This window comes from Kitasatospora aureofaciens (genome assembly GCF_001188955.3).
Classification (GTDB): Bacteria; Actinomycetota; Actinomycetes; order Streptomycetales; family Streptomycetaceae; genus Kitasatospora; species Kitasatospora aureofaciens.
The window spans coordinates 1-461373 of record NZ_JPRF03000021.1; the positions used below are offsets into that span (position 1 = coordinate 1).

The following is a 461373-nucleotide window of genomic DNA, read 5'->3' on the forward strand; positions in this document are numbered from 1 at the left end:
CGGCGGCGAGGCCGCGGGCGACCTCGCCGCCGAGCGCGCCGGTGCCGCCGGTGATCAGCACGGTGCCGGTGGGTTCCCAGAGGCCCTGGTCGTCGCCGGATCCGCCGGGGGTGGCGGCCAGCCGGCGGGCGAACAGGCCGGTGCGGCGGACGGCGAGCTGGTCCTCACCGGCCGGGTCCGCCAGGACGGCGGCCAGCAGGGCCGCGGCGTCCCGGTCGACGGTTCCCGGCAGGTCGATCAGCCCTCCCCAGCGCTGCGGGAGTTCGAGGGCGGCGACCCGGCCGAGTCCCCAGACCGCGGCCTGCGGCAGGCCGGTGACGCGGTCGCCGGGGGCGGCCGCGACGGCCTCCCTGGTGAGGCACCACAGCGGGGCGCCGATCCGGGCGTCGCCGAGGGCCTGGAGGAGGGTGGCGGTCCGGGCCGGTCCGGCGGGCGTGCCGTCCGCGGTGCTCTCGTCGAGCGCCAGGAGGGACAGCACTCCGCTGAATCCGCGGCCCGCGTCCGGGAGTTCGGCGAGCTTCTCGGCGAGGCGGGCGCGGTCGAGGCCGGCCGCGACGGTCAGCCGGGCGGTGTCCGGGCCGAGCGCGCCGAGCACGGTCTGCGCCCAGGCGTCGTCGCCGTGGCCGGCCGGCAGCACGGCCAGCCAGGTGCCGGCCGGGGCGCCGGAGCGGGCCCGGTCGAGCGGCTGCCAGACGATCCGCCGACGGAGGGCGTCCACGGCGGCCTGCTCCTCGCGCCGGTCGTGCCAGTCGCGCAGCGCTGGGAGGACCTTGGCGAGCGCGTCGCCGTCGACGTCGAGGGTGTCGGCCAGCGCGTCGAGGGACTCGGTGCGCAGCACCGTCCAGAACTCCCCGTCGGCGGTGGCCGGGGCCGGAGCCGGGGTGGGCTCGGGCCAGTAGCGCTGCCGCTGGAACGGGTAGGTGGGCAGGTCGACCCGGCGGGCGCCGGTGCCCTCGAAGACGGCGGGCCAGTGCGGTGCCAGCCCGTCGGCGTGCAGCCGGGCGACGGCGGTCAGCAGGGTGGTCCGTTCGTCGCGGCCGTGCGGCAGGGCGGTCGCGGTGACCACCGGGCGGGCGGGGTCGGCCTGGTCGGCCCCGCCGGCCTGAACCAGGGCGGACAGCACGCCGTCCGGCCCGAGTTCCAGGTGGCGGCGCACGCCGCGGGCGGCCAGGGTGGCCAGGCCGTCGGCGAAGCGGACGGCCTCCCGGACGTGCCGGACCCAGTAGTGCGCCCCGGTCTCCCCGGTGACGAGCTCACCGGTCAGGTTGGAGACGAGCGGGATGCGCGGGGCGGTGTAGGCGATGCCCCGGGCGGTCCGCTCGAAGTCGTCGAGCATCGCGTCCATGTGTACGGAGTGAAACGCATGGCTCACCCGCAAACGCCTAGTCCTGCGTCCGTCGGCCGCCAGGCCGGCGGCGATGCGCTCGACGGCGTCGGCGTCGCCGGAGAGGACGACGGCGCGCGGGCCGTTGACGGCGGCGATCGACACGCCGTCCGTCAGCAACGGCAGCACCTCCTCCTCCGCCGCCTCGACCGAGACCATCGCTCCCCCACCGGGCAGCGCCGACATCAACCGCGCCCGGGCCGCCACCAGCGTGCACGCGTCCTCCAGCGAGAACACCCCGGCCACGTGCGCGGCCGCCAGCTCCCCCACCGAATGACCCACCACGAAGTCCGGCCGCACACCCCACGACTCCACCAGCCGGAACAACGCCACCTCCAGCGCGAACAACGCCGGCTGCGCGAACCCCGTGTCATCCAGCAACCCCGCCTCCACCGACCCCTCCACCGCGAACAACACCTCACGGAGGGGGCCGGCGAGCCGGCCCTCGAAGCCGGCCAGCACGGCGTCCAGCGCCTCGGCGAACACGGGCTCGGAGGCGTACAACCCGCTTCCGGCGCCGGGGCGTTGCGACCCCTGGCCGGGGAACAGGAAGGCGGTCCTCGCGCTCCGGGCCGAGCCCTGGACGGCCTCGCCGCCGGGGTTCCCGTCGGCGAGGGCGCGCAGGCCCCGGACGAGTTCCTCCCGGTCGGCGGCGAGCAGCACGGCCCGGTGGTCGAGCAGGGCGCGGGTGGTGGCCAGCGAGTGGCCGAGGTCCCGTACGGTCAGGCCGGGGTGGCCGGCGAGCCGGTCGAGCAGACGGGCGGCCTGTTCGCGCAGCGCCTCCGGGGTGGCGGCGGAGAGCGGGACGGGCAGGGTCCGGTCGTCCGGACGGTCCCCGGCCGCCGGCGGCGGCTCCTCGGCGGCCTGTTCGAGGATCACGTGGGCGTTGGTGCCGCTGGCGCCGAACGCCGAGACGCCGGCCCGGCGCGGGCGGCCGCTCTCGGGCCAGTCGCGGGCCTCGGTGAGCAGCTCGGCGGCGCCGGCGGTCCAGTCGACGTGGGCGGACGGCGTGTCCAGGTGGAGGGTGCGCGGCAGCAGGCCGTGCCGCATGGCCAGCACCATCTTGATCACCCCGCCCACTCCGGAGGCGGCCTGGGTGTGGCCCAGGTTGGACTTCAGCGCGCCGATCAGGACCGGCCGCTCGCGGTCCTGGCCGTAGGTGGCCAGCAGCGCCTGGGCCTCGATCGGGTCACCCAGCCGGGTGCCGGTGCCGTGCGCCTCGACGGCGTCCACCTCACCGGGTGTCAGGCCGGCGCCGGCCAGCGCGCGCCGGATGACGCGCTGCTGGGACGGCCCGTTGGGCGCGGTGATGCCGTTGGACGCGCCGTCCTGGTTGACGGCGGAGCCGCGCAGCACGGCCAGTACCCGGTGGCCGAGGCGTTCGGCGTCGGAGCGCCGTTCGACCACCAGGACGCCGACGCCCTCGGACCAGCCGGTGCCGTCGGCCCCGTCGGAGAAGGCCCGGCAGCGCCCGTCCGGGGACAGCGCGCCCATCTCGCCGAACTCGACGAAGCCGACCGGGCTGGACATCACCGTCACGCCGCCGGCCAGGGCCAGCGAGCACTCGCCGGCGCGCAGCGCCTGGGCGGCGAGGTGCAGGGCGACCAGCGAGGAGGAGCACGCGGTGTCCACGCTCACCGACGGCCCCTCCAGGCCGAGGGTGTAGGAGAGCCGGCCGGAGAGCAGGCTCGCGGACTGGGCGGTCTCGACGTGGCCGAGCTGGCCGATGGCGGGCCGGTAGTCGCCGCTGCCGCCGCCGACGAACACGCCGGTGTCGCCGCCGCGCAGGCCGGCCGGGTCGATCCCGGCGCGCTCCAGCGCCTCCCAGGCGGTCTCCAGCAGCAGGCGCTGCTGCGGGTCGACGACCAGCGCCTCGCGCGGCGAGACGCCGAAGAAGGCCGCGTCGAACTCGGCGGCGTCGTACAGGAATCCACCGTGCCCGGTGACGCTGCGGCCGCGGCCGTCGCGGTCGCCGTGGGCGAGCCGGTCGAGGTCCCAGCCGCGGTCGGTGGGGAACGGCCCGATGGCGTCCGTGCCGTCGAGCAGCAGCTGCCAGAGGTCCTCGGGCGAGCGGACGCCGCCGGGGTAGCGGCAGCCCATGCCGACGATCACGATCGGGTCGTCGGTGTCGACGGCCGCGACCGGGCGTTCGGCCTCCCCCGCCTCGTCGAGGAGTTCGGCCCGCAGGTGGGCGGCCAGGGCCGCCGGGGACGGGTAGTCGAACACCAGGGTGGCGGGCAGCTTCAGGCCGGTCGCGGTGCCGAGCCGGTTACGCAGGTCGACGGCGGTCAGCGAGTCGAAGCCGAGGTCCTTGAAGGGGTGCCCGGCGGGGACGTCGTCGGCGTCGGCGTGGCCGAGCACGGCGGCGGCCTCGGCCCGGACGAGTGCGAGCAGGGCCTCGGTGCGCTCGGCGGCGGACCGGTCGCGCAGGTCGGCGCGCAGTGCCTCGGCCCGGGCGGATCCACCGCCCGGCTGCTGCGGCTCCGCGGTGCGCCGGGCCCCGGGCAGTTCGGCGAACAGCCGGGTGGTCCGGGTCTCGCCGAAGGCGGGGGCGAACCGCTCCCAGGTGACCTCGGCGACGGTGACGGCGGCCGGGCCGTCGGCGGCCGCCGCCAGTGCGGTCAGCGCGCGCTCGGGGGCGATCGGCGGCAGCCCGTTGGCGCGCAGGTGAGCGGCGAGGGAGTCGGGGGTGCTGCCGGTCCAGGCGCCCCAGGCGACGGCGAGTGCGGCCCGTCCGGCGGCCCGGCGGGACTGGGCGGCGGCCTCCAGGAGGGCGCCGGCGGCGGCCTCGTCCGCCCGGCCCTTGACGCCCCAGGTGCCGGCGATGGACCCGAACAGCAGGAAGGCGTCGAGCGGCCGGTCACCGAGCGCGGTGTCGAGCGCGGCGAGTTCGGCGAGGAGCCCGGCGAGCTGCTCGTCGGGTGTGCCCGGCGCGGCGGTGCGGCCGGTGTGCAGGACGGCGGTGAGCTCGGGCCGGCCGAGCGCGGAGGCCAGGGCGGCGGGGTCGCCGGGCGCACCGGTGACGACGCTCAGTCCGGCGCCGTGCCCGGCGAGTTCGGCCTCGATCCGCTCGACGGCGGACGAGCCGTCGGCCGTGTCCTCCGCGGTGAGCAGCACCACCTGCCGGGCCCCGTTGCGGGCGAGCCAGCGGGCCGTGGGCGCCGCGTGGCCGTCCGGGTCGCCGATCAGCAGGACGGTGCCGTGCGGGGTCCAGGGGCGCGCGTCGGCGTCCGTGGTGGCGCGGACCAGGCGCCGGGCGAAGGCGCCGGAGGGGCGCAGGGCGAGCTGGTCCTCACCGTCGGGAGCGGTCAGCAGGGCGCGCAGCCGGGCCGCGGTGCGGGTGTCGGGGGCCTCGGCGAGGTCGACCAGGCCGCCCCAGCGCCGCGGGTGCTCCAGCGCGATGACCCGGCCGATGCCCCAGGCGGCGGCCTGGGCGGGGCGGTCCGGGGCCTCGGTGTCGCCGACGGCGACGGCTCCCCGGGTGAGGCACCACAGCGGCGCCTCGATGCCGGCCTCGCCGAGCGCGGCGAGCAGTTCGTCCGGCCGGGCGAGCCCGGTGGGCAGCGTGTCCTCGGCGGCGAGCAGCGAGATCACGCCGGTGACCGCCCCGGCGTGCGGCGCGAGCCGTTCGACCAGCGCGGCGCGGCCGTCCCGGCCGGTCTCCAGGCGGAGCACGTCCGGGCCGAGGGCGGTGAGCGCCGCCGTGGTCCACGGGTCGTCGGCCCGGCCGGCCGGCAGGACGGCCAGCCAGCCCTCGGGCAGGGCTTCCGGTCCGGCGGGGACGGCGTACGGCCGCCAGGCGGCGCGGTAGCGCAGCCGGTCGGCGTCGGTCCGGGCGCTCTGCCGGCGGCGCCAGGTGGACAGTGCGGGCAGCAGTTCGGCGAGCGAGCTGTCGTCCGCCAGTCCGAGGGCGGTGCCGAGCGCGGCGGTGTCGGCGCGTTCGACGGCGGACCAGAAGGCGGCGTCCGCCGGGTCGCCACCGGCCGCGGCGGGTTCGGGGGCGCGCTCGGGCCAGTACCGCTCGCGCTGGAACGGGTAGGTGGGCAGGTCGACGCGGGCCGCGCCGGTGCCGGCGAGCAGTGCGGTCCAGTCGACCGGCACGCCCGCGACGTGCAGCCGGGCGAGCGCGGTGACCAGGGTGTGCCCCTCCGGCCGGTCGTGACGGCAGCTCGGTTCCACCACGCAGTCGTGCTCGCCGGTGGAGCGCTGGGCGAGCGCGCTGAGCACGCCGTCCGGGCCCAGTTCCAGCAGGGCGCCGGCGCCGGCGCCGAGCAGGGTGGCCAGGCCGTCGGCGAAGCGGACGGTCTCGCGGACGTGGCGCACCCAGTAGTCCGCGTCGGTCGTGCCGCTGACCAGCTCCCCGGTCAGGTTGGAGACCAGCGGGATCGACGGCGCGTGGTACGTCAGACCGTTGAGGACGGCACGGAAGTCCGCCAGCATCGGGTCCATCAGCGGCGAGTGGAAGGCGTGCGACACCCGCAGCCGGCTGGTCCTCCTCTCGGCGAAGTGCTCGCCGAGCGCCTCCACGGCCTTCTCCGCGCCGGAAACGACCACCGAGGTGGGCCCGTTCACGGCCGCCAGCGCGACGGACTCGCCGAGCAGCGGCCTGACCTCCTCCTCCGTCGCCTCGATCGCCAGCATCGCGCCACCCTCCGGAAGCGCCTGCATCAACCGGCCACGCGCCGCCACCAGCGCACACGCGTCCGCCAGCGAGAACACCCCCGCCACGTGCGCGGCGGCGATCTCACCGATCGAGTGACCGGCCACGAACTCCGGCCGCACGCCAAGTGATTCGACCAGCCGGAACAGCGCCACCTCCACCGCGAACAACCCCGCCTGGGCGAAGTCCGTCCGGTTCAGCAGCTCCGCGCCCGCACCCCACACCACCTCCCGCAGCGGCTGGTCCAGGTGCTGGTCCAGCCGGGCGCAGACCGCGTCGAAGGCCTCCGCGAACACCGGGAACCGGGCGTACGACTCGCGGCCCATGCCGAGCCGCTGCGAGCCCTGCCCGGAGAACAGGAACGCCACCGCCCGGTCCGTCGCGAGGCCGCGCGCGACCTCGACGCCGTCCAGCAGCACCGCCCGGTGGGCGAGGGAGGCCCGGCCGGCGGCCAGCGAGTGGGCCACGTCGAGCGCGGACACGCCCTCGACCGCGGCGCCGAGCCGGGCCAGCGAGGCGTCCAGCGCGGCCTCGGACCTGGCGGACACCACCCAGGGCGCGGCACCGGCCCGCACCGGAACAGCGGCGGCCGGTGCGGCTTCGGGAGCCGGTTCGGCCGGAGGGGCCTGTTCGAGCAGCACGTGCGCATTGGTGCCGCTGACCCCGAAGGCCGAGACGCCGGCCCGGCGCGGGCGGCCGGTCTCCGGCCACTCCCGGGCCTCGGCCAGCAGCTCGACGGCGCCGGCCGTCCAGTCGATGTGCCGCGAGGGCGTGTCGACGTGCAGGGTGCGCGGCAGGACGCCGGCCCGCAGGGCCAGCACCGTCTTGATCACCCCGGCCGCACCGGCCGCCGCCTGGGTGTGGCCCAGGTTGGACTTCACCGACCCGACCAGCAGCGGGAGTTCACGCTCCCGCCCGTACGCGGCCTGCAGGGCGTGCGCCTCGATCGGGTCGCCGAGGGCGGTGCCGGTGCCGTGCGCCTCGACGGCGTCCACCTCACCGGCGGTCAGGCCCGCGTCGGCCAGCGCCGCGCGGATCACCCGCTGCTGGGCCCGGCCGTTCGGGGCGGTCAGCCCGTTGGAGGCGCCGTCCTGGTTGACGGCACTGCCGCGCAGGACCGCCAGCACCGGGCGCCCGTTGCGGAGGGCGTCGGAGAGCCGCTCCAGCACGAGGACGCCCGCACCCTCGGACCACGCGGTGCCGTCGGCGGCGTCGGCGAAGGCCTTGCAGCGGCCGTCGGCCGCCAGTCCGCCCTGCGCGGTGAACTCGACGAAGGCGTCCGGGCTGGACATCACCGAGGCGCCGCCGGCCAGGGCCAGCGAGCACTCGCCGGCGCGCAGCGCGCGGGCGGCCAGGTGGAGCGCCACCAGGGCGGAGGAGCAGGCGGTGTCCACGGTGACGGCCGGGCCCTCCAGCCCGAGGGTGTAGGACAGCCGGCCGGAGAGCACGCTCGCGGTGTTCCCGGTGGCGGCGTGGCCGCGCACGTCGGCGGTGCCGCGGCGCAGCACGGTCAGGTAGTCCTGGCCGTTGGTGCCGACGAACACGCCGGTGTCGCTGCCGCGCAGCCGGTCGGGGGCGATGCCGGAGCGCTCCAGCGCCTCCCAGGAGGTCTCCAGCAGGAGCCGCTGCTGCGGGTCCATCGCCAGGGCCTCGCGCGGCGAGATGCCGAAGAAGCGCGCGTCGAAGCGGCCGACGTCGTCGAGGAAGCCGCCGTGCAGGGTGGCCGAGCCGCCCTGTCCGAGGGCGTCGAGGTCCCAGCCGCGGTCGGTGGGGAACGGGCGGACGGCGTCGGCGCCGTCGGCCAGCAGCCGCCACAGGTCCTCGGGGGTCTCGATGCCGCCGGGGAAGCGGCAGGCCATGCCGGTGATCACCACCGGGTCCTCGGCGACCGGGCGCGGGGCCGCGGTGCGGCCCGTCTCCGGCAGGCTGCCGAGGAGTTCGGCGAGCAGGTGGGCGGCGAGGTCCGCCGGGGTCGGGTGGTCGTAGACCAGGGTCGCGGACAGGGTGAGCCCGGTGGCGGCCGTGAGCGTGTTGCGCAGTTCGACGGTGGTCAGCGAGTCCATACCGAGCTCGGTGAAGGCCTGGTCGGCGCCGATTCCGTCGCCGCCGGCGTGGCCGAGGACGGCGGCGACCCGGCTGCGTACGAAGTCCAGCAGGAAGCGTCGGCGGGCCTGCTCGGGCAGCTCGGCGACGCGCTGCCGCAGCCCGGACTCCGGGGCGGCGTCGGCGCGGCGCCCGGCCGGCCCGGCCAGGTCGGCGATCAGCGGGAACGGGCGTTGGGCGGTGAACACGGCGGCGAAGCGCTGCCAGTCGATGTCGGCGACGGTGAGCGCGGTGTCCTGGTGGTCGAGGGCGTGGCCGAGGGCGGCCAGGGCGCGCCCGGGCGCCATCGGCGCGTATCCGCCCCGGCGGACCCGCTGTTCGACCCCGCTGCCGGCCCCGGCCATCCCCTCGCCGGCCCACGGGCCCCAGGCGATCGCGGTGGCGGGACGGCCGTCGGCTCGCCGCTGTTCGGCGAGGGCGTCGAGGTGGGCGTTGGCTGCGGCGTAGTTGGCCTGGCCCGCGGCACCGAGGGTGCCGGCGGTGGAGGTGAACAGGACGAAGGCGTCGAGGTCGGCCTCACGGGTCAGGTCGTCCAGGTGCCGGGCCGCGTCGGCCTTGGGCCGGAGCACCTCGGCGAAGCGGTCGGCGTCCAGGGTGTCGAGGGTGCCGTCGGCCACCACGCCGGCGGTGTGGAACACCGCGCTGAGCGGCCGGTCGGCCGGTACGGCGGCGAGGACGGCCGCGAGGGCGTCGCGGTCGGCGACGTCGCAGGCGACCAGGGTGGCCTCCGTCCCGAGGGCGGCGAGGTCGGCGCGCAGCCGGTCGGCGCCCGGGGCGTCGGCGCCGCTCCGGCTGAGCAGCAACAGGTGTCCGGCGCCCCGTTCGGCCAGGTGGCGGGCGAGATGGCCGCCGAGGCCGCCGGTGCCGCCGGTGATCAGCACGGTGCCGCGGGGCGCGTACGGCCGGGTGGCCGGCCGGTCGCCGATCGGGTGCCGCACCAGGCGGCGGGCGAAGGTGCCGGAGGCGCGGACGGCGAGCTGGTCCTCGCCGTCGGTGCGGGTGAGCGCGGCGGCCAGTCGGCGCAGCACGGTGTCGTCCGGCTGCGCGGTGTTGTCCGGCTGCGCGGTGCCGGCCGGCTGCGCGGTGCCGTCCCGCTGCCCGGACGGCTCCGACGGCTCCGACAGGTCCGGCAGGTCGACCAAGCCGCCCCAGCGGGCGGGCAGTTCGAGGGCGGCGGAGCGTCCGAGGCCCCAGACGGCGGCCTGCCGGGGATCGGCGGGCCGGTCGGAGCGGCCGGTGGAGACGGCGCCGCGGGTGAGGCACCACAGCGGGGCCGACAGGTCGGCGTCGCCGAGGGCCTGGACGGCGGTGGCGGTGGCCGCGAGCGGGTCGCTGCCGAGGGCGAGCAGGGAGAGCACGCCGGTGAACCCGTCGCTCTCCCGGGCGGCTGCGCGCAGGAGTTCGGCGAGCGCGGCCCGGTCGGCACCGGCCGGGGTGATCAGCGGTACGGGCTGGTCAACGACCCGCTCCAGCCACGGCACGGGCTCGGTGGCGAGGACCAGCCAGCGGCCGGCCGCCGGGCCGCTGCCGGTGCTGCCGGTGCTGACGGCGGCGTCGAGCGGGGTCCAGGAGGCGCGGTAGCGCCATGCGTCGACGGCCGCGTGCTCGCGCCGGCCCCGGCGCCAGCCGGCCAGCGCGGCGACGGTGTCCCGGTCGAGGTCCAGTCCGGCGTCGAGGGCGCTCAGGTCGCCCTGGTCGACGGCCGCCCAGAACGCGGCGTCCACCGGATCGGTGCCGGCCGGCGCGGGCCGGCCGGCCTCGGGCCAGTAGCGCTGCCGCTGGAAGGGGTAGGTGGGCAGGTCGGTGCGGCGGGCGCCGGTGCCCTCGAAGACGGCGGGCCAGTGCGGCCGGGTGCCGTGGACGAAGAGCGTGGCCAGCGCGGTGCCGAGGGTGGGGACTTCGGGCCGGCCGCGGCGCAGCGCGGCGGCGCCGGGGAGCGCGCCGTCGTCCCCGAGGGTGTCCCGGGCCGCGGCGGTGAGGGTGCCGTCCGGCCCGAGTTCGAGCAGCAGTCCGGCGCCGCGCCCGGCGAGGGCGCGGACGGCGTCGGCGAACCGGACGGTGCCGCGCACCTGCCGGACCCAGTAGTCGGGGGCGCCGAGGTCCTCGGCGCCGGCGGGCGCTCCGGTCACGGTGGAGATCAGCGGGATCGCCGGGGCGTGCCGGGTGAGGGCCGCCGCGACCCGGGCGAAGGCGTCGAGCATCGGCTCCATGTGCGGAGAGTGGAAGGCGTGCGAGACCCGCAGCCGCCTGGTCCGCCGGTCGCCGAACCCGGCGGCGATGCGCAGGACTTCGCTCTCGTCGCCGGAGAGGACGACGGCGCGCGGGCCGTTGACGGCGGCGATCGACACGCCGTCCGTCAGCAACGGCAGCACCTCCTCCTCCGCCGCCTCGACCGACACCATCGCTCCCCCACCGGGCAGCGCCGACATCAACCGCGCCCGGGCCGCCACCAGCGTGCACGCGTCCTCCAGCGAGAACACCCCGGCCACGTGCGCGGCCGCCAGCTCCCCCACCGAATGACCCACCACGAAGTCCGGCCGCACACCCCACGACTCCACCAGCCGGAACAACGCCACCTCCAGCGCGAACAACGCCGGCTGCGCGAACCCCGTGTCATCCAGCAACCCCGCCTCCACCGACCCCTCCACCGCGAACAACACGTCACGGAGGGGGAGTCCACGGTCGGGGCCGGCACCGTCCGGGTCCGGTCCCACGAGGTCGAAGCGGGCCAGCACCGCGTCCAGCGCCTCGGCGTAGACCGGGTACCGCCGGTACAGCTCACGGCCCATGCCGGCGTACTGGCTGCCCTGGCCGGTGAACAGGAAGGCCAGGCCGCCGCCGACCGGCCGGCCGGTGACCAGGGCCGCGTCGGGCAGCCCGTCGCGCAGGGCGGTGAGGGCGCGGCGCAGGTCCACCGGGTCAGCGGTGCTGACGGCGGCCCGCCGGTCGAGCGCGGCCCGGGTGGTGGCGAGCGAGAACGCCAGGTCGGCGAGCGGCGGTTCGGGCTGCCGGTCCAGGACGGCGAGCAGTCGGGCGGCCTGGTCGCGCAGCGCCTCGTCGGTGCGGGCCGAGAGCACGACGGGCAGGGCCTGGCCCTCCTCCGGCGCGGCGGCCGGCGGCATGCCGGGGCCCTGTTCCAGGACCACGTGCGCGTTGGTGCCGCTGAGGCCGAAGGAGGAGACGCCGGCCCGGCGGGGGCGGCCGGTGTCCGGCCAGTCACGGGCCTCGGTGAGCAGCTCGACGGCGCCGTCGCTCCACTCGACGTGGCTGGACGGCCGGTCGATGTGCAGGCTGGCCGGCACCCGGCCGTGCCGCATGGAGAGCACGGTCTTGATCACCCCGGCGACCCCGGAGGCCATCTGGGTGTGGCCCAGGTTGGACTTCACCGAGCCGAGCAGCAGCGGGAGTTCGCGGTCCTGCCCGTAGGTGGCCAGCAGCGCCTGGGCCTCGATCGGGTCGCCGAGGGCGGTACCGGTGCCGTGCCCTTCCACCACGTCGACCTCGCTCGCGGCCAGCCGGGCGTCGGCGAGGGCGGCGCGGATGACGCGCTGCTGGGACGGCCCGTTGGGGGCGGTGAGGCCGTTGGAGGCGCCGTCCTGGTTGACCGCCGAGCCGCGCACCACCGCGAGCACCGGGTGGCCGAGGCGTTGGGCGTCGGAGAGCCGCTCGACCAGGACCAGGCCGACGCCCTCGGCGAGGCTCATGCCGTCGGCGGCCTCGGCGTAGGCCTTGCAGCGGCCGTCGGCGGCCATCGCGCGCTGGCGGCTGAAGCCGACGAAGGCGTTCGGGGTGGCCATCACGCTGACGCCGCCGGCCAGTGCGAGGCTGCTCTCCCCGTTGCGCAGCGACTGGCAGGCCAGGTGCAGGGCGACCAGCGAGGAGGAGCAGGCGGTGTCGAGGGTGACGGCCGGGCCCTCGAAACCGAAGGTGTAGGAGATCCGGCCGGACAGCACGCTGGGGATGGTGCCGGTGACCAGGTGGCCCTCGGCGCCGTCCTGGACGGAGTCGCCGGGGGTGTAGTCCTGGTAGCTGGCGCCGATGAAGGTGCCGGTGCGGCTGCCGCGCAGCGCGGCCGGGTCGAGCCCGGCCCGCTCGACCGCCTCCCAGGCGCTCTCCAGCAGCAGGCGCTGCTGCGGGTCCATCGCGATCGCCTCGCGCGGGGAGATGCCGAAGAAGGCGGCGTCGAAGTCGGCGACCTCGCGCAGGAACCCACCGCGCACCGAGTAGGTGCGGCCGGGCGCGTCCGGGTCCGGGTCGTAGAGCCCCTCGGTGTCCCAGCCGCGGTCGGCGGGGAACTCGGTGATGGCGTCGCCGCCGGCGGCGACCAGTCGCCAGAGGTCATCGGGGGAGGCGACGCCGCCGGGGTAGCGGCAGCTCATGCCGATGATGGCGATCGGCTCGTTCGTGGTGGCCGGGCCGGTGTCGGGCACGGGTGCGGCGGCGCCCGTCCCGGCGATCCGCTCGCGCAGGTGGCGGACCAGGGCGCGCGGGTCGGGGTGGTCGAAGACCAGGGTGCTGGGCAGGGTCAGTCCGGTGGCGGCGGCCAGCCGGTTGCGCAGGTCGACGGCGGTCAGCGAGTCGAAGCCGACGTCGCGGAAGGCCCGCTGCTCGGACAGCACCTCGGGCGAGGCGTGGCCGAGCGTGGTGGCCGCCTCGGCGCGGACCAGGTCCAGCAGCCGGCGCTCCTGCTCGGCGACCGGCAGGGCGCGCAGCCGGGCGGCGAACTCGCCGTCTCCGGTGGCCTGCCGGCCGGCCTCGGCGAGCCGTCGCACCTCGGGGACGTCCTCGAACAGCGCGGTGGGGCGGCCGGAGGTGAAGACCGGGTGGTACCGCTCCCAGTCGACGTCGGCGATAACCAGCACCCGCTCGTCCCCGTCGAGGGCCTGGCGCAGCCCGTCCAGGGCGAGGGCCGGGTCCATGAAGACCAGTCCGCTGCGGCGGATCTGCCCGGGGTCGACCCGGCCGAGCTTGAGGTCGTCGGCCCAGATGCCCCAGGAGACGGCGGTCGCCCGGCCGCCGCGGGCGCGGCGGTGCTCGGCGAGCGCGTTGAGGTAGGCGTTGCCGGCGACGTAGGCGGCGTGCCGGCCGCTGCCCCACATCCCGGCCGTGGAGGAGTACAGCACGAAGGCGTCGAGCTGGTCGTCGGGCAGGAGTTCGTCCAGGTGCCTGGCTCCGGTGGCCTTGGCGTGCAGGACCTTGGCGAAGGCCTCGGGGGTGGTCTCCTCGATGGTCAGCAGCTCGATGACGGCGGCGGTGTGCACCACGGTGCGCACGGGGTGGCCGTCGGCGGCCAGGGCGTCGAGCATCCGGGCGACGGCGTCCCGGTCGGTGAGATCGCAGGCGACCATCGCGGCCTCGCAGCCGAGGGCGGCGAGCTCGGCGAGCAGCTCGGCGGCGCCGGGGGCGTCCGGGCCGCGGCGGCTGGTCAGCACGATCCGCTCGGCGCCGTCGGCGGCGAGCCGGCGAGCCAGGTGCGGGGCCAGGGTGCCGGTGCCGCCGGTGATCAGGACGGTGCCGCGCGGCGCGGCCGCCGGGCGGGCGGTCGCCGGTTCGGCCCGGACGATCCGGCGGGCGTACGCGCCGGACGGGCGGATCGCCACCTGGTCCTCGCCGGAGCCCGCGAGGGCACCGGCCAGCACGGCGGCCAGCCGTTCGCCGCCGCGTTCGTCGAGCCGTTCGGGCAGGTCGATCACGCCGCCCCAGCGCTGGGGGTGTTCCAGCGCGGCGGTCCAGCCGAGGCCGTGGACCTGCGCCTGCACCGGGTGGGCGAGCCGGTCGCCGCGAATGGCGGCGACGGCGTCCCGGGTGAGGCACCACAGCGGGGCGTCCCGTCCGGTGTCGCCGAGGGCCTGGATCAGCGCGAGGGTGAGCGCGAGGCCCTCGGGCAGCGCGGGGTGGCGCTCGGCGGGCCGTTCGGCGGTGGCGAGCAGGGAGACGATCCCGGTGAGCTCGGTACCGTCCAGGGCGGCGAGCCGATGGGCGAGCCGCTGCCGGTCGGTGCACTCGCCGTCCAGGACGAGGTGCTCGATCCGGGCGCCGTGGGCGGCCAGCGCCTCGACGACGTCCTGTCCGGCCACCGGCACGGTGTCCGGCCCGGTGCCGGGGACGGTGTCCGGCGCGGTGCTGACCAGCAGCCAGGTGCCCTCCAGCCGGGCGGCGGCGGTGGGGGCGGTGGCGGCGGCGTTGCCGAGCGGCTTCCAGGCCGCCCGGTAGCGCCAGGTGCCGACGGTGGAGCGGTCCCGGCGGCGCCGGTGCCAGTCGGAGAGCGCGGGCAGCACCGGGGCGAGCGCGCCGCTGTCGATGCGCAGCCGGGCGGCCAGCGACTCGACGTCGGCCTCCTCGACGGCGCTCCAGAACTCGCCGTCCTCCGGCTCCCCTCCGGGCCGGGGGGCGACGGCCCACAGGTGCTCGTGCTGGAAGGCGTAGGTGGGGAGCGGGACCGGCCGGGCCCCGGCCAGCAGGCCGGACCAGTCGGCCCGGGCGCCGCGGACGAATGCCTCGGCGAGCGAGCCGAGGAACCGGGCCGTGCCGCCCTTGTCCCGCCGCAGGGTGCCGACGGCGGCGGCCCGGCCGGCGCAGTCCTCGGCGGTGGCCTCGATGGCCATGCTGAGCACCGTGTGCGGGCTGACCTCGATGAACAACTCGTGGCCCTGGGCGATCAGTTCACGGACCGCGGGGTCGAAGCGCACCGGCTGCCGCAGGTTGCGGTACCAGTACTCGGCGTCCAGGGCGGTGGTGTCCAGCCGCTCGCCGGTGACGGTGGAGTGGAACGGCACCTCCGCGGCGCGCGGGCGGATCGGGGCGAGGACCGCCACCAGTTCCCCGGCGAGCAGTTCGACCTGGGCGGAGTGCGAGGCGTAGTCGACGCTGATCCGCCGGGCGCGTATCCCCTCGGCCTCGAACTCGGCCATCAGCGAGTCGAGTTGCTTGGCCGGTCCGGACACCACGACGGTCCGCGGGCCGTTCACGGCGGCGATGCCCAGCCCGTCGCCGTGCGGGCGTATCCGCTCCTCGGCCTCGGCGGCCGGCAGCGGCACCGAGACCATCCCGCCGGAGCCGGCCAGTACGCGGCCGATCAGCCGGCTGCGCAGGGCGACCACCCGGGCGCCGTCCTCCAGGGAGAGCGCCCCGGCGACCACGGCGGCGGCGACCTCGCCCTGGGAGTGCCCGATCACCGCGTCGGGGTGCACCCCGTGGGCGCGCCACAGCGCGGCCAGCGCCACCATCACCGCGAAGGTGGCCGGCTGTACCACGTCCACCCGGTCCAGGCCGGGCGCGCCGTCGGCCTGCCGCAGCACGTCGAGCAGCGACCAGTCGACGTGCGCCGACAGCGCGGCCGCGCACTCGGCCAGCCGTTCGGCGAACACCGGTGACTCGTCGAGCAGTTCGGCGGCCATGCCGGCCCACTGGGAGCCCTGGCCGGGGAAGACGAAGACCGTCCGGCCGGTGCCCTCGGCGAGGCCGTGCACGGTGTTCGGCGCGGAGCCACCGGCGGCGAACGCGGCCAGACCGGCGCGCAGTTCGGCCGGGTCGGCGCCGAGCACCACGGCGCGGTGCTCGAACAGCGTACGGGTGGTCAGCAGCGCGTGTCCGACGTCGCGCGGGCACGGGCCCGGCTCGGCCTCCAGGTGCTCGGCCAGCCGGGCGGCCTGGGCGCGCAGCGCGGCGGGCGTACGGGCGGAGAGCACCCACGGGACCGGGCCGCCGGCCGGGGCGTCCGGGGCCTGCGGGAGCTCCGGGGCCGGGACGGCCGCCGGGGCTTCCTCCAGGAGGACGTGGGCGTTGGTGCCGCTGATGCCGAAGGAGGAGACCGCGCAGCGGCGGGTCCGTTCGCCGGCCGGCCAGGCCACCGGTTCCTGGAGCAGGGCGACGGTGCCCGGGGTCCAGTCGATGTGCGAGGAGGGCTGGTCGGCGTGCAGGGTGCGCGGCAGCAGTCCGTGCCGCAGCGCCTGGACCATCTTGATCACCCCGGCCACGCCGGCCGCCGACTGGGTGTGCCCGAGATTGGACTTCACCGAGCCGAGCAGCAGCGGGCGCTGCGGGTCGCGGTCGCGCCCGTAGGCGGCCTGGAGCGCCTGGGCCTCGATCGGGTCGCCGAGGGCGGTGCCGGTGCCGTGCGCCTCGACGGCGTCGACGTCGGCCGCGGTGAGCCCGGCGTTCTCGAGGGCCTGGCGGATGACGCGTCGCTGGGAGGGCCCGTTGGGGGCGGTGAGGCCGTTGGAGGCGCCGTCCTGGTTGATCGCCGAGCCGCGGATCACGGCGAGCACCGGGTGGCCGTTGCGCTCGGCGTCGGAGAGCCGCTCCAGCACCAGGACGCCCACGCCCTCGGCGAGGGTCATCCCGTCGGCGGCCTCGGAGAAGGCCTTGCAGCGGCCGTCGGCGGCCAGCGCGCGCTGACGGCTGAAGGCGATGAAGGCGTTCGGGTTGGTCATCACGGTGGCACCGCCGGCCAGCGCGAGGCTGCTCTCGCCGCCGCGCAGCGACTGGCAGGCCAGGTGCAGGGCGACCAGCGAGGAGGAGCAGGCGGTGTCGACGGTGACGGCCGGGCCCTCCAGGCCGAGCAGGTAGGCGAGCCGGCCGGAGAGCACGCTCGGGCTGGTGCCGGTGACGGCGTGTCCGGCCGAGCTGTCGTCCATGCCGAGCCCGTACTCCTGGTACGTGGATCCGATGAACGTGCCGGTGGCGCTGCCGTGCACCGAGGTCGGGTCGATGCCCGCGGACTCGAAGGCCTCCCAGGTGGTCTCCAGCAGCAGGCGCTGCTGGGGGTCCATCGCGAGGGCCTCGCGCGGGGAGATGCCGAAGAAGGCGGCGTCGAACTCGCCGGCCTGGTGCAGGAAGCCGCCGCGGGTGGAGTAGGTGCGGCCGTTGGCGTCCGGGTCCGGGTCGTAGAGTCCGTCGTCCCAGCCGCGGTTGTCCGGGAACTCGGAGGTGGCGTCCAGTCCCTCGGCGACCAGCCGCCACAGCTCCTCGGGGCCGGCGGCGCCGCCGGGGAAGCGGCAGCCCATGCCGACGATGGCGATCGGCTCGGCGGGGTCGGCCACGGTGGTCCGGCGGTCCGCCGTCTCCGCCTCCACGCCGAGCAGTTCCTCGCCGAGGAACGCCGCCAGGGCGAGCGGGTTGGGGTAGTCGAAGGCCAGCGTGCTGGGCAGCGACAGCCCCGTCAGGGCGGCCAGCCGCTTGCGCAGCTCGACGGCGGTCAGCGAGTCGAAGCCGGCGTCCCGGAAGGCCCGCTTCTCCGGCACCCCGTCGGCGGAGCCGTGGCCGAGGACCACGGCCGCCTCGCGGCGCACCAGGTCCACCAGCAGCCGGTCCCGCTCCGGGCCGGCCAGCCCGCGCAGCCGGCGGGCCAGGTCGGTGGCGGCGCCGGTGCCGGCGGCGGCGGTCCGGGCCAGTGCCCGGACCTCGGGGATCTCGTCGAACAGCGCGCTGGGGCGGGCGGCGGTGAAGACCGGGGCGTAACGCTCCCAGTCGACGTCCGCGACGGTCACCGCGGTGTCCTCGTGGACGATCGCGCGGCGCAGCTCGGTGAGCGCGCTCTCCACGGCGAGGAGGCGCAGCCCCTGGCGGCGCAGGCCGTCGGAGACCGCCTCGTGGGCGGCCATCCCGGCGCCCGCCCACGGGCCCCAGGCGATCGAGGTGGCGGTCAGGCCGCGCGCCCGGCGGTTCTCGGCGAGCGCGTCCAGGTAGGCGTTGGCGGCGGCGTAGGCGCTCTGACCGGCGCTGCCCCAGACCCCCGCGACGGAGGAGAACAGGACGAAGAAGTCCAGGTCGTGGTCGGCGAGCAGGGCGTCGAGGTGGGCGGCGCCGTGCAGCTTGGCGGCGGTAAGGCGGTGCAGCTCCTCGGCCGGGGTGTCGGCCAGCGGGGCGGCCTGGCCGAGTCCGGCGGCGTGCACCACGCCGGTCAGCGGGTGCTCGGCCGGAACGGCGGCCAGGGCCGCGGCGAGCGCGTCCCGGTCGGCCGCGTCGCAGGCCAGCACGGTGGCGGTGGCGCCCAGCTCGGCCAGTTCCGCGACCAGTTCGGCGACCCCGGGCGCCTGCGGGCCGCGGCGGCCGGTCAGCAGCAGGTGCCGGGCGCCGGCCCGGGCCAGCCAGCGGGCCGTCTCGGCGCCGAGGGCGCCGGTGCCGCCGGTGACCAGCACGGTGCCGTCGGCGGTGAACTCCTCGGCCCGGGGCAGCTCGTCGACGGGGTGGCGCACCAGGCGGCGGCCGTACACGGCGGTGCCGCGCAGCGCGACCTGGTCCTCGCCGCTGCGGCGGCCTCCGCCTGCCAGGACGCCGACCAGGCCCTGCACGGTCGGCGCGTCCAGCACCGGCGGCAGGTCGACCAGGCCGCCCGGCGCCTGCGGCCGCTCCAGGGCGGCCACCCGGCCGAAGCCCCAGGAGGCGGCCTGGACGGGGTTGGTGAGCGGGTCGGCCGGTCCGGTGGAGACCGCGCCGCGGGTGACGGTCCACAGCGGGACGGCCGAGCGAAGGTCGCCCAGGGCCTGGGCGAGCACGGCGCCCAGCGCGAGGCCGGCTGGCAGGCCGGGCCCGGGGGTGGGCCAGTCGGCCAGCGGGAGCAGCGACAGGATTCCGGCCAGTTCGCCGAACCCCTCGACCCGGTGGGCGAGTTCGGCCCGGTCGTGGCAGGCCTCGTCGAGCACCAGCCGTTCCAGCCGGGCCCCGTGGCCGCGCAGCGCGGCGAGCAGCTCGGCGTCGTCCACGCCCTCGGCGGTGACCACCAGCCAGCTGCCGTCGAGCACCGGCGCGGCGGTGGGCCGGAGGGGCTGCCAGCGCACCCGGTAGCGGGCGGCGTCCAGCAGGGTCTTCTCGTGCCGGGTGCGGCGCCAGTCGGCGAGGGCCGGGAGCAGGGCGTACAGGCCGGCGTGCTGTTCGTCGCGCAGGCCCAGCAGCCCGGCGAGTTCGGCGGCGCTGCCGCGCTCGACGGCTCCCCACAGGGCGGCGTCGGCCGGGTCGGCGGCCGGGGCGGCCGTGCCGGGCTCGGCCTCGGGCCAGTAGCGCTCGTGCTGGAAGGCGTAGGTGGGCAGTTCGACGGGCCGGGCGCCGGTGCCGGCGTACAGGGCGGCCCAGTCCGGGGCGTGGCCGCGCACGTGCAGGGCGGCCAGGGCCCCGGCGGTGGAGCGTTCCTCGGGGCGGCCGGCCCGCAGCAGCGGGACGGCCGTCACGGCGGTGTCGCCGGCCAGGACGTCCTCGGCCAGTGCGGACAGCACGCCGTCGGGGCCGAGCTCCAGGAAGGTGACGGCGCCGGCCGCGCGGGCGGTGCGCACCGCGTCGGCGAAGCGCACGGCCTGCCGGACGTGCTCGACCCAGTAGTCCGGGGAGCGCAGTTCGGCCTCGGTGGCGGGTTCGCCGGTGGTGTCGGAGACGAACGGGATGCGCGGCGGGTGGAACTCCAGGGCGGCGACGGCCTCGCGGAACTCCGCCAGCATCGGCTCCATCAGCGGCGAGTGGAAGGCGTGCGAGACGGCCAGCCGCTTGGTCCGGCGGCCCTCGGCGGCGAACTCGCCGGCGATCCGCAGGACTTCGTCGGCCAGGCCGGAGAGCACCACGGCCCGGGGGCCGTTGACGGCCGCGAGGGCGACGCCCGGCACCAGGCGGGGCAGCACCTCCTCCTCGGCGGCCTCGACCGAGACCATGGCGCCGCCCTCGGGCAGCGCGTCCATCAGCCGGGCCCGGGCGGCGACCAGCGCGCAGGCGTCGGCCAGGGTGAGGACGCCGGCGCAGTGCGCCGCGGCGACGGCGCCGATCGAGTGGCCGAGCAGCAGGTCGGGCCGCACGCCCAGGGAGTCGAGCAGGCGGAACAGCGCGACCTCGACCGCGAAGACGGCGGGCTGGGCCCAGCCGGTCCGGTTCAGCAGCTGCTCGTCGTCGCCGTACAGGACCTCGCGCAGCGGGCGCTCCAGCCGGGGGCCGAACTCGGCCAGCACCTCTTCCAGGGCCCGGGCGAACACCGGGAACCGCTCGGCGAGTTCGCGCCCGGCGCCGAGGCGCTGAGCGCCCTGGCCGGCGAACAGCAGGGCGAGCCGCCCGCCGCCGCTCTCGCCCGTGACCAGCCCGGCGGCCGGCTCACCGGCCGCCAACGAGGCCAGGGCGGCGAGCAGTTCGTCCCGGTCGGCGCCGGCGGCCACCGCGCGGTGGCCGAACGCGGAGCGGGTGGTGGCGAGCGCGAGCCCGACGTCGGCCGGGCGCAGTCCGGGGCGGGCGGTGACGAAGGACCGCAGCCGGGCGGCCTGGTCCCGCAGCGCGGCGGGGCTGCGCCCGGCCAGCGGCCAGAGCAGGACGGGCTCCGCGACGCTCGGGACGGGCGGCGCGCTGACGGCGGCGGGGGCCTGTTCCAGGATGACGTGGGCGTTGGTGCCGCTGAAGCCGAAGGAGGAGACGCCGGCCCGGCGCGGACGCCCGGTCTCCGGCCAGGGCGTCTCCTCGGTGAGCAGCTCGACCGCGCCCTCCTCCCAGTCCACGTGGGAGGACGGCTCGGCGGCGTGCAGGGTGCGCGGGACCACGCCGTGCCGCATGGCGAGCACGGTCTTGATCACCCCGGCGACGCCGGCGGCGGCCTGGGTGTGGCCCAGGTTGGACTTCACCGAGCCGAGCAGCAGCGGGAGTTCGCGGTCCTGCCCGTAGGTGGCCAGCAGCGCCTGGGCCTCGATCGGGTCGCCGAGCGGGGTGCCGGTGCCGTGCGCCTCGACCACGTCGACCTCGCCCGCGGTCAGCCCGGCGTTGGCGAGGGCGGCGCGGATGACGCGCTGCTGGGACGGCCCGTTGGGGGCGGTGAGGCCGTTGGAGGCGCCGTCCTGGTTGACCGCCGAGCCGCGCACCACCGCGAGCACCGGGTGCCCGTTGCGCCGGGCGTCGGAGAGCCGCTCCAGCACCAGCACGCCGACGCCCTCGGACCAGCCGACCCCGTCGGCCCGGTCGGAGAAGGCCTTGCAGCGCCCGTCCGGGGCCAGGCCGCGCTGGCGGGAGAACTCGATCAGCGAGGTCGGGGTGGACATCACCGTGACGCCGCCGGCCAGCGCGAGGGTGCACTCGCCGGTCCGCAGCGCCTGCATCGCCCAGTGCATGGCGACCAGCGAGGAGGAGCACGCGGTGTCCACGGTGACCGCCGGACCCTCCAGGCCCAGGGTGTAGGAGACCCGCCCGGAGGCGATGCTCGGCGAGGTGCCGCTGCCCTGGTGGCCCTCGAACCGGCCGCCGGCCAGCAGCGCGGAGTAGTCGTTGTACATCACGCCGGCGAAGACGCCGGTGCGGCTGCCGCGCAGCGCGACCGGGTCGATCCCGGAGCGCTCCACCGCCTCCCAGCAGGCCTCCAGCAGCAGCCGCTGCTGGGCGTCGGTGGCCAGCGCCTCGCGCGGGCTCATGCCGAAGAAGGCCGGGTCGAAGTCGGCGGCCTCGTGCAGGAAGCCGCCGAACCGGGTGTAGCTGGTGCCCAGGTGGTCCGGGTCCGGGTGGTAGAGCGCGTCCAGGTCCCAGCCGCGGTCGGTGGGCAGCCCGGAGACGGCGTCGGTGCCCTCGTGGAGCAGCCGCCACAGGTCCTCGGGCGAGGCGACGCCGCCGGGGTAGCGGCAGCTCATGCCGACGATGACGATCGGATCGTCGGCGTCGGCGGCGCGTACCGGTGCCGGGGCCGCGGGAGCCTGGGCACCCGTCAGTCCGTCCAGCACGTGCTCGGCCAGCGCGGCCACGGTCGGGTGGTCGAAGACGACGGTGGCGCGGATCCGCAGGCCGGTCGCGGCACCGAGCCGGTTGCGCAGTTCGACGGCGGTGAGCGAGTCGAAGCCGAGGTCCTGGAACGGACGCTGCGGGTCGACCTCGGCCGGGTCGGCGTGCCGCAGCACGGCGGCGACCTCGGCGCGGACCAGCTCGACGGCGGCCTCGGTGGCGGCCGCGGCGGCGCGCCGGGCGGGGGTGCGGATCAGTCCGCGCAGCAGCGGGGGCACCTCCCGGCCGGCCCGCAGGACCGGCAGGTCCAGCCGGACGGGCAGCAGCACGGCCTGCGGCCGGGTGAGCGCGGCGTCGAACAGGGCGAGGCCGTCGGCGGCGGACAGCGCCGGGGTGCCGGCCGCGGCCAGCCGGTCGAGGTCGGCGGCGGTGAGGCCGCCGGTCATCCCGCCTGCGGGCGCCCACGGCCCCCAGCCGAGCGACTGGGCGGGCAGCCCGGCGGCGCGGCGGTGGTGCACCAGTGCGTCGGCGAAGGCGTTGGCGGCCGCGTAGTTGCCCTGGCCGGGCGCGCCGGCCGTGCCGGAGAAGGAGGAGAACACCGTGAAGGCGGCCAGGTCGAGGCCGCCGGTGGCCCGGTGCAGGTGCCACAGGGCGTCGGCCTTGGGCCGCAGGACGGCGGCGAGCCGCTCGGGCGTCAGCGCGGTGACCACCCCGTCGTCGAGCACGCCGGCGGCGTGCACGACCGCGGTCAGCGGGTGCTCGGCCGGAACGCCGGCCAGCAGCCGGTCCACGGCCGCCCGGTCGGTCAGGTCACAGGCCTCGACGGTGACCGCGGCGCCCGCCTCGGTGAGAACGGCGGCCAGTTCGGCGGCGCCCCCGGCCCGCGCGCCGCGCCGGCTGACCAGCAGCAGGTGTCGGACGCCGCGCTCGGCCACCAGGTGTCGGGCCAGGACGGCGCCGAGCCCGCCGGTGCCGCCGGTGATCAGCACGGTCCCGGCCGGGTCCCACCCGGCCCCGGCCGGCTCCTGGGCCGCCCCGGAACGTTCCGCGAGCGCGCCGGCGACGGCGCCCGCCCGGGCCAGCCGGGCCGCGAGCACGCCGCTGGCCCGGACCGCCAGCTGCGGTTCGTCCCCGGCGAGGGCCGCCTCGGGCAGCGGACCGCCGGCCGGATCGAGGTCGACCAGGCCGAACCGGCCCGGGTGCTCGGCCTGCGCGGAGCGCACCAGGCCCCAGACGGCGGCCGCGGCCGGGTCGGTGACCTCCTCGTCCGCCCCGGTGCTGACGGCGCCGCGGGTCACGAAGACCAGCCGGGCGTCCTCCGTCGCCTCGTCCGCCAGCCACGCCTGGAGCCTGGCCAGGGCCCGGGCGGTCAGTTCGTGGGCCGCGCCGACCGGGTCGGCCGGGTCGCCCGCGAGCGGCACCAGCACCACCCCGGCCGGCCCGTCCCCGGCGGGCGGCAGCGTCCCGAGGCCGAGCGGGTCCGGCCCGTCGACCGCCACCGCGGCCGGCACCGGCGCCCCGCCGCCGCGCGGACGGGCCCAGCGCAGCTCGAACAGCGCCTCCGCCGAAGGGCCCGTGCCCGCGCCCGCACCGCTCGGCAGCGCCCGCAGCACCAGGGCGCCGATCGAGGCGACCGGGCCGCCCGCGGCGTCGGCGACCTCGACGGCGACGGTGTCCTCGCCGGTCGCCGAGAGCCGCACCCGGACGGTCGACGCCCCGGCGCCGTACAGGCTGACGTCCTGCCAGCAGAACGGCACCCCGCCCGGCACCAGGAAGCCCGCGGCGTGCAGCGCCGCGTCCAGCAGTGCCGGGTGGATGCCGAACCCGCCGGCCTCGCCGCGCACCGTCTCCGGCAGCGCGACCTCGGCGAACACCTCCTCGTCCCGGCGCCAGGCTGCGGTCAGCCCGCGGAAGGCGGGCCCGTAGCCGAAGCCCGCGCCTTCCAGCCGCTGGTCCAGGCCGTCCGGGCCGGTCAGGTCCAGCGGCTCCGCACCGGCCGGCGGCCAGGCGCCGGACTCCCCGGCCGGACGGGGGTGCTCGTCCACGGCCAGCAGGCCGTCGGCGTGCTGGGTCCAGGGGGCGTCCTCGTCCCCCTCGGGACGGGCGTAGATCCCGATGCCGCGCCGCCCGGTGGCGTCCGGCCGGCCGACCCACACCTGGACCTGCACGCCGCCCTCCGCGGGCAGCGGCAGCGGCGCGGTGAGGGTGAGTTCCTCGACCCGGTCGCAGCCGGTCTCGTCGCCCGCCCGCACCGCGAGTTCCAGGAACGCGGTGCCGGGCAGCAGCACGGTGCCGGCCACGGCGTGGTCGGCCAGCCACGGGTGGGTGCGCAGCGACAGCCGGCCGGTCAGCAGCAGGCCGTCGGTGTTGGCCAGCGACACGGCGGCGGCCAGCAGCGGGTGGTTGGCCGAGCCGAGCCCGGCCGCCCGGACGTCGCCGGTGCGGGCGAGCGCGCTCTTCGGCCAGTACCGGCGGTGCTGGAAGGCGTAGGTGGGCAGGTCGACGTGGCGGGCGGTGCCGGTCCCGGCGAAGTAGGCGTCCCAGCGGACCGGCACACCCCGGACGTGCAGCCCGGCCAGCGCCTCGGTCAGCGCCTCGGTCTCGTCCCGGCCGGGGCGCAGCGCCGCGAGGGCGCCGGCCCCGTCGGCGGCCGACTCGTCGAGGCAGGTCTGGGCGAGCGCGGCCAGGGTGCCGTTCGGCCCGAGTTCGAGGAACGTTGCGGTGCCGTGGGCCGCGAGCCGGTCGACGGCGTCGGCGAAGCGGACGGTCCGGCGGGCCTGGTCGACCCAGTAGCCGGCGGAGGTGAGCTGTTCGACGGTGGCGGGCGCACCGGTGAGCGTGGAGACGACCGGGATGACCGGCGCCTGCGGCGAGAGCCCGGCGACGACGGTGCGGAACCCGTCGAGCATCGGGTCCATCAGCGGCGAGTGGAAGGCGTGCGAGACCCGCAGTCGGCGGACCTTGCGCCCGAGTGCCTCGAAGTGCGCGGCGACGGCCTCGGCGGGCGCGCTCGCGCCGGCGACGACCACGGCCCGCGGGCCGTTGACGGCGGCCAGCGCCACGTCCTCGCCGAGCAGCGGCCGGACCTCGTCCTCGCCGGCCTGGAGCGCGATCATCGCGCCGCCCTCCGGCAGCGCCTCCATCAGGCGGGCCCGGGCGGAGACCAGGGCGGCGGCGTCGGCGAGCGAAAAGACCCCGGCGACGTGCGCGGCGGCGATCTCGCCGACCGAGTGGCCGGCCACGAAGTCCGGGGTGACGCCCCAGGACTCCAGCAGCCGGAACAGCGCGACCTCGATCGCGAACAGCGCGGGCTGGGCCTGTCCGGTGCGGTTGAGCAGGTCCTCGTCGGCGCCGAGGATCACCTCGCGCAGCGACGGGCCCGGCCGGTCGCCGAGCGCGGCCAGCACCTCGTCCAGCGCGGCGGCGAACACCGGGAAGCGGGCGGCCAGTTCGCGGCCCATGCCGAGGCGCTGGGCGCCCTGCCCGGCGAACAGGAAGGCGAGCTTGCCGCGGCCCTGGACGGTGCCCCGGACCAGCCGTCCGTCGCCGGTGCCGGCGGCGAGCGCGGCGAGGGCGGCGGCCGCCCCGGCCCGGTCGGGAGCGGTGACCACCGCGCGGTGCTCCAGGGCGGCCCGGGTGGTGGCGAGGGCGCCGGCCAGCTCGGCGTCGGAGCCGGCCGGGCCGGACTCCAGGAAGTCCCGCAGGCGCTCCGCCTGGGCGCGCAGCGCCTCCACGGTCCGGCCCGAGACCAGCCAGGGCAGCGCCCCGGAGCCGGCTTCGGCCTCGGCCTGGGCCTCGGCCTGGGCCTGGCCCTCCGACGCGCCCGGGGCGTCCGGGGCCGGGACCTCCGGGGCCTCCTCGATGATGACGTGGGCGTTGGTGCCGCTGAGGCCGAAGGAGGAGACCCCGGCGCGGCGCGGTTCGGCGCCCTGCGGCCAGGGGGTCGCCTCGGTGAGCAGCCGCACCGCCCCGGACTCCCAGTCGACGTGCGAGGACGGCGCGTCCACGTGCAGCGTCCGGGGCAGCAGGCCGTGCCGCATCGCCAGCACCGTCTTGATCACCCCGGCCATGCCGGCCGCCGCCTGGGTGTGGCTGAGGTTGGACTTCACCGAGCCGAGCAGCAGCGGCGCCTCCCGGTTCGCCCCGTAGGTGGCGAGCAGCGCCTGCGCCTCCACCGGGTCGCCGAGCACGGTGCCGGTGCCGTGCGCCTCGACCACGTCGACCTGGTCGGCCGAGAGCCGGGCGTTGCGCAGCGCCTGCTCGATCACCCGTTGCTGGGAGGGGCCGTTGGGGGCGGTCAGGCCGTTGGAGGCGCCGTCCTGGTTGACGGCCGAGCCGCGAAGCACGGCCAGCACCCGGTGGCCGTTGCGCCGGGCCACCGACAGCCGCTCCAGCACCAGCACGCCGACACCCTCGGACCAGCCGGTGCCGTCGGCGGAGTCCGCGAAGGACCGGCAGTGGCCATCGGCGGCCAGCCCGCCCTGGCGGGCGAACTCGACGAAGGTGGTGGGGGTGGACATCACCGTGACGCCTGCGGCGAGCGCCAGGCCGCACTCCCCCGCCCGCAGCGACTGGGCGGCCAGGTGCAGGGCGACCAGCGAGGAGGAGCAGGCGGTGTCCACGGTGACCGCGGGGCCGACCGCGCCGAAGACGTACGAGAGCCGGCCGGAGATCACGCTGGTGGCGTTGCCGGTCAGCACGAAGCCCTGGACGTCGTCGTCCGGGCCGGTGCGGTAGTCCTGCGGCATGGCGCCGACGAAGACGCCGGTCCGGGTGCCGCGGATCCCGGTGGGGTCGATGCCGGCCCGCTCGAACGCCTCCCAGGCGGTCTCGAGCAGGACGCGCTGCTGCGGGTCCATGGACAGCGCCTCGCGGGGCGAGATGCCGAAGAAGCCGGGGTCGAAGTCGGCCGCGCCGCGCAGGAAGCCGCCCCGGACGTCGGTCGGACCGTCGGCCGGGTCGAGCTCCCAGCCGCGGTCGGCCGGCAGGCCGGTGATGCCGTCCCGGCCGTCGACCAGCATCGCCCAGAGGTCCTCGGGGCTCGCCACCCCGCCGGGGAAGCGGCAGCCCATGCCGACGATGGCGATCGGTTCCCGGGCGGCGGCCTCCAGTTCGTCCACCCGCTGCCGGGAGCGCTGGAGATCCGCGCTGGCCCGCTTGAGGTAGTCCCGGAGCTTCTGTTCCTTGTCCATCATCGACGCAACCCATCTGGAGGACCGGCGAACGGCAGGGGGTCCGCTGTGGACGGCCCGCGTGCTCCGCACGCGCGGCGCTCGCATTCCCGCACTTCGGCGATCAGTCTCGATCGGCCCGGCGCGGGAAATCCCTAGGGTCTGTCGTCGGCCCCCGTCGGGCCGCAGGGCGGGCGGGAGTCGTCCGGGTGGTCGGCGAACGGTGCCCGGACTCTAGGGAATTGCCGGGCGTTCCGGCTGGATCGTCGGATGCGCGAGCCATGGGTGCGGTCCGTCGGGCGCGCCGCGGGCCACCGACGTCGACGAGGATGACCGCCATGCCCGAATCCGTCCCGCACGGGGACCAGCCGAGACCGCCGCGGGCCACCGAGGGCATCGCGGACGACACGGCGGAGCAGCTCAGCGCACTCGACGAGCAGCTGATCGCGCAGCTGGTGCACCGGATCCGGCTGGCCCGCGGCCACCAACTGAGCCGCCGCGCCGCCGGGTTGCCGACCACCAGCCTGGCCCAGGAGAACGCCATGCTGCTCCGTTACGCCGCCCGGCTCGGCGACCAGGGCGCCGGGATCGCGCTGGCGATCCTGGAGCTGTCCCGCCCGCCGGCCTCCCCTGCGCCGGCCCCGGAACGCCCCTAGGGCGGTGGGGGCCCGGTTCCGTCCGGTCCCCCACCGCCCTCTCGCCGGTACCCGCCGTCACCAGCGCGCGCCGGTCAGCACCTCGCCGTAGTCGCGGGCCAGCCGGGCCTGTTCGAGGTCGGACTCGACCATCATCCGCATCAGTTCGGTGAAGTCCACCGTCGGTTCCCAGCCCAGAACGCGGCGTGCGTTCTGCGCGTCGGCACAGAGCGTCTCCACCTCCGCGGGCCGCACCAGCGCGGGGTCGACCTCGACGTGCTCCTCCCAGTCCAGACCCACGCACTCGAAGGCGATCCGGGCCGCGTCGCGGACCGAGTGCATCCGGCCCGTGCCGATGACGTAGTCGCCCGGTTCGTCCTGCTGGAGCATCAGGTGCATGGCCCGCACGTAGTCCCCGGCGAAGCCCCAGTCGCGGACGGCGTCGAGGTTGCCGAGCAGCAGCCGGTCCTGCAGGCCGAGCTTGATCTGGGCGACCGCGAGTGAGATCTTCCTGGTCACGAACTCCGCACCGCGGCGCGGCGACTCGTGGTTGAACAGGATCCCGGAGACGCCGTACATCCCGTAGGACTCGCGGTAGTTGCGGGTGATGTAGTGCCCGTAGGTCTTCACCACGCCGTACGGGCTGCGCGGGTGGAACCGGGTGGTCTCGTGCTGCGGGGTCTCCGCGACCATGCCGAACATCTCGGAGCTGGAGGCCTGGTAGAACCGGATCTGACCGGTACCGTCGCCGGTCGCGGCCGGCTTGTTGATCCCGCTGACCATCCGGATCGCCTCCAGCACCCGCAGCACGCCGGTGCCGTTGACCTCGGTGACCAACTCCGGCTGGCGCCAGGACATCGGGACGAAGGAGATCGCCCCCAGGTTGTACACCTCGTCCGGCTGGATCGTGTCGACCGCGGAGACCAGACTGCCCTGGTCCATCAGGTCGCCGTCGACGAACCGCAGCTCCGGGATCAGCCGGCTGACCCGGTCCTTCCGGGGGTTCGCCTGCCCCCGGCTCAGGCCCCACACCTGGTACCCCAGGGAGATCAGGTGCTCGGCCAGGTACGACCCGTCCTGGCCGGTCACCCCGGTGATCAGTGCTCGCTTGGACATCCGTTCCCCTTCAGCCACTGCTCGTGGTCCGCTCTCGGCAACAGCCAGCGAACCACCGGCCGGGCTAAGGAATTTGCGAGACTTCCCGCGCGGTGCGCGGATGCCGACGGAACCGCGCGGGGCTGTGCCGGGCTGTGCTGGGCTGTGCGGCAGGCGCACGGATGGCAGCGACTCCGCGACATCGCGGCCGACTGACCGGATCACGAAACCGGGCCGCCCCGGCCGGTGGCCCCGCGGAGCGGGGACAACGAGGACCGGCGGGGCTGCGGGAGGGGTGCCTCTCCGGTTCTCGGGGAGAACGCGTCTGCCGGGAGGGGCGCGGTTCCGGCATGATCCGGTCCAGGCGGGCGAACACCCGGGAACGCGGCCACGTACGCCGAGCGCATGGCGGTGGACGACGATTCCCGAACGAGCTCGAAAATCAATACAGGAGGGGGCCTGACCGATTTCCCTTTCTCGCTAGGCTGCCGTTATGACGGATGACTATCAGCAGCGGGAAGAGTGGCGAGCCGCCTTCGCCAAGCAGGTCATCACCGACTGCCTGGGCCAATGGCTGCGATCGGCCAATGAGGCGGCGGTGGCCGCGGTCGGCTCGGAGTACGCCGCCGAAAGTGCCCGCCTGGCCCGGCAGGCCAAGGACAAATTGACCCGCTGGCGGGAAAGGGGCGACCTCGGCGGCGACACAGCAGCCCGGATCGCCGACGCCGTGGTCGAGAGAATGGAGCACGACGAGAAGACCACCCCGCCCCGGGAAGAGGCCGACGAGTCCTTTCCCTCCTTCGACAGCAGTTACCGTGCCGCGGTGACCTGCCAGTGGCTTCGCGACCAGGGATACGACATCCCCACCTATCCCGGGAACCCCGAGCTGTGAGCCGGACCCGCGGTCGAGGAGGTAGTGGGCGTCAGTGAGGACGCGGGCGGCGTCGGCGGGATGCTGCGGGCGCGTCCGCCGGTCCGGCGCCGGGGCCCTGCGGCGCCGGCCCGGTTCTCCCGGGTGGTCAGCGGCCTGAGCAGGAAGGCGGCGGCGCGCAGGCCGTGCGGAACTCCGCCGGTGCGGGCCGGGCGCCGGACCGGCTCAGCGCAGACCGAGGCAGAACAGCCAGGCCCGTGAGGCGCTGTGGCCCGCGGTGAGCCGCGCACTCCGCAGCGGGGCCGCACCACAGCTTCACGGGCCCGTCCGCCGCCCTTCCGCCCAGTGGTGGAGCCGCCCCGGGCGCCGGTGAGGCGAGCGGCATCGCGCCCGAACTCCCGTGGGAAAAGTCACGTTGGCGCCTGCCAAAGGCGTCAGGCACTGGTTGGGCGAGGTCGACGGGTGGTGGACTCCGCGATCACCACGGGCAACGCCGGCCCGGGGCGATGAGTGGCTGTGACCGGCACCGGCGCCGCGGAGCCTGGCTAGTCCCACATCACGGACCATACGGTGGCGCCGTGCGGCACAGCAGGGATGTCACGGTAGACGTCCACCAACTCCGGGATCGTGCCGCTGGCTTCGAGTCCCTCGATCCACGCGGCACGGACGCTCTCCCCGGCCGTGGTACAGATGGCGACGGCCTCCCCGGCGAGTTCCTCCATCTCCATCGTCTCCGGGTGCAGTTGCACCCGGACCCAGGCAACGTCCTCGCGTTGCTCGATGACGCGGAGGCGCTCGGCCAGTTCCGCGAGGGCAGGCCGCCCGTAGCCCCACTGGTTCGGCGCGATGCTTCCTTCGTTGTCGTTGCCGTCGAAGAACTCGTTCAGGGTGATCAACGGCATCACGCCTTCGTCACCGGCACGGTGGATCACTTGCTCAGCGGAGATCATGGCCACGGATCCTCGCATGACAGGGTGACAGCCCACCGGCCCGGAGCGGGGGGCGGGCAGCTTGCCGAAGGCATCGAGCACCGGTGCCGCCATCCGGGGGCAGTGGTCGAGCAGGGCCTGCTGGTCGCGCCGGCCGACCAGGGCGTCCTGCAGCCGTCGCTGGTGGACCGGTGATCGACCGTGATCAGCCGAGCAGCGTGGCTTCGACACCGGCCAGTACCGCCGCCAGGCCCTGCTCGAAGCCCTCGTCGAAGTCCTGGAACATCACCCGGCCCGCCTCAGCGGCCAGCGGGTGGGCGGCCAGGCGCTCGGCGCGGGCCTCGACGTCGTAGCCCTCGTCGCCGTCGAAGGGGTTCGGGGCCATGGCCTGCTCCTCGATGACGTAACCGACGGTGTAGCTGTACGCCGTGTACCAGGCCCGGGTGGCCGCCGCCAGGGTGAAGCCGGCCTCGGTGAGCACCCGCAGCGAGGCGTCCAGGCCGGCCGCGTACGAGGTGTCCGTGAACCGGGCGCCGCTGTAGACCTTCGCGCCGTCGCGGTGGCGCAGCAGCTCGGCGCGCAGGGTGCGCATGGTCGTGAGGTACAGCGCCCGCCAGTCGCCGTCCCGCTCCGGCCGGTCGCCGCCCGCCGCGGTCGCCCCGGCCGTCATCCGGCGCATCATCTCGGTCGCCATCTCGTCCAGCAGCGCCTGCTTGTCCTTGAAGTGCCAGTACAGCGCCGGCGCCTTGACGTCCAGCTCGGAGGCGATGGCACGAAGGGTGAGGCCGTCGAGGCCGACCTGGTCGAGCAGGCGGAGCGCGGCGTCGACGACCTGGGCGCGGTCGAGCTTGGGGGTTCTCTTCGGAGTCACGCTTGACAGTTTAACGCCGTTAAGTGCACGCTTCCGGCAACGGCTACTTAACAACGTTAAGGGGGTTGTCGTGGCCTCTCACGGCACGCACACGGACGTCCTGATCATCGGAGCCGGGCCCACCGGCCTCGCCCTCGCACTCGACCTCGCCCGGCACGGCGTCACCGCCCTGACCGTCGAACGCGGTCCGGGGCTCTTTCCCGGCTCGCGCGGCAAGGGACTCCAGCCGCGCACCCTGGAGGTCCTGGAGGACTTCGGCGTGCTCGACCGGATCCGAGCGGTCGCGGGCCACTACCCGCCCAACCTGTTCTGGAAGGACGGCGAGCCGCAGGGCGAGCGCACCATGTACGACCCGGCCGAGCCCTCCGAGGCCGAGCCGTACACCGAGACGCTGATGGTGCCCCAGTGGCGCACCCAGCGGATCCTCCACGAACGGCTGCGCGAACTCGGCGGCGAGGTCGCCTTCGGCCGCGAGCTGGTCGACCTGACCCAGAACGGGGAGGGCGTGACGGCCGAGTTCGCCACCGGCGCACCGGTCCGGGCGCGGTACCTCGTCGCCGCGGACGGCGGGCGCTCGACGGTCCGGCGGCTGCTCGGCATCGGGATGACGGGTGAGACCGTCGACCCGGACCCACTGCTGGTCGCCGACGTCCGGATCTCCGGGCTCGGCCGGGAACACTGGCACGTGTTCCCAGCCGACGAGGGCCTGCTGGCGATCTGCCCGATGGGCGGCACCGAGGACTTCCAGCTCGTCGCGCAGTTCCCCGAGGGCACGGCCGTCGACCTCACCCTCGACGGCCTGCGCACGGTGGTGGCCGCCCGCTCCCACCTGACCACCGACCAGGTCACCGAACTGCGCTGGATCTCCGAGTTCCGCCCCCGCGCCGCGCTCGCCGACCGCTTCCGCGAGGGCCGGGTCTTCCTCGCCGGTGACTCCGCCCACGTCCACTCGCCGGCCGGCGCACAGGGCCTGAACACCAGCGTCCAGGACGCCTACAACCTGGCCTGGAAACTCGCCGCCGTCCTCGCCGGCCGGGCGGACGCCTCCCTCCTGGACACCTACGAGGAGGAACGCCGCCCCAACGCCGCCGCGATGCTCGCCCTGTCGACCCGCGTCCACCGCGGCCAGGAGCGCCGCGGCCGGGCGACCCGGCAACTCGGCCTCGGCTACCGCGGGTCCTCCCTCACCGTGGACACCCGCCCGGACCTGCCCGAGGAAGCGCTGCGCGCCGGCGACCGCGCCCCGGACGGCCGCCGCGGCGGCACCCGCCTGTTCGACGCCTTCCGGGGCCCGCACTGGACCCTGGTCACCGTCGGCACCGACGACCCGCTGCCCACCCTGACCACCCCCGTGGTCCGCATCCCGGCGTACGAGGCGTACGGCACCGGCGTCTTCCTGGTCCGCCCCGACGGCTACCTCGGCTGGGCCGGTCACACCCCGGAGGGCCTCGCCGCCTACGCCGCGGGCCAGGGCCTCCTCGCCCGCCGACCCGGGGATCCGGCCCCGGCCGGCCCCTCCGGAGCCTGACGGCGCGTCGCCCCCGCATCGCCCGGGGCGGCGGACCATTCCTGACGTTCCGTCTGCGCGCGCCGGCCTTCCTGGTTAGACTCCCGGACCGTCGTGCGGTCGTCCGACCGGTCGATCCGTCACGCCGTCCGCCCGCGGAGGAGCCTTGGTCTCGATCACCCTCGACGCCGAGCGCCGCGTCCGTGCCGACGCCGCACGGGTTCGGGTCGCGGCCGTGGACGCGCTGCGCTCGCTCGGCTTCCGGGTCACCTCGGAGATGGCCACCGTGGTGGAGGCCCAGCGGGGCTCGGCCGTCCGCTCCGCGATGCTCCTGCCTGACGAAGTCCCGCTCGCGATACGCGTGCTGTTCGCCGGCGGGCCGGACGGCGCCGACCCGCACACCACGGTGTCGGTGCACCTCACCGACCGTGCCGTCTCGGTCGTCGCGCTGGGCGTGCAGTCCCCCTACGTGGAGGCCTACCGGAGCGCGCTGCTCACGCTCGACCGGACGCTGGCCGGCCTCGATCCGGACGCGGACTTCCCCCAGCCGCGCTGGTGGGCCCGCGCACCCCAGGCGGAGACGTTGGCCCGCCACCACCAGACCGGCGAGCGCGTGGTCGGAGGCGTGGCCTCCCTCATCAACGAGCGGCTCTCCGGCGGCCCCCGGGCCACCGGGCCGTCCCTGTGGGCCGGGATCCAGGGCGTCGTCTTCCGCTCCCGGGAGGGCTTCGTCGCCGTGGACCGCAACGCACTCCCCGGCCTGCTGTCGATCCCGGTGATGATGAGCCGCCGACCGGACGGCGTACCCGAGCGACTCGGCTCCGGCGTGGCGCAGTTGGCGGCCACCGTCGAGGGCTTCCTCGCGGCCGTCGGCGTGGGTGTGGCGGACGTCCCGGTCGGGGAGGAGCACCGAGCAGCCTTCGAGTTCCTGTACCGGCAGTTCGGTATCCGCTCCCGGCTGCCCGTTCGGACCCTGTGCACGTGCCGGGACTGCCGGCAGACCAAGGTCGTCAACCTGGACCTCCAGCGCCTGCGGGAGCGGCGACGGCGGCTGAAGACGATCCAGTCGGTGCTGCGCGCGGCGCACAGCAAGGACGGCGAGATCCACCCCTTCCAGATCTTCGGGGCGTTCTTCCAGCACGGCAAGGTCGAGCCCGACTTCATCTGCTCACGTTGCGAGAGCACGGAGGCCGACGAGCAACCGGTGACGTTCTGCCCCGGCTGCGGGGACATGCGCACCGAGGGAGCGCTGATCTCCTGCGGTGAGTGCGGGTACGACTTCGAGGCGCTGGTGGCCGGGCTCGCGGTCTGGAACGTGGCGCCGCCACCGGCGGTCGTTCCGCCGGCGGTTCCCCCAGCGCCTCCCATCCCTCCCGTTCCTCTCGTTCCTCCCGTTCCTCCCATCCCTCCCGTTCCTCTCGTTCCTCCCGTTCCGCCGGTCGCGCCCCCCGCCCCGGTGGCACCCCCCTCACCGGTCGTCGCCCCGCGCCCGGCGGTTCCCGCACCGCCCGCCGTCCCGCCGATGCCGGCCACCGTCCCGACACCCACCGCACCCACCGCACCCACCGCACCCACCGCCCCGCCCGGCTTCGGGCCGCCGTCCGAAGGCTTCGCCCCTCCCCCACCCCCGACCTGCGCCATCTGCGGCATCAGCTACCCGGTCCTGTGGGCCGTACAGGTCCTCGACGGTCCCAATCCACGGCCGCTGACCGTCTGCCGGACCTCCCAGCGGTGTTCACCGCCCTCGGTGGCCACACCCGTGCGCATCCGGACCTGACGGCACCCGCCGGGACCGCCGGCCCGAGCCGCGAGCCTCTGCCGGGCTGAACGGCCGGTCCGCCCGCAGACTGCTGCTGGACGACGCCACGGGCCGCGGCCCGGATGATCCACGGCACCACCCTCTACGTCGACGGGGGAATCACCACCACGCGCCCGGCCGGACTCCGGGAAACGAGCACGCCGGGGCCACGCTTCGGTGACTGCCACGAGATCGGGGCCGGAGCGCCCTGGAGGGGTTTCGCCCCGCCCGGGCGCCGGCGCCGGCTTTTCGGAGCACCCGGGTCCGTGCTAGCGGACCGTGGTCGTGCGCTCGGGCTCGGATGCCGGCGAAGGCGTGGTCCGCAGGCCCGTCGGCGTGAACCGACGGTGTGTCAGTCCGGTGAGGGCCCTGACCTCCGTTTGCGTGATCGACAGTGGCGCAAGGCGAAACCTCGCCGAGTCCTTCTTCCGTCTTTTGGAGTTGAGCGTGACGTTCTCACTGTCGGGGGCCATCGGCCGGCCCGCTGCCGGGCGTCGGGGTCGGGTGCTGGCCGTGGCGGCCGGTGTGTTCGGCGCCGCGGCCCTCGCCCCGGTGGCGTTGTCCGTGCCCGCCCGCGCGCAGGGCACCTGTACGGTCTCCGGCCCCACCACCACCTGCACGTTCGCCTTCACCGGCGCCGAACAGACGTTCACCGTCCCCAACGGCGTCAGCCAGGTCGACGTCACGGCGATCGGCGCGGCCGGCGGTCTGTCGGGGGTCAACACCACCCCGGGCGGCCGGGGCGCCCAGGTCTCGGGCACGCTCACCGGGCTGTCCGGCGGGCAGACCCTGTACGTCGAGGTCGGTGGCGTCCCCACGCTCCCCTCCAGCTGCTACCCCTTCTCGCCGTGCGTCGGCGGCTTCAACGGCGGTGGCAGCAGCCACTTCGGCGGCGGTGGAGGCGGAGCCTCCGACGTCCGCACCCAGCCCCGGACCACCCCCCTCACCACCACCGACTCCCGCCTCATCGTGGCCGCGGGCGGCGGAGGGGCCGGTGAGGTCTTCAGCCCGTCGTGCACGGGCGGCAGCCAGGGCGGGGACGCCGGCCAGCCGGGTGCGAACGGGATGTGCACCGGGGGAGGCGGCGGCGGGGCGGGCACCGCCACCCAGGGCGGGCCCGGCGGCGTCAGCCCCGGCAATACGAACGGCTCGCCCGGCACCCTGGGCACCGGCGGCGACGGCGGCGCCGGCACGGGCGGCGCGGGCGGCGGCGGTTACTACGGGGGTGGTGGCGGCGGCAGCCTCAACGCCAATGTCAGCCCCTTCGGGAGCGCTGGTGGCGGAGGCGGCGGATCGTCCCTCGTCCCGGCCGGCGGCACCGGCCCCGCCGTGACCGGCGCCGCCGCAGGCATCACCATCAGCTACCCCACCCCGGGCAAACCGGTGACCACCCGTCTGATCGCGATCCCCCAGCAGGTCCGGCTCGGCCGACCGGTGGTCCTCGACGACCTGGTCTGCCCGGCCGGCGCGGGCGCCACGACCCCGCCCACCGGCACGGTGACGTTCACCGACACCACCGCCGGAGTGACTCTGGGCACCGCGCGCCTGGTCCTCAACCTCGGGAACTGCGCCGCCGCCGGGCGCGTCGTCTTCTTCCGGACCACCGGCCCGCACGTCATCACGGCCGTCTACAGCGGCGACTCGGTCTACCAGGGCAACGGCGGCAGCCCCGAGAACATCACCGTGACGGTGAACCCCTGACCAGAGGAAGATCGCGGGCTCCCCGCGGGGCCCCGGTGAAGCGCAGCTGAACGCGTACCGTCGCCGCTTCCGGGCCTGTTCCGCCGGTGTCAACCGGGCGGATGGGTCGGCCGGCGGACCGACGCCGTGACGTCGTGTTCGGGACCTGGGGGTCCGCCCCTTCGCAGGGGCGGACCCCCAGGTCCCCGTCGGGGCCGACCGGTCAGGCCGGCTCGACGCTGAACACCGCTGCCCGGACCTCGACGCCGGGCGGACGAAGGGCCGACGGCCGGTCGGTTCGAAATCCCCACTCGCGCGGACTCCCCGCCCCGGGCGACGGCACCGGGCACCTGGCGGCGCGCGGTGTCCGGGGGGGTGTCCCGCGCGCCGCCAGCCCTGCCCGCGACCTCCGGCTACCCCCGCCCATCCACTTCATGCACCCGACCTGACGGCCGGGGCATGGACGCAGCGGTCCCGGGAACCGCTCATGAGTCCCCACTGTCAGGCGGCGCCCGTGTCCCGCGCCGGTGCTCCACGTTCCCGGACGTCCGGGCCCGCCACCACGGCTTGTTGACGGGAGAGGAGTCACCTTGCATGCTGCGCCTGGGAGTTCGACGGCAGGGGAAGTGGGGCGAAGTGAAGGGGATCGATCTCCGGCGTGCGACCGGTGCCTTGGCGATCGCATTACTCGGTGGGGGCTGGCTGCTCAGCGGATGCGCCGGCGATCCCGAACCCGCTCCCGACCCGCTGAGTCATCCCTGCCTCCTGCTGAGCGCCTCCCAGGCCACGGACGTGCTGCACCGCTCGCCCGGCCCGGCCAAGGAGATCACGCAGGAGGAGGTGAGCGAATGCGCCTACCAGGAAGCGGAGCTCTACGTCAGCGTTGCCCATGCCTCCTACGACAGGCAGTCCTTCCGCGACGTCGTCGACCGCACCAAGGGCCAACCAGCGACGGAGGCGGGGCTCGCCGACGCGGCGTACAGCTTCCACGTGCAGGAGGAGTCCAGGGACTTCGTCCTGCTCGACATCCTCAAGGGCAGCAGGCTCGTGCAGATCACGGCGCCCACGGCCGAGGACGCCCGGCAGACCGCCCTCCTGGTACTGCCGCGGCTTCACTGACGGCGTCCCGCGCAGCGGAACCGGTGCCCTCCGACAGGCGATCCCGACCGGTGGCCGAGTGACTGCGACCGCTCGGCTTCGGCCGGTCGCCGCTTCCGGCCGACCGCGCCAAAAAGCGCGGTTCCGCCGTACCGACCCGTGCCCTTCCACCGACAAGCACTTCACCATCGCACAGGACATGGCCGCCGCCGAGGCCGTGGCGGACGTCCTCCTCGGGCACGGCACCGGCCGCTCGTGATCGCCCCTGGCACGTCCGGGCATCACGGCGGACCCAGCGGGTACACGAGCCGCAGCACCCGCACGGGACCCCACCGATCCGCGCACACCACCCACCCCCTGATGCGAGGCCGCCACATGTCTCCTGCAGATGCGCCGGCCACAGGCCCCGCGGGGCCCGAGCGCCGCAGGGGGACGACCCACGGGCGGCCTCCGGTCCGAACCGCCGGACAGGCCCGCGCCCACCTCGCCGACCTCCTCGGCCGACTGGAGGGGGACTTCGGCCGGCTCCTCGCGGACGCGCAGCTCGCGGTGACCGAACTCGTCGTCAACGCCCACCGGCACGGGGGTGGGCTGACCGGCTTCGGCGCACGCCTGGACCTGGAGCGCGGCTGTCTCGTGGTGGACGTCGAGGACGGCGACGAGCGGCACCCCGTCGGCGAGCCGCTCGACCGGCGCGACCCGACCGCCGCCGGCGGCCGCGGCTGGGCCCTGGTCCAGATCCTCGCCTCCACCTGCCACATCGACGCCCTGCCGCAGGGCGGGAAACGGATCCGCGTCACCTTCTCCCTCGGCCGGGCAACGGCCGGCCGAAGGTCCCCCTCGGCCGGCGCGGAGACCTGACGTGCGGTGAGCCCTCCGCTCGTGTGCGGCATGGAGACCGGCGACGCCGACGACGTCTTCATCCGGTGTGTCCTCGCGACCCGTCCGTGGGCACGCCTGGTGGCCGTGACGATCGTGCCCGTCAACGGCACTCCGGCCGGCGCGGTTCCGGCAACCGGCACCCGGACGCGGATCTCGGTCCAGCGTGCGGCACCCGGGGTTCAGTGGCCGGTCGCCGAGGTGCGAGGGGTGAGGAAGGAGTCGAGACGGGTGAAGACCGTCTCGGGCTTCTCGCGGATGGGCTGGTGTCCTGCGCCGGGGACGAGTTCGAACCGCGCGTGGGGGAACGCCGCGGCGTAGGCGCGGCCGAAGTCGGGGGTGACGACCGTGTCGTCGACGCCCCAGAGCACCAGTACCGGGCAGGTGACGGTGGAGAGGCGGGGCAGCAGGTCGGCGTCCGCCATGGTCGGCCCGGCGTAGGCGCGCAGGGCGGCCATCGCCTGTGCGGACGGTCCGCCCTGCGACGCCGGAGCCGGTGGACCGGTTGGCACGGTGATCCGCTGGCCGGGTATGACGGGGCCGATGGCGTCCACGAGGACGAGCCGGGAGATCCGGCCCTCGCGGTCGTCCAGGGCGGTCTGGGTGGCGACCCAGCCGCCGAAGGACGTGCCGATCACCGTCACGTCCCTCAGCCCGAGGCGGCCGAGCAGGCCCAGGTGGGCAGCGGCGAGTGCGGGCACGGAGTCCAGGTCGCCGGGCCGGACGGTGCCGTCCCAGCCCGGATGGGTGGGCGCCACCACCCTGTGGTCCGAGGCGAGGTGTTCGACCAGGGGCGCGACGCCGGCCGGTCCGGGGCCGCCGTGCAGGACGAGGACCGGGCTGCCGCCCCTGCCGGCCTCGCGCACTTCGAGGTTCAGGCCGGGCCGTAGCGGGATGGTGCGGCCAAAGGGCGTCGTCATGGGTTCCTCCCGGATCGGCCGAGGCGGGGTGGGGTTCTGGGACTGAGCGGGGGTGGCCGTCGGCGCGGGCCTCACTGGGCCTCCGGGCCGGAGGTGAAGAACTCGACCGTCCGCTCCAGACCCTTCTCGCCGAACATCGTGTCCAGGTTGGCGGCGGACCCGGCGGCGGACGCCTCGCTGCGCGGGAAGAGGGCCTCCTCGTACGCGGCCAGCGCGGCTTCGGTGTCGCCGGGACGGGCGGCGATGGCCAGGGCGAGTTCGGCGCCGTCGAACATGGCGAGGTTGGCGCCCTCCCCGGCGAAGGGGGACATCACGTGGGCGGCGTCACCGAGCAGTGTCACGCCCGGGACGCGGTCCCAGCGGTGCCCGACGGGCAGGGCGTGAATACGGCGCGGGGTGATCGTCTCCGCGTCCGCGACCAAGGCGCGCAGGTCCTCGGCCCAGCCTTCGAAGTGGGCGAGCACCGCGGCCTTGGCGGCTGCGTGGTCGGTGAAGTCGACCGTGTCCAGCCAGCCTTCGTCGACCTTGAGCGCCGTGTAGACGTGGAGACTGCCGTCACTCTCCCGGTGCGCGAGGACACCGTGTTTGCCCCCCAGGGCGATGAAGAACCCGCCGCCGATCACCGCGGCGCTGCGCGGGTGGCGGGTGTCGGCGTCGAACAGATCGGTCTCGACGAAGGAGATCCCGGTGTAGACGGGCGTGGCGTCCGAGACCAGGGGCCGGATCCGGGACCAGGCGCCGTCCGCGCCGATCAGGAGGTCGGTGGTGATGGCCGAGCCGTCGGCGAACGTCACCTCGTGACGCCCGTCGCCCAGCGCACGGGCGCCGGTGACCTTCCGTCCCCAGTGGATCGTGCCGTGGGGCAGGGAGCCCAGCAGCAGGTCCCGCAGGTCGCCGCGGTCCACCTCCGGCCGGCCGCCGGTGCCGTCGTCCTCCTCGGCCAGGTGCACCGTGCCGTCGGCGCCGAGCAGGCGCATGGCCTGACCGCCCTCGTGGACGATCTCGAGGAAGTCGTCGTGGAGGCCGGCGGCGTGCAGGGCCTTCTGCCCGTTGTTCTCGTGGATGTCGAGCATCCCGCCCTGTGTACGGGCCGCCGCTGACGCCTCCCGCTCGAAGATCGTCGACTCGATGCCGTTGACGTGCAGGACGCGGGCGGCGGTCAGGCCGCCGAGACCCGCGCCGATGATCGCGATCGGGACGTGGCTGGTGCTCATGGGGCCTCCTGAAGCGGATAGGGGGAACACCTCGGCGCGCCGGGTCATCACCGCGTGCGCCGCAGGGCTCCCGGCGGGGGTGGCCGCGCGGCGGGCAGGCGAGGAAGTGAGGAACGCCTCGTTCACTCCGTCCACCGTAACGAACATGTTCGTTGCGAACAAGTTCGCCCGATGGTTCTCGTGTCCCGCGACGGGCGCTGGGGAGCGCTGTCGTTCCCGCCGTCCCCCCGGACGCGTCCGCCACCGGGGCCGGCCGCCCCGCCGGGGGATCAGTCCAGCGCGTCCGGGACAGGAGTGTGAACGATGCCGTCGACGAGAACGTCGAAACTCCAGCGGATCCTCTCCGCCACCGAGCCACCGATCAGGGCGGGCATGTGCGCGGTGATCGCCGGGTGCGTGGTGGCGTCCACGGCGTGCAGCGCACGCACGGTGGCGTTCCAGTCGTCCTCGGAGGCGGGGTCGTGCTCACGCGTCGAGTGCTCGGCGGCCGTGGCAGTCGCGTCCTGGAGCAGTTTGTCCACCCCCCAGGCGACCTGCTCGCGGGCGGCGCCGCTCCGCGAGAGCAGATCGAGGATGCGCTCCACCAGGCGCAGGTAGTTCTCCCCGCTCGGGCGGGCGACGAGCGCGGCCCGTGCCAGTTGCGGGTGCTCGAACAGCACTCGGGTGTACGACGCCATGACGGCACGGAGCTGCTCGCGCCAGTCCTCGCCGCCCTCACGCCCGGTCAGGTCGACCTCGCCGAGCAGGGAGTCCAGAACGGCCGCGTGCAGTTCGGCGGTGTTGGCGACGTAGACGTACAGAGACGCCGGCCCGGTATCCAGCTCCTGTGCCAGGCGGCGCATCGTGACCTTCCCCAGCCCCTCCGCCCGCATGATCCGCACGGCGGTGTCCACGATCCAGCGTCGGGACAGGGCAGGCTTCGCCGGGCGCTCCCGGCGGCTGATCGGCTCTCTTCTCGCAGTCATCGTCCGATCGTAACGAACATGTTCGCAGTGGCGGCTCGGGCCCGGTCGGGGGTCTTCGACGAACTCCGGTACCTGATCGACGAGGCCGACGCACGCTGGGGTTCTCCGGCGGGCGGGCGGTTGCCGGAGCCGGCCTGACGGGCCGTGACGCCGGACCTGCCACGAAGCGCGCGGCGGTGGTCCCGCCCTGGAGTCGGGTGGGACCACCGCCGCGGACCGTGAAGGGTCAGTCCTTGAAGGCGTCCTTGACGTGTTCGCCCGCCTGCTTGACGTCGCCCTTGGCCTTGTCGGCCTTGCCCTCGGCCTGCAGCCGCTCGTTGCCCGTCACCTTGCCGACGCTTTCCTTGACCGCGCCCTTGGCCTTCTCGGCGGCGTTCTCGATCTTGTCGCTGGCACTCATCCCGGCCTCCGGTTCGTCGGAACTTCGTTGCTCCGCCGACTGCCCCCGTCCGGTGGGGATATTCCTCCGAATATGTTCCGTGGCGCGGGGCAACCGGATCGCTGACGCTGACTACGGAGGTCGAAATGGTTCCCCTTCTGCTCGTTCTGCTACTGGCTCTGCTCCTGTTCGGTGCCGGCTTCGCCCTGAAGGCCCTGTGGTGGGTGGCGATCGTGGTCCTGGTCGTGTGGCTGCTGGGGTTCGTGGCCCGTGGCACCGGCGCATCGGGCAGCCGGGGCCGCTGGTACCGCTGGTAGGTCCCGGACGAACGCGGGACCGGCGACGTGTCGTGCACACCGGTGTGCACGACACGTCGCCGCGTCCACCGGGCGCCGCAAACGTGCGGACCGCTGGGCGGTGTCCGGTCGTCGCGCCGAACGCTCCGAGGGGAACAGCGCCCCGGGGCCGCAGGCATGGAGCCCGCCCGCCTCCGAACCCCGAGCCGGCAGCGGCGCTTTCCGAAGGCATTGCGGGCAGACGGGCAACCAGCGGTCAGCCGAATGCCGACCGAACCGGAGACCGAGGAGCAGCCGTGGACGAGGCGCCCCCAGGCATCAACCCCCGGGATCTGCCGCCGGGCAGGCGGGCCAGCGGACCGCGGGCCCGGATCAGGACCACCGGGCGCAGGGCACCGCGGGTGAAGTCGTGGTTCGGGGTGGGTTTTGCGCTCAGTGTGGGGGCGCTGCTGGCGTGGCACGCGGTGGACGCCGTCCTCCAACTCACCTCCCTGCTCACGCTGCTGCTCCTTGCCGTGTTCATCGCGGTCAGCCTGGAACCCGTGGTCACGTGGCTGGAGCACCGCGGCCTGCGCAGGGGACGGGCGGTGGCCGTCGTGGTCGCAGGGCTGGCGGCGGTGCTGGCCGGTCTGCTCGCGGTGGTCATCCCGCCGGTCGGTGAGGAGGTGAGCGCGCTGGTCGACGCCGTCCCGGGCTGGCTCCAGCAGCTGCACGACCGCCAGTCGACGCTCGGCCGGATCGAGGACCACTACCACCTGGTCGAGCGGGCCAAGGAGCAGCTGGGTTCCGGCGGTTCGGCCTCCGGCCTCTTCGGTGGCGTGCTCGGCGCGGGCCGGCTCCTGCTGAGTACCGTGACGGACGCGGTGATCGTCATCAGCGTCACCCTGTACGTCATGGCGGCGCTGCCGGACATCAAGGCGTTCTGCTACCGGTTCGTCCCGCGCAGCCGTCGCGCGGGGGTGGAGGAGATCACCGAGGAGATCCTCAGCCGGACCGGCCGCTACATGCTGGGCAACGTGCTGACCTCCGCCGTCGCGGGTCTGGCGACCTTCGCCTGGTGCGCGGCCACCGGCGTGCCCTACTCGGGGGCGCTCGGGGTCTTCGTCGCCCTCATGGACCTGGTCCCCATGGTCGGCTCGACGATCGGAGGCATCGTCGTCAGCCTGGTCGCACTGTCGGTGTCCCTGCCGATCGCCCTCGCCACCGCCGGTTTCTACATCGCCTTCCGGCTGCTGGAGGACTACCTGATCATGCCTCGGGCGATGAAGTTCGTGGTCGACGTGCATCCGGTCGTGACGGTGATCGCGGTCCTGCTGGGCGGCGCGCTCCTGGGTCTCGTCGGGGCCCTGGTCGCGGTCCCGGCCGCAGTCGCGCTGGGCTTGGTCCTGGACGAGTACGTCTTCCCCCGCCTGGACGGCGCCTGAGAGTCGGGCACGAACCCGCCGCGGTCGCGGCCCCGGCCTCCACCGCAGCCCCGGCCGCCGGCCGTGGAAACCGCCACGCAGTCGATGTACCGCGGTGACGGAGTGCACCAGCTTTAGATGTGCACGACCGACGGCAACACCCCTTACCGGCCCTGCACCCACTGAATCTCCTGTCCGGCCGGCCGTGGCGGCTGAGACGGTCTCAGGGATCGATGGGGGTGTTGTCGGGGGCGATCCCTGATGAGTCGCACCGTGGCTGTACGGCACGGTCGTGGGCATGACTCTCAAGCCTTCTTCTTCCGACGCCGAAACCACGGCGACAGCTGCCCGGCTCAGGCGGGTGCCGGTGGCGGCGCTCGCCTGCGCGCTGCTCACCGCGGTGGCGCTGGGCACGGCTGTCCCGGCGGTGGCGGCCCCCGCCACCCGGGCCGCGGTGTCTGTCGAGCACACCCGTGACCAGCTGCCGGACCTGAATCCGAAGGCCTTGCAGCAGGCACTGTCCAGTGCGCCCGACCGGGTCACGGGCGTGCTGGCGCGGGTGAGCGGTCCGGACGGTCACTGGACCGGGACGTACGGGACCGCCGACGTCACCACCGGGGCGCCGGTGCCGGTCGACGGCCGGTTCCGCCTCGGCAGCGTCACCAAGACCTTCATCGCCACCGTGGTGCTGCAACTGGCCGCCGAGGACCGCGTCGACCTCGACCAGCCCGTCCAGCGCTACTTGCCGAACGTCCTGCCCGACAGCTACCCGCCGATCCCCGTCCGCACCCTGCTCAACTTCACCAGCAGCCTCCCCGAACTGACCGCGGACGACCTGCCCACCACCCCGGACGGCATCGTCGAGCACCGCTTCGACGACCACCCGCTCGCCGAACTCGTCGCCAAGGCCGTCCGCCACGAGCGTCCCTTCAGCGACCCGGGCCGCATGCAGGTCTACGGCGCCACCGGCTACTACGTCGCCGCCATGCTGGTCGAGAACCTCACCGGGCACCCCTACCAGCAGGAGATCACCACCCGCATCGTGCAGCCGCTGCACCTGCGCGACACCACCGCCCCAGAGACCGGCACCACGATCCCGGGCCCCCACTCCCACGGCTACATCGCCGTGCCGCAACCGGCCGGCGGAACGCAACTGGTCGACATCACCGAACAGAACCCGGGCGCCGGCGGCATGGTCTCCACCACCGCTGACCTCGACCGCTTCCTGACCGCCCTCTTCCGAGGACGGCTCCTCCCCCCGACCGAACAGGCCGAGCTCTTCGAGGTCCCCGACGTCCCCTACCTCGGCGGCACCGACCACGACCCGGGCCACGGCCGGGCCTACTACAGCGCAGGCCTGTTGCGCGCGACCCTCCCCAACGGAGTGACCGTGTGGGGAAAGACCGGCAGCACCTTCGGATACACCGACGGCATGTTCACCACCCGCGACCTGCGCCGGCGCCTGACGTACTCCTTCAACCCCACCACCGGCGGCGGCAACGATCTCGCCCTGGTCAACCGGATCCTCTCCGCCACCTTCACGGACCCGACCGGACATTGACGGCACCTCAGCACGCCTGTCCGGCACCCCGCCTGCTGATCACCCACTGACGAACCGCCCGTTGCCGGCCGGCAGCACGTCGAGGGCTTGCCGGGGCGCCAGGCCATGCGTGTCGGTCATGCCCCGCAGCTGCCGGCGCCGTCCCGTCCCGCGCGGGAATGGGTGCCGCCGGCCGGACCGGGCAGCGTGCCGCGGAATCCGGCGTCCCCCCGGGTCACGGGCCCGCGGTGGCGGTCACTGCCGCGTCGGCTCCAGGGCCGTCGACGGCAAGGCGCGCCGGCCGTCGGCGGGCCGGGGCAGGAGGACGGCTAGGAGCTCGGCGACGGTGGGACCGGCGTCGGCGGGATGGCGCAGCTGTGCGGGCAGGCGGCGGGGACATCGCATCCCCGTGGCGGACCGGCTACCCGATCAGCCCCCCAAGGTGACGACCAGGTACGTCTCGTCCGGGCCCGGCGGGCGGGTCCAGGAGCGGGTGGTGAAGGTGTGCAGCCGGCCCTCGGTGATCGCGAACCGGGGCAGGCTCACACCGAACTCGGCCGCGATCGCCGTCAGCGCCCGGCGCTCGCCCGTACGGTCCAACGCGCCCTCGCCGGGAGCGGCCGGGGCGGTGAACAGGGTGTCCGGGTCGAGCCCGGGCGGTATCGGGCCGCCGCTGCGGCGGACCTCGGGGCCGTCGACGGTGAAGGCGTACCGCTCGATGCCCCGCTCGGCGACGGAGAGGTGGAACAGTCCGCGCTCCGGTACGCACCACACCACCACAGCCCGGGCCCCGGACGGCGCGGTGCCGTCCGGCAAGGCCGCGCCCCGCGGGGCCGCGCCCAGGGAGGCGGCGACGGCGGGAGACACGAAGCGGGAGGCGATGTGACCTTGCGCGAACAGGTCCAGGGCGAAGCTCCACCGCGAGTCGCCCGCGTGGCCGACGGTGACGACCGCGCAGTCCTCGTAGGTCGAACTCACCCTTCCCCCGAACCTGCGCCGGTTGAGCTCCCAGTACGTCACCGGTGCGTCCAGCACCGCGTCCTGACCGCCCAGCCGCGCGGGCAGCTCGGCCGGTCCGGCCTCCTCCACGAGGACGAAGCGGTACGACTCGGGGCGGCTGTTGTTCGGCGGCGGATCAGCCAACCAGACGAGACCGTCCGCCGGTTCGGCCTCCCGGGCCTCGTCGGCCTCCCCGCTGTGCTCCACCGCCTCCGGGCCCCGAGGGGTGGCCAGCAGCTCCCGGCCCCGGTCCGGTGTGATCAGCGGACCGAGGAACGGGTCGGCGAGCAGGCCGACCGGCGCGAGGTGGTCGGGCCCGAGCGGTGCCCACCGGGGGATCGCGGCGAGCAGCGTCCGCCAGGCCGTCTCCGTCCGCCCCCAGCGGGCCTGTTCGCGGGCCCGCTCGACGGCTTCGCCGAACGGACCTCCGGCGGTGTAGCGGAACGTCCGCTCCGTCACCTCGCGCAGGATCTCCTCGGCCGCCTCCCGGTGCTCGTCGGACCCGGAGCTCATCTGCCTGGTCCAGGAGGCCGCGTCCCAGCTCCGTTCCACGTGCTCGACCGCCAGGAGGGGGACGAACTCGCCGGAGTAGAGCGGGTCCTGGGCCAACCCGCCGTAGTGCACGCTGTACGTCTGCCCGTGGAAGCGGCGCAGCTGGTCGGCCATGCCGTGTGCCCGGGGCCGGCCGAATCCGGCGGCCTCGGTGAGCGCGGCGGCCGCCCGCTCGTGCTCGCCGCGCAGCGCGTCCTGCCGGGCCGTCTCCACCTGGGCGTCCAGTCGACGGGTGGTGTCGTTGACGAACGCCGGGCCTCGGCGGCGAGCGGTGAGGCGGTGGAACTCCTGGTACATGTCGAGCATGAACTCCCGGAAGGAGCCGTACCTGGTGGGTGCGCCGTGGGCCCACGACTTGTGGCAGTAGACCGCCCACTCGCCGTCCTCGCCGACGGCGAGCGGGTCCAGCAGGACGGTCGTCATGTCCGACTCGACGTCCAGTTGGAGAGCGCGCGCCCACATGCCCTCGAGTTCGCCCTCGCCGTAGTACTCGCTGAGCCCGAACGCGTCCTCGTGCCAGCGGGCCTCACCGCTGCCGGCCAGCCGGTGGACGAAGCCGCCCGCGTGCCGCCAGCCGTCGGTGACCTCCAGGAACGCCCGGTAGGACGGCGGAAGCCGGTACCCCAACCGCTCCTCGACCGCCGCGATGCGTTCCCCGGACGCGGGCTCGGAGCCGAGCCACCGCGCGCGCCACGCCGCCCCGTCGCCGGCGGCCGGAAGCTCGTCCGGGCTCCCGTACGCGCCGGCCCATTCCTCGCTCCACCGCGTCAGGAACGAGCGCCAGTCGAAGGTCTCTTCGGTCATGTCGGCGATCCTTGCACGCACCACTGACACACCCGGGGCCCCGGCCGTGCACGGCCCCGGGCGGTGCGGGGCCCTCCGCGTGCCGGGTCAGGGATGCGCGGCGCCCGGCGTCGGAATCGGCTGCCCGACGCCGGGCGGCTCCACGCGCACCGGGGCGGCCCGGCGGCCGTGACCGCCGCCCGGCCGCCCCGGTCCCACCCGCGCCGGGTGGGACCGGGGCGGTGCCGCCGGTGTCCTCCCGGGCGGGCGCGGCTACTGCGGGGTCACGTAGGCGCCGGAGATGCCGCCGTCGACGAGGAAGGTGTTGGCGGTCATGAAGGAGGAGTCGTCGGAGGCGAGGAAGGCCACCGCTGCGGCGATCTCCTCGGGCTCGGCGAAGCGGCCCAGCGGGATGTGGACCAGGCGGCGGGCGGCGCGCTCCGGGTCCTTGGCGAAGAGCTCCTGGAGCAGCGGGGTGTTCACCGGGCCGGGGCACAGGGCGTTGACGCGGATGCCCTCGCGGGCGAACTGCACGCCCAGTTCGCGGGACATGGCCAGCACGCCGCCCTTCGAAGCGCTGTAGGAGATCTGGGAGGTGGCCGCGCCCATCACGGCGACGAACGAGGCGGTGTTGATGATCGAGCCCTTGCCCTGGCGCTGCATGTGCGGGATCGCGTACTTGCAGCACAGGTAGACGCTGGTGAGGTTGACCTCCTGGACGCGCTTCCAGGCCTCCAGGCCGGTGGTGAGGATGGAGTCGTCGTCCGGCGGGGAGATGCCCGCGTTGTTGAAGGTGATGTCGAGGCGGCCGTACTCGTCGACGGCCCGCTGGAAGAGGTCGCGCACCGCGGCCTCGTCGGTGACGTCGGCCTGGATGAACAGGCCGCCGACCTCGTTCGCGGCCTTGGCGCCGGTCTCGGGGTCGAGGTCGACGCAGACCACCTTCGCGCCCTCGGCGGCGAAGCGGCGGGCGGTCGCCAGGCCGATGCCGCTGCCGGCGCCGGTGATGACGGCCACGCGGCCGTCGAGTCGCTGGGTCATGCTGATCATTCCTCCGTGGAGATGAAGACGTTCTTGGTCTGGGTGAAGGCGTCGAGGGCGTCCGGGCCGAGTTCGCGGCCGAGTCCGGACTGCTTGAAGCCGCCGAACGGCGTGGTGTACCGCACCGAGGAGTGCGAGTTGACGGACAGGTTGCCGGCCTCGACGCCGCGGGAGACCCGCAGCGCGCGGCCGAGGTCCCTGGTCCAGATGGAGCCCGACAGGCCGTACTCGGTGGCGTTGGCGATGCGCAGGGCGTCCTGTTCGTCGCGGAACGGGACGACGGCGACGACCGGGCCGAAGACCTCCTCGGTGAAGGCGCGGTCCTCGTGCCGCACGGGCGCGAGGACGGTCGGCGGGTACCAGAAGCCGGGCCCGTCGGGGGCGCTGCCGCGGAAGGCGACGGCCGAGGCGTCCGGGACGTACGAGGAGACCCGCTCGCGGTGGGCGGCCGAGATCAGCGGGCCCATCTCGGTCTTCTCGTCGGCCGGATCACCCACCCGCACCCCGCGCACGGCCGGCTCCAGGAGCGCCATGAAGTCGTCGAACGCGGAGTGTTCGACGAGGATCCGGGAGCGGGCGCAGCAGTCCTGGCCGGCGTTGTCGAAGACGGCGTAGGGCGCGGTCGCGGCGGCCTTGGCTAGGTCCGCGTCGGCGAAGACGATGTTGGCGCTCTTGCCGCCGAGTTCGAGGGTGACCGGCTTCACCTGGGCGGCGCAGCCCGCCATGATCTCCTTGCCGACCCGGGTCGAGCCGGTGAAGACGACCTTGCGCACGTCGGGGTGGGTGACGAAGCGCTGTCCGACCACCGGGCCGCGGCCGGGCAGGACCTGGAGCACGCCCTCGGGGATCCCGGCCTCCAGGGCGAGTTCGGCCAGGCGCAGCGCGGTGAGCGGGGTGAGTTCGGCCGGCTTGACGATGACGGTGTTGCCGGCGGCCAGGGCCGGGGCGAGGGCCCAGGCGGCGATCGGCATGGGGAAGTTCCAGGGCACGATGACCCCGACGACGCCGATCGGTTCCTGGAAGGTGACGTCGATGCCGCCGGCGACGGGGATCTGGCGGCCGAACAGCCGCTCGGGGGCGGCGGCGTAGTACTCGATGACGTCCCGCGCGTTGCCCGCCTCCCATCGGGCGTTGCCGATGGTGTGTCCGGCGTTGGCGACCTCCAGGGCGGCGAGGTGCTCGCGGTCGGCGTCGACGGCGGCGGCGAAGGCGCGCAGCAGCCGGGCGCGGTCGGCGGGGGCCACCCGGCGCCAGGTGTCGAAGGCGGCGCGGGCGCGGGCGACGGCGGCGTCGGTCTCGGCGGTGCCGGCCAGTTCGACGGTGGTGATCACCTCCTCGGTGGCGGGGTTGACGACCTCGAAGAGGTCCGGTTCGGTCATCGGGCGGTCTCCCTCTGGCTTGCGGTGATGAACGCGTGGAACAGGCGCAGGTCGTCGGAATCGGTCTCCGGGTGCCACTGGACGCCCAGGGCGAAGCGGTGTCCGGTCAGTTCGAGCGCCTCGACCGTGCCGTCGGCGCTGTGCGCGGTGGCCCTGAGGCCGGTGCCGATCCGGTCGACGGCCTGGTGGTGGTAGCAGGAGACCTCGGTGGCGGGCCCCAGGACGGCGGCGAGCCGGCTGCCGTGCACCGGGGTGACCCGGTGGCGGGCGAAGCGGGCGGGGACGATCTGGTGGCTGTCGTCGGGCAGGTGTTGGACGAGGGTGCCGCCGAGTTCGACGTTGAGCAGCTGCATGCCGCGGCAGACGCCGAGCACCGGGAGGTCCCGGGCGAGGGCGGCGTGCAGCAGTCGGCTCTCCCAGTCGTCACGGGTGTGGTGGGGCGGGCCGGTGCGCGGGTGGGGAGCCGCCGCGTAGCGGGACGGGTCGACGTCCGGTCCGCCGGCCAGGACGAGTCCGTCGAGGGCGTCGAGCAGGTGGCCGGTCCCGCCGGGCTGGGGCGGCAGCAGGACCGGGGTGCCGCCGGCGCGGACGACGGCGTCGACGTAGGTCTGGGGCACGAGGCAGGCACGCTGGTTCCAGACCGACCAGGCGGCGTCGTCCTGGTAGCTGCTGATGCCGATGAGTGGTCGTCGGTGGCCGTCGGGTGGTGTCGTGCCGGTGGCGGTCACGCTGGTGCCGGTCGGGGCGGTGCGTGTCACGTCGGTGCCGGTCACAGTCGCTCGAATCCGCGGCGCCGCTCCCAGTCGGTCACCGCCCTTTCGTAGGAGGCGAGTTCGGTGCGTCCGGCGTGGGTGTAGTGCCGGACGACGTCCTTGCCGAAGGCTTCGGTGGCGACGGCGCTGCGTTCGAAGGCGTCGACCGCGTCCCGCAGGGTGGCGGGCACCCGGGGCGCGTCGGAGGCGTAGGCGTTGCCGGTGAACTCCGGCTGGAGTTCGAGCTGTTGCTCGACGCCGTGCAGTCCGGCGGCGATCAGGGCGGCGACCGCGAGGTAGGGGTTGACGTCGCCGCCCGGGACGCGGTTCTCGAAGCGCAGCGACGGGCCGTGGCCGACGACGCGCAGGGCGCAGGTGCGGTTGTCGCGGCCCCAGGCGATGGCGGTGGGAGCGAAGCTGCCGGGGACGTAGCGCTTGTAGGAGTTGACTGTGGGGGCGAACAGCAGGGCGAAATCGGCGAGGCAGGCGAGCTGGCCGGCGAGGAAGTGCTCCATGGTGCGGGAGAAGCCGTGCGGGCGGTCCCCGGCGAACACCGGGGCGCCCCGCTCGTCGCGCAGGCTCAGGTGGATGTGGCAGGAGTTGCCCTCGCGTTCGTCGTACTTCGCCATGAACGTGAGGCTGCAGCCCTCCTGGGCGGCGATCTCCTTGGCACCGGTCTTGTAGACGGCGTGGTTGTCGCAGGTGGTGAGGGCGTCGGCGTACTTGAAGGCGATCTCGTGCTGGCCGAGGTTGCACTCGCCCTTGGCGGACTCGACGGTCAGGCCGGCGCCGGCCATGCCGTTGCGCAGCCGGCGCAGCAGCGGCTCGATCCGGCCGGTGCCGAGGATGGAGTAGTCGACGTTGTACTGGTTGGCCGGGGTGAGGCGGGTGTAGTCCTTGTCCCAGGCCTGTTCGTAGCTGTCCCGGAAGACGATGAACTCCAGCTCGGTCGCGGCCTGGGCCTGCCAGCCGTAGCCGGCCAGGCGGTCGAGCTGGCGCCGGAGGACCTGCCGCGGGGAGACGGCGACGGGGGTGCCGTCGTGGTGGACGACGTCGCACTGGACCATGGCGGTGGCGGGGTGCCAGGGGACGGCCCGCAGGGTGGTCAGGTCGGGGCGCAGGGTCAGGTCGCCGTAGCCGTTGTCCCAGGAGGAGACCTCGTAGCCGTCGACAGTGTTCATGTCGACGTCGACGGCCAGCAGGTAGCCGCAGCCCTCCGCGGCGCCGGTCACGACGTCGTCCAGGAAGTAGTCGGCGGCGACGCGCTTGCCCTGGAGGCGCCCCTGCATGTCGGTCATGGCGAGCACGACGGTCTCGACGGACCCGTCGGCGACGCGGGTGCGCAGCTCGTCGAGGGTGAGCCGGGGGGTGGTCATCGGGTCTCCGGTTCGGTGTCGGGGGTGGGCTGCGGGCTGCTCACCGGGCCTCCGGTCGGGAGGCCGGGGCGCGCGGACGGCGTGGTGCTGACGTGCGGCCCGGTGAACCAGCGCCGGGCGGAGACCAGCCACCAGACGCCGGCGAAGCCGCCGACGACGACCACGGCGACCGGGGTGTAGTTGAAGCTCTCGGCGGTGATCGGGCTGGCGGTGGGCAGCATGAACAGGACGCTGATCACCGCCGTCCAGGCGACGGCGACGACGCCGATCGGCGTGCTCCAGCGGCCCAGGTGCCAGGGGCCGCGCGGGAAGTCCTCGCCCTGGCGCAGCCGCAGGTACACCGGGATGACGTAGGAGATGTAGAGGCCGATGACGGAGATCGAGGTCACGGCCGTGTAGGCGGTGTTGTTCCAGAGCGCGGGCAGTCCGAGGAGCAGGGCGCCGCTGGTGGCCAGCCAGACCGCGTTGGTCGGGGTCTGGGTGCGCGGGGAGATGCGGTGCCAGAGGCGGGAGCCGGGCAGCGCGCCGTCGCGGGAGAAGGCGTAGATCATGCGCGAGTTGGCGGTGACGGAGGCCATGCCGCAGAAGAACTGGGCGCCGATGACGATGAGCAGCAGGAACTGGGCGCCGCCGGAGCCGATCGCGTCGATGAAGATCTGCGCGGGCGGGACCTGGGTGGTGCTGTCGAGCGCGCCGTCGTAGTCGCGGATCGCGAAGGTGATGCCGAGCAGCAGGATCCAGCCCGCCACCAGCGAGACGGTGATGGCGTTGACGATGCCGCGCGGGCCGGAGCGGGCGGCGTCCTGGGTCTCCTCGGTCATGTGTGCGGAGGCGTCGTAGCCGGTGAGGGTGTACTGGGCCATCAGCAGGCCGAGCATCGCGACGTAGAACTGGCTGTGGAAGCCGGTCCGGTTGACGAACTCGGTGAAGACGGAGGAGGCGGAGGCGTGCCGCTCGGGCAGCAGCGCGAGGGCGCCGACAATGATCGCGACGCCGGCCAGGTGCCACCACACGGAGACGCTGTTGAGGACGGCGACCAGGCGCACCCCGAAGGTGTTGAGCAGGCCGTGCACCAGCAGGATGACCGCGAAGATCTCCATGGTGTGGGCGGGGGTGGCCGCCAGGCCGTAGCGCAGTTCGAGGAACGCGTTGGTGAAGAAGGCGGCGCCGTAGTCGACGCTGGCGGTCACCGCGACCTGGCCGAGGAAGTTGAACCAGCCGGTGAACCAGCTCCAGGCCGGGCCGCGGGTGCGGGTCAGCTTGGCGGACCAGTAGTAGAGCCCGCCGGCCGTCGGGTAGCTGGAGCAGATCTCGGCCATCGCGAGGCCGACGCAGAGCGTCAGCAGACCGACCACCGGCCAGCCCCAGATGATCAGGGCGGGGCCGCCGGTCTTCATCCCCGTCCCGTAGAGGGTCAGGCAGCCGGACAGGATCGAGACGATGGAGAAGGAGACGGCGAAGTTGGAGAAGCCCGACATCGAGCGGGCCAGCTCCTGGGTGTAGCCCAGCTCGCGGAGGCGTTGTTCGTCGGCGGAAACGGGGGAAGAGTCCACCGGAAACACGGCGGGGCCAAGGTGGTCGGGTGAGCGTGCGTCGGTCATGGGCACCCCTGGGGGTTGAGGGTGTGCCGGGTGCACGCGGCCACGACGGCGTGGCGCACCCGCCCCGGCGGGTTCGACGGTCTGACGGCTCGTCAATGGTCTGAAGTCGGACCATTGGGTGGGTGAGCAGCATCGTTCCGGCTGGACGGCGGCCGCGTCAAGGGTGGGACGGGAACGAGTGCGTGGGATCCGTTCGCAGGTACGATTCCGGCGTGGACGTGGACGTGACGCGTGAGCAGGCACGGCTCGACTGGGAGACCGGGACGATCTTCCGCCCGATCCGTACCGGCAACGCCTTCGAGGAGACCGTCGAGCGGCTGCTCCAGGCGATCAAGCTCGGCGTCTTCGGCCCCGGCGACCGGCTGCCCGCCGAACGCGACCTCGCCGCCCGGCTCGGTGTCAGCCGCGAGACCCTGCGCGAGGCGCTGCGCACGCTCCAGCAGGCCGACTGCGTCGCCCCCCGCCGCGGCCGCTACGGCGGAACCTTCGTCACCTACCGGATGCCCGAACCGGACGTGGCCGACCTGCGCCGCGCCGCCCGCGACCTCGGCGGCGCCCTGGAGGACGCGCTGACCTACCGGCAGGTCCTGGAGGTCGGGGCCGCCGAGGCCGCCGCCCGGCGCCCCCTCTCCCCCGAGCAGCGCGCTCACTTGGAGGACCGGCTGACCGAACTGGACGCAGCCCCGGCCGAGCAGTACCGCCAGCTCGACTCTCGCTTCCACCTCGCCATCGGCGAGCTCACCGGCTCCCCCTCCCTCGCCGCGGCCATCGCCGAGGCCAGAATGCGCCTCAACGACCTGCTCAACGCGATCCCCATGCTGGACCGCAACATCGAGCACGCCGCCGAGCAGCACCGGGCGATGGTCCGGGCGATCCTCGACGGCGACGGCGACGCCGCCCGGCGCGCCACCGAGGAACACCTCGCCGCGACGGCCTCGCTGCTGCGGGGGTTCCTGGCCTGACGGCCTCGCTGCCGCGGTGGCTCCTGGCCCGACGGCCACCAAGGCGCCCGTCGGCCGTTCCCCGCCGGCAACCGGGAGCAGCTGCCCGGCCCGGCCGGAGCGGGCCACGCGACGGCGCCGGCGCCGCCGACGGGTTGAACGCGATCGGACACCTGGTCCGACCGTTCCCGGGGATCGGCATCTCGACTTCCCGCGCGGCCGCAGTCCAGGCGGACCATCACTAGCATCGTGGTGAAACCAGTCTCGAAATGAAATCACGAGGTGCCATGACGAACGACTCGAAACCCGTCGCTTTCCAGCACGGCCAGGCGTTCCTCGCGACGATCTCGGAGCGCTGGAACTACCAGATCCTGCGCGAGGTCTTCTTCGGCACCGCGCGGTTCGGCGAACTCAAGCGGGCGCTGGGCATCTCGGCGAACATCCTGACCACGCGCCTGAACGCCCTGACCGAGCTGGGCCTGCTCACGCGGCGGCCCTACCGCGAGGACAAGCAGTGGTTCGAGTACGAGCTCTCGGACACCGCTCGCGAGCTGGTCGTGCCGGCGATCGTGGCGATCACCCGCTGGGCCGAGGAGCGCGGGCCGGATGCGCAGGCCGCCGGCGCCGGCCCGCGTCGGCCGCTGCTGCACACCGTGTGCGGCCAGGAGACCGAGCCCTACCTGGCGTGCGGTGTCTGCCATCAGCCGATCCAGGCGTCGAACCTGGTCCCACTGGTTGCAGACGAGAACTAGTGGCAATACGCTTCCAGTAAGGGGCCGGGGAACGACCCCCATAGCGGGAGGAAACGTCATGACCACGACCTGGCTCGACGGCGTTACCGAGCGGCTCGTCCCCACCTCGCTCGGGTTGATCAACGTGCGCGAGGGCGGCAAGGCGGACGGCCCGGCCCTGATCTTCTGGCCGAGCCTGATGATGGACGGCACCATGTGGCGCCATCAGTACGAGCACTTCTCCCCCACCCACCGCGTGGTGCTCGTCGACAGCCCCGGACACGGCAAGTCCGACGCCCTGCGCCGGATCATCGACCTCGAGCAGTGCGCCGACGCGCTGGTCGAGGTCCAGGACGCCCTCGGCATCGACAAGGCGGTGCTGATCGGCAACAGCTGGGGCGGCATGCTCGCCGGCGTCTTCCCCGCCTACCACCCGGACCGCTCGGCCGGGACGGTCGGCATCAACTGCACGGCCTCGCTCCCCACGACCTTCGAGAGCATCTGGGCCACCGCGCTGGCCGGCTACCTGTCGCTGAACTCGAAGATGCCGCAACTGGCCCTGAAGGCGGCCCGCGGCGCGTTCGCCGGGCCGACGGCCGAGGCCGAACGCCCCGAGTTCCTCGAGTTCCTGGAGTTCGTGCTCACCAACGACCCCAAGTCGGTCGCCTGGGCGCTGCGCAGCATCCTGATCGGCCGCCGCGACGAACACCGCCTGCTCGCCACGATCAAGGACGTGCCCGTCCTCGTGATCGCCGGCGAGGAGGACAGCCAGTTCCCCGTGCACGCCGTGCGCCGGATGGCCGACGCGATCCCCACCGCCACCTTCAAAGTGCTGCTGCGCACCGGCCACCTGGCCGCTCGCGAGAACCCGCAGGCGGTCAACGCCGAGATCGACGCCTTCCTCGCCGAGCTGCCCGCGCCGCCCGCGCCGCCCGCGCTGGAAAGGATCTGACGAGCATGACCGCCACCATCACCGGCCACGGCGGAGCCCCCGCCTGGATCAACGACTTCCTGCACGAGATCGACACCCTCGAGTTCGCGACCGCGTTCGCCACTCACCTCGACCAGGACACCGAGATGATCTTCGGCACGGCCCGCGTGCACGGAGTCGAGGCCATCAAGGACTTCTTCGTGAAGATCGACGCCCCGCTCGTCACCACGCACGAGGTGATCGAGACGTGGACCGTCGGCGACGTGCTGATCCTTCGGGGCGAGGCGACCGTCGCCAAGAAGACCGAGCCCGACACCGTCGTGTGCGCCCCATTCACGCACATCTTCCACCTCGACCGGAGCGACGATGCGGCACCGCGGATCCGCAGCCTGCACATCACGGCGGGGCCCGTCGACACCGACGCCCTGCTCTGAGCATCCCGTGGGCCGACGACCGGCCCACCCGGCGCGACGCCGGCCCACCGCGCAGCCGGCCCGGTCGCCCGCGGTACCCGGGCCGGGGCGACCCCGCTGCGCACCGCTCGTCCGCGGAGTCTGCACCCGTTCGGGTGCCGCATGAGGGCGCCGACCGTACGTCGCGGAGCGAGTAGTCTCGCAGCAGACGAGAAGGGGAGTGACACCATGAGTCAGCCCGTGCACGACGGAGTCGAGCTGATCCCCCGGCCCGAGCAGAGCCCGGCCGCGCTCAAGGCCGCCCTGGCCGTCGTCGCCGCGGACCGCCTCCCCGAGATGATCGACGGGCAGACGAGGGCGATGGCCGAGGCCATCACCACCGGCAGCGTCCAGCCGATCCGGGCCTTCGTCGCGCACTGGGCCACCGTCGTGGAGATCGAGCGGCACCCGGCCACCGCGCAGGTCTACCACCGGGCGAACTACCTCGCCAACCACGCCGGCACCGCCCAGGAGTGCCGCGAGCACGCCGCTGTCGTCGCCGAGCTCTACCGCGCCGCCTACGCGGCGGTGAATACGTGACCTGGAGCTGGGAGTACCTTCCCAGCGAGCAGCACGTCACCGCCGGATGCCCGGCCGGTTTCCTCACCGCGGTCGAGGAGCGGGCCGCCGAACTCGTCCGTGCCGCCGAGGTGCTCTACCTGGACGGCACCTCCTACCAGGGCAGCGGCGAGCCGATGCGCCACCTCGATGTCGCCGGCGGCCTGCTCGCCTACTACGTCGTCCCGCGTCTGGAACTCGTGGTGGTCTGCCAGCTCACGCCACCCGTGTGACCTGGCTGGCCCTGCCGCGCCGCGCCGGCGGAGTGGCAGGGGCCCCGCGCTCGTCGACCTGGGGACCTCGCCACCGGCGTACGGCGCCCCTCCCCGACACCAGGCGGCCCGGGACCGGTCGGTCAGGACACCCTGCCCTCCGACCTGCTGGCCGCTGGGTCGGTCGTCGGGGATCCGTATCATCGCGGCCGGTGGCGCCCTCCCCGACACCCGACAGGGCCGGGGTCGGCCCGCCGGTACCGCTACGGGCGACGCGGTACCGGAGACCTCCTGCGCGCCCAACGCCCGACGGAAGCCGGGCCTTCGGTCGCTTCGGTCGCTTCGGTCGCTGTCCCCGCAGCCACGGGTGCGGCCCGGGCCCTCTACGCGCGGCTCACGCGTGTTCGGGGCGTGTCCGACGCCGCCCTCCGGCCTACCCCCGTGTCGATTGGGTGGTGGACAGTTCGAGAGGGACGCAGGTCCAGGTGAAGGACGCGGCGGCTTCCGGTGCTTCGAAGATCGCGTCGTAGCTGGAGAACCGGTCCCCGCCGGTCGAGGTGCCGTGGAGGAGCCGGCTGGGCGTGAAGTCGGCGGCCAGCGGCCCGGAGCGGCCCCCGCTCCGGTACGGCGAGAGCTCCCACCCCGGCGCCGCGAGCGCGTCCGGCACGCTCGGGTTGGCCTCCAGGTGGGTGAAGACCAGCGAGGGAGTCCGGAGAAGCCCGCAGTGCCACACGTGGGCGGGCTCCGGTCCGGTCCCCCGCAGCGCCCCAGGTGTGGCGAGCCAGGACAGGGCCCCGTGCCCGGCCGACGGCAGTGTACGCAGGTCGACGGTCCGCACCCGGGGAAGATCGCGGTGCTGCACGACCATCAGCATCCGGGTCGGGTCGGGCACCGGACCGAAGCTGCAGGCGATGAAGTGGACGCCGTGGTCCGGGGCGGCCATGGCCCGCGGAAGCGCGAGCACGGCGTGCCGGGTACCGGGCTCGGTCAGGTAGACGGTCCACGACGGCACCGACTCCTCGCGCGCCGGCGGACTCGGACACTCGAGGACCAGAACGGTGAACAACCCCGACGGCGTGTCGAGGACGCCCCCATGGGACAGCCGCTTCCCGGGCTCCTCCAGGAGCGTCTCGGGAGGACGGATCACTACAGGCCGATCGGTCATCCTGCGACCGTAGAGGACGGGTCGCAGCGGCGCGCGCAGCCGCTCCGGCCCGTCAGCCGGTCAGGCGCAGGGCAGCTCGGAAACCTCGGACACGCCGGTCTCGCGTCCGTCCGACTGGACATGGCCGTTGATGAAGGCGGCGACCTGGTCGAGGGCCTGCGCCGCCTCGTCGACGAGCGGGGCGAAGCCCTGAAAGACGTGCGGCGCTCCGGGGAAGGTCCGCAGGGTGGGTGGTCATGGTGCCGCCGGACCGGGTGACGTCCGTCCACGGGGACAGGACGCTCGCGGACGCCGAACATCCCCTCGAAGACGCGGCGCCGGCGTTCGCGGTTGTGCCGGATCGCGGCAGCTGTCACCGCACACCATGCCCTCCCCCGGCCGGAACCGTTGACAGTGCCACGACGGGCTCCTAGAGCCGATCACGCTCCCGGCCGTCGGACCCGCGCTCGCGGGGATGGCTCCGCCGGCAGCAGCGCCTCGGCCCACTACTCGGTCTCGGCCCCGCACCTGGGGGGCATGCATTCGTACTGAATGGGATGGGCGGACTCTGAGCGAATCACAGCAGGTCAGGAAGTGTCGGCCCCGCATGCGCGGGGATAGCTCCTGGCGTTGAACCAGATCGTCGCGCCGGTCATCGTCGGCCCCGCATGCGCGGGGATAGCTCCACGGTTTGACCTGACCCTATGAGGGCCGGGCCCCCTTCCGTGCTCAGCCCGGCGGTGCTTATCGTCCGGGTACACACGAGCTCGGGAAGGAGGCCCGGCAATGTCTGTCTACGTCGGGATCGACGTGCATCGCAAGCGGTCCCAGATCGCGCTGGTCGGCCAGGACGGCGAGGTCCAGGTCAACCGGAACGTCCCCAACAGCGTCGAGACGGACTCGGAGTGATCGGCGATCTGCCGATCGGGACCCCAGTCGCGTTCGAGGCCGCCTACGGATGGGGCTGGCTGGTCGAACTCCTGGAGGACTACGGATACAAACCCCACCTCGTCCACCCTCTGCAGTGCAAAGCGATCGCCTCCGCCAGGCTGAAGAACGACAAGGTCGACGCCGCCACCCTCGGGCAGTTGCTGCGCGCCGACCTGTTGCCGGAGGCATGGATCGCCCCGCTGGACGTGCGCCAGCAGCGTGCCCTGCTCCGCCACCGCTTCCAGCTCGTCCGCCTGCGCACCCTGCTCAGGAACCGGATCCACGCCGTCCTGGCCGACCTCGGCCACACCCGACCGACCGGCGGCTGCTTCACCGGCCCAGGCCGCGTCTGGCTGGCCGGACTGCCTCTACCGGACGCCTCCCGCCATGTCGTCGACGACCTCCTGGCGGTCATGGACGCCCTGCAGCCGCCCATAGGCGTCCTCGACAAAGAACTCGCCGCACTCGCCCGCGGCGACCCCCGCACCACCGCGCTGATGCGACTGCCCGGCATCGGCACCCTCACCGCGCTGGCGATCGTGGCCGAGGTCGGCGACATCAGTCGCTTCCCCTCCGCGCGCAACCTCGCCTCCTGGGCCGGACTCACCCCCACCGTCCGCAACTCCGACCGCACCGTCCACCACGGGCACATCTCCAAGCAGGGCTCGCCGTGGCTGCGCTGGATCATGTGCGAGGCCGCCCAGACCGCCAAACGCCACCCGCTGTTCGCCCCCGGCTACCAGGACATGACCCGCCGCCGGGGCAAGAAGATCGCCACCACCGCCGTGGCGCGCAAGCTCCTCACCCACGCCTACCACGTCCTGCGCGAGGTCCACGACCCGCAGGCCACCTCCCACCACAAACCCGGCGTCCACCGTTTCACACAGACAGCCACACACTCCGGGTGAGCTCGCATCCACCGCATGAGACGCAACCCGCCGTTCTCGATGACCTGACTGAGCAGCCCGGTCCCCCGAACCACGGTCATGGCGCCGGCCGAGGCCGGACGCCGGATGGGTGCATGTGACAGCACGCACCGACCACACGTCCCAGGGGACACCAACCTGCTGTCGCCACAACGACTTTCGGAACATCCCGGCGGACCATCATCGGTCGCCGCTCGTCGGCGTCCAGCTCGTTCGTCCTCGCCCGCTCGTTCCTCGCGGGCTCCGGGCGCTCCAACTGGACCTCTCCCACCCGGCGACCTGGCCGAACAGCTGCCGGGAAGCCCCAGAAGATCGCCCCGGGAAGCCATCACACCTTCCCGGATGAACCAGCCTGCCAATTGACAGGCCCGGCCCTCATGGGTGCGGTGGGGAGCTTGCGCCGCACCCGGTGTGCGGCGAACTCACCGGTCCTTGCGCGCCCGGGGCCGGGCGGCTGCGACGCCGGTCGCACCGTCGCATTCCGGTCGGCGGTTGCGCAGCCGGCTGTGACTCCGATCGATAGATTGCGAATGCGAGCTGTAGTTTGCGAGCGGTGGTCCCGGGGCCGGTCGAGTCACGTTGAGTAGTGGTCATGTGCGGTCTCTGGCAGCGCTGAGGTGTGACGAGACAAGCCCCGCTCGCCGTACTCGGTCCTCCTGCCGCTCCTGGCTGACCACGCCGCCGAACTCCATGCAACCTGCCAGCAGTTTGAGCTTCGCCCCTCACCGAGGCTTCGCACCGGGGCCGGCCCCCAGACGCTCTGCTGTAGATAGCACCCACCGCAGCGAGGAGCTCCGATGACATCGATGCCCGTGGCCGGCCTGCGGACCGCCCGGTAAACGACCGCGCTGATCCGGTCGTCCGCAACGCGCTTGTCCACACCGGGGACCGGCGACGCCCGACGGGTCCAGCACCGGCCGGGGTACCAGGGCGCGACCTTCGCGTGCCGGTATGGCGCCGCCGCGGCGGCGGCCCCGCCGCTCCGCGCGATGCTCGGGCGCGGGCTGGACGTGGCAGCCGGCACCGACGCGACCCGGAGCTGAGAGGCGCGTATGCCGACGGACCACGAACGTGCGTTCCCGTCGATCGGGTGTACGGCGCGGCGAGCCCGACCAAGCGGCGTCTGGACGCGAGGCAGCGGCTCGGCTCAGTCCCGCGCCTCCAGGTACGTCAGGATCTCCCGGGCGATCTTCGCCACGGGTCGCGGGTCCATCAGGCCGTGGTGGGTGACGTCCAGGTGGAGGTCGGTGATCGTGCCGCCCGTGTGCGGGGCCCACGCCGAGGACGACGGGGTGCCCTCGGGCCGCTGCCGGGTCGCGGTGAAGAAGAGCACGTCGCCGGTGAAGCGGGCCGGCGCGAAGGCACGCATCATCGCGACGTGGCGTTCCCAGGCCTCACCCATGGCCAGAAGGTCCTGCCCCGAGAAGGAGCCGAAGGAGTGCTCGACCAGTGTCTGGATGACCTGTTCCCGAGTCAGCGGAGTCCCGTCGGGCGTGCCGTCCGGGGTGGCAGCGGGTGCCCGGAACATCTGGAGGAACACCGCCAGGGTCTCCTGCTCGTCCCGTTCGGTGCCCTTGACCGTGTAGTCGGCGTACGGGTAGGCGTCGAGGACCGCGAGCAGGGAGACCTCCTGGCCCATCGCCTCCAGCGTGGTGGCCATCGCCTGGACGACGAGGCCGCCGAAGGAGTGCCCGAGCAGGTGGTAGGGCCCCTGCGGCTGCACTTCGCGGATGAGGGCGACGTAGTCGGCCGCCATCTCCTCGACGGTCGCGGGCAAGCCGTCGGTGCGGGTGAGGCTGCGTGCCTGGAGGGCGTAGACGGGCCGGTCCGGCAGGTAGGGCAGGAAGCGGCTGTAGCCGAGGCCGACGCCGTAGCCCGCGTGTACGCAGAACAGCGGAGGCAGGGTGCCCTCGCCGCGCAGGGGCATGAGCTCGGCGAACTTCTCGCCCAACTCGGGTCCGTTCGCCAGCCGTTCGGCTAGCGCGGCCACACTGGGGGCTTCGAACAGGTCGCGCAGGGAGAGCTCCTCACCCGTGCTCGCGCGGATGCGCCCGACGAGGCGGGTGGCCAGCAGCGAGTGGCCGCCGAGTTCGAAGAAGCTGTCGTCCACGCCGACCCTCGGCAGGCCGAGCACCTCTGCGAAGAGCGTCGCGAGCACCTCCTCCCGCAGGGTGATCGGCTCGCGGCCAGACCCGACAGGGGTCTCGGGGACGGGAAGCGCGCGACGGTCCAGCTTGCCGTTGCCGGTCAGTGGGAGGTCGTCGAGCACCACGAGCGCGGAGGGGACCATGTAGTCGGGCAGCCGCTCGGCGAGGTGGGCGCGCAGCGCGTCGGTCGCCACTGCCCCTGCCGGGACGAGGTACCCGACAAGGCGCTTGACGCCCGGCCTGTCCTCGCGGACGACGACCACCGCCCGGCCGACCGACGGATGGGCGGCGAGGACGGCCTCGATCTCGCCCGGCTCGATCCGGAAGCCGCGCAGCTTGACCTGCGTGTCCGCGCGGCCCGCGTACTCCAGCAGGCCGTCCGTGGACCAGCGCGCCAGGTCACCGGTGCGGTACATGCGCGCGCCGTCGGAAGCGAACGGATCCGCGACGAACCGTTCGGCGGTGAGGCCCGGGCGTTCGGCGTATCCGCGGGCCACGCCGGCGCCGGCCAGGTAGAGCTCTCCGACGCAGCCGGCGGGCACCGGGCGCAGGCCCGCGTCGAGGACGTAGGCGCGCATGTCGTCCAGCGGGCGGCCGATCGGCAGGGAGCCCGAGGGCGCGTCGGAGACGGCATGGGTGGCGGCGAAGGTCGTGGTCTCGGTGGGGCCGTAGCCGTTGACGACGACGGTGCCGGGGCAGGCCGCGAGCACCTGGCCGACGGCGACCGGAGACACCACGTCGCCGCCCGTCCACACCTGTGCGACCCCGCGCAGGCAGCTCGGCTCCTCCTCGGCGACCAGGGAGAACAGTCCCGCCGTCAGCCATAGCGCGGTGACGCCGTGCTCGGTCACCATCCGTCGCAGCGTGGAGGCGGTCACCTCGCCCGCCGGAGCGACGACCGCGCGACCGCCGCCCAGCAGCGGTGCCCACAGCTCGAACGTCGACGCGTCGAAGGAGTGCGGCGAGTGCACCAGCACGCGCTCGAACGCGTCCCCGGCGAAGCGGGAGTCAGTGGCGAGCGCCACGACGTCGCGGTGGGTGACCGCGACGCCCTTCGGGCGGCCGGTGGACCCCGAGGTGTACATCACGTACGCCAACTGGAGCGGGTCACTCGAGTTCCGCGGCGCGTCGGTGCGCTGCTCAGTGCCGACCTGGACGACGGGAAGGCCCAGCCGCGCGGCCTCGGTGGGCATCGCCGCGTCGGTGACGACCAGCACGGCACCGGTCTCGGCGACGATCGCCTCGCGGTGCGCCAGCGGGTACCGGGCGTCCAGCGGGACGAAACACCCGCCCGCCTTCAGGACGCCGAGGAGGGCGACGATCAGCTCGGGTGAGCGCTCCATCAGCACGGCGACGGCTCGCTCTGCCCCCACGCCCTCGGAACGGAGCCGCCAGGCCAGGGCGTTGGCCCGGGCGTCCAGCTCCGCGTACGTCCACGTCGAACCGCCGTCGCCGACGAGCGCGACCGCATCGGGCGTGCGTTCCGCCTGGGCGGCGAATAGCTCGGGCACGGAGCCGAGGAGGCGCTCGCGCGGGGTACCGTTCCCTGCGTCCAGGAGCTGCCGCGCCTCGGCCCCGTCAAGGACCGGCACCGTGCCGAGCGCCGTGCCGGGCTCGTTCTCCAGGGCGTCGACCAGCGCGTCGAGAGTCGTGTGCAGCAGTCGGCAGACCCGCTCCGCATCGATCGGGGCGAGGGCCTGGGCCGTGAGCCGGAAGCCCGCGCCGAGGTCGTCGACGGAGACGGTGAGCGGGTAGTTGGTGCGCTCCTGGCTCATGAGCAGCTCGATGCCCTCCGGTGCCGCCGGACGAGCCGGCTCCTCCACGCCTGCGCTGTGACGGTAGTTCAGCAGCGAGGTGAACAGCGGAGCGGTGCCGCCGATGCCGCTCGCGCGCTGCGCGAGGGTGAGCGGCGCGTGCTCGTGCACGAGCAGGTCCGCGAGCTGCCCGCGCATCGCCGCGAGCGCGTCGGTGACGCTGACGCCCGCGGTGCGGGCCCGGACGGGGAGGGTGTTGATGAAGAGCCCCGGGACCCGGTCCGCGCCGGAGCCGCCGTTCATACGGCCGAAGAGCACCGTGCCGAAGACCACGTCCTCGCGGTTGGAGGTCGCTGCGGCCACGCGGGCCCAGGCGAGGTGGAACACCGTCGCCGGGCTGACGCCGAGGCGGCGGGCCTGGCCGCGCAGCCGCTCGGCGAGCGGGTCGGCGAGGTGCAGCCGGGCCTCGGCGACCTGGGCCGCGTCGCCGCGCACGTCGAGCAGGCCGAACGGGGCGGTCGGCTCGGTGACGTCGCCGAGCAGTTCGGCGAAGAACCGCTCGTGCTCCTCGCGGGTGACCCGCAGGCGGGCCTGGGCGACGAAGTTGCGGAACGGAATCGGGACCGGAAGGCCGTCGCCCTCCCCCGCCAGGACCGCCTGGATCTCGGCGAGCAGGACCTCCATGGCGGTGTGGTCGGTGGTGAGGTGGTGGCGCTGCAGCAGCATCAGCCAGCGCCCCTCCCGGGACGGGTCGGCGGCGATGTGAGCGCACATGAGCGGCGCGGCGCCGAGGTCCATGGACCCGGGACAGGCGGCGTGCAGCTCGACCACCGGGTCGTCGGAGCCGGTGAGTTCGAGGACCGTGACGGGGATCTCCGCCGTTCGGGCGACGACCTGCACCGGCTCGGCCAGGCCCTCCCACACGACCGCCGTGCGCAGCACGTCGTGGCGGTCGACGACCGTCTGCAGCGCGCCGAGGAAGCCGTGCAGCCGGGCGAGGGAGTCGAACGAGAGGACCGTCGGGAGCACGTACACGTCGCGCCCGCCCGCGTTCATCAGATGGTGGAAGAAGATCCCCTCCTGGAGCGGCGCCAGCGGGTAGATGTCGGCGATGTTGGCGGCACCGCCCGGGAAGACGGAGACGATGCGGTCCAGCTCCGGCTGTGTCAGGGCCGCCAGCGGCAGCATGTCCGACGTCAGCTCGGTCGCGTCTGCCGGGATCAGGTTCGGCGGCACTGCGACCTCGGCGACCGTAGCGGCGCCGGCGAGCCCGGCCACCGTGGGCGTGGAGAACAGCGCCCGGACGTTGACCTGGACGCCGCGTGTGCGCAGCTTCTCGACGAGCGAGACGGCCAGCAGCGAGTGGCCGCCGAGCTCGAAGAAGTCGTCGTCCACGCCGACCCGTTCGACGCCGAGGACCTGTGCGAAGAGTTCGCAGATGACCTCCTCGCGGGCACCGGACGGCGCCCGGTACCCGGCGGCGGCGGTGAACTCCGGGGCGGGCAGGGCCCGGCGGTCCAGCTTGCCGTTGACGGTCAGCGGAAGCGCGTCCAGCAGTACCACTGCGGCCGGGACCATGTAGTCCGGCAGCGACGCGGCGGCGTGGCGGCGCAGCTCGACCGGGTCGGGCACGGCCGAGGGGGAGGCCGAGGCTTCCGCCGGGACGACGTAGGCGACCAGGCGCTTGTCCCCCGGCACGTCCTCGCGGACCAGGGCGGTGGCCTGGGCGACGGACGGGTGCGCGGCGAGCGCGTTCTCCACCTCGCCCAGCTCGATGCGGAAGCCGCGGATCTTCACCTGGTCGTCGGCGCGGCCGACGAACTCCAGCTCGCCGTCGCGGTTCCACAGCACCACGTCGCCGGTGCGGTACATGCGCTCACCGGGCGTCGTGCCGTAGGGGTCCGCGATGAAGCGGTCGGCCGTCAGGGCCGGGCGGCCGAGGTAGCCACGCGCCAGTCCGGCACCGGCGACGTAGAGTTCGCCGGCCGTCCCGGGCGGGCACAGCCGCAGCGACGGGTCGAGGACGTAGACGCGTAGGTCCGGGATGGCGCGGCCGATGACGCTGCCGGTGGCGCCGCCCCCGACCAGCGCGGCATCCAGCTCGGCGTAGCTGACGTGCACCGTGGTCTCGGTGATGCCGTACATGTTGACCAGCACCGGGGCGTCGTCACGGTGGCGCGTGTACCAGGAACGCAGGCGCGGCAGGTCGAGCGCCTCGCCGCCGAAGACGACGCCGCGCAGCCGCAGCCGCGCGCCGAGCTCCGGGTCCTGCGCGTCCGCCTGCATCAGCTGGTAGAAGGCTGAAGGGGTCTGGTTGAGGATCGTCACCTGCTCGCGGACCAGCAGTGCGAGGAAGTCGGCGGGCGAGCGGGAGACGTCGGCGGGCACGACGACGAGCCGACCGCCGACGAGCAGGGCGCCCCACAGCTCCCACACCGAGAAGTCGAACGCGAAGGAGTGGAACCACGTCCACACGTCGTCGGCGGTGAAGCCGAACCAGTCGTCGGTGGCGCCGAACAGGCGGGCGACGTTGCCGTGCGGGATCAGCACGCCCTTGGGGCGGCCGGTGGAGCCGGAGGTGTAGATCACGTAGGCGGGATGCTCGGGGAGCAGCCGGCCGCGCCGCTCGTCCGCAGTCAGGTCCGCGTCGGAGACGGCCGCGAGGAGCTGCCGCGTCTCGGGGTCGTCCAGGACCAGGCGTTCTCCGGGCGTCTCGTTGCTGCCCGCAACGGTGAGGGTCAGCAGCGGGCGGGCGTCGTCGAGCATGCAGGCGATGCGGTCGGTCGGGTAGTCCGGGTCGATCGGCAGGTAGGCGCCGCCGGCCTTGAGGACGGCGAGCAGCGCGACGACCAGCTCGGCCGAGCGCGGCATGGCGACGGCGACCAGCGTCTCCGGTCCGACGCCGCGGTCGGCCAGGACGCGGGCGAGGCGGTTGGCCCGCGCGTTGAGCTCGGCGTAGGTCAGCTCGGTGCGGTCGGCATCGGTACGGTCGAAGGAGACGGCGACGTTCTCGGGTGTACGCGCGGCCTGCGCCTCGAAGAGCTCGGGAACGGTCGAGACGGGCATGCGGACGGGGTGCTTGGTCCACTCCGTCAGCATGCGCCGCCGCAGCGCGTCGTCGAGCACGTCCACGGCGCGCAGGGAGGTGTGCGGCGCCGTCTCCAGTGCGGTGACCAGGCCCTCCACCGCGGTGCCGAGCAGCGTGCAGACCAGTGCCGCGTCGATGGGCGCGACGGCGATCACGGAGAGGTTGAGCGCGGTGCCGTGGTCGTCCACGGAGACGGTGAGCGGGTAGTTGGTGCGGTCCTCGCCGTGTTCGAGGCCGATGCCGAGGTCGGCGGCGGGCTCGTCGCCGTGGCCACGCCCGTGGCGGTAGTTGAGCAGGGCGGTGAACAGCGGGGCGGGGGCGGTGATGCCGCTGGCTCGCTGGGCCAGCGCGAGCGGGGCGTGCTCGTGGACGAGGAGGTCGGCGAGCTGTCCGCGCATCGCGCCGACCGCGTCGGCGACGGTGTGGGCGGCGGTGTCGAGGCGAACGGGCAGGGTGTTGATGAACAGCCCCGGCACCCGGTCGGCACCGCTGCCCGCGTTCATCCGGCCGAAGAGCAGCGTGCCGAACACCACGTCGTCGCGGTTGGCGGTCGCGGCCACGACGCGGGCGAACGCGACGTGGAACAGCGTCGCCGGGCTCACCCCCAGCACACGTGCCTGCTCCCTGACGCGGGCCGCCAGTTCGGGCGCGAGCGGAAGGCGGGCGCGGTCCACGGTGCTGCCGTCGCCGCGCACGTCCAGCAGCCCGAACGGCGCGGACGGCTCCGCGACGTCGCCCAGCACGCCGGCGAAGTAGCGCTCGTGGTCCTCACGGGAGATGCCGAGCCGGGCCTGCGCGACGAAGTCGCGGAACGGCAGCGGCGCCGGCAGGTGGTCGGCCGCGCCCTCCAGGACCGCCCGGATCTCGGACATCAGCACGTCCAGGGCGGTGTGGTCGTTGATGAGGTGGTGCCGCTGGAGCACCAGCAGCCAGCGCCCGGTGCCGACTTCGGCGGCGAAGAACGCGCGCAGCAGCGGGGCGGCGCCGATGTCCATGCGGGCCGGGCAGGCGGCGTGGAGTTCGGCGACCGGATCCTGCTCCCCGCTCAGCTCGACCGTCTGGACGGGCAGCTCGGCCCGGCGGGCGACGACCTGTACCGGCTCGGGCAGGCCCTGCCAGAAGAACGCGGTACGGAGGATGTCGTGTCGGTCGATCACGAACCGCAGTGCGCCGAGGAAGGCGTCGAGGCGCTCGCGCGAGTCGAAGGTGAGCAGCGACGGCAGGACGTAGGGGTCCTCGCCGTCGACAGCCATCAGGTGGTGGAAGAAGATGCCTTCCTGGAGGGGGGCGAGGGGGTAGACGTCGGCGATGTTCGCCGCGCCGCCCGGGAAGGCGGAGACGATGCGGTCGATCTCCGTCTCGCTCAGCTCGACCAGCGGCAGCATCTGCGGGGTGAGATGCCCGGCGCCGGCCGGGATCAGGTTCGGCGGCACCACGACGCCCGAGGCGTCACCGGCTGCGGTCGCGGCGGCGAGCCGAGCCGGGCTCGGGGAGGTGAAGAGGGTGCGCACGTCCACCGGGACGCCGCGGGCGCGCAGCTTCTCCACGAGCGACACGGCGAGCAGGGAATGCCCGCCGCGCTCGAAGAAGTCGTCGTCCACACCGACCCGCTCCACGCCCAGGACGCGGGCGAACTCCTCGCACAACACCTCCTCATGCGCCGTCGCGGGCGCACGGTAGGCGGTCGCGACGGCGGACCCGAAGTCCGGCGCGGGCAGCGCCCGGCGGTCCAGCTTGCCGTTGACCGTCCTCGGCAGCACGTCCACCGCCACGATCGCCGCGGGCACCATGAAGTCCGGCAGGACCGCAGCGAGATCGGTCCGGACGGAGGCCGCGTCGAATCCGGGCTCGGGGACGACGTAGCCGACGATGCGCTTGTCGCCGGGCACGTCCTCACGGACAACCACGGCGCCGTGCGCCACGAGGGGGTGGGCGGCCAGCTGGGCTTCGATCTCGCCGAGTTCGATGCGGTAACCGCGGATCTTCACCTGGTCGTCGGTACGGCCCAGGTACTCGATGTTCCCGTCCCCACGCCAGCGTGCCAGGTCACCCGTGCGGTACATCCGCGTGCCGGAGGCGCCGAAGAGGTTGGCGACGAACCGCTCGGACGTCAGCGCCGGGCGGCCGAGGTAGCCACGCGCCAGCTGCGCGCCCGCGATGTAGAGCTCACCGGCCACACCCGCCGGCACCGGGCGCAGCCCGGCGTCCAGGATGTAGGCCTGCGTGTTCCACATCGGGCGGCCGATGGGGACGACGGTGCCCGACTCGACGTCGTCGCCCACCAGGTAGTCGGTGCAACCGACCGTCACCTCCGTCGGACCGTAGTGGTTCACCACCGCGACCCCCGGGTGCGCCTTGCGCCACTGCTCCAGCTGCGCGCCCTGTACGGCCTCGCCACCGACCATCAGCCGGCCCGTCGGCACGTGCGCGTCCGACATCGCATCCAGGTACGCCAGACCGCTCGGCGTCACCTTCAGGAAGGTGAGCCGCTCCGCGGCCAGGACGCCCGGGAGACGCTCGTCCAGCGCCGCCACGCGGACGCGACCGCCCGAGGTCAGCGCGCCGTAGAGGGCGGTGACACCCGCGTCGAAAGAGACCGAGAAGTGCATCAGGGTGCTCTGGCGCACCTCCGGGTACGCCTCTACGGCGCGGGAGAGGTAGTTGACCACGGCCGCGTGCGGCAGCACGACGCCCTTCGGGCGGCCGGTCGAGCCGGAGGTGTAGATCACGTACGCCGGGTGCTGCGGCTCGATGGCCACACCGAGGTCGGTGTCGTCGAAGCCGTCGGTGGACAGCTCGTCCAGCAGCAGGACCTCGACATCCGTGGTGTCACCCGCGCGCTCCACGCAGGCACGGCTGGTCAGCAGCACCCGAGGCGCCGAGTCGGCCACCATGTACGCGATCCGGTCCACCGGGTACTCCGGGTCGACCGGCACGTACGCGCCACCCGCCTTGAGCACCGCCAGCATGGCGACGAACACGTCCGCCGAGCGCTCCATGAGCAGAGCCACCGCCGTCTCCGCGCCCACGCCGCGCGAGGCGAGCAGGCGGGCCAGGCGGTTGGCGCGCGCGTTCATCTCGGCGTAGGTCAGCTCGGCGCTCTCGTCGACGAGCGCAACGGCGTCCGGGGTGCGGGCCACCTGAGCCTCGATCAGGCCCGTCAGTGTGGTGTCCGGGACGGTGTGGCCGGTGGCGTTCCACTCGGTGAGGATGCGATGCCGCTCGTCGTCGTCCAGCACCTCGACACGGGCGACGGGGAGGCCGGGCTCGGCGAGCACGGTCCGCAGGACGGCGAGCAGGCGTGCGGCGAGCCGCTCTGCGGTGGCTTCGTCGAAGAGGTCGCGGGCGAAGGTCACCGTGCCGTGAAGGCCCGCCGGGGCGCCGTCGGCGTCGTGTCGCTCGCCGAGGGTGAAGGCGAGGTCGTACCGGGCGGCCAGGTCGTCCCCCGGGACGTGGCGGACGTCGAGGCCGGGGAGGTCCAGCACGGCCTGCGCGTTGTTCTGGAGCGAGAGCATGACCTGGAAGAGCGGGTGCCGGGCCATCGACCGCGACGGGGCCAGCTCCTCCACGAGCCGCTCGAACGGCACGTCCTGGTGCGCGAACGCGCCCAGGCTCCTTTCACGGACACGGGTCAGCAACTCCGTGAAGGTCGGGTCGCCGGACAGGTCCGTGCGCAGCACGAGCGTGTTGACGAAGAACCCGACCAGCTCCTCGAGCGCGTCGTCGGTGCGGCCCGCGATCGGCGTGCCGATCGGGATGTCCTGCCCCGCGCCCAGGCGCGACAGCAGCACCGCGAGCGCCGCCTGCAGCACCATGAACGGCGTCACACCCTCGGCGCGGGCGAGTTCCAGCAGGCGCGCGTGCTCGTCGGCGGGCACGGCGAAGGCGACGGTTCCGCCCGAGTGGCTCGCGACGGCCGGACGCGGCCGGTCGGTGGGCAGCGCCAGCTCCTCCGGCAGCTCGGCCAGCGCCTCGCGCCAGTAACCCAACTGCTCAGCCAGCAGGCTGCCCCCGTCCTCGACCGAGCCCAGCAACTCGCGCTGCCACAGCGCGTAGTCCGCGTACTGCACCGGCAACGGCTCCCACACCGGGACGCCGCCGCGCACGCGGGCGGCGTAGGCCGTCGAGGCGTCGCGGGCCAGCGGCGCCAACGACCACCCGTCACCGGCGATGTGATGCACCACCACGACGAACCTGTGCCGCTCGGCGTCCTTCGAGAACAGCCAGGCGCGGAAAGGCGGTTCGGCCTTGAGGTCGAAGACGTGCCGGGCGGCGCGGGCGACGACCTCCTCGTCGTGGGCGCCGACGGTCAGCAGCGTGCCGACCGCTTCGACGGGCAGGACGCGCTGGCACGGCCGGCCGGCGACAGTGGTGAAGACGGTGCGCAGCACCTCGTGCCGGGCGACGACGTCCCGCAGGGCCGCCTCCAGCGCGTCGGCCTGCACCGGACCGGTGAGGTCGAGGCTGAGCGGAATGTTGTAGGTGGCGCTCGGGCCCTCCAGCTCGCCGAGGAACCACAGGCGCTGCTGTGCGAAGGAGACCGGGAGGTGCTCGGGTCGCTCGGCGGCGGTCAGCGCGGGGCGGCGGCGCCCGGCGCCGTCCTGCCGGCCGGTCAGACGGGCGGCCAGCGCGGCGACGGTGGGCGCCTCGAAGAGCGCCCGGATCGGCAGCTCGACGTCGAGCGCGGTGCGCACACGGCTGACGAGCCGGGTGGCGAGCAGCGAGTGGCCGCCGAGGGCGAAGAAGTCGTCGTCGACGCCTACGGACGACAGGCCGAGGATCTCGGCGAAGAGGTCGGCGAGGACCTGCTCGTGCGGCGTGCGCGGCGGGCGGTCCTCGGTGACCGCCAGGTCCGGGGCGGGCAGGGCGCGGCGGTCCAGCTTGCCGTTGACGGTCAGCGGCAGCGCGTCCAGGACCAGGTAGGCGGCCGGGACCATGTACTCGGGCAGCCGCTCGGCGAGGTGGGCGCGCAACTCCTGGGCCGCCACGTCCCCGGTGGGGACGACGTAGCCGACCAGGCGCTTCACGCCCGGCGTGTCCTCGCGGACCACGACGGCGACCTGCCCGACGGCGGAGTGGGCGCCGAGCGCGGCCTCGATCTCGCCGGGTTCGATGCGGAAGCCGCGCAGCTTGACCTGCTGGTCGGCGCGGCCCGCGTACTCCAGCAGCCCGCCGCGGTTCCAGCGGGCCAGGTCACCGGTGCGGTACATGCGCTCACCGCTGGTGCCATGCGGGTCGGCGACGAAGCGCTCCGCCGTCAGCGCCGGGCGGTCGAAGTAGCCGCGCGACAGGCCCGCGCCCGCGAGGTACAGCTCACCCACACAGCCCACCGGGACCGGCCGCAGGCGGTCGTCCAGCACGTAGGCGCGCATGCCGTCGAGCGGGCGCCCGATGGGGAACGCGCCCTCGGGGGCCCGCGTCACCGCGTGGGTGGCGGCGAAGGTCGTCGTCTCGGTCGGGCCGTAGCCGTTCACCACAGTCAGTCCGGGGCAGGCGTCCAGGACACGGGCGACCGCGACGGGCGAGACCACGTCGCCACCGGTCCACACCTGGTGGACGCCGTGCAGGCTGCGCGGCTCCTCCTCGGCGACGACGGCGAACAGGCCCGCCGTCAGCCACAGCGCCGTCACGCCCTGCTCGGCCACCACGCGGCCGAGCGCAGCCGCCGACAGCTCGCCGGCCGGCGCGACGACCACGCAGCCGCCGTTGAGCAGCGGGACCCACAGCTCGAACGTCGAGGCGTCGAACGAGTACGGCGAGTGCACCAGCACCCGCTCGAACGCCGCCGACCCGGCGTAGCGGGCGTCCGACGCCAGCGCGACCACGTCCCGCTGCGTCACGGCCACGCCCTTGGGCCGGCCCGTTGAGCCGGAGGTGTACATCACGTAGGCGAGCTGGCGCGGGTCGCAGGCGACCTCCACGGCGTCGCCGACCTCGCCGCGCTCGTCGCCGACCAGGACGACGGTGCGGCTCAGCGCCTCGGCACCGTCGCGCGAGGCGGCGTCGGTGAGGACCAGCTTCGCGCCGGTCTCGGCGACGATCGCCTCACGGTGCGCGAGGGGGTAGCGGGAGTCCAGGGGCACGAAGAAGCCGCCCGCCTTCACCACGGCCAGCAGCGCCACGACCAGGTCGGCGGAGCGGTCCATCAGCACCGCGACGGCGCTCTCGGCGCGGACGCCCTCGGCCGCCAGGCGCCGGGCCAGGCCGTTGGCGCGCGCGTCCAACTCGGCGTAGGTCAGCTCGACACCGTCGGCCGCGGCGACGGCGACGGCGTGCGGGGTGCGGGCGACCTGGGCGGCGAAGCGCTGCGGCAGCGTCCCGGCCGCCTCCGGACGGGGCGCGACACCGGTGCTCCAGTCGGCGAGGAGGCGGTCGCGCTCGGAGGCGTCCAGGATCGCGACGCGGGAGACAGGCTGCCGGGGGTCGGCGACCACGGCCGCCAGCACGCGGACGAAGCAGTCACCGAGCTGCTGCGCGGTCGCGGCGTCGAACAAATCGGCGGCGAACGTGACGTTGCCCCACAGGCCTGACGCGGACGTGGCGGTTGAGGCCGGCTGCTCGCCGAAGGTGAAGGCGAGGTCGAACTTGGCGGGGGCCTCGCCGCCCTCCAGTGCCGCGACCGTCAGGCCCGGGAGGTCCAGCTGCGGCTGGGCGTTGTTCTGAAGCGACAGCATGACCTGGAACAGCGGGTGCCGGGCCATCGACCGCGACGGGGCGAGGTCCTCGACCAGCCGCTCGAACGGCACGTCCTGGTGCGCGAAGGCGCCCAGCCCCGCCTCGCGGGAACGGCGCACCACCTCGGCGAAGGTGGGGTCGCCGGACAGGTCGGTGCGCAGAACCAGGGTGTTGACGAAGAAGCCGACGAGGTCGTTCAGGCCCTCGTCCGTACGGCCGGCGACGGCGGTGCCGACGGGGATGTCGGTTCCGGCGCCGAGACGCGAGAGCAGGACGGCCAGGGCGCTCTGGAGCACCATGAACAGGGTGCCGCCCTGGGCGCGGGCGAGGCCGGCGGCGCGCTGGTGCAGCTCGGCCGGGACCGCGAACTCGACGGTGCCGCCCCGATGCCCGGCGGCGGCCGGGCGCGGACGGTCGTAGGGCAGGGCCAGCTCCTCGGGGAGGTCGGCCAGCGTCTCGCGCCAGTAGGCGAGCTGCTCGCTGAGCAGGCTCTCCGGGTCGTCCTCGTCGCCGAGCAGTTCGCGCTGCCACAGTGCGTAGTCGGCGTACTGGCCGGGCAGTTCGTCCCACTCGGGCTCGCCGCCCGCCAGGCGTGCGGCGTAGGCGGTGGAGACGTCGCGGGCCAGCGGTCCCATGGACCAGCCGTCACCGGCGATGTGGTGCACCACCAGCAGCAGCACGTGACTGTCAGGGCTCCGACTGAACAGCCAGGCCCGCAGCGGAAGTTCGTCGGCCAGGTCGAAGGCGTGCCGGGACGCGTGGGCGACCTCCTCGCGCAGCCCCGCCTCGTCGAGGCCGGTGGCGTCGACGACGGTCAGCAGCGAGCCGACGCTGTCGGCGGGCCGGATGTCCTGCCAGGGCTCGCCGTCGACGGCGGGGAAGACGGTGCGCAGCACCTCGTGCCGGCCGACGACGTCCCGCAGGGCGGCGTCGAGCACGTCGGCGTCGAGGTGGCCGGTGAGCCGCAGGCCGAGCGGGATGTTGTAGGTGGCGTTGGGTCCTTCCAGCTGGCCGAGGAACCACAGCCGCTGCTGTGCGAAAGAAACCGGGATCATCAGGACTCCTTGTGCCCGCGCATCGGCCGGAACGCGGGCCGTGCCTTCTTCTTGGTGGTGGTGAGGCTCTCGATCCGCGCGGCGACGCCGGCGACGGTCGGCGTCTCGAACAGCGCCTGGAGCGGCAGTTCGACGCCCATGGCGGTGCGGATCCGGCTGACCAGTCGGGTGGCCAGCAGCGAGTGACCGCCGAGTTCGAAGAAGTCGTCGTCCAGACCGACCCGTTCGACCTCGACGCCCAGCACCTGCGCGAACGCCTCGCACAGCTGCTCCTCGCGCGGCGTGGTCGGCGCGCGGTGCGCGACCGTCGAGCCGAGTTCGGGGGCGGGCAGGGCCTTGCGGTCGAGCTTGCTGTTGGGGGTCAGCGGCAGCGCGTCCAGCAGGATCGCCGCCGAGGGAACCATGTAGTCCGGCAGCGAGGCGGCCACGTGGCGCCGCAGGTCCTCGCCGGTGACGGTGGCCGCGTCGGCCGGGTCGGCGAGGACGGCGTAGGCGACCAGGCGCTTGTCACCGGGCCGGTCCTCGCGGGCGACGACGGCCGCGTGGGCGAGCGCCGGGTGCGCGGCGAGCACGGCCTCGACCTCGCCGAGTTCGATGCGGAATCCGCGGATCTTCACCTGGTCGTCGGCGCGGCCGACGAACTCCAGCTGGCCGTCCTGCGTCCAGCGCACCAGGTCGCCGGTACGGTACATGCGCTCGCCCGAGGCGCCTGCCGCGTTTGCGGCACCGAACGGGCAGGCCACGAAGCGCTCCGCGGACAGTGCCGGTCGGCCCAGGTAGCCGCGGGCCAGCCCCGTCCCTGCCAGGTACAGCTCGCCCACGGTGCCGACCGGCACCGGCCGCAACGCCGCGTCCAGCACGTAGGCGCGGCTGTTGTCCATGGGCCGCCCGATGGGCAGCACCGGCGGGATCTGCTCCACGTCCGTCACCGGGACCTGCGTGGTGCACAGGGTGGTCTCGGTGGGCCCGTAGGTGTTGCGGACCACGATGCCGGGGCAGGCCTCCAGAACGCGTCGCACGGCACTCGCCGGGACGATGTCGCCGCCGGTGCCGACCTCGTGGATGCCCGCGAACGCGGTCGGGTCGTCCTCGGCCAGCACCCGGAAGAGGCCGGCCGTGAGGTGCAGGTGGGTCAGCTGGTGGCGCTCCTTCAGCGACCGGATCGCCGCGGCGTCCGTCCGCCCCTCCGGCGCGACGACCACCGTGCCGCCCGAGGTCAGCGGCACCCACAGCTCGTAGGTGGACGCGTCGAAGGCGTGCGGGGCCTGGAACAGCGCCCGGTGCTGGCCGGTCTCGCTCCAGCAGCGGTCCGAGACGAGGTCGACCACACCGCGGTGGGTGTTGGCGATGCCCTTCGGGACGCCGGTGGAGCCGGAGGTGTACATCACGTAGACGCGCTGGTCCGGCAGGTTGCGCACGTCCAGGTCGGTGTCGTCGCCGGGGCCGGTTCCGGCCGTGGGCTCGATCACCAGGACGTCGGTGCCGGCCGCCTCGACGCCGCGCACGAAGGCGTGCTCGCGCGTCAGCGTGTCGGCGAGCAGGAGCCCGCCGCCCGCGTCGGCGTGGATCACGGCCATCCGGGACTCGGGCGCCCGCGCGTCGATCGGCACGAACGCGCCACCCGCCTTGAGTACGGCCAGCAGGGTGACCACCAGCTCGGCCGAGCGCCGCATCAGCACCGGGACCAGCGAGTCCGGGGTCACGCCGCGCTCGACGAGCACGCGGGCGAGGCGGTTGGCCCGGCCGTTGAGCTCGGCGTATCTGAGCGCGATGTCGTCGGCCACGAGGGCGACGGAGTCCGGAGTGCGGGCCGCCTGGGCCTCGAACAGGTCAGTGAGGCTGACGGCGGAGATGCCGGCCGCCGTGTCGTTCCAGGTGTGCAGCACCGTCCGGCGACGGTCCTCGTCGAGGACGTCAACGGCGGCGAGGGGCGTCTCCGGGGCCGTCTCCAGCGCGTCGACCAGGCCCGTCAGCGTGGTGAGCGCGAGCGCGCAGACCAGCTCGGGGTCGATCGGCGCGAGCGCCTGGACGGACAGCTGGAGTCGCGAGCCGAAGTCGTCGACCGCGACCGTGAGCGGGTAGTTGGTGCGGTCCTTGCCGTGCTCGGCGTGCTCGACGCCGGCCAGGCCGCTGCCCTCGACCTCCTCGTCCACCAACTGGCTGTGCCGGTAGTTGAGCAGGGCGGTGAACAGCGGGGCGGGGGCGGTGATGCCGCTGGCTCGCTGGGCCAGGGCGAGCGGGGCGTGCTCGTGGACGAGGAGGTCGGCGAGCTGTCCGCGCATCGCGCCGACCGCGTCGGCGACGGTGTGGGCGGCGGTGTCGAGGCGGACGGGCAGGGTGTTGATGAACAGCCCCGGCACCCGGTCGGCGCCGCTGCCCGCGTTCATCCGGCCGAAGAGCAGCGTGCCGAACACCACGTCGTCGCGGTTGGCGGTCGCGGCCACGACGCGGGCGAAGGCGACGTGGAACAGCGTCGCCGGGCTCACCCCCAGCACCCGCGACAGCTCCCTGATACGAGCGGCCAGTTCCGGCGCGAGCACGTGCTCCGCCTCACTGACCCGGCTGCCGTCACCTCGCACGTCCAGCAGCCCGAACGGCGCGGACGGTTCGGCCACGTCACCCAGCAGGCCCGCGAAGAACCGCTCATGCTCCTCGCGGGAGACGCCGAGCCGGGCCTGGGCAACGAACTCGCGGAACGGCAGCGGCGCGGGCAGGCGGTCCTGCTCCCCCGCCAGCACGGCCCGGATCTCGCCGAGGAGGATGTCCAGCGCCGTGTGGTCGGTGACCAGGTGGTGGCGCTGGAGCGCCAGCAGCCAGCGCCCGCCGCCGGGTTCGGCCGCGACGAAGGCACGCAGCAGCGGCGCCCGGGTCAGGTCCATCACGGGCGGGCAGGCCCCCTGGAGCTCGCCCATCGCCTGCTCGACGGGGCCTGACAAGTTGACGGTCTCGACCGGCAGTTGGGCATGGCGCGCGACGACCTGCACCGGCTCGGCCAGGCCGTCCCAGAACACGCCCGTACGCAGGATGTCGTGACGGTCGATCACCTGTTGGAGCGCGCCGAGGAAGGCGTCGAGGCGCTCGCGCGAGTCGAAGGTGAGCAGGGCCGGAACGACGTACATGTCACGTCCGCCCTCGCCGGCAGCCATCAGGTGGTGGAAGAAGATGCCTTCCTGGAGGGGGGCGAGGGGGTAGACGTCGGCGATGTTCGCCGCGCCGCCCGGGAAGGCGGAGACGATGCGGTCGATCTCCGTCTCGCTCAGCTCGACCAGCGGCAGCATCTGCGGGGTGAGATGCCCGGCGCCGGCCGGGATCAGGTTCGGCGGCACCACGACGCCCGAGGCGTCACCGGCTGCGGTCGCGGCGGCGAGCCGAGCCGGGCTCGGGGAGGTGAAGAGGGTGCGCACATCGACCGGGACGCCGCGGGCGCGCAGCTTCTCCACGAGCGACACGGCGAGCAGGGAATGCCCGCCGCGCTCGAAGAAGTCGTCGTCCACACCGACCCGCTCCACGCCCAGGCCGCGGGCGAACTCCTCGCACAACACCTCCTCATGCGCCGTCGCGGGCGCACGGTAGGCGGTCGCGACGGCGGACCCGAAGTCCGGCGCGGGCAGCGCCCGGCGGTCCAGCTTGCCGTTGACCGTCCTCGGCACGACGTCCAGCGCCACGATCGCCGCCGGGACCATGTACTCCGGGAGGACCGCAGCGAGATCGGTCCGGACGGAGGCCGCGTCGAATCCGGGCTCGGGGACGACGTAGCCGACCAGGCGCTTGTCGCCCGGCACGTCCTCACGGACAACCACGACGGACTGCACCACGCCGGGCTGGGCGGCCAGCTGGGCTTCGATCTCGCCGAGTTCGATGCGGTAACCGCGGATCTTCACCTGGTCGTCGGTACGGCCCAGGTACTCGATGTTCCCGTCCCCACGCCAGCGCGCCAGGTCACCCGTGCGGTACATCCGCGTGCCGGAGGCGCCGAAGGGGTTGGCGACGAACCGCTCGGACGTCAGCGCCGGGCGGCCGAGGTAGCCACGCGCCAGCTGCGCGCCCGCGATGTAGAGCTCACCGGCCACACCCGCCGGCACCGGGCGCAGCCCGGCGTCCAGGATGTAGGCCTGCGTGTTCCACATCGGACGGCCGATGGGGACGACGGTGCCCGACTCGACGTCGTCGCCCACCAGGTAGTCGGTGCAACCGACCGTCACCTCCGTCGGACCGTAGTGGTTCACCACCGCGACCCCCGGGTGCGCCTTGCGCCACTGCTCCAGCTGCGCGCCCTGTACGGCCTCGCCACCGACCATCAGCCGGCCCGTCGGCACGTGCGCGTCCGACATCGCATCCAGGTACGCCAGACCGCTCGGCGTCACCTTCAGGAAGGTGAGCCGCTCCGCGCCCAGGACGCCCGGGAGACGCTCGTCCAGCGCCGCCACGCGGACGCGACCGCCCGAGGTCAGCGCGCCGTAGAGGGCGGTGACACCCGCGTCGAAGGACATGGAGGCGTGCAGCAGGGTATTGCCCTGGACTTCGAGGTAGGCCTCCTGGGCACGCAGCACGTAGTTGACGAGACCGGCGTGCGGCAGCACGACGCCCTTCGGGCGGCCGGTCGAGCCGGAGGTGTAGATCACGTACGCCGGGTGCTGCGGCTCGATGGCCACACCGAGGTCGGTGTCGTCGAAGCCGTCGGTGGACAGCTCGTCCAGCAGCAGGACCTCGACATCCGTGGTGTCACCCGCGCGCTCCACGCAGGCGCGACTGGTCAGCAGCACCCGAGGTGCCGAGTCGGCCACCATGTACGCGATCCGGTCCACCGGGTACTCCGGGTCGACCGGCACGTACGCGCCACCCGCCTTGAGCACCGCCAGCAGGCTGATGACCAGCTCGTTCGAGCGCTCCAGCAGCACCGCGACGCGGTCCTCCGGGCGCACGCCGCGCGCGGCGAGCAGATGGGCGAGGCGGTTGGCGCGGGCGCCGGTCTCGGCGTAGGTGAGCTCGGTGGTCTCGTGGGCCAGCGCCACCGCTTGCGGCGTGCGGGCCACCTGGGCCTCGAAGAGCGCTGTCAGGGTCGTCGTGGGGACGGTGCGACCGGTGGCGTTCCACTCGTTGAGGATGCGGTGGAGCTCCTCGTCCGCCAGGACCTCCGCGTGCGTCACCGGCTGGTCCGGCGCGGCGAGGACCGCTTCCAGGACGCGGACGAAGCGCTGCGCGAGCGTCTCGACGGTCGGGGCGTCGAAGAGGTCCGCCGCGTAGGTGAGGGTGCCGGCCAGGCCGGCCGGGGCGCCGTCCGCGGCGAAGGACTCGGTGAGTGTGAAGCCCAGGTCGAAGCGGGCGGCGTCCGCGTCCAGGGAGAGCGGGGAGGCCTGCACGCCGGGCAGGTCGAGCGAGGCCTCGGCGTTGTTCTGCACGGACAGCATGACCTGGAACAGGGGGTGCCGGGCCATCGACCGCGACGGGGCCAGCTCCTCCACGAGCCGCTCGAACGGCACGTCCTGGTGCGCGAACGCGCCCAAACTGGTCTCGCGGACACGGCCGAGCAACTCGGCGAAGGTCGGATCACCGGACAGATCCGTGCGCAGCACGAGCGTGTTGACGAAGAACCCGACCAGCTCGTCCAGCGCCTCGTCCGTACGCCCCGCGACCGGCGTGCCGATCGGGATGTCCTGCCCCGCGCCCAGGCGCGACAGCAGCACCGCGAGCGCCGCCTGCAGCACCATGAACGGCGTCACACCCTCGGCGCGGGCGAGCAGGCGCAGGCGTTCGTGGAGGTGGGCCGGGACGTCCAGGGCCACGGACCCGCCGCGGTGCGTGGCCACGGCCGCACGCGGCCGGTCGGCCGGCAGCGCCAGCTCCTCGGGCAGCTCGGCCAGAGCCTCGCGCCAGTAGCCCAACTGCTCGGCCAAGAGGCTGCCTTCGTCCTCGACCGAGCCCAGCAGCTCATGCTGCCACAGCGCGTAGTCGGCATACTGCACCGGCAGCGGCTCCCACACCGGGTCCTCGCCGCGCAGGCGGGCGGCGTAGGCCGTCGAGGCGTCGCGGGCCAGCGGCGCCATCGACCAGCCGTCACCCGCGATGTGGTGCACCACCAGGACGAGGGTGTGGGTGTCCTCCCCCTCCTCGAACAGCCAGGCGTGCAGCGGTACGTCCTGACGCAGGTCGAAGACGTGCGCGGCGGCGCGCGCGAGGGCCTGTTCGTCGTGACCCTCGGTGCGGGTGACGGTCAGCAGCGCGCCGACCTCGTCCATCGGCAGCACTCGCTGCACCGGCCGTCCGTCCTGCGACCGGTAGACGGTGCGCAACACCTCGTGCCGGGCGACGACGTCGCGCAGCGCCTGGTGCAGCATTTCGGTGTCGAGCGGGCCGGTCAGGCGCAGCCCGAGGGGGATGTTGTAGGTGGCGCTCGGCCCCTCCAGCTCGCCGAGGAACCACAGCCGCTGCTGCGCGGAGGAGACCGGCAGGTGCTCGGGCCGCTCCCCCGCCGTCAGCGCCGGACGGTCCGCCCGCACGCCCTCCAGGCCGCCCAGACGCTCGGCGAGGGCGGCGACGGTCGGCGCCTCGAACAGGACGCGGATCGGCAGTTCGGCGTCAAGCGCCGTGCGGATCCGGCTGGCCAGGCGGGTCGCGAGCAGCGAGTGGCCGCCGAGCTCGAAGAAGCCGTCGTCGATCCCGACCTGCGGCAGGCCGAGGACCTGCGCGAACAGCTCGCACAGGATCGCCTCGCGCGGCGTGCGCGGCGCGCGGCCGGGCGTGACGGTGACGGTGGGCGCCGTAAGGGCCCGCCGGTCCAGCTTGCCGTTCACGGTCAGCGGCAGCGTGTCCAGCAGCACGAAGGCGGCCGGGACCATGTACTGCGGCAGCCGCTCGGCGAGGTGGCCGCGCAGCTCCTCGGCCGTCACCTCCCCGGCGGGGACGACGTAGCCGACCAGGCCCTTGCCGCCCGGCAGGTCCTCACGGACCACCACGGCGACCTGCCCGACGGCGGGGTGCGCGCCGAGCACGGCCTCGATCTCGCCCAGCTCGATACGGAAGCCGCGCAGCTTGATCTGCTGGTCGGCGCGGCCCGCGTACTCCAGCGAACCGCGGCGGTTCCAGCGGGCCAGGTCACCCGTGCGGTACATGCGGTCGCCCTGGGTGCTGTAGGGGTCGGCGACGAAGCGCTCCGCGGTCAGCGCCGGGCGGTCGAAGTAACCGCGCGACAGGCCCGCGCCCGCGAGGTACAGCTCACCCACGCAGCCCACCGGGACGGGCCGCAGGTGGTCGTCGAGGACGTAGGCGCGCATGTTGTCCATCGGGCCGCCGATCGGCAGCGCGGCGTCCGTGCCGCGCACCGGCTCGGCGGTGGCGAACGTGGTGGTCTCCGTCGGGCCGTAGACGTTGGCGACCACGGTCCGCGGGCAGGCCGCCCGGACCCGGGCGACCAGCGTCGGCGACACCACGTCACCGCCCGTCCACACCTGGCGCAGCCCGGCGAAGCAGGCCGCGTCCTCCTCGGCGAACAGGCCGAACAGGCCGATGGTGAGGAAGAGCCAGGTCACGCCGTGCTCGGCGACGAGCCGCGCGAGCGACTGCGCCGTCAGGTCCTCCGCCGGCGCCACGACCACGCGGCGTCCGGTCAGCAGCGGCGTCCACAGCTCGAACGTCGACGCGTCGAAGGAGTGCGGCGAGTGCATCAGCACCGCGCCCAGGTCCGGCCCGGCGAAGCGCCGGTCGGAGGAGAGCGCGATGACGTCGCGGTGGGTGACCGCGACGCCCTTGGGGCGGCCGGTCGAGCCGGAGGTGTACATCACGTAGACGAGCTGACGCGGGTCGCGGGCGACGGCAGTGGGGCTGCCCTCGTCACCGGTGTCGGAGTCGACGGTCAGGACCGTGAGGCCCAGGTCGTCCGCCTGCGCGCGCAGCGGCTCGTCGGTCAGGACGACGCCGACGCGGGTCTCCGCCGTGATCGCCTCGCGGTGGGCGAGTGGGTAGCGGGCGTCCAGCGGGACGTAGAAGCCGCCCGCCTTGACGATCGCCACCAGGGCGACGGTCAGCTCGGTGGAACGCTCCATCAGGACCGCCACGCCACGCTCCGGGCCCACGCCCTCGGCGGCTAGGCGTCGTGCGAGCCGCTCGGCGCGGGCGTCGAGCGCGGCGTAGGTGAGCTCGACGCCGTCCGGGCCGACGACCGCCACGGCGTCGGGCGTCCGCGCGACCTGGGCGGCGAACAGCTCCGGGAGTGTGGCGGTGGGGAGGTCGGTGGCGGTGTCGTTCCAGTCGCTCAGGATGCGGTGGCGCTCGGTGGCGTCGAGGATCTCGGCGTGGGCCACGGACTGCGCCGGGTCGGCGAGCAGGGCCGCCAGGACTCGCACGAACCGGTTGGCGAGCTCCTCCGCGGTGCGCCGGTCGAAGAGGTCGGTGGCGAAGGTGAGGTGGCCGCGCAGCCCGTCGGTGGCCGGCCGCTCCTCCAGGGTGAAGGCGAGATCGAACTTGGCCGCCAGCTCCCCGGCCCCGACCACCTCGGCGTCCAGGCCCGGCAGCTCCAGCAGCGCGGCGGCATTGTTCTGCACCGCCAGCATGACCTGGAAGAGCGGGTGCCGGGCCATCGACCGCGCCGGCGCCAGCTCCTCCACCAGCCGCTCGAACGGCACGTCTTGGTGCGCGAAAGCGCCCAGGCTCCTTTCACGGACACGGGTCAGCAACTCCGTGAAGGTCGGATCACCGGACAGGTCCGTGCGCAGCACGAGCGTGTTGACGAAGAACCCGACCAGCTCCTCGAGCGCGTCGTCGGTGCGGCCCGCGATCGGCGTGCCGATCGGAATGTCCGTGCCCGCACCCAGGCGCGACAGTAGCACCGCGAGCGCCGCCTGCAGCACCATGAACGGCGTCACACCCTCGGCGCGGGCGAGTTCCAGCAGGCGCGCGTGCTCGTCGGCGGGCACGGCGAAGGCGACGGTTCCGCCCGCGTGGCTCGCGACGGCCGGACGCGGCCGGTCGGTGGGCAGCGCCAGCTCCTCCGGCAGCTCGGCCAGCGCCTCGCGCCAGTAACCCAACTGCTCAGCCAGCAGGCTGCCCCCGTCCTCGACCGAGCCCAGCAACTCGCGCTGCCACAGCGCGTAGTCCGCGTACTGCACCGGCAACGGCTCCCACACCGGGACGCCGCCGCGCACGCGGGCTGCATAGGCGACGGAGACGTCACGAGCCAGCGGCGCCAACGACCAGCCGTCACCGGCGATGTGATGCACCACCACGACGAGCACTCGCTCGAACTCGCCCTGCTCGAACAGCCAGCTACGGACCGGGAGTTCACGGCTCAGGTCGAACCGGTGCGTCGTCGCGGCCGCGACGGCGTCGGCGTCGTAGGGGTGGACGGTCAGCAGCGAGCCGATCTCCTGCGCGGACAGGACGTGCTGGTGCGGTTCGCCGTCCACGGACGGGAAGACCGTGCGCAGCACCTCGTGCCGCTCCACCACGTCCCCGAGCGCTGCCTCCAGCGCCGCCACGTCCAGCGCGCCGGTCAGACGGACCGCCATCGGAATGTTGTACGTCGCACTCGGGCCCTCCAACTGCGCGAGGAACCACAGCCGCCGCTGCGCGAACGACACCGGAGGAACCTCCGGCCGTACACCCGCGACCAACGCAGGACGCCGCTCCCCCGACTCACCCAACCGCGCCGCAAGCCCGGCGACGGTCGGCGCCTCGAACACCGCACGGATCGGCACCTCCACCCCCAGCACCGACCGCACCCGGCTCACCAGCCGCGTCGCCAGCAACGAGTGCCCACCCAGCGCGAAGAAGTCCTCGTCCACACCGACCGACGGCCGACCCAGCACCTCCGCGAACACCGCGCACAACAGCTCCTCCCGCGGCGTACGCGCGACACGGCCGACGGCGCTCTGCGCGAACTGCGGCACCGGCAGGGCCCGCCGGTCCAGCTTGCCGTTCGGCGTCAGCGGCATCGCCTCCAGCAGGACCAGCCCGGCCGGGACCATGTAGTCGGGCAGCGTGGCCGCGACGCGCGCGAGCAACTCAGCCACATCCAGGCCCCCGCCGGCCGGGACGACGTAGCCCACCAGGCGGTGGTCGCCGGGCTGGTCCTCGCGCACGATCACCGCGGCGGTCGCGACCGCAGGGTGCGCGGCGAGACACGCCTCGATCTCGCCGAGCTCGATGCGGAACCCGCGCAGCTTGACCTGGTCGTCGGTGCGGCCGAGGTACTCCAGGGCGCCGTCGGCGTTCCACCGGGCCAGGTCGCCGGTGCGGTACATGCGCTCGCCACGGGAGCTGTTCGGATCGGCGACGAAACGCTCCGCCGTCAACGCGGGGCGCCCGAGGTAACCACGGGCGAGCTGGTCGCCCGCGAGGTAGAGCTCTCCCGCGACGCCGACCGGCACGGGCCGCAGCGCGGCGTCGAGCACCTGGACACGGGTGTTCCAGACCGGTCGCCCGATCGGCACGCTCGTGCCGGTGTCGGCGGGAGTGCAGGCCCAGGCGGTGACGTCGACGGATGCCTCGGTGGGACCGTAGAGGTTGTGCAGCGGAACCTGCGGCAGCACGGCGAAGAACCGGTCGCGGAGGTCGGCCGGCAGCGCCTCGCCGGAGCACATGACGGCGCGCAGGTCCGTACACTCGGCGGCAGCCGGCTCCTGCACGAAGGCCTGGAGCATCGACGGCACGAAGTGCGTGACGGTGATCCGCTCGCGGCGGATCAGCTCGGCCAGGTAGGCCGGGTCGCGGTGACCGCCGGGCTTGGCCAGGACGAGCGTGGCGCCCTCCAGCAGCGGCCAGAAGAACTCCCACACGGACACGTCGAAGCCGAACGGCGTCTTCTGGAGGACCCGGTCCTCGGCGGTCAGGCCGTAGGCGTGCTGCATCCAGGCGAGACGGTTGACGATGCCGGCGTGCGGGACCGCGACGCCCTTGGGGCGGCCGGTCGAGCCGGAGGTGAAGATGACGTAGGCGGGGTGCTCGGGTCGCAGCGCGACCTCGAGAGCAGCGTTGGTGTCGGCCTGCTCCGCGAGGGTCTCCTCGGCGTCGAGCAGCAGCGGATCGGCGCCGGCCGCGTGCGCGACGGCGGCGGTCGCCTGGGTAGCCAGCACGAGCGCCGGGTTACCGTCCGCGAGCACGACGGTGATGCGGTCGGCCGGGTACTCCGGGTCCACCGGTAGGTAGGCCGCGCCGGCCTTCACCGTCGCCAGCAGCGCGAGGACCATCTCGACGGAGCGCTCCAGCACGAGCGCGACGGTGCGCTCCGGACCCGCGCCCCGCGTGACCAGCAGCCGCGCCAACCGCTCGGCGCGCGCGTCGAGTTCGGCGTAGCTGAGGCTCTCGTCGCCGAAGGCAAGGGCCGTCGCGTCCGGGGTCCGCGCCGCCTGGGCGGCGAACAGCTCCGGGAGTGTGGCGGCGGGCAGGTCGACGGCGGTGTCGTTCCACTCGACGGAGATGCGGTGGCGCTCGGCGGCGTCGAGGATCTCGGCCTGGGCCACGGGCTGCGCCGGGTCGGCGAGCAGGGACGCCAGGACTCGCACGAACCGGGCGGCGAGGGCGGAGGCGGTGTCGGTGTCGAAGAGGGCCGTGGCGAAGGTGAGTTGGCCGCGCAGTCCGTCGGTGCCGGGTTGCTCCTCCAGGGTGAAGGCGAGGTCGAACTTGGCCGCGAGCTCCCCGGCAGCCATCACCTGGGCGTCCACGCCCAGCAGGTCCAGCACGGCGGCGGCGTTGTTCTGCACGGAAAGCATGACCTGGAACAGGGGGTGCCGGGCCATCGACCGCGACGGCGCCAGCTCCTCCACCAGCCGCTCGAACGGCACGTCCTGGTGCGCGAACGCGCCCAGGCTCCTTTCACGGACACGGGTCAGCAACTCCGTGAAGGTCGGGTCGCCGGACAGGTCCGTGCGCAGCACGAGCGTGTTGACGAAGAACCCGACCAGCTCGTCCAGCGCCTCGTCCGTACGCCCCGCGACCGGCGTGCCGATCGGGATGTCCTGCCCCGCGCCCAGGCGCGACAGCAGCACCGCGAGCGCCGCCTGCAGCACCATGAACGGCGTCACACCCTCGGCGCGCGCCACCTCCCGCAACCGGGCGTCGAGCTCCGCCGGGACGGAGAACTCCACCGTCCCGCCCTCATAGCTCGCCACCGCCGGACGCGCCCGGTCCACCGGGAGCGCCAGCTCCTCCGGCAGTTCGGCCAGGGTGCCGCGCCAGTACTCCATTTGCCGCGCCAGCACACTGCCCTGGTCGGACTCCTCACCCAGCAGCGCACGCTGCCACAGCGCGTAGTCCGCGTACTGCACCGGCAACGGCTCCCACACCGGGACGCCGCCGCGCACGCGGGCTGCATAGGCGACGGAGACGTCACGAGCCAGCGGCGCCAACGACCAGCCGTCACCGGCGATGTGGTGCACCACAACGACCAGCACTCGCTCGAACTCGCCCTGCTCGAACAGCCAGCTACGGACCGGGAGTTCACGGCTCAGGTCGAACCGGTGCGTCGTCGCGGCCGCGACGGCGTCGGCGTCGTAGGGGTGGACGGTCAGCAGCGAGCCGATCTCCTGCGCGGACAGGACGTGCTGGTGCGGTTCGCCGTCGACGGACGGGAAGACCGTGCGCAGCACCTCGTGCCGCTCCACCACGTCTCCGAGCGCTGCCTCCAGCGCCGCCACGTCCAGCGCGCCGGTCAGACGGACCGCCATCGGAATGTTGTACGTCGCACTCGGGCCCTCCAACTGCGCGAGGAACCACAGCCGCCGCTGCGCGAACGACACCGGAGGAACCTCCGGCCGTACACCCGCGACCAACGCAGGACGCCGCTCCCCCGACTCACCCAACCGCGCCGCAAGCCCGGCGACGGTCGGCGCCTCGAACACCGCACGGATCGGCACCTCCACCCCCAGCACCGACCGCACCCGGCTCACCAGCCGCGTCGCCAGCAACGAGTGCCCACCCAGCGCGAAGAAGTCCTCGTCCACACCGACCGACGGCCGACCCAGCACCTCCGCGAACACCGCGCACAACAGCTCCTCCCGCGGCGTACGCGCGACACGGCCGACGGCGCTCTGCGCGAACTGCGGCACCGGCAGGGCCCGCCGGTCCAGCTTGCCGTTCGGCGTCAGCGGCATCGCCTCCAGCAGGACCAGCCCGGCCGGGACCATGTAGTCGGGCAGCGTGGCCGCGACGCGCGCGAGCAACTCAGCCACATCCAGGCCCCCGCCGGCCGGGACGACGTAGCCCACCAAGCGCACATCTCCCGGCTGGTCCTCCCGCACGATCACCGCGGACTGCGCGACGCGCGGGTGGCACAGCAGCGCCGCCTCGATCTCGCCGAGTTCGATGCGGTGGCCGCGCACCTTCACCTGGGTGTCGGCACGGCCGACGAAGACCAGCTCACCCGCCGCGTCCCAGCGCGCGAGGTCGCCGGTGCGGTACATGCGTTCGCCACGGGAGCTGTTCGGATCGGCGACGAAACGCTCCGCCGTCAACGCGGGGCGCCCGAGGTAACCGCGGGCGAGGCCGTCGCCCGCGATGTACAGGTCGCCGATGACCCCGGCCGGGACCGGGCGGAGGCGGCGGTCCAGCACGTGGACGCGGGTGTTGGCGATCGGCACGCCGATCCGCGGGGTGGAAGCCCCGTCCGCCGGATCCACGCGCTGGGAGGTGGACCAGATGGTGGTCTCGGTCGGGCCGTAGAGGTTGGTGACCTCGCCGGCGGCGGTGAGGGAGGCGGCGAGCGGGCCGGGCAGGGCCTCGCCGCCGACCAGGACGCGCAGTGCGGGCAGCGCGGCGCCGGTCTCACGGGCGTGCTCGGCCAGGGCCTGCCACAGGGAGGGCGTGGCCTGCATGACGGTCGTGCCCGTGCGGGAGAGCAGCGCGATGAGCGCGGCCGGGTCCACGACCACGTCGCGCGGAGCGAGGTCGACCACGGCGCCGCTGACCAGCGGCAGGTAGAGCTCCAACGCGGCGATGTCGAAGGAGATCGTCGTGACCGCCGTCCAGCGGTCCGCCTCCGTGAGCGGGAAGCGCAGCGCCATGTCGGCCAGGAAGTTGGCCAGGCTCGCGTGGGGCACCGAGACGCCCTTGGGGCGGCCGGTGGAGCCGGAGGTGTAGATCACATAGGCGGGGTGCGCGGGACGCAGCGGCGCACGACGGTCGGCGTCCGTGACGGGGGCGTCCGCGTGGTCGCGGGCCGGGTCGCCGTCCAGCAGCAGTACGCGCGCCGGGGCCCGGTGGCCGAGCCGCTCGGCGGTCTCGGCGCAGGCGAGGACGAGAACGGGTGCCGCGTCGTCGAGGACGTAGCCGATGCGGTCGGTGGGGTATTCGGGGTCGACCGGCACGTACGCGCCGCCGGCCTTCACCACGGCCAGCAGGGCGACCAGCAGTTCCGCGGTGCGCGGCAGCACGACGGCGACACGCTCCTCGGGGCCGACGCCGCGCTGCACGAGCAGCCGGGCGAGGCGGTTGGCGCGGGCCTCCAGCTCGCCGTAGGAGATCGCGGCGTCGCCGACGACCAGCGCGGTCGCCTCCGGCGTGCGCGCCGCCTGCGCGGCGACCAGCTCCGGCAACAGCGCGGGCGCGACCGGACCGCCTGCACTGCCCTGCGTCAGCAGGCCCTGCCGCTCCTCCGAGCCGAGCACGTCGAGGTCGCCGACGGCGGTCCGCGGGGCGTGGTCGAGCGCGTCGGCCAGCGAGGCGAGCGTCTGTTCGACCAGGGCTGCGACGGCCGCCCCATCGATCGGCGCGACGGCCTGGACGGAGCAGGTGAACGCGTCGACGCGGTCGTCGACGGTCAGCGCGAGCGGGTAGTTGGTGCGGTCCTCCAGGTGGACCAGCTCGACACCGGGCAACGCCTCGACCGTGCCCGCGCGCAGGGCGAAGCCCTGTACGCGGCGGTAGTTGAGCAGCGCGGTGAAGAGAGGCGCGGTGCCCTCGACGGCGGAGGTCCGCTGGACCAGCGACAGCGGCGCACACTCGTGGGCCAGCAGGGCGGCGAGCTGGGTCTGCATCTCCCGCAGGGCGTCGGCCACGGCCACGGCGCCGGTGGCCTGGCGGACGGGCAGGGTGTTGATGAAGAGCCCCGGAACGTCGCCGCCACCGGCCGCGCGGCCGAAGAGGACGGTGCCGAAGACGACGTCGTCCTGGTTCGAGGTGGCCGCGACGACCCGGGCCCAGGCGAGGTGGAACAGCGCGGCGGCGCTGACACCGTGGCGGCTCGCCAGGGAGCGCAGTCGCTCGGCCTCCCTGGCCTCGACGAGGAACGTCGCCTCGGCGTGGCCGCCCGCATCCCCGCGCACGTCCAGCACGCCGAACGGCGCGGTGGGCTCGGCCACGTCGCCGAGCAGCCCGGCGAAGTAGCGTTCGTGGTCCGCGTCCTGGCAGCCCAGGCGGGTCTGAGCGACGAAGTCCCGGTAGGGCGCGGGCGGCGGCAGGCGGTCCGCCTCGCCCGCGAGGCGCGCCTGGACCTCGGCGAGGAGCACGGCCAGGGCGGTGTTGTCGACGACGAGGTGGTGCTGCTGGAGCAGCAGCAGCCATCGGTCGGTGCCGGGCTCGGCTGCGACGTGGCCGCGTAGCAGCGGGGCGCTGCCGAGGTCCATGGTCGTCGGGCAGGCGGCGAGGAGCGGGTGCACCGCGGCGCCGTCGGCAGCCGGGACCGCCGTGAAGTCGACCTCCTCGACCGGGACGGTGACGTGGCGTACGACGACCTGGACCGGCTCGGGCAGGCCCTCCCACAGCACGGCGGTGCGCAGTACGTCGTGGCGGTCGACGACGGACCGCAGCGCGGTGAGGAAGCCGTCGAGCCGCTCGCGACCGTCGAAGGCGAGCACCACGGGCAGGACGTAGACGTCGCGGCCCTCGGCGGCCGTCAGGTGGTGGAAGAGGATGCCCTCCTGGAGGGGTGCCAGCGGGTAGATGTCCGCGATGTTGGCGGCGCCGCCCGGGACCGCTTCGGCGATCCGGTCGATCTGGTCCTGCGTCAGCGACACCAGCGGCAGCATCTCGGGCGTGACGCGCTTCGCGTCGGCGGGGATGAGGTTCGGCGGGACGGCGAAGTCGTCTTCCTCACCGCCGACGACGCCCGTGGCAACGGTCGCCAGCCCGGCGACGGTGGGCGCGCCGAACAGCGCTCGCACGTCAACGCCGAGTCCGTGCGAGCGCAACCGCTCCACCAGAGAGACGGCGAGCAGCGAGTGGCCGCCCAGGGCGAAGAAGCTGTCGTCCACGCCGACGCGGTCGACGCCGAGGACCTGCTCGAAGACCTCGCTCAGAACCTTCTCGCGCGGCGTCGAGGGCGCGCGGTAGCCGGTCGTGGCGGTGAACTCGGGTGCGGGCAGGGCCAGTCGGTCGATCTTGCCGTTCGGGGTCAGCGGCAGTGCGTCCAGCGCGAGGACGGCGCTGGGCACCATGACATCGATGAGGGTCGCGGCGAGGTGGGCGCGGATCTCCTCCGGCGTGACTTGTGCTCCGTCCTCGTACACGACGTAGCCGACCAGGCGGGGGTCGTCCGCGCGGTCCTCGCGGACGACGGCGGTGGCCCGCCGCACGCCCGGGTGGGCGCAGAGCGCGGCCTCGACCTCGCCGAGCTCGACGCGCTGGCCGCGCACCTTGACCTGCGCGTCCGCGCGGCCCAGCAGCTCGAGGGCGCCCTCGGCCGTCCAGCGGGCCAGGTCGCCGGTGCGGTACAGGCGGGCGCCTGGGGCACCGAACGGATCGGCGACGAAGCGCTCGGCGGTCAGGGCCGGGCGGCGCAGGTAGCCGCGGGAGAGGGCGTCGCCGCCGACGTAGAGCTCACCGGTGGCGCCGGCCGGGACGGGGCGCAGGGCGGCGTCGAGGATGTGGGCGTCGATGTTGTCCAGCGGCAGGCCGATGGGCTGCCGCTCGCCGTTGACGTCGCCGGTGACGGCGTCGCCGCTGATCTCGGAGGCGCCGTAGTAGTTGGTGAGGCGCGCGTGCGGCAGCGCCTCGGCGAAGCGGGCGGCGAGGTAGGCGGGGATGGTCTCGCCGGTGGTCACCCACAGCTCGCAGGTGGCCAGCCGCTCCGGGCCGGCGATGTCGAGCAGGGCAGCGAGCAGGCTCGGGACGAGCATGATGCGGCCGACGCCGTGGTGCTCGATCAGCGCGACGAGGGCGACGGGGTCCTTGGCCTGGTCGCTGTCGGCGAGGACGAGGCCCTCGCCGTGCAGCAGCGAGCCGAGGATCTCGGTGGAGCCGTCGACGAAGCTCATCGAGCTCTTGGCGAGCGCCGGGCGGCCGGTCCGGTAGGGGTCGCGGGCGGCGATGGCGGCCAGGTGGTTGATCTCGGCCGCGTGGACACCCACGACGCCCTTGGGGCGGCCGGTCGAGCCGGAGGTGTAGATGACGTAGGCGGGGTGCTCGGGGCGCAGCGGCGTGCGGCGCTCGGCGTCGATGAGATCGACGGCCTGACGTCCCGCCACATCGGCCACGACGGAGGGCGCGTCCAGCGCCAGTGCCGTGACGTCGGTGTCCGTGAGGACGGAGGCCGTCTCGGCGACGGTCAGGGCGAGGACGGGGCGGGCGTCGCCGAGCATGAAGCGGACGCGTTCGGCGGGCCAGGTCGGGTCCACGGGCAGGTAGGCGGCGCCGGCCTTCAGCACCGCCAGCAGCGCCACGACCAGCTCGGGGGAGCGGGGCAGCGCCAGGGCGACCAGGGTCTCGGCACCGACGCCGCGCTCGACGAGCAGGCGGGCGAGCCGGTTGGCGCGGGCGTTGAGGGACGCGTAGTCGACTGCCTCGTCGCGGCAGACCAGGGCGGTCGCCCCGGGCGTGCGGGCGGCGCGCTCCTCGAAGGCGGCGGTGAGGGTGGTGCGCGGCCGCTCGACGCGCGGGCCGGTGCCCAGCGTCAGCGCGGCCTGCGTGTCGGCGTCCGCCGCGAGCCCGATGCGGCCGAGCAGTGTCTCCGGCGCCTGGTCGGCGAAGGCGTCGAGGACCCGCAGGAAGGTGTCGGCGTGGCCGGGCAGCTGCTCGGCCTTGTACAGGGCCGGGTTGCCGTTGACGACCAGCCTGCCGCCCGCGCCCGCTCGGTGGTCGTAGAGGACGAAGGCCAGGTCTTCGACCAGCCCGTTGCCGAGGTTGAGGAAGGTGGCTCGGTGCCCGGCGAAGGTCATGTCGTCGCGGTCGAAGGACATGACGTTCACGCTCGGCCCGACCAGCGCGCCGCTCACGGGGACACCGAGCTCGCGGCGCATGTCCTCGTAGCGGAACAGCTGGTGGCGCAGTGCCTCGCGCATCGACTTCGAGGTCTGGCGGACGAACTCACGCACGCTCAGTTCGGGGCGCGGGGAGAGCCGGATCGGCAGGACGTTGGCCGTCATCGCCACCGAGCGGCGCTGCAGTGCCGTCGCGCGGCCGGTGACGGGAAGGCCGAGGACAACCTCCTCGGCGCCGGTGAGCCTGGCGAGGTGGAGGGCGGCCGCCGCGGCGGCGAGCACGGGCAGGCCGGTTCCGAGGCGGCGGGCGGCTGCGCGCAGGCGCTCGGCGTGCTCGAGGGCGAGCGGGCGCTCGTGGCGCACGTGGTGATGGCCCGCGGGGGCGTGGCGCCCGGCGAGGGTGACCGGCTCGGGGCGGTCGGCGAGGCGTTCGGCCCAGTAGGCGCGGTCGGCCTCGAACCGGTCCGAGGCGCGGTAGTCGAGGTCCTCGTCGAGCAGGGAGCGGAAGGTGGGCAGCGGGGTACCGAGGTCGTCGCTGCCCGCGGCGAGGGCGGAGTAGATCTCGGCCACACGGGCGGAGGCGAGCGAGCCGGCGTAGCCGTCGCAGGCGATGTGGTGGGCGCGCTGGTACCAGAAGAAGCGGTCCGGTCCTGCGGGGAACAGGGCCAGCGCCGTGGTCGGGTCCTCGGCCAGGTCGACCGGACGGGCGAGGTCGGCGCGGATCCACCGCTCGACGGCCGCCTCGGGGTCGCTCTCGCCGCTGACGTCCTGGACGTGGAGCAGGACGCCCTCGTCGGAGGCGGTGAACTGGCACACCACCCCGGCCTCTACGCGGTACCGCATCCGCAGGGCTTCGGCCTCCGCCGCCATCTGACGCACCGCCTTCTCGAACAGGGCGGCGTCGACCGGACCGTGGATCTCCACGCACTCGGCGACCTGGTTCGCCGGGTTGGCGGGGTCCAGTTGCTGGCCGAACCAGACGCCCGCCTGGGCGGCGGTCAGCGGCCAGGTGGCGGGGGTGGTGTCCGACATGGTCAGTGCTCCCGTTCGTGTCAGGTGCGAGTCAGTGCGGTGCGGCGGTCGCGGCCGCGACGAGGAGTGGGGCGACGGCGGGAGGCCCCGTCAGCGGCCCTGCCAGCGCGGCGGGCGCTTCTCGACGAAGGCGCGCGGGCCCTCGTCGGCGTCCTCGCTGTGCATGCGGCGCTCCTCCCACGGGAACCGGGTCTGGAACGCCTGCTGGAGCGGCATCGTGGCGGCGGCAGCAGCGGCCTGCTTGACGGCGCGCACGGCCAGCGGGGCGCAGCCGAGGATGTCCGCGACCCAGGCGTCGACGGCGGAGTCGAGGTCCGCGGCGGGAACGACCTCGTTGACCAGGCCGAGCTCGTAGGCGCGGTCGGCGGTCATCGGGCGGCCGCTGATCAGGTGGCCGAGCGCGACCCGGTAGGGGGCCTGCCGGGTGAGGCGGAACACGCCGCCCGCTCCGGCCGTCAGCCCGAGCTTCGCCTCGGTCAGGGCGAAGGTGGCGGTGTCGGCGGCCACGATGACGTCGCAGGCGAGGGCGAGTTCGAAGCCGCCGCCGAAGGCGGCGCCGTTGACGCGGGCGACGACGGGCTTGGCGAGGTCGAAGCGCTCGGTCAGCCTCGGCCAGCCGGGCTTGCCGCGGCTGCCGAAGGTGGAGGGGGCGTTGCTGCCCTCTTCGATGCTGGCGGCGAGTTCCTTGAGATCCTGCCCGGCCGAGAAGGCGCGCTGCCCGGCTCCGGTGAGGACGGCCAGCCACAGCTCGTCGTCGGACTCGAAGTCGTCCCACACGAAGGCGAGTTCCTCGTGCATGCGCAGGTCCATCGCGTTGGCGCGGTCGGGCCGGTCGAGGGTCACGTGGGCGACGCGGCCGCGCTTCTCGTAGCGCACGCGGGTGAGGTCGGCGGCTTCCATCTGCTGTCCTGCCTGGGGAAGAAGAGGTGGGGCCGGGAGCCCGACGGGGGTTCGGGCTCCCGGAGGCGGTGCGGCGGTCAGGCCGAGAAGCGGCCGACCTTGCCGATGACGTCCGCGCTGTACAGGCGAAGCGCCTGCTGCATCGCGAATTCGGCCATGTACTGCCGGAACTGCTCCGGCGGCTCTTCCGCGAGGTTGAGCATCCGCCGGTTGGTGGTCACGGCGGGGCCGTCGAGGCGGGCGAGGGACTCGGCGATGGCCTGGTCCATCCGGGCGGGCTCCACGACCTCGTCGACGAGCAGGCGCGCGTCGGGCTCGCAGGCGCGGAGGCGGCGTCCCCACAGCACGACCTGACGGGAGACCCGGCCGCCGGCGAGCCGGCCGAGCCGCAGGTTGGCGGCGCCGGGGACGATGCCCTCCTGGGCGGCGGGGACGGTGATGTAGGAGTCGGCCGCCGCGATGACGCGGTCGAAGACCATGAGGAGCTGGGCGCCGCCGCCGATGGCGAAGGTGTCGACGGCCGCCACCCAGGGCTTCTCGACGATGGGCGTGTGCCAGGCGCCGTCGTGGTCGACGCGCAGGCCGCGGATGATCTTGTTGATGTAGCCGATCTCGCGGCGCAGCAGGAAGTCGACGAGCGAGATGTCGCCGCTGTGCAGGCTCTTGAGGTTGATGCCCGCGCTGAAGACCCGGCGCCCGCGGTAGCGCGGGTGGGTCATCTCACCGCCTCGGAGCACGCCTGCGCGCACGCCCGGGTCGAGCAGCACGAGGTCGACGGCCGTCTCCATGTCGTCGACCTGGCGGTTGTCCTCGGCATTGAGACAGTCGGGCCGGGTCATGGTGAGGTGCGCGGCACCGTCGCGGCGGGCCAGGTGCACCGAGCCGAGGTCGAGTTCGGCGGTGCGCAGGAACTCGGGCAGGAGCTTCAGGGCTCGCTCGGTGGGCAGCGCCATGGTGTCGATGAGGTGGCGCCCGGCGACGGGCGAGCGCAGCACGGCGCGCAGGAAGAGGCCCTGGTCGATCTCGTGGCCTTCCTTCTCCGCCTGGAGACGGCCGCGCTCGGAGGCCAACTGCTCGGCGGTGGGCACCAAGCCGGGCCATTCCTCGCCCGCGGCGGCGAGCAGCTCGGGCAGGCGCAGGTGGAGCGTGAGATCCGCGGTGAGGTGGCGGTAGACGGCCTCGGCGTACTGGTCGAGGAACCGGGCGCGCGCGGTGCGGGCGGTGTTCTTGGCGTCGGCGGCCCGCTCGCGATGCCGCGGATCGCGCTGGGCGGGAACGGGGAGGGCGGCGAGTACGGCGTCGGTCCGCTCGGCGATCCGGGCCAGTTCGCGGGCGGCCCGGGCGAGGCCCGCCTCCTGGGCGGGCACCACGGGAGCGGTCACGAGGCGGCCTCCACGGCGGCGCGCAGCGTCCGGTCGCAGGCGGCGAGGTGACGGCCGAGCGCTTCCTCGTAGCTGGTGGTGCTGGCGTCGAGCATCAGCTGGCGGCGGATGCCCGTCCCGGCGCCGCCCGTCAGCTTCTCGAACACGGGGGCGAATGCGGCGGCCGGGTCGGCGGCGAGTTCGTCGAACAGGTGCAGGGCGAGGGCACGCTCGGCGTCGAGGGCGTCGCCGAAGAGGACGGCGCGCCGGGTGGCGGCGACGCCGGCCTGGTTGGCCAGCCGGTACAGGGCCATGCCGGGCCAGACCTCATCGGTGCCGGCGCCGGCGAGCGGCAGGAGCCGGGCGTCGGGCGTGGCGACGCGCACGTCGGTGGCGAGCAGCACGTCCAGGGCCGTGCCACCGCAGTCCCCGGTGACCAGGGCGACGGTCGGCACGGCGAGCTTCTCCAGCCGGCGCACGGCCCGCTCCCACTTGTTGACCAGCGGCAGCGGCACGTCCATCCGGGCGGCCGGGGCGCCGGTGACGGCGACAACCAGCGGCGTAGTCGCTCCGGTGGCGTCCTCGGCGGCGTCGCACAGCGCGTCGAGGGTCCGCACGGTCGCCGGAGTCAGCGGCTCGCTGCCGTCGAGCGTCAGCTGGGGCTCGGGAATGCTGTTCATGAGGGTGCGGCCTTCTTGCTCGGGGAGGGATGCGGGGGGTTCTGCCGGCGCGGTCGGCCAGGTTGGTGGCCCGGTCACCAGCAGACGAGGGCGGTCTCGATCGTCGAGCCGGGGCCCATGGTCATCAGCACGCAGTGGTCGCCGGGTTCGACGACCTGTTCCTGCAGCAAGCGCTCGTAGGAGAAGAGGAACGAGCCGCTGGAGAGGTTGCCGTAGTCACGCAGCACCCCGGTGGTGTGCCGCACGTCGTGGCGGGTCAGACCGAGGTTGACGCCCACGGCGTCGATGACCTTCTTGCCGCCGGAGTGGACCAGCCACTGCCGGATGTCGCTGCGCCGCAGGCCGGTGCCGGTGAGCAGGCGGTCGACGACGCGTTCGGCGTGGGCGCCGACCACGTAGGGGACCTGCGGGTCAAGGTAGAAGCTGAACCGGTCCTGGGTGTCGTCCCAGTCGTAGCGCATCGCGTCGACGGCGTCGGTGATGATGTAGCTGGCGAACTTCAGGATCCGCGGGCCCTCGACCTGCGTGAGCGGCAGCTCGGGCTCGCCCGCCATCAGCGCGACCGCGGCGGCGCCGTCGCCGAAGAGGCTGTTGACGACAGAGGTGCGCATGGTGCCGTCGAAGACGTAGGCGGCGGAGCAGGCCTCCGCGCACACCATGACCGCCAGGCGGCCCGGATTGGCGCGGGACCAGCCGTTGACGGCGTTCAGGGCGTTGAGGCCGGCGTTGCAGCCCATGCCGACGACATCGAGGCGGCTGGTGTGCGGGTCGATGCCCAGCTCGCGGATGATCAGGGCGCTCAACCCCGGGGTGAGGAAGCCGGTCGTGGTGACACAGCACAGGTAGCCGATGTCGGACAGGTCCGCGCCGGTCCGCTTGAGCAGGTCCTGAACGGCGCGCACGCCCATGTCGACCGCGTGGGTCTTGTGCTTGGCGAGCAGCTGCCCCTGAACTTCCGGCACCCGGGTGCCGTCGGGGCCTTCGGGCGGCAGGGTCAGGTGTCGGCGGTCGATGGCACTGTTGAGGAAGACGGACCGGACCCGGGAGTCCTCGATCCGGAAGATGTCCAGGAGCTCCGCCTGCGAGTAGGAGGTCTCCGGGACGGCGGTGCTGACCGCGACGATGCGGGCCAGGTCGGTCGTGGTGGTGTTCGTCATCGGTGGGTCCGTCCCGTCGTCAGTTCTGCTGCTGGTCCCGGACGAACCGGGCCAGCCGGTCCAGGCCCGTCTCGATCTCCTCCGGCCGAAGGTGGCTGAAGGAGAGCCGCACGACGTTCCGGGGGCGGGTGTCGGCGTAGAAGTGGTGCACCGGTGTCCACAGCACCTCGTACGTCGAGGCACAGAGTTCCAACAGGTCGTCACCGGCTGGGAACGGGACGGTGAGCAGCAGGAAGAACCCGCCTTCGGGGGCATTCCAGCTGACGCCGGGGACGTTGCCGAGGCGGCGCTCCAGGCCGGCGAGCATCCGGGTGAGGTTGTCGCGGTATGTGGCGATCTCACGGACGTTGGCGCGTCGCAGGCTGCACCCGTGGGCCAGCAGCTTGCCGCCGATGACGGCCTGGGCGATCGGCGAGGTGTTCACCGTCAGCATGCTCTTGATCTTGGCCAGCTGGTCCGCGAGCGTGCCGGCGCTGCCGTCCGCCGCCGTGCTGCCGGCTTCGACGACGCGCTGGTCGGCCAGGACGTAGCCGACGCGGGCGCCCGGCAGGCCGGTTTTGGCGAAGCTGCCGAGGTAGACCACGCGGGCGGCGGTGTCCAGGGCCTTCAGGGTGGGCGGCCCGTCCGGGTCGCCGAACAGCCCGTAGGGGTTGTCCTCCAGGAGCAGCAGGTCCTCCTCGGCGGCGATGCGCAGCAGCCGGCGGCGCGTCTCCAGGCTCATACGGGTGCCGCTGGGATTGGCGAAGTCGGGGATCACGTAGCAGGCGCGGGGGTTGCGGCCCTGGGCCCTGACCTCGTGGATCCGCATCACCAGGTCGTTCAGGTCGATGCCGTCAGCCGCATCACGGACGGGCACCAGCGTCATGTCGACCAGGCCCGCGGCCCCGTGCACGCCGACGTAGCTGGGCGCGACGGCGAGAAGCACGTCGCGCTCGTCGCGGCGCAGAGCGCGCAGGGTCAGGTAGAGGGCCTCCTGGCAGCCGACGGTGACGACGAGGTCCTGCGGGTTCGCGTTGATGCCCTCGTCCAGGCGCAAGTGCTCGGCAACCAGTTCGTGGATGACCCCCTTGGTGCGGCCGTACTGCAGCACGGTGCGGCGCACGCGCTCCTCGTCGCCGGAGAGGCGCTCGGTCAAATGCTGCTGGTACAGCGACAGGTAGCGCGGGAGGTCGTCGAGGTCGAAGAAGCCCTCGTACGGCCGCCCTGCCGCGAGCGAGACCGCGCCGGGGTAGCGCAGCGCGATCTCGTTGAGGAAGTTCATCGACTCGCTCACCGGCGAGGCGAGAGACGCGTGGAGATCGCCGACCAGCAACTGTGCGTAATCGGCGAAAGGGCGGGAACCCATGATCAGTTCCTCTGCTTGCTTCGAGGGGACGTCAGTGATCCGGACAGTAGCGGCCCGGGAGCTGCGGCGACAGTCGCCCGCCGGAGCCCGAGATTTGGCCCAACACCGCTGCCAAGGTGGAACTTTGCACTGGCCAGCGACTCTTCCCCACGGCACGGGAAAGCGGAAATTGATCTTCCATTCAGATGATCTTCATGTGTTCGACGGCTGCGGCCGGGGTTCCTCCGAACGGCACAGGCTAGATTGACAAGTGCCACGGTGCGTGACCGCCGCGCGTCCTGCTCGACCGACGGCGCTCCACGCCCGGTCCGCGCACGCCGGACCCCCGACGCACCCCTGCGAAGCACCCTGATCCCCGAGGCGACTGGTAACCATGCCCGCTGACCGACTGCCCCAGACCGACGCCGGTCACTACCGGCTCGTCTGCTGCGAATGCGGCGACCGCCGCGAGGACGACGGGACGGCTCTCGCCTGTCCCGCCCCGCACGGCCCCTCCCTGCTGCGAACCGAGTACACCCGAGACGGTTTCACACCGGACGACCGGGCGACGGGCGTCTACCGCTACCACCGGTGGCTGCCGGTGCGCCGCAGTCTGCCGGACACCGGACGCACCGTCGTCCGCCGCGCTGACCGGCTCGGCGCGATGCTCGGCCTGCGCGAGCTGTGGATCGCCTTCAACGGCTACCATCCCGAGTGGGAAGCCGACCTGACCACCGGTTCGTTCAAGGAGCTGGAGGCCGCCACCGTTCTGGGCAGGCTACCTGAGTCGGCCGGCACCCTGGTCGTCGCCTCGGCCGGGAACACCGCCGCCGCCTTCGCCGAGCTCTGCTCACGACACGACGTCCCCGTCGTGGTGGTGGTGCCGCAGAGCGCACTCGGACAGCTGTGCTCGCGCACCCCCTACGGTCCGTCGGTGCGGCTCGTGGCCGTGGCCGACGCGGAGTACGCCGACGCGATCGCCCTGGCGGACGCGCTGGCCGCGCTGCCGGGCTTCACCGCGGAAGGCGGCACCCGCAACGTCGGCCGACGTGACGGCCTCGGCACGGTCATGCTCGCCGCCTACGAGGAGCTCGGCCGCCTTCCCGACGTCTACGTGCAGGCGATCGGCAGCGGGGCCGGCGCGATCGCCGCCCACGAGGCCGCCCTGCGGCTGCGATGTACCAGCGGCGGGCAGGCCGGGCCGCTCCCCCGTCTCGTCCTCGCCCAGAACTCCTGCTTCGCCCCCGTCCACACCGCCTGGCACACCGGTGTCCGGCCCTGGGAGGGCGCCGACCGCCAACCGGACGCGGTCCACCGGGCGTTCGCCCCAGAGCTGACCAACCGCCGCCCGCCGTACGACATCGCGGGCGGACTCGCCGACGCGCTGCGGGACAGCCGCGGCGACGTGCTGACCGAGGACGCCGCCGCCGCCCGCGGCGCCATGGACGCGTTCGCCGAACTGGAGGGGCCCGACATCGAACCGCCGGCGGGCATCGCGCTTGCCGCCCTGCGCTCGGCCCTGAAAGACGGGCGCGTAGCCCCCGGAGCCGCGGTCCTGCTCAACATCACGGGCGGAGGCCGGGCCCGATACCGCCGTGAGCACCGCCTCGAGGCCAACGCACCGACGCTCGTCGTCCCGCGCGAGGCCGCCCACGACGCACGGTCGGTCGCCGAGATCGCGGCCGTCGTCAACCGAAGTGAGCGGATGGCCCGTCAGGTGGCTGGTTCCGTCGGGCCCTAGACCCGCGACACCCGGTCATCCACACCGCAACCCACGACCTCAGCCCCACCACCTCAGCCAGGACCCCAGCGCCGAGGAGCGGCCGTCCCCATGTCCCTCGCTTCCCTACCGTCACCCCTGCACGCTACGGCGCCCGGCGCGTCCTCACGAACGGTCGAGCTCTGCGACGTGCTCACCAAGGCCGTGCGAGCCGCCCCGAGCACCGAGCCCGCCCACAGAACCGCCGACCGGGTCGCCCGCGGGCTCGCCGGCTTCCTGGACCACCGGGATCTGCTCGCTCCCGCGCACCTGGCACCGGACCCGCAGCGCTACCGGCAGCACGTGCTGCACGTGGACCCCGAGGGACGCTTCTCCCTCGTCGCCCTGATCTGGCTCCCCGGTCAGGCCACGCCCGTCCACGACCACACCACCTGGTGCGTCGTCGGCACCTACCGCGGAACCGAGGAGGAGACGAGTTACCGCTTCACCCGTCACGCCGACGGCAGCTCCGCTCTGGAGCCGGTAGCGACGACGGTCAACCCGCCGGGCACCGTCACCTACCTGACCCCGCCCGGCGACATCCACCTGGTCCGCAACGGCGGCGACGACCTCGCGGTCTCGCTCCACGTCTACGGCACTGACGTCCGGCGCCACGGCAGCAGCATCCGCCGCCGCTACGACCTCCCCGTCTGAAGCAAGTTCACCCGACGGTCATGCCAGGACCTTGTTCCGTTCGCCACCGTCGATCATGGTCTGTCCTGGTCGGCCGGTGAACACTCCCGCCCCGACCACCATCCAGAAAGGAACCCACCATGGCCAATCCCTTCGAGGACGCCGACGGCACCTACCTCGTTCTCGTCAACGAGGAGAATCAGCACTCGCTGTGGCCCGCCTTCATCGACGTCCCGGCCGGCTGGACCATCGCCCACGGTCCCGACAACCGCCAGGCCTGTGTCGACTACGTCGAGACGAACTGGACCGACATGCGTCCCGCGAGCCTCGTCGCCGCCATGGCCGAGGCCTGAGCGCGGCACCGTTCCGCGCCGCGCCGTCGAGCCGGCGTCCCCGCCGGCCGTGGACCCGGAGCACCGCCCCCGGGCCCACGGCCTCCCGGCACCGCCGTGCCCCGCCCGACCGGAGCGCGGACCCGGGGACCGACACGGACGTGATCGGGGCTGGCATCTCGGCACCGCGCGGCAGCACCAGGTTGCGCAGCACGTCGTCGGCAGGCACGCCCGGCCGGCAGCAGTCCCGGGCGCGGCTCTCCCGGCTGCGCACCGCACCGACGGGGATCACCGAGCCGGGCACCACCTGAACGTTCGGCCGCCATCCGCCTCCCGGTCAGAGGTGTTCGAGCCGCAGCTCATGACCCACGCGCGTCGGGAACGAGCAGCCGGCGCAGGGCGGTGGGCGTGTGTCCGACGTGCTCGCGGACGGTACAGGTCAGATGCGCCTGGTCGGCGAAGCCGAGTTGGGCTGCCAGGTCGGCGAGGCTGGATGCGCCCTCGGCGATGAGGTCCACAGCCCGGGTGACGCGCACGCGGTTGCGCTAGCGGGTCAGCGAGACACCCATTTCCTGTGAGAACACCCGGCTCAGTCGATAGGGCGACACTTCCAGCAGCGCGGCAAGTGCGCAGTGGTGCGCCTGCCACCACAGGTCGGGCAGCACGAGCAGCGCGGCGATCACCCCGCCCGCGAACAGCCGGCGGTCGACCACGGCCCGGCGGGCCGGACCGAGGAGCAGCCGTCGGCGACGACCGCCCCGGAGGCGTCCGGTGCGGCCGGTGCGGCCGCGGCCAGGGCCGGCGGGGCCCCAGTACTGTCACCGCGGCAACCACCAGTGTCCCTGCCGCCCGGCGCAGTATCCGCTTCATCGTTCGGTCCCCCTCGCATCTCTTCGGAGTCGGCGGACCGTCACCCGGACCGCCACAAGAGGAGTTGAGGCGGACCGGGCCTTCTGTTACGCAAGGTGTGACGGGCCGACCCGGATGGCCGGAGCGACTCCTGCCGGTCACCGGTCTCGTGACTGCTCGGCGCGCGCCCGGGGCCGAGGACCAGGAGCCGGTCGCCGCCGAGACCGCCGCTGAGGTTCGGGCCTGTGGCAGTTGTCTTCTCCCGATGGGGGTCCGGGGCGGAAGGCTGTGCGCCGTCCGCCCAGGGCGTCACCCGTGGCGGTGGCGGTCGCAGCGGTCGGAGAGCTGGAAGGAGGCGATACGGGTGTTCCAGTTTCCGGTACCGTCGGCCGGCTGGTACTGGTTGGTGTACCAGAACGTACAGTCGTCCACCGGGTCGATCGCCATGGAGGTGTAGTCACCCCAGCGGTTGCTCCCGGTCTGGGAGCCCGTGCCGGTCCACACGGTGGTCTCTCGGAATGTCATCTCGTTCCGCGGGTCGTGCGCCAGGCGTCCGGTTGCGCGGATCGACGGATGGTCCTGGGAGGACGACGCCGAGTATCCCAGCGCGATGTCGCCGTCCTTGTCCTGGGCCGCGGAGCCCATCCACCGGTACGAGGGCCCCGGAGCGTAGGTGCTCTGCTGGTGGACGACCGGTCGGCCGTGGTCCAGCCGCAGTTCGTACCAGCGCACCCCCACGCTGCCGGGCACGTCGACCGCGTGGTTGACGACCAGGGACTGGTGGTCGCCGAAGTTGCGGTAGGCGAGCCGGTACATGGCGGAGTAGGAGAGCGAGTCCAGCTTCTGGGTGGTTCCGGCCTGGGGGACGCATCGGGTGGGATCGGTACGTACGCAGGCCGGGTTGTAGGGGGCCACCCGTAGCTCCCCGGGACCAGTGACGGCGGTGCGGGTCTGGTCGGCCCAGTCGACGTGGAACCGCCAGTACTGCAGGCTGTTGCTGGCCGGGTTGAGGGCCATCAGGAGGTTGGGCTCGCCCTGCGGGGGTGGGGTCGTGCCGTCGAGGTCCGAGCCGAGCGGGATGGTCGGTGACGCGATGGTGTAACACTGCTGGTCAGCGTCGGCTCCGCGCAGCATCCTTTGCCGGTCCCAGGCGCACGCCTCGAAGAACGCCCCGCCGGTGAAGGCCGCGTAGTAGGCGTCCGGCCACACCGAGACCTTCGGGTGGTCGATGAAGTGCTGGTACCCGAAGTCGTACCGGTAGTACTCGCCGGTGGCGTCTTCGGTGGTGGAGACGGCCACGCACAGCCGATTCGTGGTGCCCGTCTCGTCGAGGGCGAACTGGTTGATGATCCAGCGGTGGGCCAGGGAGTCCCAGCGGACCACGGGATCTCCGATGTCGACGTTCTGAGAGGTCTCGCACGGTCCGCCGAACCCGCTGAACAGGGTTTGGGTCCTCAGCGGCCCCAGCAGCGTGGCACCGGTCTTGGAGTACACCGCGAGGTCGTAGTTGGTGATCTCCACGATCTGGCTGGAGCCCACCGAGGCGTTGGGGTCGGGGGGGACGCCCCCGGCTTCCCGGATGCCGTCGAAACTGACGTCCAAGTGGATCTGGTCCCGGTTGCCGTCGCGGTCCTGCACCACCCGATCCGGACGGACGCCCTTGGTGAGCGACGGGTGCGGCGCGTTGCCGGGGCGCGTGACGCCGGGGGCGGACCGGTGCTGTCCGGATGTCTGCCCCAGTTCACGCAGCGGTGGCGAGGTGTCGTGGTGCAGTGCGGGTCCGGAGTCATCGGACCGAGGAGCCTGCCCGTGGACAGCCGGCTTGAGTACGGCTCCGGCGGCGGGCGGGGCGGCCCACGCCGGGGCGGCCACCAGCGTGGCTCCCATCGAGGCGACGGCGACGACCGAACGCATGGCACGGGATAGGTGCATCAATCCTCCGAGCGGGTCGGTGAGCCAACCCGATCGGCCGTCTGGCGACGGCATCGTCCGAGGCAGCCCCCACCCGCGTGCGGCGGCGGTCGTGACCTCCCGGCGCCCCGGGCACGCCGGGGACGTTTCCAGGCCACGGTGTGAGGGCGGGCGACTCATCTGTGGGTGTGGCAGAACCCAGTTATCCACCTCCTCCGCCCGACGCCGGGGTGATCGGTGCCGTGTCGGGCGCGGCTCAGCCGTATGGCGCCGCCTCCATGACGGCCGTTCGAAAACTCACCGCTGCATCACATATCATCATAATTAGGCTAATCTTGCTGCGAGTTGAGGAAATGTCAGGACGCTGGTCCCCAAGCCCAGGAACAGCGCGGAGTACGCCCATGGCTGAACTGGAGCTCGGTCGCCTCGATGCCGATGAGCGTCCGGCGTTGCGCATCAACGCCGCCGACCCCGGCATGACTGTTGGGCGACCGAGGCCGAGTTCACGCTGCCGGGCGGCGCGGGTGGCGGCGAAGTTCACCGCCTACCGCGTCGCGTGCTGGGCACCAGCCCGTCCGGCGCCCCGGGCCGTGGAGCCCATCTCGGAGCGGGGAACGCGGTCCGTCCCGGCCGGGACGGCTCGGCCGGTTCGACGGCGTCGTCCTGGTCGCCGGGCTGGGCGGGGCGCTGATGGGTGCTCACGGGCGTCTCCTGGTGGTCGTGGTCGGCTGGCTGCCTCTGGCGGATCAGACAGGCGCGGCCGTCGTGGACCAGCACCGCGCACACCCGCACCCGGACCGGCCCGGTCACCGCGCTGGCGGTCACTGCCGGGCCCAGGTCGGGCAGGCGGGCTCGTGCCTGGGCGGGCAAACTCACCGGCGGCCCCGGGGCGAAACTCACCGCCCTGGGGCGAAACTCCCCACTGCAGGTCAGCGGCCTGCCCGGTGGCCGCTCGGATCGGCCTGGCCGATGGCCAATGCGAGCCAGCGGCCGGAGGACCACAGCCGCCAAACTCGCATATCGCCCGCGACTAGGGCGCGTATTTGGTCGTGATCAATCTGCGCGATTCACCTTCGCGGCGGGTCCCGATCCGGTAGACCGTAGTGCGTGACACGAGCGCAACTGACGGATGCGGAGTGGGTGTTGATCGAGCCGTACTTGCCGATCGGCGAGTACGGCCCGTACCCGGAGCGGCTGCGGCAGCAGTTCGAGGGCGTGATCTGGCGATTCCGGACGGGCGGGCAGTGGCGGGAGGTGCCGAAGGAGTTCGGTGCGTGGTCGACCGTCTCCAATCGGTTCCGGCAGTGGAGGGACGCCGGCGTCTTCGAAGCCCTGATGGAGGGCCTGATCGCGGAAGCCGCGAAGCGCGGCGAGGTGGATCTGTCCCTGGTCAGTGTGGACTCCACGACTGTGCGGGCTCACCACGACGCCGCCGGGATGCACCTGGGCCCCGACGCCCTGGCGGCTCTGGAGAAGGCCGCCGGGGAGGCGGAGAAGGCCCGGCAAAAGGGGGAGGCCCGGAGGAACAAGACGGGCGGGACGCCTCAGGTGACCCGAAACGGGCAGAACGGCGACGCATCCGGCGGCGGCGCAAGCTCCGGCTGAAGGAAGCCCTGCTCGGACGTTCCCGGGGCGGGCAGACCAGCAAGATCCATTGCGCCGGCGACCGAAAGTGCCGCCCGCTGGTGTTCATCCTGACTGAGGGCCAGACCGCGGACAGCCCGCAGCTCGTCCCCGTGCTGAAGAAGGTCCGGGTCCGGGTGCCGGTCGGCCGTCCCCGCACCCGGCCGGACGCGGTCACCGGGGACAAGACACCCCATGCAGTTATCGGGTCAAGCAGCTGCGGCGAGTGGTGCTGATTTCGGCGGTGCGAACGCGATCGCTTCGTCGAACGGCTGGCGGCTGGTCAGGCAGTGGTGGAGCTGGCCGAGCATGCGGTTGAACAGGTTCCGGGGGGCCGCGCACGCGTCGCTCTTGTCGAAGCGCTCGAAGCGCGGCATACAGCAAGACGTCTCGCCCGGCCCCTGCCAGAGCTGACCCAACTCCCAGCCCTCAACGCCTATTAGGCGTACGGCTCGCGCGCGAACCGCGCCTACCTGCGCAGACGCCGCGTCGGCTGCACGATCCCGGAGAAGCGCGACCAGATCTCCAACCGCAAGAAGCGCAGCTCCCATGGCGGGCGGCCGCCGAAGTTCGACAAGGACGACTATAAGGAGCGCCACGCGGTGGAGTGCGGGATCAACCGTCTCAAGCGCCACCGCGCGGTCGCGACCCGGTACGACAAACTCGCCGTCCGCTACGAAGCGACCGTGCTGATTGCAGCCATCAACGAGTGGCTGTGACCAGCACTTTCGAAACACGCCCAGTGACGCTGGCGATGATGCAGGCGTTGCTGGGCTTCACCTCCGAGGCCAGGTGGCTGCGTCATGCGTACGCTCATCTGCGGCATCTGTTCCCGTACCTGCCGAAACAGCCCGGCTACAACAAGCGCCTGCGCAAGGCAGTCGGACTCATCCGGCACACCAGCCGGGTGCTGGCCATGGACACCGCGCTGTGGACCGACGACGTGTGGGTTGTGGACTCCACACCGGTCGAGTGCGGCCGGTCCCGGGAGACCGTCAAGCGGTCCGACCTCGCGGGCTGGGCCCAGTACGGCTACTGCGCCAGCCATTCGCGCTACTTCTGGGGACTGCGGCTGCACCTGGTGTGCACCCTCGGCGGGCTGCCGATCGCCTACGCGCTCACCGGGGCGAAGGCCGACGAGCGCGAGACCCTGCTCGACATCCTCGCCACCGAGCCGACGCTCACAGCCGAACGGCCCGGGCAGACACTGATCGGCGACAAGAACTACTTCGGCCGCGACTTCGAGACACAGCTGGCCGAGCTGGGCGTTGAACTACTGCGTCCGGCCCGCAAGGGTGAGGCTGAGCGGGCCGGGGCACGCCTGTTCAAGCCGCTGCGGCAGGTCATCGAGTCGATCAACGAGACGTTCAAGGGGCAATTCGACCTGGAGCGCCACCGTGCCCGCACTCCTGGTGGGGTGATGGTCCGCGTGCTCCAGCGCATCCTCGCGATGACCGCCGCCATCTGGCACAACCACCACACCGGCCGACCCGTCCTGCGCTCGCTGACCGCCTACGATCACTGACTGCGTTACTTGCCGTCCAGCGCGGCCACCAGCTGCGGCAATGCGCCGGTGGCTGCGATGAGGGCCAGGTGGTCGTGGAAGTCCCTGCTGTGGACGATCAGGCCGTCGCGGACCTTCAGTACCTGGATGTTGGCGGACTGGAAGGTCTTCCCGGTCGGCCGGTGGCGCACCTGGTAGTCCCATTCGGCGACGATCACCTCCGGATCGTCGGTCTCCCGGATGACCACGTTCGCGGGCGTCAGCTCCACCGGACTGACTGCGGCGACCTGCGCGAACCGCTCCTCGAGTGCGGCCCGCCCCTCGGTGCGGCGCGGGCCGACCGGTTCGAAGACGGTCTCCACCACGGCGTCCGCGGCGTAGAGCCCGGCCAGTTCGGCGTATCTGCCTGCGGCGATGTTGTCGAGCAGCTTGGTGAAGACCTCACGTGGCGTCAGCGTCTCGGGCATGGTCAACCTCCGGCGGGATCCGTCGCTAGAATCGGACTAGCGAGTCCGCTTCGACGATACGGACTGGCCGCTCCGCTTGTCTAGCGAGGCTGCGCGAACCGGTGCAGGAAGGTTGAAGGGGATGAGTGCTGCCGAGGGGCGCCCGCTGCGGGCGGACGCGGCCCGTAACCGGGCCAGGCTGCTGGACGTCGCCACGGAGGTGTTCACCACCCGGGGCGTCGGCGTGCCGACCGAGGAGATCGCCCGGACCGCCGGGGTCGGGGTCGGCACACTCTTCCGACATTTCCCGACCAAGGAAGCGCTGCTGGAAGCCGTGATGGTGCGCAGGCTTGAGGAGATCGCCGCCCAGACCGCACGTCTGGCCGCCGAGACGAAACCCTCCCAGGCCCTCTTCGCCTGCTTCCAGCTGATTGTCGAACAGTCCGCCGGCAAGAACGAGTTCGTCCAGGCACTCGCCACAGCAGGCGTAGACGCACATGCGGCCCTACAGGATTCCACCGAGATGATCCAGGGCCAGCTTGCCGCACTCCTGGGCCAGGCGCAGCGCTCCGGAGCTGTCCGCACGGACTTCGGCCTGCCGGAACTGCTCGCCCTGCTGGCCGGCACCAGCACGACGATGGAGCATCTCGAAGCAAACCCGGAGGCCCGGCAACGAATCTTCAATGTGGTCTTCGACGGACTCCGACCGCACTGACCAAGCACGTCGGCGTTCGCCGCACCCTTGCCGAAGGAGCCAGCCAGCTATGAGGGCACTGGACTCAGGTGACTGACCCCTTGGAATTGATCATCTAGTCGCCCCAGTCGCCCCCGTCGCCCCAGTCGTCGTAGCCGCCGCCGTGGTCACCACCGTCGCCGAAGTCGTCGAAGCCGTAACCGCCGCGACCGCCGCGACCGCCGTGGTCACCACCGGAGCGCGCGAAGTCGCCGAAGCCGTAACCGCCGCGACCGCCGTGGTCTCCACCGTCGCGCACGAAGGAACGGATACTTGCAAGGAATGACATGATCAGACTCTCTTTCGATATGCTTCTCTATTCAGCGTCATCCTCGACTCGGGGATCCACAAGCGCGGAGTCGGCGAAAATAGACATTCGATGATTTGGCCGTAATGTCCAAGTTGCCGGGTCAGTGTCCGGTGGTGCTGTCGCTTAACACTAGGTCGAGGCCCTGGAGCCGGAGGGAGCTGCGCCGGCTGCTGGCGGAGCTGGCATCCAAAGGCCCTAGGCGCGACCGGGCCCAGAGTTCTGACGGGTCTCCCGGCCAGAACTTCTGGACCCTGGTTGGATTCTGGGCGCACCTGGTCGGTGACCGGTAGCGGCCGGCCGCCGACCGGACGTCAACCCTTCGAGCTCTTCTGATCGGCCTCCATACGGGCAAGCTAGGCATCGAGGACCGCGCCTCCTCGCCTTCGACCGGACCGCAGATCGGTCGCACGAGCTGAGAACGCTTCAGGAACCCGAAGTTACGTCACAGGCCGGCGGGCCACGCGAAAGAGGAAGAAGCCTCTGTTCACGGTCTCGGGCAGGTGGCGGAGCGTATGGAGAGCACGGCGAGCACGGTGTGTGCGGAGTGCGGCGGATCGTGCCCGACGGACCGGTCGGACCGATGGCACGTGCTACTTCTGATCTCCCAGGTCATGGAACGCGCCGGGCGTACGCCTACGGTGGTCCACCCGCTGTCGGCGCTCCGTGGACCACAACGGTGACGTGCAGGGCCAGGTTCACCCGCGGCGCCGGCCCGGCACGGCAGACGGCCGGCGCGGCTCCGTCACCCAACCTGTCAAGCGGCCGCCGCCACGACCGGCCGCCCCGCGGCAGATCCGGGCAGTGCGAAGCGCCGCAGCAGCTCACGTGCCGAGGGCCTGCCGAGGGAGAGGCGCACGAGGAGGTAGCCGAACAGCCCGCCCAGGGTGTTGGCGAGCAGGTCGTTGATGTCGACGGCGCGGCCGTTGTTGAAGAGCACGTACGACAGCAGCTGCGTCGACTCGATGCACAGGCTCGCCAGCGCGCTCACCCCGACGGCCCGGACCGTGCTGCTCACGCGCGTGAGGAGAGGCAGCGTGACGCCGAGCGGCACGAACATCAGGATGTTGGGCATCGCGGTCATGTCGGCGGTGACCAGAGGAACGAAGTTGATCTGGTTCCACCACGGCATCTGATTGGCGTACTTGCCCCAGGTCACCTCCAGGGGGAAGACCGTGATCGACAGCACGGCCGCGGCGTAGAGACACGCGGCGGCGCGAAGTACCACGTGCCGGCCCGTCCAGCCGGGCTGTGCACGGTGGTGGCGCACGGCGGCCAAAGCGAGGAAGGCGGCGAGGGCGGGGCCCAGCACGTACGTCGCTTCGATGGTCAGGTTCACATTCATGCGTCAGTCGCTCCGGGGTCCGACGGGGTATCGGTGGCAACCTTCCCGGACGCCGGTCACTGTGCGGATCCCGCGAAAGACAGGTTTCTCGGGCGATACTTACGACTTTCGGCAGAGGGCGAGGCGAGCCGGCTGTCTTACCCTTCACTGCATGTCCTCCCCTCGACCTCGGCTGCCGGCCCTCCTGCGCGGTGCGGTCACACTGCGGTGGTCAGCCCTGCTCCTTCTCGCGGCGGCGGCCGCAGGACTCGACCTGCGGTGGGGAACCTTCCACCAGCCGGTCACCGGTCTGCTGCTGGGGCTGTCGGCGATGACGACGGCAGTCGTCCTGCTCGCACTGCCCTTCACCACGTTGTGTGGCGCCGGTCCCTGGAGCACGGCCTGTGCGGGCCTCTGCGCCGCGGTGGCGTCGCTGGCCTTCACCACGGCGGTGCACCTGCGCGCGGACCACGGCGCGTCCACGGCGTACGGCGCCTTCGAGCCTGTCGCGCTGCTGATCGTGCTGGCGTTCACGGCCCGGCGCGGTGCAGCCGCCCCCGCGGCGGCGGGGACGGTGGCGTTGATCGCCGCCGTCGTGTCGCGCCCCCTCGCGGTGGAGGTCCGCGAGGGCAGCGTCATCGTCGCTTTCATCCTGACGCTGATCGCCGTGGCTGTCGCGGGCGCCGCCGTGACCGCCCGACTCGTCGTGGCCGACCGGCGGCAACGGGAGTACCGCATCCGCCTCGAACAACGCCTGCGACTGGCCAGGGACCTCCACGATTACGTCGCTCATCACGTGACGGGCATAGTGGTCCAGGCCCAGGGCGCCGGCGCCATCGCCGACAAGCGGCCCGACCTCGTGCCGGCCGCCCTGCGGCGCATTGAGGACACCGGCGCGGAAGCGCTCGTGTCCCTGCGCCGCATGGTCGGCGCGCTCAGGGCGGACGATCCGGGTGCCCCGTTCACCCCGCCCGGCGGCATGACCGCCGTACGCGCACTGGTAGCGGGCTTCGGCCCCGTCGGTGTGTCCGTGCGACTTGTCGAGGACGGACCCACTGAGCAGCTTCCGACGGACGCGGCAGCCATCGTCCACCGCGTGGTGATGGAAGCCCTGACCAACATCCGCAAGCACGCTCCCGCCTGCCGCACGGTGGCCGTGCGGGTGCAGGCCGAACAGCGGCACGTCGCCGTCTCGGTCGACAACGACGGAGTGGCCGGGCCCACGGCCCCGCCCGGTTACGGCCTCACGGGCCTGAAGGAGAGGGTGACCAGCGCGGGGGGCAGCCTGCGAACCGGTGCCGGGAGCGACGGCACCTGGCAGGTCCACGCACGCCTGCCACTGTCCCTCCCGCTTCATCGGGCGGACGCCGCGTGATCCGGACCATGATCGTGGACGACCAGGCCATCGTCCGCACGGGCATGGCCATGATCCTTTCCGTGGAGGATGACATCACCGTCGTGGCCGAGGCCGAGGACGGCGTGCAGGCCGTCGCCCTGGCCGCACGCCACCGTCCCGACGTCGTCCTCATGGACATCCGCATGCCCCGCCTCGACGGGCTCGACGCCCTGCGGGCCCTGACCCGGCCCGGCGCGCTTCACATGCCGAGAGTCGTCATGGTGACGACGTTCGATGACGACGAGTACGTCACCCGGGCCCTTCAGTCCGGCGCCTGCGGCTTCGTCCTCAAGGACGCCGGCCCCCGCCTCCTGGTCGAGGCGGTACGTGCGGCGGCGGTCGGCGACTCGCTCATCAGCCCCGCCATCACCGTCCGTCTGCTGGAACGGATGATGCGGACGCCCCCTCCACAAGGCGCGCAAGCAGTTCTCTCGCCGCGCGAGTTCGATGTGGTCCGCCTGGTGGCCCAGGGGCTGACCAATGCCGAGATCGCCGAGGCGCTTCACATCACCGTGGGCACTGTGAAGACGCACCTGACCAACATCCAGGCCAAGCTGTCGGCTCGCAACCGTGTGGAGGTCGCCGCGTGGGCTTGGCGGAACGGCTACGCCCACCATGAGACGTGACGGCGTCGGCGCGGCGACCATGTGCCTTCCCGGGAACCAGCGAATCACCGTGTCACGGGATCGGATCACGTGCCCGCACCGCTGCGAGGACACTTCGGCGGTGCCCAGACCCTCGAGCAGGTCCGGTGTTCCTGAAATGTGCACGTGCACCTGGTACCTGCCGCCGGGCCTACTGGCCCCGCTGCTGGTGCCCCAGACCCTCACCTGCTCCCGGGCCGTCCGGCCCCGTCACATCGAGGACGAGACGGCCCGGTGAATGCGGCGGGCGATCAGCCGGTGGCAGGCACCGAGATCTTGTCGATGTCGGGCGCCCAGCCGCCGTACTCGTTGCCGAAGCTGACGGTGTTGTAGCCCGCCTGCAGGGCCAGCTGGACGGTGGTCGTCTGGGTCGAGTTCCAGTCGCCGTTGCCGTGGAACGAGACCTTCTGCGGGTTGTCGCCGTTGGTCCAGATCGTGGCGTAGCGGTCGCCGCCCCCGTTCACGTACTGGACGGTGACCGGGTAGGTGCCTGCATTCCGGGCGTAGATGCCGTTCAGGTGGAGCTTGTTCGTCCCGCCGATCCAGCCCACCTTCTCACCGCCCGAGCAGACCGAGCAGGCCGAGAAGACGGCGCCGGAGTTGGTGGTCCAGCGGCCCGCCACGATCGAGCGGGCCGGGTCCTCGGCCTCGTAGCCGTGGGCGCCCGCCGTGGCGGCGACGAACGAGGTGTACCAGGAGGCCGGTGCGCCGGGTGTGGTGACGCGGTACACGGCGGTGCCGTGGGCCGGGACTTGGGTGGCGACGCTCGCGGCGCCGCTCTGGACGACGGCCCCGTTGTACTGGTCGGTCCAGGTCCCGGTGCCCGGGACGCCCACCGCGGCCAGCGAAGTGCTCAGCGTCTGCGCACTGTCGGAGCCGTTGTACAGCGCGAAGGCGACGTCCCCGTTGCTGAGCGGCTTGGCCAGGACGAGCGAGCCGGAGGAGTTGACCAGCCGGCTCCCGGCGACGACCCGCCCCTGGAGGCCCAGGGAGTCCTGGTCGATCGCGATCAGCCGCGGGTTCTTCAGCAGTGCCAGCGAGGTCGCGTTCACGCTCGCCGGGTTGGCGCTCGCGATCAGCGGTGAGGCCATCATCGCCCACATGGCGAAGTGGGTCCGCTCCTCGGTCGTGCTGAGCCCTCCGTTGCCGATCTCCAGCATGTCCGCGTCGTTGAACGAGCCCGGGCCGGCCCGCCACGCCAGGGTGGCGTTCTCGCTGACGATGTTGGCGATGCCGTTGGGCCAGCTCTGGCTCCACCACTGGTTGCCGATGTCCTCGGTGCTGCGCGCCTGGTCGGAGACGTCGCCCCACGAGCGCACGACGCCCGCGCCGGTGTTGTTGCCGCTGTTCGGGTTGATGCTGAGCACGATCGGCCGGCCGGTGGCCCGCAGCGCGCTGCGCATCCGGGCGAAGTCGGCGGCCTGGCCGGAGAGCGAGGAGGCGCTCTCGCAGTAGTCGTACTTGAGGTAGTCGACGCCCCAGGACGCGAAGGTGTTGGCGTCGTCGGTCTCGTGCCCGGCGCTCCCCGAGTACCCAGCGCAGGTCTTGGCACCTGGCGACTCGTAGATGCCGAACTTGAAGCCCCGCGCGTGCAGGTAGTCGCCGAGGCCCTTCAGGTCGGGGTAGTTGGAGTTGCCGGTCAGGTGGCCGTTCGCGTCCCGGGTCATCCAGCAGTCGTCCACGTTGACGTACCGGTACCCGGCGTCCCGCATGCCGTTGGCGGCCATGCTGTCCGCAACCGACTCGATCAGCGCCTGGGTCGCGTTGCACCCGTAGGTGTTCCAGGCGTTCCATCCCATCGGCGGCACCTGCAGCAGCGGCGCGGCGGTGTCGGCGGCGGCCGGAACCGCACCGAGCCCCGCCACCAGCACCCCCGCCACCGCCGCCGCCGCCCGCCGCATCCGCGTACTCCGGTTCACCCTCGGCGCCATGCGCTTCCCCAGCCTCTAACGGATCGTCAAAACTAAACAGAACTCGCCAGAATCCGACTAGTTCGAACATGGCGAGGGATATCGAACGGCCTGGCTCGCCGCCGTGTCAAGGCTTCAGACGAAGCCCGTCGGCTCCGCGGCGGGCGCACCGGCACAATGCGGCGGTCGTCCGGGGAAGGATGTCGGGGCAGGGACGTTTCACAACGCCGGGTAGTTGGCGTATTTGGCCGTCATCACCGGCACCGCGCTCAGAGGCTCCGCCAGCAGGTCATCGGATGCGTGGGCTACGAGGTCGGGCGTTCCAGCGGCGGTGGGTCCAGGCGCGTCGGATGAGGCAGCGGACGGTGACGACGGTGCAGGCCGGTGCGAGGAAGAACTGGACCGCCGCCTTGCGCCGCTCGGTGCGGCGTCGGAGCTTGCCGAAGTTGTTCATCCAGGAGTTCGTGCGTTCGACGACCCATCGGCCGCCGCTTTGGGTCGGGGCCTTCACGCCGCGTGGGGCGATGCGGGCCTCGATCCGGCGGTCGGGCAGGTCGTCGTGGACCGGGCGGTAGTCGTATCCGGCATCCAGGGTCGGAGCGGGTGTTCGGACAGCGGCCCCAGGGCCGTCTCCAGGGCGGTGTAGCGGTCGAGGGTGGCAGGCAGCAGGGTGCCGTCGCGAATGCTGGCCGGTGCCGGTTCCGTGACCGGCGGTATGCCGCGCGCGGTGGTCAACTGGATGCGTTTCAGGCCGAGTTCGGACCGGCCGACCGGACACTTACCGGCACATTCGCCTCCGGAGGGGCTTTCCGGTGCGGTTCGGCATCACCTTGCCGGCCGGGTTCGGCAGCGACTTCGCCGGAGTGGTGGACGAGGTGGGCGCCCAAGCCACGGGATTCACGGCCGGCGACCGGGTGTACGGGGCTGCGATCGGCCGGTCCGTCGCCGATTTCGTGCTGGTCGAGACCCCCGCCGCCCACCTGTGGCCCACCCCGGAGGGCGTCGCCGACGAGGTGGCGAGCGTGCTTCCGGTGTCCGGCCTGACGGCCTCCGCCGCGCTCGCCGCGATCGGGCTCCGCGCCGGGGACACCGTCCCGATCGGTGGGGCGGCGGGCGGCGTGGGCGTCTTCGCCGTGCAGCTGGCGAAGCTTGCGGGTGCCCGGGTGCTCGGCACCGCCTCCAAGGGCACGTTCGGATTCCTGCGCGGGCTCGGCGCCGAACCCGTGGCGTACGGCCCCGGCCTGGCGGACCGGGTTCGGGCCCTGGCACCCGAGGGGATCACCGCCGCAACCGACCTGTTCGGAAGGGAGGCGGCCGAGACCGCGCTCGAGCTCGGCGTGGCACCCGAGCGGATCTCCGTCGTAGCCGACGGCCCCGCCCCACCGCCCGGTGTGCGCAAGACGGGCGCCCTCGATGCGGGTCCGGGCGCCCTGGAACGGATCGCCGACGCGATCCGTTCCGGCGAGATCACGGTGCCGATCGCGGCGACCTTCCCGGTCGAGCGGATTCGCGAAGCCGTGCCGATGCAGGCCGAGGGGCATGTTCACGGCAAAATCGTGATCGCACTGTGAACCGGCACAAGGTTGACTCAGCGACCAGGACGCGTGCGCGTATCGCGTCGTGATCGTCCTGTGGTTCTGCCTGCGCTTCGAGGCCTGATCCGGTAGACCGCTGTGCGTGACACGAATACAGCTGACGGACGAAGAGTGGGAGTTCATCGGGCCGCACCTGCCGGTCGGCGGGTACGCCCGTATCCCGAGCGCCCACAGATCCGTTGACATCGTGCATGCCATGCCAACGACGACCGTCACCGTTCGTACCGCCCATTGCGAGGCAGAGCCGTTCTTCGTACAGACCGCCTACTGACGGGTGCCCTTGACCGTGGGCTGTGTCTTCTGGTTGTAGATCTCCTTGCCGTCCGCGTCGTAGGCGTGGACGTAGGGGTCCGGGGGGAAGGAGTTGCCGTTGGGGCTGGTGGAGATGGCCGCCGTGTGGACGAACGCGCCGCCTGCCATGACGGCCGGGTACTGCGTCGGGTCGTCGCCGTAGCTGATGGTGACCTTGGCGACATCGGGTGTGTAGTGCCCGGCGCCCAGCGAGAGGGACTGCCCGGCGCCGGCCGGCGCGCTGAAGCTGTCGAAGTACTCGATCAGGTGACCGGTGCCCCACAGGCGATCGTTGATGAACGTCGGGGGGACGGACCTGCTGTTGCCCTTGTGGCCCTTCGACTCGCATTGCACGTACTGGTTGGCGGAGTTGACGGCGATGACCACGCCGTCGGTGGTCGACGAGGCGACGGGCGCGCGGACCGCGATCACCGCGTGGTACTGCGACGCCTCGGAGCCCAGGCAGGAGGCCAGGATCTCGGAGACGGCCCCAGCGTCGATCGGGGCTGTCGTCGTGCTGGTGACGGTGAAAGCGGCCGGGGTGTGGGGGGAAGCCGACACGGAGGGGACGTCTGTGGTGGCTGCTCCTTGTTGTGGTCCCGGTGAGTGTTGTGGTCCCGGTGAGTGCAGCACGGACGGGAGAGCCAGGCACAGGACTGCTGCGGTGCAGGCCGCGGTCGCGCCCAGAGCGTGCCGACGGTGGCGGCGCTGGTCGGCGCGTCGGCGGATCTCCGCAGCGGGCAGGGTCGGTGCGGGCATCTGCGTGCCGAGCAGCCGCAGCCGGTCGGCGAGGGTCTCATGGATGGGGTCAGACACGGAGCTTTCCTTCCTCGCTGGTCGGGGCCTGGTCAGCGAGTATGGCCGCGAGCGCGGTCCGGCCGCGGGCGAGGCGACTCTTGACGGCGCTGACGCTGGCGCCGGTCTCGGCCGCGACCTGCTCGACGGAGAGGTCGCACATGTGGTGCAGGACCAGGGCGCTCCGCTGTGCCTCGGGCAGGTCGCGGAGCGCGGTGACCAGTATCAGGTGCTCCTCGGTGGGCGGCTCGACGGTGAATGGTTCTTGGCGGTGATGGCGTCCGGCCAGGAGCAGGCCCCGGGCGAGACGCCGCCAGCGGGAGTGGGCCAGCCGCCGGGCCGTGGTCCGGATCCATGCCTCCGGGGCATTGCCCGGGTCGAAGGTACGCCTTCGGCCCCACGCACGGATGAAGGCCTCCTGGACCACGTCCTGTGCCTCGGACCAGTTGCCGGTTATCACGTAGAGCTGCCCGGTCAAGCGGGAGAAGGACGCCGCGTAGAACGCGTCGAACTCCTGTGGCGTCATCAAAGGCCTCTCCTCCGGGGCTGTCCGTCAGCTCGCGGCACGCGCGGCACGCGAGGAAGCACTCCTCGGCCGCGGCGGGGCAGCCGTGCGTCCTGGGCGGAGCCTCCCGCCCTGTACGCACGAGCGCCGTCCCGGGGTTGCACCGACGGTCTATGACCTGGATCACCTGTACTGGGTGCGACCTGCCGGGCGCCGGGAGGCGTACAGGGGTGCTGGCATCAACCGGACGCCCGCAGGAAAGGACACGGATTCATGCGCATCCGCCCGATCATGCTCATCACCGCCACCGCCGCAGCCATCGCGACCGCGGGGGGAATGGCCACCGCCGCAACCGGCACCTCCACACCCACCCCCACGGCCCACGGCAAGCCCTCCGGTGCGCCCACCGCCACGCCCCACGGCGCCGGCTCGTCCGCCACCGGTGTGACTGCCACCCCGGCCGCTTCCACCGTCACCAGCACGGCGACAGCCCCGATCGACGCTGGGGCCGTCGCCGAGATCCTGGCCTCCTGCCTGGGCTCCGAGGCGTCGCAGTACCACGCGGTGATCGCGGTCCGCGCGCCCGTCGCCTCGTCGACCACCGACGGCGTGGTCATCGCCGTCAACTCCGCCAACCAGTACGTGCAATGCGAGTCGAAGGGCCACAAGGGCAACAGCAGGTCCGTCCCCCCGACGTTCATCAACGATCGCCTGTGGGGCACCGGTCACCTGATCGAGTACTTCGACAGCTTCAGCGCGCCGGCCGGCGCCGGGCAGTCCCTCTCGCTGGGCGCCGGGCACTACACACCCGATGTCGCCAAGGTCACCATCAGCTACGGCGACGACCCGACGCAGTACCCGGCCGTCATGGCAGGCGGCGCGTTCGTCCACACGGCGGCCATCTCCACCAGCCCCAACGGGAACTCCTTCCCCCCGGACCCCTACGTCCACGCCTACAACGCGGACGGCAAGGAGATCTACAACCAGAAGACACAGCCCACGGTCAAGGGCACTGTCGGCGACGGGTGAAAACTGGTTCTGGATCACTTTCCGTGCCAGAGCTACGGAGCGTCACCAGAGCCGCGATCATGAACGATCGTGGCTCACGCTCTCCTCCAGAACCTCTGGTTCCACCACACCGACAACGTCGACCTCAACACCATCACCATCCACCACCAGCACGTGACCATCCACGCCGCAACCACCGGCGACCGGGCGGCCTGTCCGTCCTGCGGAACCAGCTCGGCGCGGGTTCACAGCCGGTACCGGCGTCGGCTCGCCCACACCGCCGCAGGCCAGCGGCGGGTCGTGATCGAGTTACAGGTCCGCCGGTTCCGGTGTCGCGAACTGTCGTGCCCGCGGGCCACGTTCGTCGAGCAGGCAGCCGGGCTGACGTTCCGCCACGGACGGCGAACCCAGGGGCTGCACGCCGCGTTGCAGCGCCTGGCATTGATGCTGGCTGGGCGAGCCGGATCGCGCCTCGCGGACACGCTCGCCGTTCCGGTGAGCCGCTCGACGCTGCTGCGGCTGATACGTGCCCTGCCCGAGCGGGCAGCGGCGACGCCGCGAGTGCTGGGCATCGACGAGTTCGCCCTGCGCAAAGGGCACAACTACGGCACCATCCTGATCGACATCGAGACGCGCAAGCCCGTCGACCTGCTGCCGGACCGCACGACGTCGACGGTGGCCCGGTGGCTCGCCGAGCATCCCGGTGTCGAGGTGATCTGCAGGGACCGGTCTCCCGCCTTCGCCGAGGCCGGTCGCCTCGGTGCCCCGGAGGCGGTCCATGTCGCAGATCGCTGGCACATTTGGTCGAACCTGGCCGAGGCTGTCGAGAAGACCGTCGTCCAGCACCGAGCCCTGCTGCGTGAGCCGAGCGACAACACCACCGCCACGGCCGCCGCGGTCATGGAGAACCTGGACCTCGAAGCGGCATCGCCGATGGAACCGCGAACCACCGGCCGGCTGTCCGACCGGGTCCGCGAACAGCACGCGGCCGTCCACGCCCTGCTTGACCAGGGCATCGCACTGCGGGTGATCGCCCGCCAGCTCAGGCTGGCGCGGAACACTGTCCGCCGCTACGCGCATGCGGCGTGCGCGGACGAGCTCCTGGTCGGGCGGTGGACCGGCCGCGCCAGCATCCTCGATCCCTACAAGCCATACCTGCACCAGCGATGGGCCGAAGGCTGCACCGTCGCCCACCGGCTGTTCGAGGAAGTACGCGAGCGCGGATACCCCGGCGGCGAGAACGTTGTGAAGGTCTACGTGGCCAAGCTCCGGGAGAGCCTCCCGCACGTCCCACCCCGTAAGGCACCATCGGTGCGGGATGTGACCACCTGGCTCACCCGCCGCCCCGACCGCCTCACCGAGGGCCAGGCCCAGCAGCTCAAGGCGATCCTGGCCCGGTGCCCGGCACTCGACCGAACCGCCCACCACGTCCGCGCGTTCGCCGAGCTGATGAACAACCGCGAAGGCCGGCAATTGGACAAGTGGATCGTGGCTGTTCAGGCCGACGACCTGCCCGCTCTGCACACCTTCGTCACCGGCCTCGGCCAGGACCTCGACGCCGTCACCGCCGGGCTCGGGTCTGTACGGTCTTCGGTGTAACTCCCGATCAAGAGAGAACACCTGATGAGCGACGTGATCGTCTCCGCGGAGGCGGTTGAGGAAGTCCGGCCGGTCGAGCTCGCGCCGGACGTACTGGACGAGCAGTTGATCGGGCAGTTGGTCGACCGGGCCCGCGCCGGAGGCGTCAAACTGACCGGCGAGGGCGGGCTCCTGCAGCAGCTCACCAAACGCGTCCTGGAGGCCGCCCTGGAGGGCGAGATCACCGACCACCTCGGCTACGAGAAGCACGACCCGGCCGGCGCCGGCTCGGGGAACTCCCGCAACGGCACCCGCTCGAAGACCGTGGTCACCGACGTAGGGCCGGTCGAGATCGACGTGCCCCGCGATCGGGAGGGCAGCTTCGAGCCGCAGATCGTGCGCAAGCGCCAGCGCCGGCTGACCGGCGTGGACGACATGGTCCTGTCCCTGTCCGCCCGGGGCCTGACACACGGTGAGATCTCCGCCCACCTGGCCGAGGTCTACGGCGCGAACGTGTCCAAGCAGACCATCTCCACCATCACCGACAAGGTGATCGACGGGATGGCCGAGTGGCAGAACCGGCCCCTGGACCCGGTCTACCCAGTGATCTTCATCGACTGCGTCCACGTGAAGATCCGCGATGGTCAGGTGGCGAACCGCCCGATCTACGTCGCGCTCGCGGTCACCGTCGAGGGCACCCGCGAGATCCTCGGTCTGTGGGCCGGCGACGGCGGCGAGGGCGCCAAGTACTGGCTCCACGTCCTCACCGAGATCAAGAATCGCGGCGTCGGCGATGTGTGCATGGTCGTCTGCGACGGCCTCAAGGGCCTGCCCGACGCCATCGAGACCGTCTGGCCGCAGGCCATCACCCAGACCTGCGTGGTCCACCTGATGCGCGCGTCCTTTCGATACGCAGCTCGCCAGGACTGGGACAAGATCTCGAAGGCACTCAAGCCCGTCTACACCGCCCCGACCGCGAAAGCGGCCGAGGACCGGTTCCTGGAGTTCCAGGAGGCCTGGGGCGACAAGTATCCGGCGATCGTGAAGATGTGGTCGGACGCCTGGGCCGAGTTCGTCCCCTTCCTCCAGTTCGACACCGAGATCCGCCGGGTCGTCTGCACCACCAACGCGATCGAGTCGGTCAACGCCCGCATCCGCAAGGCCGTCCGAGCCCGCGGCCACTTCCCCAACGAGCAGGCCGCGTTGAAGTGCGTCTACATGGCCATCATGGCGCTCGACCCGACCGGAGCCGGCCGCAAACGCTGGACCACCCGCTGGAAGGCCGCACTGAACGCCTTCGAGATCACCTTCGACGGCCGACTCTCCATCGGCCGCCGGTAGTACAAATCAACCTGAGTTACACCGTTGGCTGGACACACCCCCGGGCTCAGCCTCCGTTACAGCTCCGGTGCAGTCGAGGGCCACAACAACAAGATCAAAATGCTGAAGCGGCAGATGTTCGGCCGAGCCAACTTCGACCTGCTCCGCCTTCGCGTCCTCCACGCGGCATGACGTCGCCGGTGGTTGCGGCGTGGATGGTCACGTGCTGGTGGTGGATGGTGATGGTGTTGAGCTCGACGTTGTCGGTGTGGTGGAACCAGAGGTTCTGGAGGAGAGCGTGAGCCACGATCGTTCATGATCGCGGCTCTGGTGACGCTCCGTGGCTCTGGCACGGAAAGTGATCCAGAACCACGGTTCAACCGCCGACGACAACCCGCAGTGCGTGGCGAGGCGGTCGGCCCCGCGCTCGCGGGGGGTTGCTCCGTGCGCTCCGCGAGCTGCAGGCCCTCGCCGCCCGGAACCCTCAGACCGAGACCGGCGACGCGGGCCCGGAGTTCGGCACCGCCGTGGACGAGCTCCTCGCCTGGGGCGCCCAGCACCCGCAGGCCAAGGTCCAGCGAGCGGCCGAGCAGGCCCGCCAGGCGCTGGAGAAGCTCACCGCGCAGCGCGAGGCCGACCAGGCCGTGGCCATGTACGAGCAGCAGGTCGCCACCCTCAAGGCGCAGCTGGCGAGCGCCGAGCAGGCCCTGCGCGACGCCAAGGCCGGCAAGCCCACCACCTCGGCGTCGAGCACCCGGGCCGGGGCGGCTGCTGGCTCCGCCGAGCTGGCGCAGCCCGCCGACGAAACCGTCCGCAACACGATCCGCGCCTGGGCGAACCTGCATGGGCACCCGGTCGCGGACCGCGGAGTCATCCCCCAGGCGGTGCTGCGCGCCTGGTACGACGTTCACCCCGATACGCTCGCCCAGGCCGGCTGACCATGGCCGCCCGCCGGCACACCGTGCCGGGCCACCTCGTCGGCGCGGGCAGGGTCACCCTGTCCCGCACCGGCGGAGGCGCCGGGCCCGACTGGGGCGCCTACGCCGTGCTCTACACGACCCGGCCCGTGGACGGCGGCAGCGAGGCGGTGATCGGCTACTGCATGCCGGACGACCCGCTGCTCGACCCGGCCTGGGGCCTGCACCGGCAGCAGCCGTACGGCCCGGCCGGCACCGCCCGCCACCCGCTCGGCGACTACGCGGCCGCGTCCGACCCCGCCCGCGGCCGCAGCGAGTCCCCCGCCTCCTACGGCCAGCGCATGGCGCTGTTCCTGCTGCGCATCGCCACCGCCACCCGCCTCGTCCACTCCCCGCGCATCACCGACCTGCCCTGGGCCGACTGGACGCTCGCAACCGAGCAGCACGTTCACCTCGCCCCGGACCCGGACCACCCCGGCCGGGGTGGTCCGGCCACCACCCGGTTCGCGTTGGCCGGCTCCTCACCCTCCGGCCCAAGCAGCCCTGAACCCGTCGGCGGCCCCGGGTGGGGCCGCCGGCCCCGCCGCGTCCCGGAAGGGAGCAGCACCGCCATGACCACCGCCACCGCCCGCCCCCGGGGTGATCCCGGCAGGTGTCCTGGGCGACGACTACCCACTGCCATCTCGCCCCTGGTACTCCCTGGAACCCCACGACGGCGCTTTCAGGGACACCCTGGTCGGGTTGCCCGCGATCCGTAGCCCCCGGCTGCGCAGCCATCACCACGCCGCGTATCGATCGTGAGCGCCTGTTGGGCGTTGTAAGGCCTTCGGACCGGTCCCAGTGTCCGTGCCTCCGGGGTTGCGGGTGTGAGCTCTGGTTGTGCAGGTGGCCATCGAGAGCAGTCGTTGGTGGCTTTGGAGACCAGATGCCTGCCAGTGGCGCGCGAAGGGTCGGTGAGAAGTGAGAGCGCCCCGGGGCGTGTCGGTGTCGTCCGGAATGATGCCCTTGTTCGAGATCGAGTGAGAGGGCTGTGATGGACGACGCACTGGACGATCTGATCTACCTTGCCGACCCGCCTGGGACGAGCGGTCATGTCGTCGCGTTGCGGGTGCTGCAGCGACCGGATCCGGGCGGTGGGTTCCTGGAGTGTGAGTTCGTCGTGTCGACAGAGACCGTCTCTGGCAACTTCCGGGTGGGGATCTCGGCCTTCGACCTCGACATGTGGGAAGAGGCTCTCGACAGCCTTGCCGGGAACAGGTTCGTCTCATGGCTGAACTCCGGCCGGACGGTCCAGCTGAAGATCAAGCCGCTCAGCCCCAGGGCGATCGGGGTGTCGATCAGCGATGACCCGTCCTCGCAGGTGACGGTCAGCCTGCCCATGTCCCCGCCCGCGGGTTGGATCGAAGACCATCGAGAGCGTCTGGTGAAGGCTCGACAAATCCTTTCAGGCTGACCGTCCGGGACGCCTGTCCGACCAGAACAGAGGAGCTGCCATGCGGCACCTCACCCCCGCCTTTGCCCTCAGCGGCCTCCAACGCGGGAAGCAGATTGAGCAGTTCCTCGGCGCCATCGAAATCGACGGCCGGCCCGGGCTCCGCTGGATCGCCCTAAGCCCCGGCTGTGCGGGCATCACCATCTACCTGAGCGAGGTCGAAGACGTCGGCACCGACGCCTTCCTCGACATCACCGAGTTCCCGTCCCTGGACCCCGAGGACGAGACCTGGGGACGGGAAATCGCTGTCCTGCCCACCCCCAAGGAGGCCCTGCATCTGTCCGAGCGTGAACTCGCCGCAGACCCGCGACGCTGGGTCAACGACGGCATCGTCTGCGACGAGTACCAGGACTTCCGGACCGCACGCAGGTCGAACCCGTGAGGACCGCGTGCGAGTCAAGGAGCCGTTGTCGACTGGCCGTCGACCTGTAGAAGGAGCTGAACCACGCTGATCCAAGGGGAGTCGCCGGTCTTCTGGAACGCGCGGACCCTCCAGCGCCCTGCGGGCAGGTGGACGGGGGCTTGGTCCGGCTCGCCTCTGCCATCCGGGTATGGCACGCCGAGGTTCTTGCCGGCCTCGGCGGAGTCCATGAGGACCGCCGGTCCGTCGGTCTCCCAGAGACCGCATTCCTCCCAAGGCGTCGCCGGGTCGTTCAGCGCCGCTTCGGCAGCGGCGAGCAGCTCGGCGTCGGAGTCGGCGGCGAGCCAGCGCACGAAGGCCCCCTGCTCGGGCAGGTAGCAGGTGGTGGCGGGCTCGTCGCCCAGCACCAGCGCGGAGACGTCGCTGCGGCCGCGCAGGCCGATCACCTCGGCCAGGCCCTCGACCCCGCAGGCCCGGTCGTAGTCGTCTGGCTGGTCGCTCTCACCGATGATCATGCCGTCCTCAGTGCAGCCGCCCCAGTACTGCAGTGCGGACACCGGGACGACGATCAGAGGACCACCCATGGATTCGACCCAGGTCAGATCGAGGGTCATCCGGACGGCATGTGGATCAGTACTCATGTGCGCAGTGTGCCGCTGATCAGTGACAAGCAGGGAACCAGGGTGAGTACCTGCACGGCGGACCCCCATAACTACACCGCCCGCCACCGTCGATTCCACTCCGCCGTCGCCGGGTGGGTCACCTTTCTCTGGGGCAGATCGGTGTTGCACGACGAGGTGAGGTGAGTCGGCGCAGCTCAACGGCAGTGCTGAGGACGCTATCGGGTGCAACAGGTGTTGCGCTATCCCTCGCCGGAGTGATGCCGTCGGCCGAGCTCAGCGTCGGATCGCGTGACACTTCTACGGCGGGCTCAGGAGAACCCGCGGGATGTCGCACAGCACAGGTCAGGGGTTCCTCAGGGTCGAGATCAGGGGCAGTCCGGAGGCGTGGATGCCATGAACGGCCCTAGCGTCGGTGAGGCGGGTGACCGATGCCCCCGACCGATGCCCCCACGGAAAAGGCGAGCGAGTGTTCCGGAACAAGGCTCTACCGGCACGGGCTTCGAGCCCGGCCTTCGTCGGTGCAAAGAGGGTGGGCGACATTGTCCGCCTGACTGCCGTGCACAAGACCTACGGCCGTGGTAACAATCGGGTGCGGGCGCTTGACGGGGTGGACATCGACTTCGAGGCGGGCACCTTCACCGCCATCATGGGCCCCTCGGGTTCGGGCAAGTCGACGCTGCTGCAGTGTGCGGCGGGCCTCGACCGAGTCGACGCGGGCCAGGTTCTGCTCGACGGCGCGCCGCTGCACGAGCTCTCCGAGCGTTCCCTGACCGAGCTGCGCCGCGAGCACATGGGCTTCATCTTCCAGTCCTTCAACCTGATCCCGGCGCTGACGGCCCGGCAGAACGTCGAGCTGCCGCTGCGGTTGGCCGAGCGCCCGATCGACTCGGTGGCGATCGACCGAGGGCTGGCCGAGGTCGGCCTCGCGGAGCGTGGCGAGCACCGGCCCGCCGAGCTGTCGGGCGGTCAGCAGCAGCGGGTCGCCATCGCGCGTGCGCTGGTGACCAGGCCCAAGGTGATCTTCGCGGACGAGCCGACCGGCGCGCTGGACTCGCGTACCGCGCGGGAGGTCCTGGCGCTGCTGCGCGGTGTCGTCGAGGAGCACGGGCAGACGGTGATCATGGTCACGCACGACCCGGTGGCCGCTTCGTACTCGCAGCGGGTGGTCTTCCTCGCCGATGGCAAGGTGACCGGCGAGCTGTTCGAGCCGACGGCCGAGACGGTGGCCCTGCGGATGACCGCGCTGGAGCCCGGCGGGAGCGGGGCGAACCCGTGCTGAGAATCGCCGTAGCCACCCTGCGTTACCGTTGGATAGGCCTCGTGGGCGCCTTCCTCGCCCTCGCGCTCGGCACGACGATGATCGGCATGATGACGCTGACCCTGGCGGCCACCTTCGGCACGCCGCACCCGGGCCCGCAGCGGTTCAAGGAAGCCCACACGGTCGTCGCGCCGCAGGGCTTCGAGGGACGTGCGATGAAGGCCCCGGCGGTGTTGCCGGCCGAGGTCGTGACGAAGGTGAGCGCGGCGGGCAAGGCCACACCCGACCGCAGCTTCCCAGTACGGCTGAACCCCGGTTCCGCGGGGACGACCGGTCACCCCTGGTCCTCGGCCGCTTTCGCGGGCTACCACCTGACGGCCGGGCGCGCGCCGCAGACTGCGGACGAGATCGTCGTCGGCGGCGGCGACCAGACGTTGATCGGGCGTCAGGCCCAGGCCGCCACCTCCGACGGAGCCGGCCATTACCGGGTGGTGGGGGTCACCGACGCGCTCTGGTTCGAGAACGCGGTCTTCTTCGGCGATGCCGAGGCCGAGCGCTTGTCGCCCGGCGTCAACGCCCTGGTCACCGACCAGAACGCCAAGCAGCTGTCCGCCCTCGTCGGCGGTCAGGCCGTGGTTCTCACCGGCGATGACCTGACCCGGCTCGACACCGACACCACCGGCGGCGCCCAGGCCCTGGCCAACGCCCAGGCCATGGCCGGCAGCACCACCGGACTCGCGGTGTTCGTCGCCGTGTTCGTCGTCATCGCCACCTTCGCCTTCGCCACCGAACAGCGCCGCCGCGAACTCGCCCTGATGCGCCTGGTCGGCGCAGCCCCCCGACAGGTGCGCCGCATGGTCCTCGGCGAAGCCCTGCTGATCGGCCTGGCCGCCGCGATCGCCGGCTGCATCCTCGCCCCGCTGTGCACCGTGCCGCTGCGTTCCTGGATGCTCGACCACAACGTGGCCCCGTCCTGGTTCACCATCCCCTTCCACCCGCTGCCGCTGCTGCTCTCCTTCGTCATCGGCGTGACCGCGGCACTGGCCGGCTCGGCCGCCACCCTGGTCCGGGTCTCACTGGTGCGCCCGATCGAGGTGCTGCGCGAGAGCGTGGTGGAGCGCCGCGTGATGACACCCGTGCGATGGCTGCTGGGAACCGGGATGCTGATCGGCGCGGTCGTCTTCGGGATCGTCATCGGCCGGACCGAGCCCTACCTCGCGGCCAGCGCCCGCAAGTACGAGGCGGTCCCGGTCCTGTACGTCGGCGCGGTCACCCTGCTGGCGCCGATCCTGCTGCGGCCGGTCACCCGGCTGCTGATCGGCCCGCTGCGCGGATCGGCCAAGGCCCGCCCGCTGCTGGTGCGCGAGAACATCCTCACCTCCCGGCGGCGCACCGCCGCCACGGTGGCGCCGATCGTGGTGGCTGTCGGGCTGGTCGCCACCCTGCTGACGATGCAGAAGTCCGGTGACGCCGCGGTCCTGGCCCGCCAGCAGCAGGAGGTCCACGCGGCCGACGTGGTGGTGCCCGGCGGCACAGGGATCGACGCGCGGACGCTGGAGAAGCTGGCGGCCGTGCCCGGGGTGCAGGTCACCCCGGTCACCTCGATGAACATCCGAATCGGCACCGCGAAGGGCGAGCAGATCGACTCGCTGAGCACGAACGCGGTACCCGCGTCCGCGCTGGGCACGACCATCACACCACCCGTGGTCTCCGGCTCGCTCACCTCGCTGCCCGACAACTTCCTGGTCATCGACGAGCACGCGGCCCAGTCCGACGGTCTCTCGGCCGGGGACCATGTGGTCACCCTGCTGCCGACCGGCGCGCGGGTGCCGACCGTCATCGCCGCGGTCGTCGCACGCGGCCTGAACGGCGACGACACCTACCTGTCCGCATCACTGACCGGCGCGGTGATGCCGAGCCGGGTCTACCTCGACTCCCAGACGGGCGCGGGCCTGCCGCTCGACGCGCAGCGGACGGCCGCGGTGAACCAGGCGCTGGCCGGCTCCGGCGCACACGTCATGAGCCACGACGCCTACCTGGAGGCCCAGCGCGCGCACGCCGCAGAGCAGACGGACAATGCCGCGGTGATCATCCTCGGGATCGCGCTGGCCTACGCGTTGATCGCGGTCGCCAACACCCTGATCATGGCGACGACCGGACGACGACGAGAGTTCGCCTTCCTCGGGCTGGCCGGAACGGTGCGCAGTCAGATCGTGAAGGTGGCCGCGGCCGAGTCGGCCGTGGCGGTAGTCGTGGGCACCGTGCTCGCCGCCTTGGCGACCGGCCTCGCCGCGGCGACCCAGCACGTCTCGCTGAACAAGCTCGTGACCGGCGCGCCGACGGTGATCCCATGGACCCAGATCGGGGGGACCATCGCGCTCTGCGCCCTCGTCGCCCTGGTCACCGCGTCGGCAGCGACCTGGCGGGCAACCCGCCGACGGGCAATCGAAGCAGCAGGCATCCGCGAGTAGGGCACGGCTCGCTCGCTCTTACCGAGTACGGCCGCGGCCTGAGCGCCCCGGGCGGGGCGCTCAGGCTGTGAGCTGAAGGCCGGTCGGACTGTGCGGTCTTCTACGGTTTTCGTGCCGTTGTCGGGTGGCGACAAGCGGTGATCCTCCCCGTGGTGCGCCGGTGGTATGCGGCATGCGCAGGGTGGGGGCCTGACCACCGAGGAGCCGGCCGCCCACGGCGTCGAGTACCAGCGGTGGACCCTGACCCATGAGTGATCAGTGTGGCGCGGTTTCGATGGCGAAGCCGTGGAGGAGGGTTCCGGTGGTGTCGGGGTCCTCGAGCATGGGGGTGTGGCCGACTCCGTCGAGGATCTCGATGCGGGCGTGAGGGACTTGGCGGTAGTCCTGGGCGGAGGAGGGGCGCCAGCGGTGGTCCTGGGAACCGAAGACCACCAGGGTCGGCAGGCCGAGGCCGGCGAGCCGGTCGGGGATGGGCCGTTCCTTCAGGTACGCGCTGGACGCCGCGTCGGTCGCGGTGAGGCTGCGGTAGGTCATGCCCCGGACGTCGGCGACGATCCGGTCAGGGATCTTCACGTCGCGGGTGAACGCGGAGCTCAGCGCGGCGCGGATGGTGCCGTCGGTGCGCAGGCGCCAGATGAGTTCCGCCACCACCGGCGTGGACATCAGGTGGGCGGCGAAGCTGTCGCCGATGTACGCGTCTAGCCGCGGGCCGGTGTCGACCAGTGCGATCGCCCCCACCAGGTCGCGGCGCTGCTCGGCCAGCGCGGTGGCGACGGCACCGCCGGTGGAGTGCCCGACGACGGTCGCGCGGTGCACCCCGAGCCGGTCGAGCGCGGCAGCGACCCGGCGCGCCTGCTCCGCCATGCCGTAGCCGCTGGCCGGTTTGGCCGATCTGCCGTGCCCGAGCAGGTCCACCCGCACCACGTGTAGGTCCCGCAGCGCCGGCAGGACCGGGTTCCACCACGCCGTCGAGCCGCCGAGGCCGTGCAGGAGCACCACCGTGGGCGCGTCGGGCGGCCCGTCTTGGACGACGTGGAGGTCCCCGCCGGGAATGCGCACGATCTGGTCGCCGGAGGCCCCGGCCGTTTCCGTGAGCACGGACACCGTGTTTCCCGCGAGGAGGAGGGCCAGCACGCCAGCGGCCAGCGCGGTGATCCGCCACCGGCGGGTCCGCACCCGCCGTCTGCGCGGGACGTTCGGTGCCGCGTCCGGGCGGCTGTGGGTGAGTTTGTTCTGCGGGGTGGTCGTCTCGTCCATGGCTCCTCCGTCGGTCGGTGCTGGGTGCCATCACTCTCGCGGTGGCGGGCGCGGGGCGTCTTGGAGAAATGTCGCGCCTCGCACGGTGGTTGATTCCGGTGCCGAGCCGCTCGTACCGTCGGGGTGTGCAACCTGTTGTCCGGACGGCAGACTCCACCGCTGCCTGGGAGATCGCGCGACCGTCGCGGGTGACCGCGCTGCCCGGTGTCGACATGGCCGGGTTCCGCATTCGGGGTGGCAGCCCGATCGATCTACGAGCCATTCCTCACCCGGCCGTCACCGTGGCTGTCGAGCTCGGTGACCGCCCGTTCGACATCGACGGCGCGGTCGGCCGGATGCGGGTGGAGAGTCTGACCGCCGGGCTCGGCTTCAGCGCCTTCCAGGTGTGCGCCGAGGACGTCGAGTGTGTGCAGATACGCCTGTCTCCGCTGGTCGCGCACCCTGTACTCGGACTCCCACTCGCGGAGTTGCGCGGGAGCGTCATCGCGCTCGACGACCTGTGGGGCCGTGCCGCGCCGCGCCTGCGAGAGCGGCTTCACCATGCGCGGACCTGGCCGGAGCGCTTCGCGCTGATCGACATGGAACTGATGACCCGGTTCCATGCGGGCAGGGAGGTTGATCCCGAAGTGGTTTGGGCCTGGCGCCGGATCGTCGCCAGCCACGGACAGGCCCGCGTGAGCGAGCTCGCAGGCCGTATCGGCTGGAGTCGGCAGCGCACGTGGTCACGCTTCGGCTCGCAGATCGGCCTGACACCCAAACGCGCCGCCATGCTGGTCCGCTTCGATCACGCCATCCACCGCCTGGTCCGCGGAGACACCCCCGCGCAGGTGGCCGCGGACGGCGGCTATGCCGACCAGTCCCACCTCCACCACGACGTCCGCGCGTTCACCGGGACAACTCCCGCCGCCGCCGCGCACGAGCCATGGCTGGCCGCCGATGACAGAGCCTGGCCGGCGCGCGACGGCGCGGAGCGCAGGTTCGGGTACTGAGGTTTTCAGGGTGGAGTCGGTGGATCGAGTGGCAGACCGGTGCCGGCCAGGCATCCCTCGATAAGGGCGGTCTGGAGCTGGATGTGTCGCAGGCCTCGGCGGAGGGTGCGGGGGAGGTGGTCAGCGTCGGTAAAGGCCTTGTTCGCCATCGGGCCGCGCCGCAGGAGTGACCAGAGGCCTTCGACCGGGTTGAGGTCCGGTGCGTATGAGGGCAGCTGGAAGACGGTGAGCCAGTCGTGCTCGGCCGCGTAGCGCTTCATGCCGGCGGTCAGGTGGGTGTTCAGGATGCCCCTATGGTTCGTCAAACTGCCGAAGGAGTGACTGGACTCGCAGAAGGCCGGATGTGCCGGTAGAGCTCTCGGGCGACGTAGCGCTTCAGGCAGCGGATGATCTCACGCCTGGACATGCCCTCGGCGGTGCGCCGTTGCAGGTAGGCCTGGGTGCGTTCATCCCAGCGCAGGCGGGACTGGACGATGCGGTAGAGGGCAGCGTCGGCCTGCCGGTGACCGCCGCGGTTCAGCCGTCGCCGCTGGGTCTTCCCGGAGGATTGCTCGACTGGGCTGACCCCGCACAATGCGGCGAACGACGCCTCGTCCGTGAGCCGGTCCGGGTTGTCACCTGCGGCGGAGAGGAGGACCGCGGCACTGTCGGGGCCGACGCCGACGAGATCCAGGAGCTGGGGCCGGCTGGACCGGACAGCTGCGGTCATTCGCCGGGTCAACTCCTTGATCTCCTGACCAAGGTTCTGGATCCGGCGGGCGAGCAGGCGCATCGTGAAGACGGCCTCACCTCGATCCTCGCCCAGTGCCACGCAGGTGGCGACCAGCGCCGGATTGGTCAAGCCGGTGAGCAGTTCGCGAAGGTCCGGCTCGACGGCAAGGAGGACTGCCTTGAGCTGGTTCATCGCCTGAGTGCGCGCCTTGACGGCCGATTCCTTGGCCAACCGCAGAACCCGCAAGTCCGCTGCCGGACCGTCTGCGGTCTTCGGTATGGTGGTCGCGCGTCCCGACAGGACGGCCCGCGCGGCAGCGTCCGCGTCGATGGCGTCGGTCTTGCCCCGCTTGCGTCGGGTGGCGCGGTCGGGCTGATTGATCTCGATGACGTCGATGTGCTCCCGACGCAGGGCCCGGGTCAGTGCGACTCCGTAGGAGCCGGTGCACTCGATGCCAGCGCGCCGGACGATGCCGAACGACTTTGCCCAGGAAATGAGTTGGCGATAGCCGACGGCAGTGGTCGGGAACTCCTGGTGTGCGAGGGATGCTCCCAGGGTGGTGATCACGGCGGCGACGTGGATGTCCTTGTGGGTGTCAACCCCCAGGATCACGTCCTCGGCCAGGGCCGAATCATGCTGCGTGTTGAGTGCGGGCTGGGACAAGCTGGCGGCGGTCACAAGGCTCCTCGAACTGGGGCTGGTGGCCGACGCCGGTCCGGCAGGCGGTCAGAACTGTGATGGTGCTCCGTGCAGCAAAGCCCCTATCGGGACACGCTCACCGGGCCGGCGACAGCATTCACCGCTGGGACCGGACGTCGAAAGATCCTAAACAGGGCACTGCGGCCAGTTGTCCCACGGGTCAGGCTTCCGGTCCCAGCGGCACGTCGCAAGTCTCACAGTTGTCCCAGACCAGGACGATGGGGCCGCCGAGCTGGATGTGCGCGCGGACGGCGAGGTCGTGGTAGTCGGTCCAGGCGAAGCTCTTGCGGGCCCCCTTCAGCGGATGGTGGAAGCGGGGCCGGTAGGTCATCCGGCTCTTCTCGCCGGGCTTGTAGCAACACAGCGCGGCCACCGAGATCCGGCGGCGCGAGCGTCCCCGGACACGGACGACGGGCGTGTGCCCGCGCCGACCCCAGGTGCGCGCGGCGGCGTCATCGAGAACCCGGCCTCGTCCTCGAAGAGCCAGCACGCTGAGGGGATGTCGCGACGCGACAAGACCTCAATCACGTCGCGGCTGTCTGAGCGAAGGACGGAAAGCGACAGCTGCAGGCACATCCCGTACCAGCAGGCCTTCGCCTGATGACCAGACCAGTGCGACACCAGGGGTGAGGGACACAGCGACTACCAGAACAAGGACCGGCGCCCCCCTGCTGGTGACCAACAAGAAACTCGGTGGAGCGATCTACATCGACGACCGCGGCATGTGCTTCGAAGGCGACGGGGACACCGCCCTCCCCGAGGCGCTGCGCCGCATCGGCGAGTTGCCCGAACCGATGGCGCAGCTCGCCGCCGAAGTCCCCGCGCTGACGATCCGCCAGCCGTGGCTGGCCGCTTCTCTCGGGGGCACCAGTCCCGGCGCGGACGTTCTCGGAGTGTCCGCAGCTCAGTGGCTTGGAGCCCGAACCTACTGATCGCAACATGTGTGGTGCAAGGAGGCTCACTGACGCGACCTGGTGCATCGGCTGCTGATCGGGCGGGTACCAGCGGGCACTGCCGACGTCAGGCGGTTCCCGCTGGCCGCCTCTTGAGATATCCCTGTGTGCGCGAGAGCGCGTGGGCCATCAGGCCGTTTGCCAGGAGTAGCAACCACCCCCCAGGCATGTACGCGCCGCGATCTGTGTATGCCGGGTTGTCATCCGAAGGCTCCAAGCCGAATGTCATCGCGAGCACCACCAGACCGATTAGCGCGAAGACGAAGATCCAGACAGCACAGATCCCGCCTGCCGCCCGGCCCCACATTTTGAGGTCATGGTCGCTGGCCAGCTTCAGCAGGAACAGGGCTGCGAAGACGAGGCCGGCTGCTGTGCCGATGATCCCGACCGGTATCACCTGCCAGGTCGTTGCCACTCCGGGGATGCCGCTGGGAACTGCTTCCCATGGGTGGTGCCAGTTGAAGGCCTCCGTCACATGTGCCACTTGAGTGCCGGAGGACTTCTCCTTCCAGGTCTCCGACATGAACGGCAGGAGGCTCGCCCCGAGGAGCGCCGCCGCTGCCAGGAGGATCTCCGTCACATGTGTGGCGATCACGCCGCCCACAGTGGCGAGCGCGGTCGGTTTCGACCCCTGCGTCGGTGGCTTCTGAGGATCGGGCACCGCGGCGGGAGCTGGCGATGCGACGGGCCTGATCGTTGGTGTCTTGCCGCCTACGTTGTCCGCGGTGACACTGGGGGAATCCGGCTGATCGGGGGAGACGGTGCTGGCCGCTACCGCGTCAGGGGCGGTGAGGGCACGCAAAGCGCCGGTGCGCTCCTGGATCGCCGCACGGGCACCAGTGATCCCCATCCAAGCACCCGGACCGAGCACGTCACCCAGTTCCTCCTCGCACCACTTCCGCACACGTACCGGTGTCGGGCGCTGGTCGGGGTCCTTGTGCAGGCAGGCGGCAATCAGCTGGCGTAACGGCGGGGCGATGACAGAGACGTCCGGGGTGTCAGCGACGACGCGGTGGGCGACGGCCCACTCGTTCTCCGCGGCGAACGCCTCACGGCCGGTGGCGAGGAAGTACAGGGTGGAGCCGAGGGCGAAGACATCGGAGGCCGCACCCACGGCCCGGCCCGCGGCCTGCTCGGGCGACATGTACAGCGGGGTGCCGATCCGGGTGGAGTGGCTGGTGTAGGTCACCGATTGTGTCAGGGATTTGACGATGCCGAAGTCGATGACCTTCGGGCCGCTCTCGTCCAGGATGATGTTCCCGGGTTTGAGGTCCCGGTGCACCACCTTCGCGGCGTGGATGTCGGCGAGGGCGTGGGCGATGCCCCAGGCCAGCAGCGTCACCTGACCGGCAGGCAGTGGTCCGTGCTCGACCACCAGGTCCCGCAGGGACGGCCCGGCCACGTACGTCGTGGCCAGCCATGGCCGCTCGGCTTGGGGGTCGGCGTCTAGCAGCGGTGCGAGGTGGGCGCCGCGCACCTTCTGCGCGGCGCTCACCTCGCGCGCGAATCGCTGCCCGAATTCCGCGTCCCTGGCGAACTCGTTACGGATCACCTTTACAGCCGCCGGCTGGCCGCCGGGGGAAAGGGCAAGGAACACCTGCCCCATACCTCCCTCGCCCAGCCGCGCCACCAGCCGAAAGCCCCCGAGACTGTCCGGATCGTGCGACTGCAGTGCAGGAAACCGAAATGCCGCCTTCGACATGAAGCGCTCCCCTCGTCTTCCCGCCCTGAGATACCTCACGACTCGACCGCCCGACGCATTCGCCCACGAGGGTAGAGCCCCTAACTGACGCTCCGCCAGTTACGCCGAAGGTCCGACCCACCTCGCAGGGACGCCTGCCGTCCTTAGCTTTCGGCCTGGTGTACCAGGCCAGCTGGCTGGGACCGGGTATTCAGCCTGGTCATCAGCTCGCGGTTGGCTGCTCGTGCGGCTTCAAGTTCCTGGGCGCGCTCGTCGAGCTGGGCGGTGAGATCTACAAGCTGCTGCTCCAGGGCCGTGATGCGGCGGTGTAGTTGTTCGATGTCTGCTGGGGCGCCGATTCCGGATTCGTGCCAGACCTGTTCGCCGAGCAACTCGGCGATTTTGTGCTCCAGTTGTCGGATCTGAGCCGCCTGCCGTCCGGCCCGGTCGTTGGCGCTGGCCAAATCGGCTTGGAGCGAGGCCCGGCTGACCAGGGGGCCCGTTCCGTCTGTGCCGGGCGGTTCGCTGGAGGCTGCGTGGATCTGGGTGAGTAGGTCGCGGTGCCGGTAGAGGAAGGTGCGGTCCACCCCGGCGGCGCGGGCGATCGCGGACACGCTCATCGCGGTGCCGTTCCTCGCAGCGTGTCGGAGGGCCTTGAGGACGCGTTCGCGTCGGCGAGCTGAGTCAGTCCGCCGGCCCTCGATCATCGGGTTGGTAGTAGTCATGCGGTGCGCTCCACTCGTACGTCGGGCAGGGGCTGGCGGATGCGAGGCAGGCCGAGTCCGACCACGCCGTTGCGGGCACGGCGGACGATGGCGACGGCTTCCCGGATCTGGGCGTGCTCGTTCTCCCCGAGTCCGTCGAGTTCGGTCTTGACCCGTCCGATCAGTCGGCGGACCCGCGCGATCTCCTCATCGGAGGGCATGGCCTCGCGCTTTGCCCAGTTATCGGTGTCGACGGCCGACAGCAGTCGCTCCCGGTTCCGCAGCAGGTCGGCGGTACGCCTCCAGGTCGGGCAGGTAGGAGACGTCGGTGCGGAAGTGCCCGCAGCCGACGCAGCGGAACCGCACGGGGCAGTCCTGCCCGCCGGCGGCGACGTTGCTGGGCTCAGTGCACACGCCGTACGGAACGGCCACCTCACCGATGGCCCTGCGCGCGTGCTCCGAGTCCAGCAGAGCCTTGGCCTTCAACCATCCTCGTCCCCGTGGAAGCGGAAGACTCCTCCGCAGACGCCTACGCGATGCTGGACAGCCAGATCCGTACCGTCAGCCTCGACTACGAGGTCGACATCGACCGGCTCGGACTCGTCGTCAACAAGTTCGATAAGCGCAAGGGCTACGTCGCCACGCACTCCCTCGACAACTGGCCGTCCCTTGGCACACCGCCCGTCGTCTCCGTCGTTCCCGACCTCAAGGAGCAGCGGGAGGCCGTTCACGTGAAGCAGCCGCTGCTCATGTACGCCCCGACATCGATCCAGGCGCAGCGGATGCGTGAGATTCGTCGGAGGCTGTCGTGAGTATCGCCAAGAAGCTGCAGGGTGGTGGCGGGTCGTTCGGGGCGCTGGCTCAGGGCGCGGTGCGTGGTGACGAGGTGCGGGCGCGCAGTGAGGCGCTGGACGCTACCGGTCGGGTGCGGCGTGCGTCGTCGGCGCCGGTGTCCTCGATCGTTTTCAATCCGCTCAACCCGCGGAAGACCATCGACAGCGAGTCGATCGACGAGCTCGCCGAGAGCTTGACCCGTCGGCAGATTGTGCCGGTCACCGTGGTGAGCCGTGGCGCGTTCCTCGACGCCCACCCTGATCAGGCGGAGGCGGTCGGCGAGGCGGACTTCATCGCGCTCGACGGGAACCGCCGTCTGCGGGCTGCGCAGCAGGCCGGGCTCAAAACGCTGCGGGTGGACCTCAATGATGAGCTGGTCTCGCGGGCTTCGGACATGGTCGAGGCGGCTCTGATCGCCAATGCCCACCGCGAGGACGTGTCGCCGTTCGAAGAGGCCCAAGCGATTGAGCAGCTGCTGAACACGGTGTACAAGGGCAACCAGGCCGCCGTCGCGCGGGCGCTGGGCAAGTCCCGCGCGTGGGTGGGACAGCGGTTGGCCTTGCTCCATCTCTCTCCTGAGCTTCAGGAGCAGGCGGAAGCCGGAGAGCTGGCCATCGAGGACGCGCGCAGGATCGGCGCCGAGGCCCGTGCTGGGAAGATCACCCGGGCCGAGCAGCACGAGCGGGCCGAGGCCGCGAAGCAGGCTGCCGCCGAAAAGCAGGCTGCGAAGGCGGCTCGAACGGCCAAACGTGCAGAGCGTCCGGCGGGGGAGAAGGCGATTGAGCACGGCTCGGCACCTACTGCCGGGGACCCCAGTGCTGGTGGCGAAGTAAACGGCGTTTACTCCGTGGGTCTTCCGGACCAGCGCGAGGCCCGCACCGATGAGCGTGACCGGGTCACGCTCTCGACGGCGGAGCCTTCGGTGGACATGGTCCGGCGGCAGCTGCAGGAGGGGGACAGGACGGGTGTGCCGTCCGGCGGGGTCGGAGTGCCCGACTGGCGTGACCTTGATGGGGTGGCGACCTGGCTTTGTCGTTTTCTGCAGCCCGATGAGCTGAGGGTCGTCGCCACTAAGGTGCTGGGTCGGCTGGAGGAGTACGCGCCGGAGAGCGCAGCCGACAGTTGATCGCAAGGGGATCTTGACTGACGGGCTGGGCACCGCGAGGTGCCCAGCCCGTCCTGGTCTGCGCCTGCCGGGAAGGGAATCATCGGTGACGGAGTAAACGGCGTTTACACCGTTGCCTCCCGAGGTTCGGATGGACAGGCCTGGCGGCGGCGGGCCGTGCCACATCACCGCTTCCGCTTCGGCGTCGTTGGCGGCTTCCTCTGGGACCAGTGCCTGTCATGGACGGCGTGGCGTCCGACCGCAACAAGCGGGAGTTGAAGACACTACGCTTGACCATGGCTGTCTACAGCAAGCGGGGAATCCCCGGGGCCGCGGAACTCGCTCAGTGAGTCACCCACCTCGCGTTGCCGTGGCATCAGATCAGGTGTCACGGACAGGACTGCTTGACTGCCGGCCCCTGCGCTGCCGCAACGTCGCCCTATCCGCTTGACAACGCGGTCTCAGAAATGTGCCGTGCCGTCATACCTTTGGCGTCGGTAGAGCGCGATGTCGCTTTGAAAGGCGACGACGAGGTCGCCGGTGGTGGTGAGGGCGACGCCGTAAGGGGCACTGAGTGCGACCACTGCCGTAGCGGTGCCGGTGCGCAGGTCCCACACCCGCACCGTCTTGTCGGCGCTGGCCGTGACAGCGGCGGGCATGCCGTTGAGCATGCTGCATGCGACCGCAGTCACCCGTCCGGTGTGGCCGATGAGAGGGTCGCCGATCGTCTGGCTGGTGCGCAGGTCCCACACCCGCACCGTCGTATCGGCGCTGGCCGTGACAGCGGCGGGGATCCCGTCGAGCGTGGTGCATGCCACCGCGTTCACCTCGCCGGTGTGGCCGGTGAGGGGATGGCCGATCGCCTGGCCGGTGCGCAGGTCCCACCCTCGACGCCCACTACGCCGCCCACACCGCCCGCGGACGGATTCTGGTGTGCACCCGACGACAGCCGCTGGGCACTGGCGGGACGGGGCGCGGACAGGCTCGCCGCCGTCCGGACGAAGCTGGCGCGGATCGACCCGCGCTGCGCCGACCTCCCCCTTCTGGTCGCGGACGCCGCGGACCGCGAGGCGCTGCGCGCCGTGGCCGCCGACGCCAGGGTGGTGGTCTCCACGGTCGGCCCGTACCTGCGGCACGGCGAACCGCTGGTGGCAGCCTGCGCGGACAGCGGCACCGACTACGTGGACCTCACCGGCGAGCCGGAGTTCGTCGACCGGATGTACCTGCGGCACCACGAGCGGGCGCTGGCCACCGGCGCACGGCTGGTGCACGCCTGCGGCTTCGACTCGGTACCGCACGACCTCGGCGTGCTGTTCACCGTCGAGGAGCTGCTGCGCCGCGGCGGCCCGGCGGCCCGGGTCTCGGTCGAGGGCTTCGTCCGCGCCGGCGGCACCGTTTCCGGCGGCACCTTCGCCTCGGCCATGACGGCCTTCTCCCGACCGCGGGCGATGGCCCGGGCCGCCCGGGCGCGCCGCGCGGTCGAGCCCCGGCCGAAGGGACGGCTGGTCCGCACCCCGGCCGGACGCCCGCACCGGTCGCGGGCGGCCCGGGCCTGGGCGCTGCCGTTGCCCACGATCGACCCGCAGGTGGTGTCCCGCTCGGCCGCCGCGCTGGAGAACTACGGCCCGGACTTCGGCTACGCACACTACGCGGCGGTGCGGCGGCTGCCGATCGCCCTCGGCGGTGTCGCCGCGGTCGCGGCGCTCGCCGTCGCCGCCCAGCTGCCGCTGCTGCGCCGGGCCCTGGGGCGGCTGCGCAAGCCCGGCGACGGGCCCGGTGCGGAGCAGTGGGCACGGTCCTGGTTCGCCGTCCGGTTCGTGGCGCGGGCGCATGACGGACGGACGGTCCTCACCGAGGTGTCCGGGGGCGACCCCGGCTACCAGGAGACCGCGAAGATGCTCGCGGAGTCGGCGCTCTGCCTGGCGTACGACGACCTGCCGCCGCTGGCGGGACAGTTGACCACGGCGGTGGCGATGGGTCGGCCGCTGATCGACCGGCTGGTCGCGGCGGGCATCTCCTTCCGCGTGTTGGACACCCCGCCGGCGACCGCCCCCGGCCGGTAGGAGGCCGGGGGCGGTCGCCGGACAGCCGGACAGCCGGACAGCCGGGTCACTTTGCCGTGACCCGGCGGCCCACCCGCCTCAGGCGGTACCGAGCGGGTTGAGGAGGGCGAAGCGCCAGCCGCCGTCGGAGGGGTCCTGGCGGGCGATGTTGGCGGTGGTGCCGGTCGGCGCGATGCGGTCGCCGGTGGGCGTGTCGATCTCCAGCGTCCAGTCGGTGACCAGCAGGGCGGTGCCCGCACCGACGAGCGTGTGCCGCTGGACGTTCGTCAGTCGGCCGCGGGCGGCGACCGTCCCGCCGATCTCGGCGCGTAGTGCTCCGGGACCGGTGACGAGTTCACCGGAGACGGTGCGCATGGCCGCACCGGGGGCGAACAGGGCCAGCACGGCGTCGACGTCGCCGGAGTTCAGGGCGTCCTGGAAGACGACGGGGAGCTGCGCGGGGTCGGTGATGACGGCGGAGGACATGGTGAACGGGCCTCGATTCTCGAAGGGTTGACGGTGCCGGCGGCGCTCGGCCGCCGTGACTCCACGATCCCGCCGGGGCTGCCCCCGCAGCGAGGTAGGGTCAGGACTCGTGATGGTCGAAAACGGACAGCGCGACGTCATCGACATCGCCTACGAGAACCCGGACCAACGGCACACGGGCCTCGAGGTGCTGACTTTCGACGCCCTGCGATCCCGGCTGAAGAGGTCGGTCACCCGACGGCCGAGCCGCCTCGACTTCCACCAGCTGCTGCTCGTCCGGGGAGGCGAGGCCACCGCGATGGTCGATTTCGTCACCCACCCGTGCACCCGCGGCACCCTGCTGCACCTGCGGCCGGGTCAGGTCCAGCGGCTGCCCCACGACGCGGACGGCCGCCCCGCGGACCTCGACGCCGTACTGCTCCTCTTCACCGCCGACTTCCCGCCGCCCCTGCCCGCGACCCGCTCCGTGCTCGACGGGTTCGGGCCCGTCGCGTGGCACCTCTCCCCCGAAGACCTCGCCGCCTTCGACCGCACCACCACGGAACTGGCGGCGGAGTACGCGACGCTCCGAACCGCCCACGCCACCGCCGAGCTGACGGTCGCCCTCCTGCGCCAGCTCCTCGGCGCGCTCCTCATCCGCATCGCCCGCCTCCCCGCCCCCGACCCCGACTCCGATCCTGCCCCGCGCACCGACCCCGGCGCGGAACTCCTCCTCGCCTTCCGCCGCGAACTGGAGCGCTCCTTCACCTCCACCCGCTCCGTCGAGGACTACGCCGCCCGCCTCGGCTACTCCCCCCGCACCCTCAGCCGCGCCTGCCTGGCCGCCACCGGCCGCACCGCCAAGCAACTCGTCGACGCCCGCGTCGCCCTCCAGGCCCAACGCCTCCTCGCCCACACCGACCTGCCCGTCGCCACGATCGGTCGCACCCTCGGTTTCACCGAACCCACCAACTTCGGCAAGTTCTTCACCCGGGAGACCGGCCAACCCCCGGGCGCCTTCCGCCGCACCCAGCGCTGACCCCCATGAGGCGCGGTCACTCAGGAGCCAGGCGGCGGCCCGGGCGATCTCGTCGGGGTCGGCCGCACGGCGCAGTGGGGTGCGCGCGTTGAGCTGGTCGAGGACGCCGGGCGAGTGCTCGTTCCAGGCGCGAGAACCATCTCGACCCAGCCGCCGCTCGACGCGCATCGGCCCGCTTCTGCGGGGCTTCACCGCGGCAACGTCTGGTGAGGCCGAGCCCTTCCTGCGGTCCCAGCACCTCCGCAGGAGGGAAGAACGGGTGGTTCCCTACGTGGACAGGTCAGCCGAGCCCGGGTTCACAGCCACCGCTTGGCCGCTTCGACGCTGTCACCTCCGCTGGTGTTGAACGCGATCGAGGCCTTCGGTGCGTGCCGCCGGACCAGATTCACGACCTGCTCGAACAGCGGCAGAAGTGGTTCCGGCTTGCGAATTCCACCGCCGATGACGACGACGTCCCACTCGCGCTCGGACAGCGCGGTGATCATCGTGGACTCGGCCGACTCGTCCAACGCGATGAGCGCCATGGACGCGTCGATGGCGTGTGCGCCGAACCGTGCCAGCTCCTGGTCGAGGGCCGCGCGGATGACGGCCCCGTCCATGCCAGGCACTGCGTGTGGGTCGATTCCGAGAACGAGAACTGACGGCATGTCATCTATGACGGTCAAGCGACAGTGCTGGTTCCCGGGACACGAAGTAGCCGTAGGCGTCGCGGATCTCCCAGGCGTGCCCGTACGCGGCCCTCGACCGCTCGACGGACCGCCTCACCACCGACGGGTCCGCTCCTCCAGACGCCGGGGTGATGTGACCCAGATAAGTTGTGTCACGACACATGTACTGTGCAATGTGTCCGATATGAGAACTTCCGAGAAGACCCCGACCCTCGTCTTCATCCCCTGCTGCTCGGCGCTCCGTGGAGCGCCGAGCAGCTCGCGCCCTACGGCGACGCGCCCAAGCGCACGTTGCGCCTGCCCGAAGGCGTCGACGACATCGAGCGCTACGCCGACCACGTCGAGAGCGCGGTAGCGGACCTGTTCTGGTTCGACCGTTTCCCTTCTTGCACGGTCTGGATGATCGTCGCCATTGCGTGTACGGCGCAGCTTTCGAAGTCGTGGCCTTGCTTCTCCAGGTGCACCGCACTTCCGAGCAGGCAGATCCCGAGGACGGCCAGCGGTATACCGGCAGCCCAGTGCCGTTTCCGTGCCTCGTCCGCCCCCCGTTGCATGAGCGGATCTTTGCATGTGCCCCGGGGCCGACGCTGAGTAATCGGCCGGCTGGCACAGGGGTCCACGCGTCCGCGCGTCCGCGCACGTGTCGTACGGGTCGTCACACCGGTACGACGTCCGCGCTCGGACTTCGACAATCCAGAGCCGAAGCCGGAGGCCCTGCCTTCGTGCACGCGCCTACCGGACGTCACCCAACCCGGCCTCCTCACTCGAACCGACGCTCGCCGAGATCGGTACGACAACGGCTGCACAGCGGCCTGGCGACCGGGGCTCCCTCCCCGTCCTCCACCTCGTCGCCCTCGGCGCCAACCTGGGCGAGCGCGGACGCCCGGCGGCGGGCTGCGCCTTGCCGCCCGGCGGCGTGGACTATTTAATGAATGAACGAGCATTTATTAATGGAGGTGACAGTGGCTGGACGCCCCCGTGGGGTCGATGATGCGGTGATCCTGCGTGCGGCTGCCGAGGTGATGGGCCGAGTGGGTCCCGCCGGGCTGACCCTTGCCGCAGTGGCGCGGGAGGTCGGCCTGGTGCCCGGGACCCTCATCCAGCGGTTCGGTTCCAAGAGCGGTCTGCTCGTGGCACTCGCCGAGCAGTCCGCGAAGGACGCGGACGCGCTGCCCGAGCGGGTGCGCGCAGAACACGAAACGGCCCTCGGCGCGTTGGCGGCACTGGTCGTGCGGTGGCTTGCTCCCATGGACACGCCCGAGCGCTTCGCCAATCACCTGGCCTTCCTGTGCACGGATCTTGCCGATCCGCAGCTCTACGAGCCCGCCCTGGCCGCGCACCTGGCCCAGCGCCGGGCGATCGAGTCACTGCTCGCGGAAGCCGTCGCCGCGGGAGAGCTCAACGCCGGGACGAACGTCGCGGTGCTGGCCGGCTCCGTGCAGGCGATCACCGCCGGTGCGGGCCTGGTCTGGGCCCTGGAGCGGCGCGGCGCCCTTGCCCAGCGGCTGCGGCACGAACTCAGGGCGGTGCTGACCCCGCACATGCCACCCGGACACGACGACCTGGAGCAATCATGACGATCAGCAAGCGGCCGCTGGCCCGAAAGGTGGCGCTGGTCGCCGGCGGCACCCGCGGTGGCGGACGGGGCATCGCCGTCGAACTCGGGGCCGCCGGCGCCACGGTGTACGTCACCGGCCGCAGCAACAGTTCAGGACGCTCCACCCTGGACCGCCCGGAGACCATCGAGGAGACCGCCGAGAAGGTCACCGCCGCCGGTGGCCTCGGCATCCCGGTCCGCACCGACCACAGCCGCCCGGACGAGGTCCGCGCCCTGGTCGACCGGATCGCGAGCGAGCAGGAAGGGCGGCTCGACATCCTGGTCAACTCCGTGTGGGGCGGGGACCCGCTGACCGACTGGGAGCACCCCCTGTGGGAACAGGACCTGGAGACCGGGCTCCGGTTGCTGCGTCAGGCGGTGGAGACCCACGTGGTCACCAGCCACTTCGCGCTTCCGCTGATGGTCGCCCGCAAGAGCGGACTGGTCGTGGAGGTCACCGATGGCAACACCGCCCGCTACCGGGGCTCGTTCTTCTACGACCTGGCGAAGTCGGCAGTCATCCGGCTCGCCGTCGCACAGGCCGCCGAGCTCAAGCCGCACGGTGTGGCGGCCGTGGCGGTCACGCCAGGCTTCCTGCGTTCGGAGGCCGTGCTGGAGCACTTCGGTGTCACCGAGGCCAACTGGCGCGACGGCGCGGCCAAGGACCCGAACTTCGCCCACTCCGAGACCCCCGCCTACCTGGGTCGAGCAGTCGCCGCGCTGGCCGCCGACCCCGACGTCATGACGAAGACCGGACGGGCACTGGCCACCTGGGGCCTGTACCAGGAGTACGGCTTCACCGATATCGACGGTACCCAGCCGGACTTCGCTGCCCACTGGGCCAACAGTCTGGAAGACGAATACGGGCCCCTCGGAGAGGCGCTGTGACCGCGGCCTGACCAGCCGGTAGCCGGAACCATCAGCCCACGTCTTCCGGAGTCCACTCCTGCCACACTCGTCCGCACACAGCCCCGCGCCGGCGCCAGCTGTGGTCGCGACCGGTGTCCCGCAGGGACTGCTGGAGACCCTCAGCGCGTGCCGTACCTGGCATCGCACGAACCGCGCCCGGCAGTTGACCGCCCAGCCCACTTCAGCCGAGCGCGAGACTGCAGGCGACGGAAGCGCCGTTGAGATCCATCGCCGCCCAGTGGGGTACGCCTCCGAGTCCGCCTTCGCCAACGCGTTCAAGCGCACCCACGGTCTCGCCCCGGGGCATACCGGCGGCTGAGCTGAATCAGCTGCAGGAGCCGTGAGCACCTTCACCCTGTACACAACTGGGCACGTCCGGGTGCACGTCGACAGCGGGCGAAGGCACGCGGCGTGGCAGGGGGAGGTGCCAATCGCCCAGCTCGGCGGTGAGGATCCGGCGAGCCGCGGTCCTCGCCTCACTCCAGATCGCATCGGCAGCCAGCGCATCGGCCCACCGACCGGCACGAGTGCGGACATCCGGCTCACCGAGCAGCCGGTCGATGGCCCGGAGGTCATGGAGGGCGTCCGGATCGAGAGTTCCCCGCTCGGCCATGCCCTCGGCCAGCCGCAGGACGAACTCGACGTCGTCGGCGACGGCGGCAGTTGTCACTCGGTGCTCGCCGGCCCACGCCAGCTGGTCGGAAGGATCAGCTGCAAGGACGGCCAGCAACCTCGTCATCAAGCGCTGCCAGTGGTCGTTTCCGTCGAGGCTCATGCCAAGAGGGTCGCACTGAGCCGAACCGGAGGGGCGCTACCGGCGGATCGCCGCGATCAGGCCGCCGGGCCGCTCCTCGTGCTGCGGCGGGGTGTTGATCGGGCGGCCGTAGGCGGCGGCGCGTTCGCGCAGGGTGTGGCAGCTGGCTTCCCAGCCGTGGCCGGCCAGCCAGGCCACCGGGTCGTCGGGCATCTCCGAGACCCACATGGAGGCCGCCGATCCCGGTGCGGCGTCCGCACCGAAGCGCTCGATGACACCGCGCGAGCCCAGCGTCAGCCCCATCCGGCTGCCGGTCGCCGACTGCGCGCCGATCCGGGCCAGCAGCAGTTCCACCGCGTCCTGGGGCAGGTAGATCAGCAGCCCTTCGGCGATCCAGACGGTCGGCGCCGACGGGTCGTGGCCAGCGGCGGCCAGGGCGGCCGGCCAGTCCTCGCGCAGGTCGACCGGGACGGTGATCCGCTCGCAGCGTGCGACGGCCCGTTCCTGCTGCAGCACCGAGGCCTTGAAGTCCAGGGGCGCGGCGGTGTCGACCTCGAACAGCCGGGTGCCCTCGGGCCAGTCCATCCGGAAGGCCCGGCTGTCCATGCCGGCGCCGAGCAGGACGACCTGCCGGACCCCGGCCGCGCAGGCCTGCTGCAGCAGGTCGTCGAGGAACTTCGTCCTGATGACGATGGAGAACGACACGGCGAGCCGGCGGCGGCGCGCGGCCTCGTCATCGGGCAGCGGGGGCGAGGCGGGCCACAGCCCGCCGGCGGCGGCGAAGGCCTGTGCCAGCGGGTCGCGGAACAGCGCGTTCTCGCGCTCGGTCTCCAGCGCCCGCACCCTGGCCACCCCCACCGCCGTGGCCCACACTCCCGACGGCTGCACCCGCTCCTGCTCATCAGTCACCGCGCCAGCCTAGGCGACCTTACGCGAGCGGCCCGATGAGGGGATCCGGGTGCCTGAACGCGGCCCTCGACGAGGACTTCACGGCGACGGCGCGGACTTCACGGCGTCGACGCGGACTTCACGGCATGGGCGCGGGTCGGTGGCGCCGACCCGCGCGGTCGCGGCCGCTCCGGGAACGCCCGTTCTCCCGCCCCGCCTCAGGCCGGCCCGCCGAAAGCTGACGCAGGGCCTCCTCTTCCGCAATCACCGGATTTCGCCATGTCAACTGTGAAACAGTGAAGTTGACATGACGTCAGCCGCATGCGCAACGGCGGCACGCACATGCGCGCGGAGGTGCACGGGCCGTGAACGGCATCAACGACAGCAATCCGTGGCAGTACACCGCCGATCCCCCGCCGTCGCCGCCGACGACGCCCCGCAGCTGGTGGCGGCGCCGGTGGATCCCGGTCGCGGGACTGCTCGCACTCGTCCTCGCCGTCGTCGCGGGCTACCTGGCCTGGCCGTCGCCGGAGCCGGAGATACCCGCCGCACAGCGGGCGCCGTTCTACCGCGCCGTGCAGAGCCTGTTCACCGAACCGGTCGTGAACTACCGCAGCGCCCCCGCCGCAGGAGCGCCCGGCTGGGACCTGAAGGTCACCGGGGACGGCGCGGTCACCGGTGAGGTCCACGAGGCTGGCACCCGGATCCCCGTCCTGGTGGTCGACGGGCGCACGTACGTCAAACCCCCGACGTCCCTGCTCGGCAGCCTGCCCGGGGGCACCTCCGGCGAGTCCTTGGACGGCAAGTGGGTCACGGGCGTGCCGTCACTGTCCCGCCTCGTACCCCAGGGGGTCTCCTCCCCCGCCGACCTCGCCGGCCGGCTGTGGGCAGCGCTGGAGGACTCCGACTTCCCCGCGCCGTCCGACCCGGGCACCCGGGTCGGCAGCCAGAAGGCGCTGGCCATCCGGACGGCCGAAGGCGTCCTCTACGTCTCCGCCGAGGCGCCGTACCGCGTTCTGCGCCTGGACCCGTCGGCGACTGCCGGCTCCCCGCGGGCGGACGCCGTCCCTGCCGCGCTCCGCGCCGGGGTGCCGGCCCTCAACCTGGCCGCGGCCACCGGCCCCCTCGACCTCGGGCCCTCGTCCTCCGGCGACGTCGACCGGACCTACGCAGAGCTCATCGAGCGGACCGGGGAACTCTCCGGGGCCGTCGACCTCGGCGTCGACTTCAACTTCAACCAGACGGGCAACCTCAACTGCTCCGAGTCGTGCACCGTCACGGAGAACGTCACCACCCGTACGACGGCGAAGCCCGGTGTGAAGGTCTCCGGAACCGTCACGGCCGTCATGAACGCCGAGGTCACCGTCAACGGGCGGGCGGGCGGCGGCTGCAGCCAGAGCGCGAGCCTGCCGGTCAACGGCAGCGGCACCATGACCTGCCTGGCCGCCGGAACGGCCCCCGTCGTCGCCCAGATCCGGGCGGAGAAGCAGCGGGAAGCGGACCAGCAGGCCCAGGCCACCGGTCGCTCCGTCAACCTGCAGTACTCCCTCGACTTCCGCGCCCGCGTACGGATCACCGCGATGGCCGTCGGGCAGGCGGAGCTCGACCGTACGGTCCAGGCCCAGCGGAAGCAGCGGGACGCCGCCGTCAAGCAGGCCGAGCGGCGGGCGGACTGCGCCGGCACCGGCCGCGCGTCCGCCCCGGGCGTACGGTCCCGGGGGGCGACGGCGGTGCGAGCGGGCCTCACGCCGCGGGTGCTCTCCCCGGCCGAGGCACCGACGCCGGGCCAGGAGTGCACTACCACCGTCTACCGGGTGCAGAGCGACCACCCCGACAGCAAGCGGCTCGTCGTCGACAAGAACGGCAACGTCAGCGTCCAGGGGAACGGCAACCTGTACCTGAACATGAGCGGGGACATCACCCATTCGCAGGCCTTCCGCGGCGGGAGCGGACAGATCATCGCCTTCGACGTACCGAGCTCCCGAGTGACCCGTCTGCTGGACGCCGCGCTGCCGCAGCGCATGCCCCGCGGCTACCCGGGGACGCGCCGGGAGTGGAACCAGGCGCGCAAGAACGCCCCCGAGATCGCGGACCCGAAGGTCTCCCCGGGCCTGATCGGCCTGCCCACGGACCTCATCGACGACTTCATCGACAGCATCGTGCCCGGCTCCGGGCGCATCATCCGATAGGCGCAACCATGCTTGAGCACTCCGCCTCCGAGGAGATCGCCCGCTTCACCGCCCGCCCCGCCGGCACGACTCCCCCGGCGGTCACCGCCCTCCGGGTCGAACCGGTCGGCGATCCGCAGACCTACGCGCACCGGCTGCGCGAGGTGCTGTCCGGCGCCGTCCGCACCGGGGCCGCGCAGGGCTTCGACGTCGACGCGCTCGACGAGAGCCGGATCCCGTCCTGGTTCTCCGCGGTGACCGCGACGACCGCCGTACGCGGTACGACCGCTGCGAACGGTACGACCGCTGCGCACGGTACGGCCGCTGCGCACGGTACAGCCGGTACCGCCGGGAAGACGCCCGCCGACGTTCCGGGGGAAGTGGCCGCCGGGGCCGTCCGCTACGGCGCGGACCGGGACGAGGACCCCTGGGACCTCCAGGAATGGCTCTTCTGCTTCGACCCGCAACTGCGCCGCTGGCGCTGGTGGGACGCCACCACCCCCGACGGGCACACGGTCCTCGTCTGGCTCGACACCCGTGGGGAGACGGTGATCCCCTGCGAGGAACTGCGCTGGGCCGCCTACGCCTGCGGGGCCCGGTCGGTCACCGGCCCGCTGCCGCTGCCGGTCGAGGACTGGCGGCGGCAGCCGAGCGCCGGACTCCCGGGCGCACCCGCATGATCCGTTGACGGCCCGGACGCACCGGCCGGACGCTGCGCCGGGAGGTCACTTGCACCGTTGAAGGGCCACGCGGTACACGGTGCTGATCCTGCCGTCCGTCGAGTCCATCTCCATGAAGCTGGTGGCGCTCGGGCTCGACGTGCCCTGGGCGACCTGCAGTTCGGTGTTGATGTCCAGGCTGCGCTCCTCCCCGCAGGGGGCGAAGACCACGGCGGTGACGGGCACGGTGTCGGTCGTCCGCCAGGTGTTGTCGAACGGGCCCTTGAAGTGGTGGTTCGAGGTGGTGGTACGGGGGTCGCCCTGGAAGTGGTAGCTGGCCCGCTGGGTCGCGGACGCGCCCGGCGCCAGCGACGCGAAGCCGCTGTAGCCCGCGGACACGACCGCGTAGGTGAAGCCGCCGGGGGCGTGCACGTGCAGGCTGAGCCGACAGTCCTTCTGGGCGTCGGCGGGTGACGCCCCGGGCCCGATCTGGGCGAGGTAGTTGCTGTAGGTGACGGTGAAGGCGGTGCCGTCCGGGGACACGGCCGCAGCGGCCGTCCCGGTCGGGCAGCCGGTACCGCTGGCCGTCACGCTGTCGATGACGATCCGGTCCTGCGGCGGGGGCGGACTGCCGGCGAAGGCCGGCGAGCCGAACAGTGACGTGGCGACACCCGTCGCGGCCAGCGCGCGGAGCAGCATGGGCTTCCCTTCCATCGTCCACGGATCCGGGACGGGCCGGCGCTCACCGAGCGGGGCCGACTCCTGGATTTCACGTGGGCATCGCACCACACACCCGCCCGCCCGAGCACAGAACGTGACCGAACAGTCACCCGGACGGCCTCCAGGGTGGAGACCCCGTTGCGCCGCGCACGGCGGCAGGGGGCCCTCAGCGGCGCGTGCGGGCGCCGGGCGGCTCGACGAGGCGGTCGCCGAAGAGCCGGGTGCCGGCCTGCTTGACGTGCCTGAGCACGGGTGAGACCTCCATGCTCTGCAGTCCGGTGAGGGAGCCGATGCGGTCCGAGGTGAACTCGAACAGTTCGTCGAGGTCCCGGCAGTGGGCGACGGCGTGGAGGTTCCACGGCCCGGAGAGGGCCGCGGCGAAGGCGATCTCGGGTTCCTGCGCGAGAGCGCGGCCCGCGCTCTTCAGGGCCGACGGGTGCACGCGCAGCCACAGGTTCGCGCGGGCGTGATAGCCCAGGGCCGCTGCGGCGATCTCGACGTCGATGTGGACGGCGCGGCGCCGGAGCAGGGCGTCCAGGCGTCGGGAGACGCGCCCCGGGGTGAGGCCGGAGGCGGCGGCGAGGTCGACGAGACCGGCGCGGCCGTCCGCGGCGAGCGCGGCGAGCAGCTTCTCGTCCTCGGGGGTGAGGCGCAGCGGTTCGCGGGTGACGACCGGGGACTCGGTGAACGGGGGCCCGTCGCTGCCCAGCGCCGCTTCCTCCTCCGGGGTCAGGGTGCCCTGCAGGGCGGACCAGTAGTGGCCGCGACCGCCGAGGAACTGACGGAGCATGGCGAAGGCGTTGATGTCGATCACCGCGGCCGTACGGGGGAGCCGCTGCCCCAGGAGGTCCTCGCGTTGTTCCCGCGTCCGGGACTGCGTCGCGCAGGTGATCTCGCAGCCAGCCGCGCTCAGGGCCACCCAGTTGACGTCGTCGCGCTCGGCCAGCGCGTCGGCGATCGCCGAGCCGCTGCCGGGGCGGCAGCGCAGTCGCACCAGCCACCTGCTCTGCCCCAGGGCGCCCGGGTTGACCACGCCGGCGACGCGGATGACACCGTCGGCGCGCAGTCGGCGGTAGCGGCGGTTGACGGCGCCCTCGGTCAGGCCGAGGGCGGCGGCGATCGAGGCGAACGACGCCCGTGGGGCGATCTGCAGCGCCCGGATGATTCGCACATCGTCGGGCTGCAGCGCAGCGGATTCCGTCGTGAGCACCCTCGACATGGCGGCAATCCTACAAACCGGCGCCCGTGGCTCGCCCGCGGTGCGGTGCGGACGGAACACTCGGCTCGACGCGACGCGACGCGGGTCCACTCGACGTGCCGCTCTCACGTCGGCACGGACGCACCCACGCACGCACCCACGCACGCACGCAGTACGACACCCGAGAAGGAGATGACGCCGGATGTCATCGACCGGTACCGAACAGCACCCCCCGACCGCCCTCGTCGTCGGCGCCTCGCGCGGCCTCGGACACGCGATGGCGGCGGAGTTGCTCGACCGGGGGTGGCACGTCGTCGGCACGGTCCGCGACACCGCCGCCCGGACGCCGCTGCACGACCTCGCGGAGCGCGCCGACGGGCGGCTGACGATCGAGCACCTGGACCTCAACGACCCCGGCCGCCTGCCCCCGCTGCGCGAACGCCTGGCGCACCGCCGGCTCGACGTGCTCTTCGTCAACGCGGGCATCACCAACAACCAGCGGACGCCCATCGGCGCGGTCGCGACGGCCGACTTCGTCGACGTGATGGTCACCAACGCGCTCGGCCCGATGCGCGTCATCGAGGCGCTCGAAGACCTGGTACCCCCGGCGGGACTCATCGGGGCGATGTCCTCCGGACAGGGCAGCATCACGAACAACACCGCCGGCGGGCGGGAGGTCTACCGGGCGAGCAAGGCCGCCCTGAACATGCTCCTGCGCAGCTTCGCCGCCCGGCAGAGCGGGACGGGGCGCGCCTTCGTCCTCCTGGCGCCGGGCTGGATCCGTACGGACCTGGGCGGCCCGGACGCGCCGTTCACCATCGAGGAGACCGTCCCCCTGCTGGTCGACGTCCTGCTCTCCCGCCTGGGCACCCCCGGCCTGGCGTACCTGGACCGCTTCGGCCGGACCGTCCCCTGGTAGCCGGGTCTGCGGCCCGCCCGGGCCCGATACCGACAGCATCTGCAAGGGCGACTCCGGCGGGCCGCTGGTGGCGAACGGCGTGGTGACCGGCGTCGTGTCGACCGGGAGCGAGTACTGCGACACCCGGTACCCGGTCTCCGTCCTCACCCGCGCCACCCACGTCCCCGCCGCCCGCCTGAACTGAAGCACCCGGGTGAACCGGAACGCCCGGGACGGACGCGGGGGCGTCGGTCGGGTTGGCGGGGCCTGGCCCGTTCTGCCTAGCCTTGGAAGACGTCCGCCGCGCGCCCACCGTCGCGAGGGAGACCGGTTCCCGTGGATCTCAACACCGTCACCGAGGTCGTGCGGCGCCCGCCCGCCCAGCCGGGTTCGCTCTGGCGGGAGGGCGATGCCTGGCTCGCCGGGGGCACCTGGCTGTACTCCGCGGAGCAGCCGGGTACGCGCCGCCTGATCGATCTGACGGCGCTGGGCTGGGCGGCGCTCGTGCCGGGTGGCACGGGCCTGGAGATCGGCGCCACGTGCACGGTCCGTGATCTGTACGCCTTCGTGCCGCCGGCCGACTGGCGTGCGGGCCCGCTCCTCGCACGGAGCTGCGAGGCGTTCCTCTCCTCCTTCAAGGTGTGGAACGCGGCGACCGTCGGCGGCAACGTCTGCCTGTCCCTGCCGGCCGGACCGATGATCACGCTGACCGTCGCCCTCGAGGCGAGGTACGAGCTGTGGGCCCCGGACGGGTCGGCGCGGGTGGTCGACGCGCTCGACTTCGTGACCGGCGACCACCGGAACGTGCTGGCTCCCGGGGAGGTGCTGCGGCGCATCACCGTTCCGGTGGGCGCGCTGAGGAAGCACGCCGCGTACCGCCGCTTCGCGCTGACCCGTCTCGGCCGCTCCACGGTGTTCCTCGTCGGTACCCGGACGCCCGGCAGGGACGACCTCCTGCTCACCGTCACGGCCGGCACCACCCGGCCGGTGCGGCTCGCCTTCGACACCGCGCCCGGCGCCCGCGCCCTGGCTCGGAGCATCGACGCCGTGCCCGGCGACGTCTGGTTCGCGGATCCCAACGGGACGCCCGAGCACCGCCGGCACCTGACGCACCACTTCGCCGAGGAGATCCGCCGCGAACTCATGGCGCGGGGCCCGGCATGACCTACGTCGTGAACGGCAGGCGGTTCGAGGACGAGCCGGCCCCCGGCCAGTGCCTGCGCACCTTCCTGCGCTCGCTCGGCCACCACGGCGTCAAGAAGGGCTGCGACACGGGCGACTGCGGCGCGTGCACGGTGTGGCTGGACGGCGCCCCGGTCCACAGCTGCATCACCCCCGCGTTCCGCGCCCAGGACCGTGCGGTGACGACGATCGAGGGCCTCGGAGCGCCCGGCGACCTGCATCCCGTGCAGCGGCGCTTCCGCGACGCCCCGGGGTTCCAGTGCGGCTTCTGCACCCCGGGGATGATCATGACGTCGGCGGCGCTCACCGAGGCCCAGCGGGAGGACCTGCCGCGGGCGTTGAAGGGCAACCTGTGCCGTTGCACCGGATACCGGGCGATCGAGGACGCCGTCAAGGGCGTCGCCGGCGTCGAGGCCGCCGCGCCGGGAAGGGCCGTGGGGACGAGCGTCGGCGCGCCCGCCGCGGAGGAGGTGGTCACCGGCCGCGCCGAGTTCACCATGGACACCTCCTTCGACGGCATGCTGCACCTCAAGGTGCTGCACTCGCCGCACGCGCACGCCCGGATCGTCTCGGTCGACCGCAGCGCCGCGCTCGCGGTCCCCGGCGTGCGGCGCGTCTACAGCTGGCAGGACGTACCGCGCAGGCGTTTCAGCACGGCGCTGCACAACGACCACCTGGTCGATCCGGACGACACCCGCATCCTCGACGACACGGTCCGCTTCGTCGGCCAGCGGGTCGTCGCGGTCCTGGCCGACACCCCGGCGGCGGCGGAGGAGGGCTGCCGGCGGGTCTCCGTCGAGTACGAGGTGCTGCCGGCCGTCCTCGACCCCGTGGAGGCGATGGCCGAGGGAGCCCCGCGGCTGCACGGCGCGGACGTCGCCTTCGCCCACGACCCCGGACGCAACGTCCTGCTGGAACTCCACACCCACATCGGCGACGTCGAGGCGGGCTTCGCCGAGGCCGACGTCGTCCACGAGGGCACGTACTCCTCGCCGCGCGTGCAACACGCGCACCTCGAGACCCACGGGTCGATCGCGTGGCTCGAGGACGGCCGCCTGAACGTCCGTACCAGTACGCAGTCGCCGTCGATCGCGAGGCTCAAGCTCGCCCACCTGTTCGCGCTGCGCCCGGAGCAGCTGCGGGTGTTCTGCAAGCGCGTGGGCGGCGCCTTCGGCGGCAAGCAGGAGCTGCTCTCGGAGGACCTGGCCGCCCTCGCGGCCCTGGACACCGGACGGCCCGTCTGCTTCGAGTACACCCGCGAGGAGGAGTTCACCACGGCCCCGACCAGGCACCCGATGACGCTGACGGTCAGGCTCGGCGCCAAGGCCGACGGAACGCTGACGGCCCTGCAGGTCCGCAACGTGTCGAACACGGGCGCCTACGGCAACCACGGCGGCGAGACGCTGTACACGGGCGGCGCCGCCGTCATGATCTACCGCTGCCCCAACAAGAAGTACGACGCCTACGCGGTCTACACGAACACCCTCCCGAGCGGTGCGCTGCGCGGTTACGGCACGACGCAGCCGGTGTTCGCCGTGGAGTCGGCGATGGACGAACTCGCCCGTGCGCTGCACCTCGATCCGCTGGAGCTGAGACGGCGCAACATCGTACGGCCGGGAGAGCCGCTGGTCGCCCTGCACGACGGGCCCGACGACGTGCAGTTCGCCGAGGACGGTCTCGCCGCGTGCATCGACCGCGTGGAGGAGGCCCTGGCCCGTACGGCCGGCCGGCCCTCCCCCGGCCCGGAATGGCTCGTCGGGGTCGGCGTGGCGAGCTCCCTGCACGAGACCGCGCCCACGACCGAGCACCGCTCGGAGGCCCGGCTCACCCTCGGCGACGACCTCCGGTACGAACTGGCCGTGGGGACGGCCGAGTTCGGCGAGGGTACCTCCACCGCCCACGTCCAGATCGCGGCCGAGCGGCTGGGCACCACGCCGTCGCGGATCCGGCTGGTGCAGTCCGACACCGACCGCACCGGGTTCGACACCGGCGCCTTCGCGAGCACGGGCCTCTTCGTGGCGGGCAACGCGGTGCTCCGGGCGGCCGACGCCGTACGCGACCGGATCCTGGAGTTCGCCGCCGCCCGCACGGGCGTCCAGGTCGCGCTGTGTTCGATGGACGACGACGGGGTCCTGTGCGGCGACCGGCGCGTGCCGCTGGCCGAGCTCGTCGCCCTCGCCCGGGCGCGCGGGATCCGCTTCGCCGCCGCCCGCAAGGCCTACGGCTCCCCGCGCAGCGTCCTCTCCAACACCCATGGGTTCCGCGTCGCCGTCCACCCGGTGACGGGTGAGATCCGCGTCCTCCACAGCGTCCAGGCGACCGACGCCGGCACCGTCGTCAATCCCGCCCAGGTCCGGGGACAGGTGGAGGGCGGTGTCGCCCAGGGAATCGGCTTCGCACTCACCGAGAACCACCGGATCGACGAGCACGGCGTCATGGTCAACCCGAACCTCCGCGACTACCGCATCCCCACCTACGCCGACGTCCCCCGCACCGACGTGCTCCTGGTGGAGTCGACGGACTCCCTCGGGCCCCTGTGGTCGAAGGGAATGGCGGAGTGCTGCATCAACCCGGTGGCCCCGGCCCTGGCCAACGCCGTCCACGACGCCACGGGCGTCCGCTTCCGCGCCCTGCCGCTGACCCCGGAACGGATCTACCGCAGGCTCAACGACAGCCGGCCGGCACCGGAACGCTGAACACCTCGACGCGCCCGGCGACCCGACGGGCCCGGCGACCCGACGCGCCCGGTGCTCCAGTCGGATGCCCCCACGGATGAGCGAGCCTGGCGTGCGACCGGCCGGGGTCAGGGGGCGGCGGTGCGGGTGGCGGTGGTGGCGAGGGTGGTGTAGTGCATCGTGAAGCGGCCGCCGAGGGTGTCGATGGCGTGGCCGACCGCGGCCAGGATTTCGGTCAGTTGGTCGGGGCGGAGGCGGGTGAGGGCGCCGGTGGTGGGGAGGAGGTCCAGCCACTGGTCGCGGGTGTAGGGGCGGTCCCAGTCGTATCGCCACTGTTCGGGGGCGCTGAACCGGCCGGTCTCCCGGATCGTGTCGGCGATCTTCGCGTACCCCGCCTGGTAGGTCTCCAGCGGGCGTCGGGCGGGCTGGCTGCTGAACGGGGATTCGGGGGCCACCCGCCGGAAGGCCGCGGCGAAGGGTTCGGCCACTTCGGCGGGCGGCTCGAACACGTGGCCGAAGATCGCCAGGCGTCCGTTCGGCCGCAGGACGCGGGCCGCCTTCGCGGCGCCGACGGCCGGATCCACCCAGTGCCACGACTGGGCGGCGATGACCGTGTCGAAGGTCCGGCCCGCCGGGTCCCAGGCTTCGAAGGTCGCCACCTCGACCGGCAGGCCGCGGGCCCGGGCGGGGTCGGCCATCCGGACGTCCGGGTCGAGGCCGAGGACGGTGCAGCCGGCGGCCTGGAACTGGCGGGCCGCGATGCCGGTGCCACAGCCGATGTCGAGCACCTCGGGTCCCGGGCTTCCGGCGACGGTGCGCGCCACGAGGTCGTCGGGGTAACGGGGCCGGGCCTGGTCGTAGCGGTGGGCGTCGGCGCCGAAGGATTCGGCCGTCCGGCGGGCCTCATGCGCCTGGGAGGGCTGGTGGGGCTCCGGCGGCTCAGGGCGTTCCCGCGGTAAAGTGGGCATGCGTTCACTTTAGTGGGCAATCGCCCACCCGCCAAGGGGCGCACCAGGAGCCAGACCCACGAGAGGATCCGTCCGTGCCAACCGGGGTACACCTTCGCGACGCTCGCCAGCAGCTCTTCGACGCCGCCGAACGCGTGCTGCTGCGGGACGGCCCCAACGGGCTGACCAGCCGGGCCGTCACCGACGAGGCGGGCTGCGCCAAGGGCGTCCTGCACCGGCACTTCGCCGACTTCGACGCCTTCCTCACCGAGCTGGTGCTCGACCGGGCCGCACAGCTCGACGCGCAGGCGCGGGCACTGCGCGAGACCGCCGGCACCGGCACCGTGGCCGACAACCTCACCGATGCGCTGACCGCCCTGTTCGGGCCGGTCCCGGTGGCGATCATCCCGCTCATCACCTTCCGGGACGAGCTGCGCACGCGGCTGCGCCGGGCCACGCCGGGAGGCGGCATCGCGGTCCTCTCCCAGGTCGCGACTGCCGTCTCCGCCTACCTGTCCGACGAGCGCGCGACGGGCCGGATCGCCGCCGACGCCGACATCGACTCCCTCACGCTCTCCCTGGTCGGGGGCGGCCACCTGCTGTTCGCGGACCGCGACCCGGGCCCGCCGACCACGGAGACCGTCAACAAGCTGGTGACGGCGGTGCTCGCCGACGTCGTACAGCGACGGCCGGGCCCGGGAACGGAACGGGGCTGAGGGCTCATGCGAGAACGACCGCCAGGCCGGCGCTGAGGCCGCAGAGGGCCGAGAAGGCGCAGAGGACGAAGCGGGCGATCGTCCAGCGGCGGATCCGGGGCATCGGCCACGAGGCCGCGGCGAGCAGCAGCTGGGCGTAGCCGAGGCCGAGGGCGAGGTGCCGGCGGGCTTCCCGGTGCCCGTGGTCGCACCCGCCGTGCAGGGCGCAGTAGCCGAACAGGCCGTTCCCGACGATGACGACCAGCAGAGCCGCCCAGCAGAGCGGGATCAGCAGGGCGGCGGCCGTCGGGTAGTGCCACCACTTCGGGTCGGGAGTGTCCAGGGCGTTCTTCGCTGTGCTCACGTCCCCATTGCACCGGCGCGGACGGCCTCCCCGCCTGAGTACCGGCACTCAGAGCCGGACGCCAAAGCGCCCGGTCCTCCGCTCGGCTGAGCGGAGGACCGGGCGCTTCCTGCGACGGACGTCAGGTCGAGCGGGTCAGACGGTGACCCGTTCGGCCTGCTTCGCCTCGGCGTCGGCGGCGTCGGCGTCGGCGGCCCGGGTGTTCTCCCGGGGCGTCGGGAGGACGGCCATGATGACGGCGGAGATCACGATGGTCGCCGCCCAGGCGAGCCCGTACTTGCCGACGGGGGTGCCGGAGAGCGGGCCGGAGAACCAGTCGCACTTGGTGAAGGCGAGCCCGATCAGCAGCGCCAGGACCCAGGAGACCATGGCCTGCCAGCAGAAGCCGCCCGCGTACCAGTACCGGCTGCCCTTGCTGGTGTCCATCAGCGCGACGGCGTCGTAGCGCACCGCCCGCGTCCGGCGGCGGAACATGTCCACCGCGTAGACGCCGATCCAGGCCGAGAAGGAGACGGCGAGCAGGATCAGGAAGGTGATGAAGGAGCCGAGGAAGCTCTTGGCGACCAGCATCAGCATCAGGCCGCCGACCAGCGAGATCACGGCGTTGATGCTGACGGCCATGGCGCGCGGCAGCTTGACGCCCATGGTCTGCGCGGTGAAGCCGGCCGAGTACATGGAGAGGCTGTTGATCAGCAGCATGCCCACGATCGCGGTCAGCAGGTAGGGCACGGCCAGCCAGGTCGGCAGCAGGTCACCGAGGAAGGAGACCGGGTCGGCGGCCTGGGCCAGTCCGGGCGAGGCCACCGCCATCACGGCACCCATCAGCACCATCGGCACCATGACCAGGCCGGCGCCGGAGACCGTCACGCCGACGATCTTGCGGCCGGAGGCGGCGTGCGGAAGGTAGCGGGCGAAGTCCGGGCCGGTGGGGACCCAGCTGATGCCGCCGGCGGCGATGGTGCCGATGCCGGCGATCATCATCGCGGTGGTGCCAGCGGGCTTGGAGAAGACCTCGCTCCAGTGCATGGTCGCGACCAGGTAGCCCAGCACCAGGACGCTGAAGATGCCGAAGAGGTACGTCGACCAGGTGTTGCAGACGTTCAGCGCCTTGCGGCCCATGCCGGACACCAGAAAGGTGCAGGCGACGAAGGCGAAGAGCGTGATCACGATCAGCGCGGTGTTGCTCTTGATGCCGAAGAGCAGGTCGAGGACGGTCAGCACGGCGTAGGCGCCGGTGACCGCGTTGATCGTCTCCCAGCCGAAGCGGGCGATCCAGAGGATCGCGCCGGGGAAGAGGTTCCCCCGCACCCCGAAGGTGGCCCGCGAGAGGGTCGCGCCCGGCGCCCCGCCCCACTTGCCGGAGACCGACAGCACCCCGACCAGGCCGAACGAGACGAGCGCGGCGCACGCCGCGACGATCAGGACCTGCCAGAAGTTCAGCTGGTTGAACACCACCAGGGCGGCACCCATGGTGAGCAGCAGGACGCTGATGTTCGCCGCGACCCAGGTCGGGAAGAGCTCGCGGACTCTGCCCCGGCGCTCGTGGTCGGGGACGGGTTCGATACCGCGCGTCTCTATCGCGCCGTCGGTGACGGCGCTGGACGTGTTGTCCATGAGGGTGGCTCCGTGCGTGTGAAGCGGGAGATAATTCGGGCAAATGACATATATATGGAACTCTTCGCGCGTAGCGCGGGAGTTGAGTCATCCTACTTTGTTCAAGATGTGTCCTGATTGATGCGGTTGTCCTATGGGCGGCCGGGACCTTTCGCTGTATGGCCGAGGCGCGTCGGCATGGGGGAAGGGCAGGCCGGGGACGGTTGCGACCTTCAGTCGCCGGATCTCGTCGCGGCCGTGGGCGGTGGCGCGGGTACGGGCCATGAGCGGGATGTCCCGCCAGGGCAGCTGCTTCAGCTGCGTGTGGAGGGTCGGGTGGTTGGCCTCGACCAGGGCGAACGCTCACGCCTTGGCCACCGAAGGCCGGCCCACGCCGAAATCCGGGCTGTCCAGTAAGCCTGGGCCCGAGCAGGCATCGACCACGCGGCATGATCACACCACGCCCATCAGAACCGCGGAAGTCGAGCGATGAGCTTGCCGTCAAAAAACGTCACGGGGCCGGTCGCCTACCTGCTTCCCGTCGAACGCAGCCTCACTCCGGCCACCGTCCTGCACCGCCTCACCCACCGCCACTGACCCTGTGTGCTCACGCCTTGGCCGGCCGGTCGTGGCTCGACTTCCGCTCCAGCTTCCGCTGCTTCGTCCCCTCGATCTCCTGGACGTCCCAGGGACCGGAGACGACCGGTGGGGCCTCGCCGGAGATCACGGAGGCCAGGGGCAGGCCGTTCTCGTCGTAGACGGTGGCGACGTCGGTCAGCTGCCAGAAGAGGTTGAGTTCGGGGTGCTTGCTGAGGTTCAGGTAGGTGGTGGAGACGAAGGTGGTCGTCTGGGTGGACACGGTGAGCTGCTGGGTGGTGATGGAGGACTCGCTCAGGGAGGCGGAGACGGAGGCGCTGAACGGGCCCCATCCGGCGCTGGCACTCACGCCGACGGACGCGTTGGTGGTCTCGGATTCCGAGCTGCTTTCCTGCATGCCCTGGGTGACGCTGTAGTTGACGGTCCTGGTCTCGCCGGGCGCGAGGCTGTAGGACTCTCCCGTCGAGTGCCAGAACTGTTCGCGGGTGACGGCCACGCCGAGCCCGACCTGCTCGTTCGTTCCCGTGTTCACCGGGGTGCGGGACGTGGTGCCGTGCTGGACGAGACCGGTGGCCACCAGGACGCTGGGGCCGTCCTGCGGGATGAGCATGTCGGCGGCGGGCTCGGGGATCGGTCCGATGTCGTTGGGGTCCAGCAGGTCGGCCCCGGAGAAGGTGAGGGTGCTCTTCCCCCGCGGGTTCTGCAGGACGGCGGCGAAGGCACCGGAGTCCCGCCTATGGGCTCGACGTGGCTTTCGCGGGAGTGATGACCGGTTTCCACGGAGGGCGCGTCAAATCTGTCAATTCACTACTGAAGGTTCTTAGGCCGACATATGTTTGTCTGTTCAGGGACACCATACGCGTCGGCCCCGTAACTCGCAGGCCCGAGGACGGGGATTCTGGCGCGATGCTCGTCGCGGTGGGCAGCCACGGGGGCCTGGGACTGGGTACGCTCATCGCCGACAACGCCGACCCATGCTATTTCTCGAGGATCCCCACTGCCAATCCAGGAAGCGGCTTGCTGCAACAGCCGGAGCACCCTCCCGGCCCGTTTTGACGGTGCGGCCCGGGAGCTGCCTGCGGCAGGTAAGGTGCGGCTGTGGATGAACGGCTTGTAGAGCAGGTACAACAATTGGACTGCGTTTTCAGATTTCCGCTACTCCGCAGGGGGAGAGCTGTACTGCGCAAGGACTTCGTCGACTGTGGACTTCTCCAACAGGAGAAACTCCCAGGGGCCGGTATTCACATCGAATTCCTTGCCGAAGCCAACCATTCCCAGCGCTGAACAAGCCGCTTGCTCGCCTCGTTGGTCTCCCCTTGTTCCGTTCCCGCCGCGCGCAGGCGCTTCGCAAACTCGTCCTGGCTCAGGCGCAGGCGAAGGCGCACGGCCCGCGGAGTCTCGTTCGGCGTCGTCATGGCTCCAAGGCACGTCCAAACGTCGCCCAATGACATGGAAATGACGTCTTGTCAGGAAGCCTGAGAGACGCCTTCCCGCCGTCGCAACGGCTCGGGCGGACAGGACACGATCAGGGGGTCAGTAATCGGAGCAACGCATGACCAGAGGTGGCCAGCCACGTCAAAAACGTACGAGGAGTACAAGGCCGAGCAGCGCAAGCGGCTTGCAGCGGGCAACCCCCTGGACGAGTACGACCCCGAGACCAGCGCCCGAGTCGGCAGGCACCCGGCGAACGGCTGGCCGCCGTGCACGTGCGCCAACTGCATCGCGAAGGCAGCGTGATGGAGTTGTTTCCGGAGACCCGGCCGGCAACGAGTTCTGCGTCCACTGAGGCGCATCACCGTGCTGGTCGCAGCCTCCCGTGACGCCCACGGGGCCGGCCCGCTGCGCCCCGCCGCATCGGGCGGCGGGCGCGGCAGCGGGCGGCGGGCGGCGGGCGGCGGCGACGGGACGCGGCGGCTCGGCTCAGTCCCGGGTCTTGCAGGCGGGCTCGTGCCAGGTGGTGCGCACCACCGTGCCGCCCGGGGTGAGGTGCTCGCTGGACCAGGTGCGGCAGCATCCGCTGCCGCGCGGCCGGGCCGGTACCGACGGCCGCGCGGCACGGGCCGGAGCGGCGGCGGTGAAGGCGTCCGGGCGGTGGCCTCGGCGGTGGCGCCGGGTGGGAGTCGTCATGCCGAAGGCTCTGCCCATCCCACCCCGGCGCCGAACCCGGCCGCCACCCGTTCGGAGCAATGACGCGGGTTCACACCTGCCGCCGGCCCGGAGTTGGACGTTTTCCGCCTCCGTGCCCTGAGCTCAGCAGCCCGGTGGCGTTGCTGCGGGGCCGCCCCGCTCGCGCGCCGTAACCGGACAGCCGAAGGCGGTCAACCCGTCGGAGCCGACAGCACATCGAGCTCGCGGCCGATCGCCTCGCGCAGGAGGCCGTGCTCCGGTCCGAGCGCGCTCGCCGGATCGCACCAGTTCTCCGCGGGATACAGCCACACCGGTCGACGGACGAGGTCCGGGGGCTCCCACTCGAACCGCGGCCACACGTGCGCATGGAGGAAGCCGTCGGTGTTGCCGAGGATCTCCAGGTTCACCCGCCGGAACTCCGGGTCCAGACGCCGGCAGACCCGTTCCACGGCCTCGCCCAGCCGGTCCATGTCGGCCAGGAAGGCCGTCCGCCTGCCCCGTGAAAGATCCGACAGACGCTCCACACCGGGCTCGTCCGTCAACAGGACCGAGTACCCGGGCAGGAACTGCACATCGCCGATCACCGCGAATCCGGCGTCAAGTCGCCGCAGCACGGTGGGGTTCGTCCCCTTCAGGGCACTGCCGATCCTGTCGTCCTGCCAATCGTCCGCCATGACAGCGCACCCTACCGACCCGCTCCGTACGGGCCCGGGCAGGCCTGCTTCCCTCACCGGCGGGCCCGGGCCCCGGTCGCGGAAGGTGACACCCGGCCTCGGGTTCAACGGGCGCGGCTCCCGGCTGGGCGTCGAACCGGCCTGACCGCCGCGGCCGCTGACGCCACCGCAGCACGCGTCGGACCGGCATATGGCGGCTCCGGCCTGTACTCCGACCATGTCGAGCATGCTGGATCTTGCCATCCCCGGGTTCCAGTACGAGGAGCCGCTGCACGGCTACGAACTGCGGGTCCGGATCGCCCGGTTGTCAGGCGGCCGGACTGCTGACCCGCGAGGCGCAGCCCGGCGCGGTGGCCGCACCCCGGCACGTGCTCAGCCCCACCGAGGCTGGCCGGGCCGAACTGCTGCGGAACCTGCGGGAGCCCGCCGAGCGATTCATCACCGACGAGAACCGGCTGGTTCGTACTCCTCGCCTTCCTGCGCCACCTGCCCGACCCCGCCGCCCAGGCGACCGTGCTGCGCCGCCGCCTCGCCTTCCTCGGCGAACCCAGCAGCTACTTCTACGACGGCGACACCCCGCTGAGGGTCGCCGACGTCGACGACCCCTTCCGCAAGGGTGTACTGCTGATCGCCCGGGCCACCTCGCGCACCGAACCGGAGTGGCTCCCGTCCCCGCTCGACGACCTGACGGCCGCCGCCGCGGCCGACCACGGACCGCAGGCCGCGCAGGCGGTCCACGACTGACGCCGAAGGGCGCCCGGCCGTGGACCGGTCGGTGGGGTCAGCCGCAGGCACAGGCGCAGCTGGCGTCGGCCGCGGCCGGCTCGGTGGACTGCTGGCCCCGCCACGGCCGCAAGTTCGTGCACGGGATCCGGCACGAGGTCGCGCGCCCTGCACTGCTCTCCCGGCGCCGCCGCCACCCTTCGGGCTCCCGGTCTGTCCGGAAGGGCACCGAACTCTGCCCTCGGGCTGCATGTGCGGCTCTGGCCGGTGCACCGTGCACGCCGGGACCCTGGTGGGTGGAGATCGGCGGATTGAGGACGGATCCGGGAGCGGGCGTGTTCCACAGCGGCAAGCAGACGGACGTTGTCAACGACAAGGCGAGCGGACCGGGTCGGCCGCGCCGCACCGGGCCGGCGCCGCAGCCCCTGGAGCCCTTGCAGCTCCTGCAAGGCACTGTCGGGAACGCCGCGGTGGTGCAGATGCTCCGGCGGGCCGGGCACCTCCCGGCCGGAAGCCGGCTCCAGCTCCTCGTCGACGACGGTCGTCAGGGCGGGCAGCCACTGGTGCAGCGTTCCACCGTGCACGACGTACTGCGCTCCCCCGGCCGCCCGCTGGACAGGGCGACCCGTGACGACATGGAGTCCCGGTTCGGCGCCGACTTCTCCGACGTCCGCATCCACGACGACCACCACGCCAGGATCTCCGCCGCCGAGGTCGGCGCCCGCGCGTACACCTCGGGAAGCCATGTGGTGATCGGCGAAGGAGGGGGCGATCGCCACACCCTCGCGCACGAACTGACCCATGTCATCCAGCAGCGGCAGGGCCCGGTGGCGGGAACGGACAACGGCACGGGCCTGCGGGTCTCCGACCCGTCGGACCGCTTCGAGCGGGAGGCCGAGGCGAACGCGACCCGCCTGATGTCCACGGGCGCGCGGCATGCGACGGACACGACCGCCACGGCGGACACGGCGCGGCCCGGTCATGCGGTGCGGAAGGAAGCGCAGCTGTCCTCCGCGGCGACCGTTCAGGGCGCCTGGGAGATGCGGGACGGCAAGTACGAGTTCGTCGAGGACGACGACTCCGTGTTCCAGGTTTCGCTGCACGAAGCGACGGGCGACACGAAGAAGCTGAGGCCGGAGCTCGCCAAGAAGTGGCTCGAGGCGGGCGGCCTGGGTGAGAACGACAAACGGTCGCCGTACTACAAGAGCACCGCGTACCGCTCTCTCGACACCTTCCTGAAGTCAGGTCCGGAACGCGAGTACGAGCCGAACGACCAGGCGCCGTTCATGAACGAACTGGCGGCCTTCAGCGCGGGCAAGGACGCCGAGAAGCAGGATGAACTCCTGACGTCGGTAGTGGAGTTGGGCGACTGGATCGAGAAGACGTACCCACCCGGCAAGTTCGTCTACGTCGGGCTGGGCCGCAGCCCGGCCGCCGTCATGGCGCACCTCCAGAGCAGGAACCCCGGCATCACCTACTCGATTCCGTTGTCGAGCTTCCGCCCCGGACCGGAGGACCCGGGTTCGATCCTCGGGAAGGTGCTCACCACCGAGTCGCGGGAGAAGAACTGGTTCGGCCGTGAGTCCACGGTGAAGCGGCCGAGCGCCCCGCCGTCCGAACAGCAGCAGGCCATGCTGGACGCCCACTTCGCCGAGTTCCTGCCGAAGGACCTGCCGGGCAAGGTCCTCCTCGTCGACTACACGCAGTCGGCGCAGTCGCTGGTCTCGGCTCAGCACTACCTGCAGCGCTACCTCGGCAAGAAGACACCCGTGTACGGCCTCGCCCTGCACGAGGACCGGCACGAGGCGCAGGTACGGGCCGTGTACGAGGCCGTCACCGTCGACGAGGAGGTGCCGATGCCGTACAGCCCCACCGATCTCGACGTCATCGAAGACCTCGCCGACGAACGCGCGACCTGGGGAGAGCGGTTCGCCTCCAGGAACGTCGGGGACAACACCCCGCTCGCGGAAGCGTTCCGGCGGGAGCTGTTCGACGAGTACTCCCAGTACGGCTCCTACAAGCTCCTGGAACAGGAACTCGAGTCGTTCGAGGCGGGACGGCCCCGCACGAGCGACGAACGGGAGGCCTACCAGGTCCTCAAGGAGGAGATCGAGAAGCTGGACACGTCACGCGGCCCACGTTCCTGACGCCTGACGCGGAGTTCGCGCTGATCGGGCTGCTGCTCGACGTCTCGTTGGACCTGCACGTCACCGTCGCCGAGGCCGGACAACTGCTCAGCGCGTACGCCCTGGCGGTGGCCGTCGTGCTCCTGTCGTTGGTCGGCGCGGTCGTGGCCCTGCGGAAGCGTCAGGCCGGTGCCGATGCGGGTGCCGGTGGCGGTGCGGGTGCCGAGGCCGGTGCCGGTGCCGGTGCCGACGCCAGTGGTAGCCGATCAGCTCGCCGCCGTGGTCGACCACGAGGCACCAGGCCCGCGGGTGGGCCGAGAACAGCACGGGCTCCAGGCGGGCGGCGAGGTCGGCGGGCACGGGTCCGGCGCGCTCGAAGGCGGCGTGAGCGGCGCACAGGCGGGCGACGGCCGGCAGGTCGGCCGCGGTGGCCGGGCGGATCACGCCGCCCGGCCGTGGGGTGCCGGTCAGCATGCGCAGGTGATGCCCGAGCGCGGGGCGGTCAGGTCGTCGACGGGGCGCTGGTCGGTCCCGGCGGCGGTCTCGTAGGCGAAGCCCTCGCGCGCCCAGTACTCGAAGCCGCCGAGCATCTCCTTGACCCGGTAGCCGAGGCGGGCGAAGGCCAGCGCCCCGCGGGTCGCGCCGTTGCAGCCGGGGCCCCAGCAGTAGGTGACCACGGTCAGGGACGGGTCGACCAGCTGCGGCGCCAGTTCGGCGATCCGCGCGGTGGGGATGTGGAGGGCGCCGGGGATGCGGCCCTGCTCCCAGGCGGCCTCGCCGCGGGTGTCGACCACCACGATGCCGGGCGCGCCGGACTCCAGGTCGGCGTGGACGTCGGATACGTCCGCCTCGAAGGCGAGACGGGCTGCGTAGTGGGCGGCGGCCTCGGCCGGGGCGGCGGCGGGCACGTTCAGGACGGCGCTGGCGCTCTCGGTGGGCGCGGCGGCGGGAGCGGCGGTCGCAGACATGGGGGTCCTTCGGGTTTCGGGGGCCGTACCGGGCTCCCCCGGTCGGCGATGGCTCCATCCTCTGGTCCCCGGGCCCGCCCGACGAGTGGCGTCAACGCCTTGGGTCGCCAAGATCCCGCCAATCGGCGACCGCCAACCGGCGCCCGGCGCCCGGCAACCGCTGCGGGAAGATTCCGGTGTGACGATCACACCCACACTGGTGGCCACGTACCCGATCCCGGACCGGGACGCCGACACCCGGACCCTTCTCGACCCCTCCGGCCCCGTACCCCGTCTGCACGTGCGCAGCGCCGAGTCCCTGCACATCTACGAGCTGCGCGAACAGGCCGAACTGACGGCACGGTTCCCGGCCCCGACGCCCGACCGGTGGACGAGGGAGTGGGTGACCCCCGACCAGTCGCTCGCCGTCTTCGGCACCGCGACCGAGTACGTCGCCGTCGCCCGGAACGGCAGGACGGTGTGGAAGCAGCCGTACGGCACGTGGGAGGTGGGGCGCTGGGGCTACGTCGACTTCGCTGACCCCGCCCACCTCGCGATGACCGGCACCGGCCAGGAGCCCCGGACCTGGCTGCGGCTGCCCTCCGGACTGCCCGACAGCACCCTGATCCTCACCCTCGACGCCGAGGGGGCGGAGCTGGCGCGGAGCATGCTCCAGTGCGGCGGCTACGGGCAGTTCGTCGGCCTGCTCCGGGACGGGAACGGCGAGATCCGCGGCGTGTCCGTGTCCGACGGGCGGGCGCCGGCCACCCACTACGAGGCGCGGTGCGAGAACGGTGGCATCGTCCTGGGCAGGCGGCTGCCGCAGGACGGCGACGGTCGGCCCCCGAGCGGACGCGACCACCTGGGCACGGACTCACAGCGCACCCGCTGCATGACCCTCGACCCCAGGGGACGGGACGTCAGCTGGCACGACCTCCCCAGCTACCAGGTCACCGCCTCGCTCACCCTCAGCGACTTCCCGGCCCCCGGCACCGGCGACTGCTCGGTGCACAACGACCCGTACATCTCCTCCCCGAGCGGCTTCGTGGACGACGACACGGCGCTGGTGGCGCTCTACAACCCGTACGACGAGGCCGCGGTGTACCTGTTCGGCGAGGAGCGCTGGCGCCAGCACAGCCACTGGCTCGCCGACCCCGCCACCGGCACCCTGCACGGCCGCGTCGAGTACCCGGTGCCCGAGGTCGACAACGTGACACCGCTCGGCGACGGCACCTGGATCACCCAGGAGTGGGACGCCTACCACCGCTGGCGGCGCTGACACCAGGGCCTCGCCCAACGCGGACCCGGTGACGGGATCCAGCAGGTGGCCGAGCACCGCCGGTGCGCGGCGCGCAGGCTCCCCCCTCCCTCCTCCGCCCGCCGGTGGCCGACGGCCACCGGCAGCGACGGCGGGGCGGGAGCGTACGGGACGGGTCGGGCTCAGGCGTCGTCGCCGAGGCCGCGGTCGGGGGCGGACATGTCTCCGGTGCGGGGCGTGCCCTCGGCGAGGCCGTAGCGGAGGTGGACGGTGCCGGTGGGGCTGGCGGCCGGGGGGTGGAGGAGGGTGAGGTTCGTGGGGACGGCGCCGGTGTCGAAGACCTTCTTGCCGACGCCGAGCACGATCGGGTGCAGCCAGAGATCGAGACGGTCGAAGAGCTTCTCGCGCAGGAGGGTCTGCACCAGGTTGAGACTCCCGACGACCTTCACGTTGCGGTGCCGGTCCCGGACCTCGCGCACCGCCGCGGCCAGGTCCGGGCCGAGCTGGGTGGACCCGGCCCAGGAAAGGTCCGCCCGGCCGCGGGAAGCCACGTACTTCGGGACGCTGTTGAAGAGTTCGGCGATCTCGCCCTCCTTCTGGTGCGGCCAGTAGGAGGCGAAGAGGTCGTACGTCCGCCGGCCGAGCAGGAGGGCGTCGGTGCCCTCGTACGCGGCGGCGATCTGCGCCCCGGTGACCTCGTGCAGCAGGGGCGCCTGCCAGCCGCCGAACGGGAACCCCTCAGGGTCCTCGTCGGGGCCGCCGGGCGCCTGCCCGACGAGGTCGAGGGTCGCGAACAGCTCGATGTGGATCAGGCCCATGCCCTTGCTCCCGTTCAGTCGGTTGTTCCGGTCGGAATACCCGGTCGCCACCGCGTCGTGACGACCCTTCACCTATCCGGCGGCGCGGGCCGCTGCGGCAAACGCCGGGGCGGACTCCGCGGCCGGGTCGACCCCGTCGAGGAACTCCGAGAGCAGGCGGTGCAGGACCTCGGGCTGCTCCAGGTGGACGTCGTGCCCCGTTCCCGGGACGCTCGCGGCCAGCGTGCCCGGGCGCCGCGCGAGCATCTCGTCCACTTCCCGCACGGGGATGAAGCTGGACTGGCCCAGCACGAGCAGGGCCGGACAGGCCACCTGCTCCCACTCCTGCCAGAACGAGCGCCGGGCGTTCTCGGCCAGCGAGGCGACCATCACGTCCCGGTCGAAGCGCGGCCACCACTGCGCGTCGCGCTCCTCCAGCCCGGCGGCCCAGCCCTCGCCGACCCGGCCGCCGCCGAGGAACGCGACCGCCGCCCCCCGCGAGGGGAAGGGCAGCGGCCAGGAGTCGAGCCAGCGCCCGGCCTCGGCGGCGATAGTCGGGTTCGGCCCGCCGGGCCCGGCCTCGACGAGTGCGAGGGCGCGGACGTGCTCGGGGTGGGCCGCCGCCGTGAGCATGGCGGTGTGCCCGCCCAGCGACTGGCCGGCCAGCACCACCGGCCCGAGGTCGAGCTGCTCCAGTACGGCGACGACGTCGGCGACGTGGGCCGCACGGGAGAGGTCCTCCGGTGTGCGGTCGCTGGCGCCGTGGCCGCGCTGGTCGAGGGCGATCACCCGGTACCGGTCGCTCAGGGCCCGGGCCGACGCGTCCCATTCGCCCGCGTGGCCGGCCAGTCCGTGCAGCAGGACCACGGACGGGCCCGGGCCTCCCCAGTCGCGGCAGGAGAGCCGGACCCCGTCGCGCACCACCGTGCGCTCCGTCCATGCGGCGGTCCTGGTGGCGGTCCCGGTGGCGGTCCTGGTGGCGGCTTGCGTGTGGGGGGTCATGCGGGCCGGGTCGCCTTTCCGTCCAGCCAGAGCGTGTCGGAGGCGTCGCGGTGCGAGCCCGTCGTGCCGACGTGCTTGGCGTCGATCTTCGCGCCGTGCTTGAAGACGTGGACGAGGGCCATGCCGTGCCCCCGGCCCAGGCCGTAGTCCTCCTTGAGCCACGTGAGGATCACGCCCGCCTTCGTGGACGGGTCGTCGAAGCCGCGCTCCGCGGCGAGCGCGACGAACTGGCGCGGGGTCAGGCCGGTCTTGGTCTCGATGGTGTCCAGGTACGCCTGAAAGGACATGTGCGCTCTCCCTCTCGTGTCGGTGTTCTGGAAGGTAGACCGGGCCCGGGAGGGAAACTCATCGCTCGCCGGTGAAAAATCTTTCGGGCGGGCGCTCGCGGGACGTCGACGGGCGCTCGCGGGACGTCGTCGGGTGGTTCGGCGGTGTCAGATGCGTCTGGAGAACCGGCCCTTGGCGTGCAGAGACCAAGTCCTTCGACATCGACCTCGACCGGGGCAGTCCCGTGATCACCGTCAAGGGCGGCCAGCGTGTTCCCGTACAAGGTCAGCGAGTCCGACCCCGAGGCCTACCCGCTGGGCAACAGCGAGTGGATCAAGCGGAAGGGCGGCGGAGCAGCCGTGCCTCAGCTGACCGTGGCAGGGCGCGGGTTGGGGAAGTCGGTGGCAGGCCGACCGCCGGTGAGGGACGATCACGACGTGCACGGCCCTGCTCCTGCGCGGAGTGCCCGTGCTGACGTCGGATCCCCCTGACTACTCGGCTCGGCGCCATCCACGTCGGGCCGGAGAGGACGCGCGTGTCACTCGCTCTTGAAGATCGCCTGTCCGTCATCGAACTGGTCTCGTTGCACGGTCACCTCGTTGACGACGGAAGCCTGGACCGCTTGGACGAGTTGTTCACCGCCGATGTGGTCTACGACCTCACCGACTTCGGCCAGGAGTCGCTGTCAGGGGTGGCCGCCGTCCGGGAAGCGGCCTGGGCGCTGGGCGCGGCCAACCCCGTCGCGCATCACGTCACCAACGTCGTCGTCACCGCAGGGGCGGACGGCCGGGTGCAGGTCCGTTCCAAGGGGCTGGGCATCAAGGCGGACGGCTCCTGCGGTTCCGTCACCTACGACGACACCGTCGTGCGCACCGCTGACGGCTGGCGGATCAGCTGCCGCAGGGTCTCGGCACGCCGAACTCCCTTGGGCGGGATGACGAAGCCCGGCTGACCGGGCGACGACAACGGCCTCCGGCAGCGGGTCGCAGCAGAGGAGCGGCCCGCGCAGCACCGAACCGACCGCAACGCCCCGCGCAGCTGTGCCGCGCGGGGCGTGGAAGGCGGTGGAGCGCCTCCAGCACGGCCGTGCGGTCGCCGGGGGCGATCGCCAGCCGGTGACGCGGCGGCCGGTCGGGCACCAGGCCGTGCGCGATGCCGTGCCGGACGATGCGGCGATGGCCCGCTACCTCGCCGCGGCGGCGGTGGCCCTGGGCAGCCCGTACCCGTACGGCTGGGCCGAGGACGCGGCCGAGGCGGCCGCGGTGCGGACGGCCGCCCACGAGCAGGTGGACGACTGGCGGGAGCAGGTCCGGCTGCCCTACCTCGACATGCACCGCGAGTACGGGGCGGCCGGGAAAGCCGCGAGCTGACGGTCGTGCCCGTGACCGACCCCTCCGGACGCCGGCGGCCGAGGGGAGAACCGACGGGAGAACCGACGGTCTACCGTCGGTGGTGGTCCCCGAAGGCCGCCAGGGCCGCGCGGGCTGCGAGGTAGACGTCCGCCGGGAAGCACCGCTCGGACGACAGCACCGCTTCGAGCAGCGGTGCCGCGGCGGCGGCCGGTGCACCGATACGGGCGACGTACCGGACCGCCGCGCGGCAGGGCTCGTCGGCCCGGGCCGCCCTCAGCGGCTCCAGTGCCGCCAGCAGTACCGGGACGGCGGTCTCCCGCGTCGCCGGTGATGCTCCACCAGGCATGGGCGGCCTGGACCCGGGTCCACGGGCCGGGCGACTCCAGCAACGGCCGGAGTGCGCCGGCACACCCCGCCGCCCGGGGCCCCAGCTCCGCCAGGCGGCCGAGGTCGGCGGCGGCCAGGCCCCGGGATGACGCGTCCTCCAGGAAGGCCAGGAAGACACCCGGTCCGCTGGTGATCCGCCAGTGGGCCCACGCCGCGTTCTGGGCGCCGTGCCACCGCCGTACGCCGCCCGGCCCCAGGGCCCCGCCTCCGAGGCGCGGAGGCCGCGCAAGGCCGCGGGCGAAGCCGTCGAGAATGTCGGCCGCGGGCGAGGCCGCCGCGCCGACGGCGCCGGGCACGTCACAGGCCCACCGGGCGTTGCCGGTGGCGAGTGCGGACACCAGCTCCGGAACCGCCGGGCTCGCGGCGGGCCCCACTCGGCCAGCGCTCTGAGGACCGGACGCAGTTGCTCGGCGTCGGCCGAGTCCACGAGCATGCGGCGGATCCCGGGGAGCAACTCGTCGGCACGTCCCACCAGCGGCAGGAGTACCTCTCCGAGGGAGGTCACCTGGAAGAACGGGAGCCTGCTGCTCGACGCCAGCCACCGGTGCACCGGGCCCAGGGCCCCCGGATGGCCGAAACGGGCGAGGGCCAGCGCCGCCGGCCCGGCGACCCGGTCGTACGAGTCACCGGCGGCCACGACCAGCGCCGGAACGGCCGGCGTGACGTCCTGCGTGACGTCCTGCATGACGTCCTGCGTGGAGTCCGCCCGCACGAGCCGCGCCAGAAGCATCGCCGCGTTGCCCCCTGGCGTGAGGATGACGGGACTCCAGGCACCGCACCAGACCGGCCACCAACTCCGGCCGGGGTGTGCGCCATCGCCGCAGGATCTCCGAGGCGATGGCGACCGCGCCCTCGACCAGCTCGGAGCGCTCGGAGTCGAACCCGCTCAGCGCGAGCGCGACCCCACGGTCCACCTGCTCGTACGCGTCCAGCCGCAGACCGTCCGGATCCACACCCGCGTGCGCGAGCAAGTTGCGTGCCGCAAAGCCGTGCACCGCCCCGATCGCCAGCGTCATGGCCCGCAGACTACAGCTCTGCCACCACTGCCACCCCCAGGCCGAACCCGCCGCAGCCCCTTTCCGGGTCCGCTACCACGAGCAGCCTCCGGCCGCCGTGCTCGGTCTGGAGCTGCGCTACCCGGCCATGAGCGGTGACGGCGGACAACGGCGGCGCTAGGCGGCGGTAGGAAGCGCCCGGTCGGGTCAGTCACACCGAAGCGCCCGAGTACGCGCCTGGCGATGTCGTCGTCCTGCGGGAGAAGAACGCGCACTTTCCACCACTCCTCGGAGCCGGTTCAGCCAGTCGAGGAGCTCGTCGAAGTTCCCGGCCGGATCCGCAGGTTCGCCTCCTACGGGCAGAGCGTCTCGTGGCCGACTCGGCCGATGTGGATCACGGAGTCCCGATTCCTGTCACTCGGCAGCCTGCACCGGAAACACCCGCAGCGTTCGGACGTCCGGGGTCAATATCAGTGGCAGGCAGGAGAGGAGCCCGATTGCGGCGATCATCCACAGCGTGGGACGTGTGCCGAGGACGGAGCCGAGGTAGCCGCCGGCCAGCGCGCCGATCGGGAGGGTGCCCCAGATGGCGAAGCGGACGGAGGCGTTCATCCGGGCCTGCATGCCGGTGGGTGTGATGGCCTGACGCAGGCTCACCTGGCCGATGTTGTAGACGGTGATGCCGCACGCCATGATGCCGGTGGTGGCGATCAGGGTGGGTACGGCGCGAGCCGGGGCCGCCGTCGCCAGGAGGATCACGGCGATTCCCGACATGGACTTGGCCGCGATCAGGACCGGGCCGAGTCCGACGGTCCTGATGAGGCGGCTGCTGAGCGTGGCGCCGAGCAACGCGCCGCAGTTGCCGACGGTCAGAGCCAGCCCGAGTTCTCCCGGGGAGAGCTTCAGATCCCGCAGGGCGTACGCGGTCAGTACGGCCCCCAGCGCGCCGCCCAGCCCCACGAGGTTGCTGATGCCCGTCGCCAGAGCCAGGGACCGCAGGGTCCGGTGGCGGAAGACGAACCGCAGTCCCTCGGCGATCTGGGTGCGCATCCTGGTCTTCGTTCGGGGCTGCGGTGCCTGCGCCCCGGGCGTTCGGATGAGGTTGAGCAGCAGCGCGGACGCCAGGTAGCTCGCGGAGTCGACCACGAGGATCAGGGGCGCGGTGAGTGTGCGCAGACCACATGGCCTGGAAGTTGCGCTGCCGCCACACACTGATCGGCCGGGCAACGCTTTCTGCCGGTTCGAGACCGGAGTCGACGTTCGTCATTTCCGTGCTTTCCCTCGCCTCTGGGTCGGTGGGTCGCGGCGGACCTCACGGTCGGGCAGCAGGGCGAAGTCACTCCGGGACTCCTGACCCGCGCGTCGCTGATTCCGGTGAGCCGGCCATCGCCACGAGCCCGATCTACTGCAGGTTTACTGACGTCATTTGTGTTCAGAGCTCAAAGCACGGCGTGCGCGAAATGCGCCGAGTCCTTTAATCCGGGAGAACGGGCGGCCTATCGCCCTCGTACGAGGGGCCGGCTCTCAGCCCAGTTCCGGACCTGGCGTTTCGATGGGCCCCATGTCAGCCTCCCCTTCCGGACATCGCTCCAGCGACCGGCACTCGCCACAGCTCGGGCGATCGAACATCGGCATCGGGTAGCCGCATCCGCAACCGCAACCGCTCGACCGGTGCCGTTGGCAGCATCGCTGGTTCGCGCACGAGTGGTCAAGAAGAGCCGGACCGTTGCCTGGCCGGGAGCCGGGTGGTTCTGCCGGACCAGGCGCCTGGAGACGGCGAGGAGTTCCGCTTCTCCCCCACGTCAGATCTACCCGACTCCGGGGGCTGGAATTTTCCGCGGAAAATCGGGGCCACGAAGCAGTCCCGCGACGACCGCCCCATCGTCCCGTGTTGCGCTGGTCGGCCTGCTCGCGAAGTCACCGGCCTCCAGCAGGGGGAGGCCGCCACCGCGGACTCCGTCTCCAAGCGCTGCCTGACCATTCGACACTCCCTAGGAACTCTGCAGGCTGCCGATCCGGAGGAGGTTGCCGCTGCGGTCGACCAGGGCGAACTCCCGCATCCGGTAGTCGGTGTCGACCACCGGTGTCAGGCGGCTGCCGGTGCCCGGGTCGGTGGGGATGCCGATTCGGGCCCAGTCGCGGTGCAGTGCGTCCGCGTCCCGGACCTGGAGGTAGCAGCTGCCGGCGGTGGCCAGTGGGTCCACCCCGGGGTCGTGACGGAAGTGAAGTTCCACGGTGCCACGGACGACGATCAGGTAGCCGGCCGGGCCGTCCCAGCGGCCGCGGGGCTCGAAGCCGAGGCGGCCGTAGAACTCCTGTGTCTCGTCCAGGTCCCGGCTCGGAAGGATCGGGACTGCGTACTCATCCATGGCTCCGCCTCAAGGAAGTGTCGTGGGGGTCGTGTCGGATCCGGCCGCCACCTTCTGGTGTCCGGGCGGCGGTTCCGGTGCACGAACCCGGTCGGAAAATTTTCCGCGGAAAATCGGTGGGACCCTGTTCGCGCTCGGGCGAAGGACAGAGTCTCTCTCGGATCGGTCATGGGGTTCGATGGCTGAGGCTGACGGGAGCGTCGGGGCCGTCTTCGTCGTCCTCGGTGGGCCAGCGCCCTTCTATGTGCAGTTGGATGAGCGCGGCGTGGGAGAGCGGGGTGGTGGGGTCGGTGACGTCCCCGTTGGTGGTGTAGTCCAGGAGTACGACGTCGCTCCCGGTCCTGAGCTGCTCGACCAGGTCGGCCACTCGGTGCTCCAGGATCCACCGGTAGGCCGGCAGGTAGATCCGGCGCCGGGCGGTTTCGTAGGGCAGCAGCCGGTCGCCGTCCAGGCCGGTTCGGTGGCCTTGGACGGGGCCGTACCGGCGGACCGTCCGCTTCAGGCCCTTCATCGTGGTGACTCCGAGCTTCGCGGGGTCGACGTCGGAGTCGTGGAAGACCTTGAGGGCCTGCCAGATACCCTCCACCGACTGGCTGGTCACTCCCTCGGAGAAGGGGACCGGGATGCCGCCGTGCGGAAAGAACGGGCTGAACCGCACCCACGGCTCCGGTGCCTTGGAGGTCACGTCGATGATCTCGGCGCCGGGAAAGGCCGCGATCAGTGACGCCATTGCGCGGCGGCGGCTGGCAATACGGATCGACATCTGAGGCCCCCTGGGTCGATAGCAACAACCACCGAGCATCCCCGATGCCACTGACAGTCCAGCCGCCCATGGGTCCGGGGGAGCTGATGGACAGCCGGCGCCGGCATCGGCCAGGGCGCGACTCCCCCGGCTTCGATTTTCCGCGGAAAATCCGGACCAGCCGCTGGCCAGCCGTGCGGACGGCTGCCGACGGCACGGTGGCGCGCTGTGGTCGGCTGCCGCTGCCGCGCCGTCTATCGGTCGTCGTCGAGCCGCGGAATTTTCCGCGGAAAATCCGAAGCCTGTCGACCGACGGAGCCGAGGCACGCAGCTGGTCTGTGGCCGCAGTCCCGGGTGGGTGCACCGCACCCACGCCCCGACCCGTGCGGTCGGTCTAGCGTGGCGGACATGGAAAGCAACAACGAGTTCGGTGAGTACCTGCGTGCTCGCCGCGCGATGATCACGCCGCGGCACGTCGGGCTGTTCGACGGCGGGGAACGGCGGGTGCCGGGCCTGCGACGGGACGAGGTGGCGCTGCTGGCCGGGGTGAGCACGGACTACTACATCCGCCTGGAGCAGGGCCGTGAGCGCAACCCGTCCGAGCAGGTGCTCCGGGCGATCGCCGCGGCACTGCGGCTGGACGGTGCCGCGGCGGGTCACCTGTTCCGGCTCGGCCTGCCCGTCTTCGCCACGGAGGCCGCGGCACCCACCGTCGCCCCGGAGCTGGTGCGGCTGATGGACGGCATGCGCGACGTGCCGGCCTTCGTGGTCGGCGCGGCACAGGACGTGCTGGCCGCCAATGCGATGGCGCGCGAGCTGTACCGCGGGTTCACCCGGTACGACAACCTGCTGCGGATGATCTTCCTCGACCCGTTCGCGCGGGAGTTCTACGTCGACTGGGACAAGGCCGCGCACACCGCGGTGGGCAACCTGCGGGCGTCCTCCTCGCAGTTCCCCCAGGACGAGCGGATCGAGCGGATCGTCGGCGAGCTCGGCGTGCGCAGCCCCGCCTTCACCGGCCTGTGGGCACGCTACGAGGTCCGTCCCCGCACGCAGGAGGACAAGCACTTCCGGCACTCCGGTGTGGGTGAGGTGCGGCTGCACTTCGAGGCGCTGGCCGTCAGCAGCGCCCCGGGCCAGCACCTGTCCGTCTACAGCGCGGAACCCGGCAGCGCCAGTGCCGATGCCCTGGTCCTGCTGCGCCGACTGGCCGAACAGGGCCCGGCTCCCACCGACCAGGACTCCCCCGCAGAGGAAGAAGACGCCCGATCATGACCACCGCCCTGTTCGACACCGCCGGCACCTTCAAGATCGCCGGCAAGGAAGTCAGCCGCCTCGGCTTCGGCGCCATGCGCCTGACCGGGCTCGGTGTGTGGGGCGAGCCCGCGGACCGCGACGAGTGCGTCCGCGTGGTGCGCCGGGCCGTCGAACTCGGCGTGCAGCTGATCGACACCGCGGACTCCTACGGCCCCCACGTCAGCGAGGAGATCATCCGGGAGGCGATCCACCCCTACCCCGACGACGTGCTCATCGCGACGAAGGCCGGGCTGACCCGCAACGGCCCGGACACGATCAGGACCCGCGACGGGCTGGTACGCCTGGGCCCCAAGGCGTGGCCGCCCCTTGGGCGCCCGGAGTACCTGCGCCAACAGGCCCTGCTGAGCCTTCGCCGGCTCGGCCTGGACCACATCGACCTCTTCCAGCTGCACCGCGTCGACCCCCAGGTCCCGCTGGAGGACCAGGTCGGCGAGCTGAAAGGGCTCCAGGACGAGGGCAAGATCGTCGCGATCGGCCTGTCCCAGGTCACCGTCGACCAGATCGAGCAGGCGCGCGCGATCGCGGAGATCGCCACCGTCCAGAACCGCTACAACCTGACAGACCGCAGCTCCGCCGACGTCCTGGAGCACTGCACCCGCCACGGCATCGGCTTCATCCCCTGGGCGCCGGTGGCCGCCGGCGAGCTCACCCGCCCCGGCGGGCCGGTCGACCGCATCGCCGCCGCCCACGACGCCCGGCCGTCCCAGGTGGCCCTGGCCTGGCTGCTCGCCCGCTCCGAGGTCGTGCTGCCCATCCCCGGCACCTCCAAGGTCACACACCTGGAAGAGAACCTGGCCGCGGCGACGCTGCGCCTGACCGACGTGGAACTCGGCGAACTCACCGACGCCGACGCCACATGATCTCCCCTCGGGACTGGGCGCTGCCCTTCACACCGGCCGGCCCTCCCCCACCCACCCACTGAAGAAGGCACCTCGCACCATGCTGCTTCCCTCCACCCAGGCAGGCCGGGGACGGCCCGTCGTCCTGCTCCACGCGCGGCCCACCGACCGCACCATGTGGAACGCCCACCTCCCACTGCTCGCCGAGGCGGGCGTACGGGCCATCGCCCTGGACCTGCCCGGCCACGGCGACGCGACCGTGCCCGACCGCCGCGTGGTGGCTCCCTGGTCGGACGTGCTCGACACGCTCGACCACCTCGGGGCCGACCGCTTCGTACTCGCCGGGAACTCACTGGGCGCCCTGGTGGCACTCCAAGTCGCCGTCACGGCACCCGAGCGGGTGGACGGCCTGGCACTGGTCGGGTACCGGCCGCACGACCAGCCCGCCTCCCCACGGCTGGACGCCGCCTGGGAAGCCGAACGGACGGCACTGGCCGCCGGCGACCTGGAGGCCGCGGTCAAGGCCGGCGTCGAGGCGTGGACCTCGACCGGAGCCACCGAGGAGGTACGCACCCACGCCGCCCGCATGCTCCACCGCCAGCTGACCGAACAACTCACCCACGGCGAACCGCCGCAGGCGACGGACCCCCTCGGCACGGGCCCGGCGCCGCTGCGCGCGCTCAGGGGCGTGGCCGCCCTGGTCGGCGTGGGCGAGCACGACATGCCCGACTTCCACGAAGGCGGCGAGAGCCTGGCCCGCGACCTCGGCGCGGGCCGGATCACCGTCATCCCCGACGCCGGACACCTCGCGCCCCTGGAACAGCCCGCGGTGTTCTGCACCCTGCTGCTGGACTTCGTCCGCCGCCTCCCCCAGCAGTCGTCGCCCGCGCACAGGTAGCACCCGCCGAGGTAGCAGCCGCCGAGGTGGTCCGCCGGTCGCGGACCCAGGTACTGGTCCCTCGCCGCCTCGGCGACCGATCCGGGCTGTGCTCGTAGGCATCTGCGGTGCACTCGCACCACTCCCCCACGCCGACCGGCGCGCTCCGCTCCCGAGCAACCCTTCGGCAGGCTTGCTCCGGGGATCTCGTCGTCCGTCACCCGGCGACCGTAGGGAGCGGCCCGGACAACCCAGGCCGTCGCTCGATTTTCCGCGGAAAATTCGCGCCCGCCGTCCGGCCAGCGGACGGCTCGTCCGCGATGGGCAGTCCGCGATGGGCAGTCCGCGGGGCCGGTGGGTCACGAATTTTCCGCGGAAAATTCGGAGGCCCTACGGAAGGGGTCGCCGAGGTGGTGGGGGAGTGGTCAGTGGTACCGCACCTCCCGTACCGCAGGGCCGCGCCGGTGGTCCCGGATCAGGAGCGAGCCGAGGCCGGGAGGCGCGGAGCACAGTGGGCCGTGCAGGTCCAAGCTGTCGAACTCCGTGGGGAGGGTGACGTCCGGTCCGATGTGCGCCGGGACTTCGGCGTTCGCCGCGTGGAGCGGGCCCTCGCCCAGAACGGAGAGCACGTTCGCACCCAGTGGCGGGTCCTCGGGTCCGACCGCGAAGAACATGTGCAGGCGCTTGCGTACCAGGGCACCGGACTCGGGCGCCTCGATTCGGATGTCGCCGTACGAATGCTCCGCCATGGGACGACGCTATCTGCGGCGCCGGGGGAGCGGGGCGCGAACCGTCCGAATCCTCCTGGGAGCGACATCCCTCGAACCGGGGCCCGGGTTCTGCGGCTCGCGAATTTTCCGCGGAAAATCGGTCGCCGGAACCCGGACCGGTCGGCGGCTAGTCCGAGTTCTCCCAGACCAGTACGCCCGGGCCGTCAGGCGTGATGACCGGGATCCAGGCCTGCCGCCTCCGACAGCCGGGACTCATCGAGGATGAGCGACGGCGGGCGGAGATCGTCGCTACGGCCGGAGCCGTACATCCCCAGGGAGTCGACGGCGGTCCGCAGTCGGTCGAGCACCCCGGCTGGCCACTCCCGGCCGCGCATGCCGTAGCCCTTCAGCTCGCCGACGAAGATCTCGTTCATACCCTCGTCCAGGTCCGTTCCGTAGAGCGGGACGAGGTAGCCCTCCTGCTCGTACTGGGCGCAGGCGTAGCCGCCGCACTGGTTCTGGTAGACGACGCCGGTGGGGGCCGCCACGATGACGAACATCCAGCCGCCGCCGCATCCGTCCGGGTCGAGGTAGACGTAGCGCTTTGCCGGTGTCGCGTCGTGGGACTGGTCCGTCATCAGGTCGGTCTCCGGTGTGGGTGGGGGATGGTCGGCGGCCTGGGCGGCGGCGGAGCCATCGAACCTCGGATGGCGTCCACGGAACCACTGGATTTCGGTGGGAGCGGAGTCCGGCGGCGGCCGGATCCGGCCGCCGCCGGACTCCGGAATTTTCCGCGGAAAATTCGGGGGAGCGGGAGCGGGAGCGGGAGCGGGAGCGGGAGCGGGAGCGGGAGCGGGAGCGGGAGCGGGAGCGGGAGCGGGAGCGGGAGCGGGAGCGGGAGCGGGAGCGAGAGCGGGCCTCCCGCCCACGCCGCGTGTTGATCATTGCGACGATGTTCCTATGTCCTCCTCACCTCTCCCCGACCTGTGGCTGCGCGGCGTCGCCGCCAAACCCGGCCGCCCCTTCCGAGGTCCTGCTGCGACTTCTCGCCCCGCAGGCGCACACCGCCTGGCCGCTCCTCTGCGGGGAGAGAGCGCTTCCCGCAGAGGTCGTCGAGGCGGTGCTCGCCCACCCCGAGAGGGCGGTTCGCCGCGCCTTCGCCCGTAACCGGTACGCCGATCCCGCTCAGCGCGGGCGGCTGGTCGACGACCCGGATTCCCTCGTTCGCGCGGCCCTGGCCGCAGGCCCCCGTCCGCGCCTGGGGGTGGCAGGGCCTCTCCCCGACGAGGTGCTGGAGACGCTGCTGACCGCGCACAACGACGACTGGTCGGAGCAGCGTCTCACCGCCGACGAGATCAAGGAGGAGCTGGCGTCATCCGGGCAGATCCCGCAGTCGTTCCGTCGCGGGATGCTTCAGCACCCGAACCCGGACCTGCGGGCCCAGGCCACGAGCCTGTGGCTGTGGCTCACCCCCGAACAGCGCGAAACGCTCCTGGCCGACCCGGATCCGGCGGTGTCGGAGACGGCACGCGAGCAGAGCCGGATCCTGGATCCGGCGGCGATGGAGGCGGACCTGCCGGAACCCGACTGCCACCACCGGGCCCTGCTGCTCGTCAACTACGCCGTGTCCCGGGCGGTGGCCGAGCGGTGCCTCATGCAGGGGCGCGATCTGTGGGCGCTCGCTTCCAACCACCACACGCCCGCCGACGTCGTCGCCCGGCTGGCGCACGACCCCGATCCGGAGGTGCGTGAGCGGGTGGCCGCCCGGGCCGACCTGGATTCGGCCCTGCTGGCGGTGCTCTCCGAGGACCCGGACGAGACCGTTCGGACCCGGGCCCGGCTGCAGCCGCTCCCGCGCACCTGGCCGCAGCGCGCCGCGCTCGACCGGGCCTTCGGGCACACGGCCGAGTGCGTCGGCCCGGTCGGCGAGATGTTCCTGGCGCCGGGGACGAGTTGGTACGAGGCGTGCGCGGCGTCGCAAGAGCCCCGGCTGCGCCGGGTCGCCGCGACGTGCGCGTGGTTGCCGGGGGAGTCGGTGCGGCGCTTGGCCGCCGACCCCGACCCGGACGTACGGCACCTGCTCGCTCTCAACCATCCGCTGGCACCGCCGGCGATCGTCCTCGACGCCTTCACCGCCGTACCGCGCCACCGCCCGTACCTGCTGACGCTGCCCCGGCTGCCGCGTACCGGGCTGGGCCACCTCCTCGACCACGCCGACGCGGAGGTCCGCGCCCTGGCCGCCGCCGACCGGACCCTCGCCGAGCCGCCGCTCCGGCTGCTGTCCGACCCGGACCCTGGTGTCCGCCGGGCAGCGGCCGCCAACCCACTGCTTCCGCTGGGGCTGATCTCCTCCCTCCTGGACGCCCCGGAGCTGGCCGAGGGGGCCGCGGCCAATCCGTCGCTGCCCGTCGCACGGCTCCACGAGCTGCTCGACCGCGGCGGACTGCCGGCCGCTGCTCCGCATGGGAAAGCGGCACCAGGTCGGGCCCGGCGGTAGGCTGCCGACCCGTGTTCGAGTACCACGGCTGGATCAACGTTCTGGAGACCGCCGGCGCCGATGACGAGGACATCCGCCTCGAAGAGGGCCGCCTGAACGTCATCGCGGAAGGCATCCAGCAGCGGGTCGAGGAGATCGCGAGCCCCCACCTCCTGGACCTGCGCCGGATGAACGGTGCGCTGTTCCTCCACTTCGGGGGCCAGCGGAACCACCGCGATCCGGAGGTCCTCGACTTCTTCCGCGAGGTCGGCCGCCGGGCGCCGGGTTCGTACGGCCTCCTGCACGTGCGCGATGACGAGAACCCGGCTCACGAGAACGAGGTCTACGTCCTCCGGATGGTCCGGGGCGAGGTCAGCGAGCACGCGGAGCCGATGCTGTCTCCTTGCGTCCCCGTCCTCGAGGATCCCTTGCACGGCTGATCGGACAGCGAGACGTGACTGCCCTTCGGCACCCCGACCGGCGGGGTCTCGCCCCTGCCGGTCGCTTCAACAGGCGCCGCCGGGGCGCCCTCAACGCACACGCCCGCAGTGCCCTTCGCCCACGTCGCCCTGTTCACGAGGACCGGCTACGGCTCAACTGCCGTGGTGCTTTCCTGCAGTCAGTGCCGCTGCGAGGCGTGTCGCCGGGTCGTCGGCGAGCCGATGGTGCGACCGGCCGGCCGGGATGACGCCGCCGGCGACGCCAGCGACCGACGGCCCCACGGTCGGGCACTACCCCGACTGACTTTTGATCAGGTCAACTTACCGGGGAGCGGAGGTGCCGGACGGCCGTGGAGGCGGGGGAGGGGCCCGGATAGGCTGGAACAGCACGTCAGAGGGCCGTGGACGGCCGGGGAGGGTCCTGGAGCATGGGGAAGAAGAGCGAGCTGGACGACCTGCGGGCGCGGCTGGAGTCGCTGGAGGCGGAGGTCAGTCGGCTGCGCGGTGCGGCTGCGGCGACGGGTACGGCGACGGGTACGGCGGCAGTGACCGTCGAGGACCAGCCGGGGCAGCCCCAGTCGATGACCCGTATCGCCGATGCCCTCGGTGTCATGGTCTCCGCTCGGACCGAGGAGCGGACCGGGAAGCGGGCGGAGGAACGAACCGAAGAGCGGACCCAGGTTCTGCGGACCCGCCCCGAGCCCCTGGCGCCCCCGGATCCCCCGAAAACCCTGGAACCGCGGAACACCCCCGCCCCCGCGCGCAGCGGCGGCCAGTTCCTGGAGAGCCTCCTGTCCGGCCAACCGGCGCTCCAGCAGTAACTGCGCCCGCCGACAAGCAGCCGGACAACTGTGCGGGGGGCGACCCCGAGTTCTCGGGTCGCCCCCCGCACAGTTCCGGGGCCGTCACGCCTTCGGCAGCGTTATCCCCAGTTCGAGCATGGCCGGTGAGGCCGGCCCGCCCTCGGAACGCTCGGTCTTGTAGCCCTTGACGCCCGGGGCGACGGTGCGCGGGTCCACGGCCTCGGAGGGGGCGCCGGTGGTGTAGAGGCCGTCCGGGTCCTGGTCGCGGTCGTGGGGCAGCAGCCAGAAGACGCGGCGGCGGAAGGTGCCGGAGGCGCGGGAGGACTTGGCGTCGGGGCCGAGGATCGCGTAGCCGACCATGCGGCCGTCGCGGTGGTAGGCCGGGCGGCCGCGCCGGGTGGTGAGGCGGTCGAGCGACTGGCGCACGTAGTCGAGGTCGGTGGTGTCCTCAAGCCAGACGAGATCGGTTTCGTGGGCGAGCTCGGCCGGGTCGATCAGCGCGCTCACGCGTTCTGCTCCTCTGTGTCGTCGGTGATCAGGCCGATGCCCGGGTAGTACTTGCGGCTGTTGGACAGGACCATCTCCTTGGGAGAGGTCATACCCAGTGTCTCGCGGACTCGTGCGGCGAACGCGCGGCCGGATACGGGATTGGCTCCCTCGAAGCCGCACCAACGGGTGTAGGCGCCGAATAGCTGGGACTGTTCGGCACGCATGCCCTCCCCGGTGACGCAGGCCTCCTTGAGGAAACGGCCGACGTGGTCCTCGGTCTCCGCGTACGCCGTGGTGGCGGTCTGGACGGCCTGGGGTCCGGCCAGGTCCTTCTCACCCGCGAAGTAGCGGCGGGCACCGTCGATGAGCCAGGCGAGGATACCGGGGCCCTCCTCGGCGACGAGGACGTGGGCGAGGTTGTCGATCTTGCGTTCCTCGGGGACGACCCGTTCGAACGGGATGAGGCGCATGCGGCGCCAGAAGGCGAAGCCGCCGGTGCCCACCTCGGGGCGGTGGTTGCCGAGCAGCCAGAGCTTGTGGGTGGGTTCGAAGGAGAAGAAGTCCTGGCGCATCCGGCGGGCCTTGATCTTGTCGCCGCCGGTGAGGAGCTTGACCCGGGCCTCGTCGAAGCGGTCGCCGGGCTTGAGCTCGGAGCAGACGATGATGCGGCGGCCGTGGAGTTCGGCGAGGTCGGTGGGGTGGCCGTCGAAGGTCTTGGCCATCAGGAAGCCGGGCGGGGCCGCGTCCGCGTAGTCGCCGAGCAGTTGGATCATGACGTCCAGGAGGACGGACTTGCCGTTCTTTCCCTGGCCGTAGAGGAACGGCATGACCTGGGCGCCGACGTCGCCGCTGATCGAGTAGCCGAGCAGCAGGTGGAGGAAGTCGCGGGTCTGGCGGCCTTCCTTGTCGTCGCCGAAGGTGTCGGTGAGGAAGCGGTCCCAGCGGGGGGTGGGCATCCGGGCGGGGGCGAGCGTGGTGGAGCGCGAGTGGTGGTGGACCTTGGGGTCGGGCGGGACGATGGCGCCGGTGCGCAGGTCGACGACGCCGCCCGGGGTGCAGAGGGCGTAGGCGTCGGCGTCCAGCAGGGCGGCGTTGAGGACCATGCCGGGGGCGGACTTGGCCTGGGCCAGCATGGCGTTCATGCCCGAGGTGGACAGGGCGCGGCGGCGGTGCCGACGCAGGTCGGTGTTGGTGTAGAGGCCGCGGGCGTCGTGGGTGGCGATGCTCTCGGCCATCTCGCCGGCGGCCCACAGGACGGTGTCGTCCTCGTCGAGCTGCCAGCGGTGGGTGGCCCAGCGGTACCAGCCGATGCCGGGAACGTGGCGGTAGTCGCGTCCGTAGAGGTGGACGAAGAGCTTGGCGTTGCCGCGGTCGGAGAGGGAGTCGGGCAGGAGGCCGTGCTGACTCGCCTGCGCACCTTCTTGCCGACCGTCTCTACCTTCTTGCCGGCCCTCTTGCCGAACAGCCTTCGAGCCCGCCTGGGAAACGGGGCCCGCCTGGGCCCGGACGCTCGGCAGTTCCTGGGAGTCGTGGAAGGGCTGGACGGGCGCCTGCGAAGCCGCGCCGGGGCCGTGACCAGGAGCGGAAGCAGGGGCAGGGGCGGCGGGCGCGTCGAGGAGGCTCTCCTGGACGGCGGTGCCGTGCCAGGGGGCCTGCGCGGGCCCGGGGACGGGCGAGTACTCCAGGATCTGCTGGGCAGCGGCCACGGGATCGAAGACCGTCCTCTTGCGGGGGCTGTCGCTCATCCTCGCGCCTTCCCGATGTGCAGTGGCTGCCGGGCTCCGGCCTCAAGGCCGGAACGGATGACGGCGGAGCTCTGCCGGTCCTGGGCGGGACGGGCGGTGCGGGCGGCGTCGGTCAGCAGCCGCTCGGCGGCGGCGTGGGTGAGGTGTCCGGCGGAGACTAGGCCGCCGACGGTGTAGGCGGCGCGGTTGAGCTTGCCGGTGAACCCGGCTCCCTCGGGGATCGTGGCGCAGTCGGTGACGTCCTGGAGGACGGTGTCGAGGACCTTTTCGGCGCCCCGCCTGCCGCCGCCCGCCGCGACCACGGCCTGGCGGGCCCGGTCGGGGACGGCCGGCAGCGGGCTGCCGGGCTGCTGGGGGCGGTCCTTGAGATGGCCGGTGCGGATGAGCTCCTCGGCGAGCCACCGGGGGAGCGGGGCCGGGACGGTGGCACCGGGCAGGGGCCGGTAGGTGCCGCTGGTGGTGACGGTGCTGGGCGCGACGATGTAGCCACCGTGCGCGCGGACGTCGACCTGCCAGGCGAGGGCACGGCCGGTGGAGGAGCCGGTGGAGCAGGTGAAGCGGTGGTGGGCGTCGTCGCGGTACCAGATGTGCAGGCCGCCGGAAGGGGTGCGCACGCGCAGGGTCCCGGCGTCTGCGGAGGGGTCGGGAGCCTTGCGCAGGGCGGCCAGCAGGGCGAGCGTGTGGTACCCGTTCTCCAGGCCCTCGAGGTCGACCCGGTCGTGGATCGGGATCCCGGGCAGGATCCGGTCCCTGGCGGGGACGTCCGCGGGGTGGCTGTCGACGTCGATGACCACCAGGCCGGACGGCCCGCAGGCGACGCCGGTGCCGAAGCCCGGGTTGACCCGCCACCAGGCACTGATGACTTCCTGGTCGGTGGTGGCGGCGTGGAAGCCGTGACACCAGCGACCGACCCGTGGGCAGAGGCACTCGGCGGGGGAGTGCGGGGACTCCTGGCAGGGCTGGCAATTCGCCGGCGGGGTCTTTCTCCCGGGAGCCAGCGGATGGACGGGCCATCCCTGGGCGGCACACCAGCGCGCGACGGCCAGCGCGTCCGGCTGACGCTCCGTTCGGTCGCTCCCCACGGCCTTCGGCGCCGTCACGCTGGTCCCTTCCCCTTGGTTCGGTAGCTGCTGCAGCTCTCGCCCAGCTTCTTCGGTAGCTGGGTAGCTGCCCGGATTTGGGTCGCTTGTTCAGTCGCTGACGGCAAAAAGCCAGGTCAGAGCACTGGAAGGTGCCGGATCAGCGACTGAAGCGACCGAAGTCCAGAAGATAGCTCACACAGACTAGCCGAGCGAGCACATACCGTCCCGGACCGCCGGTACTTGCGAGGAAACTGAGCGACCGAACCCGGGGCCAGCGACCGAGCCGCTTCGGTCGCTGTTTTCGGTCCACCAGCGTTTTCGCAGGTCGGAGCCGATTTTCCCAACAAACAGCGACTGAAGCGACTGAAGCCCGGGTCTATAACGCGCACACGCACACGGGAATGTCTTCATATACCCGACCTTGAGTCGCTTGGGTCGCTGATGGGGTGGGTGCATGTGCTCTGACCTGGGATTTTGTCCAGCGACTGAAGCCCAGCGACCGAAAGCGACTGAGTCTCGCGGGGGCCCTCCCCCGGCGTGTCGCGGGTGTCGGACCCGGTTGCAAGTCGCCGGCTCGGTCGCTTGGGTCGCTTCGGTAGCTCCGGTCGCCGACCGAGGAAGAACCACCGGCGCGCTCACGCGCGCCGCCAGGATCTCCGACCTTGGGTCGCTTCAGTCGCTTCAGTCGCTCGGTCGCTGCCTCCCCGGCAGGAAACCGCCCGGGGCTGGAGGCCCTGACGCCAACTGTCGAGCCAGCTACCGAAGCGACCCAAGCGACCCAAGCGACTCTGGTACGGACATGCCCCCACCACGGACTCGCTCGCGGACGGGAGCGACGGCCGTACCGTCCGGGCTGACGGCATCTGGCCCCGCAGATCCTGCGGGCGGGAGCGGACGGATTCGAGTACAGCGGGCCGCAGGGCAGGATGCGGAGGTAGGAATCGTCCCCGTCGTGGCAGGGCAGCGACTCACGCAGGTCGGCGGGGAGCACGAGGCCGAGCCGTACCGCGGCCCTCGCGACGGCCTCGGGAGTCGCGGGCGGGCCGAGCTCCGCCAGGCTCGCGGGAACGTGGTCGGCCAGCCAGGCATCAATAACGCTCCAGGACTCGCTCACCGGGGCGAACACCGGGCTGATGCCGGTACGGGGAAGATCGATCACGGGCCGCAGCCTTCCAGAGCGCTGTGACACGACGACGGCGGCCGCGCGCCACCCGGCGGAGGGCCGGGGCGTCAGTCGGAGCGCAGGATCCGGGAAACGTAGAGGCGCGGTGGTTCCGCGTCCTCGTCCACCGCGTACTCCACCGGCCCCAGGTCCCGGTTCAGCAGCGCCGAATGCGTGCCGGGGCCGGCGGGGCACGGGCAGGCTCAGGTGGGGGGAAAGGAGTTCGCTCACAGAGCGACCCACCGACACCGGGGGAGTGGCGTCGCAAGGGCTCGGCCACCGGATGCGCGGGTGATGCCAATGCTGCGGATTCCGGCACGGCCCGTCGGTCGGCCGGGCAGCATTCCCCCGCGTTCCCCCGTGTCTTGGTAGCGCCCGCTACTCACCGCTACGCTCGCGCACATGAAGCAGCTGAGCGCGCGACCGGAGAACGCCGGGCAGGCCCGGGGGACGGTCCTCGAGGCGGAACGCGGCCAGTACCCGGGATGGCACCCGGGCGCGGCCCCCGCCCGTGGCGTGGCGGCGGGCGCGGCGTGATCCTGCGGATCGATCGGGCCTGGCTGCTCGACATCGCCCACCAGTTCGTACCCGGCGACCCGGACGTCACCGACTACGGCACCCTCGCCGCCGCCGTCGCCCGGCACGCCGACGAGGTCATGGGCGTTCCCGTCTACGAGGCCGTGAACCAGCGCGCCGCCGCGCTGATGCACCAGCTGATCCGCGTCCCCGCCCTGGAGTCCGCCAACGAGCACTTCGCTGCCGTCGTGGCCGCCTCCTACCTCAGCGCCTCCGGTGTCATCGTCACCGCCGAGCCCCAACAGGCCGTCGACCTCGCCGCCCGTATCCGCGCCGGGCACGCCGACGTGCGGGAGGCCGCGGCAGTCATCCGCACCTGGTACCGCTGACGGCGCTCCGGACTCCGGCTCCGGCTCCGGCTCTGGCTCCGCTCCGGACCGCGACGGGTTCCGCGAGCGGGACTTTTCAGGCGGTGGCGAGCGCGTGCCCCAGGAGCGACATCGCGTCGGGCATCACCCGCCGCCAGAAGCCGTCCGTGTGCTCCCCGTCGGGGAACCGCCCGACCCGCGCTCGCGCCTGCCGGGCGACCTGGCGGGCGGCGGGGCAGAACGGGTCCTCCTGACCGCACCACACGCCGAGGGTGCCGGTCTGCAACTGGTCCAGACGCAGCGTCGGCTCGTGGGCCTGCCAGTCCGTCTCGTCGGCGTACCCGCCGGTGGTGCGGGCGTCCGCCCAGGTGCGGAAGACGGCCGGGCTGAGCAGCGCCACGGCGTCCAGGTTGCGGCCGGCCTGGGTGCGTCCGACGGCGTACTGCAGGGCGCCCGATCCGCCCATCGAGATTCCCGTCACGGCACGCGGCGTGGGCAGTTGGCGGGCGTGCAGCCAGCCGGGGAGTTCCTCGCGGAGCATCGCCTGCGGGTCATCGCCGTCGGCGGCTTGCCGGTGCCAGTACGTGGCGTCCCCGCCGTCCACCGCGACGACGGCGAACGGTGGCACACCGCCCTGGACCGCGGCCGCCAGGAACTGGGGAACCCCGAGCGTCACCATGCCCTGTGCGTCGTTGCCGCGGCCGTGCAGCAGGACGCAGACCGGCAGGTTCGTGCTCGCCGCGGCACCAGGCGGGAGCATGGTCACCATCGTGACCTCCCGGCCCCGCGCCGCCGAACGCACCTTCTCGACGCGCACGGGCCCCGGGGCGACGGCCGGGATCCTGCCGTCCGTCCCGGTCATCCCCAGCGCCTTCTTCAGCGTCACCCCACCGGGCACCCACCCGGCGAGCATCCCGCCCCCGGCCGCGGCCCCGAGCAGGGCGCCGCCGCCCGCGACGCCGGCCCCGATCCGCAGCAGCCGCCGCCGTGACGGTGCTCGGTCGTCGGGGGCCGCTGAGGGCCGCTCAGTAGTGTTGTCGGTGTCTGTGGTCATGTCTGTCGGCCTTTCGCCGGTCGGATTCGTACGCGCGGCCGCCAGCGGTCGCGAGCCCTGCTTCCGGAGCGACGTACGGCTGAGTACCACGGGCGCCACGGGCGCCCGTGGCCACTGAGAGCAGTGGCCACTCAAAACCGCGGCATCGGCAACGTGGCGGCGGCGGCCTGGCTGAGCGCAGGCGGATGGCCAGATGTCGGCACGTCCCCCCAGTCGGCCGGCCCAAGCAAAAACGATCATCGTAGTGGACGAGGGATCAGACCACCTGGTTTCCGTTGGCACGATCGTGTGACTCGACCGCTCAACCTCCTCCCACCGATGCCCGATGCGCCAGGATCGGACAGGCCGACCCAGGCCGACCCAGGCCGACCGGACCGAACCCGGCGCCCGAGCCCGGCCGATCCCGACCACGAGGAGGCGGTAGTGAAAGCGTTCCACCCCACCTTCGGCCGGCAGCCGTGGCCCGACGGCGTCCGGGTCCTCCAGGTGTACGCGCTGCCGGATCTCTCCGCCGGATCGGCCCTGCGCACGCTGCTCGGCGACCTGCGCAAGTCACTGGCCGGTTTCCCCGTGGTCCCGGTGCCCGACGACCACGCGCACATCACGCTCGACATGATCACCTCCACGCCGCCCGACGCCATCGGCGAGGCCGAACGCCGCGAACTCGCCGACCGACTGCGCACCGCCGTCGCCGGTACCGGACCGCTCGTCCTCCAGGCGGGATCACCGCTCGCGTACCGCACCGGCGTACGGCTCGACCTCCACCCCGACCACCAACTCGCCGTCCTCCAGCACCGGGTCCGCTCCGCGATCCACCAGGTCTGCGGCCCCGACTCCACCGCCTACCCCCTCGGCGTCCTCCACATGACCGCGGGGTATGCCGCCGCGGACGTCGACACCGACGAGCTGGCGCAGGTCATCCACCGCGTCCGGCCCGGTCACGCGCCCTTCACGGTGCGCCGGATCGAGCTGATCGAGGTGTACTGGCAACGGGTGCCGGTGGACGGGTCGGACGCCTCGGGCCGGCGAATCCGTTGGGACACCGTCGCGGCCGTCCCCCTCGACGACGTGCCCACCGCCGGACTGCACGCCACTTCCGATTCACGCTGAGGGAGCCCCAGCACCGGGCCCGTCCGGCGGATTTTCCCGGGGCCTCATGGCCGGGGACGCGCTCTGCTTCAACCCCGCAGGTCGTGCACGGTGCCCTCGCTGACGGCCCGCAGCTTCTCGGGACTGGCGACGTTGTGCACCGTCAGGACGCGGCCCTGCAGCGCTCGGTCGCGTCCTGCTTGACCGCCCGGTCGCCGGAGAAGCGCGGACGGCGGGCCTGCACGTGCTCGCGCCCGGCGGGCGACCTGACGCACCGCCGACTCCGAGCGTTCGACGGCCTCGCCGATCTCCGCGTGGCTGAAGTCGAACACCTCCTTAACACGAACACGGGGCGTGTGGACCCGCTCGGCGAACACGGAGGCGTCGTGGGCGGTGCCGAGCGTGTGGGCGCTGCCCGTCGGCGCCGGGAACCGACTCCGTGCCCGCGACGCTGCCGAGCGCGTGGACGGGGGTGGTGACCTGGGTCACGGGCCGGTTGTGCGGTGCCGGAGGGGCCGTCCCCGGAGGTCGTGAGAGGCTCGTGCCATGGAACAGCGTGTACTCGGCCGCACCGGCCGTCCCGTCTCGATCGTCGGACTCGGCACCTGGCAGCTCGGTGCCGACTGGGGTGACGTGCGGGAGGAGGACGCCCTGGCCGTACTGGAGGCCTCCGTCGAGGCGGGTGTGACGCTCTTCGACACCGCCGATGTCTACGGCGACGGCCGCAGTGAGCGGCTGATCGGCCGCTTCCTGAAGGAGCGCCCGGACGCGGAGGTGTTCGTCGCCACCAAGTTCGGCCGCCGGGTCGAGCAGCGTCCCCAGCACTACCACCTCGCCAACTTCCGTGCCTGGGCGGACCGTTCACGAGAAAACCTGGGCGTGGAGCGGCTGGACCTGGTGCAGCTGCACTGCCCGCCGACGCCCGTCTACTCCTCGGACGAGGTGTTCGACGCCCTGGACACCCTGGTGGCGGAGGAGCGGATCGCCGCCTACGGGGTGAGCGTGGAGTCGTGCGCGGAGGCGCTGACCGCGATCGCGCGCCCGGGCGTCGCGAGCGTGCAGATCATCCTGAACGCGTTCCGGCTCAAGCCGCTGGAGCGTGTGCTGCCGGCCGCCGAGGCGGCCGGGGTCGCGATCCTGGCTCGGGTGCCGCTCGCCTCGGGGCTGCTCTCGGGCCGCTACAGCGAGCGGACCGTCTTCGCCCCGGACGACCATCGCACCTACAACCGTCACGGCGAGGCCTTCGACCAGGGCGAGACCTTCTCCGGCGTGGACTTCGCGACGGGCGTCGAAGCGGCACGGGAGTTCGCCGCGCTCGCACCCGAGGGCGCGACTGCGGCCCAGACCGCGCTGCGGTGGGTCGTCCAGCAGCCCGGGGTGACGACGGTGATCCCCGGTGCCCGCAACGTGGCGCAGGCACGGGCCAATGCCGCGGCTGCGGCACTGGCGCCGCTGCCGCCGGCCACGCTGGACGCCGTCCGGGAGCTGTACGACCGCCGCATCCGGCCGCAGGTGCACGACCGCTGGTAGCCGAGGCCCGGCCGCATGCGGGCGGACACCACCGGGGTGGTGGTGTCCGCCCGCCCGGGGATTCATCGCGGGCAGCGCCTCGGTCGTGGTGAAGGTGCGCATCTCCACCACCGGCACCCGGATCTCCTACGCCGACGAGCCCGCCACCGGTCGAACCCCGCCACCGGTCGAACCCCGCCACCGGTCGAACCCCGTCACGGTTCGCCGGTCTCCGGAGGCTGGGCCGTCCGGCTGGTCGACGGCGCGGCACGCGGGGACTCGGCCGGGGCGGCGGGCTAGGGTCGTCGGGGCCGGTCCGCCCCGCTACGGGAGCGCCCCGACGGGAGCGCCCCGCCACGGGAGAACGACTCCGCCCCACCACGGGAGAACGATGCCGACGGTCCCCAGCCTCCGTTCACGGTGGGCGAGTGCCGCCGCCGGGCTGGCCGTGGTCGTGTCCACCCTGGCCGGCTGCGGCAGCGGCGGGCAGAACGGCCCGGTCACGCTGAACTGGTACAACTTCCCGGACGATTCGGGCGCGCTCCAGCAAGCCGCCGACCGCTGCGGGCAGCAGTCCGGCGGGCGCTACACCATCCGGTACGACAAGCTGCCCCGCGGCGCGGACGGCCAACGCCAGCAACTGGTGCGCCGGATGGCCGCCCACGACACCGACGTGGACATCCTCGGTCTGGATGTCACCTGGCCCGCCGAGTTCGCCGAGGCCGGATGGATCCGGGAGTGGACCGGGAAGCTACGCGACCGGGGCACCGCCGACACCCTCGACGCAGCGGTCCGTACCGCGACCTGGCGGGGCCGGCTGTACGCGACGCCGTACAACTCCAACACCCAACTGCTCTGGTACCGCGACGACCTGGTCCGGACCCCGCCCAGGACCTGGGCCGAGATGCTGGCCACGGCGGAGGACCTGGCCCGTGCGGGCAAACCGCACTACGTGGAGATCCAGGGCGCCCAGTACGAGGGACTGACGGTCTGGTTCAACACCCTGGTCGCCAGCGCCGGGGGTTCCGTCCTCACCCCGGACGCACAGGCCCCCTCGCTCGGGCCACCCGCCGTCGCGGCCGCCACGGTCATGCACGACCTGGCGACCTCCGCTGCCGCCGACCCCTCGCTGCCGAACCAGATGGAGGACCAGAACCGGCTCGCCATGGAGTCCGGCACCGCCGCCTTCGAACTCAACTACCCGTTCGTCTACCCGTCGATGAAAGCCAACCAGCCCGCACTGTTCCCGCACTTCCACTGGGCGCCCTATCCCGCCGTGACGCCCGACCGCCCCGCCGGCGTGACCATCGGCGGGATCGACCTCGCGGTGGGCGCCTACAGCCGGCACCCCGACCTCGCCTTCGAGGCCACCCTGTGCCTGCGCAGCCGGGACAACCAGCTCACCAACGCGCTGAAGGGCGGTCTCCCGCCGTCGCTGCGCAGCCTGTACCGGACCGAGGAACTCACCCGGAGCTACCCCTTCGCCGCCGACGTGCTCGCCGCCCTCGACAGCGCCAGCGTCCGGCCGCAGACGCCCGCCTACCAGAACGTGTCCATCGCCATCTCCCACACCCTCTCCCCGCCCGCCGGCATCCGCCCGGAGAAGGACGTGGCCGACCTCCGCGGGCAGATCCAGGACGCCCTCGGCTCGAAGGGGCTGATTCCGTGACACCACCCACCCGAGCCCGCGACGCCGCCCTTCCGAAGGCGGCCGGGCCCTCCCGGGGCGCCCGCCAGGAACGCAGGCTCGGCCTGCTGCTGTGCGCGCCCGCGGCCGTCGTCATGCTCGCGGTCACCGCCTACCCGGTCGGCTACGCCGTCTACCTCTCGCTGCAGCGCTACGACCTGCGGTTCCCCGACCAGGCGCACTGGGTCGGACTCGCCAACTACGGCGCCGTGCTGACCTCCCCCGTCTGGTGGCAGGCGCTCGGCGTCACCGTGCTGATCACCGTCGTGTCGGTGGCCGTCGAGCTGGCCCTCGGACTCGCCCTCGCCCTGGTGATGCACCGCGCCGTCTTCGGCCGCGGCACCGTCCGCACCGCGGTCCTGGTGCCGTACGGTATCGTGACCGTGGTCGCGGCCTACTCCTGGCAGTACGCCTGGACACCGGGCACCGGCTACCTGGCCGCCCTGCTGCCCGGGGGCAGCGCCCCGCTGACCGAGCAGTGGCCCGCCATCGGCCTGGTCATCCTCGCGGAGGTGTGGAAGACCACCCCGTTCATGGCCCTGCTCCTGCTCGCGGGCCTCGCGCTGGTGCCCGACGAGACCGTCCGGGCGGCGATGGTGGACGGCGCGACCTCCGGACAGCGGCTGCGCCTGGTGATCCTGCCGCTGATGAAACCGGCGATCCTGGTCGCCCTGCTCTTCCGCACCCTGGACGCCTTCCGGATCTTCGACGACATCTACGTGCTGACCGGTGGCTCCAACGGCACCGGCTCGGTCTCGATCCTCGGCTACGACAACCTCTTCACCGCGCTCAACCTCGGCATCGGCTCGGCGATCTCCGTCCTGATCTTCGTCTGCGTGGCGCTCATCGCACTGGTCTTCGTCAAGCTCTTCGGCACGGCCGCGCCGGGCACCGAACCGGAGCGCCGATGAGCACCCGCCGCACCCGGACCCTGACCGGCTGGGGAATCGCCAATCTCGCGGTCGTCCTCTACGCGCTCTTCCCGGTGTGGTGGATCGTGGCGCTCTCCTTCAAGGACCCCGCCACCCTCACCGACGGCAACTTCGTGCCGCGCACCTGGACAGTGGCCAACTACCGCGGCATCTTCCGGACTTCGGAGTTCACCCGGGCCCTGGTGAACTCGATCGGGATCGCGGTGATCGCCACCACCATCGCCGTCGTGCTGGGCACCATGGCGGCCTACGCGGTCGCCCGGCTGCGCTTTCCCGGCAAACGGCTGCTGATCGGGATCTCCCTGCTGATCGCGATGTTCCCGCCGATCTCGCTGGTCTCACCGCTGTTCGACATCGAGCGGGTGCTCGGCCTCTTCGACACCTGGCCCGGACTGATCATCCCGTACATGACCTTCTCGCTCCCGCTGGCGATCTACACGCTCTCGGCGTTCTTCCGCGAGATCCCCTGGGACCTGGAGAAGGCGGCCAAGGTCGACGGCGCCACGCCCTGGCAGGCGTTCCGTCTGGTCATCGCACCGCTGGCGGCACCGGGCGTGTTCACCACCGCCATCCTGGTCTTCATCTTCTGCTGGAACGACTTCCTGTTCGCCATCTCGCTGACCTCCACCACCGCCGCCAGGACCGTACCGGCCGCCATCGCCTTCTTCACCGGCAGCTCCCAGTTCGAGCAGCCGACCGGTTCGATCGCGGCCGCCGCCGTGGTCATCACGATCCCGATCGTGGTCTTCGTACTGCTGTTCCAGCGCCGCATCGTCGCCGGCCTCACCGCCGGCGCAGTCAAAGGATGAGACCGCCCCACCCGGCGGACCAGGAAGGCGGACCGTGGCCGAGATCGTCCTCGACGGCATCACCAAGCGCTACCCCGACGGCGCCCTCGCCGTCCGCGACGTCAACCTCACCATCGCCGACGGCGAGTTCGTGATCCTGGTCGGCCCGTCCGGCTGCGGCAAGTCCACCACGCTCAACATGATCGCCGGGCTGGAGGACATCACCGACGGAACCCTGCGCATCGCCGGACAGGTCGTCAACGACCGCGCGCCCAAGGACCGCGACATCGCGATGGTCTTCCAGAGCTACGCCCTCTACCCGCACATGAGCGTGCGCGACAACATGGGCTTCGCGCTGCGCCTGGCCAAGGCGGACAAGGCGACCATCGCCGCCAAGGTCGAGGAGGCCGCCCGCATCCTGGACCTGACGCAGCACCTCGACCGCAAACCCGCCAACCTCTCCGGCGGGCAGCGCCAGCGGGTCGCGATGGGCCGGGCGATCGTCCGCGAGCCCAAGGCCTTCCTGATGGACGAGCCGCTCTCCAACCTCGATGCCAAGCTCCGGGTGCAGATGCGCACCCAGATCGCCGCGCTCCAGCGCCGCCTGGGCACCACCACCGTCTACGTCACCCACGACCAGGTCGAGGCGATGACGCTCGGCGACCGGGTGGTCGTCATGCGGGCGGGCGTCGTCCAGCAGGTCGGCTCGCCGCAGCACCTGTACGACGAGCCGGTGAACCTCTTCGTCGCCGGCTTCATCGGCTCGCCCGGCATGAACTTCCTCGGCGCCGCACTGGAGCAGAACACGCTGCACACCTCGCTGGGCGCGCTGCCGCTGGACGACCGCACCCGGCGCGCCCTGGAACGCGCGGACGCCCCGCGCGAGCTGATCGTCGGCATCCGCCCCGAGAACTTCGAGGACGCCGCCCTGACCGAACACGGCGGCGGGGTCACCTGCACCGTCACCGTCGAGGTCAGGGAGTCCGTGGGCTCCGACGTCTACGTCCACTTCACGCAGGGGGGCGGACCGGCGCCGACGGCGGGACTCACCCAACTCACCCAACTCGACGAACTGGACCAACTCGCCGAACTCGCCGCCGACTCGGGCCGGGCCGACACGGGCATGCAGGAGCAGCACGTCGTGGCACGGCTCGCCCCCGCCACCCGCGCCACCGAGGGCGGCCCCCTGGACCTTCGGATCGACACCGCCCGGATCCACGTCTTCGACCCCCGCAGCGGGGCCAACCTGACCCACCCGGAACGCCCGGCGCGGTAGCACGGCCCCCGCGGGAGGACGCGCGGGTGTTCACCCTCTCCCGCATCCGCGGGGTGATGCCCGCGTATCCCGCCGGACGACGTGACCCCGGTGGGTGGCGGGTGGTGTGGGCCGTCCGCAGCAATGTGGCGCGCGCCCCCTTGCGCCTGCCGCCGCGTCGCCCCGACCAGGCCGAACAATCGTCCTGGTCCGGACACAGGACGAGTCCGAGTGGCAGTGAGGGGAACGAACCGATGGACGGAGCCGGTAGCCCGAGTCGTCGAGCGCTGCTCGCCGGTGGGCTGATGAGCGCTGCGGTCGCGCTCGCGGGGTGTACGACGACGAGGGCGGACTCGCGAGTTGCCGCTCCCGCCACGCCCACGGGCAGCGGCGGTTCGGCGGAGGCACGGCCGACCACGCCCGCCGCGGCGTTCACGAGGCTGATGGACGGCAACAAGCGCTGGGTCAGCGGAGACCTCCAGCACCCCGACCGGGACCCGAACCGGCGTCAGCTGGTGGCCCAGGAGCAGGAGCCCTTCGGGTCGATCCTTTCCTGCATCGACTCCCGGGTGCCGCCCGAGCTGCTCTTCGACACCGGCCTCGGCGACCTGTACGTGATGCGCACGGGCGGGGAGGCGGTCGGCCCGGTGGTCACCGGATCCGTCGAGTACGGGCCCATGACGAGCGGCACCCCCCTCATCGTGGTCCTCGGGCACCAGCGCTGCGGCGCGGTCAAGGCGGCGTACGAGTCCTTCCGGGACGGCAAGCCGCTGCCCGGTAACCTGGACGCGATCGCCAAGGCCCTGCGGCCGGCGTACGACCAGGCGGTCAAGGAGGGCGGCGCCGACCCGGTCGAGACCATGTCGCGCGCCCAGGTCACGCTGACGGCGGCCGACCTGCGCTCCAACCAGGACCTCGCCCCCCTCGTGGCGAAGGGCTCCCTCGCCGTCGTCGGCGCCTACTACTCGCTGGACACCGGCGCGGTCGAAGTCCTGTCCGGCGCGCCCTGACCGCGCCTCGTCCCGGGGTACGACGGGGACGACGCCGAAACCGTCCGGTCCGTACTGTTCATCCCGTTCATCCCGTCCGTCCCGCTCGCGCCGTCCTCCGACGGGCGGTCAGCTGGCAGGTTGCGCCGGGCCAGGTGGCCGCCGACGAGGCCGGACGGGATGTTGAACAGGAAGCTCAGCGGCGGTAGGCGGCCGTCGCGGTCCTGACGAAGGACCGGATCAACGGGTTGGTGTCGCCCTCGTTCCACACCGCCACCACGCGGCTCGGCGGCATGTCGACCAGTGGCACCACGGCCAGCTCCGCAGGCAGGTCGTGCCCGAGCGGGGCCAGACCGACCGTGCCGTTCCACAGCACGGTCTGCAGACATTCCTGGACGGCGCGCACAACCGGCCCCTCGCGCGGCGTGCCGCCGTTCCAGTACGACTGCCACTCGGGGTCGGTGCCCGGCGGGAACTGGAACCAGCGGCGGTCGTCCAGCTCGGCCAGGCGCAGCCCGTCGCGGCGGGCCAGCGGGTCGTCGGCGCGCAGGACCACGCCGACCGGGTCGGTCCGCAGCGCACGCACCGTCAGGGCGGTCTCGTCGAAGGGCGCCCGGGTCAGCGCGATGTCGACCAGTCCGGCGCGCAGCCCGCAGGTCGGGTCGGTCAGGTCGGCGTCGCGGATGCGGATGTCGACGCCGGGGTGGCTCCGGCGGAAGGCGGCGGCCAACCTGGCCACCCCCGGGTCGGTGCCGTCGCCCAGGATGCCGACGGTCAGGGTCGCGACGCCGGCTGCCGCGCTCACGCGCACCCGGACGCGGTCGGCATGGTCGAGGAGGGACCGCGCCTCGTCGAGCAGCACCGAGCCCACCGTGGTGAGCATGACCCCCGTGGGCGAGCGGGTGAACAGCAGGGCCCCGACCTCCGCCTCCAGCTGCTTGATCGCCCGGCTCAGCGGCGGCTGACTGATATGCAGTCGGGTGGCGGCCCGGCCGAAGTGGAGTTCCTCGGCGACCGCCACGAAGTAGCGCAAGGTGCGTAGCTCCACGCTGCAACGATACCCAGGAGGTATCGGGGCCCCGGAACGGGTCTTGGACGCCGACGGGCCTGCGGCGGTGGACTCGGGGGCATGACCGAAGACACGAAGAACAGCGAAGCGCAGAACCGCCCCGCCCTGTCGGTGGTGGGCCCCGGCGAGGGCGAGACGATCGTTCTGGGCACCACGCGCATGCGCGTCCTGGAGGACGGCAGCCACACCGGGCACCGCCTCGCGATCGCCGAGTCCGTCCTCGCCCCGCACACCCAGGGGCCGCCGCAGCACCGCCACGCCCGGCACGACGAGGGCTTCTACATCCTCTCCGGGACGGTGCGGTTCACCGTGGGGGACCAGGACCACGAGGCCGCCGCGGGCACGCTGGTGATGGTTCCGCCCGGCACCCCGCACACCTTCGCCAACCTGACCGACGAACCCGCCGTCATGCTCAGCACCTTCACCCCCGACCTGTACGTCCAGTACTTCCGGGACCTCCAGGACGCGCTCGACGGCGGGCGGCCGCTGACACCCCAGGCGAACATCGACGCGATGAGCCGCTACGCGACCGAGCCCGCCACCGACCTCGCCTGAAGCCGAGCACGTCCGAACCCGACGTCGCCACGGCCCCCGTGACCCCGGTGGCCCATGAACGGAAACCATGAACATCTCCTACTGGATCGTCGCGGGGCTACTCGCGCTCTTCTACCTCTACGCCGGCACGCTGAAGCTGATCCGCAGCCGCGACCAGCTGCGGCCCATGATGGCCTGGGTCGACCGCGTACCCCTGCCCGCCGTCAGGGCGCTGGGCGCGGTCGAGGTGCTCGGCGCGGCGGGCCTGGTCCTGCCACCGCTGACCGGCATCGCCGTCCCGCTGGCGCCGGCAGCGGCCATCGGCCTCGTACTCCTGCAGGCCGGCGCGATCGCCGTGCACCTGACCGGCGAGGACCGCCGGATCGCCCTCAACGCCGGGCTCGTCGTCACCGCCGCCGTGACCGTCTGGCTGGCCACCGGGCTGTGACGCGACGGCGGGCGGACGACCGGGAGCTGGTACTGGCCGTCGGGCGCCGGGTTCCGGCCAACTCGGTGCCGCAACCCGGCGGCGCGGTGGCGAGGGCTTCTACGCTCGCACGGATACCGGGGTGTGAGGGGGAAAGCCGTGGCTCGCAGGCCTGTTCGGCGGCGTCGGTCGCGCAGCACCGCCCGTTGGGTGCGGCAGGCCGGGGACAACATGCTGCTGGTGGGGATCGCCGCGGTGGCCGGACTCGCGGTGGTGTCGGTGGCGGTGCACTGGCTGGTCCAGCACCTGGTGCTGGTGGCCGGGCTGCTGGTCGTCGGGGCGGGGGCGGGTGTGGCCGTGCTGCGTTCGCGCGTGCGCGTGCGGCAGCGGGAACTCGACGTGCGGGCGGCGCAGTTGCGGCACATCGAGCCGTTCCTGTCGATGACGCCGAAGGCGTTCGAGCACGCGTTGGCGGACCTGTGCCGGCGGGACGGCTGTACGAAGGTGTCGGTGGTCGGCGGAGCCGGGGACCTCGCCGCGGACGTGCTGGCCACCACGCCCACCGGGCAGCGGATCCTGATCCAGGCCAAGCGCTACGGCCCGCGGACCTTCGTCGGTTCGCAGGACGTCCAGAGGGTCAACGGCACCTACCGCGACGTGCACCGCTGCGACCTGGCCGCCGTGGTGACCACCAGCTCCTTCACGAAGGCCGCGGCCGCGTTCTGCGCCCAGGTCGGCATCAGGGCCGTCGACCGGCGGGCCCTCGCCCTGTGGGCGGAGGGGACGGGCGGGCCGCCCTGGGCCTGAGGGGGACGGAGGTGGCCGCCAGGGTGGCCCGGCCTGCGCACATGAGCGGAACGAGCAAGCCGAGGGTACGGGCGTCGAGCAGGCCGTGGAAGATGCGGTTGGTGCCGGCGACGGCCAGGAGCACGGTGCCCAGGGTCGTGACGACCGGGGCCGCAGGATCCAGGAGGTAGCGCGGCGCGATGGCCCAGAACCAGGCTCCGGCTTGCGCCAGCCGAACGGGGAGAGGTGCATGAGTACGGCTACTCATTCATGCAGGCCCGGACACCCGATGAACTGCAGGGACGTTTCCTCAATCACTCTGTGCCAACGCTTCGTTGGCACTGTGAGCGCCGTGGTACGTTCCCGGCGGCAGTGGCTGCCGGCCGCCACGGCGTCGTGAGCCGGGCGATGTACTGCCGCACGTGCCGTCCTCCAGGTGTTCGAAGACGATAGCGTCGATGCGGTGGTAGGCGGTCTGTTCGGTGCGGCGGGCGAAGGAGCGCCACTGTTCGGCGTAGGTCCGGCTGGTGGGTGCCGGCCGGGCGGTGGCGAGGTCGTCGGCGGCGCGCGTTTAGTGATGTTATTTGTGTTCAAGGCCCCGCGCTGCAAAGGTGTCAGCCATGAAGATCACGATCACTGTGGAGGACCCGACCCCCGAGGCCCTCGAGAAACTGCTCGCCCTCGCCGCCATGCCCGCCGCCGTCGTGACCGCAGTGCCCGACGACCGCTGGACACCGGAACGGGCCCGCTCGTACTACGACCGGCTCCCGCCCCGTGCCCAGCAGATCCTGCTCCAGGTCGTCGAAGGCGAAGGCGAATGTGCCGCAGAGGAGTTGAAGGCGAACGGCCGGAACCTGCGCGGATCCACCGGCGCCTTCCGCCGCGTGCTCACCGAGGGCAAGCGCACCGGCCTCTGGCCGGACGCCCTGCCCGTGCCACTTGTCTCCCACATCGTCGGCGGCCAGCTCAAGAAGCTGGAGATGCCGGGCTCCGGCACCGACCGGTACACGTACCCGGTCTTCGCCGAAGGACTGCGCGACCTGCTGCCCATCGGGCGAGACGGTTGCTGACGGTGTTCGTCCGGGAGAGATTCAGCACGACCGCGGTGCTCCCTCGGCTTCGGCGGAAAGTCCATGTGGCGGCCTTCTGCCGAGCCGTCGTCCTGACCGGCACCACCAAGGTCGGTCATCTGGAGGCTACTGACTTCGGCGCTTCAAGGTGATGGCGGTGGGAGGTCGAGGGAGAGTCCGGTCCCGGCGAGGAAGCCGTCGAGGACGTCGGAGCGGTACTGAAGCTGTTTGAGGCGGTTGCGGACGAGCGCGGCGAGTCGCTCCGGAGCGACGCTGGCGAGGTTCGCCAGGCTGCGTTTGACGTGGGCCCATAGGTACTCGACCGCGTTCAGCTCGGGTGCGTATGCGGGCAGGATGAACACCGTCAGCCAGTCCCGCGCGTTGATCAAGTCGCGCATGGCATGGGAGACATGGGTGTTCAACCGGTCCCACACCAGCACGATCGGCGCCTTGACCAGCTGGTGGACCCCGTCTATCAGCCCGATGTAGTCGCGCTCGGACAGGCTGCGGCGTTCGCCCTTGCGCCCGGTATGGCACCGCAGCCGGTGACAGAGCCGGGTCCGCGAGCCCGGCCGCATCGCGATCAGCCCGGCGACCGAGACCCGTCCGGAGCCCCGGCCGCCCACCCTCACGACCGGGGTGATGCCACGGCGTCCCCACGTGCGTGCCTTGGGCGGTCTGCGGGTGAACCCGGCTTCGTCCTCGAAGCAGAGCCATCCGTCGCAGGCCGCCCGGGTGCTTTTACCTCCGCCCAGGTCACCTCCATCCACGCGGACACGGCTTGCTCGTCGCGTTCCGCGGCACGCCGCGTGGGGACCTGCGGGGTGAAGCCGAGTCGGTGCATCAGGCGGGTGGCTCCCGAGACGCTGTAAGTGACGTGGAACTTGCGGCCGATCAGCGTCGCCACCCGAGCGCCGGTCCACACCTGGTCCTCGTCCCAGCCGTGCACGGCCGGCCCCTGCTCAAGGTACTCGGCCAGCTTCGCCCGGCACCGCGCCGACAGCTTGCAACGCTGCCCACCCGGTCCCCGTGAAGCCAGCGCCCCGGCCCCGCCCTCCCGCCAGGCCTGGTGCCACTGGTAGGCCGACTTCGTGGTCACCCGCAACCTGCGGGCAACCTCCTTCGGTGGGACACCTTCGTCGAACAACTCGGCGGCTTCCAGCCGCACCGCCTCGCGGCGCTGACGTGCCTTCGCCGTCAGCCCGCCCCCATCCGCATAGCGCATACCAACGGCATAGCGCGCACATGGCCGTCAGTCAGCTACACAAACAGGCCAATCACCTCGAAGCGCCAAGGTCAGTAAATGTCTGCGATCAAGGCAGAGAGCGCCGTATGGTCATGAACCTCCCAAGGGGGAGAGGAGGTTCACCAGAGATGGGATTGTTCAAGGACACGCCGCCCCGCGAGCATCCTGAGTTCACGCAACTGTGCTTCATGGCAGCCGGATCACCGTCATGGTGGAAGCAGAACCGGCACAAGGTCCTGGCGATCGCAGGACTCCTCGCCGGGCTCTGGCTCGCCGGACACCACCACGACGCCACCCCCAAGACGTGCGCTCCTGCGAGCACATCCAGCACTTCTCGCTGACAGCGGCGCGAAGCCCGGCCCCGCGACCCGCATGGGGCCGGGCTTCGCAGACTGGCGCTTGGCAGCCTCCTGACGACGGCGGCTCGGATCATCCTCTCCGGGCCGCTGATCACCGCGACTCTGATCCGAGCGCCCGTCACGCAGCCCGGACGCGCTCGATGAGATCGGCGACGCCGTCAACCTGGCGGTACAGCTTGAACGCCGGCGCGAGTTCGCGGACCAGGGTGACGCACCGCTCGGCGCCGATGCGGGTGGCCAGATCGAGGGATTCGGTGGTGACGGCGAGAGCCTGCTCGACGTCGTTGGACTGCAGGAAGCCCTTGGCCTGGTAGGTCAGGAAGATGCCACGCGTCTTGTCCCGGGCCTTGGGTAGGAGGGCCAGACCCTCGGCCATCCTGACGTGCGCCTCGTCGGCCCGGCCGAGATCGAGCAGGCACTGGCCGGAGTCGACCGCGAGGTCCGCGGGGCTCATCCACGCGCACCAGCCTGGCGCGGGGTCGCTGGCCCGCGTCGACAGTGCGGTCTCGGCGTCGGACAGGTCGCGGTAGCACGCGGAGCGTTCGCCGAGCGCGGCGTAGGCCCTGGCCCGCCGGAGGAACAGCAGCGACCGGGCGGTGGGGTGCTTGGTACCGGACAGTGCGTGGCCGAGCTGGTCCACCGAGATGTTCGGCTGGCCGATCCAGTTCGACTGGTAGGCGAAGTCGGAGAGCACACCGGCGCCGAAGTCGCGGTCACCTGCGGCGTTGGCGGCTTGCAAGGCCCCTGCCCAGAGCTTTCCCGCAGCGAAGTGCTTTCCCTGGTCGAAGCGGTACCAGCCGCAGGTGGTGGCCAGTGACGCGGCCAGGAGGTGCAGCCGCTTGGAGACGTGCTCGGCGTGGCCGCCGCCCTCGATCAGGTCAGTGACGGTGGCGAGATGAGCGTCCATCAGCTTGATCGTGTGCTGGCGCTGTTCGGTGGGCAGCGTCGTCAGCTTCGCGCTGGTTTCCTCCAGCCAGTCCACGAGCCCGGGGTCCACGGCCGTCCTGCCGTCCAGGGCGGAAGTCAGGCGATCGGGCTCGATCGTGGCCCACTGGGCGGCGAGGCCGGCCAGTGAGACGGCGCTGAAGGTCATGAAGCTGCGGCGGTCCATGGCGGCTCTCTGTGCATCTCGAAGTGCTTGGACGGTGTACGCCGATCCCAGTGGCAGCGGAACCTCGCGGCCGGGCAGCCAATCGGGCCACCCGAACAGCTCCATGTCGGCGATCGGAACGTCGAAGGCTTCCGCGATCAGGATCTGGGAGTCCAGGTTCGGCTGCTTGCGCCAGTTCTCCGCTGACGGCCGTCTTGTCCGCGCCGGAGCGGAGCCCGTGCTTGCGGGCGGCCCGGTCGAGGAACACGACGAGGTCGTTCTGTGACCACCCGCGCAGTTCGCGGGCGTAGGCGAGGGGGTGCCGGATCGGGTCGTCCACGGGGCCAATTCCATCATCGACAGTGACAGGCAGCCTACTGCGCGCGAGCGCGGGACAACCCCGGGACTACAGACAATGCCTGTCCAGGAAAGCGGAGTTGGCGCTGTACTCGACACGCATCGACAAGTTCCCTCACGAAGCGGAAGGAGTCAGCCCATGAAACGACGCGCGGCGGTCATCGGCCTCGGACACCAGGCACTCGAAGACCACCTTCCCGGCCTGCTCGCCTCCAACCGGGCCGAGTTGGTCGCGGTCTGCGACAACGACCCGGACACCCTGCGGGCCCAGCAGGACACGCACGACGTTCCGGGCTTCACCCGGGCCGCCGACCTGCTGGACAACGTGGCGCCGGACTTCGTCATCGTCGCGGTCCCGCACCACGCCGGTCGGGCCGTGATCGAGGAGTGCGCCGTCCGAGGCGTGCACGTCCTCAAGGAGAAGCCGTTCGCCACCTCCCTGTCGGAGGCGCGCGAGCTCGCCGCGATCTGCCAGCAGGCCCAGGTGGAGCTGATGGTCACGCTCCAACGGCGCTTCAACCCGCTCCACGCGTCCGTGGTCCAGCTCCTGGACCAGATCGGCACCCCGTTCCTCATCGACGGCCAGTACACCTTCCACACCGACGACCCCGGCGCCGGCTGGCGCGGAGACGTCAGCCAGGCCGGCGGCGGCTGCATCATCGACATGGGCTACCACATCGTTGACTTGCTGCTGTGGTACTTCGGGATGCCTAACCGGATCATGGCCGACTTCTCGACCGCCGCGCTGCCCGACGGCGGGTACGACGCCGAGGACACCGCCGTCATCCAGCTCGGCTACGACAACGACCTGTACGGCACCGTGCTCCTGTCCCGCTGGATGGCCCCGAAGACCGAGAAACTGCACGTGGTCGGCACCCTCGGCTCCGTCCTGCTGACGAAGGGCCAGGTCCAGCGCCTCGATGTGCACGGCAAGGTCGTCGACGAGCTGTCGCGCCCGCAAGCCCCGGCCAGCGCGGCTACCGCCCAGATCGACTACCCCTCCTCCTGCTGGAGGACGGCTCCCACGCCCACGGCGCCTCCCACGGCGGCAAGAAGGTCGGCACCTTCGGCCTGGCCGGTGCCTTCTCGCTCAACGGCCCCAAGCCGCTGTCCGGCGGCGAGGGCGGGTTCGTCCTCACGGACGACGACGACACGTACTACCGGCTCCTGACGTTCGGCCACTACAACAAGCGCGCCAAGTCCGAGATCCCGGCCAAGCACCCGCTCGCGAAGTACGCGGTCACCGGGTCCGGCCTCAAGCTCCGCATCCACCCGCTGGCCGCCGCCATCGCGCACGACCAGCTCGGCCGCCTCGACGGCTACCTCGCCGGACGGGCGGAGATCGCCCGCTACCTGACCGAGGAGTTCGCCCGGATTCCCGGGCTGGAGGTCATCCCGATGCCCGAAGGAGTGGTCCCGTCCTGGTACGGGTTGACGCTCACCTACCGCCCCCAGGAGCTCGGTGGCCTCAGCGTCGAGCGGTTCCACCAGGCCCTGGTCGCCGAGGGCGCGGTCGAGTTCGACCGGCCGGGCTCCACCTGCCCCATGAACCAGCTGCCGCTGTACCAGAGCCCGGCCATGCTGTTCCCTGGCCACCCGCACGCTCACCGCCGCTACCGGGCAGGGGACTTCCCGGTCGCCGAGCACACCCACGCGCACACGATCAAGCTCCCGGTCTGGCATCGTGAACAGGATCGTCCGCTGGCCGAGCAGTACATCCGCGCGGCCATCAAGGTGAGCGACCACCACAAGGAGCTGCTATGAACTCTCCCTTCGCCGACCCCACGTTCGAGGACACCATCCGCGCCGCCGCCGAGACGGACGGGGTGGAACGGTTCGTCGTGGCCGCCGTGATCACCGACGGCGACCGCATGCTGTTCCTGCGGCGCCCGGCGGGCGAGTTCATGGCCGGCCTGTGGGAGCTGCCGTCGGGCAAGGTCGAGAGGGGCGAGCGCATCGAGCAGGCCCTGCTGCGGGAGGTCGACGAGGAGACCGGCCTGCGGATCGACGCGGTCGAGAAGTATCTCGGGCACTTCGACTACACCTCCGGCAGCGGCGCCCTCACCCGGCAGCTGACCTTCGAGGTCACCGTCACCCGGACCGGCCCGGTCACCCTCACCGAGCACGACGCGCACGAGTGGGCCGGACCCGACGAGATCCCCGCCGTCAGCGACGCCGTACGGGAACTCGTCACCCGCTGATCGTGCACCGTGAGCTCATCGACCAGGCCCGCGTAGACGGATACGACGCCTTCTGCGTTGGTGCACTCATCGTCCGCCACGGCCGGCTCCTGATGCTCCGACGCGCGGCGTCGGACTCCTGGGCCGGCCGCTGGGAACCGCCCGGCGGCGGCGTCGAGACCGGCGAATCTCTCGCCGAAGCTCTCGCGCGTGAGGTCCAGGAGGAGGCCGGGCTGGCCATCGCCAGCGCGCTGTACATCGGCCACCTGGACTACCCAGCCCACGAGAACCCCCTGCTGCCCGCCAGCAGGGGGTTCTTCTTCGCCGCCGAGGAACCGCCCAGTCGCGGGCCAGTCCGGATCAACCAGACAGAACACGATCGTTTCGCCTGGTCCAGGCCTGACGGTGTCCGGTCGACACGGCCTGATCTCCGTGCTCTCGTCGCCCGGCGGCTGGCGCTTACATCCCGGAGTGCCCCCGAGCCCTGGTGAACGCCCGGATGCGGCTGGACGGACCCACACACCTACCAGCCCGGAATCGGAACGGACCTCAGAAGTCCGGTCACGTCGTGGACGCCAGCCGGCAACGATCTCCCCTCACCCCACCAGGAGTGGATCTCCTTCCAGTCGAGCTTTGCCGAGGAGACACCGTGGTCCAGAGCACGCAGGCACTCGTTCGTGACGATCACCGCCGTCCAGACGAAGTTATGCGCTCTCAGGTCGCGGTACTCCTCGTCGATCCGGGCGAACATCACCAGCACGTACAGGTCATTCGCGGGCACCGGACCGTCGCGCACCAGCTCGAAGGGCACCGCATCCAACGGGCCGTGGCTCGGCGCATCAGGTGCGAAGCGGGCCTTGACCTGCAGTCGGGCCAGCCCCGCGTATTGGTTCTGAGGCGGCCCGTCGGATCCGATGCCGTACGCCCCGCCTGAAGCCACATCCCATGCCCACCGCTCGCCTTGGCGCTGGCGCGCGAAGTCCGCCAACGTCGGCACCCGCTCCACCAAGGACCGCCAGGGCACCGCAAGGTCGACAGCCAGTGAGTTCCTACGACCGTTCCCCGCCACCGGCATGGAGCCAAGCGCCGGCCCGAACTCGCCTGAGCGGTCGATCCCAGTGCGGACGCCGCGTGCCCTCTCGCAGGTCGCCCGCACCGAGGCACTCGACCAAAACGCTGCAGCGGCAAGAGACTCCGCGAGGCCGCCGATCGGGTCGCTGCGGTTGGTCGCCAAGCCCGCCTCCAGGAAGCGGTCCCGAGCCGACCAGAAGCCGAGCAGCACGTCGCCCAACACGGGCGCATCGCTCGAAGTGTCCACGTTCAAGACTGATCTCAACCCTTCTCGAAGGTAGAGCCGGATGCGCTGTGGAACGCAAAGCCGACAACTTCAATCACGACACACGGCTTGCCTAGTGAACGGCCGGGAGGTGCCACAGGCCGGCGGCGTAGCTGGTGTTGCGGCGCCGACCGAGAAGCACCGCGCCGTCGTCGGCAAGGACGAGGTGGACCCCGACGACCAGCGTCAGCGGGTCCGTCGCGGGCCTGGCCGTCACCGTTTCCGCCGGGTGGCCGGTGTGGTCGGGCTGGGTCACGAGTTCCTCCCCGTGGGCTGGTCGGGCTGGTCGGGCTGTTCGGCCGTCGCCGCGGCGAGCAGCGGCAGGTAGTGGTGCATGTACGGCGGGACCTTGAGGTCGAGCACCTCGCCGAAGGGGACCATGCGCACGGCCAGGCCCCCGTCACCGAGCCGCAGGTCGCCCTCGGGGCCGGTCCAGACGGCGTGCAGGGCGCGGGTGAGTGGGAGGTCGAGGTCGGGGCGTGGGCCGGGGAGGGGCCGCAGTCCGGTGATCTCGATGCCGGCCTCCTCGCGGACCTCGCGCACCGCGCTCTCCCGGGCGCTCTCGTCGGCCTTGCGTCGGCCGCCGATCGGGGTCCAGTAGCCGGGCCGGGCCATGCCCGGCCCGGCTTCGCGCTGGTGCATCAGCAGTCGGCCCGCGCGGTCGGTGACGAAGAGCAGGACGCCCTCGAAGCCGTCGCCGTCGGGGGCGGGGCGCTCCGGGTAGAGCGGTACACCGGAGCGGTGGGCGCGCAGCACCTGCCGGAGCCGCTGGTAGTGGATGGGGGTCATGTGGTGGCGCCAGTCGTGGGCCGTCTCGAACCGGAACTCGGTGTGCTCGGCCGGATCGAGCCGGGTCCGGGCCTGCTGTTCCGCGGTCAGCGTGCCGCCGTCGAACACGTAGCCGGCAGCCGGAACCGGGTGGTCGGCGTCGGCCTGGGTGTGGATCACGGCGACCAGGCGCCGCCGGAGCGCCTGCGGGTTCTCCGCGGCCAGGTCCAGGCCCAGCTCCTCGCTGGCCTCGCGCACCGTGGCGTCGAAGGGGCTCTCGCCGTGTTCGACGGTGCCGCCGGGCATGTCCCATACGTCCGGGTCGGCGGTCGAGCGCATCCCGAGGACGCGGCCGGAGGCGTCGCGGGCGACCACGCCGACGCAGATCCGCTCGATGCCCTCGCGCAGGGCCGGGCCGGTCAGCACATCGAAGTCGATCACTGGAGGGGCTCCCTGTTCTCCCCGACCGGCACGCCCCTCTGGGAGGGGAGGCCGGTGCGTTCGTTCTGCAGGTCCCACAGTTCCCGGAAGCGGCCGTTCTGGTCGGCCACCAGTTCGGCGAAGGTGCCCTGCTGGAGGATCCGGCCGTCCTCGAGGACGACGATCCGGTCGGCGACGGCCACGTTGGTGAGCCGGTGGGTGACCAGGACGACGGCCCGCTCGCGGGCGACGGCCCGCAGGTTCTGGAAGATGCGGTGCTCGGCGCGCGGGTCGAGAGCGGCGGTGGGCTCATCGAGGACGAGGAGGCCGGCCTCGCGGTGGAACGCGCGGGCGATGGCCAGGCGTTGCCACTGCCCGCCGGAGAGTTCCTCGCCGCCCATCCACTCCACTGCCAGCAGGGTGGACAGGCCCCGGCGGAGCTTGGCGACGACGTCGGCCGCCCCGGAGGCGTCGGCGGCGCGCAGGACCGCCGCGTCGCCCTCGGCGGTGGGCTGACCGAGCGTGATGTTCTCGCGGCAGGTGAGCGGCCAGCGGGCGTAGTCCTGCGGGACCACGGCGACCTGGCGCCACAGGGCGTGCGGGTCGAGGTCGCGGGTGTCGCGGCCGTCCCAGCACACCGATCCGGTGTCGGGCAGGTAGAGGCCCGCGAGGAGTTTGGAGAGGGTGGTCTTGCCGGACCCGTTCTCCCCGACCAGGGCGAGGATCTCGCCGCGTTCGACGTGGAGGTCGACCCCGTCCAGCGCCTTGCGGTCGGAGGCGGGGTAGGCGTAGCCGAGGTTCTCCACGGTGATCCGGCGCGGCGGCTCGGGCGTTTCGGTGCCGCGCCGGGGGCGGTGGCCGCCGGCGGTGTCGAGGAAGCTCGACCAGTCGTCCAGGTACATGCCGGTGCGGAAGAGGTCCGCTCCGTAGCCGACGATGCCGTGCAGGCTGGTGCTGACCGCGGTCAGGGCGAACACCGCCGCGCCGCCGCGCGGCAGGCTCATGCGGCCGGTGCTGACCAGCCACAGCATCGCCCCCCACACCACCGCGGTCCCGAGGCCGGACGCGGCGGCCCCGATCACCGACACCCGGGCGCTCTGCCGGGCCGCCCGCCGCGAGGTGGCGTCCAGCCGCCGGCCGACCTGGTCGTACTTGGCGAGCAGGAAGTCGCCCATGGTGTCGGAGCGGACCTGGTCGGCGTTGCGCTTGAGGTGGATGTACCAGCGCAGGTTCGCCATGATCCGGCGGTCGCCGATCGCCGCCCGGTTCGCCAGGAACTGCACCCGGGCGGCGTGCACGGACGCGATCCCCTGTGGCAGCGCCGCCAGCACCAGCAGGGGCAGCAGGGCGGGGTGGAGCACGGTCAGCACGCCGGCCGCGCCGACGAGCGAGGCGAGGGCGGCGAGCAGGTTCTGCGCCTCCCCGACGATGTCCACGCAGACCTCGGCGCCGCGGTCGGCGGCCTCCAGTTCGTCGTTGTAGCCGGCGTGGTCGTAGGCGGTCAGTTCGGCCGCCACGGTGGCGCGCAGCACCGCGGCCTCCGCCTCCCGGGAGATGCGCGGCGACAGGTGGATGGTGACGGTCCGGATGGTGATGGCCAGCAGGGAGCGGGCGCCGGCCGCCGCCGCGATCACGAGGATCGACGGCGCGGCGTGGGCGAGCTTGTCGTCGAGCCGGCCGGGGCCGAACAGCGCCGAGATCGTGCCGGTCGTCGCGAACAGCCCCGCCGCGCCGAGCACGGCGGACACCGCCTGGCAGGTCAGCAGCAGCGCGATGGAGGCGCGGTCGATGCGCCAGCCGAGGCGGAAGGCGCGGACGACGAGCGCGGGCAGGCGGCGGGCCATCGCGCTGACGCTGATCGCCTCGATCGCCGCGATGCGGCGCCCGTCGGCGAGCCACTGCAGTTCCTCGTCGGGGGCTCCGGCCGACGCCGTGGTCGTGGTGCTCACGCGTTCGCCTCCTCGCGTGACGCGGACGCGCGCGGGGTGGGTGGGACGTGGATCGCCGGGGCGGGGGGACAGGCCACAGATCCTCCAGACGCAGAGCGGTGCGTGGACGTGAGGAAGCGCCGAAGCAGCCGACCCAACAGCCCAAGTCGACTCGTATTACAGTGAGTTGGCGGATCGTCACGACGGGGTGGCGTCGATGATGGTGCTGTTCGAGTGCGCCGTTCAAGCGGATTACCTCCGGGCGAGCCCGGGTCGAACGGGTACTTTTCGATTACCTCGCGGGCGCGGGCCAGGTGTCCTCCGGCCGGTCGCGCACGGAGGCGATGAAGCAGCGGAACCCAGTGCGCAGGCGGGCGAGAGCCTGTTCGATCCCAGCCGTCCGGCCGGGTCCGAGGCGGTCTCGGACGCACTGGTCGGCGAGGCGGCCGGGCGCGCGTAGCCGTCGCCGGTTTCACCCGTTCGGTGGGACAGCTGCTCGACGAGGTTTCGGGCAGCGGGGTTCTCAGCCCTGCCGCCCAGCACGTAGCCACCCACTCCGGCCGCTCCCGGGGTGGGCTGACCGCCAAGCTTCAGCTGGCCGTCGACGGACTCGGCCGATCCCTGGCTCCGGTCTTGACCGGTGGGAACGTCGACGGCTGCACCCAGTTCGTCGCCGTCAGCTGGAAGGTGATCCGTGCCCTGCTGCGGCGCCGCGGCATCGGCCGCACCATCCCCGAGCGGGCTGACCAGATCGCCGACCGGCCGTGGCGCGGGGGGACTCGGTGGCCGCCCGGTGGCCTTCGACCGCGAGCCGCGGCGAGCCTCGTGACCGCGGCGGCAGCCGAACCCCCCGGCGCGTACGCCCTCACCAGTCCGCTTCGGGCCCACTCCCCAGGAGGCCCGAGGCCCCCGCTGGCACGGAGCCCGGCAGGCCCGCCGCGGGCGGCCCGGCCCTCGGCACGTCCGGCCGATGCAGCGATCTGGCCCACCGTCATTCCGGCCCCGCTTCCGCGAACGAAAGCCGAGATCGGCCGAATGAGTGAGGAGAGGTCAAGTGCCATTCCGAGAACTCCAACCTGACCGTCAACTTCGTTGATCCGAAGCCGATTTGGAACACAAAGCCGACCGTCCCCGGCCGGCTGCGGCAGTGGTTCCGAGACCCACCTGACACTCATTTAGACCTGCTCGTCATCCATTTGGCACGGACTAATATGACAGTCATTTAGGCGGCCGGTACGTTCATTCATGTCGGCGCCAAGCCGATTCAGTCCAGAAACAGGAGAAGGTCCATGAACAAGATGACCACCGCCATTGTCCTCGCGGCGTCGGCGGCCGTGGCCGTGACCGGCATCAGCTACGCGTCGGCCGCTTCCGAGCCCGTGACGAAGGCGGCCCCGGTCGTTGAGAAGGCCGCCCCGGCGGCCGTTCCCGCCCAGGCTCCGCTCGACGGGGGCACGAAGGGCAACGAGGGCAAGGGCAACGAGGGCCACGAGCGTCGCGAGCACCGCGAGCACCGCGAGCACCGGGGCGTCATCCACGTCAACGAGCGGTCGTACTCCGCCGACGACTTCGGCTGCATCACCGTGGTCAGCGGCCTGGGCGCCAAATCGCTCAACGTCCGCAACGACAGCCACCGGACCGTCGAGGTCTTCAGCGGCGCGGTCTGCGACAACGGCGCCCCCATCGCCACCGTCGGGCCGCACAGCTCCAGCGACGGCGTGCACCCGAAGCGCGTCCACGAGGGTGTCGAGGTCGACGACGGCGTCGTCGGCAGCTTCCGGGTCGTGCACCACGACTACGGCTTCGGCGGCCGCGGCGGCGAGCGCGGCGGTGAGCGCGGCGAGAAGTAGAACTGACTCCAACGGCATAATCCGGCGCCCCGGCCCGCCGTAATCGGGCCGGGGCACGACACCAGCATCCTTCCACAAGTCGCTGCAGCCCGCCCCACGATGATGTCCGCCGGGACAGCGCAACGGCGACCAATCCATAGTCCGACCTCGAACAACACCTATCCGATCCCCCCCGCCCGGCGGAACCAACCGGGCGGGGGCCGTCACCGTTCACCACCACGGGAGAGCTGAGCTCGCCACACCCACAGCACATCCGTCGAAGAATGCGCAGAGGTCCCGATATCGACGCAGCCGCACTGCGTCCGGCGAAATCCGGCGATCCTGCGCCCGCAGCCATCTGCAGCCGCCTGCTCGGCGCCCGCCGGCCCACGGCGGCCCACGGCGGTCTACGACGTTGCCCGCCCGGCATTCCTGCTCAGGGACCTGCCCGTCCGCCCCGCCGTCGTTGCCGCGCCCTCCTCCGGTCAGGCGTCGAGCACCTGGCCGGCGCGCCGGACTACCGGGCCTTCCGCCGACCACGGGAATTCGATCCAGTCGTCGGTCCTCTTCCACACGTACTCGCACTTCACGAGGGAGTGCGGCTTCTCGTAGACGACGGCGGACCGGACCTCGGCGACGTGGTCGAGGCAGAAGTCGTGCACCAGCCTCAGCGTCTTGCCCGTGTCGGCGACGTCGTCGGCGATCAGGACCTTCTTGTCGGTGAAGTCGATCGCCGCGGGGACGGGTGCCAGCATGACGGGCATGTCGAGGGTGGTGCCCACGCCGGTGTAGAACTCGACGTTCACCAGGTGGATGTTCTTGCAGTCCAGCGCGTACGCCAGGCCGCCCGCCACGAACACGCCGCCGCGGGCGATGCTCAGGACGAGGTCGGGCACGTAGCCGTCGTCGGCGATCGTCTGCGCGAGTTCGCGCACCGCCCGGCCGAAGGTCTGGTAGTCCAGGATCTCGCGTGCATCGGTCACGGCGTTCAGTCTCCTTGGCAGTCGGCCGGTCGGTGAGCAGCGGCGCGCTGAGGACCGGAAGCGGACCGTTCCGTCCCTCGTTCGGAACGGCCCGCCCCGCAGGGCTCCTGCTATTTCAGCAGGAAGTCGTACACCGCCTGCCGTCCGGCCGGGTTGGCCGCCCGGTTCTGCACCGAGTGTGCCGCCCCGGGCACGATCACGATCTGCGGGTCGTGCGCCGTCTCGGCCACCTTCTGGAGGACTTCGTACGGGGTGGAGATGTCCCGGTCGCCGCCCAGCAGCAGCACCGGCACGTTCGGCAGCTTGCGGTGGACCGATGGCGCCGGCGGCACCTGCTCGCGCGGCCAGTCGAGGCAGACCAGGAGGCTGCCGAGACCGGTCGCGGTCGCCGGGTCGTACGGCCAGGTCTGTTCGGCGGTCAGCTGCTGCCGGGTGCGCTCCAGCGCCGTCGTGCGGTCCGCGACGGGGGTGTCGGTGGTGCCCCACGGGAAGCGGGAGTCGGCGCACAGGGCGGCGGAGTGCAGGCCCTGGCTGAGCTCCTCGGCCGAGGCGGCGTCGACCTCCCGGTGGACGAGGTCGAAGAAGTCCTGGAGCTTCGCCGGCTGCCCGGCGGCGGCCTCGTGCAGGATCTCGGGGACGCCGCCGTAGTCCGGGTCGATGAACTCGTAGCCGGTGAGCGCGCTCAGGATCTGCGCCCCGTTGCCGTACCGCCGGACGGTGGCGGCCAGGTCCTCGGCAGGGTCGGTGGTGCAGCCGGTGGCCCGGCAGGCGGTGCGCAGCACCCGGGCGGTGGCGGGCAGGGCGGCCAGGTCGAGCGGGTCGAAGCCCTGTTGCGGTGCCACCGAGTCGAGCACCAGCCGGGCCACGTGCGCCGGGTGGGTGAGGGCGTAGCGCTCGGCGACGAAGGTGCCGTACGAGACGCCGTCCAGGGTGAGGCGCCGGGCGCCGAGTGCGCGGCGCAGCTGGTCGATGTCGGCGACGGTGTCCGCGGTGCTGTAGAAGCGGGCGTTCGGGCCGAGGGCGGTGGCGCAGTCGGCGATGGACCGCTTGCGCGGCACGGCGAGGTCGGAGGAGCCCATGTCCTCCTGGAGGCCCGGGCACCGGAGTGCGCCCCGGCCGGTGCCGCGCTGGTCGTACACCACCAGGCGATAGTCCTTGAGGACGGGCTCCAGCTTGCTCGCCATCCGCTTGATCGTCGGGACGCCGGGCTGGCCGGGGCCGCCGGTGAGGAACAGCAGGTCGCCCTTGGGGGCGTCGGCGTTGCCGGTCATCGCCACGTCGAGCTGGAGGTTTCCCGGGGTCCGGCCGCCGTGGTCGAGCGGGACGGTGAGGGTCCCGCAGACGAACTCGGGTGCGTCCGGGCAGGGGGCCTGCCCGGTGATCCCACCGCCGGTGCTGATGCCGGGGCCGGCGCGGTCCGGTCCGGCAGTGGCGGCGAAGCCGGCGGCGGGGGCGGCCAGGGTGGTGCAGGCGGCCACCGCGACGGCGCCCACCAGGGCGGCGACGCGGCCGCGCGTGCTCGTCATGTTTCGTCCTTCCGGTCGCTCCGCATCCGTACTGACGCGGTCATGGAACCAGCCTGCGCACCGGGGGACTTCGATGGCGAGCACTCGGGCGGGATTCGGCCGGGAACAAACCGTCACGGCCGTCAGGGTCGTCACGACCCGGGAGCCCGAGCCCGCGGGGACCGGGGGACCGGCCCTACGCCCCGGCCTGCTGGTAGAGCGTCACCAGGAGGCCGTGCACCGGCTCGCCCTCCGCGTCCTCCTCCGTCTCGTCGACCAGTGCGGCCAGCGCCTCGGCGAGCCGCGCCGCCTTGGCCGGACTGAGCCGGACGTGGCGCAGTGTGAGGAGGTGGTCGGAGGGTGAGCGGTCCAGCTCCTGGGCGACGGCGCCGAACAGCGCGGCGGTGCCCTCGGGTTGCGGTTCGTCGACGAGGAGTCGTTCGGCGGTGCGCCGGTAGTACTTCTCGGTGCCGCCGCGCACCGTCCGTGTTCCCGCGTCCCGGACCAGCCCCGCCTCGCACAGCACCTTGAGGTGGTGGGAGACGCTGCCCTTGTTCACCCCCAGCCGCGCGGCGAGCCGGCTGATCGTCGACGGCCGGGCGCTCAGGGCGAAGAGCAGGCGCTGGCGGACGGGGTGGGCGAGTGCGGTGTGCTGCACGGGCGTGCTGACCCGCTGGACGTCTGCGTCTCGTTGGTGGCTCACCAGATCAAGCGTTAAGTATGTTTGACGCTTTGGCAAGTCGCTGGTGTACTCCCTCGCATGACCTCCACCACCGTGCCACCCGCGCTGGACACCACCGCCGTCGTCGAGTCGATCGCCGACCTGGTCCGCGAGAACTACGTCTTCCCCGACGCCGCCGGGCAGTTGGCGGCCCTGCTGCGGCGCCGCAGCGTCGAGGGGGCCTACCGGGCCGAATCCGCCGATGAGTTGGCTGAAGCGGTCACCACGGACCTGCGGTCCGTCAACGGAGACCTGCACCTGGCCCTCAAGCACCACGCCGTACCGGTGCCGCCGGACAAGGGGGAGGCGGCACTCGCGGCGATGCGGAGGGAGTTCGACACCTCCCTGAACGGTGTTCCCCGCGTGGAACTCCTCGATCACGGCGTCGCGGTCCTGGAGATCGCACCCAAGATGTTCCCACTGGACTGGGCGGCGCAGCCGCTGGCCGCGGCGCTCTCCCTGGTGGCCCCCGCCCGCGCCCTCATCCTGGACCTGCGCCGCAACACCGGCGGCGATCCGAACACGGTCGCCTTCGTCTGCGGCTACCTCCTCGACCGCCGGACGCACCTCAACACCCTGCTCTCGCGGCAGGGAGAGGTGGCCGAGCAGTTCTGGACGCCCCCGTTCGTACCCGGCGCCCGCTTCGGCGGCAGCAAGCCGCTCTGGGTGCTGACCAGCGCGAACACCTTCTCCGCTGCCGAGGAACTCGCCTACGACCTGCAGCAGCTCGGGCGCGCCGAGATCGTCGGCGAGGCCACCCGGGGCGGCGCGCACCCGCGCGAGGGCTGGACGGTGCACCCGAACCTGGAACTCAGCGTGCCCGTGGCCCGTGCGGTCAACCCGGTCTCCGGCACCAACTGGGAGGGCACCGGCGTCCGGCCCGACGTGCCGTGCGACGCCGAGGCGGCACTCGACCGCGCGCTGTCCCTGGCCGCGACGCGCTCGGCCTGAGGCCTGCCTCGGTCAGGCGGTCCGCGCCCACGGCTTCCACGGCTTCCACGGCACTCTCTGCTGGAGCACAGGAGGGCACTGCCTGCGCGCCGACCGCCGGGACTGACGCCCGCGAGAGTGCTCAGGGCACGCCGCCCGTCCGGCCACGGAGTCCTGTGCGAGAAAACCGTTTGGCGGACCACGAAGGTCACTGCTACGTTTCCGGTGGCCGTGCGAGAGAACGAGGAGGTGGTACCCGTGAACGCAGTATCGACATGGGTGCTCCCCTCCGGGGTCACGGTCGGGCGATAGGTCGTCCGGGAGCGCCGTTTCAGAGCACTCCCGAAAGGCACGACTGTGCACGTCACTTCTGAGCAGCGCTTCGACGACGACGTCCTCGAACGCGAATTCATCCTCGACGGGATCCCCGGCTTCCTGTGGACGCCCGAGTCCGCGTCCGCATCCGCACCGGCGCCGCTGATCGTGATCAGCCCGCCGCCGCTCGGGCTGGACAAGATGTACCCCCGGCTGGCCGGGCGGGCCCGGTACTACGCGGCGGAGTACGGCTTCGCCGTGGCCACCATCGAACTCCCCGGGAGCGGTGACCGGCCCCGTCTGGCCGTCCTCGACCAGGCCCGCGCCGACCTGCGCCGGACGGTCGAGGCCGGAGAGCCGGTCAGCGGCGAGATCGTCGACGCCCTCATCCTCCCGCTGGTCGAGAAGGCCGTCCCGGAATGGCGGGCCACCCTGGACGCCCTCCTTGCGCGGCCCGAGATCGGCGGCCCGGTCGGGTACGAGGGGGGCATCATCTCCATCGGCGTCCGGCTGGCGGCGATCGAGCCGCGCATCGCGGCCGCCGGTCTCTTCGCCGGGAGCTTCGTGCCCGCCACCATCGTCGAGGAGGCCCGCGAGGTCACCGTCCCGCTGCAGGTCCTGCTGCAGTGGGATGACGAGGGGAACGACCGACAGGCGGCCCTGGACCTGTTCGACGCCTTCGGCTCCAGGGAGAAGACCCTGCACGCCAACATGGGCGGGCACACCGGCGTCCCGAAGTTCGAGCTCGACGCTGGGGCCCGGTTCTTCGCCCGACACCTGAAATGAGGCCGGGCCGCCAGGCCGCCAGCAGGCGATAGCGGTGTCTGCCTCACCAGATCGGAAAGAGCGCCAGGACTGTCTTGACGGGTAGTCCTTTGACGGACAGTCCTTTGACGGGCAGTCCTGGACCGAGCCGCGGCACGCCGTTGCTCCGGATCTACCGCTGCTCCCGGCCTGCGGGCCGGGAGCAGCGGCATGTTCGGAAGGGGGTGGATCCATGCGGGCGGGGTTCCGCTCACTCGTCGGTTTTGACCTTGTCTCCCGTGCCACCAGGCGCGGCCGGGCACAGCTGGACGCAGCATGCTCCGGGCGTCTGTCCCCTGCGCGACGACGCCCGTTCCCGTGCCGAGTCCCTCGGGCGCACCGGCCTTCCCGGCTGACGCCCGGGCTCGTCCCCGCGCCGGCCCCCGCGCAAATTTCCCGAGTTCGTCACCGGCCGGCTACGCGCGTGGAACCGGGGAACCCCGTCGACCCCGCTGACGTCATGGACCTCAGAAAGCAGGCAGCAGCGGGTTGGGGGGAGTGGTCGTTGATGGAGTTCAAGGCGCGCACGGGGAACGAGCGGAAGCGTTCATGGGCGGCCGTCGCCGCGGCGGTCGTCGTCACGGTGGCGGCCGCGTGGGCGATCCCGACCGTCACCGAGTCGATCGCCGCTCCCCACTCGACCGCCGCCCACGACCGGAACACGACCGCCGACGGCGGCCACAACGGCCAGGACGGCGCCCAGGGCAGCGGCAGCGCCGGCGGCGGTGCGCAGCCGGCCGGGGCCGTACCCGAGGGCATAGCCCACGCCTCCGAAGCCGGAGGCAACGCCGTCAACATCACCATCGACGACGGCCCCGACCCCGTCTGGACCCCGAAGGTTCTCGACGTCCTCAAGCAGTACGGCGTGAAGGCCACGTTCTGCATGATCGGACCGCAGGCCAAGGCCCACCCCGAGCTGGTCAAGCAGGTCGTCGCGGGCGGCCACCGGCTCTGCGACCACACCGTCGACCACGACACCACCATGGACAAGAAGCCCGTCGCCTACCAGGAGAAGGAGATCCTGGACGCGAAGAAGATGATCGAGGAGGCCGCCGGCGGCGCCGCCCAGGTCCAGTACTACCGGGCCCCCGGCGGCTCCTTCACCCCCGACAGCCGGCGCATCGCCGCCGCCAACGGCATGCGCCCGCTCGGCTGGAACGTCGACTCCAAGGACTTCACCAAGCCCGGCACCGCCGCGATCGTCGACACCGTCAAGAAGGAGATCGGCAACGGTCCGACCCTCCTCTTCCACGACGGCGGCGGCGACCGCCAGCAGACCGTCGAGGCCCTCGGCCAGGTGCTCAGCTGGCTGAAGGCCCAGGGCCGCCCCACCGGCTTCCCGGTCCGCACCACCTCGTGACCACCCGCCCCCCGGCGCTGCTCCCCACCGTCCCGTGGCCCCCCTCCCCTGGGGTGTCGACCTCGACCACCCCCAGCGCATCTCCTGGACTCTTCCCCGCTGACCCCCGGCGACCACTGCGAACTCCCCGTCATCGTCGCCTGGTCCCCGGCCACCGACGCCACCGAGAACACCTGGTACGCCGTCACCTCCGCTGCGGCGGCCCTGCTGCAGCAGGGCCGCCGCCCGTGCCAGGCCGCCTCTGACGGTTTCACCAGCGGGCCCGGGCACACGGCACCGCGAGCGTCGTAGCGCGTGCCACCGTCCACAGGGGCGCCGTCCGCAGCGGCGGCGGACTCAGGAAAGCGGCGTGGAACCGGGCTCGGGGGACTGGCCGACGAGGTAGATCCGGTTGCGGAGCTCCGCCTCGGCCCAGTCCAGGTCGGCGCGCAGGTCGAACCAGAGCCGGTCCTTGCGGCCGTCGGGCTGGTCGAGCCCGACGGCGACCCAGGAGAAGACGCCCTGAAGGACGTCCCGCCGGCGCCCTGGGGAGGTCACGGAGAGGGCGAACGCCACGGCGAGGCCGGTCCGCGTGACGATCAGGTGGCTCGGGTCGTCCTGCCGCGGGCGGCCTCCGGTGAGGTAGCGCGGAGAGTCGGTGATCTTCAGCCACTCCAGGACCGCGTCTGGCACCTGCTCACGCAGGATCCCCGAGATGGACTCGCGCACCGCGACCGCGGGCTCCTCACCCAGCCAGCCCAGCCAGTGCTCGGACTCCGTGAGCCTGGTGAAGTCGTCCTTGGGCGGGCCGTAGTTCGGGTTCTCCACGAATTCCCCGGTCAGCTTCCCGTCCGCTCCGACCCGCCACACACCCTGGACGGCTTCGCTCGGAACGTAGCCGTCGGGGTCGCCGATGAGATCGGGGTCGATCGCGGCAACCGACCCGCCGGGATTCGCGGCGGCCTCCGCGACCAGCTCCGGCGGCGGCGACTGCAGGATGCGACGCCGCTCGGCCGATATGTCCCCCATGGTGCAACCCTTCGTCCGGCGCGATCCCGTAGACCCGCCTCCTCCAAAGGCGATCATGTTCCCACGGGTGCGGTCGGGCGGGTTTCCGGGGGGAGGAAATGCCGCGAACGAGTCGGCCCGCTGGGAGCTGGCCCGCTGGCGGCTCCGGCTGATCGTGAACGGAGGCATGCACCCGCAACCGGCGGCGACGTCATCGCGCACGACAGTCGGGGCGAACTGGCCCGGTCCCGGGCACTGTTGCCCCTGGCGAGGCCGGTCATCGAGTACGACAACGGGTACGGGAGGCAGCTGCACACGCAGGAGGAGCTCGCCGGAGCACTCGTAGCCGAGGCCGAACGGCTGCTCGCGGGTCCCCGGCCGCCCCACGGGCTGCGGTGGCGGCAGAAACCCTGGTGCCCTCACCGCCCGGGGGCGGTGAGGGCACCAGGGCCTGTTGTCAGCTGCTGGTCGTCAGCAGGCGGTTGGCCAGGGCGTCGGCGAGGCGGTAGGCCTCGTCGGCCGAGAGGGTGCGGCAGATGGCGTCCGCCAGTTCCTCGACGTTGTGCCAGTCGACGTTGCCCAGGCCAGGCTGCGGGGCGGCCGGCGTCGGCTCCTCGTCCACCGGGGCGACGGCGCGCTGTTCCGGCATCGGGCGGGGCTCGGAATTTTCCGCGGAAAATCGGTCGGCGCTCGGAGCCGGTTCGGGGTTCGTCGGCTGCGGGCTGCGCGGGGCGGGCCCCGACCGGTCGGCAGCAGGCGTGGGCGTCGGAGCCGGAGCCGGAGCCGAAGCCGGAGTCGGAGTCGGAGTCGGAGTCGACGCCGGAGTCGGCGCTGGAACCGGAGTCGGCGTCACCACGGGTGCAGCCGCCTGCGGAGCCGCCGCCTTCGCCTCCAGCTTCGCCGCGCGCCTGGCCGCCACGGCGTCGGCGTCGGCCTGGAGCAGTTGCTCCAGCTGCGCCGTCTGCTCGGCCAGGGACATCTCCTCGATGCCCTTCACCGACCCGAGCCGCCGCGCGACGTTGATGGAGACGCCCTCCTCGCCGCGCGCCTTGGCCCGTACCTGGCGCTGCAGCTCGGGGTGGAGCTTCAACAGGTTCTTGCGGTGCGAGATCCAGCTCTGGGACCAGCCCTCCGCCTCGGCGGCCTCCTTGGCGGTCGGGTACTGCGCCACGATGAGCAGGACCGCGTTGGCCTCCTCGATCGGGTCGAAGTCCTTGCGCGCCATGTTCTCGTCGAGCGCCGCCCGCAGCAGGGTCGCCTTGGACTCCGCCACCGAGTCGTCGACGACGACCAGCAGCTGCTCGCGCCCGTACAGCTGTGCGGCGGCCCGCCGGCGGTTGCCGTTGATGACGACGACGTCGTCCGGGCCCGCGCCCAGCGCCTGCCGGTCCTCCGGCCAGAGCCGGAGGTAGGCCGCCGGGGTGACGGCGAGGCAGCTCTGCAGCTGGCGGTCCTTGATGCTCGCCAGGTCGGAGAGGTCGCCCAGGTCGTCACGCGGGTTGCGCGGGTTGGGGAGGCAGTTGGCGGTACGGATCCACCGCGCCGGGGTGTCGCCGGGGACGGCCGAACCGGGGCTGCCCGAACGGGGGCTGTCCACACCGGGGGTGTCGACGACCGGGTCGGCGGCCATCGAGGCGAAGGAGACGCGACGGCCTGCCATCAGCGACCCCCGTAACCGAGTTCGAGGGACAGCCGGAAGAAGTCCTCGCGGGCCCGGTAGGCGGTGCCGCTCTCCTTGTACTGGGTGACGACCGTTCCCTCGGCCACCGCCCGGGAGTGGATCTTGTACCGGCGCAGGACGGTCTTGGCACGCGGCCATCCGCGCGCCGCGATGTACGCCTCGGTGTCCTCCAGGTCGGCGCGGCCGTCCCGGGGGTCCCAGTTGTTGACGACGACCCGGTACGGGATGTCCATCGGCTCGATGACCTTCTTGATGGTGCGCGCCGTGGGGTCGAAGCACAGCGGCTCGGTGATCATCGGGACCAGGACGTCGTCCGCGATCTCCAGCGCCCGGCGCAGGATCTCCTCGTCGGCCAGGGTGCCCGGCGTGTCGATGAAGATGTGCTCGTACTCGTCCTTCGCGCCGAGGACGTCGAAGGTGCACGCCGCCAGGTTGACCGTGGTGGTGGTCTTGCCGACGCCGCCCTTCTGGTTGGCGATCACGTGGATCTTCGCGCCGGTCTTCTTGAGGTGGACCAGCTGCTCGGCCTGGTCGTGCGCCGCCATGAAATCGAAGGGCAGGTTTTCCCCCACCCGCTCGGCCCAGACGACCGCCGATCCCTGGGGGTCGGTGGACACGACAAGCACAGATGGCTTCATGATGTTCCGTTCTCTCCGTGGGCTTCCCGGGCGGCTTGCCCGGTACTGCGGATGCCCGCCGCTCAAAGCCGTGGCGGCGGACTGGAACAGCATTCCAGATGATCGACTCGGGGTCTGACACGCCCCGGGTGTGTCGGAGCACAATGGCCGCGATTCCGGGTCCTGGATTTCCCGGAAGCGCGACTGTTCGTCTGGTCCCCTTCCCCGTAATCGGTTTCCGGTGCGTGCTGGATCCGCGGCCGGCGGAGGGGGGAAACGAAGCGGGAGAGCGACGGCTCGCGAATGTGCGCGCGGACGGTGCGCCGTGGCGTGGAGTGGTGTCGGAGTGGTGTGGCGCTCACGGAGTCATCTGGTTCCCCGGCAACGCGCGCGGGCAGGCGCGCCGGTTCAACGCCCGGCCGGTGCGGGCTGCGCGATCGGCCAGCGCGGGCCGTCCGGGCTGCCGTGCCAGGCCCACTGGGCGTCGGGGGTGAGGGTGACTCCGTAGTCGTACAGTTCGGGCCGCCCCAGCCGCTCCCACTGGTCCCACGCGGCCATCACCTCGTCGCCGATGCGGCGCGGTCCGCCCTGCAGCAGTACGGGCCGGCCGTCCGCCCCCGCACGGAACTCCGCCCAGGACAGGGCGCCGTCGTGCACCAGGACGGCGGGACCCTCCGGCCCCTGCTCGGTGGTGAGGACGGCGTCGGGCACGGCGACCCGCACGGCGAAGCGCAGGTCCCAGTCCTCCAGGCCCGCCGGGTCGCGGTCCAGCACCCGCCGCACCTGCGGATCGGCGCCCGCCCGTACGGCCACGTGCGCGGCCGGTCCGTCGGTCGCCTGGGCGGGAGCGTGCCGGTCGCCCATGAACTGGGCGAGGCCGTGCACCCAGCCGCGCGCCCCGGCGCCGCCGTCGGCGACGGTGAGCGCCACGTACCCGAGCCGGCCCCACGGGTAGACGATCCGTCCGCCCGGCCGTACCGCCTCCACCCAGGACCACGGCACCGACTCCACCGCGTAGGTGGCGTGCAGGCGGTCGACCTGACCGCCGCCCGGAACTCCGCCGCGGGTGGCGTCGCCGGTCCGCACCTCGGCGTCCAGCCCTGCGGCGGCCAGGCGTTCGCGGGCGAACCCGGCCAGGCGCTCGTCCACCTCGCTGGATACCACCAGGCCCGGACCGGCCCGCCACGCGGACAGCGCCGCGGTCCACCCCTGGCCGGTGCCGACGTCCCACACCCGGTGCCCGGGCTCGAGCCGTAGGCTGTCCAGCATGTCGGCCACGGCCCCGGGTGCGGACAGCGACGACGACGGCAGCCCGCCGGTGAGCTGGGTGACGGCGGCCGAGCTGACACCGCCGTACAACTCGGAGGCCCAGCCGTCGGGATCGGCCGCGCGGTCGACCGGCACGTACGCCCAGCCGTCCCACCGCCACAGCCGCTGCGGCGCGAACCGGTCGCGGGGCAGCGCGGCGAAGGCCTCGCGCAGCCACGGCGAATCGGCGGGCCACTGGCCGCACCGCTCCATCTCCGCGTCCAGGCGCGCGCGGTGCCCGGCCAGGCCGTCGCCGCCGTTGCTGCCGCCGTCGCCGTTGCTGCTCACGCTCGCTCAGCCCTTCTTGTGCTTGCCCGTGCCACCGGCCGGCTTGTCCACCTTGCTGTCGGCGTTGCCGGGGGGCGGCGACCCCTTCCCCGGATCGGGTGCCGGCTTCGAGTGATCACCCATGGCGGTTCCCTTCGGTCGTGTGCGGGACACGGTCGTCCGCCATCCTCACGCGGCCCCCGTACCGGACGGTAGAGGGCGTGCGGGGGCGCCGGGGGAGCGCGTGGCGGAGCGTCCGCGCTTCGGCCGCCGTCGCGTCGGCCGCCGTCGCGCTGACTGTCGTCGCGCTGGCTGCCGCCACCGGCGCTCAGACGCGGGCTGAGCCGGTAGGGGCGGTGAGCGCCAGGGCACGGGCGACCTGGGCGGTGGACGAGCCGGTTTCGAGCGGAGTGTAGCCGTCGCGCAGGGAGGCGTCCTGGTCCTTCAGGCCGTTCCCGGTGAGGGTGATGACGACGGTTTGGCCCGGGGCGAGGTGGCCGCGGCCGTGCTGGTCGAGGAGCCCGGCGACACCGGCCGCGGAGGCAGGTTCGACGAAGACGCCGTCGTGGCGGGCGAGGAGTCGGTAGGCGGCGAAGATCTGCTCGTCGGTGACGGCGGCGATCAGGCCGTCGGACTGGTCCCGGGCGTCGACGGCTCCCTGCCAGGTGGCCGGGTTGCCGACGCGGATCGCGCTCGCGGCGGTCTGCGGGTCGGCGACGGGAGCGCCGTGGACCAGCGGTGCGGCTCCGGCGGCCTGGAAGCCCCACATGCGCGGGAGCCGGGCGGCGCGTTCTTCGGCGTGGTAGGTGCGGTACCCGCGCCAGGTGGCGGTGATGTTGCCGCCGTTGCCGACCGGCAGGCAGTGGATGTCGGGGGCGGTGCCGAGCGCGTCGACGGTCTCGTAGGCGACGGTCTGCTGGCCGGACAGGCGCAGTTCGTTGCGGACGCTGTTGACGAGGGCCACCGGGTGGTGGGCGGCGAGGTCGCGGGCGATGCGCAGGCAGTCGTCGAAGGTGCCCGCCACTTCGACGATCCGCGCGCCGTAACGGACCGCCTGGCCGAGCTTGCCGAGGGCGACGCGGCCCGCGGGCACCAGGACGGCCGAGGCGATCGCGGCCCGCGCCGCGTAGGCGGCGGCCGAGGCGCTGGTGTTGCCGGTGGAGGCGCAGACGACGAGTTCGGCGCCGGCCTCCGCGGCCCTGCTGATCGCCACCGTCATCCCGCGGTCCTTGAAGGAGCCGGTGGGGTTGGCCCCGTCGAGCTTGAGCCGGACGTCGCAGCCGGTGAGGTCGGAGAGGTGCCGGGAGCGCAGGAGCGGAGTGTTGCCCTCGTTGAGCGAGATGGACGGAGTGCGGTCGGTGACCGGCAGCCAACGCCGGTAGGGGCTGTCGATGAGCCCTTGCCAGGTTTCCATGACCCAGAACGTAACACTCGTTTCATCAAGCCTGTCAATGACCATCTGGTGTAACATTCGGGTCATGGAATCCGTGGTGTCCCGACTCGAAGCCGCCTACCCGGGGCTTCCGCGGGGTGAGCGCGCGGTCGCCCGGGTCATCCTGGACGACTATCCGTTCGCCGCGCTGCAATCCCTGCGCACCCTCGCCGACCGCGCGGAGGTGAGCCCCCCGACCGCCTCCCGCCTGGTCGACCGGCTCGGCTACGACTCGTTCACCGACTTCCAGGCCGGCGTCCGGGCCGAAGCCCAGGACCGGTCGAGACTGCGCGAGTTCGCTGCCCAGACCCCCGACCCCGGCAGCGCCGCACGCGAACTGCAGGACGGTCTGGCCGGCGCGCTCGCGGCCGTGAACACCCCCCTGCTGGACACGGCGGCCGATGCCCTCGCCGCAGCCCGCTCGGTCCGCGCGCTGGGCGGCCCGCTCAGCGAACTGGCCGCCGACTACCTGGTCCGCCAGCTGGGCGCACTGCGCCCGGAGGTGCGCCTGGTCCCCGGGCCCGCACACGAACGAGCCCGCTCCCTCCTCGACATCACACCCCACGACCTCGTCGTCGCCTACGACTTCAGGCGCTACTCGGCCGCCACGTCCGCCTACGCCCGTACGGCCCGCGAACGCGGCGCCCGCCTCCTGCTCGTCACCGACGCCTGGAGGTCACCCCTGGCCGACCACGCCCAGGTCCTCATCCCCCTGCCCCACGAAGCTGCCGGACCGATCACCCCCCTCACCCACCAGATCGCCGTCACCGAACTCCTTCTCGTCGCAACCGCGTCCCGCCTCGACACCGCAGCACGGCTCGCCGAACTCGACGCCCTCGCAGCCTCCCTGCAACGCGACGGGGCGTAGGCCCCCGGGCCGCGGCCGCCACGCCCCGGGGACCCGTCGGGCCGCTGACAGATTCCTGCGATGAGCGAGCAACTGCACAGCGGCGGTCTGGAACTGACGTCCGCGGAGATCGAGGCACTTCCCGCCAGGTGGTCGTCCTGCTGGACCCCGTGGGAGGTCGCGCAGCGGCTGGCCGGGATCAGCACGCCCTGGTACGTGGCCGCGGGCTGGGCGCTGGACCTGTTCCGCGGCGGGCGGACGCGCGCTCACGGGGACATCGAGATCGCGGTCCCGGCCGCGGGCTTCCCCGAGGTCCGCGACCGCTTCCCCGGCCACGTCTTCGACGCGGCGGGCGGCGGGCGGATCTGGGAGGACGCCGCGCCGGAGGTGCTGGGCGCCGTGCACCAGACCTGGCTCCGCGATCCGGCCACCGGCGACTACCTGCTCGACGTGTTCCGCGAACCGCACGACGGCGACACCTGGATCTGCCGACGCGATCCGACGATCCGGCTGCCCTACGGCGACATCGTCCACCACACCCCGGACGGGATCCCGTACCTGGCACCCGAACTGGTCCTGCTGTTCAAGGCCAAGCACGCCCGCCCCAAGGATCGGGCGGACTTCGAGGCGACCGTCCCCCACCTGAGCGCGGCCCAGCGCGCGAGCCTGGCCGGGCTGCTCATCCGCGTGCACCCGGGGCACCCCTGGATCGCCGAGCTGTAGCCGGCGGGACGTCACTTCCCGTCCGCGCCGGGTCCCCCGCCGACGGACTCCTGGTCGACGTCCGCGTAGGTGGGCGAGTCCTTGACCAGGTCGTCGCAGAACGCGGCGACGATCGGAGAGCGACGGGGTGGGGCGGCGGCCGGACACGTTCGTGCCCGGCCGCCGCCCCGGGATCTCCGCGCCCGCGCCCGCGCCCGCCCGCGCCCGCGCCCGCGCGCGCCCGCAGCCGCCGTTGCCGTCGCCGCTTTCAGTGTTTCGGTGCGCGCTTCCGGACGAGCTGGAGCGCCACGTAGCCGATCACCACGAACAGAAGACCCCAGAACATGCGCAGCCCGACGAGGAACATGCCGAGCATCATGACGGCTGCGGCGGCCGACTGCCGGCGGATCTCAAGCGCAGAGCGTCGGCTGGCTGACGGCCGGACCAACTGACGGCCGGTGAAGACCTGTACGAGGTTGATCGAACCGAGAAGAACCGCGACTGCGGCAATGGCTGTCCACATCCCCGGAAGGGTAGTCAGCGTTGGCGATCATCGTCGAACCCGGTGCCTGTCCCGGCGGCCCCGTCGGAGTTGTCGGGCCTCTCAGGGCGACCTCGGATCTTTTGCCCTTGGCTTCGGCAGCCCGGGACCCGACCTGGTTCCCGACCTGTCGCAGGCCGCATCCCCTTGTGGGGCGGCCTCAGCGGCCCGGATGGCTTCCCGCCCACACCGTGGGGATGCGGTCCGACCACGGGGCGGCCTGTTCGAGTTGCCCGGCGAGGCGGAAGAGGCGGCCCTCGCGCCCGTAGCCGGCGGCGAACTGCATGCCGACCGGGAGCCCCGTGCCGGGGTCGGCCGTCACCGGCACCGACATGGCGGGTGTGCCCGCCACGTTGAACGCCGCGGTGAAGGGCGAGAGGTCGAGGAGCCGGCGGAGCCAGCCGAGGCCGTCCAGCGTCTCCGCTCCCCGGCCGTGGGTGCCCAGGGGCACGGGGAGGTCCGGCATGGTCGGGGTGAGCAGGACGTCGTACGCGTCGAAGGACCGTGCCAGGCTCCGGGAGACCCGGTTGCGGACGGCCAGAGCGGTCACGAGCTCGGTGCCGGTGACCCGCCGCCCGTAGTGGTAGCTGGCGAGGATCGGCGGTTCGAGGGTCGAGAAGTCGACCGGCCGGCCGGAGGCGGCGGCCAGTTCGTCGATCCACGCGGTGAGGTTCGCCGTCCACTGGCGGCCGTTGGCCAGGACGAACTCCTCCCAGTCGACGCCGAGTTCGGCTTGGGCCTGTTCCACCCGGTGCCCGAGGGACTCCAGCAGGCGCACGGTGCGGGACAGCGCCTCGGCCACGGGCGCCGTGGTTCGGTGCCCGCCCCACGGCTGGGCGAGGACGCCGATCCGCAGGGAGCCCGGGTCCCGGGAGACCTCCTGCGCGTACGGCCGGGGCGGCTCCGGGGCGACGTAGGGGTCACCCGCCGCCGGGCCGCTGACCAGGTCGAGCAGGAGTGCGCTGTCGCGCACGGTGCGACTGACGCAGCCCTGCACGGCCAGGCCGTTGAAGATCTCGTCGACGTCGGGGCCGACGGGTATGCGGCCACGGGTCGGCTTCAGCCCGAACAGGCCGTTGTAGGCGGCGGGGATGCGGATCGAGCCCGCCGCGTCGGTGGCGTGCGCGAGCGGCACGATCCCGGAGGCGACGGCCGCGCCCGCGCCGCCGCTGGAGCCGCCGGCGCTGCGCGTGAGGTCCCACGGGTTGCGGGTCGGGCCGTACAACACGGATTCCGTCGTAGTGCTGTAGGCCATCTCCGGGGTCGCGGTCCGTCCGAACGTCACGAGGCCGGCGCGGCGGAAGCGTGACATCAGGGTGGAGTCGGCGGCGGCGACGTTCCCGGCCGCGAGGCGGCTGCCGAGCTCCGTGCGCCGGCCTGCCATGGTGATTCCGAGGTCCTTGATCAGGAAGGGGACCCCGGCCAGCGGCGCGCTGCCGGGGCGGGGCCCGTCGTCGGCCGGCCAGATCTCCACGACGGCGTTGAGCTGCGGGTCGACGGCCCGTACGGCCTCCCGCGCGGCCGCCTCCACCTCGGCGGGGGTCACCTGGCCCCGGGCGATCAGTTCGGCGAGCCCGACCGCGTCGAAGCCCACGTAGTCCTTGACGTCCACTGGGTCACTCCTGGAATCGAGAGCGATACCGCTCGGTCTTTGACGATACCGATCGGTATCGCATGGAACGGACTGGTACCGTAGCAGGAAGAACGGAGAAAACAGCAAGAGCGGGAAGCGGAAGACCCGCGAGCGACCGGAGGCCCGTAACCGCCATGACATCGCCCGACAGACGACCGAGCCGGGTGGCGAAACTGCCGCCCCGTGAGCGCATCCTCGACGCCGCGGAGGAGCTCTTCCAGAGCGAGGGCATCCGGCGCGTGGGCGTCCAGGCGATCGCCGAGAAGGCCGAGACCACCAAGATGGCGATCTACCGTCACTTCGAGACCAAGGACGAACTGGTCGCCGAGTGGCTGCGGATCGTCGCCGCGGACTACCAGGCGGCGTTCGACCGGGTCGAGGCCGAGCATCCCGGCCGGCCCGGGGAGCAGATCCTCGGCCTGGCCCGCTTCATCGCCGAGGGGCTGCCGGCGGTCTCGCACCGGGGCTGTCCCTTCATCAACTCCATCGCCGAACTGCCCGACCGCGCCCACCCCGCACGGCAGGTGATCGAACAGCACAAGGAGCGTCAGACCCGCCGGCTGGTCGACATGTGCGCGCGAGCCGGGTTGCCCGACCCCGAACAGACCGCGGCCGAGATCACCTTCGTCCTCGAAGGAGCCCAGGTCAGCAAGCAGAACGGCAGCATCGACCGGACGGGCGAGCGCCTGATGCGGATCGTCGAGGGGATCGTCAACCGGGCCGGAACACCCGCCCCGGCCGCCCGCTGACGGGCTCCGGGGTCGGTGGCGGGCCGGGACGCCCCGGCCCGCGACCGGGGGGCATCCGGGCGACCCGCGGTTTCGCCTCGCACCCCCGCCCCGGGCAGCCGAGGCCCATGGACCGACGATCTTCCCCCAGGGCCGACAGCACCCTGCCGCTGCTGCTGCGCGGCTACGCGTGGCTGCCGAACCGGCTGCGCCGCCGTCCCGGGCCGGTGCTGCGAACCCGGCTGCTCGGCCGCCCGGCCGTGGCCCTGCACGGCCCGGAAGCGGTGCGCTTCTTCTACGACGAGCGCCACATCCGCCGCGCCGGCGCGCTGCCGGAGCCGGTGCGCGCCACCCTGTTCGGCCACGGCGCCGTCCACGGCCTCGACGGGGCTGCGCACCAGCTGCGCAAGGCGATGTTCCTCGGCCTGCTCGCCGATCCGCGCCGGCTGGAGCGGCTGGTCGGGAGCGTGGGCGAGGCCTGGGCCGCGGCGGTTCCGCGCTGGCGCGAACGCGGACAGGTCGTCGTGCTCGACGCGGTGGCCGGGGTGCTGACCGCGGGTGTCGCCCGCTGGGCCGGCCTCACCCTCCACGATGACGAGGTGGCGCCGCTGGCCCGCGACCTGGTTGCCATGGTGGACGGCTTCGCCACCATCGGCCCGCGCCACTTGCGGGCCCTGCCGGCACCCTCGTCCTGCTCGATCTCTACGGGCACCTCCACGACCCGGCGCTGTGGGAGGACCCCTACCGCTTCCACCCCCAGCGCTTCCTCGACGTGCCCGCCGACCCGCAGAAGCTGATCCCGCAGGGCGGCGGCGATGCGGCCACCGGCCACCGCTGCCCAGGCGCGGGCGTCATGGTGGGGCTGCTGGAATCCCTCGCACCACGGCTGGCACGGCTCGACTACACCGTCCCCGACCAGGACCTCACCATCGCGCTCGGCAGGGTGATCGCCCGCCCCCGCAGCGGCTTCGTCATCAACCTGACCTCCTGACACCCCACATCGCTCCGATGGCGCGTCACCGCTCGTAGATCATCTCGGGGAAGCGCGGCGACGGGCCGTCAAGGAGGTGGTCGTCGTGGCCGCGCAGCCAGCGGTCGAAGAACGACGCGACGTACGAGCGGGTGGCGAGCACCGCGCGGTCCGGGCGGACGTCGCCGACGTCGGCGGTCAGGTTCGCGCCGCTGATCGCGCCCTGGCGGGCGAGCTGGGGCAGCAGGGACTGCGCGTCGGTGTAGGAGCCGTGGCGGGAGCCGGTGAGGGTCACGTCGGCGTGCCAGCCGGTGCTGTGCTGCCACAGGGCGTCCCAGCCGGGCTGCCGGTGGTAGCTGCCGGAGTCGGGGTCCTGGGTGCCCATGAGCAGGAAGGGCCTGGTCAGGCCGTCCTCGGCGACGCTGGGCAGGAAGACGCCGGTCCTGCCGTCCGGGCCGGGGAAGTGCAGCTGGCCGTCGAGGTTGACGCCGGCCTTGAGGCGCGGATCGTCGTGCATGGTCTGGAGGGCCGTGGAGCCGCCACCGGAGTGGCCGACCATGCCGATCCGGTCGAGGTCGAGGGAGGCGGCCAGGCCGGCCGGTAGCTGCTGGTCGTGGTGCCGCCCGTCGTCGTGGTGCAGTCCGGCGAGCTGGTCCAGGACGAAGCGGGTGTCGTCGACCCGGGTCTGCAGCACCTTGCGCAGGAGGGCGCCCATGTCGAGACCGGGCTGCTCCATCAGCGCGGGGAGGACGGAGGTCGCGAGGTCCCCGTCGGGGAAGGCGACCTCGGAGGCGTCGTAGGTGTGGTCGACGGTGACGACGGTGTAGCCGCGCGAGGCGAGGTCCTCCACCAGGCCGGTGCCCCAGGTGCGCGGGTCGCCGAACCCCGCCGAGTACAGCACGACGGGCCGCCGGCCGCCGGGGACGGCGGGCGCGTCGGCGCGGGCGTGGGTGCGGATGCCCTTCCAGTCGGTGCGGCCTGGCTCGAATCCGTGTTCGCTCTGGCCTACGCTCCCGGCGCTGCCGAAGTGATCGGCGGCAGGGGGGAGCATGTACGGCGTACGGTCGTCGCCGGTGGCGGGCCGGGTGGTCGGGTACCAGAAGCTGATCATCAGTTTGCGGTGCTGTCCGGGCTTCCACGGGTCGTCCCGGCGGTCGTCCGTGAGCTGCAGGGACGTCGTGCCGACCGGGTACGGCCCGGTGGGCTGCGGCAGCCAGGCACTCGCCTGCCGTTCGGTGCCCCGCTCCGGCTCCGCCACCGCGCCCGGTGCGGCGACCGCCCCCGGTGCGGCGACCACGCCCAAGACCGCCGTCGCCGCCAGCAGCACCGCCGCCACGGCCCGTCCTCGCCCGTTCATCGCCGTTCCTCCTCGTTCGGTTCCGTCTCGCCCTCGGCAGGGGCGACGGTACGGGCGGGAAGGGGCGGAAGCCGTCATACCGGGGTGTCAAGTCCGCTGTGCTACCCCGGTATGACGGTGTCCGGGAGGGGCAGCCGCGGTTACTGACCCTGGCCGGCGCTTCCGATCGGGCCGATCTTCACCGGGGCGCTGTCGTCGGCGGCGGGCAGCGAGCCGGCGCCGGGCCAGGGCAGGGTGACCGACTGGGTCTCGTCCGGCGGGGTCACCACCAGGCCGGTGATCCGCAGGCCCGAGCCGCCCGTGTTGTTGGCCGGGTAACTGATGCCGAAGTAGGTCGACTTGCCGTTCGCCACGACGCCCGTGACGACCGGTTCGCCGGAGCGCTTCGCGGACAGCGTGCCCGAGGGGGTCGTCAGGTCGACGCCCGCGTATCCGGACAGCGTGCAGTCCTTGCCGCTGTGGTTCTTCAGCTCGACCACGACGGTGTTGGTGGGGTCGCCGGTGATGGTGTGGTCCGCGGCGGTGATGGTCAGGTCCGCGGTCCGGCACTTGGCGGTCTTCCCGGCGCCGGTGGAGCCGGCCGGTGCGGTGGTGGGGGCCGTGCCGGGCTTCCCCGGCTTGCTCGTGGCCGGTGCGTTCGAAGCCGGGCCGCCGACGGGGGCGGTGCCGGTGGACGCCGTCGGGCCGGCGGTCGAGGTGCCCTGTGCGGTGTCCGTGTCGTCGTTCTGGCAGGCGGTGAGCGAGAGGGCGGCGGCGACGGCGAGGGCGGCGAAGGCGAGCTTGCGAGCGTGCACGGTGTTTTCCTCCGGACGGGTCGGTGGCGCCTGGTGCTCGGTGTGAGCGGGTTTCCGAAGGCAGGGACCGCCGCCCGGGGCGGACCGTTCCACCCGGACCGCCCCCAGGACAGTGCTGTGACATGTACGGCCGGAGACCACCCGCGCCGTCGCCCGCCGGGCCGCGCCGTATCCTGCTGCCGACCTGCCCGGATGCCGGTTCGCAGCGTTGCCGCGCCCCGTCGACGGCGTCGCCGATCGTCGGTACACACCCGTGACCTGGACGATCTTGACCACGGACACGGGCGCGGCACCAACTCCCGGACGACGCCCCCGTGATGTGCCCGGACCGGCACGGTCACCGGGGCGGAACCGTCGGCCCCGTCCTCCGGCCCCGTCCTCCGGGACCGGCGGCGAGGCGACCGAGCGGGCCCCGCGCGGGGACTGTTCCGCGGCTGCGGGGGCAGTCGTCCACTGGCCGGTGGCGCGACGCGCTGGGAGCGGGCGGACGAAGGGCGGTTCGAGGTGGCGGCTGTGACGGGGAAGGCACCGGCGAACGAGCAGGTGGCGGCCGGTGTGCCGGAGCGCATTGGCTACCGGGTGAAGAGGTTGCTGCTCGGGCCGCCGCTGGTCACGGCGCAGCTGCGGGCCGAGAAGCTGTCGAAGCCGGTGGCGTTGGGGGTGCTCGCGCCGGATTGCATCAGTTCCAGCGCGTACGGGACCGAGCAGATGCTGACGCAGCTGGTGCCGGTGGCGGGGGTGGCGGGTTTCGCCCTGGTGATGCCGGTGACCGGGGTCATCCTGGCGCTGCTGGTCCTGCTCACGCTGTCCTACCGCGACGTGGTCATGACCTATACCCGTGCGGGTGGTTCGTACGTGGTGGCGCGGGAGAACTTCGGCCCGCGCGTCGCGCAGGTCGCGGCAGTGGCGCTGCTGATCGACTACGTCGTGACGGTGGCGGTGCAGACCGCCGCGGGGACGGACGCGGTCGCCTCCATGCTGCAACTGCTCTTCCACACGGACATCGGCCCGGACAAGCTGTGGGTGACCCTGGGCGTGGTGTGCCTGCTGTGCTACGGCAACCTGCGGGGCATCCGGGAGGCGGGTCGGGCGTTCTCCGTGCCGACCTACCTGTTCGTCCTCGCCGCGGGCCTGACCGTCGTCGTGGGCCTGGTCCGGCTGGCCACGGGCAGCCTGCCACGCCTGGGCGACGCGGACCTGCACGCGGCCGGGGCCGTGCCGGTCGGCGCCCCCGGCGGGGGGATGGCGGCGGGTGTCTCGCTGTTCGTCCTGATGCGGGCCTTCGCCAACGGCGGGTCCTCGCTGACGGGCCTGGAGGCGATCTCGAACGGCGTGGGCGCCTTCCGGCCGCCGCAGGGCGCCAACGCCCGCCGCACCCTGGTGATCATGAGCGCCACCCTCGGGGCCCTGGTCCTGGGGATCTCCACCCTCGCCTGGCAGACCCATGCGGTCCCCTTCACGTCCGGCAGCCCCACCGTGCTGGCGCAGGAGGCGCACCTGGTCTTCGGACAGAGCGGCTTCGGACAGGTCATGTTCGCGCTGGTCCAGGTGGCCACGGCGCTGATCCTGTACACCGGCGCGAACACTTCCTTCAACGGGTTCCCGTTCCTGGCCAGCTTCGTCGCCGAGGACGCCTTCCTGCCCCGCCGGCTCACCCTGCGCGGCCACCGCCTCGCGTTCTCCAACGGGATCCTGGTGCTCGCCGCCGTGTCCCTGGGGCTGCTGCTCGTGACCGGCGGAAACGTGACCAGGCTCGTCTCGCTCTACGCCATCGGCGTGTTCACCGGCTTCGTCATGGCCACCGCAGGCCTGACCAGGTACCACTGGCGACGTCGCGAGAAGCACCGCACGGTCAAGGCCGCGGTCAACGCGGCGGCCGCGACCGCCTCGGCCGCCGTGGTCGTCGTCTTCGCCGTCACCAAGTTCACCGAAGGCGCCTGGGCGGTGGTCGTCGTCTTCCCGATCGGGGTGTGGGCCCTCATCCGGACCAACGAGCGCTACCGCGCGGAGAGCGCCGTCCTGAACGCGGCGCCCGCCACGGCGACAACCGCCACCCGGTCACGCAACGTCGTCCTCCTCCTCGTCGACCGCCTGGACCTGGCCGTCATCACCGCCCTGCGCTACGCGCACACCCTGCGGGCCGCCGACCTCCGGGCCGTCCACATCGCGCTCGACAGCGCACACGCCGAGCAACTCCAGCGCGCGTGGCAGGCCAGCCAGGCCGCGGACATCCCCCTCGACCTGGTCGACTGTCCGGACCGGCGGCTGCACCGGGCCGTCGCCGGCCTCGCCTCCCGCACGAGTGCCGACGGCCGCACCGAGGTCACCCTGCTGATCCCGCGCCGCGCCTACGGGCCCCTCGTGGGACGGCTCCTGCACGCCCGCCGCGGCGACGCGATCGCGCACGCCGTCAGTCGGATCCCGCACGTCGCGGCCACCATTGTGCCCTTCGACGTCTCCGCGGCCCTCAGGGAACACCAGTGCCGTGCGGCGGCCGTACGCGCAGCCGGGCGGGAAGACGAAGGAGGAACGTCCGCCCAGGGCGAACCCTCGGTGGCGAGGCAGGGAACCGCGCCGTCGACGCCGCCCGAACCCGGCGGGCACTGACCCCGCAACCGCGATGGCCCACCAGGCGCCGACACCGCGCGACCACGCGGCGGGCGCCGGCGTCCGCCGGATTCGTCAACTACCCGACGGAGCGGTGGCAAACCGTAGCGGGCGGACCGCCGTCCGGTCAGCAGTGCCCAGTACCGGTCCCCGTAGGACCGGTGACGCCCGGCGGTTCAGCCCTGGAGTGAGTCGAGCCAGGAGGTCAGCAGGCGGTTCACCTCCTCGGGACGCTCCTGCTGTATCCAGTGCCCGCAGCCGTCCAGGATGTGGCTGGAGGTCAGGCCGGGGAGGGTGGCCGGGTAGGCGTCGATCGCGTCGGCCATCCAGGTCGTGGAGGCGTCGAGGGCGCCGCCGATGAACAGGGACGGTTGCTCGATCGGGGCGCCGCCGTAGGGGGCGAGGTCCTCCCAGTCGCGGTCCATGTTGCGGTAGCGGTTGAGGGCTCCGGTCATGCCGGTGCGCTCGAACTCCCCGGCGTACACGTCGAGGTCGTCCTCGGTCAGCCAGGCGGGCAGGCTGCCGCCGGGGAAGCGGTCGCGCAGCCGGCCGCCGGTGCGGGCCACGAAGTGGGGGTCGGGCTCGCCCGGGGTGGGCATGGTGTCGGCGGACATGGCTGCGTAGAAGCCCGCGAGCCAGCCCCGGAGGTCGGGCTCCATCTCCGCTTCGGCCCGGCCGGGCTCCTGGAAGTACGAGACGTAGAACTCCTGGTCGCCGCCCATCTGTGCGAAGACGTCGGTGGGGCGGGGGCCGCCGGGCGGCGCGTAGGGGACGCTCAGCAGTCCGACGGCGCGGAAGACCTCGGGGTGGAGGAGGGCGGAGGCCGCGGCGATGCCGGAACCCCAGTCGTGCCCGACGATCACCGCCTTCTCCTCGCCCAGGGCGCGCACCAGGGCGACGTTGTCCTCCACCAGGTCGAGCATCCGGTAGGCGTCCGTCGCGGCCGGCTTGGAGGAGCGGCCGTAGCCGCGCACGTCGAGCGCCACGGCCCGGTACCCCGCCGTCGCGAGGGCCGGGAGCTGGCGGCGCCAGGAGTACCAGGACTCGGGGAAGCCGTGGACGAGCAGGACCAGCGGTCCGGTGCCCTGTTCGACCAGGTGCAGGCGCCCGGCGGGTGCCTCGATGGTGCGGTGGCGCAGGTCGGCGGACGGCGCGGGCTGGTGCATGGCTTCTCCTCGGTTCACGGGCGGCCGCGGTTACCCACCGATCTTGCGGCGCGGCGGGCGCCCGACGCGAGAACCCTTGTCATCCTGGCAAACTGGCAGGACAGGGCGGTGGAGGCGGCATGGCTGGAGGGGGTGGGGCGATGGTGACGGACGACGGCATTGCCGACACGCTGGCGGTCATGGGCCCTCGACTGCGGACCGCGCGCGAGCAGCGCGGCGCCACCCTCACCGACGTCAGCCGCGCGACCGGCATCTCGCTGAGCACGCTGTCGCGGATCGAGACCGGTCGGCGCAAGCCGACCCTGGAGGTGCTGCTGCGGCTCGCGAAGGCGTACGACGTCTCCCTGGACGAGCTTGCCGGCACCGGACCGGTCGCCGCGGCCGGACCGCGCATCCGGGTGCCGCAGCGCCCCGCCGACGACAAGGTGGTGCTGCCGCTGACCCGGTTCGTGGGGGGCCTGCACGCCCACAAGCACGTCCTGCCCGCCGTCGACGCGCCACCGGCGCGGCCGCGGCAGGTCTCCCACGACGGGTACGAGTGGCTGTGCGTCCTGTACGGGCGGCTGTGGCTGGCGCTCGGTGACCAGGACCTCGTCCTGGGCGCCGGGGAGGTGGCCGAGTTCGACACCCGCACCGCCCACGGCGTCGCCAACGCCGGTCCCGGCGGACCGGTCGAATACCTGGTCATGTTCGGGCCGCAGGGAGAGCGCCTCCGACCGCGCACCCCAGTCCCCGGCCGCTGAGGCGAAGCGGCGCGGTGCTCGGTGGCGCCGGTCCTGACTCGCCTTCACCCACGGGCGCGGTGAGACACGGCCCCTTCCTCCTCCAGTCACTCCATGTTTCCGCAGTTCAGAGCACGTCCAGTAGGCAGGACAGGGACTGAAGGGACTCAATTCTCACTGTTCCGGCCTCTACCTGCGTGTGCGTATGCGCGGGCGTGAGAAGCCACATATTCGTTATGCGCTTCACAGCTGGGAAGTTGAGTCCCTTCAGTCCCTTTGACTCGAGCCCCAGCCCGCTGACCTACAGGTTCATCAGTGACCGAAGTGACGGGGACCGAACTGTTCCCAACGACGGTTCCACCCCTGGCCCCGGGGGGGAGCCTGGGTCCCGGGCAGAGGGGCCCCGAGGGCCGTCCTCACCCCCAGCCCCTGTCGCCCGGCAGCAGCGGCTCGGAGGGTCCGACCCGACCGCCCCGCACGGGCCGTCCCCGGCGCCGGGGATCTCAAGGACTCATAGGGACTCAAGGGACCAGGACAACGAGATGGTCACCGCTCCGCGAAGCTGCAGGCGTGTCGCTGAGTTAGGGTCAGACGCTGTGGAACTTCAGTCGCTTCAGTCCCTTCAGTCCCTGAACGGGGGTTCGATGGACCGGTCTCCCACCATCCCGCGACAACCGAGCCAGCAGCTCTGACAGCCGAGGAAAGACACCATGAGGTGCGGGGCTGCGCCCACGCGCCGTCGGGACCCCCTCAGCGACAGGCTCAACCGGGCGGCCTCGACCGGCGGCGGCCTCGCCGCCGCGGGCCACATCGCCCTGCCCGCGTGCGCCACCCTCCTCCCCGGGGCCGCGTACGCGGGACGCCCCACGCAACCGCGCCGTGACCAACTCGTCATCGACTCCGCGCTCCGCGCAGGCAGCCACCGCCCTATCCACCCCGGGGGACGCTCATGAGCAGCGAAGGAAGCACCGGCTTCGACGCGCACGCCGCCGCGGAGCAGCTCGCGGTCTTCGCCGCCGAACCCCGCCCGACCGCCAAGCTGCCCGCCCAGCAGGTCTCCGCTCCCTCGGCGGGGAGCCGGCCCGACGACTTCGTCCAGTCCGGCCTGCTGGTCAACCTCACCGACCGGGGCAACGCCAAGCTCTTCGCCCACCTGCACAACCACCGCTTCCGCCATGTCGAGGGCCTCGGCTGGTACGTGTGGGACGAGTACCGGTGGAAGCGCACAGGAGGCGAGAACGCCGCGATCTGGGCGGCCGGTGACATGGCCGAGGAGATGCCGCTCCACGACCCCAGGGGCCACTTCACCGACCGTGAACTCGTCCAGCACCGCAAGCGGGCCATGTCGACGTCCGGGGTCAAGGCGATGCTCGCCCAGGCGAAGGCCTCACCCGAACTGGCCCTGGACCCCGACGCCCTCGACGGTGACAAGTACGCCCTGTGCACCCCCGCCGGCGTCGTCGACCTTCGCACAGGCGAACTCCACAAGCCCGATCCACTCAGGGACCTCCACTCACGTGCGACCTACCTCGCGCCCGAGCCCAGTCCCGCGCCCCGCTTCGCCCGGTTCCTGACGGAGACCTTCGGCGACGACGACAAGGGCAGGGAGATGATCAACTTCGTTCACCTCCTGCTCGGCTACTCGATCACCGGCGACGTCGGCGGCCAGGTCCTGCCCTTCCTCTACGGCATCGGCGCCAACGGCAAGTCCGCCCTCATGGACATCGTCATCAAGATCCTCGGTGACTACGCCGACGTGGCACCGCCCGGCTTCCTGATGGAGCGGGGCAGGTTCAACGAGCACTCCACCGAGCTGACCGAGCTCCACGGCCGCCGTCTGTTCGTCTGCAGCGAGCTCAAGCCGCACGACAAGTTCGACGAGGCCCGCGTCAAGCTCCTCACCGGTGGCGACCGCCTCAAGGCACGCCGTATGCGGCAGGACTACTTCAGCTTCGAGCCCACCCACAAGCTGTGGCTGCTCGGCAACCATCGCCCCGAGGTCGGGACCGGCGGCCACGCCTTCTGGCGCCGCATCCGCCTGATCCCGTTCGACAAGGTCGTCCCGGACCACCGCAAGATCGACAACCTTGCCGAGGAACTCGTCAACCACGAGGGGGCCGGCATCCTCCACTGGATGATCCAGGGCGCGATGTCCTACCTCCGGACCAAGCCCTCCCTCGACGGACCCGCCGTCGTGCGCACCGCGACCCAGGCCTACGCCACCACCGAGGACCACATCGGGCGCTTTCTCGCCGAATGCTGCACCGCCGGGGAGGGTTCCGAGGAACCCCGCGACCTCAAGGTCGAACAAGGCGCGCTCTACCGCGCCTACAGCAACTGGTGCCAAGATGACGAAGGGCTCCGGCCCGCGACCACCCGCGCCTTCGCAATGCGCATCCGTGCCGAGGTCGGCATTTCCTCACCCAGCGAGATGCTTCGTTCCAACGGCGCCAAGTTCTATCCCGGTCTCGCCCTGCTCGCCGACGAACACTGATGAGAGCACGGGGCGATGGGACCGTTCCCGGTGTTGGACCGGCTCGGTACCACTGTCCGGAACCCCACCAGCCACCACCTACCATGCGACCACAGCGAATGAGCCAGGCACGGGCCGTCACCCGGCGCACCGTCACAGCGCGCGCGTGCCGCTCGGTAGCGTGGGCAGGAAGTTCGACGAGCACGGCGTGCACCGAAACCGAGGAGGGGCGAAAGCCATGAGCTCGCTACTGCAAGCAAGTGACATCACCCACGAGGACAAGGTGGTGTGGCTGGAAGATCCCGCTGAACTCGACTACGTACGCCAGGCCCTCGACAAGACCCCGCGCCGGCGGGGCAAGCCCCGCTACTACCGGGACGGCCGCATGGTCGGGTTCGCCGAACTCTGCGACACCGCGGAAGCCGACCCCGACAGCGGTCTGCAGAAACGCCGGGTGTTCTACCTGCTGCCGCACGACCGCGACGCGGAGCCCGACGGCCTCTACCGCGCCGGAGCCCCCGGCGAAGCCGTGGACCCCCGCACGATCGAGCCGCGGCACGTGGGCATGAAGACCGAGCGCTCGCAGCAGGGATCCGCCGCCGCGCGTACCACCGCCTGATTCGGGGATCCGGTCCCTCTGGTCCCTGAACGGCTCGGGTGGAGTACGAAGCAGTCGTTCTCGGCCGGGGTCTTCACGGGATCACCGGGAGTCCGGGCGCGGCCCCGGCACGCCGTCGGCCGGGTACGCGGTCCCCGTACGGGCCGGCGCGGAGGCCTGGCGCAGGGCGCTCACACGGCGCCCGCCCCGTCGGCGAAGGCCCTGGGCCCGCCCGCGTCCCCGGCGCCGCCCTCCAGGAGCGGCTTCCACCAGTCGGGGCGGTCGCGGTACCAGCCGACCGTCTCGGCCAGGCCCCGCTCGAACGGCACCTGGGGCGCGTACCCCAGCTGCTCACGGATCTTGGAGTCGTCGAGCGCGTACCGCAGGTCGTGCCCCTTGCGGTCGGCGACGTGCCGGACCATCTCCGGACCCGCCCCGCACAGCTCCAGCAGCCGCTGCGTGACCTCCCGGTTGGTCAGTTCGTTCCCGCCGCCCACGTTGTAGACCTCACCGGCCCGGCCCGAGGTCAGCACCAGTTGCACGGCCCGGCAGTGGTCGTCGACGTGCAGCCACTCGCGGACGTTGGCGCCCTGCCCGTACAGCGGCACCGGCCGCCCCTCGAACAGGTTCGTCACGAACCGGGGGATGAGCTTCTCCACGTGCTGGTACGGCCCGTAGTTGTTGGAGCAGCGCGTGATGGACACGTCCATCCCGTGGGTGCGCCAGTAGCTGCGCGCCATCAGGTCCGACCCCGCCTTGGACGCGGCGTACGGCGAGTTGGGGGCCAGCGGCCAGTCCTCCGTCCACGAGCCCGTGGCGATCGACCCGTACACCTCGTCGGTGGAGACGTGCACCACCCGCTCCACGCCGCTGGCCAGGCATGCCTCCAGCAGGCTCTGCGTCCCGCCGACATTGGTCGTCGTGAAGGCGGCGGCCCCGGCGATGGACCGGTCCACATGGGACTCGGCCGCGAAGTGCACCACCGCGTCGTGGCCCGGCAGCAGCTCGCGCAGCAGGGCGGTGTCGCACACGTCGCCCCGTACGAAGTCCAGCCGGGAGTGTGCGGCGGGCAGGTTGGCCCGGTTGCCCGCGTAGGTGAGCTTGTCCACCACCGTCACCCGGGCGTCCTCGTAGCCCGCGTAGCCGCCGGCGAGCAGGGTGCGCACGTAGTGCGACCCGATGAAACCGGCCGCACCGGTCACCAGCAGCCTCACACCGCCACCTCCACCCGGGCGTCGTCGCCCACCAGCAGCCGGTGGCGCGAGCGGCCGGAACTGACTGCGGCGCCCCGGCCGATCACCCCGGACAGGACCAGCGCTTTCATCGAGCCTTCTCCTCAGACGGTTTGCCGACTCGCCGGGCGGCGTTGCGAGGTTTGCCCCGTTCACCGCCCGGAGGCCGGTCAGGGGTTCGGAAGCGGCCCGGCCCGGGCCGCGCGGGTCGGCGCGGTTTCTTGTCGGCAGACACGGGAACAGGGTAGAGATCGCACAGTCCCAGCGACAGATCGCGTGGGCGGATGAGACGAGGAACCGTGGCAGAAAGCCGTTTCAGTGAGACCATCGCCCAGCTGGAGGCGGAGCTTCCCGGTATCGAGGCGCGGCGGCGGCGCCTGGAGGACGAGCTGACCGCTGCCGTGGCGCGCGAGAACGCCGTACGCGGCGCCATCCAGAGCCTGCAGGCCCTGGCCGGACTGCCGGCCTCGCAGGACATCACGCCGGTGGGCAGTATCCGGGCGGAGGCGGACGCCATCGTCGGGGACCGGCCGGAGCAGCTCGCGGCCGAAGTCGGGGCGGCGCTGGACCTGGGCCGGGAGTCGGCCGAGAAGGCCACCACGGGCACGGACACGGCCACGAAGACGGCGAAGAAGACCACCGCCAAGAAGGCTGCACCCGCGAAGAAGGCCACAGCGAAGAAGGCCACAGCGAAGAAGGCCACAGCGAAGAAGGCCACAGCGAAGAAGGCGGCACCCGCGAAGAAGACCGCGGCGAAGAAGACCACCGACGGCGCGCGGCCGCGCACCAGGGCGAAGAAGGAGGCCGCAGCCACGGGCACCGGGCCGGTGCGGACCGGCGCCGAACCGGCCACCGGGAAGAGCGAGACGACTGCGCCCGCGCCCAGGCGGCGAACCACCGGTGCCACCTCCGACAGCGTCCTGAGCGTGCTGGCCGACGCCCAGGGACCGGTGCGCGCCCGGGAAGTGACCGCCCGGCTGGGGATCGAGGAGTCGGCGGACAACGTGAACGCGGTGCGCACCATGCTGGAGCGCCTGGCCAAATCCGGCCGGGCGCAGCGCCCGGGCCGTGGCCTGTACGCGAAACTGGACGGCTGACCCGCGGGCCGGCCCTGCCGAGGGCCAGTTCGCGAATCTGAGAGGCCGGGAGGCCACCACCTGGGGGTGGCGGCCTCCTGTGCCTTCTCGGGGCCTCGGCTGCCCGGGTTCCGGGAGCAACGGGCGGGCCCCGTCGCTGGTCGGAGACCCCGTACAAGCGGTCTGCCCAAGCGTTCGGTCACTGCCTCTGTCGGAGCCGGCGCAGGGTGTTCAGTAGACGTCCGCGAGGCGGCACGGCTCCTGGACGGACGGGCACAGCTCGGCGCTGCGGTCGAGCACCGCCAGGTCCGCCAGGGTGGCGGCAGGGCGGGGCTGCGGCGGCGGGTTCTTGGCCAGCTGGTCCACGATCCCGTCCGCCCTCTACCCGGTGAGGGACCGCGCCGCCTGAGCGCGGCCACCGTGGCGCTGTCGGTTGCACGCCCGGCACACGTCATCCGGTCAGCCGGTCGTGATGGCGAAAGGCCCGTGGTTCGCGAAGACGCGCTCGGCGAAGTTCTCGCTGATGCGGCGGTGTCCTTCGGGACCGGGGTGAATCGCGTCCGGCAGGGGGAACTCGTCGTGGTCGCTCTCGCCGTAGAGGTCGAGCCCGTCGAGGTAGTGGAGGTCGGGGTCCTCGACGGACCGCTGCTCGACGATGTCGGCCAGGACCTCGCGGACGATCGTGAGCGTCAGCCGTCCGGCTGCGGTCTCGGCCGGATCACCGGTGGCCCTGAACTTCAGGGTTCCACTGGAGAGGTCCGGCATGAGAGGTCCGGGGGTGTTCTCGTGGGTCGGGCACAAGATGGGGGAGACCAGGAGCAAGGGGGTTGTGGGGTGACCCTCGCGGATGGTGTCGAGGAAGCCGTGGATGGCGGGGGCGAAGGCGCGCAGGCGCATGGCGTCGCTGTTGACGATGTTGATGCCGAGCTTGAGGCTGATCAGATCTGCGGGGGTGTCGCGCATCGCGCGGGCGATGAACGGGTCGACCAGTGCGCTGCCGCCGAAGCCGAGGTTGATCAGCTCCACATCGCCTGCGGAGGCGGCCAGGGCGGGCCAGATGGTGCTGGGGAAGACGGCGTTGGATCCGTGGCTGATGGAGCTGCCGTGGTGCAGCCACACCCGCCGCCCCTTGTCCGGGGCAGGCTCGACGGGGGCGTCGGTGCGCAGGGCGATGACCTCGGTGATCTCCGCGTGCGGGAGCCAGATCTCGATGTCCTTCTCGCCCGGGGGAAGGTCGGTGAAGTGGGCGGTGCCTGCGGGGCCCGGGGTGAAGTCCGCAGTCTGGGTCTGCATGTCGGTGATGGTGCGCAGGTTCCCGCCGTCCACGGTGGCCTGGGCGGTGAGGCGGCCGTCGACCAGGAGGTCGTAGATGCCGTCCGGCGGGGGCGGGAAGCCCCGGTAGACGCGTTTGGTGGGCAGGGTGTCCAGGCGGATGGTGGTGGCGTTGGTACGGAAGACCAGCCGGACACCGGAGGGCTGGGCCTCGGCCACGGCCAGCCGGTCGTCGGGAATCCGGCGGCGCGCCCACGCAGGCAGCCGGTGCGGCAGCAGGCCGTGGGCGGTCTCTTCCACGTCGAGGTGCCCGCGCAGGAAGTCGGCAGTGATGGGGGTGGTGATCAGGTTCTGTTCGGTGCTCATCGCCTCAAGCCTTTTGATCCTCGGTCGGGGCGGCCGGTTGGGACCGGCTCCGCAGTGCGGTGTCGAGGCAGTCCAGGGTCCAGGCCCAGGACTGCTCAGCGGCTACGTCCGTGTGGTCGAAAGCGCCGGCCGCCTCCAGGGAGGCATAGCCGTGGAAGACGCTGCCCAGCATGCGGACCGCGTGCGTCTGGGCCGGCTCGGCCAGGTCGTAGCCGCGCAGGATCGCCCGTGTCATCTGTGCATGCCGGACGCCGGCGCTGGCCGCGGCAGTCTGCGGGTCGAGCCGGTACCGCGCTGCTTCGTACCGGCCGGGGTGCGCCCGGGCGTAGTCCCGGTAGGCGTTCGCGAAGGCTGTCAGGGCGTCCCTGCCCGCGCGCCCGGCCACGGCGTCGGCGACCCGGTCGGCGAGTTCCTCCAGTGCGAACAGCGCGATCCGGGTCTTGAGCTCGTGGGAGTTCTTCACATGCGCGTACAGGCTCGCCGGCTTGACGTCGAAACGCCGGGCGAGCGCGGACAGGCTCACCTGGCCGAAACCGGCCTCATCGGCGAGTTCCGCGCCGGCGAGCGTCAGCCGTTCCGGATTCAGTCCTGCCCGAACCAAAACCATCACCCACTCTCAGTATGCCTATGGCCAGTGTGTATCTACCTATGACCTATAGGCAAATACTGTACTCGTTAAGGTTGGTCGCCGGGTGTCGTACCGCACTCCTTGCGGAGTGCGAGGTGGAAGCCGCCCTGGCCGCGGCAGCCGATGCGCCGGGCGGTGTCCTGCTGCGGCAACGCCGGCTGTCCATGGGCGCGATGCTGGTACGTGAGACCCAGGGCTGGGACCAGGACGCCTTCGACAACCTCGGCGCCGCCATCAACAGCGGCTTTCCCGAGGTCGTCGGCCCGGCCCAGCTCGTCCAGGCGCTGATGGCCTACCGCATCGGCGACCGGGACTTCGCGGAGTTCTGCTACCGCGAGGCGGCCCACGGCGCGGTGCCTCACGCCGCCGTGCAGGCCGCCTTCCACCTCGGCGACATGCTCCGGGCCCGCGGGGACGTGGCGGGAGCCCGGGCGCAGTTCGCCGCCGCGGCCCGCTCCGGCGACCCGGAGTCCCGCAGGTGAAGGCCGCTGCCGAGGCCGGTCTCGCCCGGATCCGCAGCGACCGCAGGTGACGGCCGTCCCGTCTGCCCGGGGGCGATGGGGGCGGTCCCGGTCGCTCGGGTCGCTGCTCCTGGGCGACGTCGTCGGGGGATCCTGTCGGCGGCCGGTTCGGACTCGGGTTCCCTGCCGCTGCCGGTCGGCGGGGAGTCGTCCGGCTGCGGATGTCACAACCGCGTAGTCGTCGACGGAGTCAGGGTCCGGTGCCGGTGGCCGGTCGCCCGGCCGGCTGCTGCGGGGCTTCGACCGGGAAGTGGATCGGACTGAGCAGGTACTGCGCCCGCTCGGGGCCGGGCGAGTTGGCCAGTCTCGGCACGATGGCCGTACGTAGCTCGCCGATCAGCTCCGCCAGTTCCGCCGGGCTGAGCCAGAGGGCGTGCTGTCGGTAGCCCACCTGGTCGGCCACGGGGTCCGCCTCCTCGCGGTCGAGGTAGGCGTTGAACTCGGCCAGCAGCGCGGTCATCGCGGTGGCGAACGCCTGCCGATGGTCCTCGGGGGTGAGCGTGCGGACGACTCCGGCGCCGACGGCGGCCCGGTCCTGGCACAGCCGGTAGTGCCGTTCCACCGCCCCGCGCACCCGGTGCTCCTCGGCCACCTCCAGGATCCCGCCGTTCACCAGCAGATCGATGTGCCGGTAGACGGTGGCCTTGGAGGCTTCCGGGATGCGCGCACACAGCTGAGCGGTGGTCAGCAGCCGTCCGCCACCCATCGCATGCACGATCCGCAGCCGGATGGGGTGGGCGAGCAGCTTCAGCGAGTCCATATTCAAATCTTCTCACAACTGCTACCGTTCTCAACTATGAGAATGAATGGGGACGGGGCTCTGGAGGTGGCGCGCCGTTTCGCCGCGCTGCTGCTGGACGAGCACTTCGACCAGACCGTGGAACTCTTCGCGCCCCCGCTGCGGGCCGCGGTCTCCTCCGAAGCGCTCCGGCTGGCATGGGCGGCCGAGGCCGTCGCGCACGGCGGGATCCGGGCGGTCCAGGAGCCGGAGGTCGAGGCCGGTGAAACCGACCTGCTCCGCGTGCGCATCGCGATCACCTGCGCCGACGGAAGCTTCACCGTGGTCACATCAGTCGGCGACGACGGCCGGCTGCACGGACTGCGACTCGACCCGCACGGAGGCGCCGCGTGGCAGCCTCCGCACTACACGCAGCAGGACCTGTTCACCGAACGGGACGTCCTGCTCGGCACCGGGCCGTTCGCCGTGCCCGGCACGCTCACCCTCCCCCGGGGCCCAGGACCGTGGCCCGCCGCGGTCCTGCTCGCCGGCGGCGGACCGTTCGACCGGGACGAGACCAGCGGCCCGAACAAACCGCTCAAGGACCTCGCCTGGGGCCTCGCCTGCCGCCAGGTGGCCGTGCTGCGCTTCGACAAACCGACCTTCGCACACCCGGACCGCCTGCCCGCCGACTTCACCATGGCCGACGAGTACCTGCCACCCGCGCTCGCCGCCCTCCACCTGCTGCGGCACCACCCCGACATAGACCCCGACCGGATCCATCTGCTCGGGCACAGCATGGGCGGCAAGGCGGCGCCCCGGATCGCCGCCGCCGATCCGTCGATCGCGGGCCTCGTCCTCCTCGCCGCGGACGCGCAGCCGATGCACCAGGCCGCCGTCCGGGTCGCCCGCCACCTCGCGGCCCTCACCCCCGGCCCGAGCACTGACCAGGCGGTGGCCGCGCTCACCCGCAAGGCCGAGCTGGTGGCAGCACCGGAACTCACCCCCGACACACCCCCGGAACTTCTGCCCCTGGGCTTCTCCGCCGCCTACTGGCTCGACCTGCGCGCCTACGACCCGCTGGCCACGGCGGCCGCACTGACCCACCCGATGCTGATCCTGCAGGGCGGGCGGGACTACCAAGTCACCGTCACCGACGACCTGGCGCTCTGGCAACAGGCCCTGGCACACCGACACGGAGTGAGGATCCGGATCCACCAGGACCTCAACCACCTCTTCTTCCCGGGCGACGGCGCTCCCACCCCAGCCGACTACAGCAAGCCAGGACATGTCGCTCTCGCAGTGGTGGACGAGATCGCGGCCTGGCTGGCGCCGTGATAGGAGAAGGCGGCGCCCCGCCTGGCCGCCGTCACCATGCCTCACACGTCCCATCGAGCCGGGTGGCCGCCGATTGGGGGGATCTTCGTGGGGGAGTGGGCGCCGACGTTCTTCTGCACGGGTCTGGCGCTGTCGCAGTACGAGCGGACGGGGGAGGGTGCTGCCGCCGGACGATCCCCGGCGGCCGTGAACGACGCAGCTGGACCAGATCACGCCGGAACCGGGCCCGGCGGTTCAGGCGGGCTGTTGCGGGGGGCGAGCCGGACGCTCGGCGTGGATGAGGGCGTCGCGAAGGGCGTAGAGGTCGGCGATGCCGGCCACTTCCGCGAAGCGGGCGAGGAGCCGGCGGACGGTGCGGTCGTCCCCGTCGTGCACGGCCTCGGTGATCGCCTCGATCAGGTCCGCCTGCCCGTCCCGGACCGCCTCCGGTGCCACGGGCACGGGGTGTCCCACTGTCGCCTCCCTGCGCGGTGCCGCTCGTCTCTTCGGGGGCGCGGCGGCGGCTCGGGGGGTGCCGCCGCCGCGCAGCGGGAGACTACCTCACTCGCGGGTGCCGCAAAATCTATGCGCGCCGGAGTAGACATTGCTCGCGGGCGGGTCTAACGTTTTTGTCGTAGACAGCAGTCGGCGATACCGGCCAGACACGAACTGGCCGGGGTTGTTGGACAGAAGTTCGCGGTTCGGTCCGGCAGTGGAGTTCCGAAGCCAGGCAGGTGCAGGACGGCGACGGGGCTGGCTGCCGGACCGGGCGGCCCGCAGGTATCAGGGGCCGCCACCAGCGGTACCAGCAGTACGCAGTTCAGTGAGTGAGGTATCGGCAGTCGCAAGAGAGGCAGGACCTCGGCAAAGGCGCCATGACTGCGGCGCGCGTGCCGAGGGGTCCGGGCAGGTTCCGGGCCACCGCAGGTGCAGGACGACCGGCGGGGCCGGCTGCCGGACCGGGTGGGCCCTCACGGCCACCGATCAGCAGTACGCAGTTCAGCAGGTGCAGTACCAGCAGTACGAAAAGTGACAGTTCAGTACAGAGGATGAACGGAGGGCGCAAGCGCCATCAGGATCGCCCGGCCCGTGAACACTCGCCCGGGCGGACACCGCAGACCCCAACGCAAGGACGGTGGTTTCCGGTCACGCATACGCGATCCCCGTACCCCCCTCTCCCGGGGCAGTGCGGAAGTTGAAGGACCGGCCCAGGCCGGTAGATGGTGTTGTTCCCCTTCGGGGCCCCGGAGCCGACACGGCCCCGGGGCCCCTCGACGCGTTCTCCCCGAGAACCAGAGAGGTGCAGTGACTACAACGGCCAGCCCCGACACACCCGACAAACTCGACGACGACGACTACCCCGCCTACACCATGGGCCGCGCCGCCGAGATGACCGGCACCACCCCCGGCTTCCTACGCGCCCTCGGCGAACACCGCCTCATCACCCCTCTGCGCTCCGACGGCGGCCACCGCCGCTACTCCCGCTACCAACTGCGGATCGCCATGCGCGCCCGCGACCTCGTCGACCAGGGCACGCCCATCGAAGCCGCCTGCCGCATCGTCGTCCTCGAGGACCAACTCGAGGAAGCCCTGCGCCTCAACGAACAACTCCGCCGCTCCCGGCACGGCCAGGAACCGCCCTCGGACACCTGACCACCAATCGGCACGCGCCCGCCGGACCCGGGACGCACACCCCCGGGCCATCACCGGCGGGCGCCGCCATGTCGTCGTCCATCCGAGCGGATCCAGAGAAGTCGCACCCCGGGCCGGCCTGTGTCCTACCTGCAGGGGCTATGTCACTGACCGGCCATTTCCCCAGGTGAGAGCGATTCACAGACCAGCTGCATCACCTGGGGCAGGCGGTCCGGCCGGCCGTCGCCCCGTCTCACCGAAGTGTCCGACCATCGCGGTCGCCCACCTCGGCGACCGCGTCCTGTTGCGATGTCAGCAGCTCCGGTGCGCTCCTCGCCACCTGCTGCTCCACCTCCCGCCGACCCCAGGGGGGCAGCCGGGCCAGCACATCGCGCTCGACCGCGCCGCGGGCGATCCAGATCCCCGCGAGCGACTCGGCGCAGAGCGCGACGAGTGTCTCGTCCTCCTGCGCATCACTGGCGATCTCGGTCAGGGCAGCCGTCACCTCGTCGCTGGGGAAGTCCTCCAGGTCCGAGGCCGCGTCGTACCGCTCGTGCATCTGGACGCCCCCGGGAGCTGTGCCGCGCAGGATCCCGATCAGCAGAGCTTCCCGCTCCCCCGGCTGATAGGTGCGTCGAGCCGCCCGCTGCGCCGGCTCGCGCCGGGGCTGCTGAGGACCGGACTTGCCGGTCTTACCAATCGAAAAGATCTTCACCACCCTTTACCGCACTCTCGCCGACTCCACTGCCGATGACGCCGCCGACCAGGCCGCCGACCACGCCCCGACCGGTTCGCCGACCATACCCCCGGCGGGCCACCGGCCGGGCCACCCGCGTCACGTGCAGCGGTTCGAGGTCGGCGAGGCGGGCCTGGACGCCTTGCTCCAGGGCGTGGGCGTACTCACCGTGTTCGGCCTCGATGGGGAAGCCCTCCGGTGATCGCGCTGTGGGTCTGCCCCTCGCGGCCGCCTGTGCTGCGTCAGTCGGCTGGGGTCGCAGCCGACGGTGACCTCTTTCGCGCCGCGCCCGTGCCGCGAGGCGAGGGCCGAGCCCGGGTCGTTGCCGGCCCCGGGCTCGGCCGCCGCGAGGCGTGTCAGCAGTTCACCGGCAGTTCCAGGGTGACCGGGACCGGACCTCGGTAGGCGCTCGACACCGCGAAGGAGGCGTGCAGGACCGAGCCGCACGGCACCGTGGCAACGATGCCGTCCACCCGCACCGTGCTGACCGTGAACACGGTGCGTCCGGACACCGCGCCGAGCGATCCCCCACCGACGGTCTCCGCCGACAGCCCGGTGATCAGTTCCTGCGGTGCCGGCGGCCACGGCGTCCCCGGCGAGGGCGGCCCCGCCAGCCCGATCTGGCCGTACACCACGACGCGGTCGCCGGTCACCTCCGCGCACACCTTGGTGGACAGGCCGGCCTGTTGGCCGGACCAGCCGCAGGTGGTTGTGGTGGCGGCAGGGGGCTGCGGCGCGTCAGCGAGCGCCGGAACGGGGGTGGCAAGGAGCGCGGCGGCACCGGTCGCGGCGGCCGCGATACGCGAGACGGGGTTCATGGGCTTCTTCCTTCGAGAGCTGGGATGCGTTCGCGAACTTTCACGGTGTGGCACATGTGATATTTCATTCGCGCCACGACCAGAACTTTGGCATACGTTTCGAAGGGGTGGTGCCGATTTTGCCTTGGAACTCATAGTCATGTCCGAAACAAGGCCTTCGATGACGCGTTCCCACCTGGACGGGCGAACACCCATCGAGCCGCGGGCGTCGCCTCGTTGAACCCGGGGTGTACCGCCTCCGCGCCGTCGGCACCGATCCGCCGCTCTTCTTCGGCCTCCCGTACCGACTGGCCTTCCGGTCAGGCTTCCCAGGCACTCAGGTCGATGCCCGGGTAGCGCAGGCCGACGGCGCGCAGGGTGCCGGGCGTCCAGTACGGGCGGTGCGGCGGTGGGAAGCCGAGTGCCTGCAGCTGGGCGGGGGAGGACCGTGCCAACCATGCGACCCACTCGGGCCGCTTCCCCCGGAACGGCCAGGCGTGGTAGCCGACCCACTCCGCCTGTGCCGTGCGGAAGGCTGTGTTGAGCACGAAGCGGGCCGCGCCCGGGCGGGAGATGTCGACGGCCCGGTGGTAGGTGCGGGCCTCGAAGAGGAGCAGCGAGCCGGCCGGCCCGACCGTGCTCTGCTCCAGCGCGTACAGCTTCGGGCGCCGGGCGCGGTCGAGGTCGGCCTCGTCGTAGGCGAGCCCGCTGGTGTGCTGACGGCTCACCACCCGGGTGGCACTGTCGTCGTCCACGTCGTTGAGGCAGACGAAGGCGTTGACCTGGTGGAAGGCCGGGTCCTCGGACGGCACCAGCAGGCTCTGGTTGCGGGAGTCCAGGTGCAGGCGCTGGTCGTAGGTGTGCGGGCCGCCGTACTTGGCCCACAGGCACGCCTGGTAGATCCGCACGTCCGGGGTGCGGAGGACCGCGCCCACTGCGGACAGGAGCTTTTGGTCCAGCTGGCGACGGACCTCATCGACCACCACGAGTGGGCCATGGCGAGGGGCTCCTCCACCAACGGGCAGTCCTGGTCCGTCTACATGGACCAGTCGAGTGATGGCGGTAGGACCTGGGACGGCTGGCTCAGAGGCCGTCGGGGAAGTCGTAGTGGCGTTCGAGGTCTGCCGGCGTGAACGGTCCTTGGACGCCCGTGCTCGTGTCCTGTGCGGTGGCCCGCCGTGCCACCCGCCGCTCGTCCAGGCCGAAGACCCCGGTCACGACCCCTGCCAGCTCGGACGGAATCTGCAACTCGCCCTCACGGCCGCGGAGTTCTCCTTGTTCGGCGCTGCGGTAGATGCCGAGGTCCGTCTGGAAAGCGGCGTTCATGGCGCTCGCCGGACCGCTGGCCACGACACTGCCCGGCTGGAGCCGGACTTCGTCGACCGTGAGTCCGTAGCGTTCCAGGACGGCCTTGGTCTTCTCGGCGTCCTCGCACCGCTCGGGGGGATCCGGCCGTCGGTGACCACCTTCCCGCGCAGCGTGACGGTCACGCTCACCGGAGCCCGGGCGTCCGCGTCCGCCACTCGAGTCGCATCGGCCATGGAGGGCCGTTCGCTTCCTTCCAGCACCACATGTTGCTCAGTCATCGTCGTCTCCTTGAACCGACTCGCGCTCAACAGCCCCCTGGCAGCGCCATGTACGGCCAGGCGTTGACCACTCGATGATGTCCAGCGCGTCGTTGATCCCCACCGGCTCCAGGCTTCGCACCGGCGACCGCGGTCCGTCCTGGCGGCCGTCGCCCGGCCCGGCACTGGAGGGAACGTCGGCTGTGACCGGCAGCCGGCAGCGTGGACGTCATGAGGCAATCAAGGCAGTTCGGGTAGTTCTGATACTTCAGGCGGTGAAGCCGGCCGCCCACCGTCCCGCCGGCGGGAAGGGACGGCGCGCCCGGGGTGTCGAAGCCGATCGACGCGACACAGGGGAAAGGAATTCGGAGAGTTTTTAACTGATCGTAATCGATCCTTTTGTTGGAAGTTATGTCCGTCGCTGCCGAGCGGTGACCGGGGCCGGGCACAGACCCCCGAAAGGGGCGGCCGCAGGCGGCGGTCCCGCGGCGGTGGATCTCCTGCTCGACGTAGGCGCGCCAGCTGTCCCCCCGGGTGCTTCGTTCTCACCGATGTGGCTCTCCGGTGGCTCACACCCTTCGACGGTGATCAAATGGAGTAAAGAGGAGTAAGGGCAGGGCAATTGCCGACAGACCCACGCCCTGTCCGCATGGAGTGATGCCGTCGCCCCCGCATCGGAGCGGGGGAGCGATGACGACGCCGAAAGACGCCAGGGGTAGCCATGCTCCGACTTCCGCTCCCGGCCGCATTTCCAGCCGAGACGCCCACGCCTTCCCCCAGTCCCGCGCCAGGCGGCTCGACCGTACTCACCTGGGGCCAGACCCTCGCCGCACTGCTGATCATCGCCGGGATGATCACCGTGATCGGCTTGATCCTCTGGGGAGCCTCCGCCGCGAAGGGCGTGACGGGCAGCGTCGCACGCAGCTGGATCGCGCTCGCCCTGACCGCCGGACTCCTGGCCGTCGGCGTACTCGCGTTCGCGGTCAACGACTCCACCACCCGCAGCACCCTCATCGGTGCCCTCGGCGCAGCCGTCGGCGCGGCCACCGCGTTCTACTTCTCCTCAAAGTCGACCGACCAGGCCCATGACCTGCTCACCACGTCCGTGGGAACCGAAACCGTACCCGACCTGACCGGACGCACCGCGGACGACGCCATGCGGGTGCTGAGCACGACCACGCTGAGACTGATGGTCGACCCGACCTCACCCGCTCCGGCCGCCGGCAAGAACGTCGTGAAGCAACAACCCCTCGCCGGCGCGGTGGCACCCAAGGGAACCACAGTCCTGGTGACCTACGGCTGACACGGCCCGGTTGCGTGGGAAGTCGGCGGGAAGGGGATCGGGGCGCTCGCTGCCGCTGGCCTGGTGCTCACGCCCTCCACCCCTGTGCGGGCATGCGGCTCGTCGAATGCCAACCGGACGGCACCCGCATTCGGCCGACCGGAGTAGGGGCCGCCGGTGTTGCCGGCCGTCCCTGCGGGGTGTCGGCTTGAAGCCGTTCGCCACCGAACCTAGGCTTCCGAAAGCCGCTCAGATGACATCGAGGAGCAATTCATGGGAAATCAGGAGGCCGCTCCCGAGCAGACGCTTCCGACATTCGAGGAAGCGAAGGGACTGGGTCCGCAGGACAGCCAGTTCGTTCGCGATCTCGTGGAAGTACTGGAAAAGCACGGTAACCTCGACCGTTTCGGCCTGTGCCTGCTGCACGAGCACTTTCCGGTCGCGGGCGACGAGGTCCTGGTCGAGACCCATGACCTCGCGGCACGCACGCTCCAGATCCGGGTCGAGAAGGCGGGCGCGACCGGTCACACCAAGCCCTCGCAGTGGCGGTTCGTGAAGACCGGACACGACAGCGGTGAGGTCGAGAGCCACGCCTACCAGGTGATCCTGCAGTGCAGTCCGATCAGCGGGTGCCCGGGAAGCAGGGGCACGGCGCGTTGAAGTACGAGGACGGCGGCGAGGTGAACACGAACACCTCGCCGCCGTCGCACGGTCGCAACACAGGGGTCCGCAGCGCCGCGCTGTACCGGTGGGGACTGTGCGCCGTGCCGTTGTTGGTTCTACTGGCGCTCTGGGGCGGACGGCCCGCCCGAGCGGATGCCCCGTCCGCGAGCAGCTGTCATGCGGAGCAGTTGACCGCCGCCCATGTGAACGTCGAACTCAGACTCGCCAACCACGCCCACACCACGGTCGAGGGCCGGGGAGTCACGACCGTCCGCGTACCCAGGTCCTGGGAGTACGCCGAAGGCCTGCTGCTGGAGAAGAGTTCTGTTTCCTACCGCAATGCGATGCGCTGTCTCCTGCGCGACGAGCAGGAGTCGGGGCGGCCTCCGCAACAGTACCTGCGCGGACGCGAGTGGCGTTCGTCCAATCCGGCGGTGAGCGTCGAGCCTGACTGGGTCGAGGTCGAGTACCCGACGATCTTCTGGTTCGACCAACCCGGTATGTTCCGCGTCGGGCCGTGGGAAGTCGATGTGCAGCCGGGCCAGTGGAAGCTGTCCCTCGTTCCGCCGACGGCTCTGGCAGGGGCCCGTTGGGACTCGGTCGCGGTCGATCTGGGCGGCCTGGAGGCATCCAGCGTGGCACCCGAACCCTCGGCCGCCGGCAACGGGACCATGCGGTGGGGCGACCCTGACCGGCCTCAGGAGTCGAGCTCCTTGCTGACGGTTCGGGTGGCTCCCCCGTGGCAGCGCGCATGGGCGGCGGTGAGCGGGAAGAGCGCGTTTCTCGTCAGCAACAAGATCGGGATGGCCGCCTGGTGGGTGGCCATGTCCGCCATCGTCGCGTTGGCCGCTCTACGCGCCCGTCGCCGGCCGGCCCACATCGAGGCCACCGGGCTCGAAATCCGCAGCAGCACGGTCCTGCTGCAGTGGGGCCTGGTCAGCGCTGTCGTCAGCCTGACGTTCCTGCCACCGCAGTACACACTCCTCGGTCAGGACCGTTGGAAGATCCTGATCGGGATTCTGGTCGGCTGGGCGTTGACGGCCACCGCCCGTCCGAAGAGGTCGGTGCTGCTGGCCGCCTCGCTGGTGGCGGCGGTCGGCGGTCTGGTAGCGGGCTGGCCGTCCCTGTTCGGCCTTCCCCAGAAGCTGTTCCCCCCCGGTACCGGGTCCGTCCACAGCTTCGCCCCGCTGGTGGCCATGACCGCGGCGCTCCTGTGGCTGTGGCTGGCCGGCCTGGCGCTGTGGACCTGGCGGCTCGCGTGTGAGGGCGGACTGATCCGGACACCGGCGTCACCCTGGCGGCTGCGCCGCCTCGGGCCGGTCCTGGCCGTGATCACCATCCTCCTGCTGGGGTGGGAGTGGTGGACCCAGGACCGCGGGTGGGAGCGGGCCAGCTGGCTGAGCGACCGCTCCGTGCAGGAGTACGGTTGGCTGCACCGCTCCTTCCTGAGCGAGCATCTGGTGTCCTACACCATCCAGCTTCCCGCATGGTGCGTCGCCGGGACCTGGGTGCTGACCGGCATCGCCATCATGGCCCTGCTACGGGCCAGGGACTTGGCGTTCCCCGTGCCGTGCGCGGATCCCACCAGGTTGGACTGCCTCCTGCTCGCCGTGTTCTTCGCCGTCGTGGTCGCCTACCGCCAGGGCTCGTACGCAGGAAGCCAGGCCGGGGCTGTCCTCTGGCTCGTCCTGGACATCGCCGGGTTCTACGCCCTGTTGGCGGTCGGCAAGCGGTGGGCGGTCCTGGCCCAGCACCTCGAGGGAAGCGGGGACACTCCGAGGCTGAGCGAAGCGATCACCGAGGCGGGCCACTCCGACCTCATCGCGCGTGCCCGCCGCTACCGGGAGCTGACCGACGAGCTCCGTGACATGGAGCCGGGGAAGAGCGAGGGAGCCGCGAGCAGACATGCGGCAGAGAAGGAACGGCACGCGGTCGAACGGGAGCTGAGCGGGCTGCACCGCTGGCGGTCGCCGACCGGAACCGCCAACACGGCACGGCCCTGGCTGCCCGTCCAGTTCACGGTCATGGACATCGCCCTGAGCTGGGGCCCGCATGCCAGGTGGTGGGAGAACGCCCGCAGGGCCGCCCTGCTGGCGGCCGCCTTCGGCCTTCCCGGCACTCTCCTCATCCTCTGGTTCCTCTACCAGGGGGAGCAGACCGAGTGGATGCACACCGCGCAGGACTCCTTCGGGGCACCCGAGATGATCCGGCAGTTCCTGCTCTGGGAGCTCACCGCGGCGGGCGCGGGCCTGGTGCTGGGAGCGCTCTGGCGCCTGCTGCCCGGCCGCCGCGGTCCGACACGCGCCCTGAGCCTGACCGCCGTCTACACCCTGCTGATCATCCTGGGGATCCTGGGCAACCTCCTCACCGACCAGCCACTCGGCAACTGGGCCATCGCCATCTGCCAAATGCTCCTGGTGCTGACCCTCACCAGCCTCGCCATGGACGCGGACACCTTCCGCGCCGAGCGGCGTCTGTGGCCCAGCCGCTTCGGACTGCTGCTCTCGATCTACCAGCTCCGCGGCTTCTCCGCACAGATCGCCTACGTACTGGCCCAGTTGGCCGTGCTGATCGCGATCGCGAAGTTCTTCATCGGCCCTGATATCCGGACCATGAAGTTCTGAATTCAGGCGCCGCTCCTGCTACTTCCGGACCCGCTCTCGGAGTTCGGCGATGCACGGCCCGCAGGCGAACACGGTACTGACCTGCCCGAGGGACGTGCGTTGGAGAGCGGTTGATCTCGGCATGGTCTGGATACAGACGGTACACCCGCGCCCGGTCACCGATCGCGCGCCGACAGACCGATCTGACAGGAGTGCCATGCCACATCCGACCACGCGTCGCACGGCCCGCTACGGCTGGGCACCGGATCTGCCCGACGCCCGCGACTTCCTTTACTCCGCACCGCGTCTCTCGCTCATCAGCCTGCCGCCCGCGGCGGATCTGCGCGGCCAGTGCCCGCCGGTCTACGACCAGGGCGAGATCGGCAGCTGTACCGCGAACGCCATCGCCGCGGCGTTCGAGTTCGAGCTCATGCGGCAGAACCTGCAGGCCTTCGTTCCGTCGCGGCTGTTCATCTACTACAACGAGCGGGTGATCGAGGGTCATACCAGTACCGACTCGGGCGCACAGCTGCGTGACGGGATCAAGTCCGTGGCAAACCTGGGTGTGTGCCCGGAGGACGAGTGGCCTTACGACGGCACACCCGCACTCTCCGACGGAGGCCCCTTCCCGCCGACCGCACGGGCCGGCCAGAAGCCTCCGGCGAACTGCTACACGGAGGCCCTCAAGTCCACGGTGACCGGCTACCAACGCGTTACCCGGGACATCAACCAGTTCAAGGCCTGTCTCGCGTCAGGCTTCCCGTTCGTCTTCGGATTCACCGTCTACGCCGACTTCGAGAGCGCTGAGGTCAAGAAGACCGGCGTCGCACAGCTGCCGACGACGGACGAGGAGGTGATCGGCGGACACGCCGTGATGGCCGTGGGTTACGACGACCAGACCGAACGCTTCATCGTCCGGAACTCCTGGGGGCCCGGCTGGGGCATGGACGGCTACTTCACCATGCCGTATGCCTACCTCACCGAGCAGGGACTCGCATCGGACTTCTGGACGATCCGCATCGTCACCTGAATCCGCCTCGTTCGACCAGGAGTTCTCCATTTCCACTGGTCAACGGCAACGTGTACGGCTGATCGGGCAAATGCTCCGAACCCTGCCCGGACCTCCTGGCCGGGTTCGTCCGGGCCGGGAACCGCGAGTGGTCGGGCACTCCTGAAGGAGTGCACGACCACTCGCTTTCGCGTCCGGGCCACGACCGGCCGCCGTGGGGGTGGGATCAGGTCAGCATGACCCGCCAGCCGCCCGAGCCGTCCCGGCCGTCCAGGCGGAGGGTCAGCTCCTTGACCCGGCCGGTCGCGTGGAAGGTGATCCGTACGGTCTGCCGGTTCGCCGGGTCGTCACCGAAGTCGGCGGTGACCTCCCCGGCGGCTGCCGGGCCGTAGTCGCGGATCCACACCTCGGCCGCCGCCCGGCGCGCGTCGGCCGTGCCCTCCGCAGCGGCCAGCTTCACCAGCCGGTCCGCCGAGCCGTCGGCCAGGCGCCACACCACCTGCTGTACCAGGCCCAGCGTCTCCGGCACCGGGTATCCGGTGACCTTCAGATGCAGATGGGCGGAATAGTCGGCCGAGTGCTCCAGCCGGGCCTCCTCGGCGCCGCTCGAACAGCCGGCCAGGAGGCCGGCCGAGAGCACGGCCGCCAGTACGGCCGCCACCGGCCGTCCCCCCGCCATCAGTTGGTCCCGAGCGGACGCACCACAACGAACCATTCGATCGGCTCGCCCTTCTGCCGATAGTAGGACAACACCTCGTTCAGGGTGGTGACACCCTTGCGGCCGTGCTGGCGCAGTTCCATCTGGGCACCCCAGCTGACCACGACCGCGGCGTGGTTGATCCGCGGCTCGTCGCGCCACTTGAAGAACACCACGTCACCAGGTCGGGCCTCGGAGGTCCAGCGCAACCAGGTCGAGTACCGGTAGTTCAGCAGCTGCCGGTGCAGGTTGGCCGCGCCGGCCCACGTGTAGCTGCGGTTCTTGTGCCAGCCGAACAGCCAGTAGTCGTTGGTCCACCAGGCGCCGTCCCAGGTCTTGAAACCGTATCGGGGGCGCATGCCGCCACCGTAGTACAGCGCCTTGGAGACGAAGTTGGTGCAGTCCTGGGGGAAGTCCCAGCCGATGTTGACGTTGCGGCGGGCCCAGTCGGCGGTGCCGTTGTAGTTGTACCCGGCCTGGACGGCGCCGGCGGCCGGCGGGGCCGGCTGGACCGGGAAGCCGTTGGCGTCCAGCGGCACGGCCTTCTGGGCGTCCGCCGGGTCCGGCTGCGTGCCGTCGGCCACCTCCACCTGGGCCTGCGCGGCCGCGGAGGAGGACAGCCGCTGCTGGGCCGCGAGGTCGTCGGCCTCGGAGACGAGGACCGCGGCGGTGCCGACGGTGAACTCGAACCGCTTCGCGCCCACGCTCTCGCTCGGCGAGTCCGCGCCGCCCGACCGGACCATCACGGAGTCCTTGACGGTGGCCCGTACGACGACCTTGCCGGCCGTCTGCTGGTCGACCACCACGTCGGTCAGGGAGACCGCCGCGGCGGTGTACACCTGGTTCTGGGTCGCCAGCGCCTCGCGGTTGGCGACCAGCGAGGCCTCCTGAGTGGCCAGCAGGTCGACGAAGACGGTGCCGTGCGCGGCCTCGGCGGCGGCGTCCGGCGCGGTGAAGCCGGCCTTCACCTTGATCTTGTTGCGGGCGTCCAGGTACTCCTGGACGTAGCCGCGGTACTGGTCCGGGCCGCCGGCCGTCGGCGTGCCCTGGGACACCGCCGAGGCGACCGGGGCGGCGGCGCCGTAGCTGTTCCTGGCGGTGACCACCACGCGGTACGAGCGGGCGTTGTCCAGGCCGGTGAACGTGGCCCGCAGATCGCCGGTGGTCACCTCCTGGACCGGGACGCCGGCCGAGGTCTCGACCCGGACGGTGTAGCCGACCTCGCCGACCGAACCGCGGTCGGCCGGGGCGTTCCAGGAGACGACCAGAGCGCCGTCGCCGCTGACGGTGGTGACCTGTTCGGCCGCACCCGGCGCGGTCGGCGCCAGGTAGTCGAGGCTCAGCTCGGGCCGTTTCGTGGGGTCGGCGGCGGTGGCCGAGGAGTAGCGGGCCGCGCCGGTCCAGCCGGCCGGCGGGCGCAGGGCCAGGCCGTAGGCCTCGCCCTTCTCGATCCACGAGCCGACCAGCGCGGACAGGTCGGTCTCCGACAGCTTGGCTGCGGAGGCGTAGCTCTCGGCCCCGGCGGACGCGGTCAGCGCCGTGCCGCCCTGGCCCGGAGCCCAGGCGCCGCCGAGCTGGAAGACGTCCACGGCGGCCTCGTCGCAGCCGGCCGTACCGGTCGCGCAGTCCGAGCGGGTCAGTGCGAGCTTGCCACCGATCACCCGGGAGCCGGCCGGGACGGCCGACAGGTCGGGCTTGAGCCAGCTGGTCCAGCTGCTGCCGTCGGGCATGGTGCCGATCCGCAGTTCGGCCGGGTCGGCGGCCGGGCACGCGCCGGTGTCGCAGCCGCCTCCGGTGGCCGCCGAGGCGTCGGCGAGGGTGGGACCGGTGAGGACCACGGTGGTCGGCGCGGGCGGCGTCGGCGGGGCCTGGACGCGGACGGCCAGCGGCTGGTCGGCGGTCCACGCTGAGCAGCCGACCGCGGCGCAGGCGCGCGCGGCCCAGGTGTAGTCGCCGCCGTCGGTCACCGCGCCGTCCGGCACCTGGACGGAGGCGCGGGTGCCGCTCTCCGCCCAGGCCGGGGCGATCGAGGTCGGCAGCGGCTGGCCGTTGCTGCCCTTGAGCACGAACTCGGTCCGGAGCCGGCCCTGGTTGGGGTTGGTGACCAGGGCGGAGAGCACCGGCGTGAGGGTCTGCTGGGCACCGGTCCGCAGTTGGCTCGGCACGTCCGGCAGTGGGCTGACACTGAAGGTGGCCCAGGCGGACCAGCCCAGGTTGTAGTGCAGGCCGTCGTAGGGCGAGGTGCGGAACCGGTAGGTGTGGCCGTACTGGAGCAGGCCCGCCGGCACGGTGACCTCGGCGGGGGTGCCGCTGGGCACGTAGCCGGAGACGTTGACGTTGCCGACCTGGGCGCCGGAGATGGCGTCGACCAGCTGGAAGGTGCCGGTCACCTTGTCACCGTCGGGGTCGATGAAGGTGTCCCGGAGCACCGGGGTGGTGGTGTCGACCCGCCAGGTGCCGGTGCCGTCCTGGCGGAACGGCGGACCGGCCTCCTGCTTGGTCCCCGTGCGCGGGCGGTAGTTGTAGTTGACCGTCAGCTTGGGGACGTTGGTGGCGGCGTTGGCGGAGTTCACCTCCTTCCAGTACTTGGTGCTGACCTCGTCGGGCGCCCGCAGGCCCATCCCGGAGACCTGGTTCTTCGCCGAGGCCCAGGCCTGGACGAGGTCCGTGACGTTGGCGGTGATCCAGCCGTCACCGCCGCAGGCGTCGCGGCCCTTGGTCTCGGTGGACGTGGCCCTCCTGGCGTTCCAGGAGGGCTGGTTGGTCCAGCGCGAGGCGGTGGAGGCGAGCCCGGTGTCCCACACCTCCCAGGTGTAGGGCAGGCAGTCGCTGTTGCCGGAGTGGATGTTGTACAGCGACACTGCTCGAAGCCGTTCCGGTTGGCCTCGACGACCAGGTCCCCGTCGCCGTCGCCGATGGCGTCCCGGTACACGGCGCGCGGGCCGTCCAGCTCGGGCGCGGGCAGGCCGCCCTTCCACTCCAGCGCCAGCTCGTCGTCGCCGGAGCCGAGCGACACCAGGGTGCGGGAGGGCTCCGCGGCAGCGGGCGCCGTGACGGCCTGTGACTCCGCGAGGGTGCGGGGCCGCTTGCCGCCGGGGCCGGCCAGCTTCATCGCGTGCGGGTGTGCGGCGGGGGCCACCGAGCCGTCGGGCGCCCGCTTGAGGGTCAGATCGACGTCGGTCCATGTGCCGTCGCGCAGGAAGCGCACCGGTCCGGCGGCGAGCTCGGTGGTGAGCGTGCCGTCCGGGTTGACCCAGGTGGTGGACACCTCGCTGCGCTCGGACACCGCCTCGACGCGCCGGCCGGTGGAGCGCGCGGCGACCCGGGCGGCGGCGATGCTGCCGGTCGGGTCGACGGCGGCCGCCGTCGGCGGCGTGCCGGGGGAGGGCTTGGGCTGCGGCTTGGCGGCGAACGCGACCGGCGCTCCTCCGGCCAGCGCCAGTGACAGTGCCACCGCGAGGGACAGCGGACCGGCGAAGGTCCGCCTTGGAATATGCATGAGGGTTCCTTGACTCGCTCTTGGTTGAAGAGATCCGGAGCATAGGCAAGGCCGTCCAGGGGTGGCATCGCACCAATTCGGGGCAAAGTAGTCGAGATTCTGAATCTTTCCTTAAGAAGTTGATGAGATCGTGACGCATCTTGTACGCGCGAATTCGAATGGGCCCGGCGCTGTCCTCTTACGGATTGCGAGCCGAATCCGGGTCTACGCGATCGGGTGGGCGGCCGTCACCGCTGACGGCGTGTGCGGACCAACGTCCGCGACGGCCCCCGCACCCCCGCACGGTGAAGCCCCCCGGGCGGCTGGGCCCGTACACTGCCTGGCCGCCCGTGCCGTGGCTCGGGGGCAAAAAAATCGGCTGATCGACCGGTGAAGGGTTGTTTCGCGTCGGAGGCCGACGGGGACCCGCAGGTGTGCGGCCGGGTCGGCCGAAGCTCCGCCCGGAGGGCCGGCGGCCACGGACCCGCGCATCAACTTCCGGGACCGCGCAGCACCTTCCGAGAGTCGGGCTCTTCGCGTCGACTCGTCATCGCCGTGCCGCGGTCATGCCGTGGCAGCAAGGGAAGTCATCATGAAAGCAGCGGTATATGAAGGACCGCGAACGGTCACAGTGAAGGACGTGCCGGACGCGAAGATCGAACACCCCTGCGACATCATCGTCAAGATCACCACCACCAACATCTGCGGTTCGGACCTGCACATGTACGAGGGCCGCACCTCGTTCGAGTCCGGCCGCACTCTGGGGCACGAGAACATGGGGCAGGTGGTGGAGGTCGGCCCGGCCGTCCGCAAGGTGCAGGTCGGCGAGTACGTGGTCCTGCCCTTCAACATCGCCTGCGGCTTCTGCAAGCAGTGCGAGCAGGGTCTGACCAACTACTGCCTGACCATGCAGCCGGAACCGGCCCTCGCGGGAGCCGCCTACGGATTCGCCGAGATGGGCCCCTACCAGGGCGGCCAGGCGGAGCTGCTGCGTGTGCCCTACGGCGACTTCAACGCGCTGCGCCTGGGCGAGGACGCCGCCGAGCGGCAGACCGACTACGTGATGCTCGCCGACATCTTCCCGACCGGCTACCACGCCACCGAGATGGCCCACGTCAAACCGGGCGACCAGACCATCGTCTTCGGGGCCGGTCCCGTCGGGCTGATGGCGACCTACTCCGCCCTCCTCAGGGGCGCCGGCCGCGTCTGGACGGCGGACCACCAGCCCGACCGGCTGCGCAAGGCGGAGGAGATCGGGGCCATCCCGATCAACACCGCCGAGCAGAATCCGGCGGAGGTCGTCAAGGAGGCCACCCTCGGCCTTGGCGCCGACAACGGCTGCGAATGCGTCGGCTACCAGGCCCACGACCCTCAGGGACACGAGGACGCCAGCCTCACGCTCAACGGACTGATCGACTCGGTCAGGTTCACCGGCCACATCGGCGTGGTGGGCGTCTTCCTGCCCCATGATCCCGGCGGCACGGAGGCCCAGGGTGAGCTGGAGGCCCAGGGCAAGGTTCCGATCGACTTCGGGATGATGTGGTTCAAGGGCCAGCACATGGGGACCGGGCAGGCTCCGGTGAAGAGGTACAACCGGGCGCTGCGGGACCTGATCGTCGGCGGGAAGGCGAAGCCGAGCTTCGTGGTCTCCCACGAGCTCAGCCTGGACGAGGCCCCCACCGCCTACGAGCACTTCGATGCCCGTGACGAGGGCTGGACCAAGGTGGTCCTGCACCCCAACGGACACGGCAACGGCCACAAGCGGTGATGGATCCAGGGCCGCCGGCCGCCTCGCCGCCTGGTCTCCAGGACCTGCCGGCCGACAAGTGCGTCCAGCCCCGGGCTTCGGCCGGGGGCTGGACGGGCCGTCGCCACCTGCGGTCCAGCAGCTCGACGTGCGCGCACTCGTACCACAGGGCGCTCGCCGAGCCCGGGGCATGGCGCCCCTGAGGAGGTGGGTGGGTCTCCAGTACGAGGACTTCCAACGGCCGTACGACCAGCGCCGGATCCACATCGAGCAGATCCACCCCGCACTCGGCGAACCCGCCTACCAGGCGTGGACGGACAAGCCCGACCGCCATCCGTACTGACCAGGACTAGAGGACCGGCAGCCAGGCCGCAGCGTATGCCGGGTGTGTCCGGCCAGCGGCTCTTCAGGCGCGGACGGATCCACTCGGGAAGTTCGATGTCCTTGCCGACGGCGCGGGCGATGGGGTTGGCGAACCCTCGATCCGCTGTCCGCCTGCGGCTGTGGACCGCCGTGGGCACCGCTCCGGTGCAGCTGGGGACGCACGACGAGGCCCACGGGATCGCCGCAGAGCGGATCGAGGCCGCCCGTGGGCTGGACCGGCGGACAGAGCGCATGTGCCTGGACGTCGACCGCGGCCCACACGTCACCGGCCAGGCCCGGGGCCAGGGCCTCGGAGTCCCGGCCGGCGGGCACGAAGCTGCTGCGGCTGAGTGACAAGGGGGCGGCTCCCCGGAAATGTTCACGATGTGACGAGTCGGGCCCTCTTAACTTCTTCTGACACTCGACTGTGTCGCCCGGAAGGCGGTTGCCCGCGTCCGCCACCCCTGGAGGTCATCCTCGTGAATCTTCGACCCTGGGCCGCAGCGTCCCTGGCCGGTGTGGCCATCGCTCTTGCTCCTGCGCCTGCAGGCGTCGCCGCGCAGGCGTCCACACTGCACGCGCCCGGTTCCCCGTGGCCCCGGCAAGAGGACGGGGAAGGGGCGGGAGAAGGGTATGGGGAGGGGGAGGGGTACGGGGAGGGGCACGGGGAGGGGCACCGCCGTCACTACAGTCCCTGGCGCCACTGCTTCAGCGCCCGCCGCGTCGTGCTCATCGACAGAACCCTCAGGGCGATTCTGACCAACAGCCGGCGTGGGCCGGAGGCTCTCGTTCTCCAGGGGAGTCCGCCGTCCTCGTCCTCGTCGCCGGAGGCGCCATGGGACAACTTCTCCGTTTCAACGTATTTGGACGTGAACTATCCCACCCAGACCAGCAACCAGTACGAGTTCCAGATCCGTGGCTTCTTCAGGGAACACCCGGTCTTCGTGGTCAAGGCCTTCGACCGCCACGAGCGAGCCTTCCCCTTCGCAGCCGCCCGCTGCGTCGACGACTTCTACGACGACGACCACCGCCACCACGAGGACGGTGACCGCGATGACCACGCGCGTCCGCACGACGGTGTGGCTGCCGACGGAGGTGGCCCGTCCGGCGCCCCGTCACCCGAGGGAGGGGACCAGGGGCACAACGGCCAGCCCGCACCGGAGACCTCCACCTCCGGCGGCACCAGCCTCTCTCCTCCGCCCGGTGGCGAGACCTTCGGTGAAAGCATTGGGCGCCTGGGCGCGAAGCGCATCGGGATCGCGTCCGGCGGCCTGCTGATGGTTCTGGGAGCGCTGGCTGCGGCCTGGCTTCGCCGACGCCGTCGGAAGCGTGCCACTCGGCCGGAACAGGGACCGGCCGCACCTCCGACCCCTGACGGTGCATCGGATCAGGAGCCCGAGGTGCCGCCGGCCCAGCCGTAGCGAGGGGGAACGGCCGGCGTCCCGGCGGAACCGGTCAGGAGGAACTGCCGCTTCCGGAGGACGTCGGCGTGGCCGAGGAGGTCGGCGTGGCCGAGGAGGTCGGGCGGGGGTCGTGGGGGCAGATCCAGTTGGGGTTCTTGATTCCGAAGCTCAGGCCCCACTCCCTGTCACAGCCGCCCCAGTATGCTGCGACCCGATCGCAGTACGGGCCGCCGTAAGAGTGACAGGGGCGCACTGATTCCTGCGGGCCCGGATTCGTGGAGAGTGGCCAGGACGATTCGGCCTTGCCCAGCGACGTGCCGGAGGCTCCGACCATGCGGACCCGCGTGGCATCGGAACCGTGGGATGTCCGGTCCATGAGGAAGAGGGGCAGGCCGAAGGCCGAGACGGAAGCCGCCACCGATGCGGCAGCGAGAGCGCAGCGGGTCAGGCGCATGACTGTTCCTCCTGGCTTCGTGGTCTGTGGCAGGTGCGGACGAACTCTGCGCACGAGTGCCGCCGCCGTGAGCGCCGGAGTTGAACGTATGGTCTGGAAAACTCCCCGGCAGCCAGCGAACCGCCAATCAGGCGGCCTTGTCCCGGTTCTTCACTCGAAGGGTCTCGTCCCCTCGCGGAGATCGACCGGGACGGTTCGCCCGCACCCGAGAAGCCGTAATGAAGCCGGACTTCGCCTGCCGTGCGGGGACCGGACGGGGGCGGCGGCCTCGGCTCACGCGCCACCGTCCAGGAGTTCACGCCCGCCTGCGTGGGCTACGACGGAAGTCCGGTTGCCGACGGGCCGTTCGTCTTCGACCCGGCGACTCGAGGGCCGGCTTCCGAAGGACGCGCGCCACACCCACGACGTTCTGCCCGACCACTGGAGTCGCGGCAGCGGACATGCCGGTTCCGCCCGCGCGAACGCCCGCGAGGACGGGACGGCCGGGCCGTCAGGCGAGGCCTCCGGCGCCGAGGCCGCTACGGAACCGCCGCACCGTTATGAGGCGGGGCGAGCCCCGGGTGACATCGCGCCCGGCCCGGCGCATGGTGGAAGTAAGGGGCGGCGCGGGGGAGGGGGCGTCGGTTCCGATGTCCGGTCCCGCGCCGGACCTCGACAATTCGCATACGGATGGACTGTCGGAACGGGGCCACCCGGTGGCGCCGATGCCCCTGAGGACCCGACAAGGGGAACACCGATGTCGAACGAACGACTGCCCACCCGCTCCTCGGACCGGGACCGTGCCGGGGATGACGTCGACGTCGTCGTGGTCGGCTCGGGCTTCGGCGGCTCCGTCGCCGCCTACCGCTTCGCCGAGCGCGGCCGGTCCGTGGTCGTGCTGGAACGCGGCAAGCCGTACCCGCCCAACGGCTTCGCCCGCTCGCCGGCCGCGATGGCCCGCAACTTCTGGGATCCGGGCCGGGGTCTGTACGGCCTGTTCGACGTCTGGTCCTTCCGCGGTCTGGAGGGGGTGGTCTCCAGCGGCCTGGGCGGCGGCTCGCTGATCTACGCCAACGTGCTGCTGCGCAAGGACGAGAAGTGGTTCGTGAAGGAGTCTCCGCTGCCCGGCGGCGGCTACGAGAACTGGCCGGTCAGCCGTGCCGACCTCGATCCGCACTACACCGCGGTCGAGGAAATGCTCGGCGCAACGCCCTACCCGTACGACGACACGCCGAAGACCCTCGCGATGCACGAGGCCGCCGACCGGCTCGGTGTCCCGATCGAACGGCCGCCGCTCGCCGTCACCTTCGCGCCCCGGCCGGCCGGCACTCCCGTCCCGGGTGCCCCCATCCCCGAACCCGAGTACGGCAACCTCCACGGCCTGCCCCGGAGCACCTGCCGGCTGTGCGGCGAGTGCGACGTCGGCTGCAACTTCGGCGCCAAGAACACCCTGGACCACACCTACCTCTCGGCCGCCCGGCACCACGGCGCCGACCTGCGCACCCGCTGCGAGGTGCGCGGCTTCGCGCCCCGGCCCGGAGGCGGCTGGGAGGTCCGCTACGTGGTCCACGACCCCGCCCGCGAGGGCCATCCCACAGCGATCGACCGCCTCCCACTGCAACGGATCGGGTGCAGGCGCCTGGTGCTGGCGGCCGGCACGTTCGGAACGACCTACCTGCTGCTGCGCAACCGGGCCGGGCTGCGCGGCATCAGCCCGGCCCTGGGCAACCGGTTCAGCGGCAACGGCGACCTGCTGGGACTGGTGCTCAACGCGACCGACGGCGCGGCCGGGCGCGGTCCGCGCCGGTTGGACAGCAGCACCGGCCCGGTCATCACCAGCGCCATCCGGGTCGGTGACGAGCTTGACGGGGACGGCTCCTCGGGGCGCGGCTTCTACGTCGAGGACGCGGGGTACCCGGGCTTCGTGGACTGGCTGGCCGAGGGGGTGCAGGTCCCGGGCGAGGTCCGCCGGACGGTGGAGTTCGGCCTGCACCGGCTGCTGTCCCGGTTCGGCGGTACCCGGCACAGCCACGTCAGCCGCCAACTCGCCCTGCTGCTCGGCCCGGGCGTGTTCTCGGCCTCGGCGCTGCCGCTGCTCGGCATGGGCCGGGACGTGCCGGACGGCCGGCTGAGCCTGTCCGGGGACTACCTCGAGGTCGACTGGACGGCGGAGACCTCGCTGCGATACTTCGAGCGCGTCCGGTCGACCATGCGCGAGGTGGCCGAGGCACTCGGCGGCGAGTTCGCCGACAACCCGCTGTGGTGGACGTACCGGGTGATCACCGTGCACCCGCTGGGCGGCGCTCCGATGGGCCGCCACCCCGCCGAGGGCGTCTGCGACTCCTACGGCGAGGTGTTCGGCTTTCCCGGGCTGTACGTGTTGGACGGCTCGGCGCTGCCCGGGCCGGTGGGAGCGAACCCGTCGCTGACGATCGCCGCCTTCGCCGACCGGGCCTGCGAGCACATCCTCGACGAGTCCTCCGTGCCCGCGACCGCGGCCGCCGCGCCGCTGCCGGCCGGTGCCGTGGCGTCGGCCTCCGACCCGCAGCCGCAGGCCGACGGGCCGCGGGCGACCAGCCTGTCCTTCACCGAGGAGATGAAGGGCTACGTCGCCCTCGACACCGAGGACCCCGAGCAGGGGCGGGCGCTCGGCCGCTCCCGGCACCAGCGGCTGATGTTCCGGCTCACCATCACCGCCTCCGACGTGGACCGCTTCGTCGTCGATCCGGATCACCCGGCCACCGCCGCCGGCTACGTCGACTGCGACCTGCTCGGTGGCCGACTGCCCGTCGAGCGCGGATGGTTCAACCTGTTCACCCGCGGCGACGACCCGAGCCGGCGGCTGATGCCGTACCGGCTGCACCTGCGCGATCCGGGCGGAAACCCGCTGACCCTGGTCGGGCACAAGGACGTGCACGACGACCCCGGCTTCGACCTGTGGCGCGACACCTCGACGCTCTACTACCGGTTGCTCTCCGGGCACGTCCTCCCGGACGGCGACGCCGCCGCGCCGGTGCTCGGCGCGGGGGTCGTCAACATCCTGGTCAGGGACTTCGTCCGCCAGCTGACCACCTTCCGCACCGCGGGCCCGCACCCCGCGCGGGCGCTGGAGCGTTTCGGCCGGCTGTTCCTCGGCGAGCTGTGGGCCGTCTACGGCCCGCAGCTCGCCCGGGCCCGGCAGCCGGTCTGACCGAGGAGCCGACATGAAGGCGCACGAGCTCCGCAAGCACGCCGAGGAGATCGGCTTCACCCCGCAGGAGCAGACCCGGTGGCTGGCCCCGGGACAGCTGGCCCGCACGGCCGTGAAGGTTGTCCTGGCCACGGTCTTCGCCGGCTACGCGGACAAGAGGGAGATCCAGGGCGCGCTCTCCGAGCGTCCACTGCACGCCCCGCTGTGCGAGCCCGGGGCGCAGGAGCTGTGGATCGACTTCGTCGCCGACCTCGGCGACGGCTTCGACGCGACGAGCTCGGTGGCCTGGACGCTGGCGGCGGAGAAGCTCACCGTCGACGCACCCGGTCCGGCGCCGCCCGGCCTGACGAGCCGGGGCGCGCTGCTGGTGCTCGGCGGTGACGAGGTGTACCCGGTGGCATCCGCGCGCGGCTACGAGGACAAGATGAAGGGCCCGTACCGCGCCGCCCTGCCGACCGCCGACGACCATCCGCTGCTGGTCGCGCTGCCGGGCAACCACGACTGGTACGACGGCCTCACCGCCTTCCTGCGGATCTTCGCCCAGCAACGGCCCATCGGCGGCTGGCAGACCGCACAGAGCCGCAGCTACTTCGTCGTGCAGCTGCCGCAACGGTGGTGGCTGATCGGCCTGGACAGCCAGCTCGGGGAGTACTTCGACGACCCCCAGCTGCGCTACTTCCAGAAACACCTGTCGGCCAACCTCGAACCCGGGGACGGCGTGATCGTCTGCTCCGCGGAGCCCACCTGGGTGAAGAGCGCCGACAGGTCGGCCGACGCCTTCGACGCGCTGCACTGGTTCGACCGCAACTACGTCCGGACCAGGACCGATCCGCAGACCGGCGAGCAGCGCCCGACCGGCGCGTCGATCCGACTCTGGCTGACCGGCGACCGGCACCACTACGCCCGGTACGCCGAACGGCTGCCCGAGGACACGGCGCCCACCGGCCACCTGCCGCCCGACCCGCGGCGGCGCCAGATGGTGACCTGCGGCCTGGGCGGCGCGTACCTCTCGGCGACGCACCGGCTGCCCGCCGCGCTGCCGCTGCCGCCCAGCGGGTCGCGGCTGCGGGAGAGGGACGACCCGCCGGTGGTGTTCGACCGCGCACGGGCGACCGACCCCGACGCCGCGGACTCCCGCCGGATGGCGCGCCGCCTCGCACGGCCCTGGTCCCCGTACTGGCTGCCGCGCCGCAACCCCGGTTTCGCCGAGCTGACAGCGGGCGTGCACGCCGTGCTGTTCCTGCTCCTGGGCTTCCTGTTCGCCCTGTCGCAGGGCGTGCTCAAGCCCGTCGACGCCGTGCGCCACGCCGACGGTGGGGCCCTCGGCAGTTTCGTCGGCGGTTTCTGCGGTGCGGTGGCGGTCTTGTTCCTGCTTCGTCTGCTCTACCGGCTGCTGCGCCCCCATGTGCGGGCGAAGCCGTCCACGACGCTGGTCGCGTTGCTGATGCAGGTCGCGGTGGCGCTGGCGGTCCTCGCCGTCGCCGTGGGCGTGCCGTTCCCGGACTCCTGGTCCGGGTGGGCGGTGCTGATGGCCTGCCTGGTGCTGGCCGCGCTGGTGGGCGCGGTGCTGGGCTCCGAGGCGTTCGCGCTCTGGATCCTGTCGGCGCGCAGCGGCGCGGCCACCGACTGGCAGATGTCGGGCCAGTCGATCGAGGAGCACAAGGGCTTCCTGCGACTGCACCTCGCGCCGGACGGCGACATCACGATCTACCCCCTGGCGCTCGACGGCATCTGCCGGGAATGGGACCTGCAGGACGACCCGGCCCTCGGCAAGCGGCCGGTGCCCGCCGCGCCGCCGACCGTACGGCTGATCGAGGACCCCGTCGTGATCGCGCGGAACGCGAGGACGCCATGACCACCGTTCCACCACCCACCACGGCGGCCGGGCGGACCACGCGCCGCGACCACGTCACCGAGGTCCGCCCGCTGACCGCCCTCGACGGCCGGCCGCTGACCCTGGTGCACGTCCAGGGCCGCCACCCTCCCACCCGGGGCCCGGTGCTGGTCGCGCACGGCGCCGGGGTCCGGGCCGAACTCTTCCGCCCGCCGCTGCCGCGCACCTTCGTCGACGCCCTGATCGACGACGGCTGGGACGTCTGGCTGTTCAACTGGCGCGCCTCGATCGACCTCGACCCGGTGCCCTGGACGCTCGACCAGGCGGCCGCGTACGACCACCCCGCCGCGGTGGCCCACGTGCTGGCGGCCACCGGCGCGGACCGGCTCAAGGCGGTCGTGCACTGCCAGGGCTCGACCTCGTTCATGATGGCGCTGGCGGCCGGGCTCCTGCCCGAGGTGGACACCGTGGTCAGCAACGCGGTGTCGCTGCACCCGGTCGTCCCCGGCTGGTCCAGGTTCAAGATCGGCCGTCTGGCCCCGCTCATCGCCCGTGCCCTGCCGGCCATCTCGCCCGGCTGGGGCGACAAACCGGAGGGCCCGCTCTCCCGGCTGATCGTCGGCTTCGTCCGCGCGACCCACCCGGAGTGCGGGAACAGGGTCTGCCGGATGGTCAGTTTCACCTACGGCACCGGCTGGCCGGCCCTGTGGTCCCACGAGAACCTCGACGAGCGGACGCACGACTGGATCCGCGGGGAGTTCGCCGACGTCCCGATGACGTTCTTCGCGCAGATGAACCGGTGCATCCGGGCCGGCCACCTGGTGCGGACGGAGCCCGTCGCCACCCTGCCGCGGTCCGTCGTCGACCGGGCGCCCAGCACCGACGCGCGGATCGTCCTGCTCGCCGGCGAGCAGAACCAGTGCTTCCTGGCGGAGAGCCAGCAGCGCACCTTCGACTTCCTGCAACGGCACCGCCCCGGCCGCGACAGCCTCCACCTGCTGCCCGGCTACGGCCACCTCGACGTCTTCCTCGGCCGCCGCGCGGCGGCCGACACCTACCCGCTGATCCTGAAGGAGCTCGGGCGATGAAGCCGATCCTGTCCCTCGCCCGGCTGGGGTTGTCGCTCGTGCCGTCGCCGTACCCGAGGCGGCAGCGGCGGCTCGCCGGACGCAACGCGCTGGTCGACGGCATCCCGTTCGAGATGCCGGTCAACTCGGCGGACACCCCCTGTCTGATGGCCGCGTTCACCGTCGACCGAGCGGCGGCCGCCCGGCTGCTGCCCGGCGGCGAACTCCACCCGGTGACCCTCCCGGGCGGCCGCGGGCTGCTCATGATCACGGTCGTCAACTACGTGCGCACCGACATCGGCCGCTACATCGAGTACTCCATCGCGCTCGCCTGCACCCACGGCAACCGGCCCGCGCCGCCGCTGCTCCCGGGGCTCCTGCGGGGCGTCTTCGGCACCGGGCAGTACGTCCTGGACCTTCCGGTGAGCAGCGAGATCTCGGTCAAGGGCGGGAAGGGCATCTGGGGGATGCCCAAGCACCAGGCCAACCTCGACTTCCGGGTCACCGACGCCACGGTGTCCAGCGAGTACCAGGTCGACGGCCAGCTGGGGACGTTCATCTCGATCGACCGCCCGCCCGCGACGGCGCTGCCGCTGCGCGTCAAGGCGGCGAACTACTGTGCGTTCCGCGGCATGCTGATGAAGTCGTCCATCTACTTCGAGGGGGAGGCCGACATCGCGTTCGGCAAGCGCGCCCGGGCCCGGCTGCTCCTCGGCGACGCCCCGCAGGTCGTGGCCCTTCACGACCTCGGGATCACCTCGAACCCGCTGTTCACGATCTACCTGCCGTCGACCCGGGGCGTGCTCGACGACCACTTCGAGTGCTGGTTCCTCACCAGCGAGGCGCCCGGCCAGAGCTACGGCGAGCCGATGAAGAGCGTCGTCGACCTCGGCCTGTCGCAGCAGTGGCTGGACCCGCCGCGCATCGACGTCGGCGCCCGGCCGTGAAGGAGTCCTGGGACGACGGTCCTGGGACGACGGCCCGTGTGAAAGAAGGGCAGCCAGGGGACCGGTCTCAGCCCCAGTTCTGCAGCCGCTGGAGCAGGTCGGCGTCGCCCTCCATCCGCAGCGATTCGGCCGGGATGCGCATGTACATGAGCAGGGCCATCTCGCTCGCCGTGCCGTAGATGGCGGCGGTGGGCTTGCTCTCGGCGGCCTCCGCCGCGCTGAGGCGGGTGAAGCGGGAACCGGCGGCGTCCACCGTCTGGCGCCAGGAGCCGGCCTCGGCTGCGTGGTAGTCCATGGTGGCGGGCTCGTCCGGCCACGGGACCGTGACGGTGCAGACGGTGGCGAGGAACTCCTCGATGGCGTCGACCGCCTCGGTCGTCGGCAGCTCCTGCGGTGTACCGGAGGCCAGCTGGGCGTCGTAGGTGTGGATCAGCGACTCCGGGACGCGGCGGCGGGCCACGGCGGCCACCGTGTGCGGCGAGGCCAGCGGCTCCCACCAGGCCCAGCAGCCCCGGTCCGGGCCGGCCTCGCGCAGAGCGGTGAGCAGCTGCTCCGTCGAGTCGGCCAGCCAGGTTATGAGGGCCTCGCGCTCCTTGGGCGCCGCCAGCCCGTCCTTGCTCGGCCGCTCGTCGCCCGGCGCGGTGTTCAGCACGATGTAGGCCCAGAAGCGGTCACCCTCACTGAGGTGGTTCGCGAGGTCGTACAGCGTCCACCCCGGGCAGGACGGGACGTCGGCGTCGAGGCTGGGGGCCTCCGCGACGGCGGCGCGGAACGCGGCGGACCGCTCGTCAATCATCCGCAGCAGGGTGGAGAAGTGGAGATGTTCAGTCACGCGGAACTTGTATCACCGGGACTGGGACGTCCGCACTCGATTAAGACTGACCGGTAACTCGAGCATCTCCACGGCAGGCTCAGCTATGAGGAGCAGCCGTGGATCTTCGACGACGACATCCTCATGTCCGCCGTAAGCCGGTTGAAGCGCAGCGACAGCAGATGGATCTCCGCTCAAGCCGCCGCACCGAACTGGCCCCGGGCCTTGAAAGACACCATCAGGGCGATTCTGACCACAGGTGGGTGAGCGGACCTGCCACCACTACCGTGTTGACCCAGTGTGACGGCGGGGGAGGCGTGGGTGATGCCGGCAGGCTTCGCGGGGTGAGTGCCCTCACATCGGAATGTGAGACACGATGCCGGATAGTGGTGTCCGTTTTGTTCTCTTTTAAGCCCATGTGGACCGTGCTGGGAAGGTGTTTTCCCGGGTCGGAAGGGTGGGCGCGTTACGGGTGGCCGCTTCCCCCGAACCGATGCGGCCACGGCGGCTACGACCGCGGGTCGTAGCAAGGGGGTCTTGGCGGGGGCGGTTGCGGTCTGGCAGCTTGGCATTCGTCGTCAGCCACACCGGCTCCTGTCCCGCCGGATGCGGCTAACCGCCGACTCACGCCCCGCGACTGTTCGGCCCCTGTCCGGCCACGGTCGAGGCGGGGCGTGAGAGCGGCCCAACCCGATTGAGGTCTTGCTCTACATGCCCGCTTTCAAGCTCCGTATGCGTACCTCTGCCGCGATCCTGGCCGGCGCCGCCGGTGTGACCGCCCTGGGTGCCGCCGTGGTCCCCGCCGTGGCCTCGGCCGCGGACGCCTCCCCGCAGGCCGTCGCCGCCCGGATCGTCCCCGCGGACCAGCTGGCCTCGTTCAGCCAGATCGTCTCCCACGAGTCCGGCTGGAACGTGACCGCGACCAACCCGAGCTCGGGCTCCTACGGACTGGGCCAGGCCCTGCCGGCCTCCAAGATGGCCTCCGCCGGCGCCGACTGGAAGACCAACCCCGCCACCCAGATCAAGTGGACGCTGGACTACATGAACACCCGCTACGGCAGCCCCAACGCCGCGTGGGCCTTCTGGCAGAACCACCACTGGTACTGAGCCGACCTCCGGCTCCCCCCGTGCCCCGGGGCCGGACAGGGGTCACCGTGGCAACCCACCAGGGCCCGGGCCCGCGCAACCGCGCGGCCCGGGCCCTCGTGCCGTTTTCCGACCGGCTCCCCCTCCTGGGCCGCGCGTCCCTCCAGGCCACCGGCATCCTGGACCTCCCCGCTCGGGAGCGGGGAGAACGGCCGGGGAGTGTCGTGCACCGGCGCGGGCCGGGCGGCCGGTTAGGTTCCTACCGTGACCGGCAATGACGTGGTCCTGGCACTGGTGATCACGACCGGGCTGGGTTTCGACTTCACCAACGGGTTCCACGACACCGGCAACGCCATGGCGACCTCCATCGTCACCGGCGCCCTCCGGCCGCGTCTCGCGGTCGCCGTGTCGGCGTTGCTGAACCTGGTCGGTGCCTTCCTGTCGACGGCGGTCGCCGCGACCATCGCCGGTGGCCTGGTGAACAGCCACGACGTGACCCTGACGGTCGTCATGGCGGGACTGACCGGAAGCATCCTGTGGAACCTGACGACCTGGTTCCTCGGAATCCCCTCCAGCTCCTCCCACGCGCTGATCGGAGGTGTGGTCGGGGCGACGATGGCGGCGGCGGGCGGCTCCGCGGTCAAGTGGCAGGGGCTGGTCTCCAAAGTGATCGTGCCCGCCGCCCTGTCGCCGGTCATCGCCGGCGTGGTCGCCGCGCTCGGCACCTACCTGGTCTACCGCCTCACCCGCGGCGTGTCCGAGGACTCGCAACGGCACGGCTTCCGGCTCGGCCAGATCGGCTCCGCCTGCATGGTCTCGCTCGCCCACGGCACGAACGACGCACAGAAGACCATGGGCGTGATCACCCTGGCGCTGATCGCCAACGGCACGCTGTCCGCCGGAGCGAAGTCACCGACCTGGGTGATCGCCTCCTGCGCGGGGGCGATCGCCCTCGGCACCTACATCGGCGGCTGGCGCGTCATCCGCGCGCTGGGCAAGGGACTGGTGGAGATCGACGCGCCGCAGGGGATGACCAGCGAGTCGGCGTCGGCCGCGGTGATCCTCTCCTCGACCGACTTCGGCTACTCGCTCTCCACCACGCACGTGGCCACCGGGTCGATCCTCGGTGCGGGGGTGGGCCGGAAGGGCGCGGTGGTGCGCTGGCAGATCGCCAACCGGATGGTGGTCGCCTGGCTGCTCACCCTTCCCGCCGCGGCGGTGGTCGGCGCGCTCGCCTACTGGGGCGCCGACGGGATCGGGGGGACCGCGGGGGTGGTGGCGATCGACGTCGTGCTGGTGCTGGCCGCGATCGCCTTCTACGCCGCTTCCCGCCACCCGGCCGTCACCCCGGAGAACGTCAACGCCGCGTGGACGGGTTCGGTCGTCCCGCGCGCCGCGCGCAGGAGCGGCCCGTGAACTCCTGGATCAACCTCGACGCGCTGTGGAAGATCATCGTGGTGGGAGTGCTGGTCGGCGCCGGGCTGCCCGCGCTGTTCGCCATCGGCGTGCGCGCCCTCAACCCGCCGGCCCGCACGGACAGGGCCGCCGCCACGCCTCCGGCCGCCGGACCGATCGGCTACCTCGTCGCCGCGGTGTGCTTCGCGGTGGTCCTCGCCGCGATCGGGTGGGGTGTGTCCGTCATCGTCAGCCACCGCTGACCGGCGCCGGCGTCGTCCCCGAGCAGCGAAGAACCCCTCGCGCGCCCTGACCCGCACCGCGTCGGCCGACGGTCCCCGCGGCGCGCCGACCGCCGCCAACGGGCCGAGGGGGGCGGAAACGGCGATGGGCTCAGCCGTCCGGTCGGTGGCCTCACCAGTCAGGCCGGCCAGGGCACTTGCGCACCGTGCCGTTCCCGGGGCACGTCGATGAGCAACCTCCTGGAAGCCGCCTACCGGGTCGGGGCGGGGAGACGGAGAAGGAGCAGGTGCGCGCTCGCTACGGTTGGGCCGCGGCCGACCCCGCCGGGACCGGCCGGACGTCGTCCCGTCCCTGCCCCGCCCCGCCAGGAGCCGGGCAGGGGCGGTGCTCCGAATACTCGAACTCCAGACCCCACCACGTGCACCAGAGCGACCGACCGGCCCCGCGTCCGTGGTGCTGGACGTGCCGATGGGGCGCCCGCACCGTCCCGGTGTCCCGGGGGCGCGCGGCAATGCCCTTTCCCCGCAAGGGCGTTGACGGAAGTAGTTCGAGTACGTGACGCTCGGTGGACAGCCCGGAGCGGGCCGTCGGCCGCGCTGCGGAGCGCTGTCCCGACGCCCCGGCCGGATGTCCACCCCGCACCCCTTGTGGAGGTACCACCATGTCCAGCCGCGGTCTCGCCGTTCCCGGAGCCGCCGTCGCCGCTCTCGCCCTCGCCGCCCTGTTCCTCCCGGCCGCCGGCGCCCACGCCGCACCGCGCGCCGACTCGTGCACCAACAACTGGAGCATCAGCTCCGCCGAAGGCTACGCGAACGGGAAGTGGTGCAACTACGACACCAAGGTCATCGGCACGGTGCACGACACCAAGGCGGACGGCCGCTGCCCCTACGTGCGCGGAGACCTCTCCAACGGCGGCCACGTCGACAGCGACTGGGCCGGCGGAAAGGGCAAGTCCCGCTCCATCACCCTCCTCGCCCCCTCGAACAGCCACTTCACCAGCCTCAGCATGCGCTACATCAACTGTTGACGCCCATCGCGGCGGCAGGGGCCTGGGCATGACGGCCCCTGCCCGTCCGCCCTGGGCCTCCCCGGGTCCGTCCGCGCACCCGCCGCGCACCCGCCGCGCACCCGCCGCGCACACGCCGCGGGCGCGCCACCGGCGCGCGGTCCGGGTGTGGCCGGTCAGTCGTCCTCCCGCGGTCACGGCGAGAGCGGTGGCTCGGCGGGACCGTCGGCAGCGGCCGGCTCCTGGAGGGGCCGGCGGCGGGCCTCGGCAAGGGCCCGCTCGAACTGCTCGCGGGCCCGCCGCTGGATTCCGTCGCTGTCGTGCAGGAGCGCGTCCATCTCCTCCGGCGCGGCCGGGACGGGGGCCGGTCCCCCGTCGGTCAGGCGGTCGTAGAGCCATCGGCACGCCCGGTCCTCGTCCGTGAACCGCTCGAGCACCGCTCGCTCGCCGCGCTCATGGACTCCCACGACCCACACGCCGGCGCGTTCTTCGAGGAAGTAGCGGTCGGCCCGCTGAGGGCCGCCGGGACAACCGGGGATCTCGTAGTACGGCTGCGGGACCCCGGCCGCTCGAAGGGCCCGGCGCAGTTGGAACCGGTCCATGAAGCCAGTCTCCCTCCCGCCGGCAAAACACCGGGGGCCCGGCCCCTGAGGGCCGGGCCTCGGCGTCACGACGTCATCGCGAGGTGGCTTTCCCCGCCACCGGCGCGGACTCCCGCTCCATCTGTGCCTCGTCCTCGTCCACCGGCGTGGTCTTCACCCTCACCAGGGTGCCGTTGTTCACCAGCGTGGCGACGGTGGCGAAGGGGATGCTCGGGCAGAACCTGCTCGACGCCACGTACTGGATGGCCCCGCCCGGTTGCTCGAACGCCGGGGCGGCCGGCCCCGCACACACGGTGACGTCCTTCGCCACCCGGTACAGGTTGTAGTCGTACGGGTAGCGGGGGTCGATGGTGTTGAGGCTCGACGGCGGGATCGCCCGCTGGCCGTACTTCGTGCCCGCCGGGGAGAAGAACCGGCCCGATTCGTTGCCGAACCGGTCGACCATCAGGTTCTGGCCCGCCTGGAGCAGCAACGGCGCTGCGAGCACGCCGCCCATCGAGTCGTGCTCGAAGCCGTCGTCGTTCGGGTACTTCCAGTCGCCCTCGCCCGAATCCAGGGAGGGGTCCCACCACCTGTTCAGGAACTCCACGGCGGTCAGCCCGCCGAGCCGGTCGTAGCCCTCAAGGATGTTGCCCAGCAGCCCACGGGTCGGCAGCCGCTTGGGGCCCAGCCGCCAGTCGCCGCAGTAGTAGTACGGGCGGAATTCCTCGGGGATGGGATACGGCACCAGTCCCTTGCACGCACGCGGACCGTGATCGCCGTCCTCGTCCCCCCGCTGTACGGGCAACCCCACCGGCCCGGGCGCCGGCACGCCCGACCCGACCTGCCCGAAGGCGCCCGCTCGACGAGCGCCGTCCTCGACCGCGGGCGCGGCCGACGACACGGATGGGCCCATGACCACGGAACCGACCAGGCCGACCGCAGCGGCGAAGCCGACACACCACCTTGACGATCTCACTGAACCTCCCAGGGGAACTCGGCGTCCGGCACAGGCCGCCCGGCCCGCCGGGACGACCGTGGAACGGCCGGAATGACGAGATCACTGAAGCCGACGGGATCGACGAGTGCGAGCAGACGTGCCGCACCCGCGTCCGAACGGGTCCGGCGGGAGTACGACCTGACGCGCCGCCCGGGTGACACGACGAGCGGCGCGCCGAACATTCGTGTGAGGCTCCTCCGACGTGCGAGCGGCGGTAGCCGGCACGGCCGCTGATGCCGGGTCGCCGAACAACGACCCGCGTGACGGTGACGGCTTGGGCGACCGAACAGGTGGCCCCGGATCCACCGGTTCAGAGACACGTCCAGCAGTACAGCAGGTCGCCGGCCACCCGGGCACGCCGCGCGAGCCCGGCCAGATCCCCGACCACCGGACACAGGCTCTCGGCGGAGGCCCCGTGCAACTCCTCCGCCCGCGCCCAGCGGGCGGCGACCGCCGGAATGTCCTCATCCGGTATCGCGGCGAGCGTGTCGCGGGTGCCGGCGTCGAGTTCGAACACCCACGGGCCCGTCAGCCAGGGGTCGTCCTCGTCCTCGGGCCCGTCCCGGCCGGGAGGTGGCGTGGCCGGCCAGACCGGCGTGTCGCCCACGAGGTCGACGGCCCACGGCACTTGGCGGACAGCGGCCACCAGCTGCCCGAGGACGACGGTCGGATCCAGCCCCTTGGCCTCGACCCCGTCCAACGCCCGCTGCGGCCCGAGGAGCGGCGATCCCCCGTCGGCCGCCTCCAGCACCCGCCGGACCACAGCCGCGTCCGCCGCGCGGAAATAGTCGGTCATCACACCCATCGTCCTGCCCTCCCCTGCGCGTCTCGTGCGTCACGGGAAGTAGAGCAGGCCCCACTGACATTGATGCCCTACCAGGCCGGCCGCGGATCCCTCCGCTCCTCGGAGAACCCCGCCGGCACCGGTGTCGCAGCGCGCCACAGCAGCCCGGGGGCGGGCACGAACTCGGTAGAGGGCGCCAGCGGATGGAGCCGCCGATGCCCCGGGACGGGAATCTCGGTCAACCGCCCGTCCCGCATCATCCACAACCCGAAGCAGTCGTCCTCCTCGTCATGGATCAACACCTGAACACTCTCCGGCGCCTTCCACGGCAGCGACTCCAAGTGGCGCAGCAACCCCGTCCGCTGCCCCATCCGGTCGAACTCGGCCGCCCAGGCCTCAGTGAACGTGGGCAGCGGCACGAAGCACCCGTACCAACTACGCGAGGCATCCGGCCGACACAGCGGCGCCATCGCCTCCTCATCCCACGGAGCCAGCACGAGGACCTGCGCGATTCTGGTCATGCGGCAGTATCGGCGCAGGACACACCGGTGAAGCAACCGAATTCGAGCGGGGTGCCCAGCGGGGACGAGCACAGGAAGTCGGCCCGCCGCCCGCGCCGCCGCCGTGATCGACCATGACGGGCGCGTCCTGCTCGTGGCCCGGGCGGGGTCCGGAGGAGCCCTCCGTCGAAGCTTGCGCATGGCTGCGAACGGCGTCGTGCGGTGACCGGTCACCCCTCGCCGGGCGGACAGGGTGTGCGGCTGGAGCCGGTCCGGCGCACAGTTGGGGGATGGGTGTCGGGGTGCGTCGGGCTGACGACGAGAGGCTCGGGCGGCGGAATCGGATGCTGGTGCTGATCCCGGTCGCCCTGATCGTGCTGATCACCGTGGTCGACATCCACTCCTCCAAGGACATCCACCTCGGCCCGCTGCTGGTGATCGCTCCGGCGCTCACGCCGTCCTTCGCCGGACCCAGGGCCACAGCGGCGATCGGGGCACTCGCGGTGGCAGCGCAGGTGTTCATCGCGGTCCTGCACGGCGGGTTGACCACCAGCAACCACCTCGCGCAGATCGCCGCACTCACCGTCCTCTCGGCGCTGATCGTCGTCTTCACGCTGGTGCGCGAACACCGCAACCGCCAGCTCGTACGGGCGCAGTCGGTCTCTGAGGCCGCGCAGCGCGCTCTCCTGCGACCGCTGCCCGATCGGATCGGCCCTCTGGAACTCGCCACGACGTACCTCGCGGCCGAGGACGAGACCCACATCGGCGGCGATCTGTACACCGCCACCCGCACCGACGACGGGACCCGGGTCCTGATCGGCGACGTGCGCGGCAAGGGCCTGGCCGCCGTCGGCGAGGCAGCGCTGCTGTTGAGCGCGTTCCGGCTGGTCGCAGCGCGCCACCGCGACCTGGCCGACCTCGCCCGCACCCTGCACCGGCACGTGGAACGCTACCTGGTCGACTTCGCCGACAGCGGCGACGAGACCGGCGAGCACTTCATCACCGCACTGCTCCTGGACATTCCCGATGACGAGCCGGTCGTCAGCCTGACGAACTGCGGCCACCCCCCACCGCTCCTGCTGCGGCAGGGCCGTGTCAGGGTGCTGGAGGACACCGAGGCGGCACCGCCCCTGGGCGTCCCGGTCGCGGCCCCGGACGCGCACCGCAGCCGGACCACCCCCTTCCGCAGCGACGACACCCTGCTGCTCTACACGGACGGTGTGACCGAGGCACGCGACCGCGACGGAGTCTTCTACCCACTGGCCGAGCGCACCGCCCGCTGGGCGACCTGTGCCCCCGAGGCGTTGGTGGCCCACCTGCGCCGGGACCTCCTCTCCCACTGCGGGGGGCGCCTCGGCGACGACGCGGCGATCATCGCGATCCGACGCACGCCCACGGCCGGCCACCCTGCCGAGTCCTGACCCCGGGCCGTCGCCCGGACGGGGCGGGTCCGGGATCCGGGCCGCCCGGAGGCTGTCCCCATGATCACGGTTCGGTGACCTTCCGGCCCTTGGGAGGCCCATGGCCCGTTCTCGGTGTTCGCAGGGCGGTAGGTTTCCGAACACACTTTCTTGACCACCACGGGGGATTCACCATTTCCACTCAGTCTGCCGAGCTGCCCGACGCCACCGCGCCCACGGAGACCGCCTCCGCGGCCCCGGTCCAGGGAGCGCCCGGGTACGGCGAGGGGCACCTCACCTGCGCCGTCTGCGGCTCCGTCCCGGCTGTGGACGCCACCATCCGCGGCCACCAGGGCTTCGTCATCGTCATGCGCTACCTCAAGCGACGGGGTCCGTTCTGCCGCACCTGCGGCATCGCCACTCACCGGGAGATGACCTCCGACACCCTCTGGCAGGGCTGGTGGGGCATTCCGTCGATGATCGTCAACCCGATCGTCATGCTGTTCAACATCCCGCAGCGGTTGAAGATCAACAAGCTGGCGGAGCCGCTGCCCGGAGCCCCCGGCACGCCGATGGACACCGGCAAGCCGGTCTACCTGCGGCCCACGATCGTCGGCCTGCTGATCCCGGCGGTCCTGATCGCGCTGCTCTTCACCCTGTTGAAGGACGACCCCGAGTTCGCCAAGGCCGGCGACTGCGTCCACAACAGCAGCCCGCTCGCCATGTCCGGCCTGAACGACAACAACCCGGACGTCAAGGTGGTCCCCTGCTCCGACCCGCAGGCTGACGCCCGCGTCGTGGGCCGGGCCGACGACACCACCGACGGTGAAGCGGAGTGTCGCAAGTACCCCGACGCCGACAGCTACTTCACGTACAAGCGGGGGAGCGACAAGTACCTGCTGTGTCTGACGAGCCTCAAGCCGCGGCCGAAGCTGACCTTCACCCCGTGACCGGGCGGCCGGGGGCGGGCGGGGACTCCCGGTAGACGTCCGCGTGGGCGGGAGAGTCCTTGACCAGGTCGTCGCAGAACGCGGGCACGTTGGTTCACGCAAGCCCTGCGCGCCCACCCCTGAACAGCGACCGGCGGGCCCGCCTGCGGGGCCCGCCCGTCGCTGCTCGGAGCAACTCGCGAAGACGTTCAGGCCCCCATGAGCGCACCGGGCGGTGAACGCGGCGCTGCGCCCGTACTGGCCGTGCCGGGGCTCGATCGGCGGAAAGGGAGGCTCGACGCTGGAGCTGCGGGAGATGGCCGGTCCGGAACGGTTGGAGTGCCCGCAGTGCGAGCGGGTGCGAGCGGGTCCGTGCCGAGAAGGTGGATGACCCGGGGTGGGAGGACCGCGTACTGCACGCCCTCCCCGGCGAATGGCCGCCGGGTGTGATCAGGCGGGCTGGCCGGTGCGGTTGAGCGTGGCGGCGAGGAGCTCGATGTCGGATTGCCGCCAGCGGGTTTCGGCTGCGGCACCCATGCTGGCGGCATGACGAGGTCATCCGCTACGGAATCAGTGCGAGTTCTCACCGGCATGTACGCGGCGGAGGCGCAGTACTTCGCGGCCGGAGGCCCCGGCGAGGCGTCGTTCGACCTGCTCGCCCCCTTCTTCGCGCCGGACGTCGAGCTGCACCAAGCAGCTGCACTGCCCTACGGGGGCATCTGGCGCGGGCACGCGGGCATGACGCGGTTCTTCCTCACGATGGGGCAGGTGTGGGAGTCCTTCGACATGGTGGAGCAGGAGTTCCTCGCCACCGGTGAGACCGCGGTCGTGCTCACGCAGGTCCGCGCCCGCGCTCGTGCGACCGGCCGAGTGCTCAACTTCCCGGTTCTGCAGACGATCACGGTCAAGGGCGGGCGGATCACGGAGGTCCGCCCGTTCTACTGGGACACGCGGGCTATCGCCGACGCCTGCGCGGCGCCGTCACCGGAGGAGTGAGCTGGGCTGCCGCGGACCACGTCCGGGGTCGAGGCCGGGCGCGCTGCCCCGGCGGGTCCGCTGCCGGCTGGCCAGCGGTCGGCCCGCCGGGCGAACGGGCCCGCCACCGCCGATGGCCGCTGCCACATTCATGCAGAGGAAACGCAGCATCGCTCAGGGCTGGCCGGCAGTGTCAGCCGCATGCTCCTTGAGGAATGCGCCCGCATGGGCTGCGGCTTCCTCCGCGGTCGCGTAGCACGCCCCGTCGTCGGCCGCACCGAATGCTCCGTCGGCGCCCTCGCCCCTCCAGCTCCAGCCGCCGGATGGAGCTTGGACCAGTTCGGCAGTCCCACCGAAGATTTCAAGGCTGGTCGGGCGCGCTGTCGCAAGCGCCGGGCGGGTGATGGCGCCGGGCCACTTCTTGCGGGCGCCCTGGCGGGTGATGCCCCACACGGCGCCCAACTGCTCGTAACTTGCCCCGTAGGAGCCGGCCGTCGCTGCCGCGTTCGCGGTCAGTCGCTTGACCTCCGCGTCCACCGCTCTCCAGGCGGCAAGGACCGACAGAGCCACCGCCACGGGGTCCGCGTCCCACATGCGGTCCGCGGAAAGCCCGGTCTCTCGAGAGCGAATGGCCGAGGCCAATGGGTTCAAGGCGTCGTACAGAGCCTTGTCGAGTTCTACCTGTTCTTCTTGGGTGATCTCAGGCAGCATCATGCGACAACTATAGTTCACAACTTCAGGACGACAACTAAAGTTACCGGCTGGCGGTGTGATCACGCCCCAGCTCGGCCCAGATCTGCTGCTGCCCGAGGCCCTGCCGAAGCCGCCCGCTCGAGACTCCCCTTCGATCGGCACCGCCCAAGATCGGACGCACAACAGCCCACGCAGGGTGTAGCCAGTACCACCGTCAAGACGGAAACCAGTGTGATCGAGCGTCAGGGCGGCGCCGGGCAGGATCGTTCCCGTGAACACCACCTCGAACCGCAAGCGCCGTATCAGCGCTGTCGCGATCCTGAGTCTCGCCGCATCGGTGGCCGCGACCGGCACCGGACTCGCCGCCACGACCCCGCCGTCCACCGTGCACGCGACCGCCGTCACAGCTGCCGCCGCGCCCCCGCGGTCCTTCCAAGGCACGCTCCCCGCGCCGACCGGCCCCTACGCCGCCGGCGAGGACGTCATCCACCTCACCGACGAGAGCCGTCCCGACCCGTGGGTGCCGTCATCGGGCCCGCGCCAACTGACCATCACGATGGTCTACCCGGCCGTCCCCGGGACCGGGACCCCGGCCCCTTACATGACCCTCGGCGAGGCAGCCGGAATCCTCCAGCACCGGAAGATGCCGGCGAGCTCCGGCATCACCCCGCAGAACCTTGCCGGCGTCACCACTCACGCCTTCGACGGCGCGCGGCCGCAACGCGGCAAGCATCCGCTGGTGGTCCTCTCAGCCGCGGCCGAGAACCCGCGCATGATGCTCACCTCGCTCGCGACCGAGCTGGCCAGTCACGGCTACGTCGTCGCGCTCGTCGGCCACACCTACGAGGACACCGGCGAGACGCTGGCGGACGGCCAGACGCCGCCGTGCGCGATCTGCGATCACCCGGAAACGCTCGACTTCGACTCCGTCGCCGCCAGCCGCGCGCGGGACGTGTCCTTCGTGATCGACCAGTTGACGCACGGCAACGGCGCGTGGCGCCTGGCCCACCTCATCGACAAGCACGAGATCGGCATGGCCGGACACTCCCTCGGCGGAGCGGCGACGGCCGCCACGATGGTCGCCGACCCGCGCGTAGGGGCGGGGGTCGACATGGACGGCACCTTCTTCCCGGTCCCGACGCCCGGCCAGATCAACCGGCCGTTCCTCATGCTGGGCAGGGCCGACGGCCACACACCCGGCGGGGGTGGCGACGACGTCGTGTGGAAGCAGGCATGGGACGCCCTCGGCGGCTACAAGAAGTGGCTGACGGTCGCCGGCGCCGACCACTTCAGCTTCGCCGACCAGGACGTGCTTCAGGAGCAGGCCGGGGTCCCGTCGGCGTCGCCCCTCTCACCGGAACGCGGGGTGGAGATCACCCGCGAGTACGTGACGGCGTTCTTCGACCAGACGCTGAAGGGGAGCGACAGTCCGCTGCTGGACGGCCCCTCGCCGAACAATCCGGAAGTGCTCTTCCAGCAGTAGTGCAGCGCCGCTTTGATCCTTCGGGGGTTCATGCGGCTTTGAGTGGGCTGCCGTCGTAGGTCCAGCGGTAGGGCCCGGCGTCGTGTTCGTCATAGGCCGAGACGAAGGTGTCGATGGCTGCGGCCCGATGGCCGCGGCCAGTTCGTCGAGGGAGACGAACCGGCGCAGCGAGTGCGTGCGGAACGGCCGGGCAGCGCGGCGGGCTACGGGCACCTCACCACCGGCGCCTTGGGGCTCGCGGCGGCGCACGAGCGCACGCTCGATCGAGCGCGGGTGGACGACGAGCCCGACCTCGTCACGCAGTCGGGCAGCCAACTGCCATGCGGCGATGGCTGGTTCGGTCGAACGCCAGGCGTCGACGCTGCCCATGACCTCATCGGTCAGCTTGGTCGGGCCCTTCGGGCCGGGCTTGCCGGAGACCACGGTGCCCGGCCCGCCGGCGTCCAGGGCGGCGGCGATCTCGTAGACCGCCTGGCGGCGGTGGCCGAAGGCACGGGCGCCCTGGGCGACGGGCACCTTTTCGCCGCGTACCCGCCGCACCATCTCGTACTCGACCTGCACCACGTCCCGCGCGTCGCAGAACGGCGAGGCGAGGAACACCTCGTCGACCGCCTTCTCCCGGGCGACCCGACCGAGAGGGCCTCCCAGCCCGGTGGCCGGGTCACCCGTTCACCACCGGCCGATGGATGCCGGACCAGGCGCCCTTCATGATGACGAAGTGGGCTGCGCCCGTACCGGAGCCCAGCCATGTCAGCTTCGAGCCGGCTCGGCAGTCCGCTCCGGATCGTCCGTCTCTCCTCCCTGGAGGCCGTAGTGGGACACGCTGTCGGTGATGTGCTGGGCCTGGCCGCGGGTATCGCGGTCAGCCCGCTGCCGATCGTGGCGATCATCCTCATCCTGGCCACCCCGCGGGGTCGACTCAACGGACTGCTGTTCGCCCTGGGATGGGTTCTGGGGCTCGCGGCGCTCGGGGCGCTCATGCTGGCCGTCGGTGGCACAGGAGGAGCCTCGACCCACAAGAACCCGGCCACCTGGGTCGGAGCACTCAAGCTCGCTCTGGGCGCACTCCTTGTCGTCTTCGGCGCTCGTCAGTGGCGGCGCCGCCCCAAAGACGCTTCCCAGGCGCAGCTCCCGAAGTGGATGACGGCGATCGACGGCTTCACGCCGATCAAGATCCTCGGCCTGGCGCTGCTGTTTTCGGCGGGCAATCTCAAGAACGCGCCCCTGACCATCGCTGCCGGCGCCTCGATCAGCTCTTCCGGGCTCCCCGCGACGCAGCAGGTCGTCACGCTCGTGATCTTCGTGGTCATCGCTTCTCTGGGAGTGCTCGCTCCACTCGTCGTCTACCTGGTCATGGGCGAACGCGCCAAAAGCATCCTGCGGAGCTGGCGCGACTGGGCTGCGCAGCACAACGTCGCTGTCCTGGCCGCCCTGTTCTTCGTGTTCGGCCTCAAACTCCTGGGTGACGGCATCAGTATCCTCGCCACCTGAGACTGCCGCGCTAGTAACCGTCGCCCTGCTCGATGTGCAGGTGGACCGGCCCGCGGAGAACGGGGCTGCGCCGGTACGGTGGCGGGTCGGCGACCAGCCTGGGGCGGTCGAGCCGGCGTGCCAGCTCGGTCAGCGCGATCTGGGTTTCCCGCCGGGCCAGTGGGCCGCCGAAGCACAGGTGGATGCCGCTGCCGAAGCCGAGGTGCTGGTTGTCCCGCCGGTCAGGGTCGAAGCGGTCGGGCTCGTGGAAGCGGTTCGGATCGCGGCTGCCCGAGGCCAACATCAGCATGATCCGCGAGCTCTTGGGGATGACGGTGTCGGCGACGGTGATGTCGCTGTACGCCGCCCGCCAGGGGATGATGTGCACGGGGGGTTCGTAGCGCAGCAGCTCCTCTGTCAGTGGTACGACGAGGTCGGGCTCGTGACGCAGTCGCTGCAGCACCTGCGGGTGGCGCAGCAGCGTCAGCATGCCGTTGGTGATGAGGTTGACGGTGGTCTCATGGCCGGCGATGAGCAGCAGGTTGGCGGTGGCGACGATTTCCTCGTCGGTCATCCGCCCGTCGGGGCCGTCATCGTTTGCCAGCCGGGCCAGCAGGTCTTCGCCGCCGGGGCGCCCGTGGCGCTGGTCCACCAGCCCGCCGAGGTACCGGCGCAACTCGTTGCGGGCCTGTATGCCCTTTTCCAGTTTCTCCTTCGGGTCGGTCTTGGGGTTGTAGTCGATCGCGTTGACGACGTCGTCGACCCAGAGGTGGAACCGCGGCTCGTCCTCGTGCGGCACGCCGAGCAAACGACAGATGACGGTCACGGGGAACGGGTAGGCGAAGTCGTCGACGAGGTCGATCTGCTCTTTGCCCGCCAAGTCGTCGATCAGGCTGCCGACGATGCCGGTCAGGTCGTCCTCCATGCCGGTCACCAGTCCCGGAGTGTGCGGGGGGCCGAAGTGGCGCATGGTCATTCGTCGCAGGCGGTCGTGCGCGGGCGGGTCGAGGTTGATGAACGCCGGGGTGGCCTGCTCTTCGGCTCCGGCCGTCGGATGCGAGAGGTTACGGGTGTCCGAGCTCAGGTGCGGGTTGTGCAGGAGGTCGGTGATCTCGCGGTACGTGCTGACGACGTAGCTGCCGTCCTCCTGCCGGGCCACGGGCGTCCTGCGCAGTTCGGCGTACAGGGGGTACGGGTCGGCTCGGGAGGAGTAGTCGAGGATCCGTTGCAACGTGCTGGGCGTCTCGGTCGTGGTCATCTCGCTTTCCCTCCTACCGGTGCTGGTACGCGGCCGTGACGCGCCTCTCACTCGGGTCGTGGCCGGTGACGACCACGGTGGCGCCCTGGGCGAGCAGGGTCGGGCCGGGGAAGTCGACGGGCACCGGCTTCGCGTCGGCGGGCTGATCGGGGGCGGGGCAGGGAGGTGGGGAGGGCGCGGCCGTCTCGATGAGTGCCTGGTAGTGGTCCAGCCACTTCGCGTTGTTGAAGCTCACCGCCGCGGTGACACGGCCCCGATAGCCGTATGCGGCGACGAAGCGGTGGTCGGGCACTGATCCCTGAGTGACGACCACCTCGTCGGCGAAGGTCGGCACGCCGACGGACTTGATGTTGACCCCGAACTGGATCGACCAGAACCGCGGGATCGACAGGTGGGGCCAGCGGTCCGCCTGGCCGCTGACCATGTTGTGCGCCGCGACCTCGGCCTGCTCCACGGCGTTGGCCCAGTGCTCCAGCGAGATGAGCCGGTATTCGTAGATCGGGTTCGGGCAGCGTGCCACGTCTCCGGCGGCGAAGACGTCGTCGGTGACCAGGCCGTTGAGGTCGAGGGCGCGGCAGCCCGTGTCGCAGGCGATGCCCCAGACGCCCGCCGCCAGCCCCGAGCCCTGCAGCCAGTCGGTGTTGCGCACGCCCCCGAGTGCCACGACCGCCACGTCGGTGTCGATCGTGCTGCCGTCGTCGAAGTGGGCCCGGCGAAGCCGCCCCTGCGCGTCGCCCTCCAGCCGGGTGACCTTGACACCGCAGCGCAGGTCGACGCCGTGTGCTCGCTGCATGTCCGCCGCGACCTCGCCGATCATGGCCCCGAGCGCCCCGACCAGCGGCGCCGGCGCGAGTTCGGCGACGGTCACCGGGATGTCCCTTTCCCGGCAGATGGAGGCGATCTCGGAGCCGGTGAATCCCGCACCGATGACCAGTACCCGGGAGGGCCCGGCGGCGAGTGCTCGCTGGAGGCCCGCGGCGTGCTCGCGCGTTCGCACGACGAACACTCCGTCCAGCGCCGCCTCGCTCTCGACGAACCAGGGTCGGCCCCGGACCCCGGTGGAGATCAGCACCCGGTCGAAGGGCACCTCACGGCCGTCGGCCAGACGCACGTGGTTGGTCGCCAGGTCCAGCCCGCTGGCGGGCACACCCAGCAGCCACTCCGCGTCGACCTCCCGACGTCGCGGCAGCTTGGTGTTCTCGGCCGGCACCCACCCGGTCAGCACCTGCTTGGACAGGGGAGGCCGGTCGTAGGGTTCGCCCAGCTCGTCACCGATCATGGTCAACGAGCCGGTGAAGCCTTCCTCGCGCAGCGCCTCCGCGGCCCGCAGTCCCGCCAGTGACGCCCCGACGACCACGATGCGGCCCTCACGCTTGAACGCTTGCAGGTTGTCTGCGCTGGTCATGACGGCGATGCCTCCGCCGGTGCGTCCCGTCCCTCCAACTGGTCGACCAGGATCGCCTGGACCGGGCAGGCCGCCGCGGCGCGCAGCACCTGGTCGCGTCGGGCGTCGTCGGGGTTGGGGTCGTACATCAGTGCCTCCTCGCCGTGCATTCGGAACACGTCCGGAGCGAGAAAGGCGCACTGCGCATACCCTTGGCATCGGGAAAGATCAACGACGACTCGCATCCCGACCTCCACAGGGGCTGCAAGCTGCGGGCCCGGCAGCCGGCGCCATTTCGGCGCGCAAGGCGCGCCACGGCTGGGGAGAAAGGGACTGGGCTGTTGCCCACCTCTGCCAACTGTGAGGGTGCGCGCCGCGCCCGTCGGGTCGCCGCAGAAGGAATCTGGTCGTCGCCTACGAGGCGACCGGCGGGTGGAACCGCCCAGAGATCACGAACTTCCTGCTGATCAGGCTATCCCGTGCGCATATCGCCCGCACGCCGGGAATGGGCTCTCTTGCCGATCGGCGCCGACTCCATGTCGAAGGCCGGCCGTGTTCGGCCGCTCGGCGCAATCAGCCCGCACCCGGGATGTGGCCTGGACTTTCGGATGGTTCGGTGTCGGCAAGAGCCGACAGGACTCACCCGAAATCCTGGGGTCGGCCAGTCTGGAAGGAGAACCAGCGTGAGGGTAGCCCAGGGGGCCCCGCCGGGCGTCATTCCCGCGCATCTGCTGCGAGGCCAGAAGGCGCTGGTCACCGGCGCGAACTCGGGCATCGGCAGGGCGACGGCCATCGGCCTGGGACGTGCCGGAGCCGATGTGGTCGTGAACTACGTCGCCGGGCGTGAGGAGGCCGAGCAGGTGGTCGAGGAGATCTCCCGGTTCGGAGTGCGGGCGGCGGCGTACGAGGCCGATGTGTCCCAGGAGGATCAGGTCGCCGCGATGATCGCGCGGATGGTGCAGGAGTTCGGGACCATCGACATCCTCGTGGCCAACGCCGGGCTGCAGCGCGACGCCCCGTTCACCGAGATGACGACGGCCCAGTGGCAGAAGGTGCTGGACGTCAACCTCACCGGCCAGTTCCTGTGCGCTCGGGAGGCGACCAGGGAATTCCTCCGGCGGGGGGTTGTCCCCGAGGTGTCGCGAGCCGCCGGGAAGATCATCTGCATGAGCTCGGTGCACCAGCTCATCCCCTGGGCCGGCCACGTCAACTACGCGGCCTCCAAGGGCGGCGTGCAGATGATGATGGCGACACTCGCCCAGGAACTCGCGCCCCACCGGATCAGGGTCAACGCGATTGCTCCCGGAGCCATCAGGACACCCATCAACCGCGACGCCTGGGACACTCCCGACGCGGAGAAGGACCTGTTGCAGCTGATTCCTTATGGGCGTGTCGGCGATCCGGAGGACATCGCCCACGCGGTCGTCGGCCTCGCTTCGGACCTCATGGACTACGTGGTGGGCACCACCCTCTACGTGGACGGTGGCATGACCCTCTTCCCCGGCTTCGCCACCGGAGGCTGACCGCTGTGCGACCACGGCCGGCAGGCGGGCCCCTGGCCGACTCTCAGTCGCGCTGCTGATCGAGGGCACCGTCCAGGGTGGTGGCGGCCATGATCAGCGACAGGTGCGTGAAAGCCTGCGGGAAGTTGCCCAGCTGCTCGCCACTGGGACCGATCTCCTCGGCGAACAGGCCGACGTGGTTGGCGTAGGTCTGCATCTTCTCGAACGCGTAGCGCGCCGGACGAATCCGCCCGGCGCGGGCAAGAGCGTCGACATAGAGGAAGGTGCAGAGACTGAACGTGCCTTCGGCCCCGCGCAGCCCGTCCGGGGAGGCCGCAGGGTCGTAGCGGTAGACGAGGCTGTCCGACACCAGCCTGCGCTCCATCGCGTCCAGCGTCGACAGCCAGCTCACCGTCCTGGGCGCCAGAAACCCGACACGCGGAATGAGCAGCAGCGAAGCGTCGAGGACATCGCTTCCGTAGTGCTGGACGAGGGCCTGCTCCTTCTCGTTCCAGCCCCGTTCCATCACCTGCTCCAGGATCGCGTCGCGAGCCGCGGTCCACCGGGGAGCGTCGGCAGGACGGCTGTGCTCCCTCGCCAGGCGCAACCCCCGGTCGAAGGCCACCCACGCCATCACCCGGCTGAAGGTGAAGTCCTTGCGCCCGCCACGGGTCTCCCAGACGCCCTCGTCGGGGCGGTCCCAGGAATCGGCGAGCCAGTCCAGCGTCCGTGCGATGTTCTTCCAGCCGTGGTAGCTGCCCTGCATGGTGACCTCACGGCCCTCCGACAGGGCATAGAGCGCCTCCCCGTAGATGTCGAGCTGCAACTGATCGGCCGCCGCGTTCCCCACCCGCACCGGATACGAACCCCGGTAGCCCTCGAAGTGCGGGAGAACCTCTTCCGGCAGCGTGGGGTCACCGTCGACGCGGTACATGATCTGCAGCGGCTCGCCATCGACGCCCTCGCGGGCCTGGAGGCGATCTTCCATCCAACGCGTGAACTGCGCCGCCTCCTCGTCGAACCCCAGGTCGAGCAGGGCACGCACGGACAGGGAGCCGTCGCGGACCCAGGTGTAGCGGTAGTCCCAGTTGCGCTCACCCCCGATCTGCTCGGGCAGCCCCATGGTGGCCGCGGCGACGGGAGCGCCTGTGGGCGCGTAGGTGAGCAGCTTGAGCGTGATGGCCGAGCGATGCACCATGCCCGGCCACCGGCCGCGGTAGCTGGAGTGGCGCACCCAGCGCTGCCAGAAGTCCACCACGTCCCAGAACTGCTCCATCGCGAGGCCTGGGGTGACCGGCGGCGGAGGGTCACCATCGGGACCGCCGACGGTGAACACCGCCGCAGCCACCTCACCCGGCCTCAGGGTCACCGCCCCCCGCGCGTCGTTGCCGTCCTGCTGCAGGGGGAAGGTGCTCTGCAGACAGGCGGTGCCGTTCGGCGCCCGGAACGTCGCGGTCCTGTCCTGCAGGTCGAGATGGTGGGTGGCACGGGCGTAGTCGAAACGCGGACGGCACTCCAGAGTGAAGTGCACTGTGCCGCGTACCGCCCTCACGCCGCGCAGCAGCACGTGCCTGTCAGTCGGGGTGCCGGTGCGATCCGGTGGCATGCAGTCGAAGACCTCACCGACTCCGTCCGGAGACATGAACCGCGTGACCAGGACGGCGGTGTCCGGGTAGTAGAGCTGCTTGCAGGTGACGTTCCGGCTCTCCGGCGCGAACAGGAAGTAGCCACCGCGGTCATGGTCGAGCAGAGCAGCGAAGACGGTCGGCGAGTCGAACCGGGGAGCCGTGAGCCAGTCGACGACCCCCTGCGACGACACCAGAGCAGCGGTCTGCAGGTCTCCGACGAGTCCATGGTCGGCAATGGAGGGATAACGGTCCATGATCATCTCGCTTCCCTGGTATCCCTGATTCCACTGTCCGCCCTCGGTGACGAGGCTGCCACGGGTTTTGGAACGAGAGGCGAGACCAGAAGACGGCCGCCCGGCAGTCGGTCAAGGGGGCGGCCCGCATCGTCGGACGCACCCGGGCACGCCGCTGCCGGAGCGGTGGGGGCTGCGTTCGATCACGGCTCCGCATCGGGGCGACCGGCCGCCTCGGCACAGGAGCTTCGACCCGCGGCAGCCTTCTGATGGCCTCCCCGATTCGCTGCGGCGACGAATGTGCCAATGGAGGGCCTTCGGGCACCAAAGCGGACGAATCATGCGCCGCGGACGACTGGCGCGCCGGGATCCGGGATAGACGGACAGGGCCCGCTGCCGTCGTGGCCGCGCGGCGGCCCGGGGCCCGCATGCGCACGGCCCCCGGCACGTGACGTGGAAAGCGAGCCCGATGTCCTGTCCGTCCTCGCCGGCGGCGCCGGCCTCCTCGCCCGGCCGGCCCCGGCCGGCACCCGCTGCGCGGCCCCGACTCTTCGGGGATCCGGCGGACACCGGCAAGCCCTGCGGTGACGACGTGCGGGCGGTTAAACCCACGTTCCTGGTCGCGGTGGCGCACGCCCGGGCCGTCGCTCGCCGCGACAGCGCCTCCTCGGAGGTGCTCGGCCGCCGCCCGGGCGATCCGGCCCTGGACGACGGCGGCCTGACGGAGGTCCGGCGGGTACTGGTCGCCACCGGGGCCCGGGCGGCTGTCCAGGCCCGGATCGAGCGCCTGTCCGAGCGCAGCCTGGAGCACTTGGAGAGGGTCCGGCCACACGCTCGGGGCGCCGAACGGCCGGCGGCCCTGCCGAGGGTGGCGGCGGGATTGGCGCGTGGTCCGTTCCGCGGTGAAGAGGGCGGCGCATGAGCCGCGCCGCGCCGGCGGCCGACCACGTCGTCGTCGTGGGGGCCGGCCTGGCCGGGCTGGCGGCAGCCTGTCATCTGATCGGGGCGGGACGCGGCGTCACCGTGGTCGAGCGGGACGATGCGCCCGGCGGCAGAGCTGGGCGCATCCGCTGCGGCGACTACCTCTTCGACACCGGACCGACCGTGCTGACCATGCCGCACCTGGCCGACGAGGCGTTCCGGGCCGTCGGCACCTCGCTGCGCGAGCACGTCGAACTGCTGCCGCTGCAACCGGCTTACCGGGCCCGCTTCGCGGACGGCAGCGCATTGGACGTGCACACGGACGCGCAGACGATGGAGGCCGAGGTGGAGCGCTTCGCCGGGCCGCGGGAGGCCGCGGGCTACCGGGAGCTGCGCCACTGGCTCACCCGGCTCTACCAGGTGCAGATGCGGCGCTTCATCGACACCAACTTCGACTCTCCCTGGCAGCTGCTCAACCCGGACCTGGCCCGCCTGGCGGCGCTGGGCGGGTTCGGCCGGCTCGCCCCGCGGATCGGACGTCATCTGCGCGACGAGCGGCTGCGCCGGGTCTTCTCCTTCCAGTCCCTCTACGCCGGGGTGGCTCCGGGCCGGGCACTGGCCGCTTACGCGGTCATCGCCTACATGGACACCGTGGCCGGAGTGTGGTTCCCCCGCGGCGGCATGCACGCCCTACCCCGCGCGATGGCCGCCGCGGCCGCGGCGGCGGGCGCCGGGTTCCGGTACGGGAGCACGGTGGTGCGCCTGGAACGGTCGGGGCACCGGGTGACGGCCGTCGTCACGGACCGCGAGCGCATCCCGTGCGACGCGGTCGTGCTCACGCCCGACCTGCCCGTGACGTACCGGCTGCTGGGGCGGGCCCCCCGCCGGGCGGTGCCGCTGCGCTTCTCGCCCTCGGCGGTCGTCCTCCACCTGGGCACGGACCGTACCTGGCCCCAACTGGCGCACCACACCCTGTCCTTCGGCCACGCCTGGAACCAGACCTTCGACGAACTCACACGCACCGGCCGTGTGATGACGGACCCCTCACTGCTGGTCACCCGTGCGACGAGCACCGACCCGTCGCTGGCCCCGGCCGGCCGGCACACGCACTACGTCCTGGCGCCGGCACCCAACACCGTCGTCGGCCCGGACGCCGCGGCCTGGGGTGACCTGGCGCCGCGCTACCGCGACCACCTGATCGACACCCTGGAGCAGCGCGGGCTCACCGGCATCGCCGGGGCCGTCGAGGAGGAGTTCATCGTGACCCCGGCCGACTGGGCGGCCCGGGGACACGCCGCGGGCACGCCCTTCTCCGCCGCCCACACCTTCGCCCAGACCGGGCCCTTCCGGCCGCGCAACCTGGTGCGGGGGCTGGAGAACGCGGTGGTGGCCGGCTGCGGCACCACCCCCGGCGTCGGCGTTCCCACGGTTCTGATCAGCGGGAAGCTCGCCGCCGCCCGCATTACCGGCACGCCACGCCCGGGCCACCGCGCGCCGGTGGACGCCCGCCCGGCCGGCAGCGGTGCGGCGACGGGCGTACCGGGCCCGCTCCCGTCCTCCTCGACCACAGGAGCCGCGCATGACGGCCCGTGAACTGGACGCCGCGGGCGTCACGGCACCGGCCCTGCGCGCGGCGTACACCGCCTGCCGCGACCTCAACGCCCGCCACGGCCGTACCTACTTCCTGGCCGCCCGACTGCTGCCGGTGGAGCGCCGGTGCGCCGTCCACGCCCTGTACGGCTTCGCGCGCTGGGCGGACGACATCGTCGACGGGCTGGACCGGCGCGAGACGCCCACCGAGCGCGACCGGCTGCTGGGCCTGCTGGAGAAGGACCTGGCCACGGGCCTGCGGGGCGGTGGCGCGGACCACCCGGTGGTGCGGGCGGTCGCGGACACCGCCGGCCGGTACGACATCGACCCGGGGCTGTTCACCGACTTCCTCGCCTCGATGCGCGCCGACCTCACCGTCACCGACTATCCGACCTACCAGGACCTCTACCGCTACATGCACGGTTCGGCGGCGGTGATCGGTCTGCAGATGCTGCCCGTCCTCGGGACGGTGACGGGCCGGGCCGAGGCCGAGCCGTACGCGGCGGCCCTCGGAGTGGCGTTCCAGCTGACCAACTTCCTGCGCGACGTGGGTGAGGATCTGGACCGAGGCCGGGTCTACCTGCCCGGCGACCTGCTCGCGGCCCACGGAGTGGACCGGCCGCTGCTGGAGTGGAGCCGCCGAACCGGCCGTGACGACGCCCGCATCCGGGCCGCCCTGGTCGCCGCCGCCGGGCTGGCCCGCGGCGTCTACCGCGACGCGGAGCCGGGCATCGCGATGCTGGAGCCCAGGGTCCGGCCCTGCATCGGGACCGCCTTCGTGCTCTACGGCGGCATCCTGGACGCGATCGCCCGGGACGGGTACGCGGTGCTGCACCGGCGGTCGGCGGTGCCGCTGCGCCGACGGGCTGCGGTCGCGGCGGCGGGGCTGGCGCGCGTCCTGGCCGCCCGGGTGCCGGCGGCCGTGCGGGGCGGCCTTCCCTCCGGCCCGCCGCACCACCGTCCGGCGGGCCCGGACGGCCGGAGGGCAGCGCGGTGAGCGCGTCGCCCGGACGGCACCGGACCTCGCCGCTGCGGCTGCGCCAGGGCCCCGCCTGGGCAGGGCAGGAGCCGTCCTGGCGGGCGGCGAAGCCGGCGCTGATCGCCTCCGCCCTGGAACAGGCGACGGCCCGGCCCTTCGGGAACTGGTACGTCGTCGGCCCGGCCGGGAGCACCGCCTCCCACGGCCGCCCGTGCGGGCGCCTGGTGGGCGGGACGGAGGTGGTGCTCTGGCGGGACGACGGCGGGACGCTGCGGGCCGGTTCGGGAATCTGCCCGCACCTGGGCGCACCGCTCAAGGACGGCCGGGTGGTGGGCGGCACGCTGGTGTGTCACTGGCACGGTCTGGCCCTGGGCGGCGGCGCGTCCGCCGGGTGGGAGCGCTACCCGGTGTACGAGGACGGGGTTCTGGCCTGGGTGCGGCTGGACGCCGTCGGCGGTGAGGAGCCCTGGCCACGGCCGGCGGTGCCGCGGCGCCCCGCCCTGGAGGGAGCCGTCACGGCGGTGTACACCGGGCGGGGCCGCTGCGAGCCCGAGGACGTGGTGGCCAATCGGCTGGACCCGTGGCACGGCGCCTGGCTGCACCCCTACGCGTTCACGGACCTCAGGGTGGTGGAGGTGCCGGACCTCGTCGCCGGGGACGGGGAGGACGGGTTCGCCGTCGACGTGTCGTTCCGGGTGGCCGGGCGGCTGGTCGTGCCGGTGCGTGCGGTGTTCACCGCGCCCGGCCCCCGTACCGTCGTGATGCGCATCGCGGAGGGGGAGGGGGCCGGGTCGGTGGTGGAGACCCATGCCACGGCGCTCACCGCCGCCTCCTCCTCCGCCCCGCGTACGGCGGTCGTGGAGGCGGTGGTCGCCGCGTCCGGGCGGCGCGGCTTCGCCGTGGCCCGGGCGCTCGCTCCGTTCCTGCGGCCGGTGGTGCGTCGGACGGCGGGGCGGCTGTGGCGCGACGACCTGGCCTACGCGGAGCGCCGCTGGGCTCTGCGCAGCACCGGCCGCTTCCCCGGCTGAGGCTCCGGCGCGCCCGGGGGCAAGCCGGCCGCCTCGCGGACGGGCGTGCCCGGGACCGAGCAGCCCGGCCAGCGGTCAGCGGGCCGCCCGGCGGGCCACGGCGCGCAGCGGGCGGCACCGGCCGGCACGGGGGACGGACCACAGGGTCTGGCCGGCCACGCCCCAGCGGGCGAGCAGGACGTTGGCGGCCTGGAAACCGGTGGTGGCGGCGCGTTCCATCAGGGCGACGGGCAGGTCGGTGCGGACCAGGTCCCCGGCCAGGACGACGGCGGGGTGCGGGGTGATGACGCCGGGGCGGCGGGACCATCCGCCGACCGGGAACACCGGGCAGTCGCCGCGCCATTCGTGGCGCACGTTCACGAGGCGGGCGCCACGGGTCTCCGGGTACACCTCGTGCAGCCGGGCCGTCATGCGCTCCTGGACCCCTGCGCGGTCGGCGTCCCCGTCCACGGCGTAGGCGTGCAGTTCGACCACCGATCCACCGGTCCGGGCGGCCCACCGGGCCGCTTCCCCCTCCCAGCGGTCGAGGACACTGACGTTGTCCAGCCCGTCGTAGCCGCTGGTGCCGAGGAACCCGGGCCGGTGCGCGGCGACCGGGCGGTCCAGCCAGAGCCGGGAGACCAGGAACGGCGGCGCGGTGCGCAGGGCGGCGATGTCGGCGCGCCACCGCGGGCCGCCCAGGTGCTCCGAGGCGGCGACCAGGCGCCGCAGGCCACCGGCGTCCAGGGCCAGGACGACGGCCTGGTGGCGCTCGGCTCCCCGGCCCGCGGTCACCACCTCGATGTCGCCGTCGGCCAGCGGCCGGACCCGGTCGACGGGGGACGCGGTCCGCAGATCGACACCGAGGTTGCCCAGGTAGCCGGCGAGGGGCTGCCACAGGCCCTGCGGATAGGGCTCGGTGGGGACGTCGAACAGCAGGCCTTCGGAGGATCCGAGGAAGTAGATGTGGAACATCAGCAGCAGTTCGGCGGCGGACAGGTGGCGCGGGTCGGTGAAGAAGCTGCGGGAGAACACTTCGAAGGCGAGGTGTCGGGCGGCGCGGGGGAAGTTGATCCTCTCCAGGAAGTCGTGGGCGCTGGTGTCGTCGTACCGTTCGAACACCTCCGGTACGCGGACGTCGAGCAGCGGCAGGGCTGCCCGTGCGTTTAGGGCGGCCAGGTCGCGCAGACCGAAGGTGGGACTGAGGAGGACGAATCCGGCTGCGCTGAGCGGAGGGGTGCGCGGTACCCGGGCGAAGCTGTCGGTCAGCCCGCTGCGGTGACGCAGTGGGTAGTCGGGCAGCGCGGCCAGTCTGGTGAGCCCTGGGTCGGTGCGGCGCAGCAGGCCGCGCAGGTTGTAGTACTGACGGAAGAAGGCGTGGAAGCCGCGGCTCATGGTCGCGGTGGAGCCGTCGGCGAGGCGGACGGGCCATCCGGCGACGCGGCCGCCCAGGACGGGTTCCCGTTCGTGGAGGGTCACCGCGATGCCGCGTTCGGCGAGTGCGGTGGCGGCGGCCAGGCCCGCGATGCCGCCCCCGACGACGGCGACCCGGGGCGGTTCGGCTCCGGGGAAGCGGGCGTGGCCCGGTGCGGCCGGCACCGTTTCGGCCCGGCGGTCGCGGCCGCGCCGGGCAGCGGGTGTCGTACTGCTCACGCGTGCGCCTCCGGTTGGGCGGAGCGCGGGTGCGCCGCGGCGGCGCCGGCCCCGCCGTCGGCCAGGCGCAGGCGGCGGGCCGAGCGGCGCAGGGCGCCGAGGTGGCCCGGGTCGAGGGCGGTCAGCAGGTCGTAGGCCGGTGCGGCGTGGTCGAAGGCACGGACGAGGTCACGGCCGTGCAGGAGCGACGTCAACGGCTCTCCTCGCAGGAGTCGGGGGCGGGTTCCGGTCCGGTACCGGGCAGGGCCCGGCGGGGCAGCAGGGGGAGTTCGGCGGCGCAGCGCAGCATCGGGCCGACGGGGCAGCGCAGGCCGATGCGCAGGTCCTCGGCGGGGGTGCTCCTGCCGTCGAGGAAGCGCAGGACCTGTTCGGCGGGGGTGCGGCGGAACAGGTCGGTGAAGAAACGGGGGCCGTCGATCCGGCCGGTGTCCAGGGCGCGCAGCAGGACGGCGTCCATCACCAGCGCCCGTCGGCGGTGGGGTGCGGGCGCGGGTGCGGTCCGGCCGGGTGTCGGTTGCCGGGCGAGGGCGGCGGCGATGGCCCGGCTCTGCCGCTGGATGGCGGCGAAGGCGTAGCCGGTGGCCGGGCGGGTGGCGCCACCGGCGGTGCCGATGCGCACGTGCGCGGGACCGGCACGGCGGGGGAAACGGCCGTCCGTCATGGGGATGACGCCCTGCTCGGCCTCCTCCACCGTGAGTGCGCCCAGACCGAGGACGCGGCGGGTGTAGTCGCGCAGCGCGTGCTCGTATCCGGCGGTGGTCAGGGGGCGCCGGGAGAACTCGGTGTACTCCACGAGGGCGCGGTCGGGGGCCAGGGGGAGGACGTATCCGAAGGCGAGACCGTGGGCGGGCTGCGGGAGGCGGAAGTCCATCAGGTCTGCCGTGCCGGGGTCGAAGCGCGGGCGGTCGGTGTGCACGAACCAGCCGCGGAAGTGTTGCAGGAGGGTGGTCCGGGCCAGCGGCGGCCGCACGGGCGGTCTGGAGTCGAAGACGTACCGGGCGTCGAGGGTGAGCGGCCGTCCGGCTGGGTCGGTGGCGAGCACGCGGGCGCCCGGGCGTCCGTCCGGCCGGGTCTGCACCCGGTGGACGGTGGCCCGCACGATCCTGGCCCCGGGGTGGCCGCCGAGGCGGTCGTGGACCAGTTCCTCGAACGCGGTGGAGCGCAGCATCCGGTAGCGCAGCGGGGCGGGCTCCGTCTCGACGGCGTTCCCGTCGGGGCCGGTGATCCGCAGCCGGGACCACTGCGCGGTGACAGCCCGCTCGTACTCCCCCGGGCCGTCGTCCCAGAAGCACCAGGTCCGTGGCGGCGGGCGCAGCGGACCCTCGGGGGGTTCGACGACGGTCAGGTCGAGCCGGGGGCGGGGCCGGTGTCCCTCGTGCCCGTGTCCGACCAGGCAGTCGGCGAGACTGAGTCCTGCGGCTCCTCCACCGATGACGACCAGGGGAAGGGGCTCGGCTTCAGCGGTCCTTCTCAACCTCAACCTGCCTCCACCTTCCGGCTGGACGGGGTCCGACGGCGGGCGGCGCCCGGCACCGCCTACAGGCGGTCAGGACAGGCCCGGCGGGCATCGTCCCAGGCGCGCGGCGGTGGCGACGGCGTTGGCGCGTTCCGGGCGTGTCACGTGCGGCGGAGCCGGTGTGCCGGAGAACGGTGGGCGCCCGACGGCGAAGGGGCCGGGGGGTGCAGCGGATGGGCGCCAGCTCGGGTCCTCGTCGATGTAGAGCACGTCCGACTCGACCCGGGCGCGCGGGTGGCGGCGGGCGAGTTCGTCGGTGTAGCGCCAGTGGGTGGTGCAGCGCCGCCCGTCCAGCAGCCCGGCCTCGCCGAGCAGGAAGGCCCCGGTGCAGATGCTCAGGACGCGGGCGCCGCGCTCGACGGCGGCCCGTAGCTCCTCGGTCAGGTGGTCCGGCTGCCGCACGTGCAGGTCGTAGGCCGGGATGCAGATGAGGTCCGCCGAGGCCAGCCGCTCCAGGCCGTGCCGGGTCCGCACCTCGAAGCCGTGCCGCATCGGCACGCTGTCGCCGGTTCCTGAGACAAGAGCGAAGTCGTAGACGGGGAGCGCATCGTCGCCGCGGTCGATGCCGAAGACCTCGCAGAACACACCCAACTCGAAGGCGTGGGCGCCTTGGAGGGCCAGGACGGCAACATCGCGAAGCACGGGGCTCCTGATCTCTCTCACGACGGTGGCAGCAATTTCAGCCTATCCGTCGTTTCCGCCACTCCCGGCGGGTGCCCCGTCCTGGAAAGCTCGCAGGCGTTACCCCCACCACGCGAACAGCTAGGCACCGGATGACCACGCACACGCACACCACCAACGCCGCCCTCTCGTCACAGGCGGCCCAGGTCCTGCGCACACTGGCGCTCGACGAGGAGCTGAAGTGGCGCATCCCCGGCGACCCCGTTCTGGGCCCCCTGGCCCGCAAGGTCGCCCGGCGGTATGTGGCCGGCGAAACCCTCGCCGACGCCCTGGACCGCGCGCAGCAGATCCTGGCCGCCGGCCACCGTGTGAACGTCGAGTACATGGGCGAGAGCTGCCGCGACCCGCAGCGGGCTGTCGAAGAGACCGACACGTTCCTCGCCGCCGCCCGGCTCCTGCCGCCCGAGTGCTCAATCTCGCTCGACCTCTCCCACATCGGCCTCGCCGTCGACGCACTTGGCGGGTTCGCGACGCCGGGCATCTCCCGTTCCCAGCCCGCCGCCAGGACGGCTGAGGGCGGATCCTAGGGTGATCCCATGGACGTGGGGGCGGTACTGATCGCGATGACCGGGGTGGCGGGTACGTTGGGCGCTGCGCTGCTGACCCAGCGCGGCGCGGACCGGGTCAAGAAGCGTGAGCTGGAGATGAGCCACGCCATCCAGGAACGCCGCGAGAACCGCGAACTGCGGCGGCGGTGCTACACCGAACTCCACCGGGACGCCCGACAGTTCGCCACGGCGCTGAGCCGCCACCTGTACGTCATGCGGGACCGCGCGCCCGGGGACGAGGACGTGCAGGCGCTGGAAAGGGTGAAGGACGCCCACCGGGACCGCTGGTCCGAGACCCTGATGATCGCTCCGGACACCGTGATCGGTCCGGCCAACAAACTGAACGACGCACTGACCCGGGTGTACGGGCAGATCAAGCGCATCGAACAGGGGAACCCCCGGCGCGGTGAGACGCTACGGTCGGCCGCCGAGGGACAACACGCGCTCTGGCCCCTGATCCGCGCCACCCGAGAAGCGATGCGCGCCGACCTGGGCGTCACGGGCGCCGCCCCCTGGCCCGAGTCGACCTCGGCCGACGACCCGGCCATGATCGGCGACTTCGAGGAGACGGACGGCGAAACCTCCTAGGCAGTGCCCGCGCTGGCCGTCGTGGGCCGGGCCGGGGCGGCCGGGAGGGCGGGCCGCTGCCGGGGCCGGCCTTTCGTAGTGGTGGGCTCGACGGCCTGGTGCAATGCGGTGTTGCGCTGGGGACAACGCGGGCTGTGCGCTGGGCCTGACCCGGCGTCATGTGGCCGGAAGAGGCCGGGGGCGGGGCCCCGCGTACGACGCCGGCCACTGCAACGGAGCCGGCGGCTCCTATGTGCAGCCCGCGCAGGACCCGCTGTGGATCTGCGCCAGCTCGCCGATCCCGGCGGGCTACGTGCTCACCGACCACAACCCCAGCAGCAGCCCCTGTCTCGGCGACGCCTGGCTCATGCGGCTGGTCACGGACGGGATCTGGACCTGCGCGGGCTCGCCGATCCCGGCCGGGTACGTCATGACCGGCCACTACCGCACCGGCTGCCGGGGCATCGGCTCCTGGTTCCAGCAGGTGGCTGCGCCCGGGCTGTCGATCTGCCCCGGCAACGCGGTCCCGGCCGGCTACCACCTGGGCACCTACAACAGTGCGGGCTGCGCGGGCCTGGGCTCCTGGGTCCTGCTCCGCAACTGACCCGGCTCGGGGGCGCCGCCCAGGCCCGCCCGGATCCCGGGTGCGGCACGGTGGCGTCCGGGCGCACTGGGCGCACCGCACGGACGGTGAAGGGCGCGGCGGTGGCGAGGCCGTGAACGCGGAGAGAGGCCGGTTCGCGCCCGGACCCCCGAGCGGGCGGCGAACACCCCTCGCCCGAGTGCCATCGATCGCCCAGCACAGGAACCGCTTGTGCGCGGTCTGGAACGGGCCCGACTCGTCCGGCAGATCCCGCCACGGTGAGCACGCGCGGTACTTCCACGCGATCGCCTCCAGAGTGCGGCGGTGGTCCGCCGCCCACCGCCGCCCATGGACGGGATCTGCCTGTCCCGCCTCGATCCGGCGCAGTGCGGGACTCCGCCGACAGCGGCCCGGGAACTCCTGGGCACCCGGGCCGCTCCTGCTGCTACTTCACGGCTTCCTTGAGCTTGGAGCCGGCCGTGGCCTTGACGCTGTAGCCGGCCGGGATCTCGATCGGGTCCCCGGTCTGCGGGTTGCGGGCCTTACGGGCAGCGCGGTGGGTGCGCTCCAGGGTCAGGAAGCCGGGGATCAGCAGCTTCTCGTCGCCTTTGAAGACGATCTCTCCGGCGATCTCCGCGAACGCCGAGAGGACGGCGTCGGCGTCCTTCTTGGGAAGGCCGGCCCGCTCGGAGATGGCTGCCACGAGTTCGGTGCGGTTCATCGTGCCTGCTTTCGATCACGGTACTGGTCCCACCGCATGCTGCCAGATCCTCCGGGCAAGCCGGTCCGCAAGAGGAAGCGGCGCGCCGTGCAGTCGAAGAGGACATCGGCGAACCGTGCTGATCGAGGTCACCGCTTTCGCGGCACTGCTGGCTGTCACGGTCCGGGACGGACCCGGCCGGGCTGCTGAACGGGGACGGACGCACGGCCCGGGCGGCGGTGCGCCTGCGACCGGCTTGCCGGGCCAGGACGACCGCAGGCGTGCCCGCGCGGCCGCGCCGCGGTGGGTGAGTGTCGCGGGACGACGGATCGGCCCGAACACGCGCTGGGCGGTGCGGGGAGAGACCCACCGTGGCCGTGGAGGCAGCGACCGGAGCGACCGAAGGTTCGCATGTGCCCGAGGGCTGCCCCCTGGCCGGTCGGTGACGGCGTACGGGCGCGGACGCGGGTGCGGACGGGTGCGGCGGGGTCGGCGGGGTGTGCCCCACGCCGATACGCCCGAACGGGTGAATCGGCACCGCGTGCCGCTGACGCCGGGGGCGGAGTCGCTCAACGGGGAACCAGCCGGAGGACGCTACGACTGACCACCGACGGAGAAAGGCCCCCGATGCGCACCGAGCAGTCGAACAGTCCCGGCACCTGTGCCGCGCCGGGCGAGCGGGAACTCGCCGAGCTGGACGCCCACTGGCGTGCGGCGAACTACCTGGCGGCCGGGCAGATCTACCTGATGGCCAATCCGCTGCTGCGCGAGCCGCTGCGGCCGGAGCACACCAAGCCCCGCCTGCTCGGCCACTGGGGCACATCGCCGGGCCTCAACCTGGTGTACACCCACCTCAACCGGGTGATCAAGGCGCGAGATCTGGACGCGATCTGCATCTGGGGCCCCGGCCACGGCGGTCCGGCCGTGCTGGCCGGCTCCTGGCTGGACGGCAGCTACACCGAGCACTACCCCGACATCACCTGCGACGAGGCGGGGATGGCCGCGCTGTTCCGGCAGTTCTCCTTCCCCGGCGGCGTGCCCAGCCACGTGGCCCCCGAGACACCGGGCTCCATCCACGAGGGCGGCGAGCTGGGCTACTCGCTCGCCCACGCCTACGGCGCCGCACTCGACAACCCCGGCCTGGTGGTCGCCTGTGTGATCGGGGACGGCGAGGCCGAGACCGGCCCACTGGCCGCCTCCTGGCACGCCAACAAGTTCCTCGATCCGGTCCACGACGGCGCGGTGCTGCCGATCCTGCACCTCAACGGCTACAAGATCGCGAACCCCACCGTGCTCGCCCGCCTCCCGCACGAGGAACTGGACGCACTGCTGCGCGGCTACGGCCACGAACCCCTGCACGTCGCCGGCGACGAACCGGCGCAGGTGCACCGGGCGATGGCGGCCGCGATGGACACCGCACTCGACCGGATCGCCGATGCCCAGCACGCGGCCCGCACCGACGGCACCACCGAGCGCCCCCGCTGGCCGGTGATCGTGCTGCGCACACCCAAGGGCTGGACCGGCCCGCACGAGGTCGACGGCGTACCGGTGGAGGGCACCTGGCGCGCCCACCAGGTGCCGCTCGACCACGTGCGGGACAACCCCGAACACCTCGCCCAGCTGGAGGCCTGGCTGCGCTCCTACCGCCCCGACGAGCTCTTCGACGACCGGGGCCGCCCGGTGCCGGACGTGCTCGCCTGCCTGCCCGCAGGTCGGCGCAGGCTCGGGGCGAACCCGCACACCAACGGCGGGCTGCTCACCCGTCAGCTGCCGATCCCGCCACTGGAGAAGTACGCGGTGACGGTGGACGAGCGCGGCGCGACCACGCACGAACCCACCCGGGTGCTCGGCGACCTGCTGGAGCAGGTCATGGCCGACACCGCCGAGCGGCGCGACTTCCGCCTGGTCGGCCCGGACGAGACCGCCTCCAACCGGCTCCAGGCCGTCTACCGGGCCACGGGCAAGGCGTGGGAGGCGGGGCTGCTGCCGACCGACGAGCACCTGGAACGCGGCGGCCGGGTGATGGAGATCCTCTCCGAGCACGTCTGCCAGGGCTGGCTGGAGGGCTACACGCTGACGGGCCGACACGGCCTCTTCTCCTGCTACGAGGCGTTCGTCCACATCATCGACTCGATGGTCAACCAGCACGTCAAGTGGCTGCGCACCACCCGCCGACTGCCCTGGCGCGCGCCCGTCCCGTCGCTGAACTACCTGCTCACCTCGCACGTGTGGCGCCAGGACCACAACGGCTTCTCCCACCAGGACCCGGGTTTCGTCGACCACGTCCTCAACAAGAGTCCCGAAGCCGTGCGCGTCTACTTCCCGCCGGACGCCAACACGCTGCTCGTCACGGCCGACCACGTGCTGCGCTCGAAGGACTACGTCAACGTCGTCATCGCGGGCAAGCAGCCCTGCTTCGACTGGCTGACGCTGGAGGAGGCCCGGGTGCACTGCGCGCGCGGGCTGGGCATCTGGGACTGGGCCGGCACCGAGGACGGCGCCCGCGAGCCCGACGTGGTCCTCGCCTGCGCCGGGGACGTACCCACCATGGAGGTGCTGGCCGCCGCCGGCCTGCTCCGCCGGCACCTGCCCGATCTCGCGGTCCGGGTCGTCAACGTGGTCGACATCGCCCGCCTGCTGCCGGCCGAGGAGCATCCGCACGGCATGCCCGACCGCGAGTTCGACGCCGTCCTCACCCGCGACAAGCCCGTGATCTTCGCCTACCACGGCTACCCGTGGCTGATCCACCGCCTCACCTACCGCCGCGCCGGACACCCCGACATCCACGTGCGCGGCTACAAGGAGATCGGCACCACCACCACGCCGTTCGACATGGTGCTGCGCAACGACCTCGACCGCTACCGCCTGGTCATGGACGTCATCGACCGCGTTCCCGGCCTGGCCGTGCGGGCCGCCCACGTCCGCCAGCGGATGGCCGACGTCCGCACCCGCCACGACGCCTGGATCCGTGCGCACGGCACCGACCTGCCCGAAGTCACCGACTGGACCTGGCCCCACTGACCCGCCCGGGCCCGGGCCCGGGCCCCGCACCCGCGCCGCCGCCGGGCGGCCGGGATGATGACTCCGGATGAGCGGGAGGGGCTGGAGGAGACCGAGCTGCGCCCCGGCGATCCGGACGCGTTGAGAAGCTCGCCGAACGCCTCGCGTTCCGGGATACCCGGTGCCGGGATACCGGGTCGAAGGTGGACCGGCGCTAGCCGGATGGGCGATACCTGGATGCCCGGATCGGTTGGCGGACCGGTGACGCAGCGTTTCTCCTGGGTGGGGTGAGCGGAATGGTGCTCTGACCTGACATGGTGCCCTGACCCGAGGAGTGTGCGATGGCGTCGAGCGAACCCGCTCGCGGTCCCGAGGACGGAGGAGCGCCGGGGCCCGAGGGCTCCGCCGCGCCCGGATCCGGCGAACCTGTGCCGTCCGCTCACGCATCCCCGGCCGGGGCCGGGGCCGGAGGCGAGGGCGTGCAGGGCGGCGTAGGGGAGGACGTCGCTCAGTTGAGTGCGCGGATCGCCGCACTTGAGGCGGCCACGCCGCCGCGCGGTAGGGAACACCGCCGGTGGCGGACCTCGGGCGCGGTGGTGCTGATCGTGATCGCGTCGCTGTTGTCCCTGCTGTCGGTGCTGGCGGTGTGGACGTCCGACTTCGTGGGCGACACCGACCGGTACGTCCGGACCGTCGCTCCGCTCGCCAGCCAGCCCGACGTCCAGACGGCGGTCACCAACCGGGTCACCCAGGTCGTGCTGGAGCAGATCGATGTGAACGCCCTGGTGAAGGAGCTCTCCGACGCCGCCGCCCAGCAGGGCGTGCCGCAGAACGCCGCGAACCTCATCAACGACCTCAGCGGCCCGATCAAGAGCGGCCTGACCCAGCTGGTCGGCTCCGTCGTGAACAAGGTGGTCACCAGCAGTGCCTTCGAAACGGTGTGGGTGGAGGCCAACCGGGCGGTGCACAGTTCCCTGGACAAGGCACTCACCGGCCAGGGTGGTGGCGCGATCAAACTGGAGAACAACCAGGTCGCCATCGACCTCGCGCCCGTGATCGCCAAGGTGAAGGACGAACTCGTCAACGCCGGTCTCGGGGTCGCGGCGAAGATCCCGGACGTGCACACCAACTTCGTGGTGTTCGCCTCCGACGACATCGGCAAGGTCAAGTCGTACTTGCGGCTGCTGGACATCATGGGCGCCTGGCTGCCGGTCGTCACCGTCCTGATCGCCGCCGGTGGTGTGTTCCTCGCCGTCAACCGTCGCCGGGCACTGGTCGGCGCCGCCGTCGGGGTGGCGCTCGCCATGCTCCTGCTCGGGATCGCGCTCACGGTCTTCCGCGCGTTCTACCTCGACCACCTGCCCCCCGGCGCCGACCAGGCAGCCGCCGGCACGGTCTACGACACCCTGATCCGGTTCATGCGCGCCACCGTCCGCGCGGTCGGCACCGTCGCCGTGGTCACCGCCGTCGGCGCCGCCCTGATCGGTCCCTCCCGACCGGCGGTCGCGGTGCGCACCGGCTGCCGGCGGATCATCGGCTCGCTGCGCGGTGCGCTGTACTCGCTCGGCATGAGGCTCGGCCCGGTGGGCCCGTTCGTGCACCGTTTCAAGCGGTGGATCGGTGCGCTGATCCTGCTGGTGGCGGCCGTGATCCTGGCGACCTGGTCCTACCCGACCTGGGCGGTGGTGCTGTGGATCACCTTCTTCGTGGCACTGGCCTTCGCGATCCGGGAGTTCCTGGACACCGGCGGGGACGGTGACCGGGCACCAACCCCCACGACCACGGGCGGGCCGCCCCCGGCCAACGCCTGATCCGTCCCGGCACCTGCGGCATGCGCGAGCAACGGGAAGGCCGTCCTCGGGAGTTCATCCACTTCTTCCATCGTGCCGGCCCGAACCACAGCTCTCGCCACGAGGCATGCAGCCACCCGGGTCTGGCCCCATGCTGGAGATGAGGGGGGTGTGACAACGGAGGAAGAAGTGGTGGAGATGAGGACCGTTGTCGACCTCACACGCTGCCAGGGCTACGCACAGTGCGTGTTCCTCGCCCCGGAGGTGTTCGAACTGCACGGGGAGGAGGGGCTGCTGTACGCCACGGCCGTCCCGGACGACCAGGTGGAGCGGGTACGCCAGGCCGCGGCGGCGTGCCCGGTGCAGGCGATCCTCCTCGGGGAAGAGGTGAGCACCGGTGGCCGGTGATCTGAAAGACGGCCTCATCGTCATCGTCGGCGCGTCGCTGGCCGGGCTGAGAGCCGCAGAGGCCCTGCGCGAGGAGGGCTTCACCGGGTCCCTGACCGTGGTCGGGGACGAGCCCCACGCCCCCTACGACCGGCCGCCGCTGTCCAAGCAGGTGCTGCTGGGCCAGGCGACGGCGGACACCCTGGAGCTGCCGATGCGCCGGGACCCGGACGCCGAGTGGCGCCTCGGCGTGCGCGCCACCGGTGTGGACCTGCTGGCGAAACGGGTACTGCTGGCCGACGGCGACTCGCTGCCCTACGACCGGCTGCTGATCGCCACCGGAACCCGTGCGCGGCCCTGGCCCAACCCGGAGGAAGGCGCCCTGGACGGGGTGTTCACCCTGCGCACGCGCGAGGACGGCGCGGGACTGGCCGAGCGGCTGGCCGCGAGACCGGAGCGGGTACTGGTGATCGGCGGCGGCTTCACCGGCTCCGAGATCGCCTCCGCCTGTCGGGAACTGGGCCTCGCGGTGACCGTCGCCGAACGCGGCCCCGCACCCCTGGTGGGTGCGCTCGGCGGCACCCTGTCCAAGCTCGCCGCCGTCATGCAGCGCAACCACGGCGTGGACCTGCGCACCGGGGTGACGGTCACCGCCCTGAACGGCAACGGCGCCTTCACCGGCGCGCAGCTGTCCGACGGCAGCCGCGTCGAGGCGGACGTGTGCGTCGTGGCGCTGGGCGCGATCCGCAACGTGGAGTGGCTGGCGGAGTCCGGGCTGGCGGCGGGCCCACGCGGCATCGCCTGCGACGCAGGCTGCAGGGCCTTCACCATGTACGGGATCGTCACCGACGACGTCTTCGTGGCCGGCGACGTCTCCCGCTTCCCCCACCCGCTGTTCGGCTACCAGATGCTCTCCCTGGAGCACTGGGGCAACGCCGTCGAGCAGGCCGCGGTCGCGGCCCACAACATGGTCAACCCCGGCCCGCTGCAGCGCCCGCACCTGGCCCTACCGGTCTTCTGGTCGACCCAGTTCGGACTCAACATCAAGTCGGTGGGCGTCCCCACCTACTCCGACCACGTGGTCATCGCACAAGGGTCCCTGGAGGCACGGCGTCTGGCGATGGTCTACGGCTACCAGGGCCGGGTCACCGCCGCCGTCACCGTCGACATGGCCAAGGCGCTCGACTACTACCGACACCTGATCGAGACCGCCGCCCCCTTCCCGCCCCCGCCCGGGGCCCAGGACCGTGCGATCGCGGCCGACATCGCGATCCCCTCCGCCGTACCGGACCCCTCCGTGCTGTCCCACGGTCCGACCGTCGCACTCACCGGGCACCTTCCGGACCGCCGGCTGACGGTGGTGTAGCCCACATCCCGCCCCCTGTGAGGAGCCACCATGGACTCCGCGACCCTGCTCGCACGGATCACCGACTACGCCAGCCGTCCCAACCCCTATCCGCTGTACGCGGAACTGCGCGAGGCCGGTCCTGTGGTGCCGCAGGCCGACGGCAGCTACCTGATCGGCACCTACCACCACATCGCCGCTCTGCTCCACGACCCACGGATGAGCGCCGATCCCCGCACCCGCGGCGAGATGACCCATAAGCCGCCGTTCCTGCGGCTCGACGACCCCGAGCACCACAGGCTGCGCACCCTGGCCATGCGGCCCTTCGGGCCTCCGCACAGCCCTGGCCGGGTCGACGGCATGCGCGGCGAGATCGACCGGATCACCGAGGCACTGCTGGAACCGTTCGAGGCGGGGCACCAGGTCGACATCGTCGACGACTTCGCCTACCCGCTGCCCGTCACCGTGATCTGCCGCCTGCTCGGCGTGCCGCACGAGGACGAGCCGCTCTTCCGGGCCTGGTCGGACGCGATCGTCGCAGCCGCCGACGTCAGGCCCGACGACGAATCCGCCGAGCCGGACAAGGGCGGCGACCAGGCACGGATGGAGTTGGGCGGCTATCTGTTGAACCTGGCCGAGCAGCGCCGTGGCAAGCCGGGCGAGGACATGCTCTCCGCCTTCGTCAACGAGCCGGACCCGGCCCTGCGGCTCACCCCGGAGGAACTCGCGGAAACCGCCGTACTGCTCCTCATCGCCGGACACGAGACGACGGTCAACCTGATCGCCAACGGCGCCCTCACCTTCCTGCGCCAGCCCGAGCAGTTGGACCGGCTGCGGCGGGAACCGGAGTTGCTGCCGCGTGCGGTGGAGGAACTGCTGCGCTACGAGCCCCCGGTCCACATGCGCGAGCGCATCCCGCACGCCGACATGGACATCGCCGGTACGCCCGTCCCCCGAGGCGTCCCGGTGATCCTGGCCCTCGCCTCCGGCAACCGCGACCCCCAGCGGTTCCCCGACCCCGACCGGTTCGACCCCGCCCGCCAGGACAACCAGCACCTCGGCTTCGGCAGTGGCATCCATGCCTGCTACGGCGGCCCCCTGGCCCGTCTCGAGGCCTACGCGGCGCTTGGCGCGCTGCTTCCCCACCTCGCGACGGCGAGCCTGGTCCAGGACCCGCCCCCCTACCGGCAGAACGCCATGCTCCGCGGACCCCGCCACCTGCCCGTCCGCCTGTGAAGTTCGAGTCAGGGGCACGGCTCCGGAGTGGGCGCTGTCATTCCTTCGCCCGTGCGCGAAGGCGCGGACCTCGACCGTAGGCAGCGGTGGTGAGCCCCGCCGCGGTGGGCCAGGATGGATTCAGCGGCGGATCGCACACCAAAACAGCGATCAAGCGTCCATGTCGGGATTCATGGTGTGTTCCGCTGCGTGCGCCTGTGGCTTGGTTGAGTGCCGGTCCGGTCGCGGGTCGAGCGGATTTCCGCTGAGCGCGCACGGCGTGCCGGTCGCTCGCAGACCAGTCCATGACCGCACGGGCGCGGGAGCGAGGAAGGCTGCGATGACTACAGAGGCTGAACTGCTCACCTCCGACGATCAGCGGCTCGAGGAGCTGTTCCGCAAGAGTTCGGCCGGTGAGATCCCCAGAGGTCCGATGGAGGGCCTGGCTGTCTTCCCCGCGGCAGGGAGGGCGGGAGCACGGCTGCTCGCCAGTCTGGTGAACCTGACCGCGTGGCGGGGCAAGGTCTTCAGCCCGGACGGTTACCTCAGCAACCGGCTCACCGCCATGGACATCCTGTCCATCGTCGCCACGGTCGGACCGGGCCCGAGCCGTCTGGACGACCAGGAGTGCATCGTCATCGACTATTCCCACACGTCCTTGGTGTTCGGAGGCGTGCGCGACGAACTCCGTCAGGTCGGCCCGGGCCTGTACCTGGGCCTGATCTGGCTGGCCGGCCGCAAGATCGGATGGTTCACGCTGCGAGACCCGGCCAACGCGGAGAACAGCAGTACATAGGACCGACCGCGCCGGAACCCCTGGTGCCTGATCACCGTCGCTCCGAGGGCCCGCCTCGACAGGGCGTGCCCCCCGCGACACGCAGCGAGACCCTTCAGCGCGTCGCGTCGGGTAGTCGGTCCGCAGGCGAAGGCTCGGCACCATGCCGACATCATGAGAGGACCTGACCGTGCCTCCCGCTATGAACCGCCCGCGCAGAAGCGCGCCCCACCCGCCACGCGTCACGGCACCGGCCAAGCTCTCCCGGCACCGGCCGGTCACTGTCGTGGCGGCATCGGCCACCGCGGCACTGGTGTTGGCGGCGCTACCTGCTGCCCCGCCCCCCAGCACGCCGCCGACGCTGCACGGCACAGTCACCAGCGCGGGAAGACCGCTGCCCCACGCCGACGTCACCCTCCTCACCGGAGACCGCCTGGGCGTCCGGAACCTGGGCCGCGCCACGACCGACGCGGGGGGAGCCTTCCAGATCCGGTCCACCCAGCCCACGGGCTCGGTGCTGTACGTCGACGCCGCGCCCCACGGCGACCGGTCGTTGCGGCTGCGTTCCGTCGTGGGGATCGGCCCGGGCGGCGGCGCGCCACAACGCCGGGAATCCGTTGTCACCGTCAACGAATTCACCACGGTCGCCGCCACCTACGCACTGGCCCAGTTCACCGACCAGCACGGCATCGCCGGGCCCAGCCCCGGCCTGGAGAACGCTGCGGCGACGTCCTACAACCTCGCCGACCCGGCCTCGGGAAAACCCGGCAAGGTCGTCACCGACCAGAACAACGGCACCAGCAACGAGACCCTGGCCACCCTGGGCACCCTGGCCGACCTCGTCTCCCTCTGCGCGCCGGAGGCGGACACCGGACTGTGCCAGGAGGTGCTGCGTCTGGCAACACCGCAGCAGGGGGCCACTCCCGCCGACACGGCACAAGCCGTGCTGAACCTCGCCCACAACCCGAGACTGGCCACCGGAGAGCTGTACGCCCTGGCCGGCCGGGCGCACACGTACACCCCCGCGCTCACCGCGGCCCCGGAGGCCTGGGTCCTGGCCCTGCACTACACCCCACCCGATGTCTACGCCCCCGGCCGGATGGCCGTCGACGCCAAGGGCAATGTCTGGGCCTCCAACAACTGGCTGCCCGGAACACGGAACCCCAGCCCCTACGTCACCGTGCAGGATCCGGTGGGTGACCCCATCCTGAACAGCCCCATCAGCGGCGGCGGCATGAAGGCGGGTGCCTGGGGCATCGCCATCGACCACGACGGCTCCGTGTGGGTGCCCAGCTACGGCGGCGATGCCATGTCGAAGTACTCGTCGACCGGAAAGCCGCTTTCCCCCGGCACAGGATTCAAGAACGGCGACCTGAACCACCCCCAGGGCACCGCAGTCGACCAGAAGGGCAACGTCTGGATCGCCAACTTCTACGGTCTGAAAGGCAACCGCGGCCAGGGGAGCGTGATCGTCTATCCGCACGGGGACCCCTCGAAGGCGATCACCATCGAGGGCGGCGGCCTCGACCACCCGTTCTCCATCCAGATCGACGGCTTCGGCCGGGCCTGGGTCACCAACGCCCGTCTCAACGGGGCAAGGCTCCTGGACACACGAGTGCCCGAGGGCCACGCGGGCGGGAGCGTCACCGTGATCGGGCCCGACTTCAAGCCGACCTCGTTCTCGCCGGTCAAGGACGCCTCGCTCGACTGGCCCCTCGGCCTGGCCGTCGACTCCAAGAACAACGTCTGGGTGCCCGACTTCGTCAGCAACTCGGTCACCGAGATCGGGCCGAGCGGCAAGATCACAGGCGTGTACGGACTGCCGACCGCCATCGCTCCCTGGTCCGTGGCCATCGACGGTTCCGACCGCGTCTGGGTCGCCGGATTCGGCGCCCCCTCCGTCTCCGTCCTGTGCGGCGTGAACACCAGCACCTGTCCCCCCGGCTCCTCCACCGGCTCGCTGCTGACGCCGCCAAACGGCTATCGCAGCAGCTCCATCCAGCACCTCACCGCCGTCCAACTCGACCAGTCCGGCAACGTCTGGCTTGCCAACAACTGGTCCGAAGTCGCCCCGCCCACCGGCGGTAACGGCCTGGTCGAACTCATCGGAGTCGCCACACCTGTCTGCACACCCCTGACCCCGGTACCCTCCCGCCCGGCAACGACCAGCTCAACCGCCTGCCCCTCGCAGACCAGCACGCAGATCGGCTGACCACGCCCGGTGATGCCGCCGGGTCGGGCCAGCCGGACCGGCTCATCCGGCGGCGCCGATCGGACCGGCCGCGCCTCGGTGGCTTCGACGCTCTGCGCCTGGAGCCGCCCGCCGTGCCCCCTGCCGAGCAGGAACCCTCCCACCGCACCGCCGGCGAGCAGCAGGCCGACGACGACCCCGCCGATGAACACCCCGAGCAACGTATCCCCCCGTACCCCGTACCATCTCTCTCCCGGACAGCCTAGGCCGTTGCCTTGTGGACCAGGGGCCGCAGGCCGGGCGGCCGACACACATCATGGAACCCGACCAGCGCGAAGGAAGTAGCACCCAACGATGCCGACACACACCTTTCGGAGGCGGATCGCAGTCCGCGAGCGGGCTGTCCGGCGCTGGCTGCCGACGGCGTTCCGTACGGCGGGCGTCCTGCTGATGCCATGGATCGTCGTGCTCGCGATGTCGGTGAAGGGGCGCTTCGGCGCACGAAACCTCTCCAACTCCTGGGTGTGGCTGGACGTCATGGAGGTGGCGGCGCTCTTCCTGCTGGCCCGACTGGTGCGTCGCCGCCACCCGGCCACCAGTCCGACGGCCTCGGCCACCGCCGTCCTCCTGGGCCTGGACGCGTTCTTCGACCTGTGGTCGGCACATCGCGGCTCCGACTACCAGCTCGCGCAACTGCTCGCCTACGTGGCCGAGTTGCCGAGTGCAGCCATTCTCGCCATGCTCTCCTGGTATGCGCTGCCGTGGGCCGCGCCCGCCGCGCCAGCCGCAGGCCCCGACGTTTCGGCGCCGCCCCGGCGTGCTGTGGGGGTGCGGTGAAGCGGTCGGCCCGTTGCCTCGGCGTCCATTTCCCGCCGCCGAGGACCTGGGCGTCGAAGCCCGTGCCGCCGGCGCCGATGCCGACCGTCAGCCGTCCGCCCGAGATGTCGTCGAGCGTCGTCAACTCCTGGGCAGGGGTGCCGGGGTCAGCGCCGGTCCGCTGAGGGCCGCGTCGTCACGGTGGTCACCACCATGACCCGGTCCGCCGCCGGAGTCACCGCAGATCGGTGCGCAGCCCGGCCGCCGGGCTGCGACGGAGGGCCCGTCAGGGGAAGCGATCGATGTTCTGCTCGACCCGGTTGCGCAGGTGCGCCAACGGGACACCACGCCTCCGCCTTACAGAACCCGCTTCAGACCCGGTAGCGCTCCGCGAGGTCGCCGTAGCCGCCCGCTGTCCAGACCGTCCGGCGGAAGTCCGCGAGGCTCAGGGCGCCGGTGCCCTGGCCGGCGGTGGGCGGGAAGTGGGCGGTGCCGCACCGGTCGCAGTACCAGACGGTGGTACCGGCACGGCGTCGTGGATCGGCATGTGCGGAAGTTCCCCCAGCGGTACGGCGGTCGGCTGACCGTTCGTATCCGCTGGGACGCCGCCGCCCCGGATCCGGTTGCGGCCCGGCACGCGCCCGCGGCTGGACGGAGCGCGATGAGCGGCGGTCACCGTCACCGGGGAAACGGCAGGGGCGGGGCGCCTGCCGGCACCGCCCCGGCCTCGTGCTCGAGGTTGGTGGCCCAGTTGTGGGGGAGTTGTCGAGGCCGGTCCGGAGCACGGCTCGGTGGACGGTGACCGGCTCGCCGGTCCAGGACTCCTCGGTGTGGACGAGGACGCCGTCGCGGGTGGGGGCGAAGGCCCGGACGTGTTCGGCGGTGATGCCCTGGGCGGGGCCGCCCCGGACGAGGCGCTCGCGCTGGTGGCCGTCGCCCGCGCAGGTCGCACGTCTCCCGGGGGGATCCGGGTCACGCGCTGGACGCGGGCCGGTCCGCTCCGTACCGGAGGCCGTCGAGGAGCAGGTCGAGAAGGCGGCCGGCCCGTTCGCGCTGGTCGGGGGCGCTGGTGATCAGTGCCACGCCGGCCAGGCTGAAGCCGACGTCCAGGGGGTCGACGTCCGGGCGCAGGAGACCGGCCTCGGCCCCGGTGCGCAGCAGGGTGCCGAGCGCGGCGCCGAGTCGGTCGAGGGTCTCGGCGAACGGGTCCGCACCGGATGCCACCGCGGCCCGGAGCGCGTCCGCCATGCCCTGCTTGGCGGCCACGTAGTCGATGAAGTCGTCCATCCACAGGCGCAGTGCCCGGTCCGGCGCGTGGCCGGCGAGCAGTTTCCCGGCGCTGTCGCAGACACGGGCCAGCTCGTTGCGGTAGGCCGCCTCGACCAGCGCCTCGCGGGTGGGGAAGTGTCGGTAGAGCGTGGCCGAGCCGACGCCGGCGGCCTTGGCGATCGCGTCGATCGCCACGTTCGGGCCCTTCTCGGCGAAGGCGCGCACGGCCACTTCGAGGATGCGTTCCCGGTTGCGGCGGGCATCGGCGCGCAACGCGCTCGGCTTGGTCGTCAAGGCTGTTCCCTTCGTCGGGGACCAGTCTAGCTGGACAACCGGGGAGTTCCCCGCTTACCGTGAAGAAACCGGGGAACTCCCCGGTTACGGGTGTCGGCCCGTTCTCCCCCCCATGCAAGGAAGACCCTCATGACCTCCTCGAAGACGGTTCTGATCACCGGTACCTCCTCCGGCATCGGCCTGGCGGCCGCCATCGGCGCCGCCCGGGCCGGCTGGACGACCATCGCCACCATGCGCGACACCGGCAAGGCCGAGGCCCTGCTCAAGGCCGCCGCCGAGGCGGGAGTCGAGGACCTGGTCCGGGTCAAGCGCCTGGACGTGACCGACTCCGCCGGCATCACCGCCTGCCTGGACGAGGTCGTCGCCGAACACGGCCGTCTGGACGCGCTGGTCAACAACGCCGGCGCCGCCCAGGTCGGCACCATCGAGCAGAGCAGCCTGGACGACGTCCGCGCGGCCATGGAGGTCAACTTCTTCGGCGTGGTGGCGGTGACCCGGGCCGCGCTGCCCCACCTCCGCGCGTCGAGGGGCCGGGTGATCACTGTCACCAGCGTCGGCGGGGTCGTCGGCCAGCCCTTCAACGAGGCGTACTGCGCAGCCAAGTTCGCCGTCGAGGGCTTCATGCAGTCCCTCGCGCCGGTCGCCGCCACCGTCGGTGTCGACGTCACGGTGGTCGAACCGGGCGCGGTGGCGAGCGAGTTCGTGGCCAACCTCGGACTCGACCTCCCCGCGCTGCTCGCCGCCGCCGGACCCTACGCCCCCGCACTCGAGGCCTACCTGGCCCGCACCCGCCAGTCGTTCGACAACGCCCAGACCCCGGCCGAGGCGGCCGCCCCGATCGTCGACGCCCTGGCCCTGCCCCGCCCGCCGTTCCGCGTCCAGACCTCCCAGTGGGCCCGCGACTTCGCCGCCACCAGCCTCGCCGACCTCGACGGCTCCGCGGTCGGGGCCCTCACCGGCGCCTGGGTGCGCTGACCGGACGCCCGGCGACGCAGCCCACCATCCGCACACCGCGGGGCGACCCCGCAACGGCAAGGAAGATCACCATGGAACTCCGCACCCTCGGCAACCAGGGCCTGACCGTCTCCGTCGAAGGACTCGGCTGCATGGGCATGAGCGCCTTCTACGGCAGCACCGACGAGGCCGAGTCCCTCGCCACCATCGACCGCGCCCTGGAACTGGGCGTGACCCTGCTGGACACCGCCGAGAGCTACGGCCCGTTCATCAACGAGCAGCTCCTCGGCAGGGCTCTCGCCGGCCGCCGCGAGCAGGCCGTCCTCGCCACCAAGACCGGCGTCGAGTTCACCGACGACGGAACGCTCGTCGGCCTGAACGGACGTCCCGAGTACCTGCGTCGCGCCCTCGACCGCTCCCTGCGCCACCTGGGCACCGACCACGTCGACCTCTACTACCTGCACCGCGTCGACCCGCAGGTGCCGATCGAGGAGACCGTCGGTGCGATGGGCGAGCTGGTGGCCGCCGGCAAGGTCCGCCACATCGGCCTGTGCGAAGCCGCCCCGCAGACCATCCGCCGCGCCCACGCGGTCCACCCGGTCACGGCGGTCCAGACCGAGTACTCGCTCTTCGAGCGCGGCATCGAGGACGACGGGGTCATGGCCACCCTGGACGAGCTCGGGATCGGCCTGGTCGCCTACTCACCGCTCGGTCGCGGATTCCTCTCCGGCGCGATCACCAGCCCGGAGGACTTCGCCGCCGACGACTTCCGCCGCACCGATCCGCGCTTCCAGGGCGAGAACTTCGCCCACAACCTGGCCGTGGTCGGCGAGGTCCGCCGCATCGCCGCCGCCAAGCAGGTCACGCCCTCCCAGCTGGCGCTCGCCTGGGTGCTGCACCAGGGCGCGGTCGCCATCCCCGGCACCAAGCGCCGCCGTTACCTGGAGGAGAACGTCGCCGCCACCAGCGTGACGATCACCGACGAGGACCTGGCCGCCATCGAAGCCGTCGCCCCGCGCGGCATCGTCTCCGGCGACCGCTACGCCCCCGAGCTGATGCGGACCCTCAACGGCTGATCCGAGCTCGCCCCGGACCGCGAGCCGGTGGCGCGCTCCACGCTCATGTCCGCCCGTGAGTACGGTACTTGCGCGCCACCACTGCCGGAGTACGCGGGCCGCGCGGACACGCAGGTCACGCTGCGCGGCTTCCGGATCGATCCGGGCGCCCGGCTGGTGGCGGGGCTGCGGCAGCCACCGGCCCGGGATGTGCCGCACCGAGCTCGCGGCGAACTCCCGCACGGGAGGCCGTAGTCAGGTCATGGCCTGCCGGTCACGCGGGCGCGTGACTGCGCAACCGTACACGGAGATGCTTGACACAGAGCAGGCAGATACGCCTACGCCCCGCCCAGGCGGGGCGGTTTCCACGGGTCGTTGCAACACGTGGTCGGTTTGATCAGACCGCGATGAGTGAAGTTCCACCCTGCGGTTGGGCCCCCATCGCGTAGCCGACCACCTCGCGGGTCGCGAGGTCGATCGCGGTGGCCGGGTAGAGCCAGTCCTCCTCAGCCGGCAGACAGGTCATGTCGGCCGGTTTCGGCGCCAATCCGGGAGGTGGCCGGTAGCGAATGCCGAGCGACTGGTGGTGCCCGCTGTTCGATCCAGGAGGTTCTCATGCACAGCTGCCGGCGTTGGGGCAGGCCGCGGACACCGCGTCCGTCCGGCCGTGTCACCGGCTCGGGGAGGACGCTCCGGTGAACTCCGTCGTGCACCTGTCGAGCCCACGGTTCCGGGGCCCGGACCTGAAGGATCTGGTCGCCAAGACCGCCTTCGGCGACCAGGAGGCGTTCTCCAGGCTCTACGACGCGGTGGCCGGCCCGGTGCTGGGGCTGGTGCGGCGGGTCCTGCGCGATCCCGCGCAGTCGGAGGAGGTCACCCAGGAGGTGATGTTCGAACTGTGGCGCACCGCCTCCCGGTACGAGCCGCAGCGCGGCGAGGTGCTGCCGTGGGTGCTGACGATGGCGCACCGGCGCGCGGTGGACCGGGTCCGCGCGGCGCAGGCCAGTGCGGACCGCGACCAGAGGGCGGCCGCGCGCTCGCACACGCCCGCGTTCGACGAGGTCGCCGAGCAGGTCGAGAACCGGCTGGAACGCGAGCAGGTCCGCCGCTGCCTGGAGGCGCTGACCGAGCTGCAGCGCGAATCGGTCACCCTGGCGTACTACCGGGGGTACACCTACCCTGAGGTCGCCGAGCTGTTGGGCACCCCGCTCGGCACCGTCAAGACCCGGATGCGGGACGGGCTGATCCGCCTGCGCGACTGCCTCGGAGTTGGATCATGAACGCCGCCCCCGACCTGCACACCCTCACCGGCGCCTACGCCGCTCACGCGCTGCCCGACGAGGAACGGCTCGCCTTCGAGCGCCACCTCGCCCAGTGCCCGGCCTGCGCGCAGGAGGTCGCCGACTTCGAAGCGACCCTGGCCCGCCTCGGCTCCGCCGAGTCCACTCACGTGCCACCCGGGCTCAAGAGCCGGGTGATGGCAGGCATCGGCGACGTGCGGCAGCTACCGCCCGTCACCGGCCCTATCGGCCGGCCCCGGCGCACCTCGCACCTGGCGCGACAGTGGCCCGAGCTCGCGCTCGCAGCGTGTCTGGCGCTGGCCACCGCGCTCGGAGCCGTCGCCGTCCAGCAGCACGACCAAGCGGGCCGCGCCCAAGCCCAGGCAAGCCGCCTGCGCGCTGAGCAAGCCGCCGTGGCAAGCCTGCTGACCGCCCCGGACGCGCACACCACCACCACGGTGTCCGGATCGGCCGTCGCCACGCTGGTCTGGTCCACCGCGCGCGGCCAGGCCGCCTTCCTCGCCACCGGCATGCCTGCCCTGCCCCAGGGACGCACCTACGAGCTGTGGTTCGACGACTCCGGCACGATGCGCCCGGCCGGCCTGCTGCCCACCGGGCACGGACAGCTGCTCCTCACCGGCCACATCAACGGCGCCGTGGGCGTCGGGGTAACGCAGGAGCCGGCCGGCGGCTCCGCCCGCCCCACCGGGCAACCCCTCATGCTGCTGCCCCTGACCTGAGCTCGACCGGGCCACATCGGGAGGGGCGTCGGCGCTCGGGCGGGGGTGGCCCGCTTCACGCCCCCGCCGGACATCCGGGCCGGGCGGGCGGTCGTGGACTCGGCCACCGGTGTCGGTGCGAGGGATCGCCACGGTGGGGGAGGGTACGGCGGGGAACTGAGGGTCGCCGCCGCGCTGGCCGTGGTCTTCGAACCCGGCCCGCTGCCCAGCGGCGGGGCCGCTGGAACTGCACCACCTCCTGTTCCGGTCGGGGCACAAGGACGCGCCCACGTCGGTGGCCGCGTTCAGCGCCTGCACGGTGGCGGCCTGGTTGGACGGCGGCACGCCCGTGACGGCCCGGCTTGCCCGCGCCGGTGAGGACCGCGTTCCAGGCCTTGGCGTGGTCGGCGTGCTGGGCCATGGCGGTGGTGATGAAGGCGACCGCCGGGGCACGGTGCCGAGCTCGCCGGCCCAAGGACGGCATCCGCGCCGGCGCCGCTCTCGCGCAGCACCTCGGCCGCTCCTGAGACACCCATCCACTGCAAAGGGACAAACCATGGCACATGTCAGCGTCGACGGCGGCAACCTGATCGTGGAGATCGAGGGACTGGACAAACTCTGGGCGCTCAAGAGCCGTCTGACCATTCCGCTGGCACACGTGCGCGGCGCCACCGAGGACCCCGGGATCGCCAAGGAGCCCAAGGGGCTCCGGGCGCCCGGCACCCGCGTTCCGGGCGTCGTGACCGCCAGCACCTTCCACATCGACGGCGAACGGATCTTCTGGGACGTCCGCGACCCGGCGAAGGCGGTGGTCATCCAACTGGCCGACGAGCGGTACGCCCGCCTCGTGATCCAGGTCAGCGACCCGCGGGCGACAGCGGCGCTCGTCGAGCGGCATGGCGAAGGGCTGGGTACCCCCTCTCCCGAGGTGCCCAGCCCTTCTACCGCGGGCGCGGTCAGTGCTTGAAGGCGTCCTTGACCTTCTCGCCGGCCTGCTTCACGTCGCCCTTGACCTGGTCGCCCTTGCCCTCGGCCTTCAGACGCTCGTTGCCGACCGCCTTTCCCGCGGTCTCCTTGACCTTGCCCTTGACCTTGTCACCGATGTTCGAAGCCTTGTTTGAAGCGCTCATGGCGTTCTCCTTGTCCGCCAACGGTCTGTCCGTTGGCCGTGTGCCCAGCCAGTCCATTGGTATGCCGCCCGACCGGCGCCGTCCAGCCGTATGCCGCATTGGGGGGACCTGTGGTGATCGGGTTGAGGACCTGGCCGGGCCGGACCCCGGGGAGGGCTGTTCCGAGCAGGGCGCGGGTGTCCCGTGACAGATGATCTTGACCGTTTGCCCAGCGATCTTGACCACTGGAGTCCCGAACCTTGACCTGCCTCGCCAGGGGCGGCTGGTGAGACGACCACGAGACCGCCCTCACCGCCGCCGCCGCCATCCGCACCGGGTGGCAGCGCGTACGCGACCGCCACCCTCCAGCCGTCGCCCCGGACCGAAGAGACCGCCGGGACGGCCCAGGCGAACCCAACACACCGAACGGCGCGGGTTTCGACGTAACCGGTGCGGCGGCGGTGCCGGTGCCGCCGCCCGTCTCCCAGCGCGCCACTGCCCGTGCCGGACCCCGTCCAAGCAGCGGATATGCTCCGGCGGTGACGTACCTCGTCCGTTCGTCCGAACGGCTGACGGTCTCGGTTCGGAACGGAGTCCCAGGATTTTCATGGTGATCGGTCGTCAACGAGAGCGGGCGATCATCGCCGAAGCGCTCTCTCCCCGGTCGGCGTCGCCCGCAGTTCTCCTGCTCGGGGAGGCGGGGGTGGGCAAGACCCTGCTGCTGGACACCGTGGTCGAGGAGGCGGAACACGCGGGCTCCCGCGTCCTGAGGGTGCGGGGCAGCGTCGCCGAGAGCGAGCTCGCGTTCGCCGGCCTCCACCAGCTCCTGCTGCCCGTCCTCGACGGCGCGGCCGACGACCTGCCCGCCCGCCAAAGGGCGGCCCTGCTCGGCGCCTTCGGACTCGGTGAGGACCCCGCTCCGCCGGACCCGATGATGGTGAGCCTGGCCGTGCTGACCCTGGCCTCGCAGTTCGCGTCCGCGCGCCGGGTGCTGCTCGCCGTCGACGACGCCCAGTGGCTCGACCGCGGCACCTGCCAGGTCCTGGGCTTCCTCGCCCGGCGGCTCGCGGGCGAGTCGATCGGGCTGGTCGTCTCGGTGCGCGGCACCCGCCGGCCCGACTGGCTCGACTCGACGGTGTCGCAGGTGGTGGTGGCTCCGCTGTCCTCGGCCGAAGCGGAGGAACTGCTCGGTGTCCAACCCGATCCGCCCGTCGGCCTGACCCGGCGCCAGGTGCTGGCCGCCGCCGCCGGCAACCCCCTCGCCCTCATCGAGCTCACCCGGCAGGCCGCACGGGACGGCCGGCTCCCGCCGGTGGGGCCCGTGCCGCTCACCGACCTGCTGGAGGAAACCTTCGCCGCCCAGGCGGGCGGATTGCCGCAGGCCACCCGTGAGGCACTGCTGATCGCGGCCGCGGCGGAGGGCGCGGCCCTGTCGGTCGTCCTGGCGGCCCTGCCGCCGGGCTCGGACACGGAGGTGTGGCTGCCGGCCGAGCAGGCGGGCCTGGTGCACGTGCGGGCCGACCGGGTCGAGTTCCGCCACCCCTTGGTCCGTTCCGCCGTCTACGGCGCCGCGCCCTTCACCGAGCGACGGCGCGCGCATCTGGCACTGGCGGCCGTGCTCGGCGGCGACCCCGACCGACAGGCCTGGCAGCTGTCGGCGGCGACCGTGGCCCCCGACACCGCGGTCGCCGTCGCCCTGGAAGCCACCGCCATGCGCACCTTCGGGCGCGGCGCCGTCGCCGAAGCCCTGGCCGGGCTGGAACGGGCCGCCCAGCTCCACCCGGACGCGGGCGAACGGGCCAGGCTCCTGTCGACCGCGGCCTACGCCGCCGTCCTGGTCGGGGACCTGGACCGGGCCGAGACCCTGGGCGCAGAGGCGTCCCACCTCGATCCCGACCCGGCCGCGACGAGCTGGATCAGCGCCCTGAACGGACTGATCGCCATGCTGATGCTGCGCCTGGAACGGGCGTTCGCCCTCGTCGTCGGCGAGGAACCGCTGCCCGTGCCGCAGCTCGCCGAGGACGTGTCCACGATCGCGACCGGGATCGCGTACCACTCGGGCCTGACCGCGCAGCGGGAACGGATCCGGCCGATGCTCGCGGCCCGCGGGGCGCAGGACGACGATGCCGGCGGCCGGCCCTTCCACCTGTGGGACATCGGCGTCACCGACCCCTTCGTCCACGGGAACACCGTGCGCGCCCTGCTGCCCTCCCTCACCGCCAGGCCCGGCCTCGTCCCGACCGAGACCCACACCCTCGGCGTCCTCAGCATGCTCCTGGACGAGACCGAGACGGCGGTGAGCCTGCTCGGGGAAGTGGTCAACCCGCAATGGGAAGACGCGGCCGACTTCCACGGGGGGATGACTGCCGTGGACCTGGCCTGGGCGAACCTCGACTGCGGCCGCTGGGCCGACGCACGCCTGGGCGTCGAGCGGCTCGCCGAACGCTTCCTGGCCGGACACCGCAACCTGGGCTCGGCACGGGCGCTCACCGCACTCGCCACCGTGTGCGCCGTGACCGGCGAGCCCGAGACGGCGCTGCGCCACGCCTCGGCCGCCCTGGCCGTCACCGAGCCGGCCCGAGCGCTCGCCACCGTGGTCCGGGCCGGTCGCGCGGCCGCCCTGGCCGCCACCGCCCTCGGCGACCACCACGCCGCCCACCTGCACGCGGGCTCCCTCTTCAGCGGCTCGGGGGTACCGGTGCACTACCACCTGTCGTGCTACGCGGTCGCCGACCACGCGGCGGCCGCCGTCCTCACCGGTCACGCCGAACAGGCGCGCGCCGCCCTGAACGAGGTGATCGCCGCCGTCGGTGCGGGGGCGTCGGCGCGGCTGCGACAGATCTTGCTCCGGGCCACCGCGCTGCTGGCCGAACCGGACGCGGCCGGTGCGCACTTCCGCGAAGCGCTGGAGGACCCGGCCGGACAGCGCTGGCCGTTCGAACGGGGCCAGGTCTGGCTGGAGTACGGCGAATGGCTCCGGCGACAGCGGCAGATCGCGGACGCCCGCGCCGCCCTGACGAAGGCCCGCGAGATCTTCGGCGGTCTGGGCGCCGTCCACTGGACGCAGCGTGCCGAGGCGGAACTGCGGGCGGCCGGCGTCAGCGTCGACGCCGCCCGGCACAGCGCGCTGCGCTCGCTGACCCCGCAGCGGCAGCGCATCGTACGGCTCGCGGCCCAGGGCCTGACGAACCGGGAGATCGGCCAGCGCCTGTTCCTGTCGCCCAGGACCGTCGGCACCCACCTCTACCAGGCCTTCCCGGCCCTCGGCGTGACCTCGCGCGGCCAGCTGCGTGACGTGGTGGAGCGGGAGGACGGCGCCGGTCCGGGCCGGTGACGACGCCAGTCATGTGACGGATGGCCCAGGCTCGGACCGGTCCGAGAGTGGGGGAGAACCACCCGCACAGCACCCGGAGCCCTCCATGTCCGTCATCCTGACCGCGCACACCTCCGCCACGGCGTCACCTCGCGACCGTGCCGGGCACTGGCGCGCGCTGGTGTCCGGCACGTTCGTCCCGCTCGACGTGATCGTGCACGAGGACGCCTCCCCGGTCGGGACGATCACCAGCCGACAGCTCGGCCGGCTCCGGATCGCCGAGGTCGAGGCGGGTCCGCAGACCGTGTCCCGTAGCCGGCGCCGCATCTCCCAGGGCGGTGCGGAGTTCCTGACGGTCACCCTCCAGCACCGCGGCACCGCGAGGCTCACGCAGGACGGCCGGCAGGCGCTGGTGGGCCCGGGCGGCTTCACCCTCGCGGACGAGGGCCGCCCCTACCTGCGGGAACACCGTGAACACTTCCGCTTCACCGCGTTCCGGCTGCCCAAGGCGGCGCTCGGGGTGACGGACGACGAACTGCGCACCGTCACCGGCACGGCGTTCGACGGCGGTTCGGCAACCGCCGGGCTCGTCGCCGCCTACCTGAAGCAGCTCGCGGCACAGCCGGCGGACCTCGACCCCGGCACCGCACACCGGCTCGCCCTGACCGCCGCCGACCTCCTGGCGGCACTGGTCCACGAGCGCGGTGGGCTGCCGGCCCGCCAGCTGCCGGAGGGCACCCGGAGCATGCTCGCCCGGGTCGAGGACTACGTCCTGCGCCACCTGGGTGAGCCCGACCTCTCGCCCGCCCGGATCGCCCATGCGAACCACATCTCCGTGCGCTACCTGCACAAGCTGTTCCACACCCAGGGGACGACGGTCAGCCGCTGGGTACAGCGCCAGCGACTGGAGCGCTGCCGGCGCGAACTGTCCCGCCCGGCCAGGGCGGCACCGACCATCTCGGGAGTGGCCGCCCGCTGGGGCTTCGTGAGCACCTCCCACTTCAGCCGCTCCTTCCGCGCCGCCTACGGCATGTCCCCGCGCGAATGGCAGGCCATGACCTGACGACGGCCTGCCCCCACGATGCGGGAGCCCGCAGCGGGCCCCCGTCGTCCCCCGGCGGCATGACGGCGGCGACGCGGTGAGGAGGTCGTCGTGCCGTAGCCGGTGGGGTTCTGAGCTGCTGGTTGTGTGCCCAGTCCCTCGAATCAGCGGGGTGGGTGCCGGACCATGTCGTCCGAGCTCGCTGAACGCCGAGCTCACCACGACAGGCTGCACCGCCCCCACCCCAAGGACCGGGTCCGGTCCCGCCGTGGGTGAAGAATGCGACCGCGGAGCCGCTGCTCCCGGACCGACCCCGCGCCGTGCAGTCCTGCTGGCGGCCACCACGAACTCGCCCTGTTTACGGGTGGTACTTCTCCGCGACGGTCTGGGCGAGGCCCAACGAGGAGTCCAAGGTGACGCGGACGGTGACGGCGCCGGTCTTCGCGGCCGTCTCCAGCTGGTCGGTGGTGCAGTTCGTGGTGCCGTAGCCCTCGCTCCCGGCGGCCGAGCCGGAGCCCGCCTGGCCGAGCGTCTGTCAGTCGGGATCGGCCGGGATGCCCTGGTGATCCGCGCGCTGCCAGATCCGGCACCCGGCCGGGTCCGCGTGCTCGGGGTTGACGACTTCCCTGCGCAAGGGCCATCACTACGGCATCGTCCTGATCGCAACGGCCGCTGGGACGGTGCCGTTGGTCCGGGTTCGCTTCACGGGTGCGGCCCGCCCGGCCGAGCGTGAGGCCGATCTCGGCCCGGTAGGCTCACCTGTCGTGCGCGTACTGGTGATCGAGGACGATGCGGGCCTGGCCCCGGTGGTTGTGCGGGGGCTGCGGGAGGCGGGATTCGCCGTCGATCTGGCCGGTGATCTCGCCGAGGCCGACCTCAAACTGGCCGTCAACGCCTACGACTGCATGGTGGCCGACCGCTCCCTGCCGGACGGGGACGCGCTCACGCTGGTCGCTGCCCTGCGCAGGGCGGGCTCCAGGCTTCCAGTCCTCCTGCTCACTGCACTGGACGCCGTCGCCGACCGGGTGGCCGGCTTCGAGCACGGCGCTGACGACTATCTCGTCAAACCGTTCGCGTTCGCCGAGCTGAACGCCCGGGTGCGGGCGCTGTGCCGTCGGGACCAGCCCGCGCGGCTGCCCGAGTTGCGGGTCGGCGATCTGGAACTCGACTTCCCCCGCCGTCGGGTGCGCCGCGCCGGTGTGCTGCTCACCCTGACCGCGAAGGAGTTCGCGGTGCTGGAGGTGCTGATGCTGCGGGCCGGCGAGGTGGTCACCCGCAGCGAGCTCATCGAGCGCTGCTGGGACGAGCACACCGAGCCGCTCTCCAATGTCGTGGACGTCCTCATCGGCCAGCTGCGCCGCCGGCTCGGGCCGCCCGAACTCATCGAGACGGTCCGCGGCGCCGGGTACCGCCTCGCCGATCCGGCCGATCGCCCGTGACCGGGCGTACGCCCGCCGTCGCACGCCTGTACCGCGTCCGGTGGGCGATGACCCTGCTCTTCGCCACCACGACCGCGGCCTGCCTGGTGGTGCTCGCCGCCGTCGCCGTCCACACCGACGGCCGGTCCCGTGCCCGTGGCCTGGACGACACGGTGAGCCACGGCGCCGACGGCCTGGCGCGAGTGCTCTACTACGACGACGGCGGAGTACTGCGCCTCGACGGGATCTACGAGGACAGCCTCGCCGACCACGCCATGGCCCTCGGCGTGATCCAGGCCGCCCCGGGCGCGGCTCCGCAGCTCCGCCACGCCCAGCCCGCGCGAACCGCCCTGCCGGACCAGACCCGGCTGGAGGAACTCTGGCGGACGGTCCAGCGCGAGCAGGAAACCGTGGTGGTCACCGCCCCCGCGGCCGACGGCCGTTCGTACCGCTGGGCCGTGGCCCCGGTCTGGGACGGCAAGGTCCTCGACTCCGCCGTCCTGGTCGGGACCGACCCCGCGCGCAGCGAGGCGGACCACGTGCGGCTGGTCGAGTGGCTGGCCGCCGGCTGCGCCGTGCTCGTGCTGGTGGCGGCCGCGGTGGGCCACCTGCTGACCGGGCGCGCCATGCGACCCGCCCTGCGCGGACTCGAACAGCAGGAACAGTTCCTCGCCGAAGCCGCACACGAACTGCGCACGCCGCTCGCCACCCTGCGCGTGGTGGTGGAGCAGGGCGACACCGCCGAGGGCGGGGCACCGGCAGCCCTGGACGAGGCGACCCGGCTGGTCGACCGGCTGGGGCGCCTGGTCACCGGACTGCTGGCCCGGGCCAGGGTCGAGGCGGGCACCCAGGAGATAGAACGCACCCCACTGCGTCTGGACCAACTGGTCGAGCAGACCGTGGAGGAGCTGCCGGACACGGACGGGGTGACGGTCAGCGCCGAGGCGGTCGTCGTCGAGGGAGATCCCGAACTGCTGGCCCAGGCGGTCCGCAATCTCGTCGAGAACGCCCTCCGCCACGGCGGCGGCACTCCGGTCGAGGTCACGGTCACCGCCGGCCGGGTCGCGGTGCGCGACCACGGCCCCGGCGTGCCTGCAGGGGAGCACGAGCGGGTCTTCGAGCGCAGGGTCGCCGGAGCGGGGAGCACCGGCACCGGCACGGGACTGGCCATCGTACGTTGGGTGGCCGAACTCCACGGTGGCACCGCTCGGCTGTCCGAAGCCCCCGGAGGCGGGACCGTGGCCGAGTTGTGCCTGCCGGAGCGGACGAGCGGCTGAACCGCGAGGGCCGACCGGGCACCGGTGACACCGTTCCGGTACCTCATCCTCCGCTCATCCGGCGTCGGAGACAGTAGAGCCGTCCACTCGTCCCAAGGGATCGCAGGAGGCGATGACGCGCCAGGCGGCAGCGGCTGTGACACCGCGCCGGTCGCGGCGCCCGAAGCAGGCACGGTCCCCCGACAACCGGAATATCGATCATGCATGTGAACAGGGTTCTCTCCCAGCGCTCGGTCGTGGCGCTGACGGCATCGGCCGTCATCACCTCGTTTCTCACCACCGCCTGTTCGAGCGGCGGGAGTTCCGAGGAGGCGCCCTCGTCGTCCCAGGGGGCGCCGGCTGCGCCCGGCACGCCTTCGGGTGAACCCGGCGGGCGACCGTCCCAGGTGACGCTTCCCCCGGTACACGCGGGCTTCGACTACCAGCTCGGTGGTCCCTCCACCCCTGCGCCGGGCGTGACCGTCGTCGCCCGTGACCACACGGCGCCGCCCGCGCAGGGCATCTACAACATCTGCTACATCAACGGCTTCCAGGCCCAGCCCGGTGCGGAGAAGGAGTGGGACGCCGACCTGCTGCTCCGTGACAAGGCGGACGCGGTCGTGATGGACAAGGAATGGGGGGAGGCGGTGCTGGACGTCCACACCGATGCCAAGCGCAAGCGGATCGCGCAGAAGGTGAACACCTGGATCGACGAGTGCGCGGCCAAGGGATACCGGGCCGTCGATCCCGACAACTACGACAGTTACACCCGGGTGCCGGGCGGGCTGCTGACCGCGGACGACGCCAAGGCGCTCCTCTCCCTGCTCGCGGCCCGCGCGCACGAGAAGGGCCTGGCCATCGGCCAGAAGAACACGCCGGAGCTCGCCCCGGTCCGCAAGGAGGTCGGCGTCGACTTCGCCGTGGTGGAGGAGTGCGGCCAGTACAACGAATGCGGCGACTACACCGCCGCGTTCGGTGACAACGTGATCGTCATCGAGTACACCGACTCCGGCATGAAGACCGCGTGTCGAGGCTGGGGAGACAAGGTCAGCATCGTGCGGCGGGACAAGAACCTCGTGCCTGCGGGCAACGCGGGACACCTCCGCCGGACATGCGGCACGTCGTGATCCCCGAGAACGAGGCCGGTGGGGCGTATGGCGCAGCCAACCCGGACGCGGCTGCTACCAGAAGCGGACTTGACGTCCTCTGACGAATGGGATTCGGGTCCGGCAGAAGTCGTCGACGTCGACCGCGGCGGCGACCACGAGTCCTTCCAGCCTGCGCTTACCGCGCACGTTCCCGCAGCGGCGCTCGACCGCGTCGTGGGCCTGGTCGAACGAGCCGCGGACGGCTTCGGTGACCGCGAGCCGTTGTAAGCCGGTCGAGTGCCGGCCCGCCGGCAGGGACAGCGCCCGGTCGACGGGAAGAACGTTGCCCACACCCCGGCCCCAGTGGGCGACCCGGGCGACCCGGACCATCCATCTCTTCCTCCTCCCGCCTGGCCCGCAGGTCCAGATGGTCCTGCAGTAGCTGCCGTAACAGTTCCCGCCCAGTCGTCTCGACCCCATCGGCGGCCTCGGGCAGCGCCCTCAAGGGTTGTCCAGCGCTGTTGCGAGACCCTCATCACGCATGCCTGGCAAAACGTATCCGTCGTTCTCGTCCCAGGGGACGTCGAGGTCGTCCATGTGCACGTGCCACTGCGCTCCTGGCAGGGCACGGTGCAACTCGGTCACGGCGTCCAGCACATGGGCGATCACCGGCAGTGCGCGGCTGGGATCGAGCGGCATCTTCGTGGACCCGGCCACGATCTCGTCCGGCTCGCTGCCAGAGCTGTCGTACAGGTAGAGGCTTTCCTCGTCCTGGTACGGGAAGGACGACATGTGGGCGGCGACAATTCGCTCGACAGTGGCCATCTCGGCATTCGTCAGTGGCATCGCCCGGCTTGCGCGGTAGTAGAGAGACGCTCATGCCGCGAGCGTACTGAGGAGGTATGACGACGCCTGCCGGCACCCGCCGCCCGACGCGGGGCAGTCGACGCCTGCCACCGCCAACTGGCCGACCACCTCGACCAACTCCACTACCACACCACCCCCCACGGCGGCTGACCCATCGCCACCGGCCGCCGGGGACGCGCAGGTCAGGGGATGTTCAGCAGGTCCGGCGGCCGGTTGAAGAGGTCGTAGGCGGTACCTGGCGCTCCGTCCGTGTCCGGAACGGGCCTCGCACCGACCGCCTCGACGAAGGCGAGGACCGCAGGGTCGGGGACCTCTGACGGCCAGGCGAGCACGACTCGGCTCGGCGGGTAGTCGGTCAGCGGGACGAAGGCGATGCCCTCGGTTCGGTGGCGGTGGGTCGCACCGGCGGGGAGGATGCCGACGGCACCCTGCCACACGACGGCATGCAGGCACTCGGACACCGTGCGGACCACCGGCCCCGAGCCGGTGCCCGCAGACCGCTCCACCGCCTCGCCGCTGTCGGCCTCGCCGAGCCAGTACCGCCGCCAGGCGGCGTCGGCGTCCTCGGGCAGGCGGATCCACGGTCGGCCCAGCAGGTCGCCGACCCGCAGATGGGGCCGCCGCGCCACGGGGTCGTCCGCCGGAACCGCTGCGACCAGCGGCTCGGTCTCCAGCAGCCGGACCGCGAGGCCCGCGGTGTCGAAAGGGAGCCGAGTCAGAGCGACGTCGACCCGACCGGACCGCAGCCCCGCCGTCGGGTCGCTGATATCCGCCTCGCACAGCCGTACTTGCGCGTCGGGATGGGTACGGCGGAAGGCTGCGGCCGCGCGGGGGCCGAATTCGAGACCGGCTCCGGCAACGGTGCCCACCACGATGGTGCGCCGCCGGCCCGTCTCCCGTACCCGTTCCCGCGCCCGCTCGGCCGCGTCGAGCAACTCCTTTGCCTCGCCCAGCAGAACCGAACCGGCCTCAGTGAGCCGTACGCCCTGCGCGGACCGCTGGAACAACTGACAGCCGAGCTCGTTCTCGAGCTCACGTATGCGCTGACTGAGCGGGGGCTGCGACATGTGCAGCCGCGCAGCCGCGCGACCGAAGTGCAACTCCTCGGCCACGGCGACGAAATACCGCAGGCGGCGAAGATCCATACCGTGCACCATATCGAGACGGTCCGAGGACTACCGAAACAGTCTTGGACGGTCGTGCGGGTGCGCTGGTGAGCTGGTCCCGGCGCGATCGAATGGTTCTCGCCCGACTCCTGCTCACCAACGGAGGCACTCGCATGCACCAGCACAGCCACGGCTACGCCGAGCCGTCCGACCTGCAACGCGCCCGGCAGGTCGGCCGCCTCGCTCCCGAGGAGTTCGCCGCCTGGCAGTCCTTCCAGGAGGTCGTCGACCGCGGAAACGGCTCCGTGCCACGCAAGTACCGTGAACTCGTGGCGATCGCCGTGGCACTGACCACCCAGTGCTCGTACTGCCTCGACGTGCACACCGCCCAGGCCCGCCGGCACGGCGTCACCGCCGAGGAACTCGCGGAGGTCATCTTCGTTGCCGGAGCGGTGCGTGCCGGCGGGGCGCTGGCTCACGGCCTGCAGGCGATGAAGCTCTACGACGGACACCCGGTCACGTCGTCACCCTCGTAGGCCGTACCACGCACCGCCTCTGGCCGGCGGACTCACATGATCACCGAGGCTATGTTCCACGGCTACGACCGGACCCGGCCCTCCGCCGACCTCGAACGCCTCGCGGACGAAGGCGCCCGTGTATGCCTGGCCGCCTACCGCTGACGCCAGCCGTCAGGCCTGCGCAGTGATCCATTCATCGGCTCTCGGGTTGCATCCGCCGCCACCGCACCCTCCCGATGCCGCTGCGGGCTGACTCCCCGTACGCGCTTGAACGCCGTGCTGAAAGCGAAGGGAGTGCTGTACCCGACCTTGCGGGCCACTGCCGCGACGGTGGCGTCCGGTTCGCGCAGAAGGTCGGCCGCCAGGGCCAGCCGCCAGCTGGTCAGGTAGGACATGGGTGGTTCGCCGACGAGTTCGGTGAAGCGGCGGCCGAGTGCCGCGCGGGAGACCCCGGTCTGCGCGGCGAGCGACGCCACCGTCCAGGGGTGGGCCGGGTCATCGTGCAGGAGGTTCAGGGCCAGCCCGACGACCGGGTCGCTCCGGGCGGCGTACCAGCCGGGCGCGCCGGCCTCCGGCCGGGAGAGCCAGGCCCGCAGGACCGCGATGAGCAGCAGGTCCAGGAGGCGGTCGAGGACGATCTCCTGGCCGGGCTGGTCGAGGACGACCTCCTCGGACAGCAGCGCGGGCAGCGAGCTGTGCCAGGCGTCCCTCGGTAGGTGCAGGACGTGCGGCAGGGCGGTCAGCAGACGGCGGCTGACCTCGCCGTCCATCTGGTAGGTGCCGCTGATGAGTACGGCGGAGCCTTGGGGGTCGTGGCCCCAGGTGCGGACGCCGAGGTCCATCTCGTCGCACAGTTCACCGTTCGGGCCGGTGGAGACCTGGCCGGGCTGGATGACGATGAGGGGCGCGGTGGCGGGGTCGTCGGCGACGGTGTACGGCTCCGGGCCGCGTACCACCGCGATGTCGCCGGGCCGCAGGCGCACGGCCGGTTCGGCATCGGGCACCACCCATGCCTCGCCGCTGACCAGGTACATCAGCGTCAACGGCGCGCGGTCGGCGATCCGCAGGGACCAGGGCGGGCTGAGGATCGAGCGCAGCAGGAAGGCGCCGCGGGCGCGAGGGCCGTCCAGCAGGGTCGCCAGTGGATCCATGCGCTCAGCCTAGGAGTGGACGATCGCGTATGGCGATGAGCTTTTCGCCGATGGTCCGGCACCGGGCCGTGCGGCTGTACTGACAGGCATGACACCGGATCCGCCAGCCACCGTCCCCCCTTACCCGCGCACGCGCCATCAGGAAGACCCCCGCACGAGGAACATGGGCATGATCGCCATGGCGCGCGCGGAGGACCACCCGCACCACCGGGTGCCTGGACTCCTGTCCCGGGAGCCTCAGGGGTGTCCACCGCAGTGGGGCACTCCCCGCCGCACGGAATCCGACAGCTCAACCGCGATACACCTGGGGAGTATCCGTGAACGGTGATATCCGCGGCATCGTTCTGCTCGCCGCGACGGTCCTCACCGGTTTGATGGCCGGGACCTACTTCGTATTCTCCGTCGCGGTGATGCCAGGGCTCGGACAGTCGGACGACCGTACGTTCGTCGAGGCGATGCAGCGCATCAACGTGGCGATCCAGAACGGCTGGTTCGTTCTGGCCTTCGGCGGTGCGTTGGTGCTCGGCCTGGTCGCCGCGTTCCAGCATCGGCACGGTGAGGGCCGCCCCGCCCTTGCGTGGATCGTCGCCGGAGTCGTGCTCTATGTGATCTCCCTGCTGATCACGATGGGCCTCAGTGTGCCGCTCAACAACCAGTTGGCGGAGGCCGGCTCCGCGGGCAGGATCCACGATCTCGCGGCCGTTCGTGCGCGGTTCGAGGCGACGTGGGTGCACTGGAACGTTGCTCGCACCCTGGTGACCACCGCATCGCTGGTCTGCCTCGTCTGGGCGATACGTGTCGCCCGCGGTGTGGGCCGGGCGTGAGTGGCGTAGGACCGAGAGTTACCGGGTCTGCCCCGGCCTGGTCGCCGCCGACGCCGTTCACGGTCCCCAGGCCGCGTACGACGGACTCCTTCGCCGGCACCGCAGCGCGGCCGCCGCGTCGCGTCCGCCCAACTCACCCTCGCCACCCGGCGGGGCCGCCTTCGTCCAGTCGGTGAGCTGGCTCCCTTCGGCCTGGCCAGTAGGGCAGGCGTCGGAGTGATGCTGTTGTGCGGTGAACCGGGCCCGCCGCCACAAACGACGCCGGTGCCGCCCTGTTGGTCACCCGTTGGGCGCAGCGGGCCTGCATCGTGGCCGTTTGCCGCTTCCCCGGGCTGATCAACGGGGCGGCACCGCCGCAGCGGCAGTTCTGAGGAACGCTGTTTCTCCACTCCCGCTTGACAGTTGGCCCTGCGATGCCGAAGCCGTCTTACTGTCATAAGACAGTAGGAGAACTGCTCGTGATCGGGTTCGTACTGGACGGCCGCTCGCGGGTGGCCACGTACATGCAGCTGGTACTGCAGGTCAAACAAGCGCTGCGGGTCGGGCTGGCACAGCCCGGGGATCAGTTGCCCAAGGTGCGGGAGGTGGCGCGAGCCCTTGCCATCAACCCGAACACGGTCCTGAAGGCGTACCGGGAACTGGAGCACGAGGGATTGGCCGAGGGGCGGCCGGGGGTCGGAACCTTCCTCGTGGGGACGCTGGCCGGTCCGTCGCTGCAGCACCAGGCCGAGCTGCGCGCCGAGTTGGTGGCGTGGCTGGACAGGGCGAGGGTGGCCGGGCTCAGCCGGGACGATCTTTCGGCGCTGATCGACACCACGGTACGGGCCGCGTTCGACGCCCCGACGGCAGTAGCAGCACGGACAACCGGGGGAGAGACATGACGGACTTGGCGCTGGAAACCGACGCCCTGGGCAAGCGGTACGGGCGCATGTGGGCGCTGCGTGACTGCTCGATGCAGCTGCCGGCCGGCCGTATCGCCGCGCTGGTCGGCCCGAACGGTGCGGGCAAGAGCACGCTGTTACACCTTGCGGTCGGCCTGCTGCAGCCGGACGAGGGGCGGGTTCGGGTTTTCGGGGAGGAGCCGCGCGGGAACACCCGCGCGTTGGCGGACATCGGCTTCGTCGCCCAGGACACCCCGCTGTACCGGGACTTCACCGCCACCGAGTTGATCACCATGGGCGGCGAGCTCAACCGGCGCTGGGACGCGGACGTCGCCCGTCGGCGTCTGGACCCGCGCCAGCCATACCGACCGCCAGTCCACGCTGCTGGTCCGAACCGCCGGCCCGCGAGGACGGAGGCTCGTCGGCTGGGCTGTGAGAGCTGGTCACTAGAACCCTTGGCGCTGTCCTTTCCCTGTCCCTTCCCTGTCCCTCCCCCGTCCCCGGATGACCGGTCGGGTGTCCCAAGCCGCAGGTCCTCGCCCTGGGATGTCAGAGACGTCCCCTGTCAACGTCCCAGCGGGCCAATCGGGCGCGGGCCTGGTGCAGAATCCTCGCTGTCGGCTCCGGGGTGGACCGACGGATCACAGGGCGAGCCGGGTGACAGCGGCCGGCGTCCTGGCTACGGAGGATTGCGATGAACATCATGAAGAAGGCCACTCTCGCGGTGGCCGCGACCCTGCTCCTCGCCACGGGTGGCATCGCCACCGCCAACACCGCGTCGGCGGCGACCCCGATCAGCTGCGCCGGCCGTGAGTACGAGCAGGGCGGCGCGCCGTTCAAGCCCTCCGAGTCGGACAAGCACTTCGGCTTCTACAACGGCTACACCGAGACCCCGTCCCCGGACACCTTCAGCTGGGCCACCGTCGAGGCGCAGTGCCTGCTCAACACGATCGGCAGCAACCTGACCGTGGACGGCTACTACGGGCCGAAGACGCAGGACGCTGTTCGTGTCGTCCAGCGTGGGGAGAGCCTGACCCAGGACGGCTTTGTCGGCCCCGACACCTGGCCCGCGCTGCGCTTCGTCGCCTGGTGATCCCACCTCAGGCACCGGCGGCCCAGGACCTGGGCCGCCGGTGGGGCACCTCCGGCCGGCCGAAAGTCGCGAGAGTCCGCCCGAAATGCCGTGCACGACAGCTGTTTTCAGGGAGTTCGTCATGACCGAGTTCCGGCGCCGGATGGCCGCCGTCACCGCATCTGCTGCCATCGCCCTGGGAGGCGTGGTGGCTCTGGCCCCGCAGGCGTCCGCGGACGAAGCTTGCAGCTACGTCCCGGACAACGCCAGGCCCTACGTGTACCCGAACCAGAGCAACGACGCGGTCAGGCAGGCCCAGTGCCTGATCCTCTTCTACAGCGGCTTCGGGATGAACCACGCGGTGCAGATAGACGGCAAGTACGGCCAGGAGACCTACGCCGGCGTGATCTGGGTCCAGCACTGCAACGGGCTGTCGGAGGACGGCATCGTCGGCCCCAACACCTGGGAGAAGCTCTACAACCCGAACTACGCGTGCCAGCGGTTCGACAACTGACCGTTCCGGGCAGCACCGACGGCCGGCGCGGGAACCGCCCGGCCCACCCACCACTCGAAGGGCAGACTCATGAAGGCAGCAGGCAAGCGTGCCGTACGTAACACCGCGATGCTCGGCGCGGTGGTGGCAGCCGTCGCAGGACTGACCGCGACGCCGGCCCAGGCGCAGTACGGCTACTGGCAGGCCTGCATGCAGGAGGTCGGCAGCTACCACTACCTGGGCTGGGACCTCCCGGACGTGACGCTCGGCAAGGGCTCGGGCGGCGTCTGCGTCAAGGAGCTGCAGTCCGATCTCGTGCAGCTGGGCCTCGTCCCGAGCCAGGACGTCGCCAACTTCGTGGACGGCGACTTCGGCGGCAAGACGTACGACGCGGTCGTGGCCTACCAGCGCAAGTACTCCGACGCCGGCGGCGTGGACGGCCTGGTCGGACGGAACACCTGGCACGGCCTGATCGCACGTACCGAGTTCGAGTAGGCCTCCTGGACGGCGCGGGCGGCGGCCGGGTCCGCGAGCCCGGCGGCCCCTGACCTTCGCGCCGACGCTGCGGCGCAGCCCCCGGTGAAGGGGCTGCGCCGCTCAGTGCTGTCAGGCCTTCGGGGCTTTCCAGGGAGCGTATTCGGTCGTGATCAATGGGTGCGGGTGAGGTCCTTGATCCAGATCATTGCGCCGCGGAGGTGGAGGCCGGCGAGGTGGCTTTCCGGGGTCTCGTCATACCGGGTGGCGATGCCTCGCCAGGCCTTCAGCTTGTTGATCAGGCGCTCGACGGTGTTGCGCTCCTTGTAGAGCACTGACGACCCCCGCACCGACGTGCCGGGCGACCCCTCCTGCGGGGCCGCCCGGCACGTCCGCGTTCCCCGAAGCCCGGGCCCGCGCCCCGCCAAGCGCCCGCGCCGGACGGAAACCCGTCCCACGACGCGGGCCCGGTCCGGGGGACACGTCCCTGGGACGGATGGGACGTCCGTACACCTTCCGGAGGGACCGCGGAGCACGGCAGAGTACGGCAGAGTCCTGCCGCAACAGGGTGGCCACGCGTCGGCGGCGCCAACCCGTTCGACGCGTACCGGCGGCAGCACACCCGACCGTCGACCGAGCCGCGCCCCGTGCGGCGGAGTCCGACGCGGCGACCCGACCAGGCATCACGCCCCGTACCACCGGGCGCCGTCCGTCCCGAGGGCACACCGCCCCGACACCGTCTCGCGAGGAGAAACACATGACCAGGAAGACCTTCGGCCGCGCCGCGGCGGCACTGGCCGTTGCCGGCTCGGCGCTGCTGGGCCTGTCCGGCACCGCCAGCGCCGCCCAGGGCGCGCCGTACATCGGCGACGGCTACCCCAACAACAGCCAGGCGGTGTGGTGCGTCCAGCACAACATCAACCACTTCATCGGGATCACCACCAAGACCGACCGCCCCGCGCCGCTGGCCGAGGACGGCCTCTGGGGTCCGAAGACCAAGGCCGCCGTCGAGTGGATCCAGGAGGACGCCTACGTCGACGGCCAGAAGCTCCAGGTCGACGGCATCGTCGGCCCGCTCACCGGCGACATGATCATGGGCGAGGGATACCAGTACGGCAACGGCGAGCAGGATTCCCCGTGCTGGCCGTACATCCCCACCACCTTCGGCGGCTGATCGTCCGCCACGGGAGGGGGAAGACATGACCTCGAAGCCCTTCGGCCGCGCCGCGGCGGCACTGGCCCTGGCCGGTGCCGCCCTGCTCACCCTGGCCGGGCCCGCCAGCGCCAGCCCCAGCGCCCCGACCCTCGGCGACGGCTACGCCAACAACACCCACGCCGTGTGGTGCGTCCAGCACAACCTCAACCACTTCCTGAACGTCACCACTCAGGCCGACCACCCCGCGCCGGTGGCGGAGGACGGGATCTGGGGCCCGCAGACCAAGTCCGCCGTCCAGTGGCTGCAGTCCCACACCATCCTCAGCGGCCGGTCGCTCCTCGCCGACGGCTTCGTCGGCCCGCTCACCGGGAACGCGATCATCGGCGACGGCGACCCGTACTACGTCGGCAGCTACGACGCCTACTGCTGGCAGTACATCCCCACCACCTACGGCCCCTGATCACCCGTACCGCGAGGAGCAACACATGACCGCGAAGTCCTTCGGCCGCGCCGTGCTGGCAGGGGCCGTGGCCGGAACCGCGCTGCTGGGTCTGGCCGGCTCCGCCAGCGCGTCCGACACCGCCGGCTACATCGGCGACGGCTACGCCAACAACAGCCAGGCGGTCTGGTGCGTTCAGCACCTGATCAACGACGTCGCCCGGAACAACAACCGGGCGACCATCGACGAGGACAGCATCTGGGGCCCGCAGACCAAGGACCAGGTCCTGTGGTTCCAGGCCTTCGTCCACGTGCAGCCGGACGGCATAGTCGGCCCCTTCACCGGCGACAACATCCTCTACCGCGGTGATCAGAAGTACGGCGGGAAGTCCGGCTCCTGCTTCGCCTACGTGCCCAGCGACTCGGGGCTGTTCGAGTAGCGCCCGCCCGTCGAGCACATCGGGCGTCAGGGGGCGGAGTTTGCCCGCCCCCTGACGCATCACCACGGATCCGGAGAACCCCCTGTGAAGACCATCCTTCCCGCCCGGCGCCACTGGTCGCTGGGCCTGGCCCTGGCGGCCGCACTGACCGGCTTCGGCGCCTACACCGCCTCCGCCGCGACCGCGCCGGCCCCGATCCCGATCACCTCCCCGGCCTGCCCGGCCAACCTCCAGCAGGGCGAGGCCGACGGCTGCGTCACCCAGCTCCAGGCGGAGCTCAACCTGACCGGCGCCCACCTGACCGTGGACGGCCAGTTCGGGCCCGCCACCGACAGCGCCGTGCGCACCTTCCAGGGCGCGCACCGCCTCACCGCGGACGGCATCGTCGGCCCGGCCACCAAGTCGGCGCTCGATGCGGCGGCGGCCGCCGCCTCGGGCACCGTGGACCTGCGCACCCAGTGCGGGAACCTCCAGACCGGGGCGAGCGGGCAGTGCGTCTCGACCCTGCAGACGATGCTGAACACCTTCAACGCCGGCCGCCTCGTCGTGGACGGGCAGTTCGGGCCGGCCACCGACACCGCCGTACGCAACTTCCAGGCCGCACAGGGCCTGGCCATCGACGGGATCGTCGGCACCGGCGTCAAGAACGCCCTCTACACCGGCACCCCCGCCCCGCTGCCCAGCGGCCCGATCGACTCCACCAGGGTCCTGAACGCGGCCAAGTCGTACCTGGGCGTTCCGTACGTGTGGGGCGGCGGGCACTCGCTGCGCGGCGAGGGCCCCGGCCCGTCGCTGGGCACCTGCGACGGCTACACCGGCTCGATCCAGCCCTGCCCGGCCAACACCACGGTGGGCGTGGACTGTTCGGGCCTGGTCCGGGCGGCTTTCTGGTTCGGCGCCGGCATCGACCTCGCAGGCGGCGGGGACACCACCGAGCAGACCCTGGACAAGCACCTCACCCCGATCACCGAGGCCCAGCGGCAGCCGGGCGACGTCGAGTACTTCGGCACCGACGCCCACAACACCGTGCACGTGGTGCTCTACGCCGGCACCGACTCCGCCACCGGCGCGGACATGATGTACGAGGCCAAGGAGACGGGCACCAACGTGCACTACGTCACCCTGCGCACCGGCGGCTACTGGTACCACGTCACGGCCTGACCGCCCGGCCACCGTGCGGGGGACGGCAACCGCCACCCGCGCGACACCCGAAACCACCCGCCCCGGGGCTGTTCGCCCGGCCATGCCGGCGGGGACCTCACCGTCCGTCCCGGACCATCGACCTGACCCCTGTGAAGGAAACGCCCATGCGTACCAAGCTCGCTGCCGTCGCCGCGGGAGCCGTCGTGCTCACCGGCCTCGGAATCGGCACCGCCACCACCGCGTCCGCCAGCACCCCCGCCGCGTGCTCCTACTACGGCTACAGCAGCGACAACGAGGCGGAGGTGAGCTCCGGCGACAGCGGCCCGGAGATCAAGGCGCTGCAGTGCGAGCTCAACTACAGCGTGCGCGGCGCCGGTCTCCAGGTGGACGGGGTCTTCGGCAAGAACACCCTCGCCATCGTGAAGAAGTTCCAGGGGTGCGCCGGTCTCAGGCCCGACGGCATCGTCGGCCCGCTGACCTGGGCCAAGCTGGACTACCAGAGCGACATCGACACCGAGGCGAACTACCTCTGCTGATCCGGTCCGACCAAGTCCTCCCAGTCACCCGTACCGAAGGAAGAACCATGCGCAACAAGCTTGCGGCCGTTGCGGTCGCCACCCTCCTGGCCGCCGGCTTCGGTGTGACCACCGCCGGCAGCGCCTCGGCCGCGACGTCCCCGAGCCAGCTCTGCGGCGGCTACAGCACCAGCGAGCCGATGCTCTCCCAGGACGACAGCGGTGACGCGGTCAAGGCCTTGCAGTGCGAGCTCTACAACTCCCTCGCCTACATGGGCCCGGACGTCGACGGGTACTTCGGCCCCAAGACCCTCGCCGCGGTGCAGAAGTTCCAGACCTGCACCGGTCTCAAGCCCGACGGCATCGTCGGCCCGCTGACCTGGGCCAAGCTGGACTACCAGAGCAGCCAGGGCACCACCCCGGTCTGGTGCTAGGCCCCACCCCTGGGGCCCGTACGCCCCGAATGACCACCCAGCTCGCGAACTGAACGCCTCCTCCGCCCTCTTCCCCACCCCCTTCAACCTGGACGTCGACGGGCAGTTCGGCAAGAACACCCTCGCCGCGGTGAAGAGGTTCCAGGTGTGCGTCAAGCTCCCGGCCGACGGCATCGTCGGCCCGAACACCTGGTCCGAGCTGGACTTCTACGCCACCGCGTGGAAAGGGGCGACCTGCTGACGATCCGTCGCCGCAGGGGACTGACGAAGACGCTCGGCCGGATTCTCCCGGCCGAGCGTTTTCGCGTACGGCCCGTCGAACCGGGCGGCGACCCACCAGCCTGCCCGCGGGAGGGATACGACCGTACTCGTTGCCAGCCGTTCGTTGCCCCGTCCTCGTCAGGAGCACGGCCGCCGGTAGGGGTGGTGGCCGGCGTACTTCTTCCACTGGCTCTCGGGCACCGGGGTACCGGTGGCGCCTCCAGGCGGCCATGAGGTCGAATCTCCGTAGGTCCTTGAGGCAGCTGTCGTCGTGCTTCGGCGAGTGTCGGCTCGATCGGCGGGCGGGCACCACCCCGTCACGTAGGCCATCTGGGGGTCGGCGCTTGCGCCTGGTGCGGGCATGCGTTCGGCTGGCAAGCGGATGCCCGAGCATCCCTCTTCCTCCCGGGCCACCCAACACCTTATGGAGACCACATGCCCATCTGCACCACCCGCGACGGTGTCGAGATCTTCTACAAGGACTGGGGCCAGGGACGTCCCGTGGTGTTCATCCACGGCTGGCCGCTCAACGGCGACGCCTGGCAGGACCAGCTCAAGGCCGTCGTCGACGCCGGATACCGCGGAATCGCGCACGACCGCCGCGGCCACGGACACTCCACGCCCGTCTGGGACGGCTACGACTTCGACACCTTCGCCGACGACCTCAACGACCTGCTCACCGACCTCGACCTGCGAGATGTCACCCTGGTCGCGCACTCCATGGGTGGCGGCGAGCTCGCGCGCTACGTCGGCCGACACGGCACGGGGCGGCTGCGCTCGGCGGTGCTGCTGTCCGCCATCCCGCCGGTGATGATCAAATCTGACAAGAATCCCGACGGCGTGCCGGACGAGGTGTTCGACGCACTCAAGAACGGCGTCCTCACCGAGCGCTCCCAGTTCTGGAAGGACACTGCGGAGGGCTTCTTCTCCGCCAACCGCCCCGGGAACAAGGTCACCCAGGGCAACAAGGATGCCTTCTGGTACATGGCGATGGCGCAGACCATCGAAGGCGGCGTGCGGTGCGTGGACGCCTTCGGTTACACCGACTTCACCGAAGACCTGAAGAAGTTCGACATTCCCACCCTGGTGGTGCACGGCGACGACGACCAGGTCGTGCCCATCGACGCCACCGGCCGCAAGTCCGCCCAGATCATCCCGAACGCCGAGCTGAAGGTGTACGAGGGCAGCTCCCACGGCATCGCGATGGTGCCGGGCGACAAGGAGAAGTTCAACCGGGACCTGTTGGAATTCCTCAACAAGTAGAAGGCCCAGGCGAAGTCTCAGCCGACCCGGACAGCCGCAAGGTCTTACTCGCCTTCGCCCAGGACGACGAAGGAACGGCCGCCGCCCGAGCCCTCGTACTCGGGCCGGCCGACACCGAGCAGTTCCTGCACGGCGGCCTCACCCTGCGCCCCGAGACCGCGGCAACACTCGCCGCTTCACTGTGCGGCTGGGGGTTCGGTTCCTGGTTCGGCATGCGGGCCGGGAGGGATCCGCCCATGGCATGGGTCTGATGCGGTGCGATGCTGACGGCCCGGCGGCGAAGCACGGGGCGCACGACGCGGTCGGACGATGAGCTGCCTGTTTCCGTCGGCGTCGTACACCGCTCCTGTGAGTACGGTGACGGTCGTGCTGCGCGCGGTGAGCGCCGCCGCATCCTCGGATACGGCTGGGCGCGGCCGTCGCAGCGTGGTGCGTGGTTCCTCACGGCGGCTGTCGGCGTCAGCGAGTGAACAGCCCGGGGTTCTTGCGGACGAACCCGGATACTCCTTCGGCGGGCCGCCCGGTGATCTCCGCCATGCCGTCTGTCTGGCGGTCATAGCGCCCGGCCACGTGGAGGCGAGCCATGGTGGAGATGTGCTGGAGCACATGGGCCGGCAGTCCCAGTGCCGCGAGATCATTGTCGAGCCATTCCTGCAACGGGACGTCGGTGTAGCCGACCGTGCGGTGCAGAGCATCGGAGATCTCCGCGGCCAGAGCGGTGACGTCCTGTGATCGGGGACCGGTCAGCTCGTAGGTCCGGCCGATGCGCCCGGCCGGATCGGCCAGAATCTCCTCGACGACCGCGGCAACGTCACCGGCCGCGATCGGGGAGGTTCTCGCCTCGCCGAAGGGCCATCTGATCACGCCGTCCTTGGCGACCGAGGCGAACACGGTCTGGAAGAGCGGGTTCTCCATGAAGACGGTGGGCCTGACCTGGACCACGGGCAGGCCTGACCAGCCGAGAACCTGCTCGACCAGCCACTGCTGACGATGCTGATGCGAGTCGGAGCCGCTGGTGGCGTCCATCTCGGATACGGTCAGCTGCGACATGTTCACGAACGCCTCCAGGCGTCCGTAGGTGCGCGCGACCGCCGCTGTGGTCACAGCGGCCAGCAGATACTGGGCCGACACGGCCATGCCGAAGTACATCCGGCCGCAGCCGTCGAGGGCGTCGGCGACATCACGGGCATGCGTCAGATCTCCGACCACGACTTCGGCACCCGTGGCGCGCAGCGCCTGGGCACGGTCGTCGTCCTGGCGCACCAGAGCACGCACCTGGAAGCCCCGGCGCCGCAGCCCTTGGACCACGGTTCTGCCGACGGCCCCGACGCTGCCCGCAGCACCGGTCACCAGAATGGGCCGCATGCCTGCTTCCGGGCTGGAGTCCATGTCGGCAGACTGCGGCCCGTACGGCCCGGGCGCAAACCGGGGTGACGTCCGGCCCCGGTGAAGGTCAGGCGATCGGCATGCGTCCGCGGCCCGAACTGCTGGCCCGTCCCCTCGGTCGCCGTCTCTCCCGGGCACGCGGAGTCATGAGCCGGCACCTCCGCGGTGGCCCTCCGTCTCACAGCGTCCGAGACGGCTCGGCGTGCTGGCGTCGCGCGGCCTCGGAGGGGACGTGATCAGGACCGTTCGCCGCAGCGCACCGCCCTGACTGCGTCCCTCCACGCTACGCCCGCTCCCGGGAAGACTCCCGGCGGCTGACCATCCTTCGAAAGTCGGCCCTCCCGGGGGCTGACCAGGACCGAATCAGAGGGCCAGGCGGCTGATCGCGACTGCGGCCGCGTCGTCGTCGAGGTGACCGTGGACGTGGGCCAGCAGATCGTCGTGGAGAGCGCGCAGGAGCTCGCCAGGGTCGTCCTTGGCCCACATGGGCGCCCGTTCGGTGAACGGGTAGAAGAGCCCGTCGGTGTTGCGCGCTTCGATAACGCCGTCCGTGTAGAGGATGAGCAGGTCGCCAACCTCGAACGGGAAGGTCTGGACGTCGTAGGCGGTGATGCCGAAAGCGCAGCCGAGTCCGATCGGAAGGTGGCTCGCCCTCGGCGTCAGGGGGGTGACGCGGGTTCCCCGCAGGAGCAGCGGCGGTGGGTGGCCGCAGTTGATGAGGTGGACGACCGGATCGTGGTCGGGGATGTCGAGCAGGATCGCCGTGGCGAAGTCCTCGTCGGTGTCCTGCTCCGACGGTGACCGCCACTGGCTGGTGTCCCAGCGGAAGGCGGCGTCCAGGTGGATGGCGAGGCGAGGCAGGGTGGCCTGCCGATGGGCGGCCGCGCGGAAGGCGCCGAGCAGCAGGGCGGAGTTGTTGATCGAGGCCAGGCCGTTGCCGCGGACATCACCGATGAGGAGCCGGGTGCTGTGGTGGTCCGTGCGTGCGGCCGCGTACAGGTCTCCGCCCAGATCGGCTTCCTCCTCGGCGGGAATGTACAGGCCGGCGATCCGCAGCGGACCGGCGCGGTCGGGCAAGGGCTGCAGCAGCACGCTCTGCGCCGCCTCGGCGACGGACCGCACCCGGTGCAGCTGGCGCTCACGCCGGTCCCGTAGCACACAGATGCCGACACAGACGGCCGAGACGACGACCAGAGCGGCGATCTGAGCCTGGATGTTGCCGGCGGACAGGCCCTCTCTCAGCACACCGATCAGCATCTGCGCCGCCACGGCGAGCGCCCCCATCAGTGCCGTCACGCGGGCGCCCGCGAACGCCACCGTGATCGCCGGTGCCGCCACCAGCAGGGGCCCGAGGTGAATGTGCGGCGGAGCCAGCACGTCCACCACGCAGACCGCGCCGATCAGCCCCAGAGGGATCACCATCAGCGCGGGTGCGTGACCCGGCTGCCAGGAATGCCAGAACACCCGCCATGCTCGCAAGGCCATGCCCCAAGCTTTCCACCCACCTTCCCCTGCGGGAACGCGCCGCCCCGGAGGGTCCATCCGCTGCACCTTACGACTGAACGCGCCACTGCGCCTGCGCCATGACCATGGCGGCCTCCCGCCGACGGAACGACGCCGAGCCGACCGACTGGATCACGGCAGGCCGACCAGGCCGGGCGTCACGCCGGGACGGTGAGCAGCCGCTGGCCGTTGCCGGCGTAGATGTCGAAGTGACTGATCATTCCGGGGGACATGGGTACGGTTCCGGAAATCGCGGCGCCACCCGGGTAATCGCCGGCCTGCCAGGTGGCGGCGGTTGCTGTGCTGCCCGTGATCCCGACCGCTTGCAGGCTGCACGTGATCCCGGCGGGCGCTCCCCTGGCCGAGACCTGCAGGGCGCTGCCCCAGGCGGCGGGTGAGACCTTGATCGAGGCGGACACGCCGGTGGTGGGGTCGGTTCCGGAGAAGGTGCGGACCGGGGCCGGTGACGTCGGTGCGGGCTGCGCCACCTGGCTGCTCGTGGTCGCGACGGTGGCCAGCCAGGTACCGCCCGACGCTGCTGCCGCGACGATCGTCGCTGCGGCAGTGACCCCGACCAGTTGCCTCCGCACGGCGGTACGACGCCGGGACGCGGCCTGCTGGAGCAGCCGGTCGAGCCGGCTTTGGCCGGTTTGCTGCTGTACGCCCGCTGCGGCAGTGGCCGCAGGCGGCGGCTCCGGCTGCGCTCGCTCGCGTGCGGCGGCCCGCTGTACCAGCCGGTCGGCCAGTTCTCCGCTGGGCGCGGGCGGTGCCTCGCCTGCGGCCTCGGCCTCGGCCTCGCTGACCCTCGCGAGTAGCGCGGGCAGTCCCGCCAGTTCAGCATGCTCGGCCCGGCACTCGGCGCATTCTGCGAGGTGGGCGCGGACCTGCTCGGCCTCCGCCGGGGACAGCGTTCCCAGCACGTATCCGCCCAGGGACAACCGGATGGCGTCGCGGTCGCCGTTCATGGTCGGCACCTCCTTCACGACGCGGTCACGGCTCGATACCCCGTTCCTGCAGCGCCAGCCGAAGCGCCTTCAGGGCGTAGTACGTGCGCGACTTCACGGTGCCCACCGGAATGCCGAGCACCTCCGCGGCCTCGACCATCGTCCGGCCCCGGTAGTACGTCTCCAGCAGCACGGCCCGGTGCTCCGCGGAGAGGGTCCGGATGGCCTCGGCCACCGCCCAGCTCTGCAGCGTCTGCTCGATTTCGTCTTCTCCGGGCGTCTGCTCCGCGAGCCGTTCCAGCGCCTGCCCGTCGACCTCGGTAGGTCTGGCCCGGCGGGCCCGGTGGGCGTCGATGACCAGGTTCCGGGCGACCGTGCACAGCCACGCCCGGGCCGGCCCGCGCGCGGGGTCGAACGCCGCGGGGTGCTGCCAGGCCCGTAGCAGTGTCTCCTGCACGACATCCTCGGCCCATTGCCAGTCTCCTGAGGTCAGTCGCAGGACGAAGTGAAGCAGCGGCCCGGCGTGCTCCGCGTACAGCGTGCGGAGTAGTTCCTCGTCCGCGCGGGAGATGGTCCCCGTACCAGAGACACGGTTCCCGGAGCGATCCGGCTCACTCGGTGGACCGCGTCTCCGAAGACTCCACGGCATAAATCGATCATCGCATATGCCACTGATCCGTGAAATTTCGCAAAAGGTGCTTGCGCACCGAACCGTACGGTGCCCGGCGCCCGTGGAACCTGACGAGCACCGATCCCCGGGATCCCCTCCTTCCCCATTCCGCACGGAGTGAGCCGGGACGGCCGAGATGGTTCCGCCGCCCCTCAAGGCACACCCGTCGTCACGTACAGCGACCGGTGCCGCCCGCGGGCGGCTACCGGCGAACACACCGAGCGAACGACCGACCCATGCCCGCCCCCGTCGCGGGCTGATCAGCAGAGAGCACACACCCGCACCCGTGTACCTGTACTCCCTGGTCCGCAGCGGCCCGAGTGGTGCACCCGAGTGGTCCGAGCGTTACGGCCACCTGCTGCCACGGCCCGCCACCAGCGAGAAGGAGCCACTGAAATGAGTGGGAAGCAGAAGACGCTCGCCGTCCTGACCGGGACCGTCCTGGCAGCCGGACTCACCAGCCCGGCCTTCGGTTCCACCGCCGTCGACGCTCTGCCACCGACCACGAGCACGGCCGCCCCGGGGTCCGGGAGGTCGGTCGTGGAGTGGAACCGCGAGCTCATCACCATCCTGAGCGGTCCGAAAGCCCAACCGTCCACCGTCCACCCCACGCGCAGCTTCGCGCTGCTCCAGGCCGCCGAGTACGACGCGGTGGTGTCGATCACCCGGACCGCTCCCGCGTACCTGTTCTCGGTGCCGGCACCTCAGGGCGCCCGTGCGGACGTCGCAGCGGACCAGGCCGCCCACGATGTGCTGGTCGCCCTGTACCCGGCCGAGCGCGCCGGCGTGGACCGGCAGCTGAGCAGCCAGTTGTCCGCAGTCGCCGACGGCGCCCGTAAGCAGGCGGGCATCGGCGTGGGAGCGGCGGTCGCGCGCCAACTGATCAGTCTGCGGTCCGCTGACGGATCCTCGGCCGAGCCGCCGCAGTTCACTCCCGGCAGCCAGCCCGGCGACTACCGGCCCACGCCGCCCGACTTCCCCGCGCCGGTGTTCACCAACTGGGGCTCGGTCAAGCCGTTCGTGCTGACGAGCGGTAACCAGTTCCGCCCGGCAGCGCCGCCGGCCGTCGGCTCCGCCGAGTACGCCGCCGCCCTGAACGAGGTCAAGGGCCTGGGGAGCAAGACCAGTACCACCCGCACTCCTGATCAGACCGCGGCCGCGAAGTTCTGGGCGGCGGCGCCCGTCTGGAACGTGTGGAACCAGGTCGCGCAGGGCCTTGTCACCTCCGGGAACGCGAGCCTGGAGAAGGCGGTGAAGGTCTTCGCCCGGCTCGACCTGTCCCTCGCCGACACCGCGATCGCGATGTACGACGCCAAGTACGCCTACCACGTGTGGCGGCCCGTCACCGCGATCCGGCTCGGCGACACGCACGACAACCCGGGCATCGTCGGCGATCCCGGCTGGACCCCGCTGCTGCCGACCGCCCCGGACCCGTCCTACCCCGGCGCTCACGGCGCTCTCAGCCAGGCGGCGGCAACGACGCTCGCCGGAATCTACGGTGCGCAGCACCGGCTCACGGTGACCTCGAAGGGCGTCACCCGAACCTTCGCCGGCTTCCAGGACGCCGCCACCGAGGCGTGGCTCAGCCGGGTCTGGTCCGGCCAGCACACCGCCATCGACAACCAGGCCGGCCAGCAACTCGGCACGCAGGTGGCCGAGTTCGTGGCGCACCAGCTCTGACCGCCCGCGCGGCGCCAGGGCGCCGGGACCAGGAGCCGCCTCCACCCGACACGTCGGGTGGAGGCGGCCCCGGTCGGGTGACGATCATTTGGCGGAGCAGTGGGCTCGCACCGCCCCGGCTACTGCTTGGCGCGCTCGGCGAGGCGGTCGAGCGAGTCGACGTACTTGAGCATCAGGCGGGCGAACTCCAGGCGGTCGCGTTCGTTCCAGTCGGCGGTGATGCAGTCGTAGGCGTCGCGCTGGTGGCGGCGCAGGCGGGCCATGAGTTCGGTGCCGGCCGGGCTGAGGTGGAGGACGGTGCGGCGGCCGTCCTGCTGGGAGGCGGCGCGGGTCAGGTAGCCGGTCTTGATGCTGTCGCTCACCATGCGGCTGGCGACGGACGGGTCCACGCCGAGGAGTTCGGCGATCGCGCCGACGGTGACCTCCTTCCCGGAGTCCTGGGTGTGCTGCTGGACGAGGTTCAGGACGAGGGTGCGGCTCAGGTCCTTGGCCGAGATGGGGTTCTCGACCTCCAGCAGTGAGGTGCGGCGCAGCCGGCCGAAGGCCGGGCCCACGGCGTTCAGCAGGTCCTCGGCCGTCCGGTGGTCCGGGTGGTCCGGGTGGTCCGGTTCGTTCGTCGTCATGCCGCCCATCGTACGGTCCATGAGTGATGGCAGACATGTGTTGACTCACAATTATATGCATGCAAGCATGCATATGCGCTGCGGCGGAGAGCTGCGGCCCACAGACTCGTAGGGGGAACCCATGACCGTCCTCATCACCGGCGCCCGCGGCAGGGTCGGCCGCGCCGCCCTGGACCGCCTGCACGCCGCCGGCCTGCCGGTCCGCGCCGCCAGTGCCGAGCCGGCCGAACTGGCTGTCCCCGCCGGGGTCGCGACCGCCGAGCTGGTCCTCGACCGGCCCGAGACCTTCCCGGCTGCGCTCGACGGCGTGCAGCAGGTCTTCCTGTACCCCAAACCGGAGGGGATCGGGGCCTTCACGGAGGCCGCCCGCACCGCCGGCGTCGAGCACGTCGTGCTGATGTCCTCCGCCTCGGTCAACGCCCCCGACGCCGAGACCCACCCGCTCGCCGCACACCACCTCCACGTCGAGCAGGCGCTCACGGCGAGCGGCCTGCCGTGCACCTTCCTGCGCCCGGACGCCTTCGCCAGCAACGCCCTCGGCTGGGCGCACCCGATCTCCCAGGGCCTGCCGGTCCAACTCGCCTACCCCGACGCGCACATCGCGCCCATCCACCCCGACGACATCGCCGACATCGCCGTCGAGGCGTTCACCGGGGCGGCCTTCCGGGGCCTCGCGGTCACGTTGACCGGCGCTCGGTCGCTCACCTTCCGAGAGCAGCTCGGCATCCTGGCCGAGGTCCTGGGTCGCGAGGTCGCCGTTGAGACGGTCACCCGGGCCGAGGCCGAGCAGCAGATGGCCCGCTTCATGCCGCCGGTGGTCGTCGGCTCCCTGCTCGACTTCTGGGCCGCGGCCTGCGCCGGCCCGGCCACCATCGCCGACACCACCGAGACCCTGCTCGGCACGCCCGCCCGCAGCTTCCGGCAGTGGGCGGTCGAGAACGCCGCCGCTTTCGCGCTTTCGAAGGAGTAGCACACGTCCATGCCGCTGTTCGTGCGGCCCCGCCGAGCAGGCACCCCGGCGGCCTCCTCCCTGCACCCGGCGCCACCGCGATCGTGAAAGCAGACGCCTGACACACTGTGCGCCATGACTGAGCACGAACATCATGCCTCGGTGCAGCTTTCCGAGGTGCTGCACCGCAGGTTGGAGCGGATCGAGCGGCTCCTGGAGCCCGAGAAGCCGGAGCGCCCGGCGTGGCGCTCGGTCACTCTCGGTGAGCAGCGCTGGGCGGTCTCGGTGGCCATTCTCGTCGCGGTGGGCCTCCAGCTGGCCCTGCCGACCCGTCTGACCATCCGAACCCCGCCGAACGGATCGAGCAGTGGCTGGTCCCCGTGCTGGGCGGGGCGCTTCACGGCTCTCCGGCTGCCGGCTGACCCCGGTGGCAGGCCCGGCAGGCCCTATCCCAGCGCGCGGTCGAGGTTGAACGCGGCGCTGATCAGCGAGAGATGAGTGAACGCCTGCGGGAAGTTGCCGAGCTGTTCCCCGGTGCGTCCGATCTCCTCGGCGTAGAGGCCGACGTGGTTGGCGTAGGTGAGCATCTTCTCGAAGGCCAGCCGGGCCTCCTCCACGCGTCCTGCGCGGGTGAGCGCCTCGACGTACCAGAAGGAGCAGATCGAGAAGGTGCCCTCGGGTCCTTGCAGCCCGTCCGGGCTGGCCTGCGGATCGTAGCGGTAGACCAGCGAGTCGGAGACCAGATCCGTGCTGAGCGCGTCCAGGGTCGACAGCCACTTGGGATCGGTCGGGGAGATGAACTTGGCCATCGGCATCATCAGGACCGAGGCGTCGAGGACGTCACCGTCCAGATCCTGGAGGAACGCCCCGCGTTCCTCGGACCAACCCTGTCGCATGATCTGCCGGTATACCTCGTCGCGGCACCGCTGCCAGCGGGGGAGGTCGGCCGGCAGGCCCCGCCGGTTCGCTATCCGGATGGCTCGTTCGATTGCCACCCAGCACATCAGGCGCGAGTAGACGTAGTTCTTCCGGCCGCCCCGGGTCTCCCAGACGCCCTCGTCGGGCTGGTCCCAGTGGTCGCAGAGCCAGCCCACGACGGCGCCGACCTCATCCCAGCGGTCGCTGCTGATCGGCTGACCCCACTTGTCGTAGAGGTAGACCGAGTCGATCAGGGCTCCGTAGATGTCGAGTTGGAGCTGTTTGGTCGCGGCGTTGCCCACCCGCACGGGAGCGGATCCCAGATGGCCTTCGAGGTGGGACAGGTCGGTCTCGGGCAGGTCGCTTCGCCCGTCGATGCCGTACATGATCTGCAGCGGTCCCGTGGGGCCGGAGCCTCGCATGATGCCCCGCTCGGACAGGAAGCCCATGAAGGCCTCGGCCTCGGAGGTGAAGCCCAGCCGCAGCATGGCGTAGACGCAGAAGGCGGCGTCGCGGACCCACACGTAGCGGTAGTCCCAGTTGCGCCCGCCACCGACCTGCTCGGGCAGGCTGGTCGTCGGCGCGGCCACGATCGCGCCGGTCGGCACGTAGGTGAGCAGCTTCAGGACCAGGGCGGAGCGGTGCACCATCTCGCGCCACCGGCCGCGATAGCGCGACTGCGAGAGCCAGCGGCGCCAGAACCGGACCGTCGTCCCGAACTCGGCCTCCGCCTCGGCGGCCGGACAGGCCCGGGGCCGCACGTCGTCGCCGATCCGGTCGAGGGCGAACACCACGGACTCACCTTCGAGCAGCTTGAAATGCGACACCACGTCCATGGCGTCGGGTTCCAGCGGTGCGGTGGAGGTCAGCGCGAGGGAGAGCGACGGGGACTCGAAGACGGCCTCGTGTCCCCGCACGCGCACGGTGTGCGGTTCGGCCCCGTAGCCGAAGCGCGGAGCGATCCGGGCGGCGAACGGCAGGGTGCCGCGTACGCAGACCACCCGGCGGATCAGCCGGTGCCGGGCCGCCTCGCGGGACTCGTCTGCGACCGGCATGAAGTCCTGGATCTCCGCCACCCCGTCGGCTGCGTAGAACCGTGTGATCAGCACGTTGGTGTCGGGGAAGTAGAACTGCCGGGTCCGGGCCGGCACGTCGGCGGCCAGCTGGAACGAACCGCCCTTGTCGGCGTCGAGAATGGCGCCGAACACGCTGGGCGCGTCGAAGCGGGGGCAGCAGTACCAGTCGATCGTGCCGTCGGTACCGACCAGTGCGGCGGTGCGCAGGTCGCCGATCAGACCGTGCTCGGAGATCGGCATGTAGCGCGGGTCGTCCACCCAGCCGGACACGCTTCCGATGGCCATGCCCGCCTCCCTACCGTTCGGCTGTGGGCAGGTGCGGCCTCTCAGGACCTCGCCCTCCATGGTAGATCGCGTCCGGCCTGCGGCCAGTCGGCCCGAGGGCAGCCGGGTGGGGGCCGAGGTCCCTCGCTGGTGGTGGCGCACTGGCGCCGAGCGCGAGGCCCGCGCGCGGGCCTCGATGCTCGGAGACCAGGCCGGCGACGCCGTGGAAGACCCAGGCCGCCCCAGGGCGCTGCTCGTCGCCCAGCAGGAGCGCGGCCACCGCCTCCGGGTCCTCACGCATGGCGTTGTGGACGGTCGGGAGGTCGTGGACCTGCCACTCGGGATCGGCCCGGAGCCGGGTTCGGAGGTCGGCGAACGGCGTCCTGTCCTCCCACCCCGAGCAGTAGACGAACTCCCGACGGGGCACCTGGGCGAACGCGCCGGTGAGCCGGATCCCCTGCAGCAAAGAGGCGAGGGGGTGCGGCCGCCGGCGGGGATCGCCGCCAGTTGACGGCTGGACGGCGTAACCGGTGCCCGCCGCACCGGCGACGAACGCCTCCCGGTAGCCCTCGCTCGTCGACGACCAGCACGACTCGCCGTCCCGCGGCACGTAGGCGTCGAGATGCACCAGTCGGGCGACCCGGCCGCCGGCGCGGTCGGCGGCGGCTGCGATCACCATCCCGCCGTAGCTGTGGCCGACGAGCGTCGCTTCGGTGATGTGGGCGCGATCGAGCAGCCGCAACACGTCGTCGGCGTGCGTGTCGAGGTTGGCGGTCGCGACCGTCGCGTCGTCGTCCTCCGGCCACAGGCCGGTCAGGGTCAGGGCGTGAACGGTGTGTCCGGCACGTTCCAGCAGCGGAACCACCGCCTCGAACGCCCAGGCGCCGTGCCAAGCACCCGGCACGAGGATGAACGTAGCCATGCGTTTCTCCTACTCCCTCAGGCCGCGGCATCGAGGCACGCTGCCCCGATGCGCCGCGGTTCGGTCGGCGCGCTGCGCGACCGGCGACCGCTCCGCACGAGGAAGTCTCACCGGGCCGTGGTGTGGCCTGCTACCGGTAGGCTGCCAACCGATGCCTGTTCACCGCCAAACTCCTCCGACCGCCGGTGTGACCTCGCAGGTGTGGCCGTCCGGCGGGCGCCACCTCTGGCCGTCCGGCGAGACAAGCAAGACGCAGTCGCACACGCGCGGACACCTGGTCTACGCGGCCAGCGGCGTCCTGGCGGTTCACACCGAGCGCGGTACGTCGATCGTTCCGGCCAACCGAGTCGCCTGGACCCCCGCCGGGTTCACGCACCACCACCGGGCCCACGGCGACACCGACATGCGCATCGTCTTCCTCACGCCGTCCCTCGCCCGGCTCGTCCCGGACCACCCCGCCGTGTTTCTGGCCTCCGGCCTCGCCCGCGAGGTCCTGCTCGCTCTGACCGGCCCCCGCAACCACGACGACGCACCCGGCTACAGCCGCAGTGCGCGCGCTCGCCTGCTGCGGGTCCTCGTCGACGACCTCTGCGAAGCAGACGAACAGCCGCTGCACCTGCCGGAGCCGCAGGACGATCGACTGCAGGCCCTTGCCCGCCTCCTGCACGAGAACCCGGCAGACAACGCCACCCTGGCCGAACTCGGGGCGACGATCGGGGCCAGCACCCGCACCCTCAGCCGACTGTTCCGCAGCGAACTCGGCATGACCTTCTACGAGTGGCGCACGCAACTGCGCATCCACCACTCGCTCGTGCTACTCGCCGACGGCCACGACACCATCCGCACCGCCTACGCCTGCGGCTGGGCCAACCCGAGCAGTTTCATCGCCGCGTTCACCGACATCGTCGGAACGACTCCGGGCCGCCACCGCGCCATGCGCGGGAACACCGGTATCGGGGGACGCTGAGTCGGGGGCCGACCCGGGGCGCCGGCCATGGCGCCGGGGCGCAGAGAAATCCGCTGGTTCGCGGTCAGCGTCGGGCCTACGCTCCCGGCCCTTAGGCTCGTTGAGGTGCTATTCGGCGTACTACCTGACGTCGACCCAGTCGAGGGTGCGCTGCACGGCCTTCTGCCACCCCGCGTACCCCTCGGCCCGCCGCTCCTCGGTCCACGAGGGCTCCCAGCGTTTCGACTCCTGCCAGTGCAAGCGCAGTTCGTCCTCGTCCTGCCAGAATCCGGTAGCCAGGCCGGCTGCGTACGCGGCGCCGAGCGCAGTGGTCTCGGCGACCACCGGACGGCTGACCGGGACGCCGAGCACGTCGGCCTGGGTCTGCATGCACAGGTCGTTGGCGGTCACCCCGCCGTCCACCTTGAGCACCTCGAGGTGGACGCCGGAGTCCTGCTCCATCGCCTCAACCACGTCCCTGCTCTGGTAGCAGATGGCCTCCAGCGTGGCCCGGGCCAGGTGCCCGTTCGTGTGATACCGGGCCAGGCCGACGATCGCGCCGCGGGCGTCCGAGCGCCAGTAGGGCGCGAAGAGCCCGGAGAAGGCGGGCACGAAGTAGACGCCCTCGCTGCCGTCGACCGTGTGGGCGAGCCGCTCGACCTCCGGGGCACTGTCGATGATCTTCAGTTGGTCCCGCAGCCACTGGACGGCTGAGCCGGTGACCGCGATCGAACCCTCCAGCGCGTACACCGCCGGGCTGTCGCCGAACTGGTAGGCCACCGTACTGAGCAGGCCGTGCCGTGAACGGACCAGCGTGGTACCGGTGTTGAGCACCAAGAAGTTGCCGGTGCCGTAGGTGTTCTTCGCCTCGCCGGGCGCGAAGCAGACCTGCCCGACGGTCGCCGCGTGCTGGTCACCGAGCACCCCCGTGATCGGTACGGCTGTGCGCAGCGGCCCCGAGGTGCGGGCTGTGCCGTACGCCCCGGCGTGCGAGGACGGGCGGATTACCGGCAGCATCGCGCGCGGGATGCCGAACAGCGCCAGCAGTTCGTCGTCCCAGTCCAGCGTCTCCAGGTTCATCAGCATGGTGCGGCTGGCGTTGGTCACGTCGGTCGCGTGGATCCCGCCTTCCGGGCCGCCGGTGAGGTTCCACAGCACCCAGCAGTCGGTAGTACCGAAGATCGCGTGTCCCTTGTCCGCGTCCGCCCGGACGCCCTCGACGTTGTCCAGGATCCACTTGATCTTGCCGCCGGAGAAGTACGTGGCCGGCGGCAGCCCGGCCTTGCGGCGGATCACCTCACCGTGCCCGTCGCGCTCCAGCGCGGCCGAGATCGAGTCGGTGCGGGTGTCCTGCCAGACGATCGCGTTGTAGTACGGTCGGCCGGTGCGCCGGTCCCAGACGACCGTCGTCTCACGCTGGTTGGTGATCCCGATCGCCACCAGGTCGGCCGGCGACAGGCTGCCCTGCCGGACGGCGTTGCGCATCACCGAGTCGGTCCGCTCCCAGATCTCCACCGGGTCGTGCTCCACCCAACCGGGGCGGGGCAGGATCTGGGTGTGCTCCAACTGCTGCATCGCCACCTCGTTGCCGGCGTGGTCGAAGATCATGAATCGCGAGCTCGTGGTCCCCTGATCCACCGCTCCGACGAACTCTGGCATGGCTGCCGCCTCTGCTTCTGTGCTTCCGCTTGCGTCCGCCGGGTGGGGCTGGTGATGCCGGCCGGTACGAGGACGACTCAGCCGATCGGCTCGATCGGGGCTTGGCCGGGCTCCTCGGGCCCCTCGGCCCCGAGATGGGGAGTGACCAGGTAGCGGTACGCAACACCGCCGACCAGACAGCCGATCAGCGGGCCGACGATCGGTACCCAGAAGTACAGATGGCCGTACTGGTCCCGCCAGGCATGCGAGTATCCGGTGAGGTAACTGGCCAGGCGCGGTCCGAAGTCGCGGGCCGGGTTGATCGCGTAGCCCGCGTCCGTGCCCCAGGCCATGCCGATTCCCACCACGATGAGGCCGACGATGAACGGGCCCAGGTTGGCTTCCGGCGGCGTGTTCAGCACGTCGGTCACCGCGAGCACCAGGAAGACCAGGATGGCGGTGCCGATGACCTGGTCGCGCAGCGCACCCCAGTCGCTGACCGGGGCCGTGCCGTTGCCCGGGAGGGTGGAGAAGACGACCTGGGTCTTGAGGGTGTGGCCGGGATCGACCTTGTTCAGCACCTCGGTGTAGTTCCAGCGCACCAGCAGCGCCGCGACGAACGCCCCGGCGGTCTGGGCCAGCACGTACGGCAGCACCTTGCGCCAGTCGAATCCCTTGAAGACGGCGAGCGCGACGGTGACCGCCGGATTGAGATGGGCTCCGCTGATCCGGGCGGCCGTGTAGATACCGAACGTGACACCAAGGCCCCAGGCCCAGGAGATGCTGTCGTGGTTGCCGATGCCGCCGGCGACCACCTGAGCCACCACGCCGACGCCGAAGAGGATCAGGATCATCGTACCGGCGAACTCCGCGCTGAGTTCACCGAGCAGTCTTCGGCCGGAACTGTGCGTGGCCCTGCTCGCGCTCGGCGTATTTCCCGTGTTCTCCGTCATGGAATCCGATTCCCGCCAACCGGGGTCATCCGTACAGGCTGTGCGCGACCCAGCCTCTGCGAGAACCGGCACGGTGGCCTGCGGAGACGGCCGTTCGAGCCACAGACGCTCGGGCTTGCAGGGGTTGCTCGGCGTCGGTCAGACAGTGACGGCCGCATCCGGCTCGGCGTGCTCGTGGATCGGTGTGCTGGCGTCCTGAGTGTCAGGGTTGCCTCTACGAGAGGTGGCAACACGAACGATCGGGGCGCATCACGACGTCGACGGGCTCGGGGAGCGCGGCGGGCAGGCCCGGGACGGCGTCGGCGCCGTGGCTGCTGGACCCGGCTGCGAAGTCTCGTGATGCCGAGCGCCTCTTCCCCAGCGGGGTGCCGCTGCACGGCATGCTCGACTGCGGCCGCGTCCCGCCAGCCGTCGAGGACGCCGGGTCACGGCCAGCCTCGTTGCCGGGTTCCCGGTCCGTACGCGGTGCTGGACCGACGGGCGTCGCCGCCTGTCCGACCTGACTCCCGACCGGTTCGCCGCCGGTCGTCGGCGCGTTCCCGCTGCTCTGCTGCCGCTCGGCCCATCCGCAGGCCCGGCCGCTGCTGACGTCGGGTCGGCGTAGCCCGGGCTGCATCCGCAGCCGAGCGGCGGCACTGTGGAACCGGGCGGCCGGCCGAACCCCCGAGCGGTCCGGCCGCCCGCACCGCGCGGTGTCCGCGACGTGCCTGGGTGCTGGGTGACCGAATCGTCCCGCACCAGGTGCCGACAGGGGACGACGACCACCGGCGCTGTGGACCACCACGTACATCGAGCAGGCGGCGGCGTTGGACGCAACACCGTGAGCACCAGGCCAAACGGGCCAGCGAGGAGCGGCGAGTACGTGTGGCGGCGAGGTTGAGTTCGTGGAGGGCCTGCTCGTGTTCGGTGCCCAGGGGTTCGGGTGGGCGGCCTGATACCGCCCGTGGCGGCCGGGTGTACCCGGGCCCGGAGGCGAACCGGTGGATGCCCCCGGGGCGGGCAACGGCCGGGGCGGAGGCCACCGCCCCGGCGGCCGACCGTCAGCCGTCGTGACTGCGCAGCGTCTCCTTGACCTTGGCGATCGCGAAGCCCCACCCCTGCTCGACGGTCGGCTTGCCCGGAACCGCGAGTTCCCGGGGGTTGGTCAGGACGTCGAGCACCACCGGTCCCGGCGTCTCGAAGGCCCGTCGCACGCCGTCGAGCAGTTCGGAGGGCCGGGTGACCCGGATGCCGGTCAGGCCGAGCGCGGTGGCGACCGCGGCGAAGTCCGGGTTGTCCAGCTCCGTGCCGAACTCCGGGAGCCCGGCCTGCTCCTGCTCCAGCTTGACCATGCCCAGGCGGCGGTTGTCGAACACCACGAGCTTCACCGGCAGCCGGTGGGTCCTGATCGTCATCAGGTCGCCGAGGAGCATGCTCAGGCCGCCGTCGCCGCAGAACGCCACGACCTGCCGGTCGGGGGCCCAGAGCTGCGCGCCGAGGGCTTGGGGCATGGCGTTGGCCATCGAGCCGAGGTTGTACGACCCCAGCAGCCGCCGGCGGCCGTGCATGGTCACGAACCGGGACAGCCAGACGGTCGCCATGCCGGTGTCGGAGGTGAAGACGGCGTCGTCGCTCGCGCAGTCGTTCACGGCGGCGGCCAGGGCTTCCGGGCGGACGTCGTGGGCCCGGTTGTCCAGCGCGCTGCGCAGGCGGCCGAGCAGGTGGTGGTCGTGCTCGGGGTCCGCCAGGCGCCGCTGGCCGGCGGTCCACTGCTCGAAGCGCTCACGGGCTGCTTCGAGGTGGGCGCGGTCCGCGGTGGGCCTGAGGTGCGGCAGGAGGGCCCGGAGGGTGGCCGCGGTGTCGCCCGCCAGTCCCACGTCGACGGGTACCCGGCGGCCGAGGTTGCGTTCGAGGAGGTCGATCTGGACGACCTTGCGGCCGGTGGGGTACCAGTCGCGGTAGGGGAAGTCCGTGCCGAGCATGATCAGGGTGTCGCAGGCGTCCAGCGCCGCGGCGGCGGCGGGGTTGCCGATCAGGCCGGTCTGTCCGACCTGGTAGGGGTTGTCCGCTTCGAAGCCCTCCTTGGCCTTCAGGGTGAGGACCATGGGTGCGGACAGGCGCTCGGCGAGTTCCAGCACCTCCCCGCGGGCGTCCCGGGCTCCCCGGCCGACCAGGAGGGTCACCCGGTCGGCGGCGTTGACGAGGTCGGCGGCTTCCCGGATGCCGGCGTCGTCGGCGCGGGTGACCGGGCGGACACGCGGGAAGCGGGCAGGGCGGTCGTCCGTCAGCTCCCGGTCGCCGAGGTCGCCGGGGACCGTCAGCACTGCCACACCGCGCTCGCTGATCGCGCAGCGGACGGCGGTCTCCAGCATCCTCGGCAGTTGGTCCGGTGAGGTCACGGTCGCCCGGAAGACCGCGACGTCCCGGAACAGCAGGTCGTTGTCGACTTCCTGGAAGTAGTCGCTGCCCAGCTCGGCGGACGGGACCTGTCCGGCGATGGCGAGCAGCGGGGTCCGGCTCTTGGCCGCGTCGTACAGTCCGTTGAGCAGGTGCACCGATCCGGGGCCGACGGTACCCATGCACACGCCCAGGGTTCCGGACAGCTGGGACTGGGCGCCGGCCGCGAAGGCCGCGGCCTCCTCGTGGCGGCAGCCGATCCAGTCCACGCCCTCGGTGGTGCGGATGGCCTCGGTCAGCGGGTTCAGGGCGTCGCCGACGACGCCGAACACATGGCGCACCCCCAGCTCCTGCAGGGCGTCGACGATCACACGGGCGACGGTACGTGCCACGGGGCTTCCCTTCGAAGTGTCAGACGGTGAACCGGTCGGGGTGGGCGGCCTCCCAGTCGCGCGCCCAGGAAGCGGGAGGGTCATGGAGCAGCTGCCCCGGTTCCAGCCAGAGATGGAGGTCCGCGTAGGAGCGGATGGTCTGCGGGTCGATGCGGCGCTGGAGCATGTGCGGGCGCAGCTGCGAGGGGTCGTCGACTCCCATCGCGGCCATGATCTGCAGGGCGCTCCTGACGGTGGCCTCCTGGTAGCGCCGCACCCGCTGGGACTTGTCCCCCACGTGCAGGGCGCGGGCCCGGCGCGGGTCCTGGGTCGCCACGCCGACCGGGCAGGTGTTGGTGTGGCAGCGCTGGGCCTGGATGCAGCCGACGGCGAACATCATGGCCCGGGCGGCGTTGGTGTAGTCGGCTCCCTGGATCAACCGCTTCACCAGGTCGCTGCCGGTGGCCACCTTGCCACTGGCGCCGATCCGGATCCGGTCCCGGAGACCGGTGCCGACCAGCGCGTTGTGCACCGTCATCAGTCCCTCGGTGAGCGGCATTCCGACGTGGTCGGCGAACTCCAGCGGGGCGGCGCCGGTCCCGCCCTCCGCTCCGTCGACGATGACGAAGTCCGGCGTCACCCCCTCCTCCAGCATGGCCTTGCAGACCGCGAGGAACTGGCGGCGCGAGCCGACGCAGAGCTTGAACCCGGTCGGCTTGCCGCCCGCCAGCCCGCGCATCCGGCCGATGAAGCGGACCAGTTCGCGCGGCGTGGAGAACACCCGGTGGTAGGGCGGGGAGACCACGGTCCTCCCCTGCGGGACGCCGCGCACCCGCGCGATCCGGGCGTCGACCTTGGATCCGGGCAGCACGCCGCCGATGCCGGGTTTGGCGCCCTGGCTGAGCTTCAGTGAGACGCACTTGACCTGCGGGTGCGCCGCCTTCTCGGCGAACTGGCCGGGGTCGAAGTCTCCGTCCTCGGTGCGGCAGCCGAAGTAGCCGGTGCCGATCTCCCACACCAGGTCTCCGCCGGGCCGCAGGTGGTACTCGGACAGCCCGCCCTCACCGGTGTCATGGGCGAAACCGCCCAGCGCCGCACCGGTGTTCAGGGCCAGCACCGCGTTGGCCGACAGCGAGCCGAAGCTCATCGCGGACACGTTGAGCAGTGCCATCGCGTACGGCTGGGAGCAGTCGGGACCGCCGACCCGCACCCTGGGCAGGTGCTGCGGCACCGCGACGGGGGCCATCGACGGCACCAGGAACTCGCGCCCGCTCTCGTACAGGTCCAGCTCCGTGCCGAACGGCTCCTCCGCGTCCGTTCCCTTGGCCCGCTCGTAGACGATGCTGCGGGTGTCGCGGTCGTAGGGGCGCCCGTCGACGTTGCGTTCGACGAAGTACTGCTGCACCTCGGGTCGGATGCCCTCCAGCGCGAACCGCAGACGCCCGATGACCGGGTAGTTCCGCAGGATCGAGTGCCGGGTCTGCAGCAGGTCCTTCGACGCCAGCACCGTCACCACCAGCAAGGGGACGGCCGCACACCACCACCACGGGGACCCGAAAGCGGCCGCGGCCGTGGCGGCGGCCGCCCCACCGACCGGCCCGGCAACCCACAGGAATCTCAGCACAGCAGCCGTCTAACCCCGAACGGCGCAGATAGTCAGGCGAGTTGCTCGGCCAGTAGCCGATCCAGTCCAGGCCCGCATGCCGAGCCGCCCCTGCTCCAGCCGGATACCAGTCGATGCTGACCGCGGCCAGCTGCGCCACCTCCTGCCGCACTGGGCCCGTGGGCACCGCCCCGACCACACGCACGGGTTCCTCCACCACGGCCGGCACTGTAGCGGGAGATCACGAAGGAGAGCCGGCGTTCGGCGTCGGCCGCCTACCTGCACCGCGCCGGGGAGCCGATCCGCTCGGGGGAGTGAGACGGGCAGGGATCGACGTGACGCTTCCTCAGATGCGCCCGACCTGCCAAGATCCGCTGGTGAAACACGTGACTTACCGTCTCCAGCCGGCACAGATTCGTCGCCAGTGGATCTTCTCGGCGCTCTTCCTGGCCCAGGGTGCTTACCTTCTGTACCGCGGTTCGCTCGTCCCGGTGGACGTCCGGACTGCCGCCGCCATGGCTTTCGGTGTTCTCCTGATCGTCGGTGGACTCCTCCAGGTGAGGGGCGCCTTCAGTAGCGTGAGCTTCGACGAGCGTGAGATCTGGTGGACCGGGGCGTTGGGCTCCCGCAAGCGGTTCGCCTGGGCGGACATCACCAACGTCGAGGTCGGGAAGAACCGTAACCGCCCCGATTCCGGGGACGTCGTGCGGGTCACCCACCGGGAGCACGGTGACTCCAAGCTGCCGGCGGTGATCGGCATGCCGGGCGCCTGGCGCGACCCGGACTTCGAGACCAAGGCGGCTCACGTCATCGCCACCTGGCGTGCGGCGACGGCGATGCCCGAGCCCGCGGCGTAGTCGGGCATGTGCGGCCCCGGGGACGGGAGGTACGAGCCCAACGTCTACACGGCCGCCGAACCGTACGACCTGACGTCCGGCCGCTACCTCAACCTGCACCAGTGCATGTTCTGGAGCGACTTCGACCTCGACCACCTCACCACGGCGGTGGGCACCACCGACGTCAAGTTCGTCGCCGGCACCGACGTCTCCGACACCCGTGACACCGCGGTCAGCTGCGGCGGCGGGGGCACCGACCACCCCATCCCCCTGCTGTCGAGCGTCACGCCCCTGGACCTGACCGCCGGGCGGTACCTGAACCTGCACCAGTGCATGTACTACTTCGACGGCTACCGCGACCACCTCACGACCTTCGGCCCGAGCGGGGACGGGCGGTTCAACGCCGGGACGAACATCTCCAACACCCCTGACACCAAGCCCTCCTGCGGCCGGGCGACGGGCGGTACCAGTTCGTCCCGATCCTCTCCGGCGTCAAGGCCCTCCTCATCCACTGAGGCCCGCCGCCTCCACCACGCACGGGAAGTCGGCCCCGCCGGCTTCCCGTGCAGCTTCGCCCTTGCCGGGCGTCCTGTCCGCGAAGATCTCGGTCATCTCAGTGGCCTTCGCGAGCGCCAGCTGGGCCGGGCCACCGTCATCGATGTCCTTGAGCACCACCCGGTAGTCCCCGATCAGGGCCTCGACCAGCTCCTGCTGGCGAAGGCGGATCTCCTCCAGCTCCGCCTTCGCCTTCTTCACAGCTGAGGACAGTAGTGCCCGCAGCCGCGTACCCGCCCGGCCAGGGGCTCACTTCGACCGTACCCCTACCGGTGGTACCACGCCTCTACGTCATGCTCGGCGGGGTTACAGAAGGTCACGTCGGCCAGAGAGCGCCACTTGTCACTTCGCCGTGGCTTCCCGAGCGGCAGGGCCGTCAAGGTTGACCCGCCTGAGCGTCTCAGTGGCGAGCCGAACCTCAACTCTTGACGGCCTCCGCGATCTGCAGGGCGGCCTGGGCGGGCGTGAGGTGCGTGGTGTCGACGACCTCGGCCTCGCCATGTAGCCACGTGCGGGCTGCCTCGGCGTAGGGCTCAAGGTACTTGAGACGAAACCAGGAGTTGGGACCGACGACAGTGTCGCCCGCGATGCGCCCGCGGAGGGTCTCCTGGTCTGCGTGAATGACGAAGTGCCGTACCGGAATGGCATGTTCGGCGAGACCCGAGCTGATCTCGCGCCAGTACGACTCGACCAGGACAGTCATGGGCATCACCAGAGTACCGCCGGTGTAGTCGAGTACGCGGCGGGCGGTCTCGACTACGAGTGATCGCCATGGCGGCCAGTGCTGGAAGTTGTCCGTCGCGGGCAGCCCTGGCGTGATGTCCATGAGTGTCTCGCCCACCTTCTCGGCGTCGAACACCCGTGAATCCGGGATCAACTGCTGCACAAGTGCACTGGTCGTCGTCTTGCCCGCGCCGTGGGTGCCGTTGAGCCATACGATCATGAGACCCAACGCTAGCGTTGTGCGCGGCCGCGGGAACGGGCACGGCAGAAATCCGGTACGACTTCGACGTCGAGCACCCGGGCGAGCCTACGGTCGGCTCCCACGCCTTCAAGATCATCTCACTGCCCCTTCCGGGCTCACCTTGGCTGGACCCCAGGTCGATCCGCACCGGCAGCAGCCGCTCGCCCGCGCCGATCCCGGCGCCCCACTGACGGGGCCGCTGCTCGGCGGCGGCGAGGGGGGCTTCGAGCTTGCGCGGCAGGGTGTCTTGCCGGACCAGCCGCAGCCATCCGTGATCAGGCCCTGCGGATCGGGGAGGTGGATGCGCGGTCCGCGGCGTGTGTCCTCGCGACGGTCAGGATGGCGGCGGCTCACGCCGGGGTGGCATCGGCCGACGCCGGATGGCGGCCGTACCAGTCGAGGCAGACGACCAGGGCGTCGTCCAGGGCATCGTCGTCGCGGTGGCGGCCCAGCTCAGTCAGTACCGCTCGGGGGACTTCGGTGGCGGGCAGCAGTTGGGTGGCCAAGATCGCCCTGGCCAGCGCTCGCTCGCCGTAAGGCTCGCCTGCTTTGGAGGTGACCGCGTGCACGCCATCGCTGACGAAGATCAGCCGGTCGCCTCGTTCGACCCGAATGCGCTGCGCCTCGTACGGGGTCTCGTCGGCGAGACCCAGCGGTAGCTGCGCCTCGAACGGAATGTGCTCGACCGCTCCGGCTCGGAGCCGGAGCAGCTGGGGCGAGCCCGCGTCGACGATCTCAACCAGGCCGGTGTCGAGGTGGAACTCGAGGAGCAGGACCGACACGTGGGCCTCGCCGCGGTACTGCCCGTACACGGCCTGGTCGGCCAGGGCCGCTTGGTCGGCGATGCTGACGCCCGCTCGCCGGGCGTTGCGCAGGGAGTTGACGACCAGGTTGGTGAGCAGGGACGCCTCGATGCCCTCGCCCATGCCGTTGGTGATGGTCAGGGTCAGGTGGTCCTCGGTAGCCGACCAGTCGAAGTTGTCACCGCGGATCGCGTAGGCCGGTTCGAGCTGGGCACCGATCGCGTACTCGTCACGGGCACAGGCGCGGGCAGGCAGGAGCTGCCACTGCATCTCGGCGGCGAGAGTGAGTCGGTTCTTGCGGCGGGCCTGGAGATAGAGGTCGGTGTCGCGTTCCGCGACGATGATGTGGTAGCCGAGCATTTCGGCGATTTCCCACAATTCGTCCTGCACGGAGGGGGTGAGGGTGGAACTGTCGAGGCCGACGCTCAGGATGCCGAGACGGTCACCCCGGACGGTCACCGGCAGGTGCAGCAGACGTGTTCCCTCGAAGGCGCCCGGCTCCGCGAAGGGCTCCTGCGAGCCGAAAGCGCGGCCCGGAGCACTGGTGTGTACTGGGAGCGGTCGTTCGGTGTGGGGCAGTTCCGTGACCGGCTGCAGCACGGTCAGGCTGTAGTCGGCCAGAAGCAGCTCAACCTGGTGTGCACGGTAGAGGTTGGTGAGGCTGGCACGGATGGTGTCCAGCAGGGCGTAGGGTGCGGCGACGCGCAATGCGCGTTCTACCGCCGACAGGTTGGCCGCCAATCAGTTCGCCCTCTCGTTCGACCGCCGACCGTTCCGTTGGCGATGTGTCTTGTGTGGTGGCACGGGTGCCAAGATGGCCCCATGGACACAGTCTCCCCCCTGCCGGGCCGCCCAGACGCCGCGGCCATCGCGTCGTCCGTGGTGGAACTGCTGGAGGTGCTATGGGGCGGTGGCCGCGACCTGGTCGCCGCGCCGGTCTCGGTGTCACAGTTGCGGGTGCTCTACGTGTTGGAGGCCAGTGACGGAATCAACCTGCGCACCCTCACGCAGGCCCTGGACACCCGGCCCTCTTCCGCCAGTCGGCTCTGCGATCGGCTGGAAGCGATCGGTCTGGTGCAGCGCAACCCGAGTGCGGCCAGTCGACGGGAGCTCGAACTCCACCTCACAGCCTCCGGTCGCGCGTTTCTCGCCGGTCTGCGGGCGGACCGGGAGCAGTCCCTGGAGCGGGTCCTCGAAGCCATGCCCGACGCGGACCGCCGCGCGCTGATGTCTGGGCTGACATCCTTCCGCGCAGCGGCCATGGGCATCACGGCGCAGCGAACCACCTCAGCGGGCTCGCACGGGGTACCGGGCGTGGAGCCGGTCGCGGATGCGTCCGGACACGACGTCGTACGGGGTGTCGGACCCGCACGTAGCGCCTGAACCGGGGCGTTCGCACGGCCGGCCCCGCTCGGGCCACCCTGCTCACGAAGCAGCAGCGGATCATTGCTGAGCGGCGATTGTTGTCGAAGCGCAACTATTGCCTCTAGGGTGGGCCATATGCCGCACTTTGCGGTCCCGGGCCGCTCTGCGCACCGCCCGGTGAAGGGAGGCCGTTGTGGCCGAACGACCCCGCACGGCGCCGGGCTGCTTGACGGTCGACGTAACGATCGGCACGGATGTCGCCAAAATCGAACTGTCGGGCGAGGTGGATCTGGACACCCTTCCGCAGTTCGAGGAAGCGGTCCGTCACGTACTGCTCGCGCACGCCCGGATCGTCATCGTGGACGCGAAGAACCTCACGTTCTGCGACTGCGCAAGTCTCGGCGGTCTGCTCCGGGCGAAGAAGCGCATCACGGAAGCACCCGCCACTTTCCATCTCGCCGACCCGTCACACGCTCTGCTACGTCTCGCCGATCTCACCCGTACTCGCGGTGCCCTTGGCCTTTCGCCGCAGCTACCGACGGCCCGCACCAAGCCCGCTCCCCTCAACGACGGTGAACCCGTAGGCGTCGCCCCCTGACCACGTTGAGGGGCCCGGGGCGGGGATCGGGTGCCCGCCGAAGGACCGCCGAACCTCCGCCGGCCGGGGGAGGGGCCCGCCGGGCCGGCCCCGGCGGGCCGTATCAGCGCAACCCGGGAAGATGGCCGGGCCCCTCACGCTCGTCGACGTGAGGGGCCCGGCCGTCAGCGTACGCCCGCAACCTTCCGCCCTTGCCGGCCGGGACCGCATCGAACCGGAGACCAGCGTGGACGCCACGACCACCGACGCCGTCGACCTCCCCGGCCCGCGAAAGGACCGGACGCTGCGCCTGGCGGCCGCGTTGCGTCGGTCAGGTGTGGTGGCGGTCTCAAGGGCGGTCGGCTGGTGTTGACTCGGCGTGGTGGTGGTGGCCGGACCGGTGACGGGGCGGGGAACCTGTCCAGTGAGTGCGCTCACACGTGAATGCGGTGCACGACGGCGAATAGTGGTGTCCGTTTTGTTCTATTTTGAGACCATTTGATCAGTGACTGAGGGGTGTTGGCGCAGGCCAGAAGGGCCGACGGGGATCGGGGGCCCGGAGCGGCCCGCCTCTCGGATCAGTGCCGGCTCACTTGGGCTACGACCGCGGATCGTAAGAAGGGGGTCTTGGCGAGCGCCGATCCGGTCTGGCACGTTGGCATTCGTCGTCAGCCACACCGGCTCCTGTCCCGCCGGTGAACGGCTTACTGCCGAGTCACGCCCCGTGACCGTCATGGCCCCTGTCCGGCCACGGTCCAGGACGGGACGCGACTCGGCCCAACCCGATTGAGGTCTTGCTCTACATGCCCGCTTTCAAGCTCCGTATGCGTACCTCCGCCGCGATCCTGGCCGGCGCCGCCGGTGTGACCGCCCTGGGTGCCGCCGTGGTCCCCGCCGTGGCCTCGGCCGCGGACGCCTCCCCGCAGGCCGTCGCCGCCCGGATCGTCCCCGCGGACCAGCTGGCCTCGTTCAGCCAGGTCGTGTCGCACGAGTCGGGATGGAACGTGACGGCGACGAACCCGAGCTCGGGTTCGTACGGGCTGGGCCAGGCGCTGCCGGCCTCCAAGATGGCCTCGGCGGGCGCGGACTGGAAGACCAACCCCGCCACCCAGATCAAGTGGACGCTGGACTACATGAACACCCGCTACGGCAGCCCCAACGCCGCCTGGGCGTTCTGGCAGAACCACCACTGGTACTGAGCCGACCTCCGGCTCCCCCCGTGCCCCGGGGCCGGACAGGGGCCACCGAGGTGACCACGAGGGCCTGTACCCGCGCGAACGTGCGGGCACAGGCCCTCGTGCCGTTTCCCGGCGGTCGGCACGTCCACGAACTGACGACCGGATCCTCCGCCTCGTTCTTCCCGTCCAGGCACGGCCCGCCACTTGCCCTGCCGACCAGCCCGGGATCGGGCGGCAACTGCGGACCGTCACCGCCCAGGCCGGACCGTGGACGGTCCGGCCTGGGCAGTTGGCCTTCGTGAAGCGGCTGGCGTCCTTGTTCGGCAAGGCGGCCGGTCGACCCGGCCTATGCCAAGCATGGGTACCCGGGTACCACCAGGAGCCTTCGACGGGGGACACTGGTACCGGTCCAGCTCGCACGAGACGCCCGGAGGACACGGTGAGCGCAGCGCCCCTGCACGGCCACCACGATGGCCGGCAGCCCATCCCGCGTACCCAGGATGCTGTCGCCGCCGCTCTGCCGCCGGCGCAGCGGATGGAGTTCTACCGGGAGATGGGTGAGGCCGACGTCGAGACGATCGGCGGCGTGCTGAAGCGGTGGTGGCTGCGTGCGGAGCTGTACCGCGACCCGGAGGGCGACCGGATCCACGCTGCCGTCCAGGCCGGCACGGCCCCCGGTACCTCCGCGTCCGCGGTTCTGCGTCGGTTCGGGGCCGTGTGAGCGACTTCAGTGACGTCCCCGACGACGAGCACGACCCGATCACTCTCTCCCCGGTCGTCGAGGAGTTCCTCGGCGACCCGGACACGCCGGCCGACGTGTTCTCCGCCGTGGTGGCCTTCCTCATCGACCTGCGACAAAACGCGTTCCCCCACCTGAGCCTGCCCGTCCCGGGCCGTCCCGGAATGCACTCGGCGCCACTGCGCCGGGACCAGGGGCTCGTGGAGTACGCAGTGAACGAGGGCTCGGACCCGCCGCAGATCTATGTCTCGCGGATTCTGCGGGCTGACTGACCGTGCGAGGTGCCACGGAGGTCTGGGGCTTGCTACGCGGGCACACCCAGGTGCTGAACGCGATCCGTGAGGACCAGATCGAGCAGCGCCAGACACTGACGAAGCTGGCCGAGGCGGTCGGTGCGCTGGTCGTCGGGCAGGGCGAGCGTTCTCGCGGAGCACGGCAAGGTCCTGCCGATGCCCATGACGACCCGCCACGCGATCAGGTGGGTGGTGCTGCGCGTCGACGTAGCCGGGCCGGTCGCCGGCGGTGATGCCGAGGCCGAGGGCGCTGGAGAGGTCGTCGTAGGACAGGAAAGGCGCTGGCCTTGGCGGAGTCGGCGCGGGCCGCCTGCTCGTTGTCTGACTGCCGCCCGCCGGTGAGGTCGAGGTCGAGGGGGTGACGGGCAGACGGCCGTCGGCGGGGTCGGCGGGTATGCCGTGTGCGGTGATGCCGACGTGGTTCAGGCGTCCGGCGACGATCTGGTTGACATGGTCACCCGGAGTCGGTCTACGGCCTGTCTCTTGACTGGCAGTTGGCTCGCTACTCTGCCGGGATGACGGACAACGAGCTGATCGTCGACCTTCGGGGCCGGCAGATCGAGACACTGAACGACTTCTGGGACGCAGTGAGCGAGCCCTGCGGGTTGCCGGAGTGGTTCGGCCGGAATTTGGACGCGTGGTCGGACACGATCGAGACCCGGGGCATCTCCGAGGTGATCGACAGCCACGACATCCTGGTCGTGCACGTCGACCAGCGGGGTCTCTTCGAAGGGCACCGGAGGGAAGCCGACGTCCTGGCTGACACCTTCGACGGAGAGCAGAACCAGCTCATCGTCCACGGACCGGATTGGCCTGCGGCAACGGATTGACCCGGCCCCACACCCCCCGACGGGCCTCGCCGCCGCCGGCGCGGGCGAAATCGTCGACACGGGCGTGGCGAGGTTCGTCCTCGAGACCATCGCGGCAGGCACCCCGGCGAGCACGGACCTGTTCCTGCTCGCCGCGGCACCCGTGGCCGTCCCGAACTGGCTGCGCCGCGTACGGTCTGGGCCGTGACCGGCTGACCGCGACGCTCGGGGGACGACGCGTGAATCCGCCACGACGCTGCCCCCGGGACCCCGGGGGGCCCGGCCCGGCCCGGCCCCGAGCAACTCGTAGTGGCCGCGTTGGTCTGTGACAGTGCGCCCGGCTGTCCACAGCCGGCCTCGGCCAGGGTGGCGCCATGACGACGACGAAGAAGACCACAGTGCCCCGCCAGGCCCACCCCGCCGACAGCTGGCAACTGCCCGGCGGCAGAGCTGCGCACCGTCCAGACACGGCTTCTGGTGCTGCTGGAGCGGTACGCCGACGGTCCGCTGGGTATGGACTACCGGTTCAGCCCGGAGGAGACCACCCGGCGGGCGATCGGCCTGCTCGCGGCCCTCCTGAAGGTGCCCCCCAGAGCCGTATGCCACCACGCCGGCGGCTCTCGCCGGCCCGTCGGCCGCAAGCTGCGCCAGGCGGTGAACCACCGCACGGAGGAGGAACTCTGCCCCGTGCGACGTCACGCAATTCCCCAGGTGCCCGCTCGATGTCCACGCCGCCTCGTGAGACGACCGTCGCTGCGGCAGCGCCGCACCCGCGCTCCTTGGGGCTCCGGGGCCTGGGTGCTCGCGGGGGCTTCGTCGCGGGCGGCAGGACCTCGCCTGCCACCACAAGCGGATAAGCCATCCGATTGTGCTATCGTCGCCATTAAGCGGATGACCTATCCGAATCACCGGACTGGAGGAACGCATGAGGAAGACAGCCGTGGTCACGGCCGGGACCGCCGGCATCGGCTTGGAGACGGCTCTGGGACTGGCCGCCGCCGGATTCGCGGTCACCGTGGTCGGGCGCAGCGCCGACCGAGGCGCCCGGGCGGTCGACCGGATCAACGCGGTGAATCCGGCGCGCCCTGGCCGGTTCCTGCCCGCCGACCTCGGCTCGCTCGACGGCGTGCGCGCGCTCGCCGGCCGGATAGCCGACGACCACGCCACCTCCGGCGATCCGCTGACCGTGCTGGTGAACAACGTCGGGGCGATGTTCGCGGATCGACAGGAGCTGGACGGCGTTGAGGCGTCGTTCGTCGTCAACCACCTTTCGCCGTACCTGCTGACGGAACTGCTGCTGCCCACGCTCACGGCCGGTGCGCCGAGCAGGATCGTGAACGTGACCTCGGGGGCGGTCGGTGTCGCCAAGCGGGTGTTCGACTCCGTCGAGCCGCCCGGCGGCTACTACGGCTTCCACTGGTACGGCCGCGCCAAGCTCGCGAACCTCGCCTACACGCTCGACCTGGCGTCGCGGCTTGACGGTACGGGCGTCTCGGTCTTCGCCGCCGACCCCGGAGGCGCCGCGACCGACATGACCAACGGCACCCTGACCGACCCGAAGATCGTCTCACCGGCCCTGCGGCTGCTGTGGCCGCTCGTGCGCCGCAAGTTCGAACGCTCCACCGCGGGCCCGGCATCCGAGGCCGCAAAGCCCTCCATCATCGCCGCCACCGACGAGTCCCTGGCGGGCCGGACCGGCATCGTCATCGGCGCCACGGCGCGCCCGGCGGCGCCATTGCGCACGGCCACCGACCCCCGCGTCACCGATGCCGTGCGCCGACTCAGCCGGCAGTACGCGCCCCTCGTGGCCCCGTCGCCCGTACCGGGCCCGGCCGCGCACGGGCGACGGGGCCATCCGGATGAGCCATCCGATTAGCATGTCCCCATGACGACGACACCCCTGCGCAAGGACGCGGCCCGCAACTGGGAGCGGATCGTGGCCGTTGCCCGCGAGCTGGTCGACCAGGGCACGCCGTTGCAGCTCAACGACGTCGCCCGCCGCGCCGGACTCGGAGTCGGAACCGTCTACCGCCACTTCGCCACGCCCGAGGCGCTCCTGGAGGCGGTCGCCACCCCCTGCCTGGAGGCCCTGGCCGCCCACGGCAGGCAGGCGCTGGCCGACACCGACGCCTGGCGGGCGCTGGAGAGCTTCCTGACCCGCACCGTCGAGGCGCAGGTCACCGACGCCTCCGTGGCGCCGGTCGCCGCCGCTTCCGTCGACGCCCTGCCGCGCACCACGGAACTCAAGGAGTCCCTGTGGTGCACAGGCACCGCACTCCTCGACCGGGCCCGCGCCGCCGGGGCGGTCCGCCCCGACCTGGCCGCAGCCGATCTGGTCCCGCTCATGTGCGGCATCGCCTACGCCGTAGACGTACACGGCAGCGCCCCCGCAGACCGGATCGACACCGCGCACCGCTACCTGGCCGCATTGCTCGGCGGCCTGCGAGCCACACCGACAACGGTGTGAGATCCCCCTCTGCCGCGGCCCGGGGGATCCTTGCGCCCAGCGGTGACACCGGGCGCTCCCGCGCACGTCCACGACCGGCTTCCCCCTTGGGGAATCGTGACCACAGGGGTGGAAAATTCCGGGCTCTGTCGCTGATCGTGTGACGGCTCCACCTGGCCTGAGTGCCTCGGGCCTGGTACCTCTGCCCCACGGGTGCATGAGGTGGACCGGGTCGCCGGTGTGGCGGGCCTCGTCGAGGATGCGGTCGCGGCGCAGGTGCCGGCCCGAGACGCCGGCGGCGGTGCAGAGGTCGACTGTCCGTCCCGTCAGCCACGACGGGTCAACGACCCGCCCGCCCCGACGGGAACTCCGTGTCCCCCGACCGGAGTCCCGGGCGGACCGCCCCGGCAGGCCCGGCGGGCGGCCCGGCGTGAGGTCCCATGACGTGGCCGAGCCGCCCGACTTCGAGGCGATCGCCGACGCGCTCCACGTCCTGCCCCCCGCCCGAGTTCACCGGGGCCCGGGACGAACGCGCCGCCACGCCGAAGAGGACCGACGCTCCGCCACGGGCTCGGCGCGCTACGGCCTCGTGGGCCCGGTCCAGCCGGTGGGGACGTGGCCGAGGCGGACACGCTGGGGGTGGCGGCCGACGGCGACCGAGGCGGTCTTGCGGCCGGTCGCGAAGTCGATGGCGGTGACCTGGTCCGCGCCGCTCTCCGAGATCAGACAGGACTTGCCGTCCCCGCTCACCGTCGCCCAGTACGGTTTGGACGCGGGCACCAGCGGCCCCTCCTGGAGGGTGGCGCGGTCGACCACCGTCGCGTAGTCGTCCACGGTGCCCGCGACGCAGATCCGGTCGCCCGACGGGCTCATCGACAGGCCGTGGTGGCGGGAGTCGTTGGGCCAGGTGGTGCGGTCGGTACTGGCGGCCGGGTCGACCGGGAGGGTCTTCACCCGGGTGATCCGGTCGGCGGCCACGTCGTACTCCAGGAATCCGTTGAAGAAGGACACCTGGAAGTAGAGCCGGGTGCCGTCCGGGGAGAAGACGGCGGGCCGGACGGCGTTGGAGAGGCCGCCGAGGCCGGCGTCGTCGAGGCGCTTGCGCATGTCGATCTCGCGGATCGGGGTGAGGGTGGCCGCGTCGACGACGGTGATGTGCCGGTCGCCCTTCGTCCAGTCCAACCAGGGCGCGTCCAGGGCGGTTTCGACGTTGCCGATGGACATGTTCCACAGCTGCCGGCCGCCGTCGGTGAAGATGTTCTCGTGCGGCTTGTCCCCGGTGTGGAACGAGCCGAGTTCGGCGCCGGTGCGGACGTCCAGGACGTGCACGGTGTTGGCGGTGGAGGCGGAGACCGCCACCCGGGTGCCGTCGGGCGAGAGCGCCATGTGGTCGGCGCGGTAACCCGCCACAGGGAAGCGCCAGTTGACCCGCCCGGTGGCGAGGTCGAGGGAGACCACGTCGGCGAAGCTGGGCCGGGAGACGACCACGGCGGTGCCGTCCGGCGTGCTGTACATGTCGTCGACGAACTGGTCGTGGCCCTCACCGGGGCCGAGCCTGATGCCGAGGAAGTAGCCGAGCTTGACGGGGTTGAGGTAGATCTCGGCGAGCCGCTGGTCCTTGTCGGGGATGACGTCGATCCGTCCGACCTTGCTGAGGGCGCCGGAGGATTCGATCACGTCGGCGGTGCCGTCCCAGTTGTTGCCGACGAACATCACCTCCCGTAGCGCCGGGGTGGCTCCGGGGGCGGCGCTGCTGGTGGCGGCGGCCGGGGCGAGCAGGCCGAGCGCGACCGCGAGGGTGCAGAGGGATCGGACGCCGAGTCGGCGCCGGGGACCTGTCCTGGACATCGTCGCTCCTTCGTGGGGGTGGCACGACGGGTTGTGAGACGGTCTGTCAGCTTGCGCCATTCGACGGTAGGGAGGGGTCCGGTCCGCTGGCAAGACGTCGGCGGCCGACGCGTTCGCGGTGGGGCCGTCCGCCCGTCGCCGCCGGCCGGTCCGCCGGTCTCCCGCCCACCGCACGGAAACCGTGAAACCCCCTGGTCCGGACCTGGGCTCGGGCGTAGTGTGCGCCTGTGAACGAACTGATCTTCCGGGGGAAAGACCTGTTCCGTCCTTCGTGGTCGAACTTCCTCCCGCTCCTCCTCGTGCTCACGGCCCAGCTCGTCTTCGGCGGGATGAACCTCGGCGCCTGGCCCACGTTCTGGATGGTCCTCGTGACCGTCGCGCTCTGCGTGCCGGCCGCCGTCCTGAGTTGGCGCTCCTGGAGCCGGGTCGGCGCCGACGGTGTCAGCGTCTGCTGGGGTTTCGGGCGCGGCCGGACGTACCCGTGGCAGGAGATCCGATGGGTCGACGTGCGGGAGACCAGGAGCAACGGCTCGATGGCGTACGCGGCGCGGGTCTTCCTGACCGACGGGCGGCGCCGCTCGCTGCCGGGCCTCCAGTCCAGCCGGCTGTACCCGTCCGCGGACTTCGACACGGACTTCCAGCGACTGGTGAACTGGTGGGAGTACAGCACGCACCCGACGCAGCGGGTGAAGCCGGCGAAGCAGCTCCGGGACCGGGTGACGCCCACCGTGGCGGGCGTCCTGCTCGGATTCCTGACCTCCGCGGTGATCCTCGTCGTCGTCATCCTGCAGCAGCCGTAGCGGGCTTGACCGCTCGCTGAGTCGCAGAATCGATTCGGCCCCGGCCCCCCCCACGAGGGGAGCCGGGGCCGAGGTGCGTCCGGGCCGCCTGCCGCCGGTACCGTCGGGTCACTGCCCCGGGTAGCCCGGCTTGCCGCCGTAGGGCGCCCCCTCCGGCAGGTCGCCGGCGAGCGCATCGCCGTGGTTGTAGCAGGCTGCTTCGGTGGTCACGGTGGTCGATCCGGCAGTCGCTGTGGCCAGCGGAGTCGGCTTCTCGGCGTGAGCGGGCGCTGCCAGAGCTGCAACGACTGCCGCGGTACCAATGACGGCGGCGGTGAAACGGATGTTCATACCGTGATCAACGTCTGTCGGCATGGGCAGGTACCCCCCGGCCGGGGACGAGGGGATCTCGCCGACGGCCGGCGGGGTGCGCGGTTGGCGATTTCGGGGAACCGCACGTGTTCGCGGAGTTGTTCGTGCTCGCCGCCGACGACCTGACACCGTACGGTGACCACCGACGCTTGCGCCGGGCCGGTCCGCGTGCGGATGTGCGCGGTCCTGATCCATGACGCCTTTGCCTGATCCGCTGCGAACGGCCGGATTCGTCATCCCCGCCCCGTATTCCCTGCCCCGCCTTCCCGATGGGCATGACATACCCCACAGCAAAAATGTACAACTTTCAACATGTTTCCGGTAGCGTCGTTCTTGCCCCACCACAGCGGGGTGCCGCCCGGGGCCATCACCCCACGGCTCCGGGCCGATCACGGAGGAAAGATCATGAACAAGTCCGTCGGACGCCGGGCCGCCACCGCGGCCGCCGCGCTCGCCGCGACGCTCGGTGGGCTGCTGCTCGCAGGCGGCACCGCCTCGGCCGCACCGCTTCAGGCCGTCCACCACGACACCACCGTCTCCGTCTCCTCGGCGGCCTTCCAGGTCCGCGATGACGAGGGCGACCATTCCGACCGCTTCGACCGCTACGGCGGCGGGCACGCGAGCCGCTGGGACGGCCACCGCTCCTGGGAGCGTCAGGGCAGCTACTGGTACAGCAATGACCACGGCCACCGGTACCGCTACGACGATCACCGGTTCTACCGGTGGGACAACGGCTGGCAGATCATCCAGGTCATCAACGTGTACGGGTTCAACCCGCACGTCTTCCGCTGACCTGCGACGACTCGGGGGAGAGTGCGCCCAGTTCGGTGTCGGCACACCGCGCGGCTCCCGGCCGCCCTCTCGCGCCGCCGCCCGGCCGGACACCGGCGTCCGGCCGGGCGGCGGCGCCCACGGCCGGGGCGCTCGCATCCGCCATTCAGGGGGACGCCACCCACACAGGGAGTCATGCCGTGAACGGCTGTGCAGATCAAATGCTCGACATGGAACTCCTGCTCCCCTCGGGAGAACCGGTCACACTGCCGACCCTCCTGTCCTACCGCTCCCACGACCCGCTCGCCGTACGCATCGTCTTCCATACCGACGGGGACGGCCAGGTCCTCTGGGCCTTCGCCCGCGACCTGTTGGCGCAGGGCCTGCGCAGGCCCAGCGGGCAAGGGGACGTACAGGTCTGGCCGGGAGCAGTCGGAGCGGTCGGCCATGAGGAGGTACTGAACCTCGCCCTCTCCTCGCGGGAGGGGACCGCCTGGCTCCGGGCTCCGCTCCACGGGGTGGCCGAGTGGCTGGAGCGCACCTACCGGCTGGTACCCGCCGGCCGGGAAACCGACGGCCACGACCTGGACGCCGAGCTGTCGCGGCTGCTGCCGGGTACTGCCTGAGGCCCTGGCCGCTTCCCGCCAGCGGCCCGACGACCCCGGCGGGGACACCGCCGCAACAAGTGAGCAGTAGACGGAGCAGGAGGACAGAGATGAGAGCCCCGGCCTTCGTGCCGCGTCCGGCCGCCATCGTCCGGTGGCGGGAGGCGCCAAGCCGCACCCTGCGGCTGCCGCGTGCGCCCTGGTTGTCGCTCCCGGAATGGTCGACCACCGCCCTCACCCGCAGTGTCAAGGGACTCATGGCGGCCCTCCTCGCCTGGCAGACCGCGTCGTGGTGGCTCCCCGGGCACCAGCAGTACCTCGCCGTGGCCACCGCCCTGGCCATGGTCAACGCCCCGACCATCTACCGGTCGGTGACGCAGGCGCTGCGCAGCGTAGCCGCCCGGGCCGCGGGGCTGTCACTGGCCGTGGTCGTCGTGTGGCTGCTCGGCCCAGCCGCGGGAAGCATCGCCGCGATCCCGGCCATCGCACTGGTCGCCGGAGGCCGCCGGGGCTCCGACAGCCGCCTGCAGATCGCCTCGACGGCGACGCTCACCCTGGCAGCGGCGACGGCCTTCCCCGTGGGCCACGTCATCACCCTGACCCTGGCCGCCCTCACCGGCGCGGCCGCCGGCATCGCGGTCAACGCCCTCATCCTTCCGCCCGTGCACCTCGGCGCCTCCGACGCCTCGGTACGCGAACTCGCCGCGGCCATGGGAGAACTGCTCGGCGACATGGGCCGCGGACTGCGTGAACGGCAGCACGCCGACCGCGCCCACCTGTGGCTCGAGCGGGGCAGACGCCTCGACGCCCTGGCACTCCAGGCAGAGGAGGACCTGCGCCAGAGCCAGGAGAGCCTGCGCTGGAACACGCGGTGCATCGTCCACGGACAACAGGAGCCGACGGACCACAGCAAGGCGCTGCGCGCCCTGCACCGGGTCTCCTTCCAGGTCCGGGGCATCGCACGGACACTGGCCGACACCGTCGACGACCGGCCCACCGGCCACGACCTGAACCGACTCTTCCTCGACCGGTACGCGGCGACCCTGGAAACGGCGGAACGGGCGATGGAGTCGTTCGCCGCCCCCGGGCATGCCGCCGGCCCTGGTCTCGACAGCTTCTGCGGGCCGCTGCGCCGCGCGATCGACGACGCCACGACCTGGCACAGGACGATGACCGAAGAGATCAGGCACGGCACGCTGGCCGAACCGGGCGCCTGGCACGTCTACGGATCGCTGATCACCGACATCGAACGCCTGCTCGCCGACCTGGAACGCGCGAACCGACCCGCCCCGACCACGCCCGGGCCCCGTCCCCGCCCCTCGTGAAGCGCCCGGCTCGAATCCGTTCGAGCTCGCCCTGGCCCATCACGATTACTTCACTTCATCAACTTCGTTCCATCACTTGACGCTCGAATTCGCGGCCAATACGGTGGTTGGTGTTGGTTGAAGTTTCAACATCGCTCTTCGATCGACGGAGTGTCCCCCTCCTCCGGCCTGTGCCGAACGCAGCCAGGCATCCGATAGCCCCGAAGGAAGAAACATGAACCGCACGACCACGCGACGGGCCGCCACCGCGACGATCTCCCTCCTCCTCGCCAGCGCCGCCGCCCTCGGCGTCTCCGGCCAGGCCATGGCCGCCCCCGCCCCCGTCCCCGCGGCGGCCGCGCCCTCGCACCCGTCGTCGTCATCGGCCGCCACCGCCGACACCGGCCTCCGGATCGCCTCGCTGCCCGCCCAGCGGATCGCCGCCGACCACCGCCCGCACGAGTTCACCGTCCGCTACGCCGGCGACACCCGCCTCGCCCAGGCCCAGCAGATCCTCGTCCTCTCCCCCGAACACGGCCCCTACCTCCAGAGCGAAGACATCCGCCTGGAGTGGTTCGACGACGCAACCCGGCACTGGGAGCCCGCGGTCCTGGACTCGCAGACCGGCACCCTCTACACCCGGATCCCGCTCACCGGCCGCATCCTCACCCAAGGCAGTGACACGGCCATCCGCTACCGGATCACCCTCCAGCACGACCTGCCCACCGCACCGCGGCACCTGACCGTACAGCCCCGCACCATCCTCTACACCGCACCGCAGACCACCGGGAACCAGGCGTAACCGAAGGCGTCACCCCGCCGCACTCCCCCCGCAGCGCGCGGACCGAGGACAGCGCCACCTCCGGCACCCCGATCACACCGGGCCAAGCCCTGCGACCGGGCGCGGGCGTGCGGCCGACGGACTTCGCCGACCCGCCGACCCGCTTCCCGCCGATCGCGGCGCGAACGCCCCTCCTCGACCGGGACGCGGGGTTCCTCCGCAGCATCCGCCTCCTCTGCGCGGGCTTCGCCACCTCGATCGAGGAGTCGCCCGGCCCGCCTCCAGCGGAATGAGAATCCGACGACACGGATGAGATCGAGTGAGCATCCGCCGCCCCCACGTGCGGCAGGAGAGTCCTCCCAGCCCCGGAAGCCGGGTCGGTGAGGCGCAGGCGGCCGGGCCCCGGGGAACGCGGGAGAAGCGTTCCGCGGAACCCGGCCGTGGCAGGCCGGGCACGCCGGGGGCACCCCGGGGCACGGCGTGGCTGCGTTGGCCGGCGGCCCGGTGGTGCCGTGGTGGGCCGCCGTGCCGGGAATGCTAGCCCCCGAGCGCGATGGTGAAAAGGGCCGCGATCTGCGATCTTTCGGCCGCGAACACGCCATCTCGAGGAGTCCGGTCCCCTGGGCGGCGCCGGGGGACCCGAACCGGTCCCCGGCGCGAGACCGGTTGAAACTGGCGCCACCACAGCCGTGGCCGGCGGCCCGGGCGGAACCACGCGCAACACCTTCCGCTCCCGCAAACGCACTGGTGCGGGCCCGCACGGCCGCGGCCTACAGCGGTCATCGCGGGGGACGGCACCGCGAGGGGAGCGCTGGATCGACGACACCGGTGTCTTCACGGTCACGGCCCGGGACGGTCTGGCCGGGCCGGTGCTGGCACGTGCGCAGGCCGGCCGCTGGCGGCCGGCCTGGTCTGTCGCGTGTCCGGGGCAGGCACGGGTTCGTCGGCAACATCCTGCTGCTGCAGAACCTTCGAGACCCCGCCACCGCCGATCCCCGGGTGCGTGGCCCGTTCACCGCGTTCCTGCTCACCGGCCGGCTGCCCGGTTGGCTGCCCGGCTGACCCGGAGCCTCGGCGGACGGGCGCGTCCGGGCTCAGCGGAAGGCGTCGAGGTGTTCGCGCAGGAACGCCTCCAGGGTGCGCGGCTCACGCCCGGTCAGCCGGGTGGCGGTGTCGTCCGGACTCTCCGGGCGGAGCACGGCGAGCTGCTGGATCTCCACCACATGGGCGGCCAGCCAGGCGGGCATCCCGGCCCGCTCCACCAGGTGCGCGTGGAACAGGGCCGGCGGCAGGTCGAGGTAGTTGACCGGTCGGCCGATCAACTCGCTCAGCAAGGCGGTGAGTTCGGGGTAGCTGTACGCCCGTCCACCGGTCAGCGGGTACGTGCCGCCGGCGAGCTCGGGGCGGGTGAGGACGGCCGCCGCCGCGTCGCCGATGTCGCGGCAGTCGATGTAGTTGCAGGGCGCGTCGCCCATCGCTCCGTGCATCAGGCCGGCGTGGGCGACACCGGGTGCGAGCAGGAGCAGCTTCTGCATGAACGCGTAGGGCCGCAGGACCGTCGCGGTGACGCCGGATGCCCGCAGGTACTGTTCGATGCGGTGGTGGCCGCGCGAGACGGCGACGGGAGAGTCCGGTTCGGCGGCCGGGGCGGACACCTTGACGATGTGGTCGATGCCTGCCGCCAGCGCCTGGTCGACGACGCGCAGCTCGTGCTCGACCTGGTGGGGGCCGTTGGCCATGGTGAGGAAGAGCTGCCTCGCGCCGTGGAACGCCGCGCGCAGGGATACGGGGTCGCCCGCGTCGGCGGGCACCGCCTCCACGAGGTGGCGGGTGCGCCCGTCCAGGCCTCCGAGCAGGCGGTCCGGGTCCCGGCTGAGCGCCCGTGCCGGAACGCCGAGGCCGGTCAGACTGCGCAGGGTGGCACCGCCGGTGGCGCCGGATGCTCCCATGATGACGATCATGTCGTGTTCCTTCGGGATGGGTGGGGGTTCGTCAGGGGTGACGGCGGGTGCCGCGCCAGCGCCAGGTGATCATGGTCGCGGCGATGGTGGCGGAGATCGGCAGGTCGAGGCGGAGCCGGGCGGGCCAGGGGCTGCCGGCCAGCGCCGGAACGTCCGGCAGCCAGCGCGCGCCCGCCCAGCCGAGCAGGGCCGCGAGCACGGCGGCACCGAGTCCCGCCCCGGCCGCCAGCGGCAGGCGTGGCGCGCGGGCCGCCCAGGAGCCGTCCGGACGACGCCGCAACCTGGCGCCGAGGGCGCCGGCGACCACGGCCGACGTGCCGGCGATGGTGGTGAGGGCCGCGATCACCAGGTGCGGCTGACCGCTGGCCACTCCGCCGGCCGCGGCCATGACGGCCGGCATGGCGTAGGCGACCAGCACCTCGCGCCACAGGACGAACGGGGGTGGTGAGCCGGCTGATCGGTGTTTCGTGGACATGGGCCTTCCAAAGTGATTAGGTAGCTAACTATTAATGCTTAGGTGCCTAACTATATGGCCGTGAAAAAGGCGGCGGGCGGCACCCTGGGGAAGCGTGCCGACCCGCCGTGGGGCGTGTGTCAGTCGGCGGTCAGTGCGTCCATGCCGTCGACCAGCCTGGCGAGCAGGTCGAGGAACACCGCCCGCTCCTCGGGCGAGAGCCCGCCGACCATCGCCTGCATCCGCCGGTAGTGCTCGGGGGCCAGTTCGCGCAGGCGCTGGGCACCGCGCGCGGTCAGGATGACCACGTTGCCCCGCCCGTCCTCGACCGCCGGCCGGCGGGCGACCAGACCCTCGCGCTCCAGGCCGTCGACCAGCCCGGTCACGGTCGCCCGTGAGACGCCGAGACTGGCGGCCAGCTGGGAGGGCGACTTCTCGCCGCCGTGGTCCTCCAGGTCGGCCAGCAGCCGGTAGCGCCCGGTGGACAGGCCGAATCGCGCGAAGTGCGCCTCCCCCGCCTGGCCGAGCCGGGCACCCGCGGCCATGAGTCGCGCCGCCACCAGGACCGCCTGCGGATCGGCCGTGAGGCCGTACCGGGCGATCTGCCGGCGGGCCTGGTCGAGACTGGGGGCGCCGTGCGCCGCGTCCTGCTGTGCCATGCAAGTAATATGGCGCCTAATCAGTTTCCTGTCAAACGTCTTCCGTGAGGCCGTCCGCCCGCCGGTCCCGCCGCCCGGCCGGGGCCCGGCCGGCGTCATGGGCGGCCTGCAGCCAGGTGAGGAACTCACAGGCGAAGTGCCACTGGTGGGCCCGGACGGTGAACTACTGCACCGCCATCTGGACCTCGCCCTGGACTGGCTCGCCACCCGCGCCGCTCGCGGCCGCCCGCTGCCCGCACTTCCAACGCCACCGGCTGGCAAGCCCTGCTCGGGGCGGCGGCCGGCGACCCGGACGTGTCACCGTACGCGGCGCCCGCGCGGGCCGTGGACCTCCGCGGGCTGCCGCCGGCCCCGGTGACGTCGCCGACCCGGTCGCGTACCGCTCCGCCGTCCTGGCGCTGAGCGGGGCCACCTCGACCGGATCCACGGGCCCCCTTACCTCACCGATGCCTCTGGACGGCTCCTGACGGCGGCCACCGCGCCCGCCCTGACGCGGCCGGTCCATCGGGAGTGTGCGCCCCCCTTTCGGCGCCGCCGGGATCGCTCGTCCCACCCGGTGCCGCGGACTCCCCACCGCCCAGGCTGCGCAGCTCGGGCGCTGCCGGGGTGAAGAGCGAGAGCGGTTGGAGTCCTTTTCGGGCTCCGTCGCAAGGTGGCACTGGCGGTCGAACGGGCGCGAGCAGGCGTCTGCCGGCTCGTTCACGGGTCGCGTGGTGCGCCGTTGTGCACATGCCGTGGGAACATCCCCGTTCGCGCTGTTGTGAACGGACCCGGCTGACGGCATATTTCGGATGGTCATCTCGCGGCCGGGACTCCGGGCCGCATGACGGTGAGAATCGCCCCGCCCGACGGTCCCTCCGTGGCGGCGGCCCGTTCTCCGCCGACGTCGCCCGTTCTGTGCCCTGTGCTCTGTGCTCTGTGTTCTGTGCCGCTGTGCTCCGTGCTCTGTGGCCCCCGTGCTTCGTGCCCCGTGATCCGCGTTCCGAGGAGGGCTTTCGTTGGACAACCGCTACGAGGTCTACGCGTTCGCCGACCCGGTCTTCTACGAATCGCCCCGGCGCTGGGGCGCGCAGGAGGAGTTCGACGCCGTCAGCCGGCCGCTGCCGGCGGGCTGGCAGCGCGGGGACCAGGAGATCTGGGCCGTGGTACGGCCAGCGGACGTCCAACTGCCCCAGCAGGGCTGGAAGATCCACGTGTCCTCGCGGGTCGAGGACGCCGAGGAGGTGTTGGAGCAGGTCTTCGCGTTCTGCCTGCGCGAACGCCTCACGTTCAAGTTCCTGCGCGGACTGCCGGTCCTCCAGATGCAGAACTCCAAGTACGCGCCGCGCGGCGCCAGCGGGAAGTTCTGCACGCTGTACCCGGTGGACGACGCGCAGCTGGAGCGATGTCTCGACGGTCTGGGCAGCGCACTGGCCGGCCGCAAGGGGCCGTACATCCTCAGTGATCTGCGCTGGGGCGAGGGGCCGCTCTACCTGCGCTACGGCGGCTTCGCGGAGCAGCACTGCCGCAACGAGGCGGGCGAGCAGGTGCTCGCGCTGGCCGGGCCGGACGGCCGGCTGGTGCCGGACGTGCGCGGCCCCGGGTTCGCGGTGCCGTCCTGGGCACCGGTGCCGGCCGTCATCGCGCCGGCCCTGGCCGCGCGGGCGGCGCAGCAGGAGACCGGGCTGCCCTACTCGATCGAGCGGGCGCTGCACTTCTCCAATGCCGGGGGCGTGTACCTGGCGCGGGACGGTGCCGACGGACCGCGGCTGGTGCTGAAGGAGGCCCGGCCGTACGCGGGCCTGGACCAGCGCGGGACCGACGCGGTGACCAGGCTGCGCAACGAGCACGCCGTCCTGGCCCGGTTGGCGGGCGTGCCCGGCGTCCCCGAGCAGCGCGGGCTGCTGACGGCCTGGGAACACGAGTTCCTGGCCGAGGAGTACGTCGAGGGCACGTCGTTGAGCGAGTGGCTGGCGGGCCGCTACCCGCTGGTCCATCCGGGCGTCGACGAGGCCGCCGTCGCGGACTACACCCGCGAGGCGCTGGCGCTCGTGGACCGGATCGAGCAGGTGGTGGCGGCGATCCACGACCGCGGCGTGGTCTTCGGCGACCTGCATCCGCGCAACGTGCTCATCCGGCCGAACGGCGAGGTGTGCTTCATCGACTTCGAACTCGCCAGCACGGTGGACGAGTTCGTCCGCCCGGCGCTCGGGGCGGCGGGCTTCGCGGCGCCGCCCGGCTACACCGGTCAGCAGATCGACCGGTACGCACTGGCGGCGTTGCGGCTGTGGTTCTTCCTGCCGCTGACCCAGCTTCCCGCGCTGGACCCGGGCAAGGCACAGGAGCTCGCCGACGCGATCGAGAGCCGTTTCCCGGTGCCCGAGGGCTACACCGCCCCGATCCGCCGTCTCCTCGGGCCGGCGCCGGCGGACGGGCGGGCCTTCCGCGCCGAGCTGGGCACGCGCCGCGCGGAGCTCGGCGCGCTGCTGGGGGCGCCGGAAGCCGACTGGCCGCGGATCCGTGACTCGCTGGCCGCCGGGATCGCGGCGATGGCCACCCCCGAGCGGGCGGACCGGCTCTTCCCCGGCGACGTGGCCCAGTTCACCCACGGGGGCCTGGGCCTGGCCCACGGCGCGGCCGGCGTGCTCTACGCTCTGCACGCCACCGGCGCCGCGGTCGATCCCGAGCACGTCCGCTGGCTGGTGCGTGCCGCCGACCGCCCGGTCGAGCCGGGGCTGTACCACGGCGGACACGGTGTGGCGTACGTGCTGGACCTGCTCGGCGAACGCGACGCGGCGCTCGACCTGCTGAGCCGCCTCGCCACGGCCCCGGACGACGAACCGCGGCCCGCTCTGGCCACCGGCGCGCCGGGCATCGCCCTCACCCTGCTGCACTTCGCCGGGGCCACCGGCGAGCGACGGCTGCTCGACGAGTCGCTCGCGCTCGCCCTCGCCTCGGCCGCCGCGCTGGAGAAGGCCGGCCGCAGCGATGCCGCCCGCCGCGCGGGACTGCTGGGCGGGGGCTCCGGTACCGCGCTCGCGTTGGTCCGGCTCTACGAGCACACCGGCGAGAGCGCGCTGCTCGACCAGGCGGAGACCTTGCTGGAGCTCGACCTCGACCGGTGCAGGAAGGTCGCGGACGGCAGCCTGCAGGTGGTCGACGGCCGCCGGGTGCTCCCGTACGTGGAGACCGGCAGCGCAGGGATCGGCCTGGCGCTGCACGCGCTGCTGGAACACCGCCCGGACAGTCCGTCGGCGCGCCACGAGCCGGCGATCCGCCTGGCGGCGGCCCCCGAGTTCGTCATCCAGTCCGGTCTGTTCAACGGCCGGGCGGGGCTCATCGGCTACGCGGCGCTGACCCGGCACCGTGCCGCCGAGCCGGGCGCCGCGGCGCTGCTCGACCGGCAGCGGGCGCTGCTGACCTGGCACCAGGTCTCCTACCGGGGCGAGCTCGCCTTCCCCGGTGACCAGCTGCTGCGGCTCTCCGCGGACCTGGCGACCGGCTCGGCCGGTGTGCTGCTGGCGCTCGGCACCGCGCTGGCCGGCACGCCCTTCCTGCCTTGGACCGGCCGGTCCGGCTGACGGGCCCGGTCGACCCGCCCGGACGTCCCGGGCCACGGGCCACACCCCCGCGCGCGCCCTGCGCGCGCCCCACAGACTCCCGGCCGCCGGCCGGGCGATCCACCCAGAGTGAAGGAGAACAGTCATGGCGATCCTGGACCTGCAGACCATCGAGCTGGCCGAGACCGAGGTGGCCGACATCGACGACACCCTGGCCAGCGTCAGCTCGCTGAGTGCGCTCAACTGCACGGTCAGCACCGTCAGCACCCTGCTCTGTCTCTGACGTCGCCGTCTGTCCGGTGAACCGGACAGACGGTAGCGGGCCGGCCCGGGCCTCGACCCGGGCCGGCCACGGCGCCGGGCCGCAGCGACGAAGCCATCGCTGCGGCCCGGTCCGCACCCGCACCCGCACCCGCACCCGCACCCGGCACCACCAGCCCCTGCCATCGGGCGGCGCGGAACCGCCGCACCGCCCGTTCGCCGCACCGCCCGTTCGCCGCACCGCCCGAGAGGATGCCGTGGTCGACCAGCCCGCTCGCACCACCCCCCGCCCGGCGGAGCGGATCCGACTGCGCCGCGAGCTGACCGCCGAGCCGTGGGCCCTGACCCTCGCGCTCCTGCTCGCGCTGGCCTCCACCGGCGCCGCCCTGGCCCTGCCGCTCCTGGTCCGGACGATCATCACCGACTTCTCCGCGCACCGCCCGCTCGGCACCGACGTCCTGCTGATGTGCGCCGCCGCGACAGCCGGAGCGCTCGCCCAGGCGCTCTCCAGCTTCCTGCTCGCCCGCATCGGCGAACGGATGACCTACCGGCTGCGCACACGGATCATGGAGCACACCCTGCGCCTGCCGCTCGCCGTGGTCCGGGCCCAGGGCACCGGCGAACTCACCGCCCGGATCACCTCCGACGCGCTGCTGCTGCGCCAAGTCGTCGACGTCGCCACCCAACTGCCGCTGGCCGCACTGACGGTGACGGCGACACTGCTCGTGATGGTGTGGATCGACTGGATCCTGACCGTCGTCACCGTCGTCGCGTTCGCCGCGCTCACCGCCCTGGTCCTGCTGATCGTGCGCCGCATGAAGGCCAACGTGACCGGCCAGCAGGACGCCGTGGGCCGGATCGCCCAGCGCTTCACGGCCGACCTGGAAGCACTCAGCACGATCAAGGCCTACCGGGCCGAGCCGATGGCCGCCCGAGCGCTGGCCGAGGACGCCGAACGGCTGCGCGCCGTCTCCCTGGTCGGCGGGCGGCTGAACTCCCTGATCCCGGCCGTGCTGACGCTCGGCAACCAGCTCGCGCTGATCGCCGTGATCCTCGCCGGCGGCGCCCGGATGGCCACCGGCGGACTCCAGGCCGCCGCGTTCGCCGCCTTCCTGCTCTACCTCCTGCAGACCGTGCCCTCGATCAGCGCACTGGCCACCGGCTTCGGCCGGCTCCAATCCGGCCTTGCGGCCCGCGACCGCTGCACCGACCTGCTGGCCATAGCGCCCGAGGCCGAGCCGCAGGACGCCGAGCGCACGGTGCCGCCCCCACCGCTGGACGTCCCGTCGGTGGTGTTCAAATCCGTGTCCTTCACCCACACCGGCTCGCGCGATGCCGCGCTGCGCGGGGTTTCCTTCAGCACCGGGCGCACCGGTCTGACCGCCGTGGTCGGCCCCTCCGGAGCCGGGAAGAGCACCACCCTCTCGCTCATCGACTGCTTCGTCCGGCCCGCCTCGGGCTCCGTCACCGTCCTCGGCCGCGACACCGCCCACTGGCCGCTGAACGCGCTGCGCGCCCGCATCGCCTACGTCGACCAGGCCTTCACACTGATCGAGGCGACCGCCCGGGAGAACCTCCAACTCGGCCGCACCGAGCCGGCCGACGACGTCGAACTGGCCGCCGCGCTGGACGCCGTCGGCCTCACCGAGGACATCGCCCGCCTGCCCCGGGGCCTCGACACCCCCCTCGGCCGCGAGTGCGACCTGTCCGGCGGCCAGCGCCAGCGGATGGCTCTGGCCCGGGCACTGCTGTCCGACGCCGAGATCGTGCTGCTGGACGAACCCACCAGCCAGCTGGACGGGCTCAACGAGCAACGCTTCCGCACGATCGTGGCGGACCTGGCGGCGACCCGCGCCGTGATCGTGGTCGCCCACCGGCTATCCACCGTCCAGGACGCCCACCACGTGATCATGATGAACCACGGCACCGTCGTCGACGCCGGCGACCACCTCACCCTGCTGGAACGCTGCCCCCCGTACCGGGAACTCGTCACCAGCCAGGCGATCCTCACCCCCTGAACGGGGCCGGCCCCCTCGGGCGGCCTGGTGCCGGAGGTCGCGGATGAGCCGACTGCCGGTGCCGTTCAATCTGACCCGGTACACACGGGCGCTTCTGACCGCCCCTCCCGCCGCCCGGGCTGCCCGGCGGTGACGGTGACAGACTCAACCGCGTGAGTGATCACTTGGCGCGTGCGGTGCGACGCCCGCTGTCCCAGCCGTCTTCCCACCTCCATGCCACGGTCGACCAGTCGCTCGACCGCGACCTGCTTGAACTCGCCCGCCCCTGTGGGGGCAGCGCATGCCGGCACCGGCAGGGTCTCGCCCCGCCGGACGTCGTCACAGCAGTGCTTCGGAACCGTGGAGTTCCACGAATCCGACGACTCGCCGCAGGTCGTCGAAGCTGCTGACGTTGTTGCCGATCAGCCTCACCGAGGCGGCCCGGCCCTGGCGCCAGGCGTGTGCGGCCTGGGAGAGCCGGCCCCACTGGTTCTCCATGTCGCGGTAGTCGACGCTCAGCTGGTTGGTGGTCCACGCGTTGATGTTGCCGTAGATCCGGTTGAAGATCGGCCCGAAGCGGGCGGCTTCCGAGAAGATCGTGATGGCCATCAGCATGCCCCGGTCGATGCGGGTCTCGTCCCACTGCGGGACGTTGTTGAGGTCCCGCAGCGCGTTGAAGATGTTCGTCGATCCGAGGTAGAGGTTCTCGCGGGCGCTCCCGCCCGTGATGCCGTTGTAGTTGCCGGTGCGGGGCATGAACTGCGCCTGCACGCCCAGGTCGTTCTGGAACTGCTGCTGGCGGCCGTCCTGGAACGCCCAGTGGCGGTTGGCGGCGGGCGAGTAGAAGCCCGCGATGTAGAGGTTGTCGGCCCACATGTAGACGGAGACGAGATGGGCGCCCTGGTTCATCACCCGGATCTGGATCAGCCGGTTCTCGTTGCGGGTGGTCTGCTGGACGAGACCGCTTCCGACATTGGTCGCATCGCCGTAGGTGTTGCGGTGGATCGCGTCGATCAGGTTCCAGTAGCGGTTCGCGTGTTCGCCCCGGCCGGCGGTGATGTCGGTGATGTCCCAGTCGATGATGGGCCAGCTCTGCAGTGCCGCAGCGCGGGTGGCGGGTGCGGACCGGATCCGGTCTCCTCCTGCGGGCTTGCCGGTGAGGGTAGGCGCTGCGGAGGCGGTGCCGGCGAGGGAGACAAGAAGAGCGGTGGCCGCCGAGAGTGACAGCAGTGCGACGTGATTCTTCTTCAAGGCGGTTCCTTCGGGATGGTTACGAGGTGCCGATCACCGGCCGAGTGCCCGAACCGGATCGGGACGCGGATGACCGTCCGACGGTGGGACGGTGATCGTCCGGAGCGCCGCGCGTGCGGTCCGCGTCGGGTTCAGCATGCTGGAGTCCACCCGCCTTCTGTTGCCGCGCGGCGCACACTGCCTTGTCGATGTGCGCATCGACAAGGCAGTGTGGGCGTCCGGCGCGCCCCGCGACCGGGCAACACCCTCGACCTCGACTCTCGTCGACCCGCAGCCGCCGAGGGCCGCGTCCTCTGCCGGCGCTGCTGGCCTCCCGCCGGCCGGGCCCGCGAAGGCCACCCGCTTCGGTGTCCCGCATCCGGCTCCTGTGTCCACGCGACCGGCCGAGCCGGCGGGCGGTTGGCGTGCACGGTGCGGATGCACGCCGATCAGTTCACGGTGTCGGCCGGTTCGACGGAGGACTCACCGGGCCTGCGGCGTGGGTTCGTCCCGCGCGCGGACGGTACGGAGGAGCGCCGGGTGGTGGAAGCGCCAGATGTTCGGCCGGGCCGGGCACCGTCTCCTGCGTTATTGCGTCCTGCTCGCCCGATCCAGCAACACTCGGTCACCGCATCACGAAAGTCCTGCAAGAGCTGCAGAATCCCCATCGGCGGCCCATTGCTGGGGAGTTGTGTGGCCGCTGATGGCTACTGGCCGTTACGCCCATCGGCCTCTCGGCCGGGGTTTGGGACTGGTTCCGAGGGGCGGAAGGTGCGGCGGTAGGTGTCGGGCGGGACGCCGACGCTGCGGTGGAAGTGGCGGCGCAGGGTGGTGGCGGTACCCATGCCGGTGGCGGTGGCGATGGTGTCGACGGTGGCGTTGGTGGTTTCCAGGAGTTCTTGGGCGTGGCGGATGCGTTGGGTGTGGAGCCAGTGGAGGGGTGTGGAGCCAGTGGAGGGGTGTGGTGCCGGTGAGGTGTTTGAAGTGGCGAGCGAGGTGGCGTGAGCTCATGCCGGCCCGGCGGGCCAGGTCCTCCACGGTGAGCGGCTGATCCAGTTGCTCCAGCGCCCAGGGCAGGAGGTCTGCGAGGGGGTGGTTGCCGGGTTCGGGCAGCGGGGTGGCGATGAACTGGGCCTGGCCCCCGTCGCGGTGGGGTGGGATCACCAGACGGCGGGCGATCTTGTTGGCGTTGGCCGAGCCGTGGTCGAGGCGGACCAGGTGAAGGCACAGGTCCATGGCGGCGGCCTTGCCAGCGGAGGTGAGGACGTCGCCGTTGTCGACATAGAGGACGTCCGGATCGACGGTGGCCTTGGGGTGGCGGCGGGCCAGTTCCCGGGTGTGGGCCCAGTGGGTGGTGGCGCGCTTCCCGTCGAGGAGTCCGGCCGCGCCCAGGACGAAGGCGCCGGTGCACAGGGAAGCGACGCGGGCGCCGGCCGCGTGGGCGGCTCGCACCGCTTCGACGAGGTCGGAGGGCGGTTCGCGGTCCGTGTCGGCCCACCCGGGCACGATCACCGTGTCGGCTCGGGCGAGGTGTTCGAGTCCGTGGTCGGGTTCTAGGACTTGTCCGGGCGATCATGTGCGAAGCCAGATGACGAGGGCTGCCGCGGCTCGCCGGGCCCACTCAGACGGCCCTGGGCAGCACAACCCGGGCAACATCACCATGGCCTCCGGCGGCACCACCAAGACCACCACCTCCTCGCTGAGCGGCGGCGGCTCCTTCTCGGTGACCTGGAAGCACAGCTGACGGGGGTGGACGGGGGCCGCGCAAGCCGGCGCGGCCCCCGTCCACCCCCGTCCACCCCTATCCACCCCCGTCCGCCCCGGCTCAGCCGCCCGCCGGTACCCGGAGCGTGCCGTAGCGCTGCATCCGCTGCCAGCGGAGCCGGGAGCCGGCGAGCGCGGTGAAGACCGACTGGATCACCACCAGGTACATCAGCTGCCGGTAGACGAACTGCTGGAGCGGCAGGCTCCACAGCGGCCCGAGCTTCTCCTTGTCCAGCCGGAACGCGTACGCCCCCATCAGCATCTGGACCAGCAGGAAGGCCGCCCACAGGCCGATGATCCGGACCGGGTCGAGGAAGGCCAGTCCGTAGAGCGCGAAGACGTCCACGACCGGGGCGAGCAGCGGCAGCAGCACCTGGAACATCAGCAGGTAGAGCAGGCCGCGCCGGCCCAGCTTGCCGGCCTGCCCGCCCTGGGTGAGTGCGCCCCGGTGCTTCCACATCGCCTGGAGGGTGCCGTAGCACCAGCGGTAGCGCTGGCGCCACAGGGCGCTCAGCGAGGCGGGGGCCTCCGTCCAGGCCTTGGCCCGCTCCTCGTAAACCACCCGCCAACCGGCCCGGCACATCGCCATGGTGAGGTCGGTGTCCTCGGCGAGGGTCTCCTCGCCCACGCCGCCGACCGCCAGCAGCGCGGAGCGGCGAAAGGCGCCGACCGCGCCGGGCACGGTCGGCATGCACTCGGCGAGGTCGAACAGCCGGCGGTCCAGGTTGAAGCCGACCACGTACTCGATGTGCTGCCAACGGCCCAGTAGGCCACCGCGGTTGACCACCTTGGCGTTGCCGGAGACGGCGCCCACGGTGGGATCGGCGAAGGGCTGCACCAGCATCCGGACGGCGTCCGGCTCGAAGACGGTGTCGCCGTCGACCATCACCAGCAGTTCGGCGCGGGCCGCGGCGATGCCGGTGTTGAGGGCGGCGGGCTTGCCGGCGTTCTCCTGCCGGATCACCCGGACGTACGGCAGGTTCAGCGATTCCACCAGGTCGGCGGTGCCGTCCGTGGAGCCGTCGTCGACCACGATCACCTCGACCGGATGGTCGGAGGCCAGCAGCGAGCGGACGGCGGGTTCGATCCCGGCGATCTCGTTGTACGCCGGGACGATCACGCTGACCGGCTCGGTGACCGGCGGACCCCAGCCGCGGCGGCGCAGCCGCACGTGTCGACGGGCGGCGTAGAGCACGACGACCGCGCGCAGCACGCTGACCGCGCCCGCCGCCCAGAGCAGCCAGCCCAGCGCGGTGATGGCCCGGTTGCCGCCGGTCAGCAGCCAGATCAGGGCCAGGCCGAGCCAGTGGTCGCCGGCTCCGGCCGGGCGGACCGGGTCGGGCAGGCCGACGGCGTCGCTGACGGTGGTGAAGCGGAAGCCGCGGGACTTCAGCGTGCTCAGCACGCCGTCGAGGGCGGCGACGGTCTGCGAGCGGTCGCCGCCGGCGTCGTGCATCAGCAGGACCTGGCCCTGGTGGCCGGTACCCGCGGTCGCCGACTTGATGATCGAGGGCACGCCGGGGCGTTGCCAGTCCTCGCTGTCCTGGGTGGTGAGCACGGTCAGGTAGCCCTCGCGGCCGGCCTGCTGGATGGCGGACCATCCGGGGTCGTCCACGGCCTCGGGCGTCGAGGAGTACGGCGGGCGCAGCAGTGAGCTGGTGACTCCGGCGGCCCCGGCCACGGTCAGCTGGGCCTCGCGCAGCTCCAGCGTGCGGCGCCAGGAGGGGGCGGCGCCGAGGTCGGTGTGGGTGAAGGTGTGGATGCCGATCTGATGGCCCTCGGCGACGATCCGGCGGATCAGGTCCGGGTGGGCGGCGGCCTGGGTGCCGACCACGAAGAAGGTCGCGTGCACCCCGGCCCGGTGCAGGGCGTCCAGGATCTTCGGGGTCCAGGTCGGGTCCGGCCCGTCGTCGAAGGTCAGGGCGATGGTGCCGGGTTCGGGGGCGGCGCTGCGCGGCTGGGGGACGGCGGCGTCGATCACCGGGCCGCCCTCGTGGATCGCCGCCGGGACGGCGTCCGCGGCCGCTGGGGCGGCCGCCTGGTCGGGGCGGTCGTCGAAGCTGTGCTGGGCGTAGCCCTGGAGCACCAGGGCGCCGATGAGCGTGAGCAGCAGGGCGGTCAGCAGGAGCCAGTGGGTGCGCAGCGGGCCCTGGCGGACCACCCCGCGTCGGCCCCGGCGGGTGCGGTCGGGGGCTGGGGCTCGTCGGCGGCGGGCGGAGCTCATGGTGCTGCTTTCTGAGACGGGTACGGTTTCGAGGGCGGTCGGGTGTCAGGGCTTGCCGGGCCCTTTGCCCGGTGCGGTGGTCGGGCGGCCGTGCCCGGGGGTGGGGGTGGGAGCGGTGCTCGGCTGGGTGGCGGGCGTGGTGGCCGGGGCGGGCGCGGTGGTGGCCGTCGGGGCGCCGGGGGCCGTACCGGTCGCGGGCCGCGCGGCCGCCGCCGTGGGCCGCGGGTGCTGGACGACCTGGGTGGTGCCGCCCTGATGGGCGGGTGCCTCCGTGCGTCCCGCGCCGGGCAGGGCGGCGGCCTCCGGGGCGGCGGACGGCGCCTCGGTAGGCGTGGCCTCCGGGGCGGGGGCGCTGGGCGCGGGCGGCTGGGGCAGCGGGAGGAACGGTGCGTTCACGGTGGGACCGCCGAGCAGCGCGCTGGCGAGCAGGGCCAGGTACCCGCCCGCCGGGACGGCCAGCACCGCTCCGAGTCGGCGGATCCGGCGCTGCCGGCGGCCGGAGGCGTCCACGAACACCGGCGGGGGCGGGGGGACGGCTTCGGGGCCGGTGGGGTCGGTGGGCGGTTCTCCGAGCGACACGACGGCGGGCAGTTCGGCGGTGGGCAGATCCGCGTCGTCGGCTTCGCGGCGGTGCTCGGCGGAGCGGACCGGAGCGGCGAAGTGCTCGGCGACGTAGGCCGGAACGGCGAAGTGCTCGGTCGGGACTTCGCCGACCGGTTCGCCGTGCGCCGAACCGGAAAGGTGTCCCGGGACCCCCGAGAGGTGGGGCTGTTGCTCGGCGGTGGGCGACGGATCGTACGGCTTGACGGTCACGGTGTCGGGTCCAGGTGTTGTCGGTTCGCGTGCTGCCACGAGGGCACCGGCCGATCACTGGTGGATCGAGCGGTGCACCGGTCGTGACTGTTCAGCGTCGACACCGGCCGGATCGTCACACCTGATTTCCAGCTGATTTCGAGCGAGCCGTGCTCCGCGGAAGGCGGCGAACGCGCGGAAGGCGGCGAACGCGCGGAAGCCCGCCGTCCCTGGCTCGGGGGGCGACGACCTTCCGACACGGCGTTCCGACGTCGGCCTTCCGGCGTCGGCTCAGCGGCCGCCGTCGGCCCGGGCCCTGGTCCAGACGGCCTCGCGCAGCAGCCGCAGGCCCTTGAGGCCGACGATGACGGTCGAGCCCTCGTGGCCGAGGACGCCCAGCGGCAACGGAAGGGGGGCGACCACCAAGCTCACCCTCGGCGGTATGGATGAGGAGGCGATCTGCTGGGCTGCCGGCGCGGAGGTCCCCAGTCGGTGGGCTGAGCTGATCGAGGACGTGTACGACCGCTCGCACAGTACGTGGGGTGTGGACTTCGGTCACCATCACGGCATGACCTGGACGCTGCCCCCTCTGGAGCCCGGCGACCACTGCGAACTCCCTGTGGTGGCTGCTGCCTGGGCTCCGGTTACGGATGAGACTGCGAACACCTGGTACGCCGTCCTGGCCTCGTCGACGGATCTGCTGCGGCAGGCCACCGACCGCATCTGAGGTGTCCTTCGATCACCGGATCGCTGGGCCGGCGGACCCTGCCGGTGAAGCCTGCCGCTTCAGAACGAACCGGAGACGCCCTGTACCGCCGACCGGCGGTACAGGGCCCGGGCGCCGCACGCGGGGCGGGGCCGCCTGCCTGCTCGCTGCCGTCCTGGCAGTTCCTGGCCGCTGCCATGGCCGTGCTGCGCCGGGGCGCCGGGTTGGTGGATCGGGTGGGGCTCGGGGCGCTGCTCGGTCTCGATGGCCCGCTCCTGATCGACGTGCGGCCCGTACGGCTGCTCGCCGCCGCTCGTTCCGCTCGCCGCTGTCTGGCGGGTCGGGGTCGGGCGGGGGTGCGGTCCGCGGTTCGGTTCAGCCACCGGCGCTTGGGGCCGCTTGATGCGTGTTTCCGCTGGTCAGATGGGCGATGACGGTTTTCTCACCGTCTCGACCTACCGTCCTGGGCCCCTGTCTGGTGGTGGCTGTGGTGGGTGGGTTGGGCGTTGGTCGGTGTGTCCGGTCGCTGCGCTGTGCCCCCTCTTCTTTCTGCGTCCGGCTGGTGCCGGCCGCGTTGGTGGGTGGTGCCGGGGCGCTCTCCGGTCTCGGGCGCCCGGTCCCGGTCCGTCACGCTCGTCTGCTCGGCCTGGCCGTCGGCGGGTCTGTTCACCGTCCCTTGGTTGTCAGCGCTCAGCCGACCGCTGATGATTCGAACCGCCCTGGTTCGGCGGTCCGAATGGCAGCCGGAGTTCCAGGCGGGGAGTGTTCAGGCGAAGGCCTAACAGCGGCCAGTGATCAATCAACATGCGCCATTGTCGAAGACGAGGGCAGCTGCGGTCATCTGATTTCCAGGGCGGGCTCAGGTCACCTTCCGCTCCCGGGACAAGAAGCCAGCCCTTTCCGAGGTGCGCCCGTGGTTGTCCTGGTGACCGGCTTGGTCCCCGTCTGGGCCGCGTGGCCGCAAGGTGCGTCGGCGGGGGCTTCTACGGTGTGGATGGGGTACCGGAGTGTCCGGCACTGGAGACGGAACGGCAGACCTCCCGGTCTGGGCGGGGGTGGTTACCGGCCTTACCGGCGTCCGGGGAGAAGGGGCCCGCGGACGGCTCGTCAGCACCGCCCACCCGCCAAGCCGGTGCCGCAGGCCGGGTCCCGGGCCGCAGTGCCGGGCAATGTCGTTGCTTCAGCTGTCAGTCACGGTGAAGGCCGGCCGAGGCTTTCGGCCTTGCCTCTACGGAGGAGGAGTACGGCGGGGTCCGTGTGCGGGTTCGTCGTGGCGGCCGGTTCGTCGGCCGGCATGACGCTGTCGGCTCCTTCGGCTGGACCGGGGTGGCGGGTGGTGGCCGGGGTCCGCCTGGTGGGCGGGCCCCGGCCCGGGAACGCTCGGGGTGGGTCAGGAGGCGGGCATCAGGACGGTGTCGACGATGTAGACGGTGGCGTTGGCGGTCTGGACGTTGCCGCACAGCACCTTGGCCGTGGTGTTCACGGTGAAGTCGGGGGTGGTGCCGGTGACGGTGAGGTCGTCGGTCTCCAGGGTCTTGTGGGCGCCGGTGAGGGCGGTGGGGGTCAGGCGCTGGGGGACGACGTGGTAGGTGAGGATCTTGGTGAGCTTGTCCTTGTCGGCGAGGACGGCGTCCAGGGTGGCCTTGGGGATCTTGGCGAAGGCGTCGTTGGTGGGCGCGAAGACGGTGATGTTCTGCGCGGAGTTGAGGGTGTCGACGAGGCCGGCCTGCTTGACGGCGGTGACGAGGGTGGACAGCAGCGGGTTGTTGGAGGCGGCGGTCGCGACGGGGTCCTTGGCCATGCCCGCGAAGGAGCCGGCGCCGTCCTTGGGCACGGCCGTGCAGGCGCTGCCGAACGGCTGGTCGTCCATGGCAGTGCCGGAGGCGGCGCTGCCCGGGGCCGTGCTGCCCGGGGCCGTGGACGGCACGGCGGCGGCGGCCTTGGTGGCGGCCGAGGATCCGGATCCGCTGCTGCTGCAGGCGCCGAGGCTCACGGCGAGCGCGGTGGCGGTCAGGAGGGCGGCGACGGTGTTGCGGCGGCGGGTGGTGGTGGACATGGGTCGGATCTCCTTGTGAGGTGGTGACGTCCGGGCCGGCGGCCCGGACGTGGTGGGTGCGCAGTGGCTTTTCAGGTGACCGTGACGACGGTGCTGTGCCAGCCGGTGGCGCCGGCGGGGAACGGGGCCGCACGGTTCTCGGTCTGGACGGTGCCGGTGGCGTCGGTGGCCCGGACCTCGATCCGGTGGGTGCCGGGCGCCGCCCCGGTCCAGGTGTGGGACCACTGCCGCCACATGTCGGGCCCCGGGTCGGCGGTGAGCAGGGCTTCCTGCCAGGGGCCGCCGTCGACGCGGACCTCGACGGCGGCGATGCCGCGGTGGGTGGCCCACGCGGTGCCGGCCACGGTCACGTTCCCGGCGGGCACCTGTGCGAACGGGGCCGGAACCTCGATGCGCGAGGCGGTGCCGACCGCGCCGGTGCGGTCCCAGCCCCGGCGCACCCAGTACGGGTCGAACGCGGCGAACGTGGTGACGTCCAGGTCGACGAGCCATTTGGTGGCGGAGGTGTAGCCGTAGAAGCCGGGGACGACGCTGCGGCACGGGAAGCCGTGTGCCACGGGCAGGGCGTCGCCGTTCATCGCGACTGCCAGCAGCGCGCGCCGTCCGTCGAGCACGGATTCCAGCGGGGTGCCGATCGTCATCCCGTCCTGGGACCGGCCGACGAGCTGGTCCGCTCCCGGGCGCACGCCCGCCCGGCGCAGCAGGGCCGGGAGGGAGGCGCCGAGCCAGCGGGTGGTGCCGACATAGGGGCCACCGACCTCGTTGGACACACAGGACAGGGTGTGGTCGAGCTCCTCCAGCGGTTCGCGCAGCAAGTCGTCGAAGGTGATGAGGAGCGGGTGGTCGACCATGCCGCGGACGCGCAGGGTCCAGCGCCGCGGGTCGATACGGGGCAGCGTGAGAGCGGTATCCACCCGGTAGAAGTCCGGGTTGGGGGTGACGAACGGGGACAGGCCCGGGACGTCGGGGTGCAGGGCGGCGGGCAGGGGCGGCAGGGGCCGCGCGGCAGGGGGAGGGCGGACGGCGGTGCGGGCGGCACCGATGTCGTAGCGGCGGTCCGAGAGCGTGCGGCCGCCGAGGCCGGCGAGCGCACCGACGGCGATCGTCGCGCCGGTGGCGGTGAGGACGGCCCGGCGGGACGTGCCGCCGTCGCGTTCGGCGGGATGCTCGCCCGGCCCGTCCCCACTCACCGGGTGTTCCGGCGTCACCTGGTGGGGCGCGGTCGTGGGGGAGGCCGCCGGTGTGGCGGCGCGCAGCATCCGGGCGAGGACGAGGGCGGTTGCCGTGGCGGCCAGACCGGCGGCCAGAGCGGGTGCAGCATCCGCGGCACCGGCTTCGGGCCTGGAGAGCGCGGCCCAGGTGCCGAGCAGCCCGAAGGCCGCGAAGACGCTTGCCCCGAGCACCGGCCTGCACGCGGCCAGCACGCCGGCGAACGCGGCGAGCAGCGCCGTCGCCAGGTAGATCCCGCCGAGCAGCACCGGCTTGTCGTCGGTGCCGAACGTGCGAACGGCGTACTCCTTCAGTGATGTTGGCGTCAGGTCGATCGCTGCGGCGCCGACCACGATGACCGGCGCGGTCCCGGGTCCGGTGAAGGCGGCGACCAGTTCACCGCTTCCGAGCGCGGCCGCCGCCGCTGCCCACCCGGTCGCCGCGGCCGCGCCCGCCCGCAGGAGCCGCCCGCAGCGATGCCCGGGACGAGGCGGGAGATGGGGTACGTCGTTGCTCACATCCGGGATTCGCGGCCACCGGCGGGCCGGATGGGTGCGAGTTCTTCTCCTGGGCTGCCCGCAATCCGTGCTGCGACGCGACAGGCCACACAAACGGAAGCGGCACGAGGTTTGTTACCCGGACCGGCCTGCCCGGCCCGGTCGTTGATGTGTCTTGGTGTGCTGGGCTGCGGCCTCCTGGCGGTCCGGGCGGGCGGCACGCAATCCTCGAATGATGGCCCGTCGGCGCGAGCAGGAAGGAGACCTGACTTCGGCCTGGAGCGGGCTGTCGTGCCCTACGAGGACAGGTCACCGGCGGAGCGGCGCACCACGGCAGTGCCTGGTTCGACCGCGGGGTCCGGCACCGGCTGAGGGACGTCATCGACGGTGCCCATCCGGCGGGCGGTGAGGGATTCCCCTTCCACCCGGGCCGAAACGTTGAGAGCCGGGCCCGGACTGCCCGCATCGCTCCTGCAGCGGGGAGGATCCGGGCATCCTGCCCCGGATCCGCGGGTGCGGTTCCGGGGCAGCGGGGCAAGGCGTGGGCCCCGGAGGCGGGCTTCGGGGCCCACGGGTGGGCCGGTCAGGCGGTCTTGCCGCCCGGGTGGTCGAGCCAGGCGCTGCGCGAGCCCTTGGCGGCGGGCGCTTCGCGTTCGTAGCCGGCGAGTGCCAGCCCGAGTCCGAAGAAGGTGGGCGCCCACTCGCCCACGAAGATGCCCCACCGGTCGGCGCGTTCGACTCCGGCCTGTTCGGCCTTCATCGACGCGATCCAGCTCAGCAGGGACAGGCCGATGGACCCGAACGCCGCCGCGTAGGCGTGCTCGCTGGTGATTCCGGCTTCGTGGATCCTGCGCACGATGGTCATGACGACCCTCCAAAGGGGCTGTGCCGTCGTTCCTGTTCCTCTACTGTCGGACCGTCGCCCGCAACGCGTCAGTCGCATCGTTGGTGCAGCGTCCTGTTCGGCGAGGGGGTCGGCGGGATGCGCTCCCGGCCGCTCGGCCGGCGCGCGGGCGTCCGTCTCAGGCCGCTCCGAGCGCCGCGAGGCGGCGGAGGACGAGTGCGAGCATGAACGCCGAGGCGGCCGCTGTGGTGGCGGCCGCGGGAGCGGCCGGTGTGTCCGCGGCCGCGTACAGGGCGCACGCGGCGGTCAGGGCGGCCAGCGCCGAGGCCAGGGCGGCGAGGATCCGGGGCCGGTGCCAGAGCCGTGCCAGGAGAGTCGGGCGGGCCCCGAGCAGGCGGTCGAGTGCCGGGTCTTCCCGCCGCAGGTGGGACTCGACGTCGTCCAGCAGACGTTGCTCCCGGCCGGTCAGGTGTCCGTCCACGGCGCGGCCGCCCTTCGGTCGCCCCTCGCGTGTCAGCGTCTTACACCCTCCGCCCACGGCGCCGTGGCGCCGGTCGCATCGGTGGTGCGTCGACCGGGGCCGGCCGACGGTTCAGCGGCGGGAGGGCATGCACCGCAGGAGTGCGGAGGCGGCCCGGGCGGGGCCGTGCGGGCGGAGGCGGACGCCGAGTGCGGCGGTGCCGTGCGCCCGGTCGGCGAGGAGGGCGGCGACGGCGTGGCCGGCGGCGGCGGGGGTGAGCGTGTTGGGATCCAGGCATCGGCCGGCCGCGGCGCGTTCGGCGTCGTGGGCGATGGCGAACTGGTCGCTGGAGAACGGCAGGACCAGTGCGGGAACGCCGGCGTGCAGGCATTCGGTGAACGAGTTGTTGCCGCCGTGGTGGACCATGGCGGCGGCGTGCGGAAGCAGTTCCTGTTGCGGGATCGTCGCAGCGACGGGCCGCCTGGAGGAGCCCGGCGCCGGACTCAGCGGCGGAATGAGCGTCCTGCTGACCGGGCTGGGTGAGGCTCTGACGGTCGGCGCGGGCGTCGCACGGGTCCTCACACTGACCACGGCCCGGACCGGGGAGGCGGAACGCACGGACCTGGTCCACCGGTTGGGACGCGCACACGTGCTGGTGCGGTTGCCCGTGGACGCGTCCGAACCGCTGGATCCGGAGAACGCCGCCGGCCACCAGACGGCGCTGGCCTGGTGGTCCGGCCGGCTCTTCGAACTCCCGGGCGCCCGACCGGACATCGCGCACGTCAGGTTCGCCGACGACGCCTCCCTCGCTGTCGCCCGGGCCGCACGCCGCCACGGCTCGAAGCTCGCGTTCACCGTCACCCCCGACCCCCACCGCACGATGGACGAACGGCACGCGGGCCTGCCACCGCAACAGACCGGTCATGCCGCACGCGCGCTGCGCCTGGACCTGCACCGGGTCTTCGTCGCCGACTGCCTCGTGGCCCGCGCAGATCTGTTGGTGGCCATGCCGGGGAGGCCGGGGCCGGAGGAACTCCCCGCGTACTTCCCGCAGTTGCGGGACCGGCGGGTCCACGTGCAGCCCGAGGGCATCGCCCCGTTCCGGCCCGCGGTGGGCGACGGGGCGACGGCCTACGGACTGCTCGCCCGTCTCTTCGGTGGCGGCGGGACCGGCGGCGGACTGGATGCCGCCGACCGCGACCTGCCGTTGTTGCTGTGCGTGGGACGGCTTCACCCCGTCAAGCAGCAGGAGCAACTGGTCCGGGCCTGGATGCTCGCGGGCCTCCACCACCGCACGACCCTGCTGCTGGTGGGCGGGTCTCCCGCGGACCCGACCGCCGTCGAGGCGGAGGTTCGCCGCCGGCTCACCGAGCTCCTGGCGGCGGACCCGGTCGCGCGGCGTCGGGCGGCCTTGTGGCCCGCGCTGTCCAACCGGCATGTCCGGCTGCTGGAACGGGCGTTGGCGCAGGGCCGGCCGGGCTCCGCGCTGTACGTGTGCCCCAGTGCCAAGGAGGAGTTCGGGCTGGCCGTGCTGGAGGCCATGGAAGCGGGCCTCCCGGTGGCCGCCCCGCAGCGCGGTGGGGCCTCGCACTACCTGTGCGACGGCGTCAACGGACGACTGCTGGCCACCGAATCGGCGGGGCGGCTGGCCGACGGCCTGCGCTCCCTGGTCGTCACCCCCGCGCCGGAACTGGTGGCGATGGCGAAGGCAGGGGCCGCGACGGTGCGCGAGTGCTTCGCCATCGACGCCATGGCCGCGTCCCTGGCCGACGCCTACCGGGACACGTGCCGAACGGGCCGCCTCGCGGATCGGTCGCAGGACACGGACCGCGAAGGTCCTCTGCCGGACGTCGCGGGAAGCGGCTGAGCGAGCGGGCAGTGGCGGCACCGTCTCCGCCTGCCGTCACGGGGGTGACTGGCCGCGGGCGCGTTCGGCGGCCAGCACCTCGGGCAGGCCGGTGAGGCGGCGCAGGCCCGCGGCGGCCCGCGCGGTGCGGTGGTTGGCGGCGAGGAGGTCGCGGTGGCGGTGGACGAAGGCCCAGTAGCCGGTGGTGAACGGGCAGGCCCGGTCGCCGAGGCGTTCGGTGGGGCGGTAGCGGCAGGGGCCGCAGTAGTCGCCCATGCGGTGGAGGTAGGCGCCGCCCGCCGCGTAGGGCTTGGTGGTGACGAGGCCGCCGTCGGCGAACTGGGACATGCCGACGACGTTGGCGGTCATCACCCAGTCGTAGCCGTCGACGAAGCACCGGTGGAACCAGTCGGTGAGCTCGTGCGGGTCCCAGCCGTGCTGCAGGGCCCAGTTGCCGAGCACCATCAGCCGGGGGATGTGGTGCACCCAGCCGTGATCGCGGACCTGCCCGAGGACGCCGGACAGGCAGCGGGCGGCGACGGCGTCTGCGTCCAGGTCGCGGAACCAGGCGGGCAGCGGCTCGTGGTGGCCCAGCCGGTTGGCGTCGCGGTAGCCCTCGCCCAGGTGCCAGTAGAGCTGCCACACGTACTCGCGCCAGCCGGCCACCTGCCGCACGAAGCCCTCGGCGCTGTTGAGCGGCACCTGCCCGGACCGGTACGCGGCCTCGGCCGCGCGCACGCACTCGCCGGGGTCGAGCAGACCGAGGTTGAGCGGGACGGACAGCGCGCTGTGGGCCATCCACGGGTCGGCGTGCAGCATCGCGTCCTCGTACCGGCCGAAGTCGGCGAGGCGGTGGGCGACGAAGTGCGCGAGCGCCCGTTCGGCCTCCGGCCGGGTCGCGGCGAAGCGGCGCGGGCCGTCCCGGCCGACGAAGGCGACGTCCCCGTCGCGCTCCCAGCGGTCGAGGTCGGCCCGGACGCGCTCGTCGATGCCGTCCTCCTCGGGCTCGAAGGGCGGGGGGAGCGGCAGGGTGGCGGCGCCTTCGGGCGGGGGTTCGCGGTTGTCCCGGTCCAGGTTCCAGCGGCCGCCGGCCGGGCTGCCGTCCGGTTCCAGCAGCAGGTGCTCGGCGCGGCGCACCCGGTGGTAGAAGTCCTCCAGCAGCAGGCGCCGTTCACCGGGTGCACCGGCCCAGCGGCGGAAGTCGGCGAAGGGCACGAGGAAGCCGCGCGGCGGCAGCACCGTGACGTGGGGGAGGGAGTCCACCAGGCCGAGGGCCGCGCGCGACGTCGGGTGGCACACGGTGACCCGGCGGCGTCCGACGGCCCGGGACAGGCCCTCGCGGTAGGTGTCGGCCTGGACGTAGCGCACCCGGTCGCCCAGGGCGTCCGCGGCGTGGCGCATCGCGGACAGCACCAGGTGGGCCTTCGCCCGGTGGAACCGCCGCCGGCGGAGCACCGAGCGAGCCTCGATCATGACGAGCGGGGCGTCCGGGTCGGGACCGTCCCCGCCGGGGGTGAGGCCGGCGGTGAGGAAGTGCGGCCCGAGCTGGTCGCCGAAGAGCCAGTGCGGGCGCGGCCCGCTCACGCCGGGCGCCCGGGAAGGCCGGCCGCCGGGGAGCCGAGGGGGAGCGCCGGAGCATCATGGCGTTCGCTGGGCCCCGGGTGGCGGTGACGCCAGTAGGGGTTGTCGAGCGGAAGCTTGCCGCTCACACGGCCGTACATGCCGAACGTGGCGATCACCAGGCCCATGACGAAGCTGAAGAGCACGTTCTGGATGCGGAAGGCCAGGATGTTGGCCGACGAGTCCAGCAGTGCGAGGTTGACGAAGCCGCTGAGGACGAAGAGTGCGCCGACGGTGATGTTGACCGTGGAGGCGATGTTTCCGCCGATCAGGGCGCCGCCGAGAAGTACCGCGGCCGTGACCACCGAGACGAGGCTGAGCAGGCCGTTGCTGGAGAGACCGGCGATCTTCTCGCCGTCGGTGCTGAAGAAAGGCAGTCCGTCCGACAGGCCGAGGCAGCCGAAGGCCAGCAGGGCGGCGCCGCAGAGACCGGCTCCAGCGCGGTAGACCCGGGACAGGCGGTGGTCGACGGGCAGTTCCTCGTGGAGTTTCATGGTCCGCTCCGTTCCTCGGTGATCGTGCCGAGCCGCGCAGCACGCGACCCTTCCCAGAGCATCGGCCGCGGTGGCCGACCGGAACAGTCGCAGCGGTGCCGCATCGTTTGTGGACCGCCGAAGGCGGCCACCGCGCCCCCGCCGTAAAAAAGCGCTGCACAAACGGTGTGACTCGTCGGCGGGGTGCGAAGCGATGCACCTTGACGCTGTGACTTCGATGGTGAAGAGCATCAGCGTCGCCGGTTCCGCCAGCAGCACCGCGCCGGCGTCTGATGACATGCCCACCCTCCTTCAGAGGGCGGGCGGCGGCGACGAGACCGCGTTCGAAACGCTGTACCAAGCGGTTGCCGGGCCGGTCTACGGCGTCGCGCTGCGGACGCTGCGCAGCCTGGCCCACGCCGAGGAAGTCGCCCAGGAGGTCCTCCTCGAAGTGTGGCGCACCGCCCCGTGCTACCGGCCCGAGCGGGGATCCGTGATGGCATGGGTGCTGACGATCGCGCGCCGCCGGGCGGTGGACCGTGTGCGGTCCGTGCGGGCCTCCACCGAGCGTGACCTCCGTGTCGTAGTCCGGAACCTGTCCGAGTCGGAGAGCGATCCGCCTGAGGTCCAGGCAGTCCGCTCACTCGACCGGCAGCGGGTCCGGTCCGCTCTCGCCGAACTGAGTGCGCTGCAGCGCGAGGCAGTGGTGCTGGCCTACTTCGGCGGCTACACGCAGCGGGAGATCGCACACAGGGTCGGTGTGCCGCTGGGAACCGTGAAGACCCGAATCCGCGACGGCCTCATCCGGCTCCGGGCTGTACTCACGCCCGCTGGCGACTGTCCTGGAGTGGGCGAGCTGTCGGCCGGGCCGCTCCTCGGACCGTGCCGTGCGGCAGGGGCCCGGCAATGACAGCGGCGGGGCCGAGTCCGGAATCGGTGTGGGACTACCCGCGTCCGCCTGTGATCCGCACCGCCCGCGGCAGACTCGTTCAGGTGTGGTTCGGCGGAACGCTGATCGCCTCCACCACACAGGCCGTGCGTGTGCTGGAGACGAGCCACCCGCCGGTGTACTACCTGCCGGCAAGCGATGTGGCCGGCCGATTCCTGGTTCCGTCAGATGGTACGAGCTTCTGCGAGTGGAAGGGACAGGCCCGGTACTGGGACCTGCTGGTTCAGGGAAGCAGGGCAGTCCAGGCTGCCTGGAGCTATCCCCGGCCGCTTCCTGCTTACCGGGAACTGAGCGGCCGGCTGGCGTTCTACCCGGCACGGGTGGACCGCTGCACGGTGGACGGCGAAACGGTGCGTGCTCAGGATGGCGACTTCTACGGAGGATGGATCACGGGCGAGATCGCCGGCCCGTTCAAGGGAGGCCCGGGGACGTCGGGCTGGTGAGCGTGCGCCGCCCGGACCCGCACGTTGGCAGGTCGTGCCGCCGAACGCGCGGCACGTTCCTCATCAAGCGCTGCGAGAACGCTGCGATTGTGAACGGAGTATCGAGAGGACCAGCATGGAGTAGTGGATCCACTGGGCAGGCCAGCCGGTCGGGAACAGCCGAACCCCTGCCCCGTGGGGCGCGAGGCGGGACCTCGGCGCAACGAACGGAAGGAGCTGAACTCCCCTCTTCCTCACACTTCCCAGTAGCCGGAGGACGTCATGACCGTCAATCACCGGATTTCCGCCCACGAGCGCCCCGTGCCCGCGACTCCTCCCACGGAGACGCCCGAGTGCGAGTCGTCGACGTGCTCGGGCATCTCGACCCCTGAGTCGGTCGAACTGCACACGGCCTGGCCCGGCTGGATCCCGCTACTGGTCATCGCCGTCATGGTGCTGTGCTGCGTGGGGTTCGCCGTGGGGAGGATCGCGGGATGGTGACACCGTCCGCCGAGCGCGCTGCCGGAGCACGCGGCGGTGGCCCCGCCGCCGCTCACGACACACCGCAGGACGTGGGTCTGGCGACCGGGAGAGTGGCCCAGCGGCTCGGCGTGTCCCCCACCACGGTCCGCTCGTGGGAACGCCGGTACGGCATCGGCCCTGCCAACCGGGAAGCCGGACACCACCGCCGCTGGAGCCCGCAGGACGTCGCCGTCCTGGAGGCCATGTGCCGTCTGACCGCCCGCGGGATACCCCCCGGCGAGGCGGCCCGTGCGGCCCTGGCCGAGAAGGGATCGGCCACCGAGATCAACACAGCGAGTCCTGTCCTCAGCCGGCCGGATCCGCTCTCTCGGGACGATGTCCAGGCCTTCCACCGCCCCAGCGCGGGAGGAAGCCGCGCTCTGGGCGTCGGAACGGTACGCCCCGAGTGCCGCGGCCTGGCGCGTGCGGCGGTGCGCCTCGACGCGCCGCAGATCGTCGCGATCCTGCGCGAAGCGGTAGCCACCCTCGGGGTGATCGACGCGTGGACCGAGGTCATGATGCCCGCGCTGCGCGCCGCCGGCCGCAAATGGGCGGCGGACGGCGAGCAGTACGTCGAGGTCGAACACTTGCTGTCCTGGCACGTCTCAAGCGTTCTGCGTGGCGTCGCGGTGGCAACGGCTGCCACCCGGCCCGTATCGCCCGTCCTGCTGGCCGCGACGCCCACCGAACTGCACACGCTCCCGCTGGAGGCCACCGCCGCGGCGCTGGCCGAGCGCGGCCTCCCCTTCCGCATCCTGGGCGCTGCCGTCCCGCCCCGGGCCCTGCTCGACGCCGTCCAGCGGCTCGGTCCGGCAGCCGTGATGATCTGGTCCCAGGACCGGCGCAGCGCGGACCACGAGCTGGCACGCCGCATCAGCGCCAGTGTCTGGGGGCCGCGGGGCTCGCGCGGCGGGGCGGTCGTCGTCGCCGCAGGCCCTGGCTGGGCCCGCTCCCGGCTGCCAATCGGCGCCGCCGGTCCCCGAACCCTGGCGGACGCCGTCGACTTCCTGGAAGAGACGGTGACGAACTGAATCCCCGTCGCGAGGCCCTCCTGCGGCGCGGCCCGATGGCGAACACCGCCTTCACTGACACCGACCACCTCACCCACACCCTCCGCCGCGGGCCACGGCACATCCAACTTCGACCCACCCTCATCGAGGGATGCCTGGCCGGCACCGGCCCCTCACTCACCCCGCCGTTCCCGCCCTGAAAACCTCAGTAAAGTCATCGAGGGTGGTCGGAGCCAGCTCCACTGGCTCCGACCACCCTCTCTGCAGCGCGGCTCAGCTCACCGCAGCGGCCTGCCTGACCAAGTCGACGGTTTCGGCCGCCAGTCGACGCCGGTACTCATGAGCCTGCTTGAGGTCCGCGCGCACGAGACATCAGCCACTCACTTCTCACCGGCTTTCAGTCCCGAGCGGCACGCCAACGATGACGTGCCGCTCGGGGGCTGGCTAACGTTTGTCCAGCAGCCCGCGCTCGAGAGCTACGACCACCGCATGGGTGCGGTCTCTGACATCGAGCTTGGCGAAGACCCGCAGCAGATGGGTCTTCACCGTGGCCTCCGCGATGACCAGCCGCCGGCCGATCTCGACGTTGGACAGCCCGTCGGCGACCGCGCTCAGTACGTCCACCTCCCGCGTGGTCAGAGCCACCGGAGCGGGCCGCCGCATGCGGGCGACCAACCGCTCCGCGACCCTCGGAGCCAGGACGGTCTCGCCACGAGAGGCGGATCGGATGGCGTCGACGAGCTGGTCGCGCGTGGTGTCCTTGAGCAGGTAGCCGATCGCGCCGGCCTCGACCGCGCGCTCGATCTCGGCGTCGGTGTCGTACGTGGTCAGGATCAGCACGCGGGTACCAGGGTGGCGTCTGACGATCTCAGCGGTGGCACTCGCGCCGTCGAGGACCGGCATCCGCAGGTCGATCAGTGCCACGTCCGGCTTCAGCAGTTCGACGAGTTCGACGGCCGCACGGCCGTCGCCGCCCTCGCCGACGATGTCGATGGCGGGTTCCGAGGCCAGCAGGGCGACGACTCCGGCGCGCATGACCGTGTGGTCGTCGACCACGATGATGCGGAGTCCGGCCGGCTCTGTTCGGGCTGTCATGTCGTCACACCTGACTGTTGGTAGGTATCGCGGCGAGGATGCGGGTGCCGTCGCCGAGGGAGCTGGTGACGGTGAGTTCGCCGCCGAGTTCGGCGAGGCGGTTGCGCATGCCGTTGAGCCCGAAGCCGTGGGCGTGCTCCACCACGAAGCCCCTGCCGTCGTCGGTGATCTCCAGTTCGACGCCGTACGGGGAAGGCGTGAGCACGATCTCCACCGTGGAGGCGGCCGCGTGCTTGCGGACGTTGGCCAGGGACTCCTGGGTGCAGCGCAGCAGCGCGATCCGGGTCGGCTGGTCGCACTCGACGTCCGGCAGGTCCGCGGTGACGGCGAGCCCGGTGTCCTCGGCGAACCGCTCCAGGGTCCGGCGCAGGGTCCCGGCGATCGAGCCGAGCGCGGGACCGCTCCGCGGGGCGGAGCCGACGAGCACTCGCGCCTCGGCGAAGTTCTCACGTGCGGTGTTCTCGATCGAGAGCAGTTGCCGGGCGCTCCTGCCGGGGTCGGTGTCGAGGCCGGAGCGGGCCGCCTCCGCCAGCACGATGATGGAGGCGAAGCCCTGGGCGAGGGTGTCGTGGATCTCCCGCGCGAGCCGCTCACGCTCCTCCGTGGCGCCTTGGAGCCTGTGGGCCTCGGCCAGGCGCTGTTGGGCGCTCGCCAGTTCGGCGGCGAGGTGGCGGGCGCGCTCGTCGCTCTGCTCGACGATCCGGACCACCCCCAGTCCGAGCAGCACGCCCGCCGTGTAGCCGATCAGGGTGAAGACGATGTTGCCGGTGGAGAAGTCCTCCACGTGCCAGCTCTGGTGCCGGACTATGCCGGCGACGGTGGCCGCGGCGGCGGCGCCGCTGTAGGCGATCGAGTGCCGCGGGCTCCTGGCGAAGAGCCAGAACTGGGGGAGCGACACGATGAACAGTGCGGCGCCGTCGCCACGCAGGAGGGACAGCGCGCCCAGAGCGAGGGCGAGTACGCCCAGGTAGGCGTGGGGCCGCAGCACGCGATTGCGGGGGAAGGCCGCCACGGTCGCGTAGCCGAGGGCGATCAGTGCCAGCAGCGCCAACGACCAGTACCTCGTCGCCCCGCCGTGGTTCAGCTCGGAGATGACCGGGGGACACACGCCCAGGAGCACCCAGGAGACTGCGTACCACCGGCGGACGATCCGTATGCGGAACCGGTCGCCCGGCTGCGGCCGTTGAATCATGATCGTCAGCCTACGTCCTGCGGCACGCCGGGACGGGGGACGGCGGCGTGCGCCCGTCGCGCCGGACGGACCGGGCGCAGCGGCCACCACGCCCGCTCGCCGAGGAGCAGCAGGAGTGAGGGCAGGACCATGAGCCGGATGACGACGGCGTCCAGGAGGACGGCCACCGCCAGGCAGAAGCCCATCTGCTTCATCTCGGTGAGGTGCAGGGCGACGAAGGCACCGAACACCGTCACCATCACGATGGCCGCGCTGGTCACCACCTTGGCCGACCGGCTGATGCCGTCCAGTACCGCCTCGCGGGCCGACATCCCGTTCCGCATGGCCTCCTGGATCCGGCTGACCACGAAGACCTGGTAGTCCATCGACAGGCCGAAGAGGATCACGAAGAGGAACAGCGGTACCCGGGACGCGATGGCACCGAGGGAGTGGAAGGAAAGGAGGTCCTGGGCCCACGTGCCCTGGAAGAACACGACCAGCAGGCCGAGCGAGGCTCCGGCGGACAGCAGGTTGAGGGCGACGCCGATCAGGCCGATGACGACGGAGCTGAATGCCCACACGGTCATCACGAGGGTCGCCAGCAGCAGGAACCCCATGACCAGCGGCAGTTTGCCGTTCTCGTGGTCCACGTAGTCGCGGCCTCGGGCCACGTCACCGGTCACCGCCGTCTCCACGCCGGGCAGCCTGCCGGCGGTAGCGGGCAGATAGTCCCTGCGGATGTGGTCGAGTGACGCGATCGCCTCGGCGGAGGGTGCGGGGAACGGGACGGCCAGCTCCAGCACGCTGACCCGGCCGTCGGGCGAGGTGCGCACCGTCGGCCCGGCGTCCCTGGCGAACAGCGGATCGGCCTGCGACCGTCGGCCGAGATCCGTCAGGGCGTGCTGCACCTCGGCCGCTCGGTCCGGTGTGGAGCGGGCGACGACCACGTGCTTCACCAGGAGTTCCGGGAAGGCCGTGTTCAGCCGGTCGTGGACCTGCATGGCGGGGATGTCGCGGGAGAAGGTGTCCTTGCCCGGGTCGACGAGCTCGAGGCCGAGCGCGGGTGCCGCCAGGGCGAGCATGACCAGCGTTGATACGCCCAGCGTGAGGGCGGGGTGGCGTCGCGCGGGCGTCAGTAGGGCGTCGAACACCCGGCCCGTCTCGGCCTCGGCCCGCTTGGTGCGGACCGGCTTGCCGCGGGCCGCGCGGCGGGCCGCACGCAGCTCGGTGCGGCGGCCGATCTTCACCAGGAGCGCGGGAAGCGCGGTCAGGGAGCTGGCCACGGCGACCGCCACGACCAGGATCGTGCCCGTCGCCAGCGAGGAGAAGATGACGTCCGTGGCCAGGTAGAGGGTCGCGGTGGAGACGATCACGGCGAGACCGGAGACCACGATGGCCCGGCCCGCGGTCGCCGCCGCCAGTTCCACCAGGGCCTCGGAGCTGAGCCGCCCGCCGGCGCGGGACCGTTCCTCGCGTTCGCGCTTGAGGTAGAAGAGCGTGTAGTCGACGCCCACCGCCAGGCCGATGAGGAGGATCATGTTGGTCCCGACCCCTGGGTCGGGCAGCAGATGGGACGCGACCATCGACAGTCCCAGGGCGGCGGTGATCGAGGAGAGCGCGAGCAGCAGCGGCACGCCGGCCATGACCACCGATCCGAAGACGATCAGCAGCGTGATGAGCGTGACCGGCAGGGTGATGCGCTCGGACAGCGCGAGGTCCTTCCCGCGCTGGTCGTTGACGCCCTTGCTGATGGACGGGGAGCCGGTCTCCTCCACGACGAGGTTCGGGTGGCCGTCCTGGACCTTCGCCGTCTGTGCGAGGAGCGGGCCGACGTTCTTCTTGCCGTCCAGCTCGGGGCCGTTGAGGACCACCGGAACCCTGACGACCTGGCCGTCCTTGGAACTGACCGGAGCTGCCACGCCCTGCACCTCGGGAAGCTTGCGCATCCGCTCGGTGAGGTCCTGCGCCGCCGAAGCGGCGGCGGCGGTGTCCAGCGGTCCGGACCTGGCGTGGATGATGACCTGTTCGGTCGGCTGCTGCTGCATGCCGGCCGAGCCGGCGATCGCCTCGGCCCGTCCCGCCTCACCGACCCGGTAGTCCTCAGTGGTGGCCTCGTGGGAGCCGACCGCGATACCGATGCCGAGGCAGAGGACGACGAACGCGAACCAGCCGGCGATCGCACGCCACGCGTGCCGGGCGCTCCATCGGGCTATCCGCACAGGGAGTTGACTCATATCCGAGATCCTGGTCTGCCAAGGGCAGAACCCGACACGCCCAGCCGGTTGAACCTGAGGTCCACCAGTCAGTGGACGGCGGGGGGAGGCGTCGCCGCCGTTGATGGGTGACGGTGGTGACCACGGCCTGGGCCTGGCCGTCGGCGATCAGCTCGTAGTAGCGCGGCCTCCCCTTGTACTCGTCGGTGCCCGCGTCACTGCCGGAGGGGTTGTAGAGCAGGCGCGCGGTGGGCGTGGCGCCAGGCGGAGCAGGCTCCTCCGCGGTGACACGCCGGACCTCCTTCGACAGGCCCACCGAACCTCCTGAGCTGGCCCGCTGAACGATGCTCGGCCGCAGCCTCGGGCGCCAGGGCAGTTGCCGCGGAACGGCCGGCTTCATGTCGACGGCGTTGGCAGGGACACCTTCGATGCGAGCCTCGCCAGCCTGCGAACCCGCGGCCACCTGGTGCTCTTCGGCGCCGCGAGTGGTGCAGTGCCGCCCTTCGACCCCATCCGGCTCGCCCAGGGCGGTTCGCTGACCCTGATTCGTCCAAGCCTCGGGCACTTCATCGCCGATCGGTCCGAGCTGCTCCGACGCGCCGCCGACGTGCTTGAATTGGTGCGCACCAAGGCGCTTGAGACCACCGTGACGGCCCGCTACCCGCTCGCCGAGGTCGCCCAAGCTCACCGCGATCTGGAGGCTCGGCGTACCACCGGCAAGCTACTCGTCATCCCGTAGGCACGGGGTATGGAAAGCAGCCGGTAGGTGCTTGCTGCTGCGCTGGTATATCTCGCCCTACCGAGAGACTGGCCGGACAATGCCTGGGCCGAACTCAGCACTTCGGAACAGTCGGGCATACCAGCACGCTTGATCGGGCCGAGGACCCCGTCGGGGGCGGTGCTGTGCTTCATGAGCTGGCCTTCCAGATGCCGGCGTGCGGGTGTCAGCGGGCGAGGACGGCGGCGGCCACGGTTTCGAAGGCGTGGTGGACGGCGCCGTCCATGCAGTACGCGCCGTTCATGCCGTGATCGGCGAGGCGGTAGAAGTTGCCCTTGCCGGTGGCGTCGGCGATTCGACCGGGACCGCGCTCCTCGCGAAGGCGGTCCTGGGCCCCTCGTACACGAGCAGGGACCCCCTGTCTTCAGAGGTCCTTCAGCGGATTCGGGTAGGCGGGGCTCGCGGCGGTGTCTGGTGGGCCGGGGTCTCAGGCGCTGGTGTTGGCGAGGATGTCGTCGAGCCAGTTGTAGATGCGGGCGATGGACAGGCGCATGGCGCCGGGGTGGCAGTGGGCGCCAGCGCCTTCCTCGGTGGTGAAGACCATGAGGGTCTTGGGGCAGGTGAGGTGGTCGTAGAGCTGCTCGGGCTGGCCCTTGAAGAACATGTCCTCCTCGGCGTCGCAGACGAGGGTGGGGCACTGGATCTTCTCGGCGGTGCCGCCGGCGAGGGTGTAGTCGAGGTAGGAGGCGTTGAAGGCGCGGGGGGTGTCCACGCCCATGACGTACATGCCGTGGTTGATGGCCCAGCGGGCGATCGGGTCCTTGGCCATGATCTGCTCGAGGGCGGAGTCGAGCTCGGGGGCGTGCTCGGCGCGCAGGAGCCGTTCGGCTTCCTCACGGGTGCCGGGGATGTTGCGGACCGAGGTCTGGCCGAGGTCGTAGAGGCCGTCGACGGCTATCAGCGCGGCCAGGCGGCGCTCGAACGCGGCGGCCCTCGGGGCAAGGATGCCGCCCATGCTGATGCCGAGGAGCGCGATCCGGCGGTTGTCGACCTCGGGGAGGGTCTCGGCGAAGTCCACGACGGGAGTGATGACGTTCTCCCAGTCGGGGCGGAAGACCAGGCCCTGGTGGTGCCGCGGCCCGGGCATGCCGGGGCCGTCGAAGACCAGCACGTTGTAGCCGCGCTCGACACCGGCCATCGCCCCGAAGAAGTGCAGCTCCTCGGCTGTGCCGTCGAAGCCGTTGTGCATGATCAGCGTCGGCCGGGGAGCGCCGGAGCCGTCGACGCGGTACAGGTAGCCCGGCAGCGTGGTGCCCTCGTAGGGGATCTCGACCGGCTCGATGCGTGGGGTGGTGAACAGAGCCGCCGCCGCCCGGAAGCAGGCCACGCTCCGGTTGTAGGCCTTGTCGTGACGCGGATCGCACGGGTGACCGTGCAGGAAGAACTCGGCCGACCGGTAGTAGTTCGACGCTCGCAGGAACCCGTCCCGGGCGCTGACCCGGTGACCGGCCTTCAGTGCCTTCTCCGCCTCGCCGGACACGCGGTCGGCGGTGGCCAGCCACTCCGTGTACCAGCTGTTGTAGTCGCCTTCGACGATGCGCTCGCCGGTGGAGACGACCTCACCGAAGTCCGCTCCGCCGTAGGCGATGTGACTCATCGACCGCAGGGTCTCGTACCAGAACTGGATGTTGTTCGGGAACAGCAGCTGCTTCATCGCCCACACTCTCCTCGAAAACGGTAAGCACGGATCTGTGCTTGCTGCGGGAACTGTAGACCCCCGGGCGAACGCGACTCACCGCTCAACGACGCCGGCAGCCTGCGCGGCGACCTCCTCGCCTGGGCCGAAGCCAGCGTCGCGAGCATCCGCACACCCGAAGGACGCGCCCTCGTGCGCGCTGTCATCCTGTCCATGCCGAACAGCCCCCAGGCCCAGGACGAGCGTGCGCAGCACTTCCGGCGCCGGATGCACTCCATCGAGCAGATCCGCCAGCGGGCCACGGCCCGGGGCGAGAGCCCACCACCCCTGGAGCAGATCCTCGACCAACTCGTCGCACCGTTCTACCTGCGGGCGATCTTCGGCATCGACCCGCCGGCCACCGGCTACCCGGAAGTCCTCGTAGACAGACTGCTCGGCACCACGGGCACGGCTTAAGGCCTCCTACCGCGGCGGCGACTTCGCGCTGACCCGGGAACGCGACCGGGCCGTTCACCGACGTCAATTGTCGACGCGAGTTGCCGACACTGCCCACCTGCGGGTTCGTGATCACGGAGCCGAGTGTCGGCAGTCGATCGTTTTTCGACACCAGTCTCCGAAGTGATCTTCGCGTTCTAGAGTTGAGGCCATGGTTGATCAAGGGAGCACAGCAGCCACGGAGACGGATCTTTCTGGGCGGCGTCGTCACGCGAGGCGTCGTTCGGGGGCCGCGTCCGGGGGCTTGCTGTGCTCGTCCGCATTGATGGCGGCGGGCAGCGTGGTGTCACGCGGTACGGGGATGTTCCGATTGACGCTGCAGGCCGCCGCGCTGGGCACGCTGGCGGTCGGGGGCGCGTACAACACTGCGAACACCCTGCCAACCAGCCTCTACACGCTGTTGATCGGTGGTGCGCTGAACTCGGTGCTCGTGCCGCAGCTTGTCCGGGCGCGTACCGAGCACGCTGATGGCGGTCAGGCCCACGAGCAGCGGTTGGTCACCTTGGTGCTGAGCGTGCTTGCGGTCGGGACCGTCGTCGGCGTGGTGCTCGCTCCGTGGATCGTGGGTCTCTACATGCCGGATACGCCGGACAATCACCAGGTGTTCGAGTTGACGGTGGCCTTCGCCCGGTTCCTGCTGCCGCAGATCTTCTTCTACGGGCTCTTCTTCATGCTGGGCCAGATCCTCAACGCCCGCGGAAAGTTCGGAGCGATGATGTGGACGCCCGTCCTGAACAACATCGTGTTGATCACCATGTTCGGCCTGTACCGGTGGCTCGTGCCGGCCCCCGGTGACGCCGCGTCCGTGACACCGGCCGAGGTGCGGCTGCTGGGGATCGGCACCACGATCGGGATCGCCCTGCAGGCTGTCTGCTTGATCCCGTATCTCGCCGGGACAGGGTTCAGGTGGCGCCCGCGCTTTGACTGGCGCGGCACGGGCCTGGGCAAGAGCGTGGCCGCGGCGCGCTGGACCCTGCTGTTCGTGCTGGTCAACCAGGTCGCCCTGACTGTGGTGACGCGCTACGCCAACGCGGTGGACGCAGTCTTGCAGAAGGCCGGCGCGGGGAACAGCGCCTACTTCTTCGCGCAGAACATCTGGATGCTCCCGCAGGGCATCATCACGGTGTCCCTGGTCACCGCGATGCTGCCGCGGATGAGCCGAGCGGTGGCCGAGCATCGCCTGGGCGACGTCCGCGAGGACCTGTCGCGCGGCCTGCGGGTCACCGGTGTGGCGATCGTGCCGGCCGCCTTTTTCTTCTTGGCCTTCGGGCCGCAGATCGCCACAGTGATGTTCTCCTACAGCAGCAGCGGAGCGGCCTCGGCGCAGCCGCTCGGCCAGATGCTGCAGGCCTTCGCACTCGGCCTGGTCCCCTTCTCCGCCCAGTACCTGCTGCTGCGCGGCTTCTATGCGTTCGAGGACACCCGCACCCCCTTCTGGATGGCGGTCTGGATTTCCGGCCTCGACATCATCCTGGCTACTGGCTGCCACCTCTTCCTGCCCCCGCGCTGGGTCGTCATCGGCATGGCAGCCGCCTATGCAGCGTCCTACGCCGGCGGTCTGCTCGTCACCGGGCTGAAACTGCGACGCCGTTTGGAAGGCCGCCTGGACGGTAAGCGGCTCGTGCGTACGTACGGGAAACTCATGGCTGCGGCGGGGGCCGCCAGCGCCGTCGGCTGGGCGGTGGCACGCATCTGCTCCGGTGCCGTCCCGGCTCCGGTCGTGGGCTCTGTTCTGGCGCTGGCTGCCGGCGGTGTCACGATGCTGGTGCTGTTCGTGCTGCTGGCCCGCCTGCTCCGCGTCTCGGAACTGCGGAGTCTGCCCGGCCTGGGCTGACCAGTAACCGCGGGGCGCGTGACATACCGGCAGATCTTTCCCGCACCGACGCCGCGACCTTGCCGCCCCGATCCTGAACCGCGCGCCGTACGCTCCGGGCGCCGGGCGGGGAGTGTGACCGCGCCCGCCCCGGGCGCCCGGCTCGATGGAGGACCCCCCGGGCCTGCGCCGCGGCTTCGTCCCGCGCGGCGGACGGCACGGAGGAACGCACCTACGGCAGTTCCTCCACGGGCGGGTTCGACGCCGCCGGGTGGTCCCAGCGGGTCGCCGAGCACCACGCGTCGTCACCGAGGCCATGCTGGTGGAGACCGGCCGCGCGGTTGAGGACGCCGACATCCAGTACCTCGAGTTCCGGGGCTGGATCCCCCAGTAACACCCGGCTGCCCCGGCGTCGTCGGGGGATGGCTCGCGCGAGTCATCATGCCGACGTCCGGGCGGCCGCCCGCCTTCGACGGCTGTGTGGGTCGCTTGGGTCGCTGCTCGTGGTCGTGGTCGTCGGTGGGGAGCCGGCTGTCCCGCGTCGACCTCGGCGTCCGCCGTACCGCTGGTCGGCCCCGCCGTGTGTGCACGGCCCCCGCACCGGGTGTGGGCGCCCCGTTCCCGCCCTCGTCGTCCGGATCTGCACATGGTGGTGAGCTGTGCGTTGTGCCCTGTCACCTGTACGCGATGCTGAGCTGCACTGTTGGTGGGGAGTTGAACCCCTGCGTTGCTCTTCACGCGCCAGGGCCGGATAAACCGCCGGCCGCGGTGTGTGCACGCCTCCATGACGACTACCTGCTTCCCACACCCAGCTTGTGGGGTCAGTCCTCGACCAGGTCGATCTCCCAGTTGGTGCGCTGGATCAAGGTGTCCACCTCGCGGATCTCCTTGGCCAGGACGTCCGCCTGAGCGCGGAGCTCGGCGACCGGCAGCGCGGAGAGGATCCTCTCGTCGAAGCCCGGCGGCCGGCCCCCCACGTGAGCCTTTGCGTAAACGCGCGGCCTGACTGCTCGATCGACATCAGCGCCGGACAGGGCGGCGCGCTGCAGGAACTCGTCCCGTTCGGTCGGGACATGTGGCGCGGCTTCGTGGACTTCAACAGGCATACCCCAGGACCACATCGACCGGTCGGGTGACGGACGGAGGAGGTGAAGGATCTGCGAGCAGGGGTTCCCGAGGTGCCGTCCGGCGGTAGATTTCGCTGCCATCGTGGGACTCCGCCGGAGCGACCGCCGCCCGGCAGTGGTCTCCGGGGAGAGTGAGGACACCGTGCCCGGTCCACCCTTTCGGCCCGTCGGCCCCGCGCGTCGCCCCGAACTCCTCCAGGCCCTGCGCACCGGGCCGTTCGACCTCGCGCTGCGCACGGCGATCCGCGCCAGCGGGCTGAGCCTGGAAGGGATCCAGCGTCGCCTCGACCGGCGTGGCGTTCAGGTCAGCGTCTCCAGCCTGAGCTACTGGCAGCGCGGCCGCAGCAGACCCGAACGGCCGGACTCGCTGGCGGCGGTGCGGGTGCTGGAGGAGGTGCTGGGCCTGCACCGGGACGAACTGGTTGTCCTGCTCGGCCCGCGCCGTCCACGCGGGCGCTGGGTGGAGCACGTCCCTGGTTCGCTCGACTACGCCAGCACCTTCGGCGATCCAGCCGTGGAAGGCGTCCTGGCCGACCTCGACCCGCGCACCAACGCCCGGCTGGAGACCCTGCACACCCGGGTCGACGTGCACATCGGCGCGCGGCGGGAGGAGCGCCGGGTGGACATCGTGCAGGTGGTCCGTGCCCTGGCCGCGGGCGTCGACCGGCTGATCCTGCTCACCCAGGCCAAGCCCGAGATGTCCGCCGGTGCCGACCTCGGCCTGTCCGACCTGGTCGGCTGCCGACTCGGGAGGCGCCGGGTGGACCGCGAACGCGGCCTGGCCGCAGCGGAGTTGCTCCTCGACCTGGTGCTCGGGCCCGGGCAGTGCACGGTCGTCGAGTACAGCTACGCCTATCCCTCGAAGCAGGTCGCCACCCACTACCAGCGCATGGTGCGCTTCCCCGGGAAGAACCTGGTCCTGCGGGCGCTCTTCGACCCGGCGGACCTTCCGGCCGGGTGCACCGCGCTCTGGCGCCCGCAGCACGACGCGCCGCCGTCCAGCGACGAACAGCTGAGGGTCTCCCCGGTCGGCCATGCCTGTGCCGTGTTCCCGGACGTCACCCCCGGCATCTACGGGCTGTCGTGGGAGTGGAACGAGGACCTCGCGCCGGTGCCGCCGCGGGCCGGCTGACCACCCCGGCCGGGAGCGGCCTTCGGCAGGGCGCCGCATGTACGTCGCCCCGCCGAAGCACGGTTGACGACACGTCAGGGGTGTCGAAGGGCGGTGTCAGCGGACGACGGCCGGTGCCAGGGCGGCGTGCACCAGGAGGGCGGGCGCCCCGGATCCGTCGGCCGGGACGCTCCACACGTCGGTGCCGTCGTCGCCCGGCAGTGCGTACGCGAGGGTCCGCCCGTCCAGCCACAGCGCCTGGTCGTCGACGTCGCGCTGCTCGGCGGTGGCGCTCTCCGCCATGGTCCGCAGGTCCAGCACGTACAGCCGCCAGGGCGCGTCGTCCGGCAGGCCGGGCACGCGCTTCTTGTACGCGATCCGGGTGCCGTCGGGGGACAGCGAGGGGCACTCGACGTTGCCGTGCACGGTGGTGAGCGTGCGGCGGGTGACGTCGCCGGCGGCCAGGTAGGTGCGGCCGCCGGTGGCCACGGTGGCGTAGAACCGTTCGTCGTCGGCGAAGGTCACGCCCCAGACGTTGACGTCCGGAGAGCGGTAGGGCGCGCCGTCGAGGGTGACGGCGTCGTCCTCCAGGTTCTCCTGGAGCGTCCAGGTGCGGGTGTCCAGGACGGAGGTGCGGGTGGAGAAGGAGCCGCCGGCGTAGGAGTCCCCGCTGAGGAAGACCGTCCACGCCACCAGGTGTCCGGAGGGCGACACCCGGGCACGGGTCGGTATCCCGGCCAGGTCGTAGTGGCGCACCTCGTGCAGGGCCGCGTCCAGGACCACGGCGCGGTAGCCGTCCTGGACGAGCCCGTATACCGCCTGCAGGCAGATTCCGGTTCCCGCCGCCGCGTGGAAGCGCAGACAGGTGGGGGCGGACGCCGCGGTGCGGGTGTCGTCCGGGTGCCGGAGCGGGACGGAGGCCAGCTCGTCGCGGTCGGGGCCCCAGGTCATGCTGCGGAATACCAGGCGGGGGCCGTCCGGCTGGGCGCCGAGCGTCACCGTCCCGGCCCGCACCGGCGGCCCGTCCGCCCGGGCGCCGCGGGCCTGCCCGGCGGCGTGCAGCACCGCCAGCGTGCCGGTCGCCGCCAGCAGCGCGACCGCCGCGAGCAGGACGAGGAACCTGCGCCCGCCGCTCACGCCGCCTCCTTCCCGCGCGCCGGGCCCGGCCGCAGCACGTACGCCGCCACGGCCACCGCCCCGGCCAGCGCGGCCGTCATCGCCGCCAGGGCCGCGCCGTCCCCCCACCGCGCCCACAGCACCCCCACCGTCAGCGAGCAGCCGAAGCGGCCGGCGGCCTGGCCCGTGCTGACCAGCGCCAGGCCGGCCCCCTGCCGGGACGCGGGCACGACGGCGGCCGTGGCGGCCGCGAGCATCCCGTCGGTCGCGGCGTAGAACAGGCCGTGCAGGGTGAGGACGACCGCGGCGACCGGCAGCCCGCCGGCCGGGCGCAGCAACAGGAGTGCGTACCCGGACAGCAGCGCCAGGTGCCCCAGGACGAACACCCGCCGCCGGCCGTACCGGTCACCGGCCGCACCCAGCGGTACCGCGAGCAGCAGGTAGACCGCGGCCGTGCCGAGCGGCAGCAGCGGGAACCAGCCGGCCGGCAGGCCCAGGCGCCGCTGGGCGAACAGGTAGACGAAGGAGTCGCTGAGGGTGGCGAGTCCGAGCAGTGCCGCGCACAGGCAGACCCGCCGCAGGCCGGGCAGGCGCAGCAGCCGGGCGACAGGCCGTCCGGCCGGCAGCGGGAGTACGCCGCCGACCATGCCCCCGGGGCGGGCGGGCACGCACAGGACGAGCACCAGGACGCCGAGCGCCGCGACGCAGGCGCTGACCGTGAAGACCGCGTGGTAGCCGCCCGGGGCGGCGCGCAGGATCAGGAATGCCAGCAGCGGTCCGGCCAGCGCCCCGACGGTGTCCATCGCCCGGTGCACGCCGAACGCGCGGGCGCGGCGCTCGGGCGGGGCGGACAGGGAGATCAGCGCGTCGCGCGGGGCGGTGCGCAGCCCCTTGCCGGCCCGGTCCACGGCGAGGACCAGGCCGAGCACCGGTGTGGTGCGGGCGAGCAGCAGCGCCGGTTTGCACAGCGCCGAGAGCCCGTAACCGGCGGCCGCGACGGCCTTGTGCCGCCCGTGACCGTCGGTGCCGTGGCCGTGGGCGTCGTGCCCGCCAGGCCGGTCGGCGAGCAGCCCGCCGAGCAGCCGGATCACGACGGTCGCGCCGTTGTAGACGCCGTCCAGCACGCCGAATCCCAGGGGGGACACGGCCATGACGGTGACCAGGTAGAGCGGGAGCACGGCGGTGACCATCTCGGAGGAGACGTCCGTGACGAGGCTGACGGTCCCGAGCGCGAGCACGGTGGTGGCGATCCGCGCGGGCCGCCCCGGCCGTGGGGCCGGGGCGGTGTCGGACACTGGGGTGTGACGGCTGTCCGCGAGGTACACGGTCAGTTCCAGACGCCGGTGATGTCGGTGGCCGAGGTGGACTTGCCGGCGTGTGCGCCGGTGCCGGCCAGGTCCTCCAGGGTGTGCAGCAGGTCGTAGTGGTTGTACGAGGTGCTGCTGGTGGCACCCGCCCTGGCGGGCTGTCCGTAGATCAGGGTGGGGATGTGGTTGCCGCTGTTGCGATCGTCCTCGTCGTAGGTGACGACCAGCAGGCTGTTGTGGCTCCTGGCCCAGGAGGCGTAGCCGCCCAGCTTGTTCTTCAGCCAGGAGTCCCCGGTGCCCACCGAGCAGTTGTGCATGTCGCCGCAGAGGTCGGGGATGACGAAGGAGACCTTGGGCAGTGTGCCGTAGTCCGAGGGGAACTGCGCGAAGGTGTGCTCGGTGGAGCCGGGGATGTTGCCGAAGCCCACCCAGGGGGCGTGCTTGCGGGCGTAGTTGCCGCTGCTGCAGGTGGTGGACCCCTGGCTGGGCAGGGCTTCGCTGTAGCTGCCCCAGCTCTTTCCGGCCGCGCTCAGCTCGGACGCCAGGTTGGGCGCCTTGCTGAAGCCGGGGGAGTAGCAGGAGTCGTCGGTGATTCCCTGGGTGCTGCCGGAGAACACCGCGAAGTAGTTCGGCTGGCTGGGGTGGGTGATCCCGTATGAGGCCTTGAGCAGGGCACCTCCGGTGGCGAGCGAGTTGAGGAAGGGGGCGTCCGAACTGCCGATGATCTGCCCGTAGGCGTGGTTCTCCAGCATTACCACGACGATGTGGTCGGGCGAGGGGAGGGTGGCGGCGGCCGAGGCGCTGGTGCCGGCCGTGAGCGCGGCGGCTGTGGTCGCGCCGGCCACCGCGGCGGCCAGGACGAGCGTGGTGCGGGAACGGGCGGTGGGGAAGGGCATGTCTGTCTCCGGGAAGGGGGTGGGGGGTTGGGGTTTCCGGCGCGGCTCGCCGGTGCGGACGGCGGACACACCGGGTGCGGGGTGCCGGGCCGTCGGCAGGGGTCGACGGTCCCGCAGCGCCGAGTGGGTGTCAACGCCGCTGGTTGGCAAGTGAGTTGCTGTTGTCGAACGGCCGCCAACTGTGTGGATGCCGCAGACCTGTGGTGAGGGGCCGGCGGCTGGATCACGGTCCTGCGGCAACGGCCAATTTTGTGGATTCCCCAGCGCGACGCTCCGTCCCGGGGCGGCAGGGCCACTCGACTGGCGAATCCACAGAATTGGCCGCCCCGAGGGCCGGGGCGGGCGTCGTGCCGCAGTTCAGCGGCCCCGCGGGCGGTCCTCGGGAAGCGGCTCTCCACCGTCAACCATGCGGAATTCCAAGCGCGTTGACCGCTGTGGCGGCGCAGGGCGACACTCTCGTCCCATCACGGCCAGCGGTAGTGGTAGTGGGTAGTGGCCCGCCGGGCGTCCTCGGCGAAGGTGGCGTCTCGCACGTGGTGGATCTCGACTGGGGCGGCATCTGCCTGTCGCACCGTCAGGTCGGTGGAACGAACACTTCGCCTGACGACGCAGCCGGGCTACTTCGGCACTGTCGGTGTGGGGGGTTTGGACGTTCACCCAGGATCGCCCAGGTGCGGGCGAACTTGGCGGCCTGACCGTCAAGGGCATCCTGATCGCGGGGCACCGAGACCGACCCCGAGCCGGAGACCGGCGACGCCGGGGCCGCGGCCTTCCTTCACGGGCCCGAGGGCCTGTTCGCCGCGAGCATCCCCTCCCGGATCGCCGGCGAGCCCGAGGGCACCCCGGGCCGCGATGACGCCGAGGAGGAGGCCGTCGATGAGCGTGATGGACACCGCCCTGCGCAAGTCACTCAAGGTCCTGCGACTGTCCGGGATGCTGGAGAACTCGACGCGCGGCTGATCCAGGCCCACGGCGGCGAACTCGGCCACCTGGACTTCCTGCAGGTCCTCTGCCAGGACGAGATCACCCGCCGCGAGACCGTCGCATTCCAACGGCGCCAGCAGAAAGCGAAGTTCGAACAGCAGGTCACCCTGGAGGAGTTCGACTTCACCGCCTCCCCGAAGCCGCCCGCGGCCCAGATCCGCGACCTGGCCGCCCTGCGCTGAGTGCGTTGGTCAGGGGGTGGGTGCGGTGAGGTAGCGCTGAAGCGTGGGCCCGAGCCAGTCGACGATCTCGTTGTGGCCGAGTGCCATGCTCTCGGGGAACCGTAGTACGTAGCGGGTCAGCGCGAGCCCCAGCACGGCCGAAGCGCACAGTGCCGCCCGCGCCGGCGCCTGCTCCGGTGCCGGGCCCACCCGGCGGGCGAGCGGGATCAGCTGCTCCCGGAGGACGCTCTGCATGCGCTCGGCGGCGGCCGGGTCGGTGGCGCCGACCCGGATCAGCGCGGTGAGCTCCCCGTTCTCCTCCCACAGGGTGAGGAAGTGGCGCACCAGCGTTCGGCCGATCGCCTCGCGCGGTTCGACGGACAGGCTCGGCAGCCCGGGGTCGATGGCGACGGCCGCCGCGAACAGGCCGGCCTTGTTGCCGTAGTAGCGCATCACCATCGACGGGTCGATGTTCGCGTCGCGCGCGATGGCCCGGATGGTCGCCTTCTCGTAGCCGTCCGCCGCGAACCGCTCGCGGGCGGCGGCGAGGATCGTGGCGCGGGTGGCGTCGGAACGCCGGGCGGCCTGCTGGTTCTCCGTGCTGCCGGTCATGCCAACAACAGTAGGCCAACACGTGTTGACAGTCCAGGGCCGCAGCTCTACGTTTGCCAACACGCGTTGACCAACAAGCGTTGGCATGTCTGGACGCGTGACGACCGAAAGCGAGAGGGAGTACCGAAGATGGCCGAGCTGCACAGTCTGGACCCGAACACGTCGATGTTCGCGCAGTTCAGGGAGAAGACCGGGTCCGTTGTCCTGGCCAACACGTTCGTCGTTCCGAAGGAAAGGACCGAAGCGTTCCTGACCCTCTTTCGGAGGCAGTCGGAGTTCATGAAGGCTCAGCCGGGGTTCGTCTCCCTGCAGATGCACAGGGGAACAGCGGGCAGTCGACTCCTGATGAACGTCGCGGTCTGGGAGTCGACCGGGGCTCTCGCCGCGGCGTTCGGCAGCCCGGAGTTCCAGCGCATGGCCGCCGAGTTCCCCGACGACATCGTGTCGTACCCGCACGTCTTCGAGCAGATCGAGGTATGACGCCGGAGCCGTAGCCGCGGGAGGACGGGCGGAGAGGCCGTGCCCTCCCCCGGGCGGTACCGCATCCGGCACCCTGCCGGGCCACCGAGCAACCCCGCCACGCGCAGCCGCCGTACCCGAAAAGGAGTCACTATGCTCGTGGAACTGAACCACACCATCGTGCCCGCCCGTGACCCGCAAGCCTCGGCCCAGTTCCTGGCCGACATCCTGGGCCTGAGGGTCGATCCGCCGGTGGCGCACTTCACACCGGTCACGCTGGCCAACCAAATCAGCCTGGACTACGACCGGCTCGACGACTTCGAGCCGCACCACTACGCGTTCATGGTGGGAGACCAGGAGTTCGACGCGGCCCTCGCCCGCATCCAGCACGGCGGGATCGCCCACTACGGCGATCCCGCGTGCCAGGAGAGCGGGCAGATCTATCGCAGCAGGCACATCGAAGGCCGCAGGGGCGTCTACTTCCGCGACCCCGACGGACATCTCATGGAAATCCTCACCCGCCCCGGGCCGCCAACCGCCTCGGACCCGGCGCTGCCGCTCGATCAGCCCCGTGCGAAACGGGCGGCTGACCGGGCCCCGCACGAGACTCGCCGAGTTCTCACCAGACTCACCGAGTTCACAAGCTCACCAAGCCTCGCAGGGAGCAGAGCAATGTCACTGAAGAAGATCAACACCGTCCTGGTCGCCGCCTTCATCCTCTTCATCCTCTGGTTCGGCGGGGAGTTCATCCTGAGCCCGGGGACGACGGCGCCGAGCTTCGGCCTGCCGAGCTGGCCGTCCGGCGACGGTGGCGGGTTCCTGATCATCAAGGGAATACGCGACGTCGTCCTGGCCCTGGTCCTGGGCATCCTGCTGGTGACGGGCCATCGCAGGGCGCTGGGCTGGGCGCTGCTGGTGGAGGCCCTCGCCGCGTACGGCGACATGACCACCGTGCTGGCCCACCACGGCTCCGTGGCGACCGCGCTCGGCGTCCACGGCCTGACCGGGACACTCATGGTGGTCAACGGCCTGCTGATCATGCGTGAGACCCGCACGATCGCTGCGGCTTCCGCGCCGCCCGCCCCGCAGCCCGCGTAGCGCCACCTCGGCGCGTGTCTCCGTCGGGTCGGGCGATCGGGCGTAACGCGGCGGCCCGGGGCGGCACGTCCGGGTAGGGCTGCATGGCGCCCACGAGGAGCGGCTCCGCCAGTCGCCCCTGAGAGCACGGCGTGTCGTCCGAGCGCGCAGGGGTCGGACATGGTGTGGTGCCGTCGCGGGACCGGAGGGCCGCGTTCGCGGAGTGCAAGGCCCACACCGGCGAGGAGCGCGACATCCTCTGCCACAGCCGGCTGCTCACCGAGGGCATCGACGTGGCCGCCGTGGACGCGGTCTGCTTCGCCGACCCCAAGCCCTCGGTGATCGACCTGGCCGCGCACGACGCCCGGGCGGTGGGCCGCATCACCGAACTGCGCGCCCACCCGCTCCGCAGCAAGAGGATCTTCGGTCTCTGTCGGCCAGTCGACGGCCGTCTTCGCGCCCCTGGCAGGGCCCGCGCACACGGTGGAGGCGGCCAACGACGCGTTCTGCGCCGCGATCGGCGGCGCGCAGCGGATCCGCACCGGGGAGCCGCTTGGTCTGCTGATGCCCGAACTGGTCGAGCAGGGCTTCATCACCTTGCTGGACCGGGTCTACCGCACCGGGCAGCGGTACGTGGGGCGCGAGGCGCGGTGATGCTCGGCTCTTCGGCTGCGGCGCGCGAGGCGTTCTTCGACTTCACCTACGAGCCGCGCCGGGACGCCGGCGGCAACGTCACGGGGGTTCGGGTCATCGGGGTGGAGACGACCCAGATCAAGCACGCCCAGCGGCTCACCGCCGAGCACCGCGTGTTGCTGGAGCAGATCGCCCGGCAAGCGCCCCTGACCGAGGTGCTGGAGGGCATGGCCCGCGCGATCGAGGACCTGGCCCCGGAGGAGGTCCTGGTCTCGGTGCTCCTGGCCGACGCCGAGGGCAGGCATCTGCGGCACGGCGCCGGCCCGAGCGCGGGCTTGGGTGAGGGTGGGCCGGGGTTTCGCTGGTTGGTCGAGAAGGTTGTGGGCTGGGTGGGTCGGCTCTGTCTGGTGGGGTTCTGAGCTGGTGGTTTCGCGGATGGGGTGAGGGAGTTGCTGTTCCTGCGGAATGCTTTCCGCGTGTCGCGGGTTTGGTGAGAGCCCTACAGGTGGCTCTCAGGTTGTGGTGGCGCCATCCCTGACACCGACCGTGCGCGGCACGTGACGAGACCACCCGGCCGAGCTTGCGCGATCGGACCCATTCCGCGGTGGAGGAGCCGGGACGCACCGAGGAGCCGTCGGTCCGGAGGTGGCGCCCGGCCGGGGCGGTCATCGTGCTCACCACCGCCACCCAACACGGACCAGGCCGCACACGCGGCGTGGGAGCGGCAGGTCAACGCGGCCGGGCACCAGGCCCTGCCGAGGGTGTTCCGGACTCACCTGCCGGCCGACTTCACCAGCGTGTCGGACGGCGACGGGACCTGGCGCTCAGCGGTGTTCGAGTTCACCAGGAAGGGCACGGCCGCAGGGAACACGGCTGACCCCGCGGCCGGTCACCGCCGGCTCCCGCCGTCGGCCGGCGAACTCCGCCTAACCGCCCAATCCTTGACCTAACGGACTGCCGGAGTAATCGCCATACTCTATTGCCGGGAACCAATGAGACCCATGCTGTCGGAGTGGAACGCATGAGGGGTGGTGGTTCTCCAACAGCCGTGGTCCCGGAGTCCGCACGCGACCGCGGCTCGTCGGTCAGCGCACGTGCGGTGCTCCGGTTGCCTTGACGGTGCCGAGGCGGCCGGCCGTTTCCGAGCCGCACTCGAAGGAACCCGGTCGCGAGGCTCCGGACCCACCTCGTCCTCGCGGCGTCCCGCAGCGTTTCGCCGTGCCCGTCATCCCCGCGTCCACGCCCGCGACGCCCGACATGACGGCCGCAGGGGGCACGACCAGCAGCAGATCAATCCGTATCCCGCCGAACCGGAGGAACCCATGGACGGCGAAGCCCAGTCCTACGTGGTCGTGCTCAACGACGAGGAACAGTACTCGATCTGGCCCGCCGACCGGGACCTGCCCCTCGGCTGGCGCGGCGCCGACGTCAGCGGTTCCAAGGCCGAATGCCTGGCCCACATCGGCGAGGTCTGGACTGACATGCGCCCGCTGAGCCTGCGCCAAGCCGTGGAGCAAGCCGGTGCAGCCGCCCACTCCCAGCAGTGAAGGGTACGTGCGAAATGGTGCTCAATGAATTCCACGCCCGGCTGGCCGAGGCACCGGACGCGATCGCGGTGCAGGACGGCGACCGGAGGCTGACCTACCGCAGCCTCGCCGCACACGCGTCCGCCCTGGCGACCGAGCTCAACCAGCGCGGGGCGGGCCAGGACAGCGTCGTGGCCGTCTACGCCGACCGGTCGGCGGAACTGGTGGTCGCCGAGCTGGCCGTCCTGCTCGCGGGCGCGGCCTACCTGCCGCTGGACCCGGCCCACCCCGCCGCGCGCATCCGCCAACTGCTGGAGGTCTCCGGCGCCGTCGCGGTCCTCAGCACCGAGGCGCTGGTGTCCGGTGGGGCACCGCTGGGTGACGACGTCCTGGTGGTCGACCTGACGAAGGAACCGTCCGACGCCACCGTCCTGGCACCGCCCCGGCTGACCGGCGCCGAACTGGCCTACGTGATCTACACGTCGGGTTCCACCGGCCAGCCCAAGGGCGTCGCGGTGACCCACGCGAGCCTGGCCAACCTGATGCACTGGCACCACCGGACCTACCGGACGCTGCGGGAGGACCGCTCGACCCTGTTGGCCAGTCCCGGATTCGACGTGTCCGTCCAGGACATCTGGTTCACCCTGACCGCCGGCGCCACGCTGGTGGTGCCGCCCGCCGAGGTGCGCACCTCGCCCCCCGCGCTCGCCGCCTGGCTGGCCGACGAGCAGATCACCGTGACCTTCCTGCCCACACCGCTGGCCGAGGCCGTCCTCGACGAGACCTGGCCGGCGCACACCGTGCTCCGGTTCCTGCACACCGGCGGCTCCGCGATGCAGCGCGGCGTGCCGGACGGCCTGCCGTTCACCGTGATCAACCTCTACGGGCCGACCGAAGCCACCGTGAAGGTGACGGCCGGCGAGGTGGTGGCGGGAGGACCCGTGCCGCCGCCGATCGGCGTGCCCGTCGACGGCGTGCGCTGCTACGTGCTCGACGGACTCGACCCGGTGCCCGACGGCGAAGCCGGCGAACTGTGCCTGGCCGGCGCGTGCGTGGCCCGTGGATACCTGAACGACCCGGCAGCCACGGCGGCGGCGTTCGTACCCGACATCGGCGCCCCCGGGCAGCGGATGTACCGCACCGGCGACAAGGTCCGCCGCCGCCCGGACGGGGTCTTCGAGTACATCGGCCGCTATGACGACCAGGCCAAGATCCGCGGGTTCCGCATCGAGCCCGGCGAGGTGGCCACGGTGCTCAAGCAGCACCCCGGCGTCCGGGACGCCTTCGTGGCGGTCGAGCACTCCGGCCGCCCCGACGCGCGCCTGGTCGGCTACGTCGTCACCGGCGCCCCCACGGCCGAACTGGTCGACTTCGTCGCAGCCCGACTGCCCCGCTACATGGTGCCGGCGGCGCTCGTCGTACTGCCCGCCCTGCCGCTGACCCCCAACGGCAAGGTCGACCGCGCCGCGCTGCCCGCCCCCGACCGCACGGCCGCCGGCCTGGCCGACGTCGCCGCCGCACCCCGCACCCCGACCGAAGTGGCCCTGGCGGGGATCGTGTCCAGGCTGCTCGGCGGCACCGAGGTCGGCGCGCACGACGACTTCTTCGCCCTGGGCGGCAACTCGCTGCTCGTCGCCGGCCTGGCGGGCCGCATCGCGGCCGAGCTGCACACCGTGGTGACCGTGCCAGAGCTGTTCGACGCGCCCACCGTCGCCGCCCTCGCCGCGATCATCGACCAGCGCTCCGCCGTCACCGACGGCAGCCACACCCCCGCCCCGGCGATCGCGCCGGTCCCGCCGCCGGTGCGCCGCGGCGACCGGAGCCGGCCGATCCCGCTGTCCCTGCCGCAGGAGCGCGTCTTCTTCTTCGAGCAGCTCTCGCCCGGCAACCTGGCCTACAACTTCCAGGCCACCGTGTCCATGCAGGGCGAGGTCGACGTCGAGGCCATGCGCGCCACGCTCGACGAGATCGTCCGCCGGCACGAGGTCCTGCGCACCGTCTTCGTCGCCGTCGGGGGCGTGGGCCGCCAGCTCCCGCAGGCGGACGTCAAGGCCTCGCTGAAGGTCCTCGACGTCCCCGCCGAACAGGCCGACGAGGTCGTCGCCGAGCAACTGCGCGAGCCGTTCGACCTGACCAAGCCACCGCTGGCCCGCTGGGTCCTGCTGCGGCACGGCAACGGACAGAACACCTTCCTCCACGTGGAGCACCACTTCGTCCACGACGGCTGGTCGCTGTCGATGTTCCTGTCCGAGTTCCGCGCCATCTACCCGGCCTTCCTCGCCGGGAAGCCCTCACCGCTGCCCGAGCTGGTCGTCCAGTACGCGGACTACGCGCTCTGGCAGCGCGACTTCATGAGCGGCGACGTACTGCGCGCCCACGTCGACCACTGGACCGCCCGACTGGCCGGCGCCCCGCACATCCTGGAGCTGCCCGCCGACCGGCCGCGCCCACCGGTGATGACCTTCCGCGGCCGGGCCCCGCGCATCCTCATCCCGGCCGAACTCGCCCGCGCGCTGCGCTCCTTCAGCCGCGAGAACCGGGTGTCGCTGTTCTCCACCATGTACACCGGCTTCGCGGCCCTGCTCTACCGCTACACGGGACAGCAGGACATGCTCGTGGGCACCGGCGCGGCCAACCGCACCATCCCCGAGCTGGAACCACTGCTCGGCATGCTCGTCAACACGCTGGTCCTGCGCACCAAGGTGTCGCCCGACCAGACGTTCAACGACCTGCTGGCCCAGGTGCGCCAGAGCGTCGCCGAGACGCTCGCCTGGTCCGACACCCCGGTGGACTCGGTGATCGACGCCATCGACCCGGTCCGCGACCCCTCCCGCACACCGCTGTTCCAGGTCATGTTCAGCTTCCACGACTCCGCGGTCCCCGACATCGACTTCGGCGGACTCACCGGCAGGGTCACCGAACGCTCCAACCGCACCGCCAAGGCCGACCTCAACGTGATCGTGATCCCGCGGGCCGAGCAGCGCCTCGGCCGGGAGGCCCGTCCCGAGGACGACGACCTCTACATGATCTGGGAGCACTCCTCCGACCTGTTCGACGAAGCCACCATGGAGCGGATGGTCACCCACTACCTGACCCTGCTCACCAACGCGGTCGCCGAGCCGGGCACCCGGATCGGCGCGCTGCGCCTGCTCCCGCAGGAGGAGGCGCGACAGCTGGAGCGCTGGACCCACGGGCCCGCCGCGGCCGCCTCCCAGCCGGTCACCGACCTGATCGCCCGTCAGGCACAGGCCCGGCCGCAGGCCGTCGCGGTGCGCTGGCCGGGAGGACAGCTCAGCTACGGAGAACTGTGGCGCCGCGCCGGCGCCCTGGCCCACGAGCTGCACGAATCCGGCCTCACCACCGAGGAGCCGGTGGCCGTCTACGCCGACCGCTCCGCCGAGCTGGTGATCGGCGAACTCGCGGCACTCCTGGCCGGCGGCAGCTACCTGCCCGTGGACCCGAGCTACCCGGCCGAGCGGGCCGCCTACATCCTGCAGGACGCCGGCGTGCGCACGGTCCTGGTCACCCCCCGTGCGCGCCCGCAGCTGCCCGCCTCCGCGCAGAACCTCCAGATCCTCGACCTGGCCGCCGACAACCCGCACGCGCCGCTCCACACCGAGCCCGCCACCCCCGAGCGGCTGGCGTACCTCATCTACACCTCGGGATCCACCGGCCGGCCCAAGGGCGTGGCCCTGGAACACCGCGGGCTCGCCAACCTGGTCGCCTGGCACGTGGACGAGTACGCCCTCGGCCCGGACGACCGCACCACGCTGTTCGCCAGCCCCGGCTTCGACGCGTCGACCTGGGAGATCTGGCCCACCCTCGCGGCCGGCGCCACCCTGAGCGTCGTCCCGCCGCACCTGCGGGCCGCACCCGCCGAACTGGTGCGCTGGCTCACCGAGGAACGGATCACCGCGGCGTTCCTGCCCACCCCCGTCGCCGCGGCCGTCCTGAACGAGCCGTGGCCGGCCGACACCGCGCTGCGCACCCTGCTGACCGGCGGCGACGTGCTGCCGGCCGCGCCCCCCGCCGGACTGCCGTTCCGCCTCCACAACCACTACGGACCGACCGAGAACACCGTCGTGGCCACGGCCGGCCCGGTGCCGCCGGACCCGGACGGGCTGCGCCCGGCCATCGGCCGGCCGATCAGCGGCATCGACGCCCACGTCCTGGACGCCGAGGGACAACCCGTGCCCACCGGTGTTCGCGGCGAGCTGTACCTCGGCGGCACCGCGGTGGCCCGCGGCTACGTCAACCGCTCCGAGCTCACCGCCCAGAGCTTCCCCACCGACCCGTTCACCGACCGGCCCGGCGCACGCCTGTACCGCACCGGCGACGTCGTGCGCTGGCGCCCCGACGGGCAGCTGGAGTTCCTCGGCCGCGCGGACGAGCAGGTCAAGATCCGGGGCTTCCGGATCGAGCCCGAAGAGGTCGCGGCCACGCTCCGGGAACACCCGGACGTGCGCGACGCCGTGGTCGTCGCCCGCGCCTTCGCACCGGGCGCCGAGGCCTCACTGGTGGCCTACGCCTGCGCCGACGGCCAGGACGAGTCCCTCGCCGAGGAGAAGCTGCTGGCGTTTCTGCGCGACCGGGTGCCCGTGTACATGGTGCCCGACCGGATCGTCGTGCTCGACACCCTGCCGCTCACCGAGCACGGCAAGATCGACCACGACGCGCTGGTCGCCCTGACCCCGAGCACCCCGGTCGAACCCGAGGCCGAGCAGGCGCCGCGCACCCCCACCGAGGAACGCGTCGCACAGCTCGCGTCCGCGCTGCTCCACGACCAGCCGATCGGGCGCGCGGACGACTTCTTCCGCGCCGGCGGCCACTCCCTGATGGCAGCCCGACTGGTGGCCCAGGTCAACGAGGCCTTCGGCGTCGAGGTGCCGATCGCCGCGTTCCTCCAGCGGCCCACGGTGGCCGGCCTGGCGGACGCCGTGACCACCGCGACCGCAGCGCCCAGGACCGCCCCGATCAAGCCGCGCGCCCGCCGCACCGGAACCGAGGTGCAGCAGTGAGCACAGCCATCGAACCCGGGACCGGGGGAGAGGACGACTGGGCCCCGCTGTCGTACGCGCAACAGCGACTGTGGTTCCTCGACCAGCTGCAGCCGGGCAGCGCGGTCTACAACGTCCCGCTCGGCTACGACATCACCGGCCCGCTGCACCACACCGCCCTCGAACAGGCGCTGACCGAAGTCGTGCGGCGCCACGAGATCCTGCGCACCGCCTTCCGCTCGACCGCGGGCACCCCGCGCCAGGTGGTCCTGCCACCCGCGCCGGTGTCCATCCCCGTCGTCGACCTGACCGCACCCGGCCGCTCGGCGCACGAGGTGGCACGGCTCGCGGACGAGGAAGCCGGAGCCCCGTTCGACCTGGTCGCCGGCCGGGTCATCCGGGCCCGCCTGCTGCGCCTCGGTGAGCAGCAGCACCGCCTGCTGCTCACCGTGCACCACCTCGCCTGCGACGCGCCGTCGGTCGGCACGCTCGGCAAGGAACTCGAGGTCCAGTACCTGGCCGCCCTGGGCGGCCGGGTACGGCCCGAGCCCGACCTGCCCATGCAGTACGCCGACTTCGCCGACTGGCAGCAGAACACCCTCGCCGGGCCCGAACTCGACCGGCTGCTGGCGTACTGGACGGACCGGCTGGCCGACATGCCCGCCCGGAACCTGCCCACCGACCACCCGCGCCCGCCGGTGCAGAGCTACCGCGGCGCCGCGCTCACCTTCGACCTGCCACCGACAGCGGTCCAGCGGCTCGAAGAGCTGGGCCGGGCGGAGGGCGTCACGCTCTACAGCGTCCTGCTCGCCGCGTTCGCGGTCCTGCTGCGGGCGCACGTCGGCGAGGACGAGGTCGTGGTCGGCACCCCGGTCTCCGGACGGGAACGGCCCGAACTGGCCCGCCTCATCGGGTTCTTCACCAACACCCTGGTGCTGCGCTGCGACCTCGGGTCCGGCCCGACGTTCCGCGAGCTGATCCAGCGCCTGTGGGAGGAGGTCAAGGGCGCGCTGGCCCACCAGGACCTGCCGTTCGAGAAACTCGTCGAAGAACTGCACCCCGACCGCGACCTCGCCCAGAACCCGCTGTTCCAGGTGCTGTTCAGCTACCGCTACGAGGACGAGGGATCGGGCCTGCGCCTGGACGGCTGCCAGGTGCGGCAGGTACTGGGCGACACCGGCGCGGCGCGCTTCGACCTCACGCTCAGCCTCACCCGCAACCCGGCCGGCGTGACCGGCCGCCTGGAGTACAGCACCGACCTGTTCGAGGCCACGACCGCCGAGCGGATCGCCCAGCGTTACGTCCAGGTCGTGACCGCCGCCGCACAGACCCCCGACCGGCCCGTCGACGAGCTGACGGTGCTGCCGCCGGGCGAACTCGCCACCCTCACCGACTGGCAGTCCGGCACCCCGGCCGGCGTCCCCGACGCCGCCCTGGTGCACCTGCTGCTGGCGCAGCGGGTGGCCGCGACGCCCGACGAGGTCGCCCTGGTGGCCTCCGACACCACCCTGACCTACCGCGAACTCGACCACCTCGCCGACCGGTTCGCCGCCCAGCTGCGCCGCCTCGGCGTGGCACCGGACGAGCCGGTCGGGGTCCACCTGGGCCGCACCTCCCTGCTGATGGTCACCCTGCTGGGGATCCTCAAGGCGGGCGCCGCCTACCTCCCGCTGGACCCCGGCTACCCGCGCGACCGGCTGGCCTTCATGGTCGCCGACGCGGGCGTGCGGCTGGTCGTCGCGGACTCCAGGTCCGCCGCGGCCGCCGGCCGGCTCGGCGCCGCCCAGGTCGTGGTGCCCGACCTCACCGGGCAGCCGCAGGGCCCGGCCGACGGCGAGCCGTCGGCGCCCACCCCCGACAACCTGGCGTACGTGATCTACACCTCCGGGTCCACCGGACGGCCGAAGGGAGTCATGGTCACCCACCGCAACGTGGCCAACCTCTTCGCCGGGATGGACGAGGCCTTCGGGACCGACGAGCCCAGCACCTGGCTCGCGGTGACCAGCGTCTCCTTCGACATCTCCGTGGTCGAGCTGCTGTGGGCCCTGACGCACGGCCACCGCATCGTGCTGCGCGCCGAGCCGCCCCTGGCCTCGGCCGCGGTCGCCGCGGCCTCCGCCGCGGTGGCCGGCGCCCGGACCCGCGAGATCGACTTCAGCCTGCTCTACTTCGGCAGTGACTCCGAGGCCAGCTCCGAGGACCGCTACCGGCTGCTGCTGGAGGGCGCGAAGTTCGCCGACCGCAACGGCTTCACGGCCGTGTGGACCCCTGAGCGCCACTTCCACCAGTTCGGCGGGCTGTACCCGAACCCCTCGGTGATGGCGGCGGCCGTCGCCGCCACCACCGAGCGGGTCCAGGTACGCGCGGGCAGCGTGGTGATGCCGTTGCACGACCCGTTGCGGGTGGCCGAGGAATGGTCCGCCGTGGACAACCTCTCCGCCGGCCGGGTCGGCATCTCCCTCGCCTCCGGCTGGCACGCCAACGACTTCGTCCTGGCACCGGAGCGCTTCCACCAGCGCAAGCAGCTGATGATGGACGGCCTCGCGCAGGTCCGCAAGCTGTGGCGCGGCGAGAAGGTGACGCGCCCCAACGGCGTCGGCGCCGAGGTCGAGGTCGGGGTGTTCCCCCGGCCCGTCCAGTCGGAGCTGCCGGTGTGGCTGACCAGCGCCAAGCATCCGGAGACCTTCCGGATGGCCGGCGAGGCCGGCACCGGGGTGCTCACCCACCTCCTCGGGCACAACCTGGAGGAGCTGGCCGAGAAGATCGCGCTGTACCGCAAGACCTGGCGCGAGCACGGGCACGCCGGGGACGGCCACGTGGCGGTCATGGTCCACACCTTCGTCGGTCCGGACCTCGACGAGGTCCGGGAGCTGGTCCGGGAACCGATGAGCCGGTACCTGGAGACCTCCTTCGACCTGATCGCCTCGCTCGGCGCCACCACCGGCAGCGCCGAGGACTTCAAGGCGCTGCCGCCCGAGGAACTGCGGGAGCTGGTCGACCGGGCCTTCGAACGGTTCTTCGCGACCGCCAGCCTGCTCGGCACCCCGCAGGTGTGCGCCGACATGGTGGACCGGATGAAGGCCGCCGGCGTCGACGAGGTCGCCTGCCTGATCGACTTCGGCGTCGACGAGAAGGCGGCACTGGACGCCCTGACCCACCTGACCACCGTCCGGGAGATCAGCGAGGAACGCAGGGACGCCGCCCTGGCCAAGGCCGAGGAGCCGATCGCCGACCAGATGCGCGAGCACGCGGTGACGCACCTGCAGTGCACCCCGTCCCTGGCCCGCGCGCTGCTGGCGGACCAGGACACCCGCGCCGAACTGCCCCGGCTCAGCCGGCTGCTGGTGGGCGGGGAAGCGCTCCCCGCCGACCTGGCCCGCGAACTCGCCGACGCCGTCAAGGGCACGGTCCACAACATGTACGGGCCGACCGAGGCCGCGGTCTGGGCGACCACCTCGCAGATCCGCCCCGACGGCGGCGCGGTGTCCATCGGGCGCCCGCTGGCCAACGTCCGCGCCTACGTGGTCGACCGCGACGCACGGCTGTGCCCCACGGGCGTCCCCGGAGAACTGCTGCTCGGCGGGGCGGGCGTGGTCCGCGGCTACCTCGACCGCGCCGACGTGACCGCCGAACGCTTCCAGCCCGACCCGTTCGTCGGCCTGCCCGGCGCACGGCTCTACCGGACGGGCGACCTGGCCCGCTGGACCTCCGGCGGCGAACTGGAGTTCCTCGGCCGGCTCGACGACCAGGTGAAGCTGCACGGCCACCGCATCGAACTCGGCGAGATCGAGACGGCACTCGCCGCACACCCGGGGGTCCGCTCGGCGGTCGCCGTCATCCGGGGCACCGGCGCGGAGCAGCGGATCATCGGCTACTACGTACCGGCCCAGGACCGCTCCACAGCCGTCACCGAACTGCGCGGCTTCCTCGCCGCACGGCTGCCCGGCTACATGCTGCCCAGCGCGCTCCACCCCATCGACACCGTGCCGCTGACCCCGAACGGGAAGGTCGACCGCAAGGCGCTGCCCGACCTGTCGGACGCGCGCCCGCGAAGCGCGACGGCGTACGCACCTCCCACGAACGAGACCGAACGACTGGTCACCGACGTGTGGCGCGAGGTCCTCGGCGTGGAGCGGGTGGGCCTGGACGACAGCTTCTTCGAACTCGGCGGCAACTCGCTGCTCGTGGTGGTGGCCAGGGCCAAGCTCCTCGAACACCGGGACAGCGGGCTCTCCCTGGTGGACATGTTCCGGTACCCGTCCGCACGGGCCCTCGCCGAGGCCATCGACCGCAAGCACACCGATGAACCCGACGGGGCGGTCGGCGCGGCCACCGCCCGGGCAGCCGCCCGCCGCGCCGCCGGACAGGCGGCACGCCGCGCCAGCAGGACAGGGATGTGACAGTGCCAATCAACACTTCGACACGGCATCGAGCCACGGGGGGCCTTGGGTGAGTACCGAGATGGAAGACGGAATGGAGCCGATCGCGGTCGTCGGACTCGCCGGACGACTGCCGGGAGCCGCCACCATCGAGGCGTTCTGGCGCAACCAGCGCGACGGCGTCGAGTCGGTCACCCGGTTCACCCCCCAGCAGCTGGCCGACGCCGGATGGCCGGCCGACATGGTGGCCCACCCCGACTACGTGCCCGCCGCCGCGGTCATCGAGGACGCCGACCACTTCGACGCGGAGTTCTTCGGCTACAGCCGCGAACAGGCCGAGATCAGCGACCCGCAGCAGCGGATCTTCGCCGAGACCGTCTGGCACGCCCTGGAGGACACCGGACACGACCCCTCACGCTTCGACGGCGCCGTGGGCGTCTACGCCGGCCAGTTCGCCAACAAGTACCTGCCGCTGAACCTCCTCGCCAACGCGAAGTTCCGCGGATCGCTGGCGGCCTTCTCCGCACGCCCGTACAACGACAAGGACTTCCTCGCGACCAGGGCCGCCTACCTGTGCGACCTGCGCGGCCCCGCGATGACCGTCCAGTCGGCGTGCTCCACCTCGCTCGTCGCCATCCACCTCGCCTGCCAGGCACTGCTGGGGCACGAGTGCGACATGGCGCTGGCGGGAGGAGTGGCGCTGCCCGTCCCGCTGATCGGCGGTTACCCGGTGGTCGCCGGCGGCATCTTCGCCCGTGACGGCCACTGCCGGCCCTTCGACGCCTCCTCCAGCGGGACCGTCCCCGGATACGGCGTCACCGTCGTGGCCCTGCGCAGGCTCAGCGACGCGCTCGCGGACAACGACCACATCCGCGCACTGATCCTCGGCAGCGCGCTCAACAACGACGGCTCGGCGAAGTTCGGGTTCAACGCACCCAACGGACAGGCACAGGCCGAGGTGATCGCCACCGCGCACGCAGTCGCCGGCGTGCCGTCGGAGAGCATCGGCTACATCGAGGCCCACGGCACCGGCACCCCCCTCGGCGACCCGATCGAGCTGGCCGGACTCACCAAGGCCTTCAACACCAAGGAGCGCGGCTACTGCGCGATCGGTTCGGCGAAGGCCAACATCGGTCACCTCGACGCCGCCGCAGGAGCCGCCGGCTTCGCCAGGGCCGTACTGGCGCTCGAACACCAAGAGATCCCGCCGAGCATCAACTACGACGCACCCAACCCGGCCCTGCTGCTGGAGCGCACACCGTTCTACGTCCCGACCACCGCCCGCCCCTGGCCGCGCGGCACGACACCGCGACGGGCCGGCGTCAGCGCCTTCGCCGTCGGCGGCACCAACGCCCACGTGGTGCTCCAGGAAGCACCGGCACCGCTAGCCGCCGAGCCGCCCGCACGGGACCACCAGCTGCTCGTCCTGTCCGCGCGCACCGCCAAGGCCCTCACGGACGCGGCGAACAACCTCGCCGACCGCCTGGAGCAGGACGACCTCGACCTCGCCGACGTCGCCTACACCCTGCAAGTCGGCCGGCGCGCGTTCCCGCACCGCCGGCACCTGGTGTGCCGCGACCGCACCGAGGCGATCACCGCCCTCCGGGCCCTGGCACACCCCGGCACCGAGGACACCACCGCGAACCCGGACGCCCGCCAGGTGGTCTTCATGTTCCCGGGCAGCGCCTCCCACCGGCCGGACGCCGCCGCACGGATCCACCGCAGCGAACCGGCCTTCGCCCAGGAAGTCGACCGCTGCGCCGAACTGGCGCGGCCCCTGCTCGGCCACGACCCGCGCGCCCTGCTCCTGCCCTCCACCTGGGAGGGCCCGCAGCAGCGCCACGACGACCCGCGCGGCACGGCAGCCGCGGCCTTCATCCTGCAGTGGTCCCTCGCACAGCTCTGGCAGTCCTGGGGCGTGAGCCCCGCCGCGATGATCGGCGAAGGGGACGGCGAGTACGTGGCAGCCTGCCTGGCCGGCGTGATCGACCTGGCGGACGCCATCGACGTCACGATCACCGCCGCCGAGCTGCGCTCCCGCGCCGGGGCGGGCACCTTGCTCGACGCCCACGCCTCCGAGTTCGCCGCCAAGATGGCGCGCCACGCACTCAAGCCCCCGCAGGTGCCCTACATCAGCGCAGCGACCGGAACCTGGACCAGCCCCCAGGAGGCCGTGGACCCCGCCCACTGGGCCCGCCACCTGCGCCAGCCCTCCCGGACCGCCGACGGCCTGCGGGAACTGGCCGGCGAACCCGGCCGGATCCTGCTCGAAATGGGACCGGGCAGCACGCTGACCGACACCGCCGCGCGGCAGCACACGGCGAAGCAACCGGCGGCGGTGGCGTCACTGCCACCCGCGGACGGGAACCGATCCGACCACGCCGCTCTGCTCCACGCCGTCGGCACGCTGTGGCAGTCCACCGTGCACATCGACTGGGAAGCCCTGCGCGGCACCTCGCGACCGCGGCGGGTCTCCCTGCCGGGCTACCCGTTCCAGCGGAGCCGGTACTGGATCGGGCCCGACTCCGGCAGTTACGAACCACTGGGTCTGGAGGAGGAGTCATGGACGAGCAGCTCATAGCCATCGTAGGAGCCGGCGTCATGGGCACCGGGATCTCGACGCTCGTCGTCGGAGCCGGCCTGCCCGTCGTACTGGTGGACGTCGACCAAGGCGTGCTCGAGCGCGCCACCACGGCGATCGCCAACGGCCTGCGGCACGCACAGCTCACGGGCGCACTGCCACCCGGGCGCACACCCGGCGAACTGCGCACGACCCTCTCGCTGAGCGACGTCGCCGCCGCGGACGTGGTCATCGAGGCGGTCACCGAACTGCCCGATCAGAAGGCGCAAGTGCTCTCCGCCGTATCGGCACTGGTCCGCCCCGCAACCCCCCTGATCTCCAACACCTCCGGCATACCCATCGACGAAATGGCCGCATGGGTGAAGAACCCGGACGACCTCATCGGAACGCACTTCATGAACCCCGCGTACCTCATCTCCATGGTCGAGGTGATCCGCGGCCCGCAGACCGCCGACCGGACCGTCGAGTCGGTGCTCTCGCTGCTGACCCGGATCGGCCGGCGCGCGGTGGTGGTCCACGACGCGCCCGGCTTCGTGACGAGCCGGCTCCTGCACCCGATGATCAACGACGCCGCCCAGGTGGTGCGTGCCGGCACCGCCACCGTCGAGGACGTGGACACCCTGATGCAGGGCTGCCTCGGCCACCCGACGGGTCCGCTGCGCACCGCGGACCTGATCGGCATCGACAACCTCGTCGACGCCCTGGAGGCGCTGTACGCGCGGACCGGGGACGAGCGGTGCCGCCCCAGTGAACTCCTTCTCGAAAAGGTCCGGCGAGGCGAACTCGGCCGAAAGAGCGGCCGTGGCTTCTACAACTACAGTGAGGCACAGTCATGACCCCGGAGCAGCAGACCGAAAAGGCGCCCTTCGACACGGACGCCGTCGTCGACGAGATCACCAGGTTCGTGGCCGAGCAGACCCGGACCACCCCCGACGTGGACCAGGACCTCTTCACCACCGGCATCGCCAACTCCATGTTCGCCATGCAGCTGGTCGTCTTCCTGGAGCAGGCCTACCGCGTGACGGTCGCCGGACCGGACCTGCAACTGTCCAACTTCCGCACGATCAAGAGCATGGCCGCGCTCGTCGGCCGACTCCAGGCAGAGTCTGCCGCAGACAGCGATGTCTGACGGGCACTTCGCGGAGCACGAGGCCACCTGGCGTCTCGTCAAGGAGAACGCCGGCGGATGGGACATCGCCGGCGAGATCCCGCGAACCGTCCTGAGCGGACTCGGTGCGGCCGGCGTGCTCTGCGCCGAAGTACGGAAGGAACACGGCGGACTCGGCCTGGGCAGCCAGGAGAGCGGGAAACTCACCGCTCACGTCGGGAGCCTGTGCAGTTCGCTGCGCAGCGTGATGACCTCGCAGGGCATGGCGGCGTGGACGGTACAACGCCTCGGCACCCGCGAGCAGCGGGCGGCGTTCCTGCCGCAGCTCACCGGCGGCCGGCTCGCGGCCGTCGCCTTCAGCGAGCCCGACGCCGGCAGCGACCTCGGCGCGATGACCACCCAGCTGCGCCTCGACGGTGACACGGTGATCGTGGACGGCAGCAAGACGTGGATCACCGCCGCGGCCTACGCCGACCTGATCGTGGTCATCGGCACGGCGGGCGACACCGCGGCGGCGGTCGTCGTGCCGACCGACGCCCAGGGGGTCCGGATCGAGAAGGTCCCCCACCCGATGGGCTGTCGCGCGGCCGGGCACGCCCGGGTCCAGCTGGAGGGCGTACGCCTGCCGGCCGCGAACGTCCTCGGCGGCACCGGGCTGTCACTGCCGTTCCTGGTGACGACGGCCCTGGCCTACGGCCGGATGTCGGTGGCGTGGGGCTGCGTCGGCATCCTGCGTGGCTGTCTCGGCGCGGTGACCGAACACGCCCGCTCACGGCGGCAGTTCGGCAAGCCGATCGCGGAGCACCAGCTGGTCGCCCGCAGGATCGCCGAACTCTACGCCGCGGAGCGCACCGCCACCGCGGTGTGCCAGCAGGCCAGTGAGTGCTGGGAGTCGGGTTCGCCGGACCAGGTGATCGCCACCGTCCTCGCCAAGCACGTCGGCGCGACCGAGGCCGTGCGCGGGGCCGCTTCGGCCCTGCAGATCATGGCCTCGGCCGGTGCGTCGGACGGCCACGTGGTCGCCCGCGCCTACCGGGACGCGAAGTTGATGGAGATCATCGAGGGCAGCAGCGAGATCTGTCAGCTCGAACTCGCCAGACACGCCCTGGCGACCGGTCACGGCACAGCCCGGCAGGAGGAGGCGCAATGAGCGGACCGTTGCCACCGAGCGAACCGATCACCACCGTCAAATGCGTCGTCTGGGACCTGGACAACACGCTGTGGAAGGGCACCCTGCTCGAGGGCGACGACGTGGTCATCGACGACCACGTCTACGAGACCGTCGTGGGTCTCGACTCCCGCGGCATCCTCCAGGCCGTCGCCAGCAAGAACGACCACGGCCCAGCCTGGCAGCGACTGGAGGAACTCGGCGTCGCCGAGTACTTCGTGGCGGCCAGGATCGGGTGGGGCCCGAAGTCGGCGTCGGTCCGCGAGATCGCCGACGAGCTGAAGTTCGCCCACGGCACGATCGCCTTCGTCGACGACCAGCCGGCGGAACGCGCGGAGGTGGAGTTCCACCTGCCGCAGGTGCGCTGCTACCCGGCCGAGTCGGCGACGCAGCTGCTGACGCTGCCCGAGTTCACCCCGGCGACGGTGACGGTCGACTCGCGTCGCCGCCGCCAGATGTACCAGGCGAACGTGCGGCGCCAGGCCGAGCAGGAGTCGTTCGACGGGCCGTCGGAGGAGTTCTTGCGTTCGTTGGACCTCGTGATGGAGATCGGCCGGGCCACGGCCGGCGACCTCTCCCGGATGGAGGAACTGACGCTGCGGACGAGCCAGATGAACGCGACCGGTGTCCACTACTCCGACGCCGACCTGCGCGCGCTCCTGGACGACGCACGCCACGAGGTCCTCGCGGTGACGATGAGCGACCGCTTCGGCTCGCACGGCGCGGTCGGTGTCGCGCTGGTGGAGACCGGTGGGGCCGTGTGGCACCTGAAGCTCCTGGCCACCTCGTGCCGGGTCGTCTCGTTCGGTGCCGGCGCCACGGTGCTGAACTGGCTGATCGGCGAGGCGGCGGCGGCCGGCGCCCATCTGGTCGCGGACTTCCGGCCGACGGCACGCAACCGGGTGATGGAAGTCGCCTACCGGTTCGCCGGGTTCACCGACGAACACTGCGCCTGTCTTGCCGAACTGCCGCTACCCGAGGGCGGGCAGACGCAACGACTGCACATCATCCCGGAGCCCAGGCCGGCGCCCGGCACGCTGCGTCTGGACGCGGTCCGACTGGCCACGGCCCGCTAGCACACCGAGCCGGAACGCTCGCCGCCCCCGTTCGTTCGCGGGGGCGGCGGGCGTTTTCCCGTGCCCCGGGTGCGGACCTGCGCGTGGTCGGCGGTCGGCCGCGCCCTCGTCGACGGCGGGCGCCGTGGGGGCCCGCGCGAACGCAGCGTCGGACGGCGGTGGGACGCATCGCGTCCCACCGCCGTCCGACCGGCTGCGGCCCGGGGGGTTACTTCTTGCGGGCGAGGGTGATTCCGTCGGCCATCGTGAGCATCGAGACCTCCACGCGCGGATCGTCGCGCAGCGAGGCGTTGAGCGCCCGGACCGCGGTGGTGTCCGGGTCCTGGCTGTCCGGGTCGACCACGCGGCCGAAGAAGAGCGTGTTGTCGATGACGATCAGCCCTCCCACCCGCGTGAGGTCGAGCGCGGCCTCGTAGTACGTCCCGTAGTTGGCCTTGTCCGCGTCGATGAACACGAGGTCGAAGCTCTCGCCGCCGCGCTCGTCGGCGAGGGCGGCGAGGGTCTTCGTGGCGTCACCGATGCGGGCGTCGATGCGGTCGGCGACCCCTGCGCGCTTCCAGTAGCCGGCGCCGATCGCCGGCCACCGCTCGTTGACGTCGAGGGTGACGACCGTGCCGCCCGCCGGCAGCGCCCGCGCCATGCACAGGGTGCTGTAGCCGGTGAAGGTGCCGATCTCCAGCACCGACGTGGCACCGCACAGGCCGACCAGGAGCGCCAGCAGCTGGCCCTCCTCGGCCATCAGCTGCATGGCCGTTCCGGCCGGCAGCCCCGCGGTCTCCTCGCGGAGTTCGGTCAGGATCGGGTCCTCCCGCAGGGAGACGGCGCGGACGTACTCGCGGATCTCCGGTGTCGCCTCGATCTGATCTGCCATGCCGGGCTCACTTCCTCGCGACGCAGGCGAAGGACAGCGGGATCGGGTCGCCCTGGATCCGCCAGTTGTGGTCGCCGTCCGGCACCATCAGGGGCAGGCGCTGGCGCGCGTCGTAGGGGACCTCGCGGACGCGCTCGATGGTCAGGCCGGCGTCTATGAGCGAGTTCAGCACCTCCTCGATGGTCCAGCGCCAGCCGTAGATGGAGTGCGTCTCGACCTCGACCTCGTCCTCGATCCGGTCGGCGTAGGTCGCGGACATCTCGTGGTGCACGTCCCGGGACTGGAACAGCGAGCGGGCCACCCGCAGCTCCCCGTCGACGTCGCCGAAGAGGGTGAGGATCGGGTGTATCTCGACGATGGTGAGGGTGCCGCCCGGCTTGACGTACTGCGCCGCGATCTTGGCCCAGCCGGCGATGTCGGGCAGGAAGGAGAGGGTGCCGTACCCGGTGAAGACCATGTCGAACTGGCCGTCGAGCACCTTCGGCAGGTCGTAGAGGTTCGCCTGGACGAAGTTCGCGTCGAGGTCGAGCTCGGTGGCGAGGCCGCGGGCGATGTCGATCGCGTCGTCCGCGATGTCGGTGCCGGTCACCTTCGCGCCCATGCGGGCGAGCGAGAGGGAGTTGACGCCGATGTGGCACTGGAGTTCGAGCAGGGACTTGCCGCTGACGTCGCCGAGCTCCTCCCGCTCCAGCCGGCGCAGCATGTTGTGCCCCTGCTTGAACCTCTCCACGTCGTAGTACGAGGACTGCATATGCGCCCGTGCTCGCAGGTTGAAGCCTTCTCGGTTGGCCGAGATCTTGTCGAGGTCGCTCATGGAGGTCATCGCTGTTTCCCTTCGGCTTGGATGGGTGGGTGTGGACGGCCGCCGACGACCAGCGGCGCCAGATCGCGCCGGCCGGTCACCCCGAGCTTCTGGTAGACGCGGCCGAGGTAGTTGTCGACGGTGCGGGCGGACAGCCCCAGCCGGTGTCCGATGGCGGGGCTGGTGAGTCCGTTGGCGGCCAGCAGCGCCACGTCCCGCTCGCGGCTGGTGAGCTCGACCAGCGGGGCGGTGAGCTGCAGCAGCGGGGTCGTCGCGTTGGGACACGCGATGGTGCTGGGGGAGACGCGGGTGTGCCGTACGGCGGCCGCGGCGGTGGCGGTCTCCGCGGCGAGCAGGTCCATCCCGAGTTCGGTGAACTTCGCCGTGGCGACGTCCAGGGCGCCGGGATCGGAGCGGGCCAACGCGGCCGCGGCGCCGGCCATGGTCGGCACGACCGGTCCCGGTACCAGGTCGGCGAGCGCGGCCAGGCGGTGCCGTACGGCGTTGGGGTTGCCGAGACGGGCCACGTCGTAGCTCGCCGTGGCTTCGACCGCGTACTGGCCCAGGGCCATGGCCATGTCGGCCGCGGCGAGTGCCTGCCGGGCGGCGAGCGTGGTGTCCCCGCCGGCCGCCGTGGTCCATGCCTGGCTCAGGGTCAACCACGGGACGAACAGGCGGTTCTCGGGTTCCTGGTCGGCGAGCCGCCGAGTCTGCTGGTTGCCGGCCTGATCGCCGAACACGGCGAGTTCGGCCAGCCGCGGCGCCACCATGAGGCACGAGTTGCCGCCGTCGAACAGGAGCGAAGCGGCCTCAGCGTCGGCAATGGCGGTGGCCACGTTGGCGACCTGGCCGCGCAGTGCCAGCCAGCCGCCGGCCACCGCGGTGTTCCCGGCGGCCACCTCGTCCCGGTACCCGTTCTCGGCTATCCGGCAGGCGTGGCGCACCTGGCCGGCCATCAGCAGCGCGAAGCAGTGCGCGTAGCCGATCTCGGCGAACCAGGGCTGGCCCGGGCCGCGCCGGTCGGGCGCCGCCGAAGCCTGGTCGAACCGGCCGGCCGGGCTGGCCGCGACGACCACGGTGGTCACCGCCGACCGGATCGCGCCGTCGGGCACCTGCCAGCCGCGCAACCCCTTCCCGCTCGAGGCCGTTGCCGCGTGGGTGGGGCCGTCCAGCAGCAGCAAGCCGGCCCAGGGTGTCCCGGCCGCCGTATTGCCGGCGTCGTCCAGCCTCCGGTGCGCGGACCGAACATCCTCCGCCGCCCAGCGCGGGATGGTCGCCGCGGTCACCGCCCAGTGGGTGCACCGCGCTGTCGGGGCGGCGCCTGAGGGCTGGTGGGGCGGTGGGTCGGCGGCCACCACGGAAGGTAATCGGCGTCCGGCCGATGTGCTCGCCAGAGCCGTGCCGACGGTGCTTCCGCCGGCGATCACGACGCCGGCTCGCGCCGCCGGTCTTGTCTTTGCACATGACTGCACAACAAAGTAACCCCCCTGTGTCGAAAAAAAGAGATCCTTCGTGCCGAGCCCACCGTCCGGAATCGGACCGTGCGTGCGTGAACGACGCCGCGCCGGCCCGATTGTTCAGGCGGAGCCGTGTGACGTCATCATCCGTGGCGGCGTCCCGGATCGGTCTCCCGAGTTCCGCAGCCGACCCGGGACGCCGGAAATAACGACCGGAATTCGCGGATTCCCCGCGGTGCGGCCGGGAATCCCCACTGATTCCCGGAGCGCACGGCCGTCATCCACGGGACGGGTCCTAGATGTCGATGGCCTTTTCGATGGGAGTCCCGCCGCCGACCACGACGTAGATGCGGCGGGCGGTTTCGGGCCGGTCGATGAGCGCCACGAGCACGGCGGCGACGTCCTGCCGGGCGACCTGGTCGAATCTGGCGTGCTTGGGCCCGACCCTGTTGCCGAGGGTGAGTTCGACGGTGCCCTCGCCGTTACCGTCGGTGAGCACGCCGGGCCGCAGCACCGTCCAGTCGAGCTCGGTCCTGGCGAAGATGTGCTGTTCCGCGGCGCGCTTGGCCCGCAGGTAGATGGCGTACCCCTCACCGATGCCGCGGTCGTCGGCGCAGCCCACGTTGATGGAGCTGACGTGCAGGAACCGTCGCACACCGGCCTGTTGCGCCGCGTCCATGACGAGCACGACGGCGCCCCGGTCCACTTTGTCCCGGCGCGCGGAGGTGGCGCTGTTGCCCGAGCCGGCGGAGAAGACGACGGCGTCCGCGCCGACCATGGTCGCGGCCACCTCGTCCACCGTCGCGCGCTCGAGATCGAGCACGACGGCCTCTCCGCCCGCCGCCCTGACGTCGTCGACGTGGCGGGGGTTGCGCACGATGCCCACGACGGATTCGCCACGGTTGGCGAGGAGCCGGGTTAACCGCAGGGCGATCTTGCCGTGGCCGCCGGCGATGACAATCTTCATTCGATACCCTTTTTCCGGATTCGGTGCTTCGGGTTTCCCCGGATTCGGTGCTGCGGGCACGTGGTGTCGTCCCGCCAAGCCTGCGCCGTGCCGAATGATCAGTGCCGGCGACGTTGCCCAGGCCGGTCATTGACGTACAGGTTTCCGACAAGCAACTGGTGCAATCGTCCTGCCGGCCGCCACGGCGACCCCAGACGCGTCACTCGAATGGTGAATGAGTCAAGCATCGCTCGTGCCTATTGGTCAATCGGGTCTTCGGCGCTCTCCCGGGAGTCGGGGTCGGGCTGGGGCCGGGCCGCGAGAGACCACAGGTAGCTCAGCGGTTCGCCGTCGGGTTCGTCGGGGTACTCGGCGATCAGGTCCTGGATCCGGCGGCGCAGTGACTCCACGGACTCGGGCCGCAACCGCAGCACGCCCCGGTTGGCCCCGCGGCCGGAGTCCTTGCCCGCAGCTATCAGTTCGGTGCGATGGGCGCCGAGCACGGCCAGGTCGACCTGCTGGGCCAGGCCGGAGTCGTCGGGCGTGATGATCAGACCCCGGGTGCGCGCGGTCGCTCGGTAGGGCCGCTGCAGCGCGCCGTGCTCCCCGGTGCTGACCGGTTCGGCGACCAGGAAGTCCGTCTTCACCAGGGCGCGGACGTGGCGCAGCGTGGTCGCGGGAGCGAGGTCGAGTTCGACCGAAAGCTCCTTGTTGGTGAGGGCGCGGTCCAGGCACAGCCTCAGGATGCGCCAGCGGAGGGGATGTCCGAGGGCCTTGAGATCTTCGATCGTCGCTTCCACAACTCGGACTGTACCTTGCCAAACCCCGCTCTGGTTTGCTTGACTGCTATCGATTTCATTTCGTGCAATCGGTTGGAGGGTCTGTGATCGAGCAGCTCCGGGACTGGGTGAGCGCCCAGGACCTGGATCGTGAGCTGGCGGACTGGATCTCCCGGCCGAGCGTGAGCCGGACCGGTGAGGGCATGGCCGAGGCCGCGGCCTACGGTCTGCGCCTGTTACGTGCGTCGGGTCTGCAGGCGCGCGAGGTCGAGACCGGCGGCTGGCCCGCCCTGGTGGGGACGGCGGACGGGCCCGGGCCGCACGTGCTGATCTACGGTCACTACGACGTGCAGCCGGCCGGGCCGCTGGAACTGTGGACGACGCCGCCGTTCGTGCCGTCGATCCGCAACGGCCGGATGTACGGGCGCGGCACGGGCGACAACAAGGGGCAGCACCTCGCGCAACTGCTGGGGCTTCGTGCCCTGCGGGAGCTCACCGGCGGATTTCCCTGCCGCGTCACGGTGTTGCTCGACGGCGAGGAGGAGATCGGCAGTCCCAACCTGGCCGAGGCGGTGCGCCAGGTCGGTCAGCCCGATCTGGTGGTCTGGAGCGACGGGCCCGTGCACGACTCGGGCCGGGCGTGCGTGGTCCTCGGTGTGCGCGGGATCCTGACCTTCGAACTGCGGGCGCGAGGCGCGGACCGGCCGCTCCACTCGGGGAACTGGGGCGGGGTCGCGCCGAACCCGGCGTGGAGGCTGGTGCAGCTGCTGGCCACGATGAGGTCGCCGGACGGGGCCGTGACTGTTCCCGGATTCGCCGACGAAGTACCGCCGCTGACGGACGGTCAGCTGGCCGCGCTGGCGGACCTCCCGGTCGACGTGGCCGGAGTGCTCGCCTCGATCGGGGCGGCCGACATGGAGCCGCCGGCCGGGCTGGGGTTCCACGAACGCCTGGCCAGACCCACGCTGACGGTGAACTCTTTGAGCTGCGAGGACTCCGGCGACCACCGCGCGGTGATCCCCGACGTCGCGATCGCCCGCTGCGAGGCCCGGCTGGTCGGCGGCCAGACACCGGAGCAGGTCGCCGAGGCCATCCGGCGCCACGTCGCCAGGTACGCCCCCGATGTCGAGTTCGTGCCGGACGCGGCGATGGCGCCGTCCACCACGCTGCCCGAGACCCCTTATACGGCGACGATCCTGAAGGCGGTCGAGGACGTGCTCGGGCAACGGCCGCTGCTGGTCCCCTCACTCGGCGGAAGCCTGCCGATCGCCGTGCTCAGCGACGGGCTCTCCTGCCCCTGCTACGGCGTGCCGCTGGCCAACGTCGACGAGGCCAACCACGCGGCCGACGAGAACCTCGAACTCGACCGGTTCCATCACGGGATCGTCGCCGCGGCGACGATCCAGCTCGCACTGGCGGCGCACTCATGACCGTCTGGGGGGCCTGGCCCGCGAAGGAGGGCTTCGCGTACGTCAGCGACGAGTCCGGCCGGCCGCAGCCCTGGTTCCAGACCTGGGCGGGGGAGCGGCGGATGTTCCCGGTCGACGGCGCGGTCACCCGGCTGGCATGGCGACCCGACGGGACGCGCCTGCTCGTCGTGACGGACGTGACCGGCGGCCAGGACTACCGGCTGGCCGAACTCGACCCGGAAACCGGCGAGTTGGAGTGGATAGCGACGGAGCCCGGGATCCGGCGCGAGATAGGCGTGCCGTACTCGAGCGCGAGCCAGCCCTACAGCCCGGACGGCCGACTGCTCGCGTACGCGACCAGCGCGCGCGACGCCACCTGTCTCGACGTCTACGTGCGGGACCTGACGACCGGCGCCTCCCGGATGGTCCTGGAGGGCGATGACCGGTACGTGCCGGTGTGCTTCTCGCCGGACTCCCGCCACCTGCTCGTCCTGAAGTTCCACCAGAACACCGACCAGGACCTGTTCGCGTGCGACCTCGTGACCGGCCGCACCCGGCACCTCACCCCGCACGAGGGCCCGGCGAAGTACCAGCCCGGCGGCTGGAACGAGGACGGCATCTACGTGTGCACCACCGAGGGCCGCGACTTCCTCGGCGTCGCCCTGCTCGTCCCCGGCCGGCCGCTGGAGTGGATCGCCACACCGGACACCGACGTGGAGAACGTGATCGTGGGCCCGCAGGTCGTCTGGGCCGTGCCCCAGGACCAGCGCACACTGCTGTGCACGTCGGAGACCACGCTCGAACTGCCCGGGTTCGCCTCCCAGCCGTTCGGCTACGACGGCTTCGTGCCGCGGTTCGCCGAGGAGCGCCTGCTCGCCCAGGTCGGCGCCGGCGACCGGGCGACCGAGTTCTTCCTGGCGGACCTCGCGTCCGGCCGGACGCACCGCCTCACCGACTTCAGCGGCGAACTGCCGGACGACCTCGTCGCACCGGAAACGGTCTGGTTCACCGCAGCGGACGGGCTGGAGATATCGGGCCTGCTGTACCGCCCCCGTACGACGGCCGGTCCCGTCCCCGCGGTGCTGACCATCCACGGCGGTCCGGAGTGGGCCGCGCTGCCGGTCCACGACCCGTTGATCCAGCGGCTGGTGCGAGCCGGATTCGCCGTGCTGGCACCGAACGTACGCGGCTCGACCGGGCGGGGGCTGGCCTACCAGCGGCTGATCTACCGCGACTGGGGACGCGGCGACCTGGCCGATTTCGAGGCCGCCGCACGGTTCCTGCGAAGCCTGGACTGGGTGGACGGCGACCGCCTCGGCGTCCACGGGATGTCCTACGGCGGGTTCGCGGCGCTCAGCTGCCTGACGAGGCTGCCGCACCACTGGGGGGCCGGAGTCGCGATCTGCGGGCCGGCGGACCTCGAATCGGACGTCCGGGCCCTGCCACCGACGTGGAACAGACGGGTCGTGGAGTGGATCGGGGACGTCGACGACCCGCAGGACCTGGCGAGACTGAGGGCGGCGAGTCCGCTGACCCATGTGGCGAACACCCGGGCACCGCTGCTGCTGGCACACGCGGAAGGCGACACCACGGTCGTCATCAGCGGCACCGAGCAGCTCTACCGGACACTGACCGAACTCGGCAAGACCGTGCGGTTCATCCGCCTTTCCCGCGGCCACCTTCCGGACGACCGGGAGGAAAGGGACGACCTCGACGCCGCTGTCGTGCAATGGTTCCGCGATCACCTCGGGCCGCGCCCCAACGGCGCGGAAACGACCGGCGAACACCAATAGCCGGACTGTGAAAAACCCCAGCCCCGCCGACGGAACACGGCTAGGGTTGAATGCCGCGCAAAGAAACAGGTCAAGAATTCCGAACCGGCCGCCGGACAACCGGCGGAGCCACCCCGCACCGAAAACGACCGAGGGGGTACGCAGTCATGGCGCAATGCGGAGCGGATCGTCGAAGAAAGCCGTGCGCGGTGCATCTTCCGGCCGAATTCCGCTGACCGGAACCGAATCCTCCACCGGCCCCCTCCCGCATGGTCAAGCGTGGCGCCGCCGAACCTCCGGGCCGAACCTCCGGCCCCTTCGAATCTCGATTCCTCCTACCCAAGGCGCACCCATGAGACGCGGCACAAGCATCGAAGCAGACACATCCGGCGCCTAATCGGCCGGCACGAGCACGACCACCGGGGCGCTGTCGATCGCCACCGGTCTGTCCGGCTCCCTGCGTCACTGATCAACACCCGAAAAACCCAGAAGGGATAGGCACACAAATGCCTCCTGCAGTCGCCCGCGCCGGGGCGCCCCCCCGTCGACGCCTCGGCTTGATCCTGGCACTGCTGGCTTTCGCCCAGTGCATCTACGCCATTGACTACAGCATCGTTTTCGTGGCACTGCCCGAGATCCGTACCGGTGTCGGCTTCTCCGCGCAGAACCTCCAGTGGGTCGTCAGCGCCTACGCGGTCGCCTTCGGCGGCTTCCTGCTCCTCGGCGGCCGCGCGGCGGACCTCTTCGGCCGCCGCCGGATGTTCGCCTTCGGCCTGTTCCTCTACGCGGCCTCCTCGCTCGCCGGAGCGCTCGCGGGCGACCCGACGACCCTGATCGTCGCACGTGCCGTGCAGGGCATCGGCGGCGCCTTCCTCGCCCCCGCGACGCTCTCCCTGGTCACCACGACCTTCGCCGAAGGCCCCGAGCGCAACCGCGCCCTGGCGATCTGGGGCGGTGCCGGCGGTAGCGGCATGATCCTGGGCTCGCTGCTCGGCGGTGTGCTGACGGGCGCCTTCGGCTGGGCGTCGATCTTCTACGCCAACGTCCCGCTCGCCGGCGGCGCCATGCTGCTCACCTTCGTCATCATCCCGAAGGACACCGATCACGGGACCTCCGGTCGCAAGTTCGACCTGCCCGGTGCGCTGACCGCGACCGTCGGTTCGACGCTGCTGGTGTTCACCCTCGTCCAGGGACCGGTGTCGGGCTGGACCTCGCCGACGATCCTGATCACCGCGGCCATCGCGGTGATCGTCCTCACGGCGTTCTTCACCATCGAGGGCCGCGGCCGCGACCCGCTGCTGCCGCTGCGCCTGTTCCGCAACCGCAACCTGAGCACCGGTTCGGTCGTCACCTTCATCTTCATGGGGACGTTCGGTGCGCTGCCCTACTTCTACACCCTCTACTTCCAGAGCGTGCACGGCTACTCCGCGACGAAGAGCGGTCTCGCCTTCCTCGTGCCGTGTGTCGGGGTGCTCATCGGCAACCTGTCCGGCGGGAAGCTGGCCACCCGCTTCGGGGTGCGCGCCACGCTGATCGGCGCGCTCCTGACGGGGGTCGTCGGCACCGTGGCCTTCGCCTTCTCCGTCTCGCCGAGCGGCACGTACCTGGAGTTCGTCCCGGGTGTCCTCGTCCTGAGCCTCGGTCAGGGCACGGTGTTCACCGCGATGTACGCGGCGGCGACCACCGGCGTCGCGGCGGAGGACCAGGGCATCGCCTCGGGTGTCGCGTCCACCGGGCAGCAGGTCGGTGCCGCGGTCGGTCTCGCCGTCCTGGTGGCGATCGCCAACTCCGGTCACGAGGGACTGACCGGCGAGGCGCTGCGCGTGGCGACCTCCGACGGTGTGCGCACGGCCATGTGGGCCAGCGTGGTCGGCATGGTGGCGATCGTGCTGGTCGCGCTGAACTTCAGGCGCAGCACAGCGGTTCCGGCCGCCGAGGTGTCCGAGAAGCAGGACGGCGTGGCGTCGGCTGTCTGAACCCCTGACATGAATAAGTAAAAGCACGGGCGGCCCGTTCGGCCCGGTCGGCCGAGTCCGACCGAGCCGAACGGGCCGCCCCGCACCCTGACCGCGGCGCAGTACGGACCCGCACGGGACCCGCACCACCCCGAGGACCGCACCGCGAACACCCTCAGGCAGCCGAAAGAGAAGGAGGCGCAACTCCATGGACCAGATCGTGAACGTGGTCGGTGTCGGCGGTTCGAGCCGACCCGGATCAACCGCCGAGAAGGCCCTGCGGGTGGTACTGGACGCGGCGCAACGACGCGGCGCGGCAGTGCAGCTGATCAGCGGCCCCGCCCTGGCCATGCCGCTGTACGACCCCCGGCACGGTGCCACCGCACCGCAGGCCCGACGGCTCCTGGCAGCCGTCGCCGGCGCCGACGCCCTCGTGCTCGCCAGCCCCGCCTACCACGGCGGGATATCCGGCCTGGTGAAGAACGCCCTGGACCACGTCGAGGAACTGAGCGAGGACATACGGCCCTACTTCAGCGAGCGGGCCGTGGGATGCGTGGCGGTCGCCAACGGCTGGCAGGGCGCCGTCTCGACACTGGCCGCGCTGCGCGACGTGACCCACGCGCTGCGCGGCTGGCCCACGCCGCTGGGTGCCGCGATCAACACGTCGGCGGCGCGCTTCTCACCCGCCGGGGCCTGCATGGACGCCCACGTCCAGGGACAGCTGGAGGAAATGGCGGCGCAGGTCGTCGAGTTCGCCACCATGCGCGCCCTCGCGACGTCCAGGGCGCAAAGCGCCCGGTGACCGTCACCGCCGCCCGCCGCACAGATTCGCCGATCTGGGCTTCGACGGCTCGGCGCTGTTCGTGGACGGCGGCAAGCGAGCGGGCCAGGGAGGGCACCACCACGTCCAGGGTGGTGGTGCCCGGGACGACGACGGTCTGTTCGTCGAGTGCGTCGAAGATCTCGTCCACGAGGCGTTCGGCCATGCGCGGGGCCTTGGGCCGTATCAGGGTCACGAGTCTTCGTCGGCCGGCTTCGCGCAGGGCGGCCGGGGAGCCGTGCTGTTCGAGTAGGTGGGTGACGGCGGGGTGGTCGAGGCGCGGGCCGAGGACGCGTTCGAGGGAGGGGTGTAACTGGGTGAGCAGGCCGCGCAGGCGGTTGCTGGTGCGGGTGGCCTCGGCGGCGAGGTCCTGGTCGAAGCCGGTCAGGACGGTGAGCTGGGCTGCGGTCGCGTCGGCGAGTTCGAGGGCACGCAGGGTGTGGGGCATGGTGCGGGCGGCGTCCGCGATCACGTGGGCGTCGCGGGCGTCGGTCTTGGCTTCGCCGGGGTAGAGGTCGGCGGTGCGGCGCATGGCCAGGCCGGCAGGTAGGCGACCTCGCAGCCGGCGTCGCGTGCCACGGCGAGTGGCAGGGCGCCGATCGAGGCGGGCTGGTCGACGATGACCAGGACGTGGCCGAACTTGGCGGTGAGCTTGTCGAAGACGGCCCGCAGTTTCGGTTCGCCGTTGGGCAGTCGCTTGTCGAAGACGGTCTTGCCGGCTGTGGTCAGGCCGTGGCCGTGGTGGTCGCCCTTGCCGACGTCCAGGCCGAGGAAGACCGCGATGTCACTCGTGTCGAAAACCGAACCCCGAAGGTCGCTCGTCCGTCCCGGCCTCGCCCGTCGGCACCGTTCGCGCGCCTCCTCGTTACGCAGACCCGGCACCCGTCAGCGGCCGGGCGTTGCGCTCGGCCGGGTGCCGGTCAGGCCTCTCATCAGCGGTCACACGGTGCTCCGGGCCCGGTGACACCACCCCCCATCGAACTCCCCGGACGGCCGGCACCGTATCTCCAGCCTGGTGCGCTCCCAGCCGCGGGTCGCGCCCACCGCCGCCGTCACCTCCTCCAGGTCCTGGAAGGTTCCGGCCAGCTGGATCGACTGGGTCGCCGAGGTCGCCTGCGGCTTCGCACCGGGGACGGTGTAGCGAGTGGAGATGCCCAGGCCGTACGGGCCTTGGGTGCTGACCTGCACTGCCTCCGCCCATCCTTGGGGGGCGGTTGCCGTGATCTTCTCGGCCACCCGTGCAACGCCCTGCTCTATCAGCTCGGCCATGGTCTGCTCCGGTTCTGTCGGCCCTACCGGTGATCATCGCAGGGGGCCATGACAGACCCACGAGCCGGAGTGTCAAGCGGCGAGTGCGTGGGCCCGGTGGGACCGGGCTGTCGCCTCGTCGTACGGTGTTACCGGTTTTCAGGCAGCCGTGCAGGATGCCGACGAGGCGGTTGGCGAGTTGGCGCAGGGCTGCGTTTAACTCGATGCCGCGGGCCCGTTGTTGCTCGTAGTAGTCCCTGGCTCCGGGGGAGATCCGAAGTGCGGAGAAGGCTTGGGCGATCAGGGCGTCGATGATCCGGTCGTTGCAGCGTCGGCCGTGTCACTCTTGGCCCCCGACACCGCCAGACGCTCCCGATACCGCGAAGCCTGCAGCGGGTTGACCGCATACACCGTGTAGCCCGCGGCGATCAGCGGCTGCACCCACGGACCCCGATCGGTCTCGATCCCGATCACCACCTCGGCCTTGCTGTCCTCGCCGAGCTCGGCACCGATCATCGCGTGCAGGCGCTCGATCCCGGCCACGTCTTCCGGCAGCCGAGCTTTGGACAGCCGACGGCCCATGGCGTCCATCAGCTCGACGTCGTGGTGGTCCTGGGCCCAGTCGTCCCCAACGAACGGCAACTCGTACCGGACACCGAGTCTGCCGGACGGAGCCTCGGTGGGTCTTATCAGGGGACTGTGAGGCGTCGGTCGGCCGACGCGCGGGGCGGATCAGTTGCGTGTGCCGGCCGGTGGGCCGACGACGGTGGTGAGCTGGAGTTTGGTCTCGTCCTCGCTGCCCGGCGCGGCGGTCATGATGACGATCTTGAGCTCGGTGTCGCCGTCGGTCAGGACATCGCAGTCCACCGTGACCGGGCCCACCGACGGGTGGTCGACCGTCTTGCGGACCTCGCGGTTCGCGGTCACCTCTCCCTTCGCCCACAACTCGGCGAACCTCTCGTTGCCTGCGTTCAGGTCGCGTACCAGCGCGGCCAGGCGACTGTCCCGGGGGAAGCGGCCGGTGGCGTGGCGCAGGTCGGAGACGAGGGCGGCGTCGGTGGTGTCGGGGTCCGTCTCGGTGACCGGCCACATCACGAGGGGGGTGTGATCGGCGCCCACCGGGAACCTGTCGCGGGCGAAGTTGCGCATCCGCGGCGGCGCGACCGAGGGGTCTCCCAGCAGGGCGGCCCACCCGTGGTTCCACCACACCAGTTGCCAGTCCGCGGCGAACACGGCAACCGGTACGTCTCCGAGGCGGACGAGCACGCGCTGCATGCCCGGCGGGAGATGGTCGCAGATCGTGCCGTCGGCCGGCGGCACGATCTGGGCCAGCCGGTAGAGGTGGTCCCGCTCGGCGGTGGACAGCTGGAGGGCGCGTGCCAGGGACGCCACCACCGACACCGAGGGTGTCGTGGCCCGCCCCTGCTCCAGGCGCACGACGTAGTCGACCGACACCCCGGCCAGGTCGGCCAGTTCCTCGCGCCGCAGCCCGACCGCCCGGCGCTTGCGGACGACCGACACCCCGGCGGCCGACGGGGGCAGCCGGTTTCGCCAGGTGCGGATCATCGCGCCCAGCCCGGCCCCCGGAGGTGTCGTCGTCATGCTCTCCATCCTCCGGCATCCCCGATCGCCTGTGGGGACGCAAGGGTGGTACTGGTCTTCCCACCGTCGAAGCGTCTCTGGTCCAGCTCCCTCGCCGAGGCAACCATCGACGGCATGACGATCACTTTCATCACCGGAGCCAACAAGGGCATCGGCCGCGAGACCGCCCGCCGCCTCATCGCCTGCGGCCACACCGTTCTCCTGGGAGCCCGCGACCGCGAGCGGGGTGAGGAGGCGGCCGCCGCGCTGGGCGCACGCTTCGTCCCGATCGACGTGACCGACGACGCGTCCGTGGCCGCCGCCGCCGCGGACGTCGCCGAGCGCGAGGGCAGGATCGACGTCCTGATCAACAACGCGGGGGTACAGGGTCCCTTCGGTGATCCCGGCGACCTCACCGCCGCCGACGCCCGCGCCGTCCTCGACGTCAACGTCGTCGGCGTCGTCCGCACCACCACCGCGTTCCTGCCGCTGCTACGCCGTTCGGACGACCCCGTGATCATCAACGTCAGCAGCGGCATGGGCTCCCTCGCCTTCACCCACGACCCCGGCCGAACCGAGTCGCTCGTCGCCGTGCCGCTGTACGCCTCCTCGAAGGCGGCGCTGACGATGTTGACCACGCAGTACGCCAAGGGTCTCAAGGGCATGCGCGTCAACGCCGCCGACCCCGGCTACACCGCGACCGACATCAACGGTCACAGCGGCTCCCAGACCGTCACCGAGGGCACGGACGCGATCGTCGTCCTCGCCACCGAGGGGCCCGGTGCCGGCACCGGACGCTTCGTCGACCGCCATGGCGAGATCGCCTGGTCCTGACACCGGCGGCCCGGAGACTGCCGCCTCCGACCAGCGTGAGAACCCCGGGCGACTGTCACGCCAGCCCTTTGACCTGCTTCTTCAAGTTAGCGGAGGCTCATCCCACCCCTACCGTCGCCCCTACCTCCACCGTCCCGCATCCAGTGCCCTCCACCGCCTCGGACCCGGTGCCCTCCGCCGTCGCGTCCGGGCCCCAAAAGCGCAGAACGGCCGAACCGACCTTGCTGCGCCGACGCACTCAGTCCCTACCGGCGACGGCCCGTCCGCCACTCGCGAGGTGGCGGACGGGCCGTTCTTCACCCGGGCCGGGATCACGGTCCAGCGGGTGCTGACCGGACAACGGCGCCTGCTACCGCTCACACATCTGGCGCGATGCCCTCGCCGCCGAGGGCATCGCCCACAAGCGCACCCGCCCCTACCGCCCGCAGACCAACGGCAAGGTCGAACGCTTCAAGTGCGCCACGAGGCGCTCTGTCGTATCCCCGGCATAGCCGGGAGGAAATCGGGAGGAGGTTCCTGGGCCTAATGGCTTACCCGAATCCGAAAGGTGAAGGGGACAAGAGCATGCCAGGAAACCGGCAGCCGGGTCCAGGCGTAAGGGACGGTGTGCCGGGAAGGCCCGCGTGATATGGCGAAGGCTTGATTGCTTGAATCCCAATCTCCAGGAGATGGAAGTTCACATCCACCGGAAAGACGCCTGAAACCGGTGCCGTCCCTGCGGAGGCCGCGTTGAACGGAATCCGCAACTCTCGGGGACAGGAGCGATGCCCAGTGAGGGCATTTAAGGAGATGAATGGGGCGCCTACGTCACGCTAGAACGTGCGACAGAGACGAACGTGGGATCGCCTAACGGGCGCGAGCCCCATGGCGACGGAGGCCCCGTAGTAGTCGCCGGAGTTACGGCCGGCCAAGGAGGACGGGAAAGCCGTCCGCATCGGGCGAAGGGGGCCAGGTGATCGGACACCCTAGGGCGGGGAGGTATGCGAAATGCAGAGCGCCGAAACGGTGCTGGGTGTCCTGCGTGAGCGCGGCAGGCGCGGTCTGCCGTGTGGGGAACTGTATCGACAGATGTTCAACCCGCAGTTGTATCTGCTGGCCTATGGACGCATCTACTCCAACAAGGGGGCGATGACACCAGGGGCCACGCAGGAGACCGTGGACGGCATGTCGATGGGACGGATCAATCGCATCATCGATGCGATGCGTCACGAACGCTATCGATTCCGTCCGGTGAGGCGAGTTCATATCCCTAAGAAACGGAGCGGGAAAACTCGCCCTCTCGGCCTGCCCGCTTGGTCGGACAAGCTAGTTGGCGAGGTGGTGCGTCTCCTATTGGAGGCGTACCACGACCCGACTTTCTCTGGCCGATCCCACGGATTCCGTCCCCGGAGGGGATGCCACACCGCACTGCGCGAAGTGGCCAACACCTGGACGGGGACGACCTGGTTCATCGAGGGCGACATCGCCGACTGCTTCGGAAGCCTGGACCACGGGGTCCTGCTCCGGGCCCTGGGCGAGAACGTCCACGACAACCGGTTCCTGCGGCTGGTGCGGAACATGCTGACAGCCGGATACCTGGAGGACTGGATCTGGCACACGACGCTCAGCGGAGCCCCGCAGGGCGGCGTGGCCTCACCGATCCTGTCCAACATCTACCTGCATAAACTGGACACGTTTGTTGAGAAGGAGCTAATCCCTAAATACACCCGAGGCGGTCTCCGAGCTCGCAGCTCGGAATACCGCAGGGTGGAATCGGCAATCGCACGAGCCCGACGAAAGGGCGACCGGGCCGAGGTTCGGTCTCTCTACCGGCGGCTGCACAGCTTGCCCAGCCAGGACCCTTATGATCCCGGCTACCGGCGGCTGCGGTACGTGCGGTATGCCGACGACACCCTTCTCGGGTTCGTCGGACCAAAGGCCGAGGCCGAGGAAATCAAACAGCGTCTAGCGACGTTCCTGCGTGAAGATCTCAAGCTGGAGCTGTCACAGGACAAAACGCTGATCACCCATGCCCGAACAGGCAGGGCGAGATTCCTCGGCTATGAGATCGCGACGGCGAGCACGGACCGCAGAACGCGGCGCCCCTCCGGGACGGACCGGCGAAACCGCCGTTCCCTCAACGGGGCGATCACTCTGCACGTGCCCAAAACAGTGATCAAGGCCAAATGCTCCCCGTATATGGCAGGCGGGAAACCCGCGTGCCAGAACTCTCTGGTGAATGAAACCGACTACGTCATCGTCGGTAAGTTTGCCGTCGAGTACCGGGGAGTCGTCCAGTACTACCTGATGGCCGGTGACGTCTTCCGACTTCACAGGCTGCGATGGGTCATGGAAACAGCGATGCTCAGGACCCTCGCAAGGAAGCACGGCTCAACGGTGTCGAAGATGGCGGCCCGCTTCAAGGCCAAGATCAACACCCCGCACGGGCCGCGCATTTGTTTCGAGGCGCGCATGCCTCGCGACAACAGGAAGGAACTGGTTGCACGGTTCGGAGGGATTCCCCTGAAGCGGCAGAAGACGGCCGAGTTGACCGACCGTCTGACCGGCCCCGTCTACCCGCAAAAGGAGTTGATCCGTCGACTCCAGGGAAATCGGTGCGAGGTTTGTGAACAGACTGGTGAGGTGGAGGTTCACCACATCAGGTCACTGAACGACCTCGCCCGACTTGACGGGCCATCCCCCGATTGGGCGAACCTCATGGCCAAGCGCCGGCGGAAGGCCCTCGTGGTCTGCGGCGCCTGCCACGAGCGGATCCACATCGGGAAGCCGAGCCCGACGCTCACGCAGTAGTCACTGGAGAGCCGGATGCTCGGAAACGGGCCAGTCCGGTTCGGAGGGAGGCCGAGCGGAAAAGGGCCTGCACTGGCAGGCACCTCGCCGCTCGGCCGACCCTACCCGCACCCTGCTCGACGAGTGGGCCTACGCCAGGCCCTACCGAACCGAGCAGGAACGCCGCGACGCCTTCACCGACTGGCTGCACACCTACAATCACCACCGCGGACACACCGCCACGGCGACGCGGGCCACGACCTGCCGGAGCGGTGGGACGAGGTGCAGCGCCGGGCCGCAACCGCGAGCGGTGTGTCAGTAAGGGCCCGGCCCGGTTTGCGGCCGGGACGCCGTTCGTTGGCCGCCGGGATCCGGACGAGCTGGCCGCCGACGCCTATAGGGACGGCTACACCGGCCCTCGCATGGACTGGTGACCCGAAGAGAAGGCGTGACAAGGGGGCCGGCCGGGACAGTTCGCTGTCCCGGCCGGCGCTTGTGGTTGGTGGTCAGGAGGGCGGTCGGCGCTCCGGCGCGGGCCTGCTTCGTCAGCCGGCCAGCAGTTCGGCGGCGATCCGGGCGCGGTGTGGTGCCAGTTCGGCGGTGATCGAGGCGCTTTCGGCGGCGGTGACGGTGACGGCGGCGTCCCCGTCCCCGG

At 72.0% G+C, this 461373-nt stretch carries 372 protein-coding genes and 29 pseudogenes (1 of these 401 only partly in view); 223 read left to right on the forward strand and 178 right to left on the reverse strand.

Translation table 11 applies throughout. The features are described from left to right. Nucleotides 1-27001 (reverse strand): type I polyketide synthase (locus tag HS99_RS12810; protein WP_107406511.1); only part of this gene is annotated, 27001 nt, incomplete at its 3' end. Between the two features lie 317 nt (nucleotides 27002-27318). Here HS99_RS12810 and HS99_RS12815 point away from each other — a divergent pair. Next, nucleotides 27319-27636, forward strand: a complete 318-nt coding sequence (locus HS99_RS12815; RefSeq protein WP_030557261.1) for a chorismate mutase family protein — start codon at nucleotides 27319-27321, stop codon at nucleotides 27634-27636. Between the two features lie 57 nt (nucleotides 27637-27693). On the opposite strand, the gene HS99_RS12820 is transcribed toward HS99_RS12815, so the two are convergent. After that, on the reverse strand, nucleotides 27694-28731 hold the full coding sequence (locus tag HS99_RS12820) for a GDP-mannose 4,6-dehydratase (RefSeq protein ID WP_030557259.1): 1038 nt from the start codon (nucleotides 28729-28731) through the stop codon (nucleotides 27694-27696). A gap of 472 nt (nucleotides 28732-29203) precedes the next feature. Between HS99_RS12820 and HS99_RS12825 the strand changes: the two genes are divergently transcribed. Next, nucleotides 29204-29602 (forward strand): hypothetical protein, encoded by a 399-nt coding sequence (locus tag HS99_RS12825; protein ID WP_030557258.1) that lies wholly within the window; start codon nucleotides 29204-29206, stop codon nucleotides 29600-29602. A gap of 524 nt (nucleotides 29603-30126) precedes the next feature. On the opposite strand, the gene HS99_RS12830 is transcribed toward HS99_RS12825, so the two are convergent. Beyond that, nucleotides 30127-30531 (reverse strand): YfbO family protein, encoded by a 405-nt coding sequence (locus HS99_RS12830; RefSeq protein ID WP_050366851.1) that lies wholly within the window; start codon nucleotides 30529-30531, stop codon nucleotides 30127-30129. 24 nt (nucleotides 30532-30555) lie between these two features. Between HS99_RS12830 and HS99_RS44800 the strand changes: the two genes are divergently transcribed. Then, nucleotides 30556-30705, forward strand: coding sequence for a hypothetical protein (locus HS99_RS44800; protein WP_157846631.1), 150 nt, complete (start codon nucleotides 30556-30558; stop codon nucleotides 30703-30705). Nucleotides 30706-30715: 10 nt separating this feature from the next. Here HS99_RS44800 and HS99_RS12835 read toward each other — a convergent pair whose 3' ends face one another. Then, on the reverse strand, nucleotides 30716-31381 hold the full coding sequence (locus HS99_RS12835; protein WP_030557255.1) for a TetR/AcrR family transcriptional regulator C-terminal domain-containing protein: 666 nt from the start codon (nucleotides 31379-31381) through the stop codon (nucleotides 30716-30718). Nucleotides 31382-31451: 70 nt separating this feature from the next. Between HS99_RS12835 and HS99_RS12840 the strand changes: the two genes are divergently transcribed. The 5 genes from HS99_RS12840 to HS99_RS12860 all read left to right on the forward strand — a co-directional run bounded on the left by HS99_RS12840 (nucleotide 31452) and on the right by HS99_RS12860 (nucleotide 38325). Next, nucleotides 31452-32909: an FAD-dependent monooxygenase gene (locus HS99_RS12840; RefSeq protein ID WP_046386707.1), complete on the forward strand. Its 1458-nt coding sequence runs from the start codon at nucleotides 31452-31454 to the stop codon at nucleotides 32907-32909. Between the two features lie 145 nt (nucleotides 32910-33054). Next, complete coding sequence (locus HS99_RS44005; RefSeq protein ID WP_050366852.1) at nucleotides 33055-34665, forward strand: hypothetical protein; 1611 nt, start codon at nucleotides 33055-33057, stop codon at nucleotides 34663-34665. Nucleotides 34666-35133: 468 nt separating this feature from the next. Then, nucleotides 35134-36387: a glycine-rich protein gene (locus tag HS99_RS42435; protein ID WP_051835631.1), complete on the forward strand. Its 1254-nt coding sequence runs from the start codon at nucleotides 35134-35136 to the stop codon at nucleotides 36385-36387. Nucleotides 36388-37038: 651 nt separating this feature from the next. Further along, the gene (locus HS99_RS12855; protein WP_141763706.1) at nucleotides 37039-37485 is read left to right on the forward strand and encodes a hypothetical protein; all 447 of its coding nucleotides are present in this window, start codon (nucleotides 37039-37041) and stop codon (nucleotides 37483-37485) included. Between the two features lie 354 nt (nucleotides 37486-37839). After that, nucleotides 37840-38325, forward strand: coding sequence for an ATP-binding protein (locus HS99_RS12860; RefSeq protein ID WP_107050811.1), 486 nt, complete (start codon nucleotides 37840-37842; stop codon nucleotides 38323-38325). 200 nt (nucleotides 38326-38525) lie between these two features. Here the strand turns inward: HS99_RS12860 and HS99_RS12865 are convergent, their stop codons facing one another. From HS99_RS12865 to HS99_RS12880, 4 genes are all read right to left on the reverse strand, one after another. Next, on the reverse strand, nucleotides 38526-39263 hold the full coding sequence (locus HS99_RS12865) for an alpha/beta fold hydrolase (RefSeq protein WP_030557248.1): 738 nt from the start codon (nucleotides 39261-39263) through the stop codon (nucleotides 38526-38528). A gap of 71 nt (nucleotides 39264-39334) precedes the next feature. Further along, nucleotides 39335-40477: an FAD-dependent oxidoreductase gene (locus HS99_RS12870; protein WP_030557246.1), complete on the reverse strand. Its 1143-nt coding sequence runs from the start codon at nucleotides 40475-40477 to the stop codon at nucleotides 39335-39337. A gap of 269 nt (nucleotides 40478-40746) precedes the next feature. Further along, nucleotides 40747-41442 carry a TetR/AcrR family transcriptional regulator gene (locus HS99_RS12875; RefSeq protein ID WP_030557245.1) on the reverse strand — a complete coding sequence of 232 codons (696 nt, stop codon included), beginning with the start codon at nucleotides 41440-41442 and terminating at the stop codon, nucleotides 40747-40749. Between the two features lie 226 nt (nucleotides 41443-41668). Beyond that, complete coding sequence (locus HS99_RS12880; RefSeq protein ID WP_030557244.1) at nucleotides 41669-41842, reverse strand: CsbD family protein; 174 nt, start codon at nucleotides 41840-41842, stop codon at nucleotides 41669-41671. A 125-nt stretch (nucleotides 41843-41967) separates the two neighbouring features. On the opposite strand from HS99_RS12880, the gene HS99_RS12885 reads away from it, so the two are divergent. The 3 genes from HS99_RS12885 (at nucleotide 41968) to HS99_RS12895 (ending at nucleotide 45081) form a co-directional block, all read left to right on the forward strand. Beyond that, nucleotides 41968-42138 (forward strand): hypothetical protein, encoded by a 171-nt coding sequence (locus HS99_RS12885; RefSeq protein ID WP_030557243.1) that lies wholly within the window; start codon nucleotides 41968-41970, stop codon nucleotides 42136-42138. Between the two features lie 275 nt (nucleotides 42139-42413). Then, on the forward strand, nucleotides 42414-43541 hold the full coding sequence (locus tag HS99_RS12890) for an AI-2E family transporter (protein ID WP_232543294.1): 1128 nt from the start codon (nucleotides 42414-42416) through the stop codon (nucleotides 43539-43541). A 277-nt stretch (nucleotides 43542-43818) separates the two neighbouring features. After that, nucleotides 43819-45081: a serine hydrolase domain-containing protein gene (locus tag HS99_RS12895; protein ID WP_078938655.1), complete on the forward strand. Its 1263-nt coding sequence runs from the start codon at nucleotides 43819-43821 to the stop codon at nucleotides 45079-45081. Nucleotides 45082-45489: 408 nt separating this feature from the next. On the opposite strand, the gene HS99_RS12900 is transcribed toward HS99_RS12895, so the two are convergent. The 6 genes from HS99_RS12900 to HS99_RS12925 all read right to left on the reverse strand — a co-directional run bounded on the left by HS99_RS12900 (nucleotide 45490) and on the right by HS99_RS12925 (nucleotide 53420). Next, complete coding sequence (locus HS99_RS12900) at nucleotides 45490-47415, reverse strand: SMI1/KNR4 family protein (protein WP_030557239.1); 1926 nt, start codon at nucleotides 47413-47415, stop codon at nucleotides 45490-45492. A gap of 252 nt (nucleotides 47416-47667) precedes the next feature. Next, entirely contained in the window at nucleotides 47668-48444 is a 777-nt protein-coding gene (locus HS99_RS12905) for a 3-oxoacyl-ACP reductase (protein WP_232543295.1), read from the reverse strand. Then, on the reverse strand, nucleotides 48441-49814 hold the full coding sequence (locus HS99_RS12910; protein WP_030557235.1) for an aldehyde dehydrogenase family protein: 1374 nt from the start codon (nucleotides 49812-49814) through the stop codon (nucleotides 48441-48443). The genes HS99_RS12905 and HS99_RS12910 overlap by 4 nt, the downstream gene beginning before the upstream one ends. Further along, nucleotides 49811-50572, reverse strand: coding sequence for a gamma-glutamyl-gamma-aminobutyrate hydrolase family protein (locus HS99_RS12915; RefSeq protein ID WP_305953111.1), 762 nt, complete (start codon nucleotides 50570-50572; stop codon nucleotides 49811-49813). Before HS99_RS12915 ends, HS99_RS12910 begins: the two co-directional genes overlap by 4 nt. An 11-nt stretch (nucleotides 50573-50583) precedes the next feature. Beyond that, entirely contained in the window at nucleotides 50584-51942 is a 1359-nt protein-coding gene (locus HS99_RS12920) for a glutamine synthetase family protein (RefSeq protein WP_030557231.1), read from the reverse strand. After that, nucleotides 51939-53420: an amino acid permease gene (locus HS99_RS12925; RefSeq protein WP_078938659.1), complete on the reverse strand. Its 1482-nt coding sequence runs from the start codon at nucleotides 53418-53420 to the stop codon at nucleotides 51939-51941. The genes HS99_RS12920 and HS99_RS12925 overlap by 4 nt, the downstream gene beginning before the upstream one ends. A 335-nt stretch (nucleotides 53421-53755) precedes the next feature. Between HS99_RS12925 and HS99_RS12930 the strand changes: the two genes are divergently transcribed. The 6 genes from HS99_RS12930 (at nucleotide 53756) to HS99_RS12955 (ending at nucleotide 57389) form a co-directional block, all read left to right on the forward strand. Then, nucleotides 53756-54505, forward strand: a complete 750-nt coding sequence (locus HS99_RS12930) for a FadR/GntR family transcriptional regulator (RefSeq protein WP_232543296.1) — start codon at nucleotides 53756-53758, stop codon at nucleotides 54503-54505. A 266-nt stretch (nucleotides 54506-54771) separates the two neighbouring features. Beyond that, nucleotides 54772-55236: a winged helix-turn-helix transcriptional regulator gene (locus tag HS99_RS12935; RefSeq protein ID WP_030557226.1), complete on the forward strand. Its 465-nt coding sequence runs from the start codon at nucleotides 54772-54774 to the stop codon at nucleotides 55234-55236. Between the two features lie 58 nt (nucleotides 55237-55294). Then, nucleotides 55295-56167: an alpha/beta fold hydrolase gene (locus HS99_RS12940; RefSeq protein ID WP_030557225.1), complete on the forward strand. Its 873-nt coding sequence runs from the start codon at nucleotides 55295-55297 to the stop codon at nucleotides 56165-56167. Between the two features lie 5 nt (nucleotides 56168-56172). Next, complete coding sequence (locus HS99_RS12945) at nucleotides 56173-56580, forward strand: hypothetical protein (protein WP_030557223.1); 408 nt, start codon at nucleotides 56173-56175, stop codon at nucleotides 56578-56580. Between the two features lie 207 nt (nucleotides 56581-56787). Continuing rightward, on the forward strand, nucleotides 56788-57138 hold the full coding sequence (locus tag HS99_RS12950; RefSeq protein ID WP_030557222.1) for a hypothetical protein: 351 nt from the start codon (nucleotides 56788-56790) through the stop codon (nucleotides 57136-57138). Continuing rightward, nucleotides 57135-57389, forward strand: a complete 255-nt coding sequence (locus tag HS99_RS12955) for a hypothetical protein (RefSeq protein WP_030557221.1) — start codon at nucleotides 57135-57137, stop codon at nucleotides 57387-57389. The genes HS99_RS12950 and HS99_RS12955 overlap by 4 nt, the downstream gene beginning before the upstream one ends. A 412-nt stretch (nucleotides 57390-57801) precedes the next feature. Here the strand turns inward: HS99_RS12955 and HS99_RS12960 are convergent, their stop codons facing one another. Then, on the reverse strand, nucleotides 57802-58380 hold the full coding sequence (locus HS99_RS12960; RefSeq protein WP_030557216.1) for a hypothetical protein: 579 nt from the start codon (nucleotides 58378-58380) through the stop codon (nucleotides 57802-57804). A gap of 836 nt (nucleotides 58381-59216) precedes the next feature. On the opposite strand from HS99_RS12960, the gene HS99_RS12970 reads away from it, so the two are divergent. Further along, nucleotides 59217-60350 carry an IS110 family RNA-guided transposase gene (locus HS99_RS12970; RefSeq protein ID WP_078938657.1) on the forward strand — a complete coding sequence of 378 codons (1134 nt, stop codon included), beginning with the start codon at nucleotides 59217-59219 and terminating at the stop codon, nucleotides 60348-60350. 1165 nt (nucleotides 60351-61515) lie between these two features. Here HS99_RS12970 and HS99_RS12975 read toward each other — a convergent pair. From HS99_RS12975 to HS99_RS13005, 7 genes are all read right to left on the reverse strand, one after another. Beyond that, complete coding sequence (locus tag HS99_RS12975) at nucleotides 61516-75087, reverse strand: non-ribosomal peptide synthetase (protein WP_050366856.1); 13572 nt, start codon at nucleotides 75085-75087, stop codon at nucleotides 61516-61518. Next, nucleotides 75087-94241 carry a non-ribosomal peptide synthetase gene (locus tag HS99_RS12980; RefSeq protein ID WP_063737843.1) on the reverse strand — a complete coding sequence of 6385 codons (19155 nt, stop codon included), beginning with the start codon at nucleotides 94239-94241 and terminating at the stop codon, nucleotides 75087-75089. The genes HS99_RS12975 and HS99_RS12980 overlap by 1 nt, the downstream gene beginning before the upstream one ends. A 90-nt stretch (nucleotides 94242-94331) precedes the next feature. After that, nucleotides 94332-95141, reverse strand: coding sequence for an enoyl-CoA-hydratase DpgD (gene dpgD, locus HS99_RS12985; protein WP_030557876.1), 810 nt, complete (start codon nucleotides 95139-95141; stop codon nucleotides 94332-94334). 77 nt (nucleotides 95142-95218) lie between these two features. Next, complete coding sequence (dpgC, locus tag HS99_RS12990; protein ID WP_050366174.1) at nucleotides 95219-96523, reverse strand: (3,5-dihydroxyphenyl)acetyl-CoA 1,2-dioxygenase DpgC; 1305 nt, start codon at nucleotides 96521-96523, stop codon at nucleotides 95219-95221. After that, entirely contained in the window at nucleotides 96520-97182 is a 663-nt protein-coding gene (dpgB, locus tag HS99_RS12995) for an enoyl-CoA-hydratase DpgB (protein WP_030557874.1), read from the reverse strand. Before dpgB ends, dpgC begins: the two co-directional genes overlap by 4 nt. A 74-nt stretch (nucleotides 97183-97256) precedes the next feature. Next, entirely contained in the window at nucleotides 97257-98339 is a 1083-nt protein-coding gene (gene dpgA / locus HS99_RS13000) for a 3,5-dihydroxyphenylacetyl-CoA synthase DpgA (RefSeq protein WP_030557872.1), read from the reverse strand. 19 nt (nucleotides 98340-98358) lie between these two features. Then, nucleotides 98359-99684: an aminotransferase-like domain-containing protein gene (locus tag HS99_RS13005; RefSeq protein WP_030557871.1), complete on the reverse strand. Its 1326-nt coding sequence runs from the start codon at nucleotides 99682-99684 to the stop codon at nucleotides 98359-98361. Between the two features lie 373 nt (nucleotides 99685-100057). Between HS99_RS13005 and HS99_RS13010 the strand changes: the two genes are divergently transcribed. The 4 genes from HS99_RS13010 to HS99_RS44805 all read left to right on the forward strand — a co-directional run bounded on the left by HS99_RS13010 (nucleotide 100058) and on the right by HS99_RS44805 (nucleotide 102698). Then, nucleotides 100058-101404: a cysteate synthase gene (locus tag HS99_RS13010; RefSeq protein ID WP_030557870.1), complete on the forward strand. Its 1347-nt coding sequence runs from the start codon at nucleotides 100058-100060 to the stop codon at nucleotides 101402-101404. Between the two features lie 90 nt (nucleotides 101405-101494). Then, nucleotides 101495-102076 carry a cysteine dioxygenase family protein gene (locus HS99_RS13015; RefSeq protein WP_046386354.1) on the forward strand — a complete coding sequence of 194 codons (582 nt, stop codon included), beginning with the start codon at nucleotides 101495-101497 and terminating at the stop codon, nucleotides 102074-102076. A 119-nt stretch (nucleotides 102077-102195) separates the two neighbouring features. Further along, nucleotides 102196-102408 carry an MbtH family protein gene (locus tag HS99_RS13020; RefSeq protein ID WP_030557867.1) on the forward strand — a complete coding sequence of 71 codons (213 nt, stop codon included), beginning with the start codon at nucleotides 102196-102198 and terminating at the stop codon, nucleotides 102406-102408. 140 nt (nucleotides 102409-102548) lie between these two features. Then, nucleotides 102549-102698: a hypothetical protein gene (locus HS99_RS44805; RefSeq protein WP_157846657.1), complete on the forward strand. Its 150-nt coding sequence runs from the start codon at nucleotides 102549-102551 to the stop codon at nucleotides 102696-102698. Nucleotides 102699-102746: 48 nt separating this feature from the next. On the opposite strand, the gene HS99_RS41030 is transcribed toward HS99_RS44805, so the two are convergent. From HS99_RS41030 to HS99_RS13025, 3 genes are all read right to left on the reverse strand, one after another. Then, complete coding sequence (locus HS99_RS41030; RefSeq protein ID WP_232543337.1) at nucleotides 102747-102923, reverse strand: helix-turn-helix domain-containing protein; 177 nt, start codon at nucleotides 102921-102923, stop codon at nucleotides 102747-102749. A gap of 9 nt (nucleotides 102924-102932) precedes the next feature. Next, nucleotides 102933-103100 carry a hypothetical protein gene (locus HS99_RS46530; protein ID WP_232543338.1) on the reverse strand — a complete coding sequence of 56 codons (168 nt, stop codon included), beginning with the start codon at nucleotides 103098-103100 and terminating at the stop codon, nucleotides 102933-102935. 445 nt (nucleotides 103101-103545) lie between these two features. Next, nucleotides 103546-105168, reverse strand: coding sequence for a hypothetical protein (locus tag HS99_RS13025; RefSeq protein WP_141763709.1), 1623 nt, complete (start codon nucleotides 105166-105168; stop codon nucleotides 103546-103548). Nucleotides 105169-106254: 1086 nt separating this feature from the next. On the opposite strand from HS99_RS13025, the pseudogene HS99_RS13030 reads away from it, so the two are divergent. Then, nucleotides 106255-106865: pseudogene (locus HS99_RS13030) on the forward strand (transposase); the annotation flags it as partial. A 114-nt stretch (nucleotides 106866-106979) separates the two neighbouring features. Here HS99_RS13030 and HS99_RS41035 read toward each other — a convergent pair. Continuing rightward, entirely contained in the window at nucleotides 106980-107147 is a 168-nt protein-coding gene (locus tag HS99_RS41035; protein ID WP_370863251.1) for a hypothetical protein, read from the reverse strand. A 66-nt stretch (nucleotides 107148-107213) separates the two neighbouring features. On the opposite strand from HS99_RS41035, the pseudogene HS99_RS48395 reads away from it, so the two are divergent. Together HS99_RS48395 and HS99_RS13040 are read left to right on the forward strand one after the other, a co-directional pair. After that, a pseudogene (locus HS99_RS48395) lies at nucleotides 107214-107489 on the forward strand (IS5 family transposase); the annotation flags it as partial. 23 nt (nucleotides 107490-107512) lie between these two features. Continuing rightward, nucleotides 107513-108295: pseudogene (locus HS99_RS13040) on the forward strand (IS982 family transposase); the annotation flags it as partial. Nucleotides 108296-108300: 5 nt separating this feature from the next. Here HS99_RS13040 and HS99_RS13045 read toward each other — a convergent pair. After that, the gene (locus HS99_RS13045; RefSeq protein ID WP_030557858.1) at nucleotides 108301-108741 is read right to left on the reverse strand and encodes a nuclear transport factor 2 family protein; all 441 of its coding nucleotides are present in this window, start codon (nucleotides 108739-108741) and stop codon (nucleotides 108301-108303) included. Between the two features lie 121 nt (nucleotides 108742-108862). On the opposite strand from HS99_RS13045, the gene HS99_RS13050 reads away from it, so the two are divergent. Then, nucleotides 108863-109435 (forward strand): TetR/AcrR family transcriptional regulator, encoded by a 573-nt coding sequence (locus HS99_RS13050; protein WP_030557857.1) that lies wholly within the window; start codon nucleotides 108863-108865, stop codon nucleotides 109433-109435. 94 nt (nucleotides 109436-109529) lie between these two features. Here the strand turns inward: HS99_RS13050 and HS99_RS13055 are convergent, their stop codons facing one another. Further along, nucleotides 109530-109742 (reverse strand): hypothetical protein, encoded by a 213-nt coding sequence (locus HS99_RS13055; protein ID WP_141763710.1) that lies wholly within the window; start codon nucleotides 109740-109742, stop codon nucleotides 109530-109532. A gap of 775 nt (nucleotides 109743-110517) precedes the next feature. Then, a complete protein-coding gene (locus tag HS99_RS13060; protein ID WP_046386355.1) occupies nucleotides 110518-111105 on the reverse strand; it encodes a VanZ family protein in 588 nt (195 codons plus the stop codon). Between the two features lie 151 nt (nucleotides 111106-111256). Between HS99_RS13060 and HS99_RS13065 the strand changes: the two genes are divergently transcribed. Both HS99_RS13065 and HS99_RS13070 read left to right on the forward strand, forming a co-directional pair. Further along, entirely contained in the window at nucleotides 111257-112459 is a 1203-nt protein-coding gene (locus HS99_RS13065) for a sensor histidine kinase (RefSeq protein WP_043389699.1), read from the forward strand. Between the two features lie 8 nt (nucleotides 112460-112467). Beyond that, nucleotides 112468-113106 (forward strand): response regulator, encoded by a 639-nt coding sequence (locus HS99_RS13070; protein WP_030557852.1) that lies wholly within the window; start codon nucleotides 112468-112470, stop codon nucleotides 113104-113106. A 269-nt stretch (nucleotides 113107-113375) separates the two neighbouring features. On the opposite strand, the gene HS99_RS13075 is transcribed toward HS99_RS13070, so the two are convergent. Both HS99_RS13075 and HS99_RS41045 read right to left on the reverse strand, forming a co-directional pair. Continuing rightward, the gene (locus HS99_RS13075) at nucleotides 113376-115043 is read right to left on the reverse strand and encodes an alpha-galactosidase D (protein ID WP_158876611.1); all 1668 of its coding nucleotides are present in this window, start codon (nucleotides 115041-115043) and stop codon (nucleotides 113376-113378) included. A 280-nt stretch (nucleotides 115044-115323) separates the two neighbouring features. Beyond that, nucleotides 115324-115844: pseudogene (locus tag HS99_RS41045) on the reverse strand (transposase); the annotation flags it as partial. A gap of 2 nt (nucleotides 115845-115846) precedes the next feature. Here HS99_RS41045 and HS99_RS13080 point away from each other — a divergent pair. After that, complete coding sequence (locus HS99_RS13080) at nucleotides 115847-116605, forward strand: zinc-binding dehydrogenase (protein ID WP_232543339.1); 759 nt, start codon at nucleotides 115847-115849, stop codon at nucleotides 116603-116605. Between the two features lie 288 nt (nucleotides 116606-116893). Here HS99_RS13080 and HS99_RS13090 read toward each other — a convergent pair whose 3' ends face one another. Both HS99_RS13090 and HS99_RS13095 read right to left on the reverse strand, forming a co-directional pair. Continuing rightward, nucleotides 116894-117736 carry a hypothetical protein gene (locus tag HS99_RS13090; protein WP_141763711.1) on the reverse strand — a complete coding sequence of 281 codons (843 nt, stop codon included), beginning with the start codon at nucleotides 117734-117736 and terminating at the stop codon, nucleotides 116894-116896. Beyond that, nucleotides 117729-118241 carry a SigE family RNA polymerase sigma factor gene (locus HS99_RS13095; RefSeq protein ID WP_030558447.1) on the reverse strand — a complete coding sequence of 171 codons (513 nt, stop codon included), beginning with the start codon at nucleotides 118239-118241 and terminating at the stop codon, nucleotides 117729-117731. Before HS99_RS13095 ends, HS99_RS13090 begins: the two co-directional genes overlap by 8 nt. Nucleotides 118242-118493: 252 nt before the next feature. Between HS99_RS13095 and HS99_RS44810 the strand changes: the two genes are divergently transcribed. The 8 genes and pseudogenes from HS99_RS44810 (at nucleotide 118494) to HS99_RS13130 (ending at nucleotide 124917) form a co-directional block, all read left to right on the forward strand. Further along, entirely contained in the window at nucleotides 118494-119249 is a 756-nt protein-coding gene (locus HS99_RS44810) for a hypothetical protein (protein WP_159021817.1), read from the forward strand. Between the two features lie 153 nt (nucleotides 119250-119402). After that, entirely contained in the window at nucleotides 119403-120827 is a 1425-nt protein-coding gene (locus HS99_RS13105) for an ISL3 family transposase (RefSeq protein WP_157846678.1), read from the forward strand. 33 nt (nucleotides 120828-120860) lie between these two features. Continuing rightward, nucleotides 120861-122147 (forward strand): IS256 family transposase, encoded by a 1287-nt coding sequence (locus HS99_RS13110; protein WP_370863245.1) that lies wholly within the window; start codon nucleotides 120861-120863, stop codon nucleotides 122145-122147. Nucleotides 122148-122192: 45 nt separating this feature from the next. Continuing rightward, nucleotides 122193-122318 (forward strand): annotated as a pseudogene (locus HS99_RS43260) (transposase); the annotation flags it as partial. Nucleotides 122319-122563: 245 nt separating this feature from the next. Continuing rightward, nucleotides 122564-123064: an Lsr2 family DNA-binding protein gene (locus HS99_RS13115; RefSeq protein ID WP_030598645.1), complete on the forward strand. Its 501-nt coding sequence runs from the start codon at nucleotides 122564-122566 to the stop codon at nucleotides 123062-123064. Nucleotides 123065-123066: 2 nt separating this feature from the next. Beyond that, nucleotides 123067-123801 carry a hypothetical protein gene (locus HS99_RS13120; RefSeq protein ID WP_043389300.1) on the forward strand — a complete coding sequence of 245 codons (735 nt, stop codon included), beginning with the start codon at nucleotides 123067-123069 and terminating at the stop codon, nucleotides 123799-123801. Nucleotides 123802-124076: 275 nt separating this feature from the next. After that, complete coding sequence (locus tag HS99_RS13125) at nucleotides 124077-124496, forward strand: DUF5959 family protein (protein WP_141763712.1); 420 nt, start codon at nucleotides 124077-124079, stop codon at nucleotides 124494-124496. A 40-nt stretch (nucleotides 124497-124536) separates the two neighbouring features. Continuing rightward, complete coding sequence (locus HS99_RS13130; protein WP_030556199.1) at nucleotides 124537-124917, forward strand: hypothetical protein; 381 nt, start codon at nucleotides 124537-124539, stop codon at nucleotides 124915-124917. 14 nt (nucleotides 124918-124931) lie between these two features. Here the strand turns inward: HS99_RS13130 and HS99_RS13135 are convergent, their stop codons facing one another. Beyond that, the gene (locus tag HS99_RS13135) at nucleotides 124932-125537 is read right to left on the reverse strand and encodes an Imm21 family immunity protein (RefSeq protein WP_046385395.1); all 606 of its coding nucleotides are present in this window, start codon (nucleotides 125535-125537) and stop codon (nucleotides 124932-124934) included. A gap of 529 nt (nucleotides 125538-126066) precedes the next feature. On the opposite strand from HS99_RS13135, the gene HS99_RS13140 reads away from it, so the two are divergent. Both HS99_RS13140 and HS99_RS46540 read left to right on the forward strand, forming a co-directional pair. Further along, complete coding sequence (locus HS99_RS13140; RefSeq protein ID WP_370863255.1) at nucleotides 126067-126798, forward strand: ABC transporter ATP-binding protein; 732 nt, start codon at nucleotides 126067-126069, stop codon at nucleotides 126796-126798. 41 nt (nucleotides 126799-126839) lie between these two features. After that, entirely contained in the window at nucleotides 126840-129248 is a 2409-nt protein-coding gene (locus tag HS99_RS46540; RefSeq protein WP_050366119.1) for an FtsX-like permease family protein, read from the forward strand. A gap of 255 nt (nucleotides 129249-129503) precedes the next feature. Here the strand turns inward: HS99_RS46540 and HS99_RS13150 are convergent, their stop codons facing one another. Beyond that, nucleotides 129504-130505, reverse strand: coding sequence for an alpha/beta fold hydrolase (locus HS99_RS13150; RefSeq protein WP_030556193.1), 1002 nt, complete (start codon nucleotides 130503-130505; stop codon nucleotides 129504-129506). A 212-nt stretch (nucleotides 130506-130717) separates the two neighbouring features. Between HS99_RS13150 and HS99_RS13155 the strand changes: the two genes are divergently transcribed. Further along, nucleotides 130718-131494, forward strand: a complete 777-nt coding sequence (locus tag HS99_RS13155) for a helix-turn-helix domain-containing protein (protein ID WP_232543284.1) — start codon at nucleotides 130718-130720, stop codon at nucleotides 131492-131494. Between the two features lie 5 nt (nucleotides 131495-131499). On the opposite strand, the pseudogene HS99_RS13160 reads toward HS99_RS13155, so the two are convergent. The 3 genes and pseudogenes from HS99_RS13160 to HS99_RS13170 all read right to left on the reverse strand — a co-directional run. Continuing rightward, nucleotides 131500-131778, reverse strand: a pseudogene (locus tag HS99_RS13160) (transposase); the annotation flags it as partial. A 17-nt stretch (nucleotides 131779-131795) separates the two neighbouring features. Then, nucleotides 131796-132884 (reverse strand): IS110 family RNA-guided transposase, encoded by a 1089-nt coding sequence (locus HS99_RS13165; protein WP_030556190.1) that lies wholly within the window; start codon nucleotides 132882-132884, stop codon nucleotides 131796-131798. Nucleotides 132885-133104: 220 nt separating this feature from the next. Continuing rightward, a pseudogene (locus HS99_RS13170) lies at nucleotides 133105-133388 on the reverse strand (IS630 family transposase); the annotation flags it as partial. Between the two features lie 191 nt (nucleotides 133389-133579). Between HS99_RS13170 and HS99_RS13175 the strand changes: the two are divergent. After that, the gene (locus tag HS99_RS13175; protein WP_030556186.1) at nucleotides 133580-133837 is read left to right on the forward strand and encodes a hypothetical protein; all 258 of its coding nucleotides are present in this window, start codon (nucleotides 133580-133582) and stop codon (nucleotides 133835-133837) included. An 88-nt stretch (nucleotides 133838-133925) separates the two neighbouring features. On the opposite strand, the gene HS99_RS13180 is transcribed toward HS99_RS13175, so the two are convergent. The 4 genes from HS99_RS13180 to HS99_RS45830 form a co-directional block, all read right to left on the reverse strand. After that, on the reverse strand, nucleotides 133926-135560 hold the full coding sequence (locus tag HS99_RS13180) for a serine/threonine-protein kinase (RefSeq protein WP_050366120.1): 1635 nt from the start codon (nucleotides 135558-135560) through the stop codon (nucleotides 133926-133928). A 143-nt stretch (nucleotides 135561-135703) separates the two neighbouring features. Then, nucleotides 135704-136264 carry a DUF6262 family protein gene (locus tag HS99_RS13185; RefSeq protein ID WP_030556182.1) on the reverse strand — a complete coding sequence of 187 codons (561 nt, stop codon included), beginning with the start codon at nucleotides 136262-136264 and terminating at the stop codon, nucleotides 135704-135706. Continuing rightward, entirely contained in the window at nucleotides 136261-136464 is a 204-nt protein-coding gene (locus tag HS99_RS45825) for a hypothetical protein (RefSeq protein WP_050366121.1), read from the reverse strand. Before HS99_RS45825 ends, HS99_RS13185 begins: the two co-directional genes overlap by 4 nt. A gap of 19 nt (nucleotides 136465-136483) precedes the next feature. Further along, entirely contained in the window at nucleotides 136484-136729 is a 246-nt protein-coding gene (locus HS99_RS45830; RefSeq protein ID WP_043389290.1) for a hypothetical protein, read from the reverse strand. 14 nt (nucleotides 136730-136743) lie between these two features. On the opposite strand from HS99_RS45830, the gene HS99_RS13200 reads away from it, so the two are divergent. Both HS99_RS13200 and HS99_RS13205 read left to right on the forward strand, forming a co-directional pair. Further along, on the forward strand, nucleotides 136744-137055 hold the full coding sequence (locus tag HS99_RS13200; RefSeq protein WP_141763713.1) for a hypothetical protein: 312 nt from the start codon (nucleotides 136744-136746) through the stop codon (nucleotides 137053-137055). Beyond that, nucleotides 137052-138203: a ParB/RepB/Spo0J family partition protein gene (locus HS99_RS13205; RefSeq protein ID WP_050366122.1), complete on the forward strand. Its 1152-nt coding sequence runs from the start codon at nucleotides 137052-137054 to the stop codon at nucleotides 138201-138203. Before HS99_RS13200 ends, HS99_RS13205 begins: the two co-directional genes overlap by 4 nt. 440 nt (nucleotides 138204-138643) lie before the next feature. Here HS99_RS13205 and HS99_RS13210 read toward each other — a convergent pair whose 3' ends face one another. After that, complete coding sequence (locus tag HS99_RS13210) at nucleotides 138644-139060, reverse strand: WD40 repeat domain-containing protein (RefSeq protein WP_347337773.1); 417 nt, start codon at nucleotides 139058-139060, stop codon at nucleotides 138644-138646. On the opposite strand from HS99_RS13210, the gene HS99_RS13215 reads away from it, so the two are divergent. Then, complete coding sequence (locus tag HS99_RS13215) at nucleotides 139034-140245, forward strand: saccharopine dehydrogenase family protein (protein ID WP_050366123.1); 1212 nt, start codon at nucleotides 139034-139036, stop codon at nucleotides 140243-140245. The genes HS99_RS13210 and HS99_RS13215 overlap by 27 nt on opposite strands. A gap of 78 nt (nucleotides 140246-140323) precedes the next feature. Here the strand turns inward: HS99_RS13215 and HS99_RS13220 are convergent, their stop codons facing one another. Further along, entirely contained in the window at nucleotides 140324-140710 is a 387-nt protein-coding gene (locus HS99_RS13220) for a YybH family protein (protein WP_030556172.1), read from the reverse strand. Nucleotides 140711-140822: 112 nt separating this feature from the next. Here HS99_RS13220 and HS99_RS46545 point away from each other — a divergent pair, with 112 nt between their 5' ends. Then, nucleotides 140823-141728, forward strand: coding sequence for an AraC family transcriptional regulator (locus tag HS99_RS46545; protein ID WP_030556170.1), 906 nt, complete (start codon nucleotides 140823-140825; stop codon nucleotides 141726-141728). On the opposite strand, the pseudogene HS99_RS46550 reads toward HS99_RS46545, so the two are convergent. Together HS99_RS46550 and HS99_RS13230 are read right to left on the reverse strand one after the other, a co-directional pair. Next, nucleotides 141699-141860: pseudogene (locus tag HS99_RS46550) on the reverse strand (SDR family oxidoreductase); the annotation flags it as partial. The gene HS99_RS46545 and the pseudogene HS99_RS46550 overlap by 30 nt on opposite strands. Before the next feature lie 164 nt (nucleotides 141861-142024). After that, nucleotides 142025-142375 carry a hypothetical protein gene (locus HS99_RS13230; RefSeq protein ID WP_030556168.1) on the reverse strand — a complete coding sequence of 117 codons (351 nt, stop codon included), beginning with the start codon at nucleotides 142373-142375 and terminating at the stop codon, nucleotides 142025-142027. A gap of 953 nt (nucleotides 142376-143328) precedes the next feature. Between HS99_RS13230 and HS99_RS13235 the strand changes: the two genes are divergently transcribed. The 3 genes and pseudogenes from HS99_RS13235 to HS99_RS48685 form a co-directional block, all read left to right on the forward strand. Beyond that, nucleotides 143329-143973, forward strand: coding sequence for a TetR/AcrR family transcriptional regulator (locus HS99_RS13235; RefSeq protein ID WP_232543277.1), 645 nt, complete (start codon nucleotides 143329-143331; stop codon nucleotides 143971-143973). Beyond that, nucleotides 143970-144881, forward strand: a complete 912-nt coding sequence (locus tag HS99_RS13240; protein ID WP_030556163.1) for an SDR family oxidoreductase — start codon at nucleotides 143970-143972, stop codon at nucleotides 144879-144881. Before HS99_RS13235 ends, HS99_RS13240 begins: the two co-directional genes overlap by 4 nt. Before the next feature lie 218 nt (nucleotides 144882-145099). After that, nucleotides 145100-145221, forward strand: a pseudogene (locus HS99_RS48685) (helix-turn-helix transcriptional regulator); the annotation flags it as partial. Between the two features lie 6 nt (nucleotides 145222-145227). On the opposite strand, the gene HS99_RS13245 reads toward HS99_RS48685, so the two are convergent. Together HS99_RS13245 and HS99_RS13250 are read right to left on the reverse strand one after the other, a co-directional pair. Next, nucleotides 145228-145677: a hypothetical protein gene (locus HS99_RS13245; RefSeq protein ID WP_050366124.1), complete on the reverse strand. Its 450-nt coding sequence runs from the start codon at nucleotides 145675-145677 to the stop codon at nucleotides 145228-145230. A gap of 36 nt (nucleotides 145678-145713) precedes the next feature. Next, nucleotides 145714-146529: a class I SAM-dependent methyltransferase gene (locus HS99_RS13250; RefSeq protein WP_043389285.1), complete on the reverse strand. Its 816-nt coding sequence runs from the start codon at nucleotides 146527-146529 to the stop codon at nucleotides 145714-145716. Nucleotides 146530-146909: 380 nt separating this feature from the next. Between HS99_RS13250 and HS99_RS13255 the strand changes: the two genes are divergently transcribed. Both HS99_RS13255 and HS99_RS13260 read left to right on the forward strand, forming a co-directional pair. Beyond that, nucleotides 146910-148733 (forward strand): hypothetical protein, encoded by a 1824-nt coding sequence (locus HS99_RS13255; protein WP_030556157.1) that lies wholly within the window; start codon nucleotides 146910-146912, stop codon nucleotides 148731-148733. 8 nt (nucleotides 148734-148741) lie between these two features. Next, nucleotides 148742-149392 (forward strand): hypothetical protein, encoded by a 651-nt coding sequence (locus HS99_RS13260; RefSeq protein ID WP_030556155.1) that lies wholly within the window; start codon nucleotides 148742-148744, stop codon nucleotides 149390-149392. Nucleotides 149393-149437: 45 nt separating this feature from the next. Here the strand turns inward: HS99_RS13260 and HS99_RS13265 are convergent, their stop codons facing one another. Beyond that, complete coding sequence (locus HS99_RS13265; protein ID WP_191898884.1) at nucleotides 149438-150085, reverse strand: DUF4360 domain-containing protein; 648 nt, start codon at nucleotides 150083-150085, stop codon at nucleotides 149438-149440. A gap of 172 nt (nucleotides 150086-150257) precedes the next feature. Next, complete coding sequence (locus HS99_RS13270) at nucleotides 150258-151310, reverse strand: Lrp/AsnC family transcriptional regulator (RefSeq protein WP_030556152.1); 1053 nt, start codon at nucleotides 151308-151310, stop codon at nucleotides 150258-150260. Nucleotides 151311-151491: 181 nt separating this feature from the next. Here HS99_RS13270 and HS99_RS13275 point away from each other — a divergent pair, with 181 nt between their 5' ends. The 4 genes and pseudogenes from HS99_RS13275 (at nucleotide 151492) to HS99_RS13285 (ending at nucleotide 156065) form a co-directional block, all read left to right on the forward strand. Next, nucleotides 151492-152208 carry an SDR family NAD(P)-dependent oxidoreductase gene (locus HS99_RS13275; protein ID WP_030556151.1) on the forward strand — a complete coding sequence of 239 codons (717 nt, stop codon included), beginning with the start codon at nucleotides 151492-151494 and terminating at the stop codon, nucleotides 152206-152208. A gap of 28 nt (nucleotides 152209-152236) precedes the next feature. Then, nucleotides 152237-152392 (forward strand): annotated as a pseudogene (locus HS99_RS41055) (trypsin-like serine protease); the annotation flags it as partial. Nucleotides 152393-152523: 131 nt separating this feature from the next. Beyond that, nucleotides 152524-153351 (forward strand): FAD binding domain-containing protein, encoded by an 828-nt coding sequence (locus tag HS99_RS13280; protein WP_030556150.1) that lies wholly within the window; start codon nucleotides 152524-152526, stop codon nucleotides 153349-153351. Beyond that, nucleotides 153348-156065 (forward strand): molybdopterin-dependent oxidoreductase, encoded by a 2718-nt coding sequence (locus HS99_RS13285; RefSeq protein WP_030556148.1) that lies wholly within the window; start codon nucleotides 153348-153350, stop codon nucleotides 156063-156065. The genes HS99_RS13280 and HS99_RS13285 overlap by 4 nt, the downstream gene beginning before the upstream one ends. A gap of 107 nt (nucleotides 156066-156172) precedes the next feature. Here the strand turns inward: HS99_RS13285 and HS99_RS13290 are convergent, their stop codons facing one another. Further along, nucleotides 156173-157012 carry a class I SAM-dependent methyltransferase gene (locus HS99_RS13290; RefSeq protein ID WP_030556147.1) on the reverse strand — a complete coding sequence of 280 codons (840 nt, stop codon included), beginning with the start codon at nucleotides 157010-157012 and terminating at the stop codon, nucleotides 156173-156175. 74 nt (nucleotides 157013-157086) lie between these two features. On the opposite strand from HS99_RS13290, the gene HS99_RS13295 reads away from it, so the two are divergent. Further along, nucleotides 157087-157707 carry a TetR/AcrR family transcriptional regulator gene (locus HS99_RS13295; protein WP_030556145.1) on the forward strand — a complete coding sequence of 207 codons (621 nt, stop codon included), beginning with the start codon at nucleotides 157087-157089 and terminating at the stop codon, nucleotides 157705-157707. A gap of 4 nt (nucleotides 157708-157711) precedes the next feature. Here HS99_RS13295 and HS99_RS13300 read toward each other — a convergent pair whose 3' ends face one another. The 6 genes and pseudogenes from HS99_RS13300 to HS99_RS13325 form a co-directional block, all read right to left on the reverse strand. Next, nucleotides 157712-158050, reverse strand: coding sequence for a hypothetical protein (locus HS99_RS13300; protein ID WP_030556143.1), 339 nt, complete (start codon nucleotides 158048-158050; stop codon nucleotides 157712-157714). 135 nt (nucleotides 158051-158185) lie between these two features. Beyond that, nucleotides 158186-159664 carry a purine-cytosine permease family protein gene (locus tag HS99_RS13305; protein WP_030556141.1) on the reverse strand — a complete coding sequence of 493 codons (1479 nt, stop codon included), beginning with the start codon at nucleotides 159662-159664 and terminating at the stop codon, nucleotides 158186-158188. Nucleotides 159665-160250: 586 nt separating this feature from the next. Continuing rightward, nucleotides 160251-160850, reverse strand: coding sequence for a hypothetical protein (locus HS99_RS44825; protein WP_030556139.1), 600 nt, complete (start codon nucleotides 160848-160850; stop codon nucleotides 160251-160253). Between the two features lie 661 nt (nucleotides 160851-161511). Next, a pseudogene (locus HS99_RS41060) lies at nucleotides 161512-161655 on the reverse strand (helix-turn-helix domain-containing protein); the annotation flags it as partial. Between the two features lie 505 nt (nucleotides 161656-162160). Next, nucleotides 162161-162367, reverse strand: coding sequence for a hypothetical protein (locus tag HS99_RS13320; protein WP_141763714.1), 207 nt, complete (start codon nucleotides 162365-162367; stop codon nucleotides 162161-162163). Between the two features lie 191 nt (nucleotides 162368-162558). Further along, the gene (locus HS99_RS13325) at nucleotides 162559-163041 is read right to left on the reverse strand and encodes an HIT family protein (protein ID WP_030556133.1); all 483 of its coding nucleotides are present in this window, start codon (nucleotides 163039-163041) and stop codon (nucleotides 162559-162561) included. Nucleotides 163042-163267: 226 nt separating this feature from the next. Between HS99_RS13325 and HS99_RS13330 the strand changes: the two are divergent. Continuing rightward, nucleotides 163268-163785, forward strand: a pseudogene (locus tag HS99_RS13330) (PadR family transcriptional regulator). A 458-nt stretch (nucleotides 163786-164243) separates the two neighbouring features. Continuing rightward, nucleotides 164244-165911, forward strand: a complete 1668-nt coding sequence (locus HS99_RS42450) for an eCIS core domain-containing protein (RefSeq protein ID WP_094743032.1) — start codon at nucleotides 164244-164246, stop codon at nucleotides 165909-165911. 446 nt (nucleotides 165912-166357) lie between these two features. Here the strand turns inward: HS99_RS42450 and HS99_RS13340 are convergent, their stop codons facing one another. Beyond that, nucleotides 166358-166858 carry a rhodanese-like domain-containing protein gene (locus HS99_RS13340; RefSeq protein WP_046386390.1) on the reverse strand — a complete coding sequence of 167 codons (501 nt, stop codon included), beginning with the start codon at nucleotides 166856-166858 and terminating at the stop codon, nucleotides 166358-166360. A 178-nt stretch (nucleotides 166859-167036) separates the two neighbouring features. Here HS99_RS13340 and HS99_RS13345 point away from each other — a divergent pair, with 178 nt between their 5' ends. After that, complete coding sequence (locus HS99_RS13345) at nucleotides 167037-168116, forward strand: hypothetical protein (RefSeq protein WP_030556129.1); 1080 nt, start codon at nucleotides 167037-167039, stop codon at nucleotides 168114-168116. Between the two features lie 161 nt (nucleotides 168117-168277). On the opposite strand, the gene HS99_RS13350 is transcribed toward HS99_RS13345, so the two are convergent. From HS99_RS13350 to HS99_RS13360, 3 genes are all read right to left on the reverse strand, one after another. Further along, nucleotides 168278-168913 carry a dihydrofolate reductase family protein gene (locus HS99_RS13350; protein WP_030556127.1) on the reverse strand — a complete coding sequence of 212 codons (636 nt, stop codon included), beginning with the start codon at nucleotides 168911-168913 and terminating at the stop codon, nucleotides 168278-168280. 72 nt (nucleotides 168914-168985) lie between these two features. Further along, a complete protein-coding gene (locus tag HS99_RS13355) occupies nucleotides 168986-169894 on the reverse strand; it encodes an alpha/beta fold hydrolase (protein WP_107050800.1) in 909 nt (302 codons plus the stop codon). After that, nucleotides 169891-170181, reverse strand: a complete 291-nt coding sequence (locus HS99_RS13360) for a DUF4287 domain-containing protein (RefSeq protein WP_030556123.1) — start codon at nucleotides 170179-170181, stop codon at nucleotides 169891-169893. Before HS99_RS13360 ends, HS99_RS13355 begins: the two co-directional genes overlap by 4 nt. A gap of 515 nt (nucleotides 170182-170696) precedes the next feature. Between HS99_RS13360 and HS99_RS13365 the strand changes: the two genes are divergently transcribed. After that, nucleotides 170697-171113, forward strand: a complete 417-nt coding sequence (locus HS99_RS13365) for a nuclear transport factor 2 family protein (protein WP_030556121.1) — start codon at nucleotides 170697-170699, stop codon at nucleotides 171111-171113. Nucleotides 171114-171336: 223 nt separating this feature from the next. Further along, the gene (locus tag HS99_RS44020) at nucleotides 171337-171531 is read left to right on the forward strand and encodes a hypothetical protein (protein ID WP_141763715.1); all 195 of its coding nucleotides are present in this window, start codon (nucleotides 171337-171339) and stop codon (nucleotides 171529-171531) included. Nucleotides 171532-171601: 70 nt separating this feature from the next. Here the strand turns inward: HS99_RS44020 and HS99_RS13375 are convergent, their stop codons facing one another. Then, a complete protein-coding gene (locus HS99_RS13375) occupies nucleotides 171602-171859 on the reverse strand; it encodes a hypothetical protein (protein WP_030556117.1) in 258 nt (85 codons plus the stop codon). Between the two features lie 664 nt (nucleotides 171860-172523). Then, nucleotides 172524-172916 carry a hypothetical protein gene (locus HS99_RS44025; RefSeq protein WP_141763716.1) on the reverse strand — a complete coding sequence of 131 codons (393 nt, stop codon included), beginning with the start codon at nucleotides 172914-172916 and terminating at the stop codon, nucleotides 172524-172526. Between HS99_RS44025 and HS99_RS44830 the strand changes: the two genes are divergently transcribed. Then, nucleotides 172915-173076, forward strand: a complete 162-nt coding sequence (locus tag HS99_RS44830; RefSeq protein WP_157846621.1) for a hypothetical protein — start codon at nucleotides 172915-172917, stop codon at nucleotides 173074-173076. The genes HS99_RS44025 and HS99_RS44830 overlap by 2 nt on opposite strands. A 233-nt stretch (nucleotides 173077-173309) precedes the next feature. Here HS99_RS44830 and HS99_RS13380 read toward each other — a convergent pair whose 3' ends face one another. From HS99_RS13380 to HS99_RS13390, 3 genes are all read right to left on the reverse strand, one after another. Beyond that, entirely contained in the window at nucleotides 173310-174041 is a 732-nt protein-coding gene (locus HS99_RS13380; protein WP_050366264.1) for an MFS transporter, read from the reverse strand. Nucleotides 174042-174886: 845 nt separating this feature from the next. After that, nucleotides 174887-175264, reverse strand: a complete 378-nt coding sequence (locus HS99_RS13385) for a bleomycin resistance protein (RefSeq protein WP_030556113.1) — start codon at nucleotides 175262-175264, stop codon at nucleotides 174887-174889. A 166-nt stretch (nucleotides 175265-175430) separates the two neighbouring features. Further along, on the reverse strand, nucleotides 175431-176027 hold the full coding sequence (locus HS99_RS13390; protein WP_030556111.1) for a DUF6939 family protein: 597 nt from the start codon (nucleotides 176025-176027) through the stop codon (nucleotides 175431-175433). 387 nt (nucleotides 176028-176414) lie between these two features. Between HS99_RS13390 and HS99_RS13395 the strand changes: the two genes are divergently transcribed. The 3 genes from HS99_RS13395 (at nucleotide 176415) to HS99_RS13405 (ending at nucleotide 179060) form a co-directional block, all read left to right on the forward strand. Further along, entirely contained in the window at nucleotides 176415-177281 is an 867-nt protein-coding gene (locus HS99_RS13395; RefSeq protein ID WP_030556109.1) for a helix-turn-helix domain-containing protein, read from the forward strand. Further along, a complete protein-coding gene (locus tag HS99_RS13400; protein ID WP_030556107.1) occupies nucleotides 177278-178183 on the forward strand; it encodes an aldo/keto reductase in 906 nt (301 codons plus the stop codon). Before HS99_RS13395 ends, HS99_RS13400 begins: the two co-directional genes overlap by 4 nt. Before the next feature lie 79 nt (nucleotides 178184-178262). After that, a complete protein-coding gene (locus HS99_RS13405) occupies nucleotides 178263-179060 on the forward strand; it encodes an alpha/beta fold hydrolase (RefSeq protein ID WP_030556105.1) in 798 nt (265 codons plus the stop codon). Between the two features lie 404 nt (nucleotides 179061-179464). Here HS99_RS13405 and HS99_RS13410 read toward each other — a convergent pair whose 3' ends face one another. Together HS99_RS13410 and HS99_RS13415 are read right to left on the reverse strand one after the other, a co-directional pair. Continuing rightward, nucleotides 179465-179788 carry a hypothetical protein gene (locus tag HS99_RS13410; protein WP_030556103.1) on the reverse strand — a complete coding sequence of 108 codons (324 nt, stop codon included), beginning with the start codon at nucleotides 179786-179788 and terminating at the stop codon, nucleotides 179465-179467. A 185-nt stretch (nucleotides 179789-179973) separates the two neighbouring features. Further along, nucleotides 179974-180387, reverse strand: coding sequence for a DUF6210 family protein (locus tag HS99_RS13415; RefSeq protein WP_232543279.1), 414 nt, complete (start codon nucleotides 180385-180387; stop codon nucleotides 179974-179976). Nucleotides 180388-180701: 314 nt separating this feature from the next. On the opposite strand from HS99_RS13415, the gene HS99_RS13420 reads away from it, so the two are divergent. The 3 genes from HS99_RS13420 to HS99_RS13430 all read left to right on the forward strand — a co-directional run bounded on the left by HS99_RS13420 (nucleotide 180702) and on the right by HS99_RS13430 (nucleotide 183486). After that, nucleotides 180702-182246, forward strand: coding sequence for an amino acid adenylation domain-containing protein (locus HS99_RS13420; protein ID WP_046387206.1), 1545 nt, complete (start codon nucleotides 180702-180704; stop codon nucleotides 182244-182246). Between the two features lie 11 nt (nucleotides 182247-182257). After that, nucleotides 182258-182665 carry an Imm7 family immunity protein gene (locus tag HS99_RS13425; protein ID WP_030556100.1) on the forward strand — a complete coding sequence of 136 codons (408 nt, stop codon included), beginning with the start codon at nucleotides 182258-182260 and terminating at the stop codon, nucleotides 182663-182665. Nucleotides 182666-183093: 428 nt separating this feature from the next. Further along, nucleotides 183094-183486: a hypothetical protein gene (locus HS99_RS13430; protein WP_030556099.1), complete on the forward strand. Its 393-nt coding sequence runs from the start codon at nucleotides 183094-183096 to the stop codon at nucleotides 183484-183486. Between the two features lie 84 nt (nucleotides 183487-183570). On the opposite strand, the gene HS99_RS13435 is transcribed toward HS99_RS13430, so the two are convergent. Genes HS99_RS13435 through HS99_RS13445 form a run of 3 tightly spaced genes read right to left on the reverse strand, consistent with a single transcriptional unit; the run spans nucleotide 183571 to nucleotide 186802 of the window. Next, complete coding sequence (locus HS99_RS13435) at nucleotides 183571-183975, reverse strand: DUF6009 family protein (RefSeq protein WP_030556097.1); 405 nt, start codon at nucleotides 183973-183975, stop codon at nucleotides 183571-183573. Continuing rightward, entirely contained in the window at nucleotides 183972-185702 is a 1731-nt protein-coding gene (locus HS99_RS13440) for a DNA primase family protein (RefSeq protein WP_030556095.1), read from the reverse strand. Before HS99_RS13440 ends, HS99_RS13435 begins: the two co-directional genes overlap by 4 nt. Beyond that, a complete protein-coding gene (locus HS99_RS13445) occupies nucleotides 185699-186802 on the reverse strand; it encodes a bifunctional DNA primase/polymerase (protein ID WP_232543280.1) in 1104 nt (367 codons plus the stop codon). The genes HS99_RS13440 and HS99_RS13445 overlap by 4 nt, the downstream gene beginning before the upstream one ends. A gap of 1546 nt (nucleotides 186803-188348) precedes the next feature. Here HS99_RS13445 and HS99_RS47750 point away from each other — a divergent pair. Beyond that, nucleotides 188349-188483 (forward strand): hypothetical protein, encoded by a 135-nt coding sequence (locus tag HS99_RS47750; RefSeq protein WP_267885577.1) that lies wholly within the window; start codon nucleotides 188349-188351, stop codon nucleotides 188481-188483. Beyond that, nucleotides 188480-188851, forward strand: a complete 372-nt coding sequence (locus tag HS99_RS13450) for a hypothetical protein (protein ID WP_030556091.1) — start codon at nucleotides 188480-188482, stop codon at nucleotides 188849-188851. The genes HS99_RS47750 and HS99_RS13450 overlap by 4 nt, the downstream gene beginning before the upstream one ends. 76 nt (nucleotides 188852-188927) lie before the next feature. Here the strand turns inward: HS99_RS13450 and HS99_RS13455 are convergent, their stop codons facing one another. Next, nucleotides 188928-189884, reverse strand: coding sequence for an alpha/beta hydrolase (locus HS99_RS13455; RefSeq protein ID WP_050366303.1), 957 nt, complete (start codon nucleotides 189882-189884; stop codon nucleotides 188928-188930). Between the two features lie 423 nt (nucleotides 189885-190307). On the opposite strand from HS99_RS13455, the gene HS99_RS13460 reads away from it, so the two are divergent. Beyond that, complete coding sequence (locus tag HS99_RS13460) at nucleotides 190308-190994, forward strand: 2'-5' RNA ligase family protein (RefSeq protein ID WP_030556087.1); 687 nt, start codon at nucleotides 190308-190310, stop codon at nucleotides 190992-190994. 68 nt (nucleotides 190995-191062) lie between these two features. Here the strand turns inward: HS99_RS13460 and HS99_RS13465 are convergent, their stop codons facing one another. Then, complete coding sequence (locus HS99_RS13465) at nucleotides 191063-191305, reverse strand: hypothetical protein (RefSeq protein ID WP_030556086.1); 243 nt, start codon at nucleotides 191303-191305, stop codon at nucleotides 191063-191065. 214 nt (nucleotides 191306-191519) lie between these two features. On the opposite strand from HS99_RS13465, the gene HS99_RS13470 reads away from it, so the two are divergent. The 6 genes from HS99_RS13470 to HS99_RS13495 all read left to right on the forward strand — a co-directional run bounded on the left by HS99_RS13470 (nucleotide 191520) and on the right by HS99_RS13495 (nucleotide 198154). Continuing rightward, nucleotides 191520-192503, forward strand: a complete 984-nt coding sequence (locus tag HS99_RS13470; RefSeq protein WP_030556083.1) for an aldo/keto reductase — start codon at nucleotides 191520-191522, stop codon at nucleotides 192501-192503. Nucleotides 192504-192873: 370 nt separating this feature from the next. After that, nucleotides 192874-194151 carry an ABC transporter substrate-binding protein gene (locus tag HS99_RS13475; protein WP_046386560.1) on the forward strand — a complete coding sequence of 426 codons (1278 nt, stop codon included), beginning with the start codon at nucleotides 192874-192876 and terminating at the stop codon, nucleotides 194149-194151. After that, nucleotides 194148-195080, forward strand: a complete 933-nt coding sequence (locus HS99_RS13480) for a carbohydrate ABC transporter permease (RefSeq protein ID WP_030556078.1) — start codon at nucleotides 194148-194150, stop codon at nucleotides 195078-195080. Before HS99_RS13475 ends, HS99_RS13480 begins: the two co-directional genes overlap by 4 nt. Further along, nucleotides 195077-195910, forward strand: a complete 834-nt coding sequence (locus HS99_RS13485; protein WP_030556076.1) for a carbohydrate ABC transporter permease — start codon at nucleotides 195077-195079, stop codon at nucleotides 195908-195910. Before HS99_RS13480 ends, HS99_RS13485 begins: the two co-directional genes overlap by 4 nt. A 34-nt stretch (nucleotides 195911-195944) precedes the next feature. Continuing rightward, entirely contained in the window at nucleotides 195945-197165 is a 1221-nt protein-coding gene (locus HS99_RS13490; RefSeq protein ID WP_030556073.1) for an ABC transporter ATP-binding protein, read from the forward strand. A gap of 422 nt (nucleotides 197166-197587) precedes the next feature. Then, complete coding sequence (locus tag HS99_RS13495) at nucleotides 197588-198154, forward strand: carbonic anhydrase (protein WP_030556071.1); 567 nt, start codon at nucleotides 197588-197590, stop codon at nucleotides 198152-198154. Between the two features lie 175 nt (nucleotides 198155-198329). Here HS99_RS13495 and HS99_RS13500 read toward each other — a convergent pair whose 3' ends face one another. Further along, nucleotides 198330-199181 (reverse strand): LysR family transcriptional regulator, encoded by an 852-nt coding sequence (locus HS99_RS13500; RefSeq protein WP_232543281.1) that lies wholly within the window; start codon nucleotides 199179-199181, stop codon nucleotides 198330-198332. Between the two features lie 81 nt (nucleotides 199182-199262). On the opposite strand from HS99_RS13500, the gene HS99_RS13505 reads away from it, so the two are divergent. The 4 genes from HS99_RS13505 (at nucleotide 199263) to HS99_RS13520 (ending at nucleotide 202019) form a co-directional block, all read left to right on the forward strand. Continuing rightward, complete coding sequence (locus HS99_RS13505; protein WP_030556067.1) at nucleotides 199263-199757, forward strand: cupin domain-containing protein; 495 nt, start codon at nucleotides 199263-199265, stop codon at nucleotides 199755-199757. A 67-nt stretch (nucleotides 199758-199824) separates the two neighbouring features. Further along, nucleotides 199825-200184: a DoxX family protein gene (locus HS99_RS13510; protein WP_030556065.1), complete on the forward strand. Its 360-nt coding sequence runs from the start codon at nucleotides 199825-199827 to the stop codon at nucleotides 200182-200184. A 189-nt stretch (nucleotides 200185-200373) separates the two neighbouring features. Continuing rightward, complete coding sequence (locus HS99_RS13515) at nucleotides 200374-200970, forward strand: restriction endonuclease (RefSeq protein WP_141763717.1); 597 nt, start codon at nucleotides 200374-200376, stop codon at nucleotides 200968-200970. Between the two features lie 599 nt (nucleotides 200971-201569). Next, complete coding sequence (locus HS99_RS13520; RefSeq protein ID WP_050366302.1) at nucleotides 201570-202019, forward strand: hypothetical protein; 450 nt, start codon at nucleotides 201570-201572, stop codon at nucleotides 202017-202019. 143 nt (nucleotides 202020-202162) lie between these two features. On the opposite strand, the gene HS99_RS48690 is transcribed toward HS99_RS13520, so the two are convergent. Continuing rightward, a protein-coding gene (locus HS99_RS48690; RefSeq protein ID WP_442354872.1) for an IS630 family transposase occupies nucleotides 202163-203244 on the reverse strand; the annotation gives its coding sequence in 2 pieces (ribosomal slippage) (nucleotides 202163-202756 and nucleotides 202759-203244; 1080 coding nt in all). A 149-nt stretch (nucleotides 203245-203393) separates the two neighbouring features. Between HS99_RS48690 and HS99_RS44030 the strand changes: the two genes are divergently transcribed. Further along, entirely contained in the window at nucleotides 203394-203606 is a 213-nt protein-coding gene (locus HS99_RS44030) for a hypothetical protein (RefSeq protein WP_141763718.1), read from the forward strand. Nucleotides 203607-203742: 136 nt separating this feature from the next. Here the strand turns inward: HS99_RS44030 and HS99_RS13535 are convergent, their stop codons facing one another. Next, nucleotides 203743-205071 (reverse strand): NsdA family TPR-like regulatory protein, encoded by a 1329-nt coding sequence (locus tag HS99_RS13535; protein ID WP_483299702.1) that lies wholly within the window; start codon nucleotides 205069-205071, stop codon nucleotides 203743-203745. Between the two features lie 139 nt (nucleotides 205072-205210). Here HS99_RS13535 and HS99_RS13540 point away from each other — a divergent pair. From HS99_RS13540 to HS99_RS13555, 4 genes and pseudogenes are all read left to right on the forward strand, one after another. Continuing rightward, nucleotides 205211-205978, forward strand: a pseudogene (locus tag HS99_RS13540) (Gfo/Idh/MocA family protein); the annotation flags it as partial. 101 nt (nucleotides 205979-206079) lie between these two features. Next, entirely contained in the window at nucleotides 206080-206835 is a 756-nt protein-coding gene (locus tag HS99_RS46555; protein ID WP_232543222.1) for a DegT/DnrJ/EryC1/StrS family aminotransferase, read from the forward strand. Next, entirely contained in the window at nucleotides 206832-207272 is a 441-nt protein-coding gene (locus HS99_RS13550; protein ID WP_030555778.1) for an NUDIX domain-containing protein, read from the forward strand. Before HS99_RS46555 ends, HS99_RS13550 begins: the two co-directional genes overlap by 4 nt. Nucleotides 207273-207274: 2 nt before the next feature. Next, nucleotides 207275-207742, forward strand: a complete 468-nt coding sequence (locus HS99_RS13555; RefSeq protein ID WP_050366242.1) for an NUDIX hydrolase — start codon at nucleotides 207275-207277, stop codon at nucleotides 207740-207742. A gap of 32 nt (nucleotides 207743-207774) precedes the next feature. Here HS99_RS13555 and HS99_RS13560 read toward each other — a convergent pair whose 3' ends face one another. The 4 genes from HS99_RS13560 to HS99_RS13575 form a co-directional block, all read right to left on the reverse strand. Continuing rightward, the gene (locus HS99_RS13560) at nucleotides 207775-208569 is read right to left on the reverse strand and encodes a hypothetical protein (RefSeq protein ID WP_030599174.1); all 795 of its coding nucleotides are present in this window, start codon (nucleotides 208567-208569) and stop codon (nucleotides 207775-207777) included. A 91-nt stretch (nucleotides 208570-208660) separates the two neighbouring features. Next, nucleotides 208661-208843 (reverse strand): NUDIX hydrolase, encoded by a 183-nt coding sequence (locus tag HS99_RS13565; protein ID WP_030555775.1) that lies wholly within the window; start codon nucleotides 208841-208843, stop codon nucleotides 208661-208663. Beyond that, nucleotides 208840-209796, reverse strand: coding sequence for an NUDIX hydrolase (locus HS99_RS13570; RefSeq protein WP_050366243.1), 957 nt, complete (start codon nucleotides 209794-209796; stop codon nucleotides 208840-208842). Before HS99_RS13570 ends, HS99_RS13565 begins: the two co-directional genes overlap by 4 nt. After that, nucleotides 209793-211724, reverse strand: coding sequence for an ABC transporter ATP-binding protein (locus HS99_RS13575; RefSeq protein WP_063737845.1), 1932 nt, complete (start codon nucleotides 211722-211724; stop codon nucleotides 209793-209795). The genes HS99_RS13570 and HS99_RS13575 overlap by 4 nt, the downstream gene beginning before the upstream one ends. 1268 nt (nucleotides 211725-212992) lie before the next feature. On the opposite strand from HS99_RS13575, the gene HS99_RS13580 reads away from it, so the two are divergent. Then, a complete protein-coding gene (locus tag HS99_RS13580) occupies nucleotides 212993-213553 on the forward strand; it encodes a hypothetical protein (RefSeq protein ID WP_046386159.1) in 561 nt (186 codons plus the stop codon). A 464-nt stretch (nucleotides 213554-214017) separates the two neighbouring features. On the opposite strand, the gene HS99_RS13585 is transcribed toward HS99_RS13580, so the two are convergent. The 3 genes from HS99_RS13585 to HS99_RS13595 form a co-directional block, all read right to left on the reverse strand. Continuing rightward, complete coding sequence (locus HS99_RS13585; protein ID WP_030555770.1) at nucleotides 214018-214515, reverse strand: phosphoribosyltransferase; 498 nt, start codon at nucleotides 214513-214515, stop codon at nucleotides 214018-214020. 110 nt (nucleotides 214516-214625) lie between these two features. Then, complete coding sequence (locus tag HS99_RS13590; RefSeq protein WP_050366244.1) at nucleotides 214626-216041, reverse strand: alpha/beta fold hydrolase; 1416 nt, start codon at nucleotides 216039-216041, stop codon at nucleotides 214626-214628. Between the two features lie 175 nt (nucleotides 216042-216216). Next, the gene (locus HS99_RS13595; protein ID WP_046387213.1) at nucleotides 216217-216723 is read right to left on the reverse strand and encodes an ArsR/SmtB family transcription factor; all 507 of its coding nucleotides are present in this window, start codon (nucleotides 216721-216723) and stop codon (nucleotides 216217-216219) included. 57 nt (nucleotides 216724-216780) lie between these two features. Between HS99_RS13595 and HS99_RS13600 the strand changes: the two genes are divergently transcribed. The 3 genes from HS99_RS13600 (at nucleotide 216781) to HS99_RS13610 (ending at nucleotide 220150) form a co-directional block, all read left to right on the forward strand. Then, a complete protein-coding gene (locus HS99_RS13600) occupies nucleotides 216781-217692 on the forward strand; it encodes a S41 family peptidase (RefSeq protein WP_046387214.1) in 912 nt (303 codons plus the stop codon). Nucleotides 217693-218028: 336 nt separating this feature from the next. Then, complete coding sequence (locus tag HS99_RS13605; protein ID WP_030555762.1) at nucleotides 218029-218772, forward strand: dienelactone hydrolase family protein; 744 nt, start codon at nucleotides 218029-218031, stop codon at nucleotides 218770-218772. A gap of 526 nt (nucleotides 218773-219298) precedes the next feature. After that, nucleotides 219299-220150: a polysaccharide deacetylase family protein gene (locus HS99_RS13610; RefSeq protein ID WP_046387215.1), complete on the forward strand. Its 852-nt coding sequence runs from the start codon at nucleotides 219299-219301 to the stop codon at nucleotides 220148-220150. Between the two features lie 336 nt (nucleotides 220151-220486). Here HS99_RS13610 and HS99_RS13615 read toward each other — a convergent pair whose 3' ends face one another. The 5 genes from HS99_RS13615 to thrC all read right to left on the reverse strand — a co-directional run bounded on the left by HS99_RS13615 (nucleotide 220487) and on the right by thrC (nucleotide 226424). After that, nucleotides 220487-221158, reverse strand: coding sequence for a hypothetical protein (locus HS99_RS13615; RefSeq protein WP_030555758.1), 672 nt, complete (start codon nucleotides 221156-221158; stop codon nucleotides 220487-220489). 436 nt (nucleotides 221159-221594) lie between these two features. Then, entirely contained in the window at nucleotides 221595-222797 is a 1203-nt protein-coding gene (locus HS99_RS45835; RefSeq protein ID WP_050366245.1) for a ParB/RepB/Spo0J family partition protein, read from the reverse strand. Beyond that, a complete protein-coding gene (locus tag HS99_RS13625) occupies nucleotides 222797-223363 on the reverse strand; it encodes a ParA family protein (RefSeq protein WP_094743027.1) in 567 nt (188 codons plus the stop codon). Before HS99_RS13625 ends, HS99_RS45835 begins: the two co-directional genes overlap by 1 nt. Nucleotides 223364-223843: 480 nt before the next feature. Beyond that, on the reverse strand, nucleotides 223844-225031 hold the full coding sequence (locus tag HS99_RS13630) for a methyltransferase domain-containing protein (protein WP_232543216.1): 1188 nt from the start codon (nucleotides 225029-225031) through the stop codon (nucleotides 223844-223846). A gap of 307 nt (nucleotides 225032-225338) precedes the next feature. After that, the gene (gene thrC / locus HS99_RS13635; RefSeq protein ID WP_050366247.1) at nucleotides 225339-226424 is read right to left on the reverse strand and encodes a threonine synthase; all 1086 of its coding nucleotides are present in this window, start codon (nucleotides 226422-226424) and stop codon (nucleotides 225339-225341) included. A 64-nt stretch (nucleotides 226425-226488) separates the two neighbouring features. Between thrC and HS99_RS13640 the strand changes: the two genes are divergently transcribed. Together HS99_RS13640 and HS99_RS13645 are read left to right on the forward strand one after the other, a co-directional pair. Beyond that, nucleotides 226489-227310: a MurR/RpiR family transcriptional regulator gene (locus HS99_RS13640; RefSeq protein ID WP_157846619.1), complete on the forward strand. Its 822-nt coding sequence runs from the start codon at nucleotides 226489-226491 to the stop codon at nucleotides 227308-227310. A gap of 60 nt (nucleotides 227311-227370) precedes the next feature. After that, complete coding sequence (locus HS99_RS13645; RefSeq protein WP_030555745.1) at nucleotides 227371-228012, forward strand: nucleotidyltransferase domain-containing protein; 642 nt, start codon at nucleotides 227371-227373, stop codon at nucleotides 228010-228012. A gap of 247 nt (nucleotides 228013-228259) precedes the next feature. Here HS99_RS13645 and HS99_RS13650 read toward each other — a convergent pair whose 3' ends face one another. Together HS99_RS13650 and HS99_RS13655 are read right to left on the reverse strand one after the other, a co-directional pair. Then, nucleotides 228260-228514 carry a hypothetical protein gene (locus HS99_RS13650; protein ID WP_030555743.1) on the reverse strand — a complete coding sequence of 85 codons (255 nt, stop codon included), beginning with the start codon at nucleotides 228512-228514 and terminating at the stop codon, nucleotides 228260-228262. 178 nt (nucleotides 228515-228692) lie between these two features. Then, nucleotides 228693-230144, reverse strand: coding sequence for an amidase (locus tag HS99_RS13655; RefSeq protein ID WP_030555742.1), 1452 nt, complete (start codon nucleotides 230142-230144; stop codon nucleotides 228693-228695). 155 nt (nucleotides 230145-230299) lie between these two features. Between HS99_RS13655 and HS99_RS13660 the strand changes: the two genes are divergently transcribed. Further along, nucleotides 230300-230914, forward strand: coding sequence for a TetR/AcrR family transcriptional regulator (locus HS99_RS13660; protein WP_030555740.1), 615 nt, complete (start codon nucleotides 230300-230302; stop codon nucleotides 230912-230914). Nucleotides 230915-231021: 107 nt separating this feature from the next. Next, nucleotides 231022-231884: pseudogene (locus tag HS99_RS13665) on the forward strand (cytochrome P450). A 25-nt stretch (nucleotides 231885-231909) separates the two neighbouring features. Here the strand turns inward: HS99_RS13665 and HS99_RS13670 are convergent. Further along, entirely contained in the window at nucleotides 231910-233220 is a 1311-nt protein-coding gene (locus tag HS99_RS13670) for an alpha/beta hydrolase family protein (RefSeq protein WP_030555739.1), read from the reverse strand. Nucleotides 233221-233360: 140 nt separating this feature from the next. Further along, on the reverse strand, nucleotides 233361-234014 hold the full coding sequence (locus HS99_RS13675) for a DUF4232 domain-containing protein (RefSeq protein WP_030555737.1): 654 nt from the start codon (nucleotides 234012-234014) through the stop codon (nucleotides 233361-233363). A 513-nt stretch (nucleotides 234015-234527) separates the two neighbouring features. Between HS99_RS13675 and HS99_RS13685 the strand changes: the two genes are divergently transcribed. Next, the gene (locus HS99_RS13685) at nucleotides 234528-236621 is read left to right on the forward strand and encodes an APC family permease (RefSeq protein ID WP_232543215.1); all 2094 of its coding nucleotides are present in this window, start codon (nucleotides 234528-234530) and stop codon (nucleotides 236619-236621) included. 176 nt (nucleotides 236622-236797) lie between these two features. Here the strand turns inward: HS99_RS13685 and HS99_RS13690 are convergent, their stop codons facing one another. Further along, nucleotides 236798-237787 carry an alpha/beta fold hydrolase gene (locus tag HS99_RS13690; protein WP_030555733.1) on the reverse strand — a complete coding sequence of 330 codons (990 nt, stop codon included), beginning with the start codon at nucleotides 237785-237787 and terminating at the stop codon, nucleotides 236798-236800. Between the two features lie 119 nt (nucleotides 237788-237906). Between HS99_RS13690 and HS99_RS13695 the strand changes: the two genes are divergently transcribed. The 3 genes from HS99_RS13695 to HS99_RS13710 all read left to right on the forward strand — a co-directional run bounded on the left by HS99_RS13695 (nucleotide 237907) and on the right by HS99_RS13710 (nucleotide 241601). Continuing rightward, a complete protein-coding gene (locus HS99_RS13695) occupies nucleotides 237907-238530 on the forward strand; it encodes a helix-turn-helix domain-containing protein (protein ID WP_232543214.1) in 624 nt (207 codons plus the stop codon). Nucleotides 238531-239458: 928 nt separating this feature from the next. After that, the gene (locus HS99_RS13705) at nucleotides 239459-241003 is read left to right on the forward strand and encodes a DNA primase family protein (RefSeq protein ID WP_030555730.1); all 1545 of its coding nucleotides are present in this window, start codon (nucleotides 239459-239461) and stop codon (nucleotides 241001-241003) included. Nucleotides 241004-241220: 217 nt separating this feature from the next. Then, nucleotides 241221-241601 carry a DUF6009 family protein gene (locus HS99_RS13710; RefSeq protein ID WP_030555728.1) on the forward strand — a complete coding sequence of 127 codons (381 nt, stop codon included), beginning with the start codon at nucleotides 241221-241223 and terminating at the stop codon, nucleotides 241599-241601. Nucleotides 241602-241771: 170 nt separating this feature from the next. Here the strand turns inward: HS99_RS13710 and rfbB are convergent, their stop codons facing one another. Then, nucleotides 241772-242794 (reverse strand): dTDP-glucose 4,6-dehydratase, encoded by a 1023-nt coding sequence (rfbB, locus tag HS99_RS13715; protein ID WP_046385886.1) that lies wholly within the window; start codon nucleotides 242792-242794, stop codon nucleotides 241772-241774. 317 nt (nucleotides 242795-243111) lie between these two features. On the opposite strand from rfbB, the gene HS99_RS43290 reads away from it, so the two are divergent. Further along, nucleotides 243112-243909, forward strand: a complete 798-nt coding sequence (locus HS99_RS43290; RefSeq protein WP_050366153.1) for a type IV toxin-antitoxin system AbiEi family antitoxin domain-containing protein — start codon at nucleotides 243112-243114, stop codon at nucleotides 243907-243909. A gap of 210 nt (nucleotides 243910-244119) precedes the next feature. Here HS99_RS43290 and HS99_RS47755 read toward each other — a convergent pair whose 3' ends face one another. The 3 genes from HS99_RS47755 to HS99_RS13730 form a co-directional block, all read right to left on the reverse strand. Beyond that, nucleotides 244120-244254 carry a hypothetical protein gene (locus HS99_RS47755; RefSeq protein WP_267885574.1) on the reverse strand — a complete coding sequence of 45 codons (135 nt, stop codon included), beginning with the start codon at nucleotides 244252-244254 and terminating at the stop codon, nucleotides 244120-244122. 93 nt (nucleotides 244255-244347) lie between these two features. Beyond that, on the reverse strand, nucleotides 244348-245526 hold the full coding sequence (locus tag HS99_RS13725; RefSeq protein ID WP_030555721.1) for a GDSL-type esterase/lipase family protein: 1179 nt from the start codon (nucleotides 245524-245526) through the stop codon (nucleotides 244348-244350). A gap of 4 nt (nucleotides 245527-245530) precedes the next feature. Next, the gene (locus HS99_RS13730; RefSeq protein ID WP_030555719.1) at nucleotides 245531-246127 is read right to left on the reverse strand and encodes a TetR/AcrR family transcriptional regulator; all 597 of its coding nucleotides are present in this window, start codon (nucleotides 246125-246127) and stop codon (nucleotides 245531-245533) included. A gap of 122 nt (nucleotides 246128-246249) precedes the next feature. Here HS99_RS13730 and HS99_RS13735 point away from each other — a divergent pair, with 122 nt between their 5' ends. Further along, nucleotides 246250-246636, forward strand: coding sequence for a hypothetical protein (locus tag HS99_RS13735; protein ID WP_030555717.1), 387 nt, complete (start codon nucleotides 246250-246252; stop codon nucleotides 246634-246636). Nucleotides 246637-246865: 229 nt separating this feature from the next. Here HS99_RS13735 and HS99_RS13740 read toward each other — a convergent pair whose 3' ends face one another. Further along, complete coding sequence (locus HS99_RS13740) at nucleotides 246866-247435, reverse strand: helix-turn-helix domain-containing protein (RefSeq protein WP_030555715.1); 570 nt, start codon at nucleotides 247433-247435, stop codon at nucleotides 246866-246868. Nucleotides 247436-247477: 42 nt separating this feature from the next. On the opposite strand from HS99_RS13740, the gene HS99_RS13745 reads away from it, so the two are divergent. Further along, nucleotides 247478-248731 (forward strand): alpha/beta hydrolase family protein, encoded by a 1254-nt coding sequence (locus tag HS99_RS13745; protein WP_094743025.1) that lies wholly within the window; start codon nucleotides 247478-247480, stop codon nucleotides 248729-248731. Nucleotides 248732-248965: 234 nt separating this feature from the next. On the opposite strand, the gene HS99_RS44845 is transcribed toward HS99_RS13745, so the two are convergent. Then, nucleotides 248966-249172, reverse strand: coding sequence for a hypothetical protein (locus tag HS99_RS44845; protein ID WP_030555711.1), 207 nt, complete (start codon nucleotides 249170-249172; stop codon nucleotides 248966-248968). A 909-nt stretch (nucleotides 249173-250081) separates the two neighbouring features. Between HS99_RS44845 and HS99_RS13755 the strand changes: the two genes are divergently transcribed. Further along, complete coding sequence (locus tag HS99_RS13755; protein WP_078657083.1) at nucleotides 250082-250363, forward strand: helix-turn-helix domain-containing protein; 282 nt, start codon at nucleotides 250082-250084, stop codon at nucleotides 250361-250363. Nucleotides 250364-250595: 232 nt separating this feature from the next. On the opposite strand, the gene HS99_RS13760 is transcribed toward HS99_RS13755, so the two are convergent. Beyond that, entirely contained in the window at nucleotides 250596-250901 is a 306-nt protein-coding gene (locus HS99_RS13760; protein WP_030555707.1) for a hypothetical protein, read from the reverse strand. Nucleotides 250902-251025: 124 nt separating this feature from the next. On the opposite strand from HS99_RS13760, the gene HS99_RS13765 reads away from it, so the two are divergent. Continuing rightward, on the forward strand, nucleotides 251026-251280 hold the full coding sequence (locus HS99_RS13765) for a hypothetical protein (protein ID WP_030555705.1): 255 nt from the start codon (nucleotides 251026-251028) through the stop codon (nucleotides 251278-251280). A gap of 154 nt (nucleotides 251281-251434) precedes the next feature. Here HS99_RS13765 and HS99_RS42460 read toward each other — a convergent pair whose 3' ends face one another. From HS99_RS42460 to HS99_RS13780, 3 genes and pseudogenes are all read right to left on the reverse strand, one after another. Next, nucleotides 251435-251896 (reverse strand): hypothetical protein, encoded by a 462-nt coding sequence (locus HS99_RS42460; RefSeq protein ID WP_030555703.1) that lies wholly within the window; start codon nucleotides 251894-251896, stop codon nucleotides 251435-251437. A gap of 299 nt (nucleotides 251897-252195) precedes the next feature. After that, on the reverse strand, nucleotides 252196-252861 hold the full coding sequence (locus tag HS99_RS13775; protein WP_030555701.1) for a phytanoyl-CoA dioxygenase family protein: 666 nt from the start codon (nucleotides 252859-252861) through the stop codon (nucleotides 252196-252198). Nucleotides 252862-252958: 97 nt separating this feature from the next. Further along, nucleotides 252959-253294, reverse strand: a pseudogene (locus tag HS99_RS13780) (protease pro-enzyme activation domain-containing protein); the annotation flags it as partial. A gap of 867 nt (nucleotides 253295-254161) precedes the next feature. On the opposite strand from HS99_RS13780, the gene HS99_RS13785 reads away from it, so the two are divergent. The 4 genes from HS99_RS13785 to HS99_RS13800 all read left to right on the forward strand — a co-directional run bounded on the left by HS99_RS13785 (nucleotide 254162) and on the right by HS99_RS13800 (nucleotide 259018). Then, nucleotides 254162-254743 (forward strand): PASTA domain-containing protein, encoded by a 582-nt coding sequence (locus HS99_RS13785; RefSeq protein ID WP_072653396.1) that lies wholly within the window; start codon nucleotides 254162-254164, stop codon nucleotides 254741-254743. Between the two features lie 252 nt (nucleotides 254744-254995). Beyond that, entirely contained in the window at nucleotides 254996-255382 is a 387-nt protein-coding gene (locus tag HS99_RS13790; RefSeq protein ID WP_030555694.1) for a hypothetical protein, read from the forward strand. Then, a complete protein-coding gene (locus tag HS99_RS13795; RefSeq protein WP_141763720.1) occupies nucleotides 255352-258009 on the forward strand; it encodes a DUF6185 family protein in 2658 nt (885 codons plus the stop codon). Before HS99_RS13790 ends, HS99_RS13795 begins: the two co-directional genes overlap by 31 nt. Nucleotides 258010-258205: 196 nt before the next feature. Further along, nucleotides 258206-259018: a C1 family peptidase gene (locus HS99_RS13800; protein ID WP_030555689.1), complete on the forward strand. Its 813-nt coding sequence runs from the start codon at nucleotides 258206-258208 to the stop codon at nucleotides 259016-259018. 205 nt (nucleotides 259019-259223) lie between these two features. Here HS99_RS13800 and HS99_RS13805 read toward each other — a convergent pair whose 3' ends face one another. Together HS99_RS13805 and HS99_RS48125 are read right to left on the reverse strand one after the other, a co-directional pair. After that, the gene (locus HS99_RS13805) at nucleotides 259224-259676 is read right to left on the reverse strand and encodes a hypothetical protein (RefSeq protein ID WP_030555687.1); all 453 of its coding nucleotides are present in this window, start codon (nucleotides 259674-259676) and stop codon (nucleotides 259224-259226) included. Beyond that, nucleotides 259676-262555: a DNRLRE domain-containing protein gene (locus HS99_RS48125; RefSeq protein WP_030555685.1), complete on the reverse strand. Its 2880-nt coding sequence runs from the start codon at nucleotides 262553-262555 to the stop codon at nucleotides 259676-259678. Before HS99_RS48125 ends, HS99_RS13805 begins: the two co-directional genes overlap by 1 nt. Before the next feature lie 1209 nt (nucleotides 262556-263764). Between HS99_RS48125 and HS99_RS13820 the strand changes: the two genes are divergently transcribed. From HS99_RS13820 to HS99_RS13850, 8 genes are all read left to right on the forward strand, one after another. Beyond that, nucleotides 263765-264940, forward strand: a complete 1176-nt coding sequence (locus tag HS99_RS13820; RefSeq protein WP_030555682.1) for a glutathione-independent formaldehyde dehydrogenase — start codon at nucleotides 263765-263767, stop codon at nucleotides 264938-264940. A gap of 190 nt (nucleotides 264941-265130) precedes the next feature. Next, nucleotides 265131-265262, forward strand: a complete 132-nt coding sequence (locus tag HS99_RS47760; protein WP_267885572.1) for a hypothetical protein — start codon at nucleotides 265131-265133, stop codon at nucleotides 265260-265262. A 95-nt stretch (nucleotides 265263-265357) separates the two neighbouring features. Next, the gene (locus HS99_RS13825; RefSeq protein WP_030555681.1) at nucleotides 265358-265636 is read left to right on the forward strand and encodes a hypothetical protein; all 279 of its coding nucleotides are present in this window, start codon (nucleotides 265358-265360) and stop codon (nucleotides 265634-265636) included. Nucleotides 265637-266151: 515 nt separating this feature from the next. Beyond that, nucleotides 266152-266703: a hypothetical protein gene (locus HS99_RS13830; RefSeq protein WP_046386664.1), complete on the forward strand. Its 552-nt coding sequence runs from the start codon at nucleotides 266152-266154 to the stop codon at nucleotides 266701-266703. Nucleotides 266704-267875: 1172 nt separating this feature from the next. Then, entirely contained in the window at nucleotides 267876-270308 is a 2433-nt protein-coding gene (locus HS99_RS13835; RefSeq protein WP_046386665.1) for a GMC oxidoreductase, read from the forward strand. Between the two features lie 13 nt (nucleotides 270309-270321). Then, the gene (locus HS99_RS13840; RefSeq protein WP_030555674.1) at nucleotides 270322-272163 is read left to right on the forward strand and encodes a hypothetical protein; all 1842 of its coding nucleotides are present in this window, start codon (nucleotides 270322-270324) and stop codon (nucleotides 272161-272163) included. Continuing rightward, the gene (locus tag HS99_RS13845) at nucleotides 272160-273230 is read left to right on the forward strand and encodes an alpha/beta fold hydrolase (protein WP_030555672.1); all 1071 of its coding nucleotides are present in this window, start codon (nucleotides 272160-272162) and stop codon (nucleotides 273228-273230) included. Before HS99_RS13840 ends, HS99_RS13845 begins: the two co-directional genes overlap by 4 nt. Next, a complete protein-coding gene (locus HS99_RS13850; RefSeq protein ID WP_046386666.1) occupies nucleotides 273227-274156 on the forward strand; it encodes an acetoacetate decarboxylase family protein in 930 nt (309 codons plus the stop codon). The genes HS99_RS13845 and HS99_RS13850 overlap by 4 nt, the downstream gene beginning before the upstream one ends. 67 nt (nucleotides 274157-274223) lie before the next feature. On the opposite strand, the gene HS99_RS13855 is transcribed toward HS99_RS13850, so the two are convergent. Continuing rightward, nucleotides 274224-274988 (reverse strand): maleylpyruvate isomerase family mycothiol-dependent enzyme, encoded by a 765-nt coding sequence (locus HS99_RS13855; protein WP_030555668.1) that lies wholly within the window; start codon nucleotides 274986-274988, stop codon nucleotides 274224-274226. A 711-nt stretch (nucleotides 274989-275699) separates the two neighbouring features. Between HS99_RS13855 and HS99_RS13860 the strand changes: the two genes are divergently transcribed. The 4 genes from HS99_RS13860 to HS99_RS13875 all read left to right on the forward strand — a co-directional run bounded on the left by HS99_RS13860 (nucleotide 275700) and on the right by HS99_RS13875 (nucleotide 278718). Beyond that, entirely contained in the window at nucleotides 275700-276074 is a 375-nt protein-coding gene (locus HS99_RS13860) for an aggregation-promoting factor C-terminal-like domain-containing protein (RefSeq protein ID WP_232543213.1), read from the forward strand. Between the two features lie 243 nt (nucleotides 276075-276317). Further along, a complete protein-coding gene (locus tag HS99_RS13865) occupies nucleotides 276318-277469 on the forward strand; it encodes an inorganic phosphate transporter (protein ID WP_030556677.1) in 1152 nt (383 codons plus the stop codon). Then, nucleotides 277466-277711: a hypothetical protein gene (locus HS99_RS13870; protein WP_030556675.1), complete on the forward strand. Its 246-nt coding sequence runs from the start codon at nucleotides 277466-277468 to the stop codon at nucleotides 277709-277711. Before HS99_RS13865 ends, HS99_RS13870 begins: the two co-directional genes overlap by 4 nt. A gap of 641 nt (nucleotides 277712-278352) precedes the next feature. Continuing rightward, a complete protein-coding gene (locus HS99_RS13875) occupies nucleotides 278353-278718 on the forward strand; it encodes a hypothetical protein (RefSeq protein ID WP_030556673.1) in 366 nt (121 codons plus the stop codon). A 173-nt stretch (nucleotides 278719-278891) separates the two neighbouring features. On the opposite strand, the gene HS99_RS45840 is transcribed toward HS99_RS13875, so the two are convergent. The 4 genes from HS99_RS45840 to HS99_RS13895 all read right to left on the reverse strand — a co-directional run bounded on the left by HS99_RS45840 (nucleotide 278892) and on the right by HS99_RS13895 (nucleotide 281583). After that, nucleotides 278892-279299 (reverse strand): hypothetical protein, encoded by a 408-nt coding sequence (locus HS99_RS45840; RefSeq protein ID WP_046386668.1) that lies wholly within the window; start codon nucleotides 279297-279299, stop codon nucleotides 278892-278894. Between the two features lie 73 nt (nucleotides 279300-279372). Then, on the reverse strand, nucleotides 279373-280026 hold the full coding sequence (locus tag HS99_RS13885) for a TNT domain-containing protein (RefSeq protein ID WP_050366172.1): 654 nt from the start codon (nucleotides 280024-280026) through the stop codon (nucleotides 279373-279375). Between the two features lie 562 nt (nucleotides 280027-280588). After that, nucleotides 280589-281074, reverse strand: a complete 486-nt coding sequence (locus HS99_RS13890) for a hypothetical protein (protein ID WP_232543212.1) — start codon at nucleotides 281072-281074, stop codon at nucleotides 280589-280591. A 77-nt stretch (nucleotides 281075-281151) separates the two neighbouring features. Further along, nucleotides 281152-281583 (reverse strand): hypothetical protein, encoded by a 432-nt coding sequence (locus HS99_RS13895; protein ID WP_030556666.1) that lies wholly within the window; start codon nucleotides 281581-281583, stop codon nucleotides 281152-281154. 323 nt (nucleotides 281584-281906) lie between these two features. Between HS99_RS13895 and HS99_RS13900 the strand changes: the two genes are divergently transcribed. The 3 genes from HS99_RS13900 (at nucleotide 281907) to HS99_RS13910 (ending at nucleotide 284887) form a co-directional block, all read left to right on the forward strand. Then, nucleotides 281907-282983 (forward strand): PP2C family protein-serine/threonine phosphatase, encoded by a 1077-nt coding sequence (locus HS99_RS13900; protein ID WP_043388132.1) that lies wholly within the window; start codon nucleotides 281907-281909, stop codon nucleotides 282981-282983. A gap of 305 nt (nucleotides 282984-283288) precedes the next feature. Beyond that, the gene (locus HS99_RS13905; protein WP_050366170.1) at nucleotides 283289-283912 is read left to right on the forward strand and encodes an LppU/SCO3897 family protein; all 624 of its coding nucleotides are present in this window, start codon (nucleotides 283289-283291) and stop codon (nucleotides 283910-283912) included. Nucleotides 283913-284437: 525 nt separating this feature from the next. Further along, on the forward strand, nucleotides 284438-284887 hold the full coding sequence (locus tag HS99_RS13910) for a nuclear transport factor 2 family protein (RefSeq protein WP_030556660.1): 450 nt from the start codon (nucleotides 284438-284440) through the stop codon (nucleotides 284885-284887). A 153-nt stretch (nucleotides 284888-285040) separates the two neighbouring features. Here the strand turns inward: HS99_RS13910 and HS99_RS13915 are convergent, their stop codons facing one another. Next, complete coding sequence (locus tag HS99_RS13915; protein ID WP_232543211.1) at nucleotides 285041-285580, reverse strand: hypothetical protein; 540 nt, start codon at nucleotides 285578-285580, stop codon at nucleotides 285041-285043. A gap of 250 nt (nucleotides 285581-285830) precedes the next feature. On the opposite strand from HS99_RS13915, the gene HS99_RS13920 reads away from it, so the two are divergent. Then, a complete protein-coding gene (locus HS99_RS13920) occupies nucleotides 285831-287042 on the forward strand; it encodes an alpha/beta hydrolase family protein (RefSeq protein ID WP_043388134.1) in 1212 nt (403 codons plus the stop codon). 747 nt (nucleotides 287043-287789) lie between these two features. Beyond that, nucleotides 287790-288533 (forward strand): GAP family protein, encoded by a 744-nt coding sequence (locus HS99_RS13930; protein WP_232543210.1) that lies wholly within the window; start codon nucleotides 287790-287792, stop codon nucleotides 288531-288533. 10 nt (nucleotides 288534-288543) lie between these two features. Here the strand turns inward: HS99_RS13930 and HS99_RS13935 are convergent, their stop codons facing one another. Genes HS99_RS13935 through HS99_RS13945 form a run of 3 tightly spaced genes read right to left on the reverse strand, consistent with a single transcriptional unit; the run spans nucleotide 288544 to nucleotide 291399 of the window. Then, entirely contained in the window at nucleotides 288544-289770 is a 1227-nt protein-coding gene (locus HS99_RS13935) for a cytochrome P450 (RefSeq protein ID WP_030556651.1), read from the reverse strand. Nucleotides 289771-289783: 13 nt separating this feature from the next. Continuing rightward, a complete protein-coding gene (locus HS99_RS13940; protein WP_030556649.1) occupies nucleotides 289784-291175 on the reverse strand; it encodes an NAD(P)/FAD-dependent oxidoreductase in 1392 nt (463 codons plus the stop codon). Beyond that, nucleotides 291172-291399 carry a ferredoxin gene (locus HS99_RS13945; RefSeq protein ID WP_072653384.1) on the reverse strand — a complete coding sequence of 76 codons (228 nt, stop codon included), beginning with the start codon at nucleotides 291397-291399 and terminating at the stop codon, nucleotides 291172-291174. Before HS99_RS13945 ends, HS99_RS13940 begins: the two co-directional genes overlap by 4 nt. Nucleotides 291400-291837: 438 nt before the next feature. Between HS99_RS13945 and HS99_RS13950 the strand changes: the two genes are divergently transcribed. Continuing rightward, nucleotides 291838-292677 (forward strand): SDR family oxidoreductase, encoded by an 840-nt coding sequence (locus HS99_RS13950; protein ID WP_232543209.1) that lies wholly within the window; start codon nucleotides 291838-291840, stop codon nucleotides 292675-292677. Between the two features lie 43 nt (nucleotides 292678-292720). Here HS99_RS13950 and HS99_RS13955 read toward each other — a convergent pair whose 3' ends face one another. Next, nucleotides 292721-294538, reverse strand: a complete 1818-nt coding sequence (locus HS99_RS13955; protein WP_030556644.1) for a glycoside hydrolase family 15 protein — start codon at nucleotides 294536-294538, stop codon at nucleotides 292721-292723. Between the two features lie 448 nt (nucleotides 294539-294986). On the opposite strand from HS99_RS13955, the gene HS99_RS13960 reads away from it, so the two are divergent. The 4 genes from HS99_RS13960 to HS99_RS13975 are packed head-to-tail and all read left to right on the forward strand — an operon-like array spanning nucleotide 294987 to nucleotide 299035. Then, nucleotides 294987-295439 carry a polyprenyl synthetase family protein gene (locus HS99_RS13960; protein WP_141763721.1) on the forward strand — a complete coding sequence of 151 codons (453 nt, stop codon included), beginning with the start codon at nucleotides 294987-294989 and terminating at the stop codon, nucleotides 295437-295439. Then, nucleotides 295436-297031, forward strand: a complete 1596-nt coding sequence (gene crtI, locus HS99_RS13965; protein WP_078938773.1) for a phytoene desaturase family protein — start codon at nucleotides 295436-295438, stop codon at nucleotides 297029-297031. The genes HS99_RS13960 and crtI overlap by 4 nt, the downstream gene beginning before the upstream one ends. Next, nucleotides 297018-298025 (forward strand): phytoene/squalene synthase family protein, encoded by a 1008-nt coding sequence (locus tag HS99_RS13970; protein WP_030556641.1) that lies wholly within the window; start codon nucleotides 297018-297020, stop codon nucleotides 298023-298025. The genes crtI and HS99_RS13970 overlap by 14 nt, the downstream gene beginning before the upstream one ends. Then, entirely contained in the window at nucleotides 298022-299035 is a 1014-nt protein-coding gene (locus tag HS99_RS13975; protein WP_030556639.1) for a DUF5914 domain-containing protein, read from the forward strand. The genes HS99_RS13970 and HS99_RS13975 overlap by 4 nt, the downstream gene beginning before the upstream one ends. A 75-nt stretch (nucleotides 299036-299110) precedes the next feature. Here HS99_RS13975 and HS99_RS13980 read toward each other — a convergent pair whose 3' ends face one another. From HS99_RS13980 to HS99_RS13995, 4 genes are all read right to left on the reverse strand, one after another. Then, nucleotides 299111-300667: an FAD-dependent oxidoreductase gene (locus HS99_RS13980; RefSeq protein ID WP_030556637.1), complete on the reverse strand. Its 1557-nt coding sequence runs from the start codon at nucleotides 300665-300667 to the stop codon at nucleotides 299111-299113. Next, a complete protein-coding gene (locus HS99_RS13985; RefSeq protein ID WP_030556636.1) occupies nucleotides 300664-300861 on the reverse strand; it encodes a hypothetical protein in 198 nt (65 codons plus the stop codon). Before HS99_RS13985 ends, HS99_RS13980 begins: the two co-directional genes overlap by 4 nt. After that, complete coding sequence (locus tag HS99_RS13990) at nucleotides 300858-302147, reverse strand: lycopene cyclase family protein (RefSeq protein ID WP_232543208.1); 1290 nt, start codon at nucleotides 302145-302147, stop codon at nucleotides 300858-300860. Before HS99_RS13990 ends, HS99_RS13985 begins: the two co-directional genes overlap by 4 nt. Before the next feature lie 66 nt (nucleotides 302148-302213). Continuing rightward, a complete protein-coding gene (locus tag HS99_RS13995) occupies nucleotides 302214-302825 on the reverse strand; it encodes an AraC family transcriptional regulator (protein WP_078938774.1) in 612 nt (203 codons plus the stop codon). Between the two features lie 131 nt (nucleotides 302826-302956). Here HS99_RS13995 and HS99_RS14000 point away from each other — a divergent pair, with 131 nt between their 5' ends. The 3 genes from HS99_RS14000 to HS99_RS14010 all read left to right on the forward strand — a co-directional run bounded on the left by HS99_RS14000 (nucleotide 302957) and on the right by HS99_RS14010 (nucleotide 304583). Continuing rightward, complete coding sequence (locus tag HS99_RS14000) at nucleotides 302957-303391, forward strand: hypothetical protein (protein WP_030556631.1); 435 nt, start codon at nucleotides 302957-302959, stop codon at nucleotides 303389-303391. A gap of 9 nt (nucleotides 303392-303400) precedes the next feature. Continuing rightward, nucleotides 303401-304000 carry a hypothetical protein gene (locus HS99_RS14005; RefSeq protein WP_030556629.1) on the forward strand — a complete coding sequence of 200 codons (600 nt, stop codon included), beginning with the start codon at nucleotides 303401-303403 and terminating at the stop codon, nucleotides 303998-304000. Between the two features lie 232 nt (nucleotides 304001-304232). After that, a complete protein-coding gene (locus HS99_RS14010; RefSeq protein ID WP_050366168.1) occupies nucleotides 304233-304583 on the forward strand; it encodes a hypothetical protein in 351 nt (116 codons plus the stop codon). Between the two features lie 168 nt (nucleotides 304584-304751). Here HS99_RS14010 and HS99_RS41100 read toward each other — a convergent pair. Together HS99_RS41100 and HS99_RS14015 are read right to left on the reverse strand one after the other, a co-directional pair. Beyond that, a pseudogene (locus tag HS99_RS41100) lies at nucleotides 304752-304949 on the reverse strand (transposase); the annotation flags it as partial. A 58-nt stretch (nucleotides 304950-305007) separates the two neighbouring features. Next, the gene (locus tag HS99_RS14015; protein ID WP_030556625.1) at nucleotides 305008-305283 is read right to left on the reverse strand and encodes an HU family DNA-binding protein; all 276 of its coding nucleotides are present in this window, start codon (nucleotides 305281-305283) and stop codon (nucleotides 305008-305010) included. Nucleotides 305284-305889: 606 nt separating this feature from the next. Here HS99_RS14015 and HS99_RS14020 point away from each other — a divergent pair. From HS99_RS14020 to HS99_RS46570, 8 genes are all read left to right on the forward strand, one after another. After that, the gene (locus HS99_RS14020) at nucleotides 305890-308283 is read left to right on the forward strand and encodes a phosphoketolase family protein (protein ID WP_043388137.1); all 2394 of its coding nucleotides are present in this window, start codon (nucleotides 305890-305892) and stop codon (nucleotides 308281-308283) included. A 491-nt stretch (nucleotides 308284-308774) separates the two neighbouring features. Then, nucleotides 308775-310073 (forward strand): hypothetical protein, encoded by a 1299-nt coding sequence (locus tag HS99_RS14025; protein WP_232543207.1) that lies wholly within the window; start codon nucleotides 308775-308777, stop codon nucleotides 310071-310073. A gap of 177 nt (nucleotides 310074-310250) precedes the next feature. After that, entirely contained in the window at nucleotides 310251-310460 is a 210-nt protein-coding gene (locus HS99_RS14030) for a ferredoxin (RefSeq protein WP_030556618.1), read from the forward strand. Further along, nucleotides 310450-311805, forward strand: a complete 1356-nt coding sequence (locus HS99_RS14035) for an NAD(P)/FAD-dependent oxidoreductase (RefSeq protein ID WP_030556616.1) — start codon at nucleotides 310450-310452, stop codon at nucleotides 311803-311805. Before HS99_RS14030 ends, HS99_RS14035 begins: the two co-directional genes overlap by 11 nt. A gap of 30 nt (nucleotides 311806-311835) precedes the next feature. Next, entirely contained in the window at nucleotides 311836-313020 is a 1185-nt protein-coding gene (locus HS99_RS14040; protein WP_030556614.1) for a cytochrome P450, read from the forward strand. Nucleotides 313021-313339: 319 nt separating this feature from the next. Next, nucleotides 313340-313795, forward strand: a complete 456-nt coding sequence (locus tag HS99_RS14045; protein ID WP_030556612.1) for a hypothetical protein — start codon at nucleotides 313340-313342, stop codon at nucleotides 313793-313795. Between the two features lie 265 nt (nucleotides 313796-314060). After that, entirely contained in the window at nucleotides 314061-315986 is a 1926-nt protein-coding gene (locus HS99_RS14050; protein WP_030556611.1) for a hypothetical protein, read from the forward strand. Between the two features lie 333 nt (nucleotides 315987-316319). Next, entirely contained in the window at nucleotides 316320-316802 is a 483-nt protein-coding gene (locus HS99_RS46570; RefSeq protein WP_050366167.1) for a hypothetical protein, read from the forward strand. On the opposite strand, the pseudogene HS99_RS46575 reads toward HS99_RS46570, so the two are convergent. After that, nucleotides 316801-316947, reverse strand: a pseudogene (locus HS99_RS46575) (LLM class flavin-dependent oxidoreductase); the annotation flags it as partial. The gene HS99_RS46570 and the pseudogene HS99_RS46575 sit on opposite strands and share 2 nt — an antisense overlap. An 806-nt stretch (nucleotides 316948-317753) precedes the next feature. Beyond that, nucleotides 317754-318344 carry a TetR/AcrR family transcriptional regulator gene (locus HS99_RS14060; protein ID WP_030556608.1) on the reverse strand — a complete coding sequence of 197 codons (591 nt, stop codon included), beginning with the start codon at nucleotides 318342-318344 and terminating at the stop codon, nucleotides 317754-317756. 129 nt (nucleotides 318345-318473) lie between these two features. Between HS99_RS14060 and HS99_RS14065 the strand changes: the two genes are divergently transcribed. Both HS99_RS14065 and HS99_RS14070 read left to right on the forward strand, forming a co-directional pair. After that, a complete protein-coding gene (locus HS99_RS14065; protein WP_030556606.1) occupies nucleotides 318474-319319 on the forward strand; it encodes an SDR family NAD(P)-dependent oxidoreductase in 846 nt (281 codons plus the stop codon). A 71-nt stretch (nucleotides 319320-319390) separates the two neighbouring features. Then, a complete protein-coding gene (locus tag HS99_RS14070) occupies nucleotides 319391-320374 on the forward strand; it encodes an aldo/keto reductase (protein WP_030556604.1) in 984 nt (327 codons plus the stop codon). A gap of 376 nt (nucleotides 320375-320750) precedes the next feature. Here the strand turns inward: HS99_RS14070 and HS99_RS47765 are convergent, their stop codons facing one another. Continuing rightward, nucleotides 320751-320879 (reverse strand): hypothetical protein, encoded by a 129-nt coding sequence (locus tag HS99_RS47765; RefSeq protein WP_267885580.1) that lies wholly within the window; start codon nucleotides 320877-320879, stop codon nucleotides 320751-320753. Between the two features lie 169 nt (nucleotides 320880-321048). On the opposite strand from HS99_RS47765, the gene HS99_RS14075 reads away from it, so the two are divergent. The 3 genes from HS99_RS14075 to HS99_RS14085 all read left to right on the forward strand — a co-directional run bounded on the left by HS99_RS14075 (nucleotide 321049) and on the right by HS99_RS14085 (nucleotide 323319). Continuing rightward, on the forward strand, nucleotides 321049-321633 hold the full coding sequence (locus HS99_RS14075; RefSeq protein WP_232543206.1) for a sigma-70 family RNA polymerase sigma factor: 585 nt from the start codon (nucleotides 321049-321051) through the stop codon (nucleotides 321631-321633). After that, nucleotides 321630-322373, forward strand: coding sequence for an anti-sigma factor (locus HS99_RS14080; RefSeq protein ID WP_030556600.1), 744 nt, complete (start codon nucleotides 321630-321632; stop codon nucleotides 322371-322373). The genes HS99_RS14075 and HS99_RS14080 overlap by 4 nt, the downstream gene beginning before the upstream one ends. 535 nt (nucleotides 322374-322908) lie before the next feature. Further along, nucleotides 322909-323319, forward strand: coding sequence for a hypothetical protein (locus HS99_RS14085; RefSeq protein ID WP_046385547.1), 411 nt, complete (start codon nucleotides 322909-322911; stop codon nucleotides 323317-323319). Here HS99_RS14085 and HS99_RS41115 read toward each other — a convergent pair. Next, nucleotides 323309-323482 carry a CsbD family protein gene (locus tag HS99_RS41115; protein WP_030556595.1) on the reverse strand — a complete coding sequence of 58 codons (174 nt, stop codon included), beginning with the start codon at nucleotides 323480-323482 and terminating at the stop codon, nucleotides 323309-323311. The genes HS99_RS14085 and HS99_RS41115 overlap by 11 nt on opposite strands. 586 nt (nucleotides 323483-324068) lie before the next feature. Here HS99_RS41115 and HS99_RS14090 point away from each other — a divergent pair. The 6 genes from HS99_RS14090 (at nucleotide 324069) to HS99_RS14110 (ending at nucleotide 331617) form a co-directional block, all read left to right on the forward strand. Next, a complete protein-coding gene (locus HS99_RS14090) occupies nucleotides 324069-326795 on the forward strand; it encodes an AAA family ATPase (RefSeq protein ID WP_046385548.1) in 2727 nt (908 codons plus the stop codon). Between the two features lie 85 nt (nucleotides 326796-326880). Then, on the forward strand, nucleotides 326881-327837 hold the full coding sequence (locus HS99_RS14095; RefSeq protein WP_030556591.1) for an AraC-like ligand-binding domain-containing protein: 957 nt from the start codon (nucleotides 326881-326883) through the stop codon (nucleotides 327835-327837). Between the two features lie 251 nt (nucleotides 327838-328088). Further along, on the forward strand, nucleotides 328089-328304 hold the full coding sequence (locus HS99_RS44055; protein ID WP_141763722.1) for a hypothetical protein: 216 nt from the start codon (nucleotides 328089-328091) through the stop codon (nucleotides 328302-328304). 276 nt (nucleotides 328305-328580) lie between these two features. After that, nucleotides 328581-329255 carry a winged helix-turn-helix domain-containing protein gene (locus tag HS99_RS14100; RefSeq protein WP_030556589.1) on the forward strand — a complete coding sequence of 225 codons (675 nt, stop codon included), beginning with the start codon at nucleotides 328581-328583 and terminating at the stop codon, nucleotides 329253-329255. Next, on the forward strand, nucleotides 329252-330511 hold the full coding sequence (locus HS99_RS14105; protein WP_232543205.1) for a sensor histidine kinase: 1260 nt from the start codon (nucleotides 329252-329254) through the stop codon (nucleotides 330509-330511). Before HS99_RS14100 ends, HS99_RS14105 begins: the two co-directional genes overlap by 4 nt. A gap of 200 nt (nucleotides 330512-330711) precedes the next feature. After that, nucleotides 330712-331617, forward strand: a complete 906-nt coding sequence (locus HS99_RS14110) for an endo alpha-1,4 polygalactosaminidase (protein ID WP_030556585.1) — start codon at nucleotides 330712-330714, stop codon at nucleotides 331615-331617. An 87-nt stretch (nucleotides 331618-331704) separates the two neighbouring features. On the opposite strand, the pseudogene HS99_RS14115 reads toward HS99_RS14110, so the two are convergent. The 3 genes and pseudogenes from HS99_RS14115 to HS99_RS14125 form a co-directional block, all read right to left on the reverse strand. Then, nucleotides 331705-332053, reverse strand: a pseudogene (locus HS99_RS14115) (ISKra4 family transposase); the annotation flags it as partial. Nucleotides 332054-332079: 26 nt separating this feature from the next. Further along, nucleotides 332080-332403, reverse strand: coding sequence for a hypothetical protein (locus HS99_RS14120; RefSeq protein ID WP_232543203.1), 324 nt, complete (start codon nucleotides 332401-332403; stop codon nucleotides 332080-332082). Between the two features lie 224 nt (nucleotides 332404-332627). Next, a complete protein-coding gene (locus tag HS99_RS14125) occupies nucleotides 332628-333590 on the reverse strand; it encodes a LysR family transcriptional regulator (RefSeq protein ID WP_063737849.1) in 963 nt (320 codons plus the stop codon). Between the two features lie 134 nt (nucleotides 333591-333724). Between HS99_RS14125 and HS99_RS14130 the strand changes: the two genes are divergently transcribed. Continuing rightward, nucleotides 333725-334087 (forward strand): carboxymuconolactone decarboxylase family protein, encoded by a 363-nt coding sequence (locus HS99_RS14130; protein ID WP_030556579.1) that lies wholly within the window; start codon nucleotides 333725-333727, stop codon nucleotides 334085-334087. 134 nt (nucleotides 334088-334221) lie between these two features. Here HS99_RS14130 and HS99_RS14135 read toward each other — a convergent pair whose 3' ends face one another. Next, nucleotides 334222-335220, reverse strand: coding sequence for an AraC family transcriptional regulator (locus HS99_RS14135; RefSeq protein WP_078938492.1), 999 nt, complete (start codon nucleotides 335218-335220; stop codon nucleotides 334222-334224). Nucleotides 335221-335537: 317 nt separating this feature from the next. Between HS99_RS14135 and HS99_RS14140 the strand changes: the two genes are divergently transcribed. The 6 genes from HS99_RS14140 to HS99_RS14160 all read left to right on the forward strand — a co-directional run bounded on the left by HS99_RS14140 (nucleotide 335538) and on the right by HS99_RS14160 (nucleotide 338985). Then, entirely contained in the window at nucleotides 335538-336044 is a 507-nt protein-coding gene (locus HS99_RS14140; protein WP_030556575.1) for an anthrone oxygenase family protein, read from the forward strand. Between the two features lie 458 nt (nucleotides 336045-336502). After that, nucleotides 336503-336925 carry a GntR family transcriptional regulator gene (locus HS99_RS14145; protein WP_030556573.1) on the forward strand — a complete coding sequence of 141 codons (423 nt, stop codon included), beginning with the start codon at nucleotides 336503-336505 and terminating at the stop codon, nucleotides 336923-336925. A gap of 47 nt (nucleotides 336926-336972) precedes the next feature. Beyond that, a complete protein-coding gene (locus HS99_RS45845) occupies nucleotides 336973-337623 on the forward strand; it encodes an ATP-binding cassette domain-containing protein (RefSeq protein ID WP_267885582.1) in 651 nt (216 codons plus the stop codon). Further along, nucleotides 337620-338018, forward strand: coding sequence for a peptidoglycan-binding domain-containing protein (locus HS99_RS14150; protein WP_030556571.1), 399 nt, complete (start codon nucleotides 337620-337622; stop codon nucleotides 338016-338018). Before HS99_RS45845 ends, HS99_RS14150 begins: the two co-directional genes overlap by 4 nt. A 121-nt stretch (nucleotides 338019-338139) precedes the next feature. Further along, nucleotides 338140-338511, forward strand: coding sequence for a peptidoglycan-binding domain-containing protein (locus tag HS99_RS14155; protein ID WP_030556569.1), 372 nt, complete (start codon nucleotides 338140-338142; stop codon nucleotides 338509-338511). A 69-nt stretch (nucleotides 338512-338580) separates the two neighbouring features. After that, nucleotides 338581-338985, forward strand: a complete 405-nt coding sequence (locus tag HS99_RS14160; RefSeq protein WP_078938495.1) for a peptidoglycan-binding domain-containing protein — start codon at nucleotides 338581-338583, stop codon at nucleotides 338983-338985. 152 nt (nucleotides 338986-339137) lie between these two features. Here the strand turns inward: HS99_RS14160 and HS99_RS14165 are convergent. Next, nucleotides 339138-339299: pseudogene (locus HS99_RS14165) on the reverse strand (IS5/IS1182 family transposase); the annotation flags it as partial. Nucleotides 339300-339721: 422 nt separating this feature from the next. Between HS99_RS14165 and HS99_RS14170 the strand changes: the two are divergent. The 8 genes from HS99_RS14170 to HS99_RS14200 all read left to right on the forward strand — a co-directional run bounded on the left by HS99_RS14170 (nucleotide 339722) and on the right by HS99_RS14200 (nucleotide 344614). Then, nucleotides 339722-340138, forward strand: a complete 417-nt coding sequence (locus HS99_RS14170; RefSeq protein WP_030556563.1) for a peptidoglycan-binding domain-containing protein — start codon at nucleotides 339722-339724, stop codon at nucleotides 340136-340138. Between the two features lie 25 nt (nucleotides 340139-340163). Then, nucleotides 340164-340580 (forward strand): peptidoglycan-binding domain-containing protein, encoded by a 417-nt coding sequence (locus HS99_RS14175; protein WP_030556561.1) that lies wholly within the window; start codon nucleotides 340164-340166, stop codon nucleotides 340578-340580. A gap of 25 nt (nucleotides 340581-340605) precedes the next feature. Next, a complete protein-coding gene (locus HS99_RS14180; RefSeq protein ID WP_030556559.1) occupies nucleotides 340606-340998 on the forward strand; it encodes a peptidoglycan-binding domain-containing protein in 393 nt (130 codons plus the stop codon). An 84-nt stretch (nucleotides 340999-341082) separates the two neighbouring features. Continuing rightward, entirely contained in the window at nucleotides 341083-342159 is a 1077-nt protein-coding gene (locus HS99_RS14185; RefSeq protein WP_030556558.1) for a C40 family peptidase, read from the forward strand. 146 nt (nucleotides 342160-342305) lie between these two features. Further along, nucleotides 342306-342677, forward strand: coding sequence for a peptidoglycan-binding domain-containing protein (locus HS99_RS14190; protein ID WP_030556556.1), 372 nt, complete (start codon nucleotides 342306-342308; stop codon nucleotides 342675-342677). 47 nt (nucleotides 342678-342724) lie between these two features. Next, nucleotides 342725-343090, forward strand: a complete 366-nt coding sequence (locus tag HS99_RS45850; protein WP_050366104.1) for a peptidoglycan-binding domain-containing protein — start codon at nucleotides 342725-342727, stop codon at nucleotides 343088-343090. A gap of 88 nt (nucleotides 343091-343178) precedes the next feature. Then, complete coding sequence (locus tag HS99_RS46580; RefSeq protein WP_267885581.1) at nucleotides 343179-343331, forward strand: peptidoglycan-binding domain-containing protein; 153 nt, start codon at nucleotides 343179-343181, stop codon at nucleotides 343329-343331. Nucleotides 343332-343786: 455 nt separating this feature from the next. Further along, nucleotides 343787-344614: an alpha/beta fold hydrolase gene (locus HS99_RS14200; RefSeq protein WP_030556552.1), complete on the forward strand. Its 828-nt coding sequence runs from the start codon at nucleotides 343787-343789 to the stop codon at nucleotides 344612-344614. Nucleotides 344615-345073: 459 nt separating this feature from the next. On the opposite strand, the gene HS99_RS14205 is transcribed toward HS99_RS14200, so the two are convergent. The 4 genes from HS99_RS14205 to HS99_RS14220 form a co-directional block, all read right to left on the reverse strand. Next, complete coding sequence (locus tag HS99_RS14205; RefSeq protein WP_030556549.1) at nucleotides 345074-346003, reverse strand: NmrA family NAD(P)-binding protein; 930 nt, start codon at nucleotides 346001-346003, stop codon at nucleotides 345074-345076. Nucleotides 346004-346363: 360 nt separating this feature from the next. Further along, on the reverse strand, nucleotides 346364-347485 hold the full coding sequence (locus tag HS99_RS14210) for a PP2C family protein-serine/threonine phosphatase (RefSeq protein ID WP_030556547.1): 1122 nt from the start codon (nucleotides 347483-347485) through the stop codon (nucleotides 346364-346366). Nucleotides 347486-347661: 176 nt separating this feature from the next. Beyond that, nucleotides 347662-348468 carry a zf-HC2 domain-containing protein gene (locus HS99_RS14215; RefSeq protein WP_030556545.1) on the reverse strand — a complete coding sequence of 269 codons (807 nt, stop codon included), beginning with the start codon at nucleotides 348466-348468 and terminating at the stop codon, nucleotides 347662-347664. Nucleotides 348469-348493: 25 nt separating this feature from the next. Then, the gene (locus HS99_RS14220; protein WP_170066665.1) at nucleotides 348494-349096 is read right to left on the reverse strand and encodes a sigma-70 family RNA polymerase sigma factor; all 603 of its coding nucleotides are present in this window, start codon (nucleotides 349094-349096) and stop codon (nucleotides 348494-348496) included. Between the two features lie 417 nt (nucleotides 349097-349513). Here HS99_RS14220 and HS99_RS14225 point away from each other — a divergent pair, with 417 nt between their 5' ends. Further along, nucleotides 349514-350797, forward strand: coding sequence for a vanadium-dependent haloperoxidase (locus HS99_RS14225; protein ID WP_050366103.1), 1284 nt, complete (start codon nucleotides 349514-349516; stop codon nucleotides 350795-350797). A 119-nt stretch (nucleotides 350798-350916) separates the two neighbouring features. Here HS99_RS14225 and HS99_RS14230 read toward each other — a convergent pair whose 3' ends face one another. Next, the gene (locus HS99_RS14230; RefSeq protein WP_030556539.1) at nucleotides 350917-351420 is read right to left on the reverse strand and encodes a MarR family winged helix-turn-helix transcriptional regulator; all 504 of its coding nucleotides are present in this window, start codon (nucleotides 351418-351420) and stop codon (nucleotides 350917-350919) included. 121 nt (nucleotides 351421-351541) lie between these two features. On the opposite strand from HS99_RS14230, the gene HS99_RS14235 reads away from it, so the two are divergent. Together HS99_RS14235 and HS99_RS14240 are read left to right on the forward strand one after the other, a co-directional pair. Then, nucleotides 351542-352390 (forward strand): NAD(P)H-binding protein, encoded by an 849-nt coding sequence (locus tag HS99_RS14235; RefSeq protein WP_030556537.1) that lies wholly within the window; start codon nucleotides 351542-351544, stop codon nucleotides 352388-352390. A gap of 114 nt (nucleotides 352391-352504) precedes the next feature. Further along, a complete protein-coding gene (locus tag HS99_RS14240) occupies nucleotides 352505-352867 on the forward strand; it encodes a hypothetical protein (protein ID WP_141763723.1) in 363 nt (120 codons plus the stop codon). Here the strand turns inward: HS99_RS14240 and HS99_RS14245 are convergent. Together HS99_RS14245 and HS99_RS14250 are read right to left on the reverse strand one after the other, a co-directional pair. Next, nucleotides 352816-354648, reverse strand: a complete 1833-nt coding sequence (locus tag HS99_RS14245) for a glycoside hydrolase family 15 protein (protein WP_046385551.1) — start codon at nucleotides 354646-354648, stop codon at nucleotides 352816-352818. The two genes, HS99_RS14240 and HS99_RS14245, sit on opposite strands and share 52 nt — an antisense overlap. 10 nt (nucleotides 354649-354658) lie before the next feature. Then, a complete protein-coding gene (locus HS99_RS14250; protein WP_305953112.1) occupies nucleotides 354659-355549 on the reverse strand; it encodes an alpha/beta fold hydrolase in 891 nt (296 codons plus the stop codon). Nucleotides 355550-355736: 187 nt separating this feature from the next. On the opposite strand from HS99_RS14250, the gene HS99_RS14255 reads away from it, so the two are divergent. After that, nucleotides 355737-356516: a helix-turn-helix domain-containing protein gene (locus HS99_RS14255; protein WP_232543201.1), complete on the forward strand. Its 780-nt coding sequence runs from the start codon at nucleotides 355737-355739 to the stop codon at nucleotides 356514-356516. Nucleotides 356517-356636: 120 nt separating this feature from the next. On the opposite strand, the gene glpK is transcribed toward HS99_RS14255, so the two are convergent. The 4 genes from glpK to HS99_RS14275 form a co-directional block, all read right to left on the reverse strand. Further along, nucleotides 356637-358154, reverse strand: a complete 1518-nt coding sequence (gene glpK / locus HS99_RS14260; protein ID WP_030558188.1) for a glycerol kinase GlpK — start codon at nucleotides 358152-358154, stop codon at nucleotides 356637-356639. Between the two features lie 77 nt (nucleotides 358155-358231). Next, a complete protein-coding gene (locus tag HS99_RS14265; RefSeq protein ID WP_030558186.1) occupies nucleotides 358232-359086 on the reverse strand; it encodes an MIP/aquaporin family protein in 855 nt (284 codons plus the stop codon). 1040 nt (nucleotides 359087-360126) lie between these two features. Continuing rightward, entirely contained in the window at nucleotides 360127-361854 is a 1728-nt protein-coding gene (locus tag HS99_RS14270) for a thiamine pyrophosphate-dependent enzyme (RefSeq protein ID WP_030558185.1), read from the reverse strand. 19 nt (nucleotides 361855-361873) lie between these two features. Beyond that, nucleotides 361874-363457, reverse strand: coding sequence for an FMN-binding glutamate synthase family protein (locus tag HS99_RS14275; protein ID WP_030558183.1), 1584 nt, complete (start codon nucleotides 363455-363457; stop codon nucleotides 361874-361876). A gap of 329 nt (nucleotides 363458-363786) precedes the next feature. Here HS99_RS14275 and HS99_RS14280 point away from each other — a divergent pair, with 329 nt between their 5' ends. After that, nucleotides 363787-364293, forward strand: coding sequence for a DUF308 domain-containing protein (locus HS99_RS14280; protein WP_046385552.1), 507 nt, complete (start codon nucleotides 363787-363789; stop codon nucleotides 364291-364293). 6 nt (nucleotides 364294-364299) lie between these two features. Then, nucleotides 364300-365034, forward strand: coding sequence for a hypothetical protein (locus HS99_RS14285; RefSeq protein WP_030558181.1), 735 nt, complete (start codon nucleotides 364300-364302; stop codon nucleotides 365032-365034). 211 nt (nucleotides 365035-365245) lie between these two features. Here HS99_RS14285 and HS99_RS14290 read toward each other — a convergent pair whose 3' ends face one another. Beyond that, the gene (locus HS99_RS14290; RefSeq protein WP_030558180.1) at nucleotides 365246-365770 is read right to left on the reverse strand and encodes an AAA family ATPase; all 525 of its coding nucleotides are present in this window, start codon (nucleotides 365768-365770) and stop codon (nucleotides 365246-365248) included. A gap of 371 nt (nucleotides 365771-366141) precedes the next feature. After that, nucleotides 366142-367335 (reverse strand): PP2C family protein-serine/threonine phosphatase, encoded by a 1194-nt coding sequence (locus tag HS99_RS14295; protein ID WP_232543200.1) that lies wholly within the window; start codon nucleotides 367333-367335, stop codon nucleotides 366142-366144. Nucleotides 367336-367416: 81 nt separating this feature from the next. On the opposite strand from HS99_RS14295, the gene HS99_RS14300 reads away from it, so the two are divergent. From HS99_RS14300 to HS99_RS14340, 9 genes are all read left to right on the forward strand, one after another. Beyond that, on the forward strand, nucleotides 367417-367977 hold the full coding sequence (locus HS99_RS14300) for a MarR family winged helix-turn-helix transcriptional regulator (protein WP_063737850.1): 561 nt from the start codon (nucleotides 367417-367419) through the stop codon (nucleotides 367975-367977). Between the two features lie 175 nt (nucleotides 367978-368152). Beyond that, nucleotides 368153-368557: an STAS domain-containing protein gene (locus tag HS99_RS14305; protein ID WP_030558176.1), complete on the forward strand. Its 405-nt coding sequence runs from the start codon at nucleotides 368153-368155 to the stop codon at nucleotides 368555-368557. A gap of 803 nt (nucleotides 368558-369360) precedes the next feature. After that, complete coding sequence (locus HS99_RS14315) at nucleotides 369361-369735, forward strand: aggregation-promoting factor C-terminal-like domain-containing protein (RefSeq protein WP_232790633.1); 375 nt, start codon at nucleotides 369361-369363, stop codon at nucleotides 369733-369735. 418 nt (nucleotides 369736-370153) lie between these two features. Continuing rightward, nucleotides 370154-370435 carry a hypothetical protein gene (locus HS99_RS14320; RefSeq protein WP_141763724.1) on the forward strand — a complete coding sequence of 94 codons (282 nt, stop codon included), beginning with the start codon at nucleotides 370154-370156 and terminating at the stop codon, nucleotides 370433-370435. Then, nucleotides 370432-370725 (forward strand): hypothetical protein, encoded by a 294-nt coding sequence (locus HS99_RS14325; protein WP_030555270.1) that lies wholly within the window; start codon nucleotides 370432-370434, stop codon nucleotides 370723-370725. Before HS99_RS14320 ends, HS99_RS14325 begins: the two co-directional genes overlap by 4 nt. A gap of 536 nt (nucleotides 370726-371261) precedes the next feature. Then, complete coding sequence (locus HS99_RS14330) at nucleotides 371262-371576, forward strand: barstar family protein (RefSeq protein WP_030555268.1); 315 nt, start codon at nucleotides 371262-371264, stop codon at nucleotides 371574-371576. Nucleotides 371577-371640: 64 nt separating this feature from the next. After that, complete coding sequence (locus tag HS99_RS47770; protein WP_267885569.1) at nucleotides 371641-371763, forward strand: hypothetical protein; 123 nt, start codon at nucleotides 371641-371643, stop codon at nucleotides 371761-371763. Between the two features lie 717 nt (nucleotides 371764-372480). Continuing rightward, on the forward strand, nucleotides 372481-373431 hold the full coding sequence (locus tag HS99_RS14335) for an SDR family NAD(P)-dependent oxidoreductase (protein ID WP_078938498.1): 951 nt from the start codon (nucleotides 372481-372483) through the stop codon (nucleotides 373429-373431). A 9-nt stretch (nucleotides 373432-373440) separates the two neighbouring features. Continuing rightward, a complete protein-coding gene (locus tag HS99_RS14340; RefSeq protein WP_030555260.1) occupies nucleotides 373441-374022 on the forward strand; it encodes a TetR/AcrR family transcriptional regulator in 582 nt (193 codons plus the stop codon). Nucleotides 374023-374580: 558 nt separating this feature from the next. Here the strand turns inward: HS99_RS14340 and HS99_RS14345 are convergent. Beyond that, nucleotides 374581-375849, reverse strand: a complete 1269-nt coding sequence (locus HS99_RS14345; protein WP_030555259.1) for a YncE family protein — start codon at nucleotides 375847-375849, stop codon at nucleotides 374581-374583. A 227-nt stretch (nucleotides 375850-376076) separates the two neighbouring features. Between HS99_RS14345 and HS99_RS14350 the strand changes: the two genes are divergently transcribed. The 5 genes from HS99_RS14350 (at nucleotide 376077) to HS99_RS14370 (ending at nucleotide 380482) form a co-directional block, all read left to right on the forward strand. Further along, the gene (locus HS99_RS14350; RefSeq protein WP_030555258.1) at nucleotides 376077-376649 is read left to right on the forward strand and encodes a PH domain-containing protein; all 573 of its coding nucleotides are present in this window, start codon (nucleotides 376077-376079) and stop codon (nucleotides 376647-376649) included. Between the two features lie 756 nt (nucleotides 376650-377405). Then, nucleotides 377406-377792: a hypothetical protein gene (locus tag HS99_RS14355; protein ID WP_030555257.1), complete on the forward strand. Its 387-nt coding sequence runs from the start codon at nucleotides 377406-377408 to the stop codon at nucleotides 377790-377792. Nucleotides 377793-377971: 179 nt separating this feature from the next. Continuing rightward, nucleotides 377972-378397: an SsgA family sporulation/cell division regulator gene (locus HS99_RS14360; protein ID WP_030555256.1), complete on the forward strand. Its 426-nt coding sequence runs from the start codon at nucleotides 377972-377974 to the stop codon at nucleotides 378395-378397. An 89-nt stretch (nucleotides 378398-378486) separates the two neighbouring features. Then, nucleotides 378487-379701 carry an aromatic acid exporter family protein gene (locus HS99_RS14365; RefSeq protein ID WP_030555254.1) on the forward strand — a complete coding sequence of 405 codons (1215 nt, stop codon included), beginning with the start codon at nucleotides 378487-378489 and terminating at the stop codon, nucleotides 379699-379701. Between the two features lie 214 nt (nucleotides 379702-379915). Further along, nucleotides 379916-380482 (forward strand): hypothetical protein, encoded by a 567-nt coding sequence (locus HS99_RS14370; protein WP_050366269.1) that lies wholly within the window; start codon nucleotides 379916-379918, stop codon nucleotides 380480-380482. Nucleotides 380483-381555: 1073 nt separating this feature from the next. Here HS99_RS14370 and HS99_RS14380 read toward each other — a convergent pair. The 3 genes from HS99_RS14380 to HS99_RS14390 form a co-directional block, all read right to left on the reverse strand. Further along, nucleotides 381556-382422, reverse strand: coding sequence for an NmrA family NAD(P)-binding protein (locus HS99_RS14380; protein ID WP_030555247.1), 867 nt, complete (start codon nucleotides 382420-382422; stop codon nucleotides 381556-381558). 31 nt (nucleotides 382423-382453) lie between these two features. After that, nucleotides 382454-382897, reverse strand: coding sequence for a hypothetical protein (locus HS99_RS14385; RefSeq protein WP_030555246.1), 444 nt, complete (start codon nucleotides 382895-382897; stop codon nucleotides 382454-382456). A gap of 119 nt (nucleotides 382898-383016) precedes the next feature. Then, nucleotides 383017-383535, reverse strand: a complete 519-nt coding sequence (locus HS99_RS14390) for a MarR family winged helix-turn-helix transcriptional regulator (RefSeq protein ID WP_030555244.1) — start codon at nucleotides 383533-383535, stop codon at nucleotides 383017-383019. A 234-nt stretch (nucleotides 383536-383769) separates the two neighbouring features. On the opposite strand from HS99_RS14390, the pseudogene HS99_RS46590 reads away from it, so the two are divergent. The 4 genes and pseudogenes from HS99_RS46590 to HS99_RS14400 all read left to right on the forward strand — a co-directional run. After that, a pseudogene (locus tag HS99_RS46590) lies at nucleotides 383770-383886 on the forward strand (alpha/beta hydrolase); the annotation flags it as partial. Between the two features lie 647 nt (nucleotides 383887-384533). Next, the gene (lanKC, locus tag HS99_RS14395) at nucleotides 384534-387095 is read left to right on the forward strand and encodes a class III lanthionine synthetase LanKC (RefSeq protein WP_030555242.1); all 2562 of its coding nucleotides are present in this window, start codon (nucleotides 384534-384536) and stop codon (nucleotides 387093-387095) included. 124 nt (nucleotides 387096-387219) lie between these two features. Then, nucleotides 387220-387357, forward strand: a complete 138-nt coding sequence (locus tag HS99_RS42480) for a SapB/AmfS family lanthipeptide (RefSeq protein WP_094743007.1) — start codon at nucleotides 387220-387222, stop codon at nucleotides 387355-387357. Nucleotides 387358-387592: 235 nt separating this feature from the next. Beyond that, the gene (locus tag HS99_RS14400) at nucleotides 387593-389353 is read left to right on the forward strand and encodes an ABC transporter ATP-binding protein (protein ID WP_043481053.1); all 1761 of its coding nucleotides are present in this window, start codon (nucleotides 387593-387595) and stop codon (nucleotides 389351-389353) included. A gap of 318 nt (nucleotides 389354-389671) precedes the next feature. Here the strand turns inward: HS99_RS14400 and HS99_RS14405 are convergent, their stop codons facing one another. After that, a complete protein-coding gene (locus HS99_RS14405; RefSeq protein WP_030555238.1) occupies nucleotides 389672-390583 on the reverse strand; it encodes a ribosome-inactivating family protein in 912 nt (303 codons plus the stop codon). Between the two features lie 686 nt (nucleotides 390584-391269). After that, nucleotides 391270-392119 (reverse strand): annotated as a pseudogene (locus HS99_RS41130) (helix-turn-helix domain-containing protein); the annotation flags it as partial. A 31-nt stretch (nucleotides 392120-392150) separates the two neighbouring features. Here HS99_RS41130 and HS99_RS44855 point away from each other — a divergent pair. After that, a complete protein-coding gene (locus HS99_RS44855; protein ID WP_157881900.1) occupies nucleotides 392151-392306 on the forward strand; it encodes a hypothetical protein in 156 nt (51 codons plus the stop codon). Between the two features lie 81 nt (nucleotides 392307-392387). Here the strand turns inward: HS99_RS44855 and HS99_RS14415 are convergent, their stop codons facing one another. The 3 genes from HS99_RS14415 to HS99_RS42485 form a co-directional block, all read right to left on the reverse strand. Continuing rightward, nucleotides 392388-394550, reverse strand: a complete 2163-nt coding sequence (locus HS99_RS14415) for a bifunctional polysaccharide deacetylase/glycosyltransferase family 2 protein (protein ID WP_078939023.1) — start codon at nucleotides 394548-394550, stop codon at nucleotides 392388-392390. Between the two features lie 45 nt (nucleotides 394551-394595). Continuing rightward, nucleotides 394596-395363 (reverse strand): hypothetical protein, encoded by a 768-nt coding sequence (locus tag HS99_RS14420; RefSeq protein WP_051835596.1) that lies wholly within the window; start codon nucleotides 395361-395363, stop codon nucleotides 394596-394598. 270 nt (nucleotides 395364-395633) lie between these two features. Next, complete coding sequence (locus HS99_RS42485; protein ID WP_275937834.1) at nucleotides 395634-395765, reverse strand: hypothetical protein; 132 nt, start codon at nucleotides 395763-395765, stop codon at nucleotides 395634-395636. Nucleotides 395766-395784: 19 nt separating this feature from the next. Here HS99_RS42485 and HS99_RS14425 point away from each other — a divergent pair, with 19 nt between their 5' ends. After that, nucleotides 395785-396069, forward strand: coding sequence for a hypothetical protein (locus HS99_RS14425; RefSeq protein ID WP_030555229.1), 285 nt, complete (start codon nucleotides 395785-395787; stop codon nucleotides 396067-396069). Nucleotides 396070-397438: 1369 nt separating this feature from the next. On the opposite strand, the gene HS99_RS14430 is transcribed toward HS99_RS14425, so the two are convergent. The 5 genes from HS99_RS14430 to HS99_RS47775 form a co-directional block, all read right to left on the reverse strand. Continuing rightward, nucleotides 397439-398104 (reverse strand): fasciclin domain-containing protein, encoded by a 666-nt coding sequence (locus HS99_RS14430; RefSeq protein ID WP_030555227.1) that lies wholly within the window; start codon nucleotides 398102-398104, stop codon nucleotides 397439-397441. A gap of 71 nt (nucleotides 398105-398175) precedes the next feature. Then, nucleotides 398176-399831 (reverse strand): molybdopterin-dependent oxidoreductase, encoded by a 1656-nt coding sequence (locus tag HS99_RS14435; RefSeq protein WP_078968660.1) that lies wholly within the window; start codon nucleotides 399829-399831, stop codon nucleotides 398176-398178. Between the two features lie 562 nt (nucleotides 399832-400393). Then, complete coding sequence (locus tag HS99_RS14440) at nucleotides 400394-400675, reverse strand: hypothetical protein (protein WP_030555224.1); 282 nt, start codon at nucleotides 400673-400675, stop codon at nucleotides 400394-400396. A gap of 157 nt (nucleotides 400676-400832) precedes the next feature. Next, nucleotides 400833-401135, reverse strand: a complete 303-nt coding sequence (locus HS99_RS14445) for a DUF3040 domain-containing protein (protein WP_030555221.1) — start codon at nucleotides 401133-401135, stop codon at nucleotides 400833-400835. 111 nt (nucleotides 401136-401246) lie between these two features. Beyond that, on the reverse strand, nucleotides 401247-401732 hold the full coding sequence (locus HS99_RS47775) for a glycosyltransferase (RefSeq protein ID WP_283810003.1): 486 nt from the start codon (nucleotides 401730-401732) through the stop codon (nucleotides 401247-401249). Here HS99_RS47775 and HS99_RS14455 point away from each other — a divergent pair. Further along, nucleotides 401629-402981: a glycosyltransferase family 4 protein gene (locus HS99_RS14455; RefSeq protein ID WP_050366195.1), complete on the forward strand. Its 1353-nt coding sequence runs from the start codon at nucleotides 401629-401631 to the stop codon at nucleotides 402979-402981. The genes HS99_RS47775 and HS99_RS14455 overlap by 104 nt on opposite strands. A gap of 36 nt (nucleotides 402982-403017) precedes the next feature. Here HS99_RS14455 and HS99_RS14460 read toward each other — a convergent pair whose 3' ends face one another. Together HS99_RS14460 and HS99_RS14465 are read right to left on the reverse strand one after the other, a co-directional pair. Beyond that, complete coding sequence (locus HS99_RS14460; RefSeq protein ID WP_030555215.1) at nucleotides 403018-404544, reverse strand: cryptochrome/photolyase family protein; 1527 nt, start codon at nucleotides 404542-404544, stop codon at nucleotides 403018-403020. Then, complete coding sequence (locus HS99_RS14465; protein ID WP_043481050.1) at nucleotides 404541-405074, reverse strand: DUF4383 domain-containing protein; 534 nt, start codon at nucleotides 405072-405074, stop codon at nucleotides 404541-404543. Before HS99_RS14465 ends, HS99_RS14460 begins: the two co-directional genes overlap by 4 nt. A gap of 217 nt (nucleotides 405075-405291) precedes the next feature. Here HS99_RS14465 and HS99_RS14470 point away from each other — a divergent pair, with 217 nt between their 5' ends. The 5 genes and pseudogenes from HS99_RS14470 to HS99_RS48695 all read left to right on the forward strand — a co-directional run. After that, nucleotides 405292-405963 (forward strand): sigma-70 family RNA polymerase sigma factor, encoded by a 672-nt coding sequence (locus tag HS99_RS14470; protein ID WP_094743009.1) that lies wholly within the window; start codon nucleotides 405292-405294, stop codon nucleotides 405961-405963. A gap of 50 nt (nucleotides 405964-406013) precedes the next feature. Beyond that, nucleotides 406014-406445 (forward strand): DUF427 domain-containing protein, encoded by a 432-nt coding sequence (locus tag HS99_RS14475; RefSeq protein WP_232543240.1) that lies wholly within the window; start codon nucleotides 406014-406016, stop codon nucleotides 406443-406445. Between the two features lie 261 nt (nucleotides 406446-406706). Then, nucleotides 406707-406925, forward strand: a complete 219-nt coding sequence (locus HS99_RS14480) for a DUF6480 family protein (RefSeq protein ID WP_030555207.1) — start codon at nucleotides 406707-406709, stop codon at nucleotides 406923-406925. Then, nucleotides 406919-407977 (forward strand): MerR family transcriptional regulator, encoded by a 1059-nt coding sequence (locus HS99_RS14485; protein WP_030555204.1) that lies wholly within the window; start codon nucleotides 406919-406921, stop codon nucleotides 407975-407977. The genes HS99_RS14480 and HS99_RS14485 overlap by 7 nt, the downstream gene beginning before the upstream one ends. A 14-nt stretch (nucleotides 407978-407991) precedes the next feature. After that, a pseudogene (locus HS99_RS48695) lies at nucleotides 407992-408156 on the forward strand (IS630 family transposase); the annotation flags it as partial. A gap of 244 nt (nucleotides 408157-408400) precedes the next feature. On the opposite strand, the gene HS99_RS14490 reads toward HS99_RS48695, so the two are convergent. Genes HS99_RS14490 through HS99_RS14500 form a run of 3 tightly spaced genes read right to left on the reverse strand, consistent with a single transcriptional unit; the run spans nucleotide 408401 to nucleotide 412456 of the window. After that, a complete protein-coding gene (locus HS99_RS14490) occupies nucleotides 408401-409051 on the reverse strand; it encodes a response regulator (protein WP_030555202.1) in 651 nt (216 codons plus the stop codon). Between the two features lie 4 nt (nucleotides 409052-409055). Then, nucleotides 409056-410243, reverse strand: a complete 1188-nt coding sequence (locus tag HS99_RS14495; RefSeq protein ID WP_030555200.1) for a sensor histidine kinase — start codon at nucleotides 410241-410243, stop codon at nucleotides 409056-409058. Nucleotides 410244-410248: 5 nt separating this feature from the next. Next, nucleotides 410249-412456, reverse strand: a complete 2208-nt coding sequence (locus HS99_RS14500) for an MMPL family transporter (RefSeq protein ID WP_046385699.1) — start codon at nucleotides 412454-412456, stop codon at nucleotides 410249-410251. 355 nt (nucleotides 412457-412811) lie between these two features. Here HS99_RS14500 and HS99_RS14505 point away from each other — a divergent pair, with 355 nt between their 5' ends. Further along, nucleotides 412812-413174 carry a zinc-binding dehydrogenase gene (locus HS99_RS14505; protein WP_030555196.1) on the forward strand — a complete coding sequence of 121 codons (363 nt, stop codon included), beginning with the start codon at nucleotides 412812-412814 and terminating at the stop codon, nucleotides 413172-413174. Nucleotides 413175-413640: 466 nt separating this feature from the next. Here the strand turns inward: HS99_RS14505 and HS99_RS14510 are convergent, their stop codons facing one another. Next, complete coding sequence (locus tag HS99_RS14510; RefSeq protein WP_030555194.1) at nucleotides 413641-414867, reverse strand: alpha/beta hydrolase family protein; 1227 nt, start codon at nucleotides 414865-414867, stop codon at nucleotides 413641-413643. 33 nt (nucleotides 414868-414900) lie between these two features. On the opposite strand from HS99_RS14510, the gene HS99_RS14515 reads away from it, so the two are divergent. Both HS99_RS14515 and murJ read left to right on the forward strand, forming a co-directional pair. Beyond that, on the forward strand, nucleotides 414901-415305 hold the full coding sequence (locus HS99_RS14515; protein WP_078938572.1) for a TetR-like C-terminal domain-containing protein: 405 nt from the start codon (nucleotides 414901-414903) through the stop codon (nucleotides 415303-415305). 190 nt (nucleotides 415306-415495) lie between these two features. Further along, nucleotides 415496-417178 (forward strand): murein biosynthesis integral membrane protein MurJ, encoded by a 1683-nt coding sequence (gene murJ / locus HS99_RS14520; RefSeq protein ID WP_030555190.1) that lies wholly within the window; start codon nucleotides 415496-415498, stop codon nucleotides 417176-417178. 800 nt (nucleotides 417179-417978) lie between these two features. Here the strand turns inward: murJ and HS99_RS44860 are convergent. Continuing rightward, nucleotides 417979-418101: pseudogene (locus HS99_RS44860) on the reverse strand (DIP1984 family protein); the annotation flags it as partial. A 325-nt stretch (nucleotides 418102-418426) separates the two neighbouring features. On the opposite strand from HS99_RS44860, the gene HS99_RS42495 reads away from it, so the two are divergent. Beyond that, nucleotides 418427-419416, forward strand: a complete 990-nt coding sequence (locus HS99_RS42495) for a helix-turn-helix domain-containing protein (RefSeq protein WP_046385701.1) — start codon at nucleotides 418427-418429, stop codon at nucleotides 419414-419416. 96 nt (nucleotides 419417-419512) lie between these two features. On the opposite strand, the gene HS99_RS14535 is transcribed toward HS99_RS42495, so the two are convergent. The 3 genes from HS99_RS14535 to HS99_RS14545 are packed head-to-tail and all read right to left on the reverse strand — an operon-like array spanning nucleotide 419513 to nucleotide 422714. Continuing rightward, nucleotides 419513-420532, reverse strand: a complete 1020-nt coding sequence (locus tag HS99_RS14535; protein WP_030555185.1) for a TolB family protein — start codon at nucleotides 420530-420532, stop codon at nucleotides 419513-419515. Next, nucleotides 420529-421836 carry an MFS transporter gene (locus HS99_RS14540; RefSeq protein ID WP_030555183.1) on the reverse strand — a complete coding sequence of 436 codons (1308 nt, stop codon included), beginning with the start codon at nucleotides 421834-421836 and terminating at the stop codon, nucleotides 420529-420531. The genes HS99_RS14535 and HS99_RS14540 overlap by 4 nt, the downstream gene beginning before the upstream one ends. Nucleotides 421837-421838: 2 nt before the next feature. Further along, nucleotides 421839-422714: an alkaline phosphatase family protein gene (locus HS99_RS14545; protein ID WP_030555181.1), complete on the reverse strand. Its 876-nt coding sequence runs from the start codon at nucleotides 422712-422714 to the stop codon at nucleotides 421839-421841. A gap of 876 nt (nucleotides 422715-423590) precedes the next feature. Between HS99_RS14545 and HS99_RS48700 the strand changes: the two are divergent. Continuing rightward, nucleotides 423591-423877, forward strand: a pseudogene (locus HS99_RS48700) (ATP-binding protein); the annotation flags it as partial. Nucleotides 423878-423889: 12 nt separating this feature from the next. Here the strand turns inward: HS99_RS48700 and HS99_RS14555 are convergent. Continuing rightward, nucleotides 423890-424471 carry a TetR/AcrR family transcriptional regulator gene (locus tag HS99_RS14555; RefSeq protein WP_030555177.1) on the reverse strand — a complete coding sequence of 194 codons (582 nt, stop codon included), beginning with the start codon at nucleotides 424469-424471 and terminating at the stop codon, nucleotides 423890-423892. Nucleotides 424472-424600: 129 nt separating this feature from the next. Between HS99_RS14555 and HS99_RS14560 the strand changes: the two genes are divergently transcribed. The 13 genes and pseudogenes from HS99_RS14560 (at nucleotide 424601) to HS99_RS14620 (ending at nucleotide 443475) form a co-directional block, all read left to right on the forward strand. After that, nucleotides 424601-424951 carry an antibiotic biosynthesis monooxygenase family protein gene (locus HS99_RS14560; RefSeq protein WP_030555175.1) on the forward strand — a complete coding sequence of 117 codons (351 nt, stop codon included), beginning with the start codon at nucleotides 424601-424603 and terminating at the stop codon, nucleotides 424949-424951. Between the two features lie 132 nt (nucleotides 424952-425083). After that, nucleotides 425084-425431 (forward strand): annotated as a pseudogene (locus HS99_RS14565) (VOC family protein); the annotation flags it as partial. Nucleotides 425432-425602: 171 nt separating this feature from the next. Then, nucleotides 425603-426028 (forward strand): DUF4267 domain-containing protein, encoded by a 426-nt coding sequence (locus tag HS99_RS14570; RefSeq protein WP_030555275.1) that lies wholly within the window; start codon nucleotides 425603-425605, stop codon nucleotides 426026-426028. 462 nt (nucleotides 426029-426490) lie between these two features. After that, nucleotides 426491-426661, forward strand: a complete 171-nt coding sequence (locus tag HS99_RS46605; protein ID WP_232543238.1) for a hypothetical protein — start codon at nucleotides 426491-426493, stop codon at nucleotides 426659-426661. After that, nucleotides 426661-427059 (forward strand): hypothetical protein, encoded by a 399-nt coding sequence (locus HS99_RS46610; RefSeq protein WP_232543237.1) that lies wholly within the window; start codon nucleotides 426661-426663, stop codon nucleotides 427057-427059. Before HS99_RS46605 ends, HS99_RS46610 begins: the two co-directional genes overlap by 1 nt. A 903-nt stretch (nucleotides 427060-427962) precedes the next feature. Beyond that, nucleotides 427963-428187 carry an MbtH family protein gene (locus HS99_RS14585; RefSeq protein ID WP_030555172.1) on the forward strand — a complete coding sequence of 75 codons (225 nt, stop codon included), beginning with the start codon at nucleotides 427963-427965 and terminating at the stop codon, nucleotides 428185-428187. 14 nt (nucleotides 428188-428201) lie between these two features. Then, the gene (locus HS99_RS14590; protein ID WP_046385429.1) at nucleotides 428202-433184 is read left to right on the forward strand and encodes a non-ribosomal peptide synthetase; all 4983 of its coding nucleotides are present in this window, start codon (nucleotides 428202-428204) and stop codon (nucleotides 433182-433184) included. Then, nucleotides 433181-437563, forward strand: coding sequence for a MupA/Atu3671 family FMN-dependent luciferase-like monooxygenase (locus HS99_RS14595; protein ID WP_050366203.1), 4383 nt, complete (start codon nucleotides 433181-433183; stop codon nucleotides 437561-437563). Before HS99_RS14590 ends, HS99_RS14595 begins: the two co-directional genes overlap by 4 nt. A gap of 73 nt (nucleotides 437564-437636) precedes the next feature. Next, the gene (locus HS99_RS14600) at nucleotides 437637-440123 is read left to right on the forward strand and encodes a type I polyketide synthase (protein WP_050366204.1); all 2487 of its coding nucleotides are present in this window, start codon (nucleotides 437637-437639) and stop codon (nucleotides 440121-440123) included. Then, nucleotides 440105-440959 carry a 3-hydroxyacyl-CoA dehydrogenase family protein gene (locus HS99_RS14605; RefSeq protein ID WP_030555165.1) on the forward strand — a complete coding sequence of 285 codons (855 nt, stop codon included), beginning with the start codon at nucleotides 440105-440107 and terminating at the stop codon, nucleotides 440957-440959. The genes HS99_RS14600 and HS99_RS14605 overlap by 19 nt, the downstream gene beginning before the upstream one ends. Next, nucleotides 440956-441252 (forward strand): acyl carrier protein, encoded by a 297-nt coding sequence (locus tag HS99_RS14610; RefSeq protein ID WP_030555163.1) that lies wholly within the window; start codon nucleotides 440956-440958, stop codon nucleotides 441250-441252. Before HS99_RS14605 ends, HS99_RS14610 begins: the two co-directional genes overlap by 4 nt. Next, nucleotides 441245-442381: an acyl-CoA dehydrogenase family protein gene (locus HS99_RS14615; protein WP_030555161.1), complete on the forward strand. Its 1137-nt coding sequence runs from the start codon at nucleotides 441245-441247 to the stop codon at nucleotides 442379-442381. Before HS99_RS14610 ends, HS99_RS14615 begins: the two co-directional genes overlap by 8 nt. Then, a complete protein-coding gene (locus tag HS99_RS14620) occupies nucleotides 442378-443475 on the forward strand; it encodes an HAD-IIIC family phosphatase (protein ID WP_030555159.1) in 1098 nt (365 codons plus the stop codon). The genes HS99_RS14615 and HS99_RS14620 overlap by 4 nt, the downstream gene beginning before the upstream one ends. A gap of 208 nt (nucleotides 443476-443683) precedes the next feature. Here the strand turns inward: HS99_RS14620 and HS99_RS14625 are convergent, their stop codons facing one another. From HS99_RS14625 to HS99_RS14645, 5 genes are all read right to left on the reverse strand, one after another. Beyond that, nucleotides 443684-444346 (reverse strand): O-methyltransferase, encoded by a 663-nt coding sequence (locus tag HS99_RS14625; RefSeq protein WP_030555157.1) that lies wholly within the window; start codon nucleotides 444344-444346, stop codon nucleotides 443684-443686. Nucleotides 444347-444353: 7 nt separating this feature from the next. Then, nucleotides 444354-445169 carry a class I SAM-dependent methyltransferase gene (locus tag HS99_RS14630; RefSeq protein WP_050366205.1) on the reverse strand — a complete coding sequence of 272 codons (816 nt, stop codon included), beginning with the start codon at nucleotides 445167-445169 and terminating at the stop codon, nucleotides 444354-444356. Then, a complete protein-coding gene (locus tag HS99_RS14635; protein WP_030555153.1) occupies nucleotides 445166-446434 on the reverse strand; it encodes a helix-turn-helix domain-containing protein in 1269 nt (422 codons plus the stop codon). Before HS99_RS14635 ends, HS99_RS14630 begins: the two co-directional genes overlap by 4 nt. A 466-nt stretch (nucleotides 446435-446900) precedes the next feature. After that, the gene (locus HS99_RS14640; protein WP_030555151.1) at nucleotides 446901-447572 is read right to left on the reverse strand and encodes an SDR family oxidoreductase; all 672 of its coding nucleotides are present in this window, start codon (nucleotides 447570-447572) and stop codon (nucleotides 446901-446903) included. A gap of 236 nt (nucleotides 447573-447808) precedes the next feature. After that, nucleotides 447809-448351 (reverse strand): ArsR/SmtB family transcription factor, encoded by a 543-nt coding sequence (locus HS99_RS14645; protein ID WP_043481043.1) that lies wholly within the window; start codon nucleotides 448349-448351, stop codon nucleotides 447809-447811. An 83-nt stretch (nucleotides 448352-448434) separates the two neighbouring features. On the opposite strand from HS99_RS14645, the gene HS99_RS14650 reads away from it, so the two are divergent. The 4 genes from HS99_RS14650 (at nucleotide 448435) to HS99_RS14665 (ending at nucleotide 454268) form a co-directional block, all read left to right on the forward strand. Then, on the forward strand, nucleotides 448435-449760 hold the full coding sequence (locus HS99_RS14650) for a M20/M25/M40 family metallo-hydrolase (RefSeq protein WP_078938418.1): 1326 nt from the start codon (nucleotides 448435-448437) through the stop codon (nucleotides 449758-449760). Continuing rightward, entirely contained in the window at nucleotides 449757-451532 is a 1776-nt protein-coding gene (locus HS99_RS14655) for a S9 family peptidase (RefSeq protein ID WP_030555145.1), read from the forward strand. The genes HS99_RS14650 and HS99_RS14655 overlap by 4 nt, the downstream gene beginning before the upstream one ends. Nucleotides 451533-452068: 536 nt before the next feature. Next, nucleotides 452069-453487, forward strand: coding sequence for an MFS transporter (locus HS99_RS14660; protein ID WP_232543236.1), 1419 nt, complete (start codon nucleotides 452069-452071; stop codon nucleotides 453485-453487). A 187-nt stretch (nucleotides 453488-453674) separates the two neighbouring features. After that, nucleotides 453675-454268, forward strand: coding sequence for an NADPH-dependent FMN reductase (locus HS99_RS14665; protein ID WP_030555141.1), 594 nt, complete (start codon nucleotides 453675-453677; stop codon nucleotides 454266-454268). A gap of 31 nt (nucleotides 454269-454299) precedes the next feature. On the opposite strand, the pseudogene HS99_RS14670 reads toward HS99_RS14665, so the two are convergent. The 4 genes and pseudogenes from HS99_RS14670 to HS99_RS14685 all read right to left on the reverse strand — a co-directional run. After that, nucleotides 454300-455069: pseudogene (locus HS99_RS14670) on the reverse strand (IS110 family transposase); the annotation flags it as partial. A gap of 156 nt (nucleotides 455070-455225) precedes the next feature. Then, nucleotides 455226-455555, reverse strand: coding sequence for a hypothetical protein (locus HS99_RS14675; protein ID WP_030555139.1), 330 nt, complete (start codon nucleotides 455553-455555; stop codon nucleotides 455226-455228). A gap of 306 nt (nucleotides 455556-455861) precedes the next feature. Continuing rightward, nucleotides 455862-456176, reverse strand: a pseudogene (locus tag HS99_RS42500) (IS110 family transposase); the annotation flags it as partial. Nucleotides 456177-456266: 90 nt separating this feature from the next. After that, nucleotides 456267-457145, reverse strand: a complete 879-nt coding sequence (locus tag HS99_RS14685; protein ID WP_030555136.1) for a helix-turn-helix transcriptional regulator — start codon at nucleotides 457143-457145, stop codon at nucleotides 456267-456269. Nucleotides 457146-457250: 105 nt separating this feature from the next. Here HS99_RS14685 and HS99_RS14690 point away from each other — a divergent pair, with 105 nt between their 5' ends. The 4 genes and pseudogenes from HS99_RS14690 to HS99_RS46615 all read left to right on the forward strand — a co-directional run. After that, complete coding sequence (locus HS99_RS14690) at nucleotides 457251-457949, forward strand: SDR family NAD(P)-dependent oxidoreductase (protein ID WP_030555134.1); 699 nt, start codon at nucleotides 457251-457253, stop codon at nucleotides 457947-457949. A 292-nt stretch (nucleotides 457950-458241) separates the two neighbouring features. Further along, a pseudogene (locus HS99_RS41150) lies at nucleotides 458242-458401 on the forward strand (IS481 family transposase); the annotation flags it as partial. Nucleotides 458402-458936: 535 nt separating this feature from the next. After that, nucleotides 458937-460739 carry a reverse transcriptase domain-containing protein gene (locus HS99_RS14695; RefSeq protein ID WP_030555132.1) on the forward strand — a complete coding sequence of 601 codons (1803 nt, stop codon included), beginning with the start codon at nucleotides 458937-458939 and terminating at the stop codon, nucleotides 460737-460739. A 106-nt stretch (nucleotides 460740-460845) separates the two neighbouring features. Next, nucleotides 460846-461040, forward strand: a pseudogene (locus tag HS99_RS46615) (hypothetical protein); the annotation flags it as partial. Between the two features lie 223 nt (nucleotides 461041-461263). Here HS99_RS46615 and HS99_RS14700 read toward each other — a convergent pair. After that, a protein-coding gene (locus HS99_RS14700) for a M48 family metallopeptidase (protein ID WP_046385428.1) crosses the window boundary here: on the reverse strand, nucleotides 461264-461373 show its 3' portion. 1240 nt of this gene lie beyond the right edge of the window; only the last 110 of its 1350 coding nucleotides appear in the window; the start codon falls outside the window, past its right edge — the gene reads right to left on this strand; the stop codon is at nucleotides 461264-461266.

Coding starts and splice junctions, on each gene's coding strand:
- HS99_RS13860 (WP_232543213.1), top strand. CDS start 275,700: ATGCGTACCTCTGCCGCGATCCTGGCCGGCGCCGCCGGTGTGACCGCC.
- HS99_RS44020 (WP_141763715.1), top strand. CDS start 171,337: ATGGCCCGCTACCTCGCCGCGGCGGCGGTGGCCCTGGGCAGCCCGTAC.
- HS99_RS14030 (WP_030556618.1), top strand. CDS start 310,251: ATGAGGACCGTTGTCGACCTCACACGCTGCCAGGGCTACGCACAGTGC.
- HS99_RS46610 (WP_232543237.1), top strand. CDS start 426,661: ATGCTCGGCTCTTCGGCTGCGGCGCGCGAGGCGTTCTTCGACTTCACC.
- HS99_RS44830 (WP_157846621.1), top strand. CDS start 172,915: ATGGCCCGCAGACTACAGCTCTGCCACCACTGCCACCCCCAGGCCGAA.
- HS99_RS12830 (WP_050366851.1), bottom strand. CDS start 30,531: ATGATCTCCGCTGAGCAAGTGATCCACCGTGCCGGTGACGAAGGCGTG.
- HS99_RS13725 (WP_030555721.1), bottom strand. CDS start 245,526: ATGAGCACCGAACAGAACCTGATCACCACCCCCATCACTGCCGACTTC.
- HS99_RS12935 (WP_030557226.1), top strand. CDS start 54,772: ATGACGAACGACTCGAAACCCGTCGCTTTCCAGCACGGCCAGGCGTTC.
- HS99_RS13850 (WP_046386666.1), top strand. CDS start 273,227: ATGAAGCCGATCCTGTCCCTCGCCCGGCTGGGGTTGTCGCTCGTGCCG.
- HS99_RS13600 (WP_046387214.1), top strand. CDS start 216,781: ATGACCTCCACCACCGTGCCACCCGCGCTGGACACCACCGCCGTCGTC.
- HS99_RS14430 (WP_030555227.1), bottom strand. CDS start 398,104: ATGTCCACCACCACCCGCCGCCGCAACACCGTCGCCGCCCTCCTGACC.
- HS99_RS13930 (WP_232543210.1), top strand. CDS start 287,790: ATGTCAGCTTCGAGCCGGCTCGGCAGTCCGCTCCGGATCGTCCGTCTC.
- HS99_RS13820 (WP_030555682.1), top strand. CDS start 263,765: ATGAAAGCAGCGGTATATGAAGGACCGCGAACGGTCACAGTGAAGGAC.
- HS99_RS13215 (WP_050366123.1), top strand. CDS start 139,034: ATGGCCGATCGCCTGGCCGGTGCGCAGGTCCCACCCTCGACGCCCACT.
- HS99_RS13050 (WP_030557857.1), top strand. CDS start 108,863: ATGAGTGCTGCCGAGGGGCGCCCGCTGCGGGCGGACGCGGCCCGTAAC.
- HS99_RS12980 (WP_063737843.1), bottom strand. CDS start 94,241: ATGTCGGACACCACCCCCGCCACCTGGCCGCTGACCGCCGCCCAGGCG.
- HS99_RS13260 (WP_030556155.1), top strand. CDS start 148,742: ATGCTTGAGCACTCCGCCTCCGAGGAGATCGCCCGCTTCACCGCCCGC.
- HS99_RS14470 (WP_094743009.1), top strand. CDS start 405,292: ATGGTGAAGAGCATCAGCGTCGCCGGTTCCGCCAGCAGCACCGCGCCG.
- HS99_RS14380 (WP_030555247.1), bottom strand. CDS start 382,422: ATGATCGTCATCATGGGAGCATCCGGCGCCACCGGCGGTGCCACCCTG.
- HS99_RS13135 (WP_046385395.1), bottom strand. CDS start 125,537: ATGAGTACTGATCCACATGCCGTCCGGATGACCCTCGATCTGACCTGG.
- HS99_RS13790 (WP_030555694.1), top strand. CDS start 254,996: ATGGGAAATCAGGAGGCCGCTCCCGAGCAGACGCTTCCGACATTCGAG.
- HS99_RS13910 (WP_030556660.1), top strand. CDS start 284,438: ATGACGAGGTCATCCGCTACGGAATCAGTGCGAGTTCTCACCGGCATG.
- HS99_RS13235 (WP_232543277.1), top strand. CDS start 143,329: ATGAACGAGCATTTATTAATGGAGGTGACAGTGGCTGGACGCCCCCGT.
- HS99_RS13320 (WP_141763714.1), bottom strand. CDS start 162,367: ATGACGACTCCCACCCGGCGCCACCGCCGAGGCCACCGCCCGGACGCC.
- HS99_RS13275 (WP_030556151.1), top strand. CDS start 151,492: ATGTCATCGACCGGTACCGAACAGCACCCCCCGACCGCCCTCGTCGTC.
- HS99_RS14675 (WP_030555139.1), bottom strand. CDS start 455,555: ATGGCCGAGCTGATAGAGCAGGGCGTTGCACGGGTGGCCGAGAAGATC.
- HS99_RS13615 (WP_030555758.1), bottom strand. CDS start 221,158: ATGGGGGACATATCGGCCGAGCGGCGTCGCATCCTGCAGTCGCCGCCG.
- HS99_RS14495 (WP_030555200.1), bottom strand. CDS start 410,243: ATGATTCAACGGCCGCAGCCGGGCGACCGGTTCCGCATACGGATCGTC.
- HS99_RS14175 (WP_030556561.1), top strand. CDS start 340,164: ATGACCTCGAAGCCCTTCGGCCGCGCCGCGGCGGCACTGGCCCTGGCC.
- crtI (WP_078938773.1), top strand. CDS start 295,436: ATGAGCCGCGCCGCGCCGGCGGCCGACCACGTCGTCGTCGTGGGGGCC.
- HS99_RS13875 (WP_030556673.1), top strand. CDS start 278,353: ATGTCCAGCCGCGGTCTCGCCGTTCCCGGAGCCGCCGTCGCCGCTCTC.
- HS99_RS12975 (WP_050366856.1), bottom strand. CDS start 75,087: ATGATCCCGGTTTCTTTCGCACAGCAGCGGCTGTGGTTCCTCGGCCAG.
- HS99_RS14225 (WP_050366103.1), top strand. CDS start 349,514: ATGAGTGGGAAGCAGAAGACGCTCGCCGTCCTGACCGGGACCGTCCTG.
- HS99_RS47765 (WP_267885580.1), bottom strand. CDS start 320,879: ATGACCTGTCTGCCGGCTGAGGAGGACTGGCTCTACCCGGCCACCGCG.
- HS99_RS13060 (WP_046386355.1), bottom strand. CDS start 111,105: ATGAATGTGAACCTGACCATCGAAGCGACGTACGTGCTGGGCCCCGCC.
- HS99_RS13325 (WP_030556133.1), bottom strand. CDS start 163,041: ATGGCGGACGATTGGCAGGACGACAGGATCGGCAGTGCCCTGAAGGGG.
- HS99_RS14390 (WP_030555244.1), bottom strand. CDS start 383,535: ATGGCACAGCAGGACGCGGCGCACGGCGCCCCCAGTCTCGACCAGGCC.
- dpgA (WP_030557872.1), bottom strand. CDS start 98,339: ATGACGAACACCACCACGACCGACCTGGCCCGCATCGTCGCGGTCAGC.
- HS99_RS14005 (WP_030556629.1), top strand. CDS start 303,401: ATGGACGTGGGGGCGGTACTGATCGCGATGACCGGGGTGGCGGGTACG.
- HS99_RS14070 (WP_030556604.1), top strand. CDS start 319,391: ATGGAACTCCGCACCCTCGGCAACCAGGGCCTGACCGTCTCCGTCGAA.
- HS99_RS13825 (WP_030555681.1), top strand. CDS start 265,358: ATGTCCTTGCCGACGGCGCGGGCGATGGGGTTGGCGAACCCTCGATCC.
- HS99_RS13660 (WP_030555740.1), top strand. CDS start 230,300: ATGACATCGCCCGACAGACGACCGAGCCGGGTGGCGAAACTGCCGCCC.
- HS99_RS12970 (WP_078938657.1), top strand. CDS start 59,217: ATGAGGGCCGGGCCCCCTTCCGTGCTCAGCCCGGCGGTGCTTATCGTC.
- HS99_RS14180 (WP_030556559.1), top strand. CDS start 340,606: ATGACCGCGAAGTCCTTCGGCCGCGCCGTGCTGGCAGGGGCCGTGGCC.
- HS99_RS14015 (WP_030556625.1), bottom strand. CDS start 305,283: ATGAACCGCACCGAACTCGTGGCAGCCATCTCCGAGCGGGCCGGCCTT.
- HS99_RS14215 (WP_030556545.1), bottom strand. CDS start 348,468: ATGAACGGCGACCGCGACGCCATCCGGTTGTCCCTGGGCGGATACGTG.
- HS99_RS12860 (WP_107050811.1), top strand. CDS start 37,840: ATGTCTCCTGCAGATGCGCCGGCCACAGGCCCCGCGGGGCCCGAGCGC.
- HS99_RS13590 (WP_050366244.1), bottom strand. CDS start 216,041: ATGACGAGCACGCGCGGCCGCGTCGCCGCCCTGGTGGGCGCCGTCGCG.
- HS99_RS13955 (WP_030556644.1), bottom strand. CDS start 294,538: ATGGACCGTTATCCCTCCATTGCCGACCATGGACTCGTCGGAGACCTG.
- HS99_RS13710 (WP_030555728.1), top strand. CDS start 241,221: ATGAGCTCGCTACTGCAAGCAAGTGACATCACCCACGAGGACAAGGTG.
- HS99_RS14265 (WP_030558186.1), bottom strand. CDS start 359,086: ATGACGGAGAACACGGGAAATACGCCGAGCGCGAGCAGGGCCACGCAC.
- HS99_RS13610 (WP_046387215.1), top strand. CDS start 219,299: ATGGAGTTCAAGGCGCGCACGGGGAACGAGCGGAAGCGTTCATGGGCG.
- HS99_RS14090 (WP_046385548.1), top strand. CDS start 324,069: ATGGTGATCGGTCGTCAACGAGAGCGGGCGATCATCGCCGAAGCGCTC.
- HS99_RS14620 (WP_030555159.1), top strand. CDS start 442,378: ATGAGCGGACCGTTGCCACCGAGCGAACCGATCACCACCGTCAAATGC.
- HS99_RS12945 (WP_030557223.1), top strand. CDS start 56,173: ATGACCGCCACCATCACCGGCCACGGCGGAGCCCCCGCCTGGATCAAC.
- HS99_RS14365 (WP_030555254.1), top strand. CDS start 378,487: ATGAGAGCCCCGGCCTTCGTGCCGCGTCCGGCCGCCATCGTCCGGTGG.
- HS99_RS14190 (WP_030556556.1), top strand. CDS start 342,306: ATGCGTACCAAGCTCGCTGCCGTCGCCGCGGGAGCCGTCGTGCTCACC.
- HS99_RS13015 (WP_046386354.1), top strand. CDS start 101,495: ATGTCCCTCGCTTCCCTACCGTCACCCCTGCACGCTACGGCGCCCGGC.
- HS99_RS42480 (WP_094743007.1), top strand. CDS start 387,220: ATGGCGATCCTGGACCTGCAGACCATCGAGCTGGCCGAGACCGAGGTG.
- HS99_RS13420 (WP_046387206.1), top strand. CDS start 180,702: ATGTTCCTATGTCCTCCTCACCTCTCCCCGACCTGTGGCTGCGCGGCG.
- HS99_RS14155 (WP_030556569.1), top strand. CDS start 338,140: ATGACCGAGTTCCGGCGCCGGATGGCCGCCGTCACCGCATCTGCTGCC.
- HS99_RS14510 (WP_030555194.1), bottom strand. CDS start 414,867: ATGAAGCAGCTGCTGTTCCCGAACAACATCCAGTTCTGGTACGAGACC.
- HS99_RS13065 (WP_043389699.1), top strand. CDS start 111,257: ATGTCCTCCCCTCGACCTCGGCTGCCGGCCCTCCTGCGCGGTGCGGTC.
- HS99_RS13290 (WP_030556147.1), bottom strand. CDS start 157,012: ATGCCCACTTTACCGCGGGAACGCCCTGAGCCGCCGGAGCCCCACCAG.
- HS99_RS14130 (WP_030556579.1), top strand. CDS start 333,725: ATGCACCAGCACAGCCACGGCTACGCCGAGCCGTCCGACCTGCAACGC.
- HS99_RS45825 (WP_050366121.1), bottom strand. CDS start 136,464: ATGCCCTCCGATGAGGAGATCGCGCGGGTCCGCCGACTGATCGGACGG.
- HS99_RS14570 (WP_030555275.1), top strand. CDS start 425,603: ATGTCACTGAAGAAGATCAACACCGTCCTGGTCGCCGCCTTCATCCTC.
- HS99_RS14280 (WP_046385552.1), top strand. CDS start 363,787: ATGCGCCCGACCTGCCAAGATCCGCTGGTGAAACACGTGACTTACCGT.
- HS99_RS12885 (WP_030557243.1), top strand. CDS start 41,968: ATGGTTCCCCTTCTGCTCGTTCTGCTACTGGCTCTGCTCCTGTTCGGT.
- HS99_RS12900 (WP_030557239.1), bottom strand. CDS start 47,415: ATGACCGAAGAGACCTTCGACTGGCGCTCGTTCCTGACGCGGTGGAGC.
- HS99_RS14330 (WP_030555268.1), top strand. CDS start 371,262: ATGACGGACAACGAGCTGATCGTCGACCTTCGGGGCCGGCAGATCGAG.
- HS99_RS13785 (WP_072653396.1), top strand. CDS start 254,162: ATGCTCCGACTTCCGCTCCCGGCCGCATTTCCAGCCGAGACGCCCACG.
- HS99_RS14490 (WP_030555202.1), bottom strand. CDS start 409,051: ATGACAGCCCGAACAGAGCCGGCCGGACTCCGCATCATCGTGGTCGAC.
- HS99_RS13695 (WP_232543214.1), top strand. CDS start 237,907: ATGGCTGGAGGGGGTGGGGCGATGGTGACGGACGACGGCATTGCCGAC.
- HS99_RS14205 (WP_030556549.1), bottom strand. CDS start 346,003: ATGGACTCCAGCCCGGAAGCAGGCATGCGGCCCATTCTGGTGACCGGT.
- HS99_RS14500 (WP_046385699.1), bottom strand. CDS start 412,456: ATGAGTCAACTCCCTGTGCGGATAGCCCGATGGAGCGCCCGGCACGCG.
- HS99_RS13385 (WP_030556113.1), bottom strand. CDS start 175,264: ATGGATGAGTACGCAGTCCCGATCCTTCCGAGCCGGGACCTGGACGAG.
- HS99_RS13970 (WP_030556641.1), top strand. CDS start 297,018: ATGACGGCCCGTGAACTGGACGCCGCGGGCGTCACGGCACCGGCCCTG.
- HS99_RS14095 (WP_030556591.1), top strand. CDS start 326,881: ATGTCCGTCATCCTGACCGCGCACACCTCCGCCACGGCGTCACCTCGC.
- HS99_RS13430 (WP_030556099.1), top strand. CDS start 183,094: ATGGGGAAGAAGAGCGAGCTGGACGACCTGCGGGCGCGGCTGGAGTCG.
- HS99_RS13245 (WP_050366124.1), bottom strand. CDS start 145,677: ATGAGCCTCGACGGAAACGACCACTGGCAGCGCTTGATGACGAGGTTG.
- HS99_RS14250 (WP_305953112.1), bottom strand. CDS start 355,549: ATGGCTACGTTCATCCTCGTGCCGGGTGCTTGGCACGGCGCCTGGGCG.
- HS99_RS14335 (WP_078938498.1), top strand. CDS start 372,481: ATGAGGAAGACAGCCGTGGTCACGGCCGGGACCGCCGGCATCGGCTTG.
- HS99_RS14065 (WP_030556606.1), top strand. CDS start 318,474: ATGACCTCCTCGAAGACGGTTCTGATCACCGGTACCTCCTCCGGCATC.
- HS99_RS13350 (WP_030556127.1), bottom strand. CDS start 168,913: ATGGGCCTGATCCACATCGAGCTGTTCGCGACCCTCGACCTCGTCGGG.
- HS99_RS14340 (WP_030555260.1), top strand. CDS start 373,441: ATGACGACGACACCCCTGCGCAAGGACGCGGCCCGCAACTGGGAGCGG.
- HS99_RS14345 (WP_030555259.1), bottom strand. CDS start 375,849: ATGTCCAGGACAGGTCCCCGGCGCCGACTCGGCGTCCGATCCCTCTGC.
- HS99_RS12865 (WP_030557248.1), bottom strand. CDS start 39,263: ATGACGACGCCCTTTGGCCGCACCATCCCGCTACGGCCCGGCCTGAAC.
- HS99_RS14315 (WP_232790633.1), top strand. CDS start 369,361: ATGCGTACCTCCGCCGCGATCCTGGCCGGCGCCGCCGGTGTGACCGCC.
- HS99_RS44855 (WP_157881900.1), top strand. CDS start 392,151: ATGACGAGGGCTGCCGCGGCTCGCCGGGCCCACTCAGACGGCCCTGGG.
- HS99_RS13760 (WP_030555707.1), bottom strand. CDS start 250,901: ATGCACGAGCGGTACGACGCGGCCTCGGACCTGGAGGACTTCCCCAGC.
- HS99_RS13485 (WP_030556076.1), top strand. CDS start 195,077: ATGAGCACCCGCCGCACCCGGACCCTGACCGGCTGGGGAATCGCCAAT.
- HS99_RS13020 (WP_030557867.1), top strand. CDS start 102,196: ATGGCCAATCCCTTCGAGGACGCCGACGGCACCTACCTCGTTCTCGTC.
- HS99_RS13415 (WP_232543279.1), bottom strand. CDS start 180,387: ATGACGGACCAGTCCCACGACGCGACACCGGCAAAGCGCTACGTCTAC.
- HS99_RS14240 (WP_141763723.1), top strand. CDS start 352,505: ATGACTGAGCACGAACATCATGCCTCGGTGCAGCTTTCCGAGGTGCTG.
- HS99_RS46570 (WP_050366167.1), top strand. CDS start 316,320: ATGCCGACACACACCTTTCGGAGGCGGATCGCAGTCCGCGAGCGGGCT.
- HS99_RS13240 (WP_030556163.1), top strand. CDS start 143,970: ATGACGATCAGCAAGCGGCCGCTGGCCCGAAAGGTGGCGCTGGTCGCC.
- HS99_RS14615 (WP_030555161.1), top strand. CDS start 441,245: ATGTCTGACGGGCACTTCGCGGAGCACGAGGCCACCTGGCGTCTCGTC.
- HS99_RS13055 (WP_141763710.1), bottom strand. CDS start 109,742: ATGTCATTCCTTGCAAGTATCCGTTCCTTCGTGCGCGACGGTGGAGAC.
- HS99_RS14465 (WP_043481050.1), bottom strand. CDS start 405,074: ATGAAACTCCACGAGGAACTGCCCGTCGACCACCGCCTGTCCCGGGTC.
- HS99_RS14370 (WP_050366269.1), top strand. CDS start 379,916: ATGAACCGCACGACCACGCGACGGGCCGCCACCGCGACGATCTCCCTC.
- HS99_RS13285 (WP_030556148.1), top strand. CDS start 153,348: ATGACCTACGTCGTGAACGGCAGGCGGTTCGAGGACGAGCCGGCCCCC.
- HS99_RS13845 (WP_030555672.1), top strand. CDS start 272,160: ATGACCACCGTTCCACCACCCACCACGGCGGCCGGGCGGACCACGCGC.
- HS99_RS14235 (WP_030556537.1), top strand. CDS start 351,542: ATGACCGTCCTCATCACCGGCGCCCGCGGCAGGGTCGGCCGCGCCGCC.
- HS99_RS13180 (WP_050366120.1), bottom strand. CDS start 135,560: ATGTCGAAGGCGGCATTTCGGTTTCCTGCACTGCAGTCGCACGATCCG.
- HS99_RS13010 (WP_030557870.1), top strand. CDS start 100,058: ATGCCCGCTGACCGACTGCCCCAGACCGACGCCGGTCACTACCGGCTC.
- HS99_RS13895 (WP_030556666.1), bottom strand. CDS start 281,583: ATGACCAGAATCGCGCAGGTCCTCGTGCTGGCTCCGTGGGATGAGGAG.
- HS99_RS13005 (WP_030557871.1), bottom strand. CDS start 99,684: ATGGGTTCCCGCCCTTTCGCCGATTACGCACAGTTGCTGGTCGGCGAT.
- HS99_RS13375 (WP_030556117.1), bottom strand. CDS start 171,859: ATGCCTGGTGGAGCATCACCGGCGACGCGGGAGACCGCCGTCCCGGTA.
- HS99_RS12950 (WP_030557222.1), top strand. CDS start 56,788: ATGAGTCAGCCCGTGCACGACGGAGTCGAGCTGATCCCCCGGCCCGAG.
- HS99_RS13070 (WP_030557852.1), top strand. CDS start 112,468: ATGATCGTGGACGACCAGGCCATCGTCCGCACGGGCATGGCCATGATC.
- HS99_RS14440 (WP_030555224.1), bottom strand. CDS start 400,675: ATGACCATCGTGCGCAGGATCCACGAAGCCGGAATCACCAGCGAGCAC.
- HS99_RS14685 (WP_030555136.1), bottom strand. CDS start 457,145: ATGGAGAGCATGACGACGACACCTCCGGGGGCCGGGCTGGGCGCGATG.
- HS99_RS14245 (WP_046385551.1), bottom strand. CDS start 354,648: ATGGCCATCGGAAGCGTGTCCGGCTGGGTGGACGACCCGCGCTACATG.
- HS99_RS12825 (WP_030557258.1), top strand. CDS start 29,204: ATGACGGATGACTATCAGCAGCGGGAAGAGTGGCGAGCCGCCTTCGCC.
- HS99_RS13185 (WP_030556182.1), bottom strand. CDS start 136,264: ATGACTACTACCAACCCGATGATCGAGGGCCGGCGGACTGACTCAGCT.
- HS99_RS13640 (WP_157846619.1), top strand. CDS start 226,489: ATGGAATCCGTGGTGTCCCGACTCGAAGCCGCCTACCCGGGGCTTCCG.
- HS99_RS14210 (WP_030556547.1), bottom strand. CDS start 347,485: ATGGCCTTGCGAGCATGGCGGGTGTTCTGGCATTCCTGGCAGCCGGGT.
- HS99_RS13125 (WP_141763712.1), top strand. CDS start 124,077: ATGGACGACGCACTGGACGATCTGATCTACCTTGCCGACCCGCCTGGG.
- HS99_RS42450 (WP_094743032.1), top strand. CDS start 164,244: ATGCTCCGGCGGGCCGGGCACCTCCCGGCCGGAAGCCGGCTCCAGCTC.
- HS99_RS13625 (WP_094743027.1), bottom strand. CDS start 223,363: ATGGCGGCGCACGACCAGGCCGAGCAGCTGGTCCACCTCAAGAAGACC.
- HS99_RS12925 (WP_078938659.1), bottom strand. CDS start 53,420: ATGTCGGGCTTCTCCAACTTCGCCGTCTCCTTCTCCATCGTCTCGATC.
- HS99_RS12820 (WP_030557259.1), bottom strand. CDS start 28,731: ATGTCCAAGCGAGCACTGATCACCGGGGTGACCGGCCAGGACGGGTCG.
- dpgB (WP_030557874.1), bottom strand. CDS start 97,182: ATGAACAGCATTCCCGAGCCCCAGCTGACGCTCGACGGCAGCGAGCCG.
- HS99_RS14220 (WP_170066665.1), bottom strand. CDS start 349,096: ATGCCGTGGAGTCTTCGGAGACGCGGTCCACCGAGTGAGCCGGATCGC.
- HS99_RS12910 (WP_030557235.1), bottom strand. CDS start 49,814: ATGACCGAACCGGACCTCTTCGAGGTCGTCAACCCCGCCACCGAGGAG.
- HS99_RS13705 (WP_030555730.1), top strand. CDS start 239,459: ATGAGCAGCGAAGGAAGCACCGGCTTCGACGCGCACGCCGCCGCGGAG.
- HS99_RS14555 (WP_030555177.1), bottom strand. CDS start 424,471: ATGACCGGCAGCACGGAGAACCAGCAGGCCGCCCGGCGTTCCGACGCC.
- HS99_RS14600 (WP_050366204.1), top strand. CDS start 437,637: ATGGAGCCGATCGCGGTCGTCGGACTCGCCGGACGACTGCCGGGAGCC.
- HS99_RS13475 (WP_046386560.1), top strand. CDS start 192,874: ATGCCGACGGTCCCCAGCCTCCGTTCACGGTGGGCGAGTGCCGCCGCC.
- HS99_RS13900 (WP_043388132.1), top strand. CDS start 281,907: ATGCTGGTGCTGATCCCGGTCGCCCTGATCGTGCTGATCACCGTGGTC.
- thrC (WP_050366247.1), bottom strand. CDS start 226,424: ATGGAAACCTGGCAAGGGCTCATCGACAGCCCCTACCGGCGTTGGCTG.
- HS99_RS13045 (WP_030557858.1), bottom strand. CDS start 108,741: ATGCCCGAGACGCTGACGCCACGTGAGGTCTTCACCAAGCTGCTCGAC.
- HS99_RS13025 (WP_141763709.1), bottom strand. CDS start 105,168: ATGCACCTATCCCGTGCCATGCGTTCGGTCGTCGCCGTCGCCTCGATG.
- HS99_RS14170 (WP_030556563.1), top strand. CDS start 339,722: ATGACCAGGAAGACCTTCGGCCGCGCCGCGGCGGCACTGGCCGTTGCC.
- HS99_RS13510 (WP_030556065.1), top strand. CDS start 199,825: ATGAACATCTCCTACTGGATCGTCGCGGGGCTACTCGCGCTCTTCTAC.
- HS99_RS14625 (WP_030555157.1), bottom strand. CDS start 444,346: ATGGCAGATCAGATCGAGGCGACACCGGAGATCCGCGAGTACGTCCGC.
- HS99_RS14110 (WP_030556585.1), top strand. CDS start 330,712: ATGCATGTGAACAGGGTTCTCTCCCAGCGCTCGGTCGTGGCGCTGACG.
- HS99_RS14665 (WP_030555141.1), top strand. CDS start 453,675: ATGGACCAGATCGTGAACGTGGTCGGTGTCGGCGGTTCGAGCCGACCC.
- HS99_RS14290 (WP_030558180.1), bottom strand. CDS start 365,770: ATGATCGTATGGCTCAACGGCACCCACGGCGCGGGCAAGACGACGACC.
- HS99_RS14485 (WP_030555204.1), top strand. CDS start 406,919: ATGGTGACACCGTCCGCCGAGCGCGCTGCCGGAGCACGCGGCGGTGGC.
- HS99_RS14285 (WP_030558181.1), top strand. CDS start 364,300: ATGTGCGGCCCCGGGGACGGGAGGTACGAGCCCAACGTCTACACGGCC.
- HS99_RS44825 (WP_030556139.1), bottom strand. CDS start 160,850: ATGCTCATCCCGCAGGACGGCCCCAGCGTCCTGGTGGCCACCGGTCTC.
- HS99_RS41115 (WP_030556595.1), bottom strand. CDS start 323,482: ATGAGCGCTTCAAACAAGGCTTCGAACATCGGTGACAAGGTCAAGGGC.
- glpK (WP_030558188.1), bottom strand. CDS start 358,154: ATGCCAGAGTTCGTCGGAGCGGTGGATCAGGGGACCACGAGCTCGCGA.
- HS99_RS14085 (WP_046385547.1), top strand. CDS start 322,909: ATGGCACATGTCAGCGTCGACGGCGGCAACCTGATCGTGGAGATCGAG.
- HS99_RS13890 (WP_232543212.1), bottom strand. CDS start 281,074: ATGACCGACTATTTCCGCGCGGCGGACGCGGCTGTGGTCCGGCGGGTG.
- HS99_RS13390 (WP_030556111.1), bottom strand. CDS start 176,027: ATGTCGATCCGTATTGCCAGCCGCCGCCGCGCAATGGCGTCACTGATC.
- HS99_RS13340 (WP_046386390.1), bottom strand. CDS start 166,858: ATGTCTGCGACCGCCGCTCCCGCCGCCGCGCCCACCGAGAGCGCCAGC.
- HS99_RS13755 (WP_078657083.1), top strand. CDS start 250,082: ATGGGCCGCGCCGCCGAGATGACCGGCACCACCCCCGGCTTCCTACGC.
- HS99_RS13150 (WP_030556193.1), bottom strand. CDS start 130,505: ATGGACGAGACGACCACCCCGCAGAACAAACTCACCCACAGCCGCCCG.
- HS99_RS13840 (WP_030555674.1), top strand. CDS start 270,322: ATGAAGGCGCACGAGCTCCGCAAGCACGCCGAGGAGATCGGCTTCACC.
- HS99_RS14355 (WP_030555257.1), top strand. CDS start 377,406: ATGAACAAGTCCGTCGGACGCCGGGCCGCCACCGCGGCCGCCGCGCTC.
- HS99_RS14455 (WP_050366195.1), top strand. CDS start 401,629: ATGAGCGTCCTGCTGACCGGGCTGGGTGAGGCTCTGACGGTCGGCGCG.
- HS99_RS45845 (WP_267885582.1), top strand. CDS start 336,973: ATGTGGGCGCTGCGTGACTGCTCGATGCAGCTGCCGGCCGGCCGTATC.
- HS99_RS14415 (WP_078939023.1), bottom strand. CDS start 394,550: ATGAGCTCCGCCCGCCGCCGACGAGCCCCAGCCCCCGACCGCACCCGC.
- HS99_RS46545 (WP_030556170.1), top strand. CDS start 140,823: ATGGTCGAAAACGGACAGCGCGACGTCATCGACATCGCCTACGAGAAC.
- HS99_RS13945 (WP_072653384.1), bottom strand. CDS start 291,399: ATGCGAGTCGTCGTTGATCTTTCCCGATGCCAAGGGTATGCGCAGTGC.
- HS99_RS12920 (WP_030557231.1), bottom strand. CDS start 51,942: ATGACCACCCCCCGGCTCACCCTCGACGAGCTGCGCACCCGCGTCGCC.
- HS99_RS14120 (WP_232543203.1), bottom strand. CDS start 332,403: ATGGCCACTGTCGAGCGAATTGTCGCCGCCCACATGTCGTCCTTCCCG.
- HS99_RS41035 (WP_370863251.1), bottom strand. CDS start 107,147: ATGCCGCGCTTCGAGCGCTTCGACAAGAGCGACGCGTGCGCGGCCCCC.
- HS99_RS13230 (WP_030556168.1), bottom strand. CDS start 142,375: ATGCCGTCAGTTCTCGTTCTCGGAATCGACCCACACGCAGTGCCTGGC.
- HS99_RS13405 (WP_030556105.1), top strand. CDS start 178,263: ATGCTGCTTCCCTCCACCCAGGCAGGCCGGGGACGGCCCGTCGTCCTG.
- HS99_RS12875 (WP_030557245.1), bottom strand. CDS start 41,442: ATGACTGCGAGAAGAGAGCCGATCAGCCGCCGGGAGCGCCCGGCGAAG.
- HS99_RS14385 (WP_030555246.1), bottom strand. CDS start 382,897: ATGTCCACGAAACACCGATCAGCCGGCTCACCACCCCCGTTCGTCCTG.
- HS99_RS14695 (WP_030555132.1), top strand. CDS start 458,937: ATGCAGAGCGCCGAAACGGTGCTGGGTGTCCTGCGTGAGCGCGGCAGG.
- HS99_RS12895 (WP_078938655.1), top strand. CDS start 43,819: ATGACTCTCAAGCCTTCTTCTTCCGACGCCGAAACCACGGCGACAGCT.
- HS99_RS13960 (WP_141763721.1), top strand. CDS start 294,987: ATGTCCTGTCCGTCCTCGCCGGCGGCGCCGGCCTCCTCGCCCGGCCGG.
- murJ (WP_030555190.1), top strand. CDS start 415,496: ATGGTTGATCAAGGGAGCACAGCAGCCACGGAGACGGATCTTTCTGGG.
- HS99_RS14020 (WP_043388137.1), top strand. CDS start 305,890: ATGCGCACCGAGCAGTCGAACAGTCCCGGCACCTGTGCCGCGCCGGGC.
- HS99_RS13835 (WP_046386665.1), top strand. CDS start 267,876: ATGTCGAACGAACGACTGCCCACCCGCTCCTCGGACCGGGACCGTGCC.
- HS99_RS14605 (WP_030555165.1), top strand. CDS start 440,105: ATGGACGAGCAGCTCATAGCCATCGTAGGAGCCGGCGTCATGGGCACC.
- HS99_RS13650 (WP_030555743.1), bottom strand. CDS start 228,514: ATGTGGACAGCCATTGCCGCAGTCGCGGTTCTTCTCGGTTCGATCAAC.
- HS99_RS44025 (WP_141763716.1), bottom strand. CDS start 172,916: ATGACGCTGGCGATCGGGGCGGTGCACGGCTTTGCGGCACGCAACTTG.
- HS99_RS14630 (WP_050366205.1), bottom strand. CDS start 445,169: ATGACCTCCATGAGCGACCTCGACAAGATCTCGGCCAACCGAGAAGGC.
- HS99_RS14545 (WP_030555181.1), bottom strand. CDS start 422,714: ATGCCCTTCCCCACCGCCCGTTCCCGCACCACGCTCGTCCTGGCCGCC.
- HS99_RS12815 (WP_030557261.1), top strand. CDS start 27,319: ATGCCCGAATCCGTCCCGCACGGGGACCAGCCGAGACCGCCGCGGGCC.
- HS99_RS44810 (WP_159021817.1), top strand. CDS start 118,494: ATGCGCATCCGCCCGATCATGCTCATCACCGCCACCGCCGCAGCCATC.
- HS99_RS13550 (WP_030555778.1), top strand. CDS start 206,832: ATGAACTCTCCCTTCGCCGACCCCACGTTCGAGGACACCATCCGCGCC.
- HS99_RS13305 (WP_030556141.1), bottom strand. CDS start 159,664: ATGGACAACACGTCCAGCGCCGTCACCGACGGCGCGATAGAGACGCGC.
- HS99_RS13940 (WP_030556649.1), bottom strand. CDS start 291,175: ATGACCAGCGCAGACAACCTGCAAGCGTTCAAGCGTGAGGGCCGCATC.
- HS99_RS13495 (WP_030556071.1), top strand. CDS start 197,588: ATGGACGGCAACAAGCGCTGGGTCAGCGGAGACCTCCAGCACCCCGAC.
- HS99_RS14135 (WP_078938492.1), bottom strand. CDS start 335,220: ATGGATCCACTGGCGACCCTGCTGGACGGCCCTCGCGCCCGCGGCGCC.
- HS99_RS13270 (WP_030556152.1), bottom strand. CDS start 151,310: ATGTCGAGGGTGCTCACGACGGAATCCGCTGCGCTGCAGCCCGACGAT.
- HS99_RS14560 (WP_030555175.1), top strand. CDS start 424,601: ATGGCCGAGCTGCACAGTCTGGACCCGAACACGTCGATGTTCGCGCAG.
- HS99_RS14000 (WP_030556631.1), top strand. CDS start 302,957: ATGACCACGCACACGCACACCACCAACGCCGCCCTCTCGTCACAGGCG.
- HS99_RS14040 (WP_030556614.1), top strand. CDS start 311,836: ATGGACTCCGCGACCCTGCTCGCACGGATCACCGACTACGCCAGCCGT.
- HS99_RS13155 (WP_232543284.1), top strand. CDS start 130,718: ATGGCCGGGTTCCGCATTCGGGGTGGCAGCCCGATCGATCTACGAGCC.
- HS99_RS12870 (WP_030557246.1), bottom strand. CDS start 40,477: ATGAGCACCAGCCACGTCCCGATCGCGATCATCGGCGCGGGTCTCGGC.
- HS99_RS13580 (WP_046386159.1), top strand. CDS start 212,993: ATGAACAAGATGACCACCGCCATTGTCCTCGCGGCGTCGGCGGCCGTG.
- HS99_RS13470 (WP_030556083.1), top strand. CDS start 191,520: ATGGAACAGCGTGTACTCGGCCGCACCGGCCGTCCCGTCTCGATCGTC.
- HS99_RS13400 (WP_030556107.1), top strand. CDS start 177,278: ATGACCACCGCCCTGTTCGACACCGCCGGCACCTTCAAGATCGCCGGC.
- HS99_RS13800 (WP_030555689.1), top strand. CDS start 258,206: ATGCCACATCCGACCACGCGTCGCACGGCCCGCTACGGCTGGGCACCG.
- HS99_RS13935 (WP_030556651.1), bottom strand. CDS start 289,770: ATGACCACGACCGAGACGCCCAGCACGTTGCAACGGATCCTCGACTAC.
- HS99_RS14150 (WP_030556571.1), top strand. CDS start 337,620: ATGAACATCATGAAGAAGGCCACTCTCGCGGTGGCCGCGACCCTGCTC.
- HS99_RS42460 (WP_030555703.1), bottom strand. CDS start 251,896: ATGAACCCCGTCTCGCGTATCGCGGCCGCCGCGACCGGTGCCGCCGCG.
- HS99_RS14125 (WP_063737849.1), bottom strand. CDS start 333,590: ATGGATCTTCGCCGCCTGCGGTATTTCGTCGCCGTGGCCGAGGAGTTG.
- HS99_RS13670 (WP_030555739.1), bottom strand. CDS start 233,220: ATGAACGGGCGAGGACGGGCCGTGGCGGCGGTGCTGCTGGCGGCGACG.
- HS99_RS13440 (WP_030556095.1), bottom strand. CDS start 185,702: ATGAGCGACAGCCCCCGCAAGAGGACGGTCTTCGATCCCGTGGCCGCT.
- HS99_RS13690 (WP_030555733.1), bottom strand. CDS start 237,787: ATGCACCAGCCCGCGCCGTCCGCCGACCTGCGCCACCGCACCATCGAG.
- HS99_RS12905 (WP_232543295.1), bottom strand. CDS start 48,444: ATGATCAGCATGACCCAGCGACTCGACGGCCGCGTGGCCGTCATCACC.
- HS99_RS14080 (WP_030556600.1), top strand. CDS start 321,630: ATGAACGCCGCCCCCGACCTGCACACCCTCACCGGCGCCTACGCCGCT.
- HS99_RS14610 (WP_030555163.1), top strand. CDS start 440,956: ATGACCCCGGAGCAGCAGACCGAAAAGGCGCCCTTCGACACGGACGCC.
- HS99_RS45840 (WP_046386668.1), bottom strand. CDS start 279,299: ATGGACCGGTTCCAACTGCGCCGGGCCCTTCGAGCGGCCGGGGTCCCG.
- HS99_RS13410 (WP_030556103.1), bottom strand. CDS start 179,788: ATGGCGGAGCATTCGTACGGCGACATCCGAATCGAGGCGCCCGAGTCC.
- HS99_RS44030 (WP_141763718.1), top strand. CDS start 203,394: ATGGGATTGTTCAAGGACACGCCGCCCCGCGAGCATCCTGAGTTCACG.
- HS99_RS14300 (WP_063737850.1), top strand. CDS start 367,417: ATGGACACAGTCTCCCCCCTGCCGGGCCGCCCAGACGCCGCGGCCATC.
- HS99_RS14425 (WP_030555229.1), top strand. CDS start 395,785: ATGGATGAGGAGGCGATCTGCTGGGCTGCCGGCGCGGAGGTCCCCAGT.
- HS99_RS13360 (WP_030556123.1), bottom strand. CDS start 170,181: ATGTCCTTTCAGGCGTACCTGGACACCATCGAGACCAAGACCGGCCTG.
- HS99_RS13355 (WP_107050800.1), bottom strand. CDS start 169,894: ATGACCCCCCACACGCAAGCCGCCACCAGGACCGCCACCGGGACCGCC.
- HS99_RS13395 (WP_030556109.1), top strand. CDS start 176,415: ATGGAAAGCAACAACGAGTTCGGTGAGTACCTGCGTGCTCGCCGCGCG.
- HS99_RS12940 (WP_030557225.1), top strand. CDS start 55,295: ATGACCACGACCTGGCTCGACGGCGTTACCGAGCGGCTCGTCCCCACC.
- HS99_RS12880 (WP_030557244.1), bottom strand. CDS start 41,842: ATGAGTGCCAGCGACAAGATCGAGAACGCCGCCGAGAAGGCCAAGGGC.
- HS99_RS13745 (WP_094743025.1), top strand. CDS start 247,478: ATGAATGGGGACGGGGCTCTGGAGGTGGCGCGCCGTTTCGCCGCGCTG.
- HS99_RS14200 (WP_030556552.1), top strand. CDS start 343,787: ATGCCCATCTGCACCACCCGCGACGGTGTCGAGATCTTCTACAAGGAC.
- HS99_RS14160 (WP_078938495.1), top strand. CDS start 338,581: ATGAAGGCAGCAGGCAAGCGTGCCGTACGTAACACCGCGATGCTCGGC.
- HS99_RS13645 (WP_030555745.1), top strand. CDS start 227,371: ATGAGCGAGCAACTGCACAGCGGCGGTCTGGAACTGACGTCCGCGGAG.
- HS99_RS13265 (WP_191898884.1), bottom strand. CDS start 150,085: ATGGAAGGGAAGCCCATGCTGCTCCGCGCGCTGGCCGCGACGGGTGTC.
- HS99_RS14480 (WP_030555207.1), top strand. CDS start 406,707: ATGACCGTCAATCACCGGATTTCCGCCCACGAGCGCCCCGTGCCCGCG.
- HS99_RS13535 (WP_483299702.1), bottom strand. CDS start 205,071: ATGATGGAATTGGCCCCGTGGACGACCCGATCCGGCACCCCCTCGCCT.
- HS99_RS14690 (WP_030555134.1), top strand. CDS start 457,251: ATGACGATCACTTTCATCACCGGAGCCAACAAGGGCATCGGCCGCGAG.
- HS99_RS14640 (WP_030555151.1), bottom strand. CDS start 447,572: ATGAAGATTGTCATCGCCGGCGGCCACGGCAAGATCGCCCTGCGGTTA.
- HS99_RS13130 (WP_030556199.1), top strand. CDS start 124,537: ATGCGGCACCTCACCCCCGCCTTTGCCCTCAGCGGCCTCCAACGCGGG.
- HS99_RS13095 (WP_030558447.1), bottom strand. CDS start 118,241: ATGACGCCACAGGAGTTCGACGCGTTCTACGCGGCGTCCTTCTCCCGC.
- HS99_RS13740 (WP_030555715.1), bottom strand. CDS start 247,435: ATGGACTCGCTGAAGCTGCTCGCCCACCCCATCCGGCTGCGGATCGTG.
- HS99_RS13505 (WP_030556067.1), top strand. CDS start 199,263: ATGACCGAAGACACGAAGAACAGCGAAGCGCAGAACCGCCCCGCCCTG.
- HS99_RS14585 (WP_030555172.1), top strand. CDS start 427,963: ATGGACGGCGAAGCCCAGTCCTACGTGGTCGTGCTCAACGACGAGGAA.
- HS99_RS13120 (WP_043389300.1), top strand. CDS start 123,067: ATGGCCGCCCGCCGGCACACCGTGCCGGGCCACCTCGTCGGCGCGGGC.
- HS99_RS14230 (WP_030556539.1), bottom strand. CDS start 351,420: ATGACGACGAACGAACCGGACCACCCGGACCACCCGGACCACCGGACG.
- HS99_RS45850 (WP_050366104.1), top strand. CDS start 342,725: ATGCGCAACAAGCTTGCGGCCGTTGCGGTCGCCACCCTCCTGGCCGCC.
- HS99_RS13220 (WP_030556172.1), bottom strand. CDS start 140,710: ATGTCCTCCGCCGTCATCACCGACCCCGCGCAGCTCCCCGTCGTCTTC.
- dpgD (WP_030557876.1), bottom strand. CDS start 95,141: ATGGAAGCCGCCGACCTCACCCGCGTGCGCTACGAGAAGCGCGGCCGC.
- HS99_RS14045 (WP_030556612.1), top strand. CDS start 313,340: ATGACTACAGAGGCTGAACTGCTCACCTCCGACGATCAGCGGCTCGAG.
- HS99_RS14655 (WP_030555145.1), top strand. CDS start 449,757: ATGACCGTCTGGGGGGCCTGGCCCGCGAAGGAGGGCTTCGCGTACGTC.
- HS99_RS13455 (WP_050366303.1), bottom strand. CDS start 189,884: ATGACCACAGACACCGACAACACTACTGAGCGGCCCTCAGCGGCCCCC.
- HS99_RS14590 (WP_046385429.1), top strand. CDS start 428,202: ATGGTGCTCAATGAATTCCACGCCCGGCTGGCCGAGGCACCGGACGCG.
- HS99_RS47750 (WP_267885577.1), top strand. CDS start 188,349: ATGAAGCAGCTGAGCGCGCGACCGGAGAACGCCGGGCAGGCCCGGGGG.
- HS99_RS13915 (WP_232543211.1), bottom strand. CDS start 285,580: ATGATGCTGCCTGAGATCACCCAAGAAGAACAGGTAGAACTCGACAAG.
- HS99_RS13805 (WP_030555687.1), bottom strand. CDS start 259,676: ATGGCGGGGGGACGGCCGGTGGCGGCCGTACTGGCGGCCGTGCTCTCG.
- HS99_RS13520 (WP_050366302.1), top strand. CDS start 201,570: ATGAAGATCACGATCACTGTGGAGGACCCGACCCCCGAGGCCCTCGAG.
- HS99_RS45835 (WP_050366245.1), bottom strand. CDS start 222,797: ATGGCAGGCCGTCGCGTCTCCTTCGCCTCGATGGCCGCCGACCCGGTC.